At 38.2% G+C, this 461,373-nt stretch carries 409 protein-coding genes, 4 tRNA genes and 3 rRNA genes (1 of these 416 only partly in view); 251 read left to right on the forward strand and 165 right to left on the reverse strand.

What is annotated here, in order from left to right:
• The 9 genes from ACUN24_RS06965 to ACUN24_RS07005 form a co-directional block, all read right to left on the reverse strand.
• On the reverse strand, nt 1–312 hold the 5' portion of the coding sequence (locus ACUN24_RS06965; protein ID WP_445561830.1) for a YceI family protein. Its footprint begins 219 nt before the window's first position; the window shows 312 of its 531 coding nt (coding positions 1–312); the start codon lies at nt 310–312; its stop codon lies off the left edge, out of view.
• A gap of 226 nt (nt 313–538) precedes the next feature.
• Nucleotides 539–1,126 (reverse strand): Crp/Fnr family transcriptional regulator, encoded by a 588-nt coding sequence (locus ACUN24_RS06970; protein WP_121284261.1) that lies wholly within the window; start codon nt 1,124–1,126, stop codon nt 539–541.
• A gap of 12 nt (nt 1,127–1,138) precedes the next feature.
• Nucleotides 1,139–1,420, reverse strand: coding sequence for a FeoB-associated Cys-rich membrane protein (locus ACUN24_RS06975; protein ID WP_445561831.1), 282 nt, complete (start codon nt 1,418–1,420; stop codon nt 1,139–1,141).
• Between the two features lie 503 nt (nt 1,421–1,923).
• Complete coding sequence (locus tag ACUN24_RS06980; RefSeq protein ID WP_445561832.1) at nt 1,924–3,108, reverse strand: hypothetical protein; 1,185 nt, start codon at nt 3,106–3,108, stop codon at nt 1,924–1,926.
• Nucleotides 3,109–3,122: 14 nt separating this feature from the next.
• Nucleotides 3,123–3,809, reverse strand: coding sequence for a hypothetical protein (locus ACUN24_RS06985; RefSeq protein WP_445561833.1), 687 nt, complete (start codon nt 3,807–3,809; stop codon nt 3,123–3,125).
• An 11-nt stretch (nt 3,810–3,820) separates the two neighbouring features.
• Nucleotides 3,821–4,648, reverse strand: coding sequence for a type 1 glutamine amidotransferase (locus ACUN24_RS06990; protein ID WP_445561834.1), 828 nt, complete (start codon nt 4,646–4,648; stop codon nt 3,821–3,823).
• A gap of 6 nt (nt 4,649–4,654) precedes the next feature.
• On the reverse strand, nt 4,655–5,755 hold the full coding sequence (locus ACUN24_RS06995) for a carboxylate-amine ligase (RefSeq protein ID WP_138819678.1): 1,101 nt from the start codon (nt 5,753–5,755) through the stop codon (nt 4,655–4,657).
• 27 nt (nt 5,756–5,782) lie between these two features.
• Nucleotides 5,783–6,856 carry an ATP-grasp domain-containing protein gene (locus tag ACUN24_RS07000; RefSeq protein ID WP_445561835.1) on the reverse strand — a complete coding sequence of 358 codons (1,074 nt, stop codon included), beginning with the start codon at nt 6,854–6,856 and terminating at the stop codon, nt 5,783–5,785.
• Between the two features lie 125 nt (nt 6,857–6,981).
• The gene (locus ACUN24_RS07005; protein ID WP_445561836.1) at nt 6,982–7,689 is read right to left on the reverse strand and encodes an esterase family protein; all 708 of its coding nucleotides are present in this window, start codon (nt 7,687–7,689) and stop codon (nt 6,982–6,984) included.
• Nucleotides 7,690–7,868: 179 nt separating this feature from the next.
• Here ACUN24_RS07005 and ACUN24_RS07010 point away from each other — a divergent pair, with 179 nt between their 5' ends.
• Nucleotides 7,869–8,681: an alpha/beta hydrolase gene (locus tag ACUN24_RS07010; protein ID WP_445561837.1), complete on the forward strand. Its 813-nt coding sequence runs from the start codon at nt 7,869–7,871 to the stop codon at nt 8,679–8,681.
• 104 nt (nt 8,682–8,785) lie between these two features.
• On the opposite strand, the gene ACUN24_RS07015 is transcribed toward ACUN24_RS07010, so the two are convergent.
• Nucleotides 8,786–9,463: a TIGR02117 family protein gene (locus ACUN24_RS07015; RefSeq protein WP_445561838.1), complete on the reverse strand. Its 678-nt coding sequence runs from the start codon at nt 9,461–9,463 to the stop codon at nt 8,786–8,788.
• 143 nt (nt 9,464–9,606) lie between these two features.
• Between ACUN24_RS07015 and ACUN24_RS07020 the strand changes: the two genes are divergently transcribed.
• The 4 genes from ACUN24_RS07020 (at nt 9,607) to ACUN24_RS07035 (ending at nt 14,680) form a co-directional block, all read left to right on the forward strand.
• The gene (locus ACUN24_RS07020) at nt 9,607–10,056 is read left to right on the forward strand and encodes a VOC family protein (RefSeq protein ID WP_445561839.1); all 450 of its coding nucleotides are present in this window, start codon (nt 9,607–9,609) and stop codon (nt 10,054–10,056) included.
• A 258-nt stretch (nt 10,057–10,314) separates the two neighbouring features.
• Entirely contained in the window at nt 10,315–12,111 is a 1,797-nt protein-coding gene (gene typA, locus ACUN24_RS07025) for a translational GTPase TypA (protein ID WP_445561840.1), read from the forward strand.
• 656 nt (nt 12,112–12,767) lie between these two features.
• Entirely contained in the window at nt 12,768–13,694 is a 927-nt protein-coding gene (locus ACUN24_RS07030) for a lysophospholipid acyltransferase family protein (RefSeq protein ID WP_445561841.1), read from the forward strand.
• Nucleotides 13,695–13,783: 89 nt separating this feature from the next.
• Nucleotides 13,784–14,680 (forward strand): lysophospholipid acyltransferase family protein, encoded by an 897-nt coding sequence (locus ACUN24_RS07035; protein WP_445561842.1) that lies wholly within the window; start codon nt 13,784–13,786, stop codon nt 14,678–14,680.
• A gap of 3 nt (nt 14,681–14,683) precedes the next feature.
• Here ACUN24_RS07035 and ACUN24_RS07040 read toward each other — a convergent pair whose 3' ends face one another.
• Nucleotides 14,684–15,577: a hypothetical protein gene (locus tag ACUN24_RS07040; protein WP_445561843.1), complete on the reverse strand. Its 894-nt coding sequence runs from the start codon at nt 15,575–15,577 to the stop codon at nt 14,684–14,686.
• Between the two features lie 96 nt (nt 15,578–15,673).
• Here ACUN24_RS07040 and ACUN24_RS07045 point away from each other — a divergent pair, with 96 nt between their 5' ends.
• From ACUN24_RS07045 to ACUN24_RS07055, 3 genes are all read left to right on the forward strand, one after another.
• A complete protein-coding gene (locus ACUN24_RS07045) occupies nt 15,674–16,864 on the forward strand; it encodes a serine hydrolase domain-containing protein (protein ID WP_445561844.1) in 1,191 nt (396 codons plus the stop codon).
• 218 nt (nt 16,865–17,082) lie between these two features.
• Nucleotides 17,083–18,126: a hypothetical protein gene (locus tag ACUN24_RS07050; protein ID WP_445561845.1), complete on the forward strand. Its 1,044-nt coding sequence runs from the start codon at nt 17,083–17,085 to the stop codon at nt 18,124–18,126.
• Between the two features lie 44 nt (nt 18,127–18,170).
• Nucleotides 18,171–18,737 carry a thioredoxin family protein gene (locus ACUN24_RS07055; protein WP_445561846.1) on the forward strand — a complete coding sequence of 189 codons (567 nt, stop codon included), beginning with the start codon at nt 18,171–18,173 and terminating at the stop codon, nt 18,735–18,737.
• A 212-nt stretch (nt 18,738–18,949) separates the two neighbouring features.
• Here ACUN24_RS07055 and ACUN24_RS07060 read toward each other — a convergent pair whose 3' ends face one another.
• The 4 genes from ACUN24_RS07060 to ACUN24_RS07075 all read right to left on the reverse strand — a co-directional run bounded on the left by ACUN24_RS07060 (nt 18,950) and on the right by ACUN24_RS07075 (nt 23,032).
• A complete protein-coding gene (locus ACUN24_RS07060; protein ID WP_445561847.1) occupies nt 18,950–19,510 on the reverse strand; it encodes a type 1 glutamine amidotransferase domain-containing protein in 561 nt (186 codons plus the stop codon).
• Nucleotides 19,511–19,733: 223 nt separating this feature from the next.
• A complete protein-coding gene (locus tag ACUN24_RS07065; protein WP_445561848.1) occupies nt 19,734–20,480 on the reverse strand; it encodes a glycosyltransferase family 2 protein in 747 nt (248 codons plus the stop codon).
• Nucleotides 20,481–20,483: 3 nt separating this feature from the next.
• Nucleotides 20,484–21,629: a PDDEXK nuclease domain-containing protein gene (locus ACUN24_RS07070; protein WP_445561849.1), complete on the reverse strand. Its 1,146-nt coding sequence runs from the start codon at nt 21,627–21,629 to the stop codon at nt 20,484–20,486.
• A gap of 122 nt (nt 21,630–21,751) precedes the next feature.
• A complete protein-coding gene (locus tag ACUN24_RS07075) occupies nt 21,752–23,032 on the reverse strand; it encodes a glycosyltransferase family 4 protein (protein WP_445561850.1) in 1,281 nt (426 codons plus the stop codon).
• Between the two features lie 173 nt (nt 23,033–23,205).
• Between ACUN24_RS07075 and ACUN24_RS07080 the strand changes: the two genes are divergently transcribed.
• From ACUN24_RS07080 to ACUN24_RS07090, 3 genes are all read left to right on the forward strand, one after another.
• A complete protein-coding gene (locus tag ACUN24_RS07080) occupies nt 23,206–26,403 on the forward strand; it encodes a S41 family peptidase (protein ID WP_445561851.1) in 3,198 nt (1,065 codons plus the stop codon).
• A gap of 297 nt (nt 26,404–26,700) precedes the next feature.
• Complete coding sequence (locus ACUN24_RS07085; RefSeq protein WP_445561852.1) at nt 26,701–27,450, forward strand: class I SAM-dependent methyltransferase; 750 nt, start codon at nt 26,701–26,703, stop codon at nt 27,448–27,450.
• Between the two features lie 7 nt (nt 27,451–27,457).
• Entirely contained in the window at nt 27,458–28,987 is a 1,530-nt protein-coding gene (locus ACUN24_RS07090; RefSeq protein ID WP_445561853.1) for a rhomboid family intramembrane serine protease, read from the forward strand.
• Nucleotides 28,988–28,992: 5 nt separating this feature from the next.
• Here ACUN24_RS07090 and ACUN24_RS07095 read toward each other — a convergent pair whose 3' ends face one another.
• On the reverse strand, nt 28,993–30,444 hold the full coding sequence (locus tag ACUN24_RS07095; protein WP_445561854.1) for an alpha-L-fucosidase: 1,452 nt from the start codon (nt 30,442–30,444) through the stop codon (nt 28,993–28,995).
• 163 nt (nt 30,445–30,607) lie between these two features.
• On the opposite strand from ACUN24_RS07095, the gene ACUN24_RS07100 reads away from it, so the two are divergent.
• Entirely contained in the window at nt 30,608–31,282 is a 675-nt protein-coding gene (locus ACUN24_RS07100) for a hypothetical protein (protein ID WP_445561855.1), read from the forward strand.
• A gap of 70 nt (nt 31,283–31,352) precedes the next feature.
• On the opposite strand, the gene ACUN24_RS07105 is transcribed toward ACUN24_RS07100, so the two are convergent.
• The 7 genes from ACUN24_RS07105 to fumC form a co-directional block, all read right to left on the reverse strand.
• Nucleotides 31,353–32,120 (reverse strand): ThuA domain-containing protein, encoded by a 768-nt coding sequence (locus tag ACUN24_RS07105; protein ID WP_445561856.1) that lies wholly within the window; start codon nt 32,118–32,120, stop codon nt 31,353–31,355.
• Between the two features lie 39 nt (nt 32,121–32,159).
• Nucleotides 32,160–32,594: a low molecular weight protein-tyrosine-phosphatase gene (locus tag ACUN24_RS07110; RefSeq protein ID WP_193421142.1), complete on the reverse strand. Its 435-nt coding sequence runs from the start codon at nt 32,592–32,594 to the stop codon at nt 32,160–32,162.
• Nucleotides 32,595–32,596: 2 nt separating this feature from the next.
• Entirely contained in the window at nt 32,597–33,019 is a 423-nt protein-coding gene (locus ACUN24_RS07115) for a hypothetical protein (protein ID WP_445561857.1), read from the reverse strand.
• A 114-nt stretch (nt 33,020–33,133) separates the two neighbouring features.
• The gene (locus ACUN24_RS07120) at nt 33,134–33,940 is read right to left on the reverse strand and encodes a S1/P1 nuclease (RefSeq protein WP_445561858.1); all 807 of its coding nucleotides are present in this window, start codon (nt 33,938–33,940) and stop codon (nt 33,134–33,136) included.
• Between the two features lie 2 nt (nt 33,941–33,942).
• Complete coding sequence (locus ACUN24_RS07125; protein ID WP_445561859.1) at nt 33,943–34,458, reverse strand: fumarate hydratase; 516 nt, start codon at nt 34,456–34,458, stop codon at nt 33,943–33,945.
• A complete protein-coding gene (locus tag ACUN24_RS07130) occupies nt 34,451–34,813 on the reverse strand; it encodes a hypothetical protein (RefSeq protein ID WP_445561860.1) in 363 nt (120 codons plus the stop codon). Before ACUN24_RS07130 ends, ACUN24_RS07125 begins: the two co-directional genes overlap by 8 nt.
• 123 nt (nt 34,814–34,936) lie before the next feature.
• A complete protein-coding gene (fumC, locus tag ACUN24_RS07135) occupies nt 34,937–36,334 on the reverse strand; it encodes a class II fumarate hydratase (RefSeq protein WP_445561861.1) in 1,398 nt (465 codons plus the stop codon).
• 187 nt (nt 36,335–36,521) lie between these two features.
• Between fumC and rsgA the strand changes: the two genes are divergently transcribed.
• The 15 genes from rsgA (at nt 36,522) to ACUN24_RS07210 (ending at nt 52,896) form a co-directional block, all read left to right on the forward strand.
• Nucleotides 36,522–37,442 (forward strand): ribosome small subunit-dependent GTPase A, encoded by a 921-nt coding sequence (rsgA, locus tag ACUN24_RS07140; RefSeq protein ID WP_315420557.1) that lies wholly within the window; start codon nt 36,522–36,524, stop codon nt 37,440–37,442.
• A gap of 203 nt (nt 37,443–37,645) precedes the next feature.
• Nucleotides 37,646–38,599 (forward strand): Smr/MutS family protein, encoded by a 954-nt coding sequence (locus tag ACUN24_RS07145; RefSeq protein WP_445561862.1) that lies wholly within the window; start codon nt 37,646–37,648, stop codon nt 38,597–38,599.
• Nucleotides 38,600–38,812: 213 nt separating this feature from the next.
• Nucleotides 38,813–39,112 (forward strand): hypothetical protein, encoded by a 300-nt coding sequence (locus ACUN24_RS07150; protein ID WP_219076098.1) that lies wholly within the window; start codon nt 38,813–38,815, stop codon nt 39,110–39,112.
• Nucleotides 39,113–39,251: 139 nt separating this feature from the next.
• Nucleotides 39,252–42,728 carry a preprotein translocase subunit SecA gene (locus ACUN24_RS07155; RefSeq protein WP_445561863.1) on the forward strand — a complete coding sequence of 1,159 codons (3,477 nt, stop codon included), beginning with the start codon at nt 39,252–39,254 and terminating at the stop codon, nt 42,726–42,728.
• Between the two features lie 226 nt (nt 42,729–42,954).
• On the forward strand, nt 42,955–43,332 hold the full coding sequence (locus ACUN24_RS07160) for a PEGA domain-containing protein (protein WP_445561864.1): 378 nt from the start codon (nt 42,955–42,957) through the stop codon (nt 43,330–43,332).
• Nucleotides 43,333–43,545: 213 nt separating this feature from the next.
• On the forward strand, nt 43,546–43,758 hold the full coding sequence (locus tag ACUN24_RS07165) for a hypothetical protein (protein WP_445561865.1): 213 nt from the start codon (nt 43,546–43,548) through the stop codon (nt 43,756–43,758).
• Nucleotides 43,749–44,141, forward strand: coding sequence for a type II toxin-antitoxin system VapC family toxin (locus tag ACUN24_RS07170; protein ID WP_445561866.1), 393 nt, complete (start codon nt 43,749–43,751; stop codon nt 44,139–44,141). Before ACUN24_RS07165 ends, ACUN24_RS07170 begins: the two co-directional genes overlap by 10 nt.
• A gap of 131 nt (nt 44,142–44,272) precedes the next feature.
• Entirely contained in the window at nt 44,273–44,716 is a 444-nt protein-coding gene (locus ACUN24_RS07175) for an SPOR domain-containing protein (protein WP_193421118.1), read from the forward strand.
• Nucleotides 44,703–45,887: a M20 metallopeptidase family protein gene (locus ACUN24_RS07180; protein WP_445561867.1), complete on the forward strand. Its 1,185-nt coding sequence runs from the start codon at nt 44,703–44,705 to the stop codon at nt 45,885–45,887. Before ACUN24_RS07175 ends, ACUN24_RS07180 begins: the two co-directional genes overlap by 14 nt.
• A gap of 118 nt (nt 45,888–46,005) precedes the next feature.
• A complete protein-coding gene (locus ACUN24_RS07185) occupies nt 46,006–46,947 on the forward strand; it encodes a hypothetical protein (RefSeq protein WP_445561868.1) in 942 nt (313 codons plus the stop codon).
• 58 nt (nt 46,948–47,005) lie between these two features.
• Nucleotides 47,006–48,574, forward strand: coding sequence for a serine hydrolase (locus ACUN24_RS07190; RefSeq protein WP_445561869.1), 1,569 nt, complete (start codon nt 47,006–47,008; stop codon nt 48,572–48,574).
• An 18-nt stretch (nt 48,575–48,592) separates the two neighbouring features.
• Nucleotides 48,593–49,252 (forward strand): SGNH/GDSL hydrolase family protein, encoded by a 660-nt coding sequence (locus ACUN24_RS07195; protein ID WP_132398959.1) that lies wholly within the window; start codon nt 48,593–48,595, stop codon nt 49,250–49,252.
• Between the two features lie 141 nt (nt 49,253–49,393).
• Nucleotides 49,394–51,373, forward strand: coding sequence for a DNA primase (dnaG, locus tag ACUN24_RS07200; protein ID WP_445561870.1), 1,980 nt, complete (start codon nt 49,394–49,396; stop codon nt 51,371–51,373).
• 97 nt (nt 51,374–51,470) lie between these two features.
• On the forward strand, nt 51,471–51,836 hold the full coding sequence (locus ACUN24_RS07205; RefSeq protein ID WP_445561871.1) for a YraN family protein: 366 nt from the start codon (nt 51,471–51,473) through the stop codon (nt 51,834–51,836).
• The gene (locus ACUN24_RS07210; RefSeq protein WP_445561872.1) at nt 51,814–52,896 is read left to right on the forward strand and encodes a glutaminyl-peptide cyclotransferase; all 1,083 of its coding nucleotides are present in this window, start codon (nt 51,814–51,816) and stop codon (nt 52,894–52,896) included. Before ACUN24_RS07205 ends, ACUN24_RS07210 begins: the two co-directional genes overlap by 23 nt.
• An 88-nt stretch (nt 52,897–52,984) precedes the next feature.
• Here ACUN24_RS07210 and ACUN24_RS07215 read toward each other — a convergent pair whose 3' ends face one another.
• The 4 genes from ACUN24_RS07215 to ACUN24_RS07230 form a co-directional block, all read right to left on the reverse strand.
• A complete protein-coding gene (locus ACUN24_RS07215; protein ID WP_445561873.1) occupies nt 52,985–53,515 on the reverse strand; it encodes a DUF4251 domain-containing protein in 531 nt (176 codons plus the stop codon).
• 97 nt (nt 53,516–53,612) lie between these two features.
• Nucleotides 53,613–54,245: a hypothetical protein gene (locus ACUN24_RS07220; protein WP_445561874.1), complete on the reverse strand. Its 633-nt coding sequence runs from the start codon at nt 54,243–54,245 to the stop codon at nt 53,613–53,615.
• 91 nt (nt 54,246–54,336) lie between these two features.
• A complete protein-coding gene (locus ACUN24_RS07225; protein WP_445561875.1) occupies nt 54,337–54,678 on the reverse strand; it encodes a TfoX/Sxy family protein in 342 nt (113 codons plus the stop codon).
• On the reverse strand, nt 54,675–55,274 hold the full coding sequence (locus tag ACUN24_RS07230) for a hypothetical protein (RefSeq protein ID WP_445561876.1): 600 nt from the start codon (nt 55,272–55,274) through the stop codon (nt 54,675–54,677). Before ACUN24_RS07230 ends, ACUN24_RS07225 begins: the two co-directional genes overlap by 4 nt.
• Nucleotides 55,275–55,359: 85 nt before the next feature.
• Here ACUN24_RS07230 and ACUN24_RS07235 point away from each other — a divergent pair, with 85 nt between their 5' ends.
• The 5 genes from ACUN24_RS07235 to ACUN24_RS07255 all read left to right on the forward strand — a co-directional run bounded on the left by ACUN24_RS07235 (nt 55,360) and on the right by ACUN24_RS07255 (nt 60,361).
• Complete coding sequence (locus ACUN24_RS07235) at nt 55,360–55,968, forward strand: ribonuclease HII (RefSeq protein ID WP_445561877.1); 609 nt, start codon at nt 55,360–55,362, stop codon at nt 55,966–55,968.
• Nucleotides 55,969–55,990: 22 nt separating this feature from the next.
• Complete coding sequence (locus ACUN24_RS07240) at nt 55,991–57,193, forward strand: glycosyltransferase family 4 protein (protein WP_445561878.1); 1,203 nt, start codon at nt 55,991–55,993, stop codon at nt 57,191–57,193.
• A 258-nt stretch (nt 57,194–57,451) separates the two neighbouring features.
• A complete protein-coding gene (gcvT, locus tag ACUN24_RS07245) occupies nt 57,452–58,531 on the forward strand; it encodes a glycine cleavage system aminomethyltransferase GcvT (protein ID WP_445561879.1) in 1,080 nt (359 codons plus the stop codon).
• Nucleotides 58,532–58,566: 35 nt separating this feature from the next.
• On the forward strand, nt 58,567–59,631 hold the full coding sequence (locus ACUN24_RS07250; protein ID WP_445561880.1) for a PDDEXK nuclease domain-containing protein: 1,065 nt from the start codon (nt 58,567–58,569) through the stop codon (nt 59,629–59,631).
• 10 nt (nt 59,632–59,641) lie between these two features.
• Nucleotides 59,642–60,361: a 2-phosphosulfolactate phosphatase gene (locus ACUN24_RS07255; protein WP_445561881.1), complete on the forward strand. Its 720-nt coding sequence runs from the start codon at nt 59,642–59,644 to the stop codon at nt 60,359–60,361.
• A gap of 145 nt (nt 60,362–60,506) precedes the next feature.
• Here ACUN24_RS07255 and ACUN24_RS07260 read toward each other — a convergent pair whose 3' ends face one another.
• The 4 genes from ACUN24_RS07260 to gldB form a co-directional block, all read right to left on the reverse strand.
• Nucleotides 60,507–61,424 carry a hypothetical protein gene (locus ACUN24_RS07260; RefSeq protein WP_445561882.1) on the reverse strand — a complete coding sequence of 306 codons (918 nt, stop codon included), beginning with the start codon at nt 61,422–61,424 and terminating at the stop codon, nt 60,507–60,509.
• A 72-nt stretch (nt 61,425–61,496) separates the two neighbouring features.
• Nucleotides 61,497–62,291 (reverse strand): M12 family metallopeptidase, encoded by a 795-nt coding sequence (locus ACUN24_RS07265; protein WP_445561883.1) that lies wholly within the window; start codon nt 62,289–62,291, stop codon nt 61,497–61,499.
• 314 nt (nt 62,292–62,605) lie between these two features.
• Complete coding sequence (locus ACUN24_RS07270; protein WP_445561884.1) at nt 62,606–63,376, reverse strand: patatin-like phospholipase family protein; 771 nt, start codon at nt 63,374–63,376, stop codon at nt 62,606–62,608.
• 62 nt (nt 63,377–63,438) lie between these two features.
• Nucleotides 63,439–64,473, reverse strand: a complete 1,035-nt coding sequence (gene gldB / locus ACUN24_RS07275; protein ID WP_445561885.1) for a gliding motility lipoprotein GldB — start codon at nt 64,471–64,473, stop codon at nt 63,439–63,441.
• 30 nt (nt 64,474–64,503) lie between these two features.
• Between gldB and ACUN24_RS07280 the strand changes: the two genes are divergently transcribed.
• Nucleotides 64,504–65,178 (forward strand): porin family protein, encoded by a 675-nt coding sequence (locus ACUN24_RS07280; RefSeq protein ID WP_445561886.1) that lies wholly within the window; start codon nt 64,504–64,506, stop codon nt 65,176–65,178.
• A 48-nt stretch (nt 65,179–65,226) separates the two neighbouring features.
• Nucleotides 65,227–66,867 (forward strand): NAD+ synthase, encoded by a 1,641-nt coding sequence (locus ACUN24_RS07285; protein WP_445561887.1) that lies wholly within the window; start codon nt 65,227–65,229, stop codon nt 66,865–66,867.
• A gap of 206 nt (nt 66,868–67,073) precedes the next feature.
• Here the strand turns inward: ACUN24_RS07285 and ACUN24_RS07290 are convergent, their stop codons facing one another.
• The 6 genes from ACUN24_RS07290 to rsmI all read right to left on the reverse strand — a co-directional run bounded on the left by ACUN24_RS07290 (nt 67,074) and on the right by rsmI (nt 71,725).
• Nucleotides 67,074–67,490, reverse strand: a complete 417-nt coding sequence (locus tag ACUN24_RS07290) for an OsmC family protein (RefSeq protein WP_445561888.1) — start codon at nt 67,488–67,490, stop codon at nt 67,074–67,076.
• Between the two features lie 88 nt (nt 67,491–67,578).
• Nucleotides 67,579–68,097, reverse strand: coding sequence for a signal peptidase II (gene lspA, locus ACUN24_RS07295; RefSeq protein ID WP_445561889.1), 519 nt, complete (start codon nt 68,095–68,097; stop codon nt 67,579–67,581).
• A 5-nt stretch (nt 68,098–68,102) separates the two neighbouring features.
• The gene (locus tag ACUN24_RS07300; protein ID WP_445561890.1) at nt 68,103–68,564 is read right to left on the reverse strand and encodes a DinB family protein; all 462 of its coding nucleotides are present in this window, start codon (nt 68,562–68,564) and stop codon (nt 68,103–68,105) included.
• On the reverse strand, nt 68,557–70,194 hold the full coding sequence (gene lnt, locus ACUN24_RS07305; RefSeq protein ID WP_445561891.1) for an apolipoprotein N-acyltransferase: 1,638 nt from the start codon (nt 70,192–70,194) through the stop codon (nt 68,557–68,559). The genes ACUN24_RS07300 and lnt overlap by 8 nt, the downstream gene beginning before the upstream one ends.
• A 127-nt stretch (nt 70,195–70,321) precedes the next feature.
• Complete coding sequence (locus tag ACUN24_RS07310; RefSeq protein ID WP_445561892.1) at nt 70,322–70,975, reverse strand: PH domain-containing protein; 654 nt, start codon at nt 70,973–70,975, stop codon at nt 70,322–70,324.
• A gap of 36 nt (nt 70,976–71,011) precedes the next feature.
• Entirely contained in the window at nt 71,012–71,725 is a 714-nt protein-coding gene (gene rsmI / locus ACUN24_RS07315; RefSeq protein WP_445561893.1) for a 16S rRNA (cytidine(1402)-2'-O)-methyltransferase, read from the reverse strand.
• A 97-nt stretch (nt 71,726–71,822) separates the two neighbouring features.
• On the opposite strand from rsmI, the gene serS reads away from it, so the two are divergent.
• Complete coding sequence (gene serS / locus ACUN24_RS07320; RefSeq protein WP_445561894.1) at nt 71,823–73,094, forward strand: serine--tRNA ligase; 1,272 nt, start codon at nt 71,823–71,825, stop codon at nt 73,092–73,094.
• Nucleotides 73,095–73,313: 219 nt separating this feature from the next.
• Here serS and ACUN24_RS07325 read toward each other — a convergent pair whose 3' ends face one another.
• The 5 genes from ACUN24_RS07325 to fabV form a co-directional block, all read right to left on the reverse strand.
• Nucleotides 73,314–73,628, reverse strand: coding sequence for a seryl-tRNA synthetase (locus ACUN24_RS07325; protein WP_029277363.1), 315 nt, complete (start codon nt 73,626–73,628; stop codon nt 73,314–73,316).
• A 100-nt stretch (nt 73,629–73,728) separates the two neighbouring features.
• Complete coding sequence (locus ACUN24_RS07330) at nt 73,729–74,415, reverse strand: SIMPL domain-containing protein (protein WP_445561895.1); 687 nt, start codon at nt 74,413–74,415, stop codon at nt 73,729–73,731.
• Nucleotides 74,416–74,847: 432 nt separating this feature from the next.
• Nucleotides 74,848–75,300 carry a cold-shock protein gene (locus ACUN24_RS07335; RefSeq protein WP_029277369.1) on the reverse strand — a complete coding sequence of 151 codons (453 nt, stop codon included), beginning with the start codon at nt 75,298–75,300 and terminating at the stop codon, nt 74,848–74,850.
• Nucleotides 75,301–75,851: 551 nt separating this feature from the next.
• The gene (locus tag ACUN24_RS07340) at nt 75,852–76,391 is read right to left on the reverse strand and encodes a GNAT family N-acetyltransferase (RefSeq protein ID WP_445561896.1); all 540 of its coding nucleotides are present in this window, start codon (nt 76,389–76,391) and stop codon (nt 75,852–75,854) included.
• Nucleotides 76,392–76,511: 120 nt separating this feature from the next.
• The gene (fabV, locus tag ACUN24_RS07345; RefSeq protein WP_445561897.1) at nt 76,512–77,705 is read right to left on the reverse strand and encodes an enoyl-ACP reductase FabV; all 1,194 of its coding nucleotides are present in this window, start codon (nt 77,703–77,705) and stop codon (nt 76,512–76,514) included.
• Between the two features lie 627 nt (nt 77,706–78,332).
• On the opposite strand from fabV, the gene ACUN24_RS07350 reads away from it, so the two are divergent.
• Together ACUN24_RS07350 and ACUN24_RS07355 are read left to right on the forward strand one after the other, a co-directional pair.
• Nucleotides 78,333–79,040, forward strand: coding sequence for a DUF2490 domain-containing protein (locus ACUN24_RS07350; protein WP_445561898.1), 708 nt, complete (start codon nt 78,333–78,335; stop codon nt 79,038–79,040).
• An 85-nt stretch (nt 79,041–79,125) separates the two neighbouring features.
• On the forward strand, nt 79,126–80,016 hold the full coding sequence (locus ACUN24_RS07355) for a hypothetical protein (RefSeq protein ID WP_445561899.1): 891 nt from the start codon (nt 79,126–79,128) through the stop codon (nt 80,014–80,016).
• 196 nt (nt 80,017–80,212) lie between these two features.
• Here the strand turns inward: ACUN24_RS07355 and ACUN24_RS07360 are convergent, their stop codons facing one another.
• The 6 genes from ACUN24_RS07360 to ACUN24_RS07385 form a co-directional block, all read right to left on the reverse strand.
• Nucleotides 80,213–80,659 (reverse strand): DinB family protein, encoded by a 447-nt coding sequence (locus tag ACUN24_RS07360; RefSeq protein ID WP_445561900.1) that lies wholly within the window; start codon nt 80,657–80,659, stop codon nt 80,213–80,215.
• 9 nt (nt 80,660–80,668) lie between these two features.
• Nucleotides 80,669–81,433: a hypothetical protein gene (locus tag ACUN24_RS07365; RefSeq protein WP_445561901.1), complete on the reverse strand. Its 765-nt coding sequence runs from the start codon at nt 81,431–81,433 to the stop codon at nt 80,669–80,671.
• A gap of 757 nt (nt 81,434–82,190) precedes the next feature.
• The gene (locus ACUN24_RS07370) at nt 82,191–82,922 is read right to left on the reverse strand and encodes a head GIN domain-containing protein (protein WP_445561902.1); all 732 of its coding nucleotides are present in this window, start codon (nt 82,920–82,922) and stop codon (nt 82,191–82,193) included.
• A 149-nt stretch (nt 82,923–83,071) separates the two neighbouring features.
• Complete coding sequence (locus ACUN24_RS07375; protein ID WP_445561903.1) at nt 83,072–84,724, reverse strand: M1 family metallopeptidase; 1,653 nt, start codon at nt 84,722–84,724, stop codon at nt 83,072–83,074.
• Nucleotides 84,725–84,843: 119 nt separating this feature from the next.
• Entirely contained in the window at nt 84,844–86,709 is a 1,866-nt protein-coding gene (locus ACUN24_RS07380; protein ID WP_445561904.1) for a CocE/NonD family hydrolase, read from the reverse strand.
• A gap of 105 nt (nt 86,710–86,814) precedes the next feature.
• Nucleotides 86,815–88,686, reverse strand: a complete 1,872-nt coding sequence (locus tag ACUN24_RS07385; RefSeq protein ID WP_445561905.1) for a CocE/NonD family hydrolase — start codon at nt 88,684–88,686, stop codon at nt 86,815–86,817.
• A 355-nt stretch (nt 88,687–89,041) separates the two neighbouring features.
• Here ACUN24_RS07385 and ACUN24_RS07390 point away from each other — a divergent pair, with 355 nt between their 5' ends.
• The 10 genes from ACUN24_RS07390 (at nt 89,042) to ACUN24_RS07435 (ending at nt 98,585) form a co-directional block, all read left to right on the forward strand.
• On the forward strand, nt 89,042–89,875 hold the full coding sequence (locus tag ACUN24_RS07390; RefSeq protein WP_445561906.1) for a DUF6515 family protein: 834 nt from the start codon (nt 89,042–89,044) through the stop codon (nt 89,873–89,875).
• Between the two features lie 308 nt (nt 89,876–90,183).
• Nucleotides 90,184–91,344 (forward strand): esterase-like activity of phytase family protein, encoded by a 1,161-nt coding sequence (locus tag ACUN24_RS07395; protein WP_445561907.1) that lies wholly within the window; start codon nt 90,184–90,186, stop codon nt 91,342–91,344.
• Nucleotides 91,345–91,368: 24 nt separating this feature from the next.
• A complete protein-coding gene (locus ACUN24_RS07400) occupies nt 91,369–92,034 on the forward strand; it encodes an HAD family hydrolase (protein ID WP_445561908.1) in 666 nt (221 codons plus the stop codon).
• Between the two features lie 44 nt (nt 92,035–92,078).
• A complete protein-coding gene (locus ACUN24_RS07405; RefSeq protein ID WP_445561909.1) occupies nt 92,079–92,687 on the forward strand; it encodes a DUF2306 domain-containing protein in 609 nt (202 codons plus the stop codon).
• Between the two features lie 41 nt (nt 92,688–92,728).
• The gene (locus tag ACUN24_RS07410) at nt 92,729–93,280 is read left to right on the forward strand and encodes a Crp/Fnr family transcriptional regulator (protein WP_445561910.1); all 552 of its coding nucleotides are present in this window, start codon (nt 92,729–92,731) and stop codon (nt 93,278–93,280) included.
• 62 nt (nt 93,281–93,342) lie between these two features.
• Complete coding sequence (locus ACUN24_RS07415; protein ID WP_315422877.1) at nt 93,343–93,699, forward strand: VOC family protein; 357 nt, start codon at nt 93,343–93,345, stop codon at nt 93,697–93,699.
• Between the two features lie 251 nt (nt 93,700–93,950).
• Nucleotides 93,951–95,357 (forward strand): dihydrolipoyl dehydrogenase, encoded by a 1,407-nt coding sequence (gene lpdA, locus ACUN24_RS07420; protein ID WP_445561911.1) that lies wholly within the window; start codon nt 93,951–93,953, stop codon nt 95,355–95,357.
• 443 nt (nt 95,358–95,800) lie between these two features.
• Nucleotides 95,801–96,619: a bifunctional hydroxymethylpyrimidine kinase/phosphomethylpyrimidine kinase gene (thiD, locus tag ACUN24_RS07425; protein ID WP_445561912.1), complete on the forward strand. Its 819-nt coding sequence runs from the start codon at nt 95,801–95,803 to the stop codon at nt 96,617–96,619.
• Nucleotides 96,616–97,269: a thiaminase II gene (gene tenA, locus ACUN24_RS07430; RefSeq protein WP_445561913.1), complete on the forward strand. Its 654-nt coding sequence runs from the start codon at nt 96,616–96,618 to the stop codon at nt 97,267–97,269. Before thiD ends, tenA begins: the two co-directional genes overlap by 4 nt.
• Nucleotides 97,270–97,379: 110 nt before the next feature.
• Complete coding sequence (locus ACUN24_RS07435) at nt 97,380–98,585, forward strand: MFS transporter (protein ID WP_445561914.1); 1,206 nt, start codon at nt 97,380–97,382, stop codon at nt 98,583–98,585.
• Between the two features lie 273 nt (nt 98,586–98,858).
• On the opposite strand, the gene ACUN24_RS07440 is transcribed toward ACUN24_RS07435, so the two are convergent.
• From ACUN24_RS07440 to ACUN24_RS07450, 3 genes are read right to left on the reverse strand one after another with little or no spacing between them, the layout of a single operon-like run.
• Complete coding sequence (locus ACUN24_RS07440) at nt 98,859–99,152, reverse strand: type II toxin-antitoxin system RelE/ParE family toxin (protein ID WP_193421032.1); 294 nt, start codon at nt 99,150–99,152, stop codon at nt 98,859–98,861.
• A complete protein-coding gene (locus ACUN24_RS07445; protein WP_193421030.1) occupies nt 99,152–99,391 on the reverse strand; it encodes a hypothetical protein in 240 nt (79 codons plus the stop codon). The genes ACUN24_RS07440 and ACUN24_RS07445 overlap by 1 nt, the downstream gene beginning before the upstream one ends.
• 45 nt (nt 99,392–99,436) lie before the next feature.
• Nucleotides 99,437–100,240: a hypothetical protein gene (locus tag ACUN24_RS07450; RefSeq protein WP_445561915.1), complete on the reverse strand. Its 804-nt coding sequence runs from the start codon at nt 100,238–100,240 to the stop codon at nt 99,437–99,439.
• Nucleotides 100,241–100,556: 316 nt separating this feature from the next.
• On the opposite strand from ACUN24_RS07450, the gene ACUN24_RS07455 reads away from it, so the two are divergent.
• Nucleotides 100,557–101,990: an AAA family ATPase gene (locus tag ACUN24_RS07455; protein ID WP_445561916.1), complete on the forward strand. Its 1,434-nt coding sequence runs from the start codon at nt 100,557–100,559 to the stop codon at nt 101,988–101,990.
• A gap of 337 nt (nt 101,991–102,327) precedes the next feature.
• On the opposite strand, the gene ACUN24_RS07460 is transcribed toward ACUN24_RS07455, so the two are convergent.
• The 4 genes from ACUN24_RS07460 to ACUN24_RS07475 all read right to left on the reverse strand — a co-directional run bounded on the left by ACUN24_RS07460 (nt 102,328) and on the right by ACUN24_RS07475 (nt 108,696).
• Entirely contained in the window at nt 102,328–105,522 is a 3,195-nt protein-coding gene (locus tag ACUN24_RS07460) for an efflux RND transporter permease subunit (RefSeq protein ID WP_445561917.1), read from the reverse strand.
• Between the two features lie 64 nt (nt 105,523–105,586).
• Entirely contained in the window at nt 105,587–106,654 is a 1,068-nt protein-coding gene (locus ACUN24_RS07465) for an efflux RND transporter periplasmic adaptor subunit (protein WP_445561918.1), read from the reverse strand.
• 2 nt (nt 106,655–106,656) lie between these two features.
• Nucleotides 106,657–107,997, reverse strand: coding sequence for a TolC family protein (locus ACUN24_RS07470; protein ID WP_445561919.1), 1,341 nt, complete (start codon nt 107,995–107,997; stop codon nt 106,657–106,659).
• 87 nt (nt 107,998–108,084) lie between these two features.
• Nucleotides 108,085–108,696 (reverse strand): TetR/AcrR family transcriptional regulator, encoded by a 612-nt coding sequence (locus tag ACUN24_RS07475; protein WP_445561920.1) that lies wholly within the window; start codon nt 108,694–108,696, stop codon nt 108,085–108,087.
• Nucleotides 108,697–108,861: 165 nt separating this feature from the next.
• Here ACUN24_RS07475 and ACUN24_RS07480 point away from each other — a divergent pair, with 165 nt between their 5' ends.
• The 4 genes from ACUN24_RS07480 to ACUN24_RS07495 all read left to right on the forward strand — a co-directional run bounded on the left by ACUN24_RS07480 (nt 108,862) and on the right by ACUN24_RS07495 (nt 111,478).
• Nucleotides 108,862–109,302, forward strand: a complete 441-nt coding sequence (locus ACUN24_RS07480) for a sterol desaturase family protein (RefSeq protein ID WP_445561921.1) — start codon at nt 108,862–108,864, stop codon at nt 109,300–109,302.
• A 106-nt stretch (nt 109,303–109,408) separates the two neighbouring features.
• Nucleotides 109,409–109,762: a hypothetical protein gene (locus ACUN24_RS07485; RefSeq protein WP_445561922.1), complete on the forward strand. Its 354-nt coding sequence runs from the start codon at nt 109,409–109,411 to the stop codon at nt 109,760–109,762.
• 41 nt (nt 109,763–109,803) lie between these two features.
• Complete coding sequence (gene murB, locus ACUN24_RS07490) at nt 109,804–110,820, forward strand: UDP-N-acetylmuramate dehydrogenase (RefSeq protein WP_445561923.1); 1,017 nt, start codon at nt 109,804–109,806, stop codon at nt 110,818–110,820.
• A gap of 127 nt (nt 110,821–110,947) precedes the next feature.
• Nucleotides 110,948–111,478 carry an RNA polymerase sigma factor gene (locus tag ACUN24_RS07495; RefSeq protein ID WP_121284155.1) on the forward strand — a complete coding sequence of 177 codons (531 nt, stop codon included), beginning with the start codon at nt 110,948–110,950 and terminating at the stop codon, nt 111,476–111,478.
• Nucleotides 111,479–111,930: 452 nt separating this feature from the next.
• Here ACUN24_RS07495 and ACUN24_RS07500 read toward each other — a convergent pair whose 3' ends face one another.
• Nucleotides 111,931–113,412, reverse strand: coding sequence for a phytoene desaturase family protein (locus tag ACUN24_RS07500; RefSeq protein ID WP_445561924.1), 1,482 nt, complete (start codon nt 113,410–113,412; stop codon nt 111,931–111,933).
• A 459-nt stretch (nt 113,413–113,871) separates the two neighbouring features.
• Nucleotides 113,872–114,174: a GIY-YIG nuclease family protein gene (locus ACUN24_RS07505; protein WP_445561925.1), complete on the reverse strand. Its 303-nt coding sequence runs from the start codon at nt 114,172–114,174 to the stop codon at nt 113,872–113,874.
• 485 nt (nt 114,175–114,659) lie between these two features.
• Here ACUN24_RS07505 and ACUN24_RS07510 point away from each other — a divergent pair, with 485 nt between their 5' ends.
• The 3 genes from ACUN24_RS07510 (at nt 114,660) to ACUN24_RS07520 (ending at nt 116,575) form a co-directional block, all read left to right on the forward strand.
• Nucleotides 114,660–115,190 (forward strand): hypothetical protein, encoded by a 531-nt coding sequence (locus ACUN24_RS07510; protein ID WP_445561926.1) that lies wholly within the window; start codon nt 114,660–114,662, stop codon nt 115,188–115,190.
• A gap of 1 nt (nt 115,191) precedes the next feature.
• Complete coding sequence (locus ACUN24_RS07515; protein ID WP_445561927.1) at nt 115,192–115,881, forward strand: lycopene cyclase domain-containing protein; 690 nt, start codon at nt 115,192–115,194, stop codon at nt 115,879–115,881.
• A gap of 451 nt (nt 115,882–116,332) precedes the next feature.
• A complete protein-coding gene (locus tag ACUN24_RS07520) occupies nt 116,333–116,575 on the forward strand; it encodes a cytochrome b5 domain-containing protein (protein ID WP_193423161.1) in 243 nt (80 codons plus the stop codon).
• A 114-nt stretch (nt 116,576–116,689) separates the two neighbouring features.
• Here the strand turns inward: ACUN24_RS07520 and ACUN24_RS07525 are convergent, their stop codons facing one another.
• Nucleotides 116,690–117,610, reverse strand: coding sequence for a PfkB family carbohydrate kinase (locus ACUN24_RS07525; RefSeq protein WP_445561928.1), 921 nt, complete (start codon nt 117,608–117,610; stop codon nt 116,690–116,692).
• A 144-nt stretch (nt 117,611–117,754) separates the two neighbouring features.
• On the opposite strand from ACUN24_RS07525, the gene ACUN24_RS07530 reads away from it, so the two are divergent.
• Nucleotides 117,755–117,831: transfer RNA gene (locus ACUN24_RS07530), tRNA-Asn, on the forward strand.
• A gap of 255 nt (nt 117,832–118,086) precedes the next feature.
• Nucleotides 118,087–118,929 (forward strand): aspartyl protease family protein, encoded by an 843-nt coding sequence (locus ACUN24_RS07535; protein WP_445561929.1) that lies wholly within the window; start codon nt 118,087–118,089, stop codon nt 118,927–118,929.
• 85 nt (nt 118,930–119,014) lie between these two features.
• Here the strand turns inward: ACUN24_RS07535 and ACUN24_RS07540 are convergent, their stop codons facing one another.
• The 4 genes from ACUN24_RS07540 to ACUN24_RS07555 all read right to left on the reverse strand — a co-directional run bounded on the left by ACUN24_RS07540 (nt 119,015) and on the right by ACUN24_RS07555 (nt 122,673).
• Complete coding sequence (locus tag ACUN24_RS07540) at nt 119,015–120,088, reverse strand: DUF4932 domain-containing protein (RefSeq protein ID WP_445561930.1); 1,074 nt, start codon at nt 120,086–120,088, stop codon at nt 119,015–119,017.
• 118 nt (nt 120,089–120,206) lie between these two features.
• Nucleotides 120,207–121,016, reverse strand: a complete 810-nt coding sequence (locus ACUN24_RS07545) for a helix-turn-helix domain-containing protein (RefSeq protein ID WP_445561931.1) — start codon at nt 121,014–121,016, stop codon at nt 120,207–120,209.
• Entirely contained in the window at nt 121,017–121,988 is a 972-nt protein-coding gene (locus ACUN24_RS07550) for an aldo/keto reductase (RefSeq protein WP_445561932.1), read from the reverse strand.
• Between the two features lie 208 nt (nt 121,989–122,196).
• Nucleotides 122,197–122,673, reverse strand: coding sequence for a hypothetical protein (locus ACUN24_RS07555; RefSeq protein WP_445561933.1), 477 nt, complete (start codon nt 122,671–122,673; stop codon nt 122,197–122,199).
• A gap of 207 nt (nt 122,674–122,880) precedes the next feature.
• Here ACUN24_RS07555 and ACUN24_RS07560 point away from each other — a divergent pair, with 207 nt between their 5' ends.
• The 11 genes from ACUN24_RS07560 (at nt 122,881) to ACUN24_RS07610 (ending at nt 133,927) form a co-directional block, all read left to right on the forward strand.
• The gene (locus ACUN24_RS07560; protein WP_193422051.1) at nt 122,881–123,354 is read left to right on the forward strand and encodes a Dps family protein; all 474 of its coding nucleotides are present in this window, start codon (nt 122,881–122,883) and stop codon (nt 123,352–123,354) included.
• A 62-nt stretch (nt 123,355–123,416) separates the two neighbouring features.
• Nucleotides 123,417–124,112, forward strand: a complete 696-nt coding sequence (locus tag ACUN24_RS07565; protein ID WP_445561934.1) for a LytR/AlgR family response regulator transcription factor — start codon at nt 123,417–123,419, stop codon at nt 124,110–124,112.
• A gap of 64 nt (nt 124,113–124,176) precedes the next feature.
• Nucleotides 124,177–126,384, forward strand: coding sequence for an ATP-binding protein (locus ACUN24_RS07570; protein ID WP_445561935.1), 2,208 nt, complete (start codon nt 124,177–124,179; stop codon nt 126,382–126,384).
• A gap of 12 nt (nt 126,385–126,396) precedes the next feature.
• Complete coding sequence (locus tag ACUN24_RS07575; RefSeq protein ID WP_445561936.1) at nt 126,397–127,455, forward strand: NADH:flavin oxidoreductase/NADH oxidase; 1,059 nt, start codon at nt 126,397–126,399, stop codon at nt 127,453–127,455.
• A gap of 23 nt (nt 127,456–127,478) precedes the next feature.
• A complete protein-coding gene (locus ACUN24_RS07580; protein ID WP_445561937.1) occupies nt 127,479–128,030 on the forward strand; it encodes a hypothetical protein in 552 nt (183 codons plus the stop codon).
• A gap of 244 nt (nt 128,031–128,274) precedes the next feature.
• Entirely contained in the window at nt 128,275–129,009 is a 735-nt protein-coding gene (locus ACUN24_RS07585; protein WP_445561938.1) for a M17 family peptidase N-terminal domain-containing protein, read from the forward strand.
• Between the two features lie 123 nt (nt 129,010–129,132).
• Complete coding sequence (locus ACUN24_RS07590; RefSeq protein WP_445561939.1) at nt 129,133–129,954, forward strand: alpha/beta fold hydrolase; 822 nt, start codon at nt 129,133–129,135, stop codon at nt 129,952–129,954.
• A 343-nt stretch (nt 129,955–130,297) separates the two neighbouring features.
• Nucleotides 130,298–131,206 (forward strand): alpha/beta fold hydrolase, encoded by a 909-nt coding sequence (locus tag ACUN24_RS07595; RefSeq protein ID WP_445561940.1) that lies wholly within the window; start codon nt 130,298–130,300, stop codon nt 131,204–131,206.
• A gap of 113 nt (nt 131,207–131,319) precedes the next feature.
• The gene (locus ACUN24_RS07600; protein ID WP_445561941.1) at nt 131,320–132,192 is read left to right on the forward strand and encodes a helix-turn-helix domain-containing protein; all 873 of its coding nucleotides are present in this window, start codon (nt 131,320–131,322) and stop codon (nt 132,190–132,192) included.
• Between the two features lie 128 nt (nt 132,193–132,320).
• Nucleotides 132,321–132,818 (forward strand): hypothetical protein, encoded by a 498-nt coding sequence (locus ACUN24_RS07605; RefSeq protein ID WP_445561942.1) that lies wholly within the window; start codon nt 132,321–132,323, stop codon nt 132,816–132,818.
• Nucleotides 132,819–133,366: 548 nt separating this feature from the next.
• Nucleotides 133,367–133,927: a DUF4256 domain-containing protein gene (locus ACUN24_RS07610; protein WP_445561943.1), complete on the forward strand. Its 561-nt coding sequence runs from the start codon at nt 133,367–133,369 to the stop codon at nt 133,925–133,927.
• Between the two features lie 7 nt (nt 133,928–133,934).
• Here the strand turns inward: ACUN24_RS07610 and ACUN24_RS07615 are convergent, their stop codons facing one another.
• On the reverse strand, nt 133,935–134,435 hold the full coding sequence (locus ACUN24_RS07615; RefSeq protein ID WP_445561944.1) for a GNAT family N-acetyltransferase: 501 nt from the start codon (nt 134,433–134,435) through the stop codon (nt 133,935–133,937).
• Between the two features lie 419 nt (nt 134,436–134,854).
• Between ACUN24_RS07615 and ACUN24_RS07620 the strand changes: the two genes are divergently transcribed.
• The 15 genes from ACUN24_RS07620 (at nt 134,855) to ACUN24_RS07690 (ending at nt 156,631) form a co-directional block, all read left to right on the forward strand.
• The gene (locus ACUN24_RS07620; RefSeq protein WP_445561945.1) at nt 134,855–138,136 is read left to right on the forward strand and encodes a TonB-dependent receptor; all 3,282 of its coding nucleotides are present in this window, start codon (nt 134,855–134,857) and stop codon (nt 138,134–138,136) included.
• A gap of 137 nt (nt 138,137–138,273) precedes the next feature.
• Nucleotides 138,274–139,410, forward strand: coding sequence for a S41 family peptidase (locus ACUN24_RS07625; RefSeq protein WP_445561946.1), 1,137 nt, complete (start codon nt 138,274–138,276; stop codon nt 139,408–139,410).
• Nucleotides 139,411–139,537: 127 nt separating this feature from the next.
• Complete coding sequence (locus ACUN24_RS07630; RefSeq protein ID WP_445561947.1) at nt 139,538–141,136, forward strand: hypothetical protein; 1,599 nt, start codon at nt 139,538–139,540, stop codon at nt 141,134–141,136.
• Between the two features lie 24 nt (nt 141,137–141,160).
• The gene (locus tag ACUN24_RS07635) at nt 141,161–141,862 is read left to right on the forward strand and encodes an outer membrane beta-barrel protein (protein ID WP_445561948.1); all 702 of its coding nucleotides are present in this window, start codon (nt 141,161–141,163) and stop codon (nt 141,860–141,862) included.
• A gap of 120 nt (nt 141,863–141,982) precedes the next feature.
• Nucleotides 141,983–142,141 (forward strand): hypothetical protein, encoded by a 159-nt coding sequence (locus ACUN24_RS07640; RefSeq protein ID WP_445561949.1) that lies wholly within the window; start codon nt 141,983–141,985, stop codon nt 142,139–142,141.
• Between the two features lie 592 nt (nt 142,142–142,733).
• Nucleotides 142,734–142,810: transfer RNA gene (locus ACUN24_RS07645), tRNA-Asn, on the forward strand.
• Nucleotides 142,811–143,519: 709 nt separating this feature from the next.
• A complete protein-coding gene (locus ACUN24_RS07650; RefSeq protein WP_445561950.1) occupies nt 143,520–144,113 on the forward strand; it encodes an RNA polymerase sigma factor in 594 nt (197 codons plus the stop codon).
• Between the two features lie 200 nt (nt 144,114–144,313).
• Nucleotides 144,314–145,477: a FecR family protein gene (locus ACUN24_RS07655; protein ID WP_445561951.1), complete on the forward strand. Its 1,164-nt coding sequence runs from the start codon at nt 144,314–144,316 to the stop codon at nt 145,475–145,477.
• Between the two features lie 16 nt (nt 145,478–145,493).
• On the forward strand, nt 145,494–146,411 hold the full coding sequence (locus ACUN24_RS07660) for a TlpA family protein disulfide reductase (RefSeq protein ID WP_445561952.1): 918 nt from the start codon (nt 145,494–145,496) through the stop codon (nt 146,409–146,411).
• A 176-nt stretch (nt 146,412–146,587) separates the two neighbouring features.
• Nucleotides 146,588–150,214 carry a SusC/RagA family TonB-linked outer membrane protein gene (locus ACUN24_RS07665; RefSeq protein WP_445561953.1) on the forward strand — a complete coding sequence of 1,209 codons (3,627 nt, stop codon included), beginning with the start codon at nt 146,588–146,590 and terminating at the stop codon, nt 150,212–150,214.
• Between the two features lie 20 nt (nt 150,215–150,234).
• Nucleotides 150,235–151,731: a RagB/SusD family nutrient uptake outer membrane protein gene (locus tag ACUN24_RS07670; RefSeq protein ID WP_445561954.1), complete on the forward strand. Its 1,497-nt coding sequence runs from the start codon at nt 150,235–150,237 to the stop codon at nt 151,729–151,731.
• A 41-nt stretch (nt 151,732–151,772) separates the two neighbouring features.
• Nucleotides 151,773–153,062, forward strand: a complete 1,290-nt coding sequence (locus tag ACUN24_RS07675) for a TlpA family protein disulfide reductase (protein WP_445561955.1) — start codon at nt 151,773–151,775, stop codon at nt 153,060–153,062.
• A gap of 17 nt (nt 153,063–153,079) precedes the next feature.
• Complete coding sequence (locus ACUN24_RS07680; RefSeq protein WP_445561956.1) at nt 153,080–154,300, forward strand: TlpA family protein disulfide reductase; 1,221 nt, start codon at nt 153,080–153,082, stop codon at nt 154,298–154,300.
• Between the two features lie 45 nt (nt 154,301–154,345).
• Nucleotides 154,346–155,761: a redoxin domain-containing protein gene (locus tag ACUN24_RS07685; protein ID WP_445561957.1), complete on the forward strand. Its 1,416-nt coding sequence runs from the start codon at nt 154,346–154,348 to the stop codon at nt 155,759–155,761.
• Between the two features lie 372 nt (nt 155,762–156,133).
• The gene (locus ACUN24_RS07690) at nt 156,134–156,631 is read left to right on the forward strand and encodes a GNAT family N-acetyltransferase (protein WP_445561958.1); all 498 of its coding nucleotides are present in this window, start codon (nt 156,134–156,136) and stop codon (nt 156,629–156,631) included.
• A gap of 387 nt (nt 156,632–157,018) precedes the next feature.
• Here the strand turns inward: ACUN24_RS07690 and ACUN24_RS07695 are convergent, their stop codons facing one another.
• Together ACUN24_RS07695 and ACUN24_RS07700 are read right to left on the reverse strand one after the other, a co-directional pair.
• Nucleotides 157,019–157,780, reverse strand: coding sequence for a DUF4982 domain-containing protein (locus tag ACUN24_RS07695; RefSeq protein WP_445561959.1), 762 nt, complete (start codon nt 157,778–157,780; stop codon nt 157,019–157,021).
• On the reverse strand, nt 157,777–159,438 hold the full coding sequence (locus ACUN24_RS07700; RefSeq protein WP_445561960.1) for a glycoside hydrolase family 2 TIM barrel-domain containing protein: 1,662 nt from the start codon (nt 159,436–159,438) through the stop codon (nt 157,777–157,779). The genes ACUN24_RS07695 and ACUN24_RS07700 overlap by 4 nt, the downstream gene beginning before the upstream one ends.
• A 231-nt stretch (nt 159,439–159,669) precedes the next feature.
• Here ACUN24_RS07700 and ACUN24_RS07705 point away from each other — a divergent pair, with 231 nt between their 5' ends.
• Nucleotides 159,670–160,122 carry a hypothetical protein gene (locus tag ACUN24_RS07705; RefSeq protein ID WP_445561961.1) on the forward strand — a complete coding sequence of 151 codons (453 nt, stop codon included), beginning with the start codon at nt 159,670–159,672 and terminating at the stop codon, nt 160,120–160,122.
• 684 nt (nt 160,123–160,806) lie between these two features.
• On the opposite strand, the gene ACUN24_RS07710 is transcribed toward ACUN24_RS07705, so the two are convergent.
• The 11 genes from ACUN24_RS07710 to ACUN24_RS07760 all read right to left on the reverse strand — a co-directional run bounded on the left by ACUN24_RS07710 (nt 160,807) and on the right by ACUN24_RS07760 (nt 175,038).
• Nucleotides 160,807–161,142 (reverse strand): hypothetical protein, encoded by a 336-nt coding sequence (locus ACUN24_RS07710; RefSeq protein ID WP_445561962.1) that lies wholly within the window; start codon nt 161,140–161,142, stop codon nt 160,807–160,809.
• A 552-nt stretch (nt 161,143–161,694) separates the two neighbouring features.
• Nucleotides 161,695–162,276, reverse strand: coding sequence for a Crp/Fnr family transcriptional regulator (locus ACUN24_RS07715; RefSeq protein WP_445561963.1), 582 nt, complete (start codon nt 162,274–162,276; stop codon nt 161,695–161,697).
• A 249-nt stretch (nt 162,277–162,525) separates the two neighbouring features.
• Complete coding sequence (locus ACUN24_RS07720; RefSeq protein WP_445561964.1) at nt 162,526–163,419, reverse strand: S1 family peptidase; 894 nt, start codon at nt 163,417–163,419, stop codon at nt 162,526–162,528.
• A gap of 2 nt (nt 163,420–163,421) precedes the next feature.
• Complete coding sequence (locus tag ACUN24_RS07725) at nt 163,422–164,513, reverse strand: thioredoxin family protein (RefSeq protein WP_445561965.1); 1,092 nt, start codon at nt 164,511–164,513, stop codon at nt 163,422–163,424.
• A gap of 18 nt (nt 164,514–164,531) precedes the next feature.
• A complete protein-coding gene (locus tag ACUN24_RS07730) occupies nt 164,532–165,878 on the reverse strand; it encodes a TlpA family protein disulfide reductase (RefSeq protein ID WP_445561966.1) in 1,347 nt (448 codons plus the stop codon).
• 61 nt (nt 165,879–165,939) lie between these two features.
• Complete coding sequence (locus ACUN24_RS07735; protein WP_445561967.1) at nt 165,940–166,860, reverse strand: hypothetical protein; 921 nt, start codon at nt 166,858–166,860, stop codon at nt 165,940–165,942.
• 10 nt (nt 166,861–166,870) lie between these two features.
• Complete coding sequence (locus tag ACUN24_RS07740; RefSeq protein ID WP_445561968.1) at nt 166,871–168,451, reverse strand: RagB/SusD family nutrient uptake outer membrane protein; 1,581 nt, start codon at nt 168,449–168,451, stop codon at nt 166,871–166,873.
• Between the two features lie 12 nt (nt 168,452–168,463).
• Entirely contained in the window at nt 168,464–172,129 is a 3,666-nt protein-coding gene (locus ACUN24_RS07745; protein ID WP_445561969.1) for a SusC/RagA family TonB-linked outer membrane protein, read from the reverse strand.
• A 133-nt stretch (nt 172,130–172,262) separates the two neighbouring features.
• Entirely contained in the window at nt 172,263–173,417 is a 1,155-nt protein-coding gene (locus ACUN24_RS07750) for a FecR family protein (protein WP_445561970.1), read from the reverse strand.
• 72 nt (nt 173,418–173,489) lie between these two features.
• On the reverse strand, nt 173,490–174,080 hold the full coding sequence (locus tag ACUN24_RS07755; RefSeq protein ID WP_445561971.1) for an RNA polymerase sigma factor: 591 nt from the start codon (nt 174,078–174,080) through the stop codon (nt 173,490–173,492).
• Between the two features lie 544 nt (nt 174,081–174,624).
• Nucleotides 174,625–175,038, reverse strand: a complete 414-nt coding sequence (locus ACUN24_RS07760) for a VOC family protein (protein WP_445561972.1) — start codon at nt 175,036–175,038, stop codon at nt 174,625–174,627.
• A gap of 252 nt (nt 175,039–175,290) precedes the next feature.
• On the opposite strand from ACUN24_RS07760, the gene ACUN24_RS07765 reads away from it, so the two are divergent.
• The gene (locus ACUN24_RS07765) at nt 175,291–176,445 is read left to right on the forward strand and encodes an aspartyl protease family protein (protein WP_445561973.1); all 1,155 of its coding nucleotides are present in this window, start codon (nt 175,291–175,293) and stop codon (nt 176,443–176,445) included.
• 600 nt (nt 176,446–177,045) lie between these two features.
• Here the strand turns inward: ACUN24_RS07765 and ACUN24_RS07770 are convergent.
• Entirely contained in the window at nt 177,046–177,660 is a 615-nt protein-coding gene (locus ACUN24_RS07770; RefSeq protein ID WP_445561974.1) for a hypothetical protein, read from the reverse strand.
• Between the two features lie 340 nt (nt 177,661–178,000).
• On the opposite strand from ACUN24_RS07770, the gene ACUN24_RS07775 reads away from it, so the two are divergent.
• The 7 genes from ACUN24_RS07775 (at nt 178,001) to ACUN24_RS07805 (ending at nt 184,278) form a co-directional block, all read left to right on the forward strand.
• Nucleotides 178,001–179,005 (forward strand): sensor histidine kinase, encoded by a 1,005-nt coding sequence (locus tag ACUN24_RS07775; RefSeq protein ID WP_445561975.1) that lies wholly within the window; start codon nt 178,001–178,003, stop codon nt 179,003–179,005.
• Nucleotides 179,002–179,694 (forward strand): LytR/AlgR family response regulator transcription factor, encoded by a 693-nt coding sequence (locus ACUN24_RS07780; protein WP_445561976.1) that lies wholly within the window; start codon nt 179,002–179,004, stop codon nt 179,692–179,694. Before ACUN24_RS07775 ends, ACUN24_RS07780 begins: the two co-directional genes overlap by 4 nt.
• A 17-nt stretch (nt 179,695–179,711) precedes the next feature.
• Nucleotides 179,712–179,948: a hypothetical protein gene (locus tag ACUN24_RS07785; protein WP_445561977.1), complete on the forward strand. Its 237-nt coding sequence runs from the start codon at nt 179,712–179,714 to the stop codon at nt 179,946–179,948.
• Between the two features lie 7 nt (nt 179,949–179,955).
• Entirely contained in the window at nt 179,956–180,690 is a 735-nt protein-coding gene (locus ACUN24_RS07790; RefSeq protein WP_445561978.1) for a CocE/NonD family hydrolase, read from the forward strand.
• Between the two features lie 84 nt (nt 180,691–180,774).
• Nucleotides 180,775–181,668, forward strand: a complete 894-nt coding sequence (locus ACUN24_RS07795; protein ID WP_445561979.1) for an IS982 family transposase — start codon at nt 180,775–180,777, stop codon at nt 181,666–181,668.
• 106 nt (nt 181,669–181,774) lie between these two features.
• Nucleotides 181,775–182,482: a CocE/NonD family hydrolase C-terminal non-catalytic domain-containing protein gene (locus ACUN24_RS07800; RefSeq protein ID WP_445561980.1), complete on the forward strand. Its 708-nt coding sequence runs from the start codon at nt 181,775–181,777 to the stop codon at nt 182,480–182,482.
• Between the two features lie 260 nt (nt 182,483–182,742).
• Nucleotides 182,743–184,278, forward strand: coding sequence for a SulP family inorganic anion transporter (locus ACUN24_RS07805; RefSeq protein WP_445561981.1), 1,536 nt, complete (start codon nt 182,743–182,745; stop codon nt 184,276–184,278).
• A gap of 1 nt (nt 184,279) precedes the next feature.
• On the opposite strand, the gene ACUN24_RS07810 is transcribed toward ACUN24_RS07805, so the two are convergent.
• Nucleotides 184,280–184,450, reverse strand: a complete 171-nt coding sequence (locus ACUN24_RS07810) for a hypothetical protein (RefSeq protein WP_445561982.1) — start codon at nt 184,448–184,450, stop codon at nt 184,280–184,282.
• Nucleotides 184,451–184,806: 356 nt separating this feature from the next.
• Between ACUN24_RS07810 and ACUN24_RS07815 the strand changes: the two genes are divergently transcribed.
• From ACUN24_RS07815 to ACUN24_RS07870, 12 genes are all read left to right on the forward strand, one after another.
• Entirely contained in the window at nt 184,807–187,821 is a 3,015-nt protein-coding gene (locus tag ACUN24_RS07815; protein ID WP_445561983.1) for a SusC/RagA family TonB-linked outer membrane protein, read from the forward strand.
• A 34-nt stretch (nt 187,822–187,855) separates the two neighbouring features.
• Entirely contained in the window at nt 187,856–189,361 is a 1,506-nt protein-coding gene (locus ACUN24_RS07820; protein WP_445561984.1) for a RagB/SusD family nutrient uptake outer membrane protein, read from the forward strand.
• Nucleotides 189,362–189,372: 11 nt separating this feature from the next.
• Nucleotides 189,373–190,482 (forward strand): discoidin domain-containing protein, encoded by a 1,110-nt coding sequence (locus ACUN24_RS07825; RefSeq protein WP_445561985.1) that lies wholly within the window; start codon nt 189,373–189,375, stop codon nt 190,480–190,482.
• A gap of 36 nt (nt 190,483–190,518) precedes the next feature.
• Entirely contained in the window at nt 190,519–191,610 is a 1,092-nt protein-coding gene (locus ACUN24_RS07830) for a DUF5007 domain-containing protein (protein WP_445561986.1), read from the forward strand.
• 21 nt (nt 191,611–191,631) lie between these two features.
• Nucleotides 191,632–194,778: a SusC/RagA family TonB-linked outer membrane protein gene (locus ACUN24_RS07835; RefSeq protein WP_445561987.1), complete on the forward strand. Its 3,147-nt coding sequence runs from the start codon at nt 191,632–191,634 to the stop codon at nt 194,776–194,778.
• A gap of 11 nt (nt 194,779–194,789) precedes the next feature.
• Nucleotides 194,790–196,310: a RagB/SusD family nutrient uptake outer membrane protein gene (locus tag ACUN24_RS07840; RefSeq protein WP_445561988.1), complete on the forward strand. Its 1,521-nt coding sequence runs from the start codon at nt 194,790–194,792 to the stop codon at nt 196,308–196,310.
• A 19-nt stretch (nt 196,311–196,329) separates the two neighbouring features.
• Nucleotides 196,330–197,070 carry a fasciclin domain-containing protein gene (locus ACUN24_RS07845; protein ID WP_445561989.1) on the forward strand — a complete coding sequence of 247 codons (741 nt, stop codon included), beginning with the start codon at nt 196,330–196,332 and terminating at the stop codon, nt 197,068–197,070.
• Between the two features lie 30 nt (nt 197,071–197,100).
• Nucleotides 197,101–198,723, forward strand: a complete 1,623-nt coding sequence (locus ACUN24_RS07850) for a DUF5008 domain-containing protein (protein ID WP_445561990.1) — start codon at nt 197,101–197,103, stop codon at nt 198,721–198,723.
• Between the two features lie 35 nt (nt 198,724–198,758).
• On the forward strand, nt 198,759–200,456 hold the full coding sequence (locus tag ACUN24_RS07855) for a DUF4983 domain-containing protein (RefSeq protein ID WP_445561991.1): 1,698 nt from the start codon (nt 198,759–198,761) through the stop codon (nt 200,454–200,456).
• A 31-nt stretch (nt 200,457–200,487) separates the two neighbouring features.
• Complete coding sequence (locus ACUN24_RS07860; RefSeq protein WP_445561992.1) at nt 200,488–201,933, forward strand: PA14 domain-containing protein; 1,446 nt, start codon at nt 200,488–200,490, stop codon at nt 201,931–201,933.
• 13 nt (nt 201,934–201,946) lie between these two features.
• Nucleotides 201,947–202,789, forward strand: coding sequence for a PKD domain-containing protein (locus ACUN24_RS07865; RefSeq protein WP_445561993.1), 843 nt, complete (start codon nt 201,947–201,949; stop codon nt 202,787–202,789).
• A gap of 327 nt (nt 202,790–203,116) precedes the next feature.
• Nucleotides 203,117–205,591, forward strand: a complete 2,475-nt coding sequence (locus ACUN24_RS07870; protein ID WP_445561994.1) for a glutaminase domain-containing protein — start codon at nt 203,117–203,119, stop codon at nt 205,589–205,591.
• A 376-nt stretch (nt 205,592–205,967) separates the two neighbouring features.
• Here ACUN24_RS07870 and ACUN24_RS07875 read toward each other — a convergent pair whose 3' ends face one another.
• The 3 genes from ACUN24_RS07875 to ACUN24_RS07885 form a co-directional block, all read right to left on the reverse strand.
• The gene (locus tag ACUN24_RS07875) at nt 205,968–207,251 is read right to left on the reverse strand and encodes an IS4 family transposase (protein ID WP_445565126.1); all 1,284 of its coding nucleotides are present in this window, start codon (nt 207,249–207,251) and stop codon (nt 205,968–205,970) included.
• A gap of 521 nt (nt 207,252–207,772) precedes the next feature.
• Nucleotides 207,773–208,873, reverse strand: a complete 1,101-nt coding sequence (gene dinB / locus ACUN24_RS07880; RefSeq protein ID WP_445561995.1) for a DNA polymerase IV — start codon at nt 208,871–208,873, stop codon at nt 207,773–207,775.
• 252 nt (nt 208,874–209,125) lie between these two features.
• Nucleotides 209,126–209,485: a response regulator gene (locus ACUN24_RS07885; protein ID WP_193423072.1), complete on the reverse strand. Its 360-nt coding sequence runs from the start codon at nt 209,483–209,485 to the stop codon at nt 209,126–209,128.
• A 287-nt stretch (nt 209,486–209,772) separates the two neighbouring features.
• On the opposite strand from ACUN24_RS07885, the gene ACUN24_RS07890 reads away from it, so the two are divergent.
• The 10 genes from ACUN24_RS07890 to ACUN24_RS07935 all read left to right on the forward strand — a co-directional run bounded on the left by ACUN24_RS07890 (nt 209,773) and on the right by ACUN24_RS07935 (nt 225,808).
• Complete coding sequence (locus ACUN24_RS07890; protein ID WP_445561996.1) at nt 209,773–210,786, forward strand: LacI family DNA-binding transcriptional regulator; 1,014 nt, start codon at nt 209,773–209,775, stop codon at nt 210,784–210,786.
• A 433-nt stretch (nt 210,787–211,219) separates the two neighbouring features.
• Nucleotides 211,220–214,192, forward strand: a complete 2,973-nt coding sequence (locus ACUN24_RS07895; RefSeq protein ID WP_445561997.1) for a SusC/RagA family TonB-linked outer membrane protein — start codon at nt 211,220–211,222, stop codon at nt 214,190–214,192.
• Between the two features lie 13 nt (nt 214,193–214,205).
• Complete coding sequence (locus ACUN24_RS07900; protein ID WP_445561998.1) at nt 214,206–215,816, forward strand: RagB/SusD family nutrient uptake outer membrane protein; 1,611 nt, start codon at nt 214,206–214,208, stop codon at nt 215,814–215,816.
• A 12-nt stretch (nt 215,817–215,828) separates the two neighbouring features.
• Nucleotides 215,829–216,839: a SusE domain-containing protein gene (locus tag ACUN24_RS07905; RefSeq protein WP_445561999.1), complete on the forward strand. Its 1,011-nt coding sequence runs from the start codon at nt 215,829–215,831 to the stop codon at nt 216,837–216,839.
• Nucleotides 216,840–216,912: 73 nt separating this feature from the next.
• The gene (locus tag ACUN24_RS07910) at nt 216,913–218,850 is read left to right on the forward strand and encodes a glycoside hydrolase family 13 protein (protein ID WP_445562000.1); all 1,938 of its coding nucleotides are present in this window, start codon (nt 216,913–216,915) and stop codon (nt 218,848–218,850) included.
• A gap of 71 nt (nt 218,851–218,921) precedes the next feature.
• A complete protein-coding gene (gene pgmB, locus ACUN24_RS07915) occupies nt 218,922–219,608 on the forward strand; it encodes a beta-phosphoglucomutase (protein WP_445562001.1) in 687 nt (228 codons plus the stop codon).
• Between the two features lie 70 nt (nt 219,609–219,678).
• Nucleotides 219,679–221,997, forward strand: a complete 2,319-nt coding sequence (locus ACUN24_RS07920; RefSeq protein WP_445562002.1) for a glycoside hydrolase family 65 protein — start codon at nt 219,679–219,681, stop codon at nt 221,995–221,997.
• A gap of 182 nt (nt 221,998–222,179) precedes the next feature.
• Nucleotides 222,180–223,862, forward strand: coding sequence for an alpha-amylase family protein (locus ACUN24_RS07925; protein WP_445562003.1), 1,683 nt, complete (start codon nt 222,180–222,182; stop codon nt 223,860–223,862).
• 126 nt (nt 223,863–223,988) lie between these two features.
• A complete protein-coding gene (locus tag ACUN24_RS07930) occupies nt 223,989–225,365 on the forward strand; it encodes an MFS transporter (protein WP_445562004.1) in 1,377 nt (458 codons plus the stop codon).
• Nucleotides 225,366–225,625: 260 nt separating this feature from the next.
• Nucleotides 225,626–225,808, forward strand: coding sequence for a hypothetical protein (locus ACUN24_RS07935; protein WP_445562005.1), 183 nt, complete (start codon nt 225,626–225,628; stop codon nt 225,806–225,808).
• Between the two features lie 218 nt (nt 225,809–226,026).
• On the opposite strand, the gene ACUN24_RS07940 is transcribed toward ACUN24_RS07935, so the two are convergent.
• Complete coding sequence (locus ACUN24_RS07940) at nt 226,027–226,632, reverse strand: hypothetical protein (protein ID WP_445562006.1); 606 nt, start codon at nt 226,630–226,632, stop codon at nt 226,027–226,029.
• Between the two features lies 1 nt (nt 226,633).
• A complete protein-coding gene (locus ACUN24_RS07945; protein WP_445562007.1) occupies nt 226,634–227,134 on the reverse strand; it encodes an RNA polymerase sigma factor in 501 nt (166 codons plus the stop codon).
• A 175-nt stretch (nt 227,135–227,309) separates the two neighbouring features.
• Between ACUN24_RS07945 and ACUN24_RS07950 the strand changes: the two genes are divergently transcribed.
• The 3 genes from ACUN24_RS07950 to ACUN24_RS07960 all read left to right on the forward strand — a co-directional run bounded on the left by ACUN24_RS07950 (nt 227,310) and on the right by ACUN24_RS07960 (nt 229,267).
• Complete coding sequence (locus tag ACUN24_RS07950; protein WP_445562008.1) at nt 227,310–227,474, forward strand: hypothetical protein; 165 nt, start codon at nt 227,310–227,312, stop codon at nt 227,472–227,474.
• Between the two features lie 12 nt (nt 227,475–227,486).
• Nucleotides 227,487–227,717, forward strand: coding sequence for a hypothetical protein (locus tag ACUN24_RS07955; protein ID WP_445562009.1), 231 nt, complete (start codon nt 227,487–227,489; stop codon nt 227,715–227,717).
• Between the two features lie 587 nt (nt 227,718–228,304).
• A complete protein-coding gene (locus ACUN24_RS07960) occupies nt 228,305–229,267 on the forward strand; it encodes an acetyl-CoA carboxylase carboxyltransferase subunit alpha (protein ID WP_445562010.1) in 963 nt (320 codons plus the stop codon).
• A 210-nt stretch (nt 229,268–229,477) separates the two neighbouring features.
• Here the strand turns inward: ACUN24_RS07960 and ACUN24_RS07965 are convergent, their stop codons facing one another.
• The 3 genes from ACUN24_RS07965 to ACUN24_RS07975 all read right to left on the reverse strand — a co-directional run bounded on the left by ACUN24_RS07965 (nt 229,478) and on the right by ACUN24_RS07975 (nt 236,560).
• Nucleotides 229,478–230,032 (reverse strand): REP-associated tyrosine transposase, encoded by a 555-nt coding sequence (locus ACUN24_RS07965; RefSeq protein WP_445562011.1) that lies wholly within the window; start codon nt 230,030–230,032, stop codon nt 229,478–229,480.
• Nucleotides 230,033–230,278: 246 nt separating this feature from the next.
• Complete coding sequence (locus ACUN24_RS07970; protein ID WP_445562012.1) at nt 230,279–233,317, reverse strand: glycosyltransferase family 117 protein; 3,039 nt, start codon at nt 233,315–233,317, stop codon at nt 230,279–230,281.
• Nucleotides 233,318–233,533: 216 nt separating this feature from the next.
• Nucleotides 233,534–236,560 (reverse strand): glycosyltransferase family 117 protein, encoded by a 3,027-nt coding sequence (locus tag ACUN24_RS07975; protein WP_445562013.1) that lies wholly within the window; start codon nt 236,558–236,560, stop codon nt 233,534–233,536.
• Nucleotides 236,561–236,930: 370 nt separating this feature from the next.
• Between ACUN24_RS07975 and ACUN24_RS07980 the strand changes: the two genes are divergently transcribed.
• The 4 genes from ACUN24_RS07980 to ACUN24_RS07995 all read left to right on the forward strand — a co-directional run bounded on the left by ACUN24_RS07980 (nt 236,931) and on the right by ACUN24_RS07995 (nt 240,286).
• Nucleotides 236,931–237,872 carry a ribose-phosphate pyrophosphokinase gene (locus ACUN24_RS07980; RefSeq protein ID WP_029278327.1) on the forward strand — a complete coding sequence of 314 codons (942 nt, stop codon included), beginning with the start codon at nt 236,931–236,933 and terminating at the stop codon, nt 237,870–237,872.
• A gap of 140 nt (nt 237,873–238,012) precedes the next feature.
• Complete coding sequence (locus ACUN24_RS07985; RefSeq protein WP_121287705.1) at nt 238,013–238,597, forward strand: 50S ribosomal protein L25/general stress protein Ctc; 585 nt, start codon at nt 238,013–238,015, stop codon at nt 238,595–238,597.
• 212 nt (nt 238,598–238,809) lie between these two features.
• A complete protein-coding gene (gene pth / locus ACUN24_RS07990) occupies nt 238,810–239,370 on the forward strand; it encodes an aminoacyl-tRNA hydrolase (RefSeq protein WP_025144146.1) in 561 nt (186 codons plus the stop codon).
• Between the two features lie 613 nt (nt 239,371–239,983).
• Nucleotides 239,984–240,286, forward strand: coding sequence for a hypothetical protein (locus ACUN24_RS07995; RefSeq protein ID WP_445562014.1), 303 nt, complete (start codon nt 239,984–239,986; stop codon nt 240,284–240,286).
• A gap of 745 nt (nt 240,287–241,031) precedes the next feature.
• On the opposite strand, the gene ACUN24_RS08000 is transcribed toward ACUN24_RS07995, so the two are convergent.
• A complete protein-coding gene (locus ACUN24_RS08000) occupies nt 241,032–241,697 on the reverse strand; it encodes a tetratricopeptide repeat protein (RefSeq protein ID WP_121287707.1) in 666 nt (221 codons plus the stop codon).
• A 123-nt stretch (nt 241,698–241,820) separates the two neighbouring features.
• Nucleotides 241,821–242,228, reverse strand: a complete 408-nt coding sequence (locus ACUN24_RS08005) for a hypothetical protein (protein ID WP_445562015.1) — start codon at nt 242,226–242,228, stop codon at nt 241,821–241,823.
• Nucleotides 242,229–242,333: 105 nt separating this feature from the next.
• Between ACUN24_RS08005 and recF the strand changes: the two genes are divergently transcribed.
• Complete coding sequence (gene recF / locus ACUN24_RS08010) at nt 242,334–243,437, forward strand: DNA replication/repair protein RecF (protein ID WP_193423039.1); 1,104 nt, start codon at nt 242,334–242,336, stop codon at nt 243,435–243,437.
• Nucleotides 243,430–243,720 carry a DUF721 domain-containing protein gene (locus tag ACUN24_RS08015; protein WP_121287710.1) on the forward strand — a complete coding sequence of 97 codons (291 nt, stop codon included), beginning with the start codon at nt 243,430–243,432 and terminating at the stop codon, nt 243,718–243,720. The genes recF and ACUN24_RS08015 overlap by 8 nt, the downstream gene beginning before the upstream one ends.
• A 98-nt stretch (nt 243,721–243,818) precedes the next feature.
• Here the strand turns inward: ACUN24_RS08015 and ACUN24_RS08020 are convergent, their stop codons facing one another.
• From ACUN24_RS08020 to ACUN24_RS08030, 3 genes are all read right to left on the reverse strand, one after another.
• Nucleotides 243,819–243,992 carry a hypothetical protein gene (locus ACUN24_RS08020; RefSeq protein WP_255562512.1) on the reverse strand — a complete coding sequence of 58 codons (174 nt, stop codon included), beginning with the start codon at nt 243,990–243,992 and terminating at the stop codon, nt 243,819–243,821.
• Between the two features lie 317 nt (nt 243,993–244,309).
• Entirely contained in the window at nt 244,310–245,080 is a 771-nt protein-coding gene (locus tag ACUN24_RS08025) for an FKBP-type peptidyl-prolyl cis-trans isomerase (protein ID WP_445562016.1), read from the reverse strand.
• Nucleotides 245,081–245,214: 134 nt separating this feature from the next.
• On the reverse strand, nt 245,215–245,634 hold the full coding sequence (locus ACUN24_RS08030) for a nucleoside-diphosphate kinase (protein ID WP_025144153.1): 420 nt from the start codon (nt 245,632–245,634) through the stop codon (nt 245,215–245,217).
• A 245-nt stretch (nt 245,635–245,879) separates the two neighbouring features.
• On the opposite strand from ACUN24_RS08030, the gene ACUN24_RS08035 reads away from it, so the two are divergent.
• The 3 genes from ACUN24_RS08035 to ACUN24_RS08045 all read left to right on the forward strand — a co-directional run bounded on the left by ACUN24_RS08035 (nt 245,880) and on the right by ACUN24_RS08045 (nt 249,097).
• Nucleotides 245,880–246,890, forward strand: coding sequence for a DHH family phosphoesterase (locus ACUN24_RS08035; RefSeq protein ID WP_445562017.1), 1,011 nt, complete (start codon nt 245,880–245,882; stop codon nt 246,888–246,890).
• Between the two features lie 46 nt (nt 246,891–246,936).
• Entirely contained in the window at nt 246,937–247,932 is a 996-nt protein-coding gene (locus ACUN24_RS08040) for an FKBP-type peptidyl-prolyl cis-trans isomerase (protein ID WP_445562018.1), read from the forward strand.
• Nucleotides 247,933–248,128: 196 nt separating this feature from the next.
• On the forward strand, nt 248,129–249,097 hold the full coding sequence (locus ACUN24_RS08045) for an FKBP-type peptidyl-prolyl cis-trans isomerase (protein WP_445562019.1): 969 nt from the start codon (nt 248,129–248,131) through the stop codon (nt 249,095–249,097).
• 53 nt (nt 249,098–249,150) lie between these two features.
• On the opposite strand, the gene ACUN24_RS08050 is transcribed toward ACUN24_RS08045, so the two are convergent.
• The 5 genes from ACUN24_RS08050 to yiaA form a co-directional block, all read right to left on the reverse strand.
• On the reverse strand, nt 249,151–249,621 hold the full coding sequence (locus ACUN24_RS08050; protein ID WP_445562020.1) for a CYTH domain-containing protein: 471 nt from the start codon (nt 249,619–249,621) through the stop codon (nt 249,151–249,153).
• 49 nt (nt 249,622–249,670) lie between these two features.
• On the reverse strand, nt 249,671–251,620 hold the full coding sequence (locus ACUN24_RS08055; RefSeq protein WP_445562021.1) for a beta-N-acetylhexosaminidase: 1,950 nt from the start codon (nt 251,618–251,620) through the stop codon (nt 249,671–249,673).
• Nucleotides 251,621–251,981: 361 nt separating this feature from the next.
• A complete protein-coding gene (locus ACUN24_RS08060) occupies nt 251,982–252,371 on the reverse strand; it encodes a SpoIIAA family protein (RefSeq protein ID WP_445562022.1) in 390 nt (129 codons plus the stop codon).
• An 87-nt stretch (nt 252,372–252,458) separates the two neighbouring features.
• Nucleotides 252,459–253,190 carry a gamma-glutamyl-gamma-aminobutyrate hydrolase family protein gene (locus tag ACUN24_RS08065; protein WP_445562023.1) on the reverse strand — a complete coding sequence of 244 codons (732 nt, stop codon included), beginning with the start codon at nt 253,188–253,190 and terminating at the stop codon, nt 252,459–252,461.
• Nucleotides 253,191–253,332: 142 nt separating this feature from the next.
• Complete coding sequence (gene yiaA, locus ACUN24_RS08070) at nt 253,333–253,743, reverse strand: inner membrane protein YiaA (RefSeq protein WP_445562024.1); 411 nt, start codon at nt 253,741–253,743, stop codon at nt 253,333–253,335.
• Nucleotides 253,744–254,061: 318 nt separating this feature from the next.
• On the opposite strand from yiaA, the gene ACUN24_RS08075 reads away from it, so the two are divergent.
• Nucleotides 254,062–255,558, forward strand: a complete 1,497-nt coding sequence (locus ACUN24_RS08075) for an NAD(P)H-hydrate dehydratase (protein ID WP_445562025.1) — start codon at nt 254,062–254,064, stop codon at nt 255,556–255,558.
• Between the two features lie 127 nt (nt 255,559–255,685).
• Nucleotides 255,686–256,387 (forward strand): AIM24 family protein, encoded by a 702-nt coding sequence (locus tag ACUN24_RS08080; RefSeq protein ID WP_445562026.1) that lies wholly within the window; start codon nt 255,686–255,688, stop codon nt 256,385–256,387.
• Nucleotides 256,388–256,921: 534 nt separating this feature from the next.
• Here the strand turns inward: ACUN24_RS08080 and ACUN24_RS08085 are convergent.
• The 4 genes from ACUN24_RS08085 to ACUN24_RS08100 form a co-directional block, all read right to left on the reverse strand.
• The gene (locus ACUN24_RS08085; RefSeq protein ID WP_445562027.1) at nt 256,922–257,779 is read right to left on the reverse strand and encodes an anti-sigma factor; all 858 of its coding nucleotides are present in this window, start codon (nt 257,777–257,779) and stop codon (nt 256,922–256,924) included.
• Between the two features lie 2 nt (nt 257,780–257,781).
• Nucleotides 257,782–258,333 carry an RNA polymerase sigma factor gene (locus ACUN24_RS08090; protein WP_445562028.1) on the reverse strand — a complete coding sequence of 184 codons (552 nt, stop codon included), beginning with the start codon at nt 258,331–258,333 and terminating at the stop codon, nt 257,782–257,784.
• A gap of 114 nt (nt 258,334–258,447) precedes the next feature.
• Nucleotides 258,448–259,341, reverse strand: a complete 894-nt coding sequence (gene lipA, locus ACUN24_RS08095; RefSeq protein WP_025144173.1) for a lipoyl synthase — start codon at nt 259,339–259,341, stop codon at nt 258,448–258,450.
• 190 nt (nt 259,342–259,531) lie between these two features.
• A complete protein-coding gene (locus ACUN24_RS08100; RefSeq protein ID WP_445562029.1) occupies nt 259,532–259,963 on the reverse strand; it encodes a GNAT family N-acetyltransferase in 432 nt (143 codons plus the stop codon).
• Between the two features lie 430 nt (nt 259,964–260,393).
• Here ACUN24_RS08100 and cysS point away from each other — a divergent pair, with 430 nt between their 5' ends.
• The 6 genes from cysS to ACUN24_RS08130 all read left to right on the forward strand — a co-directional run bounded on the left by cysS (nt 260,394) and on the right by ACUN24_RS08130 (nt 266,442).
• On the forward strand, nt 260,394–261,854 hold the full coding sequence (gene cysS / locus ACUN24_RS08105; protein WP_445562030.1) for a cysteine--tRNA ligase: 1,461 nt from the start codon (nt 260,394–260,396) through the stop codon (nt 261,852–261,854).
• 44 nt (nt 261,855–261,898) lie between these two features.
• Nucleotides 261,899–262,579, forward strand: coding sequence for an aspartate/glutamate racemase family protein (locus tag ACUN24_RS08110; RefSeq protein WP_445562031.1), 681 nt, complete (start codon nt 261,899–261,901; stop codon nt 262,577–262,579).
• Nucleotides 262,580–262,869: 290 nt separating this feature from the next.
• Nucleotides 262,870–263,259: an endonuclease domain-containing protein gene (locus ACUN24_RS08115; protein WP_445562032.1), complete on the forward strand. Its 390-nt coding sequence runs from the start codon at nt 262,870–262,872 to the stop codon at nt 263,257–263,259.
• A 135-nt stretch (nt 263,260–263,394) separates the two neighbouring features.
• Entirely contained in the window at nt 263,395–264,375 is a 981-nt protein-coding gene (locus tag ACUN24_RS08120) for a M28 family peptidase (RefSeq protein WP_445562033.1), read from the forward strand.
• Nucleotides 264,376–264,463: 88 nt separating this feature from the next.
• On the forward strand, nt 264,464–265,321 hold the full coding sequence (locus ACUN24_RS08125) for a nuclear transport factor 2 family protein (RefSeq protein WP_445562034.1): 858 nt from the start codon (nt 264,464–264,466) through the stop codon (nt 265,319–265,321).
• Nucleotides 265,322–265,554: 233 nt separating this feature from the next.
• Nucleotides 265,555–266,442 carry a glycerophosphodiester phosphodiesterase family protein gene (locus ACUN24_RS08130; RefSeq protein WP_445562035.1) on the forward strand — a complete coding sequence of 296 codons (888 nt, stop codon included), beginning with the start codon at nt 265,555–265,557 and terminating at the stop codon, nt 266,440–266,442.
• A gap of 65 nt (nt 266,443–266,507) precedes the next feature.
• Here the strand turns inward: ACUN24_RS08130 and ACUN24_RS08135 are convergent, their stop codons facing one another.
• The 11 genes from ACUN24_RS08135 to ACUN24_RS08185 all read right to left on the reverse strand — a co-directional run bounded on the left by ACUN24_RS08135 (nt 266,508) and on the right by ACUN24_RS08185 (nt 274,390).
• Nucleotides 266,508–266,696 (reverse strand): hypothetical protein, encoded by a 189-nt coding sequence (locus tag ACUN24_RS08135; RefSeq protein ID WP_090502258.1) that lies wholly within the window; start codon nt 266,694–266,696, stop codon nt 266,508–266,510.
• A gap of 141 nt (nt 266,697–266,837) precedes the next feature.
• Nucleotides 266,838–267,359 carry a hypothetical protein gene (locus ACUN24_RS08140; RefSeq protein WP_132398389.1) on the reverse strand — a complete coding sequence of 174 codons (522 nt, stop codon included), beginning with the start codon at nt 267,357–267,359 and terminating at the stop codon, nt 266,838–266,840.
• Nucleotides 267,360–267,618: 259 nt separating this feature from the next.
• The gene (locus tag ACUN24_RS08145) at nt 267,619–268,122 is read right to left on the reverse strand and encodes a hypothetical protein (RefSeq protein WP_445562036.1); all 504 of its coding nucleotides are present in this window, start codon (nt 268,120–268,122) and stop codon (nt 267,619–267,621) included.
• Entirely contained in the window at nt 268,119–268,706 is a 588-nt protein-coding gene (locus tag ACUN24_RS08150) for a class I SAM-dependent methyltransferase (RefSeq protein ID WP_445562037.1), read from the reverse strand. The genes ACUN24_RS08145 and ACUN24_RS08150 overlap by 4 nt, the downstream gene beginning before the upstream one ends.
• A complete protein-coding gene (locus ACUN24_RS08155; RefSeq protein WP_445562038.1) occupies nt 268,703–269,203 on the reverse strand; it encodes a DinB family protein in 501 nt (166 codons plus the stop codon). The genes ACUN24_RS08150 and ACUN24_RS08155 overlap by 4 nt, the downstream gene beginning before the upstream one ends.
• 159 nt (nt 269,204–269,362) lie before the next feature.
• Nucleotides 269,363–269,647, reverse strand: coding sequence for a hypothetical protein (locus ACUN24_RS08160; protein WP_445562039.1), 285 nt, complete (start codon nt 269,645–269,647; stop codon nt 269,363–269,365).
• A gap of 531 nt (nt 269,648–270,178) precedes the next feature.
• Nucleotides 270,179–270,568, reverse strand: a complete 390-nt coding sequence (locus tag ACUN24_RS08165) for an RDD family protein (protein ID WP_445562040.1) — start codon at nt 270,566–270,568, stop codon at nt 270,179–270,181.
• Between the two features lie 129 nt (nt 270,569–270,697).
• Complete coding sequence (locus tag ACUN24_RS08170) at nt 270,698–271,315, reverse strand: HD domain-containing protein (protein WP_445562041.1); 618 nt, start codon at nt 271,313–271,315, stop codon at nt 270,698–270,700.
• 169 nt (nt 271,316–271,484) lie between these two features.
• Nucleotides 271,485–272,447: an AAA family ATPase gene (locus tag ACUN24_RS08175; protein WP_445562042.1), complete on the reverse strand. Its 963-nt coding sequence runs from the start codon at nt 272,445–272,447 to the stop codon at nt 271,485–271,487.
• 5 nt (nt 272,448–272,452) lie between these two features.
• Nucleotides 272,453–273,811 (reverse strand): peptidylprolyl isomerase, encoded by a 1,359-nt coding sequence (locus ACUN24_RS08180; RefSeq protein ID WP_445562043.1) that lies wholly within the window; start codon nt 273,809–273,811, stop codon nt 272,453–272,455.
• A 54-nt stretch (nt 273,812–273,865) separates the two neighbouring features.
• The gene (locus ACUN24_RS08185; RefSeq protein ID WP_445562044.1) at nt 273,866–274,390 is read right to left on the reverse strand and encodes a hypothetical protein; all 525 of its coding nucleotides are present in this window, start codon (nt 274,388–274,390) and stop codon (nt 273,866–273,868) included.
• A gap of 167 nt (nt 274,391–274,557) precedes the next feature.
• Between ACUN24_RS08185 and ACUN24_RS08190 the strand changes: the two genes are divergently transcribed.
• Together ACUN24_RS08190 and ACUN24_RS08195 are read left to right on the forward strand one after the other, a co-directional pair.
• Nucleotides 274,558–275,211: a hypothetical protein gene (locus ACUN24_RS08190; RefSeq protein WP_445562045.1), complete on the forward strand. Its 654-nt coding sequence runs from the start codon at nt 274,558–274,560 to the stop codon at nt 275,209–275,211.
• A 113-nt stretch (nt 275,212–275,324) separates the two neighbouring features.
• Complete coding sequence (locus ACUN24_RS08195) at nt 275,325–275,897, forward strand: non-canonical purine NTP diphosphatase (RefSeq protein ID WP_445562046.1); 573 nt, start codon at nt 275,325–275,327, stop codon at nt 275,895–275,897.
• 131 nt (nt 275,898–276,028) lie between these two features.
• Here the strand turns inward: ACUN24_RS08195 and ACUN24_RS08200 are convergent, their stop codons facing one another.
• Nucleotides 276,029–278,467 carry an OstA-like protein gene (locus ACUN24_RS08200; protein WP_445562047.1) on the reverse strand — a complete coding sequence of 813 codons (2,439 nt, stop codon included), beginning with the start codon at nt 278,465–278,467 and terminating at the stop codon, nt 276,029–276,031.
• A gap of 65 nt (nt 278,468–278,532) precedes the next feature.
• On the opposite strand from ACUN24_RS08200, the gene tilS reads away from it, so the two are divergent.
• The 4 genes from tilS to ACUN24_RS08220 all read left to right on the forward strand — a co-directional run bounded on the left by tilS (nt 278,533) and on the right by ACUN24_RS08220 (nt 282,387).
• Nucleotides 278,533–279,864: a tRNA lysidine(34) synthetase TilS gene (gene tilS, locus ACUN24_RS08205; protein WP_445562048.1), complete on the forward strand. Its 1,332-nt coding sequence runs from the start codon at nt 278,533–278,535 to the stop codon at nt 279,862–279,864.
• The gene (locus ACUN24_RS08210) at nt 279,865–280,353 is read left to right on the forward strand and encodes a hypothetical protein (RefSeq protein WP_029282618.1); all 489 of its coding nucleotides are present in this window, start codon (nt 279,865–279,867) and stop codon (nt 280,351–280,353) included.
• 189 nt (nt 280,354–280,542) lie between these two features.
• Nucleotides 280,543–281,685 carry an N-acetyl-alpha-D-glucosaminyl L-malate synthase BshA gene (gene bshA, locus ACUN24_RS08215; protein ID WP_445562049.1) on the forward strand — a complete coding sequence of 381 codons (1,143 nt, stop codon included), beginning with the start codon at nt 280,543–280,545 and terminating at the stop codon, nt 281,683–281,685.
• 255 nt (nt 281,686–281,940) lie between these two features.
• Nucleotides 281,941–282,387, forward strand: coding sequence for a KTSC domain-containing protein (locus ACUN24_RS08220; RefSeq protein WP_029279950.1), 447 nt, complete (start codon nt 281,941–281,943; stop codon nt 282,385–282,387).
• A gap of 292 nt (nt 282,388–282,679) precedes the next feature.
• Here the strand turns inward: ACUN24_RS08220 and ACUN24_RS08225 are convergent, their stop codons facing one another.
• The 5 genes from ACUN24_RS08225 to ACUN24_RS08245 all read right to left on the reverse strand — a co-directional run bounded on the left by ACUN24_RS08225 (nt 282,680) and on the right by ACUN24_RS08245 (nt 287,183).
• Nucleotides 282,680–282,973, reverse strand: a complete 294-nt coding sequence (locus ACUN24_RS08225) for a GIY-YIG nuclease family protein (RefSeq protein ID WP_445562050.1) — start codon at nt 282,971–282,973, stop codon at nt 282,680–282,682.
• 198 nt (nt 282,974–283,171) lie between these two features.
• Complete coding sequence (locus tag ACUN24_RS08230) at nt 283,172–283,465, reverse strand: GIY-YIG nuclease family protein (protein WP_132398406.1); 294 nt, start codon at nt 283,463–283,465, stop codon at nt 283,172–283,174.
• Between the two features lie 232 nt (nt 283,466–283,697).
• Nucleotides 283,698–284,192 carry an SRPBCC family protein gene (locus tag ACUN24_RS08235; protein ID WP_445562051.1) on the reverse strand — a complete coding sequence of 165 codons (495 nt, stop codon included), beginning with the start codon at nt 284,190–284,192 and terminating at the stop codon, nt 283,698–283,700.
• A gap of 18 nt (nt 284,193–284,210) precedes the next feature.
• Nucleotides 284,211–285,320 (reverse strand): lactonase family protein, encoded by a 1,110-nt coding sequence (locus ACUN24_RS08240; RefSeq protein ID WP_445562052.1) that lies wholly within the window; start codon nt 285,318–285,320, stop codon nt 284,211–284,213.
• A 279-nt stretch (nt 285,321–285,599) separates the two neighbouring features.
• Nucleotides 285,600–287,183 (reverse strand): pseudouridine synthase, encoded by a 1,584-nt coding sequence (locus ACUN24_RS08245; RefSeq protein WP_445562053.1) that lies wholly within the window; start codon nt 287,181–287,183, stop codon nt 285,600–285,602.
• A 263-nt stretch (nt 287,184–287,446) separates the two neighbouring features.
• On the opposite strand from ACUN24_RS08245, the gene ACUN24_RS08250 reads away from it, so the two are divergent.
• From ACUN24_RS08250 to ACUN24_RS08285, 8 genes are all read left to right on the forward strand, one after another.
• On the forward strand, nt 287,447–288,229 hold the full coding sequence (locus tag ACUN24_RS08250) for a lytic transglycosylase domain-containing protein (protein ID WP_445562054.1): 783 nt from the start codon (nt 287,447–287,449) through the stop codon (nt 288,227–288,229).
• A gap of 275 nt (nt 288,230–288,504) precedes the next feature.
• Entirely contained in the window at nt 288,505–289,545 is a 1,041-nt protein-coding gene (locus tag ACUN24_RS08255) for a 2Fe-2S iron-sulfur cluster-binding protein (RefSeq protein ID WP_445562055.1), read from the forward strand.
• A 270-nt stretch (nt 289,546–289,815) separates the two neighbouring features.
• Nucleotides 289,816–290,775, forward strand: a complete 960-nt coding sequence (locus ACUN24_RS08260) for a hypothetical protein (RefSeq protein WP_445562056.1) — start codon at nt 289,816–289,818, stop codon at nt 290,773–290,775.
• Between the two features lie 112 nt (nt 290,776–290,887).
• Complete coding sequence (uvrA, locus tag ACUN24_RS08265; RefSeq protein WP_445562057.1) at nt 290,888–293,812, forward strand: excinuclease ABC subunit UvrA; 2,925 nt, start codon at nt 290,888–290,890, stop codon at nt 293,810–293,812.
• 76 nt (nt 293,813–293,888) lie between these two features.
• Nucleotides 293,889–294,656 carry a TatD family hydrolase gene (locus tag ACUN24_RS08270; protein WP_445562058.1) on the forward strand — a complete coding sequence of 256 codons (768 nt, stop codon included), beginning with the start codon at nt 293,889–293,891 and terminating at the stop codon, nt 294,654–294,656.
• Nucleotides 294,657–295,075: 419 nt separating this feature from the next.
• Entirely contained in the window at nt 295,076–296,095 is a 1,020-nt protein-coding gene (locus ACUN24_RS08275) for an asparaginase (protein ID WP_445562059.1), read from the forward strand.
• A 396-nt stretch (nt 296,096–296,491) separates the two neighbouring features.
• Nucleotides 296,492–297,904: an MBL fold metallo-hydrolase gene (locus ACUN24_RS08280; RefSeq protein WP_445562060.1), complete on the forward strand. Its 1,413-nt coding sequence runs from the start codon at nt 296,492–296,494 to the stop codon at nt 297,902–297,904.
• A gap of 155 nt (nt 297,905–298,059) precedes the next feature.
• Complete coding sequence (locus ACUN24_RS08285; protein WP_445562061.1) at nt 298,060–299,025, forward strand: YpdA family putative bacillithiol disulfide reductase; 966 nt, start codon at nt 298,060–298,062, stop codon at nt 299,023–299,025.
• 108 nt (nt 299,026–299,133) lie between these two features.
• Here ACUN24_RS08285 and ACUN24_RS08290 read toward each other — a convergent pair whose 3' ends face one another.
• Entirely contained in the window at nt 299,134–300,126 is a 993-nt protein-coding gene (locus tag ACUN24_RS08290; RefSeq protein WP_445562062.1) for an alpha/beta hydrolase, read from the reverse strand.
• 290 nt (nt 300,127–300,416) lie between these two features.
• Between ACUN24_RS08290 and ACUN24_RS08295 the strand changes: the two genes are divergently transcribed.
• The 3 genes from ACUN24_RS08295 to ACUN24_RS08305 all read left to right on the forward strand — a co-directional run bounded on the left by ACUN24_RS08295 (nt 300,417) and on the right by ACUN24_RS08305 (nt 304,078).
• Nucleotides 300,417–301,388, forward strand: a complete 972-nt coding sequence (locus tag ACUN24_RS08295) for a polyprenyl synthetase family protein (RefSeq protein ID WP_219077029.1) — start codon at nt 300,417–300,419, stop codon at nt 301,386–301,388.
• A complete protein-coding gene (locus tag ACUN24_RS08300) occupies nt 301,388–302,443 on the forward strand; it encodes a TerC family protein (protein ID WP_445562063.1) in 1,056 nt (351 codons plus the stop codon). Before ACUN24_RS08295 ends, ACUN24_RS08300 begins: the two co-directional genes overlap by 1 nt.
• A gap of 186 nt (nt 302,444–302,629) precedes the next feature.
• A complete protein-coding gene (locus tag ACUN24_RS08305) occupies nt 302,630–304,078 on the forward strand; it encodes a M20/M25/M40 family metallo-hydrolase (RefSeq protein WP_445562064.1) in 1,449 nt (482 codons plus the stop codon).
• 158 nt (nt 304,079–304,236) lie between these two features.
• Here ACUN24_RS08305 and ACUN24_RS08310 read toward each other — a convergent pair whose 3' ends face one another.
• The 3 genes from ACUN24_RS08310 to ACUN24_RS08320 all read right to left on the reverse strand — a co-directional run bounded on the left by ACUN24_RS08310 (nt 304,237) and on the right by ACUN24_RS08320 (nt 306,421).
• On the reverse strand, nt 304,237–304,665 hold the full coding sequence (locus tag ACUN24_RS08310) for a CBS domain-containing protein (protein WP_445562065.1): 429 nt from the start codon (nt 304,663–304,665) through the stop codon (nt 304,237–304,239).
• A gap of 382 nt (nt 304,666–305,047) precedes the next feature.
• Complete coding sequence (locus ACUN24_RS08315; RefSeq protein ID WP_445562066.1) at nt 305,048–305,617, reverse strand: hypothetical protein; 570 nt, start codon at nt 305,615–305,617, stop codon at nt 305,048–305,050.
• Between the two features lie 183 nt (nt 305,618–305,800).
• Nucleotides 305,801–306,421 (reverse strand): hypothetical protein, encoded by a 621-nt coding sequence (locus ACUN24_RS08320; RefSeq protein WP_445562067.1) that lies wholly within the window; start codon nt 306,419–306,421, stop codon nt 305,801–305,803.
• Between the two features lie 148 nt (nt 306,422–306,569).
• On the opposite strand from ACUN24_RS08320, the gene ahcY reads away from it, so the two are divergent.
• The 3 genes from ahcY to ACUN24_RS08335 all read left to right on the forward strand — a co-directional run bounded on the left by ahcY (nt 306,570) and on the right by ACUN24_RS08335 (nt 309,442).
• Nucleotides 306,570–307,886, forward strand: a complete 1,317-nt coding sequence (gene ahcY / locus ACUN24_RS08325) for an adenosylhomocysteinase (RefSeq protein WP_121287763.1) — start codon at nt 306,570–306,572, stop codon at nt 307,884–307,886.
• A 309-nt stretch (nt 307,887–308,195) separates the two neighbouring features.
• Complete coding sequence (locus ACUN24_RS08330; protein WP_445562068.1) at nt 308,196–309,071, forward strand: hypothetical protein; 876 nt, start codon at nt 308,196–308,198, stop codon at nt 309,069–309,071.
• Nucleotides 309,072–309,100: 29 nt separating this feature from the next.
• Entirely contained in the window at nt 309,101–309,442 is a 342-nt protein-coding gene (locus ACUN24_RS08335) for a DUF6370 family protein (RefSeq protein ID WP_445562069.1), read from the forward strand.
• A gap of 166 nt (nt 309,443–309,608) precedes the next feature.
• Here ACUN24_RS08335 and ACUN24_RS08340 read toward each other — a convergent pair whose 3' ends face one another.
• Nucleotides 309,609–310,589 (reverse strand): polysaccharide deacetylase family protein, encoded by a 981-nt coding sequence (locus ACUN24_RS08340; protein WP_445562070.1) that lies wholly within the window; start codon nt 310,587–310,589, stop codon nt 309,609–309,611.
• 60 nt (nt 310,590–310,649) lie between these two features.
• On the opposite strand from ACUN24_RS08340, the gene ACUN24_RS08345 reads away from it, so the two are divergent.
• Entirely contained in the window at nt 310,650–310,772 is a 123-nt protein-coding gene (locus ACUN24_RS08345) for a hypothetical protein (RefSeq protein ID WP_255562515.1), read from the forward strand.
• 123 nt (nt 310,773–310,895) lie between these two features.
• On the opposite strand, the gene ACUN24_RS08350 is transcribed toward ACUN24_RS08345, so the two are convergent.
• Both ACUN24_RS08350 and ACUN24_RS08355 read right to left on the reverse strand, forming a co-directional pair.
• Entirely contained in the window at nt 310,896–311,276 is a 381-nt protein-coding gene (locus ACUN24_RS08350) for a GtrA family protein (RefSeq protein ID WP_445562071.1), read from the reverse strand.
• A 1-nt stretch (nt 311,277) separates the two neighbouring features.
• Nucleotides 311,278–312,918, reverse strand: a complete 1,641-nt coding sequence (locus tag ACUN24_RS08355) for an ArnT family glycosyltransferase (RefSeq protein ID WP_445562072.1) — start codon at nt 312,916–312,918, stop codon at nt 311,278–311,280.
• A gap of 83 nt (nt 312,919–313,001) precedes the next feature.
• On the opposite strand from ACUN24_RS08355, the gene ACUN24_RS08360 reads away from it, so the two are divergent.
• The 3 genes from ACUN24_RS08360 (at nt 313,002) to ACUN24_RS08370 (ending at nt 315,420) form a co-directional block, all read left to right on the forward strand.
• A complete protein-coding gene (locus ACUN24_RS08360) occupies nt 313,002–313,718 on the forward strand; it encodes a pyridoxine 5'-phosphate synthase (RefSeq protein WP_445562073.1) in 717 nt (238 codons plus the stop codon).
• A 126-nt stretch (nt 313,719–313,844) separates the two neighbouring features.
• On the forward strand, nt 313,845–314,741 hold the full coding sequence (locus tag ACUN24_RS08365) for an EamA family transporter (RefSeq protein WP_445562074.1): 897 nt from the start codon (nt 313,845–313,847) through the stop codon (nt 314,739–314,741).
• 115 nt (nt 314,742–314,856) lie between these two features.
• Nucleotides 314,857–315,420 (forward strand): hypothetical protein, encoded by a 564-nt coding sequence (locus ACUN24_RS08370; RefSeq protein ID WP_445562075.1) that lies wholly within the window; start codon nt 314,857–314,859, stop codon nt 315,418–315,420.
• Between the two features lie 295 nt (nt 315,421–315,715).
• Here the strand turns inward: ACUN24_RS08370 and ACUN24_RS08375 are convergent, their stop codons facing one another.
• Entirely contained in the window at nt 315,716–316,567 is an 852-nt protein-coding gene (locus ACUN24_RS08375) for a hypothetical protein (protein ID WP_445562076.1), read from the reverse strand.
• A 349-nt stretch (nt 316,568–316,916) separates the two neighbouring features.
• Here ACUN24_RS08375 and gcvP point away from each other — a divergent pair, with 349 nt between their 5' ends.
• Nucleotides 316,917–319,793, forward strand: a complete 2,877-nt coding sequence (gene gcvP, locus ACUN24_RS08380) for an aminomethyl-transferring glycine dehydrogenase (protein ID WP_445562077.1) — start codon at nt 316,917–316,919, stop codon at nt 319,791–319,793.
• A 337-nt stretch (nt 319,794–320,130) separates the two neighbouring features.
• Here the strand turns inward: gcvP and ACUN24_RS08385 are convergent, their stop codons facing one another.
• Entirely contained in the window at nt 320,131–320,394 is a 264-nt protein-coding gene (locus ACUN24_RS08385) for a hypothetical protein (RefSeq protein WP_445562078.1), read from the reverse strand.
• Between the two features lie 163 nt (nt 320,395–320,557).
• On the opposite strand from ACUN24_RS08385, the gene ACUN24_RS08390 reads away from it, so the two are divergent.
• Nucleotides 320,558–320,770 (forward strand): helix-turn-helix transcriptional regulator, encoded by a 213-nt coding sequence (locus ACUN24_RS08390; protein WP_121287773.1) that lies wholly within the window; start codon nt 320,558–320,560, stop codon nt 320,768–320,770.
• 248 nt (nt 320,771–321,018) lie between these two features.
• Nucleotides 321,019–321,606, forward strand: a complete 588-nt coding sequence (locus ACUN24_RS08395; protein ID WP_445562079.1) for a YceI family protein — start codon at nt 321,019–321,021, stop codon at nt 321,604–321,606.
• A 736-nt stretch (nt 321,607–322,342) separates the two neighbouring features.
• Here ACUN24_RS08395 and ACUN24_RS08400 read toward each other — a convergent pair.
• Nucleotides 322,343–323,110 carry an MBL fold metallo-hydrolase gene (locus ACUN24_RS08400; RefSeq protein ID WP_445562080.1) on the reverse strand — a complete coding sequence of 256 codons (768 nt, stop codon included), beginning with the start codon at nt 323,108–323,110 and terminating at the stop codon, nt 322,343–322,345.
• A gap of 278 nt (nt 323,111–323,388) precedes the next feature.
• On the opposite strand from ACUN24_RS08400, the gene recJ reads away from it, so the two are divergent.
• From recJ to ACUN24_RS08465, 13 genes are all read left to right on the forward strand, one after another.
• Nucleotides 323,389–325,089: a single-stranded-DNA-specific exonuclease RecJ gene (recJ, locus tag ACUN24_RS08405; RefSeq protein WP_445562081.1), complete on the forward strand. Its 1,701-nt coding sequence runs from the start codon at nt 323,389–323,391 to the stop codon at nt 325,087–325,089.
• Between the two features lie 82 nt (nt 325,090–325,171).
• On the forward strand, nt 325,172–325,912 hold the full coding sequence (lptB, locus tag ACUN24_RS08410; protein ID WP_090502159.1) for an LPS export ABC transporter ATP-binding protein: 741 nt from the start codon (nt 325,172–325,174) through the stop codon (nt 325,910–325,912).
• 193 nt (nt 325,913–326,105) lie between these two features.
• The gene (locus ACUN24_RS08415) at nt 326,106–327,623 is read left to right on the forward strand and encodes a GH3 auxin-responsive promoter family protein (protein ID WP_445562082.1); all 1,518 of its coding nucleotides are present in this window, start codon (nt 326,106–326,108) and stop codon (nt 327,621–327,623) included.
• 40 nt (nt 327,624–327,663) lie between these two features.
• Nucleotides 327,664–327,879: a hypothetical protein gene (locus tag ACUN24_RS08420; RefSeq protein WP_029275601.1), complete on the forward strand. Its 216-nt coding sequence runs from the start codon at nt 327,664–327,666 to the stop codon at nt 327,877–327,879.
• A gap of 5 nt (nt 327,880–327,884) precedes the next feature.
• A complete protein-coding gene (locus tag ACUN24_RS08425) occupies nt 327,885–328,292 on the forward strand; it encodes a putative toxin-antitoxin system toxin component, PIN family (protein WP_445562083.1) in 408 nt (135 codons plus the stop codon).
• A gap of 12 nt (nt 328,293–328,304) precedes the next feature.
• Nucleotides 328,305–328,712 carry a hypothetical protein gene (locus ACUN24_RS08430; RefSeq protein WP_445562084.1) on the forward strand — a complete coding sequence of 136 codons (408 nt, stop codon included), beginning with the start codon at nt 328,305–328,307 and terminating at the stop codon, nt 328,710–328,712.
• A complete protein-coding gene (locus ACUN24_RS08435) occupies nt 328,713–329,339 on the forward strand; it encodes a DUF2306 domain-containing protein (RefSeq protein ID WP_445562085.1) in 627 nt (208 codons plus the stop codon).
• Between the two features lie 17 nt (nt 329,340–329,356).
• Nucleotides 329,357–330,241 carry a YARHG domain-containing protein gene (locus ACUN24_RS08440; protein ID WP_445562086.1) on the forward strand — a complete coding sequence of 295 codons (885 nt, stop codon included), beginning with the start codon at nt 329,357–329,359 and terminating at the stop codon, nt 330,239–330,241.
• Nucleotides 330,242–330,258: 17 nt separating this feature from the next.
• A complete protein-coding gene (locus tag ACUN24_RS08445) occupies nt 330,259–330,687 on the forward strand; it encodes a YkvA family protein (RefSeq protein WP_445562087.1) in 429 nt (142 codons plus the stop codon).
• A complete protein-coding gene (locus tag ACUN24_RS08450) occupies nt 330,671–330,985 on the forward strand; it encodes a DUF2752 domain-containing protein (RefSeq protein WP_445562088.1) in 315 nt (104 codons plus the stop codon). Before ACUN24_RS08445 ends, ACUN24_RS08450 begins: the two co-directional genes overlap by 17 nt.
• A gap of 1,137 nt (nt 330,986–332,122) precedes the next feature.
• Nucleotides 332,123–333,037 carry a hypothetical protein gene (locus ACUN24_RS08455; protein WP_445562089.1) on the forward strand — a complete coding sequence of 305 codons (915 nt, stop codon included), beginning with the start codon at nt 332,123–332,125 and terminating at the stop codon, nt 333,035–333,037.
• A gap of 742 nt (nt 333,038–333,779) precedes the next feature.
• Nucleotides 333,780–334,277, forward strand: a complete 498-nt coding sequence (locus ACUN24_RS08460; protein ID WP_445562090.1) for a CCC motif membrane protein — start codon at nt 333,780–333,782, stop codon at nt 334,275–334,277.
• A gap of 97 nt (nt 334,278–334,374) precedes the next feature.
• Nucleotides 334,375–334,785, forward strand: a complete 411-nt coding sequence (locus ACUN24_RS08465) for a BrxA/BrxB family bacilliredoxin (RefSeq protein ID WP_445562091.1) — start codon at nt 334,375–334,377, stop codon at nt 334,783–334,785.
• 660 nt (nt 334,786–335,445) lie between these two features.
• Here ACUN24_RS08465 and cdaA read toward each other — a convergent pair.
• The 3 genes from cdaA to folP all read right to left on the reverse strand — a co-directional run bounded on the left by cdaA (nt 335,446) and on the right by folP (nt 337,686).
• Entirely contained in the window at nt 335,446–336,237 is a 792-nt protein-coding gene (cdaA, locus tag ACUN24_RS08470; RefSeq protein WP_121287783.1) for a diadenylate cyclase CdaA, read from the reverse strand.
• Nucleotides 336,238–336,334: 97 nt separating this feature from the next.
• Nucleotides 336,335–336,697, reverse strand: coding sequence for a four helix bundle protein (locus ACUN24_RS08475; protein WP_445562092.1), 363 nt, complete (start codon nt 336,695–336,697; stop codon nt 336,335–336,337).
• Between the two features lie 137 nt (nt 336,698–336,834).
• Nucleotides 336,835–337,686, reverse strand: a complete 852-nt coding sequence (folP, locus tag ACUN24_RS08480; RefSeq protein ID WP_445562093.1) for a dihydropteroate synthase — start codon at nt 337,684–337,686, stop codon at nt 336,835–336,837.
• A gap of 100 nt (nt 337,687–337,786) precedes the next feature.
• Here folP and ACUN24_RS08485 point away from each other — a divergent pair, with 100 nt between their 5' ends.
• From ACUN24_RS08485 to ACUN24_RS08505, 5 genes are read left to right on the forward strand one after another with little or no spacing between them, the layout of a single operon-like run.
• Entirely contained in the window at nt 337,787–338,332 is a 546-nt protein-coding gene (locus ACUN24_RS08485; protein WP_121287840.1) for a DUF1599 domain-containing protein, read from the forward strand.
• 35 nt (nt 338,333–338,367) lie between these two features.
• Nucleotides 338,368–339,519 (forward strand): BT_3928 family protein, encoded by a 1,152-nt coding sequence (locus ACUN24_RS08490; RefSeq protein WP_445562094.1) that lies wholly within the window; start codon nt 338,368–338,370, stop codon nt 339,517–339,519.
• A gap of 2 nt (nt 339,520–339,521) precedes the next feature.
• On the forward strand, nt 339,522–340,577 hold the full coding sequence (locus ACUN24_RS08495) for an ABC transporter permease (protein WP_445562095.1): 1,056 nt from the start codon (nt 339,522–339,524) through the stop codon (nt 340,575–340,577).
• Between the two features lie 3 nt (nt 340,578–340,580).
• Nucleotides 340,581–341,027 (forward strand): DinB family protein, encoded by a 447-nt coding sequence (locus ACUN24_RS08500; protein WP_445562096.1) that lies wholly within the window; start codon nt 340,581–340,583, stop codon nt 341,025–341,027.
• A 20-nt stretch (nt 341,028–341,047) separates the two neighbouring features.
• On the forward strand, nt 341,048–341,551 hold the full coding sequence (locus ACUN24_RS08505) for a shikimate kinase (protein WP_445562097.1): 504 nt from the start codon (nt 341,048–341,050) through the stop codon (nt 341,549–341,551).
• A 153-nt stretch (nt 341,552–341,704) separates the two neighbouring features.
• On the opposite strand, the gene crtD is transcribed toward ACUN24_RS08505, so the two are convergent.
• A complete protein-coding gene (gene crtD / locus ACUN24_RS08510) occupies nt 341,705–343,192 on the reverse strand; it encodes a 1-hydroxycarotenoid 3,4-desaturase CrtD (RefSeq protein WP_445562098.1) in 1,488 nt (495 codons plus the stop codon).
• 39 nt (nt 343,193–343,231) lie between these two features.
• Here crtD and rhuM point away from each other — a divergent pair, with 39 nt between their 5' ends.
• Nucleotides 343,232–344,221, forward strand: a complete 990-nt coding sequence (gene rhuM / locus ACUN24_RS08515) for a RhuM family protein (protein ID WP_445562099.1) — start codon at nt 343,232–343,234, stop codon at nt 344,219–344,221.
• 1 nt (nt 344,222) lies between these two features.
• On the opposite strand, the gene ACUN24_RS08520 is transcribed toward rhuM, so the two are convergent.
• Nucleotides 344,223–345,920 (reverse strand): M28 family peptidase, encoded by a 1,698-nt coding sequence (locus ACUN24_RS08520; protein ID WP_445562100.1) that lies wholly within the window; start codon nt 345,918–345,920, stop codon nt 344,223–344,225.
• A gap of 66 nt (nt 345,921–345,986) precedes the next feature.
• Between ACUN24_RS08520 and ACUN24_RS08525 the strand changes: the two genes are divergently transcribed.
• Nucleotides 345,987–347,201 (forward strand): ATP-binding protein, encoded by a 1,215-nt coding sequence (locus ACUN24_RS08525; protein WP_445562101.1) that lies wholly within the window; start codon nt 345,987–345,989, stop codon nt 347,199–347,201.
• On the opposite strand, the gene ACUN24_RS08530 is transcribed toward ACUN24_RS08525, so the two are convergent.
• Complete coding sequence (locus ACUN24_RS08530) at nt 347,192–347,650, reverse strand: DoxX family protein (RefSeq protein WP_445562102.1); 459 nt, start codon at nt 347,648–347,650, stop codon at nt 347,192–347,194. The two genes, ACUN24_RS08525 and ACUN24_RS08530, sit on opposite strands and share 10 nt — an antisense overlap.
• Before the next feature lie 114 nt (nt 347,651–347,764).
• Nucleotides 347,765–349,159 carry a S41 family peptidase gene (locus ACUN24_RS08535; RefSeq protein WP_445562103.1) on the reverse strand — a complete coding sequence of 465 codons (1,395 nt, stop codon included), beginning with the start codon at nt 349,157–349,159 and terminating at the stop codon, nt 347,765–347,767.
• 368 nt (nt 349,160–349,527) lie between these two features.
• Here ACUN24_RS08535 and ACUN24_RS08540 point away from each other — a divergent pair, with 368 nt between their 5' ends.
• The 3 genes from ACUN24_RS08540 to ACUN24_RS08550 all read left to right on the forward strand — a co-directional run bounded on the left by ACUN24_RS08540 (nt 349,528) and on the right by ACUN24_RS08550 (nt 351,695).
• Nucleotides 349,528–349,638, forward strand: coding sequence for a hypothetical protein (locus tag ACUN24_RS08540; RefSeq protein ID WP_025145553.1), 111 nt, complete (start codon nt 349,528–349,530; stop codon nt 349,636–349,638).
• A 141-nt stretch (nt 349,639–349,779) separates the two neighbouring features.
• Nucleotides 349,780–351,189, forward strand: coding sequence for a 23S rRNA (uracil(1939)-C(5))-methyltransferase RlmD (gene rlmD / locus ACUN24_RS08545; protein ID WP_445562104.1), 1,410 nt, complete (start codon nt 349,780–349,782; stop codon nt 351,187–351,189).
• Nucleotides 351,190–351,281: 92 nt separating this feature from the next.
• Nucleotides 351,282–351,695 (forward strand): hypothetical protein, encoded by a 414-nt coding sequence (locus ACUN24_RS08550; RefSeq protein ID WP_445562105.1) that lies wholly within the window; start codon nt 351,282–351,284, stop codon nt 351,693–351,695.
• A gap of 14 nt (nt 351,696–351,709) precedes the next feature.
• Here the strand turns inward: ACUN24_RS08550 and ACUN24_RS08555 are convergent, their stop codons facing one another.
• The 3 genes from ACUN24_RS08555 to ACUN24_RS08565 form a co-directional block, all read right to left on the reverse strand.
• Nucleotides 351,710–353,386 carry a serine hydrolase domain-containing protein gene (locus ACUN24_RS08555; protein ID WP_445562106.1) on the reverse strand — a complete coding sequence of 559 codons (1,677 nt, stop codon included), beginning with the start codon at nt 353,384–353,386 and terminating at the stop codon, nt 351,710–351,712.
• A gap of 122 nt (nt 353,387–353,508) precedes the next feature.
• A complete protein-coding gene (locus ACUN24_RS08560) occupies nt 353,509–354,213 on the reverse strand; it encodes a head GIN domain-containing protein (RefSeq protein WP_445562107.1) in 705 nt (234 codons plus the stop codon).
• A gap of 178 nt (nt 354,214–354,391) precedes the next feature.
• Entirely contained in the window at nt 354,392–355,657 is a 1,266-nt protein-coding gene (locus tag ACUN24_RS08565) for a serine hydrolase (RefSeq protein WP_445562108.1), read from the reverse strand.
• 262 nt (nt 355,658–355,919) lie between these two features.
• Between ACUN24_RS08565 and ACUN24_RS08570 the strand changes: the two genes are divergently transcribed.
• On the forward strand, nt 355,920–356,426 hold the full coding sequence (locus ACUN24_RS08570; RefSeq protein ID WP_315418696.1) for a phosphoribosyltransferase family protein: 507 nt from the start codon (nt 355,920–355,922) through the stop codon (nt 356,424–356,426).
• Nucleotides 356,427–356,668: 242 nt separating this feature from the next.
• Here ACUN24_RS08570 and ACUN24_RS08575 read toward each other — a convergent pair whose 3' ends face one another.
• Entirely contained in the window at nt 356,669–357,214 is a 546-nt protein-coding gene (locus ACUN24_RS08575) for an REP-associated tyrosine transposase (protein WP_445562109.1), read from the reverse strand.
• Between the two features lie 369 nt (nt 357,215–357,583).
• Here ACUN24_RS08575 and ACUN24_RS08580 point away from each other — a divergent pair, with 369 nt between their 5' ends.
• From ACUN24_RS08580 to ACUN24_RS08625, 10 genes are all read left to right on the forward strand, one after another.
• Nucleotides 357,584–358,207: a 1-acyl-sn-glycerol-3-phosphate acyltransferase gene (locus ACUN24_RS08580; RefSeq protein ID WP_445562110.1), complete on the forward strand. Its 624-nt coding sequence runs from the start codon at nt 357,584–357,586 to the stop codon at nt 358,205–358,207.
• Nucleotides 358,204–359,301: a glycosyltransferase gene (locus ACUN24_RS08585; protein WP_445562111.1), complete on the forward strand. Its 1,098-nt coding sequence runs from the start codon at nt 358,204–358,206 to the stop codon at nt 359,299–359,301. Before ACUN24_RS08580 ends, ACUN24_RS08585 begins: the two co-directional genes overlap by 4 nt.
• Entirely contained in the window at nt 359,271–359,945 is a 675-nt protein-coding gene (locus ACUN24_RS08590) for a carotenoid biosynthesis protein (protein WP_445562112.1), read from the forward strand. The genes ACUN24_RS08585 and ACUN24_RS08590 overlap by 31 nt, the downstream gene beginning before the upstream one ends.
• A 32-nt stretch (nt 359,946–359,977) precedes the next feature.
• Nucleotides 359,978–360,184, forward strand: a complete 207-nt coding sequence (locus ACUN24_RS08595) for a DUF2683 family protein (RefSeq protein WP_445562113.1) — start codon at nt 359,978–359,980, stop codon at nt 360,182–360,184.
• Entirely contained in the window at nt 360,166–360,447 is a 282-nt protein-coding gene (locus ACUN24_RS08600) for a Txe/YoeB family addiction module toxin (RefSeq protein WP_445562114.1), read from the forward strand. The genes ACUN24_RS08595 and ACUN24_RS08600 overlap by 19 nt, the downstream gene beginning before the upstream one ends.
• A gap of 17 nt (nt 360,448–360,464) precedes the next feature.
• Nucleotides 360,465–361,316, forward strand: coding sequence for a 4-hydroxy-3-methylbut-2-enyl diphosphate reductase (locus ACUN24_RS08605; RefSeq protein ID WP_445562115.1), 852 nt, complete (start codon nt 360,465–360,467; stop codon nt 361,314–361,316).
• 37 nt (nt 361,317–361,353) lie between these two features.
• Nucleotides 361,354–361,896 carry an isochorismatase family protein gene (locus ACUN24_RS08610; RefSeq protein ID WP_445562116.1) on the forward strand — a complete coding sequence of 181 codons (543 nt, stop codon included), beginning with the start codon at nt 361,354–361,356 and terminating at the stop codon, nt 361,894–361,896.
• A 49-nt stretch (nt 361,897–361,945) separates the two neighbouring features.
• Entirely contained in the window at nt 361,946–362,620 is a 675-nt protein-coding gene (locus ACUN24_RS08615; RefSeq protein WP_445562117.1) for a fatty acid desaturase, read from the forward strand.
• Between the two features lie 426 nt (nt 362,621–363,046).
• Nucleotides 363,047–364,057, forward strand: a complete 1,011-nt coding sequence (gene hemH / locus ACUN24_RS08620; RefSeq protein WP_445562118.1) for a ferrochelatase — start codon at nt 363,047–363,049, stop codon at nt 364,055–364,057.
• 14 nt (nt 364,058–364,071) lie between these two features.
• Nucleotides 364,072–364,578, forward strand: coding sequence for a gluconokinase (locus tag ACUN24_RS08625; RefSeq protein WP_445562119.1), 507 nt, complete (start codon nt 364,072–364,074; stop codon nt 364,576–364,578).
• Here ACUN24_RS08625 and ACUN24_RS08630 read toward each other — a convergent pair.
• Complete coding sequence (locus ACUN24_RS08630; RefSeq protein WP_445562120.1) at nt 364,568–365,803, reverse strand: 3-deoxy-D-manno-octulosonic acid transferase; 1,236 nt, start codon at nt 365,801–365,803, stop codon at nt 364,568–364,570. The two genes, ACUN24_RS08625 and ACUN24_RS08630, sit on opposite strands and share 11 nt — an antisense overlap.
• A gap of 301 nt (nt 365,804–366,104) precedes the next feature.
• Between ACUN24_RS08630 and ACUN24_RS08635 the strand changes: the two genes are divergently transcribed.
• The 4 genes from ACUN24_RS08635 to ACUN24_RS08650 are packed head-to-tail and all read left to right on the forward strand — an operon-like array spanning nt 366,105 to nt 369,310.
• Complete coding sequence (locus ACUN24_RS08635) at nt 366,105–367,133, forward strand: UDP-glucuronic acid decarboxylase family protein (RefSeq protein WP_445562121.1); 1,029 nt, start codon at nt 366,105–366,107, stop codon at nt 367,131–367,133.
• A 1-nt stretch (nt 367,134) separates the two neighbouring features.
• The gene (galE, locus tag ACUN24_RS08640; RefSeq protein ID WP_445562122.1) at nt 367,135–368,157 is read left to right on the forward strand and encodes a UDP-glucose 4-epimerase GalE; all 1,023 of its coding nucleotides are present in this window, start codon (nt 367,135–367,137) and stop codon (nt 368,155–368,157) included.
• Complete coding sequence (locus tag ACUN24_RS08645; protein ID WP_445562123.1) at nt 368,158–368,715, forward strand: hypothetical protein; 558 nt, start codon at nt 368,158–368,160, stop codon at nt 368,713–368,715. It abuts the gene before it with no gap.
• Nucleotides 368,716–368,731: 16 nt separating this feature from the next.
• Nucleotides 368,732–369,310 carry a hypothetical protein gene (locus tag ACUN24_RS08650; RefSeq protein WP_445562124.1) on the forward strand — a complete coding sequence of 193 codons (579 nt, stop codon included), beginning with the start codon at nt 368,732–368,734 and terminating at the stop codon, nt 369,308–369,310.
• A 138-nt stretch (nt 369,311–369,448) separates the two neighbouring features.
• Here ACUN24_RS08650 and ACUN24_RS08655 read toward each other — a convergent pair whose 3' ends face one another.
• Together ACUN24_RS08655 and ACUN24_RS08660 are read right to left on the reverse strand one after the other, a co-directional pair.
• Nucleotides 369,449–370,678, reverse strand: a complete 1,230-nt coding sequence (locus ACUN24_RS08655; RefSeq protein ID WP_445562125.1) for an ABC transporter permease — start codon at nt 370,676–370,678, stop codon at nt 369,449–369,451.
• A gap of 102 nt (nt 370,679–370,780) precedes the next feature.
• Nucleotides 370,781–371,134 (reverse strand): HesB/IscA family protein, encoded by a 354-nt coding sequence (locus ACUN24_RS08660; protein ID WP_121287812.1) that lies wholly within the window; start codon nt 371,132–371,134, stop codon nt 370,781–370,783.
• Between the two features lie 93 nt (nt 371,135–371,227).
• Between ACUN24_RS08660 and ACUN24_RS08665 the strand changes: the two genes are divergently transcribed.
• From ACUN24_RS08665 to dnaA, 3 genes are all read left to right on the forward strand, one after another.
• On the forward strand, nt 371,228–371,758 hold the full coding sequence (locus ACUN24_RS08665) for a DUF7935 family protein (RefSeq protein ID WP_445562126.1): 531 nt from the start codon (nt 371,228–371,230) through the stop codon (nt 371,756–371,758).
• A 136-nt stretch (nt 371,759–371,894) separates the two neighbouring features.
• The gene (locus ACUN24_RS08670; protein ID WP_445562127.1) at nt 371,895–373,442 is read left to right on the forward strand and encodes an acyl-CoA mutase large subunit family protein; all 1,548 of its coding nucleotides are present in this window, start codon (nt 371,895–371,897) and stop codon (nt 373,440–373,442) included.
• A 538-nt stretch (nt 373,443–373,980) separates the two neighbouring features.
• Nucleotides 373,981–375,411: a chromosomal replication initiator protein DnaA gene (gene dnaA, locus ACUN24_RS08675; RefSeq protein ID WP_445562128.1), complete on the forward strand. Its 1,431-nt coding sequence runs from the start codon at nt 373,981–373,983 to the stop codon at nt 375,409–375,411.
• Nucleotides 375,412–375,570: 159 nt separating this feature from the next.
• Here the strand turns inward: dnaA and ACUN24_RS08680 are convergent, their stop codons facing one another.
• From ACUN24_RS08680 to ACUN24_RS08700, 5 genes are all read right to left on the reverse strand, one after another.
• Nucleotides 375,571–376,119 (reverse strand): NUDIX hydrolase, encoded by a 549-nt coding sequence (locus ACUN24_RS08680; protein ID WP_445562129.1) that lies wholly within the window; start codon nt 376,117–376,119, stop codon nt 375,571–375,573.
• 51 nt (nt 376,120–376,170) lie between these two features.
• A complete protein-coding gene (locus ACUN24_RS08685; RefSeq protein ID WP_445562130.1) occupies nt 376,171–376,560 on the reverse strand; it encodes a hypothetical protein in 390 nt (129 codons plus the stop codon).
• A 126-nt stretch (nt 376,561–376,686) separates the two neighbouring features.
• Nucleotides 376,687–377,460, reverse strand: coding sequence for a TPM domain-containing protein (locus tag ACUN24_RS08690; RefSeq protein WP_445562131.1), 774 nt, complete (start codon nt 377,458–377,460; stop codon nt 376,687–376,689).
• 3 nt (nt 377,461–377,463) lie between these two features.
• A complete protein-coding gene (locus ACUN24_RS08695) occupies nt 377,464–377,907 on the reverse strand; it encodes a TPM domain-containing protein (RefSeq protein WP_445562132.1) in 444 nt (147 codons plus the stop codon).
• An 81-nt stretch (nt 377,908–377,988) separates the two neighbouring features.
• Nucleotides 377,989–378,570: a LemA family protein gene (locus ACUN24_RS08700; RefSeq protein ID WP_132403466.1), complete on the reverse strand. Its 582-nt coding sequence runs from the start codon at nt 378,568–378,570 to the stop codon at nt 377,989–377,991.
• Between the two features lie 557 nt (nt 378,571–379,127).
• Here ACUN24_RS08700 and ACUN24_RS08705 point away from each other — a divergent pair.
• Genes ACUN24_RS08705 through ACUN24_RS08715 form a run of 3 tightly spaced genes read left to right on the forward strand, consistent with a single transcriptional unit; the run spans nt 379,128 to nt 381,546 of the window.
• Nucleotides 379,128–380,669 carry an NAD(P)/FAD-dependent oxidoreductase gene (locus ACUN24_RS08705; protein WP_445562133.1) on the forward strand — a complete coding sequence of 514 codons (1,542 nt, stop codon included), beginning with the start codon at nt 379,128–379,130 and terminating at the stop codon, nt 380,667–380,669.
• Nucleotides 380,670–380,702: 33 nt separating this feature from the next.
• Nucleotides 380,703–381,170: a DinB family protein gene (locus tag ACUN24_RS08710; protein WP_445562134.1), complete on the forward strand. Its 468-nt coding sequence runs from the start codon at nt 380,703–380,705 to the stop codon at nt 381,168–381,170.
• A gap of 16 nt (nt 381,171–381,186) precedes the next feature.
• Nucleotides 381,187–381,546 (forward strand): CoA-binding protein, encoded by a 360-nt coding sequence (locus ACUN24_RS08715; protein ID WP_445562135.1) that lies wholly within the window; start codon nt 381,187–381,189, stop codon nt 381,544–381,546.
• On the opposite strand, the gene ACUN24_RS08720 is transcribed toward ACUN24_RS08715, so the two are convergent.
• Nucleotides 381,543–382,652: an acyloxyacyl hydrolase gene (locus tag ACUN24_RS08720; RefSeq protein WP_445562136.1), complete on the reverse strand. Its 1,110-nt coding sequence runs from the start codon at nt 382,650–382,652 to the stop codon at nt 381,543–381,545. The genes ACUN24_RS08715 and ACUN24_RS08720 overlap by 4 nt on opposite strands.
• A complete protein-coding gene (locus tag ACUN24_RS08725; RefSeq protein WP_445562137.1) occupies nt 382,652–383,617 on the reverse strand; it encodes a lipid A deacylase LpxR family protein in 966 nt (321 codons plus the stop codon). Before ACUN24_RS08725 ends, ACUN24_RS08720 begins: the two co-directional genes overlap by 1 nt.
• A 435-nt stretch (nt 383,618–384,052) precedes the next feature.
• On the opposite strand from ACUN24_RS08725, the gene ACUN24_RS08730 reads away from it, so the two are divergent.
• The 7 genes from ACUN24_RS08730 (at nt 384,053) to ACUN24_RS08760 (ending at nt 392,469) form a co-directional block, all read left to right on the forward strand.
• The gene (locus ACUN24_RS08730) at nt 384,053–384,232 is read left to right on the forward strand and encodes a hypothetical protein (protein WP_445562138.1); all 180 of its coding nucleotides are present in this window, start codon (nt 384,053–384,055) and stop codon (nt 384,230–384,232) included.
• 408 nt (nt 384,233–384,640) lie between these two features.
• Nucleotides 384,641–386,162, forward strand: a 16S ribosomal RNA gene (locus tag ACUN24_RS08735).
• Between the two features lie 264 nt (nt 386,163–386,426).
• Nucleotides 386,427–386,504: transfer RNA gene (locus ACUN24_RS08740), tRNA-Ile, on the forward strand.
• A gap of 80 nt (nt 386,505–386,584) precedes the next feature.
• Nucleotides 386,585–386,661 (forward strand) — tRNA-Ala (locus ACUN24_RS08745).
• Between the two features lie 432 nt (nt 386,662–387,093).
• Nucleotides 387,094–389,968, forward strand: a 23S ribosomal RNA gene (locus ACUN24_RS08750).
• 141 nt (nt 389,969–390,109) lie between these two features.
• A 5S ribosomal RNA gene (gene rrf / locus ACUN24_RS08755) occupies nt 390,110–390,221 on the forward strand.
• The 16S, 23S and 5S rRNA genes sit together here with 2 tRNA genes alongside, the layout of an rRNA operon.
• Nucleotides 390,222–390,702: 481 nt before the next feature.
• Nucleotides 390,703–392,469: a S8 family peptidase gene (locus ACUN24_RS08760; RefSeq protein WP_445562139.1), complete on the forward strand. Its 1,767-nt coding sequence runs from the start codon at nt 390,703–390,705 to the stop codon at nt 392,467–392,469.
• A 170-nt stretch (nt 392,470–392,639) separates the two neighbouring features.
• Here ACUN24_RS08760 and ACUN24_RS08765 read toward each other — a convergent pair whose 3' ends face one another.
• From ACUN24_RS08765 to ACUN24_RS08780, 4 genes are all read right to left on the reverse strand, one after another.
• Entirely contained in the window at nt 392,640–393,419 is a 780-nt protein-coding gene (locus ACUN24_RS08765; protein WP_445562140.1) for a polysaccharide deacetylase family protein, read from the reverse strand.
• Nucleotide 393,420: 1 nt separating this feature from the next.
• Nucleotides 393,421–394,356 (reverse strand): glycosyltransferase family 2 protein, encoded by a 936-nt coding sequence (locus ACUN24_RS08770; RefSeq protein ID WP_445562141.1) that lies wholly within the window; start codon nt 394,354–394,356, stop codon nt 393,421–393,423.
• Nucleotides 394,353–395,537 (reverse strand): glycosyltransferase family 87 protein, encoded by a 1,185-nt coding sequence (locus ACUN24_RS08775; RefSeq protein WP_445562142.1) that lies wholly within the window; start codon nt 395,535–395,537, stop codon nt 394,353–394,355. The genes ACUN24_RS08770 and ACUN24_RS08775 overlap by 4 nt, the downstream gene beginning before the upstream one ends.
• 193 nt (nt 395,538–395,730) lie before the next feature.
• The gene (locus ACUN24_RS08780; RefSeq protein ID WP_445562143.1) at nt 395,731–398,307 is read right to left on the reverse strand and encodes an alpha-L-arabinofuranosidase C-terminal domain-containing protein; all 2,577 of its coding nucleotides are present in this window, start codon (nt 398,305–398,307) and stop codon (nt 395,731–395,733) included.
• A 533-nt stretch (nt 398,308–398,840) separates the two neighbouring features.
• Between ACUN24_RS08780 and ACUN24_RS08785 the strand changes: the two genes are divergently transcribed.
• From ACUN24_RS08785 to ACUN24_RS08865, 17 genes are all read left to right on the forward strand, one after another.
• A complete protein-coding gene (locus tag ACUN24_RS08785; protein ID WP_082035969.1) occupies nt 398,841–398,918 on the forward strand; it encodes a potassium-transporting ATPase subunit F in 78 nt (25 codons plus the stop codon).
• A gap of 37 nt (nt 398,919–398,955) precedes the next feature.
• Nucleotides 398,956–400,674 (forward strand): potassium-transporting ATPase subunit KdpA, encoded by a 1,719-nt coding sequence (kdpA, locus tag ACUN24_RS08790; protein ID WP_445562144.1) that lies wholly within the window; start codon nt 398,956–398,958, stop codon nt 400,672–400,674.
• A gap of 129 nt (nt 400,675–400,803) precedes the next feature.
• Entirely contained in the window at nt 400,804–402,831 is a 2,028-nt protein-coding gene (gene kdpB, locus ACUN24_RS08795; RefSeq protein ID WP_445562145.1) for a potassium-transporting ATPase subunit KdpB, read from the forward strand.
• A 131-nt stretch (nt 402,832–402,962) separates the two neighbouring features.
• Nucleotides 402,963–403,523, forward strand: coding sequence for a K(+)-transporting ATPase subunit C (locus tag ACUN24_RS08800; protein WP_445562146.1), 561 nt, complete (start codon nt 402,963–402,965; stop codon nt 403,521–403,523).
• A gap of 292 nt (nt 403,524–403,815) precedes the next feature.
• Nucleotides 403,816–404,886 (forward strand): porin, encoded by a 1,071-nt coding sequence (locus ACUN24_RS08805; protein ID WP_445562147.1) that lies wholly within the window; start codon nt 403,816–403,818, stop codon nt 404,884–404,886.
• A gap of 474 nt (nt 404,887–405,360) precedes the next feature.
• Nucleotides 405,361–406,491 (forward strand): sensor protein KdpD, encoded by a 1,131-nt coding sequence (locus tag ACUN24_RS08810; RefSeq protein ID WP_445565129.1) that lies wholly within the window; start codon nt 405,361–405,363, stop codon nt 406,489–406,491.
• Nucleotides 406,492–407,617: 1,126 nt separating this feature from the next.
• The gene (locus tag ACUN24_RS08815) at nt 407,618–408,154 is read left to right on the forward strand and encodes a sigma-70 family RNA polymerase sigma factor (RefSeq protein WP_445562148.1); all 537 of its coding nucleotides are present in this window, start codon (nt 407,618–407,620) and stop codon (nt 408,152–408,154) included.
• Between the two features lie 111 nt (nt 408,155–408,265).
• The gene (locus tag ACUN24_RS08820; protein ID WP_445562149.1) at nt 408,266–408,910 is read left to right on the forward strand and encodes a hypothetical protein; all 645 of its coding nucleotides are present in this window, start codon (nt 408,266–408,268) and stop codon (nt 408,908–408,910) included.
• Between the two features lie 17 nt (nt 408,911–408,927).
• Nucleotides 408,928–410,145: a DUF4374 domain-containing protein gene (locus ACUN24_RS08825; RefSeq protein ID WP_445562150.1), complete on the forward strand. Its 1,218-nt coding sequence runs from the start codon at nt 408,928–408,930 to the stop codon at nt 410,143–410,145.
• A 304-nt stretch (nt 410,146–410,449) separates the two neighbouring features.
• The gene (locus tag ACUN24_RS08830; RefSeq protein WP_445562151.1) at nt 410,450–412,834 is read left to right on the forward strand and encodes a TonB-dependent receptor domain-containing protein; all 2,385 of its coding nucleotides are present in this window, start codon (nt 410,450–410,452) and stop codon (nt 412,832–412,834) included.
• Nucleotides 412,835–412,844: 10 nt separating this feature from the next.
• Complete coding sequence (locus ACUN24_RS08835) at nt 412,845–414,044, forward strand: hypothetical protein (RefSeq protein WP_445562152.1); 1,200 nt, start codon at nt 412,845–412,847, stop codon at nt 414,042–414,044.
• Between the two features lie 8 nt (nt 414,045–414,052).
• Nucleotides 414,053–415,186, forward strand: coding sequence for a PepSY-associated TM helix domain-containing protein (locus ACUN24_RS08840; protein WP_445562153.1), 1,134 nt, complete (start codon nt 414,053–414,055; stop codon nt 415,184–415,186).
• A gap of 3 nt (nt 415,187–415,189) precedes the next feature.
• Entirely contained in the window at nt 415,190–417,679 is a 2,490-nt protein-coding gene (locus ACUN24_RS08845) for an outer membrane beta-barrel protein (RefSeq protein ID WP_445562154.1), read from the forward strand.
• 39 nt (nt 417,680–417,718) lie between these two features.
• Nucleotides 417,719–418,105 carry a hypothetical protein gene (locus ACUN24_RS08850; protein ID WP_445562155.1) on the forward strand — a complete coding sequence of 129 codons (387 nt, stop codon included), beginning with the start codon at nt 417,719–417,721 and terminating at the stop codon, nt 418,103–418,105.
• A 253-nt stretch (nt 418,106–418,358) separates the two neighbouring features.
• The gene (locus tag ACUN24_RS08855) at nt 418,359–419,153 is read left to right on the forward strand and encodes an SDR family NAD(P)-dependent oxidoreductase (RefSeq protein ID WP_445562156.1); all 795 of its coding nucleotides are present in this window, start codon (nt 418,359–418,361) and stop codon (nt 419,151–419,153) included.
• A 189-nt stretch (nt 419,154–419,342) separates the two neighbouring features.
• Entirely contained in the window at nt 419,343–419,855 is a 513-nt protein-coding gene (locus ACUN24_RS08860; RefSeq protein WP_445562157.1) for a DinB family protein, read from the forward strand.
• Nucleotides 419,856–420,016: 161 nt separating this feature from the next.
• Nucleotides 420,017–420,982 (forward strand): helix-turn-helix transcriptional regulator, encoded by a 966-nt coding sequence (locus tag ACUN24_RS08865; protein ID WP_445562158.1) that lies wholly within the window; start codon nt 420,017–420,019, stop codon nt 420,980–420,982.
• Between the two features lie 13 nt (nt 420,983–420,995).
• Here ACUN24_RS08865 and ACUN24_RS08870 read toward each other — a convergent pair whose 3' ends face one another.
• The 4 genes from ACUN24_RS08870 to ACUN24_RS08885 all read right to left on the reverse strand — a co-directional run bounded on the left by ACUN24_RS08870 (nt 420,996) and on the right by ACUN24_RS08885 (nt 423,187).
• A complete protein-coding gene (locus ACUN24_RS08870; protein ID WP_445562159.1) occupies nt 420,996–421,466 on the reverse strand; it encodes a DinB family protein in 471 nt (156 codons plus the stop codon).
• Between the two features lie 178 nt (nt 421,467–421,644).
• Nucleotides 421,645–421,896 carry a hypothetical protein gene (locus ACUN24_RS08875; protein WP_445562160.1) on the reverse strand — a complete coding sequence of 84 codons (252 nt, stop codon included), beginning with the start codon at nt 421,894–421,896 and terminating at the stop codon, nt 421,645–421,647.
• Nucleotides 421,897–422,226: 330 nt separating this feature from the next.
• A complete protein-coding gene (locus ACUN24_RS08880; protein ID WP_445562161.1) occupies nt 422,227–422,709 on the reverse strand; it encodes a hypothetical protein in 483 nt (160 codons plus the stop codon).
• Between the two features lie 55 nt (nt 422,710–422,764).
• Entirely contained in the window at nt 422,765–423,187 is a 423-nt protein-coding gene (locus ACUN24_RS08885; protein WP_445562162.1) for an SMI1/KNR4 family protein, read from the reverse strand.
• A 597-nt stretch (nt 423,188–423,784) separates the two neighbouring features.
• On the opposite strand from ACUN24_RS08885, the gene ACUN24_RS08890 reads away from it, so the two are divergent.
• The 9 genes from ACUN24_RS08890 (at nt 423,785) to ACUN24_RS08930 (ending at nt 440,037) form a co-directional block, all read left to right on the forward strand.
• Nucleotides 423,785–428,161: a CusA/CzcA family heavy metal efflux RND transporter gene (locus tag ACUN24_RS08890; RefSeq protein ID WP_445562163.1), complete on the forward strand. Its 4,377-nt coding sequence runs from the start codon at nt 423,785–423,787 to the stop codon at nt 428,159–428,161.
• An 11-nt stretch (nt 428,162–428,172) separates the two neighbouring features.
• A complete protein-coding gene (locus tag ACUN24_RS08895) occupies nt 428,173–429,345 on the forward strand; it encodes an efflux RND transporter periplasmic adaptor subunit (protein ID WP_445562164.1) in 1,173 nt (390 codons plus the stop codon).
• 598 nt (nt 429,346–429,943) lie between these two features.
• On the forward strand, nt 429,944–430,816 hold the full coding sequence (locus ACUN24_RS08900; protein WP_445562165.1) for a helix-turn-helix domain-containing protein: 873 nt from the start codon (nt 429,944–429,946) through the stop codon (nt 430,814–430,816).
• Nucleotides 430,817–430,922: 106 nt separating this feature from the next.
• Entirely contained in the window at nt 430,923–432,461 is a 1,539-nt protein-coding gene (locus ACUN24_RS08905) for a long-chain-fatty-acid--CoA ligase (protein ID WP_445562166.1), read from the forward strand.
• Nucleotides 432,462–432,466: 5 nt separating this feature from the next.
• On the forward strand, nt 432,467–433,315 hold the full coding sequence (locus tag ACUN24_RS08910; RefSeq protein ID WP_445562167.1) for an alpha/beta hydrolase fold domain-containing protein: 849 nt from the start codon (nt 432,467–432,469) through the stop codon (nt 433,313–433,315).
• A 4-nt stretch (nt 433,316–433,319) separates the two neighbouring features.
• Nucleotides 433,320–434,348 carry an alpha/beta hydrolase fold domain-containing protein gene (locus ACUN24_RS08915; protein WP_445562168.1) on the forward strand — a complete coding sequence of 343 codons (1,029 nt, stop codon included), beginning with the start codon at nt 433,320–433,322 and terminating at the stop codon, nt 434,346–434,348.
• Nucleotides 434,349–434,363: 15 nt separating this feature from the next.
• On the forward strand, nt 434,364–437,243 hold the full coding sequence (locus ACUN24_RS08920; protein ID WP_445562169.1) for a TonB-dependent receptor: 2,880 nt from the start codon (nt 434,364–434,366) through the stop codon (nt 437,241–437,243).
• A 37-nt stretch (nt 437,244–437,280) separates the two neighbouring features.
• A complete protein-coding gene (locus ACUN24_RS08925) occupies nt 437,281–438,537 on the forward strand; it encodes a serine hydrolase domain-containing protein (protein ID WP_445562170.1) in 1,257 nt (418 codons plus the stop codon).
• A 141-nt stretch (nt 438,538–438,678) separates the two neighbouring features.
• Nucleotides 438,679–440,037 (forward strand): hypothetical protein, encoded by a 1,359-nt coding sequence (locus ACUN24_RS08930; RefSeq protein ID WP_445562171.1) that lies wholly within the window; start codon nt 438,679–438,681, stop codon nt 440,035–440,037.
• 98 nt (nt 440,038–440,135) lie between these two features.
• On the opposite strand, the gene ACUN24_RS08935 is transcribed toward ACUN24_RS08930, so the two are convergent.
• On the reverse strand, nt 440,136–440,990 hold the full coding sequence (locus ACUN24_RS08935; protein WP_445562172.1) for a VanW family protein: 855 nt from the start codon (nt 440,988–440,990) through the stop codon (nt 440,136–440,138).
• Between the two features lie 85 nt (nt 440,991–441,075).
• On the reverse strand, nt 441,076–441,816 hold the full coding sequence (locus tag ACUN24_RS08940; RefSeq protein WP_445562173.1) for an XAC2610-related protein: 741 nt from the start codon (nt 441,814–441,816) through the stop codon (nt 441,076–441,078).
• Between the two features lie 437 nt (nt 441,817–442,253).
• Here ACUN24_RS08940 and ACUN24_RS08945 point away from each other — a divergent pair, with 437 nt between their 5' ends.
• Together ACUN24_RS08945 and ACUN24_RS08950 are read left to right on the forward strand one after the other, a co-directional pair.
• Complete coding sequence (locus tag ACUN24_RS08945) at nt 442,254–443,372, forward strand: Gfo/Idh/MocA family protein (RefSeq protein WP_445562174.1); 1,119 nt, start codon at nt 442,254–442,256, stop codon at nt 443,370–443,372.
• Nucleotides 443,373–443,806: 434 nt separating this feature from the next.
• Nucleotides 443,807–444,439 (forward strand): outer membrane beta-barrel protein, encoded by a 633-nt coding sequence (locus ACUN24_RS08950; protein ID WP_445562175.1) that lies wholly within the window; start codon nt 443,807–443,809, stop codon nt 444,437–444,439.
• Between the two features lie 178 nt (nt 444,440–444,617).
• On the opposite strand, the gene ACUN24_RS08955 is transcribed toward ACUN24_RS08950, so the two are convergent.
• From ACUN24_RS08955 to ACUN24_RS08965, 3 genes are read right to left on the reverse strand one after another with little or no spacing between them, the layout of a single operon-like run.
• Nucleotides 444,618–444,749 (reverse strand): SDR family oxidoreductase, encoded by a 132-nt coding sequence (locus tag ACUN24_RS08955; RefSeq protein ID WP_445562176.1) that lies wholly within the window; start codon nt 444,747–444,749, stop codon nt 444,618–444,620.
• The gene (locus ACUN24_RS08960; protein WP_445562177.1) at nt 444,749–444,928 is read right to left on the reverse strand and encodes an SDR family oxidoreductase; all 180 of its coding nucleotides are present in this window, start codon (nt 444,926–444,928) and stop codon (nt 444,749–444,751) included. The genes ACUN24_RS08955 and ACUN24_RS08960 overlap by 1 nt, the downstream gene beginning before the upstream one ends.
• 58 nt (nt 444,929–444,986) lie before the next feature.
• Nucleotides 444,987–445,466, reverse strand: coding sequence for a hypothetical protein (locus ACUN24_RS08965; protein ID WP_445562178.1), 480 nt, complete (start codon nt 445,464–445,466; stop codon nt 444,987–444,989).
• 604 nt (nt 445,467–446,070) lie between these two features.
• Here ACUN24_RS08965 and ACUN24_RS08970 point away from each other — a divergent pair.
• The 5 genes from ACUN24_RS08970 to ACUN24_RS08990 all read left to right on the forward strand — a co-directional run bounded on the left by ACUN24_RS08970 (nt 446,071) and on the right by ACUN24_RS08990 (nt 449,953).
• Nucleotides 446,071–446,886 (forward strand): alpha/beta fold hydrolase, encoded by an 816-nt coding sequence (locus ACUN24_RS08970; RefSeq protein WP_445562179.1) that lies wholly within the window; start codon nt 446,071–446,073, stop codon nt 446,884–446,886.
• A 137-nt stretch (nt 446,887–447,023) separates the two neighbouring features.
• Nucleotides 447,024–447,455: a hypothetical protein gene (locus ACUN24_RS08975; RefSeq protein ID WP_445562180.1), complete on the forward strand. Its 432-nt coding sequence runs from the start codon at nt 447,024–447,026 to the stop codon at nt 447,453–447,455.
• A 136-nt stretch (nt 447,456–447,591) separates the two neighbouring features.
• The gene (locus ACUN24_RS08980; protein ID WP_445562181.1) at nt 447,592–448,290 is read left to right on the forward strand and encodes a hypothetical protein; all 699 of its coding nucleotides are present in this window, start codon (nt 447,592–447,594) and stop codon (nt 448,288–448,290) included.
• A 107-nt stretch (nt 448,291–448,397) separates the two neighbouring features.
• Nucleotides 448,398–448,910 carry a hypothetical protein gene (locus ACUN24_RS08985; protein ID WP_445562182.1) on the forward strand — a complete coding sequence of 171 codons (513 nt, stop codon included), beginning with the start codon at nt 448,398–448,400 and terminating at the stop codon, nt 448,908–448,910.
• Nucleotides 448,911–448,990: 80 nt separating this feature from the next.
• Nucleotides 448,991–449,953, forward strand: coding sequence for a hypothetical protein (locus ACUN24_RS08990; protein WP_445562183.1), 963 nt, complete (start codon nt 448,991–448,993; stop codon nt 449,951–449,953).
• Between the two features lie 117 nt (nt 449,954–450,070).
• Here ACUN24_RS08990 and ACUN24_RS08995 read toward each other — a convergent pair whose 3' ends face one another.
• Complete coding sequence (locus tag ACUN24_RS08995) at nt 450,071–450,484, reverse strand: winged helix-turn-helix transcriptional regulator (protein WP_132401847.1); 414 nt, start codon at nt 450,482–450,484, stop codon at nt 450,071–450,073.
• An 89-nt stretch (nt 450,485–450,573) separates the two neighbouring features.
• Here ACUN24_RS08995 and ACUN24_RS09000 point away from each other — a divergent pair, with 89 nt between their 5' ends.
• The 6 genes from ACUN24_RS09000 (at nt 450,574) to ACUN24_RS09025 (ending at nt 458,530) form a co-directional block, all read left to right on the forward strand.
• Nucleotides 450,574–451,020, forward strand: a complete 447-nt coding sequence (locus tag ACUN24_RS09000; RefSeq protein ID WP_445562184.1) for a nuclear transport factor 2 family protein — start codon at nt 450,574–450,576, stop codon at nt 451,018–451,020.
• A 4-nt stretch (nt 451,021–451,024) separates the two neighbouring features.
• Entirely contained in the window at nt 451,025–451,906 is an 882-nt protein-coding gene (locus ACUN24_RS09005) for an NmrA family NAD(P)-binding protein (RefSeq protein WP_445562185.1), read from the forward strand.
• 784 nt (nt 451,907–452,690) lie between these two features.
• Entirely contained in the window at nt 452,691–453,842 is a 1,152-nt protein-coding gene (locus ACUN24_RS09010) for a serine hydrolase domain-containing protein (protein ID WP_445562186.1), read from the forward strand.
• A 681-nt stretch (nt 453,843–454,523) separates the two neighbouring features.
• On the forward strand, nt 454,524–455,102 hold the full coding sequence (locus tag ACUN24_RS09015) for a helix-turn-helix domain-containing protein (protein WP_445562187.1): 579 nt from the start codon (nt 454,524–454,526) through the stop codon (nt 455,100–455,102).
• A gap of 100 nt (nt 455,103–455,202) precedes the next feature.
• The gene (locus tag ACUN24_RS09020; RefSeq protein WP_445562188.1) at nt 455,203–457,626 is read left to right on the forward strand and encodes an outer membrane beta-barrel protein; all 2,424 of its coding nucleotides are present in this window, start codon (nt 455,203–455,205) and stop codon (nt 457,624–457,626) included.
• A 283-nt stretch (nt 457,627–457,909) separates the two neighbouring features.
• The gene (locus ACUN24_RS09025) at nt 457,910–458,530 is read left to right on the forward strand and encodes a hypothetical protein (protein ID WP_445562189.1); all 621 of its coding nucleotides are present in this window, start codon (nt 457,910–457,912) and stop codon (nt 458,528–458,530) included.
• A 149-nt stretch (nt 458,531–458,679) separates the two neighbouring features.
• On the opposite strand, the gene ACUN24_RS09030 is transcribed toward ACUN24_RS09025, so the two are convergent.
• From ACUN24_RS09030 to ACUN24_RS09040, 3 genes are read right to left on the reverse strand one after another with little or no spacing between them, the layout of a single operon-like run.
• A complete protein-coding gene (locus tag ACUN24_RS09030; RefSeq protein ID WP_445562190.1) occupies nt 458,680–459,762 on the reverse strand; it encodes a serine hydrolase domain-containing protein in 1,083 nt (360 codons plus the stop codon).
• Nucleotides 459,763–459,765: 3 nt separating this feature from the next.
• Entirely contained in the window at nt 459,766–460,809 is a 1,044-nt protein-coding gene (locus ACUN24_RS09035) for a poly(ethylene terephthalate) hydrolase family protein (RefSeq protein WP_445562191.1), read from the reverse strand.
• Nucleotide 460,810: 1 nt separating this feature from the next.
• Nucleotides 460,811–461,200 (reverse strand): hypothetical protein, encoded by a 390-nt coding sequence (locus ACUN24_RS09040; RefSeq protein WP_445562192.1) that lies wholly within the window; start codon nt 461,198–461,200, stop codon nt 460,811–460,813.
• Nucleotides 461,201–461,373: the final 173 nt, after the last annotated feature.

A 461,373-nucleotide genomic window follows, 5' to 3' on the forward strand; every position in this document is an offset into this window, starting at 1 on the left:
TAAATCGCCTTTAACGATATAATCGCCGCCATCTTTTTCTACTGAACTGGATTTAAATTCGATGTGTGCAAAATTTTCTGCATCGAAAAAATCACCACTTTTTAAATGGTTATCACGGTCAGTATTTCCGGTGTCAAGTGAGCCTATATCACCTTTGAAAGAAATCTCTGCATTTTCAAATTCATCACCTTCAGACAATAATTCTGCTGAAAAAGATTTTAAACTACCTGTTACAGTAGTAATCATTAAGTGTTTTACTTTAAATTGTAATTCGCTGTGGGTTGGATCTAATGTCCATTTCTGTTGTGCCATATCTTTTGTTTTTTGAGCTGTTTAATATTAACAACACAAAAGTACAGCGCAGGTTTTTATTAGATATTGATGTATGGTAAGAAAGAGAAATAATTGAATGAGAGAAGGGTAGATTGATGGAATAATAGAATGATGGAATGAGAGAAGGATTGAATGTTGCAAAGTTTTGATGTCAGATTTGAATAAGCCCTTCACTCATTCAAAATTCATTCACTCAAAATTAAGGCTAAGGTCTGAAATGTTTATTCGCAAGTTCCTTTCTCACGCGGCTAAGCGATTCGGGTGTAATGCCCAGATAGGATGCAATCATCCATTGTGGTACACGGAGCGTAAGGTTAGGGTAAAGTTTAATAAAATCGAGGTATCTTTCTTCCGCTGTTGCGCTTAATAACATGTTAATTCTTTTCTGCATAAAGCGGATCGAATTATTTAACAGTTTGATTTGCATGGGCTGTAAGCAAGGTACCTTTCTGGCCGCTTCTTCCATGAAATTATTAGGCATTAATACCGCTTCGGTTGTTTCAATAGCATCGATAAAGAATATTGATGGCTCATTGTTCATGTTGTTACGATCAGAAACCAGCCAGTTTTCTGGGGCGAACTGAAGAATGTGTTCTTTACCTTTTGCATCAATTGAATAGGCACGCAACAAACCTTTGCCCACAAAATATCCGTGTTTGAAATTATCACCGGTATACTGAACTATTTCGTTTTTCTCGAATTTTTTAATCTTTAAAACAGACGATATGCTTTCGAACTGTTCATCAGTGATCTCTATTTTTTCCTGTAAGTATTTTTGGAACTGATGAATCATAAATGTGGGATACTATTTTTTTACGGGCTTAATATCGGAAAAATCTACACCACATTTGCAATTACCACCACATCCATCTTTTTTTACCTGTAAAGATTTAAACACCAAACGGCCAACATATACCAATGCTACCGCAAAAAGTAAAAAGACTAAAATCGTTTGAATATCCATAATACAAATATAAGGGCTTTTAGTGTTTTGGTGTTCAGATGAATGTAAATATATTAGAGTATTATCAATAGTTAACCGCAAAGTGCGCAAAGCATTTCGCAAAGAAACGCTAAGTTTTACCACAGAGATAACCGAGTTTTACACGGAGTTAACAGAGCGGATTTTGAGGTGTTTTGCCACTGATTGACAGAATAAGCAAAGCGATTGTATCGTTCGTTTTTTATTTAATACATTTTACCACCGAGATAACTGAGTTTTACACAGAGGACACAGAGGGGGGTGAGATATTTTGCCACGGATTCACAGAAAACACGTAAGGATTGTATCGTTGTCTACTATTCTTTTTTCTTTAGCAGGTTTTTACCACAACAGAAAGCAAATTTTATACTGGGGTTATTTAGCATAGTTTTCCGTGCCATTTGTGTTTCCGTGGCTAAATGATTATTGAATTAATAATTGTTTATGTTCGTGGAGACACGAACCTTGGCTTAAGAAAGATCATTCTCTGTGATCCTCTGTGCCTCTTCTCTGCGCACTCGGTGGTTGCCTTCGACTTCGCTCAGGCTGACAAAAGTATGTCTGCTTTACGGTCTTCCCTTGGTCCTCTTTGAGTTCAGAGCGGAGAACTATTCCATAAAGCCTATTGTACCGCCAACCCAATCAAAGTCAGCATTGTAACGTACACCAATCATTTTTCCTTTGCTTAACCTTGCCAGGTTAATACAAAGCTGAGGCTCACCACCGTCAGGCCATAAATACATCATCCTGATTTCGGCTTTTACCCCACCATCCGGCGCCTGAACGGCTGGTTCGTAATGTACTTTCCGCTGCAAAATCCAGTTTTCAGGATCTTTGATATTGGAAATGTCCGCTTCGCTTACATCAATAATAACGCCCATGCCGGCGAAGGAAAATAGAGGCTTTAATACATAGTTTTCTAAATCGCCGGGAATCGTTTTTACTTCATTTAAAAAACGTGTTTCGGGTACAAATTCGCTTTTTAAAAACGGCATGGTGTATTTGCTGATCCGGTAAAACCAATTGGGATGTGTTACCCATTCGATATCCAGTTCGTCGCGTGGATCGAAACTGTTGTTAAAAATTTCGGCGTTATCGGCAACTTCATCAAAAATTAAACGGTTATAAATTCTTTTTAACTGGATCTGCTGGCCATCTTTTTCATAAAACAGTTGATTGCCAACTTTTTTAATGTCTTCGAGCGCCAAAATCTTGATACCCAATAATTTTTGTGTCACAAAAAAATCGATGGCGGTTTTTTGATTAGGTGCATCAACATCCATCAAAGCCACCTCTTCTGGTTGGTGTTTTCCGATAATGACTTCTTTAAGCAGTTTAATGTATTTTTCTTCGTTAAAGCCGTTTAAAAAATAATTTAGGGAAGAATCTATGTCGAAATTGCTCTTAAAAGTTTTAGCCAAATGATGCTGAAAGCCATATAGTGAGGGGAAACCCTGCATTTCGATCAACATAGGAGTGAGTTCTCCGTTTTTATCTTTACAAATGCCGAAATCAAAAGTTAAAAAATGAGGTTGCTCATTTTCATTTGGAACATTCCAGTCTGTTGGAATTGCTTTTTGAGTAAGCGCTTTGAAATTGGGTTGTTTAATCAGGTTTATAATTTCTTCACCTGCTGCAATTAATTTTTCTTTCAACGCTTTCGGAACAAAAATAGGGGTTTCTGCGACCCGGAAAGGAATTGAGGGATATCCATTTTGCAATTGAGTAAGGAAGTTTTTGTACTTCTCGTCTGTAAATTGCTGGTTGTATTTTTGGCGTTGTGAGCGTATCATGTACAATGTGTTATTTAGATTTTGCTAAGTAATGCGTCTTTATGTAGTTCCGCCAGTTTTAAATCCAAATCTGACATAAAACTGCATTGAATTATTTTTACGATTTCATTCCTGTTGATGGTGTTAGGATTTCTTCTCACTTGCATATAATGGTCTCTTGTAATTTTCATAGTGAGTTCGCCAATTGAGATATATTCAATCTCCTGACGGAGCTTCATTGCTACCCAGTTAAAAATCAAACAAGTCAAAACCCCTGTCAAAGCAAATTTCCAGTTAAAGAAAAAAGCTGCCAATGAGATTATAAAACCACCAATAATTAAAAGTATTAGCCAAGTTTTCATGGTTAAAAAATTAACTGGTATACCTAGTTCTTTTTTAAATGCCTTTATTTTCTTCCTGCGACCAATTCTAGGGAAAACTTCATCAAGGCGAGTCTTAGGGGTTATGCTTTCTCTATCAATTTTTTGTGAAACAGCGATGGCACTTCGGATCTTATAAAAGGCTTGTTGAGAGGTACAACTTTCTTCATTCTCATAAGGAATGTTGTCTTGGAAGACCTGGCAGATATCTCCAAATGTTTTTGTTTCTGAAAAAGAATCAGATGCAATATTCAGCTCGAAAGCTTTTGCCAGGTAGCCTAATGTATCTTCTACATCCTGTAATTCGATATCTTGTAGCTTGTAGTCTTCTAGCGCTTTCATGAGTGTTAGTTCTATGCTTCCTGTAAATTCCCTATCGCTTTATTTAAGAAATTAGGTAAAATAACACTTTGCGTAAGCACAATCCTTGCCGGATCGTCTAAACTGTTTAACATATCCAGGTATTTTTGTTCGCCATGCATGTCAACAATTGCTTTTTTCTTTTCTTCCTGAAGCAAGTACATTTTCATGCCCACCGGATCGGCCTCGGGATGGAATTGTGTACCGATAATTTCATCTGAAAAGCGGATCGACATCATACAGCGTTCCAGATCAACATGTTTACGCTCCTTTTCGATGGCCAATAGTTTTGCGCCTTTTTTCTCAAAAGCTGCAAAGTCTGGCTCGATCACCTGCCAATCACGGCTATCAACAGAAAAGAAAGGATTGGTGATGCCGTTAAAAATTTCGTCTCTTTCTCCATCTTCAGTCAAGGTAATCGGGAAAATCCCAAAAGCATTAGACCGTCTTTCGGTTACATTGCCCAATTCATACTTTCTACAAGCCAATTGAAAGGAATGGCAAATTAAAAAGGCGTACTTTTTTCTTTCGTCATTTTTATGGTTAAAAGCTTCTATCTGATCTAAGAGATTAAAGAAATCATTTTCCCATTGTTCGCCTTTACTTTCAATTGGGCTCCCTGGTCCACCGCTAGAAATATAAGCATCGTAACCAATGTCTGGCATTTCGCCTTTTTGCCTTAAATCAAAAATATCAAAGCTTAAATCAATATTATTTTCATTTTTAAAACGGGATAAAATTTCCTGAATTCCCCGCATACCCTGATTAGGTGCGCCGTTATTCATGTCAATAACGGCTACCTTTAAGCTTCTTTTATCCATTTTAAATTACTTTGCGCCTATAAGTGTTTGAGTGGTAATGTAATCTACCACGGCCTCAAAGTTACCAGTTTGCTGGTAAACAGCCAACTGTCTGTCTGCTCCGGTACCATGCTCCAGGATTTTATGCACATAACTAATGTCTTCGCGGCAGCCCAAATCATCCACTACGTCATCTACAAAATCCAGTAATTCTAAAACAAGGTTCCGGCAGTTTACTTCCATTTCTTTACCAAAATCGATCAAATTGCCATCAATCCCATAACGTGCAGCCCGCCATTTGTTTTCGTTGATCAATGCTCTTGAATAACTGATAAACTCCATATTCTGCAAACGCAGTTTATACAGTTTAGCACATAAAGCCTGAAATAATGCTGTAAAAGCCATGGTTTCATCAATCAGCATCGGGCAATCGCATATTCTGAATTCTACGGTATCAAAAAATGGATGTACGCGGATGTCCCACCAGATCTTTTTGGCGTTATCCATGCAATTGGTTTTGATGAGCAGTTTTACATAATTGTCATAATCCTCAATGCTATTAAAGATATCCGGGATGCCTGTACGTGGGAATTTATCGAAAATTTTAGTACGGAACGATTTGTAACCTGTGTTCCGCGATTCCCAGAAAGGCGAATTGGTTGATAAAGCAAAAACATGCGGTAAAAAATACCTCACCTGATTGGCGATGTGAATAGCCAGTTCGCGCGATTGGAAGCCTACATGTACGTGCAAGCCAAAAATAAGGTTAGAACGTGCAGCCTCCTGTAATTCGTTCACAATCTCGTTATAACGGGGATGTTCAGTAATTAACTGTTTTTCCCAGTGTGAGAAGGGATGCGTACCAGCAGCTCCAATCCTTAAGCCTTGTTCTCCGGCAAGCTGCGATACGGTATAACGCAGTTGAGAAATCTCTTTGCGCGCTTCTGTAGTGGTTTTACAAATACCGGTTCCAACTTCTACTACTGCCTGGTGCATTTCTGCTTTAACCTGGTCTTTGTGAATCTTTTGGGCAGCTTCAACAATTTTTTGATCGTGGGAAGTAAGCTCTCTGGTAACGGGATCAATTACCATGTACTCTTCTTCTATGCCCAGCGTAAACTCATTCATGTTATTTGATTAGAATTTAAATCCCAATTATTTTTTTGCTGCTGCCTTTTTAGGCTTTGCAGGCGCTTTATCTGTTGTTGCAGTTTTAGCCTTTTCAGTAGTGGTAACTTTCTTTGGTGCGGCTACTTTAGCAACAGTTGAGTTAGTTATTAATGGTTTACCACCAACTGACGATTTGATGTATTCGCCCCAGGTTAAATTGTCTTGTCCGTCTTTTTGTGCTTTAGCCCTTTCTATGGCATAATTTGCAGTTGTTTCTACTACCCAGTCAAAATTCTCCTGACCAACACTTTTGATGTCTGCATCCGGAGCAGGGTTACAGAAATCGATTGCGATTGGCACTCCATCACGCACAGCGAATTCAACAGTATTGAAATCGTATCCCAGGTATTTGCATAGCTTCAGGGTGTATTCTTCTACTGTTTTAAGCAATTTCAGATCCGGTGATTTACCTTCCGTTGCATAGCGTAAATGATGTGGATTGCGGGGATCGTACTGCATAATACGAACGTATTTACCGCCTATACAATAACACCTAAAGTATTCTTCGAAAATAATTTCTTCCTGCAAAAGCATTACCAGTTGTTGGGTGCCGCTGTGTTTATCAAAAAAATCTTCTTTATCATGAAGTTTATAAACATCTCTCCAGCCACCACCATCGTAAGGTTTCATATAGGCAGGAAAACCAGTATACTCGAAAATGGCATCCCAGTCTAGAGGCATGGTGAGATTCGAAAACGATTCTCCGGTAGTTCCTGTAGGATGCTCTCTTGAAGGTATTAATGCTGTTTTGGGCACGGGTACGCCAATCTGTTCGGCCAGCGCGTTATTGAAAAATTTTTCATCGGCACTCCACCAAAATGGGTTGTTGATTACGGCAGTTCCGGTAATTGCAGCATTTTTTAATGAGGCGCGATAAAAAGGTACATCCTGCGAAATGCGGTCAATGATAACCGAATAGCCAAGGGGTACATTCTGAAATATTTTATCGATTTTAACAGCTTCTGCGGTAATGCCTTTTTCTGCTTTTTGATTGATCCTTTCGATTACGGCTTCAGGAAAAGAACGCTCCTGTCCGAATAAAATCCCTATTTTTTTCATTGGTAAATTTTAAATTTTAATTGTTTAAGCATTATGGTTAATTGCTTAACTGGTTAATCGATTAATTGTTTGATGATTATATCCTAAATCGACTCGGGTCTTAAGATTGCCGACTTTAGACTAAACTAAAGCTGTGCAATATAATTCGGGAACATCTCTCTCCAGATTGGCCAGTCGTGGTCAGCATTTTGCCTGATATCCAGCCAATGATCGATGCCTTTTTTGTTTAAGATATCTGATAAACGCTCATTATCTGGTTTGCACATGTCGCGGTCGGTTGTACCCAACACAATTTTCATGTAATGCAGTTCTGGGTTGCTGTTGTTTAAAAGGTTATCTACAGGATTATTGAAATAAACATCATCGTTGTAAAAGCCGTCAAGTTGGCCGGAGATATCGAAAGCGCCACTCATACTAAACATATGGCTAACCAACCAGGGATGCCGGAAAGCAAAATTTGCAGCATGATAACCACCAAAACTGCAGCCAGCCGTAATAATTTTACTATGCCCGGTTTCGTGCCTGGCCAGCGGGGCTACCTCTTCCAGTAAATATTTATCGTACCAGATGTGGTTTTTAACCCGTTCTGCAGGATGGATACTTTTGTTGTACCAACTCAATTTGTCAACGCCATCAGGGCAATAAATTTTGATTTTTCCTTCGTTGATAAATCCCTCAACAGAATCTATCAATTTGAAATCTTTAGTTTCAAAATATCGACCCATACTTGTTGGGAACAGTAGGACAGGTATACCACCGTGACCAAAGATGAGCATGTCGATTTCGCCGTTTAAATTCGGACTATACCATTTCTTATGTTCTTCTTTAACCATAATAAAAATTGAATGATTAAGGTATAAATTAAAATTTACAAAAGGAATTGTTTAAAGAGTAAAATAATACAAATTAAACGCTATTGTAAAAATTAACCCATGATAATTAATAGTTTACAGAGATTTGTACCTTTGCAGCCTAATTCTGAGGCAATAGCCACGTGATAGGGGATTTGATTATGATGTACACCACAATTTTATCGGTAAAAGTTAACACCAGCAACTTTAAAATACCCTCTGCTTATTTAAAGCATGAGGTAGAAATAGATATTTATACACCTGAAGGTATTTTAGGAAACGAGAAAATAGAGCTTCTTTTATTAAATGACGGACAGGATGTGGCCAAAATGAATTTCCGCCGGATTTTGGAAGAAGCGCACCATGGTAAAAGAAACCATAGGTTAATTGTTGTGGCCATTAAGGCTTCGGAAGAACGACTGATGGAGTATGGTGTTGCGGGCGTTCCTGATTTTAAAGGCCGGGGTGCAAAGGCTGACTTATACACCGATTTTGTGATCAAGGAACTTTTACCTTTCGTTAAAAAGAAAATTGCGATGCCGATAACAGGCAAGGTGGGTTTTGCAGGATTTTCTTTGGGTGGTTTATCTGCGTTTGATATTGCCTGGAATAATCCTTCGGCTTTTGATGCTATCGGTGTTTTTTCGGGTGCATTCTGGTGGAGAAAAAAAGACCTGGCCGAGGGTTATACCGATGCCGACCGCATTATGCACCAGCAGCTGGAAAATACTTCTACCAAGCCGGATATGAAATTCTGGTTGATGACGGGAACAGAAGACGAAAAGGCCGACAGGAATAAAAATATGATCATCGATTCGATAGATGATACCATTGATGTTGTTAAAATCCTCCTGAATAAAGGTTATAAAAGACCCGAAAATGTTTTTTATTATGAAAAAGTTGGTGGCAAACACGATGTTCCAACATGGGAAAGTGTAATGCCAGCCTTTTTAGATTGGGCATTTGAGGTTTAGTGATAGAATCGATTAGTATGGTCGTCATTCCCGCGCATGCGGGAATCGTAATACAAGCGCTTTAAGATTCCCAATCGAGTTGGGAATGACGATCGTTCGCATGGCTATTTATACTTCAAAAAAATACCGGTATCAAATATCGTCCATAAACAACTGCGTTGACCGCAGGATTTTAAAGCCGCATTTGCCCAGGTATTACAGGTTTTTAAAACGCTGTAACTCCCCTCTGCTTCATAAAACGCATCACCAATATCATAATGGATGTTTGATTTCACATTGATCAAATGGCCTGCTGCATCTTTTTTGAAACTATTTAAGATATACTCAATAAGTTGTTTGTATTGTGCATGGCTAATCATAATTTTTTTGCAGCTGGCATCTTCCCGTATGTTTTTGTAATAAGTGGTGTGCATTGCCGATGTACTTAATCCGGATATTGCCCTTAGACCATTGCTTAGTTTAAGGTCAGAAAATTCCGGCGTTTCGAGGTAGAATTTTTTATCACCCCAGCCTATAGCCAGGAATTGATAAGTGCTATCAGCTTCAAGCGTATTTTGATAATTGATTTCTTTTGTCCAGTTGATCTGTTCGGTGACCGCAGGAAGCACAATATCTGTATGTACGCCATTTGTCATAACATAAATGGCAATTTCTTTTGGGTTTGTTGGATTGGCATTTACGGTAATACGTGAGCAGCAAAAAGCAGTGAGGAAGTAAATCCCAATCAATGCGATAAAAGCCATTAAAAACCTGCCTGTATACTTTAAAACCTTTTTATTCATTCCGATCTATTTGTTTACGATTAATACGCCAGCGGCATTTTTGGTAACCCAATCTGCTGAATAATTTTGTCTATCGATTTTATTGATGGCAGTATCGAAAAACATGATTTTTTGTGGCTTTAACTTATTCCTATCTTAACAACATGATAAAAGGATTATTTGAAACACATATTTACGTAGAGAACTTAGAAAGATCGATCGAATTTTATAGTAATGTTTTAGGTTTAACACAATGCCATTATGAAGAAGAACGCAGAATTGCCTTTTTCTGGATCGGCAAACCCCGGGAAGCCATGTTGGGGATTTGGGAAAAACCAAAAACCGAAATTGATATCAGGCATTTTACATTCCGTTGTGAGGTGGATGATGTGCTGAATAAATCAGTTCAATATCTCGAATCTAAAGGCCTTCAGCCTTATAATTTTCTTAAAAGTGGAAATCAAGAACCTATGGTTTTCGCCTGGATGCCGGCTTTAGCTATTTATTTTAACGATCCTGATGGGCATGCATTGGAGTTTATTGCCATTTTGGAAGGAGAAGCGAAGCCGGAACTGGGGGTGATTTCTTATTCGGAATGGATGAGCGCTAATTAAGGCTGATTAGCACTTGGTTTGAAAACATTAATAGTATGAGTAGCCGAGTGATTTAAACCCGATGGAAACGGCAGCTCCGAATTTTTTATGAGGACTATAGTGCACAGCGGGGCCGAAGCCAACCTAAGTGCTACTACAATTGCTTTTCTAATTAAAGATGAGATAATTACAACATTATCATAGCATTAAATAGTGATTCATATAGTAGAATTCCCATTTTTAAACACTATCTTTGCGCCAAATTTATAGGCGCATTTTATGCAAAAGATTAGAAATATAGCTATTATAGCACACGTTGACCACGGTAAAACCACTTTGGTTGATAAAATTTTACACTCTTGTTCTGTTTTTCGTGATAATGAACAAAAAGGAGAATTAATACTAGATAACAACGATTTAGAGCGTGAACGTGGGATCACTATCGTATCTAAAAACGTATCGGTACAATATAAAGATGTAAAAATTAACATCATTGATACTCCTGGTCACGCGGATTTCGGCGGTGAGGTTGAGCGTGTATTAAAAATGGCTGATGGTGTACTTTTACTTTGCGACGCTTTTGAAGGTGCAATGCCTCAAACACGTTTCGTAACGCAAAAAGCTTTGGCATTAGGTTTAAAACCAATCGTGGTTGTAAACAAGGTGGATAAAGAAAACTGTCGCCCGGAAGAGGTTTACGAGCAAATTTTCGAATTGTTCTTTAACCTTGAGGCAACTGAAGATCAATTGGATTTCCCGGTAATTTACGGTTCATCTAAACAAGGATGGATGAGTACTGACTGGCAGAAGCCAACTACAGATATTTTCGCATTGTTAGATGCGGTTGTGGCTAATATTCCACCTGCACCAATTAACGATGGAACTTTACAAATGCAAATTACTTCGTTAGATTATTCTTCTTTCGTAGGTCGTATTGCAATCGGTCGTGTTCACCGTGGTACAATTAAAGAAAACCAACCGGTTACTTTAATTAAACGTGATGGCAAAATCGTTAAAACAAGAGTTAAAGAACTTTATACTTTCGAAGGTTTAGGAAAAATCCGTACTCAGGAAGTTGGTTCTGGCGATATTTGTGCAGTTGTGGGTATTGATGGTTTTGATATTGGTGATACCATCGCTGATTTCGAGGCGCCAGAGCAATTACCAGTGATTAGCATTGATGAGCCAACAATGAATATGTTGTTCACCATTAACAACTCCCCATTCTTTGGTAAAGAAGGTAAATTAGTTACTTCTCAACGTATCAAAGATCGTTTGATGAAAGAAATGGAAAAAAATCTTGCACTTAAAGTTGTTGAAACCCAAGGCGCAGATTCATGGTTAGTTTATGGCCGTGGTATTCTCCATTTATCGGTATTAATCGAAACGATGCGTCGTGAAGGTTACGAGTTACAAGTTGGTCAGCCACAGGTTATCGTTAAAGAAATCGATGGTAAAAAACATGAGCCAATTGAAACTTTAATCGTTGATGTACCAGGTGAGGTTTCTGGTAAAGTAATTGAATTGGTAACCCAACGTAAAGGTGAGTTGCTGATTATGGAGCCAAAAGGGGATTTACAACATTTAGAATTCGAAATTCCGTCTCGCGGTATTATCGGTTTACGTAACAACGTATTAACTGCTACTGCTGGTGAAGCGATTATGGCTCACCGTTTCAAAGCTTACGAGCCTTGGAAAGGTGTAATTCCTGGTCGCTTGAATGGCGTTTTAATCTCTATGGATAAAGGTATGACTACTGCTTATTCTATTGATAAATTACAGGATAGAGGTCGTTTCTTTGTAGATCCAGGAACTGATATTTACGAAGGTCAGATTTTAGGAGAGCACATCCGCGATAACGATTTAGTTATTAACATCGTTAAAGGAAAAGCATTAACCAACATGCGTGCTTCTGGTACAGATGATAATGCTCGTATCGCACCTGCAATTAAATTCTCGTTGGAAGAGGCTATGGAATATATCCAGGCTGATGAGTATATCGAAGTTACGCCGCAAAGCATGCGTTTACGTAAAATTCTTTTAACAGAGCAGCAACGTAAAAATAACGGTAGATAGTACACTTAACCCCTAAATCCCCTAAAGGAGGATTTATAATATAGCTTACTAAAGCCTCGATGTAAATCGGGGCTTTTTTGCGTTTTACCAATTAGTATTAATAATAGAGCATAACAAATTGCTGTCTGTTTTACCACCTGAGGCATCTAAGAACATCTGAGCTGGGTGTCTATTTCTAGTGTGAACTAAGATGGCTTAGGTGGTCAGAAATAGAAAAACAAGTTTGCTTTTTGTTTAATCAAGTCTAGGGCGAATTTAGGAGGTGTAAAAATAATTAGGAAAGCAATTTGAATACCTTTTTTAAAGTCAGTCCTTCTTTTCGCTAAATCCCCGATGAAACCTGTGAACAAGCAAGCACACCATAAAAAAACAAAAAATAGTGCTTAAATCGGGGGATACCGCTGCAATAAGTTTTAGAATCATCAGGGCTGTGCTCATAGGTTTGGCTGTCATTAAGTGTATGGCCTTAGGATTTTAATGGGAAGAACAGAACTTGAGGTGCCTAGTTTGTCAATTGATTTTTAATCAGATCTGCCATTTTCTGTCAGCAGTTTTTCATAAAACTTATGGGAATAAAAAACTAACAATCGGATGGCAATTAATTTTGCCCTCTGCTTTAATTTTGTGTCTTTCCAAGCAAACTAATCGTTCCCATCATGATTAATAAAGGGTTATCCAAAATGGGTATATTTTTATTAAATATGCTCTCACTGTTTCCGCTATTTATTTTATATAGATTGGCAGATGTATTTTATGTGTTAATTTTTTATGTTTTTGGCTACCGTAGAAAAGTGGTTAAAGAAAATCTGGTTAATGCTTTTCCAGAGAAAACCACCGCTGAAATTTATGCTATAGAAAAACGGTTCTATAAATTTTTGGCTTCACTTTTTATCGAAGTGATCAAAATGAAAAGCATCTCCAAAAAAGAGCTTAATAAAAGGGTGAAATTTAAAAATACCGATCTGGTAGAAGCCTATCTTAAAAATAACGAAAGTGTAATTTTCTGTTCATCACATTATGGCAATTATGAATGGGTATGCATGGCTATTGGTTTAAACTTTTCCGGCAAACATTACCCAATTTATAAACCGCTGAGTAGTGAAGCTTTTGATAGTTGGTTCCTGAACATGAGAAGTAAATTCGGTAACAATATGGTGTCGATGCGTCAAACTTTGAGGGCTATTCAATCGAGTAAAAATGAGGCGACCATGTTTACTTTTGGAAGTGACCAGGCTCCTTCAAAAGATGAATCAAACTACTGGACCATGTTTTTAAACCAGGAATCGTCGATCCAATTGGGTGTAGAAAAAATTGCTAAAAAAACCAATCGTCCTGTTTTTTACCTAAAGATAAATCATTTAAAAAGGGGCTATTACGAAGTAGACTGTGTTCCGATCTGTTTAAATCCTGATGAAACTGCTGAATTTGAAATCACTGAAATGCATACCCATTTTTTAGAAGATATGATCAAAGAAGCGCCGGCTTATTGGTTGTGGAGCCACCGAAGGTGGAAATATAAACCAGAACAGAAAGTTCAGAAGGTGGTGGCAAGAGATCAGAATGTGATGGATGCCATGGTTTAAGCTATTTTTGCGCCTCTAATTAAAATCTACATTTTTGTGGCATAGTTTTTTGAGTCGCTTTTTAATTTAGCAATTCAATTCGATCTGATATGATTAAAGAGGGGATTTCCCATTTGGGAATATTTTTTTTAGGCGTATTATCTCTGTTTCCACTATCTGTTTTATACATTCTGGCCGATGGAGCTTATCTACTGCTTTATTTTGTTTTCGGCTATCGTCGGAAAGTGGTGAGGGAAAATCTGTTAAATGCCCTTCCTGATAGAACATTACAAGAGATTATTCTTATCGAAAAACGTTTTTACCATTATCTGGCTTCACTGATATTTGAGATCGTAAAAATGAGCAGCATCTCAAAAAAAGAAATAGAAAAGCGTTTCATTTTTAAAAATAAAGCCTGGGTTCAGGCCTATTTAGACCGTGGTGAAAGTGTATTGATCTGTTCGGCACATTATGGTAACTGGGAGTGGGGTACGCTGGGTATAGGGCTCAACTTTCATGCAGATCATTATCCTATTTACAAACCTTTAACCAATCCGGTATTCGATAACTGGTTTAAAAAAGTTAGGAGCAGGTTCGGAAATAAACTCGTTGCTATGCGGCAGACCATGCGTGCATTGCAGGCCAGTAAAGGTAAATCAAGTATCTTTAGTTTTGGGAACGATCAGGCGCCATCGAAAGACGAATCGCATTATTGGACCACTTTTATGCACCAGCCCAGTTCTGTTCAATTGGGGATTGAGAAAATTGCGAAACGTACCGGTCAACCGATATTCTATTTCAAAATAAATGTGCTTAAGCGTGGTTTTTACAGTGTGGATTGTATTCCATTGTGTTTAAATCCAGCAGAAACCGCTCAATTTGAAATTACTGAACTTCATACCCGATTTCTGGAGCAAATGATTAATGAAGAACCCGCTTATTGGTTGTGGAGCCATAAACGATGGAAATATAAGCCAAAAGCGGAACTGATTCTTAGCAAAAATTAAATGTTAAGACAGGCTTAAATGTTTATACCTTGAATGTAAAATAACCTTGTCATTAATAAGAGTCTCCGTACATGCGTCTACCTCTTTGATGTAGTAGGTTTTCATCTTGTGTTTGATAATTTCACGGCCAATATTAGATTTGTAGCATTTATTGTTTCGTATAAACATTATGATTTGACTTTTTAAATTTTCCATCAGTTCTAAATGTATTTGGATAGATTTTCGGATTATCTTGGGAGAAAAATCAACGTGCCCGATACTGAAAGATATTTTTTTACCTATTTTTTTTAAAAGTTGATTGGGGATTCTCAAAACTTTTATTTGTTGGAAAGAATTGTCCCTTTGAATCTCTCCGAAAAATTTATGAAGGTCAGATATTGATATAAAATGGAAGCAATCTTTAAGATCTTCATTTTCATCTCTCTCTATAAATGCGATCCAAACCTGCATTTGTACAGATTTTTGTAATTCTATTAATGCGTTAATTTCTGAAATAAATAAAGCAAAAAAAGCTTCTTTGTTATTAGCACAATTCATTTTCGCTCTACATTTAACATCAAAGAGAATTGTACCAAGGTCTTTAATGTTTAATAAAAAATCTGGGCGTTTCGATTCGGAATGATCTAATAACGTTTTTGATTTTTCTATGCCATTAGGTCCCTGACCAATATATAAGTAAGGTATTTTGTTATCATCTAATAACTTTTTAAATTTAAGTTCCCCTTTAAATCCAATTAATTCGTGCTTAGATAGAAAATTATTTATTTTAGCTGATTTGTATTCTTTAGGTATAATATAGGTTTCCTGGTCTGTTTTGACTTCATTTTTTTTGAATTGAGTAGCGCCTTTATGAATTAAAAGGGAATTTTCATCACAACTATATTTTAGATAGCTCATAGATTTAATTATGACTAAGTATTTTTAATTAAATACAAAATAATAAACAATTTTAATATCTAATTAATTTATTTTGATATCAATTTTAAACTACAAATGAAAACCTTTAAAAAGATACTCTTAATCATGATGTATTCCTTTTTTTTACTACTTTTTGCGCTCCTGATCTGGAAACCATACCTCAGAAGGGTATTAAGATATAGAACGCCCAGCGCCGAAACTTATAAAATTTTTCCACAGGAAGTTTCACATAAAAGTGATTCGGCTTTTCATTTTATCAGACCTGTAAAACAAAGGAATGATCTGGATACACTTCATGTATTAGATGGAAATAACCGATCCATTTCCTTAAAAGACTATTTAAAAAATGGACAGGTCAATGTTTTTATCGTAATTAGGAATGATAGTGTTTTATATGAACGATATGATAAGGGTTATAGCGATAGTACCTTAAAGAGTATATTCTCGGGAGCTAAGAGTATGATTTCTATTGCTATCGGTCAGGCATTGGCAGATCATAGTATTAAAAGCTTAGATGATAAAGTAACACAATACATTCCTGAATTAAAATCGAACCCTGCCTTTGCGCAAATTACTTTAAAAAATCTCCTGGAGATGAAATCGGGACTTGAATTTCAGGATGCGTTGGGTGGGATTGTAAAGGCATTTTTCTCTGATGAAGCCAAATATTATTATACTGATGATATGAAAGCGCAGTTGATGAAAGTTAAACTGGTAAATAAGCCCGGTACGGTTTGGGTCTACAAAAGTATCGATCCAATTTTATTAGGCTGGGTTTTAAAGAAGGCAACGGGTAAATCAGTAGCGCAGTATTTTGAAGCAAATGTGTGGAAACAGATCGGCACTCAATATAATGCTACCTGGGGGCTAGATCAGGTAAACGGTTTAACCAATACTGCCAGCCGGTTTCAGGTAACGGCGATTGATTTCGCTAAAATCGGGCGTTTATATTTGAATGAAGGGAAATATCATGGAAAGCAGGTTGTGCCGGAAGATTGGGTAAATCAATCTGTTAATATTGGTGCTGAAAAACCAGCATCCGCAAAAGGCTGGCAAAAATCAGCTCATCATTACCTTTGGTGGATTCCGCAGGAAGGGAACAAGGGAGATTATGCTGCTGAAGGTATGCTGGGGCAAAGGCTGTATATTGATCCGAAAACGAATACTATTATTGTGCAATTCGCCGATCATGGAGCAGGTAATTATCCTTACCGGAAAATCAGCAGGTATCTGAGTGGATTCCCATTCAGTTATCCGAAGGGTTAATAACCACTGAGAACACCGAGTTTCAAAGAGAAAGATGAGTTAAGCAGACTATTCGTTCGCTACGGACTCAAGAATAGATAATATTTCCTTGTGTTCCGTGCTTTCGTGGCCAATATATTATTTCACATTTAAACATTCTCTGTTTTCTCTTATTTCTTCGTGAACTTTGTGGTAAAAAAATATATACATATTTCCATAAAACAGTACATTGCCTCTGCATGGAAAACAACGATGTAAAAATTTCAAAAAAGAAGCCGATTTTTCCGGTTACACCTGCTTTGCAGAAATATTTGCGTACTTATCAGCGCGAAGCCAAACTGCCCATCGGTTATAACGATCTGATGCAGTTTAACGAGGCTTTCCCTTTAATGGATAAGTTTGGTAAAGATTCGCTCTGGGAAGGGCCGATTTATGCGCAGGATCTAATTGAAAGATTGCACGATGGTTTGAAAGAAATTTATGCAAATCTTAAAGCATCGGGTAACCTGCGTATCGTTGAGCATAAATATATCGATAAAATAGAGTATTGTACTTTTGGAAATACGCATCCTTTCCGTATCCGGATTGTAAACCGTTTAAATGATGTTTATGATTACTTCTACATTAAAAAAGCTGATGCCTCTCGGATTTACGGTTTAGAAATGGAAGAAATCCTTTCACCAAATCAGGTAAATTACCTGGTTGATGGGGATACTTTGGTAGAAGAGCATATTGCCGGGATTCCAGGAGATGTTTTTACAAAAGGACAGTTGTATACTCCAGAGTTTAACCCTACCCGTATTGCAAAAGAGTTTGTAAAGTTTAATGAGCGCTGTTTGATTATGCTTTTAGGCGACATGCGTGCTTATAATTTTGTGGTACAGATTACACCTGATTTTGATGATATCCAATTCCGTATCCGGGCTATAGATTTTGATCAGCAGTTTTACGAAGGCAACCTGAAGGTTTATTTGCCCCAGTTTTTTAAAGAGAATCTGCCTTATGTAAAAATGAGCATGGAGCAATTGACGGAGAAAACGGTACTGCAATACCAACAGGAAGAACGCTCGTCTATTGTACACCGGGTGAGGAGTGAGCGACACAGATTAACTGATCTCCGCGACGTTTCGAACAAAGAAGAACTCACCACGCCGGAAAATATCGCTTTGTTAAAACAGGGCATGAGCGATTATTTTAAGGATACAAATTATCTTCGCTGTAAAACCATGACCGACATTATCGAACTGAATATTAAAAATATCATCAGACAGGTAAAGCTTTAATAAATAATTGGTTAAATTACATCTCAAAATCAAACCTTTATGTTATGAAAAATATAATTCTTTACAGTTTTTTTATTTTATTTATTAGTACTGCTTTTAAACCGGATACACCACCTGCAAGTGCCGATGCGATATTAACCAGCGCAATTGCCAAAGCGAAAAAAGAAAAGAAATATGTTTTTGTATTATTTCATGCTTCCTGGTGTGGCTGGTGCCATAAAATGGATGATAGCATGAACGATCCGGAAATTAAAGCTTATTTTGAGAAAAGTTACGTAATTGAGCATTTAACGGTATTGGAATCGAAAGGAAAAGAAAACCTTGAAAATCCTGGTGCTGCCGAATTGTTGAAGACGTATAAAAGTGATGGTTTCGGCATTCCGGTGTGGTTTATTTTTGATGCCAATGGCAAATTAATTGTTGATTCACATCTCCGTCCCGAGGGTACCGGATTGGAAGTAAAAGGTCAAAATATCATTGGTTGCCCTGCTTCTAAGGAGGAAATAAAGGCCTTTACAGATGCGCTCAAAAAGACGTCTAAATTAAATGATTCAGAATTAGCAAAAATAGCTGAACGCTTCAGAAAAAACGATCCAAAATATAAAGGGTAATTGCCAGATTGTTTAATCCGCACTGACCTTTTTAGTGGTGTTGGATGTTACATCCAACATTGAAAACGGTTCTGTCAGGTAATTCCATTTTATAGAGAATAATGCTCCATCAGATGGTAACATCTGACGGCACAAAAGAACAGGTTAAAATAAAAACGGCTGGCAATTTGCCAACCGTTTTTGAGTGAATCTAGAAAGAGCGTCCAAAATTTTTAGGCGTGTTGCCCTTCATGAACACCTTCGGCAAATTCCTCTACAATTTTATCATTAAAAGCAGGTAAATCTTTAGGTGTACGGCTCGTTACCAAACCCTGATCTACCACAACTTCTTCATCTGACCAGACTGCGCCTGCATTGATTAAATCCTGTGAAATGTTTTTCACTGAAGTCATTTTTCTGCCTTGAACCACATCTGCATTAATTAAAGTCTGAGGTCCGTGGCAAATGGCTGCTACAGGTTTTCCATCAGCAAAGAACGATTTTACAAACGCGATCGCATCTTCGTTAACGCGTAGCTGATCAGGATTGATTACGCCGCCTGGTAAGAGTAATCCGTTATAATCATCAGCATTTGCTTCTGAAATGGTTTTATCAACATCAACTTCTATCGACCAGTGGTCTTGATCCCAGGCTTTTATTTTTCCACTTTTTGAGGAGATAATGTGAACGGTTGCTCCTTCTTCCTTTAACCTTTTAACTGGTTCGGTTAATTCTACTTCTTCAAATCCGCTTTCTGTAAGTACAGCAATAGTGCGGTTACTTAATTGTCCCATAATCTTTAATTTTTAATAGGTTATGTATTAAAGACAGTTGGCGAAAATTATTGTTTTTAGAAATTTGAGATTAAGGGATGCAGTGACTTAGTCCGCTCGTCATGCTGAACTTGTTTCAGCATCTTTTTTTAATGATTATTGACTTCTCCGATAGCTATTTGTTTCGTAAATCAAATTAGATAGATTCTGAAACAGGTTCAGAAAGACGGTTCGAAAAGAAGAGTTAATCATTTGTCTTACGATGCTTAACAAAATACAAAGCCAGGTTACCCGCAATAATAATGTGGTTAAAAATATTGGGAATCAAGCCATAATATTTAGTAAATATTTTAAACCGTTCTTTTAGGCTTTCGCGGTGTTTTTTCTTGCTCATGCCGCCAACCAGGTATTTGGCTACATAACGGTGAACATTAACAATGTTTGAAGCTTTTTTCGCTGCTTTAATAATCCAGTCTATATCGGAACTGTATTTATAGGTTAAATCGTAAGTAGTAATAATGCTGCGGCGGATATAAATGGCCTGGTGACTGATGTTCATGCCATATTTAAAGCTAGTCCAATCAAATTCTTCGGGTGCTTCGTGCCTTCTACGGCCTAAATTTTCCCAGTTATCATTGTACATTTCCGTTTCTCCATAGTAAATATCGGCACCTGGAGTAGAGGCAAAAACATCTTCTACTGTTTGTTCGTCATAAATCTCATCACCTGAGTTCATGAATAATACATAATCGCCTGTTGCCAGGGACAAACCTTTGTTCATCGCATCATAAATGCCCTTATCGGGTTCTGATACGATTTTCGAAATCTGATCTTTGTAACGCTCAATAACCTGCAAAGTGCCGTCAGTTGATGCGCCGTCTATTACTATATATTCAATTTTTTTATAAGTCTGTTTAAGGATCGATTGAATGGTACGTTCGATATCGCGAACGTTATTATATACAATGGTGATGATTGTTAATTTGGACATGGGTTAATCCATTAATTTTTTAAAGGTTTCAGCATCTGGGATTAAACCTTTAAATGCTTTAGGTAATGTTGCACTGGTTTTGTAGGTAGAAACACCCATTGCTTTGTTAAAATCGCGGAATGAAAATTCTACAATTTTGTTTTTCTTTTCTTTGCAAAGTATGATGCCGATTGATGGCTGCTCGTGTGGCTGTTTAACATATTCATCAAGAGCAGATAAATAGAAATTCATTTTGCCCAAATACTCAGGTTTGAATTTTCCGGTTTTTAGTTCGAAAACAACCAAACATTGTAAACGTCGGTTAAAAAACAAAAGGTCTAAAAAATATTCCTCGTCTTCAACAATTAACCTATATTGATTGCTAATAAAGGCAAAATCGGTTCCTAACGACATTAAAAACTTTTTAATATTCTGTACTATTCCACTTTCCAAAACCCGTTCATCTTGCTCGTCAGTATCTTCTATATTAATAAAATCTAACAGGTATTCATCTTTGAAAGATTGTAGCGCTTTGTTCCTTATCTCCTCGTTAGAAATCGTTTTTAAAAAATTATTTGGTAAACTACCCGAATTGCTAAAAGATTTGTTTTTAAGTTGATGTTTTAAGGTAGCTAAGCTCCAGAATTCTGTAGCTGTTTTCTGGATGTAGTATATCTTTTCCTCTAAAGTTTCAGTAGCCTGGATGAGCTCTACATGATGTGAAAAGCTTAGTTTAAAAAAATGATTTTCAATTTGGCCCAACAGTGTTGGTCTAATTTTAACCATCTCATTATCAGTATTTTGTATTTGGTCCAACAGTGTTGGTCTAAATTCAATTTCTTCAATATCAATGATGGATAATTGTCCCTTTGCCGATGGCTTGGTGAGAAAATATTCTTCCCAAGATTCAAAAAAGAACCTCATTCTTTTTATGCCTGTAGCTGAGAATCCCCGTAAACCTGGTAGTTCGGCCTGTAAATCTGTAGAGAGGTTATCAATAACCTTTGCTCCCCATTTCTCTTTCTTTGTCTTTTCCGAAATAAATTTACCAACCGTAAAATATAACAACAAAAGTTCTTTATTTACTGAAGTAGCGGCTTTATACCGGCTCAATAGAATAGCCGATTTTAATGCCTTAATACTTTCAGAATAATTTGCGATGCTTTCCATTAAACAGTTTCAGTCGCTATAAATTTAATAAAGATTGACCAAATTTTTATTCGTAGAAAAGAAAATAAGATTTTGCCAACCGAATTGTAAATAGAACCGTAAAATTTTATTAAGATATTGAGTTATTTTGGCTGTAAATCAATCAATGTTTCGTAAAGATGGATATGCTCTGCAGCAATTACTTCCTCCGAGAAATCGGTTAAAATACTTAACCTTGCTGCTTTTTGGATATCTTCTTTATTTGGACGGTGATACAGCCATTCGATACCGTTTGCCAGATCTTCGGCATTTTGATACTCGGCCAGGTAGCCATTCTGCATGTGTTTCACCATATCCGGAATCCCACCGGTGGTAAAAGCAACAACAGGTGTAGCGCAGGCCAAGCTTTCCATTACGGTATTGGGTAAATTATCTTCAAGGGAAGGTGTAATAAAAGCATCGGCGGCAGAATAACACTTCGCTAAATGATCGTCTTTATTAATAGTGCCTAAAAAGGTAGTTTTGAAAGGGAATTCTGGCATTTCTGCATTTTCCTTGTTTCCGAAAATAACAAGTTCAATATTTTCTTTTTGTATTCCGGCCCTGCGCGAAAGGATTTCTAAAGCTTCGATCAAATAAGGCGTTCCTTTATGTTTGTCGTTTTTTGAGGGCATAAAACCACTCATCAAAACAAACTTATCAGGATTGATTTTTAAAATTTTCTTCGCCTCTGATTTCACATAAGGTTTGAAAATTTTAGTTTCTATAGTATTAGGGATAACGGTTGCTTTTCTAGTACCCAATAAACTGCTAAACTTTACTGATGCAGCCATCCATTTACTCGGTGCCACAATATGAAAATTTAATTCAGTATAAGCTTTTTGTTTACGTAGCCAGGTTTTGTGCGAAATATCGTTTTTGCCACTGATTTTCAGAATCGGGCAATTACCACACTGGTGATGAAAGTTTTCGCAGCCATAACGCACATGGCATCCGCCCGTAAAAGCATTGCTATCATGAAAAGTCCACACAATCGGTTTTTCCAGTTCATCAAGCTGGGCTAAAAATTTAGGATTAAGAAAACCGTGGTTTACCCAATGTAAATGGATAATATCGGCATTTTTAACATCAGGGTGGTTTATAACCGAACGGCCAAACCATTGCAGGCTAAAGGGCGTTTTTACCGATTTGCTGAGCCATTTTGCGAAATATCTTTCCGATAGGATGTTATAAACGGCCTTGGCTTTTTGAAAGGGTGAATTGCTGAAAGTATCTATTTTGGGATTCTGACCAAATTTATAGTAAACCAATACTTTTGAATCGATTCCACTCGCCTTTAGGGCGTCACTTAAGCGCAAACAAGCACGTCCTGCTCCGCCATTTCCGTCATAGGTATTTAGGTGTACTACTTTCAAATCGATCAAAAATACATTTTATTGTTTACGAATATAAAATCTGTTGCGTAATTTCATCCTAATATTTTTTATTGCTTTTTAATTGTAGGATGGAACCTTTGATATTTAATTAATCATACCTGAATTTAATGGTTACTTTAAACAAGCCGGGTTAATCCATCCAAAGCCAAACAAAATAAATCATGATCAAATCCCTTTTAAAATCGCTAACAGCATTAGCTTTTTTGTGGCCTATTCATTCTTTTGCACAAGGCCAAACCTACTTTGCAGCATACCCTGCTTTAACGCCAGATGCGCAAACAATAGTATTCAGTTACGACGGAGACATTTGGAAAGTTCCGGTAAAAGGAGGTGTTGCATCGCGGATTACCGCCATGCAGGGGGAAGAAATTAACCCGAAAATATCTCCTGATGGGAAATGGATGGCTTTTTCATCTAATCAGTTTGGTAATTATGATGTGTATGTTATGCCTTTAACAGGTGGTGATATTAAACAGTTAACTTTTAACGATGCCAGTGATGAAGTAGACAACTGGAGCTGGGATTCGAAAACAATTTATTTCACTTCTGGTCGCTATAATTCTTTTTCAAGCTATAAAGTAAGTGTAAGCGGTGGTACGGCTGTACGCTTATTCGACAATTATTTCAATACCACGCACCACATTGCCGAATCGCCAACGGGAGAGCTTTTTTTTAACGATACCTGGGAGAGCTACCGTTTCACCAATCGTAAACATTATAAAGGGGCTTATAATCCAGATATTCAGTCATATAATCCGAAAACAAAAAAATACAAACGTTATACGGATTACATTGGGAAAGATTTCTGGACGAGTGTTGATCAAAAAGGCAATATCTTTTTTGTATCGGATGAGGGAAATGATGAATACAACCTATATACTTTCATTAATGGAAAGAAAACAGGTCTAACCAATTTTGATACCTCTATTAAACGTCCATTTGTTTCTGATAATGGAACTACAGTTGTGTTCGAAAAGGACTATCAGTTATACACCTATGATGTGGCCTCAAAAAAGACAGAAAAAGTAAATATCAGCACTTCGCGCAATCAAGTGTTAAGTAAAGAACAAGAGTACGATGTCCGCGGGAATATCTCAGCATTTGACGTATCTACCGATGGGAAAAAAATGGCTTTTATTTCGCGAGGTGAGGTGTTTGTGAGTGATGCCGATGGAAAGTTTATTCGCAAAATTACCAATAGCGGCGAACGTGCTCTTGAATGTAAATGGCTGGCCGATAACAAAACGATTTTATTCAGCCAAACGGCCAATGGTTATCAGAACTGGTTTACCATTACCGGTGATGGCAAAGGATCTGTAAAACAGCTTACCAAAGACAAGGCAAACGTACGCGACATCACTTTAAACAAAACCAAAACCATGGCCGTGTATCTAAGTGGTAGAAATGAGCTCAAACTGATGGATCTTAAAACTTTCGACGCAAAGACATTGGTCACCGACGAGTTTTGGGCTTTCCAGAACGCCGCACCGAGTTTTTCGCCTAATGATGAATACGTACTTTTTACCGTTTACCGTAATTTTGAGCAGGATATTATGGTGCATAATATTAAAGGTAATAAAACCATTAACTTAACTAATACCGGTGTTACAGAAACCGGGCCGGCGTGGTCGCCGGATGGCAAGTATATTTTCTTTACCAGTGCCCGTACCAAACCTTCTTATCCAACGGGGATGCAGAATGCGCATATTTACCGCATGGCCTTAAACAATTACGATGAGCCTTACCGTTCTGATAAATTCGACGATCTGTTTAAAGAAAGCAAACCAGCACCAACAGATGTTAAGCCTGCAGCACCTGAAAATAAAAATGATAAAAAAGCAAAATCCGATACAGCTAAAAAGAAAACCGAAGTTAAACCTACACCTAAGCCAGCCAATGTAATTACCATTAATACTCAAGATATCCTTGATAGAATAGAATTGGTTGGTCCTTCATTTGGCGGCCAGTACGGAACAGATGCTTACGCCAAGGGCGATAAAACCTATGTCTTTTATTCCTCTAACCATGAAGGTGGTTCACCTGGCCTTTATCGTACCACCATTGAGCCTTTTGAAACCAATAAAACTGAAAAAGTTGCCGATGGGGGTGATTACTCCATTATTTCGGCAGGGGATAAATTTTTCGTTTTATCAAGAGGGACAATCAACAAATATAGCTTAGAAGGAAATAAACTTGATCGGGTAGACCACGGTTATAAATTTACCAGAAACCTAAATGCTGAATTTAACCAGATGTTTTACGAAACCTGGGTAGGTTTAGATGAAAATTTTTACGACGAAAAATTTCATGGCATAGATTGGGATAAAATGAGGACACGTTATGCCGCTTATTTGCCCTATGTAAATAACCGGAGTGATTTGAGAATTTTATTGAATGATATGCTTGGCGAGCTGAATTCTTCGCACATGGGTTTTAATAGTGCAGGTGCAGAGGAACGTAAAAGCCTTAATTACATTACCAATGAAACAGGGATTATTTTCGATAACGAAAACCCTTTAAAAGTAGAACGTATTGCCGCTAAAAGTAATGCAGCCCGTACCGGAACAAATATTTTATCAGGGGATATTTTAACAGAAGTGAATGGCGTTAAGGTAGACGAAAAAATAGACCGCGATTATTATTTCAGTAAGCCATCATTGGATCGGGAAATGACGTTAACATTTAAACGCAATGGAAAAGATGTTTATGTAAATGTGCATCCTGAAAGTTCTGGCACTTTGCGCGGAAATCTTTATGACGAGTGGATTAGCCAAAATCATAAGAATGTAGACAAATGGAGCAATAACCGGATTGCCTATTCTTATATGAAAAACATGAGCGGTGGCGAGCTGGAAACTTTCCTTTTGGATATGGTTGCACAAGAAGAAAATAAAGAGGCCATCATCCTTGATCTCCGTTACAATACTGGTGGAAACGTGCATGATGATGTGCTGAAATTCCTTTCTCAGCGCCCTTATTTACAATGGAAATATCGCGGTGGTAAAATGGCTCCACAAAGTAATTTTGGGCCGGCAGCGAAGCCTATTGTGCTGCTTATTAACGAGCAATCTTTAAGTGATGCTGAAATGACGGCGGCAGGTTTTAAGCAATTAAAACTGGGCAAAATTATCGGTACAGAAACTTATCGATGGATTATTTTTACATCTGCTAAAGGTTTGGTTGATGGTTCCTCTTACCGTTTGCCATCATGGGGTTGTTATACTATGGATGGCAAGAACATTGAAAAAGAAGGTGTAAAGCCCGATATTTTTGTGAAAAACACTTTCGAAGACCGTCTCGCCGATAAAGATCCTCAACTCGAAAAAGCAGTAGCGGAGATTTTGAAGGATTTGAAATAGGTTAATCGGGCATGGTGCAGGAAGATTGTTTTATTGCTGGATTGTTATATTGTAACTGTTCTGGTGCGAAATGATTGTCGTATTACGGATTGTTATATGTTGATTGCCGATCATAAACAATTTTCGTTTTCTAGCTAGTTGCCGAACAATCTAGCATTTAACAATCAAGCAATGAGAAAAGATCGTTGTTTTTAATACTCGTTTAAATTAGCAATAAAACAATTTAATAATCCAGCAATCGAAACCTTTCAACTTTAACATACTTTCCGTTTCTTTGGGGTTGGAATTATTTAATACATGGCAAATTTATTAACCGACAGGGCTTTTTGGGTAAATTATTGGGAAAGTAAAAAAGGACTTGCGGTTCAGTTACCTTCAAACTATTTATTTCATGCACAACTGGCAGATGTGATTCAGAAAGACAATGTTAAAACTGCTATTGAACTGGGCGGTTTCCCGGGTTATTATGCTGTGTTTCTGAAAAAGTACTTCAAGCTTGATGTTACCCTTTTAGATTACTTTGTTCACCCACCCGTTGTTAATGAACTTTTAGCAAAAAACGGTTTAACCGAAAAGGATATTCACGTTATCGAAACCGACCTGTTTAATTATACGCCTGAGAAACAGTATGATCTTGTACTAAGCTGCGGCTTAATCGAACATTTTAATGATACTGCCGACATTATTAATCGCCACATAGCTTTTGTAAAACCTGGTGGCACTTTATTTATCACGCTGCCAAATTTTAAGGCGGTTAACGGTTGGTTCCAAAAGAATTTCGATAAGGAAAATTACGATAAACACAATATCAATAGCATGGATCCGGCTTTGTTGAAATCGATCTGTGAGCAAGCCGGACTTAAAGAAGTAAAATCGGGTTATTTTGGCCGTTTTAGTGTATGGCTGGAAAATGAAAGCCAAAAATCAGCTGGCGTTCGTTTGTTTAAAAAAGCAGTTTGGCTAACCGGAAAAATATTTACAAAGATTATCCCATTCGAAAGCAAAAATCTATCACCTTATATTATCTTAGTAGCGAAAAAAATCTAAATGCGCTATGTTAATCAGTTGGGGTTACTCGCCTAAAATTGAAAAATTTATTCCTTTGGCCGATTTTCCGGCAGACAAATATTTAATTATAGCCAGGCAGGCTATTGAAAATTTAGGCTGGAGCCTTAGTCATGTTTCTGAGAGCGGGCTAATTGCATACACGCCCATATCTTTTCAATCGTATAGTGAAGAAGTATCTATCCGTATCCATGGAAATTTCGCTGTAGTAAAGAGTGAGTGTGTAGGTATCCAGATGCTTTTTAACGATTATGGCAAGAATGACTTAAACCTCGAAAAATTTTTTCATGAGTTCGAATATGTTGAGTTCCATCTCAAAAATGTTTGGGAAGACAGTTTGTCTAAATTCCATCAGCTTATTGCAACTCAGGATGATCAGTATTTTGAGAAAGCACCTTTAGCAACCAAAAACAAGATCAAAAATGTACTATTTCTGTTTTTTCCTCAAAAAGGCTATACTGTAACGCCGATTATTGTTCTTCTCAATACCTTATATTTCCTTGCAATTATCTTTTTTTCAGTTGTGTTTATTGCTCATCTTTCGTTAAAAACCGGAAATGCATCCCAAGATGATTATATTGAAGAAATAAAACAGTTATCGCTAAACTTTGGTGTTAATCAACGAAATCTGGTTCTTGACGGTCAATATTGGCGCTTAATTACCTATCAATTTATACATGGATCGGTTTCGCACTTATTTTTTAATATGTATGCCCTGGTTTATCTGGGTTTAATGATCGAAAATAAACTGGGCTGGAAAAAATACCTCTTCATTTATTTAATGAGTGGAGTTTGTGGCGGTTTAGTGAGTTTGATTTTTCACCAGGAAGGGGTGATGATGGGTGCCTCAGGGGCAATTATGGGCTTATACGGGGCTTTTATTGCTTTATTGATTAATAAATCTTTTGAGCGCAGGGCAACCCAGGCTTTATTGGCAAGTACGCTTATTGTATCATTATTGGTGCTTATAAATGGCGCATTTGGTAAAAGAGTAGATAATGCAGCACACATTGGTGGCTTTGTTTCAGGCTTTATTTTTACCTATTTGCTTAACTACAAATGGGACAAAACATTCGAAGTTAAAACCTGGGCAAGATATGCGGTATCAGTACTTTTATTTTTAATGTTTTTTAGCGGAGTGCTTCATTTTAGTCCAAAGTATGGAACAGAGGAATACCGCAAATTAAAAGATACTTTTAACGGGAATCTGGGTTCTCTGAACGGTATTATGAATTTAAAAATCTCTTTGCCTAAAGATGTTAAGCTCGCTTCTATCAAAGAAGACGGTATCATCCCCATGGAGCGGAATCTGGCTGTGATTAAGCAAATGCAGGCCTTAAATTTAAAGCCTGAAGATGCTAAAGAACGCGCTGAAAAAATAAAACTGAGTAAGGCATCACACCGGGCTGTACTGTTAATGTATAGAGACATTAAAGCCGATAGTACTTATCGCTACAGCAAAGAAACTTCTACTGCGTTGGCTAAAGTATTCGAAATCCTGTATAAAGTAAAAGAATAACTTGTTTACCCAGCTTTTTTATACAGTCCGATTTCACTTAGTGTAATACAAACCGGCGATTTGGTGATGTTTATTTTTAATTTATTAGTTGTAACAGGATGCGCTAATTTAACTAAACGTTTCGCACCAATGCTCGTGCCATTGTAAACATTTTTCCAGGTATTATTTTCAAATATTTCAATAGCATACGCCTCTATGCGCTGACCCAAAGGAATGTACTCTTGCAGGCTGATGATATCAAAGGTTTTAGCAGCTTTCAAATCCAATTCTAAACTTGCCTGATGGATATCGTCCTGCGTGGCCCAGTAGCTCGCTTTTTTACCATCAAGCAGCTTGGCAACATCATACTTTTTGCCTCTGCAATTGCTCGCTTTAATCGATGCATTTTTCGCCAGGTTATTCTCGAAAGTATGTTTAACCATGTCGCCAAAAGTTTTCAAAGCAGTTACATCATCATCATGAAGTTGTCCACGGGTATCTGGTGCTAAACCCAGATCTAAACCTGCCCCACGGCCAACACTTTTTAAATACAGATCGAATAACGTTTCCGGGGTTTTTGGCTTTTCATTAGCATGATAAAACCACCCTTTCCTTAAAGGAACATCGCATTCTGCCGGCATCCAGAATTTGCCATTTCTAATTCCTTCGGGGCTTTGCGGATAATTTGCCTGTCCGGGTACTGCTACACTTTTGCCATCCGGTGCCATCGGAGTGAAGGTTGCCCAGGAAGTTGGTGCAGCATGTCCATCTTCATTGCCCACCCAGCGGATATCTAAACCAATATCGCTAAAAATATTTGCCATGGGCTGCATTTTGCGCGTAATAGCCCAGGTGTTGTTCCAATCATAATAGGTGGTATTGTCTATAGAACGTTTTTCTTTTGCTCCACCATAATAGCCATCACCACCGTTAGCACCATCGTGCCAGCTCATAAAAAGTTCCCCAAAATTGCTGTAAAGCTCTTTTAACTGTGCCTGATAGATGGGCAGGTATTTATCTGTCCCATAGCTTGCATTATTTCTGTCCCATGGCGAGCAATAAACCCCAAACTTTAAACCGTTTTTACGTACTGCCTGTTCTACTTCTTTAACTAAATTTCCTTTTCCCTCTCTGAATGGGCTTTTACTAATATTGTATTCTGTAGTTTTAGTTGGCCATAAGGCAAAGCCATCATGGTGTTTGGCAACTAAAATAATTCCTTTCAATCCACCTGCTTTAGCGGCTTTAATAATCTGGTCGGCATTAAAATCTGTCGGGTTAAATGTTTTAGGGTCAGCATCACCGTAGCCCCATTCTTTATTTTCGAAAGTAGTTGGTGTAAAATGGATTAAGCCATAAACTTCGATATCATGCCAGGCCAATTGCCTTTTTGAAGGTAATGCATCATAAGGTTGAGGCGGTGTTTGGGCGTAAATAGCAGTTGAAAGGAGTAAAAAAAGGATAAATAATGGTTTCATAATTATATAGCTTAGATAAAACTAAAGTACAAATAATTAACCTTGGTAAGGTAAGCGTTATCCCATATTTAACCTCTTGAAAATGTATGTGCAAGATTATTTTTACATCTTGATCGTTACATAGATCCATGAAACATTTAATTTCTCCTTACGTTATTTATTTATGAACGCTTTTACCCAGAATCCTCCTGATGGAGGTACAGTATATACAGAAACCAATCTGAACCAGTTATTTCCAGAGCCTTTTAATACCATAACAAGTTGCTTTTTCCTGGCTATAGCGGTGTATTGGACGATTAAACTTTGGGGTAATTTTAAACAACACACGTTTTTAAGTATTGCATTAGTGTTGCTTTATATTGGGGGGATTGGCGGTACCACTTATCACGGCTTAAGGCGCTGGCCAATCTTTATCATGATGGATTGGATGCCGATTATGCTTTTATGCCTTTCAGCAGGTGTCTACTTTCTTTCCAAACTAACCAAATGGTATTTTGCCGTTTTAATTGTAGCGGTTTATGCTTTCTTTCAGTTTTATGTGCGGCGACTCTTTAGCAATGGCGATTTTCAGATTTTTATCAATATTAATTATGCTTTTATGGCCGCGCTGGTTTTATTTCCGGTGTTTGGGTACTTAATTAAAACAGACTGGAAAAATGGCAAATGGGTAGGATTTGCCCTAATTGCTTTCATATTTGCTTTAACTTTCCGAATTGCAGATAAATGGGATATATTGAGTATCGGCACGCATTTTTTATGGCATACTTTCGGGGCTGTGGCTTCTTTCTGTATGCTGAATTATATTTATTTGGTTAACCAGAAAAAGAATAAGTCTTAAAATATCGTTTTATTATTATAAAGATAGATTAGGCTTGCTGGTTAATTGTTTCAGCAAGCCTAATCTAATTTTAGAATTTCGAATGGGCTTTACTGTAATCTAATTTCTTTTGCCCGCCTATTGCGTATTCAATACCTCCCCATAAATGGTTCTGAAATTTATCATCAGCCCAGCCTTCTTTAGTATGGCCCATACAGGTGTAGAAAGCTCTTCCACCATCAAAATTGTGGTACCAGCTAAAAGGATGGAAATCGCCGTTTTTACCACCAGTATACGATTTCTCGTCTAAATTAATCAGCACTTTAATATCTGGGTTGATATCTTTAAAATTATACAACTCATCTTTTCTCATCCATATCGAATCGGAAAGGAATTTGGTTGATGGGTGTTTTTTATCTTTAATGATAAATCTGGCTTCCTGAACAGCGGGGTGACTTATAAAATAAGCGCCAACCAATTTACCATACCAAGGCCAATCGTACTCTGTATCCGTTGCTGCATGGATACCCACATAGCCTCCACCAGCCTGGATATATCTTTCGAAAGCAACCTGTTGTTTATTGTCCAATACATCGCCTGTGGTATTTAAGAAAATAACAGTTGCATATTTTTTAAGGTTATCTTCTGTAAAAACATCGGCATTTTCGGTAGTATCCACTTCAAAATGATGTTCGGTGCCTAATTTTTGGATTACTTCTTTTCCGGTTTCGATGGAGTTGTGCCTAAAGCCTTTGGTTTTGGAGAAAACTAAAACTTTTGCCGATTTTTTTGCTACGGTATAGCTTTGGAATAAAATTACTGTTGCAACTAATAAACATATGGACAGGTACTTTTTCATTTTTTTAACTTGGTTAGTGATGGATAATGTGCCTTAAATTTAAGAAAGTTGTTTGATAATTTCCCTACATCTTTCTTCAACCTGCTTGCAAACAGGGCTAAACAGCGCATTATCCCAATATGGGTCTGTAACTTCGCCGTTATCAAGGAAAAGTTTAACCTTTTTTCGTTCCTCATCGGTTTTAGCGAGACTTTGTACGTCAGCTAAATTATTCCGGTCCATAACAAAAATAAGATCATACCTGATAAACATTAAGTGGTTAAATTGTTGCGCCCGTTGTTTGCTGATATCGTAACCCAATGCCCTGGCAGCAGAAATACTTCTATGGTCAGGTGCTTTGCCAATATGCCAATTGCCTGTTCCTGCCGAAGCGATTTCCCAATTTAAGTTTTGTTCATCTGCCAGATGTCGCATAATGCCTTCAGCCAATGGCGAACGGCAGATGTTACCGAGGCAAACCATTAAAATTTTCAATGTTATCTGGATTTATATACATAAACAAATGTATAAATAATTCCTGCTTGTAGTGGGGTAGAAGTGGTTTGGGTAAGTTTATCTCCACTTAATATTAATGGCGATTGTGGCGCAGAAGATAAAAAAATCTGATCACCATCTCTTTTCCAGGTTTTTATGCTAGTATCAGATAACAGATCGCAAAGTGCTCCATTTGAACTCCAAACGTAAGTTCCTTCCGATGAAAAAGAGATCATGGAATTACTTACACAACTGCTTGGACCCATCAGTTCCATATAGTTGGTACTCGTTTTTTGGCCAATGGTCATTGCTGGGCTAACCGTAATCGATTCGATGTGCCAGTCTTTTTTTGTTAATGTTTTGTCGAGATCTTTTTTGCAGCCGAACGCTAAACAAACAGTTAAAATAAGTAGTAATTTTTTCATGGTTTATAATTGGTTTTGTCTAATTAAACGGATTTTATAGTTGATATGCTACACTGGCAAAAAAAATGCCCCAAGCCTGGTAGCATTGGGGCATCTGATATTTAACAGAAAGGCTTATCCGTAGATATCGTTTAACATTTTTGCTAAACGCACACCACCTTTTAGTAACTGCTCATTAAGGGTATCAACCCATTCAAAGTTGTAACGGTAGCTTAATTTAGCATCTGGTTTTGTATTTGCGTAAATTTTTTTGCAAATACCATACGATTCATAAATACAATCTCTAAGACTTGTATTTTGCCAGTTGCTTAACTGAATAGCCGATGGGTGATTAATTGCCTTAGCATATTCTGTATAACTTAACTGTTGATATTCGATAAGCTGTTCATCCCAAACCCTGTGGATATTGGATTTTTCATTGAACCACAATACCGAAATTCGGTTACCGCCCAAATCATCTTTACGGGCAACATGCATAGGCTGGCATAAATCTCCTGCCAGGTGAACCAACATGCGCAAAGCCAGTTTTTTTTCAGTTGCCGAGCTGCTTGTTTTCTTTAGTATAGCAATTAGGTCAGGAATTTTGTTGTAAAGGTTAGGCGATTTTTCAGTTTCTAAAAAGTTGTAAACGCCATCTTTGTTCAGTCCTGCCGGAAGATTAACAAAATGCCAGTTGTACATATAGTTATAAGTAGAATCTGATTTAATGAAATCGCCCCAATTGGCGCTCATGGCCAAAGTTTCATAACCTAAAATACTTTGAATAGCCTTCCGTGTTTTCGCCTTTAAATAACTATCGGCAATTTCGCCAACAACACGATGGCCGATGGTACCCCATGCATTTGCCCGAATAGGTAAATAGGCTAAAAACCCCACTGCTAAAGCAAGGATTAATTTTTGTTTAATTGATGTTAAAATCATTTTTATAATTCTTTTGGTATGCAGGTAATTTTTTCTTTAAGTGTTAGTTTAATTTCACGCTGATCGCTCAAACTTTCTAAAGTTAAGGTATCTGCAGATTTTTTGTTGATGAGGAAGTTTTTTTCGTAGCGACCGATGCGGTAACATCCTGATATTTTTTGTTTATAATTAGCGTGTGTAAAGGTTGCGCCTATAAATAACGTATCACCTTTAACCACATAAACACCTTTGGCATATTCTTTCCAAATGCCATTGTTATAACAAGAATCCTCGTAAAAATTTACTTTGCTATGGGTAACCATATCAATATAAACAGAATCGCAGGTGAACTTGAAATGGTGTTGTGTGTAATTGCTTAATTTATTACTAAAAGCGACTGAATCTTCATTCCAAACACCTTGCATAAACTCTTCGCCTTTGCCCTGTACATTAGGCCGCGGGCTACAAGCTATATGTAATATGGATAATGTAAAAAGGAAAATATAACAAAGCCTTAATCCTAATTGCGGTTTAATCATGGTTATAATCGGTGCTTTTAGGGAATTGATTGTGGATTACTGGCTGTTTTTTAACGGTATTGATAACCAGAATTAAAAGACCTGCTGCAAAACAAAGGCTGGCAATAAAACTGATAATGCCTACAATAGAATAGTATTTTGAAACTTCTGTATAAGCTAAGTTTTGCCCGGCCATTAGCAACGGCATTAAAAAAGCATAAAATATAGTAATGAGCAGACCAATACCCGATCCAATGGTCATTAAAATGGCTTCAACTGAAGATTTTTTCGTTAAAAAAAAACAGCAGGTTCCAAATACAACGCAAGGTGAAATGATGGATGTCAAGCTTAAAAGGTTAGAAAGTACTGAGTTCATATTACCTGTGTTTTTAATTAACCGTATTGTAAAGTTGGAACGTCATGCTGAACTCGTTTCAGCATCTTGAGTACTGAAAAGATCCTGAAATAAATTCAGGATGACGACCGTTATGTAATTAACTTATTTCAAACTTCCAACCATGTCTTCCGGGCGCACCCACTCATCAAACTGTTCGTTGGTCAACAAGCCCAACTCTACAGCGGCTGCTTTTAAAGTTTTATTTTCTTTATGTGCTTTCTTCGCAATTTTAGCTGCATTTTCGTAACCTACATGTGGATTTAAAGCCGTAACCAACATCAAAGAATTTTGTAAATGTTTCTCTATTTCTGGCAAATTAGCGGTAATTCCTTCTGCACATTTATCAGTAAAAGAAACGCAGGCATCGCCAATTAAGCGGGCCGACTGTAATACATTGGCTGCAATTAAAGGTTTAAATACATTAAGTTCGAAGTGGCCACTCATACCACCTACTGATACGGCAACATCGTTACCGATTACCTGTGCACAAACCATTGTTAAAGCTTCTGGTTGTGTAGGGTTAACTTTACCAGGCATAATTGAAGATCCCGGTTCGTTATCAGGAATTACAATTTCGCCAATACCACAACGAGGGCCAGAACTTAGCATTCTCACATCATTAGCTACCTTCATTAAAGCAACCGCAGTACGTTTTAATGCACCAGAAAGTTCTACCATAGCATCGTGTGCAGCCAGCGCCTCAAATTTATTCGGAGCCGTAACAAAGGGTAAACCAGTTAAATCTGCAATTTTTTTAGCCACTAAAACATCGTATCCTTTTGGCGTATTTAAGCCTGTACCAACAGCAGTTCCGCCCAAAGCCAGCTCAGCAACCATAACCAAAGCATTTTTAATTGCCCGGATGCTGTTATCAATCTGTTGTACATAACCAGAAAATTCCTGCCCTAAAGTAAGTGGGGTCGCATCCATAAAGTGTGTGCGGCCGGTTTTAACAATCGTACTGAATTCGTCAACTTTTTTGGCTAGAGTATTTCTTAATTTCTCTAAACCTGGAATGGTATTTTCTACTGTAAGTTTATAGGCTGCAATGTGCATTGCAGTTGGGTAAGTATCGTTTGATGATTGTGATTTATTTACATCATCATTAGGGTGAAGTACTTTTTTATCGTCAGCTAATGAACCACCGTTTATTACGTGAGCACGGTTTGCAATCACCTCATTGCCATTCATGTTACTTTGAGTACCCGAACCCGTTTGCCAGATTACCAATGGAAACTGATCATCTAACTGGCCTGCAATAATTTCATCACAAGCTTTAGCAATCAAGTCTGCTTTTTCTGCGGATAATACACCAAGTTCTGTATTGGCAAGCGCAGCTGCTTTTTTCAGGTATCCAAAAGCATGGATAATCTCTTTTGGCATCGAACCTTCCGGGCCGATTTTGAAGTTATTGCGTGAGCGTTCGGTTTGTGCACCCCAGTATTTGTCGGCAGGTACCTGCACCTCGCCCATGGTATCGTGTTCTATTCTGAAACTCATTATATTTTTGATTTTTGTTGTCGCAAATTTAGGTTTTTTGCCTTTTAAAGCGTTGTATTTATGTAAGATATTTGGTAGATAACAAAGAATATAGTTAAAAGTGCTTGTTCTTTTTGCCTGTACGCAAACTTTTATCCGGCAAGGCCACTTCTACCAATGAAATCATATTCATACCTTTACCGCAAATATGCAGGGATTAGTTATTAAATCTACAGGGAGCTGGTATAGTGTTTTGGCCGATAATGGTGAACGCTATGATTGCCGGATTGTAGGCAAATTCAGGATTAAAGGACTTAAAACCACCAACCCGATTGCGGTTGGAGACAGGGTGAAATTTGATCTGGAACGGGATAGCAATCAGGGTTTGATCAACGAAATGCTACCGCGTAAAAACTACATCATCCGCAAATCGATCAACCTGAGCAAGCAGGCGCAGATATTGGCCGCCAATCTGGATATGGCCATGCTGGTGGTTACACTGGCCTCGCCACGTACTTCCTTAGGTTTTATCGATCGTTTTTTGGTTACTGCCGAAGCTTATGATGTTCCAGCTGTATTGGTGTTTAATAAACTCGATCTGTTTAGTAAAGAAGGGTTGGAAATTCTGCAGGAGTTTAAAGATATCTACGAAAATATAGGTTATGCCTGCTATGAAGTTTCAGCTTTAAAAGGCATTAACATTCCGGTTATCCAGGAATTGATTACCGATAAAATTACATTAATATCGGGTCACTCAGGAGTGGGAAAATCAAGTCTGATCAATGCTTTAATGCCCGATCGCGATTTGAGGACTGGGGAGGTGTCAGACTGGAGCGATAAAGGCCAACATACCACTACGTTTGCCGAAATGTTCGAACTGCCGCAGGGAGGTTTTATTGTAGATTCGCCGGGTATCAGAGAACTGGGTGTGATCGATATTGAGAAGGAAGAACTAGGGCATTTTTTTAGGGAAATCTTTAAAACTTCGCACGATTGTCGCTTTAATAACTGCAAACATGTTAACGAACCGGGCTGTGCTGTTATTGAAGCCGTAAATGAAGGTGAAATTGCGGTTTCGAGATATGAAAGTTACCTGAGTATTTATCATGGTAACGATACAAGGCATTAATTGAGTTAGAAGTCGACAGTCTGGAGTCCGAAGATATGATGTGTGATAGTACATTTCTTAATTGAACCGAACGAATTAGATTGAAAACCCCCGCCAAAAAGCTGAAAGACCAAAGGAGTAAATAGCTTCATGCACGACATTTTAATACAAACTGCTTAAAATCTTTGTGTACTTTGTGCCTTTGTGGTTAAAAAATAATAGAAATGAAATTTAAACTGGGAGATTTTGTGCGTTTTGTTGATGAAAAACGTGAAGGTTATGTAACGAAGATTATCGATAGCCAAACTTTAGGTGTTACCGATGAAGATGGTTTTGAGATTCCTGTTGCGGTAAGTAATTTAACTTCTGTACACGGTCATGGTGTGGTAGCCGAAGAGTTGGATGCGCCAAAACCCATCCAGGTGAATATCCCAAGCGTTAGTAAAATCGAAAATGGCATTTATGTTGCCGTTGCTACCGATGATAAGGCTGGTAATGTGGTGCATTTTCATCTGCAAAACCATTCGTCGAATATTTTATTGGTCAGCCTAACCACCGAACGTAAAGAAAAATACGCAGGGGCTTTTCATGGAGTCATCGCATCTTATGGCTCCACTTTAGTTTATTCTGCATCATTGGCTGATCTTGATCTTTGGCCGGAATTTAACTTTCAGGTTTTGGTATTCAGTAAAGCCGATGTTAAACCCATTGATCCGTTGGTGATCCGTAAGAAGTTTAGGGCAAAGGATTTTAGTATCGAACAAAAGGAGTTGCCTCAATTGAGGAATAAAGGTTGGTTCATCCGTTTGGATGATCTTGCTCCGGTAACTATCGATCCACAGAAATTAAAGGAAAGTTTTTTCAGATCATCGGAAGAGAAAAAAACAGTTGAAGCCCCTCAAAAGGAAATTGATCTGCACATCGAAAAACTGAGGGACGATCATCATTTCTTAGAAGCAGACGAAATGTTGCAGATACAGATCAATCATTTTCAAACGGCGATGGATGCTGCGGTTGTGCATCATTTTGATAAAATCGTTTTTATCCACGGTTCAGGCAACGGTACTTTAAGAGATAAAATCCATAAACTGATCAGCAAAAACCCGCATGTAAGAACTTATATGGATGCCAGGAAAGAAAAATTTGGCTATGGCGCCACTGAGGTAGTGTTTAAATAATATTCAGTTGTCATCCTGAATGCAATGAAGGATCTCTATTGTGTTGGAAGCATTACTAATTTAGGCAATGAGTTTAGTGTACTGGTTAAGGTTATGATATTCTTAAGTGAAGGATTCTTCACTGCGTTCGGAATGACAGGAAGATTGAGGTACACTTTTTGCTAAGCTGTAATTTCTTTTTATAAAAGATTAAAACTAGCTTTGCCGCTATTAATGAAACACCTCGTTACCATATCACTTGTATTTTTTAGCTTAACACATTTGGCGAAAGCCGAACGCGTTGAAGGGTTAAGGATATTAAATGAATATTGTAATGAGCATAACATCAGCGTAAACGCTACAGGTAAAAGTTCGGTTCAACTTAACGAAGACCGCAATCCTTATTTATTATCCTATACCAGGCTTGCTTTAATTGGAACGCAGGCTCCGGTAAAAGTTGCAAAATATGTAAGCGTAAATCAGGTAATTGCTGATTTAACAATCAGAAAGAAACCGAAGAATAACAGTCCCTAGTTATCCTTTCCTCAAAAAGATCTTTTTACAAGATTTAAGCCCCCATTTATACCAATAACTGCCAAACTGACTTAAGGAAGACAATGGCTTGGTTGTTGAAACACACCATTTTTTAATAATAAATACGATTTAAAATATAATGTTAGGATTTTTAGCGAAGATTTTCGGAAGTAAATCAGAAAGAGATATAAAGGCTATTCAGCCATTGGTTGTCAAAATTAACGAGCAATACAGTAAGCTGTCTGTATTAAGCAATGATGAGTTACGTGGTAAAACCGTAGCGTTTAAAAACAGGATTTCTGATTTCTTAACCGAGATTGATGGAGAAATTGCAGCTTTAAAAGCTGATGCAGAAAGTGAAAGTTTAGATCTTCACGAAAAAACGGCTATTTACGATCAGGTTGATGCCTTAGGTAAAGATCGCGATACAGAATTGGAAAAAGTGCTTTTGGAAATCCTTCCAGAAGCTTTTGCTGTAATTAAAGAAACTTCACGCCGTTTAAGTGAAAACGATTATTTAGAGGTTACTGCTACCCAGTTTGACAGAGATTATGCTGCAAGAAAAAATAATGTTAAAATTGTTGGCGATAAAGCCCAATGGGCAAATAAATGGGATGCTGCCGGAACGGAAGTAGCCTGGAACATGGTGCATTACGATGTACAGTTGATTGGTGGTATTGTATTACACAGCGGTAAAATTGCCGAAATGGCTACTGGTGAAGGTAAAACCCTGGTAAGTACATTGCCAGCTTATTTAAATGCATTGGCCGGACAAGGTGTACACATTGTAACAGTGAATGATTACCTGGCCCGTCGTGATAGTGAGTGGAATGGTCCATTATTTGAATTCCACGGATTAAGTGTTGATTGTATTGACAAACACGAGCCAAACTCTGAAGAAAGAAGAAAAGCTTATGCTGCGGATATTACTTACGGAACGAATAACGAGTTCGGTTTTGATTACCTGCGTGACAATATGTCGCAAACACCAGATCAATTGGTACAGCGCAAGCAGCACTTCGCTATGGTGGATGAGGTCGATTCAGTTTTGATTGATGATGCCCGTACGCCTTTAATTATTTCTGGTCCGATCCCACGCGGAGATGAACACGAGTTTTATGAGTTGAAACCACGTATTGAGCGTTTGGTTAATGCACAAAAAGCTTATGTAACCCAGGCATTAAACGAAGCTAAGAAATTAATCAACGCAGGTAACAGCGGAACTGAAGAAGGCGAAGGTGGTTTAGCCTTATTGCGTGCATACCGCGGTTTGCCAAAAAATAAAGCTTTAATTAAGTTTTTAAGTGAAAGTGGTGTTCGTGGTTTGTTGTTAAAAACCGAAAACCACTATATGGCAGATCAATCTAAGAATATGCCTAAGGTAGATTCTGAATTGTATTTCTATATTGATGAGAAAAACAACCAGGTTGAGTTAACTGAAAAAGGTATTGAACTGATTACCCAATCGGGCGAAGATCCACATTTCTTTGTATTGCCTGATGTAGGTACTGAAGTTGCCGAATTAGAAAAATCTGATCTGCCTTTAGAAGAAAAAGTGGTTCAAAAAGATGCTTTAATGCGCGATTACTCGGTAAAAGCAGAACGTATCCACTCGGTAAACCAATTATTAAAAGCTTATACTTTATTCGAAATTGATGTAGAGTACATCATTGACGAAGGAAAAATCAAAATTGTTGATGAGCAAACGGGCCGTATTATGGATGGTCGCCGTTACTCTGATGGTTTACACCAGGCAATTGAGGCTAAAGAAAATGTAAAGGTTGAAGATGCTACCCAAACTTATGCAACAGTAACCTTGCAGAACTATTTCCGTATGTACCACAAACTTTGCGGTATGACAGGTACTGCAACAACAGAAGCTGGCGAGTTTTGGTCGATCTATAAATTGGATGTAGTAGAAATCCCGACCAACAGAAATATTTCGAGGATTGATGAGCAGGATTACGTTTACCGTACCGTTCGTGAAAAATATAATGCCGTTGCTGAAGAGATACAATACCTGGTTTTCCCATATTCTCATTACGAGACTGAATACGAAACCGATAAAGAAGGTAATGTAAAACAGAAAGATGGTAAGCCGGTTGTTAAATACGACCAAACAGGTAGAGCTGTACCTAAATTGGATGCTAAAGGTGCGTTAATTCCTGCGGTTAATCCTGAAACGGGGCAACTTGAGCCAAAAGCTGGCCGCCCGGTATTGGTGGGTACCACTTCTGTAGAGATTTCAGAGTTATTAAGCCGTATGCTTAAACTCCGCGGAATTAAACATAATGTATTAAATGCGAAAATGCACCAGAAAGAGGCTGATATCGTTGCCGAAGCTGGTCAGGCAGGAACAGTAACCATTGCAACCAACATGGCTGGTCGTGGTACCGATATTAAATTGGGAGCAGGTGTTAAAGAAGCTGGCGGTTTAGCCATTGTAGGTACTGAGCGTCACGAATCCCGTCGTGTAGACAGGCAGTTACGTGGTCGTGCAGGTCGTCAGGGTGATCCGGGTTCGTCACAATTCTTCGTTTCATTAGAAGATAACTTAATGCGTTTATTTGGTTCAGAGCGTATTTCTGGTATTATGGTGCGCATGGGTATCGAAGATGGCGAGGTGATTCAACACTCTATGATTACCAAATCTATCGAGCGTGCACAGAAAAAAGTAGAAGAAAACAACTTTGGTATCCGTAAACGTTTATTGGAGTACGATGATGTGATGAACTCACAGCGTACCGTAATTTATGCTAAACGTAAAAACGCTTTATTTGGCGAACGTTTAGATGTGGATATGAACAATATGGTTTTCGATGTTGCTGAAGATATCGTAAGCGAATATAAACAAGAAGCAAATTATGATGGTTTCAAACTGGAAGTCATTAAAAACTTCTCTTTAGATACGGAAATCACCGAAAAAGAATTCTCTTCAACCAATATCCCTCAGTTAACTGAAAAGTTATTTGAAGAAGCAGAAGCATTTTATGCGCGTAAATCAGAAGCCATTATTCAACAGTCGTTACCCGTGTTAACCCAGGTATACGAAGAGCGTGGAGAGCATATCGAACAGATTGTGGTGCCGTTTACAGATGGTATCCGTGGTATCCAGGTTGCTGTTGATTTGAAGAAAGCAATCGACAATAAAGGAAAAGAGGTCGTTCGTTCATTCGAAAAAACTATTGTTTTGGCCCTGATTGATGATAGCTGGAAAGAACATTTACGCGAAATGGACGATTTGAAACAATCGGTACAAAACGCAGTTTACGAACAAAAGGATCCATTGGTAATTTATAAAATGGAAGCTTTCAACTTATTTAAAAACATGCTTAATGCGGTTAATAAAGAGGTAGTAAGTTTCTTGTATAAAGGTGGTATTCCGGTTCAGCAGGAGCCAGACCAGGTTAGAGAGGCACCAGCCCCGGTAAAACAACCGAAGTTGCAAACTACTAAACAGGAATTTGGCAGAGAAGAGCCAGGTATTGAGTTTGGCGATACACGTGAAGCTGTTCCACAACAGCCAATCCGTAAGGAAGCAACTGTTGGTAGAAATGAACCTTGCCCTTGCGGTAGCGGTAAAAAATTCAAAAACTGCCACGGCGCTAATTTATAATTAGAAAATATATAGCATACCAAGCCCCGACAAAAAAGTCGGGGCTTTTTTTAAAACTAAATTTTTAATTCTCAAATTAACACTTATATTTAGGGACGGTCAATTTGAAATTGGTAGGCAATTTCTTACTGACTAATAAACTTAAAATTGGAGTCCGGAAACCATAAAAAACGGGGCGTAACTGAAAAGCCATAAGAGTAGGAAACACACACAAACACACACACAAATGAAAAGAATTTTTAACATTGCCGCTGTTTCAGCGACATTGCTGTTATCGAGCTGCGCCACTGTTTTTACGGGCACAAAACAAACCGTTCAAATCAATTCTAATCCTCCAGCGGCTACTATCGAAGTAGATGGGGTTAAAGCAGGGGTAACACCTATGGCTATACCCTTAAAAAAAGGATTTACCGGACAAACCATCTCGTTGAAACTGGATGGTTATGAAACCAAGACTTTTCAGCCACAAACAGCATTTAATGCGGTGTCAGTAGTAAATTTTTTGTTTATTCCAGGTTTTATTGTTGATATTGTTACAGGTGCAATGATGAAATATGATCCAAAAGTTTACGAATTTACCTTGGAACCTAAAAAGTCGAATTAATCATAACTTACTTGAAATAATGCTAAAAACCCAGGTTTCGAAAAAGAATCTGGGTTTTTTTATTGGAATCATCATATAGTTGATCGTCCTTTAGACGTAGTGGAGAAGTCTATAAATTAATTTACCTAATCAATTTTCTGAATTGACGGAAATGGATAGTTAAGGGATTACAGCATTATGTTGATTTCATTTATATTTTTAGTATTTTTGAGTATGAGAACAATAACACTAGATATTTTAAATGATAGAGCATTAGATCTTTTAAAAGATTTAGAATTGCTTAAAGTTATTCGTTTGAGAAGAGATTCTAATACTCAGGATGTCTCTGGTAACGATCTGATCTTAAAATATAAGGGTTCGATGCAAAAACAGCCAATTTCAGAAGTAGATGAACAATTAAACATTATACGAAACGAGTGGGAATAAATTATCTTTGGGATACGAACACTATAATCTATTTCCTGCAAAGGCAGTTTACATCAACAGCTGAAAAGTTTATTGACAATATTGTATCAACCAATCAGCCTGCCATTTCTGCTATCACTGAAATTGAACTTCTTTGCTGGAAAACTGCCACTGAAAACGATTTACTCATATTAAGAAACTTTATTAAAGATTCTTATGTCTATGAGCTAAGTCAGGAAATTAAGAATCAAACTGTAGAAATACGCAAATATTATAACCTAAAATTACCGGATGCAATAATTGCTGCAACAGCTATCGTGAATGAACTTACGCTCATTACAAGAAATGCTAAGGACTTTGAAAAGATACTACAACTAAAGGTTTCTAATCCCTATACCCTTTAAGATTTTCTCCCAAATAATAACTATTTGCTTAACCCATAAAGAATGCCGATTTTTGCAACGATTTCGGCATTCTTGTTGTTAAGAAGAAGTGAGACGATACATCTCCTCATCAAATGCCAATTATTTTGCTCATGAAAACTACAATAACTTTTATATCTTGCTTATTTCTTACCATAACTGCTTTTGCACAAAAGGGCGAAGTAACCGTTATAAAAGATCCTTTAATCGATAGTTTAATTGCCAAACGGTTGCAGGTTTATAAAACTTCAGGTGAGGTAAAACCAGGCAAACCAATTGTTTCTGGCTATGGTTACCGGGTACAGATTTTTTATGGATCAGACCGGCGTGAAGTTTTTAATCAGCAGGCACGTTTTAAAGGGTTATATCCTCAGTTAAATACTTACCTCACTTATAAAGAGCCTAACTATTACGTTCGGGTGGGCGATTTCAGAAGCCGCTTAGAGGCACAGCGCCTTATCAACGAACTCAGACCAACTTTTCCTACTCTGTTTATTTTTAGGGAAAAAATAAATGCACCAACTTTAGATACCACTACAACCAATGATCAAAAATAAAGTACAGGAACTGGCCGCTCACATTTTTAACGATGTCGTAGGTTATCGTCAACATATCCATGCCAATCCCGAATTATCGTTCAAAGAATTCGAAACCTCATTGTTCATCAAGGATAAATTAAAAAAATGGGGAATTGAATATACGGACTGTGCCAATACAGGTGTGGTAGGTTTAATTACAGGTAATCAGCCATCTGATAAAGTTATTGCCTTACGTGCCGATATGGATGCTTTACCTATTCATGAGGCAAACGACAAACCTTATCGTTCCAAAAATCATGGCGTAATGCATGCCTGCGGACATGATGTGCATACTTCTTCACTTTTGGGAACAGCTTATATCCTAAATAAAATGAAAGATGATTTTGGAGGAACCATTAAACTGATTTTTCAGCCTGCAGAAGAACTTTTGCCAGGTGGAGCAAGCATCATGATTAAAGAAGGTGTACTTGAAAATCCAAAACCACATTATATTGTTGGTCAGCATGTAATGCCATTGATTGACGCCGGTAAAGTGGGTTTCCGTTCGGGTATTTACATGGCTTCTACAGACGAACTTTATGTTACCGTAACCGGGAAAGGCGGTCATGGCGCACAACCACACCAAAACATTGATCCGGTTGTAATCGCTTCACATATCATTATCGCCTTGCAACAGGTGGTGAGCCGCAATGCCGACCCACGTATTCCATCAGTGCTGTCTTTTGGTAAAGTAATTGCCAACGGTGCAACCAACATTATTCCGAATGAAGTAAAAATTGAAGGAACATTCAGAACTCTGGATGAAGACTGGAGGGATGAAGCACACAAACGCATGAAAAAAATGGCCGAAGGCATTGCCGAAAGCATGGGCGGAAGCTGCGATTTTGATATTCACAGAGGATATCCATTTTTAATTAACGAAGAAAAATTAACGGCAAATGCAAGAGCCTTTGCTGAAGAATTTTTGGGTAAAGAAAACGTAGTCGATTTAGATATCTGGATGGCTGCCGAAGATTTTTCTTTCTACTCGCAGGTAACAGATGCCTGTTTTTATCGTTTAGGTACTGGGAACGCAGCAAAAGACACACAATATTCAGTACATACACCAAGGTTTGATGTGGATGAAGACGCCTTGAAAATATCAACTGGATTAATGGCTTATATTGCTTTAAAACAACTAGGAAATTAGGATGGAAAATGTAAATTGTTAAGATGGATGATGGGGGAGTTCAAGTTCCATCATCTATCTTCAATCATCCGTTTTACATTTTCCATCTCACATTTTCCATTTTACATACCTTACTTGCATGAAAAAAGTCTTTCTGTTTTTACTGTTAACATCGCTCTTCTATACAGGTTTTGCTCAGGAAATCAACCGTTTTAATCCGGATACCATCAAAACCATTGTACTCGATTCGGCTGTAAATATTAAGGCCGAAAAGTTGAATGTAGAAACATTTATCAGAAAGGTAATGTATGATACTTCCTTTTATCAGTCGTTTAGGGATATGAAACGTTATACTTTTATTGCCGAAAACAGGATTTACAGTTACGATAAAAAGAATAAGGTTGATGGAAAAATTTACCGTAAAATCCGCCATAATAATAGTGGCCCCTATAAAATGGAGTATTTGGTAAAACAGGATACGGGAAAAATTTATAAGAAAAACGGAAAATACCAGTTGTATACCGTAGAAATGTTCGATTACATTTTTATGAATGCTTATAATACTGATTTTGTACCCAATGCACCCAAGCCTGATGGAAAGGGTGGAACAAATGAAAGTTATAAGGACAAACTGAAAACCTTGATTTTTAATCCAGGCAGACCTGTAAAAGTGCCTTTTATCGGCAGTAAAACTGAAATATTTTCGGCCAATATGCGCCAGTATTATGATTATGGTTTTACCAGCGGTACTTATTTAGATTCCATTCCTGTTTACCGTTTTAAAGTTTCGGTAAAACCCGATTTAAGCAGCTGGACAAAAGATGGCATCATGATCAAAGAACTGGTTACCATTTTTGATAAACGGAATTTTAATATTCTTGGCCGGTATGTCGACATGAAATACAGTAACATGCTTTTTGATTTCGATGTACAGATGAATATCGAAATGGGTTATTTCGGAGAGGATAAATTACCAACCAAAATAACCTATCAGGGTAACTGGGATTACCCTTTTAAAAAAGAAGAAAGGGCAAGTTTTTTAATCGTACACAAAGATTATAAACTCGAAAAGGGCAAATAAGGATTCAACTATCGCCTAAAAGATTTATTATCTTTAAGCGATTATTAAACCGATTAATATGCAACTCTTTTCTTCTATAAAATTCAAAATATCCATTGCTTTATTGCTGTTTTTGGGTATCCATGTGCAGGCACAGGTGCTTTCTTCAAAACAGATCGATAGCGTGGTCGAAAAAACATTGAGTACCTTTAATGTTCCCGGAATTGCGGTTTCTGTAATCAAAGATGGTAAAATTATTCATTTAAAAGGTTACGGCGTTAGTTCAATCAAAACCAATAAAAAGGTTGATGAAAATACTCTTTTCGGCGTCGCATCAAACACAAAAGCTTTTACCGCGGCAGCTTTAGGTATGCTGGTTGATGAAAAGAAAATTACCTGGGATACTAAAGTTACCGATGTAATTCCGGAGTTTAAAATGTACGATGCCTATGTGACCAGTGAATTTACAATCCGAGATCTGCTTACACACCGCAGCGGTTTAGGTTTGGGTGCAGGCGATTTAATGATCTGGCCCGATTCATCAACGGTAGATAAAAAGCAACTGATTCATAACCTTCGTTATCTAAAACCTGTTTCCTCTTTCCGTACCAAATATGATTACGATAACCTGATGTACATTGTTGCCGGAGAAGTGATAGCAAGGATTTCGGGAACTACTTACGAAGATTTTATCGAAGGAAGAATCATTAAGCCATTAGGCATGACTAAAACTGCTGCTTCATGGTACCGTTTAAAAGATAAATCGAACGTAATTGATGGACATGCACCTTACGAAGGTAAACTAATTCCCGTTGGCTTAAGCTTTGGTGAAATCGCCAATGCAGCAGGAGGAATTTACTCAAACGTTACCGATATGAGTAAATGGGTAATGGCAATGATCAACGGTGGTAAATATGGAGAAACCCTGGATAAAAAGTTATTCAGCCCTGCAGTGGCAAGAGAACTCTGGACCCCGCAAACCATAATTGCAGGCGGTAATCCGGCAGCTTTTAACAGCTATGGTTTAGGCTGGTTTTTGAGTAATGTTAATGGTAATTTTCAGGCAACACATACAGGTGGTTTATCAGGAATTGTAACGCAGGTAACCATTCTTCCTGAACTGAAACTCGGGATCATTGTGTTAACCAATCAGCAGTCCGGAGCAGCATTTAATGCCATTACCAATTCGATCAAAGATGGTTATTTAGGAATCAAGGGGCAGGATAGGATTAAGACCTACAACGATAATAGATTAAGAAACGAAAAACAGGCTGATGAGATGGTCGCCAAAGTTTGGAGTGATATTGCTGCTCAACAAAAATTATCGACTTCGAAACCTGATGCTAAAAATTACTATGGCACTTTCCGCGATTCGTGGTTTGGCGAAGTAACCATCAGTGAAGTAAAAGGTAAAATGCATTTTCAGGCTAAAAATGCACCAAAACTGAGAGGTGATATGACTTACTATAAGGGAAATACATTTATTGTAAAATGGTACGACAGAAGTTTGGATGCTGATGCCTTTGTTAATTTCAGTTTAGATAACAATGCCATGGCCGATGGTTTTAAAATCGAGGCCATTTCTCCATTAACCGATTTCAGTTTCGATTTTCAGGACCTGGATTTTAAAAAGACCGATAAAAAATAACCTAACCAATTATACACGATGAAAACAGTAATAAAAACGAGTATTTTACTAAGCTTTTGCTTAATTGCATTAACCTCAATGACATTTAAACCAAAACGGATTATCTTTTTCGGCGATTCGATTACCCAGCAGGGTGTTTCTAAAAATGGATATGTAACCCTGATCAAAAAATCACTCGATTCTACAAAATACGACGTAATTGGCGCTGGTATAGGCGGCAATAAGGTTTATGATCTTTATCTGCGTTTAGAAGATGATGTTTTGAACAAGAAACCTGATTTAGTGGTGATTTATGTGGGTATTAATGATGTTTGGCATAAACAATCATCCCATACCGGAACCGATTATGATAAATATTTAAAGTTCTATCAGGCTTTGATCAATAAAATCCAGGGTGTAGGCAGCAAAGTGGTATTGGTTACTCCATCAGTTGTTGGCGAGAAAAAAGATGGTACCAATGAGTTAGATGCCGATTTGAATAAATATGCTGAAGGGATTAGAATACTGGCTGCAAAAAACAATCTTCCTGTATGCGATTTAAGAAAGATTTTCGCAGAATACGAAGCAAAAAATAATCCGGAAGATAAAGAAAAAGGCATTTTAACCGTTGATAGAGTACACCTGAACGAAACCGGTAATAAATTGGTGGCTGATCAGTTATTGCCTTTGGTTAAATAGAATATATTCGTCATTGCGAACTGAAGAAGGGGAATGTGCGATGGAGTGAAGCAATCTTTCCTGCAAGGCGATAACTGATTGAAAAGTATATATAGCAAAAAAGATTGCTTCGTCGTGCCTCCTCGACGGACAATAATAAGTATGATAAACCGCGAAACGATAGATAAGATAATGGATACCGCCCGTATTGAGGAGGTAGTTGGGGATTTTGTGCACTTAAAAAAACGCGGAACCAGTTTAATTGGTAATTGCCCTTTCCATGGCGAAAAAACACCTTCCTTTCACGTATCTGTAACTAAAGGCATTTACAAATGCTTTGGTTGTGGCAAAGGGGGCGATTCGGTACGCTTTATTATGGATCATGAAAAATATTCATATCCGGAAGCACTTAAATTTTTAGCCAATAAATACAATATAGAAGTTGAGGAAGCCGAATTAAGCCCTCAGGATGCCGAAGCACAAAGTGCAAAAGAAAGCCTCTATGTTGTTTCGCAGTATGCTGCTGCATTTTTTGTAAAACAGCTCTGGGAGACAGACGAGGGTAGAGGCATAGGCCTCAGCTATTTTAAAGAGCGTGGTTTTAGAGAAGACATCCTAAAAAAATTCGAGGTTGGTTATTCTCCTGATGTCTGGGATGCGATGACGCAAAGCGCAACCAATGCAGGTCATAAATTAGAGTTTTTAGAAGCTACAGGATTATCCATTAAAAACGATAATGGTAAAATTTACGATCGCTTTCGCGGTCGGGTAATGTTTCCTATCCACAACTTTACCGGCCGGATTATAGGCTTTGGAGGCAGAACGCTAAAAACGGATAAAAACGTTCCAAAATATGTAAACTCGCCTGAAAGCGAAATTTACCACAAGTCGAACGTGCTTTACGGCTTATTTCATGCCAAAAAAGCCATCCGCGATTTAGATAACTGTTACCTGGCCGAAGGTTATGCAGATGTGCTTTCGGTGCACCAGGCCGGAATAGAAAACGTAGTGGCCTCATCAGGTACTTCGTTAACGGTAGAGCAGATTAAACTGATTGGCCGTTTTACCCAGAACATTACCATTTTGTTTGATGGCGATGCTGCGGGGATTAAAGCCTCACTCCGTGGTCTGGATATGATTTTGGAAGAAGGACTGAATGTGAAAATCGTTTCCTTCCCCGATGGCCATGATCCTGATTCGTATATGCATCATGTGGGAGCCGGGGCATTTAAAACCTATCTTGAGGAGAATAGGAAAGATTTTATTTTATACAAGGCGAATGTGCTGCTTAAAGATGCGGGCAACGATCCGATCAAACGGGCAGGCATTATCCGCGATATTGTAGAAAGTATTGCTAAAATTCCAGATCCTATTAAAGCTTCCGTTTTTATCCGTGAGTGTAGCAGTTTGCTCGAAATTGATGAGCATATCTTACTGAGCGAATTAAATAAAATGCGCTCGACAAAGCTTAAGAAAAGTTTTGATAACAACCAACGTGCAACGCCTTCTTCAAGTCCAAAGCAATATTCTTCGGGTGCACCAGAGCCACTTGGTCCGCCAGATGATTTATGGGATGACAGCGCAGGCCCTATGGGCCATGAGCAACCTGTAGAGGATAATGAGCATCAGGAAAAGGAAATTGTCCGTTTGTTACTGGCTTTTGGCCACGAATTTGTAAACTGGGATAAAATTGACGACATGTACATTGGCTCCTTCATTATGCAGAACTTGAGCGATGTTGAATTTGATGATCCACTTTGTAAAAGAATTATCGATTATTATAAATCAGAAATCGACAACGGCAGATTGCCCACGTCGAACCACTTTGTTAAACATGAGGATAGGGATATTGCCGATCTGGCCATTACACTTTCAACTTCAGAATATGCATTGAGTGAAAACTGGTTAAATAAACACCTGATTTATGTTAAAGATGAATCGATGAATTTAAAAGCGACTATTTTAGGTGGTATTTTTCACCTCAAAAAACGTAAAGTCGAAAAGATATTAATGAACCTGTTGAAAGAAATTAAAGAAGAAAAGAACGAGGATAACCAAATGATTTTAATGCAACGTTATGGAGTGATTAAAGGTGTAGAGAGAGAAATTTCTAAGTTCCTGGGCTCTGTGATCGTTAAATAAATTAGTGAATGATAGAATATTGAAGGATAGAATTGGAAAATAGAAATACATTTGAAAAGATTCACTCATTCAAAATTCAATCATTCAATAATTAGATATGGCAGTTCACAATGATTTAGGTAGAGAAGGCGAAAAAATTGCCAAACAATATCTGGAAGATAATGGATACGAAATTTTAGATGAAAACTGGACGCATGGTAAAGCCGAGGTCGATTTAATTGTATATAAAAACGGCATCATGGTTTTTGTAGAGGTTAAATCCCGGAGCTCGGTTGCTTTTGGCGAACCAGAAGAATTTGTACACAAAGCAAAACAAATTCAGATGGAATTGGCTGCTAATGCCTATATTGAAATCATGAATCATCAAAATGATATCCGTTTTGATATTATTGCGATTATCTTTACAAAAAATAAAAATTATAATTTAAACCATATAGAAGATGCGTTTTGGCCTGAAGATTAACCCCATTAAAAGTTTCTTATTTATCGGAATTGCACTTGCATTCGTGAGTTCTTGTAAAGACAGTTCTACCACAACTTACCGTAGTTTTCTTTCGCCGATGACTGGCCTTAATGTGCCATCAGGAAACGAATTTGATGTAAAAGTGCAGTTTGGAGCTGAACCCAAAGTAGATTCTGTAGTTTACCTGATCGATACCATCAAATTGGTTTCAAAAACCGATACTTCAGCCATCAAACTTAAAACAGCGGGTTTAAAATTGGGTAATCACCTGTTAACTGCTAAAATATTTGGAGATGGGAAGTCAGAGGAGTTAACTTCAAATATTAATGTTTTAGCGGCCCAGGCGCCAGTTGAGTATACTTATAAAGTGATTAAGACCTTGCCTCACGATACCTCTTCGTACGTAGAAGGTTTAGAATATCATGACGGCTTTTTCTACGAGAGTGCCGGCGATTATGGCCATTCGAGTCTGCGTAAAGTAGAACCATTAACAGGTAAAATCCTTCAGAAAGCAGATTTGGATAAGCAATATTTTGGTGAGGGCATCACAGTAATCGGCAATAAAATTATTCAGTTAACTTATCGCGAAAAAGTAGGCTTTGTTTATGATAAAGCTACGTTTAAAAAAATATCTGAATTTTCCTACACCACCGGCAGAGAAGGATGGGGCTTGGCTTTTGACGGAGAGAAAGTATTGAATACCGATGGTTCCAACACGATCTTTTTTCTGAATAAGGATACCTATCAGAAAATTGGTTCGATTGATGTTTTCGATAATAAGGACCCGATTCAAAATCTGAATGAACTGGAAATTATTGATGGTAAAATTTATGCAAATGTTTACACCACTAATGATATCCTGATTATTAATCCAGAAACTGGTGCTGTAGAAAGTAAGATCGATCTATCAGGCTTGTTGCCTGCTGATTACTTTAAAACCGAAGATGAAAAGGCCAATAATGTATTAAACGGAATTGCTTACGATAAGGCAGGTAAAAGGCTTTTTGTAGCTGGTAAAAAATGGCCCCATATATTTCAGATAGAGTTGGTTAAGAAATAATTTAATTATCGATATGTCACATTGAGCTTGTCGAAATGCCTTAATATGAATTTAGGCAGGCCCTTCGACAGGCTCAGGATGACAAGCCCTAATCCTGTTTCTTCGGCTCGTCTAAATAACCATTAAAAATGATGGGCTGTTTATTCATGCTGCTAGCTGTTAGCGAAGCATAACCATTGGTCGAAATATTAATGGTAAACCGATAATTTTCTCTTGTTACATCCTTTGTATTAATCTGGATAATATAGGTTCCTTTTTTATTTTTAGATTCAGTATAGGTGAAGTTTTTTGAGGTAAATTTGATACCACCTTGTGTGGGATCCATCGGGGCCGAAAAAGATCTTCCAAAATAAGGCAGATAAGCAACAATACTGTCTTTAGTAACCTTCACATCGTATTGCGATCCAGATAGGTTTATTGAAGAGCCCCCCTGACCGCCTGGCATCATTGCCAATACTCTATTAACATCATTGTTAGACATCGGCATGGCTGAGTTGGCAATAAAAGTATAATTTTTATCTGCAACGATTTTTACTGTAGTTTCTTTGTCAGTTTGGGCAAAAGAATGAAGTCCTATCGCAAGAAATGCGATGCTCAATATTAAATTTAAACGTTTCATAATGTGTGTTTTAAATGTGTGATAATTTAAAGATGCACAGATTTGAGAGATTCCATAATAGTGCCAAAAAATGAAAGGTCACGTGAATTTAACAATTTTAGTTTTTATGTAACGGATTTACCTTTTCAGAATAACTCGATTTATATAATGGATTATCTTTCTCAGTTGCCGAAGCGCCTAAAGCGGTGAATTTATAGGTGCCAACAGACAGGTTATTCAGCTCTATTTCGCCATTTTCGTCGGTAATTAAAGTGATTAAACTTCCGCCAGGATTTTTACCACCTTTAACAATTATTCCCCCGATTGGCGAGCCTGCTACCCGCGATTTGGGATTAGTGGAAGGTACTGAAATGATAAATTTATAATTCCCGATGCTGGTATTATTAAATTCTATTTCTCCATTTTCGTTGGTCACAAGTGTAAGGGTACTGCTCTCCGGGTTTTTGCCGCCTTTAACTACAATGCCACCTATTGGTTGCCCGGCCACAAAAATTACTTCGCCTGTGGTTACATCTAGCTTGCCTTTAATGGATTTCATAATGCAAGGGAAATGCGATTCCGGGTAATTTAATTTACAGTAATCGCAATAATGCCCCTCTGGAGCCTGAGTTCTTAAGGATTGCGTATTTGTTTCTTTAGTTTCTGTTGATGTACTGGTTCTTTTAACCTGAGCCTGGATGGTGAATGAAATGCATAGCAGAAATGCTGCTATAATAGCTCGTTCTTTCATAATATTTGATTAGTTAACATAAAATTAATCAAAAAATATGGCTCTTGCTAGTTTTTGAACAGTGGGATAGGGCAACAGATTGTATTTATGGTTATTTCTTTTTTGATGCCCTGGCATAGGGGTTGAAAGCCAGGGCAAGGTTTACCCAGAAATCAAGCTCATCATTCTGGCTTAAAACATCTTCTGAAACCGAAATATAACCTTTCATTGGTCTATTACCCATCACCATTTGTTCCCAGCCGTCTTTATGTGATAGGTTTTCTAAAGTGGCTGGGTCAAGCCTCACCATAATGCTGTTCTTAGAAACGCCAATGCACATTTTACCGTTCACCATAAAAATAAGTCCATTGAACATCTCTTTTTCCGCCACATCTTCAATGTGCATTAACCGCTCGGCTACTCGGAGGGTAAGGGTTTCGTTGTATATTCTCATAATTCATCTGTATGGTCTATTGAAACAAATTTGATTCCCTTTGAGATAAAGAAATCTTTAAGCATGCTAAATTTTTCTGTACAATTTTCACCTGTGTTTATTTTTTTTGAACTGAACTTCATGCCAAGGCAATCGAAGCAGATCTCAATATAAGCGATTACCTTTCTTTTTTCGTTAAAGAATAATATGGCATTATGAGGGTCATAACAGGACATTCTCTCTATAATTACTCCATATTTTTGGGATATATAACCATGATTAAAAAATAGATCTGTGAGTTTATCAATATCTGCTTTAGAAAGCCTAATTTCTTCCTTAACCATCCTGCTATCCAAAATACCTTTTTTTACAGGCAAATGGCTTGAAAATTCTGATATCGTATCTTGAAAAGATATTAAGGATACAAATTCTGTTCTATTAAAAGGGTAAAATAGTTTCCTTTGCGCAATACTATATTTATCTCTATGCATGCAATGGGAGTTCTTCTCCATTAACGAATCCTGCTCTTCAATCGATAAATTTTCTAATTCTTTTATTTGTGCAAACAATGAACTACAAATTAAAAAGAAACAGAAGGTATTTAAGATTTTTAACATGACTGAAGTTTGCTGTGTTTAAAACTAAATTACATCTTTATAAACCATTTTTCAATAATCGTACGTTATTCTTTAGATTTGCAATATGTTGTTAAACTGTTATCAGGAAGAATTATTAGAGGCCGGATGTGATGAAGCTGGAAGAGGTTGCCTCGCAGGTCCTGTTTTTGCTGCAGCGGTAATATTGCCAAAAGGTTTTGTGTTAGAGGGATTAAATGATTCTAAGCAGTTATCGCATGAGCAAAGGGCTGCTCTGAGACCCATAATAGAACAGGAAGCTTTAGCCTGGGCCGTAGCTTCTTGTGATCACGAAGAGATAGATCAGATCAACATTTTAAATGCTTCTTTTTTGGCCATGCACAGGGCGATAGAAAAATTACATACCCAACCACAATATCTGGTAATTGATGGCAATCGTTTCAAAACCTATCCGCAGATTCCGCATAGCTGTATCATTAAGGGCGATGGGAAATATTTAAATATTGCTGCTGCTTCTATATTAGCCAAAACCCACCGCGATGAATATATGACCAACCTACACGTTGATTTTCCGCATTACAATTGGCAGCAGAATAAAGGATACCCAACCATTGCACACCGTAAGGCTGTAATTGAAATCGGATTATCACCTTTTCATCGCAGAACTTTTAATGTAAGCGATCCTCAGTTGGATCTGTTTTCAAAAAACGCCTAAAATTTCGTAATTTCACAGCATTGTGAAAATTCTGTTGATTACCAAGCGGATTCCCTTTCCGCCAAATAGTGGTTATCCTATTGTGGTTTACAATACCATAAAAGGTTTGCTGCAACTTGGTGCAGATATCACTTTGTTTAGCCTCAACCCTACCAAAGGAAGAATTGATATTGAAGATATTTACGATCCTATTTTTGAACAGATTAAATACCATACCTGTGATTTAGATACCGATGTAAATGTATGGTCGGCATTTTTTAATATTTTCACCAACGAATCTTATAATGTTTCCAGGTATTACAGCGAGGATGCCGCAAGTCAGTTAGAAAATCTCTTACGCGAAAATGTGTTCGATATTATTCAATTCGAGGGGCTTTTTGTTGTTCCTTATCTGGATGTGGTTAAGGCAAACAGTAATGCCAGGCTCATCTATCGGGCACACAATATCGAATTTACCCTTTGGGAACGTCTTTCTCATTCAGAAAAGTTTTTAATCAGACGTAAATACCTGGCTTTTTTAGCCCAGCGGCTTAAGGCGTATGAAACCGATCAGATTAACCGTTTCCATCATATTTTTGCCATTAGTGAGCCCGATCGGCAAAGTATATTAAGGTTTGGCTGCGAAATTCCAATGTCGGTTTTTCCGGTTGCCATCGATTTAGAAAAATATAAAGTAGATAAAAGTAAAACCAGTTTTCCTACACTTTTTCATTTAGGTGCGATGGACTGGCGGCCAAATCAGGAAGGATTAGAATGGTTTTTGGATGATATCTGGCCCGATATCGAAAAACTAAATAAAGACCTTCGTTTTTATATCGCAGGGAAAAACATGCAGAAACATTTTTTTGAATATGATTCTGAGAACCTGATCGTAGAAGGTGAGGTATTTGATGCTGTCGAATTTATGAATTCCAAAGCAATAATGATTGTTCCTTTAATTTCTGGTACCGGTATGCGGGTTAAAATTATCGAAGGCATGGCTATGAAAAAATGTATTATTGCCACAACTACTGCGGCTGAGGGAATTAATTGCAGGCATGGGCACGACATTTTAATTGCCGATACCGCTGATGAATTTTACCGGTCAATTTTACAATGTATCATTAATCCAAAACGTTGGGTAGAGATTGGAGAGAACGCCCGTAAGACTGTCGAAAACGACCATGGTGTGCATTTAATCTCTGGTAAAATGCTGAAGATTTACGAAGAATTGGTGGGTACATAGGTGGCACTCAGAGTTGACAACTTTAATAGACATCAAGAATGAAAGTTGTCAACTCTGAGTGCCACTCTAATAGATGCTGAAACAAGTTCAGCATGACGGATGATTAGAAAAATCATCTAAAAACTCCTCAAAATTAACCCCGAAATTTTGTCTTTTTCTTAGTACTTTTGCACCCCAAGAAGAATAACGAATAAAGCTGTATAATTCACAGAATATCAGCTATACTGGCTTCATTATCATAAAAAATAGAATTTACGGATGAAAAATACCGCATTAACAGAAAAACACATCGCTTTAGGCGCTAAAATGGTTCCATTTGCAGGTTACAATATGCCTGTTACTTACGAAGGTATTAATGCCGAACACGCAACTGTTCGTAACGGTGTAGGTGTTTTTGATGTAAGCCACATGGGCGAATTTATTCTTAAAGGTGAAAACGCATTGGATCTTATTCAGCGCGTAACCAGTAACGATGCTGCTAAATTATATGATGGAAAAGTTCAGTACTCTTGCCTTCCAAATCAAGATGGTGGTATTGTAGATGATCTATTGGTTTACAAAATAGATGATAAAAGCTATATGTTGGTGGTAAATGCATCTAACATTGAAAAAGACTGGAACTGGATTCAGCAGTTTAATACAGAAGGTGTAGAAATGCACAATATTTCTGATCAAACCTCTCTTTTAGCCATTCAAGGTCCAAAAGCAGCTGATGCTTTACAAAGCTTAACCGATGTTGATTTGGCACCAATGGAATATTATACTTTTGTTAAAGGTACCTTTGCTGGCGTTGATAACGTGGTTATTTCTGCAACAGGTTATACCGGAGCTGGTGGTTTTGAGATTTACTTCGAAAACCAATATGCAGATCAGATCTGGGATGCTATTTTTAAGGCGGGTGCACCATACAACATTAAGCCAATTGGATTAGGTGCCCGTGATACTTTGCGTTTGGAAATGGGTTTCTGTTTATACGGAAATGATATTGATGATACGACTTCACCAATTGAGGCAGGTTTAGGCTGGATTACTAAATTTTCTAAATCTTTTACCAATTCGGAGGCACTATTAGCGCAGAAAGAAGCTGGGATTCAAAAGAAATTGGTTGGTTTCGAAATGATCGATCGGGGTATTCCGCGCCATGATTATGAAATTGCTGATGCCGAAGGAAATATTATTGGTAAAGTAACTTCTGGTACCCAGGCACCATCATTACAAAAAGCAATAGGTATGGGCTACATCGCAAAAGATTTCACTAAAGAAGGAACTGAAGTTTTTATTTTAATCCGCAATACGCCAATTAAAGCTAAAGTGGTTAAGTTTCCTTTTTATAAATAGGATTTATAGTTAAAGCAGCAATATTTTTTGAAGTGATGGAACTGGAAGAAAATAAATATAATGAGCTGCTTTACCACATTGGGTCAACTTTACAAACGGCGAAGCAGAATGCGATAAAAGCAATTAATGTTGAACTGATTATTGCCAATTGGAAAATTGGAAGATATATTGTTGATTTTGAACAACACGGCAAACAGAGAGCCGAGTATGGTAAGGAATTGTTGGTAACGCTTTCTGCAGATTTGAAGTTAAAATTTGGCAAAGGATTTAGCCGGTCAAGTTTGCAGCTTATGCGTTTGTTTTACATAAACTATCCTAAATTTCAGCCCTTAGCAGACGAAGATTTAATTCGCCAGACAGTGTCTGGCGAATTCCCAAAACGCCAAACACCGTCTGGCGTTTTTCTTAGCTGGAGTCATTATGCAGAACTCTTAACTATTTCTGATCAGCTCTCCAGAAGTTTTTATGAAGCACAGGCTATAAAAGAAAATTGGAGTTTTAGAGAAATGAAACGCCAAATTGATTCAGCTTTATTCCAAAGACTAGCGCTAAGCAAAGATAAAGAAGGTGTACTAACTTTAGCCAAAAAAGGTCAAGTAATTAATAGCTCTGATGATTTAATCAGAGATCCTTATGTTTTTGAGTTTTTGAACATCCCTACAGGCAGTATCATTAAAGAGTCGGGACTAGAGAAAAAACTTATTGATAATCTCCAAAAATTTCTATTGGAGCTTGGTAAGGGCTTTTCATTTGTCGCGAGACAGTTTAAAATAACTGTTGATAATGAACACATGTTCGTCGATATCGTATTTTATCACCGAATACTCCGGTGTTTTGTATTGATTGATTTAAAAACAAAAAAGGTAAAACATCAGGATATCGGCCAAATGAATTTTTATCTCAACTATTTTAAAGAAGAAGAAAATGTTGAGGGCGATAACGACCCCATTGGGATAATTATTGCTGCAGATAAAAATGAGTTTTTGGTTAAGTATGCAACTGGTGGACTATCCAATAAAATATTCGTGTCCAAATATCAACTTTATTTACCTGATCAAAAACTCCTGGAAGAAAAGGTAAAAGAAATTATTAATGAATAAATCTCATCGCATGTCAAAAAAAATAGAAGTTTGTTTAACACCAGCCCTGATCGATTTATATGATATCGAACAAAGTATTGTAGTGGTTATCGATATTTTGAGAGCTACCTCCTCTATTACTTATGGAATAGATAATGGTGCTGAAGCGATTATTCCAGTGGCCCAGGTAGAAGATTGTTTAAACTATCGCGATAGCGGATTTTTATTGGCAGCAGAACGAAATGGAGAGGTTGTAGAAGGATACGATTTTGGTAACTCGCCGTTCTCTTATACCCTTGAAAAAGTAAAAGGAAAAACAGTCGTTTTAACCACTACCAATGGGACAAAAGCTTTGCATCTGGCACAGAAAAGAGCTTACCAGGTTGTGATCGGGTCATTCCTTAATTTAGATTCGCTTTGCGATTATCTGAAAAGTCAGGATAAAAATGTGCTTTTGCTTTGCGCAGGTTGGAAAGATCAGTTTAATTTAGAAGATACCCTTTTTGCCGGAGCGGTGGTAAATAATCTCCGTCAGAATTTTGAACATTTTGATGATTCTAGCGTGGCTGCTGAAGATTTGTATTCTTTGGCTAAAGCAGATCTGAGAAAATACCTTCACAAATCATCGCATAGCCATCGCTTGGCGCAGTTGAATATAGAGGAAGATGTTGTTTTCTGTTTGCAGCTAAACCTGTGCAAAACAATTCCGGTATTGGAAGGCGAACGTTTGGTGGCCTTAAAAACTAATTAATATAATCCTCATTTGTAACGAGGATTGTGGAGAACCACATTTGTAATGTGGTTGCATCAGTCACAAGAATTGTTTCCTCTCGGCGATCAAATCGCCATTCTCTTTTATCCTCGTTGCAATCGAGGACAATGAGGTAGTCTTAAAATTAAAAGCTGAAATTTAGCCCTAATAATACTGCGTTTTTTCTAAAATTTGCACCATTAAATTGAGTTTCCTCTGTAACGCGGCTATTAAAATAAGCTTTATCTACACCAGAGTAAGTGTTGATATTATTGATCTTATAGTCAACTTCTACCCGTAAACTTTTGTTTACTGGTACAGCAAGATTGATATCGCCACTTAGCGAAAAGGAATTTGCCTTATGTGTAAAGCTTACCGGTTTTGCAAAATCGGGAATTAAATTCCAGTTGGCTTTTGCTGAATAAGTATAAAAACCGCCTAATATTGTAGTGCCTATACTGAATTTCTGCATTTTAAGAACGAGTTCTGCTCCAAAATCGAATCCTTTATATCTTGCTTGATATGTAGAGTTTAAGCCTTTGCTGTCAGGGTTATTTGCACTTTCTAACAGATGAAATTTTTGTTGATGGTATGAAAGTCCAACAATTGGATTGATGTTAAAATCGCCAAATTTTAGCAGTTGATAACTGAACTGTAAATCGGCATCATATAAGTAACCTTTATTTGCGTTAAGGAGATCGTAATAAAATGCATTCTGCCTGTTATCATCTGCGTAATCGGTATCTTCTGCCTCGCCCTTTGTTATGCTGCTGTATTGGTTGGTGGCTTTAACACTGAACCGCCTGGTAATATTGTATTTGATGTCCAGGCCAAAACCAGGCCCTTTAAGATTTTTCCAGATCAGTTCTGATAGTACATTCGGACTGGTTCCGGTCGCATTGCCGGCAATAGACCAATCGAATTTAGATTGCTGGAGACCGATATAAGGTTTTACGCTCCACCTGTGAGGGATGTCTTGTGCTGATATGACTTTACAGGATAGGATAAGGATTGAGCAGGCTAAAAACTGTTTAAAAAAGGAAATCCGCAAAGCAATCTGCATATCTAATTTTTATTTTATAGCAGTAAAATACACATAGTGGCCAATTATACCACTATGTGTAATTATTTATTTTTAAAATGGATATACTGAAGCAATAAATGTTTTATCAGTAGGAGATAGTACAGTATTCCATCCCACTTCGTAATCACCGATGGTTAATTCGTTTGGAACAGCATAGTGCATGATCGAATTTTTATCATAAGCGCTATAATTGGTTTGGGTAGTAGTGTATTTTGCAAATAAGGCATTATCTACTTCTGCCTGGCTCCAGTAATTTGGAGCAGCTGCGTAATAAGCATAAACAGCAGGTTTATCCCAGGGAATAGCTACCAATGGGTGTTGGTGTTCATGGATCAATCCTAAGGCATGGCCGAATTCGTGGATTACTACGCGGCTATATTCAGAATCTGCTGTACTTGCAGTTAGCCAGCCGTAGTTCATGGTAGCACCGGTGCTAGGCGTTGATTTTCCTATGTAAGACCATGATCCATCTCCATCTACAAAACTTACCCTGATTTTGGCTGTATTGTCGTTTGTTACAAAGTTGAATTTGATGTTGGCATATTGTTCCCAAGCCTTTGCGTATTGGATTACTTTAGCCCTGATGGCTGCTGTGCTTCCGTTTAAACTTACCTTAATTGTAGTCCCTGGAGTCCATTTTGTCGACTTTAACACCGCGCCTCTAGGGGTAGTGCCATCTAATGACCTTTCTGTGCAGATCTGAATATTACCAAGTGGATTCACAGCAGCTATTTCTGGTTTTTCTAAATCTGCAGTTTCTGTAGGCCTTTCTTTTTTACAAGCGTATAATACTGTAGATAGGGCAAGTGCGGTTAATAAGGTTTTATTTAATTTTAAAAATTTCATGTTTAGGTTTTTTTTAGGTTAATAATGGATCTGATTTTTGACTGAAAGTCATTTAGAAAATAGTGAATACAGGAATTCTTCTTCTTTGGAAAAGAATAAATTGGTTGAAAAACATAATAGACATTTAGGTTAATTTCCTCTGCGCTTGCAAAGTACAATCCTAAAGTAAAGTAATATTATATCAACACCAAGAAAATTGTAATATTTTTATTGCGTATATGTATTTTTTAAACTCAATTAAATAGATAATTTAATTGAGTTTATTGTAGTTTTAATACTTCAAAAAGCGAACGGAAGATTAATAATACGATCAGTTATTTCGTGATCAGTTCAGAGATTGTCGGACTGTTTTTAATCGTTATCAAGGCTTCTTCGTGTGCCAGCCAATAAATATCTTCAGCACGTTTCATATCAAACGTACTAATGGCCCCTAAACCTTTTGGTTCGATTAATACATTACAAAATTTAGCCTTTCTTTCCATATCGTGGTTGATCGACATGATACCTGCGCGACCCATTAAATTGGTAATACCTGTAATTTTATCAACTGGCTTAAGGTGGTTACATGATGAGCCTATAATGAAATCGCATTCATCCATTAAAGGTTCGACCGGGAAATTATTTAAAATGCCGCCGTCCACATACATCTGACCATCAATCATAATGGGTTTAAAAATGCCAGGTATACAACTAGAGGCATGAATGGCTCTAATAAGCGGTCCTTTTGTAAAGTAAATCAATCTGCCTTCACTAAAGTTTACGGCGGCAATGGTTAGAGGTATTTTTAGCTTTTCAATTGAATCTTCCGGAAAATATTCCTTTAAAATTAAAGCAGTATTCTCAATATTAATTAATCCCAAAGAACCCACAGCCGGGCGTACAAAGCGCCAGAGTTTGGTTTTAAGGAAAATATTTAAACCTTCTTCCGGATCTATACCAGCTGCAAAAAAGGCTCCGGCTATGGCTCCTGCACTTGTTCCACTAATGTGACTAAAGGTGATACCCAAATTGCTAAAGGCTTTTAAAACCCCTAAATGAGCTATTCCCCTAATGCCTCCACCTGATAATACAATGCCAACTTTCATAGATTTAATTTAGGATATTTGTTTAATAAATTGACTCAGGACTAATGACTCCGGACTCAGGACTATTTTTGCTGTTTCGGTTTATACTTCGATTGATTTAAAATCTTTTGCGCATCGTTATCTGCCATTAACTGTTGCAAAGTAACATCAGGATGCGCCTTCATGTATTTCTTAACAATTTGCCAACCCATCCATACACCCAATTTTGGTGCCGAATCTCTATTTTCGCCTAAACCCGGGGTAAAAGGTCCTTCAGATAAAAACACCTGGATTTTTTGGTAGTCAGTTTCATACAGGTAATTGTTCTCTAAAAAATATGCCCAAATATCACCCTCAAAATTTTGGACCCAGTCTAATTGTTGTTGAGTATATCCGATTTTGATAGAATCGCTTAAGTTTTCGGGCAAAACCTGATCTAAAAAATATAAAACCTTTCCCTGAAAGATCATTTTAGATAACAAGGTTCTATTGTCATCAGGCTCTGCAAACAGTTCTTCATGTGCATACGTCTCGGCTACACGTGGCACAATATATTCAGGTGCAAACCTCCTGGAAATATATAAGGGTACACTTTGCACAATCGCTCTATAAAATTTGCTGTCTTTGCCCAGAAACATGTCCAAGCCAATACCCAGATAGTTATCGCCTACTGGCATTTGGTAAGCAAAACCTGAAGCAAAAGAAATAAATTTTGGAATCTTCGCTTTTGGATAATAATATTTAATGTATTTAAAAGTCTCGTTTAATCCCTCTTCCTGTACTTTTAAGTTTGGGAAAACACTATCTACTTCTTTGCTTAAATCGGTATATGCCTGATCTTTATATAAATTGGCTAAAGATTCGGTGTTTGAGTATTTACTATCAAGAATCCGGTGGATAAAATCGTCGTAAAACACACCATATTTCGAGCCAAGCTGTTTATCTATGTCAATGATGTTTTTGTTTTTTCCGGCAAATAGTTCTTTATCAAATCTTTCGATTTTAATGTTTACCTGTATATTGCTTACATCAGGTCTGTTGCTTTGCTTACAGGAAATAAATGTGATGGCAAAAAGAAAAATTAGATAAATTTGCCAGTGTTTAACGTTATACATCATGTACAACAAATATATATAAACACTTATAGCATGAAAAGAATATCAATCATTTTAATTTTGTCTGTTTTAAGTATTGGCGCATGGGCGCAAAATTTTCCTATAACCAATTATGGCTTTAGGTTAGGCCTAACTGCTACCCCAACTTTTGGTTGGATTAAGCCTGAACAGGGAAAAACAGATGGAATAGCTTTGGGTTTTTCTTACGGATTAATTGGCGATTTTAATTTTGCTCCTAATTATAGTTTTTCTACCGCTTTAACCATTACTTCTATTAACGGTAAAAGTACGGAGGCAAACGTGTTGCCTTATTACGCAACGAGTAGTAGCAGTACCCCAAAAGCTTACGATTTAAAATATAAGTTACAATATGTAGAACTGCCTTTAACCATTAAATTAAAAACAGTAAAGGCTGACGGAAAACGCTGGTATGGTCAGTTTGGTTTGTCTAATTCATTCAATATCAGTGCTAAACAAGATGCGGTTACAGGCGGTATGGTTGTTGGCGATAATTTAAATGTGTCTGATAATATCAAATTTTACCGTGCCGGATTAATCATCGGTGGAGGTGGCGAATTTGATATTTCTGGCAATACCAGTATTGTTGCGGGTTTAACTTTTAATAACGGTTTCACTAACATTGTAACAGATAAAGCCAGGGATGTTAGAAATCATTATTTGGCACTTAATTTCGGTGTATTCTTTTAATCTGGATATTATCTTGATACTTGATACTCACTCCTTGATACATTAAACATGAAAATAGCACTAGCACAACTTAATTACCACATTGGAAACTTTGAAGCTAACACAAAAAAAATAACGGAAAATATTCAATTGGCTAAAGATAAAGGAGCTGATCTGGTTGTTTTTGCCGAACTGGCTATCTGTGGTTATCCCCCAAGAGATTTTTTAGAGTTTGATGAGTTTATCACCTTGTGCGATGGTGCTGCTCAGGAAATAGCCAAACATTGTACAGATATTGCCTGTATTGTCGGTTTGCCAGTTAAAAATGAGATCTTACAGGGAAAAGACCTGTATAATGCAGCGTATTTTATCGAAGAAGGAAAAGTTAAGGGAATTGTTAAAAAAGCATTATTGCCAACGTACGATGTGTTTGATGAATATCGCTATTTCGAACCTGCCACAACATTTAACTGTATAGATTTTAAGGGAAAAAGAATTGCCTTAACCATTTGTGAAGACTTGTGGAATATCAACGATAATCCACTATATGTTTCTAACCCAATGGATGAGCTGATTAAGGAGCAACCTAATGTGATGATTAATATTGCGGCATCTCCTTTCTCATATACCCATGATGATGAACGTATAAAAGTATTGGCCGACAATGCAAAAAAATATAACCTGCCAGTATTTTATGTAAACCAGGTTGGCGCGCAAACTGAAATTATTTTTGATGGAGGTTCTTTGGTTTTCGATGCTGATGGAGAAATGAAAGCAGAGATGAAGTATTTTGAAGAAGATCTTCAGGTTTTTGATTTAGAAGAGGTAGAAAGTGTGCGTAACAAATACCCTAAATCGGAAAGATTAACAGATATTGAGCAGATTCACGATGCATTGATTTTAGGCATAAAAGATTATTTCAGGAAATCTGGTTTCAGTAAAGCTGTTTTGGGCTTATCCGGCGGAATTGATTCAGCCGTAGTATGTGCCCTGGCTTGTCGCGCGCTAGGTCCGGAGAATGTAATGTCCGTTTTAATGCCTTCTAAATTTTCTTCCGATCATTCTATTCAAGATGCTTTAGATTTAGTTAATAATATTGGTTGCATGCACGAAATTGTGCCAATTAAAGAGGTTGCAGAGGCTTTCGATCATATACTGGCACCAGCTTTTAAGGGTTTGCCTTTTAACCTTGCAGAAGAGAATGTTCAGGCCCGTATCCGCGGAATCATTAATATGGCCATGAGCAACAAATTTGGTTATATTTTACTGAATACCTCTAATAAAAGTGAATGTGCAGTGGGATATGGCACCTTGTATGGCGACATGTGTGGCGCAATTGGGGTAATTGGCGATGTATATAAAATGCAGGTTTTCGAGCTGGCCAGGTACATCAATAAGGAAAGGGAAATTATACCCATTAATACTATTGTTAAACCACCTTCGGCAGAATTGAGACCTGATCAGAAAGATTCAGATTCGTTGCCTGAATATGAAATCCTAGATAAAATATTATATCAGCATATCGAAAAGAAACAGGGTTCAAAAGCCATTATTGCCCAGGGTTTTGATGAGGCATTGGTGTTGCGTATTTTAAAGATGGTAAATATTGCCGAGTTTAAACGTTACCAAACGCCACCTATTTTAAGGGTATCGCCTAAAGCCTTCGGTATGGGAAGAAGAATGCCGATAGTTGGGAAATACATGGCCTAGGTGTTTAAGGTTTAATTGTTCAATTGTTGAGATTGTTAAATTGTCAATTGCCAATTGAAAACTGTTTACTTGTTTAAACTGTGAACTGTAGACCGGGCGTCATCTCGACTGAAGCTCAGCGGAATGGAGAGATCTATCCAGACAGATTTCTCGACTGCGTTGCACTACGCTCGAAATGACGATCTATTACCGGTCCGCCATCACAATTAAGCTAAAGTAGCATCAACTGTAATGGTTGTATTTAATAATTTAGAGATTGGGCAGTTTTTCTCTGCATCAGCTACCAGTTCATCAAATTTTTCTTGTGTTAAATCAGGTACAGAAGCAATTAGGGTTAAATGCGATTCAACAATTTCACCTTTTGATGGATCAAGGTTAATTTCACATTTAGTTTCCAGTTTATCAGCTGTAAATCCTGCTTCAGTTAAGTTAGCAGATAGTTTCATGGTAAAACAGCCTGCATGTGCAGCAGCAATTAATTCTTCTGGATTTGTTCCAACACCCTCTGCAAAGCGAGAATTAAAAGAATATTGAGTATTATTTAAAGTGGTGCTTTGTGTAGTGATGTTACCATTACCTTCTTTAATAGAACCTTGCCATACGGCCGTTGCATTTCTTTTCATGATTGGATTTTATTTTTAGATTGTTTAACACCTAAAGATAAAAATATGTTTGTTTAAAGGAGACAATCTTTGTTAAGAAATAATGTGGCTATTCAACCTCTTCTATTGGTTCTTCTTTAACCATTTTGCTTCTTAACGACTGAAAAAGCAATATACCTACACCTATCATAATCGAAATATCGGCAAAATTAAAAACACCTGTTTGGAAGAGGTAAAAATCCATATGCATAAAATCGGTAACCGATCCATGCACAATCCGGTCATACAGATTGCCTATACCGCCACCAATCAGAAAACACAAAGCAATTTGCATAGTCATCGGTAAATTACGTTTAGCAAAAAGAAAATATAACCCGTAGCCCAAAAATATTAATGGTAATCCTGTTAAAATAATCAGTCTGAAAATATAGGGCATATTATCGCCAAGACTTAAAAACGCCCCACTGTTTTCTACTTTGGTTAATGTAAAATGGTTTTTTATAATGCTGATCTGTTCGTAGTCGCTGATCTCAGTACGCACAATTTTTTTAGAAATCTGATCACAACCAAAATTTAAAGTTAATAACAAGAGCAATACCGACCAGCGGAGATTTTTTATTTGTTGCATAATTTTTATCTGATAATATCGGCATCAACGGGTATGTAGCCTAAATGTCTGCTTAACGACATGATTTGCCCTTTGTGATGAAATTCGTGGGTAATAACATGGGTAAACAATTGCAATGGATTTATTGTTAAAATCTCTCCATTTCTGTGCAATTCCACTTCCTGCAGCTCATTTCCTTTAAATTTTTCGGTAAATAAGCCAATATATTCATCTGCCTGGTTAAAATAAGTTTGGCAGTCTTGTAAGGTCTGGTATTTTTCGAAAGGTAAAAACTCCTGTTCAATGCCTAAGGCTCTTTCACCAATCCACGCGCAATAGGTTTGACCAATATGAACCAACAAATTTCTGATAGATCCTCTGCCAAACGAACTGTTGTTGGTTAAGAAATCCTTTTCTGAAATGCCTTTGATATAATTTAAAAGGGTATTTCTGGATGATAAAATGAAATCGTATTGTTGTTTAAGCATGGCTAGGTTTCCTGATCCATTTTCTAAACGGAATGATCAAAGCTAAAATAATGGCTGTTAGACTGAAGAATTTTGCAATAAGATCTCCACTTTTTACATAAAAGGTAAGCTCGTCGTTCAGGTTGATGTTGGCTTTTAGAGCAGTTCTGGTCCACCATTTGGTGCTTTGTGTTACATCCCCACGTTGATTGATGAAGCATGAAATTCCAGTATTGGCCGAGCGGGCAACATCACGGTGGGTTTCAATTGCCCTCAGTTTAGCGTACATCATATGCTGGTCTTTACCGGAGGTATTTCCCCACCAGCCATCATTGGTAATAATAGCAATAAATTGTGCGCCATCTTTAACCTGCTGACCGATCCAGTCGCCCCATAAACTTTCGTAGCAAACAACGGGTGCAGCACCAATTCCACTTTGTGCATAAAGTACGCTTGGTTTTTCCTGCCATCCCCAACCACTTACGCTTCCACCTAATTGTGAAAATACACCATCAAGAAATGAAAACACTTTAGGGAAGGGCATTTTTTCAGCTCCAGGAACCAGTTTCGATTTGTGGTAGAATTGAACATTAGCCGAATTTTCTACCTGCATGGCAGAATTGAAATTATCTAAAAACATTCCATCAGGATATTTCTTTGCAGATACGGTTTTTTTGTCATTATACCACCGAATGCTTTCAATTCCTGTAATTAAGGTGCCGTTTTTATATTTATTTAAGAAGCTTTGTAAACTAATGAAATCAGGATTGCTCCGGATTCTATCCTCATCTGCATAATTTGGGATAGCAGTTTCTGGCCAGATAAAATATTCGGTATTGGGTTGTCCGATCGAGTCTGATAGGTGTGTCAATATCCTGATCTGCTCTGCCGGGGGGATACTCTCTAGTTTTAAATAAGGATCAATATTGGGTTGAACCACCACCACATTGCTTGGTGTCCCTTTCTGTTCAGCAGTAAAATATTTAGTTAATGAAATGCTGATGGGAATAATCACTACTAAAGCCCAGATTCCTGCGGTTCTAAATCTTAAATAGCCAGTTTGGGATTTGAGTTTTTTGTAAGCTTCAAAAGCGAGAATATTGCTCACTAAAATCCATAATGAACCACCATAAATACCGGTATAATCGTACCATTGCGCCAATTGGTGCATTCCAGCCAGACCGTTTCCTAACGTCATCCATGGAAAAGCCAGATCCCAGGTTTGCTGAAGATATTCTAAAGCGATATAAAAGGCAATTAAGCCAAGATAGGCGATCTTTTTATTTACGTATTTGCCCAACCTGTAGTATAACCAGAAAGCAAAGGTCATTAAAAGTGCACCTAACCCGTAAGGGATTAATGAAACAAAAAAAGATACTATGGTTCCTATAAAACCTGTATTATATGCACTTATGGCATTGTACACCCAATAAGTTGACGCGGTGTTCCAAACCAAAAAGGTTAAGCCCGCAGTTAAGAAAATTCTTTTTCCCTGTTTTTTGATCGTATTGGTGGAAATTGAATCAAGAGCGATGAATAGAGGGACTAAACCGATCAACAATAATGGTGTGGTAAAAGGCATTGGTGGCCAGGCTAGCCAAAGTAAAAATGCACTTAAGAAGGCGAGTAGGTAGGTTTGTTTAGATTTCATATAAAATTACTTGTCATTCTGACGCAGGAAGAATCTCTAAGCGACAAAGAACTGATCTTGTTTTTGTTAATGTAAGTACAGTGCAACTATGTTAGGGATGCTTCGTGCCTCAGCATGACAGTATGAATTACAAACTATCTAAAATGTCTGCTTTTTTAGCTTCGTATTCTTCCTGGGTAATCAGGTGTTTATCGTACAAAGTTTTAAGCTTGCGTAATTTTAAAGTGGTTTCATCTTCAGGCTCTTCTACAACTTCAGCAATTTGAATAACAGGTTCTACTGGTTCAGGAGTTGGTTCGTAAGCAGGAATTTCGACTAAAGGCTGCGCATTTAAATTGATGGGAGAGGCCGTTGCACGGTTTTCTTCCAGTTTTTGCTGGCGCAGCATTTCCTTATATTCTTCCAATTGCTGGTTTGCTGCCTGATGCAATTTTCGCGCCTGTACTTTCGGAATAAATTCAGTAACGATATTTTCGCCATGTTGTGGTACACAGATAAATTTAGAACCAAAAAATTCTTCCTTAAACGAAACTTCTTTAATGCTTTTCCACGAAATATCCTTGAAATTCATCGTTAAGCCCAAATTACCAGGTTCGCAATAAAAAATGCGCTTGTTAGAAATCGCGATGCTATCTGGTAACAAGTTTACTGCAGGTTTTTTCTGTACTGCTAAATATAAAAGTTCTTCGCCCATGGTTAAAAGGTCGTTTAATTTTCCAATAACTTTTTCAACCGCTTTTGGATCTTGCTCGTCACTCAGAAATCTATCTATGCTAATCATAATATTTTAAATTGTTGTGTGGTTACGTTTTTGATGCTACTCTTCAGCATCTTCATATTTGTTTTTGCTTTTAATATTAGGTTTTCCCGCTATGCAAATTACAAATTCTCCTTTTAAAGTATTGTTTTCAAAATGTGATTTTATTTCTACTAAAGTGCCTCTCACGGTTTCTTCGAACATCTTGGTCAGTTCTCTGCTTACCGATGCCTGCCTGTCGGCGCCCAAATACTGTGCAAATTCCTCTAAAGTTTTTAATAAACGGTGCGGACTTTCGTAAAGTATAATGGTGCGGTCTTCTTCGGCCAATTTTTTAAATTTAGTTTGTCTGCCTTTTTTAACCGGCAAAAAACCTTCGAAACAAAATGCATCTGCAGGTAAGCCTGAGTTAACCAAAGCAGGGACAAAAGCCGTTGCACCAGGTAAACATTCTACAGCAATATCATTTTTAATGGCTTCGCGTACCAGGAAAAAACCCGGATCTGAAATGGCTGGTGTTCCGGCGTCAGATATCAGGGCAATTTTCTGTCCTTCGTTCAAAAACCTGATAATTTCTGAAGTAGCCTTATGTTCATTGTGCTGGTGGTGTGAGAAAACCCGTTTATCAATCCCAAAATGTTTGAGCATTGGAGCACTGGTACGGGTATCTTCAGCGAGAATCAGATCGCATTCTTTTAATATACGGATTGCCCTAAAGGTCATATCCTCCAAATTGCCTATGGGCGTTGGTACGAGAAATAGTTTGCCATCCATATTTCGGTTTGCAGTTTACAGTTAATGGTTTACAGTTTTTTCCAAACTCTTACCCCAAACTCCAAACTCTTGCTATCTTTGCTTAAAAAATTAAATAATGCTGCAAGTTAACTATATCCGCGAAAATAGAGAGAAAGTTTTAGAACGTTTAAGTATCCGTAATTTTAAACAACCAGAACTGGTAGATGAAATCATTAAAATCGATGAGGACCGCCGTTCTACACAAACTTCCCTGGATAATATTTCTGCTGAAGCGAATGCAGCTGCCAAACAAATTGGCGATTTAATGCGTACTGGTAAAAAAGAAGAAGCCGAGGCGATTAAAGCACAAACTGCTTCTCACAAAGAAAATATCAAAAGCCTGAGTGATAAGTTGAATGAGTTGGAAACTGCACAACACAATTTAATTGTTCAATTGCCTAATTTGCCTTATCATTTGGTAAAACAAGGCTCTACTGCAGAAGAAAACGAGATTGTTTTAACACATGGTGAGCCTGCACAACTACCAAGTAAAGCTTTGCCACATTGGGAATTGGCTGCGAAATATGATATTATCGACTTCGAACTTGGCGTAAAAATTACCGGTGCTGGTTTCCCGGTTTATAAAGGAAAAGGAGCAAGATTACAACGTGCATTGATTAACTTCTTTTTAGATCATGCCACAGCAGCAGGTTATAAAGAAATGCAGGTTCCTCATTTGGTTAATGCGGCTTCAGGATTTGGTACCGGCCAGTTACCAGATAAAGAAGGACAGATGTATCATTCAACTGTTGATGATTTATATTTAATCCCAACAGCTGAAGTTCCGGTAACGAATTTATACCGTGACGTAATTGTTAAGGAAGAAGATCTTCCAATTAAAAATACGGCTTATACCCCTTGTTTCAGGAGAGAAGCGGGTTCTTATGGTGCTCATGTACGTGGTTTAAACCGTTTACACCAGTTTGATAAGGTTGAGGTGGTTCAGATCACCCATCCGGATAAATCATACGAAACGCTGGAAGATATGAGCCTGTATGTACAATCTTTATTGAAAGAACTTGGGTTACACTATCGCGTGTTGCGTTTATGTGGTGGCGATATGGGCTTTACATCTGCCATGACTTATGATATGGAAGTTTGGAGTGCTGCACAAGAGCGTTGGTTAGAAGTTTCTTCTGTTTCAAATTTCGAAACTTACCAGAGTAACCGTTTGAAACTGCGTTTTAAAGGAAAAGAAGGTAAGGCGCAACTGGCACATTCATTAAACGGAAGTGCATTGGCTTTACCACGTATTGTGGCTTCGATTTTAGAAAATTACCAAACGGAAAATGGAATTAAAATTCCGGAAGCTTTGGTGAAGTACACAGGATTTGATATGATTGATTAATCTTAGATAAATCGTCATTGCGAGGCACGAAGCAATCTTAATGCTGTAGCAAAACCTTTTGGCATTTGGCGATTAATTAAAGAAAACGAAGTTTCTCTTATAGTAAGATTGCTTCGTCGGCTGAAAAAGCCTTCTCACAATGACGAGATTTCTAATAAAAAAAGCTTTGCAGCAATGCAAAGCTTTTTGTTTTTATAGATAGATGTGTTTTTTGTATGATTATAAAATCAGGATCAACAATAAAATGATGATAATGATTGCACCAACTGAAAGATAAACACCTCCAGAAACAGCACGAGCCTGACCTTTTAATTCTCTTAACTCGCTACGTAAAGCTTTACGTTCTGCTCTTGTTAAGTTCGATTTATCCATGTCTCTGATCTCTTCAACACGGGTTTTGATTCTTTCCAGTTTCACTGCTTGTTCTGCAGTTAATTCTGTTGGGTTTTTCGCAGGTTTATCAGCAGCCTGAGCTGAATTAAAACTAATACCTAACGAGAATACCAAGGCTAACGTGTAAATGAATTTTTTCATAATATCTAATTTTTTTAGTGTTCAACCAATACTTAACAAAAAACCTACCAAAATGTTCTGGTAGGTTTTGAAAAGCATTAATTTAAAACTGTTAAAGTCCTTATTTAATTTCGAAAACAGCATTTACTGTGAAATTCAGTTTGATTTTTTTGAAATCAATTTCAGGAGCGCCAGCAGCATCGGACATTTCAGCTTTCATCGCAAAAGTTCTATAAACCGGTTGTATTACATTGTCTCCACCATCCTGTATTTCAATTACACTTCCTAATTTATCGCCTAATGCTTCTACCATGTAAGTTGCTTTCTCTTTTGCCGCTAATAAAGCTTTAATTTTAAGTTCTTTTTTCAAACTCTCAATTTTAGAATAATCATAGCTTTCAATGTTTGTATTGGCAATTCCTTTGGCATCAATTGCTTCTAATATTGCATTGAATTTGTTCAGGTCGCTCACTTTTAAGCGGTATTGTTTGCTGGCTAAAAAATCAGGATTTTTCTTTTTCTCTGTTTCATAATTCCAGCTGCTTAAATTGCTGATGGTTAAGTTTTCTTTTGCAATGCCTGCTTTTTGTACGGCGGAAAACAGTTGTTTTTCCAGTTCAGTAATGTCTACTTTTTTCTTTCCGTTTAAATACTCTTTTAGTGAAATGCTGATGTAGATAATATCGGGGGTAACTTCTGTTTCTGCCGTTCCGCTTACATTAATTTTTCTACGTAAATCTACTTGTTGAGCCATCGCTGACGATAAACCTAAAAATGCAACAAGTGCAAGTGTTATTAACTTTTTCATATCTATTTTTCTTTGTGTGTACTGTAATGATGTAAAGCGTATACAAATTCCACACCGGGATTATATATTTTTTATTTCATAAACGATTATCCTTACCCAAAGGCTACAGTTTTTCCTTTTAATAATCCTATTTGATTTATTTACAGTAATATAAATTATCCCCTGCCGTGCTGAGTAAAAATAAATTAGCATGCAATTAGATGTATAAATTTTGGAATAATTCTAAGATTTTATTTTTAGAATCGAATTCTGGCAAAATTTATCTGCCTCTATTAAGAGTAGAAATAAGAATGAAGAAAATTATGCGCTAGGTTTTATGCTTAAATAGACGGAATTATATAGGATTATAAAACCTGGCGCAGCAGAGTTTTCTGCAGAATTTTAATCATGTTTTGCAATTAGGAACTGCAAAAAGAATTGAATTGTAGGCTGTTAAACCTTCGATACTTTAACAGCAGTTGGTCCTTTTTGACCCATTTCTACTTCAAACGTAACTTTATCACCTTCTTTAATCTGGGTGATTAAACCGTTTGCGTGAACGAAAATACTGTCTTGTGTTTCAGTGTTTTTAATAAAACCGTAACCTTTACTATCGTTAAAGAAAGTAACTGTTCCTTTTTTAACAGGATTTTCATCAATGATGTCCTCTTGTCTTGAAATACCAATCTGAATATCTTCTGTATTAATTACTTTCTTTTTCTTCGGATCTGGTGGAGTAGAAGAGATGTTTCCGTTTTCGTCAACGTAAGCCATCATATCTTCAAGTGCTAAACCTTTTTTGGCATTAGCCTGACGCTCTTCTTTTTTCTCTTGTTTGTCTTTTTGTTTTTTTAACCGTTTTTTTTCGTTCTCTTTTTTACTGTATGTTGCCTGAGATTTAGCCATATTTTATTTAATTGTTTGTTTTGAAAGGTGAGTGGAATGGAGAATTATACAAAGATAACAATACTAAAGCACAAACACGATTTTATTCGGTTATGCTCTTGTCATTATGGTAACAACAGATAATTAGGCAAGATGTTTGCCAGAAAAAAGCGGATTGATCGATATTTTTAGATTTCTCGACTGCGTTGCACTCCGCTCGAAATGACGGCACCTCAGGACGATTTACCTCCATGGCAATTGTTGCTCAATTTTCTACCACAGATAAAAAGGATGAACACAGATAAGATAATAACATCTGTTTATCGGTGCAAATATGTGGCGAAACTTTAAATGAATTAATTCCCGAGTGTGGTATTGTAGTGGTAAATTAGGGATAGATTCTTTGACTACTGTTAGGATCAAGTAACGAATAGAATGTAAGCGATGCAATACTCCGTGTTTCTGTGTTTCCGTGGCATTGTTTCTCTATTATTTTTTACCACAGATGGAAAGGATGAACACAGATAAAGAAAATAAATCTATGTTTATCTCTGAAAGTATATGGTTTATTTTTATGATGCCCTGTTTAGCCATTTTTCTTTATCTGCCTGATAAACAAAATTCCATTTTAAGGGCTCGCCATAATAGGCTACCTCTAATTCAGCGATTTTAACGGCACCTAATTTTTCTGTCGCTTTTTGTGAACGGAAATTAGTAGCGCCGATATGTAAAATTACTTTATCCACAAATTGAAAAGCATAATCAAACATTAAAGCTTTTAAAGCCTTATTATGTCCTTTGCCCCAAAACTCGCGGGATATAAAAGTGTAGCCAATCGCAATCGAACTGTCTGTTTCGTTTAGCTCATAATACCTGGAACTACCTACAATTTTGTTGGTTTCTTTTTCATATATAATAAAAGCACCCTTCGATTCTATAGCGCCTTTAAAGAAATTTTCGAAAACGTCTCTTTTATAGCGGTCTTTATTGGGGTGCTGTTCCCAGATTAACGGATCGGAAGCTACTGCAAAAAGCGCTTCGAAGTCAGACTCTTTTAACGGGACTACTTTAATTAAATCGTTTTCTAGTGTGGGCTGTAAATCGAAATTCATTTTATTAGGAAATAAAAAACGGCCGGCTTTGAAGCCAGCCGTTTGTAAGTGATTATATTATTTAGGCTAGGTAATAGATTTCTCCATTCCGTTGCACTTCAGTCGAAATGACGTGATGAGTTAGTTTACTAAACCTTCAATTTCCACTACTTCCTGGGCATCTTTTTGATAATCAACTTTATCAATTTCAAAGCCAAATAAGCTTAAGAAATCAGCTCTGTAACCTGGTAAATCACCTATTGCTGGTAGCGTTTCGGTAGTAGCTTCTTTCCAGAGTTCGGCAACTTTAGCCTGGATATCTTCACGCATTTCCCAATCATCAATTCTGATTCTTCCTTTTTCATCAACAGGAACAGGATTGCCGGTGTATAAGCGGTCAGCATATAAACGTTGGATCTGCTCGATAGTACCTTCATGAACGCCTTCAGCCTTCATCACTTTATATAACAATGAAATGTAAAGCGGAATAACCGGAATTGCAGAACTCGCCTGTGTAACCAATGCTTTATTAACCGATACATAAGCTTTACCATCAATATCCTTTAATTTATCGGCTATTGTAAATGCAGTAGCTTCTAAATCATCTTTAGCCCGGCCAATGGTTCCTTTACGGTATACCGGCTCGGTTAAAGCAGGGCCTATGTAAGAATATGCTACTGTTGTTGCACCTTCTGCAAGCAGGTTTTCTGCTTTTAGGGCATCAATCCACATGGCCCAATCTTCGCCACCCATTACAGCTACAGTGTTTGCAATATCTTCTTCCGTAGCAGGCTCGATAGAAATTTCGCTCACATTACCCGTGTGGAAATCGACCGTTTTATTGGTGTAGGTTCCTCCGATAGGTTTTAAAGTTGACCGGTGTAATACTTCTGTATCGGGATGTTTTCTTACCGGAGAGGCAAGGCTATAAATCACCAAATCAACCTGACCTAAATCGGCTTTAATCGTTGCTAAAGTTTTTTCTTTTATTTCTTTAGAAAATGCATCACCATTTATACTTTTTGCATATAAACCAGCTGCATGTGCTTCTTTTTCAAAAGCTGCACTATTGTACCAGCCTGGTGATGCTGTTTTACCTTCAGAAGGTGCCTTTTCGAAAAATACGCCAATTGTAGCAGCCCCTGATCCATAAGCAGCAGTAATGCGGGACGCTAAACCAAAACCGGTTGATGCACCAATTACCAATACTTTTTTAGGACCATCTATAGCTCCTTTAGATTTTACATATTCAATTTGATTCTTTACGTTTTGCGCGCAGCCATCAGGGTGTGCGGTTAAACAGATAAAGCCCCTCATTCTAGGTTCGATAATCATTTTTGTTCTATTTTACGTTTTGTAATGTTAAAATAAGCGCAATTTAAGATGTCTTAATGCCCAAATCTTTAACGAAGATAAATTTTTAATCGCTTAACGTTAAATGAAATTTATTTTTAACTGCAATGATCGCAAAGGTTTTCGCAAAGAAGTAGATGAGATTGGTATAATTTTTAACAACGAGGTAAGGGAGAAAAGGCACAGAGAGCACAGAGGTATAGTTACTAAGCATTTTTATTTGGCGATTAGACTTCGGACTCCGGACCTCTGACTTTCGGACTAATTAACCACAAAGACACAAAGAACACAAAGTTGGGCTTATAGGGATTATTAAATGAGACTTCGGACTCCGGACCTCTGACTTTCGGACTAATTAACCACAAAGACACAAAGAATACAAAGTTGGGCTTATAGGGATTATTAAATGAGACTTCGGACTCCGAACCTCTGACTTTCGGACTAATTAACCACAAAGACACAAAGAACACAAAGTTGGGCTTATAGGGATTATTAAATGAGACTTCGGACTCCGGACCTCCGACTTTCTAACTATTTAACAACTCTTCTTTAATTTTGCTATAATTCTATTAATTTAGCGCCACACAGGTAAAACCGGTTTATCTTTTTATGAAAAAAATATTAGTATCTGCCACGATGATTCTCATCATGGCTGCTGGAAAGCTATATGCACAAACCCAACATCAAAACTCGGGTTGGTTTATGTTTTTAAATAACACTAAATTTAATGATAAATGGGGATTGCAATTTGATGTTCAGGTTCGTTCAGCCGACGATTGGAGTTATGTGAGAAATACTTTGGTGCGGCCTGCGCTGCAATATTTTATTAACGACAAACATAATGTAGCTTTAGGTTATTTGTGGCAAACTACTGATATGAATCTGACAGGCGGCAATAACAATCTGTTTCACGAACACCGTATTTTTGAACAGTACATTTACAATCATAAAATCAGCTCGGTATTTGCCAGTCACAGGATTAGGTTAGAACAACGTTTTATCGGTCGTTCGGGTGAAGATGTGTTTTCGCAGCGCTTTCGTTATTTCGTAAGGTTAGTCCAGCCTTTGCAAAAAACTCAGCCAACGTTTACAAAGGGGGCATTTTTGGCTTTACAGAACGAGGTGTTTTTAAATCTTCAGAATAAGGCTAAAATCAACAATAGCGTTTTCGATCAAAACAGGTTGTACTTTGCTGCGGGTTATCGTTTTTCGAAGCAGTTTGACCTGGAAGCCGGGTACATGAACCAGGGTACACATGGTGTTTCAAATAATACGATAAATAACATTGTTCAGCTGGCCATTTATACCAGGTTTTAATGTTTTAAAGTCATTTTTTGTATAACAACTATGGCGAAATGTTAAACCTGTTGTAAATGATTGGTCTTTTTGCTCAATTTGCCGCGTGAAAAAAATTACCATTCTATTTTTAGCGCTCTTGTTTGGCAAGCGGATGCAGGCACAAGAGGTTCAAAGCTCAACAACAGACCATACGCCAACTTCGAAAAGTTTGTTTAACCCGGAGCACAAAAGAAATTTTTCGCGTAAAGGCGATTTCTTTTTCCACTGGGGATACAACAGTTCGTGGTATGGAAAAAGTGATATCAGGTTTCAAGGCCCCAACTACGATTTTACTTTAAAGGATGTTGTTGCACACGATAGACAATCGAAGCTAAGCTGGGCTTATTTAAATCCGGGTTTAATCACTGTACCGCAGTACAATATCCGTGTAGGGTATTTTATCAAAGATAATTATAGTATTTCTATTGGCTGGGACCACATGAAATATGTAATGGATATTCCACAAACTGTTGCCGTTACCGGACATATCGGAGCTAATATTACGCCTCAAAATGTAGCTACTGGCGCATTGGCAGGCGATTATAATGGACAACTTGTAAATGTTAAAGAAAGCATGCTCACTTATGAGCATACCGATGGTTTTAACTATGCCAATATTGAAGTAGAACGTTATGATGATATCTGGGTAGCACCTGGTGGGAATACTTCGTTAACTTTAGAAACGGGTTTAGGTGGTGGAATCATGGTACCACGTTCTGACGTACGTTTATTTGGTTTAGGCAGAAACAATCACTGGAATATTTCTGGATATGGCGTTTCGGCTAAAATCGGACTTAAGTTTTATGTTTGGAAAAATGTTTATTTACAGAATACAACCAAATTTGGCGCTACCAATTTAACCAATGTGCATACCACAGGATGGGATGAGTATGATCATGCCAGCCAGAAGATTAATTACATTGAAAATATGTGGCTGATAGGGGTTCAGTTTTAAAATGTTGAAGGAGGCTTAAGCCTCCTTTATTGTTTTGGGTGCCTTTGCCACGTAAACACAGAAGGCACGGAGAATTTCACATGATCTAGCTTGTCATTCTTAGGGATAATTTATTTTATAAAAGATCACTATAGATTACAGCGTATTTTTATTGCAGCTACAGGCTGTGAGGAATTTTCATTGCTGAAGAATTAAATTAAACATCCAACAGCCTTCTATGGTAATTAATCTGCCCCAGGTGATAAGTTAAATGTGTGGTGAGGTGAACGAGTAAAAATTCAGTAGATGTTTTTTCTTCAAATACCAGTATTGGATACTCGCCATCCATCTGCTCGTTGCTTACCCGATCCAAAGCTTCTTTAACAACGCTTATAGTTGCTTCAATCATTTTAATCAACTCTTGTTTCGGAATATCTTTTAAAGAAAATTCCAGTTCTCGGTTCCGGACATAACCGGTACCCCCTAAGGTCGCACCGATGTAAGTATTCAGGTTACCCACGAGGTGCAGGCAAAGGTTCCCGGCCGAATTTGCAATGTTGCAATCTATACGCCAAAGATTCGCCTCGTTTTGGTAAGCTTCGATTTCCGATTTTAGCCTGGTAAGATCACGGTTAAAAAGTTTTTTTAGTGTTTCGGTAAGCATCTATTTTAATTAAAGAGTGATTTTTTTCGCAGGTTGTGATAGTATTTCTTTTCCATCTTTACTAATAACCAATTGAGCAGGAGGAGCACCTTTTTCGCCCATCACGGTGATGAAACAGGTGTATAAACGGTCGCCGCTTTTAAATTGGTAATTGTGGTTTCCACCGCTACCATCGGGTGTAAATTTGCCATTGGTTAAAATTAATTTGGGCTTATCGCTCATTTTACTTTTTACCGGCCATGAGGCATAGCGGTAATTGTTGTTGCCAAGGTCATCAATCCTGATCCGGTACTGAGCCGTTTCGAAAACAAGAACTGGTTGTGCAAAATTGCTGATTGAGGGGTGAAGGCTGCTTTTTTCAACATTTATCAATCTGGCCTGTTCTTTGGCTTCTAACCTCGATTGGTGATTAACGGCAATTAATTTCCCGTCCGTATCAAGCCATAGTTCTCCGTTTAGCAACATAATGCCTCGCCAGCCAACGTCATTCCAATCGGTTTCAACCTTAGAATTAATAATCTTTTTGGTTAAATTATCATCAAAAACTTCTTTGTATCGCTTTACAAATTCCTGTTTATTTTTAATGGGCGGAATAGGATATGTTCTGTTTAAAGGGTATTTGATTTTGCTACTCAGCTTTTCTATATTTCCGCTTTTAACGGCATTTACAAAGCCAGTAACTACCGGGCGGTATTTTTTATCGAGCGTTTGATCCTGCGCATAAGCAAGGCTGATCGTACTGATTAATAAAAAGGCTAAAAATGTTTTTTTCATGGGTGAGGTGTAGATAAACGAAGATAATTGTTTCAAAGCAAAAACAGATCAATATGTTTTTTGTGTGCTAAAGAAAACATTTTTTTGGAGCGCAGTGCTTGCGCAAAACAATAAGTTTTGTCCCGTTTTACGCTTGTAACCCTTGCTTCCTCGTACCTCGTTGCTGCAGTGTACCGCTAAATGTCATTAAGTTAAGGTTTTTAACCACAGATGCACACAGATAAACACGGATTTTTATATCTGTGTGCATCCTTTTTATCTGTGGTTAAATTATTTTCACCTGTTCCAATGGCTTTAAATAATGACATTAGGGTTAACACTTCAGCCGAGGCTAGGTAGGCAGAGCAGTAATTCAATTTTAAGGTTTGCAGGGTACAAGCCTCTGTTCCTAAACCTGATTGGAATGGAAAGCCCAAAGCGTAGCAAGGACTTGAAATGAAAAGCATGGCTGAAGACCGCCAAGAACTACTGTAAGTCCATTTCCATCTTACAAAATCAATCTTTTTTGTGTGGATCGCAGGGCTAGTGCATAACATTATGTTTCTTCCCGTTTTACGCTTGTACGTTTCAATCCTCGTACCTCGTTCGTTGTATAGGTACCACTTCAACCGGAGCTAAGTGGGCAGAGCAGTAATTCATTTTTAGAGTTTGCAATTGTGGTTCGTGAAGATACGAACCATGGCGAGGGGAATGAAGTGCAAAAAAAAAATGCCCCAAATTTCTTCGGGGCATTCCTTGTATGATGATGAATCTGATTTTACATTTTCCTTACTCCACCTGAGCCAATAACGGTTTTGTCGACAGTTGGATTACCAGAATAATTTACGTTTCCTGATCCGCTTATTACAGCCCTGATGCTTTCGCTAACGGCAATATTTACGGTTCCTGATCCGCTAATGGTACTATTTAATGTTTTTGTTGAAAAAGATTTACCGGCAAATGTACCTGAACTGCTTATTACCACCTTAGTGCGATCGGCACCGCCAGTGATGTTTATGGATCCTGAACCACTAATTACTCCACTATAATCATCTACATCGGCTGTTGCTTTAATGTTACCAGAACCGCTTACGGTGGTGGTTAGACTGCCTGTGCTGATTTTTCCATTTACGGTTAAACTTCCATCACCGCTAACAGTTAAACTTGCCAATTCTCTGACTGATACATAAGCTGTGATTTTTTTACCTTCGTATTTTCTGGACCAGCTGGTAATGCTGGTTTGCGGACGGATGACCAAAACACGGCCTTTTACTTCGGTAACTATTGAAGCTAATGCATCTGCATCACCTTCTAAACGACAACTTTCGCTATTCCCCAAAGTTACAATTACATTTATGGGGCCTGCTGTAGCAACGCCGTTGAAATTTTTTACCTCTCTGTCGTCACCATTGTTTTTTGAAGTGCTGATGCTGATCTGATCTTTAGCAATTACATTAATACTAGAGGTTAATGTAAGTGATGCCAATAATATTGCAAATACTTTTTTCATGGGTATAGATTTTATTTTTTAGATGAGCTTTTCTTATAAGACGGTTGTTTTTAAGAAAAGTTGCACAAGTTTAAAATTATCTTTGGTGGCCGACTTACGAAGTTAGCTGAACTATCGGGCCAGGGAAACTTCGTAAGTCTGGGCCAGGATTAACCTTTTTTGAGGTTAACATAGAACAGCGGATCCTGTTTAAAGTTATCTGTATTTATACTGGCATCTACCTTAATTGTTTTCCAATCGTTTGTGGGTTTAATTAAAGTATAGGCTCCAGTTTTTAAGGTTACACGTACAGGCATATCGAAACCTTTAACATCGGTTACCCAACGGTAAGAAAGGTTGCCATTATCAATTTTATATTCCAGAACCGGGATTTTGGTATAACGTAAATACTGATCGAAAACTTTATCCAGTTTCAGCCCGCTTTCTTTAGCAATGTAATTTTCGATCTGGGCAGAAGTTACGGTTTGATGATAAAAAGTTCTGTTTAATCCGCGGAGAACCTGTCTGAATTTCTCGTCGTTGTTAATGAGCTGACGGATGATACTGACCAGGTTTGCGCCCTTTGGATACATATCGCCAGAACCCTCTTTGTTTACACCGTAAGGGCCAATCACCGGAATATCGTTTTGGATAATTTTCTGTAATCCGATTACATACTCGTTTGCAGCCGCTTTGTTCTCGCTACATTCAGTAAACAACACTTCCGAATAATTAGTAAAACCTTCATGAATCCACATATCGGCAATATCTTTTGAGGTGATGCTATTCCCGAACCATTCGTGGCCACTCTCATGGATGGTGATGAAATCCCATTTTAAACCATGGCCGGTGCCGCTTAAATCTTTACCCAGATAACCTGGTTTAAATTGATTGCCATAAGCTACTGCACTTTGATGTTCCATACCTAAATGTGGTGCCTGAACCAGTTTGTAGCCATCTTTGTACCATGGGTAAGGGCCGAACCAATATTCGAAACATTTTAGCATGGGTTTAACATCGGCATCCCAATGCGGGCGGGCTTTGGCGCTATCCGTTTGTAGCGCCCAGTAATCAATACTGAGTTTGCCATTTTCGCCATCATAACTGTCTTGCCAGTGGGCATATTTGCCAATATAAAAGGTTACATCGTAGTTGTTGATGGGGTTAGCGACAAACCAATTGTATTGTTTGTAACCATCGGGTTTATCTACCGTATTTCTCAGCCTTCCGTTAGATATTTCCTGTAAAGTTTTAGGAACAGTAATGCTGATGAGCATACTATCTACCTCATCGCTCTGGTGATCTTTATTTGGCCACCATACACTTGCACCTAAACCCTGGCAGGCCACAGAAACAAAAGGATTGCCTGCTGCGTCTTTTTTAAAGATAAAGCCACCATCCCAGGGTGGAGTTTTGGCCACAGTAGGGTTACCCGAATAAAAAACCGTGAATTTATCTTTGCTCCCTTTTTTAACTGCTTTAGGGAAGGTTACAAAAACAGCATTATACTCCCTGGTAAAAGGTAAATCAGTACCCTTATACACTACTTTTTCTACTTTGAGGTTGTCAAAAAGATCGAACTGTAATTTATTAAAATCCTGCGTAGCGGTGAAGGCAAATTCATTGCTTCCGATGATGGACTTCTGATCAATATCGATTTTTACATCTAAGTGGTAATAGTTAATATCGTAACAGGTACGTAAAGTAGTAAGTGTTCCACGGAGGCTATCGGCCCGGGAGTTTACCTGGTTTTTAGCCAGCATTTGTGCATGTGTAGCCGGAATACTGAAAGCAAGTGCAAAAAGGATAAATAGTTTTTTCATTTGTTTTATTGGTTTACCAACGCTTTCGGTTCGTGGGGACACGAACCGAGGCATTGAAGTTTTTTATGATCGTTAAAAACGATTAATTATTATACGCTAGTTTGGAAAAGAGCTTGAGCTTATTTTATCACGTCAACTTCGATAAAACTATCATTAAAAACCGTTTGTGTGGCTTTAATATAATCTGCTTCAGTTGCTTTATAGGGGTTTTCTACAAATTTTTGTGGATTACGGGCAAATAAGGGGAAAGCTGTGCTCTGCACCTGGATCATGATCCGGTGGCCTTTTTTAAAGGTGTGCAATACATCCTGCAACTGGAAGTTTACAGCTGTTTTTTGATTGGCGACCAAAGCCTCCGGTTTTTCAAAGCTATTGCGAAAACGGGCCGGCATTACTTCTGAACGTACCATTTGCCAGTAATTGCTCAGGGTAATGTTCTTGTTTGGCATATAAGGATTGTTAGGTTCATCGGCTGGATACACATCGATCAGCTTGACAATAAAATCGGCATCTGTACCAGTAGAGGCGATTTTAAGGTGCGACATGATTTCGCCACCCAATGTAATATCGTTATCCAATACATCAGTTTGGTACACCAAAACATCTGGCCTTCTGCCTGCAAAACGTTGATCTTCGCTCATGTAATTATGCGGGGTAAAACCCAATGTAGTGGTTAAATCTTCTGTATAAGGAACTGGTTTTAAAGGATCACTAATGTAGTTAACAGAAGCAGCTGCTGATGGAGCGGTCATGCTTAGTTTACCATCGGCACCCAGGTATAATTTTTGTTTGCCTGCTTTTTCTGCCGGCCATTTGCTAAAAGTTTCCCATTGTTTTTTTCCGGTATCAAACATATACGCTTCGGGCAGGCCTGAGTTTTTATCTCCATTGCCCTTTAAGAAATGGTTAAAAAATTTAGCTTCAATTTCTTTTTGGTAAAAAGTAGCAATGCTATCGCCGAAATAAACATTGCTGTGCATGGTATGGCCGGTTTCGCGACTCCATCTGCCATGTCCGAATGGTCCCATCACGATTGTATTATAAGCATTAGGGTTTTTCTTTTCGATGGTTTTGTAAATGTTTAATGGTCCTGATAAATCTTCTGCATCGTACCATCCGCCAACTAACATCACCGCAGGTTTAATGGTATTGTAATGTTTTAATAACCCACGTTTTTGCCAAAACTCATCGTAGTTTGGGTGGTTAATGGTTTCTTGCCAGAAAAAATTATCCTTGTAATATTTGTCGGCATTGGTTAAAGGACCTAAGTCTAAAGCAAACTGATAGCCGTCTTTTGTTTTTGGTAGAATTAACTGGTTGTTGTACCAGGCTTTAGAAGTTGTATCCGTTTTCTGCACGCCAAATACCGGAAAGGTCATGAAATAACTCTGTAAAAACGATCCGTTGTGGTGGAAATCATCAAAAAAGAAATCGGAAATCGGGGCTTGTGGCGAGGATGCTTTTAGTGCAGGATGATTGCTTAAAATGCCGGCTGCGGTATAAAAACCTGGATAAGAAATGCCCCACTGACCCACTTTGCCATTGTTATTGGCCACATTTTTAACCAGCCAATCGATGGTATCATAAGTGTCTGATCCTTCATCAACATCTTTCTTTGATTTTTTATTATCGATTACAGGTGTCATGTTGGTCCATATACCTTCACTTTTCCAGCGGCCGCGTACATCCTGCATCACCACGATATAACCTTCTTTCATCATCAGTTCTGATGGGCCTAAACGCGCCGGAAATTTGTCTTCGCCGTAAGGGGCAACACTATAACAGGTGCGCTGCATCATCATCGGATATTTTTTATCCTTTGAGGCATCTTTTGGGGTATAAATGGCCGTAAAAAGTTTGGTGCCATCGCGCATTGGGATGTAGACTTCTTTTTTGGTGTAATTTGTTTTTGGATATCCTGTGTCGCTTTGCGCAAAAGCAGAAGAGGCTGAAAGCAGGATAATGATGAGTTTAAAGTATTTCATTTTTTAGAATAAGTAAGTTATTTATGTATTTGGTTCGTGGTGACACGAACCAAGGCGGCGTTAACCCGTGTGGACACGAACCGGGGCGGATGACGCACTGAACATTTATTTTAACACCGAAACAGTAATGAACGAGCTGTTGTGTACATCGTGATAAATTTTGTGTGTTGCTTTTTGAAAGTCCTGTGGCTCTGCCTGGTAAATATCCATAAATTTCTGCGGATTGCGATCAGCCAAAGGGAACCATGAATTTTGAATCTGGATCATGATTTTATGTCCTTTTTTAAAGGTATGCGCGATATCTGGCAGCGGATAATTTACTTTGGTGATTGCGCCAGGAACAAAAGCTTCAGGTTTTTCGAAACTGTTCCGGTATTTTCCACGCATAATTTCTCCACGAACCAACATTTCATACCCGCCCATTATCAGGTTTTTAGGGTTAGGCTCTGGATTTGGCGCATCTTCAGGGTAAACATCAATCAGTTTAACTACATAATCGGCATCTGTGCCGGTGGTGGATACCACAAGATTGGCCAGCACTGGTCCGGTTAGGGTAATATCTTCTGTTAGGGCATCAGTCTGATAGGTTTTAACATCCGGGCGTCGTGCGGCAAAGCGCTGATCGTCGATCATGTACTCGCGGGTACGTTTGGCCTGAATTCCATCCTGGTAAGGTACAGGATTATTCGGGTCACTCACATATTCGTCCCAGCTATCGGTTCTGCCCACTTTCTCAAAACTGAGTTTTCCGTTTGGCTGTAAATACAGGTTTTTGCTTTCAGCTTCTTGTGGAGGCCAGGTGTTGAATTTTTTCCATTCGTTGCTTCCGGTTACAAAAATGTTGGCTTCTGCAGCATTAAAATCGCCTTCGCCTTTTAAATAATGTTTAAAGAAAGGCAGCTCGTACTGTTGCTGATAATCGATGCTGGTGGTTTTTCCGAAAGGGATGTCGCCGAAGTAGGAACCATCACTACGCACCCAGCCGCCATGGAACCATGGGCCTGCAACCAGGATATTATTGGCGCCAGGATTCTGTTTCTCGATCGCTTTGTAAGTGTCAAACGTTCCATAGGCATCTTCTGCATCAAAAAAGCCACCCACTACCATTACCGCAGGTTTTACATTGGTTAAATGCGGGGTAATTAAACGTGCTTTCCAGAAAGTATCTAAGTTGGGATGTTTAAATAAATCATTCCAGAATTTAATATTATCGGCGAAATAACGGTCTTTAAGGTTTTTAACTGATCCGGCTTCCAAATAAAAACGATAATTGTCCTGAATGGGGAATTGAAAACCTTTAGGTCCTTGATCTGGTGTAATCGGTTTAGGCCTCGGCACACCAAAACTGCCCATAAAACTGAAAGCATCCATAAGGAATAATGTACCACGATGGTGGAAATCATCACCCATAAACCAATCAGTAACCGGCGCCTGTGGAGAAACTGCCTTTAGCGCCGGGTGCGCATTTGGCAATGAGGTGGTAGAATAAAAACCAGGGTACGAAATGCCATAAATACCGGCGTTACCATTGTTGCCTTTTATGTTTTTAATCAACCAATCAATGGTATCGTAAGTATCTGTACTCTCATCAATAGCGGTTTTAGATTTTTTACCAGCTAGTTGAGGGCGGATATCGGCAAAAGTCCCCTCACTCATCCAGCGGCCGCGTACATCCTGGTAAACAAAAATAAATCCTTCGCGCATCATGGCCGGGAAATTGCCGAGGCTAAGCTTATATTTATCCTCGCCGTAAGGGGCAACAGTATAAGGCGTACGGTTTATTAAAAATGGATATTTTTTGGATTGATTTTTGGGTATATAAATGGAAGTGAATAACTTAACTCCATCACGCATCGGGATCTGACGTTCTATTTTGGTGTAGTTTTCTCTCACATAAGCCGAATCGGTTTGTTGAGCCATTAATTCATTAGAAATAAACAGACAAAATAAAAGACTGAAAATTCTGGTAAGGTTCATTTAAGCTGGTTTTTAGGAAATAAAATTTAAATATAGGTGATTGGAGATTGATTAGAAAAAATAGCCCGTAAAAGGTTTGTTAGTATGAGGTATGATGGATAATGGAATAGTCCGAAAGTTGGAAGACCGAGGTAAGAAGCCTGGTGTGCAAAAAGAACTTTGTGTCTTGGTAGTAAATAATCAAAAATGGGGAATGGATGAGGCATTTTGTTCTTTAGTTGGCATATTTCATAGAAACTGATATTTATAACGCTGTCTTCGTCATTAATTTATCAAAATTTAGTTAAATCTTGTTAAGGGATAATCTTTTAAGAATTTTAACCGTCATATTGATAATCGAATTAAACATAAAAAAATGAACAGGTTATTAAATAAAGGATTGGTTGTTTTCGCTGCAGCAGCGATGATCGCAACCTTGAGTATCGAAAGTGTTTCTGCACAGCGGCCAAGTAGGAGTGGAGGAGGAGGTGGTTCTTTCGGCGGGGGCAGATCGGGCTCAATTGGCTCATCAAGAGGTGGTGGTTCTATTTCCCGTCAGCCATCTATGCGCGCGCCAGGCAGAGGGGGCTTTTCTGCAGGTATGCGTTCTGGCAGACCAAGTTATGGTTATAACAGGCCAGGTTATCGTCCGGGATATGGTAGACCAGGTTATGGTTACAGATTTGGTTACGGAAGGCCCTATTACAGGCCATACTACAGTTATTACAATTTTTACAGACCATTTTTAGGTTTTAGGATCGGTGTATTGCCTTATGGCTATTATCCATTTTATTATGGTCCAAACCAGTTTTATTATTCTGGTGGATTGTTCTATCAACAAAATAACGATCAATACGAAGTGGTAACGCCACCAGTTGGTGCTGAAGTTCCGAATTTACCATCTGATGCCAATCAGGTAACTATTAATGGGGTTGATTATTACGAATACAAAGGCGTTTATTATACCCAAAAAGAAAATGCCGATGGTAAAACTGTATATGTAGTGGCTGGAAAAGATGGCGTTTTAAATACGACAGATGGTTCGGGTGATACGCATAATATAGGTGATATTATTAACCAATTGCCTGAAGGATGCAGAGAAGTGACAATTAAAAACGAAAAATATTTTGTTTCACCTGATGATGTTTATTACGAAGAAATAGTTGACGGAACGAATGTTACTTACCGCGTTATTGGTAAGTTGTTTTAACCTTAGTTTAATAAGTGTCAGATGGTAACATCTGACACCACGTATAGTTCCAGTAAATGTGCAGTTGGATGTTATCATCCGACTGTTTCGTTTAATTCTCGCTGTACGTCATACTGAACTTGTTTCAGTATCTGTATTCAATTTTGTCAGATCGGAATATCCAACGCCACTGAGTTTCTAATTGGGGAAAATTGCCACGAGAAGACTTTGACCCGTAGTGATGTGAAAAGCCACGTATTGAAATAAATTCAGTATGAAATATTGTGAGTAGCCAAAATTCTATATTTTTACGGCTTAAACATTTCGATTTGAAACCTGTATCGCAGCTCTTCTTCGTTTATTCAGTTCTTGCCATTGTTCTTTCATCTTGTTCTGCCACTAAGTATGCTGCAGTTAAGCAACATGAAACTAGTGTTTCGTCTATAAAGTTTCTGGATGAATACATTATGCCCTTAAATCCGATTTTCCAAAATACGGTTGTTGGTGGTTTGTCGGGGATTGATTATGATGCAAAAAAGAACCTGTATTATCTGATCAGTGATGATCCGTCGCAATTTAGTCCGGCAAGGATTTACACTGCACAGATTGATCTCAAAGAAAATAAAATCGATACCGTCAGAATTACAGGAGTTACGTACCTCTTACAGGAAAACGGAAAACAATATCCCAAGTATGGCACGGATAAAAGTCTGAAGCCAGATGGGGAGTCCGTCCGTTATAATCCGGTTACCAAACAATTGATCTGGAGCAGCGAAGGAGAAAGGTTGTTTAAAAACGGTGATACTACCATTGTTCAACCCAGTTTAACTTTTATTTCTACCACCGGAAAATTTTTAGATACCATTCCGCTGCCAAAAGGTTTTCACTTTACCAAAACAGAGAGCGGTCCACGAAAAAATGCATTGTTTGAAGGATTAACCTATGCTGATCAGTACAAAACATTGTATGCCAGTTTAGAAGAGCCACTTTACCAGGATGGCCTCCAGGCTGCTTTTGAATATGATAAAGCCTTAACGCGGATTTTAAAGTTTGATGTAGCGACTAAAAAGAATGTTGCGCAATATGCCTACAACCTTGGCGCTTTACCTGTTAAACCTACAGTAGACAATGACTGGAATGTAAATGGAATTTCGGAAATACTAGCCATTAATAATCACACACTTTTGGTTATGGAAAGGGCCTGGGCAAAAGGGCACGATGACCATGCTTTTTTAAAACTTTACCTGGTTGATTTGAACGGTGCAGAAAATGAGATTGATAATGAATCTTTCCTTAAAAATCCACCAAAGCCGCTTAGTAAAAAACTACTTTTCGATTTTGATACCTTAAACAGGCACATCGATAATTTTGAAGGGGTAACTTTTGGTCCAAAACTTGCAAACGGACACCATTCTTTGATATTTTGTGTAGATAATAATTTTGGAAAATCGCAGGTACAGCAGTTTTTCCTTTTCGAGATCATCCCATAAGCTAATTTCAGTTAAAAATTTATAATGAATAAAATAAAAGCCCTGCTTTTCGATTTAGACGGTACATTAATTGATTCGGAGAAATTTCATTTCGATTGTTGGAATACCTTTTTATGCCCCTATAATGTGAATATCGAATTTAAAGATTGGTTAAGCAATTATGCGGGGATTCCGCTGCCGAAAAATGCAAAAACGATTATAGACCGGTATGAAATCAAAGAAGAGTTAGAAGACTTCATCAATAGAAGAGAGAAGATAACTTTCGATGGTTTTAGAACGACGGATATTGAATTAATGCCTTATGCCTTAGAATTTGTGCAGTTTGCTTACGAAAAAGGGCTTACACTAGCGGTGGTTACAGCCAGTCCGAAAATTGATGTTGAAGCGGTTTTTGAACGTAATGGTTTGGCTAAATATTTCAGTTTGTTTATTACCAGAACAGATGTGAGCAAATCAAAACCTGATCCCGAAAGTTACAATCTTTGTGTAGAGCGATTAGGTATAGCGAAAGAAGAATGCATCGTTTTTGAAGACACCCTGAATGGAGTAAAGTCTGCTCTTGCAGCGGGCATAACCTGTTACGCCATTCAGAACAATGTACAGGCACATCAAAAACTGAAAATTGCTGATGAACTTTTCCTCAGTTTTGCAAATGCCAAAGAATTTATGCTGAAGAGGGAATTGATTTAGTTCTTGAAAATTAGCTAGCTTAGCATAAAGCAATAGAACTTAATATGGTAAAAAAAGGATTATGGATTTTGTTTGCAACTTTTGCATTGCTGGTTGGGCTCTATCCAATGATTTACTTTTTGATCGATAGAAAATTTGGATTGTTAAATTCAAAGTCAGCTGAGTTGTTAAGCAATACTTTCTGGAACATTGGTTTTTATACGCATATCATTTTCGGAGGAATCGCTTTATTAGTCGGTTGGACACAATTTAGTTCGAAAATGAGAAACAGGCGAATGGCATTACACCGAAAACTGGGTAAGGTTTATGTGGTTGCTGTGCTGCTTAGCGCATCAGCTGGTATTTATATTGGTTTTTTTGCAACGGGTGGATGGATTTCATCCGCTGGATTTATTTGTTTAGGCATCATTTGGTTTTACACTACTTTAAAAGCTTATTTACATATTAAACAAGGAGAAATAGAAAAACATCAAAAAATGATGGTTTATAGTTATGCCGCTTGTTTTGCTGCGGTAACATTAAGGATCTGGCTACCAATTTTGACCATTATTTATGGTGATTTTTCAAAAGCCTATCTGGTTGTTGCCTGGCTGTGCTGGGTTCCAAATTTGGCCGTTGGCTATTTAATTACCAGAAAAGCCGCCAACCAATAAGTTGTTTTGATGCACCATTTGCTGAAATAATTGAATTTTATATGATGTCAGCTCAGGAAGTTTTAGCCAGTGTCGGATCATTTTCATTCCATGATCTGCTTCTTTTTGAAGAAAAAGCCCTGCGAAAAATATTTAAGAAAAACGATACGGTATTGCGCCAAGGTGAGATTTGCCAATCTGTCTATTTCATTCTATCTGGATCTTTTGTTCAGTTTCTGTCTGATCATGAAATTGAGAAAATCATTGATCTTCACTTACCCAAAGAATGGATGTTTAATCACCCGAGTTTGATTGAACAAATGCCATCAGGTACTACGATTAAAGCTTTTGAGGATGCGGAGGCAATTGAATTGAGTTTAATTAACCTGCACGAGCTGATTGCCAGGTCGCAGTCTTTCTTAAACCTGGGAAGAATTTTTGATCAGGCTAATCACCGGACTTACCTTTTTGACAATGCATTAAGCCCTGCCCAAAAATATAATTATATTAAAAATGCAAAGCCGCTCATTGTACAGGTTTTTCCGGTTAAAATGATCGCTTCCTATCTTAAAATAACTCCCGAAACACTAAGCAGGGTTAGAGCGAATTATTGAATTTCATGATTTCGATCAAGTGCTGCTTTTGAGAAAATTCCTCATTTTTGAAATAAAAAAATATGCTAACAGAAATCAATCCGAAACTTCCAATGCGTGATAAAGAAATCACCAGAGATTTTTATGTGAATAAATTAGGCTTTAAAGATATTGGCGCCGACAATTTTAAGGATTACCTCATGGTGCAAAAAGACCATGTTCAGATTCACTTTTTTTTATTCGAAACACTCGATCCGAAAGAAAACTACGGACAGGTTTATATCCGTACAGATGATATAGAGGGTTTATACAAATGGATGCTGGATACTAAACAAAGCATTCATCCGAATGGGCATTTGCAAACAAAACCGTGGGGGCAAAAAGAATTTGCTATGCTCGATCCGGATAGTAATTTACTCACTTTTGGTCAAGGGGTTTAAGATGGGGAGTAGTTCATTGGGTTAGCTCAAACATTTTATCCTTTTAAAGTAAAATGTTTTATACGCTCAGCAACCTATGGACTTCTGAACTTTTAAAGAATATCCTATTGAGCCTTATATTGAACCATAAGCTAATGTTATAAGCCATAACTGATAAACAAATGACTAATAAGCAATTTCTATAGCCTAATCCACTTTCAGCTTTCCGCCTTTTTTCCCTACATTTGGCTAATCAAAATTCTCAAGAAATTATGCAATACGATGTCGTTGTTATCGGTTCAGGGCCGGGCGGTTATGTTGGCGCAATCCGTTGTGCTCAGTTAGGGTTAAAAACTGCAGTAGTAGAAAAATATAAAACTTTTGGAGGTACTTGCTTAAACGTGGGTTGTATCCCATCTAAAGCTTTGTTAGATTCATCAGAGCATTTTCATAATGCTGCTCATACATTTACTACTCACGGTATCGATTTAAAAAGCCTTAAAGTAAATATGCCACAAATGATCGCCCGTAAAGACGATGTTGTTGCACAAAATACGGCCGGTATTACTTATTTGTTTAAAAAAAATAAAATCGATTCTTACGAAGGCGTTGGTTCTTTTGTAGATAAAAACACCGTTTTAATCACAAAGGCTGATGGTTCTACGGAAACCTTAACCGCTAAAAATGTAATTATTGCTACCGGTTCTAAACCTACGGCCTTGCCATTTTTACCAGTTGATAAAAAACGTATCATTACTTCAACAGAGGCTTTAAATATTAAAGAAGTTCCAAAGTCGATGGTTGTAATTGGTGGTGGAGTTATCGGTTTGGAGTTAGGTTCTGTTTACGCCCGTTTAGGTACAAAAGTTTCAGTAATTGAGTTTTTGCCATCCATCATTGCAACAATGGATGCAAGTTTAGGCAAAGAACTTCAACGCGTATTGAAGAAAAACCTGGGCATGGAATTCTTTATGAATCATAAAGTTACCGGAGCTACAAATAATGGTAAAACAGTAACGGTTACTGCAGAAAATGCGAAGGGTGAAGCCGTAAATTTCGACGCTGATTATTGCATTGTGGCTGTTGGCCGTACGGCTTATACCGAAGGTTTAGGTTTAGATAAAATAGGAATTACCATAGAAGAAAGAGGAAAAAAAGTCTCTGTAAATGAGCATTTAGAGACTTCGGTTGCTGGTGTTTACGCTATTGGTGATGTAATTACTGGTGCAATGTTGGCGCACAAAGCCGAAGATGAAGGCACTTATGTGGCAGAAACTATCGCAGGACAAAAACCACACATCAACTATAACTTAATTCCGGGTGTTGTTTACACCTGGCCTGAAGTTGCATCTGTTGGTTTAACTGAAGAGCAACTGAAAGAAAAAGGAACTAAATATAAAGCAGGATCTTTCCCTTTCAAAGCCAGCGGACGTGCGAAAGCAAGTATGGATACTGATGGTTTCATTAAAGTTCTGGCTGATGCTGCAACTGATGAGGTTTTAGGTGTACATATGATTGGCCCGCGTGCTGCAGATATGATTGCTGAAGCCGTTATTGCAATGGAGTTCCGCGCATCTGCAGAAGATATTGCACGTACCTGCCATGCGCACCCAACTTATACCGAAGCCTTAAAAGAAGCTGCACTTGCGGCAACTGATAACAGAGCGATACATATTTAATTATTATCCAACCGTCATACTGAACTTGTTTCAGTATCTGATTGGTAAACATATATTATTAATCCCGGTATTTATATCGGGATTTTTTTTTGGAGTTGTCAACTTTATAAGGCCTTTTGCTGTTAAGTTGACAACTCTTTGCATATAATTCATTTCTATAAACAAAGAATAAAAACTAAGCCCTATATTGCGCTACAAAATAAAACTTTAGGGGTGCCTTCAAATAAGTTGGCTGAGAATATACCCATTTTGAGGTTAAAGGTAGAAGGTAAAAAGGTAGAGGGCAATGTCCTTCAGCCTTAAAACCCTCCAGCCATCAACCTCAAATGAACCTGATCCGGATCATGCTGGCGTAGGAAATTAGTTTGTCTGCAATAATTGCATAAAATGCCTCTGCATTTGAAGACTCCTGAAGTTGTACAACGAAAATGAAGTCTTTAGCAATGAATTATATTCATGTATTAACAATAGCCGGCTCAGATAGTGGGGGCGGGGCTGGTATTCAGGCCGATTTGAAGACCTTTTCGGCCTTGGGCTGTTTTGGCACATCGGTAATCACGGCGGTAACTGCACAGAATACGCTAGGGGTGCGTTCGGTGCATGGTATTCCCGCGGAAATGATTAAAGATCAGTTACAAGCAGTATTGGATGATATAGTGCCAGTGGCCATTAAAATTGGAATGATTAACCGTGCCGAAGTGGTACAGGTGATTGAAAAAGAACTAAAAGCTTACAATCAATCTGTTCCTGTTATTTTAGATCCGGTAATGGTCGCTACCAGCGGTCACCGCTTAATCAAACCCGATACCGTTAACCAATTGGTAGAAAAATTATTTCCCATCGTTAGTTTGGTTACACCAAATATAGATGAGGCCATAATCCTTTCGGAACAAGAAATCAATAACCTCGATGATATGATTGCGGCAGGGGAGAAAATCATCGAAAAAGGGGCAAGGGCTGTGCTGATTAAAGGGGGACATTTAGTAGGGCCAATGATTTATGACGTCTTTATTTGTGGAAAAGACGCGCCTGTTGTTTTAGAAAGTGCCTTTATTGCTTCTAAAAATCTACATGGAACGGGGTGCACACTTTCATCAGCTATAGCCGCCGAAATGGCGAAGGGAAACAATTTATTATCCGCAATTAAAAATGCAAAAAACTACATCAGTCATGCCTTACAAGCCGGCAGCGAAGTAAAAACAGGTGAAGGTAATGGACCGTTAAATCACTTTTTCGAACCTTTAAAATTAATTATCCAATGAAGTGGAGCGACGATGCCTGGGAACGGGTTAAACCTATTTATAATAAAATTTTAACCATGCCCTTTAATAAGGAGTTGAGCAATGGTACCTTACCGAAAGAAAAATTTATCTTCTATTTAGCACAGGATGCCTATTACCTTTTAGAATTTGGACGGACGCTAAGCACCATTAGTGGGCGTATGCAAAATGCAGATTTGGTGATGGCTTTTGCCGGGTTTTCTACAGGTGCTATTTTTGCCGAGCGGAGTTTGCACGAAAGTTACTTTGTAGAATTTGGTTTAGCAAGCGAGGTGCAGCCCACTCCATCTACACTTTTGTATACCAATTATATTCTTAGTCAGGCTGCATACGCCAATGTAGAAATAGCAGTAGCGGCTGTTTTGCCATGCTTTTGGATTTATAAAGCAGTAGGCGATCATATTTTCGCACAACAGACCAACGGTCACAATCCCTATAAAAGATGGATTGATATGTATGCTGGAATCGAATTTGCTTCTGCGGTAGAACAAGCAATTGATATTATAAATCAACTGGCAGCACAGGCCAATACCTCAACCCAGCAAAAAATGCTGGATGTTTTCGAAATGGCGACCCGCTTAGAATGGACGTTTTGGGACAGTGCATATGAACTCGAAAAATGGAAAATCTAATATTTTAATCCTGTGTGTCGCAAATATTTCGATATAAAATCAAAAAATAGTCGGTATTTCCAATAGATTTAAAGAACTTTGTAGTTTAATCTATAATTTAAAACATCATTTTGGAAGAAAGTAAGCAAGAACAGGAAATTATAAGCAAACAAGAAGACAAACCTGTAATAGCACAAAGCTCTCCAAAACAAGTCCGTTTCGCCATATCTGCCTTTTACTTTATGCAAGGGGTCTGTTTTGCAAGTTGGGCAAGTAGGATTCCAACTTTTAAAGCTTTAATGGATTTAAATGATGCAGAATTAGGTTCCATACTTTTTGCATTACCTGCTGGACAGATCATTACCATGTTTTTTTCTGCAAAACTGACCACACATTTTGGCAGTAAAAAAATGCTCAGGGCAACTGCACCATTATATGCAATTGCCTTAACTTTTTTGGCATTAGCCACCACTGGTTGGCAATTGGCTGTTTTTTTGGTTTTTTTCGGCATAACAGGTAATCTTTGTAATATTGCCTTAAATACACAGGGAGTTGCCGGCGAAAACTATTACGGCAAACCTATTATGAGTTCTTTTCATGGCGCCTGGAGTATCGGGAATTTAACCGGTGCATTAATTGCGCTCGGTTTGGTTAACTTAAAATTAGGCATGTATACCCATTTTTGGATTATTGCCCTGATATCTTTAACCAATGTAGCCCTTAACTGGAAAAAGTTGTTAAACTATAATAAGCCAGATACCGTAATGGAAAAGACAAAGTTTTTTACCATGCCTCAAGGTATTTTAGTGTTATTGGGGGTTATCGCATTTTGTAGTATGGCTACAGAAGGTACAATGTTCGATTGGAGCGCTATTTATTTCGAAGATGTGGTAAAGTTGCCTCATAATAAAGCAATTATAGGTTATGCATCGTTCATGTTTATGATGGCAAGCGGAAGGTTTTTGGGTGTATATTTGATCGGTAAATTTGGACGAAAAAACCTGTTGCAGATCAGTGGTGCCATTATATCCATAGGTATGGCACTTGCCGTAATATTCCCGAATCTGATTGTTGCCATTTTTGGCTTTATGCTTATTGGTCTTGGTGTTTCTAGTATTGTACCCATGGTATATAGCATCGCGGGCAACAATAAAAAAGTACCTGCTGGTAAAGCCATAACCATGGTTTCGAGTATTGGTTATTTTGCTTTTTTGTTTGGCCCACCATTAATTGGTTATGTTTCGCAATTATCCAGCCTGCGTTATTCTTTCGGGATCATTTCTGTTTTTGGCTTGCTGATTACTTTTTTGGTCATTAAAATAAAAGCTATAAACTAGGGTTTCATATCTTAAAAAATATATCGATTATTTGGAGCGCAAGGTCAGTACAAAAAAATAAATTTCTTCCCGTTTTACGCTTGTACGCTTCGCTTCCTCGTGCCTCGTTGCTGCAGGGTACCGCTTCAACCGTGGCTAATTGGCCATAGTAGTACTTAGTTTTAGTGACTGCTTGGTATATTAACGTTAAACCTTATTTAATGAAGGGGGCCTAAATTATAATTTCATTTGCATTGTTGAATGCCAATATGGATTTACGGTTATTCTATGTTTTTAACGTGTAAAGGGCCTTCTGCTAGAATGTCTGACCCTGAGAATTCTAATTTCTTTATTCGTCTTTCTAAAGGATATTCTGTAGCGGTCAATTTCGAAAGCAAAAAAACTGGCGTCGTTATTTTTCTTTAATCTGTCTTTTTGGAATGTATCTGGATGGTTTGGAATCGACTTGATTTTTGATAAAATTTTTATTTCAATTTTTTCAGCGTAATCAATAAGGCCATTGTCTTCTAAATACTGGATAATTTCTAGTAATTGTTTTACAGCAAGTTTATTCCATTTAATTTCCATTAAATAAGCTTACGCCTTTTTTCAAAAAGTTGTTCTACATCTTCATGAGAAATAAAGTTGCCAGATTCTATTTCTTTATCTGCTTTATCTATTTCCTCATTATATTGATTTAAGAATGCTGCTTCAACTTCTGTTGGTTCGTCATTAATATCAGATTGATATTTATAGTCTAAACTATCCAAAAAGGCAATAAGGACTTTTTCTTCCTGCTCATTTTTTGTGTTTACAAATACGCTCATATTCAAATTTAACGAAATTTAACGAAAATAAATATAGGCTATTACCTATTCTTTCTTCACCAATCCATGTTCCTTCAGTGTGGCAACCGCGAGTTCGATCAGCCTCAAGTTTTCTTCCAGATGCCCGTGTTGCACTTCTACATTGATATAAGGAATATTATTTTGCATGGCATAAACCGAAAGGGAGCCGTCATTAGAAACGAATTTAGATTGAAGAATTACATTCACGTTTGCCTTTTTTAAGCTGCTGAATAATCTTGGCTCGGTTACATAAATCAGATCATCGCCATCCATCTGGAAGTTGATGTAAACAGAATCAGCGGTGCTGGCTAAATCGTAACCTGGTAAATAAGACGAAATACCAAAACCACCATCTGCATTGTTATGAAGGGTTAAAAAATAACCCGTAGCTTTTGGATCGTAAAAATCGACAATTTGTTTGCCTGCATTAAGTATTACTTTTTCTGCTTCGTTAGAGCTGAAAAAATCTTTTTTTAACCTTGTTTTTACACCTATTTCGGTATAAATAGCGTTAGGGTCTATACGATATTGATCATCCATATAGGTGAAATAATAATCTCTTACACCTCCATATTGACTATCGATGAGTTCGCCGCCACTCCAACGGATATAATCAAAGCCTGCTTTTACACCAGTATCTTCATTATCATGCACGACTAAAAATTTAATACCATTAGGTTTGTAACTGTATTTTACCAGGTTGATATCTAAGTTTGAAACCTTAACAAAGCTCGAATCTGTAGTCATGGCCTGGAAAACAGGAGGGTGTTGAGCTTTAAGCAGAAAAGTGAAGCAGATGAGGGACAGGCTAAGAATGATTTTGAACATAATCTCTAATATACAATGTTGTTGCATAATTTGTTTGGATACGGTATTGTAGAATTATCTGCGCATGGCTCAGCGTAAGTAATTTAAATAGACTCTTTCGTGTTATCTAATTTTATGTGGTAAAAAAATAATTGGCCTTAACGATACCAGAACAATTTATTGAGATAGAATCTATTATCCGCAGCCAAAAATATATATATTATATGTGTTTTGGCTGCGGATATTTTTTTATCTACAGCCAAAATTTTATATTTGATGTGTATTTTGGCTGCGGATAAAATTATTTTAATCTTTAACCATTAAAAAGGAGAAAAAAATGGAATTGCTCATTGGAAGAATAGCTGAGAAAAAAATATTGTCAGAGGCACTTGCTTCGTCTTCATCAGAACTATTGGCAGTCTTTGGCAGGAGAAGGGTAGGAAAAACTTTCCTGATCCGCTCAGTCTTCCAGAAACAGCTTATTTTCGAACTTTCGGGTGTTCACGATGCGAATGCTGCCGAGCAACTGCTCAATTTCAGCAAGGCTATTGCAAATGCGTTAGGTTCTAAATTAACTCCCGTAGCTCCTAAGAATTGGACAGAAGCCTTCTGGCAACTCAGAGAATTTGCAGCACCTATACTTAAAAAAAGAAAAGCTGTAGTTTTCTTTGATGAGTTTCCTTGGCTAAGTTCGCATAAATCAGGCTTTCTTTCTGCATTTGAATATTTTTGGAACCAGTGGGCCTCACAGCAGCCAAATCTGATAGTTGCAATCTGTGGATCTGCTGCCACCTGGATGATTAAAAAAGTTGTTAACAGCAAAGGAGGTTTGCACAATAGGTTAACACGTAAAATACGCCTGTTACCTTTTACCTTGCACGAGACAGAACAGTATCTAAAAAGCAATAATATCCATATTGACCGTTACCAGATACTGAACATTTTTATGGCAATGGGCGGTGTGCCACATTATTTGAAAGAACTTAAAAAAGGAGAAAGTGCTACGCAGGCTATTGACAGGCTTTGCTTTACTAAAGATGGCCTCCTTTCAACAGAATTCGCAAACCTTTACCGCTCGTTGTTCGAAAATGCAGAAAGACACATTTCCGTAGTTAAAGCACTCGCAGACAAACCGTCGGGATTAACAAGAAACGAAATCATTGCGGCCTGTAACCTACAGAGTGGAGGGACTACCAGTCTATTACTTGAGGAACTTGTGGAGTCTGGTTTCATTACTCCGCACCTGCCTTTTCAAAAGAATGCCAATCAAAGCATTTATAAACTCAGCGATGAATACAGTCTTTTCTATCTTAAATTTATCGAACATTCCCGTGCTACAGGTGCAGGCACATGGCTTAAAAAATCATCAACGTCTTCCTGGAGGAGTTGGAGTGGCTATGCCTTTGAAGGGATCTGCATGAAACATACCGATAATATTAAGCAGGCACTAGGCATTTCCGGAGTGTTTACTGAAACATCAGCTTGGCGGCACGCTCCAAAAGACGGAAACGGCGCACAGGTTGATCTGTTGTTAGACAGGCAAGATAATATAATCAGTATATGTGAAATGAAATTTTCGAATACTGAGTTCGTAATAGATAAAGCTTATGCTGGTGAGTTACAGTACAAACTTGAGGTATTTCGTCAGCAGAGCAAAACCAAAAAAGCATTATTTCTAGCCATGGTTACAACCTATGGCGTTAAAAATAATATGTATTCTATTGGCCTGGTACAGAATGAAGTTACCATGGATCATTTGTTTTTGCCTTAGTATAATATTAAGAGAGTTTAAAGCACTACTTTCATCAGTTTTGCTACGCCCGCCGAATGCATTTGGTTAATATCATTAAGTTAAGCACAACGGTTGTCAGTCTGAGCGTAGTCGAAGACTTCTTGAGATTAATAAATCGTAAATAAATGCCCTTCGACTACGCTCAGGGTGACATCTTTTTGAGATTCCTTAACTTGATGACAATGTACATTTGGTTCAAGAAAGTCAAATTCAATAAGATTTGTGACATTCACTAAACCACATCCCTGATTTTTAACTCCACAAAAAAGCCCCGATTTGGGATCGGGGCTAAATTGATTGTTAATCTGGATGTTTATTAATGTCCATGATCTAAGTCGTATTCGTTTACATCTTTGTGGTCGTATGGTTCAACCATTAATTCATCGATTGTTTTTCCTTTTTTATTGAAACCAAAGCGCTCTAACATTCTATCGAATATTAAGTATACCACCGGTACCACAATTAAAGTTAAGAACAATGAACTGGTTAATCCACCTACAATAACCCAAGCTAAACCATTTTTCCATTCGGCACCTGCACCGCTTGCTAGTGCAATTGGAAGCATACCGAATACCATGGCGATGGTTGTCATTAAGATTGGCCTTAAACGTGCATGGTTGGCCAATACAAGCGCTTCTTTAGTCTCTTTACCTTCAGCCTTTAAGTGGTTGGTAAAATCGACCAGGATAATTGCATTTTTCGCTACCAGACCCATTAACATAATTAAGCCTAAAATGGTGAAGATACCGATAGAGTTGTTCGTTAAAGCCAGGGCTAACAATGCCCCGATTACCGCTAATGGAAGTGAAAACATTACCACCAATGGATAAATAAAACTATCGTAAAGTGCAACCATAATCAGGTAGACCAAAATGATCGATGCCAATAAAGCGATACCCAAAGTACCAAAACCTTCGCTTTGATTTTCCTCATCGCCTGCCCAGCTATAACTTACGCCAATGGGAGCCTTAAGTTTACCATTTTTTTGCATGTCGATAAGCTTTTGTTTAAAGTCTGCAACGATGGTACCTGTAGGTCTACCAATAGATTGCGCCTGAACAGATACTGAAGTCGATTTGTTCAATCGCTCTAACTGACTTGGACCGGAACCTTCTGTAATGGTTGCAAATTGCGATAACTTAATCGGTGCACCATCACTATTAATGAAAATCAGGTTACGAACATCATCAATATTTTTTCTGTTGAAAGTTTGATATTGGATATTGATATCGTACTCGTACTCACCTTTACGGTATTTTCCATCTGTATTCCCTGCAAAAGCAGTTTGCATGGTAGAACCTACGGTTGACAGCGTTAGGCCAACAGCTGCCATTTTATCTCGGTCTACCTGAACGTTAATTTCTGGTGTTCCTTTCTCTACTGATAACTTAATTTCAGTAGCTCCCGGGATAGTCGCCAAAAGTTTTTGCGCACCTTCAGCATATTTCAAAACGCTATCCAAATCAGAGCCCATTACAACTAAGCTAATTGGCGCATTTTCTGCAATACCCAAAATACTGATTGGAACAGTTTTTACTTTAGCACCAATTAATTCTTTAGCCAGTGCACGGCTCATCTTCGTTGCGAAAATATCTGAAGAAATACCCTTGCGTTCATCACGTTCAACAAGTTTTACGTTGATCTCCGATTTATAGGCTGTTGCCTGCGTACCACCGAAATCACCTGTCGCTTGTCCTACAGTAGTAATTAATTGTGTAATTTCTGGCTGTTTATCTAAGAAAGCCTCGGCTTTTTGTGTTAAGAAGTTGGTTTGCTCTAAAGAAGCATCTTTTGGTAACTCCAACTGTACTAGGAACTCACCTTTATCTGATTTAGGGAAGAACTCAGAACCAATAAAACCGCCTACCAATAAACCGCAAGAACTTAAGAACATCACCACCACGGCAACTAAAGTAAGTGCTTTATGGTTTAATGACCAAGTTAAAATGCTGGTAATCCAAAGGGTAAATTTCTTTAATTGCTTTTCGAACCAGAGAATGAAACGGCCAAATATGTTTTTACCTTCAATATGTTCCAATTTACCGAAACGAGAGAAGATAAGCGGTACAATGGTAAATGAAGCTACTAATGAAAGTAAGGTTGCTATAATTACCACAATACAGAATTGACGCAGGATGTTCGATACTAAACCTGTACTTACCGCAATCGGGAAGAATACCACCACAATTACGAAAGTAATAGATACTACGGTAAAACCAATTTCTCTTGTTGCATCAGACGCTGCCCTTACCTTGTTTTTACCCATCTCCATGTGTCGCTGGATATTTTCCAGCACCACAATTGCATCATCCACCAGGATACCTACCACGAGTGACAGACCCAATAGCGACATTAAGTTCAAGGTAAAGCCGAATAAGCTAATCCCGATAAACGTAGCAATTAAGGAAACCGGAATGGATACCATTACAATTAACGCGTTACGTAAACTGTGCAGGAAGAAAAGCATTACAAAAGCCACCAAAATAACCGCAAGGATTAAATCGTGGATTACCGCATCTGCCGATTCTAAGGTAAAGATCGAACTATCGTTAACAATCCTGATGTCTAATTTATTTGCTGCGTATTCATTTTTAAGCTTAGCAATAATGGCGTGTACACCTTTACTTACCTCTACTGCATTCGCATCACTTTGTTTGATGATCTGGATAGCGATAGATGCTTTACGATCAATACGTGCCAGTTTCTCTGTTTCTTTTTGTGAATCCTGAACATCGGCAACGTCGCCTAAACGGATCTGTGCACCATCTTTAGTTGTTGTTAAAACGAGGTTTCTCAATTCTTCCATACTTCTGTATTTACCCGATAAACGGATTAATACATCCTGGTTCTGCGTTTTAACACTTCCGGTAGGGAAATCGAGGTTAGAACTCAAAATCAATTGTTGCACCTGAGGAACCGAAAGCTTATAGCCCTGCAGTTTATCAGCGTCTAACGAAACCTGAATTTCGCGTTCTGAACCACCAACCAGGTTAACCTGTGCGATACCGCTTACCCTCGAAATTACCGGCGCAATACGTTTGTCGATCAAATCGTAAAAGGTAATATCATCCATATTTGCCGAAGCAGACATGGTAATTACCGGTAAATCATCTAACGAGAATTTACTTAACGATGGTGTTTTTACATCCTCTGGCAATTGAGAAAGAATGGCATTTACCTTACGTTGGGCATCATTCATTGAAATATCGATGTTGGCCTTATCTGTTAAGGTGATGGTAACTGTTGATAAACTCTCAAATGATACAGAGTTGATCTTTTTGATGTTTTCCATCGATGATACCGCATCCTCAATTTTTTTGGTTACGGTATTTTCAACCTCATTTGGAGAAGCACCAGGGTAGATGGTTGAAATAGATACTACGTTGTTAGAGAATTTTGGAAGTAATTCATAACCCAACGAAAAGTAACTTAGTAGCCCAAGCAAGGTAAGTGCGGTAAACACCACAATAACCAGCGAAGGCCTTTTTATAGATATGTCTGTTATCTTCATTTTAATTAGTATTGCGTTTTGCGATTGGCGTACCGCGTTTTAAAAGCCGAAAAATTCCTCTCACTTATTTTACGATACTTACTGCAGTACCTTCAGTTAAGTTAATCTGTCCGCTGGTAATTACAGTTTCACCTTCTTTTAAGCCATCAAGAATTTCAACATTATCTCCTAAAATACGGCCTGCTACAACATTACGGGTTTTAGCAGTATTGTTAGCTTTATCCAATACGAAAACCTGATTACTGCTTACACTACCCACAAACGATGTGCGTGGAATAAGGATACTAGGCGCTTGTTTAGGAAACTTAAATATTGCCGTGCCGTACATACCGGCTTTTAAAGTATTTTTGTGACTGTTTTCTACTTCAATTTCAATAGGGAAGTTTAGGGTTGCATCAGCTTTAGCAGCAATGAAAGTTACCTTGCCAGAGAAGTTATCAGTTGGGAAAACCGAAGATTTGATCTCGATCTGATCGCCGATTTTAAGGTTGGCAACCTGCGATTCGTTAACGTTTACTTTCAGCTTTAATTTGGAAACATCAACTAACTCAAACAATTGTGTGCCCTGAGTATTTACAAAAGCACCAACTTCGATGTATCTTTTGTTTACAATACCGTTAATTGGCGATTTAATATTTGCATCACTTAATCTTCTTTGCGAAGCCTGTAAACGCAATTTTGCATTTTTCGTGGCCAATTTAGCCTGGTCTAACTGTTGTTGTGTAACGCCGCCAGTTGAAAATGAGCTTTGGTATCTCGCCTCATCTCTTACTGCATTCTGGTAGTTCGCTTCAGCAGTTTCCCTATCTGTATTGATAATTTCAGCATCAACGCGGGCTAAAACCTGTCCCTTACTTACCCGGTCGCCTTCATCTACATAAATAGCCTTAACACGACCAGCATTTTCTGATAAAAAGTTAAGTTCTTGTTTAGGGATAAAGGTTCCGTTTGCACTGAAATCTAAATTTACAGCTTTACGCTCTACCTGAGCAACACGAACGGCAACTGCACCACCACCTTTAGCAATGAAAGCAGTTTTTTCTTCGTTCTTTTTTTTATTGTTGCTTAAAACATAAGCTATTGCACCAAGGGCAACAACAACTACGATGATTATGGTAATTACTCTTTTCATTTCTATTGTACTAGCGATTTAATATTTCCGTTTGATTTGATTAATTGTATTTCGGCTATTTTATAATTTAATAAAGCCTGTGTATAGCTGTTTTGTGCAGAGGTAAGTGCATTTTCAGTATCCAGTAAATCAGTTAAAGAAGCTAAGCCGTTGTTATAATTGTTTTGTGTGCTTTTGTAAATCTCCTGAGCTAAATCAGCATTTTTACGCTGCGATTTTATAGTATTGATGTTGTTGCGCAATTGAATCTTTGCATTTTCATAGGCAAGGTTTAAAGAGTTTACAGATTCTTTTCTGCTTTCTTTTGCTTTTCTGATATCAACATCTGCCTGGCGGATCTTCGAGCGTGTTAAAAAGCCATTGAAAATAGGGATTTTTAGGGTTAAGCCAATTGCTGATGCCCCGTAACCAATTGCTGCTGCATTAGATTTTAAAAAGTCGAAACTATCGCTCTGACTGGAGTAAGTATAATTACCCGTTAAAGCCAGCGATGGATAATATTCGGCAACATAGGCTTTTCTTTGCAGCGATAAAAGTTTATCCTGGTTATCCAAAAGTTTTACCTCAGTTCTGTTCGCCAAATCAATAGAATCTGTAAAAACAGGTAAAGTAGTTACTTCAGTTAATTCGGTAGCAGGTAAACTGATCGGTGTAGAAACCGGCATCCCCATCGAAAATTTTAACTGATTTTCCAATTGGGTAATCGCATTAATCACCTGTTCGCGTTGTGTGTTCAGGTTGGTTAAATTAACATTAATCCTGTCTACGTCGATTTTTCTGGCCAAACCGTTTTTATATTGGTTTGAAACAATTTTCTCTACAATGTTAACATTTTTAATGTTCGTATCAATTACGTTTAGTTGCTGTCTGTTTACCAGAACCTGGTAATAATTGTTGGCAACCAATTCGATAATCTGCTCTTCTGTGTATTGTGAAGTAAGGTTGTAATATTCCTCGCTGGAACGTGCAGCTTGCAGACCGGTAAAAACCTGTTGGTTAAACAACTGTTGCGAAAGCTGAACACCTGCAGTCGAATTCCAGTTCTGACCTAATTTAATTGCCTGTGTTTGTCCGCCAAAGTTAGCAACCAATTGGCCAATAATTGGGTTATAGGTTAAGCCTACGTTTCCAGTAAGCTGAGGTAAGGCCTGAGCCCTAACTTCTTCTACCTTATACCGTCCGCCTTCAATATCCAGTTTCGCATTCCGAACCTTGGTGTTGTTTTGGAGCGCAAAGGTGAGCGCATCTTTTAAGGTAATTTGCTGCTGAGCAAGCACCAGTTGCGGCAAAACCGAACCGATAAGGAGTATGAGCATTAATTTTACCATTTTTACTCTAAGCATAATGTATTGTTTTTTTGTTTTTGGGTTCTTATCTGTTTTTTCAGCCTTATTAATTTTAGGCTGTTTATTGATGCTAACGTCACGCTTTTAGTCTACGCACCTTAAACCTCTTATAAATATGGTTGTCAGGTTTTTTTGCTTTAACGTCATTTTATTTAATGCTTTTTTTTCGGGGAAAAGGTCCTTGCCAGTTTCCATAATACACATGGTACAAAGACCCATCAAACTTTCCAGGTATAATTCGGCAATATGTGCTGTGTCATCATGCTCAATTTCTCCTTTTGATTTAGCCTGGCTAAAAATCTCTGCGAAAAATTCCTTTTCCGATTCTTTTAGCGAATGCAGTTTGCCTTTAATCACCTCATCGTTTAATAAATCCGGAATGCCCTCCGTAATGCGGAGCATGTAATATTTTTGGAAAAATGTGTTCCGCACATCGATGGTATTAAAAAGAATTTCCTGAACAGGCAAATCAGGGTTGTATTTCTTTTTAATCAATTCAAAGAAATCGTTAAAGACTCTTTCAATCACTCCCACGATCAAATGCTTTTTATCCGGAAAATAATAATAAAGAGATGGTTTCGATACGGATAGATCTTCGGCAATATCATTCATCGTGGTTTTACCAATACCAAAATGGATAAAGCGTTTTATAGCACCATCAATAATTTGCTCTCTCTTTTTATCGGCTACAATCATTTTACTTTTCTACTTTCTGACTTTTTTAATATTTTAGTCAAAAATAGTGCTAAAAAATGATTTGTCATGAAAAGTTTGTTAAAAACAATATTAAGCTTACAGTGTAATGACATAATTTTGCATCTTTGACTGTTTATATCTTTACAAACCAATATTTTAGAAAAATTGTCTGTATTCATTAATATCATTATTTTACTATTTACCATTATTTTTATGGAGTGTTTGTCGTGGTTTATACACAAGTATTTATTCCATGGGCCACTCTGGTTTATGCATAAAAGCCATCACCAAAAGGCAAAATCATTTTTTGAATGGAACGATCTGTTTGCGGTGTTATTTGCCGGAGTATCACTTTATTTAATGTACGTCGATCGGGATGGCTTTGGTTACCGATTTTTTGTGGGCTTAGGTATTACTTTATATGGCGTGATTTATTTTGTAGTGCACGATTGGTTTGTGCACCGTCGTTTTAAAACCTTTAAAAGTAATAATGCTTATTTGCAGGCTGTCAGGAAGGCACACAAAATTCACCATAAAAACAGGGGTAAAGAGAAGGGAAAGGCTTTTGGATTGTTGTTTGTGCGGAAAGCAGTATTAAAAAGCTAAATTATACTAAATGAAAAATTATTATCAGGTCATTCTTCTTGTAATTATTTCTTCAACCTTATAATCTTGTGGCAAAAAGACTAATAAAGACCGCGCCATTGCACTTGTGGAGTCGAAATACGAAACCAGTGACCAGGATTTGAATTTTGACGGTTCAAAATTAGATAGTTTATACAATATTTCTCCTCAGGCTTATGCTGATAGTATCAAAAAGGGAAATGAGTTGGATGTTACCCTGGCTGAATTAGAAACCCAGATTGAGCATTTGAGTCAGGCAGAGTCGGATAGCGTTGGGTTGATCAGTGCCAGATTAACTAAAGAACGGTATCAATTGTTGGAGCTTGCTAAAACCAAACCTGCGTTTATTGGCTGGAAACTTTCTGGTGTAGCTGTAGCCGGAGATAAGCCTAAAATTTTAAGCTTTAATTTTGATAAGGGGATTACCAAAATCGTTCCTTAATTATTTTTTATTTTACTTTTGCAGCATAACCCAAAATCAATATGCTTCAAATTCAGGAAAATATTTCTCTAAAACCATATAACTCATTTGGTATAGATGTTAAGGCTAGTTATTTCGCTGAGATATCCTCTGAAGCAGATCTGGTTAGTTTATTTAAAAACGAGCTTGTAAAAGCTCAGCAGCTGTTAGTGATAGGCGGAGGTAGCAATGTATTATTTACAAAGGATTACAATGGTTTAGTGATTAAAATCAGCATCAAGGGCATCCAATCTAAAGTTATTGATGATAAAGTTTTGGTAACTGCTGGTGCAGGTGAGGTTTGGAACGATTTTGTAAACTACTGTGTTGAACATCATTTTGCGGGGGTAGAAAATTTAAGCCTGATTCCGGGTACAGTGGGTGCTTCGCCCATACAGAATATTGGTGCTTATGGCATAGAGCTAAAAGACGTTTTCGAAAGCTGCACAGCATTTGAAATTAGAAGCGGAAAAATGAAAACCTTCTGCTATGCAGATTGCCATTTCGGTTATCGTGAAAGTATTTTCAAAAGGGAGTTGAAGGGTCAATATATTATTACATCTGTTACTTTCCGTTTGTCGGCCGAAGCAAAAATTAATACTTCTTACGGTGCAATTGAAACCGAACTGTTGAACAGGGGGATAGAAAACCCAAATATTGTTGATGTTTCGTCTGCTGTATCGCATATCCGTGTGAGTAAACTGCCCGATCCATCAACTATTGGTAACGCTGGCAGTTTTTTCAAAAATCCAGTGATTGAAAAACATGAATTTGCAGATATTGTTGCTAAACACCCCGATGTGGTGCATTATCCTACAACTGATGATAAAATTAAACTGGCGGCAGGCTGGTTAATTGAGCAGTGTGGCTGGAAGGGTAAAGTAGTTGGCCAAACTGGTACCTGGAAAAATCAGGCTTTGGTTTTAGTTAACCATGGTCACGCAACTGGCACAGAAGTGTATAATTTTTCTGAACAAATAATAGACAGTGTGAAGTCTACTTTTGGAGTCACTTTAGAAAGAGAAGTAAATATTCTGTGACGAAGGCTGACTATTAGGTAATTGAACACTTTTAACACCGTGCCAGAAAATTTTGGTATTAAGTTTGTTTGAGTTTAAGCGAATGAACAATAATTGATTTGTTTTTAATCTCCTAAAGCTAAATATCATGACAAAATTTGAATTCAATCATCTGGTTAATCATCACTCGGTATCACTTAGATCTTATGCTTTAAATTTTACGAAAGACGCAGAAGACGCAAATGATTTGGTTCAGGATACGATGCTGAAAGCGATCACTTATTACAATAAGTTTAAAGAGGGTACGAATTTAAAAGGCTGGTTGTTTACCATCATGAAAAATACTTTCATTAACAACTATCGCCGACTGGTTAAAACAAATACTTTAATTACCCAAAGCGAGGATATTTCTTCTGCGAACCTTTCATATAGTGCAACCAAAAACCAGGCAGAAAGTAAATTTGTTTTAGGTGATATTGATAAAGCATTATCTCAATTACCTGAAGAATATTATGTGCCGTTTATCCGTTATTTTGAAGGTTATAAATACCATGAAATTGCAGATATGTTAGAAATTCCGATTGGAACAGTAAAAACACGTATCCACGTAGCAAGAGGTATATTAAAAAAATACCTTAAAACTTACTCAAAAGAAATTGCCAGTGTAGAATTGGTTTAAGATACATCTATTGAAAAACTAGGGGCTCAGATTTATCTGGGCCTTTTTTGTTATCACTCCAAAAAGAAACGTCATCTCGACTGAAGCGCAGCGGAATGGAGAGATCTATCCTAACAAGTTTAGTTTTGCTGAGCACTACGTTGCTCTCGACTGCGTTGCACTTCGCTCGAACTGACAGGTATAGGAAACGTTGCAATAAATTTGAAACTCAGTGATGAAGCCTGAACTTTTGAGCAAAGTTTTTCAAAACAACCTAAAAAGCAAAAGGCCTGGAAAATCCAGGCCTTTTTGCTTATCATATATTTGGTTAGTTGATTCTTATTTTTTCTTTCAACAAATTGCCTTCTCTCTTATTTCGAAACAAATGCAAACCTCAAGTGATTATGTGTTTTGAAGCGTTATTGCAGTGTTTTTGTTTTGTGGTTATAAAGATAGGGGAAATTTTAAATTTGTCAAGCTTTTTTTAACTTTTTTTTTATTTCTTTTGCTACCACTTGTCCAGAGATGATTGCAGGTGGCACTCCGGGGCCTGGAACGGTTAATTGTCCGGTGTATAAAAAATTTGTTACCTTACTTTTCATTTTGGGTTTTAAGAAAGCAGTCTGTTTCAAAGTGTTTGCTAATCCATACGCATTTCCTTTAAAAGCGTGGTAATCTTCAACAAAATCATTCATGGCGTAACTCCGTTTAAACAGAATGTTACCACTAATGTCGTTTCCGGTTAAATTTCTGAAGCGGTTTAACAATAAATTAAAATACTCTTCCCTTTTGCTTTCGCTATCTTTTAAATCGGGTGCAAGCGGAACCAAAAAGAAAAGGTTTTCGCAACCCTCTGGCGCTACGCTCGGATCGGTAACCGATGGACAGCAGGCATAAAACAATGGTTTTGTTGGCCATTGTGGATTGCTGTAGATTTCTTCAGCGTGTTGATCAAAATTCTCATCGAAGAATAAGTTATGGTGCAATATATTGTCTAGTTTTTTATCTAGGCCGATATAGAATAATAGACAGGAAGGCGCCATTGTTCTCTCTTCCCAATACTTTTTACTGTAATTACGGTAAGGTTGATCAAAAAGATGTTGATCAATGTGCTCATAATCTGCATTTCCTACTACAAAATCGCTTTTAAAGTTTCCTTTATCCGTAATTACGTATTCTGCAAGGTTATTTTTTACTTCAATTTTGGTTACTTCCGTATCGAAAATAAATTTCACCCCTTCACTTTCTGCAATTTGCTGCATGGCGGTTACAATTTTGTGCATGCCACCCATAGGGTACCAGGTACCTAACACCAGGTCGGCGTAGTTCATAAGGCTGTATAATGCAGGGGTGTTTTGTGGTGTGGCACCCAAAAATAGAACTGGAAATTCTAACAGTTTCCGCAGTCGATCATTTTTAAACAAATCGTATACATGTTTTCGCATGTTTCCCAATAGCTGCAGTTTAATACCGCTAACGGCTAATCTCGGATCGAAATATTCCATTACACTATGCGAGGGTTTGAAAACATATTCGTTCATGCCTACATCGTATTTATACTTCGCCTGATCAAGGAAATGTTTTAGGTTGCCGCTGCTGCCGGGCTCTAATTTTTCAAATAAAGCATATAGGTCATCTAATGTCGCTGGAACATCAATAGTATCACTTTTACCAAAATAAATGCGGTAAGAAGGACTTAGCCTTTTCAGTTCATAAAAATCGGACGCTGTTTTATCAAAGATCTGGTAGTAGTTTTCGAAAACATCTGGCATCCAATACCAACTTGGCCCCATGTCAAACAGAAAACCATCTTTTTCCCAGGTTCTGGCCCTTCCACCGGCCATTTCGTTCTTTTCGATAACAGTAACATCACAACCATCTTTGGCCAATAAAGCTGCCGCAGCCAAGCCTGCAAAACCGGCACCTATGACGGTAACCGTGGGTTTTTTCTCCATGATGTAAATAAAGGAATTTTATTGCGTTTTGTTTTGGTTTTTTGTCATTCTGTATTTGTCATTCTGAACGCAGTGAAGAATCTTTCTTTTGTTAGCAGTATCTTTATGGGAACTTGATTCGATCGATCGTTTGGGTATTGTATTTCTTCGGTTAAAGATCCTTCGCTACGCTCAGGATGACAGCGAGGAGAAATAATTGTCATTCTGAACGCAGTGAAGAATCTTTCTTTTGTTAGCTATATTTTTATGGGAACTTGATTCGATCGATCGTTTGGGTGCGGTATTTCATCGGTTGGAGATCCTTCGCTGCGCTCAGGATGAAAGTGAAGAATCTTTCTTTTGTTAGCAATAATCTTATGGGAACTTGATTCGATCGATCGTTTGGGTACTGTATTTCTTCGGTTGCAGATCCTTCGTTGCGCTCAGGATGACAGTAAAACCAAGTGAGTTTAACGTACATTATTCTTCAATAATGATATCATTAAGAAAATCCCAATTTTTATTTTGTAACTCAATTAGTGCATTCTTTTTTGCTCTTTTCCAACCTTTTATTTCTTTTTCACGTTCAATAGCATGTTCAATGTGTTCAAATCTCTCAAAATAAACTAAGTAGTGGCAATTGTATTTATAAGTAAAAGCGAACTTATTTTCTTTGTTCTCCTCGTGTTGCCTCAGCCTTACCTCTAGGTCATTTGTTACTCCAGTATAAACTACAGTTTTATTCTTATTAGTTAAGATGTAGAGGAAGTAATTATGATTCATTATTAAAAATAAATATTTTTTCTTAAAAATTACTTTGTCATTCTGAACGCAGTGAAGAATCTTTCTTTTGTAGTAGTAATCTTTATGGGAGCTTGATTCGGTCGATCGTTTGGGTACTTCATTTCATCGGTTGTAGATCCTTCGCTGCGCTCAGGATGACAGTGAGGATAAATTTGTCATTCTGAACGCAGTGAAGAATCTTTCTTTTGTTAGCAGTAGTCTTTATGAGGGTTGATTCGATCGATAGTTTAGGTGCTGTTTTTCATCGGTTGCAGATCCTTCGCTGCGCTCAGGATGACAGAGAGGAGAAATAATTGTCATTCTGAACGCAGTGAAGAATCTTTCTTTTGTTAGCTATATCTTTATGGTGGCTTGATTCGATCGATCGTTTGGGTGCGGTATTTCATCGGTTGCAGATCCTTCGCTGCGCTCAGGATCACAGTGGAAGCAAAAGCGCTTAGCTTTTCTTACCTTTGTCCATAACCATGATTAAAATACGCATTATATTTTTACTGCTCTTTGCAGTAAGCCATGTTACTTATGCCCAGTTATCCACTAAAGAAATTGCGATATTAAAAATTAATATGGTTAAGGCGGTTGAAAACCCGAAGCTAACCGACTCGTTATTTGCCAAATTGAACAAACTACCTAATAAAACAGCCCTGATAACCGGCTATACAGGGACCCTGGAGGCCCTCAAAGCCAAACACTCCTGGAATCCATACAACAAGATCAGGTATGTGAGCCAGTCGCTAAAAACAATGCAAAAAGCTATAGATATGGACAAGGAAAATCTGGAGATCCGTTTTATGCGGTTTTCAATTGAATTTTATACTCCTTCCTTTCTCGGTTTCAGTAAAGATCTGGCTCAGGATAAAAAAGAGATCGTTAAACATTATCAAAATGAAAACTTTGGTCTTGCCGATCGCGAACTCATTAAAAACGTAGCTAAATTTATGATCGACAGTAAAAAATGCAGTTCTGCTGAAGTTAAAATTTTGACCAAACACCTTTAGAATGAAGTACATTTATCTGCTTATTAATATTGCCGTAATTTTTTTTCCACTAGTTTTATCATTCGATAAAAAGGTTCATTTTTTTAGTAAATGGAAGTTTGTATTTCCTGCAATATTGCTCACTGGTATTATATTTTTAATTTGGGATATCCTGTTTACCAGGCTCGCGGTATGGTCTTTTAATCCTGATTATCTTATTGGGTTAAACCTTTTGGGGCTACCTTTAGAAGAGATCCTATTCTTTTTAACGGTTCCTTATGCCTGTGTGTTTATTTACGAATGTTTGAATGCTTATTTTCCAAAAAACGACCTGCAGAAGTATAGCTTCGCTATAAGTAATCTGTTCCTGGGGCTTTGTGTGGCCATTTTATTTTTTGGTTATAACAGGTGGTACACGCTGATCAATTTTGGTTTTTTATTTATAGTGTTGGCTTATGTAGAGTATGTAAATGTCGATTTTCGGTTTATGTACAAGTTCTACAGGGCTTACCTGATTTCGCTTATTCCCTTCTATATTGTAAATGGGTTTTTAACTTCTATGCCTGTGGTGATGTACAACGATAAGCAAAACCTTGGGTTTCGAGTGGGTACTATTCCTTTCGAAGATCATTTTTATTTAATGGGGCTGTTATTGATGAATATTTACCTGTACGAAGTTTTTAAAAGTAAGGGCGATAAAAGCCAGGCGTAAGATAAGATTGTATTTTTTTGGAAAACAAATATTCAGTAGTTCTTGGCTGGATTCAGTCCCGCTCATTCATTCCAAGTCCTCGCTGCGCTGTGGGCTTTCCATTGCAATCGGGTTTATTAAGAAGGTTTCTGCACGCTGCAACCCCAAAAATGAAATGCTGTCGTGGCCAATTAGCCCCGGTTGAAGCGATACCCTGCAGCAACGAGGTACGAGGCAGCGAAGCGTATAAGCGTAAAACGGGAGGAAACTTTGTGCATTGTACAGGCCTTGTGCTTCAAATAAGAATAATAAATTGAAATATCCAGATATTGGTCTCGAATCTTCTTATAATGAGAACTTATTATTAAAATAATAGCTAATTAACCATATAAGACATTAAAGAAAACATAAGCTTATATTTCTTATATGCTTAAAAACCTTTTTGATTAACTTCAGCCCGAAATTAATTTAAATGGATTTACCCAGCTATACCAAACAACAACTTGCTTTGCGCAACGGACAGGACAAACCCCAGATCTGGGTGGCTTATAAAGGTTTGATCTACGATATGACCAATAGCAGGCTATGGCGGAACGGGAAACATTATGAGCACTGGGCCGGGCAGGATTTAACTGACGAACTGCCTGATGCACCGCATACCGATGCTGTTTTTGAAAAATTTATACCGATAGCAATATTGGCTACACTAAGTTGATTTTTGTCAGGGTAGAATTAACGATAGAATGAAAATTAAGATATGTCATGTTGAGCCTGTCGAAACAGCTCGTGTTAAGTCCTTCGACAGGCTCAGGATGACAATTAATTTATATTAAACTTCTATGGTGAAAGCACTTAAGTTTACAAATTCCTGAATTCTTGCTGCAACTTCTTCATCGGTTAAATTCAATAACTTTTCTGTTCCAAATTTCTCTACGCAGAAAGAAGCCAGTGCAGAACCATAAATGATTGCATTTTTCATGTTATTGAAGTTGATTGTACCTACTTTAGCCAAATAGCCGATAAAACCTCCTGCGAAGGTATCGCCAGCGCCTGTTGGATCAAATACTTCTGCCAAAGGCAAGGCCGGAGCTGAGAAAATCTGATCTTCATGGAATAACAATGCGCCATGCTCACCTTTTTTAATGATCAAATATTTTGGACCCATTGTAAGGATTTTCTTCGCTGCTTTTACCAATGAATATTCGCCCGACAACTGACGTGCTTCAGCATCATTAATGGTTAATACATCTACCATTTTAATGGTTTCCAATAAATCATCCATCATAATATCCATCCAGAAGTTCATGGTGTCCATTACGATCAATTTCGGGCGGTTTTTAAGGCGTTTAATTACCGTTTGCTGCACCTGTGGGGTTAGGTTACCTAACATCAGGTACTCGCAATCTTGATAACTCTCCGGGATAATCGGGTCGAAATTTTCCAATACATTCAATTCCGTAATTAAAGTATCACGGCTGTTCATGTCATTGTGGTATTTACCTGACCAGAAAAATGATTTTTCACCTGCTTTAATCTGTAGTCCTTCGGTATCAATACCGTGTTTGGTTAAGGTGTCAATATCTGATTGATGAAAGTCATCCCCCACTACAGCTACAATTTTTGCTTTATTATAAAAGTAAGAAGCGGCTAAACTTGCGTACGTTGCAGCACCACCAACAATTTTATCTGTTTTTCCGAAAGGAGTTTCAATAGCATCAAAAGCTACAGTACCTATGATTATCAGGCTCATATATATGTATTAAATTTTTTTTAAAATTTTTCACTGCAAATATTGCATAAATAATTTAAAAGCCCTAATATTGCATTCCCAAAACGAACAAGGGTATATGTGCTGCAAAGTGTAAATAACCTCGTTTTAGGAAACAACCAGTACTCCTTCTTAGCTCAGCTGGTTAGAGCATCTGACTGTTAATCAGAGGGTCGCTGGTTCGAGCCCAGCAGAGGGAGCCAAATAGGGCAAGCACGTTTTACGGTCGCTTGCCCTTCTTTTTTATCGCTTATTTTGCTGTAAATCAGCGTAGATCATGGGAGCGTTTAATGGATTACGCTTTTTATTTGGTATAAACTTCTCAAACTCCCCAATTTTTACGGTTGATCCCTGATCCGGCTCTTTCTTTACCGGGCTGATTGCTTAGAAATAAAGTATATTTGTTTTAAGCAAATAAAGCCATCGCAACAAGCTAACAAATCATTAAAAAAATAACAATGAGAAAAAGACCATTTACGGTAACCATCCTTTCTATCTTACTATTTCTTTCTTTAAAAATTAATGCACAAATGCCTTTTACCACGAATACCAGCGGGCATATCATCATTAAGGCAAAAATAAATAATGTGGAGGGGAATTTTATTCTGGATACCGGAGCAGGGCTTAATGCTATTTTTACTAAATTTTCTCAAAAACTCAAGAATGAAAAAACCGGCAACTTTTTTGTCGGACACAGAGCGACAGGAGAAGAGTTAAACCTTGATTTGTATAACGCGACAGGGTTTGAAATGAATAACAAAAAATTTAAAGATCAGCAATACGCCATTGTCGATTTAGATTTTGGGGATATTGATGGAATTATTTCGCTGCAACCCTTCATCAACACACCGCTTACGATTGATTATCTCAACAAAAAGATTGTTTTTGATAAAGCAACAAAAAATGAAAAAAACATTGATATTCAGATAGCAGATTATGCAGGCAGAGCCCTTGATATTTTTACCTATATTAAATTGAATAATACTTTAAAAATCCAGACATTATTGGATAGTGGAGCCGGAAAAAAATCATTTTGGTTCAGTTCAAAGTTAATGGAACCCCTGGCCCTAAATAAAGCAGATTTTAAAGCAGTCCCTGTAAAAAGCGATTTTAAGAAGGAAAATAATTATTATATCGGTAAGCTTTCCGAATTAAATACAGTGAATAACCTGCGTAAGATGGAAGGGCTTGATGTTGCATTTGTTGACGGACTGATTTACGAAGGTAAAACCAGTATAGATTGGTTGGGAAATGTTTTGACCATTGACATTGCCAAAAAGAAAATATTTATCGCCGAGTAAAAAGTAGAAAGATTTGTTCTAGAAAATATTCGGGTTTGTTTGCCTATGGATTTTCTCTTAACAACAAAATTTTTGTCGATTTTAGTTAACGGCTAATGTTCTTTGCGGTCTTTTCAAAAAAAGTAGTCAGCCGTGGGTAGAAACGCTCAAAGGTCGGGTAGTCTACTCTTGAGGTTTCATATTCACCAAGCAATTGTACCAGGTCTTCCATCCATGTAAAACCTTTTTCTCTTTGTTTGGCGATCTCGTTATTGATTTCCTTCTGACTTTGTTTATGGTCTATCATATAACGAACGACGGATGCCCGTACCAGGGATTCATTCATCAGGCTGTGCCAGTCCTCGTAGCCCTCTAGTTTCATCTCTTTGCGTCTAGCTGCCAATAGAATTTCTCCGGATGCACTAAGCATAGAATCGATCTTTGGTCTTTGCTCAAGGATATGGTCGATGAAGGAGTGGTTGAACTCATGGATAAGGTAGTTGAGGTAGGTTTCCCTTGCGAAAAGCGGGGTACCATCAGCGGCGAAGGTCCATGAGCCCATGATGGCGTAGACCCTTCGCTTGCTTCCGATTGGGGTAACGCTGGGACCGTAATTTGCCCCGCCGTCGCCAAGCCCGATGGCTACCCTATAATCGACCTGGTGGTCACCATAATAGTCGAGGTACCATTGCTGGTCGAATCCATCGATGGATTGGTCGAAGTCCTTCGTGGCCTGGGTGTAAAGTTTTTTATGGGCTCTAAAGAACAGGTTGAAACCGGAGCGGCGGTAAAAGCTGTTCACGAGCCTGACGAACTTTTCGGTATCAGCAGGATCCCATTTTCCGATGAGGTTATTGTTTTGCTCAGGGATCATGGTGAAGCCGTTTTTCGACTTTTTTAAGTGGACGGCAAGGAACATCACCTTTGAGAAGCCCATGTTCTTTTCCGTTGCAAGTTCCTTTGCAAAGTTAATCACCGGTTCGTTCTTGTAAGGGGCAAAATGTGCATTGATGTCGGCGATATAGTGCTTTGCGAACTTCATGTTGTACTCTGTGTTTCCCGCAAGCCGGAAGATGATACTGAACAGTTCGACACGCTCATCGATGGTCGACCTTACGGGCGTCTTAGCCATTGCGAAGGTAGTGGTAAAAAGGGCTAAGGCGATCAGGATCTTCTTCATGTGTATGGTATATCTGAGTCAAAGCTAGTGAAATAGGCGAGGCCATTGTGCAACATTTTGGCTGTTATTAAGGTGGGTCTGAATTGTTTTTCTTTATTTAACAAGATTGTGTTTATTCCTACATGAACTCAGTTGGGGCCTTTCCGAACTTTTTCTTAAAAGAATGGGAGAAGTGCGACAAGCTTTCAAAGCCCAGGTCGAGGTAGATAGCGGATGGCTTTTGATGTTTGGCTTCAATGAGGTGTTTAGCCTCATTTAGCCGTTTTTCCTGAAGCCAGTGACGGGGTGGAGCACCGAATGTCTTCATAAAATCCCTTTTAAAGGCTGCCAGGCTACGGCCTGTTAATTGTGCAAACTTCTCTACAGGAACATTGAAATGAAAATTATGCAGCATAAATTTTTCCAGGTCGATCTTATATGGTTCTGAAAAATCAAATAAAAAATTGAGCAGTACCGGCATGGCCAGCATCAATAATTTGACGCCTTCCTTTACTTTCAGGATGCCCATTTCGTCGGTCATCTCTGCGCCTGAACTACGCGCATAGGGAATAATGGATTGAAAATAACCCTGCAGGAATTCATTGGAAGGAATTAAAATATTGGGCGGACCAATGTATTTCTGGTCTGCTTTGAGCCTTTCTTCTAACACGATTCTGCGCAACAGATCTTCCTGCAGGGATATCACGATGGTTTCATAGTTTGCACCAGGCAGTGGTGTTTTGGTAATTGTACCCAGTTGATTTTTTCCGATCAGCAGCATTTCCCCGGCGGTCATTGAAATGGTTTGCGTAGAAGTTTCCAACGTGAACTGTCCCGAGACCTGTAGGATCAAGGTATGGTGATTCCAGAAACATGCTTTCTCTTTCCGCTCTGCAGAAAGGTAAGAATAGAATATTACACCGGGAAGAATCTCTGCTGGACTGATCATTTAGCGTTGTAAATAAGTGCCGCCCTGGATAGCGCCTGTTGCAAAAGTAGTATTTAAAATATTCATTTCTTCGGGCGTAAATACAATTTTCATCGCTGCAATATTTTCAGGCAAACGCGATCTGCGGCTCATGCTTACTAAGGGCATGATATCATCTCCCTGCTCTTTTACCCATGCTATCGCAACCTGTGTTGGTGTATAACCTTTATCGGCAGCCAGTTGCTTTAATACTTCCACTTTTTCCAGGTTATGAACTAAATTTCCGCCCTGAAAACGGGAGAAGTGATTACGGTAATCATTCTCGGCAAGCGGAGCTTTCATGTCGCCAGTCAATAAACCTTCGGCAGTATTAGCGAAAGCCACTATACCAATTCCTAATGCTTTTGCCGCCGGAAGCAAGTCGCTTTCAATCCCACGCTCGGCCAGTGAATACCCGATTTCCAATGCGCTTATTGGGTGGGCGCTATTGGCTTTCCGAAGCTGATCTGCCGTGATCTCTGATACACCGATGTAGCGAACTTTACCTTCTTTAACCAGATCAGCGACTGTGCCGATGATGTCTTCTACTGGTACACTGTCATCCATCCGGCTGGGTTGGTATAAATCAATGGTTTCGATCCCTAAACGGGTTAGTGAATAGTTTATAAAATTCTTAATGGCAATGGGACGCAGATCTAGTCCCAGCCAATTTCCATTATGGAAGATCGCTCCGAATTTTACGCTGATAAATGCCTCGTCACGTCTCCCTTTTATGGCTTTGCCCACCAGGATCTCATTATGACCAGCTCCGTAAAAGTCGCCGGTGTTCAAAAAATTAATGCCATTATCCAATGCTTCATGGATCGTAGCAATGCTTTCCGTCTCGTCGGGTGTTGATCCGCCCCAGATAGAGGACATGCGCATACAGCCCAAACCAAGTTTGGATACTAAAGGGCCATTTTGGCCTAATTGAATTGTTGTGCTTTTTTTCATGATTTAAAGGTCTGAATTTAAATCATGCGCAATTTGCTCGCATGGCTCATAATACATGCCTGTACGGCTCATAAAAAAACGAATTCCAGGTAATAATCCCGTTTGGAGATCTGCTAAACGAAAATGTAAGTATGGTTGGATATCTTAATTTTGTAAATCATAGTTTATTCGGTACCAATCTTTGCATAAACAAACCAGCTATCAGAATTTAAGGCAGGCAAGTTTCACTTTTTGTAAAGGCTATACCATTTTCATAAGATATCGAATCGGGTTTAGAGAATACCGCTTTGTTGTCTACAACTTTAACTTCGCCGGTTCCTTCAACGAAACCCGTTTGTGTTTTTTTGAATATCACCTCACGTACAGATGTGCTTCCTTCAGACTGAAAAGTATAGTCACCTTTTAAGATCTTTCCGTCAAAATGGCCATTGAAAGTGCCTTTAGAATCATCTTTCTCTGAAAAATTATAAATAATTGATCCTTCTATATCGTTTTTATTAATGGCGGTGATGGCGAGTTGAAAAGTGTCTTTATTGACCGTGTAAAGGTAACAACCTTTTATAGAGGTTTCAGTGCTGTCTGCTGCTGCTTGGTTGCTAGCGGAACTATCTTGTTTAGATTGCGTACAGCTGTACAGGCCGGTTAGCAATATGGACAGGGCAAATAAATTTTGTTTAACGCTCATGATTAATTTTTCTTTGCTTGTACAAATATGGTTCCAATACTTCCGGACCTCTCTGATAGTGAAATGCATCTTTTAGCAAAAGCAATTTATTCAACCCTTCAACGATTCATTTTGCCTGTTTATCGAAAGTCAAATGATTTTAAGCTGATCCTGCTGCATCTTTAAATCATGAAAAGAGCAATACCGCTTAAATAAAAATCTTGAATCATGAAAACTAACATTGGAATTACAGAAAAAAACACAGATGCAGTCGCTGCAGAATTGGCTAAATTATTGGCAGACGAATTTGTATTGTATACCAAAACCAGAAACGCACATTGGAATGTTACAGGTGATAATTTTCACGCAAACCATATTTTCTTTGAAAATCAATACAAACAACTCGATGAATTAACCGACAGTGTTGCCGAGCGTATGCGAAAAATAGGTCATTTTGCACCTGCAACGATGAAAACTTATTTAGAACTTACTCACCTTACAGAATACAGCGAAAGAACTAATGACGGTTTAGGTTATATGGCAGACCTCTTAAGGGATCACGAAAGCATCATCGAATTTTTACGTGGCAATATCGTTCCTTTTGCAGAAAAATATAAAGATTATGGCACCAGCGATTTTATTACCGGACTAATGGAAACACACGAAGAAATGGCCTGGATGATCCGTTCTTACTTCAGATAACTGATCCGGAAAAGAATAAATAAATGGAATAGTTATATTTGAGTCACAAATAAACCATCTCCATGAAAGCGCTAATCGTTGATGACAATGCTATTGCAAGAACTACTTTGGCTCATTTGGCAAAACAAATCCCGAATCTCATTATTGTAAATGAATATTCTAATGCTATAGAAGCCTATCACCATTTGCAGAACAATCAGGTCGATTTGATATTCCTGGATATTGAGATGCCCGAAATGACCGGAATAGAACTTACCAGAAACCTGGTAAGCAAAGATATTATTATCATTTTTACATCTTCAAAAAGGGAATATGCGCTTGAAGCTTTCGAACTGAATATTGCTGATTACCTATTGAAACCTTTTACGCCAGCCCGGTTTTTACAGGCCGTTAGTAAAGCACAAATTATATTAGATAGTAAGAAAGAGCATGTGCAGTTTGATAAGGAAGAGTTCATTTTCGTCAGGGATTCAAATATTACGAGGCGATTGAGCCTGGATGATATTTTTTATGCGGAAGCTATGGGTGATTACGTAAAGTTCTATACTTCAGAAAAAATGTTTGCCATACATGGTACAATGAAAGCTGCTGAAGAACGCTTGCTGAAAAATAATTTTATCAGGGTTCACCGCTCTTATATTATAGCGCTTGGTAAAATAGACACATTGCAGGATGGCGGGGTCGTAATCAATGGAAAATTTATTCCGGTTGCCGATGCTTATCGGAAGACACTCAATGCGAGAATGAATGTTTTTTAAGTTGAGGTGTCCATGCAATGCGTTTGAGCTGAGGCGTTCCTGTCATCAATTTATACTTTAGTTTATGATCAATATTTCTACAGTGATGGGCAATAAACGTTTTGCTTACCTGATTGTGTTTACATTCATTGCAGATTCTATCCTCCTCATCGCGTTGCAAATCAATTCGGCCCAAAATACCAGGGCATTGATAAACAACAACAACATACTTTTAAAGGAATTGCGTTCCAGCAATCACCTGAGGGAGATTGACAGAGATATCTTAGGGGTAGAAAGCAGGATAAGAGCATCTATAGCTACAAATGACACCACGCACCTGGAAGGGGTAGACCAGAAGGTAGACCAGGTAGAAAACTTTCTCGATTCACTTTCAAAAGATAATGTTGATACAAGGGAAGAAGCGCTGATCCGTCGGCTAAGTGTTTTAACATTGGACAAAAAAGTAGTTAAGGAGAAACTTTTACGTCGCTATCTTTCTATTGGAAACATGGACGATCGCAGTTCCATTGCCAATCCGCGGGCGAGAAGAATTTCCAACGAAATCACATCAATTACGGCGAAAATTTATGAAAGCCGGCAATTGAATATGGTAAAACTGAGCAAGCGAAGCGAAGAAATGGGGAGAAAGGCAAGGCTATATGACATTTCCATACTGGCATTGCTTGTTGTAAGTGGCGCCATCATCGGATACCATATTGTCCGCCAGTTTCGCCGTCAACATGTACTGATACAGGAACTTGCCATTGCCGAGAAGAAAGCATCGGTTGCTGCACAAACAAAAGAAAATTTTCTGGCCAATATGAGCCACGAAATCAGAACACCTTTGAGTGGTATTTTAGGATTTACCAATTTACTGCAAAAAAGGCCACTAGATGCGACTTCTACTGAATTTGTATCTTCTATCCAGCGCTCGGGAGAGAATCTGATGGCCATTATCAACGACATTCTGGATCTTTCCAAAATTGAAGCGGGCATGATGCGCATCACGCCGGGAACATTTAGTATCAATGGTTTAATTAATTCTTTAGAAACGCTTTTTCAGGAGCGAGCAAGAGAAAAGGGTTTGACCATATCCAGCAAAATAGATTCCTCTGTTTCAGATACACTAATCGGCGATGCCACAAGATTGACTCAGATATTGGTTAATTTGATAGGTAATGCCATTAAGTTTACCCAGCACGGAAAAATCAATATTGAAGTATATAAAAAAGAACAAACAGGAAGTAAAATAACAGTCGGTTTCAAGGTTGCTGATACTGGAATAGGGATTGATAAGGAAAAATTAAATGAAGTTTTCGAACGGTTTAACCAGGGTGAAGATTCTATAACCCGAAATTACGGAGGAACAGGTTTGGGTTTATCTATTGTGAAAAATCTGATTTTGTTACAAAATGGAAATATTGAAGTAAACAGCGAACAGGGAAAAGGAACGACTTTTAATTTTCATATTCCTTATGACATTGCTGAGCGTCAACTCCCTGTAATACCGCCTGTAAATACCAGTTATTTTAAGGATAAATCAAATGCACCATTGCGGGTTTTGGTTGTCGACGATAATGCCATCAATCAAAGTTTAATGCAGCACTTATTATTACAATGGAATATCGAGTTTGATATCGTATCCAATGGTCTGGAAGCAATTGAACAACTCTCCGGTCAAACCTACGACCTGGTGCTCATGGATATCCAAATGCCAAAGATGGATGGATACGCAGCCACGCAGCACATAAGGGATGTGTTGAAATCCGACATTCCCATCATCGCTATGACGGCACATGCAATGGCAGGAGAAAGAGAAAAATGCCTCAGTCGCGGAATGAATGAATACCTGTCCAAGCCGATTAATGAGGAAAAATTGTTTAAGTTTATATCAGAATTCGGCCTTGAAAACGCACAACAAAAAGAAAAAAAAGCGACAGAAATCACCACCCACTTTCAGTATCTCGATCTTGCTTATATGCGTTCAATAAGCGGAGGGGATACTGATTTCGAAAAAACAGTTACCCAACAATTTATTGATAACATACCCCTTCATTTGCAGGAGCTTTTAACAGCCTATCAAAGCCATGATTTTGTAACGGTAAACCACAGGGCCCATGATTTTAAAACCAGCATTGCCATGATGGGATTATTGACAATCTTGGAAGAAAAACTGGATGTGCTTGAAGTTGCGACCGAACAAAAGGCATCATTACAGCAGGTTTTAGAAGATTTAAAAAGCATTTTAACCCTTGCAGTTGCTGAAGCTAAAATTTTTTTACAACAGTTATAAAAGAAAAATAAAATGGATCTATTTTCACCCATAACCTTTCGCAATCTTACTTTAAAGAACAGGATTGTATTATCCCCTATGCAGCAATATAGTGCAAAAAACGGAGTCCCAGGAAATTGGCATCTGGTACATTTGGGCAGTCGTGCCGTTGGTGGTGCAGGTTTGATTACCACAGAATGCACGGCCGTATCTCCTGAAGGAATGGCAACCTTAAGCGATGTAGGGATTTGGAATGAGGAGCAAAAAAATGCGTGGAAAACCATTGTAGATTTCGTTCATGAACAGGATAGTAAAATCGGTATTCAGCTTTGGCATGCCGGAGGAAAGGGCAGCCTTAAACACCCTAATGAAGGTATGAAACCCTTAAGCCTGGAAGAAGGAGGGTGGATTGTTAAAACCTGTTCCGCAACAGAGCTGAATGGTGTATTATCACAAGAACTAACAATTGCCGAGATTGATGAATTAAAAGTAAAATTTGTTGATGCCGCACATCGTGCTGTTGAAGCTGGTTTTGATACAATTGAAATTCATGCTGGCCACGGTTATTTGTTTCATCAGTTCTATTCAGCAGTTATTAACAAAAGGCAAGATGAATATGGCAGGACTTTTGAAAACCGGATACGTCTTTTGGTGGACACCATAACGGAAGTAAGAAAAGTAATTCCAGAGGGCATGCCGTTACTGGTTAGAATCTCCGCAGTAGATTACATAGATACTGCAGATGCCTGGACTTTAGAAGATAGTATCGCCCTTTCAAAAATACTGAAAGAAAACGGGGTGGATTTTATTACGGCATCGGGCGGAGGATTTACAAATGTAAGTCGTGACAAAGTTTTTCCGGGTTATCAGATTCCTTTTGCAACTGCTATCAGGGAACAAGTAGGCATTGCTACAGGCGCTGTCGGCATGATTACCGATGCAAAACAAGCAAATGAAATTATTGCTAATGACAAGGCGGATCTGGTTGTCATTGCCAGGGAACATTTACGGGATCCTTATTTTGCTATCCATTCGGCTAAGGAGTTGGAGATGGAGATCGAAGTACCATGGCAATATAAAAGAGCTTTTTAACCATTTTTTAAATTCATCTCCCTATGGAAAATTCAGGTGCCTCTGTTGTGATTACCCACCATATACTGGAAGGTAAACAAAAAGAATACGAAAAATGGTTAGATGAAATCTTACCCGTTTCTAAACATGCAACGGGTTTTATTGATTTACAGATCGTAAGGCCTATTCCTAAATTGACATTTGTTTATACTGTTATTATTCGCTTTGATACCATTAATAACCTAAAAAGCTGGATGGAATCCAGAGATCGGAAACAACTCATAGAAAAGGCAAGCCCTTTCTTCAGAAAGAATGACAGATATCAAATAAAATCCGGCCTGGATTTTCTTTTCAATGCAGAAAATGAAGGTCATAAGGTACCCGTTCGCTGGAAACAGTACCTGGTCACCTGGTCGGCAATTTATCCCTTATCTTTAATTATCCCGGTTTTGTTGCTGCCAATTTTAAGATGGCTGGGCATTCCGGTTAACCATTATTTTGATGCCTTTATAAATTCTGGTTGTATTGTTTTGCTGATGGTTTATGTGGTGATGCCAAACTACACCAGGCTGATTAAAAAATGGCTGTTTAAATGAGCTGATAATAGCTAAAGTCCAATTTATTTATCATTAGATCTAAAGAATCACCGCTGTATGGCGGTGATTTTGTTTTTAGCGCAGTTTAGCAAGCAACATACAATTCCAACGATTCTTTTTGCCTGTTCACCGAATTAGAAATTAAAAGGCTCTGATTCTGCAATAGATTTACAGTAGGAAAACAAAAAACTATTAATTAACCAAAGCTAAAAAGTAAATTTATTAATCCATTAAATCTCTTGTTATGATTATCAGAACCATTAAAAAAGCAGCTTACATTTGTTTATATGTATCGATGCTCATTACAGCACCACAATTATCATTTGCACAGACAACGACACAAACAGCAGCTGTAAACACGTCGAAAATCTGGGGAAAAGTTGACGGCATTGCCATCGAAGGAATGGTACAGGGGCCTTCAACCGAAAATACCCAATTGCAAATCGCATGTGTTTTTGAATATACGGAAGGTGATATCTTCAATTCGCCACCCGCTTTACCAGAAGCTGTCAACGGAATGGTTCATCTGGACAAAAGTTTGAATGGCCTCATTACAGACCTAAGAAAATCAGGCAAATTCGCAGGTCATTCATTAGAAACTTTATTAATCACACCACCTTCAGGAAGCATTGCTGCTAAAAAATTACTGCTTATCGGATTAGGCGACCGGAACAAATTCACGCCCGGACTAATGCAGCAGGTTGCCACCGTTGGAATGGAAGAAGCATTGCGCCTTGGGGTTACAGAATATGCCTTTGCATCTGATTTGAAAGATGCTGGAATAGATTCTCCAACCGCAGAAGTTGCAGGATATGGTGTTACCGGAGCAATAAATGCCTACCGGACCCAGGTTTACTTAAAAGATAAAAAGATGTCGAACTTTAAACCAATAAGGAAGATAACATTATTAGCCGGACCTGCTTTCTTCATTACTGCCGGCGAAGGAATCACGAAAGCAATTGCAGCTTTTAATAATTAAAATGCTTAATCAACCGGTTAATTTTATCATAGGTCAAGATTTAAACGCCTTTACTAGTTTACTTTTGATAAACAATAAAATAAAAACCTTCAGAAAATAAATAAATTACAAAAACTTAAAACTATGAGTACGCTAAAATTAAAAGACGGAACAGAGATTTTTTACAAAGATCAAGGTCAGGGGCCAACTTTAATGTTTCACCATGGATGGCCTTTATCATCAGATGACTGGGATGCACAAGTTATTTTTTTCCTGCAAAGAGGCTTCAGAGTGATTACGCATGATAGGAGAGGCCACGGCCGTTCCAGCCAGGATATTTATGGCCATGATATTGAAACTTACGCTGCTGATGCTTCTGAGTTGGTCGATTTCCTTGGCTTGCAGGATGTTGTTCATATCGGACATTCTACTGGCGGCGGCGAAGTTATCCGCTATGTTAATAAATATGCTAATGGAAGAGCTAAAAAAGCCGTATTAATCAGTGCAGTTCCGCCAATAATGGTGCAGAGTGACAGCAACCCGGATGGTGTTCCAATGTCTGTTTTTGATGATATCAGAGATCAAACGCTTAATAACAGACAGCAGTTTTATATCGATTTAACCATTCCATTCTACGGGTACAACAGGGAAGGTGCAGTTGTAAAAGAAGGCGTACAAAGAAACTGGTGGAGACAGGGTATGATGGGCGGAATTGTTGCGCATTATGAAGGCATAAAAGCATTTTCTGAAACTGATTTTAATGAAGATTTGAAAGCAGTTGATATTCCGGTTCTGGTATTACATGGGGAAGATGACCAGATTGTTCCTTATCAAAATGCCGGCGTTAAGTCTGCTAAATTGCTAAAAAATGGTAAATTGATTACCTATCCTGGATTTCCTCACGGTATGCCAACCACGGAAGCCGCAACAATTAATAAAGATATTTTAGCATTCATCCAGTCGTAACCTTAAGATCAAGTTTGTTGACTTAATTACATACCTGTTCATAAATCACTAAAAGCCCATTCTGTTAAACAGTGTGAGCTTTTTTAATGTCAGTACGTCACTGTTTGGTTTTAATATACTGCGGATAGTTATTTCTAAAGCTGAAAAGGTAGCGTAAGTGATTTGCTAAAAATCCATACTATGGTATAGATGAACAGTCTGATTAGTATGAAAATATTTGAAATGGGAAAAATGTACAAGACTGTTGTCTGTTTGTCCATTCCCTGGGCAGGGTATTCTCCCCATCTTTGTATTGTCAACAAACAACAAAATATTTCAAACATTAATTTAAATAAAAGCAACAATGAAAAATCTAATCTTAACAACAAGCCTGATTATTACTTTAATTACAAGCCAATTCGCTTTTTCACAAACCAAAAGAACTCCTGCATCTGCCGGAAGAGCAGAATATATAGAAGTTGAACCTGGTGTGAAACTTCATGTAACCGATCTTGGCGTAGGACAACCAATTGTACTGATTCATGGATGGCCACTTAGCGATGAAATGTACGAATATCAATACCAGTATCTGGTAAGGAAAGGTTTCAGGGTAATCGGTATTACGTTACGTGGTTTCGGTAAATCTGATAAGCCTTACGGAAAATACAATTTTGATGTTTTTTCTGACGATATTTATGCTGTCCTTCATACCTTAAAAATAGAAAATGCTGTTCTGGGCGGTTTCTCTATGGGCGGTGCTGTTACCATTCATTATGTAAACAAGTATAAATCTGCACATGTGAGCAAACTGGCGCTATTTGCTGCAGCGGCACCATCCTGGAAACAACGTGCAGATTACAACTACGGAATATCTGAAGAAGGTGCTGCCGGACTAATTAAACAAACCATGACCAACAGAGAAGATCTTATAGGCGGATTAGGTGCTGCATTTGCGGCCAAAGGTACCACACTTCCAAAAAATACAGATAAATGGTTGGAGAATATCAATCTATCAGCAAGCCCTTATGCAGTTACTGAATCTATCTCTGCCCTTGGCGACCTTGACCTTCGTCCTGTACTTAAAAACATAACAATCCCTGTAGCCATTTTTCAGGGAACAAAAGATCAATTGATTGATTTTACCATGGCAGAGCAATTACACAAAGGTTTGAAAAACTCATACATTGTGAAATTCGAGAATAGCGGACATGCACTTTTTGTAGAGGAGATGGATAAATTTAATACCGAACTTGAGAAATTTGCGAAAAAATAGTCACAATGGTTCCCTGTAGGTTTGTAATTACCTGCAGGGAATTTTTGTTTTAGCCAGTATTAAAATCATCACAAAGAATATTTTTATCTTTAACTCACCTGATTAGCGCTATTATGAAACAAAGCATTTTTGACGAAAACCTTAAAACCATCGGCATGTTAAGTGTTGATTTACAAAGTATCGAAGTCATTAATTCTGAAGCATATAAATCCTATATCAAAGTGCTATATCTTAACGAAGGATTTGAGATAAAAGTAGATTTCAATATATATAACACTTCTGGTCCAACACTATTCTTTGTCAGTCCAAATCAGGTACTGAGCATCGAAAAACCTGGTGAACAACCTGGTCGCTTAGTTTTTTATAACCGCGACTTTTATTGCATACAGTTGCATGATGAAGAAGTTGCCTGTGATGGGCTCTTGTTTAATAATATCAACAATATGCCAATGACGGTGATACCCGAGCAGGACGCTACTTTTATTGAATACTTGTTTTCCAGGATGGAAGACGAATTTGAATTGAAGGATGGCTCACTGGAAGAAATGATCAGAACATATCTTAAACAGCTGTTGATCAAGTCGACCCGATTATGGAAAGTACAGCACTTAGAAGGGGTGATGGCGGCCAGACCCAATAATGACCTCGAGTTTTTTAGGAAATTTACAAAATTGGTTGAAGCTCACTATAAACAAAAGCATCATGTTGCCGACTATGCAGACTTGTTGCTGATCGCGCCAAAAACCCTCACCCATAGATTTAAGCGGCTGGGGCTTCCTCAACCGAACGAAATCATTAAGAACAGGATAATTTTAGAGGCAAAGCGGCTTCTGGTACATACCGATAAATCTGCAAAAGAGGTAGCTTATAGCTTAGGCTATGATGATCCTGCATACTTTAGCAGGTTATTTTTGATTAAAACCGGTGAACCCCCATCTGGCTTCAGGTCTAAGTACCTAAGTGTGCAGGAAACGAAACAGGAATAATCTTTCGTACTTAGGTTACGGTATTATAGGTAAGCGCATGCCCATTCTACTGCGTTTCAGTCGAGAGGCGACTTATTTATGTAAGCCGTTTACTCCTTTTTCACTACATTTAATTACAAAAGTGCTATATGCATACTTCATTTTACTTAGAGAAATTTCAAAAAGCAGCTGATCAGCTCGATCAAAAAATGCTTCATGAAAAAGAAATCGAGGCTGCTGTTGGAGCGGTTTTGGATTCTGCATTTTTAAAACTCTATAAAAAATCCTGGGCAAGTCCTGCGCAGGATCCCTTAACTGCAGTTTCGAGGATTTTCTTTTCCATTTGGATAAATGATGCCGCCATTCAAGAGCAGAAGATTTATTATAACATTCATGCATTTAAACTGAGGCATCTTAAAGATTACGCCATACAAAGCAGACAATTTGCCGATCTATTCAGAAGCAGTTTCAATATTTTTGAAACCCAGTGGCCAAATGTGAGGGTTAGTTATGGTCCGCTAACTTTAATGCAGGGCTGGGTAAATTGTGATGCAAACGATTTTCAAAATGAAATTTTATCACTGGCTAATAATTTTCTATCGATAGCACATTTGGTTGATGATACACTAATTCAATTCAAAAAATAAAGCCTGATTAAGGGCTTGGATTTTTAACAAAATATAAGCTTTATGTGCCTAAGTTCTTTGCATAATTAAGGTTTTTTTCTAGGAAAACGAGCGTACAGTAGTTCTTGGCGTTGTTCAGTCCCGCCATTCGCTGTAGCTCCGATAGAAAAAATCGGAGGCTGCCGCTGTTGTCGGGTTTAGGAACAAGGGTTTGTGCACCCTGCAACCTCAAAAATGAACGACTGTTTTGTCTAATTAGCCCCGATTGAAGCGTTACTGCAATTTCATTAGGTTAAGCACCGCAGTTGTTAGTCTGAACGTAGTCGAAGACTTCTTGAGATAGATAAATCGTAAATAAATGCCCTTCGACTACGCTCAGGGTGACATCTTTTGAGATTTATCCCTTAACTTAATGACAACATTGAGCGTTACCCTGCAGCAACGAGGTACGAGGAAGCGAAGCGTAAAAGTGGAAGACGGGAAAAAACTTCTTGTTTTGTACAGGCTTTGCGCTCCAAATAAAAATTGGTATTTTTAAAACCAAGAAACTATTCGATTGAAACTATAATATGAGCAAAAAAGAACTATCTGTAGAACAAACGCATGAATTGCTGAATACATTGAAAACCCGTTTCGAGAAAAACATGGAGCGTCATAAAGGTATCGAATGGGCTAAAGTACAGGCAAAATTGGAATCTAATGCTGATAAACTCTGGGTACTTGATGAAATGGAAGTAACCGGGGGTGAACCCGATATTGTGGATTATGATGAAAAAACAGGTGAATATATTTTTTACGATTGTTCGGCAGAGAGCCCTAAAGGCCGTAGGAGTATTTGTTATGATTTGGAAGGACTAGAATCAAGAAAGGAACATCAGCCAGAAAATAATGCTATTGATATGGCTGCTGCAATGGGTATTGAACTGTTAACAGAAGAGCAATATCGATTTTTGCAGCAACTCGGCCAGTTTGATACGAAAACATCCAGTTGGATCGTTACTCCTCCCGGAATCAGAAAATTAGGAGGTGCTCTTTTTGGTGATCGGCGCTACGATCATGTGTTCGTGTACCACAATGGCGCACAATCGTATTATGCTGCAAGGGCATTTCGTGGTTTGTTAAGAGTGTAATTAACTGTTACAACAGCTTTTGATAACAAAAGAAACGTAGTCCGGGGCGCTTGGCCAGGTTAATTTCGCCACTAAACTGATAGCCCAGTTTTGGGAAAAGCGCTTGTGTGGCCATGTTTTTACTGTTGGTATCTACTCTTAAGATAGAGATTCCCGAAGCTTTCGCTACCTGTTCTGCCTGGTTCATCAAAGCTTTGGCAATGCCCTTGCCTTGGCAATCCGGATCTACGGCTAAACGGTGCGTAACAATGGCTTTTTCCGTAATGTCCCAACCCGCATCTGCATATTCGGGGTCCTGATCTGTCGTAATTGCTGAAACACCAACAATTTCATTTTCCATTTCAGCTACCCATAACTGACTAATCGTAATATCATTGGTAAATACTTCAGGGTTCGGATAATCATCTCCCCACTGTAAATTTCCTGAAGCACGCATTAAGGGCACAACCTTGCGCACAAGTTGCATAATTAGTGGGATATCTTCTTTAACGGCTAATCTTATTGTCATGGATGCAAAGATAATAGATGGGTTTATTCGTTCAGTTGTTCATTGGTCATTTGTTTGTTGGTTAATGGTTTTTATGGCTCTTCGCTGGTGGTTCATTGGTTCAAGAGTGATTGGTTTATTAGTAGCATGTTACGGAGCTTGAGTAACCGCCAACTAAAAATTATTAACTGAAAATTGACTTCGGACTTCCGACTAAAGACTTGGATTTTTCTAATCTTCATCAAATCTTCATCTTTCTGTCTGATATTTGGGCATATTGCTCTTCATCATATTCCGGCTTCTAAAGAGCTGTTAAGGAATTGTTTTCCTATTGTTTAATTCTGATTTTCATATTGTTAACATAAGGTTAAACTTAATTTCAAGTTAATATTCAGTTAACATTAAGACTGTTGTTTTGTGCCAAAATAAAATAACAGAAAATGAAATCACGTATACTATCGCTAGTAAGTATTCTTGTACTCCTGGTCACGTTTGCTCAGGCGCAGGTTACAACGTCTAGTATTAATGGAAAGATTAAGGATAATAAAGGTATCATCCCTGGTGCAACCATCGTTATGGTACACGTTCCTACAGGAACAGTCTCCAAAGGTTCGTCAAACGAATCCGGGCTTTACCGCATTGGCAACTTAAATCCTGGTGGACCATACAAAATCACCGTAACTTTTGTAGGTTATAGTCCAGTAGTAAAAGAAAACATTTATTTAACTCTTGGTTCAGACCTAAAACTCGATCTTGATCTTCAGGAGCAGGGCAATCAATTGGCTGAAGTAAGCGTTAAAGGTCAAAAGGGCGGAACAAAATCTGGTGCAGGTACCAGCATTGGCGAAGGTCAGATTAAAACCTTACCAACTATGAACCGCAGTTTGCAGGATGTTACCCGTGTAACGCCTCAAGGCAGTAAAGATAATACCTTTGGCGGTACCAATTTCAGGTATAACAACGTAACCATTGATGGTGCGGTTAACAACGACGCCATTGGTTTCAGTCCTTCATTGGGTGGGCAGAGCGGAAGTTCGGGCATGCCAGGAAGCAGTACACGTACCAACCCGGTTTCGCTTGATGCGATCCAGGATGTGACCGTTCTACTTTCTCCTTACGATGTTAAAGTGGGTAACTTTTTAGGTGGTAGTATTAACGCTGTTACGCGTGGTGGTACCAACGAGGTAGTAGGATCGGTTTATGGTTATGGCCGTAACGCTTCATTGATCGGTAGAAATAAAATCGGCGATAATGCAAAAGAGCCTTCTGCCTTTCACGATTATCAAACCGGTTTCCGTGTTGGTTTCCCTATTATAAAAGATAAGTTATTCTTTTTTACCAACGAGGAGATTACCCGCCGTCAGGACCCTGTTATTTTAGGTGCAGGTTCTCCGCAGGGTATTATTTCATTGTCTCAAGCCCAACAAATTTCAGATCGCATGAAAAATGCTTATGGTATAGATGCTGGTGCTTATGGTGATTATAATATCTACTCTCAATCTAATAAGTTTTTTAATCGATTAGATTGGAACATCAGTGAAAGTACACAGTTAACCATCAGAAACAATACCATCGTTTCAAAGGCTACTAACTTAGAAAGAGACCAGTCTAACTTCAGGTTTGGGAGTATCGATTTTAAGCAGAATAATAATCAAAGTTCAACCGTTGCTGATTTAAAAACAAGGTTTAACAATTCTGCTACAAATAACCTGATTTTAGGTTATTCAACTGTACACGATTTCCGTACACCTCTTTCAGATCCTGCTATCCCACAAATTGAAATTGGCTCTGGTGGTGGTACTATTTTCCTGGGTACAGATAGAGAAGCAAGTATTTTTAATATGAAGCAAAATACTTTTGAACTAACGGATAACTATTCATTCAGCAAAGGCATACATAATTTTACGGTGGGTACGCACAATGAATTTTATAAAATCAATTATGGTTTTGTGAATGCCTGGAACGGTAGGGTAGCTTACGAGAATGTTGATGACTTCTTAAACAACAAGCCAAAAAGAGTACGTACAAGTTTTGATTATGCTGATAATACCCGCGATAATATTATTGCGAATCCGACAGCTAAATTCAATGTTAATCTTTATAGCGCTTATGGGCAGGATGAAATGCGTTTGAGCGATAAATTTAAACTGACATTAGGTTTGCGTTTCGATATGGCTGATTTACCAACCATGCCAACTTTGAGTAGTAAAACAACTAACTCACCAGTTGATCCTAACTATGGTACAACATATACCTATACCCAACCTTCAAATATTAATAATAAGTTTTTAAATAAAGTTCAGATTTCACCAAGATTAGGCTTTAATTTCGATGCATTGGGTGATCAAAGTTTGATTGTACGCGGTGGTAGTGGTTTATTTACCAGTCGTGTACCTTTTGCCTGGTTAGGTTATGCGTACTACAATAATGGTGTAAACTATGGTTCTTATGATCTTAAACCTGCAACAGGAAACAAGGTTGTGACGCAAGTGCCTGGTACCGATCCAATTAAAGATGCATTAGGTGGAAATGGCGAAGCAGGATACGCCGCCAAACAAGGCGTAAACATTAACGATGCAAATGGTTCAACACAAGTAGATTTAGTGGATAATAATTTTAAAATGCCAAAAGCATGGAGAAGTAATCTAGCCTTTGATTTCAAAACACAGGATAACTGGAAATTTACTGTAGAGGGTATTTATAGCAAGGTTATTAAGGATGTTGCTTTCCAGCAAATTAACTATGTAGATAATCCAAAGTACATGGTTTATGATACACAGCAGCAACAACCAATTTATAGTACATCTTCCGGAGCATACGGAAATGGAAAGATTAATAACAAGTATACAAATGCTTATTTATTATCAAATACCGATCAAGGATATAAATATTCCTTAACAGGACAGGTGAGTAAATCTTTACCAATTGGTTTAGATGTAATGGTGGCTTATACTTATGGTCAGTCAAAAGATATTGCAAACGGTATCCGGAACTCGATGGAATCTAACTGGCAGTTAAACCAGGCGCTTAACCCAAATAACCCAGGTTTGGCTTATTCTAATTTCGATATCCGCAACAGGATTATCTCTACCATCAATTATAGGTTAGATTGGGCTAAAAATGGTAAATACGTCTCTAACTTCTCGTTGTTCTTCAGTGGTCAATCAGGTTCTCCTTATTCATTGGGTTTGGTGAACAGTACAATCAATGGAACCGGACAAACCGTAAGTTTAATGTATATTCCGGCAACTGGCGAAACACAGAAATTTTTTGCCAATACAGCTGATGGAATTGCACAGGCAGCAGCGTTTGATAGCTACATCAATAGTGATAAATACCTAAGCAGCCGTCGTGGCAATTTTACAGAACGTAACGGCGCACGTACCCCTTGGAACGTTCAGGCTGATTTCCGTTTCTCTCAGGATATTCAGGTTACAAAAGGTAAACACCCACATGTACTTACTTTAACTTACGATATTGTTAACCTAACCAACCTGGTAAATAAAGATTGGGGAATTCAATATTTTTCTCCTAATACGTTCAATTCAATGGCTAGTGTTGGTTTATCACTTGCTAAAGATGCTACAGGAAAAGTAATTTCTGCAGGTAGCGCAACTACTTATCCTACTTATAGCTTCAAACAAAGCGATGTAACTTCTTATTCTAGAGATTTCTTTGCGTCACGTTATCAAATGCAATTGGGATTGAGATATAGTTTCTAATCTTTTAATTTAAATAATAAAGTTAAGTGTTTGAGTTAGTTTTAATTATTATTGGCAATTCTCTATCGAGAATTGCCAATTTTATTATAACCGAATTTTTGAGTTTCAGCTTATTTCACTTATGAAATAATAGTCTTATGAAAAATATTTTATTGATTGTTATACTATGTGTTTTTTTTAATAGCTGTAAACATCGTAGCTTTTCTGATTATGAGAATCCACAAAATTTCAGTGAAATTTTTGCATTATTCTGGTATAAATTGAATAATAGATATGTTTATTGGGATAAAGATCCGACAAATTGGGATTTGATATATAATAAGTATAAACCTTTATTTGATAGATTAGATAATAGTGATATTTCTAAAAGAAAAGCAGTTGGTTATTTCAAAGAAATGACTAGCTCATTAATGGATGGGCATTTTAGTATTATCTTTCATGATAAAGTAATCAGTGATTCTATTATTTTTCCTTCAATTAATAGAAAAAATAAAATAGCTTATTTTCATGATAGATATAATTATGATGATGTTGTTAAAAACTATTTAGATGTAGGTTTTTTTTCTGGTAAAGGTAACGTAAATGTTGGCGGTGAATTGATAAACTCACTTGCAGGGACAATCAATAAAGATATTCTTTACTTTCACTGCAATTTTTTTGCGCTTAAAAAATCTTACGAATCAAATGATGGGAACAGGGTCAAGCAAACACTGGAATTTTTCTTCTCAAAACTTAAAAATGTTAGCGGGGAAACTAAGGGTATTATATTAGACTTAAGGAATAATAGTGGTGGTGATCTTGCAGATTTAAATTTTATTGGAGGTAAGTTAATTAATCGTGATACTCTTTTTGGATTTTCTAGAAGTAAAAATGGAATTGAAAAGTATGGATATTTTCCTTGGGTAGAAGCTAAACTAAAAAAGGATCTACAATATAACATTAATGTTCCCATCATGATTTTAGGTGATATCTTTTCTGCTTCATTATCTGAGACATTTATTATCGCATTGAGATCAAAAAAAAACTTATTCATTGGCGAGCAAACATATGGAGCAACTGGTCCGGTTTCGGACTCATCAATATTTAATTCTGGATCTTTTAGCGTTGGCAATTTTTTGGCTGTAACTAGTTCATCTGTCGAATTTATAGGAGCCAATGGAGAATTTTATGAATCAAGGGGAGTCACCCCAGATATCTTTTCTCCTTTGAATTACAATAGTTTATCAGAAGGAAAAGATGTTCAATTAGAGATAGCAATTAGCAAGCTTAATTAGTCTTAAATGTCTTCTTTTATTAACAATAAATTAAGATTTTATTATCAAATTGAAATATAGATTTTCTTTAAATCGATTCTTTTATATTTATTTATTAAATATTATAAATCATAATTAAGCTACTGAAATGAAAAAAGAATTTAAATTATCATGTTTTGTTATTCTATTGTTAATCTTTTGTTTAGGCTGTAAAAAGGGGCAGGAACGAGATTATGTTAAATTAGCCTCTTCAACGAAAAACACGATTATACCGTACAGTTTTGATTGGGAAACAGTTGATTATATGCCAACCCCAGCTGGAACCCAAATATTAGTGCCATGGGCAAGTAATTCAAATCAATCTTTTCCAAGTATATATGGTACAGATATAAAAAAATCTGACGGATGGGAGCTTGTTTATAATACATTTAGTCCGTCTCAATTTATACAACCTGCATTCTTTGTTCTCTACAATCGCTATCGTGGCTTATTAAGAGGATATTTTTATCTGACGCCAAATACACCAATACCCAGTAGTAATATTGCTCATTCCCTGATACAAAAAAATACCGCTAATCCTCTACCAGTGCTGAGCTACTCCTCATTAGGTTCGGCAGATTTAAGTGCAACAAATAATGTTTCTACATTAGTGCAACAATATCGAACAACGTCTACTGGAACATGGTATGCTGCTGAATTTGAAATGGCATATGATCCTAATGTTGGGGCAAAATCAGCTATTACTAACTTAATGGAATGGTCCGTTAACTCTGTTAACATTAGTGACATTAAAATTAATGGTACCTCAAAAGGTAGTATAAAAGGAACAATTGCGCAACCTGTTGCTGCCCCAGATTTATTATCTTCTTTTTTTGCGGGGGCGCTACAGCTTTCTTCTCTTTCTATAATAAATGATCTTAAATTAAGTAATCTTTTTACCAACTCTGTTAAAAGTTCTATGCAATCAGGTCTTGAAGGAAATATTAAGAATGTTGTAAATGCAATTTATGGAGGGGCTAGTGGGGCTGGCGCTGATAGTACAAAACAATATGTTAATTTAACTACGAATACAACTTACACTTTAGCAGGAACCTCTACAGATACTTATCAGATTAGTAACCCAACAATGATAATACCAGGTAGTAATGGTCAAGAATCGGTAACAGGATATAGTCCTTTATATACCAAAGCTATGGGGGTGATGACTTTATCTTCCGTTCCAGAAAGTCGTATGACAGTAGGCACTTCTAGTACCGGTATTGATTATAATTTCATGAAGTTAAACCCTAATTCATACAGCATTATTTGGAATCCAAATGTAATTAACAGTTCCACTACTGGAGCTACAATACAGAATTTAAAGCAGGAAATAATAAGCTATGAAAATTATTTGGATGACACAGATGATCTAAACCCTGCACATTTTCCATCGCAATACACTGAATTTGATGGGGATAAGCCTTATTTGAAAAGTGATCTAACCAATAATACAACTAGAACAGTTAGTCAGATGGGATTTGTGAATATTGCAGATTATGAAATTCCCTTACAGCAGTTTTCAAGTTGTTATGGTTGTGATAATTTTAATATGTTGATGGCTTATCCCGTAACAGAGAATAAAATATTGAAAAATCATGTTCTAAGAATATCATTTGATGTAGTTCCAAATAATGGAGCCCCTAGAAGTACAATTGTTAAATCATTCAATATCTTTTTCAAAGGGCCAACAATGTATTCCCCTTCTTAAAGCGTTGAATTAGATATAAATAATTTGTTCGTCAATAAAGAAATATTTTTTGCTTTTCTATTTTCCTTATTTTTTTTAAATGGGGTTTATGCCCAATTTAATATTGGCATTGATTTTGGAAAAACAAATAATCAATTGAATTTTACTTCAATAGATACAGCATTAAGGACACAGAAAAGGTGTGGATATATTTTTGATGTTGATTTAAATTATGGCTTTAACAAATCATTATCCTTAGAATTAATTCCTAGCTTTTTGGAAAAGAAATATTCATTAGTGAATAAAGGTCAAATGTTTTATGATGTAAACAATAAGTATTTACAATTTCCAGTTAATTTAAAGTTTTATTTCTTTTTGAAAAAAAAAATAAGATTATCAATTTCTTTGGGCGGTTATTGTGCTTATTGGTTAAAAAGTGAAATAGATAGCGAAGTTCCAAATGTTTTTGAAATAACCAATGAAATTAACGAACAAGAGGTTTTAAAACTTGAGAGAATCAAAAGTCTATATAAATTCGACTCAAAATATGATAATAGATTAGAATTTGGTTTAAGTAACAAGACTGAATTGGAATATTGTATCATTAACAATATTTTCTTATCGGTTAAATTTCATTATTATAAATCTTTAACAAATCAACAGTATCATATAAACGAGATTCAATCAACAAGGCATAATCAAACCAGTATATTTTCTGCAGGGGTAGTTTATTCAATAAAAATGTAAAGTATACTATTTTATGATTAAACTAACTCTGCAGTATTAAACTTTCCTATTCTGCTTGTGTCCAAATTATACACACATCGTAAAGCTTGAATTTATTTTTCAATTTAAAAAGGTTAGGTTATGAAAAGGATTGTAAATGTATTGCTCTTGTTGATTATGGCTGTTAATTTTAGTGCATGCGTGGTAAGCACGCGCGTACCAAGGGCACATTGGGTGCGTGGGCATTATAATATTGACCCTTATGGTGGTCGTTATTGGGTGCCTGGACATTACCGTTAATTTTTATTATCGCTGCCATCAAAAAATGGTGGCGATTTGTTTTGTAACCATGTTAAAAAAAGTGAATACGTAACTTAAACGATTGCTGATTTAGATTACAGGAATAGAAATGATGCATCACTGCTATTAATCTCCAATTTAGCATACGAGAAGAGATTCTTTTACACATCAGCGTTAAAATTAAAGAAAGACCTAAAGCGTTGGAAATGAATGTTTAAGCGTTTGCGGATAAAGCAGAAGTTAGTAAAGATCTGATTTTCTGGATTGAAAATATCAGCATTCCCCATCTTTAATGGTGCTGATGGATTTTGTTAAAAGTCTTCAGATAGGTCTAAACAGCTTTTTTTAAGGACATTAATTTTTATAAAAAGATGGTGAAATAGATTGTAAATCTTAATTTTTAAAGGTCTGATATTCAGATTTAAGCATGTAAAACAGTCCTCCGCTGTAAAGGGAGGATTGTTTTCTTAAATAATAATTGAATTAATTTTTGCATAAATAATTTAAAAGCGCTAATATTGCACTCCCAAAACGAACAAGGGTATATGTGCTGCAAAGTTTAAATAACCTCGTTTTAGGAAACAACCAGCACTCCTTCTTAGCTCAGCTGGTTAGAGCATCTGACTGTTAATCAGAGGGTCGCTGGTTCGAGCCCAGCAGAGGGAGCCAAAACCTACAACGAAAGTTGTAGGTTTTTTGCGTTTAGGACTGGGCGAGAAGTTTATCTTGAGCGCAGACGAAAGGAGCCCAGCAGAGGGAGCCAAAACCTACAATGAAAGTTGTAGGTTTTTTGCGTTTAGGACTGGGTGAGAAGTTTATCTTGAGCGCAGACGAAAGGAGCCCAGCAGAGGGAACTCAGATTTTTAAGTTTGAAAATCACATAAAATCCCATTTATAGCAATAGGATGGGTTTTTTTATTTCCATAATAGGAAGTTTCCTACTCCATTTTGTCCTTTCAATAGCCAAACAATGTTAAGTTTTACATGAAAATTGTCGAATTTAACGTAGGGATTTTAAAAATATTTAACAAATAAAATCCCCGAGATTTAGGACTTACGGTGTCCATAAACATAATTTTTAGGCTGTTCCGTTTTATAAGCTCAAGATTTCTGAGGATATTTTTGAAATTAAACATTTTAACAAATGGAAATCAGAACTTATTATAGTCTGTGTTGTGAAATTTAGTATTATTGCGATTAAAAAGCTTTAAAATTAGGCTGTTCCGTTTTATAAGCTCAAAATTTCTTCTAATTGAGGATATTTTTGAAAGTTTAAACACTTTAACAAATGGAACTCAGAACTTATTATAGCCTGTATTGTGAAATTGAGTATTATTGCGCTTGAAAAGCGGTAAATTTATACCATAACAACTATTGCATGTCTGTCAAACCTCTTGATAACGAAGCTGAAATACTTGCCAAGATAGCCAAGGGTGATAAACATGCTTTTGAAATCTTATTCAAAAACTACCATAAGTATATTCTTGCGTTCAGTAAAAAGATAACCCGGTCTGATGATTTAGCCAAAGAAATTGTTCAGGACGTTTTTTTAAAAATCTGGTTAGGTAGAGAAAAGCTACAGACTCTGGAGACCTTTAGTGCTTATTTAAACACAATAGTACGTCACCAATGTTTTAATGCGCTTCGTCAGCTTTCTCAGGAAATCAAATCTAATGAAGTCTTTAGATTGAAGGCTAGTAGCTCAAGCGATTCTACAGCGCATGAGCTGGATTACCGGGAGGCGGAAAATATACTGAATAAGGCGATTGAAACATTGTCCCCCCAACAAAGGATGGTATATGTACTCTGTCATCAAGAAGGTTTGAAATACGATGAGGCGGCAATTAAAATGGGTATTTCTCCCCAAACCGTTCATTCCTATATGAAGGATGCGTTAAAAAAGATTAGGGCACATTTCAAAAAACATGCAGTTACATATACCGTTTTCATTCTCAGCCTTTTCAGATCGTAATTTACGTTTACCCATGTTACTAGAAGAGCTTGATAAGCGTATCAAATGCGCTGGATTGTTTTTTTAAAAAAAAATTAAATACGCTGATAATCAGAATCTTAAATAATTTATTTTTTTCTGATACCCCCTCGCAATTGAGTTATGTGTCAATGTTATTAAAATGTTAAGTTACCTTAACACGACGATAATATTGATATGCAATGAATAATATACGGCTTCGGGAACTACTTAAACTCTATCTTGATAATTCTGCTTCAGATTTAGAACAATCAGAATTATGGGATTATGTTAACGACCCTTTTTATGATGCTGAATTCAAAGATTTAATTGGTCAGGCTTTCGATCAGCAAATTGAAGGTGAAGCGCTTACCGAATCAGAGCAACGAAATTTTCTGGATTTAATATATGCTAAAGACAAACCTGTTACCGGGAGATTTATAGCAATATGGCCGCGTATGGCTGGCATTGCCGCCGCCATTGCTTTAATGGTTTTAGGTCTTTACTTCTTTAACTACAAAAATGATAAGCATGCTCAAAATGATGTTTTTGCAGCACAGGATAGAAATCCCGGATCTTTTGGTGCAACCCTGACTTTAGCAAATGGTAAAAAGATCAAACTTTCTGATGCTGCCAATGGTGAAATTGCTAAAGAGGCTGGTGTTAGTGTAACTAAAAAAGCGGGTGGACAGCTTGTTTATGAAATCAAAGGAACAGTTGGCAATCCGGATCAGGTTAATACATTAAGTACCGCCAAGGGGGAAGCCTACATCTTAACATTACCTGACAAAAGTAAAGTTTGGCTTAACGCGGCCTCAAGTTTAACCTACTCTGCTAGCCTGAACGAGCATGGGATGCGGAGAGTTAAGCTTGAAGGTGAAGCCTATTTTGAAATTTTTAAGGACAAAGTCCATCCTTTTATTGTGCAAACGGCTAACCAGGAAGTAGAAGTATTAGGAACACATTTTAACGTGAATAGCTATAAAGATGAGCCTGGAATTGCGACAACCTTACTGGAAGGTTCAGTTAAGGTGAAAGCCGGTGGTTCATTAAAAATAATTAAGCCGGGCGAGCAGGCAATAAATAAATCGGGGACTATGGAAGTACGGAAAGTTGATCTGGACGATGTAGTGGACTGGAAAAATGGTGATTTTTATTTGAACCATATAGATTTTAAAATAGCCATGAGAAAAATTGCCAGGTGGTACGATATGGAAATTATTTATGATGAAACTGTTCCCGATAATATGGAATCTGGCGGTTGGATATCAAGAGATAAGCCCTTATCAACTGTGCTCAAATCCATAGAAGCTTCCGGCCTGGTTAAGTTTAAGGTCGAAGGTCGAAAAATCTATGTAAGACAATAATTAAAAATTGAAAAATATGAAGCGATACATTTTCATTATAATCATCTGCCAGTTGGCATTTTCAGCATTTGCGCAGGACAATCATCCGGTTTCCTGGAATTTCAGCAGTGAAAAGATTGCACCTTTAACCTATCAGATCAAATTACACGCCACTGTAAAAGAGCCTTATCATATTTATCCTCAAGGTTCGGCCGGGGGTATGGGAATGCCTACTGAATTTTTGTTTGATCAAAACGACAATGTAGAATTTGTTGGTGAGATGCAGGAAAAAGGTGACGAACAAAAAGATGAAGCACACTTATCCTATTATTCAAAAGGTGTAACCTTTACGCAGTCCGTCAAATTGAAGTCTGAGCAGCAGACTACATTGGCCTTCACCATTAAATTCATGGCATGCACCAGGCAGATGTGTCTTCCGCCGTCAAAGAAACAGTTTACCCTGAGTTTAGATGATCAGGGCAAGGATGCCGGAGTAGTTAAAAATGAAGATACCGCCATTTCCTCGAACAAAGCGGTCAGCGCTTCTAAATACGAAGACTTTGTGTTGGCTGATATGAATGGCAAAATGATCTCCTCTAAAAACATCACCTCAAAAAGTAAATATACTTTCATCGATTTTTGGGCCAGCTGGTGTGTACCCTGCAGAGCTCAAGGGCACGAACTGATTACAATATACAATACATACAAGTCAAAAGGTTTTGAGGTGATTGCAGTATCATTGGACTCTGATGCCAAGGCCTGGAGGAAAGCCGTTGAGGCGGATGGATATAAATGGACAAACTTAAGTGATGGGAAGGGGTTTGAATCTGCCATTAGTAAAAAATATAACATCACTGCTATCCCTAGAAATTTGTTAATCGATCAGAAAGGAAACATTATTGCAATGGACTTGCATGGAAAAGAACTGGAAGCAAAACTGAATGAACTATTTTAAATAAACCTAAGTATTCACCTAAACCAACCAACATGCGCAAAAATCTACTATAATACCAAAAAAAGAAACCAGTTCCAACAAAGTTAGAACTGGAAAAGCTTGGAATAACTATAAGTCAACTACAGCAACCTGTCCGTCGAAAGTTAGGTATGCTGTACATAAACCAAACTAAACAAATGTATAAAATTTCTAACAGATACTGGGAGACGTATGCATCTTCCAATTCAAAACTCATGCTGATTATGCGCTTAACCACCGTAATATTAATAGCATCCATTTTGCAGGTTAGCGCAGCTTCCTTTGGCCAGCAAATTACCATCAACCGAAAAAATGCTTCTTTGGAATCGCTCCTGAAAGATATCAGGAAGCAGAGTCAATATGATTTCTTTTATGAGGGAAAAATTATTCCCAGGAACAAATCTGTTGATATAAGTTTAAAGAACGCAGACATCAATGAGGCGCTAAAAAGAGTGCTTGCCGGCTCGTCGTTAACTTATACTATTGATGGGAAAATTGTGACCATAAAAAAACAGAACGAACCTACCCTAATGGATAAGATGATTGCTGTACTTGAACGTATAGATGTCCGTGGAAAGGTTGTGGATGAAAATGGAAAACCGATGTCCGGTGCTTCGGTATTTGTTGAAGATTCAAATATTAAGACAACTACCAATGAGAAAGGGGAATTTTATTTGCAGGATGTAAGTGATCATGCGACTATAATTATTGGCTATGTGGGGTATCTACCTGTTGAACGACCCGCAGCTCGTGAACTGGGTACAATAAAGATGGAACTTTCAACCGGGCAACTTAAAGAAGTTGAGGTGAAGTTCAATACAGGATATCAGCAAATATCAAGGGAACGTGCTGCCGGTTCATTCGCCAAACCTGATTTGAAGGTGATGATGAACAGAACAGGCACGCCAAATATTCTTCAGCGTCTTGAGGGCTTAGTTCCGGAATTACTGGTGAATGCCCAGGCAATTAACCAAACGAGTGCTGCGAATATGGACGGTGGTCGTGCCGGATTATTGGTGCGTGGGCAAAGTTCAATTCCAACTGTTACCCCCGGTACCGCTCCGCTTACTTCAACAGCTCCTCTAATTGTTGTTGATGGCATTGAGTTTAACGGGGATATTACCCAGATAAATATGCAGGATGTAGAAGATATAACGATTCTTAAAGATGCAACTTCCGCTTCCATCTGGGGAGCAAAAGCTGCTAATGGTGTAATTGTAATTATTACAAAAAAAGGTAAGGCAGGTGAAAAACTGAAGATTGACTATGACGGATATTACGCTTTCCTGGGGCGGCCGAATCTTGATTATGTTCCACGGCTAAATTCACAGCAGTTTATCGCAGTTAACAGGGAATTGTTTCCGCAGTATTTGCAATTCAATGATGATTATGCAGCAGTTGCGCAAAATTTTGGTTCTTTGCCGCATCTAAAAATTCAATATGACCGTGCCAGGGGCTTAATTACGCAGGCTCAGGCCGACTTTAAACTAGATAGTTTAGCGAACCTTTCTAATACGGGTCAGATTGCAGACCTTTTTGTTCGAGATGCCGCCACCTTAAACCAAACGGTTTCTGTTTCGGGTGGCAGCAAGGTACACACCTTTTACGGATCGATAAATCACATAGGCACCCAAAATAATACCCCGGGAACGGAGGATAATCAATATAAGATCAACTTAAATAACAATTTTGTATTTGGTAAAAGAGTTACGGTTTCGGTTAATGCCGACCTGACGAATACAGTTAGAAAGAATCGAAATACTTATAGTCCGGAGCGTGATATTGTTCCTTATCAGATGTTTAAGGATGCAAACGGTAATCCGCTAAACATAAATTATTTAAATGGTCTGCAAGAGAGAAATGGAATCGTTGCAGTCCCTGATTCCCTCAGGGACATTTACCAATCAAAAAGCAGGATTAATTTAGATTATAATCCAATCCTTGAAAAAGATCGTTCCTACAGTACCTCTAATGGTTTATATGCCAGGTTAGTAGGAAGCTTAAAAGTAAATATACTGGAGGGACTTGATTTTCAAGGTACATATGGCTACAACGTGGCTAATACCAATACCCGGGAAATCCGGGACCAGAATAATTATGAAATGAGAATGCAGGTGATGCAGTTTACGCAGGCTGTAAACTCTTCGGTTATTCCGGTATATAACATCCCGGCTATTGGCGGTAGGTTAAACGTGGAGACCATTGAATCAAAGGAATGGACTTTACGAAACCAGTTGTTCTATAACCACGCCTGGAATAAACATCAGCTCTCCTTAATGGCCGGGCAACAGGCAACCAGTAGTACACCAGTCAACACAACAGGTACTTATTATGGATGGGATGATCAACTTCAAACTTCCAGACCGGTAGACCTTGCCACCTTAGCGGCTGGAATTAACGGGGCTGTAGCAGGTAGTATAGATCTTCCAGGTAATAATGTTGGCGGCGGTGAAGGGCGAATTGCCAGGACCACTTCCTATTATGCCAATTTAGGTTACACTTTCGACAGAAAGTATACCCTGAACGCAAGCTGGCGGATTGATGAGAGTAATTTATTTGGCAGGGATAAATCTGCACAAAACAGACCGGTGTACAGTATCGGTAGTAAATGGGCATTAGGTAGTGAACAATTTATGCAGCCGCTTAACTGGTTAAACAGGTTGGATGTTCGCTTAACCTATGGGATAACAGGAAATGCACCATTTGCCGGAACGGCAGCATCCTACGATATTTTATCGGCACAAAACGACCCTAACTATGTTACTGGGGCAGGCTATATATTGTCTTCTCCCGCAAATACCAAGCTGACCTGGGAAGGTACGCGAGTGTATAACGCAGGGATAGATTTTGCAATATTTAAGGACAGGTTGAGCGGATCTATTGACGGTTATATCAGGAAGACCGAAGATTTGATCGGTCGGCTGTCTACGTCGCCGCTTACTGGTTATGACAATGTAATAGGTAACTATGGGAATATGCAGAATAAAGGTATTGATATCGGTTTAACTTCTACCAATATTATGACCAGAGATTTTACATGGAGTAGTGGTTTTACATTTAGCTATAACAAGAATAAACTAACAGTACTTAGAGAAAATGCGCCTACAACAGGCGAAGCCTTAGTTGGTACAGACAGGCTCGTTGGCTATCCATTGTCTACAAGTTTTGTTTACAACTACGGCGGTTTGAATTCCGTTGGCGATCCGCAGATCAGGCGTGCCGATGGCAGTGTCACTGCTGAAACTAGTGTAGCCTTACCGGAAGACATCCTGTATATGGGAACTACACAACCTGTTTGGTCTGGTGGACTGCAGAATAGCTTTCAATATAAGTCTATTGGATTGAGTGCGAATATTATTTATAATGGTGGACATGTAATGGCAACTAACCGGAATCCAACCACCAACGACCAAATAATTGGACAGAATAGTTTACAACTGGGTTTCTTAGACCGTTGGAAGATTCCAGGCGACGAAAATAGGACAGACATCCCGAGATATGTTCCTTCGGGTGAATTGGCTGGGGCACGTAATTTAAGTTATTACACCAATTCTCAGCAGTCTATTTTAAACGCCTCGTACATAAAGCTTAGGGACATTACACTCTCGTATAGCCTACCAAGGCTTGTGGCGAATAAAATTAATGCTCAAGCCATTTCTTTTAGGCTCCAGGTGAATAACCTGTTGTTATGGACAGCTAATAACGAAGGTATGGATCCGGAATTTACTGGCGCGACACGTAATGCGCAAGGTACAATTAGTTTGGGTGCTCATATTACCTTTTAATGATTAATAACTTGACGGATATGAAAATTTTTAAAAAATATATTTTAGGTTCGATGCTCTTTATAGCGATAATCTTACAGATTTCCTGTAAAAAGGAATTTCTGGAAGTAATACCTAAAGGCCAAACAATTGCAATAACTACTGCAGATTATGAAAAGATCCTGAATGCAAATTATCTTGCTACCAGTTTTAGTGCCAGTGTTTACAGGGGAGATGAGATTTCTGCATTACAGCCTTATTTTAATTCCATGAGCGGACTTACTCATAGAAGGATGCAGCGTCTTTTTAGGTACGACGACCGGGTGTATGATGCGGATCAGCTGCCTGATGAGATTACAGATGAAAATAATTACATACGCAAGCTTTACCTTTTTAATAAGGTTATCAATGAAGTGATGGATTCAGAGGGGGGGACCGAAGCACAAAAACTCGCATTACGGGCAGAAGCCAAAGCGGGTAGGGCAATCTGTAATTTTATGTTTCTCTCTGATTTCACCAAGCCCTATAATGCTGCTACTGCAGCTACAGATTTAGGCATTCCAAGCCTGACCATTGCAGATGTAACGCAAAAGGACTTTAAACGGCAGACCTTACAGCAAGGTTATGATTTAGTGTTGAAGGACTTAACAGATGCTTTACCAGATTTGGGGATTATTACGCACCGACGTAAAATTTCAAAGTTGGTGGCTGAATTCTATCTGGCAAGGGTTTATATGGCTATGAATAATTACCCGGCAGCAAAATCACATATAGATGCCGCTTTTCTGGAAAAGTCTAAGTCTGCAATACCGCTTGAATTGTACGACTTTACTGTAGTCCTTAACCCTGATGATCAAGACGCCCCAGGTTCATGGTTTCCTGATAGTGGTTTTGGTCTTGATAATGAGCCGCTTGCTGCTAATAATACGGAGGTTATTTATAATATTACATCAGGATGGTTCCAATTTCAAGCTGTTGATGTCTTTGTCTTCAGCCCTGAAACAGCGAATTTATATGATCCAATGGATAGACGTTTGAGTTTATATACTCCGTATGAAATTTTCTCCAGTGAAATCCATCCTAAGGGAATGAGACGCAGGACATCCGGATTCTTTACAGGAATTGATGTTGGTCCTTCTTTACCTGACATGTATTTGATGCGTGCGGAATGTAGTGCCCGCGCTAATGATTTGGCAGGTGCTGTGGCCGATTTAGAGATCTTGCGGGAAAAAAGAATTTCCGGAACAGCGGCGGCCAAAGTACCGTTGAATATTGCTTCGAGTCAGCAGACTCTGGTGCGGTTTATTTTGGATGAACGTATCCGTGAATTTGCCATTACAGGTTTGCGTTGGTTAGATATGCGCCGCCTTTCTCAGGATCCGGTTTACAGCAGCCACGTTGATTATGTCCATGAAATTTATAACGCGGATGGTAGTCTGGCAACCAGTTACTCTTTCAAGGAAAGGCCACAAAGATTTGCTTTGAAATTTGGCGAGCGCATGCTTAACGAAAGTAACGGCTTAGAAGATAACCCCTAGCAAATATATTTTATTATGGTTGACATAAAAATCACATACAGATGAAAAAAATAATATTATTCCTTTTGATTTCCAGCTCGGCCTGGGCTCAGCAAACGAACAAAAGCAAGTACAATTATGATGATTTTAAACTCCTTGTTAAAGTAGAAGACAAGGAGAAGTACTATCAGGAAATGCTTCAGGAAAAACCTGTAGATAAGGCCAAGGATGCTCAATATAGCGACTACAGGAATTTATTGGCTGTAGAATGGCTGGCCAAAGGAAACTTGAAGCGATACCAGTATTACACTAAAAACGGTCCGGAATTTTCCTTCCCCGATCTGATTGATTTTACCTATGCCCTGGAGTACCTGGTAGAAGACAGTAAGAACTTAAGTCTTGTCGAACAAGTTTCCCGGGAATACATTGAAAGGCTTGATAAAGCCAAGACAAATGATGAACTAACTTTGGACAGAATGCAGGTACTCCTGGAAGTAAATGCAATGGCCAATGCCAGATTGGGTAATGTAGACGTAGCGTTGAAAAATATAGGACGCTCTTCAACGATCAGCGGCATGAGGGATGGAATGTATTTTAAAGACTCAAAGTCCAATTACCTGAACCGTTACGCTATTGTTTTAGCTGCAGCAGGCCAGCAACAAAAAGCTTTGGATTTACTCACTGAGGCTGTAAGAAATGCGGACTCAAACCCAAGGTTGGTGGCTACCCTGAGAGAAGTTTATAGAAAAGTGAAGGGAAATGACAATGGATTAGAAGATCTAATCAAATCCCTGCAAGATGAGGCCTATCAAAAGTATTATAAGGAAGTTGAAAAATTATATATCGCAGATAGTAAAATACCATTTCAGGGGGATATTGCTGATCCAAATCCGGAGAACAAGGGCGAAAAAATGACTGTTTTTACAGCTAAACAGCATGCAAAAGATGTATCGCTGACAGACTTGAATGGCAAGACTGTAAATTTAGTTGATTATCAGGGAAAGATCCTGGTGCTCGATTTCTGGACCACCGTGTGTACGCCTTGTGTCGCGGCTTTTGCCGGCTTTGAAAAGGTGGTAGCGGATTACAAGAAGGACGAATTCCAGCTTTTTGTGGTCAATCTTTTTGAAAAGCAGCCAAAAATTAAAAGCTCCATAGCGAAAAAAGGGATCTCCCTCGATGTTTTGCGCGACGAGCCTAACAAAGCATACGACATTCAGGCCACGCCCACTAAGATTGTTTTTGATTCATTAGGTAACATCAGATTTTATGGTGCTGGTTATGCCGGTTCTACAGACAGGGAATACTATAAGTTAAAAGCGATGGTTGAAATCATCAAGGCACGCAGTTAATACATCATCGAGAAAAAATGAAAAAGCTAATTTTATTATTGTTATTGTGTACGGGCTCAGCTTACGCCCAGCGGACATCACAGCAGCTTGCTAAAGAGTTCAGTGCAATTGTGAAGGTAGAAGATGAAGAGCGTTTTTATAATGACTTGATCGCGAAGAGTCCTGCCGACCCTGCCAAGCCAGATCAATACAACGAATATCGTGCGCAGCTTGCAGTAGATTGGTTGATTAAAGGAAATATTGATAAATATAAATTCTATAAAAATACCAATCCTAAGTTTACTGCACTCCAATTATTTGATCTGAGCAATCTACTGGAGTATTGGGTGGACGACAATAAGAATGTAGCTGTAGTGGAGCAGATTTCAAAACAAATCTTAGCTGAGATACAAAAGAAAATGCACGATGATACGTTTGGACGGACTAGCATTTTGCTTGAAGTAAACGCGATGGCTAATGCGAGATTGGGGAATATCGATCTGGCGATGAAGAATATTAAAAAGTCAGGTGATAGTGAAACGTTCAGGGACATTCCTTATTTCAGAAATAGTAAGGCCAATTACCTCAATCGTCTTGGTGCAATCTTATCTGCAGCTGGTGAGCATCAACGTGCATTAGATACCTTATCTAATGCAGTACGTACTGCCACCTCAACACCTAAGACGCTGGTTACCTTAAAAGCAGTTTATCAGAAAGCCAGGGGTAACAGTTCGGGGGTGGAAAAGTATATCGCTGCATTGCAAGATGAAGCTTATCAGGAAATTACAAAGGAGGTAGAGAAGGAATGGATTGCAGACACCAAACCTGCACCTGATGTTACTTTGACAGATATGAATGGCAAGGCGGTTAAGTTGTCTGATTATAAGGGAAAAATAGTCGTGATTGATTTTTGGAGTACAGTTTGTAAACCTTGTATCGCAGCATTTCCTGCATTCGAACGGGCTACTGATTTTTACAAAGATGAACCCTTTCAGCTTTTTGTTATTAATGAGGGCGAGACCCCGGATGTTGCAAAGCCATATTTGGATAAGAAAGGCTATAAGCTCAATGTATTATTTGAGAATGATGAAGCCATTTTTAAAGCTTTGGGTGCTCTCGGTACGCCTGAGAAATTTATCATCGATGCCAACGGAAATATCAACCAAACGGGGATAGGCTACGAAGGTTCGGACGATAAGGAGTTCTATAAATTAAAAGCGATGGTTGAGCTTACTAAAGCACGATCATCAGGAAAGTAGTTCTGTTGAATAACAAAATTGAAGTGAGGAATGACATACTATAACATGAAAAAAATAATTCTAGCTATTTTGATGCTTAGTTCCTTAAGCATGATGGCGCAACAAGGGGAAGAACCAGCGTTTGATTTAAAATTGAAGGCATTAAGGAGTGAAAAAAATGTGACGGTTCGCCAGCAAAAGATAAAGGCTCTGGAAAATGGTTCAGATGAAGATCTAATGGTATTAATACAATATTATGATAAAAATCCAGCTAAAAAAGAAGCCCTAACTAAAACGCTACAAAAAAAATACCCGATAAGTCAGTATGCAAGAATGATGAGGATGGTGTCATTTTTAAAATTTAGAGGAATTCCAGAAATGGAAATACATCTTCAATCGTTGGTAAAAGAGTATCCAAACCTCAATCTTGACATGGAGAAGAGTATGTTGTCCAGTGCATATGCGGAAGAACCAAACTCAGAAAAGGTACTCCAGCATATTAATGCTATGGAGGATCCTGCGTTCAGATTGAAGGCTTTAACAATGGCAGTTGAATCGATGGGAGCTATTGACAACGCTATGGCTTTGGAACTTGCTACAGGAAAATTAGAGGAGGCAAAAAAATTAAAAGGCAAAACTGCGTTAATTGAACCTTTGAAGATTGACCCGAAAGCGGCCTATTACGATTACATAAACCTGTATGGTAAGTTACTTTTCAATGCCGGTAAATATGACGAGGCCTATCCATACACGGCAGAAGCCTATAACAATATTAAAGAAAGAGATGAGGAACTGATCGAAAACCATGCTTTCCTATCTAGTCTGAATGGCAAGTACCAGGAGGCTTTACCAATTTTAGCTAAGGCAGTGAAAGAGGGTAAATTCGATCAAAAATATGTTGAACAGGTAAGAAAGGGATACGCGACATTAAATCCAGGTAAGGATGTTGACGCTTATATCGCAGAGTTGAAGAGCGTTTTTATTGACAAGATTAAAATGCATGTTTCAAAATTATTGATTAATGAGGCTGCACCCAATTTCACGGTTAAAGATGTAAATGGTAAAACTGTTTCGTTAGCAGATTTTAAAGGTAAAACCATTGTGCTGGATTTCTGGGCTACCTGGTGTGGGCCATGTGTGGCTTCGTTCCCCGCAATGCAAATGGCTGTAAACCGGTATGTCAATGACCCTAATGTTAAATTCTTATTCATCCATACCTGGGAAAATGATCCGAACCCTCTGGCTGATGCAAAAAACTTTCTGAGTAAGCACGATTACAAGTTTGATCTCTATATAGATCCCAGAGATCCGGTTACTAAGCATAGTCCAGCTGCTGATGCGTTTGGGATCGACGGCATACCGGCTAAATTTATCATTGACGGACAGGGTAGGGTTCGCTTTAAACTTTCCGGTTTTGAAGGTAAAAACGAAGCCGCAGCAGAAGAAGTAGTGCAAATGGTCGAGATGGCGCGTAAATCTTAGTTTACTTTATCTTAGTTACTCCTGTTCTCAATATCTTAAAAAGAAAATTTAATTGCTGTAGTAACTCTGCTCTTTAAAGAATTGAATATCCGTGTCAAAATAAAATTATAATTCATGCTTTCAAAAGGATGTATTATTATCGTTAATAATTAAAAAGCGGTTACAAATATTTAACGGGATTTCTTATCACTTCATGAGATATTTATCAAAAGCAATAAAAAGATTATCTTTATTATTTCCTCTTTCGTTAGAAAGAATAAATGAACATAAAAGAATTTTTATTACTGTTACGGCTGTGCCAATATGCCAGTTTGTTTGCACAAAATCCGGCTGCAAAACAGCTACGTTATTAACCCGCATCTAAATAGTTATATGATAGAAATAATCCAAGCATCAATAGCAGACATTCCCTTAATTCAGGGAATAGCCCATCAAACATGGCCGGCAACATTTAGCACCATTATATCAGCAGGCAAGATGAATTATATGCTTAAGTTAATGTACAGCACTGAATCGTTGACAGAACAAATAGAAAAAAACGGGCATCACTTCATTTTGGCAAAAAACAATCAAAATTGTGTTGGCTTTGCATCTTACGAATTGAACTACAAAAATAGTAAAACCACGAAAATTCATAAACTCTATGTATTGCCAGAAACCCAGGGTCAAGGCATTGGGAAACTATTGACCAACGAAATAACAGAACTGGCAAAGCAAGGTGCTAATAATGTTTTATCTCTGAACGTAAATAGAAACAACCCGTCGATCCAATTTTACGAGAAGTTTGGTTTCAACAAGATCCGGGAAGGAAATGAACCAATAGGAAGCGGTTACATGATGGAATATTACGTAATGGAGAAACAGCTTTAAAATTTCCGCCCTATATACACAATATCCGCTATGAAAAGAAAGGGCGAAGAATATGAGACGGATCTGGCGGATAATTATTCGCCGTGATATCCTTCTCAGTAGATTGACAGGCTGCATATTATTTACTGTTAAAAACAAGGGTCGGATGAAAGGATGATGTGGCACAGGCATTGAACCACGTAGCTCATGGACGAAAAACGACTGACTGTGTAAAACTAAATCCGCATGGTCTAATCTCAGATCATGCGGGTTATCGCGTAGTCGAAAACCTTAAATTTGAATATCAAAAAAGCTGATTTTTGTTTCTCCTAACTGTCCACTGTTATTTTCTGAGCCTCGATCTGTCTGGGCCGTGGCAGGAAGAAAGTACTTACATAACCAATTGGTTTATTTAATCCTAATTGGCAATGATGCAGAAGGTAAGCCATCGGCTGTTGCTGTTATCGTTACTGTACCCGGTTTATTTTTAGCACCAATAATTGCCAAGGCCAGACCATTGAATGCTTTACGATGATCGGCTTTGAACGATTCGTGGCTGGTTTGGCTTCCATTATCAACACCTGCCAGGAAGCTATCGGCCCCTGATAATTTGAATTTGACATCATTATCCGCATTAGGCACCATTATACCGTTCTTATCTACAATTTTAACCGTGATAAAAGAAAGATCATGATCGTTTGAACGTATGCTGCTCCTGTCGGCACTTAATTCTATCCTGGCTGGCGCGCCCGCAGTTTTAACTTCGGTAGTTTTTACCACTTTGCCATTTTTCCGCGATACGGCTTTTAAGGTGCCCGGCTCATAGGTTACTTTCCAGGCAATGTGCAGACTGTCCCCTTGTTTTGATTTTGTACCTAATGATTTGCCATTCAAAAACAGTTCAACCTCATCGGCATTACTGTAATAGGCCCAAACATCAACTACTTTACCAGCATCCCAGTTCCAGTGCGGTAATATGTGGAGCACTGTTTTATTGGTCCATTCGCCCTGGTATAAATAATAAACGTCCTTAGGGAAGCCAGCCAGATCTACTATCCCGAAGTATGAACTGCGGGATGGCCATTGGTAAGGCCATGGTTCGCCTATATAATCAAACCCGGTCCAAACGAACTGGCCCGACAGAAAAGCATGTTTTTTATATATTTTCAAGGTTTCCTCGTGGGTATGGCCCCAGGGGCCGAAATATTATCATAAGCATTAACGGTATGATCAGCATTCATTTTCCAACTTACCTTTTTGCCATTCACTACCCCGCCTCCCGGCCAACGTTTAATGGTATCGGGCGAAGTATTGTAAACACCGCGGCTTTCCAGCGCTGAAGCAGTTTCCGTACCAATGAATTTTTTACCGGGGTAATCCTTCTGGAAATTGGCCAGTTTATCGTTATGGTAATTATAGCCTAACAGGTCAACAGCTCCAGATTCAACAATTTTATTGCCCGGGCCAGGTTCGTTATTGCCTGTAGTGATTGGCCTTGTGGTATCCAGTTCGTGGATAATACCGGCAAGCTCACGGGCTATACGTGTCGCGCTGGTATCTCTTTGCTCCGGTATTTCATTTCCAATACTCCATATCATCACCGAAGGGTGGTTCCTGTCGCGCAGTATCTGATCTGTCAGGTCGCGCCTGTGCCATTCCTTAAAGAAAAGATGAGAGTCAAACTGAGGCCTCTTATGAACCTGCCATACGTCAAATGCTTCATCCATAATAATTAGGCCCATGCGGTCTGCAAGGTCTAAAAATGCTGGTGCGGGTGGGTTGTGTGAGGTGCGTATCGCATTTACGCCCATTTCCTTTAATATTTTAAACTGCCGTTCCAGCGCGTGTACATTAAATGCGGTGCCCAGCGCACCCAGGTCATGGTGTTGGCAAACGCCGTTTATTTTCATGGAAACACCGTTCAGGCTGAAACCTTTATCCGCATCAAAATTGAAATAACGGATACCCAGCGGTGTTTCATACTGATCAACCACTACGTTATTCACCAATATTTTAGTTTGTACTTTATATAGGAATGGTTTGTTAACCGACCATAATACCGGGTTATTAACACCGAAACTCTGGCTTACAGTAGTAACCGTATCCTTTAAACTAATGCCTGTAAGGGTTTTGCTTGCAACTACTTTACCATTGGCGTAAATGCTGCTTACAATATTGGCAATTTTGGCATTGCCTGCCGCATTTTTTATGCTAACGCTCAGGTTAACATCGGCATGGCTGGCGCTTACCTTTGGTGTGGTTACAAAAGTACCCCAATGGTTAACGGCAATTTTGTTGGTGCTGATCAGCCAGACATTGCGATAAATACCCGAACCAGAATACCAGCGAGAATTTGGCTGCAAAGAATTATCAGCCTTTACAGCTATCACATTTTTACCACCATAATTTAAATACGGCGTAAGCTCATATCTGAAACTGATATAACCGTTTGGTCTGTAACCTAAATGATGGCCGTTTATCCACACATCGCTTTTTTGATAAACACCGTCAAAAGCAATATAAATCAGTTTGCCTTTATCCGTTTGCGGGATGGTAAAGGTTTTACGGTACCAGCCTATACCGCCTGGTAAAGCACCGCCTTCCACAGTGGCCGGGTTTTCTTTTTTGAATTCGCCCTCTATGCTCCAGTCATGAGGTAAATTTAATTTTCGCCAGCTTGCATCATTAAAATCAATGTTTTGGCCGTTGGGTACGTCGCCCTGGTTAAACGTCCAGTTTTGATCAAAATCCAAAACCGATCGTCCACTTTGCGCATGCACAATGGCTGATAAACTGATCAGGATAAACAGGTATAGTAATTTTTTCATTTTGGTTAGAAATAATTATTAAATGTATCTATAACGTTTATTTATAACAAGTAATTTAGCGTAAATTATGTGTTATATTAGATTCACGCCTCTTGACCCATGTTCCGGGAAATAGAAATGCCGATTCCGCAGCGGGGAAGATACCCCTGACATTAAAAATGATAGCCAGAGTTCGAAAATATCTTTAATACAATAAGGAAACAGTTAACGGATATAATTAATTTATAGACCATGAAATACTTAATCATTCTAATCATTATATTTTCAACCCACTTCACAGCAGATGGACAAGAGAAAGAGAATATATATTTTCTCCTAAAAAGTGGAAAATACACAAAGGCTAACCTGACCAGATATGTTACCATCAAGACCCGAAGGCTTGACACCGCTTACTCGTTTACCATACCCTGCAATTGTAAACCGCAATACCTACATTTTTATCATGGCACCAATCCTGAAACCGGGCAGGTGAATCAGAAAATTTACACGATAAGCAGGAAAACTTTGCGAAAAATCCAATTTGTAAACCTTGACAAATTAATAGATATCATCAAAAAAAACGACGCCTATTTCAATGGTAAATGTAATCTTTTTCTGGTGGAACCTGGCGAAATTATAACCGTCTTTCCAGTATTCCAAGTCACATCATTCGGAGATTACGCCGATGATGTAGTAGGAACATGATAATAAATTTAAATTTGGTTTCACCCTGTGAATAGGCGCTGAAAAACAGATTTCAATAATAAGTTATACTTATGTAGTGAATTATTTCCCCAAAAGAAACCAAGATTACTATACTTAGCAATATATCTTTAGGGAAATAATTGAAATACTAACCTGAATTCGGTTAATACTTTAATCAAAATAATTGTTTTTTAGCGTCTTGGGATAACGAGATCGTCATGCTGAATTTATTTCAGCATCTTTTTAGCGTGAAAGACCCTGAAATAAATTCAGGGTGACGACCGCTTTAGCAGAAAACTTGATTAAAACGCCACAAAATGAGATTTAATAATCGAACTCAGGTTACTAACAAAGCTTCAATATGAATTTTTAATTCAATCGGGCTAGTCACCAAGAGAAGCTAATTTCGATAGTGAGGCCATAATTTGGTTCGAGAATTGTCCATTAAGGGGAGCAAAGATTTTTAGGTCTAAAAATCACATAAAACCTTATTTCTAGCTGATAGAGTGAGGTTTTAGGACATTGCCCGCTTGTTTAATTCTACCTGGCCAGTCTAATGGCCTCGTCAAGGATTTCATCTTTACCCTTTTGTAATCCTAGAATAGTATTTTTTACCATTACATCAGGTATTATACCGTTTAAATGATGTTTGCGTCCTCACTGGCGCTATTAATCCGACTCAGATTATGACTTCTTATACGGTAGTTTATACCTATCATCTTTAGTGTTGAAATAAGTATGCCAACGCCAGAAAGCGATAGGATTCTTCCAGAAAGTTCTATATAAAACAGTATCTGCTTCCTGAACTTTTTTGCTTTTCACATACTCTTTAAATGATTCTTTTATCCCTATTATATTATTGCCACTTCTATCGGTCACGTCGAAATTTCCCGAATCATTACTATATCTATAATGCTTTTCATCTAAAGCGTAATCGAATATATAGCTCAATGATGGAATATTGCTTAGAATAATTGTTATACCAGTCAATATTATTATTAAAACATATTTCTTTTTCATCTATAAATAAATTTATGTTGACTACTTAAATTCAATTCCCGACCATTCCATCTTAATATAAACATGTCATAACAGAATATCATTATTGCTCAACGAAATGTGGATTGATATAGAATTCGTACTCACCATTTATCCTAATACCCGTAAATAAGCTAGGTACCGCTAGAATTAAACGTGATAATGTGATCTTATTATTTTTCATCTTGCTTCGTTAATTGCATATCTTTTCTTCAGATTTTGACTATCGTGAGAGATAATTGGTACGGCATTTCAACTATTGTTATTATTGGGCGGCGGGACATCAACAAGACGCGTCTCTTTTTTGCACGAAATGGCAACGACTGCAATAAGCAATAAATAATAACTATAAAATCGCTGGATGGAAGTTAAGGTGTGCGTCATTTTAAATGTTTTGATAGTGGTTAATTTGATGATTTTGATAAAAAGTAATTTGATAATGAGAAAGCATCTTCTCATTATATTTAAGTTATACTCCAAAAATATCAGATTACCCTTTGAGATTTTTTGACAAAAGTCACAAAATGAAAACGCTTACTTTTTTCTTATTCGACTTAAAGTTTCTCTGCTTATCCCCAAATAGGAAGAGATATGACTCAGCGAAATTCGGTTCAAAAGTTGGGGTTGGTTTTGAATCAACTGCTCATAACGTTGTTTAGCAGAAAACATACGCAGCGAATTTGCCTGCGCTTCATTGCGGATATAGTATAATTCTGTAAGCCTTCTTCCAATCACATTAAATTCAACGAAATGCTCATAAAGCCAATCTAGCTTATCCTTCTTGAGAACAATAAAAACACAGTCCTCCAATGTCTCAATATATTCAAAACCAGGCTGGGAAGTAAAAAAGCTGTATACTGAGATAACAAGTTCATTTTCAAACAAAAACCACGTATTTGTTTCAATGCCCTCTTTGTTCAGGTAAAACACCCTAACAGCACCACTCACAATGAAATAAATACGATCACTTTTATCCCCTTCACTTAAAACCTTTTGGTTCTTATCCAAACTCATGATCTTACTCTGCTCAACAATAGCTTCTTTCAATGTGGTGGATAGCTCGCCCAATTTTGAGAATACTCCAAACAATTGGTCATAAGGTGTTAATTTTTGCATTAGAAAGGTTTTCAGACAATTTAGAACTTATAAAAGTTATTTAATAACCTCAGTATTAAACTGTACCTATAAATCCGCCACTAACAATACGCAGGCCATACAGCTCAACCTGCCTTAATTATTTAATTAAGTTAAATATATCAAAATGTAATAGCGCAATTATCAAAAAATCCAAAAAGAGGAAATACCATTTCAAGGCATTTCTCTTTTTGGATTTAACTGTAACAGATTAATATGGAAAGCGCTATTTTAAGGCTTTATAAGTTTATATAAAGACTCTACAGGCACCGTATTCTTCAATACCATCTGTAATCCCGGATTCATTTCGCTATGTATTAATGGATGCGTATTGGAAACGGTAGCAACAACATCACCATATTCATTCATCACCGGGCCTCCGCTGGATCCTGTTGCATAATCTGCCGAAATCACGACCATTTCACGAAAGAACTTTTTATTTGGCTCTCCCGCTTCCTCCAGGTATTTGTCCATCACGTTACCTTGTGAAAAGAAATAATGCATCCCTTTTGGATGACCCAATACGAATACCTTTTCGCCCACTTTTGCACCTTCTGCAAGCGGTAAGGCAGGCAAAACGTCGCCATTTGTTTCCAGCTGGAGTACGGCCAAATCATTTTCTTTTGAGGATGTCAATACCGATTTTACGGCATAGGTGCGTCCATTCGCCATACGGACAACGAAACCTAAAGGTTTATTTCCGTCAGTCATATTCGCATACTGGGCGATTACATGGTAATTTGTTACCATTATCCCTTTGGGATCAATAATGTAACCTGAAGATTCGCTGATGTGTGCATTAGAACACCTGGGACATAAGTAAACACAACCAGTAATTACAGTAGCCCCTTTTGCCCGTTCATAGATGGCATTGGCCGTTAAAACTTTTTTAGAAGGTTTAACGATTCCAACAGTAGTTGCTTTAGATGGATTAGCCAGCATCAGTTTGGCATCCTCTAAAGTAACCGTCTTCACTTTTAGAAGCAAAGAATCTACTGATTTCTGATAATCGGCTGCTATTTTGGCATCATTGGTAAAAACCTGGGCATGGGCAATACCTGTTACCGATAAACTGACTAACAAAAGAGCTAACCTTTTTATGCCATTGTATTTTTTGAAATTCATTTTCATTTAATTTTCTCAATTGTGGCGCCATACTGGCTGACTGTTTTACCGTAGGATTCTGATGCCGACTTAAAATAATCTTTAATGGCTGCCTTTTGAGCGTCGGTTGCATTGGCAACTTTACTCATCAATATACCATCTAAAATTCCTTTAAAGACAGTATTAACAGGTAAATTCCAGATATACCGCTTATAATAAGCGATCATTCCATCCAGGTCTTTATTAACAACGAACAAAGCAATCCTACAAATATGATTTTCAGGTTCCTGTGGATCTAATTTCAGCAAGGAGATGGTATAGGCAATGTCCTCCACCTCTTTTGGTGTAAAAAAAACGTTGTACCGTGCGCCATTTTCGTTTGCAATGATATACATATCTTTACGAACCTTATCAAAGAGGATTCTATTAATTACTTCCGTACCCATAGCAAGATCCAAATGTTGTTTCTCCAGCATGATCTTTCTGAAAAACGGGCTGCCAAACTTTACCGTTCCTAGTGCCATTTCAAGAAAATCTACGCTAAAGCGCTCGTATTCCTCGGCATGATCAAATATCTCTTCCAAAACAGGTGATGGGTCTTTAGAATTTTGATATAAAGCCTTTGCATAAGGCAACCCATTTGTCAAGTCTTTTTTTGCCTCATAAGCCGCTTTTAACCCTGCGAGCGAATTTTTGGGATCTAATGCCGCTTTCACTTTTTCAATAAAATCTTCCGCACCGGCTTTTCCTACTACCCTGTTAATTTCCTGTCCCGAAGCACTAAGAATTAAAAAAGTTGGGTAAGCACTGACGTTGTATTTTTTCGCAAGCTCCTTTCCCTCTCCCTTTTCCATGTCGAATTTTACAGAAACGAACTTTGGGTTAAAATAATCGCCCATTACCTTTTTGGGAAATTCCATTTTCGCCATCTCAATACACGGAATACACCAGCTGGTATAACAATCCATAAAGATCAGTTTAGGGTTGGCAGGGTCGGAAGCTTTAGCCATCGCCCCACTCATGGTCAGCTCCTCAAATTTTATACCCTGGCCAAAGGTTGCAGTATGGCATAGGGTAATCAATCCAATGTACGCTGAAATTAAAAATAGTCTCATGTTAATCCTTCGGAAATATTAAAGTTTTGACTCAATTAAAGCTTTCAATTTAGCATCTGAAGGTCTCGGAGCATCAAATGACACCATTTTCCCCTCTTTATCAATTAAAATGTACCTTGGGATCTCGGTAACTTCATAATCTGTTACGATCGGACCTTTGTTATTCGTGAATAAATGTACACCCGATAGTTTCTTTTTCTCTACCATATCTTTCCATTTAGCTTTATCTGTATCAATAGAAAGACTGATAAATACCACATTTTTGCCTTCAAAAGACTTTTCGAGTGTTTCAAGCGCAGGTTGTTCTGCAATGCATGGTGCACACCAGGTAGCCCAAACATCTAATAAAACTACTTTGCCACGATAATCAGAAAGACTACTGGTTTTGCCGTTGATATTTGGATATGAAAAATTGATTGTTTGACCTCCTGCCACTTTTAATTTTGCGCGATCAGTTAAGATGCTCATCGTTTTCTTCTGCGCATCAGTTAACATATATTTCTGGCTATTTGTAGTAAATGCAACCAAATCCATAGACAATCCCTTCTCTGCTGCCTTTAGAGCCACTTCCGATAGTAATTCTTTATTGGAGATTTCTGGAAGAACCAACTCACTGGCCATACCGTTCTCCGAATTATAAATGATATGTTTGGCGAAACTTAATGTCATTATGTAGTCAAAGCCAAACGGAAGTGTCCAGACCGCTTTGTCAGCATATCTTTCATTTTTAAAAAGATCAGTGAAATAAGCTGGATATTCATCTTTTCGTCCAAAATTAATTCCTGAAGAAAATGGCAGCAATGCATCATATCTCACACTGTAAGGGAGCATAAATTTTACATATTTATCGAATGCCTCGTTACCCGTATTTATGCTTTTAACAAAAGCATCCACCGGGGCTGCGAGTGAATCAAGTGTTGCCGTAAGTCGCTCCGTTGGTATGGTATATCCTTTATTGCTATGTCCAAACTTTTGTAGTGGAAGAACGAGTTTATACCAGTCTGCAAATACCTTATTCTCCTTACTAAGGTTACCCGAATAAACGACGTTTCCGTCAAATGCATCAAGAGTTAGTTCTTCACCGGCATGCATGTAAACGGGGTATTGATCTGCATTATAGCCCAGGTAACGAATTGCATTCAGATCACTGGCGGGAACTTGAGTACTAAACGACTGGTCCTGTCTGGCAACCGTGGCCATTGAAATGGGGCTTAAGCCACCTGCTTCCTGTTTTGAAAAAATTACTCGATCCGCTTTGAGATTCTGGGGAAGGATCTTTGTGAATTTTCCTTTGATGACCGCATTCTGTGCAAATGAAGTTAGCGACATCGTCGCCATTAAAATAGCAATAATTGATTTTTTCATGTATTTATTTTTGAATAATATGGGTATGGCGTGCATTCGCCATACCCGTTAAGTAGTTAGTTTATTGAGTTGGAATACCTAAATCTGTCAGGATTTGGCGTATTAAATTATATTTGATCATGATTACAGGGTTTGAACCATACAAAGCCTTAAATTCTGCATCTGTACGCCCAAGTATCGTTTGCAGATAAATATTTGCATCCATGGAAGGCGTTGCGGGCGTGATATATGGATTTGTTGGCTCTGCATCAATAAAGCCTATGGCCTGCAATGACGGGCTTACGCCAGCGGGTAAACCAGTTACCCTTGAATTGAGGTAAAATGTAGCCAGGTCATAAGCGTCACTAACAATAACAAATTTTCGGGTGGCACTCGCAAATTTGTCCAGTATATCTGCGTATTTAGGCCTGAGCATGGCATTTGTAAGCATGGCCCGTAGTATCGCGCCTTTGTACTGCACTTTTGTGGCCTGGTCCATGGAAGGGATACCCGCAATCTGACCGATAACTATGGTATTTAAACCCTTAAAAGCATATTTAAAACCATTGGTGTTCAGGTTGTCGACCAATAAAATACTGGGCACATAAATACCTTTCGGTAACACAGGCAAAATTTCGCTCTTTAAATAGGCAAGTGCAGCAGGTACATCGGCTTTATTGCAATAGCTAAAAGAATAAATCAGAGGTGGCGCTCCCGCCTGGAGACCGCCAATGGAGTAACTTAAAGACAATTTCTCATAATGGGTAAAATTCCGCCCAAAAACGTCTGTCCGGGCTTGTGTACCAATTGTATCATTAATGAAAACCGGAATGCCGGTATCTTTAAAAAAGAGGTAGTTGCCGTGAATGGTCGGGTCGTTGGGATTATCATCTACAACCAACCAGTTTTTATCGTAATCCGGAAAAACTGTTACTTCCTCCTTCCGGCATGCAGTTGCAAATAAAATAAGAAATATGCCTGCGATATAAATTTTATGATTCATATTATATAGGTTATAAAGGTTGAACAGTACGTGCAGTTCTAACGGGATTTGTTAATGATCCCCTGTTGAATTCAATGGCATAATTTGGAATAGGAACCTGCCAGGCCGCCGCATCCTGTGCAAAAGACTTTAATACATAATTACCAATGGCTACATTTGAACTGGTTTGCGCATTGTAGCTGTAAGCCGGGTGCCTGATGGTAAAATCCTGCGGAAGCGGGTACCTTGAATTTACCGCATACCGCCGCAAATCGAACCACCTGTGCCCTTCAAAACACAACTCCCGTCGGCGTTCCGCCCTGATAAATTCAACCAGCTCCTGATTTCCCGCAGGTATTTGGTCCATTGCGGCATTTTTAAAACGCTTTATTCTCAGCTTATGGATTTCATTTCTCGCTTCATCATTTGCGCCAGTCATTGCCAGGGCCTCTGCATTGTTTAAAATTACTTCCGGATAACGGAAAGAAAAAATGCAGGATACCTGCTCCGGATCATTGTACGTTTGCCAGCTGCGGTATTTTGCCGGTAACCATGATTTAGTTTTAGCAGACTTTTGAAAAAATGCTTTAAGTCTCAAATCATCTGAAGCATAGCTACTCATTAAAGTGCTTGAAGCTTTAAAAGATGAGGCGAGGCGATCATCACCGTTATAAGCAGAGGTAGAATCATTTAAAAAAACGGCAGGAACTGAACTCGGCCCCATGGTAAAAATGGATTCATTTGAACTCCGGTAAGTGGCGTTTGTATTTGGTGAATATAAATTCAGATCATTAAGCGTATAGCCCATTGCGCCAAAACTTTTGCCTGCTGCGATCGCTTTGTCATACTGCTCCGTGTACAAGTATACGCGGCTTTGCAGAATCTTTACTGCTGCAATCCCGACCCGTATTTTTGTACCCGGGTTATAGCCCTGTAAGTATTGTTCGGCCTGCTCAAGATCTGCAACAATTTGTTTATAAATTTTATCATTGTTGTCTCTTTTAAAATAATTGTCTTCTATTTTTTCGGAGATCTTTAATGGAACACCCTCGTCTGTAGCAGCTGAACTGACACGGTACGGGCTGCCATAAACATTTTGTAACAGGAAATAATAATAAGCTCTTAAGAAATAGGCTTCACCACGAATGTGCTGTAAGCTTGAATTATCGGATGTTTCTGCCAATTTTTCGGCCTGAAACAGAATGGCATTTATTGCCCCTACACGCTTGTAAATCTTTCTCCATAGTGTTTCCTCCCAGCTAAGATTCAAGACATTTAATGCAGGCGTTTGGCTCCAGTTGTGGAATCCTGATAATTTATAAAGCGGGGTAGACTTGTCGGTTTCTGCGAAGCCAAGTACAAACTGTTCAGAATCGTCATCCATCACATGAAGCCATGGTGCAGTTAACCCAGTTTCTGAGATATCGCCCATAGTCGCCTGACCGTCCTTGGGCACACTTAGAACACTATTTATAAATGCTTCTCCAATCATGAGCTTGTTCAGATCATCCGTGTTTTGAACATATTTAAGATCTGTTGAGTATTCCTCCAGGAATTTACTGCAAGATGAGAACAGCAGCAAAACCGGTAATAATATATATATGTATTTCATAATGCTTTGAGTTTAAAATGAAACATTGATGCTACCTGAATAAGTAGGTATTAGTGAAAGGTTGATGTTTGGCGTTGAACCTGATTGTGTCGGGTCCTGGCCTTTCAGCATTTTACTGCTTATAATGAAAAGATTGGTTCCGGTTACGCTTACATATGCTGAACTCAGCCCCATTTTTTTGACTAATTTTTCTGCAAAGTTGTATTTAAAAGAGGTGGATTGCAGCTTCAGATAGTCTCCGCTAACCAGCCTGATGTCCGAATTGTCATACATATCATAGATACTTCCTCCAAATTGATACGCTGATGCCGGATATTGAGTCCACCATGGCGAATTTAAATTATTGTTTGCCAGTAGCCCTGGTATATTGGTGTAAGCTTCATCTCCGGGTCTGCGCCAGCGGTCTACAAACTCCTTACGAAGGTTTTGTTGTGGATAGGCAATTGCCGATCCGTAGCCTGAAGCGATCTTCATCAGGCGAATCTTGTTGCCCAAAGAGTAGGTTAAATTGAAGGATAAACCAAAGTTTCTCCAACCGAAATAATTGGATAAACCACCTTGAATAAAGGGGTCACGGCGTCCGGACTCACTCATCACCTCCAGGTATACGTCCTCTTTTTTCATTGAGCCATATTTTTGCTGATAAGCAGCTGCCTGTTCTGCCTCTGTTCCGTAAAAAACCGGTGAACCATCTACCGGGCTCAATCCCTTAAACTTGTAAGAGTAAAATGTATTTAGTGGCTTACCGGCAAGCTGAACAGTTCCCGCCAGAAAGTCGTTATAGTCTAAATTATCAACCAAAACGTTGTTTCTGTTGTTAATTGCACGGTTTAAAACTTTGTTCAATACCTGTCCAAGTTGTGGGTCAAAATGCCAGACAAATCCACGCTTCGAACCACTCACACCCACATTATCAATGGCTTTTATACTCAGGCTTACCTCAATACCTTTATTTTCCAATGTACCGCTGTTGATCACATAAGACTCTATCCCATTGATTTCGGATACCGTTTTGTCAAGAAATGCATCTTCGGTTTTTTTATAGAAGTAACCCAGCGACCCGGTTATTTTATTTCCAAGCAGAGAGAATTCCAGTGCTACGTTAGAGGAAGAAGTCCGCTCCCATTTCAAATCCGGATTTGGAAAATTGACAATGTTCGAATATTGTGAATTGTAATAAATATCTGAAGTTGGTTTTTGTTGAATAACCATATTGGCAGATTGACCGGGTAACATATTTCCCTGCCAGCCCCATGAAGCTTTCATAGCAAGATCATTTACCCACGATACATTTTTCAATAAATCGTCTTTCATATTCCATCGACCGGAAACGGCCCATATCGGGAGAAATCTATTGTTCGATCTGGAACCGAATAAGTTTGACTGCTCACCCCGGATATGTACATTAACCATATAGCGGTTGTTCCAGGAATAACCCGTTGTACCGTACCAGGCAAGGGTATTTGTTAATTGACGGTTATAGGAGCCAAGAGCCTCTATTTTGGACATGTATTGCTGATAATAGCCTGTATTGGTTGTGGGCACCACATCGAAATAACCGCCCATTTCGGGAAAATAACCTCTCCTGTTGATTTTAAAACCATTATATTCCGAAGATATGGCCTCCATACCGGCACTTGCCGTAATGGAATGTTTATCATCTTTTCCAAATGAGGTATTGTAGTTTGCCTGTAAACGGGCAGTGTAGCCGTTATTACGCGTTTCAGTCCGCTGAAGTTCACCGCCAACCGGGGCCATATCTGAGCGGAGACTCCGATCCGCTCTTAATTGATTAATGTAGTAAGTGTCTTTCGTATAATATAGTTCTCTGTTGTTGCTGCTTGCATTGTAAGCAAATGTACCATCTACATCCAGACCATTCATCACCCTGTATTTTATTAATGCCTTGATGTTGGCTGAAATAAGGTCGGTATGGTCTCCTGAATTTTCCTTTTCTTTAAGAATGTTATAATTATAATAGGGGGCTCCGCTAATCGCCCTTGGGTAGAAGAAATAGCTGCCATCTGCATTGTACGCAGGGATCGTTCTGCTGGTATTATAAGCATAATTCATCACCCCTAAATCCTGCGGGGTATAATCTCTGGTCGAATAGTTACCCGTAAATGAGATTTGAGCCATAAATTTTTTATAATCTGCGGTGATGCTCATGAGCGACGAATAGCGTTTATTATTTTCACCTTTTATTGCCCCATTTTCATTCTGATAGCCTAAAGAGGAATAATATTTAATTCCATTGGCGCCACCGGAAAGACTTAAAGTATGATTCTGGGAGACGGCATCCTGCGTTACAAGCCCCATCCAGTCTGTGTTTACATTTGCATAGTAGTCAGTCAACCGCTTAAATTCATCGTACTTGATGTTACCTGCATAATAGTCTTGTAGTGCTTTTTCGTAACCTGTAAACTGCGTCACACCATTGTACTGCATCCCTCGTTCGATCATCTCTTTAGAGACATCCATACGCTCCTGCGAGTTCATCATGTACATGCCTTTATCCGAGTACCTCGGGTGTCTTGAGAAACTGGTCGTACCAAAGTAAGAGATTACAGGTCTGCCCACTTTACCCTTTCTTGTGGTGATAACAATTACGCCGTTACCTGCTTTCGCACCATAAAGTGCTGTCGCAGATGCATCCTTAAGCACATCAATTTGTTCAATATCCTGAGGATTTAGTCCCGCAATTGCATTACCCAATAAATTTACAAAGTCCAGGTCATTGATTTGTTGTGGGTTTACATTAACCGGATCAGTCAATACAATTCCATCCAAGACCCATAAAGGCTCCCTGTTGCCCAAAACCGTCGATGTACCGCGAATTCTTAATCTGGGCGCGGCACCCACCTGACCCGAATTCTGCGTTAAGATCATTCCGGGAACCCTGCCTTCTAGCAATCTATCAATGGTATTGATTCCAGGGGTAATTATACTGTCCATTTTAAGGGTAGTTATTGCACTTGTCAGCTTTCTGCTGTCAATCTTCTCATATCCTGTGTTAACAATGGTTACTTCATTCAGGTCTGAGGAGGTAAGTGCCAGTGTAACCGTTCTGGCCCGTATTGCATTGACTTCCAATTTGGCGTAGCCCAGGTGATGGATCTCAAGAGTGGAGTTGGCATACTGGGTAGGAATTACAAATTTCCCATTTTCGTCTGTTCTGGTTGAAAAATTTGAACCTTTAACTTTAATTGTAGCCCCGTCCAACGGTTTACCGTCCTCTGTAGTCACTCTACCCTCTACCGGAGTCTCTGTCAAACCAGAAGGAGCAGATGAGTTCTTATCCAGTATGATGATTATACGGTCTTTGATCTCGTAGGTAAGCGGTTGTTCAGCGAACAATTTCCGTAATGCATTGATTAACGGTTCGTTAATAAGCTTTAATGTTACCGGTTTGGCTTTTTTTAAAATCCTGTCGTTGTATGAAAAATCATATTTCGTTTGCTTACTGATGGCCTCTGCTGCTTGTACGAAAGGCGCATCTTTTAAATTAATGGAAACCGTTTGCGCACTTAATTTACTACTTAGTTGTAGTGCAAAAAAAGCCAGGAAGATGAAGATAAATTTAACAATAAATGGTGATGTGCTGCTGTTGGTTACAGTATCGCCTGGTTCAGACGGCACACGCCTCCCTTTGTCCTTGTGGATAAGGAAATAGTTCATATTTTTGTAAGGTTAGTTAGTTTGTTTGAATGGTTTGTTGATTATTTCTCTGAATCGGATCTATCTATCACAGCTGATGGTGTGCCCACACCGTCAGCCTTTTTAACAGACGCCGAAAATTACATGGTAAATTCTAGCGCATAAGCTTTACACTCCTTCCTTTGATATCAAATTTTAAATCCGTTATTTTTTCGAGTGCGTGTAATACTGTAGATAATTTTTTATCCTTGCTGATTGATGCATGAATCTGTATATCAGTAGGTATCCCGGTGTAATCAATATCCAGGTTATACCAACGTTCAACCTGCCGCATAACTTCGATTAATGGGGTTGCTTTAAAACGGAACTGACCGTCTTTCCAGGCAACAAATAAACTTGCATCAACTTTTGCAATTTCGAAACCAGCGCCCGCAAGTACAGACTGTTCTCCGGGATGCAGTTGCGGTGCCTCGTCATTACCATCTCTGCTAAGTTGTACGCGACCATTAACCAAAGTGGTAACCGTTTTATTGTCATCCTGATAAGCGTTAACATTAAAACTGGTTCCCAAAACCCTTATCTGCTGCCCCCTGGTGCTAACTATAAAAGGCTGGCTGGCATCATGATGTACTTCAAAATAAGCTTCACCAACAAGTTCTACCCTTCTTTCTTTACCCGAAAAAGTTGCCGGATAAGACAAGGATGAGGCTGCATTAAGCCATACTTTGGTACCATCGCTTAATGTGACACAATACTGCCCCCCTTTTGGGGTAGTTAAGGTAAGATTTTGATTTAACTCTTCATTTTCTACCAGTGTTCCATCTTTATAGCGGACAATGCCCTTTTCGGTAATAATCTCTTGTTTTTCGCCCTTCAATTGATATACAGTACCTTTTGATGAAATTAAAGATGCACGGTTTGTTCCGGGTTGTATATCGGTGATGTAATCCTTTGACGCCAGTTTACCAGCCGAATCATTTTTTAAAATAAAATATACAGGTAAGGATACAAAAACCAGAACTGCTGCCGCCACTTTAGTGATCCAGGAAATTCTGCCCATCAATGTGGGTTTCCTCAGGCCTATGTTTTGTTGAATTTCAATCCAGGCCAAATCCGCTACTTCGGCAGATTTTTCATCAAGTATATCTGAAGTAACTTCAGATGCAAAATGCGCTTGAAGTAAGCTATCTAATTGCTCCTCATTATTCCCAGTCTGAAAAAACGAGTGTAATTGAAACAATTCCTCCTTATTGATGGTATTGCTTATGTATTTTTCAAATAAAAGTCCAATTTTAATCTCGTTGTTCATCTAAACAGGCTGTTTTATTCACGGTATATAATGAATACACACGAAAAATAAAAAATAGCACCCCTAAATCAATTATTTTTTAAAAAAAACTGGAATTAAGCACAATAAAAGTTCAAAATGCTTAGACTTTAGCGCAAGCCTAACCCTTTTATTAGCCTCTTGAATATGGTGGTTGATCGCAGATGCGCTGATCATCAACTCATCACTAATTTCCTGATAACTCCTTCCTTCTAACTTATGCATGACATAAACCTTGCGCTGTCGCTCCGTTAGTTTACTCAAAGCCATTTCCAACAATGCTTTATTTTGCGATGCATCGTCTGCATCATCCATAGGATTATAACCTACATCCGGATCGATTTCACTCCGCATAAGCTGGTCATAAATGTTTCTCCTAAAAGTATTCTTTGAAAGATTCGCCGCCATTTTAAACAGCAAAGCACTAAAACTAAGTTCAGGATCTATTGTTTTACGAATTTCCCATATCTTCATAAAGATGTCCTGGAGGATATCTTTGGCTATTTCTTCTGACCTTAAAATCTGAATCAATTTTGAAACCAGGCGTTGCGCATAACATTTATATATTTCTTTAAATGCAGATTCGTCCCCATCCCGCAACTTTCGCAGCAGTTCCTTTTCATCGGTGATGGCTATTTTTTTCAAAAAAATCAGAAGTTAGTTGAAATCGAAGGTAACAAAAAAGTAACTTAAACACAATAACCTGGCTTAATACCAGAAGCAGGCCGTCAGTGTAGAGCGAAACGGCCCCGTTATTCGTTCCGTATACGGAAGAAAAGTGACCGCATACAGAACAGTTCAAACAAAAAAAGCAAACTCGGTAAAATCCGTCGCTTGCTTTTATACTTAGCGCCTGTTTAAAATTAAATTAAAATTTATTTCATACGCCAGTCTGAGTGTAGTCCAAGACCATTTTAATACATTTATAAAGCAATCGACTACGCTTTCAATGACAGATTTAAAAATTCGCCGTCATTTCGACTGAAGCGCAGCGAAATGGAGAAATCTTTTAACATAGTTCAAAGATTTCTCCACTGCGGTTGAAAGGACGATACTTCGAGACCATTCCCTTCTTTATCCATTCTGTCGATCCATATTGATTTTCAACAATTAATTAACCCTCATTGTGACAGCAAAAGGCTATTTTTTCTTATAAAAATTTAAACGGGCTCTTGAAGTCAAATCTAAATTAACTCTGCTGATCAGGCATGCCGTTCGGGTCCATCCATACATATTCCCAATGATGACCATCAAGATCATCAAAACTGTGCTGATACATAAAACCGTAATCGGTAGCCGGATTAGGTATCGTCGCGCCAGCTGCTACCGCTTTGTCTACCATTTCGTTAACTGCATCTTTACTATCGGCTGATAAGGCAATGGAAGTTTCTATTGTTTTGTGTGCATCTATAATTTCTTTTTCGGTAAACGTTTGGAAAAATGTTCTGGTAAGCAGCATTATATAAATAGTATCGCTAATGATCATGCAGGTTGCTTTCTCATTGGTAAATTTGGGATTAAAAGTATACCCGAGTTTGGTGAAAAATTCTACCGATTTGTTAAGGTCGTTAACAGCTAGGTTTACGAAAATTTGAGTTGCCATATGGTTTTTATGATTTAGTATATTCAAAGGTATACTAAAGCTACATAGGGATTAACGTGCAAAAACGACAAGTTAAGGGGTTAAACGCGACTTATTGATGGCTTGCCAATTTGAGATAGATTAGGGAAGAGAAAGCAAAAAAATAAATCTATAGAGGCTTACAACCATTTTTAATTCTTTTATCTTTAGTTTTTGGTGGTAACCATCAATATCATCTCTTGCAAAACTTAAACCTTTATCTATTACACGCTCATGAAACGAATATTACTCATCTTGACCGCCTTATTGCCCTTTTATACTTTTGCTCAAAAGAAATTGCCAGTTGTAAAGGCAAGTGCTGGCCAGGCAAAAATTTATGAACAGGAGAACGCAGTATCGAACTGGTATATCAATCCCAAAATAAAACCGGATGTTTTTACAACCGGTAAGCTCACAAAATCTGAAAGCGTAAAATTCAAAACCGATATTGATTCGATCGTTTTTAGCATTAGTCCGGGGCAGAAAAAGGAGTTTATTGTCTTGTTAAACGGCAAAGATTCGTGCCTTACTCAGATTACCACTCCTGCGCTAAAAAATTTCAGTAAAGTATTGCCCGAAATTCACGATTCAATACCCTTTTTTGTTAATAAGTACAACACGAATTTTTTGCCGGTCGTTTTTAATGGTGTTGACTCGCTGTTGCTGAATTTTGATTCAGGCGCAAATGACATAGACCTTACCAACGCTGCACTGGAGAAAAGAGTGAAATCGAAACTCAAACTTTACAATACAGAATACGGTATAAAAATTGGAAACCATACCTACAAGAGCAGGATTTATGACATAGAATTAGCAGGTAACGAAACCGACGGACTGCTGGGGTGGGATATATTCGACGGCATGATTGTAGCCCTGGATTATGATCAAAATAAAATGATAATACATTCTACCATGCCAAGGGAGATTTTACAGGATAAACAATACGCCAGGTTTAAGATTTCCTACATCAAAAACAAACCTTTTATAGAAAGTGAAATTTCGCAAAGCGGAATCAAAAATAAAAGCCTGTTTATGTTTGATTTAGGTTACCAACGCACGGTTATGCTGGATAATGATTTACTGCGGGAAATGAGGTTTCCAACCGAAAGGATGGAAGTGATCAAAAAGGTGATGATGCATGGAACAAGAGGTAACGAAGTGCCGGTGACTACAGTAAAGCTGCAAAGTTTGAAGATTGGCAACTTTGAGCTTAAAAATGTTCCTGCGCAAGTGATGGAACAAAATAAGCCCATGCCTGGTATTAACATTCACTATCTTGGAACCGATATTCTGAAAAGATTTAATACGGTTTTTGATTTTCAAAATAATGTAATCTATTTAAAGCCAAATCATCTTTATGATGTTGTGTATGCGGATCAAAAGAGCTAACATTATCTTTTTTTACCGCAAAGACCAGTAAGGCAAATTGCAAAAAAAAAAGCCACCCTTAGGAGTAATTTATCTCATAAAATCAATATAAATGACAGTAGAATTTAATAGGAATAAATCTCCCCGAGGCACCGTCATTGCGAGAAGGCTTTTTCAGCCGACGAAGCAATCTTACAACGATCGCTAACAGCGTGCGCTTTAAGATTGCTTCGTGCCTCGCAATGACGACCTTTCTTATAAGATCTGTCAATGGTAGGAGTAGAATTTCTCAAATACATCGGAGGGTTGATGACAGATATACAAGGGGCATCATTTAGAGCGGAGTGCAACGCAGCCGAGAGCCCGAAGGCTCTGCGAAGCAAAATCTGTTTTGATAGATCTCTCCACTTCGCGTTGCTCCGGTCGAGATGATGACCAGTCTATTGGAATCTGTTATTGGTAGCGTAGCCGAAGGGTATTTATTTGCGATTTATCAATATCGAGAAGTCTTCGACTACGCTCAGACTGACGACCGCAGCGCTTAACTTAATCACATTAAGCGTATGGTATCGGCTTTACGTCCATCCTAAATCATGCCTTTACCTCAGGCCCATAATCTCATTAATTAATAAATTGTATCTGCTGTACCAAATAGGCTTTCCCAAATTGCTGCGGATCGTGCACCACTGTAGCTTTAATGGCCTTCCATTTTGGCTGTTGTCCATTTTGCCAGTTTGCACGAATTTCCTGTGCGTTCAACCAGATTTCCTCCAGCTCGTTCTGAACGGTGCTGTTTGCATAAGTGAGCTGTAACTTACCTGGAATCAGATAATAGTCATTCCCAGTTTTGCTCAATCTTATTACTGGTCCTCCAGGTACATACGAAGTAATTAGCTGCACGGTAAAAGATTCACTTCCTTTATATTGCTCTTTGCTGATTATCTTTTCAAAAATAAAGTAGTATTCAGGCCCGTCTTGAAGGGGCACTTCGTCGCGGTTGAACCTCGCTTTAACACGGTAAGTATAACCAGGTTCCCGCTGATCAAAACCGGAAAGCGAAGCGCCGGCATCTACATTACCAGGCAATTTTAACAGCTGATCGTTATCCGCACCATAGCGATGGCTTACCAGTAATTCAACTTCCTGTCCGTTTTTTAAGTTCAGCGGACCATATCTTTCTGGTTTTTTACAGGAAACAAATGCGAAAACGATGAATAGAAGGAGTAGGTTTTTCATAGAGATGTGATTTTTTAGATAATGTCTGCTTCTAAAACGTAAAGATAAAGATAGACGCTACACCAGATTAATCATTTTGTTAATCCCACAGATTTAAAAGATTAACCGGCGCACCAAGATATGTTTAGTTCTTTTGCGCAATTGACTCCCGACTTCTGACTCCGGACTATTTCCATTCTATTATTCCAGCCTAAAAACCACTCATCCCCCAAAACCCTACACTCCTGTACTTTGTCTTTTTTCTTAAAATTAGTTTTCGTTGCTTTGTTTAGCGCAGAAAATTTTGGTAAAGAAACCCTACATATCGCTTTATTGGAAATGTCAGCTAATTGGCTGGTCGGTGGCGGCTTTATATTGGACATTCCAGGGTTGGTCTGCTGCGGGTAATTTTAGATTCGATCTGGCTGTTGTGCAGTTTGTTTCGGATGTGCTGATGTACATTTTAATTACCCATTTATACCGTAATTTTGCAAACAAAAATTGTTGGCAGGATCTTTCCCTCGAGAAACTGATCTGGCGAATGTTGATTGTTATTCCGGTAATGGGTGTTTTTTATCTGCTTGTTACCATTGGTAAATTGTACCTGGTGAGGCTGTTGTTTCTGAGCCATCCACCACAGTCATTTGTTGAATTTTTTAGTTTAAATGCAGCAGGTATTTTTGTTGCCGGTATCCGTTTAATGGCCATATGGCTTTTGGCCTATCATCTTTACCATTATGCAAAAAGAGAAATCAGGTTATCGGTAGAAAATGCCAGACTGGAACTTATCTTTAAACAATCGCAACTGGATAATCTTTCTGCTCAGTTAAACCCCCATTTTCTATTCAATGCACTCAATAATATAAAATCTTTGGTGTACACCCGCCCCGATGCTGCAGGCAGGGCAATTGATCTGTTAAGCGAACTGTTACGTAGCGGATTATATATTGGTAATGCCATGTTGATCAGGTTAAATGAAGAAGTAGACCTGGTTAGGGATTACCTGGAGCTGGAAGCTTTGAGGATGGAAGAAAGATTAAATTACGATTTGGATATCGATATTTCGCTCTCTGGTCTGTTGGTGCCACGTTTGTGCATTCAAACATTGGTAGAAAATGCGGTAAAACATGGGATTGCTTTAGAAAAACATGGTGGAAAGATTGAAGTAGTAATTAACGAGCAGGGTGGATTGGTAAGCATCTGTGTTTTAAACCCTGGCAAATTAGAGCCGGATAAAACGGTGGCAGGCATAGGACTGCAGAATCTGAAAGAACGGCTCAATCTCAGCTACCAGCACCGTGCATCTTTTAACCTGTATGAAATGGAGCAAAAAGTTTGCGCCGAAATTAAAATCCCAATCAGATGAGAAATATTAGGACGCTAATCATCGACGATGAACGTGGCGCAAGGCAGGAGCTGATGAGGATGTTAAAAAGCTATCCTCAGATTACCGTATTGGGCGAGGCTGCTAATGCTGATGAAGCTGAACAGCTTATCGGACTTTTAAAACCTGAACTGATTTTTTTGGATATACAGATGCCTGGTCGTTCGGGTTTCGATCTGTTAGAAAATCTGGTACATGTGCCACAGGTGATTTTTGTAACCGCTTTCGACAGTTATGCAGTTCAGGCTTTTGAAGTGAGCGCCATGGATTATCTGATGAAACCTGTACGGGACGAACGTTTTAGAAGTGCAATGGATAAAGCCATACAAAAGATTGGTGCGAACGATGGCACAGCTATTTTTGTGAAAGACAGGGGCAAACATCATCTCATCAAGTGGAAAGACGTGCATTTGATCGAGTCGGTAGAAAATTATGCGCGACTCTTTTTCGGAAAGGAGCAGGTATTGCTCAAAACCTCATTAAATAAATTGGAAGAAAACCCCGATTGCCAAAGGTTTTTTAGGGCAAGCAGAAGTATATTATTTAACCTTGACAACATCAGTTCAATAAAAAAAGATGATGAGGGGATGTTTGTAGAGCTTAAGATGGGAAATTTAATCAGGGTATCAGAACGGCGGGCCGTTAAATTAAGGAGCCTCATTAAAATATAAACTATAATTTTTTGATCATGAAAATAAACTTAGTAAAACTGGGGGTGGCTGTGCTATGCCTCATCATGGGCATGGAAACTTTTGCACAACAAAAGCTAACCTTGCCCGATAGCAGCAATTACATCATTAACGATAGTGTGATGATTAAAACAAAATACGGCATTACATTATCTGCTGTAGTGGTGAGGAAAAAAGGTGTTCTACAGAAATTACCAGCAGCACTCTTTTTATTTTATCTATTCAAATACGAATAGAAGTTTGATGGAAGCCAAATATGCAGCTGATCATGGTTATGTTGGTATTGTTGCCGATGCAAGAGGAAAAAGGCTCAGTCCCGATATGCCGGTGCCTTACGAACATGAAACCAAAGATGTAAATGCGGTTATTGATTGGATTATCCAACAATCATGGAGCGATGGCAGGGTGGGGATGTATGGTGGAAGTTATTCAGGCTTTGCACAATGGGCAGCGGCTAAACACTTACATCCTGCATTAAAAACCATTGTGCCCTATGTTGCAGCTATTCCAGGGCTTGGTTTACCTATGGAAAACAATATTTTTTTAACCGCTAATTACCAGTGGGTCTTTTATATTACTAATAACAAGTATACCGATGATGTTATAAATAATGATAATGCGCGTTGGCGGAATATGAGGTTGAATTGGTGGAATAGCGGAGCTGCTTATAACAAGATCGATAGCATTGATGGCACACCAAATCCATTGTTGCAGAAATGGCTTAGCCACCCTGATTATGATACCTACTGGCAGTCGATGGTACCCTATGGGCTCGATTTTAAACACATCAATATTCCGGTGCTCAGCATTACCGGCTATTACGATGATGGACAGGTTTCGGCATTAGAATATCTCCGCGAACATTATAAGTATAAACCGTCAGCTGAACATTATTTAATTATAGGCCCTTATGATCATTTTGGATCGCAGATAGGTGGAGTAGCCAAGCTAAGAGGTTATGAACCTGAGTTCGATTAATAATTTTGAGAAAAAAATAGTCAATCAAAGTAATTATGCTTATATTTAAGTGTCTGACATTCAAATATTTAAACATAAAAACAGATGATTGACTACTCTAAAATTAGTGATATTTTTTGTCTTGTAGATGAGTTCTGCAAAGATTTTGATAAAACCACCAGTCCTTTTCTTTTGGGCAAGCCTTCCAAGCGTCCTGCATCCATGTCTAAAAGTGAAGTAATCTCTATCTGCCTGCTCTTCCATCTAAGCGGCTTCAGGTGCTTCAAACACTTCTATTTGTTCTATCTCCAAAAGCATATGCAAAGTGAATTCCCCAATACCGTGTCCTATAACCGCTTTGTTGAACTCAGCCAAAGCGTGCTCATGCCAATGACGATCTTCCTTAAAACCTGCTGTTTAGGTCGCTGTACGGGTATTTCATTTGTGGATTCCACTCCCATTCGGGTCTGCAACAATAAGCGTATAAAAAGGAACAAGGTATTTAAGGGGATAGCGGAGGTAGGGAAATCTACAATGGGCTGGTTCTATGGGTTTAAACTGCATATCGTGATCAATGACAAGGGCGAGGTATTAAATTTTGCCATCACACAGGCCAATGTGGATGATAGGGAACCACTGAAGAACGAAAGCTTTTTAAAAGCTGTATTCGGAAAGCTTTTCGCCGACAAAGGATATATCTCCGAACAGTTGGTCAAAATACTGTTCGTCAGTGATATACATCTGGTTACCAGTATCAGAAACAATATGAAAAATAGCCTGATGACCATGAACGATAAGATTATGCTCCGTAAAAGGTCAGTGATAGAAACCGTTAATGATGAGCTTAAAAACATATGCCAGATAGAACATTCAAGACATAGGTCATTCACTAACTTTATCTCAAATATAATCGCAGGGCTAATTGCCTACTCATTCTTCCCCAAAAAGCCTGCTATTAATTATCAAACCAAACAATCTTCACAAATTTTCGCATTCTGATTAATCGAACTCAGGTTATGAGGTAGATTCAATAGCGCTAATCAATACCCGTGAAATCACTTTCCAGTGGCTCGACTATATTCTTAAAGGCGGAAAGAAACCTGCATTGTTAAAAGATAAGATCAATTTTGAGGTAATGGGCGCAAATAAGTGGAAGCATGCTTCTTCATTGGCCAAGATGGAAGATTACCACATCCGCTTTTATCTGGACAGTGCAGAAAACGGGATGATGCTGTCGGAGCAAAAGCCAGCCAAAGAAATTTTCATGCATCAGCAGGTTGATCTGACCGGTAGAACCAAGTTTTACAACGATTATTACCCTGATCCGATCATCAAAAAAGAAATCGACAGATCTAATGGATTGTTTTTTATCACGAAGCCATTTAATCAAGTCGTTTCAGTGTCAGGCGCACTAGAGGGGCAGCTTAAAGCCATCATCAACAAAAAGGATATGGATGTAGGCCTCATTCTGTACGAAATTACGCCTTCAGGCAAATATTTTCAGCTCTCTTATTATTTAGGAAGAGCCAGTTACGCATATGATATGAGCAAAAGGAACTTGCTTAAGCCTGGGGAATTAGAAACTATACCTTTTTATAGGTCGAAAGTATTTAGCAAGCAGCTGCAAAAAGGTAGCAGGTTGCTTTTAGTGCTCAATATCGATAAAAATCCTTTTGCACAGATCAATTATGGAACTGGTAAGGATGTGAGTACAGAAAGCATAAAAGATGCAGGCAGCCCGCTCAAAATTGAATGGTCTACACAGAGTTTCATTGAGTTTGGTTTTTCAGCGGATGTTAAAAGTTTGTTTTAAATCATGTAGCTGGTCAGGATTTGTAACCTAGATATGAGTGCTACAGATTAGCAATAAGTTTTTGATGTTTATTTGTCCCGCAGATTTAAAAGATCAAAGCAGAGGGCATCAAGAAATCTTTTAAATCAGATTTCAATAAATAGTACAAAGATCTCTCCACTTCGCGTTGCTCCGGTAGAGATGACGACCATTCTATTGGAGTCTGTCAGTGGTAGAGGTTAGAATTTTTTAGATATTTGCAGCTGCTAATAATTTTACTGATGAAGCCTTACCTGCAACTATTCGATTTTTCAAAGAAAATAAATTACAGAACTGAAATTCTTGCAGGTTTAACGGTAGCCATGACCATGATCCCTGAATCGCTATCATTTGCTATTCTTGCGGGTTTCCCACCCTTAACAGGTTTATACGCAGCCTTTATTATGGGCTTGATTACGGCCGTTTTAGGCGGCAGACCAGGCTTGGTTTCTGGTGGAGCAGGCGCAACGGTAATTGTGCTCATTGCTTTAATGAAAAGCCAGGGAATAGAATATGTTTTTGCAGCAGTGGCTTTAGCAGGTGTAATACAGATCGTAGTGGGGTTGTTTAAACTTGGGAAATTCGTCAGGCTTGTTCCTCAACCCGTAATGTTCGGCTTTGTTAACGGTTTGGCGGTAATTATTTTTATGTCGCAGCTGGAGCAATTCAAAACAATTATTAACGGCAGGATAGAATGGCTGAGCGGTACTCCTTTATATATTATGTTGGCGCTGGTATTGCTCACTGTTGCCATAGTGATTATTCTCCCCAAAATAACCAAAGCCATTCCATCCTCACTGGTAGCCATTATTGTGGTTTTCCTCGTTGTTTTATGTTTTGGAATTGATACCAAACTGGTTAAAGATATTGCTTCAGTAAATGGTGGCTTTCCTCCCTTTCACATTCCGAAAGTTCCGCTGAATCTGGATATGCTCAAGATCATTTTTCCCTATTCACTCATTATGGCTGGTGTGGGCTTAACAGAAGGCCTGCTTACGTTGAACTTGGTTGATGAAATTACAGAAACCAAAGGCAATGGGAACAGGGAGAGTATTGCACAAGGAATTGCCAATATTACAAATGGGTTTTTTACTGGTATGGGCGGTTGTCCGATGATTGCCCAAACGCTGGTTAATCTTTCGGCAGGAGCGAGGGCAAGGTTATCGGGCATTATTGCGGCCTTAACCATACTCGTTATCATTTTGGTAGGTGCTCCTGTAATTGATCGTGTACCAATGGCCGCGCTGGTTGGTGTAATGATGATGGTAGCCATTGGCACTTTTGAATGGATGAGCTTTAAAGTGATTAATAAAATGCCTGTACAGGATATAATTATAGGTATTATGGTGGCTGTAATTACGATTTGGCTACATAACCTGGCACTAGCTGTATTAATAGGTGTAATTATTTCGGCGCTTGTTTTCGCGTGGGAAAGTTCTAAACGGATACGTGCCAGTAAACATATTGATGCTGATGGTGTAAAAACCTATGAAATATTCGGTTCCTTGTTTTTCGGGTCGATTGCCAATTTTAATGAGCTGTTTGATGTGGTCCATGATCCTCAGCATATCATCATTGATTTTAAACAGAGCCGCGTTTTTGATATGTCGGGCATTGATGCGCTGAATAAACTAACTGAACGCTACCGTTTGGTTGACAAGAAACTTCAATTAAAGCACCTGAGTAACGACTGTAAACGCTTGCTGAAAAATGCTGATCAGATTATAGCAGTAAACATTATAGAAGATCCTACTTATCGGGTAGCCACTGAGCAATAAGTTAAACCTCTCTTTTATATGTACCACCGATTGTAACCAGACGGACTGCAGGGTATAATAGGTCATCGGCTATGCCTTGGCCCAAAACTATTGCAGGCAGTTTAACGGTAATGCTTTTCCATTCTTTAATGTTTTTACTAAAACGTTTAAGTGTTTTAAGAAATAGCAACATAAAATTGTTCGAATTATTGTAATTGTTGGTAAAAAATCGCCTTATATGCTGTTTTATAGGATGTTAATTTTTCAAATTATTTTGATAATATTTATTTTTTACTTGTCTGATTGACAATTATTTTAGTAGAATTAAATATTATTGTACTATTTAATAAAAATTTCATAAAAATGACAATTCACTATTAAAACGTTTTAGTATATTATATATTTGAATTAACCAAATACTAAATTTTATGAGAATACCTAACTACTACTACCAAAATTCCTGTCTTTTTAACTTAGGACATATCTTGCCGTTTCCGAAAAAATAAGTTTTAGCAATCATTTTTTTTACCAATTAAAGATCCATTAACTATGCGATACTTATGGGCGTGCCTTGTTTTTTTTGCCGCGTTTACATTAAACGTTTTACCAGTTTTTTCGGTGGGTAAAAAACTTCATAAAGGCCTAACAATTAACAATTTGATCCTTCAGGATACGACGAAAATTAAGATCGTATCGGCTAAAGATTCTTTGCAAAAAGATAGCCTTGAACAGGTCAGGAAAAAAACACTTTACAACAAATTGTCTGGTGGTGTACAAAAAGATACCAGAGATTTATCACTCTTCCCTGCAATTTCATTACAGCAAAATTTAAAGGGCAATTTTGCTGGTCTGTATGTTCAGGAACCCTCGGGCGAACCAGGTTCTATTCAGAATATGTTTATTAGGGGGGCTGCAATGCCGCTATTATCTAAAAAGGATTTGTACGATGCCCAGCCTCTGGTAGTTCTTGATGGAATCCCACTAGTGCGGGAGCATCCTTTCGCTTTTGATATACAACAATTCGATTTTAATAGAATTGGTCCTGCAACTAATTTATTGGCCGGTATCGATATGAATAATATTGCATCGGTAGAGGTACTTAAAGATTTAGGTTCCACTTCTGTTTACGGGCCAAGGGGTGTTAATGGGGTAATTGTTTTAACCTCAAAAACAGCAGTGGGTAAATACCGCGCTATATCTTTCAACTCGTATATAGGCATGGTGCAAAAACCATTTGTAAATACCATTAATGGTAAATACGAAAATGAGTTCAGACAGCGCTTTTATGATGTATATACCACAAATGGCAGATATTCTGATGATGAAGAGTATCCGGTATATTTAAGCGATTCGCTAAATAATGTGTATAGTGGAAAATCAGACTGGACAGATTTATACTATAAAAATGCGCTGGTATATGGCATTAATTTCTCGCTTGCCGGCGGTACGGATAGGGCGAACTTTAGGTTTGCATTGGGTAATACCAAAAGTGAGGGTGTAGCAGATCAAACGGGTATCGACCGTTATAGCGCCACTTTCAATATCAATATGAAACCAACCAAATGGTTGTTGTTTTCGACTATGATTAATGCGAACCGTTTAAACCGCGACAGAAATAAAACCTTGCGCGACCGCTTTGCACAACTTAATTATTTTCCTGATTTAAGCGCGCCTCTACCTCCGAATAAAGATTTCTATGGTTCATACCTGCAAGAATATAAGAAAGGTTTTGATGATAATAAAACAAACTCCATTCAGGGTTATGCCAAATTAGAAGGGATTTTTGGCCGGTTTAAGGTGGTATCATCTTTTAATGCCGATTACAGTGAGGGGTATAGAGATGTTTTTTATGCCAGAACGCTTTTGCAAGGGAACAGTTATGCATCCAATTATTATGGCTTTAGCCAAAGATTAATGATGGATAACAAAGTAACTTACGATTTAAACCTGAATAAGGTTCACGATTTTCATTTTGCCTTAGGGCAATCCATGCAATGGGATATTTATAAATACAGTAACGCCTATGCTTATAAAGGTGTTAATGATTATATCAAAATCAATCTGCTGGATTCTAAACCTAAAAATGACGATGGTACGGATAACGGAGGTTATTTAACACCAGTTGCCTTTCCAAGAGAATTAACTTACCGGTTTTTAGATAAAACAGAAGATAACTTATTGTCTTTTTATGGAAAAGCCGACTACTCATTTAGCGATAAATACTTCTTATCAGCCATATTACGTTTAGATGGCTCTTCAAACGCACAACCAACAAGCCGTTGGTTTTATTCGCCAACTATTTCGGCCGCCTGGAATATCAAAAACGAATTTTTGAAAGATAACAGCTCAGTTGATGATTTAGTATTGCGTGCAAGTGCTGGTAGAATGGGGCGCACCTTCAGTTACGATAATTATACGCAGGGGCCACAATATACCGCCTCGGTTGGTTATACCGGTAATTTAACGGTACCCGGATATAATGCGTTCGGTGTTTTAACACGTCCTTATCAATTTGGCTGGGTAGGTTATGGTGTGCCCTGGTCGTACTCAGATCAACTTAATGTTGGTGCTGATGTGGCAATGTTGAAAAACCGTCTTCACGTTTCTGTTGACCTTTATAGCAAAACCGATAAAAACCAATTAATTGGCATCCCTGCTTATGCCGAATATGGTTATAAACAATCTATCGAAAGTGGAATGTCTGTTAACAACATGGGTATCGATTTTACAGTAAGTGCTCAGATCATCGCAAAAAATAAATTCTCATGGAATTCGGCCTTAAATTTCAATCACAACGCCAACGAATTGAAAGCATTGCCAAGAGGATTAGATCAGTTGGTAGTAGGGAACAGATTTTTAAAAGTTGGCCAACCGGTAGATCAATATTGGTTATTGGAGAATAATGGCATTTATACTTCAGATGCCGATGTGCCAGCGGTTAACGGACAAAAATTAAAATATAAAGGAATTGTTTTAAAGGCTGGGGATCCACGTTGGAAAGACCAAAACGGAGATAATACCATTGATGATAACGATAAAGTATTAAAAGGCCATTCATTACCAACCCTTGCAGGTGGTTTCGATAACAATTTTAGATATGGCAATTGGAGCCTGGCTACAAGTCTCTACTTCAATTTAGGCAGAAAGCTAATTAACCAGGAGATGGCTAACCATTTTGATTTTGTTAACCGCGAAGGCAATACCGATATCAGTTCTGTTAAAGAAATTACCTTCTGGGAGAAACGTGGCGATTACTCAAAATATCCACTTTACAATCCCTGGAGTACGGTAATCCCATACCGTGCAGATCAGGATCTTTTTTTAGAGAATGCTTCATTCCTAAAATTAAGGCAGGTTTCATTAGGTTACGAACTGGGTAATTTGCTCAATAAGAGGAACATCAAAATCAACAAATTCTTTGTGTACGGTGCCGTGAGTAACATTTTCACCATCACGCCATACACCGGACAAGATCCTGAACTGGTAAGCTACGACGGCGTTGATACAGGTTATGGGCAACCCATTCCGAGAACATATACCCTGGGTGTTAAAATGGACCTTTAAGATGAAAACAAGAACTAACAAAACATCAAGTAAGATGAAAAATATATTATATACACTTCTGGTTTCTATAATTGCCTTTTCGAGCTGTAATAAAGCTTTAGAAACCGATTCCACCAGGGTTGTAGGCGAAAAAAATGCCTGGAATACAGTAGAGGATGCCCGATCGGGAATTTTGGGGGTTTATGCTTTAACACGGGCTGCTTTATCAGATAATAACGGCCACTGGATTTATGGTGATGTAAGAACAGGAGAGTTTTTAAGTCCGAAAAGACAGGATTTAAAGGCTGTAATCAGCAATAATTTAAACGCAGCATATCCCGTAATGGAGGCGTTATCTGATTGGACAAGGTTTTATGCCATTGTAAACGGCGCCAACGTTTTCTTAGAAAATATCGGGCATGTAAAAGAAACAGATAAACGATACACGGGCAATAACATGACCGTGGATATTGCGCAAGCCAGGTTTTTAAGGGCTTTTGCCTATTTCTACATGGTAAGAATTTGGGGCGATGTACCATTTATTACCTCATCAGACGAAGGTAAATTTACCAATAAACCCCGCGAAAGCCAGGCCAGGATTTTAGCATGGGCTGAACAGGAAATGCTAAAAGCAGCGGCTGATCTGCCATTTATTTATAGCGGTGGCGATGTACAGCAGCCAACTGATTATTATAATGAAACTTCAGGCAGATGGGGCGGTGCTTTGGCTACAAAAGTTACGGTATACGCGGTTTTAGCTCATTTGGCAGCCTGGAATGCCGATTATACTAACGTTGCTAAATATGCCAAATTTGTTGAAGATAATTATGGCAGAAGTGCCGGCGGTTTTACGGGAAGTGCTGATTTATCAAATTCCAATGGATTTTTCTATAATAAAAACACCAGGCAGATGTTCGGTTTTAACTCCGATTATGGCCACGTGGATGGTTCATCTACCGGGCATATTGAAGAGTTAACTTTAGCTGAACCGGTTATGACTAAGTCAGTTCCTGATATTTATCTTCCGAAAGATTCGATTCTGAAATATTTCAATGTTGCCAAAGATCAAAGGTTTGCAGTTGATACATTAGGTCAGGCAAAATATGATGGAAGATATTTTACGAACATAAACGGTAAGTATCCCATTTTCAGCAAAATAAAAGTGATTCAGGGCGGAGGAACAGATCCGAACTTCAGGTATTTTACCAGTGCTTTGGTTTTTACCCGCTTAGAAGATATCGTGTTATTAAGAGCAGAAGCGCTTTCAGTTTTGGGCGACCAACAGGGAGCTTTAAATGAACTGCTTTCTGTGATGGTGAGAAGATATGATGACGGACTTTCTATAAACATAGACGACGTCATAAAATTAATCTTCGAAGAGCGCCACCGCGAATTGTTGGGTGAAGGCTCAAGGTGGTATGATCTGATCCGCTACAACAAGATCAAACAGAACGATGCCAAATTTATGAATCTCATTAATTCTGGTGGGATTTACTGGCCTATATCAAGAAAGCTGATTGCTCAGAATAGTTTATTAACCCAAAATGCTTACTGGCGCTAATGATAACGGATATGAAAAATTCAATAAAATATATAGGTGCGCTGGCAATCTTATCGTTGCTAACGTTAATTAATTCTGCCTGCAAGAAGAATGGAGGGTTTTACGATGCACCAGATCAGAATGTAACCTTTGCCGGCAATACTTACGATTATTTGAAAAGCAAACCAGGTGTTTTCGATTCGCTTATTGTAGCAATTGACAGGATGGGTTTGAAAAAAACATTAACCGATAGTAATGTTACGCTATTTGCAGTAAGCAATCCAAGCTTCCAATTGGCTTTACGGAACTTAAATACATTAAGGAAACTGTCTGACAAAGATCCGCTTTTTTTGGCCAATATTGATGCCGTTCAGTTAGATACAATGACCTCGTATTACATTATCAGAGGTAAGAAAACAACCGATTCATTAAAACTTCAGGATGGTTTAGACTTGAAAAGTGTACATATTGGTTATCCAATGCATGCGAGTGTAACCAAAATATCGGCTTCTGGTCAGGTTGGTGCCGGACCAGAGGTTATTAATTTTGATAATACCAAAAAAAGCAAATTCGTTCGCAACTGGGCAACCAGTACAACCTCATCAAACAACATTAGAACCAAAAATGGGGTCGTACACGTGATCAGTGCCGATCACGTATTCGGCTTTAATGAATTCGTTACCCGATTAACTTTTGTACCACCACCACCAAACCTTTACCTGGAAATTGGTGGTATATTTTCATCAAACCGCGAAAATGGTGGAGGTATAACCAGTGGAGAAAATTCGAGAAAAGTAATCGATGGTGATGATCATACTAAATTCCTGGCCGACTTACAAGGCGAACTATGGATGAGGTTTGAACTTAAAACACCTGCGGTTTCATCCGTATACACCTTAACGTCTGCAAATGATGCTAACGAAAGAGATCCAAAAGCATGGACTTATGAAGGCTCGATGGATGGTTCAAACTGGGTAGAATTGGATAGAAGGTCTAACTTCTTCTTTGAAGAAAGATATCAGCAAAAAGTATTTAGGTGTACCAATACGGTTGCCTACAAATTTTACCGCATTGTGATTACCGAACTCAGAAACAGTGGCACATTCCAGTTGGCTGAGTTTACCATAAACAAAACGAAATAAGTGATGCGAAATAGAAACATTAAAATAAATAGCCCGATGAAATCGATCATATATAAATATTTTGCGCTCCTTTTACTTGCTCTAACCGTTTGCAGTAGCTGTAAAAAGATTTTCGATTTACCCGATGAGAAAGATTATATCAGTAATAATGTGAATTTTAGCAATAAAATTCTGGAGCCGATAATCGGAAGAACTAATCTTATCGGCGGCTTTAACAGCGATAACTCAACCAACCCCATTACGTTCGAAATTGTAAACGTTAGGTTTGGGGATGGAAAGCCGGTGAGCGATCTTTTTACAACGGCGCCAACTTACGTATGGACAGCCCCTTATACTGGTTTGGAAAAAAGCCTGGCTGAAATTGAGGCAAAAAGAAAAATCGAAACACATCCGATATTCGAAATACGTTCATCAGGTGAATTCATCTTATGGCCATCAGCAACCAACCAGATATTGAAACCACGTCCGACGGATAGTACCAACTTTTCGCAGGATACACGCTTTTTTGATGTAAAGGTTAGAAATACCGGTGGCGAGCGCCTGATTAAAGATTTTCAGATCAGACCTTTCAGAGAGCGTCCATATGAACCATCGAACGATTTTAACGCCTACACTGGTTTGCCTGCTCCTGATCCAAAACATCCTTTTGATAAAAAATTGAGAGATTACATCCGCCCTTATTTAAATAATGTGATCGGCGCTACTTCTGAGTTAAAATTAGAAAGTAACGATGAAAAAAAGGATGCAATTGTTTACATCCGCCCACTAACATCAGGAGGTAACGGCCATTCGTTACGCATTGTGGTTTTGGGTAAAGATTCTTTACCGATCGATCCAAAGTTTTTCAATGAAACGGTCTGGGATAAAATGATCCATGGTTTCAATATCCAAAAAACCGATCAATATGTCCAGTATGATGTTGCCTATCCAATTCCATTGGTAGAAATCCCTACATCTTACGCTAGAGGCGGATCGAGGGCAAAAGCAGAGCTGAGTTACTCCCGGATTGGTTTTGGGGGTACACGTACAGTGGCCAATTTCGGTGTCGATTTCGCTATTTATAAGGCTGGCGACTGGGAAATCGTCTTTTATTTCAAAAATGAGAACCCAAAATTTGCTAACGAATAGTTGATCAATAAAGCTAATATTATGAAAAGAAATATACTTTTATATACATTACTTATTGTATGTATAATATGCTGCACGAATGCCTATTCGCAAGAAAAAAATATTATTGTAAATGGCAGGGTTCTGGATAGAGAGACCAAACAAGGGGTGCCAGGGGTATCTGTTGTTTTGCAAAGCACAAATAAAGGCTTAACGCAAACCAATGGCGATGGAAAGTTTTCGGTTAACGTACCTGTTGGAGGAACACTTTTATTTAAATTTTTAGGGTATAATAACTCATCAGTTAAAATTACCAATCAAACCAATATCACAGTAACCATCAGCGAGGATCGTAAAGATCTGAATGATGTTATTATTGTAGCCTACCAAAACAGACCAAAAGAAACAACGGCCGGATCGGTAACGGTGCTTAGCGGTAAGGATGTATCCGATATCCCGGTATCAAACATTGAAACCCTTTTACAGGGTAAAGTACCGGGGTTAAATATCCAGAACAATACAGGCGCGCCTGGTTTTAGGGGATCGGTACAGCTTCGTGGTTTATCAAGTTTAAGTATTTCGGGTAGTGGTAACGATTCATTTTTACAACCTACATCGCCATTATATATTATTGATGGCGTGCCTTTAGATGCAGATAAGGCAGCAGAGTTTGGTTTTCAAACGCAAGGTCCCGGGGTGAGCCCACTTTCGCTAATCCCTCAGGAGGATATCGAAAATATCCAAATCCTGAAAGATGCTCAGGCCACTTCCATGTATGGTTCAAGAGGTGCTTATGGGGTAATCATCATCACCACAAAAAGAGGTAATTCTAAAGTGCCGCGTATTAAATATGTATCGAACTTTTTCGTTAATGCTCCGCCTAAATTACGCGAAACATTGGGCGGTAATTCAGAACGCCAATTAAAAATCCAGCAAATTATTTTAAACGCAGAGACCATTAATCAGATCAGGGGAATTAGCAATACACCTTTTCTTGCCGATAGTTTAAATGCATATTATAATAACTCTACCGATTGGCAGGATGTATTTTACCAAACTACCTTTAACCAAAGTCATAACCTGGCTTTAGATGGTGGTGACCAAAAATTTAATTACAAAGCCAATATGGGCTATTATGCCGAAAAGGGTGTAATTAAAAACACGGGTTATAACCGTTACAATTTAAACATGAACATGGAGTTTAAGCCGAATGATAAATTCAGGTTTTTCGGTTTCGTTAATGGTTCGGTAGGTAAGCAGAATAAAGGTAACGGTGCAGGCTTACTTCAATCGGGCGTAGCTGCTAACGGTCAGGCATCAACACTTTTGCCACCTCCGTCTTTTTATCAGGCATCTGGTGGGGTATTATCTGCTTTGCAAACGCTAAACGATAATAATTCCAGAAATTTAAGGGCAAATATAGATGCACGTTACGAATTTATACCGGGTTTCGCAGCATCTTCTACCTTAAGTTATGATTACACCTCAGATACTGAAACTACATTTACACCAGCTGCGGCCAATGGATCATTTGCCAAGCTTTATGATTATAATGGCAGAAATTTCCAGTTATACAATAGAAATGCAATCACCTACGCTAAAACATTAGGCGAGAAGCATAATTTCTTTATCAATACGTTTAACGAAATTTATAAACAGGGTTCCCAATCATCAATTAGTCGGCAGGAAAGAATTCCAAACGACCAGCTTCAGGGACCAGTTGGCTTCGATGGTTATTACTCAAGAGGTGGCGGGGTTTTAAGTAGCTATAAAAATGCTACAATTGCCTCTTTCGCAGGATCGCTATCTTACGATTATGACAAAAAATACGTAGCCGAGTTCTCTTACCGTTTAGATGGTACCTCATCAAGTGGTTTGGAAAATCCATATTCTAAAAACTCTTCAGTAGGTTTAAGATGGAATTTCAACAAAGAAAACTGGTTAACCGATCAAAAATGGTTAGACTATGGTAGTTTAAGGTTAACGTGGGGCCAAAATATTGTGCCAACAGGTAATCTTCAAAGTATTTATGGTATTTATAACCTGAATGGGAATTACAACAATACGCAAACCATTGGGATTAATTACGATTTAATTCCAAATCCGGCTTTAAAGCCAACCACTACAAGTCAGTATAACCTTGGTTTTGACATTGGTTTTCTAAACAGATTCTCAATCGTTGTAGATAGTTATTTTAAAAAGGTAGATAATTTACTGTTCGATCGTATTTTATCAAATACTACAGGTTTTAATAAATTATCGAGTAACGATTTGGGTATCGCCAACTATGGTACCGAGATTAGCTTAAATGTAAAAGCCATTACCAGCAAGGATTTTGATTTATCTTTTTCGATAAACGGTGCATATAACCGCGATGTGCTCTTAAAATTACCCGAAGAGTATAACGGGCAATATATCCGCTTTGATGGTTCTGGTTATCTGCAGCATAATGTTTTCCGCGTAGGCAGAAATACCCTGTCAAACTATTTAAGAATTAACCAGGGGGTTTACAAAACAGATGCGGATGTACCTGTAGATCCGGTTACCGGAAAAAGATACCAAACAAACAATACCTTCTTTTACGGGGGAGACCCGATCTTAAAAGATGTAAATGGCGATTATATTCTGGATGGTAGGGATTACGAAATTACCGGAAACTCACAACCATTGATAACAGGTGGTTTATCGTTCACCATGAGGTATAAAAAATGGGGCCTGAATATGTACGCCAGTTATACAGCCGATAGAACAATCTTAAATAATGCCCTTGCAGATCGTATTGCCATCATGAGAGATCCGTACGCACTAAATGCCGTAGTCCCATTAGGCGATTTAAATATCTGGCAGAGACCTGGTGATGTGGCCAAATATCCATACCCTTATGATTTTAGCCGTTATGGAAATATCCAACCATTAAGAGCCGATCAAACCTTGTGGCAGGAGAGTGGTACTTATCTGAAAATTAACAATTTAACGCTTTCTTATATGTTCGATAAGAAGTTGATAAGCAGATTCGGACTGGCTAATTTAAGGATATTTGGTTCTACCAATAACTTGATTACATTTTCTAAGTATAGTGGCCCTAATCCAGAAAACGTAACCGCATTAGGTCGCGATATTTCTAACGGTTATCCTGTGCCACGTACCTATAACATTGGTTTAAACTTAGAACTTAATACAGGCAACTAAAAATATTGATTATGAAAAAAGTTATTATTTACACTTTGGTTATTGCAGCATCTTTTTGCTTGCCTTCATGTAAAAAGTTTTTAAACGTACAGCCTTTAGATAAACTAACAGGGAACAACTTTTTCCAGGCTAAAGAAGACGTTGTGGCCAATATTTATGATTTGTCGAGGATTGTTTTTAGCAAAATAAACGAAACACATTATGTTGGTGCGGTTGGAGAATACAGATCAGGTGAGGTATTACACGAAAGCCAGTCTGACAATGCCGCCTCACGCGAATATGTGGAGTTCTTAGGTCGAAATGATTTATTAAACCTGATCAGAAGAGGGCAGCCCTGGGACTATTATAATTTTGACAGAATAACAGATTGGACCGGTTATTACAGGGCAATTCAAGGCGCCAATATCCTGATCGCGAAATTAGATGAAGGTGTTCCAGGTGTTTCTGAAACAGAAAAAGGTCAGTTTAAGGCTGAAGCCGCATTTATTCGCTCGCTTTGTTACTTTACCATGGTGCGGTTATTTGGCGATGTAGTGTATTATACCGATGCATTTCATTCTACATCCTTACCCCGCGAAAATTTTGTATCCGTATTAAATAAATGTATTGCCGATTTAAATGGTTATAAAAATCAAATTCCATTTACCTATAGCGATCCTGCTTTAAAAGGCGTTCGGGCGAGTAGAGGCAGTATCATTGCCTTAATGATGGAGATGAATATGTGGAACGCAGGTTTTGACGGCGCTAACGCAAGGAAATATTATCAGGCTACTGCAGATCTGGGGAAAGAATTGGTTGCAAGTAATGCCTATCGTTTATTGCCGATTTCAGACTGGTCCACAGTGATCAAGGGCCGTTCGGATGAAAGTTTGTTCGAATTTTATCAAAGTATCAATTATGGAGATGCGGTACTGAATATTGCGCCAATTGCCGATATGTTTTTGCATTACCCATACAAAAGACCCGAATATACCCACCGTGTAAGTTTTGCTTATTACAGGGGCGAATACATGCAAAAACTCTTTCAGGATGGGGGCGACAAAAGGATCACCACCTGGTTTAACGAAGATATTTTTGCAGACAATGGTAAGTTCATGTTATTAAAATATGCCAAGAACTCTTTCATTGTTGGTGAGGAAGATGCCAATCCGGATAATACCTTTATGATTTTTAGGTACGGTGGAGAACTCCTGTTGGCGGCAGAAGCGCTTGCAAATATAGATGAAGATGCTGAAGCCATAAAACTGGTAAATATGGTAAGGAACCGTGCCGGTGCATCTCCATATACGTCTTCAAATGGAGATCTTAAAGAATTTATTTTTTACGAACGTTCAAGGGAACTGATCGGCGAGGGGCACCATTACTTCGATTTGGTTAGGACGAAGAGAATTTTAAATAGCCAATACTCCTACAACGTGCTTACATCCGATAAATTTAGTCGTGGTGCCTGGACCTGGCCAATTAACTCAGGTGCACTAAACAACAACCCATTTATGAAATTGAATGATTACTGGGTTAATGGTGGTAATTAATTTTTATAATAAAAGATATATGAAAAAGCTAATTTTTGCTTGTGCTGCTGTACTACTGATATTAAATGCTTGTAAACGTGATGAATACTACCGTGATGGAGGCTTGGCTAACCCTAACTTTGAAGGCAATATGCTTCAATATTTACAGGCTAAAAAAGTACCTTTTGATACCATAGCCCAAATTGTAAAGCTGGCGGGTATGGAAAATACCTTTTCTAATGAAGACTTTACTTTTTTTGCGCCCGATGATGAGGTAATTAAAAAAACAATTGGAACAATCAGAACTGATGGATTAAATAATTTTCTTTTTTATTCAGGAAAAGATACCGTTAAAACGCTGGATCAGATTAGTCCGGTAATCTGGAGGAGATATCTGCAACGCTACATGTTTAAGGGTGTGAATAGGTTAAAGGACTATCAGCAAATCGATTTCGATGTTAAGAGTGTTTATCCGGGCGGTTTGTATTATTCTCTTGGTGGTAATATCTCAAACATTGGCGTAACCTATGCTACCGCAAACAATATTAAATACATCGGGTACCGCCAACTAAACTTAACTTATATCCCTGATGCTTCAAAACCTAATGATAATTGGTATATCAATAAGGTAGCATCATCTGATATCAAACCAACCAATGGTGTCGTACACACTTTGGCCTACAATGACATAAGAGGTGGCGCTTATTTTGGCTTTAACGAGAGTGATTTTTTTAGTGATGTATATTTTAGCGGTTTAGCGCCCTCTGATTCCTCAAAATAATTCATAACTGGTTTTACCTCAAGAAATTAAATGATGAAAAAAATTAAATTTATATTCACAATAATCACTTTGATTGCTTTAAGCTTTCAGGGATGTAAAAAGGCAGATGATGTTATCCCTGACCCTTATGCTGATGCTAAATCGCCTTTAGGGGTGGCCATTTCGCAAACTGATGTCCCTGTTCCTGCTGTTGGCCTGGTGGGTACAAATGTAACCATCAAAGCTTCGGGTTTTGATAAATATAAAGATCAATTAAGCTTTATGTTTAACGGCGAAAAAGCTGAGGTAGTTAGTGTAACTGCCACAGAAATTACAGTTAAAGTTCCGGAAAGCGGGAGTACGGGCGTAACATCCATCGCCATTGGCGATCAGTTATTTATTGGCCCAACTTTTACCGTAAAGGGACTTATTCAGATCGATCCTACTTTTAAAGCTATAGCAGGTACCAACGGTTACGTAAGTCAGGTGTACGAAATGCTTGATGGAAGAGCTATCGTGGTAGGTAACTTTACCAACTATGATAACAAAGGTGGAGTGGTTCCAATCAATCGAATTGCCAGAACATCCATTGACGGAGAATACGATCGTACTTTCCGTACAGGAAGAGGGGCGAATGGTTCATTATTTAGGGTTTTGGAAATTGGCGGTCGCTTTATTATTGCGGGTAGTTTTAGCGGATTTAACCAGCGTACCGAAAACATCAGCAACATTACCAGCTTGTTTACCACTGGAGCAATAGATACGGTAAAAATCCAAACGAAAAGAAAGCCAACGGTTACCGATACTGTTACGCAGAAATGGTTTCCAAGGTTTAACGGTGGTACAAATGGTTATATCAACCGTTTATATGCCCATCAGGGAAAAATTTTAGCAACAGGTAATTTTAGATTTTACGTAAAAAGAACTTACGATAAGTTTAACTACGATTTATCAAGGGATACGGTAATATTGGACAGTACAGATATTCGCCAGGTTTTGCGCTTTAATTTAGATGGAAGCCTTGATAAAACATTTCGTTTTAACACTACGACCAATAAAGGGAAGGAAAGTGGAAATGGAAATATCGATAGTTATATGCATACTGATGCAGAGAAATTGGAAAAACTGGTGGTATTTGGTAGCTTTAATACGTTTGATGGTCAACCGGCCAATCGTATCGTTCGTTTAAACCCTGACGGAAACATCGATCCTTCTTTTACTCCCGGCTCAGGGGCAGATAATACCATAAGTTCATGTACTTATAATACAACTACAAAAAAATATGTAATCACTGGAATCTTTAGCCAATACAATGGTAAACCAGCATTTGGTATAGCGGTTTTAAATGATAATGGAACTTTAGATGAGACATTTGCTTCCAAATCATTTGAAGGTGGTTTTCCTGGTTTCGCCAAGCAGCTTAATAACGGATTAATTGTAACGAGCGGGAACTTTATTAAATACAATAACATTACCAGAAATGGTTTTATGGTATTAACCCCAACGGGAACATTGGCTAAGGGATACAATTCTACCGGTCCTTTTACTGGTGGCTTATCTGATGTGATCGAAACCAAATCTGCAGATGGTAAAAAAGCATTATTGTTAATTGGTGAATTTTATCGTTTTGATAATTTACCATTATATCACATCATTAGAGTAACCATCGAATAATAGATTAAGCTAACCAGATATAAATTAAGATGAGTATGATGAAAAAATATAGATTATTGATTGGCTTAATCGCAACAATAACCACCACAGCCATATTTTCTTGCAATAAAGAATTCGAAAGAACAATTGGAGATAAGAATGCCAGCGACACAACAACTGTTAAATACGGAAACCGTAAGGTACTTTATTTAGTTGTTGATGGAGCAAGGGGGCAATCGGTTTTAGACGCCAATACGCCAAATATCGATGCGATTTTGCCGCACGCGATCTACACATGGGTAGGTTTAAGTGATGCTGAGGCAATTGGAAATGCAACCAATTGGGCAGACATGTTAACCGGTGTTAAAAAAGATAAACATAAAGTTACTACTGATGCATTAACGAATAACAACCTGCAAAATTACCCAATTATCTTCAACAGGATTAAAGAGGCAAGTGCAAAATCGAAAATTGTTACCTATACCTCATCAGCGGTTTTTAAATCGTTAAATACAGGAGCCGATGTGAGTAGCCTGTTGGCAGATGATGATGCCGTTAAAGCCGGATTGATCAGCAATTTAACTAGTGATACTGCAACGGTTGTTGTAGGCCATTTTACAGGGGTTAATGCAGCAGGTGCCGCATCCGGATATGATGTTTCTTTTCCGGCCTATAAAGCAGCTATCGAAAAATTCGATACTTCTGTAGGTGAAATCCTCGCTGCACTAAAAAAGCGTCCTGATTATAACAACGAGCAATGGCTGGTGGTTATTGCATCAAGTGCAGGTGGGCAATATACTTTGCCTTCAAATGCCGATGACCAAACCATTTTTAGCCAGCCAAAAGTAAATTCATTTGTAATTTATTATGCGCCAACCTACAACAAACGAATTTTAACAAAGCCATTTACTGGTAACAGGTATTTAGGCAAAACAATCCGTTTTAAAGGGGAAGATGTAAGGGCACAGGTTGATGCTGCTGACGCAGAGGTTTACAATATAGGTGACACTACAAAAGTGACCATAGAACTTAAGGTTAAAAAGAACGAAGACAAATTTTTCTGGCCAAGTGTTTTAGGTAAACGTAATGAGTGGTCTAGCGGCCACCCAAGTGTAGGCTGGGTTATTTATTTAGAAGAAGACTATTGGTATTTTGAGTGGCGGGGTACTAAAGATGGAGATTACCATCAATGTAGGGGGGGAAGTTTTGCCAAGGGGAAATGGACAAATTTAACAGCAAAAATAGAGGTGCGTAATGGACAAAGGTTTGTTCGTACCTATACCAATGGTAGCTTTAATAATGAGCTCGAAATTACAGGTTCAGGTTCGCTGGCAAATTCTAATCCTTTAAAATTGGGATTTTTAAACGGAAATGGACACGGAGTACCAGATGTATATGTAAGTGACATCCGCTTTTTTAAATTTTCTGTTCCGGATGGAATGATCGGCAACTATGCCTGTCAAACTTCAATCGATCAAAGCCATCCATACTTTAATTTTCTGGTAGGGTATTGGCCAGCAACAGATGGTAATGGTAATATCATGGCAGATATAAGTTCTCAGGCGCATGATTTTAAATTTCAGGGAACCTATGCCTGGGAGAGTTTTAACGATTTAATCTGTCCTCCGGCACCAGAAACACTAGCCATATTTGTTCCTCAAACATCAGATATCCCTGCACAGATTATAAACTGGTTAAAGATTGCCAATAAACAAACATGGGGGCTTGATGGCCGGGTTTGGTTAGATCAATAACAGATTTGCTGATCATTTAAAATATCATAAAATGAAAAAAATTATATATATCGCATTGATAAGTTTAGCCATCATTGGTGTTTATTCTTGTCGCAAATCACAAATAGACGATTTAAAATTGCCGGATCCCAATACCAGGAGTGTAACAGGAGAAGGTATTGTCGCCGGAAACGTTTCCATAGATAACGAATACATTAAAGTTCCTTTTAAAATTTCTTTAACGGGCGTTGCAGAAGAGGCCTTTCAGGTAGGTTTAACTTTAAATAATGATACTGTTACGCAGTTAATTAATAATGGAACCATTACAAATGCAATTCTAATGCCGTCTGCAGGGGTAGAATATCCCAATGTGATCAACGTGGCTTATGGAACCGATAACAGCGAAGGTGTTGCTATTGTTCGCCGGTCAATATTGGAGCGTAATTATGGTAAAAAAGTTGTTTTCGCCCTAAAGCTTTCCGCTCCCGGTAAAGGAAATAAGATTGCAGCCGGCAAATCTACCATCATGGTTATTATTAATACTGCCGATTTGTTAAAACCTACCGACATACATTATTTAACTTTAAATGGCGGTGGTACCTATAATGTAGTGTACCAGGGCGATTACATTGTAGGTCCTGCCGGGGTAACGATTCCACTTATTGTAAGTTTAGAAAACCAACCCTCAACAGCTTTCAATATTAAAATCAAAGAAAACATAGATACCATTGCTACTTTAGTTGGCAGGGGAACTTTGCCCGCAGATGCAATACACCTGGATGCTAAAGATTATAGCGTTGATACTTTGGTTCGGTTTGCTACTGGTGCTTCGGGTACGATCGTCAGACTTCAGATCCCATGGCCGGTTTTCGATGCCAACATTGTTGCAAATAAAAAATTTGCATTCGCTTTCAGCATTAGCGAGGCCAGCAATCATGTAATTCACCCAACCAAGAGTAAATTAATAGTGATTGTAAATCCTAATGTAAATTTGGATAATAACTCTTACATCACCGGAAACGGTACTGGTTTAACCGCAAAATATTATACCAACACTCAGTTGGATCCAAATGACGGACGCGCTCCATTTCTGACCAGGGTTGATGAGACAATTAATTTTGGTGGAGACGATTGGCCCAAGAATGTTAGAGAAAATGATTCTAGCCCGTCTTTAAGCTATGATAATTTTGCTTCAAGATGGACAGGAGAATTTTTAGCGCCGGTTAGAGGCGATTATATATTTTATCAAACAGAGTGGGATGATGGAGCAAGATTATTTATTGATGGTAAAGCAATTATAGATGATTATACAACACAGTGGGATAAGCCGTCTAGGAATGCGAATATCCATCTTGAAAGAGGAGTGAAATATAAAATAGAGGTTCATCATCGTGAAAACGTGGGTGGACAACAGGCCAGATTAAAATACGAAGTTCCATCTGCGGGTATTAATGGGGCACGTGTTGTTCCAAAATCTCAATTATTTCCAACACCTTAAATATTAATAAGATATGAAAAATAACGTAAAAAGATTATTCAGTATTCTATCTCTTTTAATACTTATTGTAATTACAACAGTAAAGTGTAAGAAAGATGCAGAAGAGATTGTTCCTGTGGTGGACGAACCTAAACCAACTGCAGGTTTTAACTTTGTTAAACCAGATACTCTGAAGTTTTTAGAGTATCAGTTTACCGGAAACTCTACAAATTATAAAAGCTTATTATGGCAGTTTGGCGATGATAGCACCTCTGTTGAGGTAAACCCAAAGCATACTTACCGTTTCCCTGGGAAATACAAGGTAACCTTAACTACAAGAAATGGCCAGGGTTATACTGCAGCAAAAGAAGTGATGCTTAGTGTGGTTGATCCGACTATAAATTATTCTATTTGTGGTGAAAATTACATGAAAACCATTGGCGGTATATTCTCGGTTAACCTGGAGGCTGGTGCTGGTGCTGATTCCGGAGAGGGCTCCAAAAAACTCGTTGATCAGGATATAAATACCAAATTTTTACAGGCTGGTTTCGATGGTACCCAAAGGTGTACTTTTGAGCTTAAAACACCACAGGTAGTGGGTGCATATACGTTAACCTCGGGTAATGATGCACCAGACCGCGATCCCAGATTCTGGATTTTGCAGGGCTCGTTAGATGGTATTCAGTATACAGATCTGCATACCGTTACAGTATGTCCTTGGTTAAATACAAATGAGAAGGATAGCAGAGGGGTTACTAAGCTTTTTCACTTCGATAACTACGTTGCCTATAAATTTTATCGGCTTTACATTAAATCGAACAGGGGAAGCCGTGTGTTTCAACTGGCCGAGTGGACCATCAATAAAAAACAACCCTAAGTAATAAGCGCTCACAATTTGAAGAATACATGAGGCTTAAAAACTTCATGTATTTTTAATTTAGAGAAGTCAAGTTAGAAATAACTGACTAGGTTATAAAATTTGATTTTTTTGAGATTTATTTTTAAATAAAAGAAGTCAAGTTTCCTGGCGTTATGGTCGTTAAAACTTGACTTCTTTAGACTCTATTTTAAATGTCGTTCGGACAATTAAAAATCGGCATCTCTTGCAAAAAAGTAAATTATATTTTATACATTAGTAAAACGTTTAACTAAGCGTTGCATCTAACCAGAATATAACATCAGATTTTCGATACACACACAAATTATGAACAAAACCAACACTTTAAAATTCTTAGGCATACTAGGCTGCATGTTTGTAGGCAGTTTGCTAAAGGCGCAGGAGCGGAAAGCCCCGGCTTATCCCCTAATTACACACAATACCTATTTCAGCATTTGGTCTGCCACGGATAAATTAAATGAGTCTTCTACTCAACATTGGACGGGTGCCGATCATTCCCTTTTAGGTATGATTAACGTTGATGGCAGTATCTATCGCTTTTTAGGTAAAGAAACCACTACCTACAAAACAGTTGTACCAACTTCAGATGAAAAAGGCTATGAGGTTAAATATACAGAAACTGAACCTCAGGGCGATTGGAAAGCTGCAAACTATACCGCCAGCAATTGGCAAACAGGTAACGCACCGATAGGAGATGATGCCAAAAATGTGAAAACATTATGGAAATCGCACGATATATGGGTGAGGAGAACCTTTAACGTTGCTAACCCGGCATCAATAAACGAACTGTTTTTAAAGATCAACCATGATGATAATATTGAGGTTTACCTGAATGGAAAGAAAATCTACACGAAAGAAGGCTGGACCAATAATTTCCAATATGTTGCCTTAAGCAATAGTGATAAAAGTGCGCTAAAAGCCGGATCGAATGTAATCGCCATCCACCTGATTAATACCGCCGGTGGCCGTTTCCTGGATTTTGGTCTGGTAGAAAAGCTAAAAGACAATGCCGAAAAGGTACAGCTGGCTAAACAAAAAAGTGTTGATATCAATGCCACGCAAACCATTTATAACTTTACCTGCGGTAAGATCGATTTAAAATTAACTTTTACCTCGCCGTTGTTAATGAACGACTTGGGTTTATTTGCACGCCCGGTTTCTTATGTTTCCTATCAGGTAAAAGCAAATGACGGTAAAACGCACCAAGTAAAAGTATACCTGAGTGCTTCTTCCAACATCGCAGTTTACCGTCCTACGCAAGAAGTAACGGCGAGCAAATACAGCACGGCCAAATTATCGGTATTAAAAACGGGTACCGTAGAACAACCAATTTTGCAAAAGGCAAGTGATGATATGCGGATTGATTGGGGTTATTTTTATGTAGCTGCGCCAAAAACAAGCAATGCCATTCAGTTTGTAACGGCCGAAAAAGATGCTGTCGATGCTTTTAGAAAAGGCAATTCTGCTTCAACCGCTAAACAAGGCAAAATGCTTGCATTAAATACTGTTATCCCCTTTGGAACAGTGGGTAAAGCTGCGGTAGAAAAATATGTTGAATTAGGCTATGATGAAATTTATTCGGTTCAATATTTTAATAAAAATTTAAGGCCATGGTGGAATACCTCGGGTAAAGAAACCATCGAAGCACAACTGACCGCTGCGGCTAACGAATATAAAGCCGTAATCCAGAAATGTGAAACATTTAATAAGACCTTATATGCCGATGCTTTAAAATCGGGCGGTAAAGAATATGCCGATTTATGTGTTTTGGGTTATCGCCAGAGCATTGCAGCGCATACTTTAGTAAAGAGCCCACAAGGTGAGATTTTATGGTTATCTAAAGAAAACAACAGTGGCGGTTTCATCAACACCGTCGATGTAACTTACCCTTCTGCACCATTATACCTGATTTACAATCCTGAATTATTACAAGGCATGTTGAACGGTATTTTCTATTTCAGCGAAAGCGGAAAATATCCTCATCCCTGGGCAGCTCACGATCTGGGCACCTATCCACTGGCCAACGGACAAACTTATGGCGAGCCAATGCCGGTTGAAGAATCGGGCAACATGATTATTTTAACCGCAGCAATTGCCAAAGCGCAGGGGAATGCCAACTACGCCAAAGCACATTGGAAAACCTTAACCACCTGGATTGATTATTTAACCAAAGAAGGCCTGGATCCGAAAACGCAGTTATGTACCGATGATTTTGCCGGTCATCTGGCCCGTAATGCCAACTTATCGGTAAAAGCAATTGTAGGCATTGCCTGTTATGCGCAAATGGCACAAACCCTTGGTTATGATGATGTAGCCAAAAAATACCGTGCAATAGCCGAAAGTATGGTGCCAAAATGGATAGAAATGGCCTATGCTGGCGATCACTATGCCTTAACTTTTGATAATAAAAATACCTGGAGCCAGAAGTATAACCTGGTTTGGGATAAGGTTTTAAACTTAAATCTGTTCCCTCAAAAAATCTACGAAACTGAAACCAAATATTACCTAACCAAGCAAAACAGATACGGTATTCCGTTGGATAGCAGAAAGGCTTACACTAAAAACGACTGGATTTTGTGGACAGCTACCTTTGCCCCAACCCAAAAAGAATTCGAAGCTTTGGTGCATCCTGTTTATAAACACGCTATCGAAACCGAATCGAGAGTGCCTTTGAACGATTTTTATGATTCGAACACCGGCATCCGCGATAACTTTAAAGCCCGGAGTGTAGTTGGCGGTTTTTACATGAAAATGCTTGCCGATAAATTAAATAGTAAATAAGATCTCACACCCTTTAAATTAACAATCGAAGGTTCTGCATTAATTTGCAGGACCTTTTTTATTCCCCTCTTTAGAGGGTGTCCGTAGGACGGGGTGTTTGAATCATGCAATTTAAACTACTAACCTTCATTGCATGCGACAGATCGTCCTTTCGACCGCAGTGGAGAAATCTAAAGACTGGTTTAATAAAATTAAAAGATTTCTCCATTTCGCTTCGCTTCAGTCGAAAGGACGACGTTTCTAGCTCGGCGATACATGAGCTTATATGTTTCTTAAATGCCTTATATGGTCAAAAAACTACTGTAGTTATCACTTTAAGATAAATCGTATTTCTTATCCTATCGGTTGGTGTCTCACCCAATGCTATTAACTTAAGCTATTTATATGTTTGGTGAGCTCTGTTTTTCCTCTTTTTAAATGTTACCCTAATAAAGCTTCTGTCTGGTTTTATGGGTATTTTAGAAGATGCTATTAGTTTAATAAGAGATTGAATGATATGCTCTGGGTTTAGCGTATTTAGTATTTGGATAATTACTTTTCTAACAAACCTGAAAGCATTTTGCCAATTGTATTTATATTTTAGTTTTCTTTTTTTGTTCTTGTCGATCTCCTGCTGTGCCTGGATGCCTAATAAAGCTACCAGATTCATCATAAATATATGTGCTTCAAACTCCTGGAATATTCCATCAGGTTTTCGACAACCAAACTGCTCTAGTTTCATCTTTGGTTTTAGTTTTTTAAAGCCTTCTTCTACAGGCCATCTTAGGCCATAAAGCACTTTCATATTCTCTGTGCAGATATCATTCATATCAAATAAGGAAGAAACAAGTATTTCTATCTCTCCAGTTTTCAATTGGATTTTTGTAACCCTAACAACGATTTTTTCAGTATTTAACCCATGTTTTAAACAGGATTTTCTTTCATTTGGGCTTGGATCCCACTCTGTTATAAAATCGTTTTCAGTCTGTTGGGTTATCCGTTTTGCAAAACAGGACTGAGCGGTGCTTATGCGAATGCAGAAATTCTGTTTTACTGCGTAAAGGCTTTTGCAGATATGAAAATATCCAAACCCCCGGTCTAAAATAACTATGGATTTACGGCCTGGGAGTTCTTCAATGCATGCATCAAAAAGTGTTTTTTCTGTTTTCTCCATCTTTGATATCCTTTTAGAAAGAATTGCCCCACTAAAAACATCATAAAACATAAAAATCTGTGCTAAACAACTTTTTACACTACCACCTTTTTCTGAATAGATTCCAAAAAAGTCTTTTATCTGCCTGGAAGGTGGTAACCCAACAGTAGAGCCATCACCGGCAATCAATTGATATCCCCTCCAAAGTTGTGAAGGGTTCTGTTTGTGGTAATCTGCCAGTATTTTGTTCAGATCCTTAAAAAAGGAGATGGATATTTTATATCGAGCCTTAGAAAAAGCTGCACCTGTTACCGCTTTTGAGGATAAACTAGGCAAAATTGTAGAAAGATTATACTCTACAGATTCTTTAAAAAGATTTAATACGATAGATACAACAACAGGGAAGCTTAAACTCCGCTTACGGGTAAAAAAGATTGGTTCTTTAAGGTATTGGGAAAAACTGTTTTTATCCTGAATGAAATCAAATGTTTTTTTTAGGAGCCACTTTATGTTGCTCCAATTTTTGATTCGAAGAAATTATACTCATTTACTTTACTTGTTTAATAGTTAAATATCAACATAATAATTTGATTTTCAAATATTTAAAACACTAAGTTAATAACATTGGTGTCTCACCGACTGAATAAAAGGTATCCTTATTAGGAAATGAGCGTGCAGTGGTTCTTGGAGGTTTTCAGCCCCGCCATTCGCTATAGCTCCGATGGAAGGAATCGGAGGCTGCCGCTACTGTCGGGTTTAGGCACAAAGGTTGGTGCTCCCTGCAACCCCGAAAATGAAATTACTGTTTTTGCCCAATAGCCCCGGTTGAAGTGTTACCCTGCAGCAACGAGGTACGAGGAAGCGAAGCGTATAAGCGTAAAACGGGAAGAAACTTTTTGTTGTGTACAGGCATTGCGCTCCAAATGAAAATTGGCATTTAAATTAGAAATGAACTTATGTTTGTCTCACCGATCGAAATAAAATCATTGCGTTTGTTGTAAGATTACTTCTTCGGCTGAAATAGCTCATCGCAATGATGATTTATCTGATCAAAACTCAAACTCCAATTGATTACTTTCTGGCTTTTCGATCTCCACATCATCATAAAACCGCGATAAGGTAATGCCTAAAAGCCTCACCTGTGTTGTACCGATAGCTGCCTCTTCCAGAAGTTTAATCGCCTCGGCATAAATTACCTCGGCTTTGTTTATGGGGATAGCAAAAGAACGGCTACGCGTAATGAGTTTAAAATCAGCGAACTTGATTTTTAGGATTACTGTTTTTCCACTTAGCTGGTATTTTTCTAAACGTTTGGCCACGGTTTCACTGATCTGTTTCAGCAGATCTTGCATCACGGAATCTTCATTTGTATCCTCTGCAAAAGTATCTTCTGCGCCAACCGATTTTGCCTCGCGGTTTGCCCTCACAGGCCTGTCATCAATACCGCGCACAATTTTATAATAAAACATTCCCGATTTTCCGAATTGGGCAACAAGCTGGGCTTCAGTTAATTTTTTTAAATCTGCACCCGTATTAATCTGCATGGCCTTCATTTTGGCGCCGGTAACTTTGCCTACCCCAAAGAATTTTTCTACCGGAAGTTTTTCCATAAAAGATTCAATCTTCGATGGGCCAATAAAAGTTAAGCCGTCGGGTTTATTCATGTCTGAAGCTACTTTTGCCACAAATTTATTGATCGATACGCCTGCCGAAGCGGTTAAATTTAACTCATTTTTAATGGCATCTTTAATCGATTGTGCAATATCAATAGCCGACCCAATTCCGAGTTTATCTTCCGTTACATCGAGGTAAGCTTCATCCAATGAAAGGGGTTCTATACTATCGGTGTACCGGCTAAAAATTTCCCTAAGCGCTTTCGAAACCGCGGTGTAGGCATCAAAACGGGGGTATACGAAAATTGCTGTCGGGCAAAGTTGATAAGCTTTACTCGAAGACATTGCCGAGCGGATTCCATATTGCCGTGCTTCGTAACTCGCTGTAGAAACCACACCACGGCTATCGGGTTTGCCACCAACCACTACAGGCTTTCCACGGTATTCAGGAAAATCGCGTTGCTCTACAGATGCGTAAAAAGCATCCATATCAATATGAATTATTTTTCTTAAAACCGGTGGATTTAAATCAGACATGCAATGATCTAAATTTCGTGATTTTTATCAGGATTATCGATTTAGATTTTCTTCTTTACAAAATATAGAGGGAGTACCGACTTTGTTTTAAGCAATTGCCCGAACGGTTTTATTTTAAGGAGATTGCATAATAAGATTTTGAGCGAAGCTAAATATATGAAAGCAGATCTCTCCGTTCTGCTGCGCGCCAGTCGAGATGACGATCGTTTCGGAAAGCCATACACTTTAAATCTTATCCCTTAAACCTTTTATCTAGTCCAACAATACTTCCACCTTATTCAGCAGCGAATCCATCTCGAAAGGTTTCTCCATAAAATCATTAGCACCAGCATCGAGTGCAGATTGCCTGATGTCTCTACTTGCGGAGATCATTAAAATTGGAATTTCGCTAAATTCCGGGTCGTTTTTAAGTTGTCTGCATATATCCCTGCCATCATATCCACTCATCCAAATGTCGAGCATAATCAGGTCTGGCTTATTTTTTACCGCATCTATTACTGCCCCACCATCATATGTAAATTCAACATTATAGCCCATTACTTCCAAAATCATCGTCACAGCGTCAACAATTCCTTCGTCATCATCGGCGATGAATATTTTCTTATTTCCCATTTTGTAATTTTATTTCATCTAGTTTTGCTTTGCAATAGGTTAAATGAGAAGGTGATTAATAGCGTATATTAATTAATGCAGTAAAGATGCTTTTTGTTTTAAAAAAAATGAATATTTATTTAAAGAATTTTATGGTAAATATTGATTAATGTCAATTGATAAAGTATAGCTGTTTTATTCCCGCACTAGTGAATTAACTGATAATTTATTTTACATGGCAGATATTCGTGCATTAATATTTTATATTTACAGCGTTTATTCAAATTAATTGGGTTTAACAGCCAAAAATGGATAGTATTAATATTAAGAAGTTAGCAGAAGCATTAAATTTATCTACTTCTACAATTTCGAGGGCTTTTAGGGATAATAGTGACATTAATCATGTTACCAAAGAGCGTATACTGACCAAGGCGAAAGAGTTAAACTACCAACCCAACCATTACGCTAGTAATTTAAGGGAGCAAAAAAGTAAAACCATTGCTGTCATTGTACCCGAATTAGCAAATAATTATTTTTCGCAGGCCATTCATGGTATTGAGCGAGTAGCCAGGGAAAATGGTTACCATATTCTGATTTACGTAACCGATGATGATTATAAAAAGGAAGTAACTTTTATTCGCCACTTACACAATGGCAGGGCCGATGGCATTATCATGTCTGTTTCCGGAGAAGCAAACGATCATAATTACCTCAATAAATTTGGCAGTAAAAGGCTGCCTTTAGTGTTTTTCGACCGGATATACGAAGACATTGATACTCCAAGGGTAATTACAAATGATTATAACAGCAGTTTTCTGGCAACAGAACACTTAATAGAGCAGGGTTGTACAAGAATTGCTTACCTGGTGGTGAATAAAAGTTTATCCATAGGTAAAACCCGTATGCAGGGTTACCTTGATGCACTGGCCAAGCATCAAATTCCTTTCGAAGAAAACCTGATTGTAGATTGCAGTAATAGCTACGAAGAAAATAGTGTGGTCATTAAAGATGCTTTAACGCAATTGAAACCTGATGGTGTTTTTACATCGGTAGAGCGTTTGGCTTTTGCCACCTATTATGCTTGTTACGATCTTGATATTAACATTCCGAAAGATTTAAAGGTGATCAGTTTCTCCAGTTTGGAAATCGCTCCTTTGTTAAATCCCTCCCTTACTACAATCACCCAGCCGGCCACCGAAATAGGAGAGGAAGCGGCTAAATTGTTATTTACTATTTTAGATGATCATGCCGATAAAAACCTGCCGAATGAAGTGGTTTTAGAGTCTAAAATTATCAAGCGGAATTCGACTATAAATGGGTAAAAAACGAGCCTATAAATGGGCTGGTTTTTAGTCCTAAATTTTCAAAAATTTTCTTCACTTAGTGTAAAATACGAAGAATTTAGACTGATTTTCGGGAACGTTCCCGAAAACAGGAAGAATTTTGTTCTAATTTTTTCGGGAACGTTCCCGAAAAAAGCACTAAAAATAACTTAGTGTAATTATTACACTTTAAATTAAGATTTGTAAATCATAATATTATGATTTACAATTATTTAAAAATTTAATAATTATTTATTGTAGACTTTTACCTGTATCAAAAAGCTATTTTTTATGCTGATTTTCTTGTCAATATTTTAGCTGGAAATATATTTTTTAAATAAATTTTGAAATATCATTAACAGCTGTAAATTAGTCAAATGTGTAAATCACTATAATATTTAACCAAATTTTTATACTTAAACGAGCTTCAAATATGAGAGTATTTTACCTGTTAAAACAGGGGCTTTTAGTGCTGTTAGTTTTTTCAGCATTAATGGTAAAAGCACAAACCGGATCGATATCAGGTAAAGTGCTTGATGAAACCGGCCTACCATTACCTGGCGCTTCTGTAGTTGTTAAAGGAACAACAAGAAGTACATCAACCGATGCTAATGGTAATTTTAAACTGGCAGGGTTATCGAATGGTTCGATAACGTTATCTGCAAGTTTTATCGGCTATCAAACCCTTGATAAAGCTGTAAGCATTTCAGCAAATGCTACCGTTAATTTTCAACTAGTGCCTGATGCACAAAAACTAAATGAGGTGGTGGTAATCGGTTACGGTACTGCCGAAAAGAAAAACCTCACCGGATCCATTACTACTGTAAACGCTAAAGATTTTCAAAAAGGAGCAATTACAACGCCTGAGCAGTTAATTCAGGGTAAGGTGGCAGGCGTGAACATTATTTCTAACAGTGGTCAACCTGGAGTGGGTAGCCAGATCCGTATCCGCGGCGGAGCCTCATTAAATGCCAGTAACGATCCATTGATTGTAATTGATGGGGTGCCATTTAGCGGAAATGCCATCGACAATGCGCCAAGTCCGTTATCGTTGATCAATCCGAACGATATAGAAACCTTTACTGTGCTTAAAGATGCAAATGCAACCGCCATTTATGGTTCGAGGGCATCGAACGGGGTAATCTTAATTACCACTAAAAAAGGCGGTTCTGGTGAACCGGTAATAAATTTTAGTACGAATAACTCCATTGCAACCGTTGCCAAAAAAGTAGATGTACTTTCTGCTGATCAAGTTCGCGCTTATGTTAATGCAAACGGAAACACAACGCAAAAAAGTTTGCTGGGAACGGCAAATACCGATTGGCAGGATGCGATCTATCAGCATGCATTTACCTCTGATAATAGTCTGAGTATAGCAGGTTCATTTAAAGGAGTACCTTACCGTGTTTCTGCAGGTTACTTAGATCAGGATGGTTTATTGATTACCGATAAATTAAAACGCGGAACAGGGTCAATTACTTTGTCGCCAAGATTGTTTAAAGATCATTTAAAGATCGATTTAAACTTAAAAGGATCACTAACCGATTCACACTTTGCAAATTCTGGTGCAATTAACTCCGCAATTCAATTCGATCCAACGCAGCCAATTAATGCTGACAATAAATACGGTAACTATTTCGAATGGACACAAGGTACAGGAAGTGCGATGGTTCCAAATCCGAATGCACCGCGTAACCCGGTTGCATTAATTAGGTTACAGGATAATAACGGTAATGCTGCACGTAGTGTAGGTAATGCTAAATTCGATTATTCATTCCACTTTTTACCAGAGTTGCATGCGAACTTAAACCTTGGCTACGATGTATCGAAAGGTTATGGTAATATCACTGTACCCATTTACGCGGCGCAAGCAGCGGCAACAAATGGCTCATTTTCCAGGGCTTTAAAAACAGAAGCTGATAAATTTTCAGAGTTCTATCTGAACTATGCACATACAGTAGAAAGCATTAAAAGTAGATTTGACGTAACTGCTGGTTACGGTTATTACGATATTGCAACTACTGGTTATAACTTTACCAATTACACAGGTTTGGGTGCGCCAATTGTTACTCCGGTATTCCCATTTTCGGTAGAGCGTAATAAAATGCTTTCTTACTACGGAAGATTCAACTATACACTTGCTGAAAAATATATCCTATCAGCCACAATGCGTGCCGATGCTTCTTCAAAATTTGCAGATAATAACCGTTGGGGATATTTCCCTTCAGTAGGTTTTACCTGGAGAATTATAGGAGAAAATTTCCTTAAGGATAGTAAAGTGCTTTCTGATCTGAAATTGAGATTAAGTTATGGTGAAACAGGTAATAAAGATGGTGCCGATATTGGTAACTACAACTACATCGCTAAATATTATGCCAACACCAATACCGGTCAATATCAGATTGGCAATACTTTTTACAATTATTATGCCCCGGCCGGATACGATCCTGATTTGAGATGGGAAACCACCACTACTTATAATGCAGGTTTAGACTATGGATTTTTAGGAGGTAGGTTATATGGTAGTATTGATGTGTATTACAAAAAAACGGCCGATTTACTAAGTAAGATTACCATCCCGGTAGGAACAAACTTTAGCAATGAACTGGTTACCAATGTAGGTAATATGGATGTTAAGGGTGCAGAAGTAAGCTTAAATTTTACGGCTATTAAAACTGAAAATACCACCTGGGATTTTGGTGTAAATGCATCGTATAACAAAAGAAAAGTAACCAATTTAACCCTGAACCCAAACTCTGGATTTAAGATTGATGCGGGTGATATCTCTGGAGGAACCGGAATCCACTTAAAATACAATGCGGTTAACCAGATTCCTCAATCGTATTTTATGTATAAACAGGTTTATGACGCAAGCGGCAAACCATTGGAGGGTGTTTTCCAGGATTTAAATGGTGATGGTACAATCACTACTGACGACCAGTATTTCTATAAATCGCCGGATCCTCAATTTACTTTTGGTTTCAATACCTCGTTTACTTACAAAAAATGGAGCATTAATACGGTTTTAAGAGCCAGTTTAGGCAATTACGTTTATGATAACGTGAGTTCGAACTTTGGTATAAAATCAAATCTATTGAGTACAGTAGGTATCCTTAATAACGCCGGCAGCGATATCTTAAATACCGGTTTTACGAATACACAATACCTAAGCGATTACTATATCAAGAATGCATCTTTTCTGAAAATGGATAATTTAGGCTTAGCCTATAACATTGGCAAACTATCTAAGGACGGAACTGCAACGATGAGAATTTCGGCAAACTGCCAGAATGTTTTCGTGGTAACAAAATACAAAGGCCTTGATCCGGAATTGGCTACAGGTATCGATTATAACCTGTACCCACGACCAAGAACATATACGCTAGGTTTAAACGTTGGTTTTTAATAGAAAAGATATAATGAAAAACTCATTTAAAATAATATTGGCATCAGCGGTTTTAGTGCTATCATTAAACGCATGCAAAAAAGACGCATTAAATTTAACACCAACCAATGATGTAACTGCAGATATTGCTTACGCTACGCCTGCAGGTTACAAACAACAGTTGGTGAGGTTATATGCAAATTATGGATTAACAAGTCCATCCGGTTCAGATAATAGTGATGTTGGGGGCTTAAACTCAGGTTTCGCAGATTTTTTAAGGTTATTTTGGGCCTCGCAGGAATTGGTAACGGATGAAGCGGTATGTAATTGGGGCGATACAGGTATTCCTGAATTAGACAATGCTACCTGGTCTACCGATAACCAGTTTTTAAGAGGTTTATATTCACGCAGTATCTCGCAGATTACTTTGGTTAACGATTATTTACGTCAGAGTACTGCTGATAAACTAGCTTCACGTAATATTACCGGAGCTGATGCAACTAATGTTGCGCGTTACCGTGCTGAGGCCCGTTTCTTACGTGCCTATCAGTATTGGGTATTGCTAGATGCATTTGGAAATCCGCCGTTTGTAACCGAAGCTGACGAAATTGGAAAGGTTAACCCTAAACAGATTCAACGTGCAGCATTGTTTACTTATGTAGAATCAGAATTGAAAGCGATTGAGGGCGATTTAGCTACACCAGGCTCCGCGGATAGTGAATATGGTCGTGCAAATAAAGGAGCGGACTGGGCATTATTAGCCAGGTTATATTTAAATGCCCAGGTTTATACCGGTACTGCAAAATATACAGAGGCTATAACCTATTCGAGCAAAGTTATTGCAGCAGGTTATACGTTAAATCCAAGTTATGCCAATCTTTTTAAAGCCGATAACAATATCGGAAATACCGAAAATATACTAACCATTAATTATGACGGTGTGAATGGAACCAATTTTGGAGGTACCACTTTCTTGATCAACGCAGCAATTTATACATCAGCTGATGCTGCAGGTATGGTAGCAGGTGAGTATGGTGTGCCAAACGGTGGTTGGGCCGGTAACCGTACCCGTCAGAATTTGCCGGCCTTATTTCCAAATACTACCGGATCAATTGATCAACGTGGTGTTTTTGTTGGTCCGAAAGCAACAGTAGATGCCATTTCAGATCCTAATGATGGTTTAAAAGTGACCAAATTTAAAAATGTAACATCAGGCGGTACAACTCCTGCATCAATAAACGGAATATTCAGTTCTTTAGATTTTGCCCTTTTTCGCTTGGCTGAGCAGTATCTTATTTATGGAGAGGCAGTTGCCAGAGGCGGTTCGGGCGGTAATGTAACAGATGCTTTAACTTATGTAAATAAGTTGCGCCAAAGAGCTTATGGCAATACAAGTGGTAATCTGGTTGCTGCGGCTTTAACTACCGATTTTTATTTAGATGAAAGAGGTCGTGAATTGTATTGGGAAGGTCATCGTCGTACCGATTTAATCCGCTATGGCAAATTTGCCGGATCTACTTATTTATGGCCATTTAAAGGTGGTGTAAAAGCTGGCACGAGTTTACCCGCTTACCGTAATCTATACCCGATTCCAAATGCCGATTTGATCGCAAATCCGAATCTGGTTCAAAACACTGGTTATTAATCTTCATCGCATATGAAATCAATTTTATTTAAATCCTTTGCGGTATGCTGTTTAGCCGTATCGCTTTGGTCTTGCAAAAAAGACGAAACGCAAACGGTTTCGAATGTAAGCCCTGCGGGTACACTTACAGCCTCAGCAACTAGCTTAAGCTTAGTACAGGCAAACGGAGCAAAACCGGCCTTAACCTTAACATTTCCTGCATCAACCGTTACAGGTTACACGATACCCGTAACCTCAACCATTCAGTTTGATCTGAAAGGAAAAAACTTTGCTTCGCCTAAAGAATATGTAATCAGTACAACATCATATTCGCCTACGGTAAACGATTTTAACACCATGATGCTAGCGCTTGGCGCAACCATTGGTACACCAGCACAGATAGAGGTAAGGTTGAAATCTGGTGCTGCTGCAAATGCTATGACTTATTCAAATGTAATTACCTTAACCGCTACACCATATTTGGCATCAGCTTGGGTATATGTACCAGGTGCCTATCAAGGATGGCTTCCAGAGTCAGCAGATAGTTTGGTGTCTCTCACCAGTAACGGGATTTATACCGGTATAATTAATTTTCCAGCAGGTAAACTGCTTTTTAAAGTAACACCGGCAAAAAACTGGATTTCCGAATATGCTGACAATGGCGGTGGGAAATTTTCAAACCAGGGGGTTAATTTTGATGTACTAACTGAAGGTTTAAAGTTGCTAACATTTAACACAATAGATAAGACGTGGAAAATGGAAAATGTAAAGCAATGGTCGGTAATCGGGGAGGCAACTCCTGGTGGCTGGGGAACCGATACCGATATGAAGTATGTAAATGATGGATCTGAAAGTTGGAAAATTACCCTGAATTTAACAGCTGGTGAATACAAATTTAGAGAAGACCATAAATGGGATAACAATTTAGGCGTTAAAGAGGGTAAATTCCAAACTAATGGCGACAATTTAAAAATTGCTGCGGCAGGAAACTACACCATAAGCCTTAATACCAAAGTACCTTCATACACTATTATTAAAAATTAATCATTAACTATACTATTCCTGTAGAGATCTTTTGATCTCTGCAGGATTTTTAAAAACATTAAAAAGTTTTAGCATGATCAAATTGCTTACCTCAGTAGTTACTTTCCAATCCGATAATTCTTCTGTTTTTAATGCTCAAACTAAAATTCGTGCAAATGCGCGGGGATTTAAAAAAATATTGATTATCATTATTGTACTGTTTGGCAGCATTGATCTCTTTGCCCAAAAGTTAGAACGGGTAGAACCGATGTTCTGGTTTACAGGTATGCACAATCCTAAGTTGCAATTGCTGGTTCATGGCGAAAACATTGCTTCAAGCTCGGTTTCATTAACTTATCCAGGGGTAAAACTCGTAAAGGTTAACAAAGTTGAAAACCCGAATTATTTATTTCTCGACTTAATAATTGCTCCGTCAGCCAAAGCCGGCAAATTCCCGATTAACTTTGCCGTTAACGGAAAAAAGACATTTACTTACACCTATGAATTAAAAAACCGCGATAAAAGTGCGGGCAGGATTCAGGGTGTAATCAACAAAGATTTTATTTATCTGCTCATGCCTGATCGTTTTTCGAACGGTGATAAAAGCAATGATGTAGTTCAGGGTTTAACCGAAACCGCATTAAACCGCGATAGCATGTACTACCGCCATGGCGGCGATATCCAGGGAGTAATTAACCACCTCGATTACCTGAAAGATTTAGGCGTAACTACAGTTTGGATGACACCAGAGGTAGAAAATGATATGCCACAAGCTTCATATCATGGCTACGCAGTAACCGATCATTATAAAATAGATCCACGTTATGGCACAAATGCACTTTATAAAAAGTATGTAGAGATTGCCCATGCCAAAGGATTAAAAGTGATTAAAGATATTGTACACAACCACATTGGTACCCAACATTGGTTTTATAAAGATTTACCGATGAAAAGCTGGTTAAACCAATGGCCAAAATACACGCAAACGAGTTATCGCGATCAGACCTTAATGGATGTACATGCATCAGCAGCCGACCGAAAGCAGATGCTGGATGGCTGGTTTGTACCTTCAATGCCCGATTTAAACCAACGGAATTCTTATGTACAGAATTACCTGACCCAAAACCACATCTGGTGGATAGAATATGCAGGTATTGATGGTTTACGCCTGGATACCTACGGTTACAACGATCCGGTTTATATGGCCGACTGGGCTTTAAAAGTTCAGGCAGAATTTCCGCATTTATCCGTATTCGGCGAAACATTGGTAACTGCAGTGGCCAATCAGGCTTTCTTTACGGGTGGTAATACCGTTAACCGTGGTTTCGATACCCATTTACAGGGTATTACCGACGCTACTTTAAAAGATGCGATTTATGAGGGAATAAACGGAAAAAACGGTTGGGTAGATGGCATTAACCGTTTGTATGCAACCCTGGCACACGATTTTCTTTACAAAAAACCAAATACGAACTGCATATTTTTAGATAACCACGATATGAGCCGCTTTTACTCAATGGTTGGTGAAGATTTAGATAAATACAAAATGGGAATGAGTATTCTGTTAACCATGCGGGGCATTCCGCAGATGTATTACGGAACTGAAATTTTAATGAAAAATTTCTCCAATCCAGATGGATTGATCCGTTCTGATTTTCCTGGTGGATGGGAAGGTGATAAAAAAGATAAATTCATTGCCGATGGACGTACAAACAAAGAAAATGAAGCGTTCAACTTTGTAAAAACCTTAGCGAATTTCCGCAAAAACAGTCCGGCATTGCAAACAGGTAAATTGATGCAGTTTGTACCGCAAGATGATATTTATGTTTATTTCCGCTACAATGTAGAACCAAAAGGCACTGTAATGGTTATTGTAAACAATACTGATAAAGAAAAAATATTAAATACCGATCGCTTTGCAGAAAGAACAACAGGAATTACCTCCGCTAAAAACGTAATTACTGGCGAAAACATCGAATTCAAAAACATTAAAGTACCCGCTAAGACCACTTTGGTGCTTGAGCTAAGATAGATGGGTAAAGGTGTAGCTTTATATCTCGATACTTGATACTCACTACCTGATACAAAAAAATATAACAAAAGATGCAAGAAAATCTCAAATCTCAAGTCTCAGATCTCAAATCTCAAATCAAAGCTTGTCTTTTTGATCTCGATGGTGTGCTGGTAGATACTGCGGTTTACCATTATAAAGCCTGGAAACGTTTGGCCAATACTATGGGTTTCGATTTTACCGAGGAGCAGAATGAGCAGTTAAAAGGCGTTAGCCGCGTAGAAAGTTTGAACAAGATTTTAGCCTGGGGCGGCGTAGATAAAACCGATGCTGAGAAAGAAGAATTAGCTACTTTGAAAAACAGTTGGTATGTAGATATGATTACCAAAATGACACCTGCTGAAGTTTTACTTGGAACAGTTGATTTCTTGACAGAAATACATAAAGCAGGCTATAAACTGGCATTAGGCTCAGCCAGCAAAAACTCAGGGATTATTTTAGAAAGAACAAATTTGGCCCATTTCTTCGATGAAATTGTGGATGGCAATATGGTCACCAAATCAAAACCAGATCCCGAGGTATTTTTAAAAGGAGCAGAACTTTTAGGCTTTAAACCTGATGAATGTGTGGTTTTTGAAGATGCCGTTGCGGGCGTAGAAGCAGCAAAGAGAGGCGGAATGAAAGCTATCGGTATCGGCGAAAAAAGCGTACTTACCCAGGCAGATGTGGTAGTAAGTGGATTAGATAAATTAACTGTTAAAGATTTAGAGAATTTATAGGTTTAAGGTGTAGGGTTTAAGGTTGAGGGTATTGTCTCAAATCTCAAATCTCGCTACTCAATACTCAATTATGAAAAATTACATTAAAGCAGATGAGTGGAATATTATCGAAGAAGGCTTTGATCCACATTTAAATAAAATTTCGGAAAGTATTTTCAGCCTGGGTAATGGACGTATGGGCCAGCGCGCCAATTTTGAAGAAACGTATACCGGAGAAACCCTACCTGGAAATTACGTTGCAGGTGTTTATTATCCAGATAAAACCCGTGTGGGATGGTGGAAAAATGGTTATCCAGAATATTTTGCGAAAGTATTAAACGCGGCAAACTGGGTAGGGATCGAAGTAAAACTAGATGAAGAAATCCTTGATCTGGCAACAGCTGAGGTAAGCGATTTTAAACGTGTGCTGAACATGCATGCGGGATACCTGGAGCGTACCTTCACTGCAAAATTAAAAAGCGGTAAAACCTTAAAAGTTAAATCAATCCGTTTTTGCAGCATTGCTGATGATGAAGTTGGCGCGATCCGTTATAGCATTACGCCATTAAATTTCGATGGTAAATTAACCTTAATGACTTTTATTGATGGCGATGTTAAAAATCAGGACAGCAACTATGATGAAAAATTCTGGGATAAAATTGCAGATGAAATTTCGGGAACAGAAGCTTATATCAAACTAAGAACAAAGAAAACTGAATTTGAAGTTTGCACAGGGAGTAATATTGAACTGTATAAAAATGAAGAAAAATTAAACATCAATGCAGAGGCTGTTCGCAAAGAGAAATTTGTGGGACAAACTTTGTCTCTTGAGGTAAAAGCAAACGAAGAGATCACACTGGTTAAAATTGCAGCGAATTTATCTTCAGAAAATTATCCCAAAGAATCACTTTTAAAAGAAACAAAATCGGTAATAGCCAAAGCATCTGCTAAGGGTTTTGATACCTTGTTAAAGGAACAAACCGAAGCATGGGCAACCAAGTGGGAAGAAAGTGATATCATTATCGAAGGCGATGTTTCTGCTCAGCAGGCTATTCGTTTCAATATTTTTCAGCTTTTTCAAACCTATACCGGTAAAGATGATCGATTGAATATTGGTCCGAAAGGTTTTACAGGAGAGAAATATGGTGGCTCAACCTATTGGGATACTGAGGCTTATTGCGTGCCTTTTTACCTGGCAACAGCTCCACAGGAAGTAAGTAAAAACCTGTTAGTATATCGACATAAACAGTTGGGTAAAGCGATTGAAAACGCCGCAAAATTAGGTTTTAAGGATGGTGCAGCATTGTATCCAATGGTAACAATGAATGGTGAGGAATGCCACAACGAGTGGGAAATTACCTTCGAAGAAATCCACCGTAATGGTGCCATCGCTTTTGCCATTTTTAATTATATCCGTTACACCGGCGATGAAAGTTACCTTTCTGATTTTGGTTTAGAAGTATTGATCGGCATTGCACGTTTCTGGAAACAACGCGTTAACTGGAGCAGCGATAAACAGCAATACGTAATGCTTGGCGTAACTGGGCCAAATGAGTACGAAAACAACGTAAACAATAACTGGTACACCAATATTCTGGCCACATGGTGTATGAAATATGCCACCGAAGCCGCTGAAATTGTAAAAGCACAGCAGCCAGAGAAATACAATACTTTATTAAGAGCATTAAGTTTTAATCAGAAAGAATTTGCCGATTGGGCTGATATTATCGAAAAGATGTATTATCCAAAAGATGAAAAATTGGGCATTTTCTTACAGCAAGATGGTTATCTGGATAAAGAACAAATTTTGGTGAAAGATCTTCCCGCTAGCGAACGTCCGATTAATCAAAAATGGAGCTGGGACAGGATTTTACGCTCGTGTTTTATTAAACAGGCCGATGTTTTACAGGGCTTATATTTCTTTGAAGAAGATTACGACCTGGATACATTAAAACGCAACTTTGACTTTTATGAGCCACGTACTGTGCACGAAAGTTCATTATCGCCTTGCGTGCATAGTATTTTAGCAGCGAAATTAAACGATGAAGCACGTGCATACGAATTCTACCTACGCACCGCCCGTTTAGATCTGGATGATTATAACAACGATACAGAAGATGGTTTGCACATCACTTCGATGGCAGGAACCTGGATGAGTGTGGTAGAAGGTTTTGCGGGCATGCGTGTGCGCGACGGTAAATTGCAGTTTAATCCTTTCTTGCCAGGCAAGTGGAAATCGTTCTCGTTTACCATCGGATTTAGAGGGGCGACTTTAAAGATTAATATTACCGAGAGCGGTATCAATATTAAAAATAATGCCGCTGTTGATTTAGAAATTGGTATCAGGAATCAGCTTTATAAATTGGCCGGAAATACCGAAATTGAAGTAAACAACACAGCGTTGGTATGAGAGAGGTAGAGGGTTTAAAGGTTGAAAGCAGAAGGGAAAACCCACAGTCTTTAATTCATAAGAGAAATTTTATCGCCCTATTCTTGTCCCCCTTTGGAGGGGGCAGGGGGAGGATGTTAACGCTTTTTTCTATCTTTATAATACCCGCTACATCATCCTTTGCACAAAAACAAAGTACAAAAATGAACGATAAGCAAATCGTTATTTACCAGTTATTGCCCCGATTATTTGGGAATAAGAACACTACCAATATCCCTTACGGAACCATTGAACAAAATGGCTCGGGTAAGTTTAACGATATTACCGATAAAGCCTTAGATGGCATAAAAGAACTCAGCGTAAATTATGTTTGGTATACCGGTGCACTTGCCCATGCAAGTTTAACTGATTATTCTGCATACGGAATTAAACCTGATGATGCCGATGTGGTAAAAGGAAGAGCAGGTTCTCCCTACGCCATTCGCGATTATTACGATGTAGATCCTGATCTGGCTGTTGATATTAATAACAGAATGAAGGAGTTTGAAGCGCTGGTGACAAGAACACATGCTAAAAACTTAAAAGTGCTGATCGATTTTGTGCCCAATCATGTTGCCAGGAGCTATCATTCTCATGCAAAACCGAAAAATGTAATCGATTTTGGTGCCCAGGATGATGTAACGAAAGCATTTAGTGCTCAGAACGATTTTTATTATACTCCTGGTCAGCCGTTTGCCCCGCCAACTGGTGGTGCAAAGCAAACACCAATTACGAGTTTGCAGGATGGGAAATTTGATGAAAATCCTGCTAAAGCAACAGGGAACAATGTGTTTTCGGCGCAGCCTAAATACGACGATTGGTACGAAACCATTAAGTTAAATTACGGCGTAGATTATCAGAACGGAGAAAAACAATATTTTGATCCAATTCCGCCAGTCTGGCTTAAAATGCGTGATATTTTAACTTATTGGACTAATAAAGGAGTGGATGGTTTTAGATGCGATATGGCCGAAATGGTACCCATTGCCTTTTGGAATTGGGTCATTCCACAGGTTAAAAAAGTGAATCCTGATTTAATTTTTATCGGAGAGGCCTATAATCCAAAAGTTTATAAACAATATTTAGATGAAGGCAAATTTGATTACCTCTACGATAAAGTGGGTTTATATGATGGCTTAAAAAGATTAATCAGGAATGAATCAAACGGAGATGTAAAAGATATTAGTTTCGTTTGGCAGAAAGAGAGTGCTGGTTTTGGCCACCGCATGTTACGTTTTTTGGAGAACCACGATGAAGAGCGCATTGCATCTGCCGCATTTGCAGGCAATGCCGAACTGGCTCTACCCGCAATGGTAGTTTCGGCAACTTTAGGTGGTGGTCCGGTAATGCTTTATTTTGGTCAGGAAGTTGGCGAACCGGGAAAAGGTCAGGAAGGTTTTGGCGGCGACGATAACAGAACTACCATTTTTGATTATTGGGGCGTTCCGAGCCACCAGAAATGGATGAATAATGGTGCTTTTGATGGTAAACAGTTAAATGAAAATGAGCAGAAATTACGCGCTTACTACCAACAGTTATTAAAAGTTACTTCAACAAGTGATGCTGTAATAAATGGCGAAATTTATGAAGTGCCTGTTACTGGGAAGATGAACAACCGCATGTATGCTTTTATCCGTTACTCGGGTAAACAGCGTTTATTGGTCGTGGCCAATTTTGATCGGACAGAAACTTTAACAGCCAATATTGAAATCCCAGATAAGATTTTAAAAGTTAAACATTCATCTCCGGTCATAGACTTGTTAACAGATAGGAAACTAAATATCCCGGCAGGAACAATCATTCCAGTAACATTAGTGCCAGTTAGTGCACAGGTGATAGAATTTTAAACCAATTAAACTAACCGCAAAGAACGCAAAGGCATTCGCAAAGAACACCAAGTATAAGCACCCAGCTTTGCGTTCTCTGCGTTTCTTTTCTCAGTGTCCTTTGCGGTTAAAACTAAACCAGATATAATGACGTTAAAAACAATATTCGAAAATCCCAAATTAACAATCGCACAGATCATTAACATGAGCGTTGGTTTTTTCGGGATTCAGTTCGGTTGGGATTTACAAAGGGCCAACATGGGGCGTATTTACGAGAACCTGGGTGCCAATCCCGATCAGGTTCCATTGTTGTTTTTGGCAGCACCTTTAACAGGATTACTGGTTCAGCCGGTAATAGGTTACCTGAGCGATCGTACCTGGCATCCAAAATGGGGCAGAAGAAGACCTTATTTTATGCTTGGGGCCATTGTGAGTAGTATTGCTTTAATCTTTATGCCGCACAGCAGTGTATTGTGGATGGCGGCCGGACTGCTTTGGGTTTTAGATGTTTTTGGAAACATTGCAATGGAACCTTTCCGCGCTTTTGTTACTGATAAATTGCCTGATAGTCAGGTTAATCGCGGCTTCATTATGCAGAGTATGATGATCGGTTTAGGTGGCAGTGTGGCTTCGGCCTTACCGTGGATTATGAATAATATATTCCATTTAACCAATACGGCAGCGCAAGGCAATATCCCCGAAAATGTAAAATTCTCTTTTTATATCGGTGCTTTTTTCTTTTTCGCTGCAGTATTATGGACGGTTTTTACTACTAAAGAATACCCTCCGCAGGATGTAGATTTTAAAGAAAAGTTAAAAGAAAGCAATAAAGGTTTTGGTGGTGGTGCCAGGGAAATTTTTCATGCCCTGAGGAATATGCCAAAAAGGATGCAGATTGTTTCTTTGGTTCAGTTTTTTACCTGGCCAGGTTTGTTTTTAATGTGGTTTTATTATACCACGGCAGTGGCTGTGAATGTTTTTGGGGGTAAGGATGCTGCCGATCCGGTTTATGCACATGGTGCAGATTTTGGCAGTTTAACACTCGCTTATTACAGCGTTATTACTTTTCTGTTTGCCCTGGTGCTGCCAAAAATTGCCGATGCATTGGGCCGTAAAACCACACATGCCCTTTGTTTAGTCTGCGGAGCCTTAGGTTTAATCAGCGTAGCCTGGGTGCACGATAAAAATATGCTGTATTTATGCATGACAGGAGTAGGCATTGCATGGGCCAGTATCCTATCGATGCCTTATGCCATGTTAAGCGGATCGCTGCCCAAAAATAAAATCGGGATTTACATGGGCATCTTCAACTTCTTTATTGTATTACCCGAAATTATTGCCTCCCTTGGTTTTGGCTGGCTCATGCGCAATGTACTCAATAACGACAGGCTTTTAGCCGTACAATTAGGCGGTGGATTGATGATTTTAGCGGCTGTAATCTGTTATCTATTTATCCGTGAACCAAAGAAAACAGATGAGGTTCTGACTTCTAAACTGGAAGTAGAAGAGAATAGATCTGTGTAAAGATATCCATGGTCGTGCCCGTATTTCGTGATCTGCGTCCTCACAGACTAGTAAGTGAGATTTCTGTCTGTGGGGACACAGACCGAGGCGGATAGGGTATATCTATCTCCCTGGTTTGTGTCTCCACGAATCAGAATAAGACCTTTTGTATTAAACTTTAAAATCCCTAACCAAATGAAAAAAATATTTACCGCCTCGGTTCATTTCTGAACGGAACGAAAAAGGCAAAAAGCATTCTTTATCTGTTTCTCCTGGTAACAGTGTTTACTACCGCATGTAAAAAAGCATCGACTTATGAAGATATAGTGGCAAATATCGATTTCGGATCGGCTGGAACCTGGATTGATGCGGTTGGAAACAGTATTAATCTTTCAACCAGTATTTACACACAAACTCTGGCTCCTGGTGAATACCATATTTTTAGTAAAACGGCTTTAAAGTAATATTCAAACCTATCAGGTTTTAAAAACCTGATAGGTTTTTAAATTACGATTTAGTGAACTCGCGTTTGGGCTTGTAAGGGTTTAGTGTCGATCCTTCATCGGTACCGGAGCGAAGCGCAAGCCTAAAAGCCTGGGCCTTGTGTAGTAGCTTGGGTAACGCCCAAATAAAACCTATAACTTAGAAATCTTTCAGGTTTTTAAAACCTGTGAGGTCTAAACTATTTCATCTCTGCCAATAACCCTTTCAGCTGGTTTAGATATTTTCCAAAATATAAATTAAAAGTATATCTGCTCAAAAAGTAATGTATTCCAATTACTCCTGCATATATCACTAAACGCAAAGGCAGTATAATCGATTTAATAATTTCAAGTCCGGGAATCAAATTCATTCTGTTGTTTTGAATTAATAATTCTGTTACAATAATGAGTATCAGGATTATCGCCCTGGTAACATTAAGATAAAGCTTATTGTTGCTAATCAACTGCTTTACTTTTCTTTGAATGTCACTTTTTACCGAGCCATTGTTTTCTTCGAGGTCATTGATTAGTTTGAGATTTAAGTAATAGTATATCGAAGTTAATGGCAGCACGATAAATGCCATCCAAACAAATAAACTATGTTTCATATCCGGTGCAGCGGAGGTCATCACAACCAAAAAAGCAAAAATTAACGGCAAAATAATAACCTGCTTTCTGGATGCCTTTTTTAAATCGGATAAAGGAGATTCCATTTCTTTTTTTGTTGCAGATACGATATCAAATTCCTTGCGGTTTAAATCAACCGAGATACTGTTCCAGTTATTTTTTAAGTGATCTAGTTCCATGTTATTTATTGTTGGTAAAGGTTCTTAATTTTTCTTTTATGCGGTTCATTTTTACTCGTAGTGTTGCATTACTAATGCCTAAAATTTCTTCCATTTCATCGTAAGATTTATCTTCGAGGTATAGCATCACGATCGATTTTTCTACATCGTTCAATTGCTGGATGGCGGCATATAACTGTTGATGCTGTTCTTCCTTCAGTCCGATGTCTTCCTCATAGGGGATCTGCATGCTCTGCAGTTCAACATCGCTGGTTTGAATCTTGCGTTTCTGTATGCGGAAATTGGTTAGTGCCGTATTAATGGCAATGCGGTATAGCCATGTGCTGAATTTAGCCTCGCCCCTAAATTTTGGATACGATTTCCAAAGCTGTATGATAATGTCTTGGTAAAGATCCTGGATATCATCGTGATTGTTTGCATACATCCGGCAGACTTTATAAATCAAAAGTTTATAATCTTTTAATTGTGTTTCGAATGTTATTTCTAAATCTGTCTTTTTCAAAATCTAATTTTTGTTGGATAAGTATATCATTTCGAAAAAATGTTACAGTCGTGAAAAATTTTATGAAAATACAGAGAGAAATTTATATTGATCAAATCCATACCTCGTAATCTTATTGTTTTTAGTTAAATTACGATAACAAATTAATGGATAGCAAATTAGCGTATCATTTATTATGGGAACGATACGGACTGTCGATAAAGATGCGTTTTTTGATCTGCATGCGACACTTTATTATCCATTGGTTAATTTCGGGATCAGGGTTTGTGCCGATGCCGATACGGCCAGCGAAGCTACCGACCTTGTTTTTACCACCATTTGGAAAAACATGAAAGTTTAACCCGTGTTGACAATGTTGAATCTTTTAGATTATAACCTTAATGTACCAACCGATTTCTTTTGGAAAGAACTATTAAGAGATAAAGGATTTACTGTTGGCAGTAAACTGCAAGACTGTAAGAGCTGGGAAGGTTACCCTAGCGGGCACATGATGTATTTACGTAAAGATGATCTTAAAATGGCAAATAACCATATCCGTGAATTTATTAAAAAAAGCATTACCAAAAGCAGGTGGGGCCGCTAAGTTTTAAGATTTTAGCGTTGACAAATTCCTGTGCACGTTGCTATTAAATTTGTCAACGCTTTTAGGTTTATTGAAGCGCAATTGCAGTGTAATGATTATTGTTAGTCCTGCTTTGCGCTATATCTTTTTTATTGTTCATGTCATGCTGAGGCACGAAGCATCTCACCCCGATGAAACAGATGCTTCGTTCCTCAGCATGACAGCAATTTGAAGGTAGTGCTGTAAAAAAGTATGCCGCTCCAATCAGGGCTAGGTAGGTTAGGGCGGTGGCATGGAAACCCCTCATAGTAGCCACAGGCAGGTGTAATCTAAACCTGACAGCCGCGATAGCCCCAGATTTTTCATCTGGGCTAAAGCAAATGGCAGGACTGCTTTCAAAAAAGAATTACTGCAATTGCTTTTCAAATTATAAAGACTGATAATACAACATCGATACATTCTAATTTGAGATTCTAGAGTTGACAACTTTATCACCACGGTGCCGAGGAAAGTTGTCAACTCTTTTAAACGATTTATCCCCTCAAAAAAGCAAACAAAAAACTGTTCACTGCAAACTAAAAATAATTACTTATTTTTGTGGTTCAATTATGCAGCAAATAAAAACATCATTCGATTTTGAAAAACCTATTGCCGATTTAGTTCAGCAGATAGAAAAGGTTAAGCAAGTTGCCGAAAAAACTAAGGTAGATATGTCTGCCACTTTAGACGAGCTTGATGGTAAATTAGATGAAACTACCAGTAACTTATATAAAAATTTAACCGGTTGGAACAAGGTTCAGATGAGCCGTCATCCGGATCGGCCACAAACTCTTGATTACATTAACATGATCTGCGATGATTTTATCGAGATGCATGGTGATAGAACGGTTAAGGATGACAAGGCGATTATCGGTGGTTTTGCTTCCATCAATGGTCAAACGGTAATGGTTATCGGTCACCAGAAAGGTAAAAACACCAAAGAGCGTCAGTTTCGCAATTTCGGTATGGCCAACCCGGAAGGTTACCGTAAAGCATTGCGTTTAATGCGTTTGGCTGAAAAGTTTAATAAACCAGTTGTCTCTTTTATCGATACAATGGGTGCTTACCCTGGTTTAGAGGCAGAAGAGCGTGGACAAGGTGAAGCTATTGCCAGAAACTTATTGGAAATGTCTATCCTTCGCGTGCCGATTATTTGTGTTGTAGTAGGTGAAGGTGCTTCCGGAGGTGCTTTGGGTATCGGTATCGGCGATAAAGTATATATGTTAGAGCATACCTGGTATTCGGTAATTTCTCCTGAATCTTGTTCCTCTATTTTATGGAGAAGCTGGGATTTTAAAGAGAAAGCTGCTGAATGTTTGAAATTGACTTCTGATGATATGTTTGGCAACAAATTAATCGATGGCATCATTCCTGAACCACTTGGTGGCGCTCACCAGGATCCGGAGTTAATGGGTAAAACTTTAAAAGATTACCTAATTAAAGATTTAGCTGCTTTAGGTAAATTAAAAACGGATAAACTGATCGAACAACGGATTGATAAATTCTGTGCGATGGGTGTTGTAAACGAGTAATCATTAACTAAAATAAATTTGAATCCTGTTTGGCAATGCTAAACGGGATTTTTTTGTGGATAAATGCGCGCTCACGCTCGTTTCTAACGAGCGTGTAAATAGGATACCGTATTTTACGGTGTTAGTTGTCGATATATTTAGCTTGCTTTACGATATAATCGTAAAGCTATGCTGCACTCGTTAGAAACGAGCGCAAGCATTCAATAAATATTAATCAATGTCTAGTAATTCAATTTCTATTAGCCCTGTAAGCCCATGATAATTAGTCGCAGAACTATAAATATAATGTTCGGGCTCTGATACAATTCCAGCTCTAACTGGATTTTGATGAACGTAATTTAACTTTTGGAATGTAAAATCTGAACTGGTTAATTCAACAGCATGGTAACCATCTTGCCAAACCTTATAATTCTCAATTCTTGTCAGGTATTTGCCTGCAAATTCAAATTTATTCAGCAGCCACTTTTTCCTGCTTTCATTTCCTGAAGTAATCTCTTCGATAATCGCCCTATTCGTAAACTTCTTAAAATCTCTAATAATTTCAAAAAGCTTTACATCTCCACTCGCAGAGGCAATGAGATGTATGTGATTGGTCATCAGGCAATATGCGTAAAGTGTTAATCCTTTGTTGGATTGGCAGTATTTCAGTGAATTAATAATAATTTCTTTATACGATGAACGGGTGAATATATCTACCCAATCCACAATCGTAAAAGTTAAAAAATAAATGCCTTCCGGATCTCTTGCTTGGTATTGGTTTGACATATATTAAAAGTATTTATTTATTCAGAAAAATCATAATTGCTCACGCTCGTTTCTAACGAGCGTGTAGATAGCTGGTTGTGTTTACGACCTATCCGAAATTTAGATTTATATCATCCTTACGATAAAATCGTAAGGCTATTTTGCACTCGTTTGAAACGAGCGCAAGCAACAAACGAGCGCAAGCAAATAAAAAAGCAGCTGCAAATTAATGCAGCTGCTTTGTAAACTTATTCTAAGATCCGCTTATTATTGTGGACCCTGTTGTGGGAAAAACATCGACAAACGGCTTTCTAAACTGTTGAAGGTTTTCTGCAGCTTATCGCTCAATTTATCCTGACCTGCAGCTTTACTTGTTTTAATCATTCTGTCCAGGTAATATAAGCCTGTTTGAATGTTCTGAGATCCGGTTAAACCTTTTGATTGTGAAATATCAGCCAGATAGTTTAATTCCTTATTGATATAATCGCCAGACTTGTCTAAAATATCATTCGCTCTGGCAGTTTCACCTAGTTTATATAGATTTTCAGCCATATAGAATTTCACTACAACGGTACGGATGCCGAAGAATTTATCAGGCATTACCGCGAAATATTTATCTACTACTTTTTTAGCTTCAGCAGTTTTACCTTCTTTAATTAAGCTGTTGGTTAAGCTACTGAAGATATTGGTGAAAATGAATGTATCATCCGATGACTGCGGGTCTAAATATTTAGCGGTTTTCATATTTCCCCACTTAAATTTAGTCATCACGTTATTATACAAAATCGGGGTGTTTAATTGCTCTGGTCTTTCCTCAGATGCTGTAGTATCAGCTTTAAGCGGTAATAAACGCATGGCCAAACCTTCGCTGTATAAATACTTATCCAATCCATTATATTGCTCTGAAGGAACAGTAGAAGCAAAATAAATCGGACGTTTCCAGTTGTTATGTGCAAGGATATCGAACATAGCCAAAGTTCCTTTAGTAACATAACCTTTATTAAACTTCCAATCCATGGTGGTGGTAATTTTTGAAGCATCAGCTGCAGGTACTGTTCCTGTGCTGATGACTTGCTGCGGATCTACCGTAATTTTAAGGTTTTTGGTTGGCAGGAAGTTAGATTTTGATCCATCCTGCATGGCTACTTTATCGCTCTCATCGTTTGATAACAATAAATCAACTACGTTTTTAAGCTCAACATTACCTGCAATTTTATAATCATCATACGGCATTACATCTCTTTCACCCTGTACATATTGTTCAGGCTTCATGGTAATAGGCAATGGAGCCGATTCATTTTGTTTTTGCCTTAAGCCGTTAATGTACCAATCTGTATCAAATAAACTTAAGTTTACAATACGTACATCAGGACGCACATTTTCTACCTCCTGGATATACCAGAGCGGGTAGGTATCATTATCACCATATGTAAATAAGATGGCATTTGGTGCACAGGATTGTAAGTAATCCAGTGCAATATCATGAGGAACCAGTTTGGTAGAGCGGTCATGGTCATCCCAGCCCTGCTCCGCCATAATTACCGGTGCAGCCAATAAACCAATTACCGTTGCACCAATGGCACCGGCAGTTGGCGTTAGTTTTTTAAACAGCCATTCTTTAATGGCTAGTGCCCCGAGCCCAATCCATATTGCAAAGGCATAGAACGATCCTACATAAGCGTAATCCCTTTCGCGGGGCTCTAATGGTTTTTGATTTAAGTATAATACAATCGCGATACCTGTGAAGAAGAACAGCAAAGCCACAACGCCAGCATCTTTCTGGTTGCGTTTAAAGTGCCAAAGCGCACCGATTATTCCCATAATCAACGGTAAAAAGAAAAAACGGTTGTATGCTTTATTATCAACTGTTGATGGCGGCAAATGACTTTGATCTCCACGTAACCAGCTGTCAAACGGCTTAATACCACTAATCCACTCTCCTTCAAATCCGCTGCCCTGACCTTGCTCATCGTTCTGGCGACCAACAAAATTCCAGAAAAAGTAACGCATATACATGTAGCCGATCTGGTAGCTGGCCAAAAAGCCAACATTATCCACTAAGTTCGGGTGTTTACTATCATCCAGATGCATCCACTCTTTATAAAAACTGGCATGTTTAGGGTCGTCGCTATACATACGTGGCAATAAAGTGTTGTTGCTATATTCGTAATCGGTTTTTTTACCCGCTACCTCGTATTTGTCTTTTCCTTTTCTCCAGATGGTTTTACCTTCTGTTACACCTGCTCTTTCAGAGTTATAATTAGGGCCGTAACCCAATGGTCTATCACCATATTGCTCACGGTTCAGGTAGCTTAAGAAAGAGAAAGCATCTTTAGGCGCACTGTTGTTTAAGTTCGGATCTGCTTTTGCCCTGATGATGATCATTGAGAAAGATGCATAACCGAAAATGATTAATACGGTAGAGATTAAACCTAAGTTTAATAATCTCTTTTGATGCTTGATCGAATAACGGATCCCCCAAACCAGGGCGCCGATTAATAAAATAGCGAAGAATAAAACGCCGGTTCCGAAACCTAGACCTAATGTGTTAACAAAGAATAAATCGAAATAGGCACCGAACGAAACCAGGTATTGGATAATACCATATTGGATTACCGCTAAAATTAAGATACCAACAATAAGTGTTTTGAAAATACCTGCTGTAGTTGCTTTATCAGTTCTTTTAAAATAATAAATAAAAGCAAGTGCCGGAATGGTTAATAAGTTTAACAAGTGGATACCAATTGATAAACCCATAATATAGGCAATAAATAGTAACCAACGGTCGGCACGTGGCTCATCGGCATGTGCTTCCCATTTAAGAATAGCCCAGAATACAATCGCAGTGAATAAAGAGGATTGTGCATAAACCTCAGATTCTACTGCCGAAAACCAAAAACTATCAGAGAAAGTATAAGCCAAAGCACCAACGGCACCCGCACCCATAATACTAATCAATTTACCGGTTGTTAATTCTTCACCAGCTTTTAACACTGTTTTTTTAGCCAATGCAGTGATGGTCCAAAATAAGAATAAGATAGTTGCCCCGCTTGAAACAGCCGAACCAACGTTCATCCAATAAGCGATTTTAGTTAAATCTCCAGCTGCGAAAATGGAGAAAAAACGTTGGATCATTAAGAATAATGGCGCACCAGGCTGGTGAACAACCTGCATTCTGAATGCCGATGCGATAAATTCACCGCAATCCCAAAAACTAGCAGAAGGCTCTAAGGTTAAAACGTAAGTTAGTGTAGCAATTAAAAAGCAGATCCAGCCTACTATATTATTAACTTTTGAATAATTCATTGGTTTATTTAATGATATTAAAAATTGTTTTCACATAAAAATGCTGCCGAAATTAACTATTCTAGTCGATAAAACAGGTAAATTTCTGCATTGATTTAACAATTTTTAACGGCTTAAGGCCTTTAACATAAAGGATTTTAATTTATTGGAGAAGCAAAAACCCATAGGTGGAAAGGTGAAATCTGCCTATGGGTTTAAATTTAGAATGTTTTTTGACTAACCTGCGGCAAACGGCGTAAACCTGGTGATCAGATCATTATATTGTTTTTCGAGATTTTTACTCAACGCACCTTGCTTAAAAGCCTCAGTTAATTTTACCATTTGCCCCAAATAACCAAGGTAGAAACGAACATCCGACTCTGATGATAGCTGATTTTTGCTTTCCGAAACATCAGCCAGGTGGATGAGTTCCTTACCTACATAGTCTGCCGTTTTTTTGATCATTGCATTGGCACGGTTTAAATCATTTAACCGATACAGGTTTTCAGTAAAATAATAGGTGCTCATTACCTGGCGCATACTGTAAAATTTAGCCGGAATTACCTCAAAATATTTATTTGCCACGTTTTTGCTCTCTGCAATTTTACCTTCGTTTATCAAGCCAGTTAATAAACCGTTAAACATATTCGACAACATGGTTACATCATCAGCAGATTGCCTGTCTAAATAGTTGGCATTTTTAATGTTGCCGAAACCATATACATTCATCAAATTATTGTACATCGGTTTTAGGTTTACGCGATCAAAATCTTGTGTAATTGCGGTATCGGGTTTCAAGGGTAGCAGCCTTTTGTTTAAACCTTCCGAATAGAGATAGTTGTTAAGCCCCAGGTATTGCTCGTTTGGCATGGCGCTGCTAAAATAAATCGGCCGTTTCCAATTGTTATGTGTTAAAATGTCAAATAAAGCCAGCGTACCTTTGGTTACAAAATTCGAATTGTAAGTCCATTCCATACTGCTTGCAATTTTACCGGCATCCTCTTTGGGTACCGTACCCGTATCTATTACCTGCTGCGGACTTACTGCCAGTTTAAGGTTTTTGGTAGGCAGCACATTGTATTTAGAACCATCTGTCATGGTTACTTTATCTTCGTCGTGATCGGAGAGGAGCACATCTAAAATTTGCTGTAGTTCGATATGCTGTGCAATTTTATAATCCTGGTAATACATAATGTCCCTCGTGCCTTCAACATATTGCTCAGGTTTTAAGGTGATAGGTAGTGGTGCCGATTCATTTTGCTTTCTGCGCATGCCATCGATATACCAATCGGCAGTAAATAAACTCAGGTTTACCACGCGAACATCCGGACGTACATTTTCCACTTCCTGTGCATACCAAACAGGATAGGTGTCATTGTCGCCATAAGTAAATAAAATGGCATTGGGCGCGCACGATTTTAGATAATTGATCGACATATCCCTCGCTACGTGGCTATCAGAACGGTCATGGTCATCCCAGCCCTGGTTGGCCATTAGAATTGGGGCTCCAAACAAGGCAATAACTGATGCGAAAATACTTGCGCGTGCAGGCGTTAGTTTCTGGAAAATAAAATCCTTCAATCCAAATACGCCTAAACCGATCCAGATGGCAAAAGCATAAAACGAACCCACATAGGCATAATCCCTTTCACGCGGCTCAATAGGTACAGAGTTCAGGTAAACTACAATAGCCACACCAGTAAAAACGAAGAGTAAACCGATAATACCTGCGTCTTTCTGGTTTCGTTTAAAGTGCCAAACGGCACCAATTAAACCAATAATTAATGGCAAGAAGAAAAATCTATTGTATGCTTTATTTTCTACAATTGATGGTGGAAGGTTTTTTTGATTGCCAAGTCTGATGGCATCTAATGGTTTTACACCGCTAAGCCAATTGCCATCTTTTCCGCCAAACTGTCCATCTTCATTGTCCTGTCTGCCTACAAAATTCCACATAAAATAACGCATATACATCTGTCCGGTCTGGAAAGAGAATAGATATTTTAAATTATCAATAAGTGTAGGTTTATGTTCATCATCAAAACCCATGTAACTTTTGTAAAACCTCACATGTTCGGGTTTATCGCTGTACATGCGTGGCAGTAAAGTTTTATCGGCAAAAACATAAGCTGATTTTGTACCGGCAGGTTCGTATTTTTTGTCGCCTTTACGGATAATTTTGCCCGTTTCTTCAATGCCAATCTTTTCTGAATTGTAATTCTCCCCATAAAGTAAAGGCCTATCGCCATATTGGTCGCGGCCCAGGTACCTCGATAGTGAGAATACATTATCCACATTATAATTGTTCAGGTTAGGTTTGGCCTGCGCCCTGATAACCAATAACGCAAAAGAACTGTATCCAAATAAAAGTAATACGGTGAATAACAGGATCAGGTTTAAAGCCCTTTTGTTTTTAAGGATGGAATAACGGATGCCATAAACTAAGCTTCCGATCAATAAAATAGCAAAAAATAATATCCCCGAACCAAAGCCAAGGTTCATGGTATTTACAAAAAAGTAATCGAAGCTTGCTGCAAGCGATACCACGTATTGGATGAGGCCAAATTGTACTACAGCTAAAACAGCAATGGAAATAAAAAATATTTTTAGAACACTTTGCCAACTTGGAGATGGATTCTTTTTAAAATAATAAACAAATATTAATGCAGGAATGGTAAGCAGGTTTAAAATATGCACACCTATAGAAAGCCCCATAATATAGGCTACAAAAAGTAACCATCGGTCTGCTTTTGGTTCATCAACCTGCGATTCCCATTTTAAAATACCCCAAAATACAATGGCACTGCAAAGCGATGACATAGCATAAACCTCAGCCTCTACAGCAGAAAACCAGAAACTATCAGAAAAAGCGTAAGCCAAAGCCCCAACCAAGCCAGCACCCATAATGCCGGTGATTTGCTGTTTGCTAATTTTTTCACCTTTTTTAATTACTGTTTTCTTTGCTAAAGCTGTAATAGTCCAGAATAAAAATAAAATGGTTCCTGCGCTTGCAAGGGCCGAAGCAATATTGATGAAGTAGGCTACTTTGGTTTTATCGCTAAAAGCCAGGGCAGAAAATAATCTTTGGATCATGGAAACTATTGGAGCACCTGGCTGATGCACGACCTCCATTCGGAAGGCTGAGGAGATGAATTCGCCACAATCCCAGAAACTTACGGATTGATCTAAAGTTAAGATGTACGTGAGTGCGGCAACGCTAAAACAGAGCCAGCCTCCAATGGTGTTGATCCTTGAATAATTCATAGTTTAATTTTAGTCTTTGATAATAAATGATTTAAGTGGTTCGCAGTAAAAAAAGTCGCAGAAAAAAATAAAATGTTGCACGCTATATGATGATTTTTTTATCTTTGCATCGCAAACAAAGAACAGCAGGAAAGAAATTAAAAATATTTTAAAATCACTCTTGCATATTTAAAATAAGGTTCCTACATTTGCATTCCCTTTCGAGGAGAATATCCTTGAGAAGTTTTTGTCCGATAGTATAAGGGTAGTACAACGGTTTTTGGTACCGTTTGTCTTGGTTCGAATCCAGGTCGGACAACGAAAATTTAATAACGGATCATGTTTTAAATAGACATGATCCGATTTTTTTTAACCGTAACTACACGAACCCATGCCATTGCAGTTTAACCCGGTAAAGCTTTTTTCCGGAACAGGTTCTAAGGGATTATCACTTAAGATTGCCGAGCACTACGGCAAGCCACTTGGTAGCGTAACCATTCACAAATTCAGTGATGGAGAGTTTCAGCCTTCCTTTGATGAGTCAATCCGTGGTAGTGATGTTTTTCTAATCCAGTCTACTTATCAGCCCAGCGATAATTTAATGGAGCTTTTGCTAATGGTTGATGCTGCTAAAAGAGCATCTGCACATTATATTACAGCAGTTGTTCCTTACTATGGTCTGGCCCGTCAGGATAGAAAAGATAAACCGCGTGTAGCAATCGGTGCCAAATTGGTGGCTAACTTATTAAAATCAGCAGGTATTCACCGCATCATGACGATGGATCTACATGCTGCTCAGATACAGGGCTTCTTTGATATTCCGGTTGATCACTTAGATGGATCGGTAATCTTTGTGCCTTATATCAAAAGCCTGGGCTTAAAAAACTTAACTATTGCATCGCCAGATATGGGCGGTTCGTATAGGGCACGTACTTTTGCGAAATTTTTTAATGCTGAAGTAATTATTTGTGATAAACGCCGTAAACGTGCCAACGAAATCGAATCGATGTCGATTATTGGTGATGTTACCGGACAGGATGTAGTATTGATCGACGATATTTGCGATACAGCCGGAACCTTATCAAAAGCTGCGGCTTTGATTATGGAAAACGGCGCAGCAAGTGTAAGGGCAGTTTGTACACATGCTGTATTATCAGGAAAAGCAATAGAAACGGTAGAAAATTCGGTATTAACCGAACTGATCGTTACGGATACAATTCCATTAAAACAGGAAAGTCCGAAAATCAGGGTGCTAAGCACAGCCAGTTTATTTGCAAGGGCAATTGCCAATGTAAACGAGCACGGTTCGATTAGTGATCTGTTTAGGGTTTAGTGCAAAGCGTTTAGCGATAAGCTGTTAAAACGCCAGCCGCCAAACGCAAAGCGATAAAGAGAGTTTAAATAAGGTTGAAGGCTTAAGGTCTTGATACTCGATACTTAATACTGACTACTAATAAATAAATATAAATAAAAATGAAAACAATCGCAATTAGCGGTTCTCCAAGAGAGAACGTAGGGAAACGCGATGCCAAGGAACTTCGTTACGAAGGTAAAGTTCCGGCGGTATTGTATGGTGGAAAAGAGCAACAACACTTTGCTGTAGTTATTGCTGACTTAAGAGATGTTATTTATACCCCGGATGTAAACTTTGTGGAGATTGATGTTAACGGTACTAAAACTAAAGCTATCGTAAAAGACACTCAATTTCACCCACTTACCGACGTATTAATGCACATCGATTTTCTTCAGTTATTTGACGAGAAAGAAATCGTTATGGAGATCCCGGTTAAATTAACAGGAACTTCTCCAGGTGTTAAAATGGGTGGTAAATTAATCCAGAAATTACGTAAACTACGTGTTAAAGCATTACCAGCTAACATGCCACAAAACGTGGAAGTAAGCTTAGAGAAATTAGAAGTTGGTAGTTTATCTCGTGTTCGTGACCTTAAAGGTGATAAATACGTAATCACTAACACTCCTGAAGATACTATCGTTTCTGTTGCAATGTCTAGAGCATTAAAACAAGCAGAAACTGAAGCTGCTAAAGGTAAAAAATAGTACAAGGATTTCACAGATTAATGTGATTACACAGATTTTAAAAGCGGTGCAAAAGCAATTTTGCACCGCTTTTTTATTTATCAAGTTTAATCCACTAATCGCTAACCGTTCCTATATTCATTAGTAAGCTATTTGGAATGAATCAGTTAAATTCGTATTATACACTCCCGACTTCGGACTCCTGACTTCGGACTTTTTTTTATCTTTGCCCCATGAAATATCTTATAGTTGGCTTAGGGAATATCGGACCGGATTATGCGCACACCAGGCATAATATTGGTTTTGATATTGCTGATGAACTGGTTAAAGGTTTAGGTGGTAGTTTCGATAATATCCGTTTGGCCTATTATGCTGAGGTGGGCTTTAAAGGCAAAAAACTGCACGTAATTAAGCCTACTACTTTTATGAACCTGAGCGGTAAGGCCGTTAACTATTGGATGAAAGAGCTAAAAATAGCACCAGAAAATGTACTCGTTATTGTTGATGACCTTGCATTGCCTCTGGGAAAGCTAAGATTAAAACTGCAAGGCTCAAGCGCTGGCCACAATGGCTTAAAAAGTATCGAAGAAGTTTGTGGTGGGCAAAACTACGCCCGCCTTCGTTTTGGCATTGGTAACGATTATCCGAAAGGCCGGCAGGTAGATTTCGTTTTAGGTTTATTTGATAAGAATGAGCAATTGGAACTTCCTGCACTGATTGATAAAAGTGTAGAATTGATTAAAAGCTTTGTTACCATCGGGCCAGCTCATACTATGACGGCTTTTAATAAATAGATGGTTAATTGTGTAAATCATGCTGACATCCTGAGTGTTAATTTATTTAATAAAAATCAATATAAATGACAGTATTAATCTACGCGTAAAAATCCCTTGAGTTAACGCCATTTCGAGCGGAGTGCAACGCAGTCGAGAAATCTAACTAAATAGATCTCTCCATTTCGCTGCGCTACAGTCAAGATGACGACCTTTCTATTGGTGTCCTGTCAATGGTAGTGTGGTCAAGATTGCTTGAAGAGCAATTGCGGACGCACTTCTTAATGTTTGTTCCTGCTTTGCATTCCAAGTCCTCGCTGCGCTGTGGGCTTTCTATTTCAATCAGGTCTAAAACGCAGCACCTCTACTGCTATTGTTGGTAGAATAACATAGTTTTATATAGATTTCCTTCCCTAGTTAATTACCTATATCCTCACAGCATCTTGACTGATTTAAATCATCTTCTAGGGAAACAATATCACGGATCAAGCTGCTGTCATCCTGAGTCCAGCGAAGGATCTTTTATTAGCTAAGAATATATAATAACCATATAAGAAATATAAGAACATTTAAGCTTATATGCCCTTAAATGCCTTATATGGTAAATAAATAGGCAACTGCCTCTCTTTACACGATGCAACGCAAAATAGTATTGCTGGCTGTGCCACCTAAACCTGATCGCAGTGGTTCCGGTTTAAGCACTATTCTTTTGTTTTTTTATTGTGTGCTTGCTTGTTTCACAGGTTTCATCGGAAGGAACGGAGAGCGGGGCTGCACTAACCTAAAAGCATCTGCACCTGATTTCCAAAAAAAAGATAATATTATTGGTGAGTCGTTTATTCTCTATGCACATACTCATTTCAAACCGAAGAGTTCTATTTACAAGTTCTATATTTTGATTAAATGCTGTCAATCTGAGGTTAAATTTATGGCATAAAATCAATATGGAAGATTTTTAGCGGATTATAGGCTGCGAGGAATCGTCATTCCCAACTTGATTGGGGATCGTAATACAAACGCTTTAAGATTCCCGCCTGCGCGAGAATGACGGCCGTACTGATAGATTCTGCCTAATAGTAGTCTATAGAAGGATCTTTTATTAGCTAAGAATATAAAAATCATATAAAGAACATTTAAGCTTATATGCCCTTAAATCCCTTATATGGTAAATAAATAGGCAACTGCCTCTCTTTACACCATACAACCTAAAATAGCAGTATTGCCCTTCCCACCTAAACCTGATCGCAGTGGTTCCGGTTTAAGCACTATTCTTTTGTTTTTTTATTGTGTGCTTGCTTGTTTCACAGGTTTCATCGGAAGGAACGTAGAGCGGGGCTGCACTAACCTAAAAGCATCTGCACCTGATTTCCAAAAAAAAAGATAATGGTTATCGTATGAGGCTGTCTATCGTTTGGTGAGCTACCAAGTACGAAATAGAATGAATAGTCTCGGTGTGTCGTCATTTCGAGCGGAGTGCAACGCAGGCGAGAAATCTATTTTCCAATTTAATCTGGCTCATAGATCTCTCCATTCCGCGATGCTCCAGTCGAGATGACAATCTTTCTATAAGAATCTTTTATTTATAACTTAGTCGAAAGGCCAGCGCTTGCAATTACGAAAAGCTTTAAAAAAAAAAGACCACCTTCCGATGATCTTTCCTGTAAATATGTTTTAGTTAGTGTTTATTTAACTTGTTCTTGAGCCCTTGCAATGTAAGCATCAATTAACTGTGCTTCTGCGCTCTCAGGATATTGAGTTTTAACTTTAGTATAAGCGTCAACTGCACCTTTAAAATCTTTCAGGTTTTCATTCACTAAACCTAATTTCTTTAAAAACATTGGTGAAGTAAATTTACTCGCTTTATCAGCTGCTTTTTTATAATACGTAGAAGCTTGTTTGTAGTCTTTCAACTCGCTGTAAGCATCACCTAATAAACCTAAAGCCAATGGATCTGCAACCGGGCTACCAGTAGCACTATATTTGTTTAAAGATTCTATAGCTTGTTTATATTCGCCCTTACGTAAGTAAATACCACCCAAATAAAGATTAGCTAAGTTTGCCGATTTTGTGTTATCGTACTCTTTAGCAATTTGCTCTAAGCCCGGGTAACCACCTTCGCCTTTAACAGCTCTGTTCGATAGCGAATCTACACCAACAGATTGCTCTGCTTTGTACATTTTGCTAGCGGCTTCTTCAGCACGACCTTTTAAATACACGCCTTGATACCAAAGATATATTAAAACTAATAAAACTACAGCGCCTGCAATAAACAGTAAGCTTTTATTATTCTCTTGTAAAAATGAACCTTTTTTAGTTGGTTGAATTGTCTGGTTATCTGTTGTAGACATGTTTGTTTAAAAAATTTAAGATTGCAAAAATACATTTTTCAATCAAAGTATCAACCTTTATTTTGAAGTATTTGATTAAACATTAGTTATTTAGGCCTGCAGATCGTAAAATGATTACGATCATTAGCGCAACAAGCTAATTAGTGTATTAAACCAGGTTTGGTTATCGCTAAAAATACCGGTGTGGTTAATCACCAGGTATACGGTTTGACTTTCCGAGCGGCTCACAGTCGATCTAATTCTAATGGGTTGCCAAAATGCACCGAAATTTTTTGCAGATGAAGCCGGGAATAAATCATCGAAACCCATATAAACCTCTTCTATATTTGATAATGGGAGTTCCAATTGTTCATCTCCGGTAATAAAAAGGCCATTGGAAGCCAACAAAATATCGCCTTCGTGATTGTGAATTGGCTTTAAAAACGAAAATAGACCTGCGATTTTTCTAATCCAGTTCGAATTTTTATCATTGGTCAGTTCGTGGTCATAAGACCATAGAACATTCCCTTCTAACATTTTTTGTGCAACCATTTATTTTTCCTTGCGATGAAAGTACAATTTTTTTAAATGTTATTAACGTTTATTTTAAACAATGGATGTTAAGAGGCTAAAAAAGGGTAAATTTGTGACATATTTATGTGGTTAAAAAATATTACCCTTCTAAATTTTAAGAACTATACCGATGCAGATCTCCGTTTCTCGGAAACTGTGAACGTTTTTACGGGTAATAATGGCTCCGGAAAGACGAATATGCTCGATGCGATTCACTACCTCTGCCTATGTAAAAGTTACTTTAACCCCATCGATAGCCAGCAGATCAAAACCAATGAAGAGGTTTTTATGATCCAGGGCGATTTTGACCGCAACGAAAAAAACGAAAAAATTTCCTGCGGTGTAAAACGCAATCAGAAAAAGCAATTCAAGCGTAATAAAAAAGAATACGAGAAATTGGCCGATCATATAGGCCTTTTTCCGGTTGTAATGGTTTCTCCCTATGACGTGAACCTGATTATGGAAGGTAGTGAAGAGCGGAGAAAGTTTATCGATAATGTGATTTCGCAGACCGATGCACATTACCTGGATCAGTTGATTACCTATAACCGTATTTTGTTAAACCGGAATGCTTTGCTAAAGCAGATCGCCATTACCAGAAAGTATGATCCTACGCTGCTCGAAATTTTGGACGAACAATTGGTTATAGCCGGCAACAAGATATTTGCCATCCGAAAAGCTTTTATGGATGAGTTTATTCCATTGTTTAACCAATATTATACCTACCTTACCGAAAATAAGGAAATTGTTGAGTTGAATTATCAATCGCAATTGAACGATGCAGCTTTTGAAGAGCTATTGAAAAAATCAGTAGAAAAAGACCGTGTGCTCGAGCGGACCACAACTGGGATTCATAAAGATGAGCTGGCTTTTATCATCAGCGGAATGCCTTTAAAAAAGTTTGGATCACAAGGACAGCAAAAGTCTTTTTTAATTGCCTTAAAACTTGCACAATACGCTTATCTCGCTAAAAACAAAGGATTTAAGCCATTGCTTTTATTGGACGATATTTTTGACAAGTTAGATGATAACCGTGTTCAAAAATTAATGCAAATGGTTTCTCACCACGATTTTGGGCAGATATTTATTACAGATACAGGAAGAGAAAGAGTAAAATCAATTTTTGAAAAAATAGAAGTTGATGTAACTTTGTTCGAAGTAGATAACGGAACGATACAAAATGCGTAAACCCAATGATGTTACCGTAAAAGATGCCATCAGCAAAATGCTGGATGTGTATCGTTTGCGCCGTAAGTTTGATGAAACTTCAGTCTTGTCTATCTGGCCGGAGATTATGGGCACTGCAATTGCAAACCGTACCAAACAGATTTATATTCATGATAAAAAATTATTTCTGAGGATAGAATCTTCTGTCATCAAAAATGAATTGGTTATGGTGCGACAAGGAATAATCCAGAAATTAAATGAGCACGCAGGCAGTGAGGTTATTACCGAAATGGTGTTTTTGTAAGGCATAATAAAAGGGCAAAGTTTAAAAATAATGCCCTTTATATTTTACCAGAGATTAAATGCCGACTAAAGACTGTTGACTTCGGACTCAAGACTAAACTAGCCCCTTCCGCCAAATATCTTCGATAAAATCCAGATCACTATCGCAACCACTACTACAACTACGATTACGCCTACCCAAACGCCGGCTTTAAATATACCTTCTACCAGTTCACAACTGCTTAAGGTGGTGCATAAAAATGCAATCAGTACTAATGGAAATGCTCTTTTCATATTCATGTTAATTTGTAATAGCTAACATCGAATACCCAAGAAAGTTTTAATTGTGGGCTTATTTAGCCCAATTCTAAAGAAATTCCTGTTTAGTGATGTCAGATGTTACCATCTGACACATTATCCATCATTTTTTTGATAGGATTATTCAATAAAAAAACAGTCAGATGGTAACATCTGACTGCACATTAAAATCTTATTGCATTAAGATTCTAAAAAAAAATCGTCATCTCGACTGGAACGCAGTGAAATGGAGAGATCTGCTTAGATAGATTTCCCGACTTCGTTGCAATCGCTCGAAATGACGAATAGCGTTTTTATTTTCCGTTAACCTTCAACAGCTCAACTTCGAAAATCAAAGTGCTATAAGGAGGAATGTCTGCTCCTGCACCGCGTTCACCATAAGCCAGGTTGTAAGGGATAAAGAATTTATATTTTGAACCCGCTGGCATTAATTGTACTCCTTCTGTCCAGCCTGGAATTACACGGTTTAGCGGGAAAGAAATCGGCTCACCTCTGTCGTAAGAGCTGTCAAATTGTTTTCCGTTTAATAATGTTCCTTTGTAGTGTACCAGTACCGAGTCCGTTGCCAGTGGTTTAACGCCAGTACCTGCCGTTAAAACTTCATATTGTAGGCCACTTGCAGTTGTTTGTACACCTGCGCGTTTTTTGTTCTGTTCTAAGAAATCTTGTCCTTCTTTCATAATTGGTGCGTATTTAATTTTATTTGCTGCTTCTTCAGCTTTGTTTTTTACTGATGATGCCTTTGCTAAGGCTTCATTTATACATTGTTGGGCTTGCTGCTGGGTTAATACAACTTTTCCACCGGTAAATGCATCTTTCAGTCCTTTTAACAATACTTCGTAATTTAAGGTAGAAAGGCCTGTTGTTTTTAAGCTGGAGCCGATTGAAGTACCAAAAGCATAACTGGTAGAGTCTAAAGTAGATTTTAAACCGATGGTAGGAACTGATTTTTTACTGGTTGTCGTAGGTTTTTTTGCAACTGTTTTTTTTGCTGCTGTTTTGGTTTGTGCATAAGATGCAACAGCGATACCAGACAAGCATACCGCTAAGAAAATTCGTTTCATTATTTATGTTATGGAGTAATTAATTCCAACAGGTTTAAATGGTGGATTATATTTAAGGCCGAAAGATACAAAATAGATAAAACAATAAAACCCCGAATATTCGGGGTTTTATTGTAATTTTTTTGTGTTGTAAACTAGAAACGTTCGTCTGCTTTGAAGAAGAAATTACCTTCAATTTCTGCATTTTCATCAGAATCTGAACCGTGAACTGCATTTGCATCGATCGATTTTGCGTATTTCTGGCGGATTGTACCTTCTGCAGCTTCAGCCGGGTTAGTAGCACCGATCAATTTTCTGAAATCTTCAATCGCATTGTCTTTTTCTAAAATAGCAGCAACAATAGGTCCTGAAGACATAAAGCTTACTAAATCTTTGTAAAAAGGACGCTCAGCGTGAACAGCATAGAACTGACCAGCAGTTTCATCTGTAAGTTTAGTATATTTTAATGCAATGATTTTGAAACCAGCATTAGTAATGTCGTTAATGATTGATCCGATATGGCCGTTTGCTACTGCATCAGGCTTGATCATGGTAAAAGTTCTGTTAGTGCTCATTGTGCTTTTGATATCAATTTTTTTTGCAAAATTACGTTTTAATTGATGAATAATCAATACAACTCGTTTTTCAGTTGCGAATGGATGATGATAAAGATCAAAATAGCCAATCAACCTTGTTTTGATCCCTAATCTTACTAGCTATATATCAATGTCTTTTAAACTAAAATCCTGCTCATTCTAAAATCTTTAAATCCTAATCAATCCTAATCTAAATTTACTTAGCTTTGCAGCGCAAAAAATATATGCTTACATTAACTGAATTAAAAACATTATTGGCTACGCCACAACGAATTGTGATCACTACGCATCACAAACCTGATGGCGATGCAATGGGATCATCTCTGGGTTTATATGGATATTTAATTCAAAAAGGCCACCATGTTAAGGTAATCACCCCAACCGATTACCCTACTTTTTTGCATTGGATGCCGAACAATAGTGACGTAATTATTTTTACAGAAGCGCAGGAAAAGGCGGCACAATTGGTTGATGAAGCCTCACTCATATTTTGCCTTGATTTTAATACCCTAAGCCGTATAAACGAATTAGGCGAATTGGTTAGGGCTGCGGGGGCTAAAAAGATCATGATCGATCATCACCTGGAGCCAGAAGATTTTGACGATTACCGCCATTGGGATATCAATGCATGTGCTGCTGCACAATTGGTTTATGATTTTATTGCAAATCAGTTACAGGATGGCGAGCTGATCAATAAAGATGTAGCTTCTTGCCTTTACACGGGTATAATGACCGATTCGGGATCTTTCCGCTTCTCATCAGCAACCTCGGAGGTATACCGTATTGCCGCAAACCTGATCGATTTAGGGGCAGACCAATCGAAAATCCACGAGTTGGTATATGATAACTCGAGCGAAAACCGACTGCGCTTTTTAGGCTATTGCCTATCTAATAAACTAGAAGTTTTAAGAGACTATAATACAGCCATCATTTCGGTTACCAAAGAAGAATTGGCGCAGTACAACAGCATTACCGGCGACACAGAAGGAGTGGTAAATTATGCCCTTTCCATCAATGGTATCCGTTTGGCCGCGTTAATTATAGAACGTACCGATAAAGTGAAATTATCTGTTCGGTCTACAGGCGATTTTCCGGCTAACGAAATCTGTAAAAAATATTTCAATGGTGGTGGACACAGAAATGCTGCTGGCGGTGCATCAGAAAAATCTTTAGCTGATGTAGTAAACGAATTTAAATCGATATTAGCAGAATATAAGGAACAATTGATAGCTTAGAAAAAAGAAATAAAACAATAAAAATTTAAAAAAGTCAAATTAATAAATGAAAAAGGGAATTATTATTCTAGCAGCAGCCACTTTAGGTTTAGCAGCATGTAAACAAGAGAAAAAGGGAGCTGGTGGCTTACTATATACCATTCACCACTCGGCAGGTAACGAGAAAATCAAAGAAGGCGATATCGTTAAAATGAATTTTATTCAGAAAAATGATAAGGATTCAGTTTTATCAAGCACTTTCGATAGCGAAACGCCTGCAGTATTTCCTGCTCAGAAAAAAATGTATGCTGGTGATATGAACGATGTTTTAACATTGTTTGGAGAAGGCGATAGCGCTACTTTTAAAGTAAATTTAGATACTATGGCATTTCATAGTAAACAACCTAAACCAGAGCAGTTCAAAAATGATAAATACATCACTTTCACGGTGAAAATCGAGAAAGTATTCAAGAAAAAAGCTGGCGAAGCTGACTCTACTTTTAACAAAAGAGCTCAGGAGTTTTTCCAGGCTGATTATAAAGCTAATTCAGAAAAAAAGAAAGCCGCTGAACCTGCTAAGTTAAAAGCTTATTTAGATGATACTAAACTGGCAACTAAAACTACTGCAAGTGGTTTACACTACATTATCGAAAACGCTGGTAGTGCAGAAAAACCAGCTTTAGGCGATACCGTACTAATTGAGTATACTGGTAGAGTAACTAAAAAAGGTAAAGATGGTAAATACAAAATCTTCGATACAAGCGACGAGAAACTGGCTAAAGCAGAAAACGAATTTAAGGCAGGTAAACCTTACGGTCCTCAGAAAATGCCTGTTGGTGGAACAATCCCAGGATTTACTGAAGCTTTACAGTTAATCGGTAAAGGTGGTAAAATTAAAGTAATTATCCCTTCTAACTTAGGTTACGGCGAGCAAGGTGCACCACAAGTTGGTATTATGCCTTTCAGCCCGATTGCTTTCGATTTAGAAATTAAAGATATTATCAAAGGAAAACCAGGTGCAACAGCTCCAGTGCAAATGCCTGCTCCGGTAGTTAAAAAATAATTTTTAAAATATATTTTAAATCCTGCTTAACTTAATAAGCAGGATTTTTTTTGCTTAATTTTTTTTGACGTTAAAGCGAGAAATAAAACTTTGCAAAGATTCGTAAAAACTTATTATAGCCTATCTTTGTCTGATCAGATGAAGTAGCCTGCTATCCAAAAACCGATTGTAGGCTAATTTTTAATTAGAATATTAAATGAAAAAAGGAATAATTATTCTCTTGGCAGCAGCATTAGGACTAGGTGCCTGTAACAAATTCGAAAAAGGTGAAGGAGATATGACTTACAAGATCTATAAAAGTGAAGGTAAGCCAAAAATTCAGGATGGCGATTATGTAAAATTAAACGGAGTTCAAACAGTAGAAACCAACACCAATCCCGATTCGGTAATGGTAAATACCTACGACAATGAACGTCCTGCTTTTTTTGCCATTAGCAAATCGATGTTTAAAGGTGATTTAGCCTCTGGATTGAAATTACTTGGTGAAGGAGATAGCGCCGTTTTTAAATTGAACCTCGATTCAATGGAGAAATATTCAGGTCAACCAAAACCAAAAGGACTAAAATCGAATATTGCGTCATTTACCATTAAAATTGAGAAGGTTTTGCACAAAGGAAAAGATGCTGATTCTGTTTTTGAGGCAAAGAAAAGACTTTTTTTTGAGGCTGAATACAAAGCGCTAAACGAGAAAAACAAAACGGTAGAACCTGCTAAAATAGCTAAATACGTTGAAGAGAATAATCTGAAAGTAACTACTGCGCCATCCGGACTACAGTATGTAATTTTTGCACCGGGCAATTCAGAAAGAGCAACTTTAACGGATACGGTATTAATGGACTATACAGGTCAGTTTACCAATAAAAAATCGAACGGAAAATTGAATGTTTTTGATACTTCGGATGCTAAAATTGCAAAAGAGGCTGGAATTTTTTCTGAAAGTGTACAATATGTGCCGCGTAGTTTGCCTTTAGGGCAATTACCACAAGGTGTTATCCAGGGAATTCAGCTGATCGGTGTTGGCGGTAAGATTAAAATGATTTTGCCATCAAAATTGGGTTTCGGCGAAAACGGAGGTGGACCAATTAATCCGTTTACGCCATTGGTTTTTGATGTGGAGTTGAAAGGTATTATTAAACCAGGTGCAGGTTTGCCATTGGCTAAGTAGAACAATTTTTAGACCTTATAGGTTTAAAACCTATAAGGTCTCTTTATGTAAATCTAATTCCAATCTTTAAAAGGCTTAACCGTTAAATTGGAGTTATAGTATTTTTCTTCTTCGGTTACTTCTTTACCTATCCAATCTGGTAAATCGAAGGATTCTGTTTCGCTTTCCAGTTCAATTTCTGCAACGACTAATCCTTCATTATCTCCTAAAAATACATCTACTTCCCAAAGTTTATTTTTAAAAGGAATTTCATAACGGATTTTAGAAAGTTCTGACTGAGCAAAATTATCCAGTAATTCTACAGCCTCCTCGACCGGAATTTCATATTCGTACTCCGGCCTTGTCGCACCAATGGCTTGACCTTTTATAGTTAAAAAACCTATAGTTTCTGTCGCCCTTACCCGTATCGTTTTAGCTTTATCGGCAAGTAAATAACCCTGCCTAAAAAGTTTTCCTTCTGGCTTGTTCAGGTTATCCCACTTTTGCTGATCGATTAAAAATTTGCGCTCTATTTCTTTGCCCATTGTAGATATTTCGTCTTTCCCACAAAAGCGGGAATCTTAATGCTGATTGTTAACGTGCTCTTTTCTGTAAATCTGCAACAGGCATACTAATCAATCTTCCAATCGGTTGTTTGCCACGATAGGTGATCACGCGCAACATACTGGCATCTTTTGGTACCTGTAATGGTGCTGTATATTTGGGGTAAAAGCGGTCGGGAGTAGAGTTGTCAAAGCTATAGTAGATATCCAAACCATCTATTTCTGGAGTTAATTCGATCATTAATTGTTTATCTGCGCTGCGTTTTACGGTAAAAATCGGATCGTAAATAGCAGGGGAGTATTTAATCTCAGCAAAGTCTAAACGTTTGAAATGCTGTTGTGTACGATCAACAAAATTTGTCCAGTTTTTCTTTTCAATCGGGCTCCATATTGATTCGGCAATGGCAAAAGCACGTGGATAAACCATGTATTCAACCTGACGGAAGGTGAAAATTTGTTCAGTCCACAGGTTGGCTTGTGCGCCAATCACATACTGTGCATTTACGCCTGCCGGAACGGGATTAAACTGGTAAGCTTTATTTAATCTTAACGAAGCATATACTTTTGGCTCAGTAATGGCATCAGCCTGCATATAATCTAAATAGGCAAAATCGGTTGGGCTCATCACCACATTGTGTTTTTCGTTAGCGGCCTGGATACCATATTTCATTCCCCTCCAGCTCATCACTGCCGCTGTTGGCGATACGCCTCCTTCAAGAATTTCATCCCAGCCCATAAATTTTTTACCTTTCAAAATCACGATCTGTTCTACACGTTTTTCAAAATAGGCCTGAACCTGTGGAATGGTTTTTAAGCCTTCGCGAAGCATTAAAGCTTTAACCTGATCGTTCTTTTCCCAAAAATTATGAGGGGCTTCATCGCCACCCATGTGAATGTAATCGAAGGGGAAAAGTTTAGCTACCTGGGTAAGTACCGAATCTAAAAATACATACACTTTCTCGTTTGCCGGACAAAGCGTATTATCAACCAAAGCTGTTGGTGGCGCGCCACGGCTCCAATCCATAATTTTTTCGCCAGAGCGAACTTTATAATTAACGGCCTCAGGTGTGCACGATAATTCTGGATAAGAGGCAATAATGGCTAAACTATGCCCTGGGACATCAATTTCGGGTAAAATGTTCACGAAACGTTCTTGTGCATATTGCACCAATTCTTTTATATCTTCTTGTGTATAAAAACCACCATAGGTACGGGGTTCATCTGGGGTTGGTGGAGTAAAATCGCCAAAAGTACCGGTTTTTTTAACACTCCAGGCACCAACTTCGGTTAATTTGGGCAAACCTTTAATTTCGATTCTCCATCCTTCATCGTCCGCTAAATGCAAATGCAGTAAGTTAAATTTATAACGAACCATGTCGTCTATAAACTGCTTTACTTCCTGTTTAGTGAAAAAGTGACGGGCCACATCGAACATTAAACCTCTCCAGCCCAATTTCGGATAATCTACCACATCAACACAAGGTGCTTTCCATTTCACATCTTTCACTAGTTCTTTACTCTCTATTTCGGCAGGGAAAAGTTGAAGCAAGGATTGAACGCCATAAAAAATCCCAGCCGGTTGGTTTGCCGTAATGACAATCTGGGTAGGGTTAACATTTAGTTTATAACCTTCTTTACCGAGTTGAGTATCTTCTTGCGTGTTTAAAATCAGTTTGATTGTAGGATGGGTCGAATTGCTTACGGTGCTTACAAATTTACCTGTGGCTGTGGTTATCCGGTCAGACAGATAAGTAATAGATTGTTTTAACTCTGCGCTTTTAACCGCTTGTATAATTATATTTTCAGGCAAAGTAAAGGTGCCTGCCTTTTTCATTAAAGATACAGGCTCAGGTATAATGGCAATTGGTGTTTTTGCAACTTCGCTTTCAGCATCGCCGATTTCAGTTTCTGTAACGATAGATTGAGCGAAAATATTGGCTGCAAAAAAACAGCAGGAGATAATCAGGACTAATTTTTTCATTAAAATAATTAAAGCGGATTGACCGGATAAGTATAATCCGCAATTTATTAAAAAAGATTTTAATCGGAGGTATTTGTGCGAAAGGAAATGTGCAAGAAGTAAAGCGCGGAGCGTATGGCGGTTGGAGTTGGATAAAATTGTGACGGGATTTATGCCATTATTTGTCAGTCTGAGCGTAGTCTAAGACTAATTGCAAATCTTTCTACTCCAGATACTTCATTATATTATCAATGACGGATTTTAAAAAGATCGATCGTCATTGCGAGGCACGAAGCAATCTTACAACCATCGCTACCAGCGTGTGCTTTAAGATTGCTTCGTCGGCTGAAAAAGCCTTCTCGCAATGACGACTTCTCGTAAACTACAAAAACTGTGTTAACCATGCCCTGGCTTTCTGATCATCCGTAAATGATTTTATTGGGATAGGCGGGTTTTGAAACTTAAACATGATCTTCATAATCAATTGTGATAAACCAGGTTTCGAAACCAGTGCCATAGCTGTATAAATTTGAGGCAACTGCTCTGTTGAAAATTTTCGTGTTTCTTTGTCTGTAACAGGAGAATTTTTTAAGTAAATTAACAGTGGAACCTTCTTGTTATTGGTGATTTTCTTCACCAGCGCTACGTTGGCCGAAATATTTTCTACGGTACGTAAAATGCTTTTACTATAAGAAATGAGGATTCCATCATCTGTTAACAAATAATCGGCAATTTCGCCTTCGATAAGTTGATTGTCGCTTTCGCTCCTCATTTTATTACTCCCTTAAATGATAACCTTTTGGTTTGTTAAAAGCCCTTAATCCTGGAGGATTGAGTGGTTTCAATTTATGATCCAGGCCTATTTGTCTTGATTCTTAAACTCCGATGGTTCGTTAATCTTAATTGCGTTAATAAAAGCCTCATGTATATTTTTACTAAATGGACTTTGCTGATCTCTCAATCTTTCGGGATGCCACTGTACAAACAACAAAAAAGATTTTCCTTTAGGTTCAATCCGTTCCATCGCTTCGGTAACCCCGTCAGGAGAAATTGCGCTCACTACAAGTCCTTTTCCCGTTTTATCGGTACTTTGATGGTGGTTGCTATTTACCAATCCTTTATCGGTATTCACAATCTGGTTCAGCCATGAAGAGGGATTTACCATAATTTCGTGGTAGCGGTCTGATTTATCGTGCATTTTCGAATGATCGAATTTTCCCCATGTTGGGATGTCAGGAATCAAAGTACCGCCAAAAAATACATTACCCACCTGTATCCCTCTGCAAATGCCTAAAACGGGAATAGAATTGGCTTCGGTATAGGTTAACACCTTAAACTCGAATTCATCGCGTTTTTCGTCTATATCATCTTCATAACAATAAGGATAATATTCAGGCTGGTTATAAAACCGCGGATGCACGTCTTCACCACCAGTTAAAACGATACCATCGCATTTTTTGATCTCGTCGAAATTATTAAGTTTATATCCAAGCTGGATGATTTCTACATTTTTATTGTAAGATAATACCCAGTTGTGATAGATATCGAATTTGCTGCAATCAGTAACACCAATGATTATTTTATCAGACATAATAATTGATTCGTCGGATTTTAACTTTTTTTTCAGTTGATAACAAGCTAAATAATTAATACCTCTTTAAAGAAAAACCGCAGGCTTTATGAACTAATTCTATAAAAACTGCAGTTAATCTGTTAAACACCGTAGTGCTTTACTACTGATCCAGATTCTTGTTTTTATTTACAATTTGGCTGTCTCTCGTGTTTTTCTGAACGGTAATAGCGCCAAACAAGGAGAGTAAAAATGCAAAGGCATAAAATCCTTTCTCGCTGGGCAGCAAAGTTGCATTCCACAAACCAATTACCAATAAAGTGATGGTTAATAGCGTAGAGAACCAACTGATGCCATAATAAATTTCAGTAACGGGAATTCCTTCCAGTTTATCGCGAACAGCTTTTTGTAAAGAGATTACGGCGAAAAGGCCAAACATTAATACGGTGAAATAATATCCTTTTTCATTGAGAAGCATATCAGAACGCCACAGACCTACAATAAAGCCGATCATTCCGATACCTAATGCCATCCAGGCAGCTGCCACAAATGCATTTGATGGTTTTTGATTCATTGTTTTGAGATTTAATTTAATTCAATAGTCAACGCTAAAGATTGGTAAAAGGTATAAAAATTAAAAGAGAGTATTTCAAATTATTTTTTTGAATGCTGAGCCTGGGAGATAATTGTTATGGGATTGTGTGCTATCTGAAATCAATAAAATAATCTGGGTAAAGATATATGGGATGTACAGGTGAATAAAAAATCTGTGTTTATCTGTGTGCATCTGTGGTTGAAAATTCCTGATAAGCTTAATTACACAGCATTATAGAAAGAAATCAAACAAAATCCCATCTTTTGCATTATAGCTGTATAATCTTACCTTAGTTATATGCGAACATTGCTTACTTCTACCCAAATGCGTAGTGCTGATCAGTTTACGATTGCCAATACACCCATTGCTTCTATCGATTTGATGGAAAAAGCGGCTAGGGCTTTTGTTCAAGCTTTTTTAAGAGACGAGTTCGATACCAATAAAAGCGTAGCTATAATCTGCGGGAAGGGAAATAATGGGGGAGACGGACTGGCTATTGCGCATTTACTTATCGCTAATGGATATGAGAATTTAAAAGTCTACATCATTAACTTCAATGAAAAGCAGAGCGACGATTTTGCAATCAACCTGCAACGAATTGAGGAAACGCGCTGTAAAAAAACGATCATTAATCAGGCTTCTGATCTAAAGCATTTGAAAGCCGACTTAATTATTGATGCCATTTTAGGCTCGGGTTTAAATAAGCCTTTGAGTGGAGAATTTGAAGCGCTTGTGCAGGCCATAAACAAGCTGAATAAAAAAGTATATGCGGTTGATGTACCGACAGGTTTTTTTGCTGAAGGTAAACTCCCGAAAGATTATAACGGTATAATAGCCTATAAAACAATTTGTTTTCAAAGGCCGAAAATTAATTTTTTTTTCCCTGAGTCGGCCTTGGCGACTGAAAAATATGAAGTGGTTGATATTGATCTGGATGAGGCTTTTATCCAGAAACAAGATGCTGATTTCCATTTAGTGGAAGAAAGTGATATTCAAAAGATCCTGCAGCCCCGAAAATTGTTCAGCCATAAAGGTACTTATGGTCATGCACTGATTATTGCGGGAAATACCAATACCATGGGCGCGGCTTTGCTTTCTTCTATGGCTTGTTTACAAACAGGTGCTGGATTAACCACAGCTTCTATTCCACATAGCGGGTTAATAGCCTTAAATACTTCCTTACCAGAAGTTATGGCCTTGCCAAGAGATGAATACACAAGAATAGAGAACCCAAAAAAATATCAGGCCATTGCTATTGGCCCGGGTTTAGGTACTGAAGCCGAAAACGAAAAACTGCTCGAAAGCCTGATTTTAGCTAACCAAATGTTGATCATTGATGCAGACGCTTTAAATATTTTGGGTGAAAGGCCCGATCTGATCGATAAACTTGCCGCAAATACCATCATCAGCCCGCACATGAAAGAGTTTGATCGCTTATTTGGTGAACATGATAATTGGTGGGATAGGGTGCAAACAGCTAAAGAACAGGCTATAAAACAAAAGATTGTTATCGTTCTTAAAAACCAATATACTTTTATTTGCCTGCCAACAGGTAAGGTACTCATCAACCCCACAGGAAATCCGGCGATGGCGCAAGGTGGAATGGGCGATATACTTACAGGCATTATCGCAGGTTTTGTAGCGCAGAAATATTCGGCAACAGATGCCGCTCTTCTGGCTTGTTACATTCATGGAAAAGCAGGCGATTATCTAGCGCAGGAACAATTTGTGGTTACTGCATCGCATCTTACCGCCAGGATATCAAAAGAAATTAAAGTGCTCATCTCTAATTAGTTTGTGATGTGCTCAGCCACAATTGTGGGAAAAAACCTTTATTAAACTACTATTTTTTTAGTTTATAATTGATACTTTACACAATATTTAAATAACAGATACTTTAAAAACGGAAAACAAAATTATTATGGCACAAAAAGAGTATACGCTGAACGAACTCATTAAGGAATCAGCAGAAAACCCGGCAGAAAACGATTTTTTTGAATTGGAAAAACCGGCCATGCTGGAAGTAAACTTAAAAAATCAAAAAATCCTGGCAAAGGCTGGTTCGATGGTTGCTTACATCGGAAATATTGATTTTAAAAGAGAAGGCCTATTGAGTAAAGGTTTGAGCGGTTTGTTAAAAAAAGCCATATCTGGCGAAGGTACCTCACTGATGCACGCTACCGGAACTGGCAAACTATATCTGGCCGATGAAGGAAAGAAAGTAAAGATCATCAAACTCCAGAACGAGTCAGTTTTTGTTAATGGTAATGATGTATTGGCTCTGGAAGAGAGTATTAAAAACGAAATAAAAATGCTAAAAAGCATCGCAGGGATGATGAGTGGTGGTTTATTTCAGGTTAAACTTTCGGGCAGTGGCTATATTGCCATAACCACACATGGCGAACCAATTTTATTAAGGGTTACTGCCAATCAGCCTGTATATACCGATCCGAATGCTACGGTAGCCTGGTCTGAGAATTTAACGCCTAACATTAAAACCAATTTAACTTTCGGTTCCTTCATTGGAAGGGGAAGTGGCGAATCTTTCCAATTAGAATTTTTTGGCGAGGGATGGGTATTGGTACAGCCTTATGAAGAAGTGAAATACGCAGCGAAGTCTTAAAATAGTAGAATCGTCCTCGACCGCAGTGGAGAGATCTTAGTCGATAAGGTTTCTCCATTTCATTCACTCGGGGTCAACAAGATTTATGTATTAAATATATAGGCGTTTTTTTTGGAAAGCAGTTGCAAAAGCATTTGTGTTTAGGCAGTCCTGCCATCTGCTTTATCCCGATGAAATTCGGGATGCCTGCTCCTGTCAGGTTTAGGTGGCGCAGCCATTCATCCTATTTAAGGTTGCAAGGAGCAAAAACCTTTAGCTTTAAACGATTTTCCTCCTAATTTAATAGACATAATGGGGGTTGGTGCTGCCTTGTGAAGAAGTGAAATATGCAATTAAATATTATATTTTAATCGTCATCTCGACTGAAGCGCAGCGGAATGGAGAGATCTATCTGGACAGATTTTGCTTCGCAGAGCCGTCGGGTTCTCGACTTCGTTTCACTTCCCTCGAAATGACGATTCTTTAGTTAAAAAACAGAAAATCCCGGCATTTTATCAATGTCGGGATTTTGTATGTTGATTAAATAATTTCTATCTACACACCACCCATTACGGTTAGCTTATCCATTGTAGGGTTAACGCTTCCACCCCTAGGTTCTAAGGTTACGGCAAATGCCTGTGCTTCCTGAATGGTTTGCATTTTTACCAGTGCCTCATTATTAGTCGAATCGGTTTTTCCAAATACGCCTAAACTTACGGGTTTACCATTTACCAAAGCCCATAACTGATATTGATGTTCGGCATCGGTTTTTGGTAAATCCATAGCCACATAGTTAATCAGCACTCTTTTATCTTTTTTATTCCAGTAAACCTTCATTTTAGAAGCTGGACTAAATGGCTGCCCTGCCATGCGGATGGTTGCCCACTCTTTGCTATCAGCCATGGCTGCCATATTATCCAAGCCTTGGTTTTCAAACTCCAGTTTGCTTACTACCCCGGCAAACTTTTGTTTATCCAGGTTTAAACTTGCAATCTGGTCGTGTGCAGCATTCAGTTTGTTATAAGTGATAAATAATGCCGCGGTACTCACTACCAATAAAGCTATACAAGCAACTAAGGCGTAACGTAAAGTTCTTACTTTCGCGTCGCTTCCATCTAAACGTATAATTTTTGGTTCTTGGGTATAAATTGGTTCGGGTTGAACATTCACATTCTCTTCAACTTCACTTAACCCCAACTTTTCGAATAATCTTGTTTCTACATCTGCAGATGGTTCTACAGCATTTTGCATAGCATATTGCTCCATAGCTTGCTCGATGGCTGCTATTTCATCTCTTACCTCAGGGTTTTGAGATGCTATTTCCTCAACCTGTAACGCTTCTTTTGGTGATAAATCACCTAAAACGTACAGCTCAAGTACTCCAGATTCGATATATGCTTTTAAATTTTCCACGCTCAATTAAAATTCCTTCTCAATTCAATAATAGCCAACCGGATCCGGGTTTTCACCGTACCTAATGGCAGATCTAACTTTTCTGCGGCTTCCACATGAGTGAAACCCTTGTAATAAACTAAATCAAGAACTGCTTGTAAATCCGGTTTAAGGTTGTCTACAAGTTGCTTAACTCCAAGAATATCAGGATTAAACGTAACCTTGTTTTGTTCATCAACGAAACTTACGTTATTTTCTATATCTTGGTTTTTGAGTGAATTCTTAAAGTCTTTAGAACGGAGTTTATCGATCGATAAATTGCGGGCAATATTCATCATCCACGTAAACAAACGTCCTTTAGTATGATCATAGTGTGTTGCAGACTGCCAGATTTTTACAAAAGTTTCCTGTAAAACATCTTCTGCAAGCTCTGTGTGGGTAATAATGCGTGAAATAACGCCGTAAAGCGCCGACGAATACATGCTGTACAATGTTTTTAGTACCGCTGGATCTTTCGATTGCAGTGCTTGAACAAGTTCAGGCTCGGTTAGGGTTAATTTTTTAAATGCAGTCACTATTGATCACTAAGATACAGTACAGAACAGTAAAAGCAAAAAAATGTTTTAAAAATGCATTCCGCTTAGGAGTGCGATTTTTAAAACATTATTAATCTATTTCTTAAAATATAATTATGCTATTCCTTCAATAGGGAAAAGGTGTTTTTCGGCATGGTAAGATGAACGTACCAGTGGGCCGCTTTCTACATACTTTAAACCTTTTGCTAAACCAGCTTCTTTATACATCGCAAAAGTATCAGGGTGGATCCAATCAACCACAGGATGGTGATTACGGGTTGGTTGTAAGTATTGTCCTAAAGTTAGGATGTGAACGCCATTGGCCACTAAATCGTCCATGGCTTCGAAAATATCTTCTTCGGTTTCGCCCAAACCAAGCATAATACCTGTTTTTGTTCTTAAACCAAATTCCGAAATTCTTTTTAAAGCTTCTAGGCTTCTGTCATACTTCGCCTGGATGCGTACTTGTCTGGTTAAACGCTTAACGGTTTCCATATTATGTGAAACCACTTCTGGACGTTCTTCTAAAACGCGGTATAAATTATCCCACTGGCCTTTAAAGTCAGGGATCAAAGTTTCTAAGGTAGTGATTGGGCTTTCTCTGCGGATCGCCTGTAAGGTTTCTGCCCAGATGATTGAACCGCCATCTTTTAAATCATCACGATCTACCGAGGTAATTACGCAATGTTTAACCCCCATTAATCTCACTGAATCTGCAATACGGTTAGGCTCATCAACATCAACAGCCAACGGCCTGCCTGTAGCAACCGCACAGAAAGAGCAACTGCGGGTACAGATGTTTCCTAAAATCATGAATGTTGCCGTACCTGCGCCCCAACATTCGCCCATATTCGGGCAATTGCCGCTTTCGCAGATGGTATGGAGCTTGTGCGTGTCTACTAAACTGCGAACTTGTGCATATTCTTTACCAACGGGTAATTTAACACGTAACCAATCTGGTTTACGTTTAACTTCAGTCACAGCAGGTACTACCGGTAAATCAATCATGCTACAAAGTTAACGAATAGGATTGAAATGTTACAACGTAGAAATGTTTGAAGGTTGTAATAATTGGTGTGATTGTTAATTGCGGGTTAGCTAACTTGCGAAGTCTGGCAGGACAGGGGCGGAGCTAGACTTCGCAAGTTTAGCAAGGGCCTGCCTGTGGTGTCAGATATTTCTATCTGACACTAAAAATTTAATCTAAATCAATTTCAAAAGCAATCTGTTGTTTATTTTCCTTAAAGCCAAGCCGCTCGTAAAATTTGTGGCTTTCGGTACGTATGATGTTACATCTTACTTTTAGTTTTTTTACCTGATGTTTTTTCGCCCAAAGCTTTACGCTTTCAATTAATTGTTTTCCAATTTTTAAATTGCGGTAAGCAGAATTGACAATCAATCCTCCAATTTCGACAAATGGATCGGATTCTATTCTTAAGGTATAAAAACCATGGATCCAGCCTACTACTGTGTCGTCAACTAAAGCAACAAATGCACAGTTGTCCTTACTGTTATTAATGTGTTTAATTCTGGCTGATGTTTGCTCAATGTCACTCTCGTAACCCAATTGTGCGGACAGCCAGGCCACACTTTCTGCATCTTTTTTTGAAATTTCTCTGATCTGAACCATTTTTACTGATGTTTTGATAGATGAAGCTAAAATTAAAGATTAAATTTTGTTTTTATCGTCAGATGGTAACATCTGACGGCACACCGCTTGCCAGGCCAACTTGCGAAGTCTCACAAGGCCAGAGGATTGGCAGACTTCGCAAGTTTAGAAGGGCTAAAAGTACTACAATAGCCAAGCTAAACCCTATTGAAGCGGCAGCCTGAGCCTCTTCGGCGAAGCTATAGCGGAAAGAGGGACTGCTGTTGCCGATGAGCAGCAATTACCTTTTCTAATGTTTGAGAAAAATCAACACTATAATTAAATTTTGTTTACAGTCAGATGGCAACATCTGACTGCACGAATACGATTTATAAATGTTACTTAAAAATCATAACCTTAACATTGCAACTTTTAACGTTTTAACTTTCTAACTTAATATTACATTTGCAATATGAATACTGGCTTACAGCTTTATAATACGCTTTCGCGCAAAAAAGAACTTTTTCTACCCTTAAATGCACCCAACGTTGGGATGTATGTTTGCGGCCCTACTGTTTATAGTGATGTGCACCTGGGTAATTGCCGCACGTTTATTTCTTTCGATTTAATTTTTAGGTACCTTAAATATGCTGGTTATAAAGTACGTTATGTACGTAATATTACCGATGCGGGTCACTTAGAAGGTGATAGGGACGAGGGCGATGATAAATTTGCAAAACGTGCGAAACTGGAGCAGCTTGAGCCAATGGAAATTGTACAGAAATATACTTTGGGTTTCCATGATGTAATGCGCATGTTCAACACGCAGCCGCCAAGTATTGAGCCTACCGCTACCGGACATATTATTGAGCAGATCGAAATGATTAAGGTAATTATAGCCAAAGGTTATGGTTACGAAGTTGACGGCAATGTATATTTTGATGTAGAAAAATACAGTAAGGAGTATAATTATACCATTTTAACCAACCGCAATCTCGAAGATATGCTGAACAATACCCGGGAACTGGGTGGTCAGGATGAGAAACGCGGAAGGTTAGACTTTGCCTTATGGATAAAAGCAAAGCCAGAAACCTTAATGCAATGGCAATCGCCATGGGGCATGGGCTTTCCTGGCTGGCATATCGAGTGTTCGGCCATGAGCGCCAAATATTTAGGCGCCGAATTTGATATTCATGGTGGTGGAATGGATTTAGCAGCAACGCATCATACTAATGAAATTGCACAATCTGAAGCATGCAGCCATAAACAGCCTGCCCGCTATTGGATGCACACCAATATGCTTACAGTAAACGGTACGCGCATGTCTAAATCTGCCGGCAATGGTTTCCTTCCTTTAGAATTGTTTACTGGTGACCATCCTTTATTGAAAAAGGGCTTTAGCCCGATGACGGTGAAGTTTTTTATGTTACAGGCGCACTACCGGAGTACATTAGATTTTTCTAATGAAGCTTTAGACGCCTCGGAGAAAGGTTTTCGCCGCTTAATGGCTGCAATTGGTTTGTTAGATAAGTTAACAGTTTCTGAACAGAACGATTTCGATATTGATGCATTGAAAGAAAAATGTATTACTGCGATGAATGATGACTTTAACAGTCCGATTTTGGTTGCAGAGTTATTTGAAGCAGTTCGGATTATCAATACCGTGTATGATGGTAAAGGGAAAATCTCTGCAGAAGCACTGGAAAAGTTAAAGCAACTGATTAACGATTTCGTTTTCGATATATTAGGACTGAAAGATGAGGATGCCGGGGGTAACGACTTAAACGGCGTTTTAGATATGGTGATTAACTTAAGAACGGAAGCAAAAGCGAATAAAGATTATGCCACTTCTGACCGTATCCGTATTGGCTTACAAGAGTTGGGAATTCAGCTTAAAGACGGCAAAGAGGGAACCACCTGGAGTAAGGCTTAGGTAGTTCTAAATCTAAAGTCCAAAGTCATGAGTCGATTTTAGCAATGAAAAAAATTGGTTTGGTAGGTGGTATCAGTTGGGTATCTACTATAGATTATTATCGTTTTATAAATGAGGGCGTAAATGAGCGTTTGGGTGGGTTAAATTTCGCTGAATGTTTAATTTATTCCCTTAATTTTGGCGATGTTCAGGATAAAACCTGGGAAGGATCGTTTGATCTTTTGCGCAATGCCTGCGAAAGTTTAAAACAGAGTGGGGCAGAAGCAATTGTACTCTGCGCCAATACGGCACATCTTTTTGCCGATCAGTTACAAGAAAAAACAGCTCTGCCTATTATCCATATTGGTACCGAAACCGCTAAAGCCATAAATGCTACCGGAATTAAAAGCGTAGGGCTGCTAGGTACCGTGTTTACCATGGAGAAGGAATTTTACATCAAAAAGCTCGAAGACCATGGGTTAAATGTTTTGGTACCTGCCGAAAAAGAAACCCGCGATTATATACAGTTTACCCTTAAAGAAGAATTAGGTAGAGGTTTGGTATTGGAAGAAACCAGGGCGCAGTATATTACAATAATAAATGAGCTGATTGCAAATGGAGCTGAAGGCATCATTCTGGGGTGTACTGAAATTCCTATGCTGATCAATCAGGATGACTTTGAGATTCCGGTATTTGATACTACCAGAATCCATTGCCAGGCGATTGTGGATTACATGCTTTCTTAGAACGCACTTTATTATACTATTCTCCTGCCGCTTCAAGCGGGAATAATTAAGTGCGGGAACAACCTTAAAAATTTTAAGTTCATCAAGGAATCCGTCCTCTTTTAATGGGAAGAAGTTAAGGGCTGAAAAACAAATCTCATAAGTTTTCAGGCTCACCAAGAATTTGTCCCCCTTTGAAGGGGGCAGGGGGATGAAGAAAATCATATTTAATTTAAAGATGAATAATAACAGCAAATTGTTTGCTATATTTCATTTTTCTACTTTTCAATTCTAAGAAAGGTTACGATATCATGCATAACAACCACTACAACTCTAAATTAAAAACCTTTGCCAGAGACCATCGAAATGATAGTACCAAGGCAGAGATAAGAATTTGGTGTGAATTGTTGAGGAATAAGAAAATGTTGGGATATTCCTTCTTAAGACAGCGACCGATCGCTAATTATATTGCAGATTTTTTCTCAAAGGATTTAAAGTTGGTCATTGAGGTTGATGGACTTAGTCATGAACGAGAAGGCCAATTTGAAAAAGATAAAGCTCGTGAACTTAACCTGAACGCATTGGGCTTTCATGTCCTGAGATTTAATGATGATGAGGTAATGAACGATATTGAGAATGTGAATAGAACCATTCAGCATCTCATAGCAGAATGGGAGAAAGATCATCAGAGACCTTGTTAAAGAAACAAGTTTTTGCATGGTCATCCCCCTTGCCCCCTTCAAAGGGGGAATGGACTATTTCTAAGCAATTAATTCTTCCCCCAGGGGATGAGAGATAATTACACTACTTTAAACAATTTTCCGTTAGATTAAACAATGAATAAAAACCTTTTAATACTGCCTTTATTGGCGTTAATCGGATTTCAGGCCTGCCAAAATAAAACAAACCGAAATGCTGATGAAAATGTAGAAAAGGCAACAGGTTTAGTTTCTCCTGATTTTAATGACGATAGTGCTTATGTTTATACCAAAGTTCAGGTTGACTTTGGGCCAAGGATTCCAGGTACCACTGCTCATCAAAAATGTGCAGATTATTTGGTGGCAAAATTAAGGACGTTCGGTGCAGAAGTAAGTATCCAGGGTGAGCAAACGCAAACTTATGATGGGAAAAGCTTTCAACTGAAAAATATTGTCGCCGTTTTTAATCCAGGTCAAAAAAAGAGGGTTTTAATTACGGCACACTGGGATGCCCGTCCATTTTCTGATCAGGATACCGATCCTGCAAATCATGCAAAACCTTTTGATGCGGCAAATGATGGTGCAAGCGGGGTGGCGGTGATTTTGGAAATGGCACGTCAGATCCAAGAGAAACAGCCAGATGTTGGAGTCGATTTTGTATTGTGGGATTTAGAAGATTATGGCAAGGCCAATGATGAAACGCCAGATGAAACTACCTGGTGTTTAGGCTCTCAATACTGGGCTAAAAAAGCAAATGCGAAAGGGTATAAAGCTTTGTACTGCATTAATCTCGATATGGTTGGTGGCGGTAACGCACAGTTTACGCAGGATGAAATCTCCCGTCAGGCTGCTCCAGATGTAGTGAATAAGGTTTGGGACATTGGTAATGAAATTGGCTATGCTTCTTACTTTACGAAAATTCCGAGTGGAAAACTGGTTGATGATCATCTTTGGATGAACAAAGCAGGCATTCCATCTATCGATATTATCCATTACAATGATAATAGTGGCTTTTATATCAATTGGCATACGCAATTGGATAACTTAACCAACATTGATAAAAATACGTTGAAAGCCACCGGGCAAACTGTTTTAGAAACCATCTATAGAGAAAAATAACTGGTCTTAATGTGTAATTGTTAATTACTTTTAAAGTCATGCATTAAAGAAAATTTTATATTCGCCAAACATATTATCTTAATTAATAATGAAACAATTATTTTCAACCGCAATCGCTTCGCTTTTAGCCCTAAGTGCTTTTGCCCAAAAAAGCGACGGAACAACCAAATCTTTAGTAAATGCTGAAAAGGATTTTGCTAAGTCAATTGCCAAAAATGGAGATAAAGAAGCTTTTACAGACTATTCGACAACAAGCACTTTAGTGTTTAGGCCAAACCCAGTTAATGCTAAAACTTTTTATGCTGGCAAAGCAGATGCTGAAAAGGATGTAACATGGACCCCAAACCTTGCAAAGGTATCACGCAGTGGCGATTTAGGTTTTACTACAGGGCCATATGAAGTTGGAACTTCGGAGAAAAAATACGGTCAATATTTATCGATCTGGAAACCGGAAAACGGCAGGTGGAAACTAGCTATTGATTTAGGAACAGAAAGTAATAAACCTTTAGCTAAAGTTACGCCACAATTTATTGAACCTAAAGATCATGTTGCACCAAAATTCCTAAATGAAAGAGAGATTAAGGCTGGGAAGGATATTATCTTAACTACCGAAAAAACATTAAATACTTTGTTAAAAACACATGGAATTGCAGCATTTGGAGGATTTTTAACCAACGATGCACGTTTACTTTTCCCGGGTAACGAAGCCATTGATGGAAAAGGAAAAATTATTGCTTTTTATAACGGAATGATCAGCAAAATCAATGTGAAAACAACAGGGGTAGATAAGGCAATCGGTAGTGATTTGGCTTATACCTACGGTGTGGCTACTATCGATTACAAAGCCGATTTACGTGAAAGTTTTAACTACGTTTTCGTTTATGAAAAAGCAGCAGATGCAAGCTGGAACTTAATTGTACAGGCTTTTGTACCTGCAGAAAGATAAAAAAAGAATGTGAATTAAAGAGGGCTCTCCGTAAAAAGAAGCCCTTTTTTTATTTCAGAGATTTATCTTTTTTCCGCACTCAAGGTCGGTTTAGCCCCGATTGAAGCGGCATCCTTGGAGCGTAGCGGAAAGATATAGCGAAAAGCGGGAACAAACATTAAAAATAGCACAGTTTTTGCTCTTCAAAACAACGATAATTACAAATAAAACAACCTTTTTTACGTTTAAAGTTCATGCACAAAAAATTACTTCTATTATCTGTTCTCATTTTATTGTTTTTTCATGTTTCTGCCCAAAGGAAGAAATTCGATGTACAGGGTAAAGCTGGTGCACGCGGTATTATGCCCGAAAACACCATTGAAGGGATGTTAAAAGCAATCGATTTAGGTGTTACCACCTTAGAAATGGATGCCGTGATTTCGAAAGATAAACTGGTTGTGCTTTCACAAGAGCCTTATTTTAATAACGAGATTTCTTTGCAGCCCAACGGTAAACCGATTACTTTAAAAGATCAGAAGAATTATAACATCTATAAAATGGATTATGAGGAGGTTAAAAAATTTGATGTAGGGAGTAAAGTCCATAGCCGTTTTCCGGGACAAATGAAGTTTAAAGCTTACAAGCCGCTACTCTCTGAAACTATAGATGCAGTCGAGGCTTACGTTAAGGAACACAAACTTGCCAAACCGGTTTACAGTATCGAAACGAAAACGATTAAAAACGGCGACAATGAATTTCATCCTGAACCTGCAGAATTTGTGGAGTTGATTATGGATGTCGTTAATTCAAAAAAAATTGCGAAAAGAGTTATTATTGAATCGTTTGATATGCGCACGCTGCAGTACCTGCACGAGAAATACCCTAAAATACAAACTTCATTATTGATTGATGAAAAAGAACCCTTTGAAGATTATATCGGGAAATTAGGTTTTAAACCTACTATTTACAGCCCTTACTCGGTTCTGGTTGGTAAGGGTTTGGTAGACCGCTGCCATGAAATGGGTATCAAAATTATCCCCTGGACGGTTAATACGGTGAAGGAAGTAAATTATTTTATGAGTTTGGGGGTAGATGGCATCATTACCGATTTCCCTAACATCATGGGCCAACTCAAAAAATAAAAAGCATAAAAAAGCGTTCCGATTTTAAATCTGAACGCTTTTTTATGCTTTCTGAAAAGAAAACACTAATGGTGTGCTTCTGGTTTTTCGTGCGCTGCTTCAGTTTTTTCATGATGAGCAGATGCTTCTTCGTGGTTAAAGATTGGTCTGGTGAAATAGACACACAGTAATAAAACCAGAATCCATGCAGCCAGGGGTAAAGCCCAAATGCCTTTTGTTTGCTGAGCTGGTGCGTGTGAATCGTGAGCTGACATATCGAATATTTTTGATTTAAAAATTTATGCTTTGTAATTGTGTGGTAAAGATAGTAACAAAATTAAAATAATAAGAGCAATTTGGCGAATAGTATTTTAAGGTCATCCAGCGTATTAGAAAGGGATAAAAGGCACTGCCTTTTATCCTTGTAAATCATAAATCATTGCTTTTGTGCTATTCATTTTGCTTTTAATACGGTTTTGATGCTCCTTTAAAGTGCTTTGTTCATCCTGAACGGCATTAAACAGTTCGGCTTTTTTGAAATGGTTTGCCGCTTCTTCAAAATTTTGCTGTTGCTCAGCATGTAAGCCCAAACATTCGTATATATGTGCTTCGCAAACACCAGGAACAAGTAAAGCCTTCTCTGCAACCTGTTTCACCAGTTTGTGCATTTTGAGTGTAATAACAAGTTCCAGATAGGGTTTATATACTTCTGGAAAATCGGAATCCAGCTCAATGCAGCGTTTATAATAATAACCTGCGGTTTTGTAATCTTTAAAGTGGTTTTGATAAATATCTCCCAATTGAAAATATGCTCTTGCATAATCAGGATCGAAAACAATAATTTCGTTAAAATACTGAAGTGCCTTGGGTAATTCGCCCCAGTGCAGTTCTTCAATGGCCTGTAGATATTTTTCTTCTACAGTGGTATAAATGTCCATAACGGATATAATTAATTTTGCTAAGCAGTTAAATGCTTAGCAAATAAGTAATAAATTAATTTTTAAATTTGGGTTTTGTTTGTTGAAACTTAAAACCGCGTTAAGGGTTGGGAAGGAAATTTAAGTCAATACCCAAACCCTTTATGCCACAAGACGGGCTAAAGTGCATTTTTTGGATATGTAGTTGACGTAGCATTTCTGTAAATTTTATGCAAAGATATTTATTTTCAGTGAATTGCAAATATAGAAATAAAATTTTCTAAGAGATTACGTGTGCAAGATAGACAATGCAATAAGTCAGTAAACAAAATGCACTATCATAATTTAACGAATGAAACAGATTTTCTAAACGTTGCTGCGTATCAATAATCTTAGCCGCTATAAGCCAAAAAAATAAGGAGATGCCAATATCGAAAAAGTCAAAACGGCCATTGGTAATGTGGAATAATTGAAACAGTTCGAGTGCTACAACGAATAAAAGCGGAATGAAAATACAATTAATGCGTTTTTTGAAAAGATCAAAATAAAATTCCTTTGAGGTTAAGGTGATACAGAAAACCCATAAACCCTCAGGTAGTGAATAGATCAGGTACTCGTTTAATGGCAAGCATGCTGCGACGGTCTGTTTTAAGCTTTGGTAGGTTCTGAAAGAGATCAACTGAATGATAATCTGATTCACCAAGGTTTTATCAGTTCTGTAAAATACATATATGAACAGGCTGATTATCAAAGCAAAGAAAATATACCAATAGTGCTTTTTCAAGGTTTGGTGAAAATTAAAATTTTAAAATAGGAGAATGGTTTTAAAGTGATTTCTTTTTCAAGTTTAAACTGGCTAATCGCTTTAATATGCTCCATGTAAAATAAAGATTTCAAATGGAACCATCCGGAACAAAAATTAACTAGCCGATCCAAGTATTTTAGCCAATTATTTGGCGTAAAGTGGTTTAGAATTAATAGTTTTCCATCTGGTTTTAAAACACTGTGGCATTGCATTAGTAGTTTTTCAGGCTGATCTGCAACAGCAATAACATGCGATAATACCACATAATCAAAACTATTTTCTGCAAACTCGAGTTGCTCACCATTCATTTGAAATAATTTGATTTCGCCGGTTGAATTCTTTTTGGCAACATTGAGCATTGATGCAGAAATTTCTATTCCAGTAATTTTGTGATTTTTATAGAATGGGAAATGAGATCCGTTACCGACACCGATTTCGAGTAGGTCTCCATAGGGCAATTGATTAATCTCATCGAAAAACTTTTTCTTTTGAGGTTTAAGAAAAATATCGACAAGTGGATATAAAAATGAAAATCGATTATAGAAATTGGTTTGAGCGCTCAATTTTTTAGTTTTAAGATAAATGTAGTTAACGCATTTTTAATCTGCCTCCTATGCCTTAGAATATGAACAATGGCATGTTCGAGCATCTGTTCTACATCATATTGTTGCCCCCACCTTGTGTTGATCTTTTTTGATTGATCGAACTCTTCCATGGTGATGTCGGGATTTCTGGCGAAAAAGTCCTCGCTATATTTAAGCGCTTCCCGGAGCCTTGAAATATAGGCTGCCACTTGATCAAATTGCAATCGTTCTGGCCTGATAGTTTCTAATCCGATGGAGTTTTCGATATAAACGGCATAACTGAACATTGAGGCAGTTACATGTGTTAAAATAGTTTGGATGGAAATACAATCTGGATTTGAACTTTCTGGCTCAATGGTTTTCAGTAGTTGCTGTTGGCTGATTGGTTCAATTACTTCGATCAACTCATCAACTGCTTTTTTATATTCGTCCATTAGTGCGGCTATAGCACCTGTAAGGTTATTGGCACCCATCATAAAACAAATATAATTGTTTGGGATGAATTTTGTGTTGCTAGGTCTTGCTTAGGTCTGGATTTGCAATCCAGACCTAAGGTACTGTAGGTTTTTAATCTACTAGCAGAAGCAAATCCTTAGTTCATAATACAGGATTATAAATCCGGACTAACAAGTTTTTTAGGTTACCAGATTTATAATGCCAATAAATAAAGGTAAATAGGTGAGTAGAAGTATGGTTTTAAAATCTTTACGTTCCTGTCCTTTGTTAACATGTATAAGAACAAGGAAGGTTATAGTGGTAAACGCGATAGACAAAGGCATTATAATCAGCAGTCCTGCATTTGCAGCGCCACAGTTTTTTTTTGATGGGTCTGCAGGTACAAAACAAAGTGCCCAAAAAGCAAAATACGGTGCTAATGAAATAAGTGCGATATAACGCCTTTTAATAAAATCCAAGATCATGTTTGTCTCTATATACTAGTTTACAGACCTTAATACATTGTTTTATAAAAGGTAACCTGTTTTCGTTAGTCTTGTGTCGTTCGGGATTTGTAATCCTGGCTAACAAAAGTTTAAGTTAACATATCAATTATTCCAATATAGATTGGTAAAGGAATAATTGCGGTAATCACAATGAATTCATTTTTAGATTGTCCTTTATTTATCAAAGTAAGGACTAGAAATGTTATTAAATAGATGCATGATAGAAACATTATGGAAATGAACATACCAAAATCAGGCATCCCGCATCTTGGGACAGAGCTGATTGGTAAACTATGAAAAAACATAAAACAAAACACCCAGCATCTGATATAAAGGCCAAGAAATACTAAAGAAATAATTCTCCTTCTAACAAATGCGAACACTGGTTTTACGAAATGCATGTTTATTCGGTTTATCCTTAATACATGTAGCATAGAAAGGTAACCTAAGCATTTATTGGAAGGGATTTGCAATGGCAAGTAACAAATAGTCAGTCAAAATGTGAGGAAATTAAAGCTTTGTCATCACACTACCCGAGGCCAGATCGTGGATGGCCCTTCTTTGTAGATTTGAATTGATGGTTAGGAACGAAATCCAACCTAAAGCAAGCTTTATTGGGTACCGGAGAATAGCTTGTCCAATATTGATTTTCTGGCTAATATCCTCATTTTTCCTTACCCTGATTCCTTTAATGTAATTACCGATGGTGCAGCCGAACGTCATGAAAAGTGGTTCATAAATCACAAATAAAAATGCAAATAATAAGATCCGTACCCATTCTGGTACATTGTTAAAGCTGTCTAATACATTTGAAAAACACACCATAAGAATGATGATAATTATGGTGTCGATAAATGTAGATTGTAATCTTTCTACCAGACTTGGGTATTTTTCTTCCATTTTGAGTGCGATAATTTATTGTAGAATATTAAGTTTTAAAATAATAATATTTTTCTTTAGTCTGGATTTGCAATCCACAATGTAAGGATTAAAAATCCTTAGTTCATAAGATGGGATTAAAAATCCCGACTAACCAAGTTGTTCTAACTCGAACTGTAAATTTGATTTTGCCTGGCTTTCAAATTTTTTATAAAAATAATCTGTTTTAAAAATCCGCTCCATTTTTATGAAATGTTCCAGAACCTTTTTTCTTCCTGGATTATAAATGAGATCTGGATAAATTGAATATTCTTTTCTTACGTTTTGCGAATAAGTAGTATAGTTTTCTAAGCTTTGGCCTAATATAGAAAGATCTGCGTCAGTAAAATAATTTGTATCGGGTTCAGGATAAGCAAGATGTTTTTTAGTGGCTATTATTTGAGTTTTGCAGTTATCAATAATATGATTGGGAACTGAAATATGCGACATTCTCTTCTGAGCAAGTTCGGCACTTTTTTCTTCATTGTCTGATTTTAACGCATCATAAATAATGTCATGATAGAACATAGTAAATAGAATACTTTCCCAACTTTCAATGCTAACTTTTACTTCAGTAAGTTGTGTCAACAAGTTTTCAAGATGCGAAAGTGTATGATAATGTCTTTTTTTATGAGTGTAGTTTTCCTCAATTTCAGCCCAAAATTCGGGTATTATACGGTCACTATCTGTATAATTTGTTAAGAGATTAATGAATGTATCTTTTAGCACGAGGTTTTGCGAATAGTATCGATACACAAGATACAAATTGGAGTTGACTTTTCTCGTTGGTCGATATTTGCAATCTCGACCTGCTGTATTGTGGATTTGTAATCCACTAATAGAAGTTAAAATTCTGGCTTATCAGACGGGATTACAAATCCCGTCTAGCTTAATGCTACTATAATAAATCTTTAATGATTTTCTCGATTGATAAGCCTTCAGCTTCAGCGCGGTAGTTACGTACAATGCGGTGTCGTAAAATTGGCTCGGCTACGGCTTTTACATCTTCAATATCTGGTGAATATTTTCCGGTTACAGCGGCATGGCATTTTGCACCAAGCACTAAAAACTGCGAAGCACGCGGACCTGCACCCCAACTGATGTATTTATTAACGGCATCGGTAGCAAACTCACTGTTTGGGCGGGTTTTAGCAGCCAGTTTAACTGCATATTCCAATACGTTATCGGTTATAGGAATATCGCGGATCAGTTTCTGAAAATATTGGATATCATCTGCGTGGATAATTTTCTGCAGTTGAATGGTTTTATTGCTTGTGGTGTTTTTTACGATGTTCAATTCATCTGCAAAGGCAGGATAGTTCAATTGAATGTTGAACATGAACCGATCTAATTGAGCTTCGGGTAGGGGATAAGTTCCTTCCTGTTCAATTGGGTTTTGTGTGGCCAAAACGAAAAATGGTTTTGGTAGAATATGGGTTTGTCCAGCTGCGGTAACCGATTTCTCCTGCATGGCTTCTAACAAAGCCGCCTGGGTTTTTGGCGGTGTACGGTTAATCTCATCAGCGAGGATAATATTAGAAAAAACAGGCCCTTTTATAAATTTAAAGTGCCTGTCTTCTCCTAAAATCTCTGCGCCAATAATATCACTTGGCATTAAATCGGGTGTAAACTGGATCCGGTTAAAATCGAGGTCTAAAACAGATGCAACTGTTTGTACAAGTAAAGTTTTAGCCAATCCTGGTACGCCAACCAACAAACAGTGTCCGTTGCTAAAAATGGCGATTAAAACAGATTTTATTATGTCATCTTGTCCAACTACTACTTTGCCTATTTCGGCTTTGATGTTGTTGAAAGATTGATGAAGTGCATCAACAGCTTCTACTTCGTTCTTATACTGCATTGGTATTATTTTGCTGCTGTGGTTTTAGTCCAGATTTTTAATTCATCACAGGTATTAAATTCATCGTCGATTTTAATGTAAGTGCTTTCACGACGTTTTTCAAACCATTCGCTTAAAGTACGATTAATTTTATCACTCTGTGCAGCATCTCTGATTTTTGGAAAATCTTGAGCTAAGTTTGCTTTGTGCGGTGGAATTTTAGATTTTAAATATAAAATGCGGTATCCTTGTTTTCCATCAGCTGCAGTAAATAAATCTGGTTTAGAAATGCCACCGATTTTCATACTATCGATTACCAGAAACACAGAAGGATCTAATTTATCAATAGGAATAAAGGTACTTCTTGCTTGAACATTTTCTGCATTAAGCATCATACCACCATTGTATTTGCTCTCTTTATTGTCTGAATAAAGGTTTGCCGCAGCAGCGAAACTTATTTTTTTACCAATAATGTTATTGTAAATGCTATCTGCATGTAATTTTAAACGAGTTAAACTTTCTGGTGTAGTTTTAGGCGTAATTAAAATATGTCTAACGTGTACCTGTTCACCTCTGCGCTCTAAAACCTGTAAAAAGTGGAAACCATAATCTGTTTCGAATACTGGCGAAATTTCTCCGGCTTTTAACTTAAACGCCCAAGCCGTAAATTCTTTAACCATAGTATTCCTGTCGATAAAACCGTAATCACCACCATCGGCAGCAGAACCTGGATCTTCAGAATAAGTTTTTGCTAAAACACCCATATCCTCGCCACTTTTAACCCTTAAACGAAGGGCCTCAATTTTATCGCGGAATTTCTGTTTTTCTGCTTTGGTTAACTGTGGATTTAAAATTACTTCACCAACTTCAACCTCGGTATTAAATTCCGGAACGCTATCGCCCAAAGATTTGAAATATTTTTCAACCTCCATTGGTGTAACGTTAATGTTCTCGGTAATTTTTTGTTGCATTTTTTGAGCAATCAATTCATCTTTAACCGATGGTCTGATCTCATCTTTATACTGCAAAACAGATTTGTTTAAGAATTGCTCTAAACGCTCCTGGCCGCCTGCACGTTGCATACTATAACGCATACGCTTGTTCACCTCATCATCAACCGCACCATCTTCAACCATTACCGAATCGATCTCAGCCTGTTGTTTAAGCAGTTTTTGCGTTAAGGTTTGTTGTAAGAGTTTACATTTAATCTCGTTGTTAGGTTGGTTACCCTGATAAAGATATTGTGTGTATTGTTGGTTTAAATCTGATAGCAGGATAATATTATTTCCTACAACAGCAGCAACTTTATCTACAGTATGCTTTTGAGCGAAACTGTTTAAAAACAGGCAAATTAAAGCGGTTGCTACTAAAAAAACTTTCTTCATTCTATTTATTATATTTTGCAAATTTAATATTTATGGTCAAAAAAATCAGGTTGGTTATAACTTGGCAAGCTTCTTCAACTCGCTTTCGTTAATTTTGATCTGATATTTTTGTTTGAGGCTTTTTAGCCAATTTTCTTCTAAACTTAGTTGATAATCGGCAATTACCTCTCCTCTAACTTCGCTTAAAGGTTTATTGTAATTTTGTTGGTTTTTCGTGTAAAATTCATTTATCGCCTGCTCATCTTCCTGCGCCTTGTTCCATATTTTTTGTTCAGAAACATTGAACATTAAAACACCTTCGCGGTATTCGTTCAAAAGGAAATCATGATCTTTGCTACTCACCCCAGCTTTTTTATGTGTGGCCAATGCATCCTCATAAGTTTTAACTTCTTCCTGGTAACCAGCGTTTTTATCCAATCCCATTTCGCGTGCATCTAAAACCTTAAGCTTAAAATTTATGTACAAGTTTAAATAGGCTTGTAAAGTATCGTAAGCAGCACTAACGTTTCCATTATGGCTTTTTTTGTATGCCCACATAAATTCTTTAGCACTTATTGATTTACCGTTTACCACAGCCACGTTTTGTGCAAACGAAATGCTATAAATAAAGCTGAAAACAAATAGGCAATAAGCTTTCCTCACGCAGGGCACTCTATAAATTTTAAGGGATAAAAGTAACAATTAGCGACGCTATTATAAGATATTTAACTATTTTTAACAGAAATTATTATCCAACAAAAATACGAATGGAAAACCAGGTTACCAACAATGCGAATGCTTTACGTTTATTTTTTACCGAAGAGGTTTTTTTGGTAAAGGATGAAAGCGTAGAAATTCTGCCTTTGCGTAATCCAGAGGCAGTTTCAGTTGTCGAAAAAGTTTCCGTTAATGAAGTAAAAGAACCTGTTTTAAAACCAGAAATAACGCAAATTCCTGGGATTAATCCTACAAATTCTCCTAAAGTTTATCCACAAGCCCCTGAAATTCCGCATATTGTGGCCGAACCAGTATCAGAAAAAACGTTTAAATTTTTAGGTGGAAATAAAAAATCTGTACTCATTTTAGTTAACGATAGTGAGCATGATGTAAGTACGGAGCAAGGCAGAGAACTGTTGCGGAAAATTGTTAAAGCTGTAGATTTAGGTACGCCCGATTTTGCCATCCTAAATTATTCGAATTATAAAGGAACCGATTTCGTAGAATTAAACCGGTTTTTTAAACCTGCGATCATGTTATCTTTCGGAGTAGCGTTTGCCGACTTGCGACTGAATCTTACCTGGCAGAATGAAATCATTGTTCACGAAACAACCAGAATTATCTTTGCGCCTAACCTCCATCATCTCGATAGTGATTTAACTGCTAAAAAAATACTTTGGGGTCATCTGCAGAAAATTAAATAGCGATTCGCAAGCGTATCAAGTATTGAGAATCAAGTATCAAGTGCCAGGATATGGCATTTTAATTCGGCTCGAAAAATCTTAAACCCTATACCTTAAACTTTTACCTTCCTAAAATGAAAAAACTTGTATTCGCCACCAATAACCAACATAAAACCGAAGAAATTCGCGCTGCTCTTGAAGATCAATATGAAGTGCTGAATCTGGAAGATATTGGTTGTTTGGCTGATATTCCTGAAACTGCTGATACTTTTGAAGGCAATGCAACTTTAAAAAGCAGTTATGTGACTGAACATTTTAATTTAGACTGTTTTGCCGACGATAGTGGCTTAGAGGTAGATGCTTTAAACAACGAACCGGGCGTTTATTCTGCCCGATATTCAGGCAGCCGTGATAGCCTGGAAAATATTCAACTGGTTTTAACTAAGCTTGAGGGGAACCCTAATAGAAAAGCAAGGTTTAAAACGGTGATCTCCTTAATGCAGGGTGGTAAAAATCATATTTTTGAAGGTACAATAGAAGGTACAATCAGAACAGCATTATCAGGTTCGAAGGGTTTTGGTTATGATCCCATTTTTCAGCCGGATGGTTACGATATTACTTTTGCTGAAATGGATATTGCAGAAAAGAATAAAATCAGTCACCGGGCTATTGCACTAAAAAAGATGTTGGATTTTTTGAAGAGATAAAACTATAGACTTTCCCAGACTATTAAATTATGATGGGTCGTCATTTCGACCGTAGTGGAGAAATCTTTGAACTTTTCATCAAAGATTTCTCCATTCCGCTGCGCTTCAGTCGAAATGACGATCACACTTATTTACATTTTACCAACTGCCTTTTTCACTTGAGCAGAATCTTTTTTCACTTGTACTGAGTCCTTTTTCGGTAGGATGGGTTTAATGCCAGAATTGGTTGCGTTTGCCTGTTTAGCTTGAGGCGATTTGTTACCCGTATTTAAGCTGTCTTTTCCCAATGTGATTTTCGGTTTAACCGCTGGCGCTGCTGATTTATTTACCGTGGTTGTGGTTTTAGCGCCAGCCACAGTTTTACCTGCAATTGCTTTCGCCTTTGCTTTAGGCTTAGTTTTACCCGAAGAGCCTATGGCATCTTTTTTTGATTTCGGACGTTCAGTCGGTTTCCATGAAAATCCTTTTAAAACATGATCTTTTGCAATCGTATTTTCGGGATTCAGAGCCCCTTCTATCCCTTTGATATAAACAATTTCCTCAATGGCATTTTCCTTATCCTTAAAAATGAACTTTATCCTGCTGCTTAAGGTTTGGTTCATTTCTTTATACACCTTGGTGCTGTCATCTTGAGTATAATAAATACTTTCGGCATTACCATCTACATAAAGGGTCTTAAATTTTCCATTCGTAAAGAAACCCGTCATTAACCTTCCTTTTATTTGATTAAACCTTAACGAATCTTTTGGTGTATTTACTAAAAATGCATTCCTGAATGCCTGTAAGTTATTCAGTTTTTTATTCTTGAACTGTACAAATATCGTGTCGCCAACCTGCTGAGAGCCTTCCGACCAGAGGATAGGGTTGCTATAGCAACGTAAAGTAGAATCAGCACTGGTGTAAAACAGACTATCTGTTTTGGCTTGTATATTTGTTTTGAAAATCTTAACGCCATGGTAAGCCTTAATAATACGCGTTTGAACAGTGTCGGCTGGGTTAAATTTTGTCGTATCAGTTTTTAAAGCGCCGGCTTTTAAATTCCCCAGAACTTTTGTTAAGCTATTTTTATCGCCAGATTTTATTATCTTATTTTGCAAACTATCGATTTTCGTTTTTGAAACATCCTTTACAATTGGTGAAGCCCCGTTGATAATCTTTTTTTGCAAACTATCGATTGTGCTTTTCGATACATTCTTTGTAATCGCATTGGCTTTATCAGCCAGCTTTTTCATACTATCAGTTTTAAGTTTAGGCAGGTTTTTGATAATGGAATCGGCCTTGTTCTTTAAACGATTATTTTTCTGCAAACTATCGGGATTAAGCTTGGGCAGTCCTTTGCTAAGTGAGTCTACTTTTGATTTTAAACTGTCAACGCTTTTATCCTTCAGGTTAAGCAGATCTTCGGCTTCAGCATCGCCATTATTCTTTTTCTTTTTATCTGCCCTGCTATTTTTACGCTTATTTCTGTCTTCTTTTTGGATAGATTCAGCTTCCGGTTTATATTTTGGCTCCCCTTTTTCTTTCTTTTCTCCTGTATCTTCATCATCCTCGCCAACCTGATTGTCGGCTTTAATCGAAATTTTAGGGACTAGTTTTAAGGTTTTTTGCAGCACCATCTGCGTTTCTAAGGTATCGGCACCCATCCACAAACTGTCTGGTCTTTTTTTATTCTTCACCATGACCGAATCTTCGGTGCCAATTCCAAGGTAGGCATTTCGGGTAACCAATGTCCGCTGATCTAGTTTGTAATAATAGCCCAAATCGCCGAACATTTTCATCTTATCTTTGGTATCAGAAAAAACAATGTTTTTCACCGCTTTACCAACCCCTTTTTTTCCGAAATAATACAAACTATCACCTTTTAACGATCTCGTACCCTGTGTGTATAGGTTTTTCTTTCCGAAAAAAGCATCCTCGGTCATGGTATTGTATTGTCCGTTTTCAGTATATAGATTATCGTCTTTTCCTTTAATATTTGTAGGGCCGTAAAAGTAAGTCCATTTATTTTTAGTGTTGTAGCTCATCGTATCCGATTTGATGGTGGCTTGTGGTGTAAGCACCACTACATCATATCTGAAATACGCATCACTGCCTTCGCGGCTATAACCCTGACTAAAGTAATAGCCATTTTTACTGGTTACTGTTACTTCCTTATTTACAATCTTACCGCCACTAGTATAGGTGCCTATTTTGCTTAGGGTATTGTAATCTAAAATATTGGTGGTTAGAGTCGAGCTCGAATCTCTCATCACCACATTTCCGGTTAAATGCGCATGTTTTTTATTCCCGTCATACTCCAATTGATCTGAATAAATATCGGTGGTAAGCTGGTTGATATGTACATTTTTAAAAGCTTCGAAATAGTTCCGCTCGCTATAAAATACAGCGCTATCGCAGGTCAAAGTTGCATTATCTTGTTGGAAAACAGGGTTTCGCAGGTAACTGATTTTTTTTTTGGTATCACCAGTTATCTTGGAAAACGAAACGATTTTAATCTTCGAAGCAGGTTGCTGGCCGAATAAAAATACTGGACTGATTAGAAAGAGTAAAAAGACAAATAGTTTTTGCACACTACAAAGTTAGTTTTTTGTTCCGAACGTTCGGAATACCAGTTAAAATTAAATATTTTTGGTGGATGTTACCCGTAAAACAATTTCAGGATTTTATTGAACAGCAACAGCTGTTTGTTCGGGCTAACAAGATTCTTTTGGCCGTAAGCGGAGGAAAAGACTCAGTATTAATGTTGCATTTGTTTAAAGCAATAGGCATTGATGTTGGTGTGGCACATTGTAATTTCAATTTACGGGCTGATGAAGCACAACGCGACGAAAGTTTTGTTGCACTATTGGCCAAAAATTTGGGGTTACCTTTTTATGTAACGCATTTTGATACCAAAAAATATGCGGCCGAAAATAAAATTTCTAACCAAATGGCCGCACGCGATCTCCGCTATAACTGGTTTGAAGAAATTAGAAGTAAAAAAGGCTACGATTACATTGCCCTGGCACAACATCAGAACGATGCGGTCGAAACGGTACTCATTAATCTTACCCGCGGTACCGGTATAAGTGGATTGCACGGTATTTTACCTAAACGGGATTTACTGATTAGGCCCTTGCTCTTTTTAAACCGGCAGCAGATTGATGAGTTGGTAAAGGTTAATAATTTAGATTTTGTAGAAGATAGCTCGAACGCAAGTACAAATTATACACGGAATAAAATCAGACTACAGGTAGTGCCGCATTTGAAGGAAATTAACCCTAACCTTGAAAAAACATTTGCCGAAAATATCTCACGCTTTGCTGAGCTGGAGGCTTTTTTAAATATCCAGGTCCAGAAACTTGCAAACAAAATCCTAAATAAAAGGAATGATGGCATTTATATCCCTTTGGATGAGATTTATAAATTAAACCCGCAAAAGCTACTGCTTTACGAGTTGCTTAAGCCTTTTAATTTTGGCGAAAATGTAGTGCAGGAAATTTTAGATAGCTTAAAGGCATTAAGTGGTACACATTTTTTTAGCGCTACCCATCAGGCTATTATCAATAGAAATGATCTGGTTATTGTTGAAAAATATATATCGGTCACTGCTTATCAATTTATCCATCCAACAACAGAAAACATTGCTTTTGCCAATGATGAAATTTCGTTAACGTTTACCGATGAGGTGAAATTCGAAATTAATTCAAATAAAGCGTTTGTTAATGCCGATAAATTAATTTTCCCTTTAGTATTAAGGAATTGGCAAAATGGAGATAAATTTATTCCACTGGGCATGCGTAATCTTAAAAAGGTAAGTGATTATTTTATCGACGAGAAAGTTCCCCTGCATTTGAAAAGCGTCACCCCGATTCTGGTTAACGGGAACGGTGAAATTGTTTGGATTGCAGGTATGCGGCAGGACAACCGATATAAATTAACTACAGCAACAAAAAAAGTTGCTATATTCGAACTCAAAATTAAATAAGTGGAAAGCAAATACGCCTATATCGAAAAACAATACATCGGCCGCGATTATGTGCGCATTTTCATCAGGCTAATTATGGCTGCTTTCTGTTTTGCCGCTTATGTTTACGAGCGCGATCGTGACAATACGCAAGATTTGTTCCTCGTAGTAGGCTTCGGGATCATTGGTGTTTCTATGCTTTTGCTTTTCCTTATTCAATACAAAATTGTGGTGGATAATGGTAGCATGATCCTGGATGGCCTTTGGACAACCAAGCGTGTTAAGATTGATCTAAATAGCATTGTTGATGTGCGTAAGGCAACTTATAGTCGTTATTTTTTCAACAATCCTGTTTACAACCTGCACACAAAAGGTACAATCCGCTTTTATTCATCGGGTAAGGATGCAGTGGTTTTAACCGATAGGGATGGCTTGGAATATTTTATTGGTACCCAAAGGCCAAATGAACTCTTCCTTGTTATAAAAGAAGAAATGCGCAACCTTAAATAACTTTATTTCATTTCCCATCTACTCATTTTTATATAATTGTTTCTGGTTTTAGCCCTGATGGGATAGCTATCTGATGTGTCGCATTAGGAAGGAAAATTAATAATCGCATCTTATTACATTATTGCAATAAACCGACACGCATTATAGATTAAAATCGGCTACATTTGCGGTAACAACAATACATTTACGATGAAGATAGGAATTGTTTGCTACCCCACTTTTGGCGGTAGTGGAGTAGTTGCAACAGAACTTGGTAAGGCACTTGCTAACGAGGGACACCAGGTTCACTTTATTACTTATAGTCAGCCCGCAAGGCTCGATTTCTTTTCTTCCAATCTGTTTTATCACGAGGTATCAGTAAGGGATTATCCACTTTTTGATTACGCCCCATACGAATCGGCACTGGCCAGCAAACTGGTAGATGTTGTTCGGTTTGAACAATTGGATGTGTTACACGTTCATTATGCCATTCCGCATGCATCTGCAGCTTTTATGGCGAAGCAGATTTTGGCGAGTTATGGCCTTCATATTCCGGTAGTGACCACTTTGCATGGTACAGATATTACTTTAGTGGGTAAAGATCCAACCTATAAACCTGTGGTTACTTTTTCTATTAATCAAAGCGATGGGGTAACTACAGTGTCCGAAGATTTGAAAGAAGATACCTATAATCATTTTGAGATTACTAAAGAAATTAAGGTAATACCAAATTTTATAGATTTTTCGCGATTCAGTTTACAGGCAAAAGGACACTTTAAAAAAGCGATTGCACCAAATGATGAACGCATTTTAATCCATACCAGTAATTTCAGAAAAGTGAAACGTACGGCTGATGTGATCAGGATTTTCGAAAAAGTACAAGCAGTTATTCCATCAAAACTATTAATGGTAGGGGATGGGCCAGAACGCGCCTATAATGAGCAGCTTTGCAGATCGTTAAATATTTGTGAAAATGTAAGGTTTTTAGGTAAGCAAGACGCCGTAGAAGAAATCCTGTCGGTTTCAGATCTTTTCTTAATGCCATCAGAATCTGAAAGTTTTGGTTTGGCAGCATTAGAGGCCATGGCTTGTAAAGTACCCGCAATTACCACCAATGCCGGCGGTTTACCTGAACTTAATATTGATGGCTTTTGTGGTTACATGAGTAATGTTGGTGATGTAGAATCGATGGCCGCACATGCCATTGAAATTTTAAAAGATGATGAAACGCTTAACCGCTTTAAAGAAAATGCGTTTAAAAGGGCACAGGATTTTGATCTGAAAAAGATCCTTCCGGTATATATCGACTACTACAAAGAAGTAATCGAAAACTCATTACAGCCAAAATATTAGTAACTGGTAAGATCATATCTAATTTTTAATAAAGTTTTGCGATGCCTGCACCGCAAAACTTTTTTGCATATATATGGATTTGACAATTGGGGAATGTATTGAATTTCATGGGCTGATGATCCATATCAGTAATATTTAATAAAAGTAAACTTTCTCTAAATCAAATGATTATAAATCGTATCTTTGCGGCTTGAAACGGTTGGCAGATAGAGATTCGTAAATCATTTCAGCAAAATTAAAAATAGGTTATCCCAAATGAAGAAAATAGTTGATTACAGAAAGCTTTTGAGCGTAGATAAAAATGCTGAGTTAAAAGAGCTTAAGTCTGTGTACCGTACATTGATGAAAGATTGTCACCCTGATAAATTTCAGCAGGAAGAAGAGAAATTAGATGCAGAAGCCAGAAGTAAAGAAATTATCGAAGCTTACCATTTCCTGGTAAGTATTGCGCCTGAAACACGCGAACAAAATATCGAAACGTATACGCAAACTACAACATTATCGAATATTCAGGATTTCGAATACAAACAACAGGTTTTAAATATCCAGTTTTTTGATGGAAGTGCTTACGAATATTTCGATGTGCCAAAAGCAATCTATGTGAAATTGGTTAACGCCGATTCACCAGGTCGTTTTGCCCGCAGGCATATCTTTAACGAATTCCCATATCGCAATGTAGCCAGAGTTGCAGAACCGGCATAATAAGCGATATTTATAATATTTAAATGGCTCCAATGAAAATCGGGGCCATTTTGTGTTTTTTAGGGTTGTCATATTGAACTTGCTTCAGTATCTGTCGTACTGGCTTATTTGTTAAGACCCTGAAATGAATCCGAGTTATAGAATCAGATTGACGGATCGAGAGGATTGGTTCCTGATTTTTGAGCGTATTCGGGCGTTCCGTCATACTGAACTTGTTTCAGTATCTATTATGCTATTAAGATCTTGAGATGAACTCAGGATGACGATCGTGTGGAATGTGCGTCATCCTGCTTTATTCGAGGGTTTTAAACAAATCGTTCCAATTTGGGTTATTTTGATTAATCAGATTTATCTTCCAAGCTCTCTTCCAGTTTTTGAGTTGTTTTTCTTTCGAAATGGCTTCCTCGATAGAATCGAACTGCTCATAATAAACGAGTTTACTACAATTGTATTTTGCTGTAAATGAATCTGGATATTTCTTCTCTTTATGTTCGATAATCCTAAAATACAATTCCGAAGTAACACCGATGTATAAGACGGTGTGGGTATGATTAGTTAAAATGTAAACACAGCCACCTCGTTCCATAACCTCTGTTATTTTATTTCATTTATTTTCTTCCAATAAAGATGCTGAAATAAATTCAGCAGGATGCCCGAGTAAGATAAAGGAACTTAATTTATTTACGCATATCGTCATACTGAACTTGTTTCAGTATCTATCATGCCATAGAGATCCTGAGATGAACTCAGGATGACGATCGTGTGGAATGTGCGTCATCCTGCTTTATTCGAGGGTTTTAAACAAATCGTTCCAATTTGGGTTATTTTGATTAATCAGATTTATCTTCCAAGCTCTCTTCCAGTTTTTGAGTTGTTTTTCTTTCGCAATGGCTTCCTCGATAGAATCGAACTGCTCATAATAAACGAGTTTACTACAATTGTATTTTGCTGTAAATGAATCTGGATATTTCTTCTCTTTATGTTCGATAATCCTAAAATACAATTCCGAAGTAACACCGATGTATAAGACGGTGTGGGTATGATTAGTTAAAATGTAAACACAGCCACCTCGTTCCATAACCTCTGTTATTTTATTTCATTTATTTTCTTCCAATAAAGATGCTGAAATAAATTCAGCAGGACGCCCGAGTAAGATAAAGGAACTTAATTTATTTACGCATATCGTCATACTGAACTTGTTTCAGTATCTATCATGCCATAAAGATCCTGAGATGAACTCAGGATGACGAGCTTGGTTGGATGTTTGTCCGGCTGAATTTGTTTCAATATTTATTGTTAAATCCATCACCTCAATTATTCAACATGGGTTTAAAGCGGTTATCTTTATTTCTCAAATCCAAACCGCCTTCATAAACTGATTTTAAATTAACCAGGTAAAAACTCCAACCATTATGACAACCCAGGCGGATGTTCCGCTTAGAATGATCATCTACCGGAATGTTTTTTTGGGTCAATTCTACAACGGTATATTCAAATTCTTCATGCAGCTTGATCTCAACCAAACAATCTCCGGCAAAAGTAAACTGAAAATAATCTGTGCCATTTGCTTCGGTTACTGTTCCATTTTCGATATCATCATAGAGGTACCAGATCCATTTATACCGATCGCCTTTAAGTGCGTTCTGCGTTTTACTGAGCAATACTTTATTCTCGTCAGTAAACGACGCATCAGTTAAAAACCATTTTTCAATTTCACTTGCTTTTGTCCAGGCATTATAGATATCCTCAAGTTTTGCTTTAATGGCAATCCTGATAGTGAATTTGGTCCAATCGAAGTTTTCCATTGGCTAAATTTTGAATGATTAATTAAACACTAAGCAAACCGGAGCACCAACATCGATCCTTTTGCCGCTGTCGGTTAGTTTGCCTGTTATTTTGTTGCGGTTAAAAATAACAATGTTGTTGGTATACTGGTGTCCGATCAATAAGAATTTTCCGGTCGGATCAATCGTAAAGTTTCTTGGCCCTTTGCCCAAGGTACTTACGGTTTCAATAAATTTCAACTTTCCGGTAGGTAAAATAGAGAATGCAGAAACACTATTCGCATCTCCACGGTTGGTTTCATAAAGAAATTTTCCATCAGCCGAAACATGGATGTCGGCACCATCAACTTTTCCGGTAAAATCTTTTGGCGTAGTACCTATTTCCTGGATTTTTGTTAAACTTCCAGCTGCATAAGCAAAAACTGTTATACTACCGTTAAATTCGTGTGCTAAATAGGCAAATTTTCCATTCGGACTAAAAGTAATGTGCCTAGGGCCGGTACCTGCATTGGTTTTTAGTACCGATTTTACCGTTAATATTTTTTCTTTCGCCGTTGGATTATAATTGTAAATATAAGTTTGATCTTCTCCCAGATCGTTAACAATTAAGTATTTATGGTCTGGTGTAAATTTTGTCATGTGCACATGAGCGCTTTCCTGTCTGCCTTTCGGATCGATGCTCTTTCCGGTATGTTTAATGATCTGCAAAGCTTCTGTTAAAGACCCGTCAGCTTTTCTTGAAAATACCGCTAAACTACCACCACTATAATTGGCAACGATTACATTTTTGGCATCAACGGTAATAAAGCAGGGATCAGCACCATGGCTATCAACTTTGTTTAAAAAAGTTAATTCACCTGTTTTGGCATCATATTTAAATGCGCTTACCGTACTTGTTGCACCGGTTTCGTTAACGGCATAAATAAATTTGTTATCAGGTGAAACGGCTACATAACTTGGATTAGCGGTGTTTTTTGTAATGCTTTTTACGGTTGTAGCCGCTGTTAAAGTATTAAAATCGTAGGTATAAATTCCTTCACTTTTTCCTGGTGCAGTATAGGTGCCGACAATGAGATTATAGTTGGTTTTTTGAGCGAAACTAAGGTTCGATAGCATAGAAAGGATAAGCAATGAACTGAATTTTTTCATGAAACGATGATGTTGGTTTTAACAAATATAAATAAAGTTGGCCATGGAGGCACAGAAAACACGGAAGATGTTTCTTAGTTATCGTCCTCGTTTGTAACGAGGATGAATGAGAGATGCATTTTTAATGCATGTTCATTGCTGGACGATACAATCGTCTTTCTCCTGCATCCTCGTTAAAAACGCGATGGAGACTTTGCGAACGCTGTGCTTTTCTTTGTGTGCTTTGTAGTAAAAAATAGCAATACCAAAAAAGGCAGCCAATCGGCTGCCTCTTATATCTTATTTTATTAAATGTTTAATCTGGATCAATTCATGTTCTTCAAGATAGCGCCATCTGCCACGTGGTAGATCTTTCTTGGTTAAATTGCCATAAACTACACGGTCTAATTTTTCTACATTATAACCTAAGTGTTCAAAAATACGGCGAACAATCCTGTTTTTACCACTGTGAATCTGGATGCCGATTTCTTTTTTGGTTCCACCTGCAACGTAAGAAATGTTATCTGGTTTAATCAAGCCATCTTCTAATTCTAAACCAAAAGCAATTTTGTTTAAATCGCCTTGTGATAAAGATTTATCCAGTTCAACGTTGTAAATTTTAGTGATACCGTTTTTAGGGTGTGATAATTTATCAGCTAAATCACCATCGTTTGTCATTAATAACAAACCTGTGGTATTGCGGTCTAAACGTCCAACCGGGTAAATACGCTCGCGGCTGGCTTTATCAACCAATTGCATTACCGTACGGCGTTCCTGTGGATCGTCGGTCGTGGTGATGTAATCTTTTGGTTTGTTCAATAAAACGTAAACTTTTTTCTCGCGTTTTAATAATTCGCCGTTATAACGAACCAAATCCTTTGCTGGGTCTACTTTATGTCCCAGTTCGGTAACGGCTTCGCCGTTTACAGTAATAATGCCGGCAATAATCAATTCGTCGGCTTTACGACGAGAGCAGATGCCTGCATTTGAAATATATCTATTTAGACGGATTAAGCCTTTATCTTCGTTTGTTTTACGGCCTTGGGTAATAACAGTGCGCTCTGGGCGGTTAAATTCTGTATCTCTTGGCTGTGCATCCTCGCGTTTTCTAAACGGACGGGTATCACCTTCCCTTGGCTCTCTAGGTTTTACATCTCTTGAACTTCCAGCACTTGGCTTGAAATCGTCTGATTTACCTCTTGATTTGTAATCTTTATAGCCACCTTCTCTAGGTTTGAAATCTCTCGATCCGCCATCTTTCGATTTGAAATCACGGTCGCCCTCTCTTGGTTTGTAATCTCTCGATCCACCTTCTCTTGGTTTAAAGTCGCGGTCGCCAGTTCTCGGTTTAAAATCTCTCGAATCTCCATCCTTAGATTTGAAATCACGTTCTCCTGTTCTTGGCTTATAATCTCTTGCACCACCTTCTCTTGGTTTAAAATCCCTGTCTCCTGTTCTTGGTTTATAGTCTCTTGATCCGCCTTCTCTCGGTTTGAAATCACGGTCGCCGGTTCTTGGTTTGTAATCTCTCGATTTACCTTCTCTTGGTTTAAAACCACGGTTCTCTGCTGCTGAATCTTTAGATTTAAATTCACGATCGCCGAATTTGAAACTCTGTGGTTCCGAATCTTTCGATTTGAAATCACGTCCGCCTGATCTTGGTTTAAAATCTTTTTTGTCTCCGAAAGATTTTGATTTGAAATCTTTACTGTCTGCGCTTCTAGGTCTGAAGCCTTCTTTTGAATCGGATGATTTTTTGAATTTGCTGTCTTTGTTGTCTGATCTTTTTCTGTCAGACCCGGCCGAACTACTTCTGCCTTCTGTTCTCCGACTGTCTGATTTGGACTTGTCATCCCGACTGTTCCTGTTGTTTTTATTTATCATGATACGCTTTTAACCGCATTAAAAATGCGGGCTGCAAATTTATGAAAAAATGATGAACATAACAATTATAGGAGCTGAAAAATTAGATAAAAAAATAGCCTCTAATATAGGGAAATTTGTCTGAAAATCAAAAATTAAAATCCACGTTTAAAGCACTTTAAAAGCCGTTTTTCGGGTATATTTGTGTAACTATTTGATAATGTGCTTATTATTTTTTACCTTTGCCGACGTTTTTATATAAGTTCACCAAAAAAAGGAGGAAAATGTTAAAGAAACACATCGTACCATTTGCGGTAGTGGCAACACTATTTCTTTTGGCAAAAGTGTTCGCTTACCAAATGCCCTTAGCACAAAAAAGTCTTTTAAAAGAAGAAAAATTAAACACTACAATACCCAAATCTGATAGCCTAAAAGTAGAAAAAGAGGAAGCCCCTCAATCTTTAATGGCACAGTTGAATTTCGCGGAAGAAACCCTGCCATTAGGCGATAAAAAGGTAGAACGCAAAATGAAAAAAATTCTTGCAGCACACACTTACGGAAATACCCAAACCAACCGCCTGCATACAAAAGCAGCAAAATGGTTTCCTGTAATTGAACCCATTCTCGCTGCTTACGGAATCCCGAACGATTTTAAGTATTTGGCATTGGTCGAATCTGGAATGGCGGAAGGGGTTTCTCCAAAAGGTGCAGCCGGAATCTGGCAGTTTATGCCTGGTACAGCCCGTACCTATGGATTAAGAGTAAATGGAAATGTTGATGAGCGCTATAACCTGCGCAAATCGACCATTGCAGCCTGTAAATACATTAAAGAAATGTATAAAGGTTTAGAAAGCTGGACATTGGTAGCTGCGGCTTACAATGTTGGCGACGGACGCTTACGTAAGCAGATCAATAATCAAAATCAGGATAATTACTACAAAATGAGGCTTAACCGCGAAACCGGTGGCTATGTTTATAAGGTGATTTCTATGAAACAGATTATGGAACATCCGAAACGTTACGGTTACGCAAAACCGCGTGTATTATTGGCCTACAACGCCGAATAATATAATTAAGATAAAGACAAGCATTTGGTAAGGCGTCCCGGTTTTTAATCGGGACGTTTTTTTTGGAAATAATTTTGCAGATTATTGGATTACACCGATTTGTTTTCTGATAAAATATTGTTTTACCACAAAGTCACGAAGGCACAAAGTTATTTTTATACATCATGCAAACAAATTAACCAATGGCCAATGTATCAGTGAATATTTTGCAGTTACCAATTAACAAATGACCAATGGACTATTGAACTAATAAACCAATTTCCTTTCTTTGCACTATGTTCAAACTGCGGATCAATAAAATCATCAATCAGCCCGGCGATAATATTACTTTTCAATTTGAAGATTTGGATCAGTACCCTACGTATTTAGCGGGACAGTTTTTATCGTTAGTTTTTCAGGGAAAGCATAAAGAGGTAAGAAGGTCGTATTCGTTTAACAGTTCGCCTGATGTTAATGAACCTTTAGCAATTACGGTAAAACGTGTGGAGAATGGGGAAATCTCGAGGTTTTTACACCATAAAACTTCTGTAAACGATATTCTTTTGGCTCAGGAGCCGCAGGGACTGTTCAGTTATGTGCCAGATGAAAATTTAGAACGCGATGTTTTTCTTTTTGCTGCAGGAGTTGGCATTACCCCATTGTTTTCGATTATGAAAACGGCATTGGTGCGAGAGAAAAAATCGTTGATCACATTAATATATAGTAACAGATCGAAAGAAGAAACACTATTTTACGATGAACTGATCGAATGGCAAGAGAAATATCCCAATAGGTTAAAAATTGTCTGGATTTTTAGCAACAGCAAAAACTTAATGACGGCCAGGCTCAATAAGTTTTATATTGAAAAACTGATTAAAGAACATCTACATTTTGAACGGGATAAAGCACTTTTTTACAGTTGTGGACCGGTTATCTACATGGATTTATGCCGCATTACCTTATTGGGCATGGGTTTCGATATTAAACAGATTAAAAGGGAGACTTTTGTGCTGCCAGAAGATGAGATAGATGAGGACGATAGTTCTGAAAAAGTAGTCGATAAAAATACGTATTCGGTTGTTTTAAATTTTAAAGGGGAATCATATAATCTTGAAGTTCCCTGGCCAAAAAGAATTTTAGATGTAGCATTAGAAAATAAAATTAAACTTCCTTATAGTTGTCGTGGTGGCGTATGCAGCACCTGCGTAGCCAATTGTACGAAAGGTGGCGTAAAGATGGATTACAACGAAGTGCTTACTGATGATGAAATTGAAAGAGGTAGAGTGCTGGTCTGTACGGGTCACCCAACTGAAAATGGAACGACGATAGAGTGGTAGGTTAGTTCATTGGTCATTTGTTCATTAGTCACTTGTTCACAGGTTCGTTGATTAGCGTGACGTTCATAGTAGTATCGTCATCTCGAGCGGAGAGAAACGGAGCCGAGAAATCTTTTGAATATATTTAATTATTGAAATTTAACGTAATTCTCTGTTGAGGTGGCAAATAACTGTGACCTTTAACCTTTGTAGTTTCTATATCATTTAATTAGCAATCTTTATTTTATCTAAAACACAAAACCGTTCCCTCATAATCAGCGTTTATCTGGTATGACGAAAACTTTTTTTGTGCTTATCATCTGCCTCATCTGTTTACAATCTTTGGCTCAAGATTCAATAGCCTTAAAAAGAGAGTTTGCCAATAAAGAATATATTCATCTGTATAAAGAAAATGCTGATTTAGCTTATACGGCACCGGGCGGGGAATTGGGCGCGCCTTCCAAATACGTAATCAACGGACGGCTTACTACTACTTATATGCTTTTGGGTAGTTACAAATCGCCAATTGCTTTTGCCATTATCCCTGATTTTACGGTACGTGTGCGGACTGAATTCTCAGCTGCAGTACGAACACCGAGTTACCGTTTAGGCGGAGCGCTTTATGCGAGGTTAAATCCCGATCCTGAACATTATAAATATGCCGAACTTGCTTTTACACACCATTCAAACGGTCAGGATCAGAGCGCATTTAATCCTGACGGTACAATTAATATGCGTACAGGGAATTTTAATGCGAATTATTTAACGCTTTCCTATCGTTTTGGTGATTTAACACCAGTTAACCCAGATGGAAGTTATTATTCATTCAATCATCGGCTTGGTTTGCAGTGGTATAAATTTTTCAGGTATGAGCCTGCGCTTAATGAAGGTTTTGGATTTACAAGGGTGTTGTATGGTTTCTCCTGGCGCAGGTATGATGAAATCGAAAAAAACGCTCGGAATAAGCAGAAAGTTAAAACCGAAAAAGAAACCTGGCGTTTAAATGCCGAGTTATCTTATGCCGTAAATAAAATTCCATCCAAAAATTTTGCCAATATCCAGAAGCGGTTAAATGCCGAAATCAACTTCAATTACAGTTTTCCGTTTATGAACAATGTGTTTTTGATGGCTGCGGTTGGTTATTATGGCGAAGATAATTACAATATCTATTTTCAGGATCATTATGGTTATGTGCGCTTTGGCTTATCATCTGGTTTCCTTAGAAATAGAAGCCGACATTATGACAATTAATCCTTAATCAAGATTGGTTTTGACTTTCATTTTGATAAAATTTTTAGCATTTTTGCGGATTGAAATCTGGTCTTTTTTAAGACCCGGTTTTGGTCCCAACTTTAAATAAAATATGAGCAATAAATCTATCGACCTCGGCGAGCAAAAAGATGTAGAAGTATATGGTGCGAGGGTACATAATTTAAAGAATATAGACGTTAGTTTTCCGCGCAATCAACTGGTTGTAATCACTGGTTTAAGTGGCAGCGGTAAATCTTCGTTGGCTTTTGATACCATTTATGCGGAAGGACAGCGCCGTTATATGGAAACATTCAGCGCTTACAGTCGCCAGTTTATGGGCGGTATGGAGCGCCCGGATGTAGATAAAGTTTCGGGATTAAGCCCGGTTATTGCCATTGAGCAAAAAACCACCAGTAAAAATCCACGCTCAACCGTGGGTACCATTACCGAAATTTACGATTTTATGCGTTTGCTATATGCACGTGTTGCCGATGCCTATTCGTACAATACCGGTGAGAAAATGGAGCGCATGAGCGAAGACCAGATCCTGCAGAACATCTTTAATAAATTTGATGGTATGGCTGTAAATATCCTTGCGCCGGTGGTTAAAGGCAGAAAGGGGCATTACCGCGAACTTTTCGAACAAATTCGTAAACAGGGTTATGTGAAAGTGCGTGTAGATGGGGAAATTAAGGATATTGCTGCTAAAATGCAGGTAGATCGTTATAAAATCCATGATATTGAAGTGGTGATCGACCGCCTTATTATTGACGTGAAAGATAAAAAACGCCTCCTCGATTCACTGCAGATTGCAATGAAAATGGGTAAAGGGGTAATCAAAATCAGCGATAAAGATAATAATGTAGCACATTTTAGTAAGTTTTTAATGTGCCCAACCACGGGTATTTCTTATGATGAACCACAGCCAAATAGTTTTTCGTTCAACTCGCCTTATGGCGCCTGTGAGCGTTGCGATGGTTTAGGGTATATTTTTGTAGTCGATAAAGATTCGGTTATCCCAAATCCAAAATTGAGTATTTTAAATGGTGGTTTGGCTCCTTTGGGCGAATATCGCGATATCTGGATGTTCCAGGTATTAAAAGCTTTGGCAAAAAAATACAGCTTCTCGCTTTCTACACCGATCGAAAAATTAAGCGACGAAGTGATCAATATCATTTTAAATGGTTCTCCTGATCTGATCAAGGTTGAGGTAGAATATAATAAATGGAACGTTCAGGATTATAACATCACTTTTGACGGGATAATTAAAATGCTCGAAGAGCAGAACGAAAAAAGAAGCGAATCAGCATCTGACGATATGGACGAGTTCAGGAAACTAAAAACCTGTCCGGAGTGTCACGGTGCACGTTTGAAGAAAGAAAGTCTGCATTTTAAGGTGGATGGCAAAAACATTTTTGAACTGTCATCAATGGATATCAACAACCTTCATCAGTGGTTTGAAAAAGTTGATGAGCGTTTGTCTGACCGTCAGAATATTATTGCCAAGGAAATTTTAAAAGAGATTAAAGCGAGAATTGGCTTTTTGACCGATGTGGGTTTAACTTATTTAACTTTAGATCGGACTGCACGTACACTTTCCGGTGGTGAGGCACAACGTATCCGTTTGGCCACGCAGATCGGTTCGCAGTTGATGAATGTAATGTACATCCTAGATGAACCTAGTATCGGTTTACACCAGCGTGATAACGAACGGCTGATCAATGCACTTAAAAATCTCCGTGATCTTGGAAACACCGTTTTGGTGGTAGAACATGATAAGGATATGATTTTGGAGGCCGATTGGGTAATTGATGTGGGGCCAGGTGCCGGTATTCATGGAGGTACCGTTGTAGCCGAAGGCACAGCTGCACAGATTCTGAAATCGAATACCTTAACTGCTGATTATTTGAATGGCAAAAGGCAGATTGAAACACCAAAAGTCCGTAGGAAAGGTAACGGGCATAAATTGTCGATTGTTAAAGCTACAGGCCATAATTTAAAAGAGGTTTCAGTAGATTTTCCTTTAGGAAAATTTATTGCCGTAACCGGTGTTTCGGGGAGTGGTAAATCAAGTTTAATTACTGAAACTTTATATCCTATTTTAAACCATCATTTCTTCAGGGCCAAAAAAACACCTTTGCCTTACGAAAAAATTAATGGCTTAAAAGAAATAGATAAGGTAATCGAGATTGATCAGGCACCGATTGGAAGAACGCCACGTTCAAATCCTTCAACCTATACTGGCGTTTTCTCTGATATCAGGAATTTGTTTGTTCAGTTGCCAGAAGCAAAAATCCGTGGGTACAAACCCGGTCGTTTCTCTTTCAACGTTAAAGGTGGCCGTTGCGAAACCTGTCAGGGGGCTGGTTTGAAGGTAATCGAAATGAACTTTCTGCCCGATGTACAAGTTCCTTGTGAAGAGTGCGGCGGAAGAAGGTACAATAGGGAGACTTTAGAAGTTCGTTTCCGTGGGAAATCGATCAGCGATGTGTTGGATATGAGTATCGAAGATGCCTGTACTTTCTTTGAAAATATTCCGATCATCTATAGAAAGATCAAAACCTTAAAAGATGTTGGTTTAGGATATATCACTTTAGGTCAATCGTCGGTTACTTTATCAGGAGGGGAGGCACAGCGTGTAAAACTGGCCACAGAACTTTCTAAAAAAGATACCGGAAAAACCTTCTATATTTTAGATGAGCCTACAACAGGACTTCACTTTGAAGATATTAACGTGCTTTTGGGGGTATTGCAGGAGCTGGTTGATAAAGGAAATACCATTTTGGTGATCGAACATAATTTAGACGTGGTTAAAGTTGCCGATTGGGTGATTGATTTAGGAGAAGAAGGCGGTGCTGGTGGCGGAAGGGTTTTATTTGAAGGTACGCCAGAAGGTTTGATCCAGAACCCGATTAGCCTAACCGGGAAATTTTTGAAAAAGGAAATGGAATGGATTCCGCAGAACGGAAAGTCTGAAGTCGGAAGTCCGGAGTCCAAAGTCAAGGCACCTAAAAAAAGCAAAGCTGGAAAGAAATAGAATTCCTTGTACAGGTATCAAGAATCAGCAAATCCATCTTGATACCTGATACTTATTACTTGATACTATAACAAACATGATCTTCACCGATACCCACACCCATTTATATTACGAGCAGGATGCCGAGAAACAGGCCCAGTTAATGGAGCGTTGTTTTGAAAGCGATGTGAACCGTTTGTTTTTACCCAATGTTGATGTGAAATCAATCGCGATGATTGATGGCCTGGTGGCGAAATATCCTGAAAACTGTTTTGCAATGGCCGGTCTCCATCCCTGTGATGTAAAAGAAGATTACCTGGCGCTGTTGGATGAAATCTATAACAGCATTGCCGGGCGGAAAATTTATGCCATTGGCGAAATCGGGATCGATTTATATTGGGATAAAACCACTTTAGCTATCCAGCAAGATGCTTTTCGCAAACAGATTGGCTGGGCAAAAGAGCTAGGGTTGCCGATTGTAATCCATTGCAGAGAAGCTTTTGAAGAAGTTTTTGAAGTACTGGAAAGTGAAAGAGATGAAAAATTGCGTGGTATATTCCATTGCTTTACCGGAAATTTGGCTCAGGCAAAACAGGCTATTGATCTCAATTTCTATTTAGGAATTGGCGGTGTGGTCACGTATAAAAAAGCGGGTTTGGATCTGGTATTGGCAGATATACCTTTAACTGACCTGGTTTTAGAAACCGATTCTCCCTACCTGGCGCCGGTTCCTTTCCGCGGTAAACCGAACGAGAGCAGTTACCTGGTTTACATCGCACAAAAACTGGCTGATATTTATGGCGTTTCTGTTGAAGAAATAGCGGATGTGACTACGGAGAATTCGAAGAAAATTTTTGGGGTTTAAAGTCGCGTCATTGCGAGAAGGCTTTTTCAGCCGACGAAGCAATCTATTCAGTGGGACCTTAGCATCATTATTAGTGGAGTGCAACACAGTCGAGAACCCACAGGCTCAGCGAAGCTAAATCTATCAAGGTAGATCTCTCCGTTCGCTGCGCATCAGTCGAGATGACGCCCCATCTTTGGAATTTTTGAATGATTGCGGAGCGGAGCGTAATGGAGAAATCTGTTTCACAGGATTCAGTAATTGATTTTTGAGAATACGCCGCGTGGCTAAATTATCAATTTGATATGTATTTTCTGTTTAAAATACTAAAATGTTAATTTTTATGAACTAATCAGTCTTTTTGTTGCTAATTTAAAAATATCACCTGATCATTTGTAAATTTTTAGTTTCTTTGCGCTGAGCAACCTTCACTAAACCAAATGACCAAGATACTTATAATTTATACCGGCGGCACCATCGGTATGATTAACGATCCTACAAACGGGATGTTGATTCCGTTTGATTTTCAGCAGATAAAAGAAAATGTTCCGGAACTGGGCCGTTTAGATTACCAGTTAGATGTACACTCTTTCAATCCGGTTTTGGATTCATCAAACATGGATCCTGAAATATGGAAAACATTGGCCGAACTCGTTTACAATAAATACGATCAATACGATGGCTTTGTGATTCTGCACGGATCGGATACCATGGCCTTCACCGCTTCGGCACTGAGTTTTATGCTCGAAAATCTCGATAAACCTGTTGTTTTAACCGGATCGCAATTGCCTATCGGAGAAATCAGGACAGATGCCAAAGAAAATTTAATTACTGCGTTAGAAATAGCTGCTACCAAAGAAGATGGCAAAGCATTATTCCCTGAGGTTTGCATTTATTTTGATGCGCAATTATTTAGGGGCAACCGTTCTATTAAATATAACAGTGAGAAGTTTGAAGCATTTCGTTCGCCAAATTACCCGGTACTTGCAGAGGCCGGAGTACATTTACAGTTTCACAGAAATTACATTTTAAAGGCTACCGGCGGTGAATTAAAATTGCATACCAATTTTAATTCGAATATTGGTGTGCTTAAATTATACCCGGGCATTACACCGCAGGCCGTTCAGGCCATTACCGATTCTAAAGTAGATGCCATCATTTTAGAAACTTTTGGCTCTGGTAATACCTCCACCGCACAATGGTTTTTAGATAGTTTGCGCCAGGCCATTTTAAATGGAAAAATCATTATTGATATCTCTCAGTGTAAAAAAGGATCGGTACAACTTGGTCGCTACGAAACCAGCAGGGAATTGTTAAAAATGGGCATTGTAAGCGGCTACGATTTAACTTTCGAAGCTACCGTAACCAAACTGATGTTCGTAATGGGCTTGGGGCTATCTGTTGAAGAAAGCCGTAAATTGATGGATGAATCGTTGCGGGGTGAATTGACTAAAGATTAATACATTAAACCTCGTAGGTTTTCGACACCTGCGAGGTTTAAATTAAAATATTAAATTACCGTCTACTTAGATGCATTCAGGTGGCTTAGGTGGTCAATATTTTTAGAAAACAAACAGTCCTGTTCATTTTTGGTCACTTAGTCCTGCTCTCCCTCCAAGTCCTCACTCATTGCTTCGTTCCGGGCTTTCCGTTCTATCAGTTTATAAACATGGTTCTACCTTCCATAGCTGTTCTAATACCACAGTAAGTAAAACTTCTGCAATTATGACTAACATCATTTCGGTTATAAGTATTTAGCCCTATTTTTGCTGTAATAGATCCGTCATGCTGAACTTGTTTCAGCATCTTTTTGGTAAGACCCTGAAATAAATTCAGGGTGACGTTGCGAAGAAAACATGAAAATAGAACAGATATATACAGGTTGCCTGGCAGAAGCCGCTTATTACATTGAAAGTGATGGCGAAGCTGCAATTATTGATCCTTTAAGAGAAGTTGCTACCTATTTAAAGAAAGCAGAAAAAGCTGGTGCTACCATTAAATATATTTTTGAAACGCATTTTCATGCCGATTTTGTTTCCGGTCACGTAGATTTGGCAGAAAAATCGGGTGCTGAAATTATCTATGGTCCAACTGCCAAAACCGAATTTAAATCGCATATCGCCAAAGATGGTGATCAATTTAAAATTGGTAAGCTAACCATAACCGCATTACATACCCCTGGGCACACCTTAGAATCGACTACTTATCTCTTAACCGATGAAAATGGTAAAGACCATTGCATTTTTAGTGGCGACACCTTGTTTATCGGTGATGTTGGCCGTCCGGATTTAGCGCAAAAAGGTCATTTAACGATGGAAGATTTAGCCGGAATGCTTTACGATTCGTTAAACGAAAAGATAAAACCTTTGGCTGATGATGTAATTGTTTATCCTGCTCATGGCGCTGGTTCGGCCTGTGGGAAAAGCATGAGTAAAGAAACTTTTGATACCTTAGGACATCAAAAACAGGTTAATTATGCTTTAAAGGCTGAAACAAAAGAACAGTTTATTGCTGAAGTAACGGATGGCATTATGCCTCCGCCACAATATTTTGCTAAAAATGCCGCCATTAATAAAGGTGGTGTAGAAAGCATTGATGATGTTTACGAAAAAGGATTAAATGCTTTAACCCCGCAACAATTTGAGGATCTGGCCAACCAAACTGGCGCGATTATGCTCGATACCCGTGATCCGCAGGTTTTTGCAAAAGGTTTTATCCCAAATTCGATCAATATTGGTTTAAACGGTCAGTTTGCACCATGGGTTGGGGCTTTGATTACTGATTTGCAGCAACCTATTTTATTGATTACCGATCAGGGAAAAGAAGAAGAAACGATTACGCGTTTAACCCGCGTGGGTTACGATAGTACCATTGGATATTTGGATGGTGGTTTCGAAAACTGGACTGCCGCTGGCAAAGAAATCGATACCATTGAATCTATATCGGCCGAAGCTTTTGAGGAGGCGGCATCAAATGGAGAAATTACTGCGCTCGATGTGCGTAAACCAGGCGAGTACGAATCAGAACATTTGGAGTTTACGCTTAGCCGTCCGTTGGATTTTATTAACGAATGGACTGGTGAGATTAATCCGAAAGCGACCTATTATATTCATTGCGCAGGTGGTTACCGATCAATGATTGCGGCTTCTATTTTAAAATCGCGTGGAGTAGAAAATGTAATTGATGTAGCCGGTGGTTATGGTGCAATAAAAAATACCGGTTTAAAAAGAACCGATTTCGCCTGTCCAAGTAAAGCAATGCAAGTATAATTGGTATAAAAAAGACTGGCTAAGCTTTAACCATTTAAGTTATTTAAGAAAATATAAGCTTATATTCCTCTTATATTTCTTATATGGTCAGCGAAAACGGTAAATACCTAATGTATTTATATTATTTATGCCTTAAAATTTTAATAAATAGTCAATTGGCAAATCAAAATCATTACGACGTATTAATTATAGGTGCCGGCCCGATAGGGATGGCTTGTGCAATTGAAGCCCAAAAAGCAAACCTTAGCTATGTTATTATAGAAAAAGGTGCTTTGGTGAACAGTTTGTTCAACTACCCGGTATTTATGACCTTCTTTTCTACTTCGCAGAAGTTAGAAATAGGGGGCGTGCCTTTTGTAACCATCAATCCTAAACCTAACCGTAACGAAGCCGTAGAATATTACCGCCGTGTTGCCGAAAAATTTGATTTAAAGATCAATCTTTTCGAGCGGGTGCAACAGGTGATTAAAAATGAAGCTAATGTTTTCGAAATAAAGACTTCTAAAACATATTATACGGCTGGAAATGTAATTGTGGCAACTGGTTTTTATGATGTGCCTTTATTGATGAATGTTCCGGGAGAAGATTTACCAAAAGTAACACATTATTATAAAGACCCACATTTATACGCCTTCCAAAATGTAGTGGTGGTTGGTGCCAATAACTCGGGTGTTGATGCCGCTTTAGAAACTTACCGCAAGGGTGCAAATGTAACCATGGTGGTGAGGAGTGGTGAACTTGGTCCGCATGTTAAATATTGGGTTCGCCCGGATATACAGAACAGGATTAAGGAAGGTGAAGTTACTGCTCTCTTCAATTCTGAACTTGTTGAAATAAGGGAAGGTGAAGTGGATATTAAAACCCCAGAAGGCATAAAAACTGTTCCAAATGATTTTGTAATTGCGATGACGGGTTATCAGCCGGATTTTTCGATGTTAAGAAAATTCGGAATCGATCTGCCGGAAACACTTTGCCCAGCCTACAACGAAGAAACCATGGAAACTAACGTAAAGGGTTTATACCTCGCCGGAGTGGTTTGCGGTGGATTAGATACCCACAAACTGTTTATCGAAAACTCGAGGGTACATGCCGAAATGATCGTGAAGAATATTCTGAGCTAGTGCCTTACGAAGTTTAGCCAGGGGTTAGATTAATATTTAGTATGGATTGCAGCCTATTGTCATTTCGAGCGGAGATGAGGGCCACTCTTTTAGAATTATAAATCATTATCAATAAACAGGTATCTTCAGCGTACTTTCTACAAAACTTTCAATAGCTTCTTCTACTCCGGGCAAATCTTTCGAAGTAATATAAGATCCCATTACATGGTTACCTGCATTGGGTATGGCTACTTTTCTCTTTAAATTATCAGGAGTACCCAGTTCATCGAACATTTTCAGCATGGCATCTACCCGTACTACAGGATCCTGTTCAAGCTCATTCTTATAGTAATAAAGCAGTAAAACGGGTTGTTTTACCTTTTTAAAGGTTGGTTTGAGCATGCTGCTTTCTATAAATTCTTCCAGTTCTACCAGCGATTCGAGCCGGTAATTAGTGTACCAGTATTTTTTGTACTCCTCAGTGCGGTCGTCTACTTTACGTTCGTCGCCACCTACTACTTTACGGGCAATCTGCAAACCCCAGGGGTTGTTTAAAAGCCAGGCATTTTTATCGTTAATGGCCACGTTTGGCGACATTAAAATCAAACTATTAATTTCAGGATAAGTTGCCGCTAATTTTAAAGCTACCGTTCCGCCGGTAGAGGTACCCACTAAAATTACTTTTTTACCAAGTTTTTTGCCGATGGCATAAGCCTGTTTACTGGTTTCCCAAAGGCGGTCGGCCGTAAAATATTGCATGGGTGCCAGGGTATCGATACCATGATCGGCCAGGCGGGCGAGGTATAAATTGGCATGTAACGCTTTCGCTAAATTTAAGTGCACCGGATTGCCTTCTGTTTTTGATGCCGAAAAACCATGTAAATACACAACGGCATATTCGGTTTGCTGGTGAAAGCTATCGGCCCATACAATTTCAGCTTCGTTGCCGGGTTTGATTTTATGCATGGATTCTATGCTGGCTACATAACCGTCCAGGTCTTCCAGATCAGGCACTTTAGTCAGCTCTTCACTAAACACTGGTTTTTTAGGTTTTGGTCCTAACAAATAACCAGCAATAATGAATGCCGAAAGGCCAATAATTACTTTGTAGCGTTTTTTCATGCCGTTAAATATTGGTTTAAATGTAAAATTTGAATTTAAATAAAGCTAATTTTTAGGGGAATTAATTATCGCTTTGAGGGGTCTTTTTACCTGCACTGCCCCATCATGTTAAACCTGATAGCGCCAAATAGCCCACAGCCCGAAGCATGAGGGCGAGGACTATGGGCAATAGCAGGAGCAAAGATGTTAACGATTGCTATCCTTTGCTTTTCAAATCCTTAATAATAAGATCGCAGATTACCTTTTTATGGGAAATTAGCTTAAGTTTGCAATCAAAATTTTTCGACTTAATGCCGGGAATCGAACAGATAAAAACACCTATAGCTGCTGATATTAAAGCGTTTGAAAAGACCTTTAAAGAATCTATGCATAGCGACGCACCGTTGCTGGATAGGATTACCCATTATATTGTAAAGCAAAAAGGCAAACAAATGCGGCCAATGTTCGTGTTTTTTGCGGCTAAACTATGTGGTGGAATTACGGAATCAACCCATCGTGGAGCTGCTTTGGTAGAGCTCTTACATACAGCCACTTTGGTGCATGATGATGTGGTAGACAATGCTTATGAACGCCGTGGCTTTTTCTCCATCAATGCTTTATGGAAAAATAAAATTGCCGTTTTAGTTGGCGATTACTTGTTGGCTAAAGGATTGTTACTTTCAGTAAACAATAATGAACATCGTTTGTTACAAATTGTATCGGAAGCGGTGAAACAGATGAGTGAAGGAGAGCTACTGCAGGTAGAAAAGGTGCGGAGGATGGACATTTCGGAAGATTTATATTTTGATGTAATCCGACAGAAAACCGCTTCTTTAATTGCTTCTTGTTGTGCTGCGGGTGCTGCTTCTGCAGGTGCGAGTGATGAAATAATAGAAAAAATGCGTCTGTTTGGTGAAAAAGTTGGGATTGCCTTTCAGATTAAGGACGATACCTTCGATTTTGGAACTGATGATGTTGGTAAACCTTTGGGTATTGATATTAAAGAGAAGAAAGTAACCTTGCCTTTAATTTATGCCTTAAATAAAGCTGAAAAGACAGAACGCAAGAAAATGATCAACCTGGTGAAAAACCACCAGGACGATCCGGTTAAAATACAACAGATTATTGATTTTGTAAATGCGCACCAAGGTGTGTATTATGCCAATGAGAAAATGTTGGAGTACCAGAATCAAGCATTTGATATTCTGCACAGTTTTGATGCAGGTGAGGCCAGAACAGGTTTAGAACAACTTGTACTCTACACCACTGAACGTAAAAAATAATGGGTAACGAATTACTTTTTAGCTTAGGTTTTCTTCTTTTTATTGTACTGATTCTTGCTTTGGACCTTGGTCTTTTTAGCAGGAAAGAGCATGTAGTGAGTTTAAAACAAGCGGGGATAATGAGTTTGATTATGGTGGCCCTGGCCATCGGCTTTTATTTTATCCTGCTGACTGAAGGGCACCAGCTACATGGAATTAAGGATTTTGCCCACCTGCAGGAGATTGTTACCAAACATCAACATCATATTAAACTGGTTCCTGGCGATTTTGAAGGAAGTTTAGCGGTTTATAAGCAAAATCTCGGACTGGAGTTTTTAACAGGTTACGTAATTGAGTATGCGCTTTCGGTAGATAATATCTTTGTTATTGTACTCATTTTCTCTGCATTTGCGGTTGAAGAAAAATATTATCACCGTGTATTATTCTGGGGGATATTGGGCGCTATCATTATGCGTTTCATCTTCATTTTTGTGGGCGCTGCATTAATTACAAAATTTGCCTGGATCCTTTACATTTTCGGCGCTTTCCTGGTGTTTACTGGTGTGAAGATGTTTTTCAGCAAGGAGGAAGATGATAAAATTGATCCCGAAAACCACCCTGTGGTAAAATGGGCCTCAAAGATATTTTCCATTCATCCAAAGTATGAGGGTAAAAATTTCTTTGTTAAAATTAACCATAAAACATTTGTTACACCGTTGTTTTTGGTACTGTTGATTGTAGAATTTACCGATTTGTTATTTGCGGTGGATTCCATTCCAGCAATTTTTGCGGTTACCAAAGATCCTTATATTGTATTTTTCTCTAATATTTTTGCCATCATGGGCTTACGGTCTATGTTCTTTTTACTGGTAAATATTATCCATAAATTCCATTATCTAAAAACAGGTTTAGCAGTTTTACTGGCTTTTATCGGTGTAAAAATGTTAGGTCATATTTATTTGGAGAAATGGGGTTTCACCACTGAGCATTCGCTTATTGTGATTTTAAGTATCTTAGTGATCAGTATTGTTGCTTCGTTGGTTTTCCCAAAGAAAAAGGCGCATGTAAAACCTTAGTTTTATAGTTTTTGTCATTCTGAGCGCAGCGAAGAATCTTTGACTACTATAGAAAGGTGTTTCGTACGCTGCAGATGCTTCGTGCCTCAGCATGACAGCATAGTTTAGGTTACTAAAGCAAAATAAACGTTACAGCTGGCAATCTCTATCTAAAATTTGTACTTTCAGCAGATATAACTAAACCTAATGAAATACCTTTTCTCTGCCGCCCTTCTTTGCACTACTTTGTTTGCTAATGCCCAAGATAAATTTGGCGATATTTTTACGAAAATTAATACCGAAGTACAGCAAAACTCAAAAGCTTATCAAACCTTAAAATATGAAACCGAAACCATCGGTCACCGTTTAACAGGCTCTGCAAATGGAGCAAAGGCCGAGCAATATGCTTTCGATTTATTAAAATCTTACGGCTGTGAGGTGAAATTTCAACCATTTAAAGTAGAAAGCTGGGTAAGAAAAACGATCAATGTAGAAATTGGTGCTGATAAAAATAGTCTGACCAAAATGAAGGCTGTTACACTGGCGCATTCGCCGGTAAGTGCGGATGTTACAGGTGAAATTGTAGATGCTGGTAATGGATTGGAAGCAAATTATCAGGCCAGTCCTGAAAAGTTTAAAGGTAAAATTGCATTGATTTATCTGGGCGTGTTGCCTGGCTCTCCGGCAGAAACAAAATCATTACATCGTTCAGAAAAAACCGCTATTGCCACAAAATATGGTGCCATTGGTGTAATCATTATCAATACGGTAAAAGATGGTGTGCTTTTAACGGGAACCGCTTCGGTAACGGGTAAACTGATTCCAATACCTGCGGTTTGTATCGGTTTGGAAGATGGAATGGCTTTGAAAGAGAAAATTAAATCGCAGCCACAAACAGCGCATATTGCCATGACGAATTTCTCGGGTATGATTAAAGCCCGCAACGTATTGGCTACTTTTAAAGGAATTGAATTACCTAAAGATAAAATTGTAGTTGGTGGACATTTGGATAGCTGGGATTTGGCAACTGGTGCTATCGATAATGGAATCGGCTCTTTCGCCATTATGGATATGGCAAGGACGTTTAAAAAACTGAATTTAAAAACCAAACGGACAGTAGAGTTTGTATTGTTTATGGGCGAGGAGCAAGGTTTGTTGGGATCTAAAGCTTATATCGACCAGGCTGAAAAAGACGGAACCTTAAACCAGGTGAAGTTTATGCTGAACTACGATATGACCAACGATCCGAAAGGTTTCTCTACTTCACGAACTGAAATGAAAGACCTTTTTACATCTTGGGGAGCTGATATTGTAAAGATTGATACAGGCTTTAAAAATCTGTTTAATGCTGGTGCAGGTTTGCACAGCGATCATCAGCCGTTTATGTTAGCGGGTATTCCCACGGGTGGTGGTTTCGGTGGCAAATTGCCAAATAATTCCGGGCCCTTTTACCATTCCGATGGCGATAGCTTTAAACTGGTTAATGAGCAGGAACTTAAAAATACGGTACGTTATAGTGCCATGTTAACTTATGCATTAGCCAATACACCGAAAATCCCGGTAGGTGTTCAGGGCGAGGAAGAGTTGAGAGCTTTCTTAGAATCGCAGAACTTGAAAGAACCTTTAAGCATTGCGGGCGAGTGGAGATGGAAGTAATGATTGGATAGATTCGCTTCGCGGGTGATTACACAGATTAAGAGATTTCCCCGACTTCGCTGTACTTCGCCCGAAAGGACGGAAATAAATTTTCACGGAATTGTTCCGACTAAAGCCTGGCGCAAAAAGATTTAATAAAAGAGTATACCCAATCAGCACTATCCACTAATATAACTTTCCAATTGCGAAATGGTCTGTTTTTGATCGGCAATGATAAACTTTACCACATCGCCGATGGAAACCATTCCTTTTACTTCGTCGTTTTCTACAATTGGTAAATGACGGATGTGTTTATCGGTCATAAGTTCCATGCAATGATCAATACTGTCGCTAAACTTGATGGTAATGGGGTTAGCTGTCATGGCTTCTTTAATCAGGGTATCTTTTGATGATTTCCCTTGGAGGATGATTTTTCGGGCATAATCGCGTTCAGTAAAAATACCAAGAAGTTGTTCGTCTTCTATTACCAATACAGCGCTGATATTTTTTTCTGTCATTACTTTTAAGGCATCCAGAACAGAAATGTTTTCTGATACGGAGATGATGATGGCCTGTTTGGTATCGAGTAAGTGTTTTACGCTTTTCATAAAAGTTTAATTTGGTTATAACAATTTAAGAAATAATTAGCTGGATATCAAAGTTTTATTTTGATTTGTTCTCATCTTTACAAACGGAGCGCAGTTTTTTAACCACTTAACCCTGATGAGAACGAACGCCGATTTTAAGCACACTTATTTGCAATTTCACTTGATTCATAGCATTCCATGCTCACAAGCTCGGAGAAAAGTCATTAAATCAAAAAGCCACCTAGTTAGGTGGCTATGGTTAATATTGTTTCTAGTCGAATTCTCAAACTAGTAATGTTGGTGTTATTTTACAATGATGTCCATGGTAGATTGGTTTTGCTTGATGTAAATGTAATTTCTTAATTTTATAAAAACAACAGATTTATGTAAATATTGTTTTTTGTTACACAATTTTACAGGAGTTACCACTTCTATATTCTCCGGCCTTAATGTCCTGCGCATGTTTAAAAGTTTTGGTTCTTACCCTTGTAAACCCAGTTAATGAATGCTTAGCTATTACTTCAACGGTAATGGAAACATTGCTTGTCATTAATTGGCTTAAATTATCATTGGTCGAAAATTGAGCAGCATAGTCGGTACTACCTTTAAGTCGCTTATCTCCTAATAGGAGATCTTGGAAAAGGTGTTGAAATGAAAGTCTGTGAATAACCCACTGATAATCCTTATTGATTTTTATTGCTGAGTACTCCACATTATCCCCATTAGGAGATGGAATTGTTTTAGTGCTCCAAGCTCTGACCTGAATATCATAAACTTTAAAGAATATAGATTTATTAACAATTTTAATATAAAATATTGAATTATTGTTTTGAGAAGATATTTTATCACAAATTTTAACCCTTGGCTTCAGAAGACTAAGAGCTATTAGAAAGATACCTGAACTGTAAAGTCCGGTAATAATATCTGAAACAGTTTTTGACTGTTTCCACCATTCATGTAGTTGATCAAGCATAATTTAATTGCAAAAATATTAAAAAAACACCGTTGATCAAATTTTAAGTTATTAACCTGAAAATTATTCAGTTAACTCCGAACGCTAATGCAATTTCAAATAAAGAATACTAATTCTAATCAATTCTTAAAAGAGTGAGGTAATACAGAGGGTTAGATTTTTTATTAGCCATTATAGCAGATATTAATTCCAATATCTATATTTTAATCTTGCGGGTGTATGTTTAGGTAGGTTTAATTTATAGTAAGCTTCGATAGCCATCAAAATGTTTTTTAATTCATTAAGTAGTGTTTTAACATCAAATGGTGTAAAGTTATGGCCTTGGTTGTAGATGTTCACATCTCTCTCGTAACGTAGATCACCACTAAAGAACATGAATGATTTTTTATCCATTTCAGAGGGGTCGACTATTTGATAATGCTGATTAAAAAGTAAACATCTTTCTTTAATTTGGTCTGGGAAATACGGGTGGTTAATTAGCTGCCCAAGTAACATGAACTTTTCATAAAGATCTTTATTGAGATATACTTGCCAATTTTCATGCTGATTAAGTGCCGGCATCCTTTTAAACATCTCGACTGCATCCGAGCTAAAATTTGAACTTGCTGAACCATTCTCAAATAAAACTCCCAGTTTAAAGCTAAAAAGTTGCCCAACAAAGTCAATAACAAGCTCCTGTTCTTTAGCTTTAAAGCTGGCAGCGAAACCAAATCTATCGTAAATTCTGTAGGCTAGCCAAAGCGTTATAATTGTTGCTAAAAGGGAAAACCCAGCAATTAGGTTTGATAAATCTTGAGCGCTCATTTGATTTTTAATTTTTGGTACCCAAGATATAAAAAACTAAGGGCTTTTGAACACTATTTTACAATCTGTAAACCTGCTTGCTCTTTTAATTATTTGGCTTTCACAAAGGGATGCCGTAACTTTGCATCACATTTAAAAACAAATAATTATGTCATCAGTAGAGACAACCTATATCCCTTACAAAGTTAAGGACATTTCACTGGCAGAATGGGGCCGTAAAGAAATAGGATTAGCCGAAGCAGAAATGCCAGGTTTAATGAGTTTACGTAAAGAATTCGGTCCAACACAACCCTTAAAAGGTGCGCGTATTGCAGGTTGTCTGCACATGACCATCCAAACGGCTGTATTAATCGAAACATTAACTGCGCTGGGTGCTGAAGTTACCTGGTCATCTTGCAATATTTTCTCTACACAGGATCACGCTGCTGCTGCAATTGCTGCTGCGGGTATTCAGGTTTATGCCTGGAAAGGTTTAAACGAAGAAGAATTTGATTGGTGTATTGAGCAAACTTTACACTTCGGTCCGGAGCAACAACCATTAAACATGATTTTGGATGATGGTGGTGATTTAACCAATATGGTTTTTGATAAATATCCTGAGCTGATTGCAGCAATTAAAGGTTTATCAGAAGAAACGACAACCGGTGTTCACCGTCTATATGAAAGAATGAAAAACGGAACATTGCACTTACCTGCAATCAACGTTAACGATTCAGTTACCAAATCTAAATTCGATAACAAATACGGTTGCCGCGAATCATTAGTTGATGCGATCCGTCGTGCTACCGATGTAATGATGGCTGGTAAAGTGGCTGTTGTTTGCGGTTACGGCGATGTGGGTAAAGGTTCAGCAGAATCGTTAAGCTCACAAGGTGTACGTGTTATTGTGACTGAAATTGATCCAATCTGTGCTTTACAGGCTGCAATGGAAGGTTACGAAGTTAAAAAATTAGCTACAGCTATTAAAGAAGCTGATATCGTGGTAACTACTACAGGTAACTGTGATATCGTTCGCGAGCAACACTTCAGGGCATTAAAAGATAAAGCAATTGTTTGTAACATTGGTCACTTCGATAACGAAATCGATATGGCTTGGTTAAACGGTGCTTATGGCGATACCAAAGTTGAAATTAAACCTCAGGTTGACAAATATACTATTGACGGTAAAGATGTAATCATCTTAGCTGAAGGTCGTTTAGTTAACTTAGGTTGTGCAACTGGCCACCCAAGTTTTGTAATGAGTAACTCGTTTACCAACCAAACTTTAGCTCAGTTAGAGCTTTGGACCAACACTGGTGCTTACGAAAACAAAGTATATACTTTGCCTAAACATTTAGACGAAAAAGTTGCCCGTTTACACTTAGAAAAAATCGGTGTAGAATTAGATGTTTTAGATCAACACCAGGCTGATTATATCGGCGTACCGGTTGAAGGTCCTTTCAAAGCAGATACATACAGGTATTAGTCCTGAGTCTTCAGTCGAGAGTCTGAAGTCGATAATATGAAGAGGGATGTGCAAATTTGCATATCCCTTTTTTATTCCCCTCTCTCAGAGGGGTGCCTATACGGTGGGGTGTCTTTAAGTGTTTTTTTGAAAACTTACGTTCAGTACTCTTTGGAGACATCAGCCCTGCTATTCATTCCAATCTTTCTGTTGTTCTTCGACTACGCTCAGAATGACAGCAAAAAGGATTTCCATTTCTATCAGGTTTATTTTACAGCGTATTGTGGTTCTTTTGCTCCTGAAAACTTACATTTGAAAAAATGTATCTTAATGAAATATTTACTCTCCATATTAATTTTATTTGCTGGTTTTGTTGTGCGTGCACAGGTTAAAGTAGAAAACGATCAGCTTTTTGGAAAAGACTGTTTCTACATGCAAAGCTTGCCGGCGGGGACTAAGATTACGGGCGTATTATTTTTGGTGCCGGGTTTTTTGGAATCTCCTACTGCCGTTACCGCTCAATCATCCATTGTGCAGGAGGCAAACAAAAATGGATTAGCGGTTGTAATGGTTAATCTTACACCCAACAATGAAAGTTTTCCCATTGATAAAAAAAGCTTGAATACGTTAGGTAAAATGATTAACGAGTTTTATCATAAAAATAAACTTCAACCTGCATTAGCGCTTTATCTTGGCGGTTTTTCTATTGGTGGTACAACAGCATTAAAGTTTTATGCAGAAAAAAATAAAGAACTAAAAATAAGCAAGGTTTTCGCTATCGACCCTCCTTTAGATATGGTTAGGTTAAGAAAATCATTATTAAAAGGAAGAGAAAAAGGTTTTGTGGTGAAATTAGATACGTTGAATACTGGATATCAGCCGCAGGAGCAAAGTTTAAAAGAATTATCGGTTTATAATCCAGATTATACAGAGAACATATTGCCAGATTATCATTCAACTGCTTTAAGAATTTACAGCGAACCAGATATTTTGTGGTGGATTAATAACAGAAGCATGGATCTGTCCGATATGAACGTAACAGATTGTGCCGGTTATATCAATAAATTAAAACAAAAATCAGAAGAAAACAAAGTAGAACTTATTTTAACTAAAGATAGAGGGATAAGAAATAACAAACAAAAGCATCCGCATTCCTGGAGTATTGCAGAACCAACCGATTTAATCGCCTGGTTATTGGCAAAATAAGTTAATTTTGAATAAAGAATTAAAAAAATATGAAAGGTATTATATTAACATTTTGTGTCTGTTTTTTTGCTTTTACAGCTCAGTCCCAAACTAGTCCTCAAAAAACTGCAACAGCGAAAGTAATTACCAAACAGGTGGTCGATATTGCCTGTGGCGAATGTCAGTTTAAAATGAAAGGTAAAGATTGCGAATTGGCGGTTAAAATTGATGGCAAACCTTATTTTGTTGATGGTAAAGGCATTGATGATTTTGGCGATGCCCACGGCAAACATGGTTTTTGCAATGCGGTAAGTAAAGCAGAAGTTACCGGCGAAATCGTAAACAACCGCTTTAAAGCAAAAGAAATAAAGTTATTGCCGGTTAAAAAATAGTGGGTTTACCGCAAAGAAAGCAAAGTTTTCCGCAAAGGGCCGCTAAGTCTGATTTAAAAACGGTCTGAACCCAACTTTGTGTTCTTTGTGCCTTTGTGGTCAATTTATTGCTTGATCTCTGTGACCTCTGCGCTTTCCTTCACGTCCTTTGCGGTTAAAAATTAGGTTATTCAAATTCCTTTTCCAAACCCTCTCTCAAATCGAAAAGCAACCATTGTTTATTCTTCACATCAGCTTGTTTCGTTTTTAGCAACTGGATAAAATCTTTCACGCCTATTTCCTCATTGCCGTTGCCATGGATCAGTACAATGCTGCCTGCATTAGGTTGTTGTCCTTTGGCCAGCCAGGCATCGCTTCCCACTGGAATTAATCCGTAAGCTTCAATTTTTCCGACTATTGCCTTGTCTGATACCAATCCCGGAAACCGGAAAAATACCGAAGGAATTAAACCGTTTTTTAACATTAGTTTTTCGTTTTCCAATACTTCTACATCTAAATTGGTTCCGGGAGCCAACAGAAAATTTTCGGCTAATGGTAGTTTATTGACTTCGTGGTTATAAGTATGGTTTACCCAGGTAATATTCAATTCCTTTTTCTCTACTAAACTTTTTAACCAATTCAGATCGTCCTGATGTTTAAGCATCCATTTACCAGAAACGGAAACCGCGAGGGGTGCAGGCTGCTCTATCTTTTTAAATTCATCAAAAACAGATTGAAAAATAATTCTATCCAGAGTTTTATGTGATGGGCAAAGATCGATCGTTAAAGTAATGCCCTTTTCATTCGGAATGGCATGATCGATCCCCGCATTTTGAAGCTGTAAATCTTTAGCTGCCGCGGCTTCTATTGATTTTATATAAGCCGTGTTTTTAAAAATCGCCAATACATTCTGTAACTTTAAGCTGCTTGTGGCATATTTATTGGACAAATCTACCCTGGTATCTAACGTTTCTGGATTTACCAGCAATAAATATTTTTGATTATTTGCAATGAAACTTCTGAATGCAATCAGTTTTTCATTATTACTTTTTGCTATGGCAAAACTTACCTTATAGCGTTTAATATCTTCAAAATTTTGTGCAAAAATTTCAGTGCAGAAAAAGCAGGTTAAAAACATGCTGAGCAGTATAGATTTAGATAACTTCATATTTCCTTATTTAAAATCTTTCTAATTTAACGCAAATCCGTTATCTTTACAAACATCGCCATGAACAAAGAAAAAGCAAAATTATGGTTTAAGCGGGTGGGGCTGGTTGGGTTTTTATTCTTCCTGATTAAAGGATTAATATGGCTTGTTGTGATATATTTTGTCGGCAAAAACGTTTCTTAAATTAGTTCATTCGTTCACTTGTCATTAGTTCATTAGTCCGTGCAAATTGCATAATTAAGTCTTCTACGTCAAGCGTCATCCTGAACTTGTTTCAGGATCTATTTCGAGAGCATTCCAAAACTTTTACCTAAACGTAAACAGCATATTCGCCAAAAAATTCCAAACAAAAACAATTATTATAGCAAAGAATTTGGCTACATAAAAATTGGTGCCGTTTTTCCTTTGATGGAACAGGTAAATGATAAATGTATTTAATCCTAAACCAATTAAACTCACTACCAAAAATTTGCTAAACTCAGTTCCCCAGTGGCTATTAGTGCTTTGAAATGTCCATATCCGGTTAATGAGATAATTATTGGTTACGGCTAAAGTAAAACCAATGGCGTTAGCAATGTACTTATTGATTTTGATTTTCTCCTTGCACAGCCATGTCGCGCCGAAATCTATCGCCATCCCGAGGAAACCCGTTAATCCAAATTTTAAGATGCGGAAAAATAAATCCATGTTAATGTATTTTAACCAGATAAAAATTTTCTAAAACCTGTGGACGTGTTTTGGCATTTAAAAATTTACCCGTCAGTTTCGTGGTATGAAAGTATTCAAACGATTTTAGAATTTCAGCATGGTACTCGCTTTTTAGTTTTGCCAATTCCTGTTCCGGAATGTATATAACCAGGTCTTTTAGATGCTTTGATTTGTCGAGATCACTATAATTATGCAGATATTTTACTTCACCAGGGGCATAAAAATCAAAAGAGAACGCATCTATGTAGTTTAATACTGCAGGTTTAGCAGTTGGATAATTTTGCTTTAACCAATTACCGGCCAGCATACCTGATTGATATTTCAAAAGAGCCGGGTAAAAAAAAATGAATAGAAATATCATTAAGCCGACAGATAAAAATGCACTTCTGGCAATGATGGTTTCCAGTAAAATGCCTTTAAATAGTAAGAAAGAGATGGCGAGAACAACAATCAGGATCCCGATAATTAAATATGGGCTTTCGAATCCAAAGAAATAGGCAAGCGCAGAAAGCAGAGCAATAACCAATATGAAAATGATGTTCTGTATAATGAAGAAAATTTTTAAACCTTTGCTGTCAAGCTTCCTTAAGTACAAGGCAGTTATGATCGAAAACTGGGGAAAAATGATCAGGATGTAATGCGGCAACTGAAATTTGGAAAGAGAAAATATCAGAAAAGTAACCGCTGCACTAGCCCAGATCATAATACTTTCAGGAGCTAAAGCAATTCTTTTTTTTCTTTTAAACAGATTTACTACGGCTGTGTAAAATAGTACAGACCAGGGGAGGAATGCCCAAAGGGTAGTGTGTAGAAAAAAAGAAATATCCCCTTTGCCTTTAATTGGCCCGTTGTTGAAAAACCTTCCAAACTGACTGTCCCAGAAGAAAAACTTTAAACCTGAAACACCGGTCCTTTCAAAAACAATTTTTTCGGGATGCAGATCGAATTGCGTGTAAAGCGAATACAGCTCAGGGGTAATAAAAACAAAAATCAAAAGGATGGCGATATACCATTTTGGTTTTAAAAGCTGATGGTACTGTTTTGTAAATAACCAGTAGATAATAAAGCCTGCAAATACAGGAATCAATACAAAAATTCCTTTGATCAATATTGCACAGGCCGCAAAAAATGAACCTGCTACAATGTGCCAGAAAGAATTTTGATGTGCCTTATAGTAATGGTAAATAGATGCTAATGTGAAAGTTGTAATATAAATTTCGGCCCTAACATCAAAAGTAGAGGTGATGATATGTAAGGCGCTTAGAAAAATTACCACACTGATTAACCCGGTTTTTTCATCATATATATCTTTAGCTAACTTGTATAAATACCATGCACCCAATAAACCGAATAGAAATGATGGTAATTTATAGGCAAAGGACGATATTCCGAAAATTTTAAAGGATGCTGCAGAAATCCAAAAAGTGAGGTGGGGTTTATCCAGCCAGTCGGCCCCACGGCCGTAAAGATTAAACCAATCTTTGAACAGGATAATGTTTTTAGACATGGAAGCATACAATGCGCCATCGGGCTCCATCACGCCGCCAAAAAGTGCTGGTATACTCGCAATTGCAAGTAAAACGATCAGGCATTTATATAATGTTGTATCTTTTAAGTTCATTTACAAGAAGCAAATATGAGCAAAAAAAAGTCAAATTTTTTTAAGGTTTAAGATTAACAAAGGCAAAGCCTTATCTTTGCTTTATGACAAAGTTATCGGTTAATATCAATAAAATTGCTACACTCCGCAACAGCCGGGGGGGGAATAATCCTGATCTGGTTAAGGTTGCATTAGATTGCGAACGTTACGGTGCGCAGGGAATTACCGTGCATCCAAGGCCTGATGAACGCCATATCCGTTACCAGGATGTATACGATTTAAAGGCCGTTATTGCGACAGAATTTAATATTGAAGGAAATTGCAAAGAAGATAAATTTGTTGATCTGGTTTTGGCCAACAAGCCTGCCCAGGTTACTTTGGTGCCCGATGCGGAGGGTCAGATTACTTCGAATCATGGTTGGGATACCATCAAACATAAAGATTACCTGAAAGAAATGGTAGCTGTTTTTCAAAAGGAAGGCATCCGAGTTTCTATTTTTGTTGATCCGGTTGTAGAAATGGTTGAAGGGGCGGCAGAAACTGGAACAGACCGTATCGAATTATATACTGAAGCCTATGCGCATAATTATTTTGCCGATCGCGAAAAGGCAATTGTAAATTATATCGCGGCTGCCCATCATGCCAATACTTTAGGTTTGGGGATCAATGCCGGTCACGACCTGGATCTGCACAACCTGCATTATTTTGCTCAAAGTATCCCAGGTTTATTAGAAGTTTCTATCGGCCATGCTTTAATTAGCGATGCACTTTATTTAGGTTTAGAAACAACCGTTCATAAATATTTACAACAACTGGTTTAGTTTTTAACCGCAAAGACTGCAAAGAAAAGGGGCGCAAAGAAACGCGAAGTAGGGTGTATAGATTTTAGTTAATCTTGCGCTGCTTTGCGAAAACCTTGGTGTCCTTTGCGGTTAATATTAAAATTTATGTTAAAAGGAATCCTCCTTGTTTTTTTTGGTGCCTGTAGTTTTGGTATCCTGTCTACTTTTGTAAAACTCGCTTACCACGAAGGTTATACTTTAGGTGATGTAACCGGTGCCCAGGCTTTTTTCGGAGCGGTAATTTTATGGGTGTTATTTTTCTTCCAAAGCAGAACAGCAACTTACAAAGCTAAAGCTATTGTCCTTAAAACACCTTGGTGGAAAATGATAATCGCAGGAACCTGTACGGGCTTGGTGAGCATCTTTTATTATCAGTGTGTAAAGCTGGTGCCCAATTCGGTAGCGATTATTTTATTGATGCAGTTTATCTGGATGAGTATTTTAATGGAATACCTCATTTTTAAAAAGAAACCTACCGGCTTACAGTTAGCCGCTATTTTATTGGTTCTGGGTGGTACAGTTTTAGCCAGTGGAATGGTAGAAACCAGCATTGGAAGCATGGATTTAAAAGGGATTGGTTTTGGGTTGTTGGCTGCACTTTGCTATGCGGGTTTTTTATTATTAAGTGGTAGAATTGGGAATGAATATGCTCCACTAAAGAAAAGCGCCCTGATGATTACCGGCGCCTGTATATTGATCTTCATTATTTTTCCGCCGGCATTCTTGTTTAATGGTGCTTTGGGTGGAAGTTTATTAAAATGGGGCTTAATTATCTCAGTTTTCGGTACGGTAATTCCGCCCTTGTTTTATGCTGAAGGCGTGCCCAGAATTGGTACTGCCATAAGTTCGATATTAAGTGCAGCAGAGTTACCTGTTGCCGTAATGATGGCTGGTTTTGTGCTGCAAGAGCAGGTATCGTTTTTAAGGTGGATTGGTGTGGTGGTAATTTTATCCGCAATGGTTTTGCCAAATCTGAAGTACCTTAAAAAAGGTAGAGGCTAGGAAGGTTGAAGGTGTGAGGTTGAAATACACGATAAATAATCTTCCGACTTTCGGACCTCGGACATCCGACTTATTGAAAAATTAAATACCTTTAAAAAGCATAAAGCATATACACATGAAAAAACTTGCCATTTATATTTTATCATTGATCGTTATCGGCATAGCCGGGTGTAAAACCAAAACCACCATCAATCAAGATGAGGCAGCTGAAGTGATCACCAGTTATTTAAAGGCCAATCCTGAATATAAAACCACCAGGTTTAAATTTGGGGAGATGAAATTTAACAGTACAAACGATATGTTCGAATTGGGAAAATATAAATCTTTGGCCAGCAAAGGTTTGGTTATCCTAAGCTTAAAAGAAGCCAAAAAGAAATTCCTTTCAAAAGATAGTAGTTACGTTTATCAGATCACTTTAACCGATAAAGCAAGTCCGTTGGTATTGAAACAGGATGCCGACAGGGCCACTGTAAAAGTGGTAGAATATGTTTTATCAGACGAGAAACCAGTCGATTTTGCTCAGGTAAACTCAAGTACTGCAAAAGTTACGGTCTCGCTTAAAATGAATACGACCGATTTTGAGCCATTTGATAAAGACGCCGATAAAAACAGCAACTTCATTACGAAAACTTATAAATTAAAGTTGAGTAAAGATGAAGGATGGAAAGTGCAGAAGTAAGAAAAAGACTAAAGCTGAAAGACCAAAGATAAAAGTGTAATACTTATTGCGCCCTGCAATCTCTGTTTCTTGTAGTTCCCTTGTTTTTAAACGCGACAGAAGCGAAAATCCTTTTTGTTTGCAGTTGCCTTGAATGAACTGTCATGCTGAGGTACGAAGTATCTGCAAGCGATGAAACAGATGCTTTGGGCTTCAGCATGACAAGAGAGTGGCAAAAAGATTGCAGCGGATGGCGGGAGCAGACTTAAATTTTAGCACAGCCACTGCTTTCCAAAATCTTAATGGATATAAAAAGTTAACTGCCCAGGCTTTTTTGAAAAAAGGTTTTAAGCTTCTTAAATAAATCTTCTTTTTTAGGCCTTTCCTTACCGTTATGGGTTAAATTGTTGTCGTAGTGGTTTAGCAGCTCTTCAGCATAGTCTTTTTGAGGTTGGCTACCTGACTTTAACACCTCGATAAACCGGACGGCATTGTTATTTAAGGTGCTGTTAAATGAAACTGCGTAGTACTCGCTCCGTTCCGATGGATTTCTATTGTTGTTGTTTTCTTCCTCGCCGTTTTCTGCAAAATAATCGACATGAAGAATAAGCGGGTTTAATTTTTTCAATCTCTTAGTGCCTTTACGCTCATTCCTCCAGGGATGTTCTTTTTTATAAAGTTGCGCAAGCAGAAAATCTTTTTTCCAAAGGGTAATCTGGTGCGACATTAAATAATTTGACGCCTCATTATCGATCTCTGCAATATTAAATCCTTCAATAAAATTAGTGGTTTCTTTAGTTTTGTAAACGCCAGAACTATGGAGTTTAACCTGTTGCCAATCGTTTTCAATTGCCTGTTCGAACAGTGCTGTAAAGAACTTAGGATTTACAGGTTTGCTTAACCACATATCTTCTTGGAAGTAGAGTACATATTCTTCATCAATATTACCTAACAGTGTTGCCAGGCGATCGGCCCATTCGCCTTCGCCTGATTTGATGTTTATAAAACCGTTCACCTCTACTCCTTTTACTTCTGTAGCGAAATAATAATTGCATGGTATTTTAAAATCCCAGTTTTCTGAGAAAGTGTAATCAAAACCTTTATAAAGAAATTCATAACTATCGCAGGCATGAACTAAAAGTGCGACGTTATTTTTGCAAGTTGACATAAAAAGGGCGTAGGTAGGTAAATGCTTTTCAAATTTACGTAAATGTTTTTTTGTTTGCTTTGGTAGCCGATATTTTACGTTGCAGCTGCTTGTTGGTTCGGCTCAATAAGGATGCAAAAAAGATTGGAGTTAACTATGGCGACAAAATAAATTTTAGCACGGCCACCGCTTTCCAGATAATCAAAATATTGGCTTAAAATTGAATAAAAGTTTGTCCTGGCTTTTGCTAATAAAATCTATCTATTTTGTAGCTTTTAAGTATAAATAAGACGCCTTTTTTACACTGATAGATAGTGAAATACAGCTTCGTTTTTGCTACCTTTGCACGCAAATTTATTATTCATACCGCATGAGCTTAAATATCCACTACAAGGAAGATTTTCAAAATCGCCATATTGCACCAAATGAGGCAGATACAGCCGAAATGTTGCAAACTGTTGGCGTAAATTCTATTGATGAGCTGATTGAACAAACTGTCCCGACGGCAATCAGATTAAAACAGCCATTAAATTTGCCTGCAGCAAAATCAGAAACTGAATATCTTGGTGCTTTAAAACAAACTTCATTGTTGAATAAAGTTTTCAAAAGCTTTATCGGTCAAGGTTATTATGATACCATTACTCCGGGTGTAATTTTACGTAACGTATTCGAAAACCCAGGATGGTACACACAATATACGCCATACCAGGCAGAAATTGCGCAGGGCCGTTTACAAGCTTTATTAAATTTCCAAACCATGGTTATCGATTTAACCGGAATGGAAATTGCCAATGCCTCTTTATTGGATGAAGGTACTGCTGCTGCTGAAGCGATGTTTATGCAATACAGTTTGCGCAAAAACCAGGCAGCTAAAAAATTCTTCGTTTCCGAACTTGTTTTTCCTCAAACGATCGATATTTTAAAAACACGTGCTAATCCTTATGGTATTGAACTGGTTATCGGAAGTCATTTAGATTTCACTGCTACCGAAGAATTTTTCGGAGCAATTGTTCAATATCCGGCAGGAAACGGTGAAGTTTTCGATTATGCAGCCTTCGCATCGGCATTGCATAGCCAAAATATTAAATTAACGGTGGTTGCTGATATTTTAAGCTTAACCTTATTAACTCCTCCAGGCGAGTGGGGAGCTGATGTGGTAGTAGGTACAACACAGCGTTTGGGTATTCCAATGGGTTTTGGTGGGCCACATGCTGCATTTTTTGCAACAAAAGAAGAATATAAACGTAACATCCCGGGGCGTATTATTGGTGTAACCATCGATAGCCATGGCGATTACGCTTTACGTATGGCTTTGCAGACCCGCGAGCAGCACATCCGTAGAGATAAAGCAACATCAAACATCTGTACCGCACAGGCATTATTGGCCATTATGGCTGGTTTTTATGCCGCTTACCACGGTCCGAAAGGATTAAAAGCCATTGCAGAACGTACACACGGTTTAGTCATCAGTTTAGCATCTACCTTAAAAGGTTTAGGTTTTGAACAGTTAAACTCCGCTTATTTCGATACCATCCGTTTCGATTTAGGTGATTTAAAAGGCAGTATCCATTCAGGATGTATCGATCACGAAATCAACTTAAACTATGTTGGTAATGTAGCAACCATTTCGTTCGACGAAACCAGCACTTTCGAAGATGTAGCTTTAATTGCTAAAATCTTTGCAAAGGTTAAAGCTATCGCAGCAGATCAGGTTGAGGTGGTAGAAAATGTAGAAACCGTTATTCCAGCCGTTTTACAACGTACTTCAGCTTATTTAACACACCCAATTTTTAACTCGCACCACTCAGAACACGAGATGTTGCGTTATATCAAATCATTAGAAGCAAAAGATTTATCGCTTTGCCACTCTATGATTGCTTTGGGTAGCTGTACCATGAAATTAAATGCTACTGCAGAAATGATCCCGGTTACCTGGTCTCACTTCGGTCGAATCCACCCATTTGCTCCTGCCGATCAGGTATTGGGTTATTATTCGGTTTTCAACGAGCTTGATAAGTGGTTAAGCGAAATTACCGGTTTTGCGGCCATGAGTTTACAGCCAAATGCTGGTGCTCAGGGCGAATATGCTGGTTTAATGGTTATTCGTGCTTATCATCACGATAGAGGCGATTTCCACCGTAACGTAGCATTGATTCCTGCTTCGGCACACGGAACCAATCCGGCTTCTGCTGCAATGGCCGATATGAAAATTGTGGTGGTTAAATCTTTAGATAACGGTAATATCGATGTTGAAGATTTAAAAGCAAAAGCAGAATTACATAAAGACAATCTATCGTGTTTAATGGTAACTTATCCATCTACACACGGCGTATTCGAAGAAAGCATTATTGAAATCTGCGAAACTATCCATGCTAACGGCGGACAGGTTTATATGGATGGTGCAAATATGAATGCACAGGTTGGATTAACAAGTCCGGCCAATATCGGTGCCGATGTTTGTCACTTAAACTTACACAAAACTTTCTGTATCCCTCACGGTGGTGGTGGTCCAGGTATGGGTCCAATTGGTGTAGCGAAACACCTGGTTCCTTATCTTCCAGGTCATGCTGTGGTTGATATTGATAAAGGAAAATCTATTTCTGCAGTTTCATCTGCACCTTGGGGTTCGGCTTCAATCCTGATTATCTCTCACGCTTATATTGCGATGATGGGTGCTGAAGGGTTAACTAACGCTACCAAATATGCTATTTTAAACGCAAACTATATGAAAGCGCGTTTAGAGCAGCACTATCCGGTACTTTATTCAGGTGCTCAGGGCCGTTGCGCACACGAGATGATCTTAGATTGCCGTTCGTTCAAAGCTTTCGGAATCGAAGTGACTGACATTGCAAAACGCTTAATGGACTATGGTTTCCACGCACCAACGGTTTCGTTCCCGGTTGCGGGTACTTTGATGGTTGAGCCAACAGAATCAGAACCTAAACATGAGTTAGACCGTTTCTGTGATGCTTTGATCGCCATTAAAAATGAAATTACTTCGGTTGAGAACGGAACTCTCGATAAAACGGATAATCCTTTAAAAAATGCACCACATACAGTATCGGTAATTACCGCTAACGAATGGGATCATGCTTATAGCCGTCAAACTGCTGCGTTCCCGCTTCCTTATGTGTTAGAACGTAAGTTCTGGCCATCGGTTGGTCGTGTTAACGATAGTCATGGTGATAGATCATTGATCTGTGCATGCCCTCCGGTTGAGAGTTATTTGGAAGAGATCGTTCCTTAAGGTTCCCTTTTTCGTCATTGCGAGGAGAAACGACGAGGCAATCTATTTAGAAAAATTTTGAGCCCAGGTTCGTGTCCTCACGAACATATTGATCTGCAAGTTTTATGGATTCATTTCATAAAACCTGCCGATTTTTTTTGGAAATGAATGTCGGTTTTTCATGGGAGGCTGCAGTCCTGCCATTCGCTTTAATCTTTTTGTGGTTTCTGCTCTCGTTACATCGTCATTGCGAGGAGGAACGACGAAGCAATCTTTTACTGTAAGTGCCAACAAAAAGGATTTCCGCTGCTATCAGGTCTAGGAATGAAAGGTTGTAAGCAAGCCAATATTGCAATTGTTAACTCTTTTGTACCTGTAGATAACTGGCATTTAAAAAATCGATAAGTTGGGTATAAAAGAATAACATATCTGCATTTGATTTGCCATCAGTAAATTCTGACATGTGATTTACCCAAGCCTTATAAAGCTCCCATACCGTTTCTCTTATTTCATGTATAGGATGATTTTCAAAAAAGTCCAATAGAACAATTTTTGGATCTTCTAGCTCCCTTTCGGTTAACGAATTTGGCTGAAAGTTAAGATTTGCAATAACTTTTTTCATATCATTTACATTATAATCTACATCTAAGTTTGTATAAAGTTAATAAAAAATAATGTAATTAGTCAATAATATTAGTTATTAAATTATTTTAATAATGTAATGATTCTTTTTTATGTGTTATAGCCTTATTTTATAAATATTATATTTGGATTATCTACCAATTATGACTAAAATCAACTATAATAGAATAAAGGCCGCTCTGGCTGAAAAAGGGATTACCAATAAAGAATTGGCTGATGCACTAAAAATTGCACCGGAGACCGTATCAAGCTGGTGTACCAATACGGCTCAGCCTTCAATTAAAAGACTGTTTGATGTAGCAACATTTTTGGATGTTGAAGCCGGTGAACTATTGGTTAGCTGGAGAAAGAGATGATATTTAGGGGTTGGAACACTTCCCATCCTATGCCTTTTTAGGTTTAGCACAAAGCCCCACTGCCTAAGCCTTCCGCCTTCTACCTTTATATTCACATAAAAAAATAAACAGATTAAACCTTAGCAGAATCCTGCAGTCAATAGAATGATTTTAAATAAATCAGATTATTTTTGAAAAACTTAACATAGGTCAACGACAAGAGATTGGTAGTTCATCTATATTTGTATCAAATTTTAAAAAAACAGAAAATGAAATTAAAAATTAGCTCAATTTTTTTATTAGTGGCAGTAGTAGCATTGTCAGCCTTTAAAAACCCAACCAAACCAGTAACTTATACTGTAGACGCAGCAAAATCGACCATCACCTGGATTGGTAAAAAAGTAACAGGTTCTCACAATGGAACAGTAGCTTTACAATCAGGTACATTAGCCATTAATGGTAAAAGTGTAACTGGCGGTACTTTTGTTATCGATATGACTTCAATTAAAGATGCTGATGGCAGCGCGAAATTAGAAGGTCACTTAAAAGCAGACGATTTCTTCGGTACAACTAAATTCCCAACTTCAACTTTCGTAATTACTAAAGTTGCGGGTTCAGGTGCTAACGTAACCGTATCAGGTAATTTAACCATCAAAGGTATCACTAAACCATTAAGCTTCCCTGCAACTGTAACTGTTAATGCAGATGGAACAGCTTCAGCTTTAGCTGGTAAAATCATTGTAGACAGAACTAAATATGACATCAAATACGGTTCGAAATCATTCTTCGATAGCATTGGCGACAAAGCAATTGATGATAACTTCGAATTGACTGTTAAATTGGTAGCTAAGAAATAATTTTTCCGTCTCGGAAAGTGAAAGCTTCGACATTTGTCGGGGCTTTTTTTGTTTAACCGCAAAGAGCGCTAAGCTTGACGCGAAGGGGGGCTAAGTTTTAACCACAGAGTGCATTGAGCTTAACACAGAGGAACACAGAGACCCTATAGCTATAGCACTCAGTTCTGTGAACTTTGTGCCTTTTCTCTGTGACCTTTGTGGTAAAAAAGGTACTAATTTTTGTTTAACTGCAAAGAGCGCTAAGTTTTACCACCGAGTGCATTGAGTTTTACACAGAGGAACACAGAGAGATTCTATAGCTATAAGCACCCAGCTCTGTGTACTTTGTGCCTTTCTCCGTAGCTTTTGTGGTGAAAAAATGCTATTTTTTGTTTAAACGGGAAGTGGCGCTAAGTTTTTACCACAGAGTGCATTGAGTTTACACAGGGGAACACAGAGATTCTATAGCTATAAGCACCCAGGTCTGTGAACTTTGTGCCTTTTCTCTGTGACCTTTGTGGTAAAAAAGCACTAATTTATGTTTAACCGCGAAATACACGAAGTTTGACGCGAAGGGGCGCTAAGTTTTACCACTAAGTGCACTGAGCTTAACACAGAGGGGTACAGAGTTTAAGTATAGATATGCACCCAACTCTGTGAACTTTGTGCCTTTCTCCGTGGCCTTTGTGGTAAAAAAGCAACTCTGCGTGCTTTGCGCTTCTTTTTTGTTCGCTTTGCGGTAAAAAAACGAGTTGGCTTATCTAATCCTGAATCCGCCTTCAAAAACATCAACAAAACCAGTTGCGGCGCTTTTGCCATGGTAGAACAAACACTCCCAGTTTTCTTCGGCTGCTCTTTTACCAAATTCTTTGCGTAGTTCCATTGCCTTACGTCCGTCGAAATCGTATTTGGCAATGAAATTTTTAACCAGTTCTTCAGGTTCAGGTAAAACATCGCCACCAAAAAATACCTTTTGATTACCTTCAGTTAAAAGAAAAACCTGATGGTTCGGACAATGTGCCCCTGTAAATTCATAAGCAATGGTTGCATCCAAAGCACCATCGCCTTCAACAAATTTTAATTGCGCGTTACGCTGCACGAAATTGAAAATATCGGTATGGTAAGACGAAGACGTGCTGCTAAATGCCGTTTCCCATTCGCCACGGTTAATCACATATTCTGCATCAGGGAAACTCAATTCAACCTTGTCATTGCCTTGTTTATGAATCATACCGCCAGAGTGATCATAGTGTAAGTGCGACATTAAAACTTTGGTTACGTCAGTTGGGTCGAAACCTGCATTGCGGATATTTTTATGTAAAATCAGCTCGCCGTGGTCATCACTAAAACCTAAACCCGTATCAAAAAGTACGAGGTCGTTTTTCAGCTCAACCAAAAAAGGCTGAACATTGATGAATAATGAAGCGGGTCTGTCTTTATAACTGTGAATAGCTGGGTCGAAAGGCACAAATTTCTTTGTTGCATCAACTGAGTAGGTTCCTTCGAAGAGGGTGTGTACTTGCAAAATATGAATCTTTTAATGTTTATACAAAGGTAACAATCAAAACCTGAGTATTTGTTTTGGTAAAAGCTTGGATACTTCCTTTTTTGTAAAAAAGCATATTTAAATTTCTCTCTTGAACCTCTGAATTATAATTTCCCATTCGCTATCCTTATTTGCAGAAAGGTATTTCGAAGTAAAACCTAACTTTTTGTATTTAAATGCTTTGTACAATACCCCATTAAAGTTTACGACCAGCGTATTCAATTAAAATGTATATTTACTGTTCGGAGACAGAATAAATGGAAAAAAGATGGGTACTGGCATCAGATTGTAATGATGATACAGTAGCAAAAATAGCAGAACAACTTAACATAGACCGATCACTTGCACAGATACTCGTGCAGCGGAATATCTGTGATTTTGATCAGGCGAAAGATTTCTTTAGACCAGATCTTGATCACCTACATGATCCTTTTTTAATGAAGGATATGGATGTTGCTATCGCCCGTATCGAAACCGCATTAGCCTCCCACGAAAAAATATTGATCTATGGCGATTACGACGTGGATGGTACCACTTCGGTTGCACTGGCTTTCAGTTTCTTTTCGCAGCTCACTAAAAATATAGAATATTATATTCCAGATCGCTATTTGGAAGGTTATGGTATTTCTACCGCTGGAATTGACTACGCTAGCGAAAATGGATTCTCATTAATTATAGCATTAGATTGTGGAATAAAATCGATCGATAAAATTGACTATGCCAATACCTTAGGTGTCGATTTCATTATCTGCGACCACCATTTACCTGGAGATGAACTGCCTAAGGCTATTGCCGTTTTAGATCCTAAACGTGCTGACTGTCCATATCCTTTTAAAGAACTGGCCGGCTGCGGAATCGGTTTTAAGCTGGCGCAGGCCTATGTGCAAAAACACCAGCTTCCGAAAGAAAGCTATCTGCAATATTTAGATCTGGTGATGGTCAGCATCGCAGCAGATATCGTTCCCGTAGTAGGGGAGAACAGGATTTTGGCTTATTATGGGCTGAAAAAGCTCAACTCCAATCCTTGCGAAGGTTTGCGCGCCTTAATGGAAGTTTCGGGCAAAACCGAAAATTATACCATTACTGATGTGGTTTTTACATTAGGTCCGCGGATTAATGCCGCCGGCAGGATAGACCATGCTAAACATGCCGTTGCTATGCTGCTCTGCCAGGTAGATAGTAACTCATTGGAGCAAAGCGAAATCATTAACCTTAAAAATACCGAACGTAAAACCTACGATCAGGACATTACCCGTGAAGCCTTGGCTTTAATTGGCGAAAGTGATATCCTGATTAACAAAAAAACGACTGTCGTATTTAATGAAAACTGGCATAAAGGGGTAATCGGAATTGTAGCTTCGCGTTTAACTGAAAAGTATTATCGCCCAACGATTGTATTAACAAAATCAAACGGACACGTAGCAGGTTCTTGCCGATCGGTAGTTGGTTTTGATTTATACGAAGCCTTAAGCGGTTGTGCTCATTTATTGGACCAATATGGCGGGCATAAATTTGCTGCAGGTTTAACCATGCAACAACACAATGTAGATGCCTTTGCTGATAAATTTGAAGAAATTGTAGCCGCAAGCATTACAGAAGAGCTGCTTACGCCAATGATCAGGATTGACGCCGAAATCGAATTGGCGCAGATAGATGGTAAGTTTTACAGGGTTTTGTCACAGATGGGGCCATTCGGACCAGAAAATATGGCACCTATATTTGTTACCCATAACGTATATCTCGCACAGCATGCCATGGCAGTTGGCCAAAATCATTTAAAAATTAATATAAAACAACAAAATTCGCCTATTTTTGAAGGCATTGCATTCGGGCTGGCCGAATTTCAAAACCTTTTACAACCAAAAGTACCTTTTTCGGTTTGTTATACGTTAGAAGAAAACGTGTGGAAAGATAAGAAGCGTTTGCAGTTAAATATTAAAGGAATAAAAGTTAAATAAATATTTCTAAGGTGTCATCCTGAGCCTGTCGAAGGACATTTCGACAAGCTCAATGTGACAGCCGAAGAATATCGATAGATATATGATATTAAAAGCCGAAAATCTGGTTAAAAAATATAAGCAGCGTACCGTTGTAAACAACGTTTCCTTTAACGTAAGTCAAGGGGAAATTGTTGGGCTTTTAGGCCCGAATGGTGCGGGGAAAACAACTTCCTTTTACATGATCGTAGGTTTGATCAAACCAAATGAAGGCCGCATTTTCTTGGAAGAGGAAGACATTACCGAAGATCCGATGTACCGCAGGGCGCAAAAAGGAATTGGTTATTTAGCCCAGGAAGCATCTGTTTTTAGAAAACTTACTGTAGAAGATAATATCCTGGCCATCTTGGAAATGAGTAAATTGACGAAGGAAGAACAGCGTGATAAACTCGAAGAACTGATCAACGAGTTTAGTTTACACAAAGTGCGTAAAAACCGAGGCGATTTATTATCTGGTGGTGAACGTCGCCGTACCGAAATTGCCCGTGCTCTGGCCGCAAATCCTAATTTTATTTTATTGGACGAACCATTTGCAGGGGTTGACCCAATAGCGGTAGAGGAAATCCAGAGTATTGTAGCCAAACTGAAACATAAAAATATAGGTATTTTAATTACTGACCACAACGTGCAGGAAACACTGTCGATTACCGATAGGGCATACCTGCTTTTTGAAGGGAAAATTTTAGAACAGGGCGTTCCCGAAGTTTTGGCCGAAAACGAAATGGTTAGAAAAGTATATTTAGGCTCAAACTTCGTATTAAAACGGAAAAAATTTGATGTCTAAGCGTTCAATCACCAATAAAAGTATTTTGACCAACAAACAAATTTTCATTTGGGATGTTGCCTAATCGCGATGTTAAAACTAAAGTTATAAAATTATTTACTGTGTATAAAAATCTGTGCGTATCCCCGCGTGATCAATGGGCAAGTATGAAAATCTCTGGTAAAATGAGGCTCATTCACTTTAACATTTAAAGATGGCATTTGTAAATTCAATTTTTACCTGGTTAATGAAAAAGCGGATCCACCAGATCGAGCTTTTTATGAAATATCCCTACGATGTTCAGGAAGAGTGGTTCCATAACTTAATAGATAGTGCCGAAAATACCGAATGGGGCAAGAAATACGATTATAAGTCAATTTTAACGGCACAACAATATCAGGAACGCGTTCCCATTCAAAATTACGATACCTTAAAGCCATATATTGAGCGCATGCTTAATGGCGAACAGAATATTCTTTGGCCATCTGATATCAAATGGTTTGCAAAATCATCGGGTACCACAAGTGATAGGAGTAAGTTTATTCCTGTTTCTCCGGAATCTTTGGAAGAATGCCACTTTAAAGGTGGTAAGGATATGCTTTCTATCTATTGCAATAACCGCCCCGATAACCAGATGTTTACCGGAAAAGGTTTGGTTTTAGGTGGCAGCCATCAGGTTAACCAGTTAAACGAGGATTGTTTTTATGGCGATTTATCGGCTGTACTGATTAAAAACCTTCCTATCTGGGCAGAGTATTACCGTACTCCTGACATGTCTATCGCTTTGATGGACAATTACGAAATCAAGATGGATAGAATGGCTGAAGCCACCATCAATGAAAATGTGACCAGCATTTCCGGTGTACCCACCTGGACTATCGTACTGGCCAAAAAGGTGCTCGAACTTACCGGGAAGCAGAATTTACTGGAGGTTTGGCCAAATTTAGAATTATATATCCACGGAGCAGTAAATTTCGCGCCTTATCGTGAACAGTTTAAACAGCTGATTCCGTCCGCCGACATGTATTATCTGGAAACTTACAATGCGTCCGAAGGATTTTTCGGTATTCAGGATCAGGATAACTCAGAAGAAATGTTGCTGATGCTGGATTACGGTATTTTCTACGAATTTGTTCCGATGGAAAACATTGGAGAAGAGAATCCTAAGGCTTTGTTACTGGGCGAAGTAGAACTGCATAAAAACTACGCCATTGTGATTTCTACCAATGGTGGCTTATGGCGTTACATGATCGGCGATACCATTCAATTTACTTCTCTTTCTCCCTACCGCATTAAAATTACAGGACGTACCAAACACTTTATCAATGCTTTTGGCGAAGAAGTGATTATTGATAATGCAGAACAGGCTCTAACCAAGGCCTGTCAGGAAACTGGTGCCGAAATAAAAGATTATACCGCCGGGCCAATTTATTTTAAAGATGAAAAAGCGGGTGGGCATGAGTGGATCATCGAATTTGATAAACAGCCCAGCGATTTTGAAAAGTTCGTTGATATTATGGACAATACACTCCGCGAAGTAAACTCCGATTATGATGCCAAACGCTTTAAGGATATGGCACTGGCCCGTCCTAAAGTACATAATGCGCCCACAAATACTTTCTATAATTGGTTAAAAGCAAAAGATAAACTAGGCGGACAGCATAAAGTACCACGTTTAGCTAATGAGCGAAAATATGTTGATGATATTCTGGATATGATGAAATCTTCTTAAAATAATATTGATTATATTTGTTTAGTTCACAATGAAAAATATGGAAGCGACAGGGAAATTGACAAATGTTCAGCTAGAGCTATTAAAATTATTTCAATATAATTTACCCGATAATCAATTAAATGATATTAAAGAGATGTTGACCAAATATTTTGCAAAATCAGCATCGGACGAAATGGATAAACTCTGGGATGAGAAAAATTGGGACGAAAATACAATTGAATCTTGGAAGAATGAACATCTAAGAAAAAAATAACATTAATGAAAGTTGTACTAAATATTAATGTACTTCTTGTCTCAATTCCTAAAAAATCAAAATATAGGCCTATTTTTGATACTTTAATTAGTGGATATTTTCACTCAGTAATTAGTAACGACATTCTTTCAGAATACGTCGAAATTTTAGAACAAAAAACAAATTTTCTCGTAGCAAGTAATGTTGCAGAATTGTTGCTAAATCTTAAGAATGTAGAAAAAGTTGACATATATTTTGAGTGGAAACTGATTTTATCTGATTTAGACGATAATAAGTATGTTGATGCTTATGTGTGTAGCAATGCTGATTATATTATAACAAATGATCATCACTTTAAAATCTTAAAGCAAATAGAATTTCCTAAAGTTAATGTGCTAACAATTGATGAATTTTTATCTGTAATCGAAGAATAACGCTATTCAATCATGAAAAATATTCTATTTCTTCTTTTTATTCTCGGGTCATCAATATACCAATCAAAAGCACAGGTAAAGGAAAGCTACAAAGCACAGGTTGCCTATAAAATTGTAGAAACTTCCCCACGCTGCAAACAGCTAACTAAAGGCTTGTACGAAAGGATTGTTAAAAATGGTGGCACTTCTTACGGCATTATGCTCGAAGGTAGCCCTAATCCTAAAAGCGATCCTTCTCAGTGGTATTCAAAAAATTATAATTTTAACCTGCACGAAAGTTATGCCGATAGGATGCCTATTCTTGCGAGGTTTGTATTTGACCCAAAAAAGCAACAGCTTTACGAAGAAGATGTAGTAAACAATAAACTGATTGCAATCGCTTTCGATAAAAAGTTATTGGCGCTCTTTAATCAAAAATAGATGAAAAGCATCAGCTATAAACAGGTAGCCTGGCTATTGTTTTTTGCCTATTTTTTTATGCTGATGGTGCAGATTACTTTGCGTTACATTCCGCTGAACAGTGAAGTATCTTTTCTGCAAATTAAACAAACCGAAGTATCAAACATCAAAGCTTATCTCCCTGTATTTTATGTGCACGTTTACAGTGCTATATTTGTATTATTAGCTGGTTTTACGCAGTTTAATTCTAAAATTTTATCCAGGTATCCGAAGATACACAAATGGTTAGGCTATTTATACGCGGGTTTTGTCTTGTTCCTTGCCGCACCCTCTGGTATTTTTATGGGCTATTTTGCAAATGGGGGCTTGATGGCTAAAACCTCATTTGTTATTTTGGGGGTTTTATGGTTCTGGTTTACGTTGAAGGCCATTTTGCTTATCCTGAAAAGAAAAATAACAGTCCATAAAAAGTTTATGTACCGCAGTTTTGCCCTGGCAGCTTCAGCCATCACTTTAAGGTTGTGGAAAGTTATTTTAGTATATTTATTCCACCCGGCGCCGATGGATGTTTATCAGATTATTGCCTGGCTCGGCTGGATCCCCAATTTATTGATCGCCGAATGGCTGATTAAAAAGAAAATTCTTTAACCTATTAAAAAACATAAATGAAAAAAATCTTATTATTCGCGCTGATCCCTTTTTTGATGTTATCCTGTAGAGATACTAAGAAAACCAATACCACAAAAAATACTACGGTGGCCCAACAGGAAATACATAAAGAACTTTATGGTTTTTGGGTTGGTGATTTTTACACTAAAGAAGAGTTGGAATATGATGGTGATATGCAGGGTTCTTTTGATAAACTGAATATCAACATTAAAAAAATTACGAAGGATACCGTAATTGCACAGAGCGTGGTGGCGGGGAATAGCCGGCCATTATTGGGTAAACTATCAGAAGATAGAGATAAAATCACTTTTATTTTAGATGAACCTGGTAGCCATAAATATGATGGAAAGTTTGAAGTTACCTTGGTTGGCGATACCTTAATCGGCAAATGGAATGCCTATAATAAGGAGCTTAAATGGCCTGAAAAAGAATTTAAATTATTAAAAAAGAAATTCGAATACAATGCAAGTTTGATGTTGCCCACAGAAGCGAGCTACGTAGATTGGAGCGAGCATAAAATGATAAAAAGAGTGGATACAGCAGAAGATGGAACAGTAGATACGCTCGAGGCTAATCCTTTTTACAGAAGTGCATCCGATCAGATTTTTAAATTAAATGCCTCTACTAATCTGCTTAAAGAAGACGATGTAAAGAATTTAAGGAAATTAGACTTACAGATTATTAAAAATACAATTTTCGCCAGACATGGTTACGTCTTTAGAAAACCAACCTTTAGAAATTTTTTCGATCCTGTAGAATGGTATGTCCCTGTTAAAAACAACGTTGATGATGATTTAACTCCGATAGAAAATAAAAACATCACGTTATTAGATCGCTTTACCAAATACGCGGAAGACAATTATGATGCTTTTGGCCGTTAATTTGTAAAGTATTAATTATGAAACTGAATAGGGATAAAATACTCGGATTTTTTAAGAAATCGCAAAGCAAAGCCTCGGTAATCTTAAGTGATAAAACCAAAGCCAACAATACTATTAAAGATGCACTTGGCAAGGCGGTAACCAATAAAGGTGATTTGGAAGGGGTTTGGACCAAGCTGGTATTGTTGTTTGCGGTGTCTAAAGATTATGTAAATGGCGATTATACCGAAATCCCTAAAAGATCAATCATTGCCATTTTAGGAGGACTGATTTATTTCTTATCTCCTATTGATATGATTCCGGATTTTGTACCTGTTTTAGGTTTCCTTGATGACATCTATATCTTAAATCTAGTGTACAGGCAGGTGCTCAAAGACCTGGAAAAATATAAAGTCTGGAAAGATGCCCAGGGAAAAATAATAGATTTAGATGGCTCAACCACATAAAAGTTTTTTAGACTGGTTGGGCGAGCATCTTTTCAGTTGTCCGTTTAAAACCCATTTCGGGATCGATTGTCCGGGTTGTGGCTTGCAACGCTCAGTTTTAGCATTATTTCGTGGCGATTTAATCGCATCATTCAAGTTTTACCCTGCAACAATTCCCCTCATTTTTTTAGTGATATTTACCATTGTGCATCTTAAGGTTGATTTTAAGTTTGGTGCACAGCTGATAAAAATCGTTTTTGCAGGGGTTGCAGTAATTATTTTAATCAATTACATTATACAAAATATTATACGTATTTAATTGTCATTTAGTTATCTGTTTATAGTGATACAGAGATACAGAACTTGATCAAAGTTATTAAAATAAGAGTCAAATTCTGCTACTATAAAGTTAACTTCAATTTTTAGGAAAAGTATCGATACAGGAAGTAAATAAGTCCCGATTATTTGTTGTTTAATTATATTAAATAACAAATACGTAAGACCAGATTGAAACAAAAATTCCATTTTATATAATGACCTCAATAGTTATGACCTCATTATATAAAATGGAATTGGAGAACATTAAAGAACAGACAATGATTAGTAGACGCTAATACTGTTATGAAAATAAAGAGGATGAATGTGTCACAATAATATTAAGTGATTGTTCCAATTATCAACTGTTTAAAACTAGATTTTGAAGTTTAAAAGCTAGTATTTATCTTAGCTTTATTAAGAAACCAAGAATCTATTAAGCGCTTCTCAGTCAAATAGCTTTAAAGCTTCCCTTCGTTTCATTATATAATATATGAGCTTGTTTTCTAATAATCAGATTTTTAAAGTTAGTTAAGTAAAAGAAACACGCCAGGTTGTTTATCCGGGTTAGGATGCCACTTATTATTAAATTTTCGAATATCGAATAACAGTTATTTTTAACTATTGTATTAATTTTGAATGGACCTCTAAAGTGCTTTTAGTACGCGCCTCCTTGCTGGTAAATTGGAATTTAGAAGTTGGTTCTTATTCATCAAGAAACCATATTTTCTTATGTTGATAGGGGACGATGCTTAGGGCAGTATAGGTATTGGAACCGGATCTCCCAAATAAAAACTAGGATTTAATGAGAATTCACGCTTAAAAATTACGTGTAGATATGATTGTTTGGCCTAATTAGCGTTCAGTAAAGACTATGTATTACCTAGTTTAGAAGGTACTGATAGCACATTAGAAAAAGATGCCTGCCCTGGCATGGCACCAGCTAAAGAAGCAGAAATAAATGGTGTATAAATGGGCGAAATGAATAAAAAGCTGCTTAAAAAGGCAGAAGAACTTACTTTGCATACGATTGCAAAAAAAAAGAATCAATCAATTTGAGAAAGATAAAATAAAACGAGATAAAGCTTTAAGGAAGCTTAAAGCTTAGGTAGCAGCATTAAAAAAGACTAAACATTAAGAAATGAAGAAGATTTTACTATGTGCAATATGCATCAGTTCCTTTTTAAGTATAAAGGCACAAACCACAGTTATGGCACCTGGCAATTATAAAAGTATTAATATTGGAGGTAATGGATATGGAGATTATACGCGTAACCTAATTCTCTTACATGAAATTTATAACGGAACCAATATTGACAAAAATTTTGCCGTTGGTAAGATTACGGCATTTCGAGGGCATACTTCAGCATTTGATCGTATAAATGTGGCTGAAATTAATTCTTCCGCTTCTTATGGAAATAGTTCGGCAGCATTAACTTCTATGGACGATTCTCAAGGAAAATGGCAGTTGAAATCCTGTATTTACAATGGAAAGAAGTATCTAGCACTTGATGTTCCTTATTCTGACGCTTATCATGATCGTGGATATACATTTGTCGGCTGGACACTTTCTACTGGCGAGAGTATGAAATCTGTTCCCTATATGGTTAGTGGAGCGCCAGTAAATCAACAAATTTTATCTGACATTCAGAACTACACTGCGAACATATCAGAAACACATACCGTAAATAATTTTAGCATTATTGGAAACGTAGGCATTGGCACTACAGCACCTGATGAAAAATTGGCCGTTAATGGTAAAATCCATACGAAAGAAGTACGGGTAGATATGATTGGTTGGCCTGACTACGTATTCAGTAAAGACTATTTATTACCGAGTTTAGAAGATACTGAAAAACACATTAAAGAAAAAGGTTACCTGCCAGGCATGCCATCAGCTAAAGAAACAGAAACGAATGGTGTAGAGCTGGGGGAGATGAGTAAACAATTGCTTAAAAAGGTTGAAGAAATAACACTTTATTTAATCGATTTGAAAAAAGAAAATCAAATACTTAAACAAAAACTAGAAAATTTAACATATAAAAATAGTCAATAACAAAAATTAAGATAGACATAGGAACAATCAAAACTAGCTTAAACTTATGCAAGGAGTCTAAAACAAACGCTATAGCTCTTTAGCTTTTCCACTCAATAAGGATAAAGTAACTGTTTCTCCGTTTAGCTTTTAATGGGTGTTCCGGTAAAAGTCTACATGCGTTTCGCATTCATGCTAACATCCTATTTCGCAGAAAACTGATGAGCTGTTTTGAGCCAAACAGACGGAACTGATCTTTGGATCAGGATTTTTTCGCTCAGTAATTCCTTATAATTTTTTAAGCTCGAGCCAAGTAAAAGCTCAAAGGTTAATTACTGCTTAGTGCGATCTTCGACCTGTCTGACGAACTTTGGGTACTCTAGCACATCTTTTTATTGAGATTCTGCTTTGATTCCAGTAAAGATTCTTTGTTGATTTCTTTCATCAATAGACTTAGGGTAGTAAAAACAGATAGCTTTAGAAATTTATAATTTCTCACCTTATTGACATAAATATCCAAATATAAACCGCTCTTATTTTTTGTTCCTTTTTTTTCTCGTAATATTACCTTGATTTTTTAGTAGTTATGAGTTATAAAAGTAACACAATAGTAATAAAGAATGATGAAAAATGTAGTAATATATAAACATATATTTTTATAAATTATTGATTATTAGTTGATAATAAATAATATGCAGCTATATGAAAACAATATCAATTACATTTACAAAATATACACTCACCAATTTATCTAAATATACCTATGTCAGAAGAACAGGAAAATCCTCAAGAAAATAGACCTATAGATCTTTCAAAGAATCAAAATCCCGAACCAGCCCCTTTTCGGCCACTTGATCAGGGACCTGCAACGCCACCACCTTTCCAACAACCGCCACCATTTCAGCAGCCACCACCGTTTGGCCAGTTTGGAGGAGGAGGTTTTGGTCAGCAGAACTTACCAAATGCTACAGCTTCTCTTGTGTTGGGTATTTTAGCGATCCCAGCTTGTTGTTTCTATGGGATATTTGGAGTGATATTTGGTGTAATTGCCTGGATATTAGGTGCTGGTGATATGAAAAAATATCAGCTTAACCCGGGTTTGTATACAGAATCATCATATAAAAATGCAAAAGCAGGTAAAATCTGCGGAATGATTGCGACTATTTTAAGTGTATTATTTATCGTGATCGTTGTATTAATTATAGCTGGAGCAATTACTAATCCTAAAATGTTTGATCATCTTATCCAAGGTGTGAAATAGATCATTAATTTTACCTTAAAAATATAAATCGGATGGTGCATGCCATTCGATTTTCTTATTTTTGTAATATTGATATTGTAAAATAAAAACTAAGATAATGTATCCAGAATATTTAGTAGAGCCAATGCGTAAGGAATTAACTAACGTTGGTTTTCAAGAGTTAAAAAATGTAGAAGACGTAGATCAGGCTATTAAAGGCGAAGGAACTGTGTTGGTTGTGGTGAACTCAGTTTGCGGTTGCGCAGCAGCAAATGCACGTCCGGCAGCTCGCGCAGCAGCAGCACACGAAAAACATCCTGATAAATTGGTTACTGTTTTTGCAGGTATGGAAAAAGAAGCTGTAGATCAGGCTAGAAATTACATGATGCCTTTTCCTCCATCATCTCCGGCAATGGCTTTATTTAAGGATGGTAAATTGGTTCATATGATTGAGCGCCACCAGATTGAAGGAAGACCAGCACAAATGATTGCAGACAACCTGATTGGTGCTTTTGAACAATACTGTTAAAAATTGATTATAAAGATTATTGGATTACACCGATAGGTGATTCTTAAAATATATTGAAAAGGTGAATGGAAACATTCACCTTTTTATATTTATGAGTTTCGTTAATTTGTCATCCTGAATGCAATGAAGGATCTAAATAGATGATATACGCAAATAATTAGATTTATATTATTATAGTTTAAGGTTCTGAGTGTTCAGCAGGAGATTCTTCACTGCGTTCAGAATGACAACACTCACCTAGTCTTAGCGTCTCGCTAAGGCTTTAGTTTTTTATGGAATCGCGGCGAAAATTTAAGTAAATACAGGTCTTAACGAGACATGGTAAACCAAAGAGGTCTTATTTTGCCACGGAAGCACTGAAACACGGAGTATTCATCATTATGTCATCCTGAAGGATAATTTGTTTTATAAAATCAATATAAATGACAGTAGAATTTAATGGAAATAAATCTCCCCGGGGGATCATCATTATAAGAAGGCTTTTTCAGCCGACGAAGCAATCTTTATAGCAAGGATCATTAGCATGATAGATTGCTTAGTCGTACCTCCTCGCAGTAACGGATTTTTTATGGATCTATCACTGCTAATAATGTGCACGGCGGAAATGATGCTTTAGCTTTTTAAGCGGTGTAATCACTTAAAAACACCTTAATCGGTGCGTTAAAAATCCTTATTCAGCAACTTCTCCAGTTCTCCGAAAGAAACATTCATTCTTACCCTTCCTTGTTTGGCATATGAGATTTCTCCGGTTTCTTCTGATATAATCACCGCAACAGCATCAGTTGTTTCCGAAACACCAATACCTGCACGGTGTCTTAATCCAAATTGGGAAGGTAACTGATCGTTATCTGTTAAAGGCAAAATACAGCTGGCACTTTTAATTCTGTTTTCTGAGATCACTACGGCGCCATCATGCAGTGGACTGTTTTTCTGGAAGATACTTTCCAGCAAACGTTTCGATATTTTGGAGTCAACAAATTCGCAGCTATTGGCAAAAAACTGTTCATCATAAAATTTAACGAATACAATTAATGCCCCTGTACGTGTTTTCTTCATGCTTTTACAGGCGTCTATAATTGGTTTTATCCGGGTTAAATTATTTCTTTCGATTTCTTTCCGGCCAAATAAATAACCCCACCACGCTTTGTTTTTTTGTAGAAAAGCATTTTTCCCGATCAGTAAAAGGAAGCGCCTGATCTCCGGATGGAAAATTACGATCAATGCAATAATCCCCACGCTCATAAACTTTTCTATGATTGCGGTCAATAACTCCATGTGTAAGGCCTTTACTATCCAGTAAAAAACTGTAATAATAAACATCCCAACAAGCAGGTTAACAGCTAGTGTATTGCGGATTAGCGTATAAACGTAATAAATTAATAAGGCCACCAGAATAATATCAACGATATCAGTTGGCGATACTTTAAGGAAATCAAAATCAAAACCTTTCATTAGTGGCAAGATAGCAAAACGGATTTCAGTTTACAAGCAAGATAGGTTAACTGTTTGAACTGGTTAATCGGTTAATTGTGGAGCTGGTGCAGAAAACCTAATTTTTTAATATCGATTTGCGCAAAGCGTTTAATTTGTTTGTTAATTCATCAAGTTTTAGTCGAAATGAAATATATTCTTCTTCACTGATATATTCAAGGTCATATGCGCCAATAATATGGTTGATGGTTTCGATTGCACTTGAATAAGACATTGTTATAAAATGTGCTTTATCCTTAGGCGTAACTCTCGCTGAACCTTCTGCTAAGCAATCACTAATACTGCTTGCAGATCTTTTGATCTGACTTGTTAAGCCAAATACCTCCTCCTTTGGGAATTTCCTGGTCAAATTATAAATGTCTTTTCTGAACATCCTGGCTTTTTGCCAAGTCTCTAATTTTTCAAATGAGTAAATATGCATAACAATTAAGTTTAGATTATATGAGGAACACGAGCGCAATCGCAATTTAACAAATTATCGAAATTACCAGACGTAGGCAATTTGCGATTGTACGGTTAACCAGTTTAAACAGTTAACCGATTAACCCACATATCCGCTCAACCCAATCTCTCCACCAACCGCACACACTCTACCGCTTCCTTAACATCATGTACCCTTAAAATACCTGCGCCTTTTTTCAGCGCAATGGTATTAAGTACAGAAGTTCCGTTCAGGGCCTCTGCTGCAGAAGTGCCAAGCGCTTTATAAATCATTCCCTTACGCGAGAAACCCACCAAAATAGGCAGCTTAAATATTTTAAAGGCCTCCATCTGCTTGAGCAGCTCGTAATTATGTTCGGTCGTTTTTCCGAAGCCAAAACCAGGATCTATGATTACATCATGGATGTGCAGGGCCTTAAGTGCCGCAACTTTTTTCGCCAGATAATCGATTACTTCCAGCAATACATTATTATAAACCGGATTTTGCTGCATATTTTGAGGAGTACCCTGCATATGCATCATCATGTAAGGTACCTGTAGCTTAGCTACAGTATCGAACATCTGTTCGTCAATATCGCCTGCGGCAATGTCGTTAATAATGTGCGCACCGGCCGAAATGGTTTCCTGAGCAACTTTTGCCCTGAAAGTATCGATAGAAATGACTGCTTCCGGAAATGTTTTTACCAAACTTTCCACCACAGGCACCACACGGTCTATTTCTTCATTGATTGAAATGTCCTTTGCGCCCGGTCTCGATGAGTATCCTCCTATATCAATAAATGTAGCACCTTCATCAAGAAATCGGGCTGCTTTGATTAAAGCCTCGTCTATTGATTTTGTGCGGCTATTGTCGTAAAAAGAATCGGGGGTTATATTTAAAATGCCCATTACTTTTGGGCTGCTTAAATCGATCAGTCTACCCTTAATATTTAAGCTTTGTTTGGGCTCAAAAAAGTTTTTTTCTGCCATAATAAACCCTTTCGGGATTTGGGTTTCGCTTTAAAAATGTATCTTTAGCTTTTGTTTTTTTCAGAACAAAAATACACTAAAAACTAAATAATTATTGGCTTTGACACAAACAAATACCTCTACCGAGTTCGATGAAGTGATTGCAGTTTGCAGATCATTATTTTTAAAAAAAACTAAAGATTACGGCACTGCTTGGCGGATTTTAAGGCCAAGTTCGATCACTGACCAGATTTTTATCAAAGCACAACGCATCCGTACCCTGGAAGAAAAAAAAGTAAGTAAGGTGGGAGAGGGTGTGATTTCTGAATACATTGGGATTATTAATTATTGTGTTATTGCCATGATGCAGCTGGAATTGACCGAAAGCGACCCCAATGAAATGCCTTATGATGAAGTTGAAAAAAGGTTTGTAGAAAAGGTAACAGAAACTAAAGATTTAATGTTTGCTAAAAACCACGATTATGGTGAGGCCTGGCGCGATATGCGTATTAGCTCGTTAACCGACCTGATTTTGATGAAAATATTTAGGGTTAAACAGATAGAAGATAACGAAGGACAAACGCTGGCTTCAGAGGGTGTTAATGCGAATTATCAGGATATGCTGAACTATTCGGTTTTCGCGCTGATCAAACTCGGCGTTAAGTAAATATCATTTAAGCCTTTAAAAAAATAAATATATAGATGCGAAATATACTTTTAAGATTCTCCAGGATTTTTGTCGGTGCTTTATTCATATTTTCAGGATTAATAAAAGCCAACGATCCGCTTGGCTTTGGTTATAAGCTGCAGGAATATTTTGAAGTTTTTCATATGAATTTCCTCAGCGGTATGGCTACAGGTATTGCCATTTTGCTCTGTACTTTGGAAATTGTGCTGGGTGCGTTATTGTTATTGGGTTTCTGGAGTAAAAAAATAGCCTGGGGCTTATTGTTGCTGATAATCTTTTTTACGCTGTTAACATTTATTTCTGCCGCATTTAAAGTGGTTACCAGCTGCGGTTGTTTTGGTGATGCCATTCCACTAACGCCTTGGCAATCGTTCAGTAAAGACCTGATCCTTTTGGCGTTGATTATTGTGATTTTCTTAAACAAAAACCTCATTCAGCCATTATTTAAAAAAGAAACTACACAAAGAAATATTGCCATCATAGTAACGGTTATATCCTTAGGTTTTGGGTTATATACTTACAATGTTTTGCCGGTTATTGACTTCCTGCCATATAAAGTTGGTGCACATCTTCCCTCGTTAATGGTAATCCCTCCGGGAGAAAAGCCTGATGAATTTGAAATCATGTACCACCTGAAGAATAAAAAAACCAAAGAGGAGAAAGATATGAGCGATAAAGCCTATCTCAAAACTGAGATCTGGAAGGATGACAATTGGGAAATTATTGGTGAACCGGCAAAAAGACTGCTTAAAAAAGGCTTTGAGCCTAAAATCAAAGATTTGAACATTACTGATGCTTCAGGCACTGATTATACCAAGGAACTAATTGAAAATCCATACTATAATCTGATTTTTGTGGCTTACGATCTTCATAATACAAATGAGGCAGCTATTGGTAAATTAAATGCACTTGCCATTAATGCTACACAGCAGTTTAATATCCGTACGGTTTTGCTCACTTCCAATTCAGCACAGGATGCTCAGGCGTTTATCAAAAAGAACAACTTGTTTTCTGAAGTGTTTTATGCAGATGCAGTGCCTTTAAAAAGCATGGTAAGGGCAAATCCAGGTGTTTTGTTAATGAAGAATGGTGTGGTGATTAATAAATGGCATTTTCATAATGTGCCAACTTTTGACCAGTTAAGCAGAAAATATTTCGATAAATAAATATGATCGGATACGCACTGAAAAAACTGATGTATGGACTACTGGTAATGGGTGGTGTAATATTGGTTGTTTTTGTGCTGTTTAATATTTTGCCCGGCGATCCTGCAAGGATGACAATGGGGCAACGGGCCGATGTTCAGTCACTTGAAGCAGTTCGTAAAGAATTTGGTTTAGACCGATCAAAGCCTGTGCAGTTTATTTTATATATTAACGATTTATCTCCAATCAGTATTGTTGATAACGATAGTACCAGTCAGCAGAAATACCATTATGCAAAACTGATTGCTTTTGATAAAAAAGTACTGGCATTAAAATGGCCCTATCTGCGGAGCTCGTACCAAACCAAACGCGATGTAACTGCAATCCTTTCTGAAACCGTACCAAATACCTTCATCCTTGCTTTAACGGCAATGATTTTTGCCACCATCATTGGTGTGTTTTTGGGTGTGCTATCAGCGGTTTATAAAGATTCATGGATTGATAAATCGGCAAATGCATTTGCCATTTTAGGAATATCTGCACCTTCTTTTTTTGCGGGAATTATTATTGCCTGGCTCTTCGGATTTGTGCTGAGCAACTATACAGGTTTAAAAATGAGTGGCAGCTTATATTCTTACGATCCGTTTAATGGTGAGGTATTGACCCTGAGAAATTTATGGTTACCAATGATAACGCTGGGTTTAAGGCCATTGGCCATTATAGTACAGCTTACCAGAAGCGCCATGCTGGATGTTTTGGCGCAGGATTATATCAGGACTGCAAGGGCCAAAGGCTTAAGTAGAAATGCCATAATTTATAAACACGCTTTAAAAAACGCCATGAACCCGGTTATTACCGCTATCTCAGGATGGTTTGCCTCTTTATTGGCGGGTTCTTTTTTTGTAGAGTACATTTTCGGCTATAACGGCTTAGGAAGAACAACGGTAACCGCTTTAGAAATGTCCGATTTTCCCGTTGTAATGGGTTCAATTCTTTTTATCGCTTTCGTATTTGTAGTCATTAATATCCTGGTTGATATTTTATATGCTTATGTCGATCCAAGAGTTAAATTAAGTTAGGTTATGCGCGAGGAAGAAATTATAAATTATACCCAGCTTGCCGATGCCCGCATCATCGAAATATTTAAATCAACAACTATTGAATTGCCTGATGCAGCACGTTTGTTCAGTCACGTGCTTAATGCACAGCATATTTGGGCACAACGGATTTCTGGCAAAAAACCGCTCTATGGTGTTTGGGATATCCACTCAACAGAAGATTTTGAAAGTCTCTCTTTAGAAAATTTCAGGCTGACCAGGGAAGCATTGAATAATCATCCTTTAGATAAGCGGATTTTATATACTAATACAAAAGGTGATCAATATGAAAACCGTATAGACGAAATTTTATTTCATTTATTTAATCACTCTACTTATCATCGCGGACAGGTTGTAACTTTATTAAAAAAGGCAGGTTTTACACCGCCTGTAACCGATTATATTATGTTAAAACGCGACCATTTGTTATAGGTCGGCTATAAGAACTTCAAATGAAAATTTTCCTTATCGGATATATGGGTTCCGGCAAAAGCACCAAAGCGAAACAATTGGCACAACGTTTAGATTGTCCGGTAATAGATCTCGATGCCGAAATTGTTTCGAAAACTGGTAAAAGTATTGCCGAATATTTTGCAGAATTTGGTGAAAGCGGTTTTAGAGCTTACGAAAGTGAAATGCTTAAAACATACAATTATCCGGAAACTTGTGTGGTGGCTACGGGAGGTGGATTGCCTTGTTTCTTCGATAATATGGAATGGATGAACGCCCATGGCGAAACGGTTTATCTGCAAATGGATCCTGCGGCTTTGGTTTCACGTTTACATAACCGCCAAAAGCGCCCGTTGATTAAAGATTTAGATGATGAACAACTCTTGGTATTCATTAAAGAAAAACTTCAGGAACGCGATCCTTTTTATACAAAAGCGAAAATAATTGTAGATGCATTTGATCTTGATGGAGAGAAGTTAGAGGAAGCGATTAGGGGAAGTCGTTAGTCTGCAGTCCTTAGTCCCGAGTCTTAAGTCTGTTAATCGCTTTGATATAGTTCATTAGCTATCGACCATGAACCAATAAACTATTGACTAGTGAACCATTGACTATTGAACTGATAGCTATTAACCATGGACCATTAAACTATTGACCAATGCCTAATGAACAACTGAACTAATATCATCATCAATTATCTTCGCTGATAACAATGCCAAAGGAATTCCTCCGCCCGGATGTACACTTCCTCCACAGAAATATAAATTTTTAACCTTAGAACTGAAGTTGGGATGTCGTAAAAAGGCAGAAAACTGATTGTTCGAGCTGTTGCCATACAGAGAACCCTGATAAGATCCCGTTTTGCTTTCAATACTCCGGGGATCCAGGATCTGTTCGCAAATGATATCCTTTTCAATATTTCTATTCAGAATCCGGTTGATTTTTTTGATAATATTTGTCCTTGACTCCTTAATCAACTGATCCCAGTTTTGTCCCGTATTAGCAGGTACATTAATCATCACAAACCAATTTTCAGCATTTGCAGGCGCATCGCCTCTGAGGTGTTTAGCGCTGATATTTATGTAAACAGTAGGATCATTGCAAATGGTTTTATCTTTCCAGATGGCATTAAATTCATTTTGGTAGTCTTCAGCGAAGAAAATATTATGTAAGCCTAAATCACTGTAGTTCCCATCCATACCCCAGTAAAAAATCAATGCCGAACTGCTGCGTTCCTGGGTTAATAATTTTTTAGGTTCAACTATGCCTTTAAGTAAATTTTTGTAAGTAAACCAGATATCAAGGTTAGAGATCACTACCTCTGCTTTGTAGGTTTTATCGTTAACTTTTACCCCGTTTATTTTAGGTTTGTTTTCATTGGTGTATAATATTTCTTCGACTTTTTGGCTGTAATGAAACCGGATGCCCAGTTCTTCAGCCAGTTTAATCAAAGCCTTAACAATGCCATACATGCCATCTTTTGGAATAAAAGCGCCAAAATGATATTCGAAATGTGGAATTACATTCAATGTAGCCGGTGCCTGGTATGGATCTGAGCCATTATAGGTGGCGTAGCGGTTAAAAAGCTGCGTGATCCGCTCATCTTTAAAAAATGATTGATTAGCCCTGGCCTGTGTTCTAAAGGCATCAATCTGCCCAAAACGGAATATCGATTTTAAAGTATCCCAATGAAGGTAACTTTTAAGTTTATGCAAACTCCTTTCTAAAAATACACGATGAGTAACCTCGTAGATTGTTTTGCTCTTTTTAAAAAATTGCTCGACTTCCGCTGCAGTTGAATTGGTTTTCTCTTCTATGTCTTTAGCAAATTTATCAAGATCGGACGTAGCGTTTAACCTTAAGCCATCTTCATAAAAGTAACGGCAAACTTCTTTTAGTTTAATGTATTTAAAATAATCTTCAGGATTTTTTCCGACCAGTTTAAAAAGTTCATCCACATATTGCGGCATGGTAAAAAGACTTGGGCCGACATCGAACCTGAAACCATTCATTTTTATTTCTCCGAGCTTACCTCCAGGTTTTGAGCTGGCTTCAAAAACATCAACATCATAGCCCTTTATACAGAGGCGAATGGCAGATGCAATTCCCGCAATTCCGGTACCGATAACTATGGCTTTTGGTTTAGGCATAATGCGAAAATAGAATAAATATTTTACTAACTTAAGGCAATGACTAAGGATGAAATTATAATTTATAAAAATGAAGAGGGACTTCCCGTTATAGAGGTGGCAATTAGGAATGAAACTCTTTGGTTAACCCAGAAACAGATTGCTGATATTTTTGGTACTCAGGTTCCGGCGATTAATAAACACATCAAGAATATATATCAAGATAAAGAGTTGGATAAAACAACTATTTCCAAAATGGAAATAGTTCGCATTGAAGGCGTAAGACAGGTGAAAAGAACAGTTGATATTTATAGTCTTGATATGGTATTATCGATAGGTTATAGGGTAAATTCAATTAAAGCAACGCAATTCAGGATTTGGGCCAACCAGATTTTAAAAGATTATTTATTAAATGGATATGCCTTAAATTATAAAAAATTGCAAGAACAAAGCCAGCAACTCATTGAATTAAAGCAGGCGATCAAGTTGGTTAATGCTGTTCAAAATAGCCACTTGCTTAATAATGATGAGCTAAAAGATACCTTTAAAATTCTTACTGACTATGTTTATGCTTTAGATGTTCTTGACCGTTACGACCATCAGCAGCTGGAAAATGAAGTTTCTGGCAATAGAGGCGATTTTAAAATAGATTACGATTCTGCACTTGAAGCCATAGATGATTTAAGAACGAAGTTTGGAGGAAGCAAACTCTTTGGAAATGAAAAAGACCAATCATTTAAAAGTTCATTGTACACCATTTATCAAACATTTGATGGAGAAGAGCTTTATCCGAGCGTGGAAGAAAAGGCAGCCAATTTATTATATTTCGTAGTAAAAAATCATTCATTTTCGGATGGAAATAAACGGATCGCTGCCTTTTTATTTGTTTGGTTTCTGGATAAAAATAAAATGCTCTATCGCGAAGATGGTACAAAAAGAATTGCCGATAATGCGCTGGTTGCGCTTACCTTACTCATCGCAGAAAGTGATCCTAAAGAAAAAGAGATGATGGTTAAAGTAGTTATTAATTTGATCAACTATAAAAACTAATCTACATCAATTCGGCTAAATATACTTTTGTTTGCTTTTCGATCTCGTTGGTCGCAAATTTAATGGCCGAGCCTACTTTTGTGGTTTCTGCTTTTACTGGAATTTTATTGATGGTTGCCAATGCATCAACATACCATTTGCACCAAACCTCAATAATATGCTTCTCGTCATTTGTTGCTTTTCCATCAGCAATTGCTTTTTTGCTGAGCTCAAATTCAGTTTTTAGGCGTGTTAAAGCGTCTGCTTTAACTTGCGAAACAGTAGCTATAGCCGTGTTTTCATCGGCAGAAATTAAAGTATAAGCTGCAGTTAAACCGCTTATCCCAACGTTTTTCATTTCAGTTGGCGAAACTTTGTCGATCCTGTCATTATCCGTATGGTAAAATACATCCGTAAAGTGCCACATCAGTAGTCCTGGGATTTTATTTTGCAAAAACGGAGTATGGTCGCTGCCGCCCTCAAAAGGATTATAATTAACCGTCCAGTTTGCATATTTACCCTGGGCCTTGCAGATATCAAAGATGAAGTCGTTAAAATAATGTGGGAAAAGATCTTTTTCACTAACATCGCCGGCGCCCCATTCGGTATGTTTATCTGTTCCCCTTGTCCAGATGGCCGATGGATCGGGCATCTTTTCAATCAGAAATGAACCTCCTGTTTTTTGAGTGTCTTCGCCAACCATATCCAAACTTATTCCCCATAAAATGCCTTTGGCACGAGTAGTATCATCTGTAATATACCTTCTGGTCGATACAATTTCATCACCCCATAAAAAAGTCAGGCTGCGCTTCGGATTGATCTTTTTTGCCTGGTATAGTTCAGCGGTTAGTCTCGCCATTTCTGCCAGCGTTCCTACACCGCTCGCATTATCATTTGCCCCGGGTTCCTGTACGCTAAATACAAAACGTTCAGTAGGGTTTATACTGCCCCTAACATTTGCTACAATGGTTAATTCTTCTGAAGGATATATTTTCGTCTGGATATTTACCTTCAATTTCGTTTCACCTTTTAAACAAGCTGATTTTAGTTTTTCTTTAGCAGCAAAAGATAGGAGCAGCGTCCATACTTCGCTATTGGCTTTCATGCTGCCGAACTGAATAGAAGTTTGATGAATCTCTGGTTGGGTATATTCTGGCATCGAATAGCCTAAAACACCAATGGCTCCGACTTTGGTTGCGATTTGAAGTAAGCGTGACGGATTATTTTCCGAAAACAGGATTTTTCCTTTTAAATCCATCTTTTCTATCTCCGCCGGAACTATTTTTTCGATATAAACCACATTGGCCGTAATGCCATCAGCAGGAGTTGAGCTACAGTTTATGGGAATCATGTTGCGGTTGGTTTTGTAAGAAATAAGTGGCTGTGCTTCACCTACAATATCAATATTGGCATCAACAGGTTCCCAGGTACTGTTTTTCATCGTCCTTTTTTCGATGCGATAAGTTAAGGGAGCTTCAAACTCATTCTGTTTCTGTTCTACAAAACCAGCTTTTTTAAGGATATTTTCTACGTAATGAATGCTTGCGTTAAAGCCTGTGTTGCCGGGTACGCGGAAGTATTTTTCTACAAAAGCTGTGGTTTCGTAGGCGTTTTTTTCTATGAAACCAGCCCGCGTTAGCTTGAAATATTCGTCTGTTGGGTTTTGTGCGTAACATCCCAATCCCGCAAAAAGCAGTAGGAAAAGTATTTTTGTTTTCATAATCGTCGGTAAAAGCGAAATATAACAATAGCTTTTGAATCTTTTTATCAATTTAAACAAGTATTTATGTATGCAAATGTAATATTATATGTTACATTTGCACACATGATTGCCCGAAATTTAGAGTTATTACTTAAAGAAGCTTTGCAGCGTAGCCCTGTTGTGGTGTTATTAGGCCCCCGTCAAATAGGTAAAACTACATTAGCCATCAGCCTTATTGATGAGGTTAAATCTATATATGTAGATCTCGAAGACCAGTTAGATCGGGAAAAAGTTAGAGACATCACTGCTTTCCATCAAAATAACAAAGAGTTACTCTTAATTCTTGATGAAGTTCAACGTTTGCCTGAAATATTTTCGCAAATAAGGGGGATTGTGGATAAAGAGCGTAGAAGAGGGAATAAGGCCGGACAATTTCTGTTTCTCGGATCGGCATCTTTAGATTTATTAAAACAGTCTAGCGAATCGTTAGCTGGAAGAATTACTTATCTGGAGCTTTTTCCTGTAAATGTTGTAGAGTATGCACAGGAGGATTTAGTTAAGGTTAACGACCTTTGGTTGAGAGGTGGATTTCCGGAGAGTTTATTAGCTGCATCGGAGAAAAATAGTTTGACATGGAGGAGAGACTTTATCAAAACATATTTAGAAAGGGATATCCCTCAATTAGGACCACGTATTCCTGCAGAAACGCTCGAACGTTTTTGGACAATGCTCGCCCACAATCAAGGTAGTGTGCTAAATGCAGCCCATTTGGCCCGCAATATCGAGGTTACAGGAGTAACTATAGCCAGGTATTTGGACTTGATGGTAGACTTATTACTAGTTAGGCGATTAAAGCCATATACTGTTAACGTTGGAAAACGACTTGTGCGATCACCAAAAATATATGTAAGAGATAGCGGCCTTACTCATGCCTTGCTCAATATAAAAAGTTATAATGAACTACTTGGTCATCCCGTAGTAGGTGGAAGTTGGGAAGGCTTTGTGATCGAAAATATTATGTCTGTAATTCCATCTGGAGTGCAAACCTACTACTATGGAACACCTGGAGGTGCAGAAATAGATTTAATTCTGGAATTTTCAGATACGGAAAAATGGGCAATAGAAATTAAAAGAAGTTCTGCGCCTTCATTGTCAAAGGGGTTTTACTTTGCTTGTCAAGAAGTAAAACCCAGTAGTAGCTTTGTTGTTTATGCAGGTAATGATACCTTTACAATGCAGGGTGGGGCCATAGCGCTGCCACTGCATGCATTAATGCAAAAGCTTATAAGCTACGCGTAACGCTTGCCCGTTTTACGTTTCAATCCTTCATCAACAGATAACGGGCCTGAACCTACTACCCAAAACATAATGAGCAGAAATAGCACCAATACCGAAAACCACAATTCAGAATTCGGTGTAGAAAAACCCGAGGTAAGGTTAACAAAAAACACTGCAAACAGTAAGATTGGGATCTGAATGACGACAGCAAAGCGGGTAACCAGGCCTAGCGTAATCAAAATACCGCCAACTAAATGTGCAAAGGCAACAATGTGAATGGCTACACTGATCAGTACGCCTGAAAAACCGAATACGTTGTTTTGTGTGATCATATTCTGGAGTACGGATGTGTCGCTAACGAAAGAAACACCTTTTCCAAAAATGATCAGGCCAAGTACAATCCGAAGATAATCCAGCCATTTCGAATGATGAACATCTCCCCAATGTTCAATTTTACGGATAACGTTCATAATGAACCTCCATTTTTATGTGAATGATATATTAAGTTACGGATTTATATCATAATATCAAATAACATATTGAAAATCAGGTAGTGCCAGCAGATTTTGTGAGCTGCATTGAATTTACTTTTCAACGTAATCCTTCGCCTCATTAATCCAGTTCTGTTCGGGTTTTAAAACTTTATCAGGCCTAATGCCTACGTTATCTATTGCCATCCCTTCATCAATTCTTCTGCTTCTGGAAGTAGCCCAATAAAGCATGTAAGGCATACAGCTAAAATCTGCCCCTCTCATATTAGAATAATCTAAAACACCAGCGGTATGCTCGCCCATTAAGGTTACTTTACTGCTTTGTTTGGCCAACAAGAGAAATTCTTCAGTAGTGCTTCCACAGTTTTTATTAATCAAAATGATTATTTTTTTTGGATAGGGCGTAACGCTGTCTAAACTGAAATTGCTATCATCGGAGAAGGAGACAAGTTTACCTTTATTTTGTTCCATTTTTTTAATGACATTGCTAATAAACACCTTTTGATCAGGTGGAAGGCCATTTGTTGTAGCTATTGCAGCCCAACCTGCTATGTTGTCATCTGTAGACAGTACATCTGCACCGATTTCTCTGAATGTGTTTGTGTAAAGATATGGCGTTATGGGCTTGTAAGCAAAATCAGCGCCACCACCATTATTTCTTAAGTCAAGGATCAAGTAGGGCATTTTACTTAAGTTAGATCGATTTGCTTTAAACAAGGAATCTATGTTCTTTGCATTCAGCTGATTAAATGTGCTAATCTTTATGTATAGTGTTTTTGTGGAAAGTGATTTACTCGCAACAGTTGCTTCACCAACAGGTTCTGTTGACGATTGCTTACTTCCTTCTCTTTTAAAAGCGCCTAAAGTATTTCCCTTAATTTGTAATGACACATTTGTAGGAATATAATATCGATCATACATAATGCCTTTAAGTGTATCCTTGCTGCCTTTAAGGGATAACACTACCTGTCCAGGCAACCATTTGCCAGGTTTTGAGGAAATGACAACCCCCGCATAATCCCGAAAGCTTGTTTTGTTTTTGATCACTGCTATTCGGGATGTGGAATCTTCATTCCAATAAATGCCCGTAATCCCTTTTGTGTTTTTAAGCTTGGCGAGCTCCTGGCTTGACAGGCTTAAGCATTCCATTGCTTGAATACGTTCTTGTAATTTAGTTTCTTCTCTTTCTTTCGAAATCCTGTTTCTGCCTATTTGAATATGGCCATCTTTGAAAAAGGTTAACCACTCATTAATTAAATAAACACAGTGCGCGGATGTTGTTATTGATTGTGATTGCTCAAGTGCAGCCTGTGTGCGTTTATGATAGATAGCTTCTGTTTTAGCATTCACCTTATCTTTAAAACCTGCATAATTTTTTTCAATTTTATCTTTAACATAATTAAATTCCAGGCTGCAATTACAAGGCTGTGCAAAAGAGTTAAAAGAAAAGAGGAATAAAAGTAATACACTTGTTAGGATGGATTTCATAGAGGATAGCATCATTAAGCTTAACAGACTACAAGTATAAAAAATAAATCTAACCTCCGTTATCTATTGGTGTACATGACAGCTAAGTTTAATGATTAAACCTTTGTGTCAAAAAAAAGGGCTAGTTTAGTAATGCATGAGAACTTGTTTTTACCCGGCGATCTATTTGGTGGCCACTTTGTACTAAAATGTTGAGGGTACGGTTGGTGAGATATAGAAACTGATGATGCCAATACAGATCAAAACTGAATTTTCTGATGGAGACGGCTTTTAACCATTTGATGTAAAATTAACATAAAATTAATCTATACCGTTTTGGTTTTTGGTATGAATTTGGTATTATTGCTTAAATAGATAGGTTTTTTATCATGAGCAAAGAAATATTAGAGTTTTCTGTACAGGTAGATGAAAAATTTGACCTAAAATTTAACTGGTTAGATGGCTTTTGGGGCGCTGCATTTAAATTTTTTGGAAAATAATTTTGAAATATAATTTTTCTTAACGAACAATCTTCGTTCGAACAAGACAGTATTGCCTAATCTTTCTTGATTAACCGGGTTTTAAACCCTCCACCTTTCTGCCTTCTACCTTTAAGCTCTTTTTTCTATCTTTGCAAAATAATGAGTAGAAGAAAACCCGGTACGGTAACAATAGTTCCAAACGTACATATCATCGATATCGCTGAAGAAGGAAAAGGTGTTGGCAAGGCCGACGAATTGGTCATTTTTGTTGACAAAGCCGTTCCTGGCGATGTGGTAGATGTACGCTTGACCAAAAAGAAAAAGAATTTTGCAGAAGCAATCATCGAGCAATTGCATGAAAAATCGGAACTTCGTACAGATCCTTTTTGTCCTCATTTCGGAACCTGTGGTGGTTGCAAATGGCAACACATGGGTTATGATGCGCAGTTAAAGTTTAAGCAGAAAAATGTTGAGGCTGCGTTACAACGCTTAGGTAAAATAGACACCTCAGGAACTGAACCTATTCTTGGTTCGGCAAAAAACAGGTATTACCGTAATAAACTCGAGTTTACTTTTTCGAATAAACGTTGGTTAGAAAAAACCGATATGGAACGCGAAGAGGATTTTGATATGAATGCACTGGGTTTTCACGTACCCTTGCGTTTTGATAAAATTTTAGACATTGAGCACTGTTACCTGCAGGATGAGCCTTCTAACTCCATCAGGAATTCGGTGCGTAAATATGCTTCTGATAATGGTTTGTCTTTTTACGATCTGCGTAACCATGAAGGCGCTTTACGTAACTTGATTATCCGCACTTCCACTACCGGAGAGGTAATGGTAGCGGTCGTTTTCGCTTATCCGGAGCAAGAGCAGGTTGATGGTTTGATGGGTTTTCTTCAAAATGAATTTCCACAGATAACTTCATTGTTATATATCGTTAACCAAAAGAAAAACGATACCATTTTTGATCAGGATGTGGTGGTTTTCTCCGGTCGTGATCATATTTTCGAAGAAATGGACGGCATCCGTTTTAAAATTGGGGTGAAATCTTTTTATCAGACCAATTCTGAGCAAGCTTTTGAATTATATAAAATCACCAGGGATTTCGCCGGTTTTAAAGGCGATGAACTGGTTTATGATTTATATACCGGTGCAGGTACCATTGCGAATTTTATTGCAAAAAACGTGAAGCAGGTAGTAGGCGTAGAGTATGTGCCAACCGCAATTGAAGATGCGAAGTTTAACTCCGAATTAAACGGGATCGATAATACCATCTTTTATGCTGGCGATATGAAAGATATCCTGACTTCAGAATTTATATTGGCGCATGGTAAACCAGATGTGGTCATTACCGATCCGCCACGCGCTGGTATGCACGCAGATGTAGTACAAAGGTTACTGGAAATGGAATCTGAAAAAATTGTTTATGTAAGCTGTAATGCGGCTACGCAAGCAAGAGATTTAGAGTTACTGAAAGAGAAATACGATGTGGTGCGCATTAAACCGGTGGATATGTTTCCGCATACGCAGCATGTAGAAAATGTAGTATTGTTAAGGTTAAAGTAATAGAATTGATTGAATGAGTGAGGGATTGAATGAGGCAATTGGGCTTTAACATTCAACAATTCACTCAATCAAAATTCAATTAGTAGTTAGGTATGGATAGAGAAGAATTATTAGGCGCAACGCCCGAAGAGGACGGAGCACAACAAAAGAAGCAGGAAAGTCCGCTGGTAAGCTTAGAAAAAGACCTGGAGTTTTATGCTGATGCGATTAAAGAAGTAGCCATCGAAATTATGGTTGAAGGCATTTCAGCCCACCCGATCTTTATTGCGCACCAACATGAGGTGAACATTGGCGAACTTATCTTAAACAAAGAAGAACTTAATACCGATTGGACGATACAAGCTTCTACTTTAGAAGAGTTTGTAGAAAAAGGAATCATCAGTAAGGAGAAAAAAGAACCCTTCTTAAAAGTGTATAAAAAACCAGAAGATTTTATGTGCGTATTCGTAATTGTTCCTGAAGGCGCCAACTTTATTTATTATCCGTATAAGAAGGGAAGAGGATAAAAAATACTAATATTTTAATTGCTCACTTTACTGAACTGTAAATTTTTTACCCTGACGTGATTTAGTGTAAAACCTGTAATTTTATCATTTGCGTATTTAAATGTGATGTCAGTTGTTCCTGCTTCCCAGATTCTATACTTGTTTTTTTGGAGTAATACCAGGCTTAATCTGCCATTTGGCATAATCAATTGAAAATCGTTATTTTTTTGAATGATTTTGTAATATGAGTTAATCTCATTGTTATAGAAACTCATTTCACTGTTATTAAATGGGGTTGTTTCGGTGGTTGTTATTCGTGTTCCTATAGTCGTTTTTCCATTTTGAATAATCTCTAATCTATTCATCTTGCCGCCGATAGCTTTCTTAAATTGAAATGTTATATTGATGGTTTTATCAATATAATATAGCGAATCATTTAAGGGGATGATTGGATAATTAATTTCATTCCAACCTTGTAAAATGGTCAATTTACTGCTGTTACCGGATACATAGAAAAGCTTACTACTGTCATTTTCAATTTTATAATGACCTTTATAGCTTAGCGTATCTTGGTTTTTTTTGGTATATGGTGTTTCCGCATTATTTTTAGCTATGTCTTCTAACTTATCATTTCCTGGATTGATTTCTCCCAAAATTTTATCTGAAATATCATCAGGGCCAAAATTGTTTTCAGGACTAATAGTATCATTGTTAGTGAAAACAACAATGCCTAAATCTTCATCTGGAAAGTAACGCATGGAAGAGTGATATCCGTATAAATCTCCGCCATGAGCTATTAATCTTTTATTTTTATTAGTTGTTACAAACAATCCGCCAGCGTAAACAGTAGATTTACCATCGTTTGTTTTACCAATCTTAAGCATATTTTTCCAAACGCTATCTCCAAGAATGGTATGCTGTTTCATCTCTGCAAACCACTTATCCAAGTCGCTGATTTTACTATAAACATTTCCCTGGCCTATGGTTTTTGTGTGGAGTATATTTTCAACAAAATTTTTATTTTCTAATACATAGCCATTAGCTTTCCCCAGAACTTGATGCGTTCTCGAAAAAGTAGTGTTATTCATCTTTAATGGTTTGAAAATGTACTTATCGGCATATTGAACTAAATCCATGCCTGATACTTTTTTAACAATTAAGGAAAGTAAAAAATAACCTGAATTACTATAGCTAAATTGATCACCTGGAATAAAGTTTAATGAATGTTGACTGGCTATTATTTGATAAGCATTGTCGTCATCAATTAAAGTATTTTCATCAAAATTTACCAACCAGATTAGTGTATCGTAATCTCTTAAGCCACTTTGATGATGTATCAAGTGGTCTATAGAAATGCTATCAGCATATTTTGGTAAATCTTTGAAATATTTTGAAATTTTGTCGCTGGTTTTTAGCTTGCCCTGTGCCTGAAGAAGGTAAATGCATGCAGCGGTAAATTTTTTACCATCAGATGCAATATTAAAAGAGGTTTCAGCTGTATTTTTTCTATTGGTTTTTAAATCTGCCAAGCCAAAACCTTTCTTGTAGATAAACTGACCATTTTTTACAACCCCAACTGCAAAACCAGGTTCGTTGGGTTTTATGATACCAGACAATACACGGTCAATTCTTTTTGATAATGGGGTTTGCCCATAACACAGGGTGCTTAATAAGAGAGTGTTAAAGAGAATAATTGAGATTTTGCTTTTCATACGGTTAGATGTATGATTATAGACGATAGGAAATGCTAAAGGGTTGCATTCCGCTAAATTTTAAATAAAAAACGCCGCTTTGCATCCACAAAGCAGCGATTATTATTAACTAAACTAAACTTTTAATTTACATGGTGTACATCTCCACTTTTTGAGCTTGATGTTTTTTTAAGTGAAGCGTTTCCTTTATAACTCACGTCGCCACCACCGCTGGCACTGGCCTCCAAGCCTTTATTTACGTAAAGACTTACATCAGAACCACCAGAAGCCTGCACCTTTGCATAATCAGTAATTAATTCATAAGCGTCGATATCACTACCACCACTGGATTGAATGGTCATATTTTCTGCTTTGCCTTTTAAATCGATATCACTACCACCGCTTGATTGGATAGATAAGTCGTTACAAACCACCGTTAATTTTAAGTCTGACCCACCAGAGGAGCGAATAGCAAGTTTATCTGTTTTGATCTGATTTTGTGTAAAAACATCCGATCCGCCTGATGCTGCAATAGCATTTAGACTTTTGAAACTTACATAAGCTTTAATGGTACGGTTTTTAAACATGCCGCTCCAGTTGATGCCGTCTTTAAATTTTATGATAACATTACTGCCGCTTTGCTCAACAATAATATCTTTTAATGTTTCCGAATCTGATTTTATGCTCACACTCTCACTGCCACCTTGGGTTAGATACAAGTCGATTCCACTGCTTACACCGATACTATTAAAATTTTTAACGGTAAAATTTTTAGTTTCCTGTGCTTTAGCGATGTAGCTGGTTACCACTATAAATAAAATGGCGGATGATTTGATAAGGATTTTCATAGTCGTTTTTTGTTAAATGATTCTGAAGCTATCATTACGCGATATTGTGCAATAAGGGCTTCGATTTTGTGTTTTGGTTATAGATATTAGACGCATCTCTGATGAAAACGTTGCAAACAATCGAAATTATTTTTCAAATAGTTGAAAAATCTGAATGGTCTTTTTGTGAACTTTAAAACTATTTATCCATTTTAGTGCATTTTAGAATATTATCTCCGTCTTTAATTAAAAGCGTATCGACTATACCTTTTTCATTTTTTGTAAAAATTATCTTTGGATCAAAATCCCAAAGAAAAAATATTTCCTGTGTTTGCGGGAACAGATTGAAAGTTGGTAAACCAATGGTTTTTAAGATTAAATTCTTATCCTTTTTATAAATATTTACTTCTTCGCCATCTGGCCTCATGTATTTGCCTGTATAGGTACTTAATATATCATCGCTTATATTAAAAACTTTAGGGATGTCATTTAGTGGTGTACTTTTGAGGGCTTTATGTATAATTTCTTTTCCTTCAGGCCAAAAAGACCTGACAATATTATTGCAAATGATTTGTCCGTTGTCTCCATTGGTTAATACAATTAAGCCACGTTTTGATTTTGGAAGTAATACGATAATTGCCGCTACGCCTGCATCATTACCTCCGTGTTCCATTGCATATTCATGATTGGGTAAATCCTTAATTAGTCGCCAGCCTAGTCCCTGCATTAAATTCTGATTAATTTTAGCCTGTCCTTTAATTATTTCGTTAAATAATTGCTTAGAAATATGGAGACCATTTAAAGTTTCAATGCCAAATTTACTAAGGTCAGTAACTGTTGTGATCAGATCATCTGCAGCACTTGGTTCGGAAGCATAATTACTTTTGGTGTATTCTTTTCCATTGGCATCGTACCACCTGCTAAATCTTTTTAAATCTTGTTTACCATCCCATTCATGTTTGGTGTCGATCATACCGAATGGTTTAAATAAAATCGAGTCTGAAAGTTGAACTAAAGATTTGTGAAATTTATGTTCTATGGCTTTTTTGAGATACTCCATTCCTTCTCCCGAATAATTAAATTTGGTTCCTGGCGCAAATTCAAATTGAAGTTTTCCTGATGCATTCATCCATCTCCAATTGCTAAATCCTGATTGTTGACTTAAGATATGGCGGGTTGTTAGTTTTTTTGATAATGAATCGGATGCAATATCAGGATCGGTATAATAATGATATAGTGGTTCATCTAATTGCCAATCGCCATTATCGATTAGTTTTAATACAAGCGTTGAAAATACCACTTTAGCTACCGATGCTACATTGAAAAGTGTATTGACTGGTTTTAGAGATCCGGTAGAATCCTGGCCATATAATTTTGCATGTATTAACTTTCCATCTTGTATTATGCCAAGGCCTACATTTGGAACATTTAAATCTTTTTGCCAGGCAGCTATCTGACCTTCCAAAAGTTTGATTTTCTCGTCAGATTTATTTTGCTTGATCGTTTTACTACGACTATTATTCTGAGCATAATTGCTAGTCGGAATTAATAGAAATAAAAAAAGATAAAAAAATATTTTGTTTAAATGTTTCATTTCCCCAACGTGTTCTATTTGGATTATCAGACGGTGAGGAGGAGAAAACGTTGCAAGCAGTTGAAATTATTTTTCAAATAGTTTGAATTTCATCCTTAAAATCGTTCTTTTTGTATTCAATCCTTTTTATACAATGGCATCGCAATTACTTATTCTTAACAAGAAACAGATTCAGCAGAAAATAGACCGTATCGCTTATCAGATTTTGGAAGATAACCTGAATGAGAAAGAAATTGTATTGGCGGGTATCTGGGACCGCGGCTACAAATTGGCATTAAGATTAGAAAAGGTACTAAAGAAAATCTCTGGTTTTAAATTAACCATGCTGCGCATTGATCTGCAAAAGGAGAGCAGCAAATTGGTTGCCTCAACCGATCTGGATGAAAGCCATTGGAAAAATAAAGTAATCATTATCGTAGATGATGTATTGAACAGCGGTAAAACATTAGCTTATGGTTTAGGCGTTTTCTTAAATACGCCACATAAAAAAATCCGAACAGTAGTTTTAGTTGATCGAAGTCACAAAATTTTCCCTATTGCCACCGATTTTGTAGGTCTTGAATTGGCAACTATCTTAAAAGAGCATGTAGATGTGGTGATGGATGTAGAAGGTGAAGAAGATCGGGTTTATTTGAGCTAAGGTTGATGTAAAATGGCAGAGGTGATGGAACTTAATAGCTATCGTCCTCGTTTGTAACGAGGATGCAAGAGAACAGCGATTGTATCGCAGATTAAAAGTTGTTTTAGAATTATTGCACCACATTAAAAATGTGAATCTCACTGATCCTCGTTACAAACGAGGACTATGGTTTATCTTTAATCAAACTTGACTTTTATCAACTTAATGTCGCCGTTGTTACAAATGAGGAAGATGATTATCTTTTAAATCAGCTCAATTTTTAGCAGTCCTCCAATTCCCGCATAATCTCTTGCGCTGCTATAAATATAATGCTCTGGAATTTCTACAATAGCAGCTTTAACAGGGTTATCATGTATGTATTCTAGTTTTTGATAAGCATCTATTTCTTGTAGATCGATGGGATGGTTATCGTCTTGCCAGATTTTATAATTCTCAGCCCGATTGGTTCTTTTAGCTTCAAAATTAAACTTATCTAAAAGCCAGTCTCTTCTACTTTCAGGTATTTCTTTAATTTCGGTAATAAGCTTCTTGGATGTGAATTTTTTAAAATCCCTTAAAAAATCAGACATTTTGTTTGGCTCTTCACATCTTCCGATAAAATGAATGTGATTCGTCATCAGAACCCAGCCATTTATTATTAAACCTTTATTCTCTATACAGTGATTTAACGAATCGACAATAATGTTCTTGTATTCTAGTCTAGTAAATAAGTCTATCCAGCCAACTATGGTGCAGGTTATAAAATAAGTTTGATTCTGATCAGTAATGATATATCTGCTTCCTCCCATAATGATAAGATATTTAAATCCTTAATAAAATTATACCAACAATATCTAGGCGTTTGGGAGATTTATAGTCAATATAAGTAAATATTTTTTTATACCCTAATGCGATTATCGTCCTCGTTTGTAACGAGGATGTATGAGAACAGCGATTGTATCGCAGATTAAAGCGTTGTTAATAATTTGCACCACATTACAAATGTGGATCTCGCTGATCCTCGTTACAAACGAGGACCATAATTTCATAGCTGATTAAAGCGTTGTTTTAAGAATTTGTACTACATTATAAATGTTGATCTCGCCGATCCTCGTTTGTAATGATTACTATAACTATGAAAATTTGCAATTCACCTCAATTTTTTGCAATTTCCCAAAATGTATCAGCCCAGAAAAAATAATTTGATCTTCAGCTTTTTTTCCTGGTACATTCAGTTTATCATCAAAAAAGATTTTGCATCATTTCAGTATGATCAATTGGAGGTTAAACCGGACGCTCCTATGTTGGTTTTAGCCAATCATTTCAGCTGGTGGGATGGTTTTTTCCTCTTTTATATCAACAAAAAAGTATTTAAGAAACAATTCCATGTTTTGGTAAATGCCGAAAACTATACTAAAGTAGGTTTCTTGAAATATCTTGGTGCTTTTGCTGCCGAAAATAAAGGTAAAGATGTTTTAGAAACGCTTAATTATGCAGGCAAACTGTTAGATAATCCTGCAAATATGGTACTTGTATTCCCCCAGGGCAAATTGTATTCAAACCATTTAAATGGCATCAGTTTTGAAAAAGGGGTAATGCAGATGATTAATGCCAGTCAGAAAAAAATCAATATTATTTTTGCCGCTACGTTTATCGATTATTTCGCGAAAAGAAAGCCCTCCGCCTATACTTACCTACAGCATTGGGAGAATGAGGAGTATGTGAGTTTACAATTACTAAAAAGCGCCTACAATAAACATTACGATCAATCGGTTGTTAAACAAACTCAGCTAATTGAATGACAATTTTTATTTACGCAGTTTTAATTTTTCTGGTGATCCGGTTTTCGGTTACTATTTTCAATTTTCTCTCTAACCCGAAGTTGCCGAGAGTGGTTAAACACTATCATGATAAGGTTTCGATCTTAATACCTGCGAGGAATGAAGCAGAGAATATTTTGGAATTACTTGTTTCAATAAAAAATCAGGATTATATCAATTATGAGGTTCTTGTTTTGGATGATAACAGCGGTGATAATACTTTCGGTATAGTTGAGAAATTTTGCCTTTCAAATCCGCAATTTAAGGTGTTAAGTGGTAAAGAGCTACCTCAAAACTGGCTTGGGAAAAACTATGCCTGCCAGCAGCTTAGCGAATTGGCCACCGGGAAATATCTTTTGTTTGTTGATGCAGACGAATCAATCAAAAGAGGGTTAATCAATAGCCTCATTAACCGAATGGAAATTGGAAACCTGGCCTTATTAAGCGTTTTTACGAACCAAACTATAAAATCGATAGGCGAGTGGTTAACCGTGCCCTTAATGCATTTTATCTTGTTAAATTTATTGCCTTTGCGTTTGGTTAAGCTTTCGAAAAATCCGGCATTTGCAGCAGCAAGCGGGCAATGCATGTTTTTTAATGCCAATAATTACAAAGAAAACCATTGGCATGAGCGGGTTAAACACCAGGTTGTAGAAGATGTAGAGATTATGAAGCTGGTAAAACAAGAAAAATTTAATGCAGAAGCCCTTTTAGCCAACGGACTGATTTATTGCAGGATGTATAATAATTTAAGCGAAAGCTTAAATGGTTTCAGTAAAAATTTACTGGCAGGTTTTGGTAATAACATCATAATATTATTACTTTACCAGCTTTTGGTAACCATAGGGCCTGTAATTTTAATCTTAAACTTTAATGTTGCTTTACTTGTATTACCATTAACTTTAATAGTGTTAAGTAGAATAATGATCTCTTATTTGTCTGGACAGCATGTTTTGATAAATTTGATTTTACATCCCTTGCAGATGTTGTTCTTCTTAATCATATCATTCATTTCTATAAAGAAACATATTTTTAAAACGAGTACATGGAAGGGCAGAAGGATCAAAACGATTTAAAGATTAAAAGAATTGCAGTTGCAATAATTGTCATTTTTCATGTGGTTGGCTTGTTTGGTTTCTTAATTCCAGTTGCACAGCCTTATTTTATCAAATTAATTCCCTTTCATTTATTGCTGATGTTTGCCGTAATTCTTTTTTCGTACAATGCGGATGTGAAAAGATTATTGTTGCTGGTTTCGGGGGTATTTCTCTGTGGCTTTTTAGTCGAGGTACTGGGTGTGCACACCGGAAAAATATTTGGAAGTTATTACTATGGCGATACGTTGGGATACAAAGTTGCTGCGGTTCCATTACTCATGGGCGTAAACTGGGTAATCCTTATTTTCAGCATTGGGCAAATGATGAAAAGTATGAAAATCAGGAATAGCATTTTAGCTTCTGTTCTGGGCGCTTTTATACTGGTTATTTTTGATTTCTTTTTAGAACCCGTGGCCATGAAATTTAACTATTGGCAGTGGGACTGGCATGAAATTCCGGTTCAAAATTATGTAGCCTGGTTTATTGTTTCGGTAATCTTATTGAAGTTTTATTATGCTTTAGGTTTAAAACAACAGAAATATATTGGTACAGCCATGTTTGCTTCACAGTTAATCTTTTTTGTTGTCTTATACATGACAACCGGAACAAATATTTTTGCTTAATTTTGTGATGTTATTTTAATTAACTTTATAACATGGAAACATTAATCGTACAGCCTAAAACTAAAAAACAACTTTTGGCAGTTGAGGCCGTGTTACAAGCGTTGAATGTATCTTTTAAAAAGCAAAAAAGTTACAGTCCGACATTTATAGATGAAATAGCTAAAGGGGAAGAGGATATAAAAAATGGACGTCTAACCAGGATTAAGGATGTTCATAATATATGGGAAAGTATTTCGTAGATATTACTGATCAGGCTAAACAACAGTTGGCCGCCATACTTAAATCCGGAGATCAGGCTTCAATAAAGAAACTCCAGCAAATTTTTATAGAATTAAGTATCCATCCAGCATCAGGAGTTGGTAAGCCTGAAAAACTAAAATTTGAATTTTTAGGCTATTGGTCGAGACAGATAAATAAAAAAGATAGGTTAGTCTATAGGATCGATGAAGAGATTATTACAGTATTTGTAATTTCTGCAAAGGGACATTATGGCGATAAATAACTAATCCTAAAAAACAAATGAGCAATTTAAACTTACAGGTTAACATCGATAAATCATCAGGCTTTTGCTTTGGGGTAGTATATGCCATAGAAATGGCCGAAGACATTCTGGATAACGAAGGTTATTTATATTGCCTTGGCGATATTGTGCATAACGATGAAGAAGTAGAACGTTTAACCAATCGCGGATTAAAAATCATCGATCACGAAGTATTAAAAAACTTAAGGGACGAAAAGGTTTTAATCAGGGCACATGGCGAAGCACCTTCAACCTATCAACTGGCTTTAGAAAATAATCTTACCCTGATTGATGCGTCTTGTCCGGTAGTGTTGAAATTACAGAACAGGATTAAAAATTCTCATGATGATGATGAGCAGGTGCTTATTTTTGGGAAACACGGTCACGCTGAAGTTATCGGCCTCCAAGGTCAAACAGATGGTAAAGCCATTGTTTTTCAAGATTTAGCTGAATTAGATAACGTTGAGCTTCCTGCTAAATTTACATTATACAGCCAAACCACTAAAAGTACCGATAAATTCTACCACATTAAAGATGAATTATTAAGCCGCGGTTACGAAGTAAAAGCTAATGATACGATCTGCAGGCAAGTATCTAACCGATACGAAGAACTCGAAGATTTTGTAGGTCATTACGATAAAATCGTTTTCGTTTCGGGCAAAAAATCGTCTAACGGAAAAGTTCTTTATGACGTTTGTAAAAAACACAATGACCATTCGTACTTTATTTCTAACGTAGAAGAATTAGATCAGGCCTGGTTTAACGAAAATGACAAAGTAGGCATCTGTGGAGCAACTTCTACACCGATGTGGTTAATGGAAAAGGTTAAGGCTGCGTTAGAAAAATACTAATTATAAGAAGAACTAATCAATTGATATTTATTATTTAATGAAAGCCTTGTTGATAATAGATATGCAGATTGGTAGTTTTAAACCTTACACTTTGCGTTATGATACTTTAGGTGTAATTGAGAGGATAAATAAATTGTCGCATTATTTTAGGATGAATAATTATAAAGTGATTTTTGTCCAACATGATGGTACCAAAGAAAATATATTTTTACCAAATACCTTTGATTGGGAACTCTTGCCAGAATTAGTCAGCAGTCCTACTGATGATATCGTTTCAAAATCAGCTAACGACGCATTTTATAATACAAATTTGCATCATACCCTAGCCCAAAGTAATATTACAGAATTATTTGTTACTGGCTGTGCGACAGATTTTTGTATTGATGCAACAGTTAAGTCGGCTGTTAGTAGAGATTATGAAGTAACTGTTGTAGAAGATGCCCATACAACTGCAGACCGACCGCATCTAACTGCTCCTAAAGTAATTGAGCATTACAATTGGATCTGGCGTGAAATGACTCCAACAAACTTTAAAATTCAAGTTATAAGAACTAAAGATCTACTTACTTTGTTTGCTTAGGAGTAATATGCCAATTGAACAGGGATTTTTAAATCTACAAAACCATAAATTGAAAGCTGTAAACCCATATACCGGAATTCTGGTTGCGTTAACCGTAATGGCCTGCTGGTTTACATCACTCTTTTTTTTGTTGAACTGGAATTTTAACTGGAACAATCCTTTGGTTTATCTGATGGTTTTTGTTCAGATGCATTTGTACACCGGTTTGTTTATTACCGCCCACGATGCCATGCACGGAACAATATCGCCGAACCAAAAGGCCAACAATTTTATTGGCTATCTTTCCGTTTTTCTTTACGCAGGTTTTTTTTATAACCATTTGTACGCAAAACATCACCAACACCACCGTCATGTACATACCGAAAACGATCCTGATTTTGCGCCACATGGCTTTTGGAAATGGTATTTCCGTTTCATGTTAAATTATGTCTCCATTATTCAATTGGTGATTATGGCCATAGCTTTTAATGTTTTGAAAATCTGGATTGTTGAAAAAAATCTGTTATTGTTTTGGGTACTGCCATCCTTATTAAGCACTTTTCAACTGTTTTATTTCGGAACCTATTTGCCGCACAAAGGTGAACACGATAACGAATACCATTCTACTACTTTAAAGAAAAATCATTTTATTGCCTTTATTACCTGTTACTTTTTTGGTTATCATTTAGAACACCATCAAAAACCAGCTATGCCCTGGTGGCAACTGTATAAAACTAAAGGATAATATCATTAGTTGTGGTGTCAGATGTTGCCATCTGACACTAAATTAAACCATCTTTTGATTTCCCAAATAATACTTTATTTATTCTAACTGTCAGATGGTAACATCTGACAGAACCATTGATAGTCCCAAAAAACAAATTTAAATGGGATTTAAAAACGTTAGAAACCTGCACAAAACCAGGTTCATAAACCTGACTGTACGAAAATCCTTTTTGTGGTGTAAAAGTTTAAAAATGCATTGCCAAGCACACAAAGATTGTAGGGAAGGCAGGACTACGCCTAAATAGATTTGCTGCATTTGCTTTTCTAATAAATAAGCAACAAATACAATATTTTTTTACCAAAAAATGTCGGCCATTATTTTTTTAACATAGGTAAAAAGCAATAAAAAGGCGATATTTGCGCCACAAAACATATTCTTGTATACATGAGCAAAAAGGGAATTTTACTGGTAAACTTAGGAACGCCTGATAGTCCGGCAACGGCTGACGTTAGAAAATACTTAGACCAATTTTTAATGGACGAAAGGGTAATCGATATTCCGAAGTTGAACAGAACATTATTGGTTAAAGGGATTATTGTTCCCTTCCGTAGTCCCAAAACTGCAAAATTATACAAAGAAATCTGGAATGAGAATGGTTCACCATTGTTGTTCTACAGTAGGTTACAGGCCAAAATGTTACAGGAAAGGCTAGGTGACGATTACCATGTCGAGTTGGCCATGCGTTACCAAAGTCCATCTATCGCCTCAGCGCTTGCCAACTTAAAAGCAGGTTTGGTAGAAAGTATCCAGGTTATCCCAATGTTTCCGCAATATGCTTCTGCCAGTACGGGTTCGGTAATGCAACTGGTAATGGAATTGGTGAGCAAATGGCAAACCGTACCACCGATTTCGTTTGTGAATTCATTTCATGATAACGAATTGATAATTAAAGTTTTTGCAGAAAATGCTAAAAAGCATCATGTAGAAAGTTATGATCACGTATTGTTCAGCTTCCATGGTTTGCCTGAACGTCAACTTTTAAAATGCGATCATACTGGAAGTTACTGTTTAAAAAGTGCAGATTGCTGCCAAACCTTAAACGATACCAACAAATTCTGTTATTCTGCACAGGGGCATGATACGGCCAGGTTAATCGCCAAAGAATTAAACCTATCAAGAGATCAATATACCGTTTGTTTCCAATCGCGTTTAGGTAAAGAGCCATGGGTGCAGCCTTACACTACAGATGTGTTAAAGAAGTTGGCGGCCGAAGGCAAAAAACGCCTTTTGGTTTTTAGTCCTGCTTTTGTGGCCGATTGCTTGGAAACACTTTACGAAATCACGGTAGAATACCATGAAGAATTTAAAGCTTTAGGTGGCGAACATGTTCAGTTGGTAGAAAGTTTAAACGATAGTCCCGTTTTTATTGAGGCACTTGCCGGAATGGTTAAATAGTCTTAGATTTAAAGATGGCAAATTTTATCATTTTAATGGGGGTGTCTGGAAGTGGTAAAACGGTTATCGGAAAGGCTTTGGCGCCAAAAATAAATGCCGAGTTTATTGATGGTGATAACCTGCATTCGCAACAGAATGTAGATAAAATGGCTGCTGGGATTCCCCTAACAGATGCCGATCGTTTAGATTGGCTACTGCTGATTGCGAAAGTTGGTCGTGAACACGTAGCCCATGGTACGAGTTGCATTATTGCTTGTTCTGCACTTAAGAAATCGTACCGCAATTTGCTGAGAACAGATAATACCAATATCCGGTTTGTTTATTTAAAAGGGAGTTTCGATTTAATTCACGATCGTATTACTAAACGTTCTCACCAATATATGCCTTCAACCTTATTAAAAAGCCAGTTTGAAACATTAGAAGAGCCACTGGGTGATGAGCAGGATGTAGTAACAATTTCAATCGATCAAAGCATTCCTGATATTGTAAATGAAATTGCTAGCGCTGATCTTATTTCGTAATCATCGAAATAATCAGATCAGTTGCACCTTTTTTATTTGCAACATATCTTTTAGCTTGGTCTGCAGCATCTTGATTTTCTACGAAACCTTCGAGCGCATTAATTAAATCAGTTGTGGAGCTGATGCTTTTCGCTGCACCAATAGCAATGAGATCTTTTGCTTCCTGAAATTTATCGTATTTAGGTCCGAAAATTACCGGTAAACCAAATGCTGCGGCTTCTAAAGTATTGTGGATACCTGTTCCAAAACCGCCGCCAATGTAAGCCACTTTTCCATATTGATATAATGAAGAAAGCATACCGATGTTATCGATTATTAAGATTTGAGATTTGAGATTTGAGATTTGAGAACTTTCACCCGCTAACTGCGCACTCAAAACTGAAAACCGTACACTGTTAACTGAAAACTGTTTCTCTATACTTTCGATATGGCTTTCGTGGATCTCATGCGGTGCGATGATAAACTTCCAGTTGGGGTATTTTTCTGGCAAAGCCGATAATATTTTTTCATCTTCGGGCCAGGTACTTCCGCAAACTAAAGTGGGTGATTTGCCAATAAAACTTTCGATAAGGCTTAGTTGCTTGGGCGATTGCGCATTTTCATAAACACGGTCGAAACGGGTATCACCACTTATGGTTACATTATCTAAACCGATTGATTTTAAAAGATTTTCGCTCTCTTTATTTTGTACGAAAAAGTAAGTAACAGATTTTAAAATATTGCGGTAAAAGCCACCGTACCTTTTAAAAAAAAGCTGGTTTTCTCTAAAAATTCCGGAAATCACGTATAAAGGAATGCCCTGATCCTTTAATTCCTTAAAATAGAAATGCCAAAATTCATATTTGGTAAAAATCGCCATTTCAGGATTAATGCCTGCTATAAAACGTTTAGCATTAGCAGCAGTATCAATGGGGAGATAAAATACATCTGCCAGTGCATAATTTTTTCTGACCTCATATCCCGAGGGAGAAAAAAAAGTAACTATAATTTTCTTTGCTGGATAAAGTGTTTTTATTTTTTCCAAAACGGGTCTGCCCTGTTCAAATTCACCTAAAGAAGCAAAATGAAACCATATATGTTTTTCGGTAGGATTAATTTTCCGGGCAATTATGGTAAAGATATTTTTGCGCCCAATGATAAAAAGTTTAGCCTTAGGATTAAATAATGAGAATATCCTGATGAGTAAAGTATAAGCCCAGATTCCGATGATGTAAAGTAATTTCATATCTTCGTGCCAAGATAAAACGAATATATTTAAAAAGCTTAAAAATATATGGAAGCCTCACGATTTTACCTTGTATTCAACTGAATAAATAGACTTCGCTGGTTGCCTTATAGCTGATCAAAATAAAAAACATCTTAAAAAATAAAATCATTTTTGATGGCCGGAATTTATACGATTTGAAAAAAATGATCGATCTTGGCTATTATTATAACAGTATAGGTAGAAAACTATTAATTCCCTAACCAACTATTTGGTAGAATAATCAAAATGTGTTGAGTAAGGTTAGTTTTAAAAAAGAAATATGGACGAAACAAAGGAAAAGTTCCCTTCAGTAAATTCAGGGAGTAGGAAAAGGATATTGATTACAGGTGCAGCCGGATTTTTAGGCTCACACCTTTGTGATCGTTTTGTAAGAGAGGGTTATCACGTTATCGGGATGGATAATCTGATTACTGGTGATATAGCAAATATAGAACACTTGTTCAAGCTGGAGAATTTTGAGTTTTATAATCATGATGTTTCCAAATTTGTGCATATTCCAGGTAAACTTGATTACATTTTACATTTTGCTTCACCTGCAAGTCCGATCGATTATCTTAAAATCCCGATCCAGACACTTAAAGTAGGTTCATTAGGTACGCATAACCTGTTGGGTTTAGCCCGTAATAAAAATGCAAGGATGCTGATTGCATCAACTTCTGAAGTATATGGCGATCCGAGTGTAAACCCACAGCCCGAAGAATACTGGGGTAATGTAAATCCGGTTGGTCCACGTGGTGTTTACGATGAGGCTAAACGTTTTCAGGAAGCCATTACTATGGCCTATCATACCTTCCACGGCGTAGAAACCAGGATCGTTAGGATTTTTAATACCTACGGGCCGAGAATGCGCCTGAATGATGGTCGTGTTTTACCTGCTTTTATTGGGCAGGCCTTAAGGGGAGAAGATTTAACTATCTTTGGTGATGGAAGTCAAACACGCTCTTTTTGTTATGTTGATGATCTGATAGAGGGTATATACCGTTTATTAATGAGCGATTATGTTCAGCCGGTAAACATTGGTAATCCAGATGAAATTACCATCAAACAGTTCTGTGAGGAAATTATTAAACTTACAGGCACTACGCAAAAAATTGTGCACAAAGAGTTGCCGCAGGATGACCCAAAACAGCGCAGACCGGATATTACAAAAGCTAAGGAGATTTTAGGCTGGGAACCAAAAATTGGACGTGCGGAGGGATTAAAAATTACATACGAATATTTTAAATCGTTGCCTGCCGAGGCATTGGAAAAAATAGAACACAAAGATTTTACCACATTTAACCGTTAAAATGGCAAAAATATTAGTTACTGGTGGAACAGGGTATATAGGTTCGCACACAGCTGTAGAATTACACAACGCAGGATACGAAGTTGTAATTGTCGATAACCTTTCCAACTCGAATATCAAAATTTTAACTCAGCTTCATGCCATCACCGGCAAATGGTTTGATTTTCATGAAATTGATCTTCAGGATGAAAAAGCGGTACAGGAATTTGCAGAAAACCATGCTGATATTGATGGAATTATTCATTTCGCAGCTTATAAAGCAGTAGGCGAATCGGTAGAAAAGCCATTAAAATATTATAAAAACAACTTTTACGGATTGATTAATCTGCTAACTTCATTTAACAGGAAGATTAATTTTGTGTTTTCTTCATCTTGCACCGTTTATGGTCAGCCAGAAACTTTGCCGGTAACCGAAGCGGCATCAGTGCAGAAAGCAGAATCTCCTTACGGAAATACCAAACAGATTGCTGAAGAAATCCTGGCAGAAACTGCAGCGGTAACACCTGATTTAAGTGTAATCGCTTTGCGTTATTTTAATCCAGTTGGTGCCCACGAAACTGCTTTGATCGGTGAGCTGCCAAATGGTGTGCCTGCAAACCTTGTCCCTTTTATTACTCAATCTGCTATTGGAAAACGTGGTCCGATTACCGTTCACGGAAATGATTACGATACGCCAGATGGTTCTGCTATCCGCGATTATATCCACGTGGTTGATCTTGCAAAAGCACATGTTGCCGCTATTAAAAAATTAGAAGATGGAAACCCGAACGGTAATTATGATGTTTTCAATATTGGTACCGGTAAAGGATCTTCGGTTTTAGAGATTATTGCCGCTTTCGAAAAAGTAAATGGCGAAAAACTGGATTATAAAATCGGTCCGAGAAGGGCAGGAGATATTGTTCAGATTTATGGCGATGTACAAAAATCGAATAATGAACTGGGTTGGAAAGCCGATCTGGATATCAATGAAATGATGCGCTCGGCATGGGAGTGGGAAAAATACATTAAGGCTAACCCTTTTTAAATGAAGTTATCGGAGCACAAAGATTTAAAAGCCGCCATTACCGAACTGCCTGTTAAAGAAAAAGACAAGCTATTGCTGCGCTTGGTAGCTAAAGATAAAGTGCTTACCGAACACCTTCATTATAAATTATTAGAGGATGAAACCGATCTGGAAGACCGGAAAGAAAGGATTAAAGCCGATGTTGACGAACAGATTACTGAACTGAAAAAATTAAATGCCAAAGAGGCATTGGTAAAAGTAAGGAAGATGGTCACCTCGGTTAACCATTTTTATAAGGTAACCAAAGATCCTGTTGGGGAAGTAGAACTTAAGCTGTATATCCTCAATGCCATCCCTTTTGATTATAAAAAATCAATTTTTGGTTACCGTGATTTTATGATGCTTTTTAGTATATATTACATCAAAACAGTTGCGGTAACCATCAATAAATTCAAAAAACTTCACGAAGACCTGCAGTTCGATTTAAGTGAAGATCTGAATCACTTGCTCGATAAAATCTATTCTTCTAAATTAGCTGGTGCAGCAGAAGCCAGTAATTTGCCAAAAGAGATCAGTTAAATACTATATTCCCATTATGTTAATCGATAAATCTCCAGGATTAAAGAATGCAGTTCTAAATTTACCACCAAAAGAAAAAGATAAATTACTTTTGAAACTCATTAGTAAGGATGTTGTATTATTAAGTCAACTGGAACATCAATTGTTAGAAGATAATAGCGATCTAGATGAGCGCATTGAGCAAATTAAACAGGAAATAAGTAAAAAAATAGGTTACATTAATCGATATATAGAGAATAATTATAACTACTCTGCTGGCTATTTAATGATGGATATCAGAGAAATGAATGGCTTAGTAAATCAGCACCTACTCGTTACCAAACATAAACTAAGTGAAATTGATTTGAGGATATTTTTGTTAGAAAATGTGATTAATTGCTCAGTTCAACATTATTTCAACACGCCTACCAGGCATAACGAAAAATTATTTAATTATTTTGCAGGCCGTATTAAATATATACTCGAAAAATTCGGTAAACTTCACGAAGATGTGCAGTTCGACTTTTCTGAACGATTAAATGGGGTGTTAAAATTTGCGCATCAATCAGGGTTAAAATCAGCCATGGAAACACTTGCATTAGTGAAAGAGGTTTAACTTAAAATATGTTCGGAGAAAAAATCTGGCAGAAAGAGGTGCTCACCTTAGCGAAAATTATTTTTTGTTCGAACTTCCTTATATTAATCCACCGCAAAATCTTATTGATTTTATAAAAATCTCCTTTAGTGTCTGGGGTTATTCGTACCTCAACGCCTCTACTGGGTCCAGCTTTGAAGCTTTTTTGGCAGGGTAATATCCGGAAAGGATTCCTACCAACACACATAATACAAAGCCACCAATAATAAATAGCCAGGGGATCAGGAATGAGCCACCCATAGCAAGAGAAATCAGGTTTCCTAAAACTATTCCTAGAAAAATACCTAAGGCACCACCCATTAAGCAGATTACTACAGCCTCGATTAAAAATTGGCGGCGAATAACCTTCGGATTTGCGCCGATCGCTTTACGGATACCGATTTCGCGGGTACGTTCGGTAACTGAAACCAGCATGATATTCATTAAGCCTATTGAGGCTCCAATTAAAGTAATAATTCCAATGGCAACACCGCCAATAGCCACAAAGGCCAGGTTCTCGAATAATGTTTGGGCAATGGCATCACTCTTGGTAATCTCGAAATTATTGGTTTCGTTTACCTTTACCTTGCGGATATTTCTGAATAGTGAAGTAGATTCGCCAATAATGTTTTCCTGCATCTCATTACTAGGTACCATTACAGTGATGGTGTAAGATGGATTTGCATTGGCATTAATCTGCTTCGCTTTTAGCAGTGGTACGTAAACAGCCCTGTCGCCACTAAAGCCCATACTCGATCCCTTTTTCTCTAATACACCAACAATTTTAAAACGGTTATTGCCTACATTGATCAGTTTATCTAAAGGGTCTGAGTCTTTGAACAGCTTTTCTACTACTTCGCCACCAACAATACAAACATTACTTCCTAATTGTATTTCAGAAACGCTAAAATTTCTTCCTTGTGAGAGATTTAAACCCTGAGAAGCTAAGCCATTTTCATCAACCCCCTGAACGTTAATATTTGGGTTGGTTTTTAAACTGCCATATTTTATGGTAGAGCCGTTGCTGGCAAAAACACTTACTGCAACAGTAGCAGGAGTATTCAGGCTATCTTTAAAGTTAACAGCATCTTCATAACGGATGGCTTTAAAAGGTTTTGGCCTTTTTCCATTTCCAATCCTGATTCCCGTACCACGGTTCCTGATGGTAAATGAATTGGCGCCCATGCTACTAAAAGCATCTGTCATACTTTTCTTTACAGCATCCAGCGTAGTTAAAATCCCAACCAAAGCCATTAAACCAATAGCAATAATCAAAGCAGTAAGCATGGTACGCAAGCGGTTCGCTTTAATTGATTCTAATGCCAGTCTGATGTTTTCTCTGTAATTCATTTGGTATTGCGGTAAGCGTTTGGCGGGCAAAGCTTGTAAAAATAAAAAAAGTCCCGATGTTTAGACAAGGGGACTGCACTATATGTTACAATAATATTTTATTTATGCCGAGAAACTCGTGCCACAACCGCAGGTGCTCGTTGCATTAGGGTTAACGAAGGTAAAACCACGAGAATTTAATCCATCCTGCCAATCGATCATCATGCCCATTAAGTACATCTGGTGTGCTTTATTCATGAAAACTTTAATGCCCTCAATAAAATATTCCTGATCGCCATCTTTTTTCTGATCAAAACCCAAAACGTAGTTCATGCCAGCGCAACCACCGCCCTCTACGCCAACGCGTAATCCGTAATCCTCACCGATCTCCTGCTGATCTTTTAATTTATATAACTCTTTAGTTGCTCCTTCCGAAAAAGTAACCGGTGCAAATGCTGTATCAACTGTTGTGCTCATGTTATTTAAATTTTTATCTGTTACAAATATAAATAATAATGCACATTTTTGCTTTTAACGGTCCGTTAATATTACCGTAATTAAACAATACTTATGAATACCCAACAGATTTTGATTGATATAGTGATCTTATTTGCAGGCATTTTTGCTGCGTTAATGGCCGTTTATTATATTTTAAAGAGCGATATTCAACGATTTTTCGACCTCAAAAATATTGAACTGAATAAAGAAAGCCGGGCGCACATTTTACCTTTAAGATTGCAGGCACACGAGCGTTTAATTATATTTATCGATCGCATTAACCCAGCTAATTTGCTTGTTCGCCTGCATCAGCAAGGAATTGCCATTGCTACTTTACAAGCAGGTATTTTAAATGAAATCCGCTCGGAGTACCAACATAACATCACTCAACAATTATATGTAGATAGTGTAACCTGGGGTGTGGTACGAAAATTAAAAGACGATACCATTGCCATGGTGAATAATGCAATACAAGGTTTACCAGCCGATGCAAATGGAATTGAATTGAGCAAAGCAATTTTACAGCACATGGCTAGTATAGACGAAAATCCATACGATTTAACGATCGAGCTGATTAAAAAAGATATTCATAGGTTGTTTTAATAGGGTAAACTGGTTAATTGCTAGCTATTATGCTCAGTTAACCAATTTCAATAATTACTTTCAAGTACAGTTAAACAAAATATCTGCCATGGCTGTGCCAATTAACCAATGACCACTGAACTAATGAACTAACCAGATGAGCGAGAAAAAGCATACCACTACTTCGGGGATTGAAATAAAGGCGCTGTATACCGAAGCGAAGCCAATGGAAGAACTGCCGGGAGAATTTCCTTTTACCAGGGGAATCCAGAAGGATATGTACCGCGGTCGCTTGTGGACGATGAGGCAGTATGCTGGTTTTTCGACTGCTGAAGAATCGAACAAGCGTTATCATTATTTATTGGCTCAGGGGACGACAGGATTATCTGTTGCTTTTGATCTTCCAACGCAAATTGGTTACGACTCCGATCATGAAATGGCTGATGGAGAGGTAGGTAAGGTTGGTGTAGCTATCGACTCGTTAAAGGATATAGAAATTTTATTTGATGGTATTGAGCTGAAAGACATTACCACTTCGATGACGATTAATGCAACGGCTTCGATTTTACTGGCCATGTATATTGCACTCGCCAAAAAACAAGGTGCAGATTTAAAGCAGATTTCGGGTACAATACAGAATGATATCTTAAAAGAGTATGCTGCAAGGGGAACATATATCTATCCGCCAAAGCAATCAATGCGTTTAATTACCGATATTTTTGAGTTTTGTAGCAAAGAAGTTCCGAAATGGAATACCATTTCTATATCTGGCTACCATATTCGTGAGGCTGGCTCTACCGCTGTGCAGGAACTTGCTTTTACATTGGCTAATGGCAAGACTTATCTAAAAGCCGCCTTAGATAAAGGTTTAGACATTAACATCTTTGCAAAACGCTTGTCGTTTTTCTTCAACTGCCACAACAATTTCTTTGAAGAAATTGCCAAGTTTAGGGCAGCAAGACGGATGTGGGCGAAAATTACAAAAGATTTGGGGGCTACAGATGAAAAAGCCCAGATGTTAAGGTTTCACACCCAGACCGGAGGCTCCACCTTAACCGCGCAACAACCACTAAATAATGTGATCAGGGTAAGTAATCAAGCCATGGCCGCGGTTTTAGGCGGAACCCAGTCTTTACACACTAATGGCTACGATGAGGCGCTTTCACTTCCAACAGAATCGGCAGCAAAAATTGCTTTACGGACCCAGCAGATTATTGCCTTCGAGAGTGGTGTTACTGATACTGTAGACCCATTGGCCGGATCGTTTTTTGTAGAAAGCCTAACTGATGAAGTAGAAGCCGCTGCTTGGGTCTATATTGATAGGATAGAGGCTATGGGCGGCTCGGTTAATGCCATCGAAAGCGATTATATGCAAAATGAGATTGCTGGTGCAGCTTATCAATATCAAAAAGAAATCGAAAACGGCGAAAGGATCTCGGTAGGTGTAAATAAGTTTACGCAGAAGGAGGAAGGTTTAACAGAAGTATTTAATATTGATGATTCGATCCGCAAGCTACAATCTGAAAAACTTGATTATTTAAAATCAATCCGAGATCAGGTTGCGGTAGAGCAAGCGCTCCAGCAATTGAGCGAAGCTGCTAAAGGTGAAGCCAACCTCATGCCTTTGATTATCGATGCAGTTGAAAAATATGCCACCCTAGGCGAAATCGCAGATGTATTCAGGAATACTTTTGGTGTTTATTAGCTAAACTTAAATACCCTGTTTTTTTGCTTCATTTCTAATTTTAAATTAAAGGTATCCTGCTTTTGATAAATGGTAATAAAATGATTGGCATCTTATTCATGATATGTGAATAATGGGCTAAACTGTCGTAAAATTCATACTGTAATAACAACTAATGAAATAGTATAAAGGATCGGCTAAAATTAATAATTTATTTATTTAAGTTATGCCTTTGATTTCCAGTTTGTTTGAGCTTAAACATGGCTAAAACGCTTAACTGTTATCTAAAATGGCTTAGATTTTGCTTTTTCAGCAGCAATTCGAAGTAATGAAGATATTGATTATAAATAGTGGTTATGTGGATAACCAGTGTTAATAAATAGTTATCAACATAAAAAATTGAGGTTAAGCGGGCTACTATATTCCTTATCAGTACGTTACGATTTATTTAAAATTTTTGTTTAAAATGTTGATAATTATGTCAATATTCGTAGTCCCTAAACGGACCATCCCTTTAATTCGAATAGGTACTGTAAACCAATAAATTATAGAAATCGCAATGGAAAAAACTTGTACAGAAGTATGGAAGAACTGTCTTCAAATTATTAAGGATAACATTCCGAGCCAAAGTTTCAAAACCTGGTTCGAGCCAATAACGGCTCTTAAATTGGACGGCAAGGTTTTAACCATACAGGTGCCAAGTTTGTTCTTTTACGAATGGCTTGAAGAACATTATGTGGGCTTGCTGCGCAAGACTGTAAAAAAACAACTTGGAGAGGATGGCAGGTTGGAATATAACATCGTTGTAGATAAATCATCAAACAGCGGTAATCCTTACACTACCAATATGCCCTCAAATGGAAATGGAGCGGAGGCAAAGGTACAATCGATGCCGATACCGGTTTCCATTAATAAGGATATTAAAAACCCATTTATTATCCCTGGATTAAAAAAATTAAATGTTGATCCACAATTAAACGCAAACTATACTTTCGAAAATTATATTGAGGGAGATTGCAATCGCTTGGCACGTTCTGCAGGTTACGCTGTAGCTGCTAAACCAGGTGGTACATCTTTTAACCCTCTGATGATTTACGGTGGTGTAGGTTTGGGTAAAACGCACCTGGCGCAGGCAATCGGTAATGAGATTAAACGCAGCATGCCAGATAAATTAGTAATCTACGTAAGTTGTGAGAAATTCTGTCAGCAGTTTGTAGATTCCTTGAAAAACAACACCATTAACGATTTCGTTAACTTTTATCAGGCAATGGATGTGATCATCATGGATGATGTGCACAACTTTGCAGGGAAAGAAAAAACACAGGATATTTTCTTCCACATTTTTAATCATCTGCATCAGTCGGGCAAACAGGTAATCTTAACATCTGATAAAGCACCGAAAGATTTAGCTGGTTTGGAAGAGCGTTTATTAAGCCGTTTTAAATGGGGTCTATCTGCAGATCTACAGATTCCTGATTTGGAAACGCGTATTGCTATTTTAAGAAAGAAAATGTATGCTGATGGTATTGAGTTGCCAGGCGAGGTGGTAGAGTATGTTGCACACAATATTGATAACAACGTACGTGAGTTAGAGGGTGCTATGGTATCTCTTCTGGCACAGGCTACTTTGAATAAAAAAGAAATCGATTTAGCCCTGGCTAAACAGATGTTGAAGAACTTTATCAAAAATACTTCAAAGGAAATTTCAATGGAATACATCCAGAAATTGGTTTGCGAGTATTTTGAGGTTCCTGTTGATATGGTAAAATCTCAAACACGTAAACGCGAAATAGTTCAGGCACGTCAGATTTCGATGTATCTATCTAAAAGCCATACTAAATCATCATTGAAAACAATTGGTGCTTTCTTTGGTGGACGCGATCATAGTACCGTAATCTATGCTTGCCAAACGGTAGAAGATTTAATTGATACTGATAAAAAGTTTAAAGCTTACGTACACGATATCCAAAAGAAATTAAAAATGAGCTAAAACCGGTTCAGGAATAGAAAGGTAGAAGGGTTTAAATTAAAACCTTTCGTTCATGTTCAAAGGTTTATGCAAATTAATAAAGCTAGATTTTATACAATGGCCCCGGAAAGTCTAACTTTTTGGGGCCATTGCAATTAAGGAGCTTTGTATTTTAAACTTCTAAAGTTTTTCAAGTTCGGCTAAGCCGTAGTGTAAAGCGGCAACGTGCAGTGCTTGTGCTATTTTATTTTCCTTGATGAACTGTTTTACCTCGTCTACAGTATATTCTTCCACATTTAAAATTTCATGTTCATCTAAATGCTGTTCATGGGTTTTAATGCCGCCTGTTAAGAAATAGGTAAAGGTCCTGTTATCTGAGGTTGCCGGATTGGGATAAAGCTCGGCAATTAGTTTGCAGGATTTGAAACTGTAACCAGTTTCTTCCAAAAGTTCACGTTTAACGGCAAACTCGGGAGCCTCATCACCATCAATCACACCGCCCGGGACTTCAAGAGAAATAATATCAGCTGCATGGCGGTACTGGCGTACCATAATTATTTTTCCTTCTTCTGTTAATGCAACTGCATTTACCCAGTTGGGATATTCTAAAACGTAATAATCATCTTTTATCACACCACCCGGAAGTTTCACTTCATCAACGCGCAAGGTAGCCCACTGTTCGCGTACTAAATATTTAGAGGCAAGTTTCTGCCACTTTTCTATAATCATCTATTTTATTTATGTTAAATGAATTTACTCCAAACTAAAAACTGCCAACTCCTAACTGATGTACTGTTGTATTGTTTTTTGGCGGTGCAAGTTTACCAAATGTACAATCTTGTGCTGATCTGACAGGTATTGATAAACTAAATTAAGTTTTGGTGCAATGTTTTGGTTGCGATCCTGACTCACACCTAACTCATAATACAGAAATTCGCTTAACGAGTCGAGTTTTTCAGGAGGAAGGTTGCCTTCGATTAACCAGTTTTCAAAAACAGAAAGATCTTCATTTTCAAGAATTTCTTTTGATAATTGAAAGCCACCTTTCATGGTTTCTTCAAAAAGCTGATTGGCTTCAGCCAACTTGCCTTCTAATTTTAAGCCCATAATACGGGCCAAAACCTGTGCAAGTTTCTGTATTTCAGCTGTGATTAAATCTCTTCTGTACATTATTGTTGTAATGTTTTAATCTGTTGGAAAGTTAAAATATTCTGTAACGTTCAAAACAAAATCTTTTCCGATCTACGGGCTACGGGCTACGGGCTACGGGCTACGGGCTACGGGCTACGGACTAACCTACCAGCTTCCGCTGCTTCCGCCACCGCCAAAGCTTCCTCCGCCAAAACCACCGAATCCACCGCCGCCTCCACCAGAAGAACCACCTCCCCAGCCACCGCTGCTTCGGCCTCCGCCACTTCCGAACAGCATAGCCCAGAACAGCGCATTAGATGCCCCGCGTCCGCCAATTACTTCGCTTCCGCCTCCGCCACCTTTTCGCATGATGATGATGATTACGATGACAATAATGATAATAATTGCAATACTGCTACCGCCGCCACCTTTTTTTGAAGAAGCTTTTGGGTTATCATTTTTATATTCGCCCCGGGTATATTTTATTATTGAAGTAGTAGCTTCATCCAGACCGGCATAATAATTTCCGGCTTTAAAATTGGGTTTAATGTCGTTATCAATAATGCGCTTGGCATAAATATCGGGCAAAGCGCCTTCCAAGCCATAACCTGTTTGAATAGAGATTTTTCGGTCGCCAACTGCCACAACGATCATAATGCCATTGTTTTTGCCGCTTTGGCCAACGCCCCATTTTCTACCCAGTTCTACAGCGTATTCATTAATGTCATAATCACCTACAGATTTTAATATCGCTATAGCAATCTGTGTTGATGACGAATCGTTAAAGGTCACTAATTTAGTTTCCAGTTGCTGCTTTTGATCGGCTGATAATACATTAGCGTAATCATTAACCAAAGTATTGGGTTTCTCTGGAAAATCCTGTGCAAAGGCGAAAGTGAATAATAAACTCAGTAACGAGAAAAGGAATATTTTCTTCATCGCTTATTTCTGCTCTAAATTGTCCATAAAAACGATATCATTTGGCAATTCATTAATGTCACCTTTTTGAGGTGGGAAGAACAAGGCTAGTTTTTCTCCAGCCAAGGCTACGCCTGCAATAATGCCATCGGCTAAATTTCCTTTTGCAAAATGTGCAGTCATCGCTATTTTGGTTGTTTCCCAAAAATCTTCAGGTACAACCTGATTAATGCCCACATCGCCAATAATGGCAAATTTATGATCGGCATGGGCCAGGTATATCAGTACCCCATTTCTTTTGGCCGTTTTGTCCATATCCAGCTTGGTAAAATACTCAATAGCTTTTTCGTATGGATCACCTTCGCAGTTTTTGTCTATAGCAATCCTAATTTCTCCGGAAGTTGCTTTTTCTGCATCGGAGATCGCGTTTGCTATTCTTTCTTGTTCAATATCTGAAAATAACGACATGTGTTTATTTTATATGAAGTAAAAAGGGTAATAAATGTTGAGTTAAACATTCACTACCCTTATATGTTGTGTTAAGAATAATTAAAATTCTACTTTAGGTGCATTTTTAGCCGAAGCATCGGCCTCGAAATAGCCTTTAGGTTTAAAACCAAACATACCGGCTGTTAAATTGGTTGGAAACGACCTTATTTTGCCATTATATTCCTGTACTGCATCGTTAAAATCTTTTCGGGCAACAGTAATCCTGTTTTCGGTACTTTCTAATTGTGCCGACAAATCACTGAATTGTTGTGTAGCCCTTAGCTCAGGATAATTCTCGGTAATGGATAATAATTTACCCAATGCCTGACTTAATTCTCCCTGCGCAGCCTGAAATTTTTTGATGTTTTCTGGTGAAAGATCATCCGTGTTAACCGTCATCTGCGTGGCTTTCGCACGTGCCTCAGTTACCGCTGTTAATGTACCCTGTTCAAATTTAGCAGCACCCTTTACGGTTGCTACCAGGTTAGGAATCAAATCTGCTCTTCTCTGATATTGGGTTTGTACTGTTCCCCACTTCGATTTAACGTTCTCATCCAATTTAACCATGCTGTTATAACCGCATGAACTTAAAGTGCTCACTGCAATAACTGCAGCTAAAATTCCAAATATTAATCTTTTCATTTTTATGATTTTTGTCTTTTTAATAGAATTGATTTATGGTCAATTTACGAATTAGATATCAAATTGCATGCCTTTGTTACAGTTTAGGTATTTATCTGCCAGCTTGGCAAGGAACTAATTAAATTTGATGAGATAAATTGGTGCTTTTTTGGTTTGAAGCGCAAAGTTTCCCACTTTTTTTAATGTTCGTCCCGCTCTCCGCTTTATCCCGATAGAAACCTGTGAAACAAGCAAGCACACCAAAATATAACATAAACCGGTGCTTAAATTGGGATGCCCGCTCTGATCGGGGCTATAAACTTGGGCCTGTAGCACGAAAAACCGGCATAGTAGCAGAAAAATAACCTAATTAAACCCGATCGGAGCGAGATGCCGATTTCTTCAATCGGCAGAAGCGGGAGCGGGACTGTAGTTTCCAATGAATACTGCAATTGCTTTCCAAAAAACATAATAGCATTACTTTTGTCTGCTGATAGTTTTTATTCATATGCTGAAATCATCAAATATGCTATTAGATATCTATCTTTGCACTGTTCGGGATAAAAACCTGACATGATATGCAAAAAGACATCGAAATTACTTTGCTCCCGCACGAGGTAGAGCAAACTGAGGTAATTAACCAGAAACTGGCTGAAGCCCTTAAATTACCTGGATCAAGAATTAAAGGCTATGAAATCCTGAAAAGATCGATAGATGCCCGTTCCAGAAAAGTGATTTTCCGCTTGCAGGTAAAGGTTTTTGTAGATGAAGAAGCCATTCCTGAGGTTTATACCATAAAATACCCTAACGTAAAAGAAGCAAAACCGGTAATTATTATCGGCGCTGGTCCTGCAGGTTTGTTTGCTGCTTTGCAATGCATTGAAAATGGATTAAAGCCCATTATTATCGAACGTGGTAAAGATGTAAAACAACGACGGAGAGATTTGGCTGCCATAAATAAACAGGGATTAGTAAATACAGAATCTAATTATTGTTATGGAGAAGGTGGCGCCGGGACTTATTCGGATGGTAAGCTATACACCCGTTCCAACAAACGGGGCGATATCAATAAGGTGCTCCAGGTTTTTGTAAACCATGGTGCAGAGCCAGATATTGCTATTGATGCCCGTCCACATATCGGTACCAACAAACTTCCGCATATTATCACTTCTATAAAAGATACGATCCTGAATGCCGGGGGAGAAGTGATGTTCGATAGCCGGATGACTGATATTTTAATCGAATTCGGAAAAGTAAAAGGAATTGAGATCAATTTTGAAGAAAAGTTATTCGCTGATAATATTATCCTGGCAACTGGTCATTCTGCAAGAGATGTGTACGAATTGTTGAACAGTAAAAATATCCTGATCGAAGCAAAACCTTTCGCTTTAGGGGTCAGGATTGAGCATCCCCAGGAAATTATTGATTCAGCCCAATACCATTGCGATATCCGATCGGAGTTTTTACCTCCTGCCTATTACAGTTTAGTGGAGCAGGTTGGTGCCCGCGGGGTATTTTCTTTTTGCATGTGTCCGGGTGGAATTATTGCACCTTGTTCTACAGGCGAAAATGAAATCGTGGTAAATGGCTGGTCGCCTTCTAAGCGAAACAACCCATATGCCAATTCCGGAACAGTAGTTCAGGTGACTTTAAATGATGTTCAGGGTTACGATCCGCTGAGGATGTTGAATTTCCAATCCGAAATAGAAAAAGCTGCCTTTGAAGCTGGTGGAGGAAACCTCGTTGCCCCTGCACAGCGTATGGTTGATTTTGTAAACAACAGATTATCATTGGATCTCCCTAAAAATTCTTATCTGCCCGGTACCAAAAGTTCGATGCTCGATAATATCCTTCCTGAATTTGTATCTGAGAGTTTGCGCGCAGCATTGCCTTTATTTGGTAAAAAAATTAGGGGGTATTATACAAATGAAGCTATTTTGGTAGGAGTGGAGAGCAGAACTTCTTCTCCTGTAAGGATTCCAAGAGATAAAGAGACTTATCAGCACCCTCAGGTAAAAGGTTTATATCCTTGTGCTGAAGGTGCCGGTTATGCGGGTGGAATCGTTTCGGCAGCAATTGATGGAATTAACTGCGCAAATGCAATATTGAATGCATCTTAACAAACTTTATAGTGCACCGATTGTTGTTTTGGTATGTTTAATATCACGAACGAAATAAAAAAAGCTTTCAATGGTGATGCATGGCATGGCAATCATGTAATGCAAACATTGAATAATGTAAATCCAGAAAAAGCGTTTAGCCATTTAGTACTAGGGGCACATTCGATTGCCGAAATTGCACTGCATTTAACCGCATGGACAGAAGAAGTTTCGTCTAGATTAACCGGTAAACCAGCTGCTGAACCAGCAAGGGGCGATTGGCCCGAACCTGAAGCAAGAACACCACAGGCTTGGGAGCGCATTATCTTTGATTTTAAGATCGCGAACGAAGAACTGATCCGTATTTGCGAAAGCCTGAAAGACAACCAATGGAATGATGAAGTAAAAAACGAGCGTAATCCTGCTTTAGGTACAGGGGTAACCAATATTGAATTGGTAAGCGGGCTGGCACAGCACCATGCTTACCATTCCGGTCAGATTGCTTTATTGTCTAAATTTTAATTTGTGTAATGGCATTATGAAAAAGACTTTGATTATTGGCGCCTCGCCAGATCCTTCAAGATATTCGTACAAAGCAGCCCACATGCTTAAGCGCTTTAACCATGATATTGTTAATGTTGGCATAAAAAAAGGAGAAGTTGCAGGCATTGAAATTGAAAAGCCTGGAGAAATCCACCAGGATATTGATACCATCACCTTATATATCGGCCCAGCATTGCAGCCGCAATACCACGATTATATTCTGGCTACCAAACCAAAGCGGGTAATTTTCAACCCAGGGACAGAGAATTACGAACTGGAGAAACTATTGGATCAGCATGATATAGAGCCTGTTGAAGCCTGCACTTTAGTATTGCTTAGTACCGGACAATATTAAAAACGGTATACCACGCCCCAATTTACAAAATCTGCCTGGGCAAAATGCATATAGGTTTTTGCCTGTAAACCAATATGTGGTGTAATATTAAATGTAGGTCCAAATGTCCAGTACCAGTTTGCTTTATCCATCAATCTATTGTAGTGGATGTATTTCCCAATCTGTGCCGCAACGGTTATGCGCCATAAGTTGATATCAGCACCAATGCTGATCCCGGTGCGCCATTTATCATACGAAGTACCGTAGTTCTGGAAGGTTTCCCCATAATGATCAGGGTCAAATACGGTATAATAATAAACCGCATCAGCACCTGCCTTAAGCGACATTACATCATTCAGGTAAAAATTATAACCGGCATATAACCCACTTTTGTACAAACTTTTAGTTCTGTTGGCAAATACGCCCCTTGCACCTAAACCAGCACTAAGCTCAATAGAATTTCGCTGTAGAGTGGTATAAGTGCTTTTCCGTTCAGCAGTCAAAGTTTTCGGATTGTTTAATTTAAGTCCGACGTAAATGTTTCCCGTATTCAAGCCACCATTTGGAACAGTAGCCCCTCCGTTAGATACATGAAGAAAACCTAAACCTAAAAGTAAATCAGTGTATTTGCCCATTGGCAGCTCCATTCCTAAATCTGCTTTAATGGTTTCATTAACCGGACTGCCCAAAAATCTATTTTTGGTGTTATTAAAGTAATACTTGTTTGTGTAACCCAAGCCAACACCAGGCGTAAAATTAAATTTCGCTTTTCCTACTTTAAATAATTGAAAATCCATCTGGGCCACCAAACCATATACCTGCCCAAAGGCATGTTCCGAAGTATCTTTTGTCCCCTTTAATTTGCTTAGGTCTCTGAAAATAAATCCGATCCCATAAGATTTGGCCGCGCTAAACCCGATCCATTTATCACTGTTCTGGCTAATCTCCTTGAAATAAGCCGCGTCAAATCCTGTAATCTGATCCTGAAACAGGTGTCCCTGATCATTATTTATATGTGTGCCAAATATAGGTTTAAGAATAATCGAATGATTTTCCGGAGCAATTTGAGCCTGGGCAAAAGTAGTACAGGTAATCAGGATGATTAGAGATAGGGATAATTTTTTCATTAGTTTTTACTAAAACGGTAAGCAAGACTATAAAAGGCATAACGATAGCCGGTGGCACTGTTTTTAACTTCGTTAGAAGTAAAGGTAGCCGTATAGTTGGCTGTCCAGCGTGCAATGGCAAAAGTTAAGCCCACCTGTGTGGTAAAAACAAAAGGTTTTGGTTTAAAGGTAATCGGTCCCTTATCACTCCTAAATAAACCACCCTGCAGACTCGAATCAAATGCCACAGCATGTAATTGTGGACTAACCGAAAGAAAAAGCTCGTATTTGCGCAGAGCTTTATAGTTATTGTTATTACTCACCAAACTGTTAAAAGCTGCTGAACCTTCCATATCGTTAAATCTTCCCAAACGGAACATGGCACCGAGGTTGGCCTTTGTAATTACGTTGCCAAGCGCAGCCGAAGCCGTTCCCGTAACATCAAATACCTTATTATTGGTGGTTATTAAAAGTTTGTTGTATTCGGCGCCGAGGTTCAGTGTCGGCTCACTGTTTAAACCGTATTCCCATCCTTCGATCTGGTTTTGACCAACCAGTTTATGAAATGCTTTTTGAAACTTTTCGCCCAAAGCATCTTTTCCCGTAACTCCAAGCTGTGCTGAGACCTTTAACAGCTGTTTGTTATCGTAAAACCGGCTATAATTTGCTTCTCCATATAAGTATCCTGTGAAAGGCCTGTCATGTAAAGCCGGATTAGGAACGAAACTATAATAGGGATTGTATATTTTTTGACCGAGCTCAAAGCCGATAATCTCTTTGCTTCTCCCATTTTTCAGGTTTTCACCGTTTAAAGCGTGCCTAAATTTAATAAAAGCACCGTTTGTATAATAGCGGTCGCTGGTAATATCAATGTAAGCATCGTTCTCAGAGATAATAACAAGCTCATTTTTATAATTTTGCGCGTAACCGATTTCTGCTATGCCGATAAATAGCAGAGAAAAGTATAGTTTGAGCATTAACTTCATTTGTTTGGATGGTTTATTAAGGCTATAAAAGTATTAATTATTGTTCAAAATATCGATACCACAATCCTTAGCTAAGCTTTGTTTATTCTTTTAGTATATGTTATGTTATTGTTTTTTCAGCAAAGCAGTTGTTGTGCTACTATATAAGAGTGTTCCCGCTTTCCGTTTGTAGTGCCGGCGTGAAGCCGGCAGCTACCACTTCAATCGGGTTTAGGTGGCGGGGGGCAGTGGTAACTTACGAAGTTTCTAATGGCAGGGTGCAGGGAACTTTGTAAATCTTTAGGTCAAACCACGCAGGTTTTTAAAGCTTGTGAGGTTTATAAGAGGAGCAAACACCCGATTTGCTAAAAAGTTTTGCTTCAGGCAAAACTTTTTCCTACTGAAAACCATCAACTTACGACAAACCCTGCGTTATTCCATGAAAAACCTTTGTCGTTGAACAGAATTTTCCTACTTTTGCATCCCGCTTCGGAGGAAGGGGTTTTGGTTAAAGGATGGCACAGGGATAAGGAGAGCGGGATTTATTTTAAAATAAATGTTGCAGATGAGAAAAAGATTGCTACCTTTGCAGCCCGGTTCGGAAGAACGGAAAGCCAGTTAAACCTGGCATATTGAAAAGCAAAGAAGGAAAGAATAAGGCTTGAAAAATAAAATTTATTTTATTTGGAAGTTCGGAAAAGTTCCTTACCTTTGCACTCCCAACCGAAAGGAAGGGTAAAAAAATCGGAACGGCGGATGTCGGGAAGATAGGAAAAAAAGATTGAAACAGACGTAAGCACGTTTAAGACTAACAAGGCTTGAACGGGCTGAAGTTTGAAGATATATAAATGACCGGCCGTGAGGTTTACAGGTCAATAAGTTCTTAAAAGAGATGTCAATGTAGCGTAGCGAGGTAATGGAGTACTGGTCAAAGTACATGATTACGTAGCTTTATTTTAAAGGTGGTGTCTAACAGACAACATAACAAAAAGAAGACTATTTTTAACAATAGTTAAAACTGGTCAGCATCTTACAACACATTTTACAATGGAGAGTTTGATCCTGGCTCAGGATGAACGCTAGCGGCAGGCCTAATACATGCAAGTCGAACGAGATTATCCAGCTTGCTGGATTTGAAAGTGGCGCACGGGTGCGTAACGCGTATGCAACCTACCTTAATCTGGGGGATAGCCCGGAGAAATCCGGATTAACACCGCATAAAAACACAGGATAGCATTATCCAATGTTCAAATATTTATAGGATTGGGATGGGCATGCGTGTCATTAGCTAGTTGGCGGGGTAACGGCCCACCAAGGCGACGATGACTAGGGGATCTGAGAGGATGGCCCCCCACACTGGTACTGAGACACGGACCAGACTCCTACGGGAGGCAGCAGTAAGGAATATTGGTCAATGGAGGCAACTCTGAACCAGCCATGCCGCGTGCAGGAAGACTGCCCTATGGGTTGTAAACTGCTTTTATCCGGGAATAAACCTCTTTACGTGTAAAGAGCTGAATGTACCGGAAGAATAAGGATCGGCTAACTCCGTGCCAGCAGCCGCGGTAATACGGAGGATCCAAGCGTTATCCGGATTTATTGGGTTTAAAGGGTGCGTAGGCGGCCTGTTAAGTCAGGGGTGAAAGACGGTAGCTCAACTATCGCAGTGCCCTTGATACTGATGGGCTTGAATGGACTAGAGGTAGGCGGAATGAGACAAGTAGCGGTGAAATGCATAGATATGTCTCAGAACACCGATTGCGAAGGCAGCTTACTATGGTCTTATTGACGCTGAGGCACGAAAGCGTGGGGATCAAACAGGATTAGATACCCTGGTAGTCCACGCCCTAAACGATGAACACTCGCTGTTGGCGATACACAGTCAGCGGCTAAGCGAAAGCGTTAAGTGTTCCACCTGGGGAGTACGGTCGCAAGATTGAAACTCAAAGGAATTGACGGGGGCCCGCACAAGCGGAGGAGCATGTGGTTTAATTCGATGATACGCGAGGAACCTTACCCGGGCTTGAAAGTTAGTGAATGGTTTAGAGATAGGCCAGTCCGCAAGGACACGAAACTAGGTGCTGCATGGCTGTCGTCAGCTCGTGCCGTGAGGTGTTGGGTTAAGTCCCGCAACGAGCGCAACCCCTATGTTTAGTTGCCAGCACGTTATGGTGGGGACTCTAAACAGACTGCCTGTGCAAACAGAGAGGAAGGAGGGGACGACGTCAAGTCATCATGGCCCTTACGTCCGGGGCTACACACGTGCTACAATGGATGGTACAGAGGGCAGCTACATAGCAATATGGTGCGAATCTCACAAAGCCATTCACAGTTCGGATTGGGGTCTGCAACTCGACCCCATGAAGTTGGATTCGCTAGTAATCGCGTATCAGCAATGACGCGGTGAATACGTTCCCGGGCCTTGTACACACCGCCCGTCAAGCCATGGAAGTTGGGGGTACCTAAAGTATGTAACCGCAAGGAGCGTCCTAGGGTAAAACCGATAACTGGGGCTAAGTCGTAACAAGGTAGCCGTACCGGAAGGTGCGGCTGGAATACCTCCTTTCTGGAGTAGACTCACCTACTCGCCACGCAACATGATATTTCTAAATAAGGTATAAGGTTAAAGGAAAAAGACTAAAGCTGGAAGGCGTGTCTTGATACTAGGTACCGGGTACTTTTAAAAAACAAGAGAAAAAAGAAACACCCAGAAGAAAACGGTGGGCTACTATAAGGTAAGCTTAACGGAGACAAGAAGGGTAAGCCAAAAGGGAAGCAGTAGCGGTAAGATACTATATACTGCGACTAAATAAGCCTACCTTAACCAAACAGTCCCGTAGCTCAGCCTGGTTAGAGCACTACACTGATAATGTAGGGGTCTCCAGTTCAAATCTGGACGGGACTACCATTGAAGTTTACAATTGGCGGTTTGGAGTTAACAGTTACCATACTGGAAACTAAGGACTGAAAACTGGAAACCAATACTCTGGGGGATTAGCTCAGCTGGCTAGAGCGCCTGCCTTGCACGCAGGAGGTCAACGGTTCGACTCCGTTATTCTCCACCATTAAGGTTGAGGGTTAAAAGGTAGAAGGTATAGGGTAAAACTTATAGCTGAAACAAACCACAACATAAAACACCTTATTATCGGGATAGATAATATACATTGACATAAAGGTTAAGAAAAGAAGAAACGCCACGGGGCACATATATAGATATAATGATATCGAAATATGAAACGGTTCGAGACCGCAGTTTTTACTAACAAGACGAAGCTAAAGGCTTAGGAGCAGGCAATGAAACCTGTGACTTTATACCCTTTACCTGGTCTTAGTAAAGTTCTTTGACATATTGGAAGAAGTTAAAAAAGAAGAGCAAACAACAATAGGCGACTGTTGTGTTTGTGCTCACCAATCGGAGTAGCAATACGAAGATAGGTATGAGACATCATAACAAGAGCAAAAAAGCATACCATACGGCGCAAAAGGCGTATGAGTAGAAGAAAGTAATAAAGAGTACACGGGGGATGCCTTGGCTCTCAGAGGCGATGAAGGACGTGATAAGCTGCGATAAGCTTCGGGTATTTGCAAATAGGAATTGATCCGAAGATTTCCGAATGGGGCAACCCGGCTAGTTGAAGACTAGTCACATATAATGAGCAAACCTGCCGAACTGAAACATCTAAGTAAGCAGAGGAAGAGAAAATAACAATGATTTCCTAAGTAGTGGCGAGCGAAAGGGAAAGAGCCCAAACCTACTTTGTTACGGCAAAGTGGGGGTTGTAGGACTGCAACATGGCATTAGCAAACAGAAGTGGAACGGGATGGGAAGCCCGGCGATACATGGTGATAGCCCAGTACACGTATAGAATGCTAGCCTAGCAGTATCCTGAGTACCGCGAGGTCGGAGACGCCTTGTGGGAATCTGCCGGCACCATCCGGTAAGGCTAAATACTCCTGAGAGACCGATAGTGAACCAGTACCGTGAGGGAAAGGTGAAAAGAACCCCGAACAGGGGAGTGAAATAGAACCTGAAACCGTGTACTTACAAGCGGTCGGAGCGTCCAGGTGGCGTGACGGCGTGCCTTTTGCATAATGAGCCTACGAGTTACTCTTCTCTGGCAAGGTTAAGTGCTTCAGGCACGGATCCGAAGCGAAAGCGAGTCTGAATAGGGCGTATAGTCAGAGGAGGTAGACGCGAAACCTTGTGATCTACCCATGGACAGGTTGAAGGTGCGGTAACACGTACTGGAGGACCGAACCGATAAACGTTGAAAAGTTTCCGGATGATCTGTGGGTAGGGGTGAAAGGCTAATCAAACTGGGAAATAGCTCGTACTCCCCGAAATGTTTTTAGGAACAGCGTCGACGTTGAGTTATATAGAGGTAGAGCTACTGATTGGGTGCGGGGGAGTCAAATCCTACCAAATCCAGACAAACTCCGAATGCTATATAATATAGTCGGCAGTGAGGCGCGGGGTGCTAAGGTCACGCGCCGAGAGGGAAAGAACCCAGACCATCAGCTAAGGTCCCCAAGTTACAGTTAAGTTGAACTAACGAGGTCCGATTGCACAGACAGCTAGGATGTTGGCTTGGAAGCAGCCATTCATTTAAAGAGTGCGTAACAGCTCACTAGTCGAGCGATCGGGCATGGATAATAAACGGGCATTAAATTGTACACCGAAGCTATGGGATTGAAATATATCGGTAGGGGAGCATTCTATCGGCAGCGAAGGTACCTGGTAATGGGTGCTGGAGCTTATAGAAAAGCAAATGTAGGCATAAGTAACGATAAGGCGGGCGAGAAACCCGCCCACCGAAAGGATAAGGTTTCCTGATCAACGCTAATCGGATCAGGGTTAGTCGGGACCTAAGGAGAACCCGAAGGGGAAATTCGATGGACAACTGGTTAATATTCCAGTACTTTTTATAACTGCGATGTGGGGACGGAGTAGTGACACTGCCGCGATCTGACGGAATAGATCGTTAAAGGCTGTAGGTATAGGACCGGTAGGCAAATCCGCCGGTCTTGCTGAAAGTCGATAGTACCAAGAGGCTTCGGCTGATTGGATAGCGCAGGTAATCAGACTTCCAAGAAAAACCGCTAAGCTCCAGGTTATAAAAACCCGTACCGCAAACCGACACAGGTATCCGGGAAGAGGATTCTAAGGTGCTCGAGTGAATCATGGCTAAGGAACTCGGCAAAATGGCCCTGTAACTTCGGGAGAAGGGGCGCTGGCAGCAATGTCAGCCGCAGTGAAAAGGCCCAGGCGACTGTTTAACAAAAACACATGGCTTTGCAAAATCGAAAGATGAAGTATAAGGCCTGACACCTGCCCGGTGCTGGAAGGTTAAGAGGGGATGTCATCGTAAGAGAAGCATTGAATCGAAGCCCCAGTAAACGGCGGCCGTAACTATAACGGTCCTAAGGTAGCGAAATTCCTTGTCGGGTAAGTTCCGACCTGCACGAATGGTGTAACGATCTGGGCGCTGTCTCAGCCATGAGCTCGGTGAAATTGTGGTCCCGGTGAAGACGCCGGGTACCCGCAACGGGACGGAAAGACCCCATGCACCTTCACTACAATTTAACATTGACATTGGATACAGGATGTGTAGGATAGGTGGGAGGCTTTGAAGCGGCGTCGCTAGGCGTCGTGGAGCCAACGTTGAAATACCACCCTTTCTGTATTCGGTGTCTAATCCCTTTATGAGGGAGACATTGTTTGATGGGTAGTTTGACTGGGGTGGTCGCCTCCAAAAAGGTAACGGAGGCTTTCAAAGGTAAGCTCAGTACGCTTGGTAACCGTACGCGGAGTGCAATAGCATAAGCTTGCTTGACTGTGAGACAGACAAGTCGATCAGGGTCGAAAGACGGATATAGTGATCCGGTGGTTCTGCATGGAAGGGCCATCGCTCAAAGGATAAAAGGTACGCTGGGGATAACAGGCTGATCTCCCCCAAGAGCTCATATCGACGGGGAGGTTTGGCACCTCGATGTCGGCTCGTCACATCCTGGGGCTGGAGAAGGTCCCAAGGGTTCGGCTGTTCGCCGATTAAAGTGGCACGCGAGCTGGGTTCAGAACGTCGCGAGACAGTTCGGTCCCTATCTGTTGTGGGCGTAGGAATTTTGAGTGGGGCTGACCTTAGTACGAGAGGACCGGGTTGGACTAGCCTCTAGTGAATCTGTTGTTCCGCCAGGGGCATTGCAGAGTAGCTACGCTGGGAATAGATAAGCGCTGAAAGCATCTAAGTGCGAAACTAGCCACGAGATGAGAATTCCATATAGGACCGTAGCAGACTACTACGTTGATAGGCTATAGATGTAAAGCTGGTGACAGCACAGTCGAGTAGTACTAATCATCCGAAGCTTTCAAAGCAAACAGACTGTTGTTTGTTCTTCATAATAACTTCTTTCAATAATATGTCATTTCAAGCTGAATAGCTGAAAGGGCAAAGGCCAAAGGCAGGTTATGCTTTAACCTTTAAGCTTTCTCCTTTAAGCTTTAAATAAAAATATTCAGGTGCCTATATCGGTGGTGTCCACCTCTTCCCATTCCGAACAGAGAAGTTAAGCCCACCAGAGCCGATGGTACTGCGGTAACACGTGGGAGAGTAGGTCGGTGCCAGATCTTAAAAAGAAACCCCTTGACGATAAGTCAAGGGGTTTTCTTGTTTTACAGGTTTTTTGAAGTACGTTATTTCCGGCCGTTATGGCGTTAAAAATGATTAGGCAAAGGTTCTGTTTCTTAATGTCCATAATCCCTTAATGGTAAAGGAAGCCATAAAATTTTCTCACCATTAAAGCGTTAAGCAAAGTTAAGGGTTTGTTCCCGCAGATCACGCTGATCTCCGCAGAGGTCATTCCATTATCCATTTTCCATCTTACACGTTTTTCCTTCTTCTTTCCATGGTTAATAGCCCTGATGGGAGTGAGCACGGAGCCAATTCTTCATTGGCGGAGTAAAACGTACAGCAGGGCGGAACCCAACCTAATGGTTACTGCTGCTGCGCTCCAAAAACAGATTGACCACTCTTGTTAAAAGATGTGAAAACTTTCATTCTGAAAGTAATAAAACCGTATTATTGTAGTATTACATACATATTATGATGATGAATGTGAATCTTAAGAAATTAACTTTTCTTGCTTTTATTTTGTGTGTCAATTTTAGTGTTTTTGCTCAAAATAAAAATGTACAACTCCCCGCAAATTGGTTTAACCTCGATTTACTGGAGAATGGATATTTTGGTATTAGCACAGAGAAAGCTTACCGTGAACTTCTAAAGGATAAAAAACCTAAACAAAATATTATTGTAGCGGTAATTGATGGTGGTGTAGATATCAATCATCCTGATTTGCAAAGTGTTTTATGGACGAATAAAAAAGAGATTCCTGGAAATGGAATAGACGATGACGGCAACGGTTATATTGATGATATCCATGGCTGGAATTTTATCGGTTCTAAAAAAGGTAATCTGGAGTTCGATAATTTAGAACTGATTCGTTTGTTAAGAATTTACACACCGAAATATCAATCAACAACCAATTTAACTCCTTTAGATAGTACGCAAAAGGAAGAATTTAAACTTTATAAGAAAATGGTTGGCGATTTCGGTAAAAAATATGAAGATGCCAGCAATACTTTTTCTGTTTTGATTGCCATTAACAAAGTATTAGATTCTGTAGCTAAGATCAATAAAAAAGAAATCCCAACTATGGCGGATGTTGACCAGTATAAAGCTGATGATGAAACGGAAGAGCAGGTAAAAACAATCATCAGAAAAGGGGCTAAAGAAGATGGTAGTTTCGAGAAGTTTTATAAGAACATAAAGGAAGGATACAAGCAATACGATGCGATGCTGAAGTACAACCTAAACCCTAAGTATGATATGCGCGCGGAACTGGTTGGAGATGATTACAGCAATTCTTACCAAAAGGATTATGGAAACAATGATGTTAAAGGTCCCGATGCTTTTCATGGTACACACGTATCGGGAATTATTGGTGCCGATCGTACGAATTCAACAGGTATTTTGGGTGTAGCTAATCATGTAAGTATTATGGCTATTAGGGTAGTACCTACAGGTGATGAACGCGATAAGGATGTGGCTAATGGTATCAGATATGCAGTTGATAATGGCGCAAAGGTAATTAATATGAGTTTTGGCAAAAGTTACAAGTGGGATAAAAAAGCAGTAGACTCTGCGGTAAAATATGCAGAACGTAAAGGTGTATTATTAGTGCATGCCGCAGGGAACGATAACCAGAACAACGATATTGAAGAGAATTTTCCCAATAAGTTTTTTGACAGTAAAGAGGCAGAAATTTACAAGGAAGCCAATAAAAAACCTAGTAAGCCAGATTTTACGCCACCTAAGCCTATGGCACAAAATAACGGAATGGGCATGAGGCCACCTTATAACCGGCCTTCATTCGTCAAGCCGGTACCAATCGACTCAGCAAAGTTTAATCTACCCCATGCCAATAACTGGATTGAAGTAGGTGCAAGTGCTTATAAAGATGATGATAATCTGAAAGCCGATTTCTCTAATTATGGCAAGTACAGCGTTGATGTTTTTGCCCCAGGGTTTTTGATCAAATCGACAGTGCCAGATAATAAATATGAAGAAGCTGATGGAACAAGTATGGCTTCGCCGGTTGTTGCTGGTTTAGCCGGTTTAATTTTAAGCTATTATCCAGATTTAAAACCAGCACAGGTAAGAGAGATTATCATGAAATCTGTTTCGAAAGTAGCACACAAGATAAAATACAAGAATGATAGAGGGGAGAATACTCGTGTGCTTTTTAGCGAAATATGTGTGAGCGGAGGTATTGTAAATGCTTATAATGCACTTAAATTGGCAGAGTCTTATAAATAAAAAAGAGGTTTTTAGTTTTTTTGAAGCGCAAGGGCATAACAACTATTTAGGGTTGTTCCCGTGCTCCGCTGTATCCCTTCGCTGCGCTTTCGGGGATGCCGCTTCGCCCGGGGTTAAGCACTCCGGAAAATGCCCTGAATGCCAAACGAAAAAATACATTTATTAAAAACCTAGGATTTCAGGGTTTTAATAAACTCCTGAAAGGTGCCAAACGGATAATTTTTACCCTTCATCCACGAAATTAGCGCTTCCATACGTTCTATCATTTTTACACCTGTATTCTTCCTTATATAGCCAGGGAAGCCAAAGCGTTCGAAATCATTTAAATCGGTAAATTCCCAGGGGTGGAAATAAATATTCAGGTATTTATCCTTTTTATAAGTCCAGTTGGCCAATGTTTTGTAAACGCTTAAAGGCAGATTATGGAAAGAGAGCCAGAATAGCGGGAAACGAACCATCGGACTAACAGAAGCAGGAATTTGCAAAACGTTATCTTTAATAAAATGCGTTCGCGAAATGTTAAAATTATTATAGCGTCCAGGTATGTAAGTTGGATTGATAGATGTATTATAGGTATATCCAGCCTTCTCAATTTCCCTTTCATCAACAGGCATCATTCTTGCCATGCGGTAACCTGTAATTTCTTTACCTGAAAGTTCTTCGAGTTTCAGTTTTGACTGGAGAAGATGCTCGGGTTTAAAATCAGAATGATAATAACCGTGAGAGGCCAGTTCGTGCCCTGTTTCAGTAATCCGCTTAATCAGATCAGGTATATTTTCGGCAAAAGTAACCGTGCAGAAAAAAGTCGCTTTCACGCTATATTTATCCAAAATATCTAAAATAGCAATAGTCCCTGCTCTCGAAATGGCAATCTGATCTTCAAAAGAGATTTCTTTTCCGTATTCAAAAGGCATGTCAAACTCTTCGATATCAAAACTTAACAGTACCATTTTATTTTTTCTGGATATTGGTTGAACGGATAATATAATTTGGACGATTTTTAGTTTGCATAAACATTTTACCTACATAAATTCCAATAATACCTAAGATTATAAGCTGAAGTCCTCCGAAGAAAACGATAGTCATAATGATAGATGCCCAGCCAGAAACTTCAATATTGGCAAGGAATGAGTATATTACATAAGGTATGTACAGAATTGAAGAAAACGAAAGAAAAAAGCCTAAATAAACAGCGGTGTATAATGGTTTAACACTGAAGGATGTGATTCCGTGTAAAGCTAATTTAATGAGTGTTTTAATTTGATAAGTGCTTTCCCCAATTAATCTGGGAGCAGGCGTATATGGAATTCCAATTTGCTTAAAACCAATCCATTTTACCATACCACGTAAAAACAATTCGTATTCACTTATTCCCGATAATGTTTTTATTACTTTTTTATCAATTAACCTATAGTCAGCAATTCCGTCCTCTAAATTAATGTCTGAAAGAAAGTTAACTAGTTTATAAAATAATTTCGATCCTATTTTGTTTTTAAGTTTTGCGTCTGGATTTTTTTCCTGGCGATAGGCATACACAACTTCGTAACCAAGCTCCCATTGATGAATCATTTCTAACATTAAAGATGGCGGATGTTGCATATCTGCATCAATAGTAACTAAAGCATCACCAGTTGCTAAGTCTATTCCTGCTTTTAAAGCCTGATCCTTACCAAAATTTCTAGATAGCTCAATGAATTTTACAGCTAAGTCGGTTAAGCTAATCTCACGCGCTATATCTATTGAGTTATCTTTACTTCCATCATCAATGATAATAATTTCGTAATCATATATCTGGTTGGTAAAGGTATTTTTAACAGCATTAATTATATGAGGAATATTATCAGCCTCATTATATGCTGGTATTATGATTGAAACTAACTTCTTCATTTAGCGGTTAATGAGTAAGACTCAAAATCTTCTTTCATCATTTGGTAAATAATCGTAAACCAAACGATCATGCAAGGTAGGGCTTTGAGTGAATATAGACGAATAAATTCTTTTACAGCTCTTGGAAACAGGTCTGATGGAGATAAGCTGGTTAAACAAAATGCAAACACAAATAAACCTATTGCCCATTTACTTCTTGGAGATTTTTGGACGATAAACCAGATGGCCACACCCGCAAAGGCAATAATATAAGTAGGAGATTCAGATCCACTGCTAAAGATCACTGTAAATATTAACGTTGATGCTAGTAGCATTAAGCGAAATGCAAGGTGCTTATATTGGCTGATTCTTAAATAAGGCAAAGCGAAAAGGAGTAATCCACCAAGTAAAAAAGGCATATTGGGAAGATTAACATTTCTACTTATTCTCCTTGCCATGCCCATTACCGAAATATCCTGGAATGAGGTTAATGATGCGTTTAAGTCATTTTTATGGGCAAGGGAATGATACCAGTCTGCGTAAGATTGGATAACAAACCCTGGCGATGAAATTGCCATTGGCAGGGCAAATAGTACCAAAAACGCGATAAGGCAACCTAATACAAATTTTAATTTATTTTTGGTGAAGAAGAAAAATGCCAATCCAACAATCCCGTAAAGTTTAACCAAGGTGCCGAAAGCAATAAAAAAAGCCGATTGTACTTCTTTCTTTTTAATCAGGTATGAGAAACTCAGCAATATTAATCCCGTTAATGCGATGTTAAACTGAAAACTAAAGAGTGCAGTTAATGCTTCGTGTGCACAGATCCATGCAATTATTGATCGCTTGTTAAGGGCTATTGGTAGGCTATAAATTCCCCAAAGTAATATCGCAACATTGGCGATGTTCCAAAGTATACAGCCCAATCCATCAGGTAATAAGGCAAAGGGCGCTATGAAAATTGAAAATATGGGCCCGTAGTGGTTGCTGTCCTGGTATTCGGGATAATTATTGTATAAATTCTGTAAATCGATGGTATGCCAATATACATATTTAAAAACCAGATAATTGTTATAAGAATGGTGGTGATATTGTTTAAAACCAGCTACAAGAGCCAATATGAGGTAAACAGCAAATACACATTGCTTTTTTAAGAGTAATGAGGACAGTTTACCAAGATTAGTTTTTGTGAAAATGTTCATTATGATTTAGTGCCGCAATATAACTATTTTTAACAGCTCAAACAGCCATCTATTCTTTTAAAGCTTTGCTTTTTGTTCCAGATGGAAATGCATAATCGAAAATTAATTAGGCTATGGTTAATTTCTTTTATTTGATTCAACAAACCCTGTACAAAGTAAATTGTACAGGGTTTTTAAATTTTATAACCTGAACCTAATGCGCTTTAAATCTTAAAACGGTAAAAGAGTAAGCAGGTAGCTCAAGTTGTCTGCTTACATCTGTATTGATTGTTGTCATAACCGGAACAGCTTTTTTATCTGCCGGGTTACCTGAGATTACAGTTTTGATGACACTTTTTCCAAGTTGTTGCTGATTGAAATTAAGCGAGGTGTTCACAGTAACCGGAAGCAGGTTAACAAGTTTAATTATCAAATCTCCCGTTTTAGCATCTTTAACCATCGAACAGGCCATCCGTTTATTTACGTTTTCCTGGTTTGAAGAAAGAACCACAGTTGATGGGATATACTCATCACCAGCATTCTGTCCATATAATTGTTGTACGAAATAGCCTATTGTAGGTTTTACCTCTGCATTATTAAAATAAATCAGGTCAGGATTCCATTGCGTATGTCCCTCTTTAGCGATAAGCGGGGCATAAGATGCCATACTCACCACATCACCATTGCGTTCCAGTGAAATAAGGTATAGTGCTTCAGCAAGTGAAGTTTCCAGGTTTGTTCTATTGCCTCCAGGTAAACTTGCAGCATATTCGCCCAGGTAAACTTTCGATTTAGACCGATCGTAACTGTCGTAAAAATTTTGATTATTGATAAACCAACCCGGCGATTGGTAATAATGTTCGTCGATTATAGGAACGTTAAGGTTTGATGCAATTTGCCAGCCAGCTTCATAATCAGTTCCTTCGTAAAACGGACCTGCTGTACCTATGATTGTAATTTCGGGATGAGATTTTCTCAGTGCTTTATAGATCATTGTAAACCGTTCAGCAAATACATCTGTAATCTGGTCTTCATTGCCAATGCCTATATATTTCAGGTTAAATGGTTTTGGGTGGCCTGCTTCAGCACGTTTCTTACCCCATTCGGTTTTTACATCACCATTGGCATATTCTATTAAATCTACTATATCCTGTATATATTGTCCCATTTCACTCATAGGTATACCACCCTGTTGACCACCACCACCTGTAGCTGAATTCTGGCAAGGTACACCGGCAGCTACTACCGGAACGGGTGCAGCACCAATATCTTCGCAGAATTGAAAGTACTCGTAATAACCAAGCCCCATAGTTTGATGGTAGCCCCAAAGATTTCGATCTGGCTTGCGAGCAGCTAAGGGACCAATTGAGTTTTTCCATTTGTAGATGTTGGCTATACCATCGCCATGTGCAAGGCAACCTCCTGGAAAACGTACAAAACGAGGGTGTATATCTCCGATGGTTTGAGCAAGATCTGCCCTTAACCCATTTTTTCGGCCTTTAAAAGTATGCTTTGGAAACAACGAAACCATATCAATTGCAATACGCCCCGGATTACCAATCACGATTTCGAGTTTTGCATCAGTCACATCTGCAGAAGATACCAAAGTTAATGCTTCTGTTTTCCAGTTGCTAGAAGTGATGTTTAAATTTGATTTAGCCAAAATTCCCTGTTTATCACTTACCAACCTTACTTCGAGATTCATCTTTTTTGTATTCAATAGCTTTGCTGATAACGAAAAATCATAAGGTTCGCCTTTTTTCAATGCTATTCCATCAAAACCACTATTAAGAATGGATGCTCCGGCAAGGGGAATATCCAAAACCGCATAGTGCGGATTATTGGGATGAATTGGCAAAATCGAATCTATTTTCATGGTAGCGCGATTACCCTTCAATAGCCAGGCATAACTGCTGTTCCAGTTTTGATCGTGATATTCTTTATCACGCGGGTGATATTCGAAATCCCGGTTTTGAATCAGTTCTGCATACAAACCGCCATCAGCTGCATAATTTAAATCTTCGAAAAATACGCCTGTTAGCATATTGCTGATCGATTTTGCTTTATCGGGTTGGAAAGTTATTTTTGCTTCCACATTTTTAAGCCCTGCAAAACGTTGTGCATCATCCTTAGTAGTTTCTCTATCCTGTTTGTTTTTATAATCTTTTAGTTCGTATGCTTTTTTTAAGTCTAGAATAACTTTCCATGGTAAACGATGCACTTGTCCGTTCGTTGCATTGGATAGATTAACCGTTGTACTCCCATTGAGATAAGCTGAAGTAGGTACTTCTTTTACAGGGCTGTAATGGTTTAAATCTTTGGTTTTCGTTTGGAAATATTTTTCGTTAGCATCTGCATAGGTTACCGTATATTCATCAAGGTTACCATCATATTTAATAATTGGACGTAAAACATTTTTACCTTGCTTTACATAAGGATAGTTTTGTGGGCTCCAGTTTACAAGATCTGTCGAACTTGAGGTGGCAAACTGTAGCGTATGGTCACTCAGGCTCCAAATACACACCCAAAGTCCGTTTTTGCCCTGCATAAGAAAAGGCGTTATCATTTTTTTTTCGCTTCCCCACCGGCCATAATCGCTTTTCAGATAGGTATAATCGTTTCCTACTGGCGTCCAGTTCTTTTTATCTAAACTCCAGGCAAATCGAAGTCCGTTTGCATTATAAGCAAATAAATAGGCCGAATCTGGCTCGTTGGTTATTTTTTTATTTATGGCAAATACATTTGTTGCCAATATAATCAGTGCGGCAAGAAGCCAAAATTTTCTTTCCATTTTCTGTTAAAATTTAATTGTTAAATTCTATTTATTGGTCAATGCCTGTACTTTTTTTAGTGAGGTGTATTACTGCATCATGTTCTTTATGCTGTGCATCGGCTTTTAAGGTGAAAAGCATTAGTAAAAAAACTAGTCCAGTTCTATAAGGAGTGATCATCTTGGTTAGAAATTTTTCTAATATAAATAATAATCGTTGTTATGACGATTATTATTTAAGTTACAGAAGAAATTGTTTAGTCTCCAATCATTGACCATGAGTGATTGCATATCACAGTATGGCAAATACCAATATGAAAAAAACCTTTCCAAAATGGAAGGGTTTTTTTATATCTAATTCTAATTGATGTAATGGTTATTTGTTTAACTTTATGATTATCAGTTATTTATTTGATTAGTCTCTTTTGTGGTATAAGAGTTGGCTAAGGCTTGTAAAATCATTACAATTATGACAATATTACTTTTTTTAATCCTGGTACTGCTTTGCTGGGCTACTTACAAATCGATAAACTGGTTCGAAAAAATCTAACACTATGATCGCATTATTTATTATCGCCATCGCCGTATTTATCTATATGATTTACGTGCTGATCAAACCCGAAAAATTTTAATCTTACCTCCTACAACGGAGCATTAACAAATTAAGAAATGAATACTGAATTAACAGGCATTATTGCCACATTTCTGCTCACCCTGGTTATCGCTATCCCTTTGGGTAAATACCTGGCCAAGGTTTTTGCAGGAGAAAAAGTCTGGACAGATTTTTTAAAACCATTGGAAACTGGTATTTACAAGCTTTCCGGAATCAATATTAAAGAACAAATGAACTGGAAACAGCAGTTAAAAGCACTGCTTACCATTAATATACTGTGGTTGGTTTATGGGTTTTTTGTACTCATATTTCAGGATAAGCTTCCATTCAATCCGGATGGAAATCCTGGGATGACGCCAGATCTTGCTTTTAACACCATTATCAGCTTTGTTGCCAACTGTAATCTCCAACACTATTCAGGCGAGAGTGGCGTAAGTTACCTTACCCAGCAATATGTGCTTATGTTTCTTCAGTTTGTGAGTGCTGCAACAGGTATTGCAGCTGCAGTAGTTCTTTTTAAAGCTTTTAGAGATAAAACAACTACTGAGTTGGGTAATTTCTGGGAATTTTTTGTGAAATCAATTACCCGTTTATTGTTGCCTTTATCATTTGTAATGGCCTTAATCTTAACTTTTAGCGGTACACCTGCAAGTTACGATGGTAAAGATAAATTCATTTCTCTACAGGGCGATACGGTTAATGTTTCGAGAGGACCGGCTGCTCAAATGATTGCCATTAAACATCTAGGTACAAATGGCGGAGGTTATTTTGGGGCCAATTCGGCACATCCATTTGAAAACCCAAGTTACTTTACCGATATGGTGGAGTTGATTGCTCAGGTCATTATTCCAATTGCCATGGTAATTGCTTTCGGTTATTTTATCCGCAGGAAAAAATTGGCCTGGACCATATTTGGGGTCATGACCATCGGTTTGTTTATGCTGCTCATCCCTATGCTTAGCTCAGAACTGGGTGGAAATCCAGCTTTGGCAAAAATGGGTATTTCACAAACTACAGGAGCAATGGAAGGAAAAGAAGTCCGCTTTGGTCCTGCTGCCTCTGCTTATTGGTCAACGGTAACTACGATTATTTCTACAGGTTCTGTAAACGGTATGCACGATAGTACTATGCCGATGTCGGGTACCTGGCAGTTACTTGGAATGATGATCAACTCATTTTATGGTGGTTGTGGTGTAGGTTTATTGAATTATTTCATCTATCTGATCGTTGCTGTATTTATTTCGGGATTGATGGTAGGAAGAACACCAGAATTTCTTGGCCATAAGGTAGAAGCCAGAGAGATTAAGATTGCGGCCATTATTACTTTGTTGAGTCCATTTTTGATTCTTGCCGGTACAGCCATTGCAAGTTATATTTTTACCAGTCATGGCAATGCCGCCTGGGCTGTTCAACCTAAAAGCTGGCTCAATAATCCTGGTTTCCACGGATTCTCTGAAATGCTGTATGAAATGACTTCATCAAATGCGAACAATGGTTCGGGATTTGAAGGATTGGGAGATAACAATATGTTCTGGAATGTATCCACCGGTATTGTGATTTTCTTAGGTCGTTTCTTACCGATTATTGGCCCGGTTGCCATTGCCGGATTACTGGGAGCCAAAAAATTCATCCCTGAATCGGCCGGTACGCTTAAAACAGATACCAAAACTTTCGCACTGATGACTTTTGCGGTGATCATCGTGTTAAATGCACTTTCTTATTTTCCTGCCCTGGCTTTAGGTCCTTTGGCAGAATATTTTACCATGCTTAAATAAATGAGAGTTGTCACATTGAAGCCTGTCGAAATGAAATTATCAAAAGTCCTTCGACAGGCTCAGGATGACAAACCACACCATAATCTGTGAAATCAATTAAATCTGTGAAATCACATAACAAATAAAAAAATGAAACCCAATAATAAATTGTTCGAACCTGCCTTAGTGCAGACCGCACTAAAACAATCTTTCATCAAGCTTGATCCAAGGGTAATGGTACGGAACCCGGTAATGTTTACCGTTGAAATCGGAACACTAGTGATGGCTTATGTTACTGTATACTCTTTCAGCCATAGCGGACAAGGATCGCCTTTGTACAATTTCTTCATCTTTTTAGTTTTATTGCTTACCGTTCTGTTTGCAAACTTCGCTGAAGCCATTGCAGAAGCAAGAGGTAAGGCACAGGCCGACAGCCTTCGTAAAACAAGGGAAGAAACTCCGGCCAAAGTGCTTTTGGCCAACGGAACCATCGAAATCCGTTCATCTAATCAATTAAAAAAAGGAGATGTGTTCGTTTGCGAAACAGGCGATACCATTCCAACAGATGGAGAGATTATTGAAGGGATTGCCACTATTGACGAATCGGCCATTACTGGTGAGTCTGCCCCGGTAATCCGTGAATCAGGAGGTGATAAATCTTCGGTAACTGGTGGTACAAAAGTTTTATCTGATGAGATTAAAGTTCAGGTAAGCACTGCTCCAGGCGAAAGCTTTTTGGATAAAATGATCGCCCTGGTTGAAGGTGCATCACGTCAGAAAACACCAAATGAGATTGCTTTAACCATTCTGCTGGCCAGTTTTACCCTTGTGTTTATCATTGTATGTGTAACCTTGAAACCTTTTGCTGATTATGCCAATACACCGATCACCATTGCATCGTTAATTTCCCTGTTTGTATGTTTAATCCCAACCACCATCGGCGGACTTTTATCTGCTATTGGTATTGCCGGAATGGACAGGGCGTTAAGAGCCAATGTGATTACCAAATCAGGTAAAGCGGTAGAAACTGCTGGTGACATTGACGTATTACTTTTAGATAAAACCGGAACCATCACCATTGGTAACCGTAAAGCCACTAATTTTTACCCAACAGCAGGTGTAAACATTAAAGCTTTTACCGATGCCTGTGTATTAAGCTCATTGGCTGATGAAACCCCGGAAGGAAAATCGATCATTGAATTGGCTGCCGAACAAGGTTTCAAATCTGCCGGAACACCAGAAGGATCAACATTCATCAAGTTTACTGCCGAAACCCGTTCGAGCGGATTGGATACTTTAAATGGAAGAAGGATCAGAAAAGGTGCTTTCGATTCGATCAGGAATATTGTTGAAAAAGCCGGGAATATTTTCCCCTCTGATATCGAAAATCATGTAAAGGCTATTGCTACCAATGGAGGAACACCACTTGTAGTGTCCGAAAATGAAAAAGCCCTTGGCGTAATCGAATTACAGGACATTATTAAACCTGGTATCAGCGAACGTTTTGAACGCTTAAGGAAAATGGGTGTAAAAACAGTAATGGTTACCGGTGATAACCCGTTGACAGCTAAATATATTGCAGAAAAAGCGGGTGTTGATGATTTTATTGCAGAGGCTAAACCTGAAGATAAAATGAACTACATCAAAGATGAGCAAGCACTTGGTAAGCTGGTAGCCATGATGGGGGATGGTACCAATGACGCCCCTGCTTTGGCACAGGCCGATGTTGGTGTAGCCATGAATAGTGGAACACAGGCTGCAAAAGAAGCCGGTAACATGGTCGATTTAGATAATGATCCTACTAAGCTGATTGAGATCGTAGAAATCGGTAAACAATTGTTGATTACCCGCGGTACATTAACCACTTTTTCCATCGCGAATGATGTGGCCAAGTATTTTGCAATCGTTCCGGCTTTGTTTATCGCCTCAATTCCTGCCTTGCAGAGCCTGAATATTATGGGCTTGCACTCACCAGAATCAGCGATCATGTCGGCAGTAATTTTTAATGCGATCATCATCCCGATCCTGATCCCGTTAGCATTGAAAGGTGTGGCTTATAAACCCATCGGTGCAACTGCTTTATTACGCAGAAACCTATTTATATACGGTATTGGTGGTGTGGTAGCCCCATTTATAGGAATTAAAATAATCGATTTATTGGTCGGATTATTTGTATAACGAAATGTCATTCTGAGTGCAACGAAGAATCTGCAAGCAATAAAGAAGATACTCAAAACAATCACTGCCTTAGGTTAGAGATGCTTCGTTCCTCAGCATGAGAGCAAAGAAGAATTTAAAAAAATAAAAAGATGAAAAAGTACATCATTCAATCCATCCGCTTAACACTTGTATTATTGGTATTGTTATGCGTAATATATCCGGTTACTGTTGCTTTTATCGGTAAAATGTCTAAAGGAAACGGGGGTGGAGAAAAAATCACCAAAAATGGTAAAACAGTAGGTTATGCATTATTGGGTCAGTCGTTTACCAAACCACAATATTTCTGGGGAAGACCATCAGCAGTTGCCTACAATGCAGCGGGTTCTGCAGGTTCTAACAAAGGGCCATCAAATCCTGACTACTTAAAAGAAGTGCAATCGCGTATTGATACTTTATTGAAATACAATCCAGGCATCAAAAAATCAGATATCCCTGCCGATATGGTTACTGCTTCAGGAAGCGGACTTGATCCAAATATTTCTGAGCAGGGTGCAGCCATTCAGATCGACAGGGTTGCTGCAGCACGTAAAATTGATGTGAAAAAAGTGAAAGAACTGGTTGCCATGAATACGCTTAAACCATTTATGGGTTTATTCGGCCCTTCATCAGTAAATGTGCTGAAATTAAACCTTGCTCTTGATGCGCTTTAGTTAGTGACTTTGCAGTCTGTCCAAATGCGTTTGCCAAAACTAAAAGGATAGATAATGACGATGATAGGTTGCGAGTGATCGTCATTCCCAACCCGATAATTATCGGGTTGATTGGGAATCTTAATGCCAATATATGGTGCATTAAGATTCCCGCCTGCGCGGGAATGACGAACATTTGGAACTTTAACTACTCAAAAAATATTTCCCAAAACAATAACAACGGCAATGCTTTAAGGTCTGGTGCCAACTAGCCTGGGCCTTAGGCTTTGCCTAATACAAAACAATCAGTAAAATGAAAAAAATACTATTACTTGCCGCTACACTTACTACAGGATTCATTGCAAGAGCACAAGAAGAACCAAAAATTAAAGTGACGGGTTACCTTGAAGCCTATTATGGATACGATTTTAATAAACCTGAAGACCATAACCGCCCGGCTTTTATTTATTCGCATAACCGTGCAAACGAAGTAAACCTGAACCTTGGTTTTATCAAGGCCGCTTATGATAGCGGAATGATCAGGGCTAATTTAGCGGTAATGGCAGGAACTTATGCCAATGCTAATCTTGCTGCCGAGCCTGGTGTATTAAAAAATATCTTTGAGGCCAATGCCGGGGTAAAATTATCCAAAACAGAAAACCTTTGGATCGATGCCGGAATCTTTTCTTCGCATATCGGTTTCGAAGGCGCGGTTTCGAAAGATTGTTGGGTACTTACCAGAAATATTTCTTCAGAAAATACACCTTATTACGAATCGGGTGCGAAAATTACTTATGGTACAAAAGATGGAAAATTTACAGCTACCGCATTGTACCTAAACGGATGGCAGCGCATTACCCGCCAGAATGGAAATAATAAACCTGCCGGTGGACTTCAGCTGACCTGGAAACCAACTGATAAAATTACCGTAAATTACAGCAATTATCTTGGAACAGAAGGAGCTGATTCTGTACGCGTAAACAGATTTTACCACAATGTTTATGGAATTTTTCAGCTTACCGATAAGTTTGGTGTAACCCTTGGATTTGATTACGGCATGCAACAAAAACAAAAAGGCAGTAGCGATAAAAGCGAAGTTATTTCTCCGGTAGCCATTGCACAATATAAATTTGCGCCAAAATGGGCCGTTGCCGGAAGGTTTGAATATTATGAAGATAAAAACGGAATTTTTATTGCCACAGGCACGCCACAAGGTTTTAAAACCAAGGGGTATTCTTTAAATCTTGATTACTCGCCAATAGCCAATGCCGTTGTGAGGTTGGAAGGAAAAGCCTACGATAGCAAAGACAAAATATTTGCCAGGGAAGGCGCTGCGGTTAATGCCAATGCAAGTTTAACGGCAAGTATTGCGGTATCGTTTTAGAATACCAATGCGTTCGTCATTCCCAACTTGATTGGGGATCCTAATGCAGATGCATGGCGCATTAAGATTCCCGCCTGCGCGGGAATGATGATCACTCTTTAATAATTTGTCATCCTGAGCCTGTCGAAGGACTAACCAAAATCTATGATACCGCGTTTCGACGGGCTCAACTTGACAAGCTCTAATAGAAATTAACCTTTAAAATACCTCTCTAAAAACAACGCATCCCTACATAGAAATCAAATTCAGCCTGTTTTTAGCGTTCTTAGGAATATTAATGATGCGAAAATTGAATTCGTTGAAAAGGAACAAAATGAGTGTAAAAAAAAGAAGTTATGCCACAGAAAGACACTTTAAACTGCTATATAATAAGATCTCTTTTAGGTTTATGATCGTATTATTTACGTTGGTTATGATTGTTGCAATTACTATATTGATAGAAAAAGGAATCATGAATGTTTCCTGGTAAAAATGATGGAAGAGGAACAAAAAGAAGAGTCGGTAAGACATTTTTTAGATCTGGTTAAAAAATCCAGGCGTGGAAAGCTCAAAATCTATATTGGCATGAGTGCTGGTGTGGGTAAAACTTACCGTATGCTTCAGGAATCGCATGCATTACTGCGAAATGGTGTAGATATTTGTATCGGTTATGTAGAAACCCACAAAAGGGTAGAAACAGAAGCACTTGTTGCAGGCCTTCCGGTTATTCCGAGGCGGAAAATCTTTTATCGGGGCAAGGAAATCGAAGAGATGGACCTTAAAGGAATCATGAATCGCCATCCGGAGATTGTAATTGTAGATGAACTTGCCCATACCAATGCCGAGGGCAGTAAAAACACCAAACGCTGGCAGGATGTTTTCGATCTGCTTGAGGCGGGGATCAGTGTAATCTCTGCAGTAAATATTCAGCACCTGGAAAGCATTAATGAAGAAATTGAGCAGATTACAGGCATAGCTGTTACCGAACGGATCCCGGATAAGATATTGGAGATAGCCGATGAGATCGTAAATATCGACCTTACAGCTGATGAACTGGTTACCCGCCTTAAAGAAGGCAAAATTTACGATCAATCAAAAATCGAAAGGGCATTGGATAATTTTTTTCAACCTGATAAAATTCTTCAGCTGCGCGAGCTGGCCTTAAAAGAGGTAGTGCACCAGGTAGAACGGAAAATCCAGACCGAAATTCCCAAATCAATTAAACTTAGGCCCGAACGATTTTTGGCCTGTATTTCTTCCAACGCCGAAACTGCAGGAGTAGTGATCCGGAAAACAGCCAGACTTGCTTCCTATTACCGGTCGCCATGGATGGTGTTGTATGTGCAAAGCGATAGTGAAAGCATGGAACGCATTAAACTGGATAAACAACGCCATCTGATTAACCATTTTAAACTGGCTACCGAACTGGGTGCCGAAGTAATTAAAATAAAAAGTAACGCCATTACTAGAACCATCATTGATATCGCCACTGAAAAAGAAGTTACCACAATATGTATCGGCAAGCCCCATCTTAATATTTTTCAGGTAATTTTACGAACAGCGGTTTTTAATGGCTTGTTGAAGAATCTGGCGATGAAAGATATTGATCTGGTGATTTTGTCATAAAAAAATAGCCGTATGTGTCTGTTTGTTAGTTGTTTATTTTTTGTATGGGTTAGGCGCCATTTTTTTGATCTGGAATGCCTGGCTTATACACAAAAATCAGTTTCTTCCCATTTTGCGCTTATACGCTTCCCTTCCTCATACCTCGTTGCTGCAGGGTAACACTCAATGTCTTAAGTTAAGGAAAGATGTCATCCTGAGGGGTAATTTATTGTATAAAATCAATATGAGTGACGTACAATTGATTTCTTTTGCCATACACCAGGGTCTTGCCTCGGCTCGCCGCCGCCGAAGGGCTCTTTCTTTTTGGCATCAAAAAGAAACAAAAACTGCCGGCTGAAAATTTATTCATTTGTGGTTTATAAATTCAGCTGCATTCATGAGGGCTTCGCCGTTTTCTTTTGAAGCCAATTGTGAGGCCAGAACAGTGCAGCCCGAAAAATTTGTTAGGCCGGATTTAAGTAGAACGGGGATACCGTACTCTGGCCTAGCTGGATGGAAATGCGAAAGTAATTAAAATGCTGATTAATAATTATTTATAAAATAACGTCAATGGTAGGGTAATTAATTGTTTAAAATCAATATGAATGACAGATTTTTTAGGGAATTATAGGCTGCGAGGAATTGTCATTCCCAACATGATTGGGAACCACGAAGTGCTCATGAATGCCTTTGAAACAAGGGAAACTTATGAATAATCGTAATGCAAGCGCTTTAAGATTCCCGCCTGCGCGAGAATGACGGCCGTAATGATAGACTCTGTCGATGGTAGCGCAGTCGAAGGGCATTTATTTGCGATTTATCGATTTCAAGAAGTCTTCGACTACGCTCAGACTGACAGCCGCGAAGGCTTAACTTAATGACATTGGGGTAACGCTTCAACCAGGGCTAGGTGGCTAAACAGCATTCATTTGAAGGGTTTACATAGCGCAGAACTGCGGTATTCACGAACTAGAATCGCCCCATTTCAATATTTAATTTACTAATATATCCCCTTTGTGTTATTAAAAATGTTGCATTAAACTGATTGGCAACCAGAATTTTGTGGGAATGCTGAGCTATTTGAAAAAGTCCTTATTTTTAATTGATCTAAATAACTATCTTTGCGGACAACCATTAAACAAGGTATTTGGAAGCAACAGGTCACCCTTTCTCGGGCAGGTTAATTAAAATTGATAAAGAATCATTCGAAATGGCCTATGAGCTGTATTGGGAAAAGGTATTTGCCGTTTGCTACAATAATATTAAAGAAGTAGAACCCGCACAAGGCATGGTTCAGGAGATTTTCAAATCCCTTTGGGAACGCAGGACTGAGCTGGAACTTGAAAAAATAGAGCATTATCTCATCCGGTCGGCCAAATTTAAAACCTTCGAATACATCCGCAACAAGGTAAATAGGCAAAAGCATAACGAGTTTCAGATGATGGATTGTTCAGTTTCCAGCAATTGCACAGAAGAGCAGGTGCTTTTTAATGATTTAAAGGAAAAGGTAAATGTTTTGGTCGATACTTTGCCCTGTCAATGCAAGCGGGTATACAAAATGAGCCGTGAACAGGGGATGAGCAATAAAGAAATTGCCAGCATGCTGTATATTTCCGAGCGTGCTGTAGAATACCACATCACCAAAGCCATGAGCAGACTTAAAGTCGGTTTGGCCAGCTATTAATTTTTTATTTATACACTTACGGTAAATCGGTGTTTAGGCTACTTCTATTTAAAAGCAATAATTTATTAAGTTTGCAGATACTGCATTCTTGTTAGTGGCAAATTATCCAGCATGAATAACCAACTTTTAGAAAAATACCATTTAAATACCTGCACTGCCGAAGAGCGCAAGATGGTAGAAGAATGGCTATTTAATACTGATGTAGATGAACTGGATGCCATAAGCCTTCCTGAAAACAAAAATGACATAAAGCAGGCAATGTGGCAGGATATCAAAACTGCCATGCCACAGGTAATTAAACCCTTGCCAAAAAGAAGCAATATATATATCATGTGGAAAGGTGCTATTGCGGCTTCTGTATTTATCGCTATGGCAGCTGCAATTGCGTATTTTGTGTTTGCAAACAGATCTATCGGGCAGGCCGATTTCGTAGAGTTGAATAATCCCTCTGCACTATATGTAAAACACATTGATGCCACAGGCTATGATGTAGCCGTTGGGCCAAATACCATTGCGAAAATAAATAATAATGATGGGATGATCGATTTGACGGGTAGCATGCTTATCTCCCCAAAAAAAGATATCAACCTTGTTTTTGAAGGTACATCGAAGAAGATAACCTTGCTAAAAGGGCAGACCTACATTATCCTTAAAAATAAAACAGGTGTAAAAAGTATTATCGTAATCAGCGAGCGTAATTTAATGGATCTACCTCCGGTAATGCAGAAACAGCTTTCGGCTCAGTTTGATATTTAACCGCTACCAGCACTACAATGAATCTCAATAGCATCATTAAACTTTTCTTTTCTGTTATTCTTGCGTTTGGTTTGCTCAGTTGTAAACAGGGAAATAGTGTAAATGAAAAAGATGCTAAATATAGTCTGTATATCCTGGCCAAAGATGGAAGAGAGTATATGCTCATCAGCAACACCCTGGATAGTGGGATGCTAAAACCCGAAACAGACGGTGCATATTTAGATCCTAAGGATATGGACAGGGATGTTTTTGTAAAAAACGGATTCTTTTACCACCTTAACCGCAAAACTAACCGTTTCTCTAAATTTAAACTGGAAGATGGGAAATTAGTGACGACGGGATTTTTAGACATTAAAGATTTTAGCATCGAAAATTTTAATTGGATCGGGAAAGATAGTTTGATGCTTACCGGACTAAACCTTTCTGGTTATAACCATAGTAAATACATTTTCATCAATACGGTTAAGATGGAGGCCATTGCACAGGGTGATATGGAAATTCCAGCCCCATCAGGTAAGTACACCACACTTTCTATTGGTTTTGTAGAGAAAAAAGGGGATGCGCTTTTGGTTGGTTATACTTATCATAGGGCACAGGGTGTATCCAGTTATTTAACCAGCGATACATTATACGTTTCTGAACTAAGTTACCCTCAAATGAAGTTGCTTAGTACACAAAAAGATATCCGCTCTACTTATCCAGGTGGTATTAACACGATCCAATCATATAATTTTAAAGATGATCGGGGCGATTATTATTTTCAGTCGTGTCCGGGTATTGCCTTAGGTAATCATCCTGATCTTCCTACCGGCATATTTAAGATCAAGGCGAACGAAAAGAAGATTGATCAAGATTATTTCTTTAACATTTCAGCTTCAAAAATACAGAACCATGCCTATGGAATGTGGTACTTGGGTGGGAATAAAGCCATTATCCGTTCGGAAAGAAAAGATCTCTTTAAAGGTCTGGGCGACCATTACAGCACTGCCCATTTTGAATTTTATATACTTGATCTGCTCACGCAATCGGTTACGAAACTTAATCTTCCACTAGATAAGGGAACCAGAAGGGAATGCGTGATTGTTGAAGGTGATACCGCTTATATTTCGGTAAATTCTACCAAATCAGGCAATTATATCTGGCTGTACAACATCAAAACCGGCGAGTTGAAAAAAGGACTGCAGCTAGCGGGAGATACCGATTTTATTATGCGGATTGACCGTTTGAAAGATTGACCGCTTTTTAACGGCAAAGTTCGCAAAGAAAACGTCGCAGAGAACGCGAAGTTTTTTGGACTGTTACTCTGAACGTAGTGAAGAATCTCTAACCTATAGCACACGAACCCAAAAAATAAAGACCCTTCAATTCGATCAAATCCGCAGGAGTCCATCTTCCATTTTTCATCATTCATTTTCCACCTTTAAAGATCCTGAACGTAGTGAAGGATGGCATAAAGTAATTATTTCATTTTTTTTCATTTCCCACCTTCGGAAAAAGGAAAGTTGTGCTACTACCCTATAAATGCACAATATTAAAATAATGTATCGATTAAAATTTTTACTCTTTTTACTAGTTCTTTCCACAACAGTTTTTGCACAGCAAGATGCCGCGATTAATGGTTATGTTGCAGATAGCACTGGGGCCATAAGTGGTGCATCCATTTCTTTAAAGGGTACAAAAGTGGGCGCAACCACAGATATAAACGGATCCTTTAAAATATCAGGTATCAAACCCGGACGTTATACCATCTTGGTGTCTTTTGTAGGTTACCAAAGCGTTAGTCAAGAAATTACATTGAATGCAGCAAAGCCTTTAACTTTAAAATTCTCACTTAAGCCTGATTACAGCAACCTACAGAATGTAGAAGTAAAAGGTAAAACTAACTTAACAGAACTTAAAGAATCTGGTTTCACCGTTAACGTGATAGATCTTAAGGCCTTTCAGAACACCAGTGCCGATCTTAACCAAATCCTCAACAAGAGTACAGGCGTTAAAGTAAGGGAACAGGGTGGCTTGGGTTCTGATTTCAATTTTACATTGAATGGATTATCTGGCCGTCAAATCCGTTTTTTTATAGATGGGATACCGATGGAATCTTTTGGAAGTTCAATAGGGCTGAACAATATCCCAGTTAATCTTGCAGAACGTATCGAGGTTTATAAAGGTGTAGTTCCGGTAGCGCTTGGAGCCGATGCACTGGGTGGAGCGGTAAATATTGTTACCAATCAATCCGTGTCAAAATATCTTGATGCCAGCGTTAGTTATGGCTCATTCAATACCTTAAGGGCAGCACTTTCGGGTAAATATAAAGACAAGAAAACAGGTCTGATATTTACATTTAATGGCTTTCATAACGCATCAGATAATGATTACCTAATGCGGAGTAACCCAGAATATGATGCTGCAATTAAAGTAGTTGAAAATAACGAGCTCGTGGAAAAAGATGTTAAACGCTTCCACAGTGCTTACCGTTCTACTATGGGCCAAGTTGGTATTGGCCTTGCGGATAAATCTTGGGCTGACCAATTTGAGGTAAACTTTCTTTATTCGGATATGTACAAAGAAATACAGACCGGAGCAAACCAGAATAAGGTGATAGGGGAGGTAACAAACCATGAAAAATTCTTTATGCCTTCCATCAGGTACAAGAAAGCAAATTTTTTAACAAATGGTTTAACCGCAACTTTTTTTGCCTCAACATCAATCCTGAAATCTACTGTGCCTGATACGGCGAATTATGTTTATTCATGGAGTGGTAGAGGTAGGGCGGAACCTATTTCGGGAGAGCTTTATGGTGTAAAAAGCATTTACCACTATAGAAATACCTCTAGTTTGGCCAGGGCAAATTTTAGCTATGAAATCGATGATAATAATAGCCTGAACTTCAATTATAATTACAGCCACTTTGCCCGACAAGCAACTGAGGACTTAGGAATAGTAAAAACCAACACTTTTGATGAACCGAACACCATCGCTAAACAGGTTGTGGGGCTTGCTTACCAAAATAATGCAATTAATAAACGGTTAACTACATCTGTATTTGGTAAGTTTTATGCAATGAATGCGCTGGTTCGAAATGCGGTATTTTCACAGAACCAAACTTATATTAAAACCGATTCGGAAATTTCCAATAACTATTTTGGATATGGCATTGCAAGCCGGTACCGCATAAGCAATGATGCAGGTTTAAAATTATCTTACGAACATGCTTATCGTCTACAAGAAGGGGATGAATTATTTGGGAATGGAATAGATGTGACATCCAATATTAATCTTAAGCCAGAAAATAGTGATAACATCAATTTTGGTGCATATTATAACTTCCGTATTAATGAAAAGCATAACGTAGGTATTGAAGGTTCCTATTTTTACAGAAATGCAAAAGACTTTATCTACTTTATTCCGAGTGGTGGTGTTTATTCCGTTTACGATAATCTGGCTGGGGCAGAGATTAATGGTATAGAACTTGAATTTAAGTATCGTTATTCAACATTATTGAACTTCAGTATCAATGGCACCTACCAAAAGGCTATCAGTAAACAGTTTTACGAACCAAACACTACTGTACTGGATCTGACTTATGGCGATAGAATACCAAACCAGCCCTGGTTATATGCTAATGCAAATCTCGAAATCGGGCAAAATGATATTTGGGCACCCGGAACACGTTTACAGCTTAGTCTTTCCAGTCAATTTGTAAACTGGTTTTATCTTAACTGGGAAAGCAGAGGTAGCATCGAATCCAAAAATAAGATTCCAACACAGTTTTCTCACAATGTAGCATTAGCCTATAGTATGGCAAATGGCCGGTATAACATTTCTGCAGAGGTAAATAACTTTACTAATGAGCTTTTATACGACAATTTCAGGTTGCAAAAACCAGGACGTTCAGCCTTTATCAAACTTCGATATTTTATTAAATAAATCTTCAATCATGTTTACAACACTTAAAAAACAATCTTTATTATCTTTTGCCGCTATCGCGATAATTGCTTTTTCAGCATGTAAGAAAAGTTCCCCTCCAACAGAGGAACCCATCGAAAAAAATTATGGATTAGTGGTTCGTGCAGGTACACCAGCAGCAACCTATATTTTAAATACCACGCAACTCGGTTCGGGAATATTAACCACTACGGGTAATGGAGCTGAAACCACTACAAGTATTATTACACAACGTGGCGAATATTTTTATGGAACAAATGATTCCGGCAACCTTATCAAATTTACTTCTAGTAACAAGGTTAATAAGATTATTAAAGAAATTCCATTCACTCAAATCAGCTGGGCTTATTATTCAAGTTTTTATGCATGGAAAGATGATAAAACCCTGGTGTTATTTAGCATGAAAGAAGCATTACAGTTCGAATACGCTACGTTAAATGTAGAAACAATGACCATTACGGCTTCGGGGAACATTAATATTCCAAAACCAATAACAGGATATTATTATTGGGGAAATTCTGCAGTATTTTTAGGTAATAAACTTTACATCAGTTATAACCTTACCAATGAAAATACAAACCTTCCGCTAAACGAGGTTTACCTGGCCTCAATGGACTTCCCAAATGTGAATACGGTTGCGATTACGAAAGATACCCGTTTCAATCAACCTGCACATTATAACCTAAATTCTCCAGGAACATTTACCGACGGTAACTATGCTTATTTTATAAATGCACCAACAATCTGGATTGCAGGAGAAACAGGTGGTTCATTTTCGATTTATCGTGTGGCTAATGGCGCAACAGCAATTGATGCAACTTATCAGTATGAACTTACAGATAGGACCAAAGAAGAGGCAACTGATTTATTTTACGTAGGAAACGGAAAAGCAATTGTTAAGATTTTTGATAAATCGCAAATTTCTACCTGGCAAGATTATAGTGGGAAGTATATTGCTGACTACTATTTAATCGACGTAGTGAATAAAACGAAGACAAAACTTAATATTCCTAAGAGTATCCCAAATCCTTATGCAGCAAACGTATTGGTAGATGGCGATGTAGCGTATATCGGTGCATTAACATCAGAAGGTTATTATGTTTACACTTATAACCTAAGTTCAGGAACTGTTGCCAAAGGCGCTAAGCTCGAAGGAGTGAGTGGATTAAGCAAGTTGGTTAAATTTAAATAATAAGTTTAATGTTTCTCAAACCACTCAAAAAGTTAAATGCATGGCTTCACCTTTGGCTTGGTTTAGCCTCAGGTGTTGTAGTCGTGATATTGGGAATTACGGGTTGCGTATTGGTTTTTGAGCAGGAAATTAAAACTTTAAGTTCTCCCTGGTTGTTTGCTGAAAAGCCGGCAGGGAGAGCTATATTGGCACCATCTAAAATTTACCAATCGGTTAAAAAACAATTGCCTGGGAAGGAAATTCATTCCGTTTGGTATCACGGTGAAAATAAGTCTGCTATAGTAAGTACAAATTCAGATTCTGTCGTTTATGTAAATCCTTATACGGCAAAAGTTATTGCAATGGTACATCATGAAGATTTTTTCGAATTTATAGATGATGGGCACCGGAGGCTTTGGCTGCCTGATAAAATTGGGAAACAGGTAATTGGTTGGTCTACCTTTACATTCTTCGTTTTATTAATCACCGGACTGATATTGTGGTGGCCAAAAAAATGGAACAAAACCGGGAAAGACCAGAGTTTCAAAATAAAGTGGAAAGCCAGATTTAAAAGGGTTAATTACGATCTGCACAATGTATTAGGTTTTTATACTTTATTATTTGCCCTGGTAATGGCCACTACAGGACTAATTATGAGCTTTAGCTGGTTTAATAAAAGTATATACTGGTTAACCGGTGGGGTTGGTAATCCACGCAAACAAACTACCGAAGTGTTTAGTGCGGCACCCAATACTATACTTACAAATGTAGATCAGGTTTGGTTAAAAGTTAAAAATACAATTGCACTTTACAATAAAGATCAGATTATCGTTTCTTTTCCTGACGAGGTCGATGAGCCGATTTATGCCTGTACCGATATGATTAATGGCTATTGGAGAGATTTGTATTTTAATCCATCTACACTTCAGTTAACCCGATCGGCCGGGAAAAGATTATCAGAACTTGCTTTTGCCGATCAGGTTAGAAAGTTAAACTACAGTTTGCATGTTGGTGCATTCGCCGGTTTGCCGAGCAAGATTGTTTTTTTTGTTGCGAGTTTAATCTGCGCCAGCCTGCCGATTACCGGATTTTATATTTGGTGGGGCAAAAAAAGGAAGAAACCCAAAAAGAATAAAAATATTCCAGAACCCTTAAACGCTTAATTTATGTACAGATTCCTCTCCTTTGCTTCAGGTAAAAACCCTGATGTTAGTAAGCTATTGCCTTATTTTTTGCTATTTTTTATGTGTTTCTTTACCAGTAAAACCGTTTTGGCACAATCCGATCCGGCAATTAACGGTGTTGTAGTGATGGAGAATGGCACCCCTGTTGAGTTTGCTTCAGTAGCCTTGCAGGATGTAGAAGGTAAGGGCATTAAAGGAACCTTAACAGATTCTCTGGGCCGCTTTTCTTTCCCTGCGCTGCAACATGGGAAATACCGCGTTAAGATCTCGAACATGGGTTACATCACCCATCAAACCGATATTATTCAGATTACTGTCCAACATAGAATTATTGGCCTGGGCAGGTTGAAATTAATAGAAGATACCCGTAGTTTAAACTCGGTAAACATTTCGGTGCAGAAAAAAATAATTGAACAAAGCATTGATAATATGACCATCAATGTTGAAAACAGTATCCTGTCAGAAGGGAATACCGCATTAGAACTATTGCAAAGAGCACCTGGTATTAAGGTAGATGATGAAGGTAAAATTTCTTTAAAAGGAAGGGTCGGGGTTAATGTAATGATCAATGGAAAGTTCACTTACCTTTCGCCTGCAGAATTAAGTATATTGTTAAAGGGCACAAACTCGGCATCGGTTTCTAAAATAGAAATTATGGCCAATCCCTCTGCCAAATACGATGCGGCAGGTAATGCCGGTATCATCAATATTGTGATGAAGAAAAGCCAGGTGAAAGGAATGAACGGATCGGTTTCTGTTAACGGTGGGGCAGGTAGAAAAGCTCGATATGGATCGGGCTTTAGCCTTAATTATAAAAATGCAGGCTTTAATGTTTATGGGAGTTACAATTATGCCTATCGCGGCGAAACAGAATATCTTGATTTTAGCCGAAGGTTTTACACAAATGGGATTGTTTCAGGTAACTACGACCGCATTTCAAATCAGCATACCGAAACCAACGAACCTTTAAATACTAATAATTTCAGGGTAGGAATGGATGTGGATTTAGATCCACAGAATACCATCGGCTTTTTAATAAATGGTAACATTGGTAAATATCTGCATGATAGCAAAACAAGCAATATCCTACAGAACCAGGACGGAATTGTTCAATCTGATATGGCCACTACCAATTACGATCAGCAAAATTGGAGTAACTTAACCTACAACCTTAATTACCTGCATAAGTTTAAAAAGGAAGCCAGAACCTTTAGTGCCGATGTAGATTTTGCCAGCAACAGCTTTACTTCCAGGTTAAATTTAGATACCTATACCGCAGCTAATCCATCAACTCCTCCGCAAACCAGCAATAGAAAAGGTTACGTTCCGGCTAAAACCGAAGTGTATGTGGGCAAGGCAGATTATACCGATCAATTGGGTAAGACCATAAAAATCGAGACTGGTTTAAAAAGCTCTTTTATTACTTCTGACAATAACCTGGTTTATCAAAATTTAACAAACGCTGCCTGGGTATATGATGCTGCAGGTAGCAACTATTTTAAATATAAAGAACAGATTCATGCCGCTTACCTAAACCTTAACCATGAATTTAAAACCTTTACTGTACAGCTGGGCTTAAGGGGAGAATACACCCATACTTTGGGTAATCAGGTTACTACCGGCTCGGTTCTTAAAAGAAATTATTTTCAGTTGTTTCCAAATTTGGCGTTAAATAAAACTGCAGGCGAAAACAACCAATTTCAGTTGGCCTATAGCCGAAGGATACAAAGACCCGATTATGGCGATTTAAACCCATTCAGGGTATTTAGAGATCCGCTTTTATACTACGAACGGAATCCATATTTAACGCCAGAGCTTACTCAGAACATCGTATTAAGTCACATTTTTAAAAGCAAGTACACCACTGTCTTAAATTATAGTAGAACTACCGATGTAATAACCTGGGTGTCGGGGCAGATTGATAACCTGAATACTACTTACGAACGCCCACAGAATCTGAAAAGTCTGGTGAATTATGGTGTCAGTTTTACTGGCCAGACTGATTATTTCAGCTGGTGGACGGCAACAAATTTTGTCAATATTTACGATAATATTTACCGTGGAGGTGAAGATGCAGAAGAATTTAAGAACAGCCAGGTTAGTTTTACAATCAATACCCAAAACTCATTTAAACTTGGTAATGGCTTTAGTGCAGAATTAAATGCATATTATAATTCAAAATCAGTTTATGGTATTTCTACCGAAAAGGCCTATCACGCTGTATCAGCAGCGTTTCAAAAAAAACTCTTAAAAGATAAAGCCAGTATAAAGCTTTTGGTGAACGATATTTTTCAATCGAGTCAGTACAAACAGGTAACCAGGTACCAGAATATTGATATGTACAGCCATGTAAATGTTGATGGGCGAAGGGTAATGCTTTCATTTTCTTGCCGTTTTGGTAATTCTTTCAATGTAAAAGAACGCAGAAGTGGAAATGATGATATCCAAAACAGGGTGAAAGGAGGGGGATAGTTCTCTTATTTCTCAAATTAATCAAAACCATATTCCTTTATGTCGGTTGAAATAATAGGACTTAAGGAAAGTGATATGGAAAAAAAAGATACTAAAACACGTTTGATTAATGAAATTACCACTACAGGATTACAAAGTGCTGCTAAAAAACTGGGTACTTCAGCAAGCAAAAAACAGATTAGAAAAGGTGTTTCAAAAAACATCAGTTTAATAGATGAGCTATTGCATATTGCTTTAATCAAAAATAAAGATTCATCGAAAAGGGTGCAGCGCAATATTGAGTTTGTTGGCCTGGGCATAATGGCAGCGCATACTTTTTATCGTGGTTTTAAAAAGAAAAAAAGGTTATTGATATTCGAAGGGATTTTTCTTACAGCTGCTCTTGGAGGAGTACTTTTAGGTTCTCAACTTAAAGCTCTGAAGTAAAGAATTAATCCGTTGACACCCTTTACTAAATAAGCCTGAAGGCTGTTTTTGTGGCTGGAATTAACAGCTACGTAATAATTAGATCAATTCTGGTCATCTAGTCATTAATGAGCTGTAAAAATTAACTTTCCAGCTCTTTCTTGCAGTTTATTTTTAGCATATTTATATGACACTTTTTAGTCAGAAAATTGCTCAATTTATATCATCCATATAGCAATAGAAATTTTCTCTTAAACATTTTAAAAATCAAAGAATGGATTTACAATTAAAGCATAAAACAGCTTTTATAAGTGGTTCTACAGCTGGGATCGGATTCGCCATTGCTGAAAGTTTATTAAAAGAAGGCGTAAAAGTAATTATCAATGGGAGGTCGCAAAGCAGTGTGGATGATGCCGTGAAGTCATTGCAAGATATTGCCGGGAAAGATTTTGTTTCAGGCATAGCTGCTGACTTTTCGAAAGCTGATGAAGTAAGTAAACTGATTGATAAACTTCCGGAGATCGATATACTGATCAATAATGCGGGGATTTTTGAACCCAAAGCCTTCGAAGATATCAGTGATGATGATTGGTTTAGGTTTTTCGAAGTCAACGTAATGAGTGGAATCAGATTATCGCGGCAACTATTCCCCAGGATGTTAAAGAAAAATTGGGGCAGGATTATTTTTATCTCCAGCGAATCAGCAGTGTTTATTCCGGATGAAATGATCCACTATGGTATGACTAAAACTGCACAGCTGGCAGTTAGCCGTGGTTTGGCTGAACTAACCAAAGGTACTGAAGTAACCGTCAATTCAATTTTGCCTGGTCCTACCAAATCAAAAGGGGTTGGTAGTTTTATTGAAGATTTAGCTAAAAATGGAAACATTACTATTGCTGAGGTAGAAGCGGATTTCTTTAAGAACATGAGGCCGACTTCATTACTGCAACGCTTTCTTGATGTAAGTGAAATTGCAAACGCAGTTACTTTTTATGTAAGTCCATTAGCCTCCGGAACCAATGGGGCAGCCATTAGGGTAGAGGGCGGTTTAGTAAGATCGATATTGTAGTGTGTTATAGATACTTTCAGGCTGCGCTTACTGATAAGAATGTATTCAGTTAATTAAGGACGCTATCTTTGATTTCCAATTTATCTCATTATTATCCAGCATGCAGGAGAGCTTTATCAAACTGAATAAGAATAGTTTCACTAAGACTATGGTTTGTTAAATCGGATTTAAGGTTAAAAAAAAATATTAATGTCGCAGAAATTAGAAGTTTGGCAACGAGGGCCGCTGCCCGAAATTATGCCGATGTTACAGCCTGTAGCACACGCCTTATTGCAGGCAAGAGAAGAGATTAATGATTATATGCTCGATTTCCCAGTCGAACTGCTTTGGCAACGCCCCGCCGGGATGGCATCTACGGGTTTTCATCTTCAACATTTAAGTGGGGTGCTTGATCGGGTATTTACTTATGCCAGGGCCGAGGGCCTTTCTGAATCTCAATTTGCACAGTTGGCTGAAGAAGGTAAAGATTCAGCAGAGGGATATACCGTAGCAGATCTTGTTAACCGTTTCAATAAACAGGTAGATCTGGCCTTAGTGCAAATCAAGAGTACAAATGAATCAACACTGGCCGATTATAGGGGAGTAGGGCGCGCAGGGCTACCTTCAACAGTTATTGGCTTGTTGTTCCATGCAGCAGAGCATACCATGCGCCATGTAGGGCAATTGATGGTTACCGTAGCCGTAGTTAAGAATAATAAGTAAATTTAATTATCTGATAAACAGTTATATCACTCTAATTTCATAAAAGATAATTCACTACTGCCATAGTGTTGTCACCAGGCCTGTTAAATTTGCTGAATGATTAAAATAATTTATGGATCACCTTAAAGTAGCTGCCACAATCAATCCCCACATTTTTAAAGATGGATATTACCAAAAGATTTGACCGGATACTACAGATATTTTTTCTATTGCAGTCTAAATCGGTAGTCACTGCTGAAGAATTACAAAAGCGTTTCGAAATCAGTTTAAGAACAATTTACAGGGATTTAAAAGCATTGGAGATTGCAGGTATTCCGATCGTAAATGAATCAGGATCTGGTTATTCAATTATGGAAGGCTTTAGGCTACAACCATCCAGGTTTAGTCAGGAAGAAATTCTCAGTTTAATGGTTGCCGAAAAAGTGATGCAGAAACATGAAACCGAATTTGTTAAGAAACACTTTGAGGCGGCACTTATCAAAATAAAAAGTTCTTTTCAGGTGCATCAAAAAAGAGATTTCCTGCATTTAGAAGATACGATACATCTTAAAAACAACTTTACATCCAATGATTACCTGCCCAACATTATCGATGTTTTACTCAATAGCACTTTAAAGAAGAAAATAACCCATATCGATTACCTTAAAAGTGGCGATATTCACACGGTAGGCAGATCTGTAGAACCCATTGGCGTATTCTACGAACACAGTCTTTGGTATCTTTTAGCTTATTGCCATCTAAGAAAAGATTACCGCAATTTCAGATTAGACAGGATTAAAAAGGTTTTGGTGCTTGAAGAAAAATTTACCATTGCACATCCGCCAATTAACGAATTCAGGGATAAAAGTTTAACTGAAAATGTGATGAAAGTCGAAATTAAGGTAGACAGGAAGTATGCCCATTTTCTATATTGGGAGCGGCAGATTTTCGGATTTACAGGCGAAGAAATTTCAGATGATTTTGTTATGATGTATTTTGACTGTTCCCTTGCTGTGGTTTCTTTTGTCCGCTGGTTTGTTAAATTTGTTGATGTGGCCGAAATTATAGAACCAGCCCATTTAAATAATGAACTGGTTGAAATAATGGAATCTGGTTTAAAAAGGATAAACAATAAAAGAGTTATTTAAGCTCTTTTATTGTTTAATATCGATCCCAGAAAAATGGGGGCTCAATACCTAAGGCTCTTAAATATACAAAGCCCTGGCCGCGGTGGTGTATTTCGTTATCAATGAAATATAAAAGGTGGCTAATTATCGAAAACTCGTACTGCCCGAATAATTTAATTGTTTCGTGAAGCTGATCTTCAGAGATTTGGTTAAAGTATTCCACAATTTTTGGGGTATCTTCATCCCATTTATTCAGGATCTCTTCCTTGGTATTAAGTGGAAGATCATGACTAAAAGGTACTGTTTCCCTCGTAACCATTTCTTTTAAACCAGGAACATCAATCGATAATAACTCTTTAATTAATGCTGAAAAGGGTCTCATTCCACCGATAGAAAATTCGAATAATTCTTTTTCAGGAAATTTTTCGATGGTTTTTCGGGTTAGTTTTCTGTGGCCTAACCAATGTTGTAGTAATTCGCTTTTAGTAATCATAGTTGCTGACATCTTGTTATGTTATTTAATACAACAAAGCTAAAACTGGCCTATGACAACTGTTTGTCAGTCGAAAAATGACATATAATTTTTTAAAATTTCTATTTAATACTGGTTTAAGAATAGTTTTTGAGTTGGCGTACCTTTATTAATGAGGCTACCGATAGTTGTGGTTACTCAATGCTGTCCTTTATTTTAAACCTCTTTCTTTTAAAAGATTTTCTAATTCTTTGTGATCGTATTTCGAATTATTAGCCAGTTTATAAATAAAAAATAAAGGGATGATTGTCAAAAATCCTAAACTATTTTTCATCACGCTGTAAAATATAACGCCAGCCAGAAAGCCTATTAATATTGCATTTGTTATAACTGCTGATTTCCTTTTTTTTGCTTCTTGCAACAGTTCCTGGTCAGTTAACTCAGATAGTGTTTTATGCTCCATTTTTGGTTTATCTAGATCATTTTTAAAGGGTATTCATTCCCTTAGCGAATACTCAAATATAAATAATAGATGCTACTGGTAAAACATAGATTGCGTTTAAAATCCTGCGTTATTAATTTGGTTAGCTAAGGGCTTGTAAAAATAGCCATAAACATAACCAACATTATTTACCCAATAACTGTATATATACGTAACGCATTAAGCCGAGCTGGGGAGATTGATGGATAAGCCGATTAGGGAAATTGTTTTAGGGCTTTTAAAATTTGATGAAGCTGGGTGTTTGGATAACAACAAGGCTTCCTTTGAAAGCTAATTTCATTGGATAAAAAACTACCACTCGCTTTCTAACATTTTATCGATAACCCAAGGCACCATGGTTTCAATTTCAATCTGGATCAAATCATTTTTATCTTTAAAATAGGTTAGATCATCGCCCTTCATAAAACCGATTTTAAAAGAATCTGTAATAGGATTTAGTTTAATTGTTTGTGAGCCATTAAGTGAGAATAAACAATCAGTGCCTTCAAAGTCTCCTTTAAAATGAAATATTACACTATAGCGATGTGTACCGTCGTTTTCTTTACACATTCGCCAAACCTCACTTTCTTTATGGTAATCTACACCAAGTTGATTGAATAAATGTTTAACCTGTTCTGGGAATATGTTATCTCTATTCTGAATATAATTCAAGCAGTCATTACAATTACAATCCTCCGCACTACCATTTTCAACGACAGCATAGGTTGATTTTGTACTTTCATGATCGACAGTTAAAACCCAATCTTTAAATGTAAATACGGTTATTGGTATCATAGTCTAATTCTCCTTTCTAGCATTAGGTTGGTTTGTTAGTGATATGTGGTTTTAATTATTTAAACCACGCTTTTCGGTTTTCTAAACGTTCTAAAAAATCGGTAAAGGAAATTCCTATTTCAATATGTGCTTCTTCCTCGATTAGGAAGGGAGATAACACAATTCTTACACTATTATCATTTAATTGTTCTATTGCAATGTACTCCCCGCCACCATTTCCCCCAATTGCCAATGTGTTTGGTAAGTGTTCGAAAATTTGATAGTCGGTGTTCATTTTAATTACATCGTCGAAGTCCCAAAGCCTAACATATTGCTCACCAATAAAACCTTCAAGTTCCAAATAATTTAGAGCAAAAGTTTTATAATCGTTAGGAAGTTTGAAGTTTATTATTCTTTCAGATTCCTCAAAAGTAGTCTTTGGTTTGTTGATCCGTTTGGTAAAATTATATTTTGTTAGTATTTCTTCAAACCTTTCCATACAGATAGATCCTGATAGTTAATTTAGTTTCACAAGATATTAATTTTCATCGGGAATGGTTATCCATTAATAATTATACAAGTAGTTTTTCAACCACAAAACAGAACAGGCTTTTAATAAAAGCAGGCTTTATGAATTAAAAACATTAATCATTACATTTGCCCTTGGTGAAAAACTTTGTATTCCTTTTTTCTCTTTATCTGATCCTTCTGGGCCTAATGCCCTGCCAGGACAAGGAAGATATGGTTTCCAAATCTCACACCGAAAGCTTTGTGCACAGCGATCAATCAAAATCTGGGCATATGCATGGTGAATCCTGTCCACCATTCTGTAGCTGTGCCTGCTGCTCGGTCGGTCAGCACTTCCCATCCGAAAAGGTAACAAACCTTATTGTTCCGACATTCCGGAAACCATACCCGGTTTTCCAGTGCTCAGCATTGAAAAAACAACCACTCGATATTTGGCAACCACCTAAACTCGTTTAATCAATCTTTCATTTCATGGCGATTTTCATGAAGAGGATGCTATTTACACGCATATTTTGCACCATAAAGTGTAATGATGCCTGCTATTTATTAATTTTTGATTTAAACGAAAATGCTGAACAGAATAATACAATTCTCCATCAGGCAGAAACTGCTGGTGGGAATTATGATGCTGGCGCTGATTGCCTGGGGTATATACTCCCTTAGGCAGCTGCCTATAGATGCCCTTCCAGATATTACCAATAACCAGGTTCAGATTATTACTTCCTCGCCAAGCAACGGCGCAGAAGATATTGAGCGCTTTGTAACCTACCCGGTAGAACAGACCATGGCCACTATTCCCGGAATAGAAGAAATCCGTTCCTTTAGCAGGTTCGGCCTTTCAGTTGTGACAGTAGTGTTTAAGGAAAATGTAGAGATTTACTGGGCTCGCCAACAGGTAAGTGAAAGGCTTGCCGAGGTAGAAAGGGCCATTCCGAAGGGGATCGGCACACCTGAGATTGCGCCATTAACTACCGGACTTGGAGAAATTTACCAATATGTAATCCACCCTAAAAAAGGATATGAAAAAAAATATGATGCCACCGAGCTGCGCACCATTCAAGACTGGATTGTTCGTCGCCAGCTCCTGGGCGTAGAGGGTATAGCAGATGTGAGCAGCTTTGGAGGGTACCTTAAGCAATATGAAATTGCCCTCAATCCCGACAAGCTCAGGAGTATGGATATATCCATAAGCGATATTTTTAAGGCGCTTGAAAAAAACAATCAGAACACTGGCGGATCTTACATCGATAAGAAGCCAAATGCTTATTTTATAAGGAGCGAGGGATTGATCAACAGTATCGAAGACATTGAGAACATCGTTGTACGTACCAACGAGAATAGCATTCCCGTGCTGATCCGAAATGTAGCTGAAGTAAGGATCGGTGCGGCTACCAGATATGGTGCCACGACCAGAAACGAGGAGGGCGAGGTAGTAGGTGCGGTAGTGATGATGCTAAAGGGTGCCAATTCTTCAAAGGTTATCGCAAACGTAAAAACCCGGATGGATCAGATTGCAAAGAATCTTCCGGAGGGCGTGGTTATCGAGCCATTTCTTGACCGCACAAAACTGGTAGACAGTGCCATTGGCACGGTGACCAAAAACCTGGCAGAAGGGGCATTGATAGTGATCTTTGTACTGGTACTGCTTTTGGGGAATTTCCGCGCCGGATTAATTGTGGCCTCGGTTATTCCACTTGCCATGCTTTTTGCCATATGCCTGATGAATCTTTTTGGCGTCAGCGGAAACCTGATGAGCCTTGGAGCCATAGACTTCGGGCTAATCGTAGATGGAGCAGTAATTATAGTAGAGGCATCTCTCCACCATCTGGCTATTCGAAAAAACAAAAACAGGCTAAGCCAGCAGGAGATGGATGCAGAGATTTTTGAATCTGCTTCCAAGATCCGTAACAGCGCTGCTTTCGGCGAAATCATTATACTTATCGTTTACCTCCCGATTCTGGCACTGGTTGGTATAGAGGGCAAGATGTTCAGGCCAATGGCTCAAACGGTGGCTTTTGCTATCCTTGGTGCTTTTATCTTGTCGTTAACTTATGTGCCGATGATGAGTGCACTTTTCCTGAACAAAACCATCAGCACCAAAAGGAATATCTCAGACAGGATTATGTCCTTTTTTCAAAGGGTATATACACCAATGCTCAATTTCGCACTTCGGGCAAGGTTGGCCGTTGTGGGCGTTGCAATAGGGTTATTTGCCATTTGCCTTATTATTTTCAATTACCTGGGCGCCGAATTTATTCCCACGCTAGAAGAGGGCGACTTTGCTGTAGAAACCCGGGTGCTTACCGGGAGCAGCCTTTCACAAACCATTGAGGCGGCTACACGGGCTGCAAAGGTATTAAAAGCAAATTTTCCTGAAGTAAAAGAGGTCATTGGGAAGATTGGCTCTAGTGAAATTCCTACCGACCCCATGCCTGTTGAAGCCTGTGACCTGATCATTATCTTAAAAGATAAAGGAGACTGGACAAATGCTTCGACGAGGGATGAGCTTGCTGGAAAGATGCAGGCCAAATTGGAACAGTACATTCCTGGGGTTACTTTCGGGTTCCAGCAGCCCATTCAGATGCGCTTTAATGAACTCATGACCGGTGCCAGGCAGGATGTTGTCATCAAGGTTTACGGAGAGGATTTTTCAAAACTAAGTGCCTATGCCGCTAAGATAGGTGCTATAGCCAGAAAAATCGAAGGTGCCCAGGATGTTTACGTGGAACAAGCTTCAGGACTTCCACAGGTGATCATCAAATTTCATAGAGAGAAAATTGCGCAGTTCGGACTGAATATCGAAGATGTGAATACGGCTATCCGCTCAGGTTTTGCCGGGGAGGTTGCTGGCCTTGTGTTCGAAGGTGAAAAACGGTTCGATATGGTTGTCCGCCTGGAAAAAGAAAACAGGCAGTCGCTTGAAGATGTAAAGAACCTGTTTGTAACTGCACCCAATGGCAATCAGATTCCGCTGGAACAACTGGCTGACATCCAGTACAGGGAAGGGCCAAACCAGATCCAGCGCGATGATGCAAAGCGGCGGATCACCGTTGGATTTAACGTGAGAGGAAGGGATGTGGAAAGTATTGTAAAGGAAATTCAGCAGAAGATTGATGCAGAGGTTAAGTTTTCACCAGGATATTATCCAACATTTGGCGGCACTTTTGAGAACCTGCAGGCTGCCACTAAAAGATTGGGTATTGCCGTACCACTGGCTTTATTGCTCATTTTATTATTGCTTTATCTTACTTTTTCATCAATTAAACATGCGCTTTTAATTTTTACCGCAATTCCACTATCGGCCATAGGTGGCGTATTTGCCCTATGGGCACGGGGCATGCCATTTAGTATCTCAGCAGGCATAGGCTTTATTGCGCTTTTTGGTGTGGCCGTACTAAACGGAATCGTGCTGATCAGTGAATTTAACAGGTTAAAAAAAGAAGGAATGAACGATATTCTCGAAATTATCAGAACAGGAACTTCGGTTAGGCTTCGTCCGGTTATTATGACGGCCCTTGTAGCCTCTCTGGGCTTTCTTCCAATGGCTATCTCAGGCGGAAGCGGGGCTGAAGTGCAGCGCCCATTGGCAACGGTTGTTATCGGTGGACTAATCTCAGCAACATTGTTAACCCTTTTGGTGCTTCCCGTGCTTTATATCTGGGTAGAAAAAATGGGCAGAAAAAAGGTAAAAATAGCTCCGGTAACGGGAATAATTGTAGTGTTTGTTACGCTGTTTGGATTTCAACCTGCTAAGGCCCAGACCCCATTAACCCTTAAACAGGCAATATCTTCGGCGCTGGAAAACAACAGGGCGATTAGCGGGGCTAACCTTGGTGTAGGGTTGCAACAGGCACTCAGGAAAAGCGCTTTCGAAATGCCTAAAACTGAAGTGTCTATGCTTTACGGGCAATACAATAGTCTGGTTAAAAACGACAACAACTTTACCGTTTCGCAAAGCATTCCCTTCCCAACACTTTTCGCCGCAAATGCGGCATTAGGTGATGAACGCATCAAAGCAGGCCAGCTTCAGGTCGCTTCAAGTAAAAACGAACTTATTTATCAGGTTAAAACAGTTTACACCAATCTTCAGTACCTATATTCGAAAGAGAAACTCTTGCTGGAGCAAGACAGCATTTATAAGGGGTTTGTAAAATCGGCTTCGCTAAAATACAAAACGGGCGAGGGTAACTTGCTTGAAAAGGTAGCCGCAGAGACACAGCTTAAGGATGTACAAAACCTGCTCGATCAGGACAGGTCTGATATCGAAATTTATAAAACGCAGTTGGCTACAATTCTTGGCAAAGACGGTCTACCTGTAATAGCCGACAAATTTTTAAGGGAAACGCCCGAGATTTCGGTCGGAGATACAGCGCTTTTAAATGAAAATCCAGCCATTGCCTACTTCAGGCAGCAGATTGTGATTGCCGAAAAACAGCGGAAGGTAGAACTTGCCAAAGCATTACCCGATTTCACATTGGGTTATTTCAACCAGTCGCTAACTGGTTTTCAGAACGTTAATGGAAATGATGTTTTCTTTGGTCGTGACAAACGTTTCCAGGGCTTCCAGGTAGGGCTTTCTGTCCCGATATTTTACAGATCCTATTCAGCAAAGGCAAAGGCCGCATCCATTAACAAGGATATTGCTTCGAACGATCTGGAACTTCAGCAGCGAAAACTAACAGGTCAGTACCAGCAGGCATTGGGCGAATACCTGAAAAACAGAAAACGTTACGACTATTTTATTACTTCGGCCTTAAGCAATGCGGCACTGATCTTAAAAAATAGCCACATCGCCTACCAGAACGGAGAAATAGGTTATTCGGAATACCTGTTAAACCTTAAACAGGCGAACGGTATTTATGAGGGTCGGCTGATGGCCCTGCTCCAGCTAAGTCAGAGCATCAACCAGATAGAATTTTTAACCGGTAATAACCAATCACTTTAAGCATTAATCTCATGAGATCTTTATATAAATATTTTATCCTGCTATCCTTTCCATTTTATCTGGCTGGTTGCGGCCGTCCAGGTACAGAAAAGGAACCTGAAAAAGAAACCGTTCACGAAAAAAGCGATATCATAACCCTTACCCCAGAGCAGCACAAGCTATCGGAAATTACCCTGGGAGATATCGAACTGAGGGAATTAAGTGGAACAACTAAAGTAAACGGGATGCTCGACCTCCCACCACAAAGCCTGGTGTCTATTTCCACGCCGCTGGAAGGGATTGTAAAAAGCACCAATATGTTGCAGGGAAAACGTGTAGCAAAAGGGGAACTCGTAGCCGTAATGCAGAATCCGGAATTCATTCAGATGCAACAAGATTATTTGGATTATAAAAGTCAACTGCAGTTTTTAAAACAGGAGCTCGACCGGCAGGAAGAATTGGCAAAGGAAAATGTGAATTCTAAAAAAGCACTACAGAAAGCAAGGAGCGAATACCAGAGTGTAAGTGCAAGATTGCTGGGGCAGCGTTCAAAACTTTCCATTATGAATATCAGTTTTCCGGCACTGGAAAAAGGAAAGATCCAGACAACTTTTAACCTCTATACACCAATGGCGGGTTATGTTACACAGGTTAATACCAATATTGGCGCCTTTGCCAGTACAACCGATGTACTTTTCAAGATCGCAGATACCGAGCACCTGCATGCAGAGCTTACCGTATTTGAAAAAGATGTCCCCAAGCTTAAATTGGGACAGAAAGTCCGCTTTGTACTGGCCAACGAGGAAAAGGAACGTATGGCTACGGTTTACCTCATCGGCAGGGAAATCAGTAAAGAGCGTACCGTGCAAATTCACTGTCACCTGGACAAGGAGGATACACAATTGCTTCCAGGCATGTACCTTAAGGCCTATGTAGAAAGCGGAATGAACAAAGTTGAAGCACTCCCTGATGCCGCAATTGTTGAATTTGAAGGCAAAAAATTCGTGTTTATAGATCAGCCTGCTGCTAATAACAGTAATATTTACCGATACAGAATGATGGAAGTAAAAACAGGAGTTGCCGAAAATGGTTATACCCAGGTTTCTTTTGCCGGGCAAATTAATAATGCGAAGGTGGTGATCAAGGGCGCTTACGATCTTTTAAGCAAAGTAAAGAATGCCGAAGAGGAAGGAGAAGGCCATTAAATAAGCACCGTGGTCATCAGTCTGAGCGAAGTCGAAGACTTATTGAGATTGATAAATTGCAAATAAATGCCTTTCGACTACGCTATCAATGACAGGCTCTAAAAAAGAAGGTTGTCATCCGATAGCTAGCTGAGGTGAGAGGAACGAAGAAGCAATCTATGCAAAAGAAGTTTTATTGAAGAGACTTATAGAGCCTAAAACCAGAGAAAGGTTCAAATGGTAAAGCAAAGCTGAACTTTTTAGGCCATAACGGCAAGATTACCTATAGTCTGCCAAAATAGAACGGCAAAATGAACCTTGAGATTTAAATAGACCAAAGATACCCCACCTTTTTAGTTGGTAAGGCGGCCATTGTTCATTGGTTTTTTCCTTTGCTAATATACATTGTCTTACGGTTAACAAGGGTTTGTTAAACAGTTCCGGCTGCAAGAATGGTAATATCATCTTCAATATGTACAGATGTTGCCAATTGCCAAAGGGCTATGCATTATTCAATTTTAGGCGTTTAGCTTAACATGTGACATGAGAATATAGTAAAGCTTTCCCATTTTCTTTTGATAACAAAAATCGTAACTTGCAGTAGACCAAATATACAAGCATGCAGTTGTTATTGCCATACGCTGACCCAACGAAATATCTGCAGGAACTGACCACAAAGTATGGTTTCTCCTCAAGAGATACCTGGTCGTCCAAGAGCATCATCCTTCCAGCGCATATGGGCACTGGATTTGTCCAGGTTTTTATCAAAAACGATATCCATTTTTTTCGTGGCATCTGGGATTTTAATGAGCCTACGCAATTTTATTCTCCTGACCCGGTTGGGCAGCGAGGGTTGATCGATTTCCGGATCAGCAATGAAGACCAGCTCTTACATTCCGCTGCGCTGGAAGGCGCTAAGAAATTTGGCTGGGAAATTACCCGTGTTGATGGAATACGGTTTTTTATTCCGGAGGGATACTTTACAGGAAGTATGACAGAGTTAAGCAGAAGGTTTCATAGCTGCGCACATCATCCCCAGGTTAAACAGCTCATCAAGCAGCTCTTTGAAATTTCCGCCCGGGATTTTTCCAATACCATGCTCCTGGACGCCAAATTGACGGAATTTATATATTACCTCATCCGCCATTTAAGTCAGAATGGAATAGACCCTGCTAATGGCGATGGTCTTACCCAAAGGCGTCTGGATAGTATAAAAGAAGCACATAGCCGGATCATGTCTAACATGGACACCGAAATAAGCGTTTTACAGTTGAGCCGTTGGGTTGGGCTGAATGAGTGTGATCTAAAAAGGGATTTTAAAAAAGTATACGGACTCCCGATCCGTCAATATATTATTCAACAAAAAATCCAGATGGCAAACCTGTTGGTTGCCGAAAACCATGTTGATCTTGCCGAGGCAGCAAGGAGTTTGGGCTACACCAATATCAGGTATTTCGAAATGCTTTTTAAACGTTATTACGGTAAAATATAGAAATTCCCGTTTCGACTGAATTAATTCCCGTTTCGATTTTTATAATGCATGCATAATAATTAGTTTCATGTCAGCAAGCAAAACTTGCCGCTAACCAAATATTTTTATGCTGAATTTATCTGTGCTTTTGGAGGATAGTGCCTCAAGATTCGGGACCCGTTCGGCTTTCAGCTCCGGCAGTAGTGATTTTAACTTTCACCAGGTAAATGTGATGGCCAACCAGCTGGCCAACGCACTTAAAAAACTACGCATCCGGGAAGGTGAAAAGGTGGCCATGACTTGCCCAAACTGCATCTGGTTTCCCGTTATTTATTACGCAGTGCTAAAAACAGGCGCTGTGGTGGTTCCACTGAATATCCTCCTTAAATCTGATGAAATAAAATACCACCTTCAGGACTCCCAGGCAGCATTTTATTTTTGTTTTGAAGGAACTCCTGAAATGCCAGTTGGGAAATTAGGTTGGAATGCTTTTGAGCAGGTACCTGGCTGCAGGAATTTTGTTTTGATAGGTGCTAACAAGCCTGCTCAGAAAGGAAGTTATACATTGGCTGAACTGATGGCCGGGGAAGATGAAGACTTTGATAACTGTATTACCGATGCAGAAGATACGGCTGTGATTATTTATACATCGGGAACTACAGGAAAGCCAAAAGGCGCAGAACTTACCCATATCAATCTTTATTGCAATGCCGTTCTCTCTGCTGAACTGTTTTCCCTTTCCCAAACAGATGTTCAATTGATTGTTCTTCCGTTATTCCATGTATTCGGCATGACGGTGTTAATGAATGCGGGCCTTTACAGGGCAGCCCATGGTATTCTTTTGCCACGGTTTGATGCGAAAGATGTTATCGAAAATATCAATAAACATCAGGTAAGCATTTTTGCAGGCGTGCCCACAATGTACTGGGTAATGGCCAGCTATATCCATCCCGAAATTACTGACCAGCAGGTGAGTAATGCTTTGCGGATCTGCATTTCTGGCGGAGCTTCTTTGCCACTGGCTGTGCTTGAGGATTTTGAGCAAAGGTTTGGCGTTCAGGTGCAGGAAGGATATGGGATGAGCGAAGGCTCCCCGGTAGTCACCTTCAATGATCCAAAGATCGGGCGCAAACCCGGATCCATTGGTACCCCGGTTTGGGGAGTGAGCGTAAAAATAATAGATCCTGAAGGTCGTGAGGTTGCAAGCGGTGAAAAAGGAGAGCTGATCTACAAAGGACATAATGTGATGAAAGGCTATTTCCGAAGGCCATTTGAAACACGTGAGGTACTGCGCAACGGCTGGCTGCATTCTGGTGATATTGCCATAAAAGATGACGATGGCTTTTATTTCATCGTTGACAGACTAAAGGATATGATGATCAGGGGTGGGATGAATATTTATCCCAGAGAAGTAGAAGAGGTGATTATGAAGCATTCCGCAGTATCGCTTGCCGCTGTTGTGGGGGTGCCGGATGATAAACTTGGTGAAGAAGTAAAAGCATTCGTTGTATTAAAAGAAAACCAGCAGAGCTCTGAAAAGGAGATCATTGATTGGTGCAGGGCGATGCTGGCCTCTTATAAATGTCCACGTTATGTGGAATTCAGAAATGTGTTGCCCTTAACCGCTACTGGAAAACTGTTAAAAAAAGAACTGAAAAATAATTGATAATAATGAAAAAGGCCACCCTGATAAAATTGCTTATTTTTTTTCTGCTGGGATCAATGGATGCCATGGCACAGCAAGATACCGTAAAGCTCAATGATGTAAAATATGGAGGTTTTGAACGTAACCTCATGGATGTTTACCTTCCACCAGGCCGCACACCCAAAACTCCTTTTGTGATCCTGATCCATGGCGGGGCATGGGTGCAGGCCGGCAAGGAATATGTGAGGGATTTTCAGCAGTATCTGCTCGGTCAAGGTATTGCTTCGGTTAATATTAACCACAGGTATGCTAATGATTCCACAATTCATTATAAACAGATAATGGAAGATGTGAACAGCGCGGTAAAGTATTGTGTAGATCATGCTGGTCAATGGAATACCCGTGCGGATGGTTTTAGCACAGCAGGCTTTAGCTCGGGGGCACATCTGGCACTTTTGTATGGCTATACCGCACAAAGAAAAATAAATGCCATAGTAGATTTTAGTGGCCCTAATAACTTTACCGATACCGCTACGCTGAATTATTGTGTAAAGACAGGGCTGATAGGGTTAGTGGAAAAAATTACCGGCGACCGCTTTACAGGTGTTAGCCATGTACCAGAAAGTTTTTCGTTGGCAAGTCCATACACCCATGTTAAAAACATCCCAACCTTCATTGCGCATGGAACCATCGATCCGGTAGTAAAGGTTACCCAGTCGCGGCAGCTTGCCGAAAAACTTCAGCGTATGCATATTCCTGTGAAATTTATTGAAGTGGAAGGCCTGGCGCATGATCTGGACAAAAAACCTCAGGAAAAACTAAAATTATACCATGCAGCTGCTGCATGGCTCAAAAAATATGGACAAAAAAGATAAAAATATGAACAGAATAAGCACACTGTCCCTGGTCATGCTTATGGCAGGTACGGCCGTTTTCGCACAGCAGACAAAAAAGCAGAAAAACACAGTTAAGCCACTTACTGCAGCAGAGGTGAGTACCCGCTTATCGCCGGAAATCAAATTACTTGCCTTCGGGCCGGTTTCAAAACTTGATAGTAACTTTATTGCCAATGCAAGAAAAGCGGATAAGGCACGCCCAACGCCTAAGCTGAAAAACGCAGACAGTGTAGAAATCTCAGACCTGAATATACCAGGGCTGGAAAAAGGCGATCCACTGGTACCTATACGGGTTTACCGGCCAAAGTACGCGAGTGGGAATGTTCCATTGCTGGTCTGGTTTCATGGCGGAGGTTTTATAGCGGGAAATCTTACCAGCGATCACCAGGCTTGTGCTACGATGAGTATCCGCTCCCAGGTAGTGGTGATATCGGTCGATTACAGGCTTGCCCCGGAAAATGTATTTCCGGCCGGGGTAAATGATGGTTATTCCACCCTGCTCTGGGGTATTTCAAACGCAAAAACTTATGGGATAGACACTGCTAAAGTTGGTGTAGGTGGCGGAAGTGCCGGAGCGGCAGTTGCAGGAAGCATCGTACTTAAGGCCAGGGCAGAAAAAGGCCCGAAAATAAAGGCCCAACTGCTGGTTTTTCCTCCCGCTGATATGGACACCACCCATGTATCGGTAGTAGAATTATGGAATATACCGGGCATTAAAGGCGCTGACATGACCCGCTACCTAAAATATTATCTTGGGGAGAAACAGTATAAAAATGTTCCTGAACATGCACTGCCCGGGTTGACCAAAAACTTAAAGGGCCTGCCGCCAACCTATATTTTAACCTGTGGTGTCGACCCTTTGAGAGATGGTGCACTCTTATATGCACAAAGACTTATCGATGCGGGAATATTTACAGAGCTGCACAATTACGCTGGTTATCCCCATGGCTTTGTTCCTGAGCGGGCAAATACAGAACTCTACTACATGGCAAAAAAACTACTGAACCAATAATATAAACTATCGGTTATGAAAAGAAAATTACACAACAATCTAAATTCTGGAAAGCTTTTTATGCTTTTGGCGATGTTGCTTTTTGCTGGTATATGTAACGCGCAAACCAATACCTTTTCTGGTAAAGTTACCGACGAGCAGGGAAATGCTGTTCCTGGTGCAAGTATTAAACTGAAAATAACCGGACGAAGCACTACTACCGACCAGAACGGTGAATTTGTTTTTACCAATCTCAGTGCCCAGAAGGAAACGGCAACTATTTCTTTTTTAGGTTTCACAACCCGGGAAATAGCTTTGTTCGCCAATCTTAAAGCGGTGATCAGGATGACAACATCGGTGAATACTATGGATGAAGTGGTGGTTACCGGGATGTTCGATAAGCGAAAACGTATTGATGCCTCGGTTGCAATTACCACCTTAAACAGTGCACAGATTGAACGCACTGTACCGGCAAGTGCTGCTGACCTTCTAAAAAATGCGCCAGGCGTATTCGTCAATTCATCAAATGGAGAGATCAGGAACAGTGTCGCCTCACGAGGGATCACTGCAGGTTCGCAGGACGGCAGTTTCGGGTATGAATACGTTTCGATGCAGGAAGATGGAATCCCGGTAACCAATATTACCTATTTCAGTTATGGACCCGATTTCTTCCTCAGGCCAGATGCAACCCTGGCCCGTTTGGAAGCCGTAAGGGGAGGAACCGCCTCTGTTACAGCGGCAAATGCGCCCGGTGGGATCTTTAATTATGTTTCTAAAACCGGAGGGAACACCTTTGAGGGTGAAGTCAGAACCAAATATGGCTTTCAGGGAAGTGATGGCGGTAATCCACTCGCACGTGTTGATCTGGACCTGGGCGGGCCGATCAAAGATAACTGGTTTTACAATATCGGTGGTTTTTACCGGTATGATCAAACCGGTCGCTATCCGGGCTATCCCCTTAACAAGGGCGGGCAGATCAAGGCAAACCTTTTAAAGAAATATAAAACCGGTTCCTTAAAAATAATCGGTAAATACCTTCATGATAAAAACGGATACGCCCAGTTACTGCCAACCAACAGTTTCTCAGACCCAAAACCAAGTGAAGGATTCGATATATTTTCAACGATCCTGATGCCTAAATTTGATTTCACCTCTCCACGTTACATCGGAGCGGGTGATATCTCATTAAATCCAGCTAATGTGGTAGAAAGCAAATATAAATCGATAGGGGCCTTATGGGAACAGCAGCTCGGCAAAGGCTGGTCACTCAGCAATGCTTTCCGCTACTCCCGGAATGATATCAATTACAATACCACAAACGGCTCGATTATGAGCGGCACAGATTTTAGCAGTTACTTTCTGCTTTCAGGGATGACCGGGCTTGGATTTGGGAACTATTCGTTTAAGGATGCCAAAACCGGAACTGAGCTGATGAGCATTAATGCGGCACCTGGGCCGGGCGGTCTGCCAGCATACTCGATCGTTAAAGATGTATTGCCAGGACAGGGCGTAAGCCCGCATTCCCTTTATTTTTCTGTGTTGGGTGGTTATGAGAACCAGGTGAATGAAGTGATCAATCAATTCGCTGTTAACAAAAAACTTAAAAATATGAGCTTTAACGCAGGGATGTATTTTGGAAGATCGAAAGCCCACCGCTTCTCCGGAATTAACGGAGTTGCTTTGGCTACCATTGAAAACCGGCCAAAACTGGTAAACCTTACCTTTACCGGCAGCACTTTGGGAGGCACCACTGGGGTGCATCAGGTGACCAATGCTGAAGGAATTGCACAGGCTAACGGCGACACAGGCGGCTTTCTTGATTTTAGCGTAACGCAGGCACAATACGCCTTTTTCTTCAGCCAAACCTGGAGCCTGACCGATAAACTGACCTTTGATTGGGGAGGAAGGTACGAAACGCCCAAAGTAGAGGCACATAACCAGCGCACATACTTTAAAACAGGATTGCAGGGCGGAACGGATAATGATCCGAAAACATTCTTCAACAATAATACCCTTGATCATATCAGCTCGGTAGAATTTGAAAAAAAATTAAATACTTTCTCTTTTTCAGGCGCACTCAACTATAAGTTCGATGACAATACAGCCGTGTACACCCGTTACTCAAGAGGTAAAAAATCGCCGGATATGGATGTATATTTTGCTGCCAACAGGCCGGAAACTGTGGCTCTGCTAAATCCTGAAGTACGTACCACCGAACAGGTAGAACTTGGCCTGAAAGCCCGCAGGAAAGATCTTGATTTATTTATTACGCCTTTTTACAGCATGTTAAGCGGAGTGCCGAACGGTTCGGTTTTTACCAATGCCGATGCAACACTTTATACCACGCCCTCCCTATATAGCAAGTACCGCACGTTTGGGATAGAGATAGAAGGCGATTATAACCTAACCAAAACCTTAAGCCTGAGGGCTGTTGCAACCTTTCAGCGTTCAAAAATTGTGGAGGCAGAATATTGGGTAGCCAATGGTCCCGGAATAGCAGATGATACCAAAATATCTTATTCAGGTAACGAAACAGACAATAATGCCAGGATCATATCACGCATTACACCCACTTATCACAACGATAAACTCTATCTTTTTCTCACCTGGTCTTATCTTGGCAAAAGACAGGCCAATGCTCCTAACGTGTTTTACCTGCCTTCCTTCTCCAATTTTGATCTCGGCGCAGGATACAACCTCACGCGTAAAATAACTTTGAGCGCAAACATCAATAACCTGTTCAATAATTATCAGGTAATGAGCTGGGCCAGGCCCGGAAACCTGTTAACGCAGTTAAGCGGGGCAGGAAGTTTTAACAAGGCACAGTTTGATGCCGCGGTAGCCAGTAATACACCTTATTTTACCATTTCCAATCCACCAAGAGCCTATTACTTAACTGCTTCGTACAAGTTTTAATTAGTTAGCTATATTTGATATTAACAATATTGGTTTTATGAAACGTATATTCCTGTTCCTCTCTATTACTACCATTTGTTTGTCACTGCACGGGCAGCAAACAGTCCAGTCCGGTGCCTTTCATCCTGAGCGTTTAGCCCGGATAGACCGGGTGGTTCAAAGTTATATCGATAGCAATTGGATTGTCGGGGCAGTATGCCTGGTTATGAAGGATGGGAAACCTGCTTATTTTAAAGCATTTGGTATGGACGATAAAGAAAAAGGAAGGCCGATGCATAAAGATGCCATATTCAGGATTGCATCCCAAACCAAAGCCATTACCAGCACAGCGGTGATGATGTTATGGGAAGAGGGAAAGTTTCTGCTTGATGATCCGGTATCTAAATATATTCCCTCATTTGCCAGGCCTAAAGTGCTCGATAAGTTTAACGAAAAAGACAGTAGTTATACCACTCTGCCCGCTAAACGCGAAATTACCATCCGAGATCTGCTCACGCACACTTCCGGATTAGGTTATGCACAGATCGGTTCGGCTAAAATGCAGGCCATTTATGCCAAGGCTGGTATACAGGCCGGATTTTCTGACCATAAGCAGCTTTTGGCTGATGCTGTTAATAAACTGGGCACTTTGCCCCTGGAATATAACCCTGGCGAACGTTTTAATTATAGTTTAAGTATTGATGTTCTGGGAAGGCTGGTGGAGGTCACATCCGGTATGACTTTAGACAGGTTCTTTGCCGAAAGAATATTTGCACCCCTGGGAATGAACGATACCTATTTTCATCTGCCTGAAACCAAAAGGAGTAGATTGGTAAACGCATATACCGAAGATGCGAAGACCCGTAAGCCAATTAAATGGGTTGATGGTACATTTCCGGGCAGTTCGATAAATTACCCGGTGAATAATAATGGTTATTTCGCAGGTGGAGCCGGATTGGTGTCTACCATAACTGACTACGCCGCTTTCCTGCAACTGTTTATCAACAAAGGAAATTATCAAGGTAAGCAATTGCTGGCCAGGCACACTGTTGATGTGATGACCAGGAACCAGATCGGGGATATTTCATTGGGTGATGATAAGTTCGGAATTGGTTTTCAGCTTACAACAGCTAAGGGAAGTGGCAAATTAGGCTTATCTGAAGGAAGCATTTCATGGGGAGGTTTTTTCGCAACCTCATACTGGGCCGATCCAAAAGAAAAACTTTCGGGACTTTTATTCCTCCAGCAGTGGCCATTTAACCACGGTGAGCTCAGCGACAAATATAAATTGCTGGTCTATCAGGCACTGAATTAATGTAAAACAAAGCTGAGGATGATGAAGGGACAAGAAAAGATAATTTTAAAATGAATTTGCTGGTATTTTTACAGCTTAGCACTGTTCAAAGGTTACTAAACGATTAATTTCGTATTAATAGGGGAACTAACCTCAGAAAGCATGTATGACCGTTTAAAAAATCTCTTGTCGCTGCCTTTCATCTTTTGCCTCGTGCTCTTGATCCTTAACGACTTCCTGCTAAAAGCTACTTTTCATAATGTACTTACGGGTAAACTTTCCGATTTCTGTGGATTATTTATTTTCCCGGTTTTTTGGTCGGCCATCTTTCCTAAATTTAAATCATGGATCTTTATTATCAGTGGCATATTGTTCGTTTTCTGGAAAAGTGAATATGCTTCCGGACTGATTGAATTAATGAATACCATCTTTCCCATCGAGCGGACTGTTGATCTTACCGATCTGCTGGCCTTACCGGTGTTGTTGCTGGGCTGGTTGCATCTCAAAGGCAGACCTCAGCTTGCATTGAGCAACTCCCTATTGCCTCGCCTGGGTACTGCATTTATCGCCCTCGTTACCATTTTCTCCTTCTGCGCTACCAGTCAACAACGGTATGTGCAATCTTTTGACCTTCCCCAATATGTGCTTTTACGATCAGCTTTAACTCCAGAAGTTAATCTTTATAATGAATTTGAATTTTACAAGATGGATTCGTTGCTCGTTGTTAAAGTCAACTACCAGTACATCAGCCGGCCTGTTATGGACGATGACTATAATAAGAATCGTTCCCTCGAAGATCTTGATGTTAACACTTTAGCACGGATAGGAGATAGTGCAAGCCTGATGCCTCCGGGAGAAATCACTGCTTTGACCGTTGAGACTCCACAGGGCAAAGATTCTTTAAGGTTTAAAGGCGGACGGCTAGATGGCAGGTTCAGCAGGACAAAAAACGGTAGGATGATTATTGAAGGCTTCTATAAGATGGGCATTGAAGACTCCATTTGGATCTTGAAGGATAGCACCAGCAATGCGGTACTTAAGCAAGCCATTGTGAATGGGGAGCGAACCAGGGTTGAGCAGTTCCGGGATGGTAAGTTGGTTTCCTCGACCGGTATCAATACCCGGGCAGACAGCATTAGGAATATCTACATCAAGATTGGAATGCTGGTACTGTGCATGCTCGGTATTATCCTCATGTTACGCCGGAATTACCGCAAGACTTTTCCTAACCAACTTGTGCTCAAACGATATTGGAAATGGCTGTTATGCCTGGTCTCGCCAATTTTTGTGTGGCTATTCTACCTTGGTTTGAGCACATTGCTCATAAATTACAGTCCTGATATCTTCGAAACCCTGGCGGCCATTATTTTCATCTTTATGGCAACTTGCCCGCTGATGTTTGTTGCCGTTTTTGGGATTAAGCTGAGAAAGGAAATCGACATTGTATTGTATTGCCTGTTACTGGGGCTTGCATGCAGTATCTGGACAATAAGCGGTATCCTTATTGAGCTTAGTAATTAGCTTAATTTGCCTGCCAATTTATTCAGTCAGAAATGCAAACTTCCACCTATGTATTAGATACCTCACAGGAATTTCACGATGGAAAGAACCGATTCTTTTTAGCCGGTAGTACTTTCCTGATCAGCAAAATCGTCAGGTGTGTAGGTAACCCTTGCAAAGTTCCTGGTGATGAGTTCTGTTTCTACAACTATTCCGCTTTTAAACTTGAGAATTTTATCTCGCCAGATTTCATTTTTCCTGTAGAATGCTTCATCTATCTTTAAAAATTGATGGTCTTTTTCAACAATGTGATAAGCGTAATCAAGTTCATTGTTAATGCGGAGTTCTCCTTCTAAACATTTGTCTGTAAACCACAGGTTGATTTGAAAAGTGTGTTCCGTATGATTTGTAAATTGGTAGTCAAGGTAATTGTAAAAAACCGTTGCCCCACTTCCAAAAGGCAAAACCCTTCCGTCGTCTGGAAAGGGATCAAACGAATGATGATGGCGCTCTGTAACGGTCAGCGGACTGTGGATTACCAGCCAATGGATTAAATTGGAGATTTGGCAAATGCCGCCGCCAATTCCTGCTCTTGCTTCGCCAAATGTCAGTTCCATTCCGGGTAAATACCCCTTTCGTTTTGTCGGTAAACCAACGAGTTTACAAAACGAAAATGTCTCACCTGGTCGAACAAGTACGCCGTTAATTTGCCTGGCCGCAATATTTAAGTTGGTTACTTTGTTAACCTGCAGTTGCATATCGCTGTCACCTAGTTTTTTAAGCAGTACAGATTGGTGTTTTTTTACTCTGAAGGCAAGTTTGTTGGTTGTTAGCTGGTAAGCATATTTTTTATTGTCAAAATACCAGTCGGCATAACGCCTGAATCGTCTTGCCCAAACGGCTAAAAAGTATAAAATCGGGTGTCGTTGACTTAGTAATTTTCTCTGTTTCAATGCTTCAGTATATTTACTCATTGAATTATCTGATTAAAAACGATAGCTCACTGTAATTCCAGGTTTTGCATCTTCAACAAGCTTTTGGTGTTTTCTATAAATTAGTTTATTGCTGTTTACTTGATTTTACCCACATAAGCTTGCTGCTATTGGAATAGCGGTAAACATCCGTCCACCAGGTTGCGCCACCCCGGCATGAGGACATTAGAAGCTTGTTCTTTTTATCTAATGTCACATCACAAAGGCCCGAGCATTTTCCCTGGGGTGCATTGGGCTCTGCCAGGAGCTGAAAACGCTTCGATTTAGGATTGTATAGATAGATACTGAAAGTACGGTAAACGCCCATGCCCTCGTCTGGTATTGAAAATGCGACATCATCAAAACCATCGAAATTGTAATCTGCAATCGTACCAAGCCGCCGGGGATCGGGATGGTCAAACCCTGGAAGCTGGCTGGTTTTAGTGCTGCCGTCGCTATAGCTGAAGACGAGCAGGTTGTCTGAAGTATGGCGGAAAGAGATCAGTACATCATGAAGAAGATACTTGTCAATTCTTGCCTCGTCTCCCGGTGCTATAATCTGCTCCAACTGAAACTGCTTGCCATCTTTACTTCGTTTGTACCATATTCCTGATAATTTTCCAGCTTCCTGCGTAAGTCCGTAACTGCCGGTTGCCTTTCCTCCGATCACTTCATCCCATACATAAGTCACTTTTGGTGCTGCTAAACTTCCATGATTGCTGCGGGTCTTTAATCGGAGTGAGATAATGCCTTGCTGACCACGGTACTGGACAAATGCCCCCTTGCCTTCAGTGCCAAAGTAAATGTCAAGACTGAAAGGCTTGGCCATGTTTGTTGACTTGAGTGAAAATGGTTGGGCGACTGCCTGGTAAAATAATAATACCAGCACCATTAGGGAGAGCAACTTCTTAAGCATCGTTTTTTAGGTTTTATTTCTCTTTTGCATTTATTGTGCCATTAATTTTTTTAAAAATAAATGAAAAATGTGAAAGATTTTAGAATCCGACTTCAAGATAACTGCTGTAGGCTTTTTTCCGCTCACCAGATGCAACCCTACATCATTACAAAAGGAATCGGTAGATTTTTTAGATGATTATGCAATTATTTTGTAGGTCAGACCCAGCAGCGAATCATATTGTGAAAACTAAATGTAGCCGGTTGATGTTAGATATCTTGAAGTAAATCAGTTAATTAAGTGCAAATAACGAGTGATTTCATATATTGCTTAATATCTTTGCTTAACAGGTAAATAGTCACAGGATAAATATGAATACTAGAAGAGATTTTCTGCAAAAAATGGGTGCATCAGCATTGATGTTGCAATTGGGGTCGATATCGGCATTTGCGAACGCTCCCGATCAGATCGAACAGCCTTATGAGGGTAGGGTACTTAGGGTAGCTATTATGGGTTTAGGTGGATATGGCACCCGTGTAGCAGAAGCGATGAAAGCTTGTACCAGGGCGAAGCTGGTCGGTGTAATTAGTGGTACGCCTTCAAAAATTAAAGAATGGCAAACAAAGTATAACATCCCGGAAAAGAATTGTTATAACTACGACAACTTTGACCAGGTTAAAAACAATCCGGATATAGATGCGATTTATGTGATTACGCCAAATGCACTGCACCATAGTCAGGTTATCCGGGTTGCAAAAGCAGGAAAACATGCCATATGCGAGAAGCCGATGGCATTGAATGCCAAAGAGGGACAAGAGATGGTTGATGCCTGTAAAAAAGCAAATGTAAAATTACTGGTTGGCTATAGGCTGCATTTTGAGCCTCATACACTTGAAGTGATCCGGATGAAAAATGCAGGCGACTTCGGTCAAATCAGGTTTTTCCAGGGACAATGTGGTTTTAAAGCAGGTGATCCTATGCAATGGCGATTAAACAAAACGCTTGCAGGAGGTGGATCAATGATGGATATTGGCATCTATGCCATTAACGGAGCCAGGTATATGGTGGGTGAAGAGCCAATCTGGGTGACGGCTCAGGAAACCAAGACCGACCCTGTAAAATTTAAAGAAGGGGTAGATGAAACCATACAATTTCAATTGGGTTTTCCGAGCGGTGCGGTAGCTTCCTGCTTGTCTAGTTATAACATCAATCACCTGGATAGATTTTTTATGAGCGGCGATAAGGGATTTGCAGAAATGCAACCGTCTACCGGTTATGGACCGATCAAGGGTAGAACACATAAAGGTGAACTCACGCAGCCCATCACTACCCATCAAACTGTACAGCTGGATGAAATGGCAAGTATTATTTTTGAAGATAAAAAGCCGGTAGTTCCTGTAAACGGCGAGGAAGGTTTGAAGGATCTTAAAATTATTGATGCCATCTACCAGGCCGTAAAAACAGGAAAACAAATCAAACTAACTGCTTAAAAAGGGAGGATTAGGCTCCTTTAGCCTAATAAAGTAAAAGCGGTATAGCTCATTTAACCTTATCGCCTCTCCATTTAGTCTTAGGCGTATTGCTAAGACTAAAGTCAAATTGATTATAGATAGACATTAAAATAAAGCCCATCTTTCGATGAGCTTTTAATCAGTAATGATTAATTTATTGTTACTTAAAAATCGGTTGATTGATCTGAAACTGCTAATCTTCCGCATCAGTCTAAATTGTCTGCAGCCCTGTAAAAAATGTCTGAAATGGACGGCATTACGGAGTAATTTAATTCCAATTGCTTCAAAAATACCTAAAAACCGGTATATTTTGCTGCCTGCAAGGGTTTTATCTTTGCCTAACCTTTTGGGAGGCTTTATGAGGCTGTCTAAAAGAAGAATTTAATTCTTTGATCAATTTTAATCTTATCTACATGAAAAAACAATTATTTGTGCTGGCTGTCTTTATGGCTACCGGCATTGTTGCAATGGCCCAGTCAGCATCAAAAGGCAAAAAAGTATTGCCCAAAACTAAAGTTGAACGGGAAAGCAAGGTTTCTGCAAAAAATACGACTTCAATTAGGGCCTACGGAAAAGGCGATCAATTGCTGAATGTTGGTATCGGTATAGGCAGTCCGTTTTTTGGTTCAGGTTACGCTGCATCGCTGCCGGTAAATCCCAGTGTTTCTTTCGAAAAAGGTATTACCGACGAAATTAGCGTGGGTGGACAATTGGCTTATGCCAGTTCGAAATATGATTTAAATACAGCAGGCGCAAACTATAGCTTCAAACAGAACGCGTTTTACATTGGTGCCAGAGGTTCCTACCATTTTAACGAATTGCTTGAGCTCGCCCCTAAATTTGATGTGTATGGCGGAGCGAGTCTGGGCTACGTTATTGCCAGTGTAAGTGACAGCGAAGGTTTTAATGGTGCTACAGGCAGCGGCATTGGCTTTGGTTTGTTTGCGGGCGGTAAGTATTACCTTTCTAACCATACAGCTCTTTTTACAGAACTCGGCTACCAGAGCCTGGGATTGCTTAACGTGGGTGTAGCTTTTAAACTTTAACGATTAAAATAGTTACTATAAGGAATTTACACAAATTATTAGCGCTATTACTATAGTCAAACTAATTATAGATCAATATTACCAAAAAAGCTCATCTCGATGAGCTTTTTTGGCTATGAAAAAAAGCCAAACGAACACCCTCCATGTATTTTATTGCAGAGCACCGTTGGATAAGAAATTACTTAGCTAAGTAGGTCATGCCACCATCAACAAGGATTTCGGTGCCAAGCAAGAACGAATATTTTTCAGAAGCAAGGAAGACCGCTGTTTTAACGATGTCTGAGGGTTGCCCGATTCTGCCTATCGGCATCACATTGCAAATTGTGTTTTCACAGCATCGATCTGTTCTGCTGGAACGAACTTATCAAATGCAGGGGTGTCTGTAGTACCCGATGATATTACATTTACCCTGATCTCTCTTGCTAACAAGTCGTTTGAGAAGCTTTTCGCCAAAAAGATCACTGCAGCTTTGCGGCGCCGTAAAGCCATGGTTTTAAATTATTTTAGCGGGTAATGATTTAGTAGGTTTTTTTTGATGTGGTCGATATTATTCTTCATTCATTTTAAATATTCGTGAATAGCCTTTAAATTCTGTGTTTTTTAAATTTTCTTCGATTACTCTTTTTGCGATGTCAAAGTCTACAACTATACAACCAGCTTCCATTGTTCCGCTTCCAATACTACCACCATCAACATATCCAAGTGCAGTCCAACCTAAAAGTTCGTTTAAGTGGTTTTCAAGTCTATGGCGTTTATCAAGGTCTTCATCTGTACCGAAGCCGTCGATAATATATTCAACTTCTAAGAAAACCATTTTATCATCATCAAATTCTGTATAGCCTTCTTTCAATTTAGCATCAATTTCCTTTTGCACTTTCGTGCGAAAATTTGAAAAAAGCCCACCGGTAACTTTATTTTGTTTGCCAGGTTCTCCAACAACACCCCAATGTATTGTTGCTGTTTTTCCGTCATCCCATGTCTCCCAGTAATGAAGCTGATTATTTATTAATTTGTAAAGCTTAAGCATGTTAATTTTGATTTCCTTTCAATTCTCTTTTTTTAATGAGTGGATAATTTTGATATTGTTATCCATTTACATAATTAATAAACGTGTTGGTGCCTTCCATCCGTTCTAAATCCGTTCCAATTGGAAGGTTAAGATATGGAATAATTGCATTATCATAGTTTGCGATGGTATCTACTCATTCTGTTCGTAGCGTCTCGCTAAGACCCTGGTAAAATCAATCTATAACAAAAAAGAACATCTTTCCATGAGCTTTTAATCAGTAGAGTGAAGCGGCGAAAGTTCGACCTTATTTGAGCATTGTGAAGATATAATAAATTTTAAGAATTTGGGTAATAACGTGCTAAAGGTGAATATCAAGAGAAGAAGCAATAGCTAGAAAACTACTCATTGTCAACCTAATCCATTTAATGCCACTTATACTTTAGCAGTAGTCTTTCTATAATTTATGATAAATAACCTCACTGTCATTAAAGCTTTCTGTCTTAGGCTTTTTTGTTTTCATACAGAAGTGTGATAATTTGCAGAATTTCTGGCTCCTCTATCGTTTTCAGTACAAAGTTGGCTTTCTGATATTGGTTTAAAACATTAAGTTTGTAAAAAAATCATGTATAAGCTTTTTGCATTTTTAACAGTCCTGTTTATCTTAGTATCCTGCAAAAAAGGCAAATCACCGGAAGTGTCTTTTAAAGAAAGTATGGTGCAATTAAGTACGCACAACCTGGCAACCTATTCCATTGGGTCAGGCAGTAAATACCTGGTTGTTTTTGAATCTGGGCTTGGCAATGACCATACAATATGGCAAACTAAGAGAGTAGCAGAAGATATTGGTGCTAAAATGGACGTGGTGGTTTATGACAGAGCCGGCTATGGAAAATCTACTATTGATAATACACCAAGAGATATTAGCAGACTTAGTATTGAGCTCAAATCAGTAGTGGACAAATATGCTAATGGACGAAAGTTGATATTGGTTGGACATTCTTTAGGAGGCATGGTTATAAGGGATTTTGCCATTAAAAATCCAGGTATGATTGCAGGTTTATTGTTCGTTGATCCCTCACACGAAAATGTTCTTCGCCTTAACCAGGAAGCTGAAGATATACTTTATAATTCTATCAATGCCAGTAATGGTCCAAATTTTGGAGGAACGAAAGAAACCAGACAATTAATTGAAGATACGCAATACATGGCAACCCTACCCAATCTGCCGAATGTTCCAGTGGTTGTTTTGACTGGTATGAAATCAGATCCCGGTTCAACGGGAAACACCCAGGATTTGTATAACGCCCACGAATTGTTAAAAAGTGGTGTTACTGACTTTACTCATATCATGGATACAAATTCTGGACATTTTATTATGATAGATAACCCAGGTCTTATCATTGAAAAATTTAATCTGTTGATTTCTAAATTGCCATAAAATCAGGTTTTTTACACAGCATAATATGTATACATTATCAATGAAGGCTTGATTTTCAAAATAAATGACTTCCATTATTACTCGTTCTGGTCGTAGCGTCTCGTTAAGACCCTGGAATTGAATTTAAATTATCTCACATGAAGCCACGTTTTTTCATAGTAATTGCAGTTGTAGGTATAGCATATATGGCATACGGGTATTTAGACCAAAAAAATAAAGATAATCAGTTCAGTAAAGCATGTATGGGAAATCTTAAAGTTAATACTCCTTTAACTTTTGCCTTAAAAAACAATAAAAATATTCCGGAACTAAAACTGCAAATTATCAGGGGTGGTAAAGTAGTCGACAGAGTAATCGTAAAAAAAACGATGAAGGATGATTACCTTTATGAGGATGGATGCTCGGTTTACGATACGCTTAGCATCATGATTAACAAGAAAATCTATTCAATCTATGGCTTTCAGTATCATGCGGTAACTATTAATGATAAAAAGGGACTCGAATGTAAGTTCAAAGGAGCGTTTTTGAATCAGAAATGGAACGAAGGATATATTTTTGAACTCAATTAATATCGCTCAAAATCAAAATTTGCCGTTGAATTTTTTACAGAGAACGTTAGCGAACGGTTCTTATTACATGATTATAAGTTCTCTCAAAATGATAGATCTCAATATAACGAATTGAAATAAATTTTGCCAAAAAAAAATGATGAACAAAACATTTTTGCTACTAGTTATTACGTTTTTTTTGACTTCCTGTAAAGCACAAGAATATGAAACCGAACCCTTCGATTTAAGCACCTTAAGTTTTAAGTTAAATTCTGAAGAATTCTATTCAAAATCAATGGATAGGAAAAATAATAAATTTACAAGTGACAGGCAGTATGTAGAAAAGGATACGCTAAATGAGTATGATCTGGATTGGACCGGGAACAAAAATAAGATTTTTGGAATTCAATATAGGGTGGTCAGCTATTCGCCAAAAGATACTGTTGCATTCTACAAAAACTTGACTTTTTCAAGATTACAAACCTTAACAACAGCGCAAGGAGATTTAATGCTTATGTCGGCAACTGGAAAGGGTTCAGATGACAATATTAAATCTTTTATCCAAGAACTTACAGCTGAATATCCAAATCCTTCGATAAAAGCAGAGGAATTTTCCTTTTTTAAAACCTATCATTATACCTGGAAAATAAACGATAGAATCATACAGTTGGTTAGTAAAAACAAAATAGACTTTGATCAAACACCACATCAGGTCATCACAGAAAAAGAAAAAAAAGACATCATAGAAATTGAGAAAAACAGGAGGGATGAAATACATCTATATATTTGCAAATCAGATTATGAACAAAAATTAAGAGGAAAATTGAACAGTGGAGAATTTTCAGCCTTCAAATAAAACATTAAGAGGCTTTCCTTGTCATTTCCGTTGGGGACATGATTTTTCAGGTTTTTCTAAGCTGTTTAGCAATACAATCTAAATGGCCAAAATTCAAACTTATCGTTATGAAAGAATTCACAGGTATGTTAATGATTTTAATCGTGTTTATTTGCGGAACAACTGCTTCCGTTATACATCCCAATGTGCAGCATAAAACCCAAAAGGCTGACACAACAATAATTTTAAATGATACTTTATCCTTATATTATGGTTCCTATAACAGGACGATGAAACTATGGTATAATCTTCACATCATTAATAAAAAGAAACGTTTAAAAGTGGGTAAAGGAACTGGATATAATGGCACCGGAAGTGAACTCTTTGCTGCACTGTCACCCAATGCAAAATACGTGGTAGTTGATGCGATTATCAAAGGGTACGTGTATCAAACTGATCAAGATAGTTCACTTCATGAAAACTACGCTTGTGCAATTATTGATATCAATAAAGCAACAATAATTAAACAAATGCAACAAGATTGTGATGGGGCGTGGAATAAAAAGAACCAGTGGGTTTCTTCTTCCGGAAAAGTAGTTTTTAGTCAAACTAAGGAAATAAAGAAAAACCGGGGTCAATAAATCATTTGCATATGCACCGTTTTCTTTCACATTACATACCTACACATAAAATTAATATATTTTGCTTTACTGTCTTGTTTATGCTTTCTTGCCATAGTAATGCTCAGATCAACAGAGCAATAAACAAAAAAGCAAACGTTAAAGATGATACATCTTTTTTCTCTGCCACAAATAAAATCAACTGCCTAAGTCTGCCATTTGGATATACTGATCTCTCGAAAAGATTAACCATTGATTCCGTTCTATCTGCCATACAGGATGAAAGTAAATTAAAAGAAATCAATTCGTTAAAGTTTGAGAAAGTAATCAAAAAGGATCTTTTATTACTTCCTGAAGAATATGATGTTTTTCTGCCATTTGCTAAAAATTTTAATGAAAAATACGACCAGATTAAAATTGCATCTCAATTTCTGTGTTATAGAAACTATACAATCCATTTTGTCGCTGTTTTTAATACCATCCGTTATGCCATACCATTTATTGAAAAGATTTATTTAGTTTCAACAAAAGACAATAAGCCTGTTGATATGATGCGGATATATCTTCATCATGAAGGAGAAATGGGGTTTTCAAACTATACGTTATTCAACATAGATAAAAACTATATTATTTCTCTGCAGGATTATGAATTTACAGAGTATCCGTTTAAACTAAAACCTTTAAATAAATACCAGGTCCTGAGTTCTGGAAAATTCTCAAGATATTATGACCATGATGGCCCTTATAAAGATAATAAAGAAGAAGGATTGGTGAAAAATCACCTCAAAGAAGGAAAATGGATAGAATTTAAACCCAATGGTGATGTGGATTTAAAGAAATATCCAGAATTTACTGATTCATATACCTATTTGGAAGCAATGTATAAAAATGGTTTGCCGATCGGAAAATGGACATTTTATAAATTATTGCAAATATATAGCGAAGAAACCGGAGAACCCATATTAAACTCAAGGAAAAAAGGGCAATTAATTTATACAGAGGCCTATAGAGAGGGGATATTAGAGAAACGAGAATTAGCCGGCAACAATGCAAATCGTTTTTAAGTATGTATGCGCTCTTGTGGCGAAATATTCATCATCCAAAATTCTTGTCTTATCAAAACTCCACCATTTTTGATAATTGAGTATGTTGAGAATATTACCACCCTGTAATTAGACAGATTAAAAAGTTTGTTTATACAACTTTGTTAGTTGCGGCTCCCATGAAACAGACCAGTTTAACAGGGCCATTAATGGATCTGCGGTGCTGATGCCAAATTCTGTCAATTCGTATTCAACTCTTGGTGGAACCTCTGGAAATACTGTCCGAACGACCATTCCGTAATTGATTAAAATTTTTAGCGTTTGATTGAGCATTTTCGGTGATATGCCCTGAATTTGCCGTAGTAATTCGCTACTACGCTTACTCCCCTGCATTAATGCCATCAAAATCAGCAAGGTCCACTTATTAGCAATCAGCGTTAATGACTGATTCAGGATACAACTTTCATCCAAACTGGATTTCAACAATAAAGATTGCTGTAACTTAAAATAATTTTCATTTTTTTCTCGCTGTCCTTTGATTATTCCGTCCATATATTACTTTAAAGTGCTTATGCCACTTACAGGTGCCTTATTGCAAATATATAGTGTGGACTTTACTTTTGTACATAAACGTAAGAATTATGACATTGGAAAATACAACTGGCCACCAGATTTTGCTGAATTTATTGAGTGCTTTTAACCAGGACACGGAAGCTGTTTTATTGCTTTTTGATCCATTGGCAACAGTAGAATATCCTTATGCGAGATCATTAGGATCAGCTTATCAATTGACGATGGATGACTATAGAAAACACCTGGATAATATCCTTGGGGATATGCCGGATATTATATTCACAGGATTAACTGTTTATCCATTGAATGAGCCAGATTCCTATTGGGCGGAATTTCATGGCGAAACAACCGTTCCTACAACTGGAGCATTGTATCAACAAGATTATGTTGTCAATTTTAGATTAGAAAATGGAAAGTTTATTTACTACAAGGAATATTGGAATGTGCTCCCTGTTTTAAAGGCTTTGATGGGAAGAGAGCAAGCGCAGCAGATAATTAACAAGCCTATATACTAATCCTATGAAGAAAATAGCAATTGCGGCTGCTACAGGTAATATTGGCAGCAGTGTGGCAAGACAAATCGCCTCGCACGGAGCAACAGCTTTGTTGTTAGGTCAAAACCTGAAAAGATTAGATGATTTGAACATTAATGGGGGATCTTCAGTAGTTGCAGACATCAGTAATATGGAAGAGGTGATTGCGGCAACCGAAGGTGCGGAAGCTTTGTTTTGGCTTGTTCCGCCGGTACTTACCAAACCTGGTTTAAATGAATGGTACCAGAAGGTGACTGATGCAGGTATTGCTGCAGTTAATCAAAACAAAATTAAAAGGGTTGTTCTGGTTTCTTCGCTCGGTGCAAGTAGTTCGCCAAATCTGGGAACAGTAAGCTATTGCGGTGAAATGGAAGTCGCTTTTGACAAGCTGGATGCTAGCGTATTGGCTTTAAGACCAGGTTATTTCATGGAAAATTTTATGCTACAGGCAAAAGATATCAGTGAGAAAGGAATTTTTACTTTTCCTTATGACAGCGAACATGATATTCCTTTTGTTAGTACAGATGATACTGCTGAGGTGGCAACGCGCTATCTGCTTGATGAAAACTGGGCAGGACATTGGAAATTAAACCTTATGGGGCCTGAAAATATAACGTTAGCACAAGCAGCGTCTCGCTTATCCGCCCGGATAGGTAAGTCAGTTAAGTATGTAAAGCAATCTGGTGAAGAGGTAAAAGCGCAGCTGAGTAGCTGGGGATTGTCTGAGCGTGTACAGCAGGAATTGACGGATTTATTTTTTGCCTTGGGTGATCCAAATGGAGTCTATGCCACACCTCGCACCATAGAGGCATCTACATCTACAACTTTCGAGCAGTTTTTGGAGCGGAAACTCCTACCTTTGCTTTAAGTATATGTGCTTGAAACCGTTATTTGCCATCCAATTCAAAATATCTATTTGTGTTAGCATTTAAATAAGTTTTCGCTGGCTCGATATCGAATTAAAATTAATCGTCAAATTGTGAAATACTTTAAGATAATTGTCCTCTGTTTTCTCATAGCCTCAGTTTTTAGCTTCAGCGGTGTGTTTGTGCTGCAATCCACCAGTTTGATTGGTAAAGCAGATTCAGATTTTAAAAACCTACCATATGGTATCGCTATCGGTATTAATCTCTGTCTTTTTCTTGGAAGCTTTACCATTTTATTGAATCTTCAGGAACATGTTAGAACTAACATCCTATATAAGGCGCTAAGTTTTTTTCTGCTACCGTGCATATTTATATTATTTTTATTATTGGTCATGTGGGATCAGCCTTGGCCAGGCGTGCTATTTTGCGTTCCTTACCTTATTTTCTTATTTATCTTTTTTGTTCGTTCAAAAAAACAAGATAACAGGAATTATAAAAATTGAAATCGATTTTGAGTATTTGCGGATACTGCTCCTATTTGCACCAAATACTTTCATGATTTTGTAGGCATTGTAGTATCAATTTCACGCAGCAATTCAATTCACTTGCGCCACTAACTTATCTATTTTTTTTCAACCGTATCAGCCTCTGGAGGAATTTTAAAATTGGTTTAACTATTGCATAAATTTTTTATAGCCAATTAATCGGGGATTAATATTAAGCAGGTGTAACTTACCTGTTTAATATGCGTCCTTATTACAAGCTTCCAATATTTATATCATTTTTATGAAAAATATATTTTTTGTTTTTACGCTTTTGACCTCTACCCGTGGTGCCTCGGTTCAATATAATCAATATCCAATGATAAATAGAATCACAAGGATGATAACACTATTCATTTTTGTTCTTGTAACTAATGCTTCGGCTCAATCTTCTTCCATCAAAGAACTGGTAGAAAGTTATGCGAATCAACACCAATTTAATGGAACAGTCTTAATTCAAAAAGACTCAAAGGTGATTTACCACAAAAGCTTTGGTGTGGCAGAACGTGCTTTCAATTCGCCCATTACCAACGATACCAAATACCAGGTTTGCTCTTTTACTAAAACCTTTACAGCAGTTTTAATACTCCAGCTTGTCGAACAAGGAAAAATTGATTTGCAGAAGAAGATAATCGATTATTTGCCGGACTATAAAGGGGAGGGAGGACCGAAAGTTTCCATTCATCAACTGCTAAATCATACATCGGGTATGAAAAACACGGATACCGCAAAAGATGAAAATTTTCTAAAATATGGGATCGGGTTTTACCATAAACCATATCAGCTAAAGGAAATTGTGGCTAATTTCTGTTCAAACCCAATTATTAATGAGCCGGGAACAAAATTTGACTATAACAATGGGGAATATATGATCCTGGGACGAATATTAGAAGTAATATATAAAATGAACTATGAAGCAATATTGGACAGGCAAATTCTAGGCCCGTTGGGAATGCGTAATTCCGGGCTGATATCGCATTACAAATTAATCGCCGGTCTTGCTACTCCATATTATAAAGACAAAAGCTTAGACCATTTAATTCCCAATATTCCCTTATATGTAGAAGATTTTTCAGCTGCCGGCGCAATGTATTCCTGTACAAAAGATATGATGCAATTTAATAATGCATTGTTCACCTTTAAGCTAATTAAAAAAGAAACGTTACAACAACTGTTAACCCCGGGATTGGATGATTATGGATATAGCGTTTGGATCCGTGGCAATCAGGAATTTAGACGAATGGAACGATACGGAAGGATAGCAGGTGCCAATGGGGTATGGTTTCATTATTTAAATGATGGATTGAGTATAATCATCTTATCAAATACAAATTTAACTGATCTTGGAGACTATGCCAACAAGATCGGGAACAGCATTTTGTCCAAAAAGCCATAGATAATAATTTTAGGGCATTATAGAGATAGAGAAAGAAGGTTGTATTGCATTTTCGACAATAGTCCTTGCGAAAAATTACTGCTTGATAAGATTCAAATCTTCCCAGTCACAGAGTGAACTACTTTGAATTACTATATTGCACCATGAATTTTAACCTTTACCGGAGCTGCAATGGTCGTTTTTAATTTTTATACCCTCCTGACCGGTATTGCTGGCGTAAACCTGATTTTTATTTCTTTTTATTGCCAGTTAAACAAAGTGCGAAGAAAAAGCCTTACTGCAATTTTTCTTTCTTTATTCTGCCTGTTTATTACACTAAATCTTTTGTATGATATCTTAATGCTTAACCAGGTATTTGGGTTTTATCTTAAATTTTTAGACGAATTTTCTCTTTTGCTGGCTTTTCCCTGCCTGTATTTTTATGTACTGTCGCTTACAAATAACAACTTAAATTTTAAAAAGAAATATTTGCTCCATTGGGTTCCTGCCCTGATCTTTTTAGTTGTTTGGGTATTTCCACCTGAAAGTTTTTCATCCTGGAACCGAAACGCTCCAATGAGCTGGCTTTATTTACATTTGAATCATATACAGTTTCTGCTCTACATCATACTGATCTTTAGAATCCTGAAGAAAAACGATGAAATTTCCAGGGAACTAATTTCCTCCGTAGAAAATAGCGGGTTGAAGTGGATCAAAGAATTGCTGGTATTTATGTCCATCATATTAGTAAGCTGGATTCTGGACAATGCAGGATTGATTAATGGGAATCTGATGTCTGTACCACTTCTTCTCTTTAGTTATTGGCTGGGCTATCAAACAATTAACCAGAAAGACATTTATTATAATGTTTCTGCGGATTTTAAAATGGAAACTGTCATTCCCGAACAAAGCCGTTATAGAAATTCGAAGCTTACAGAGGCTAACAAGAAGGCTTATGCAGCAAAAATTGAGGAATTTATGTCCAGGGAAAAGCCTTACTTAAATAATGAACTAACCTTAACTTCACTGGCGGATAAACTGGATCTTAAACCGATTCATCTTTCCCAGGTTTTAAATGAAGAGTTCAAAGAAAATTTTTATGCCTTTATAAACCGATATCGCATTGTTGAAAGCCAAAGGTTATTAAAAGATCTACGATATCATAACTATAGTATACAAGCGATAGCTTTTGAAGCCGGTTTCAATTCAATGTCGACATTTAATAAAGCTTTTAAAGAAATTGTGGGGAAGTCTCCGTCTATATACCAAAAAGAGTCTTAATCTCTTCCTAAAGCCTATGCGGTTATCCGCTTAAGCTTAGTCGGAAGACTTTTCTTACAATTACAACGAGTTTTGGATTATGATTTTAAATCCATTGCTCATGAAAATTTCTATGTTCTTTACGCTAATACTGATTAGCAGCCTGGCTTTTGCGCAGTCCAACCTGAGCCTGTCAGGCCTATTAAAATATAAAGATGGTTTTATTGCAAATGACATTACTGTTTCACTTATAAGATTCACTGATTCCGTTATCGTACAACGACAAAGTGCTTTAAAAGATGGCGAATTTTTGTTTCAAGACGTAAAGCCTGATACATACATCATTATATTTACGTCATTAGGCACCCAAAAAGCAAGGTTAGGACCGGTAACTTTAAATAAGGAAAGCCTTGTTCTGGACACCGTATTTCTAGATCGAAATGTAGAACAATTAAAGGAAGTCAGCATAAAGGGAGCCCGGCAATTAATCCAAAAATCAATTGATAAAACCACCATTAATGTTGAGAATACGAGTCTGGCAGTTGGCAATACCGCGTTGGATTTATTAAATAGGGCTCCGGGATTAACCGTTCTGAATGATGGCACTATTCAATTAAACGGTAAGGCAGGCGTAACGGTGATGTTAGACGGCAGACTTACTTATTTGTCATCTTCACAACTTGCCACTTTATTGCGCAACACAAATTCAGGTCAGATTAAATCAATAGAAATTATGACCCATCCACCGGTAAAGTTTGACGCATCCGGAGGTGCCGGTTTAATTAACATCATTTTAAAAAAGAATAAAGATTTGGGGAGCAATGGAACGATTACAGCAGATGCTACCCTTGGGAAATTCATAAAGGCTAATACAGGGATTTCAATCAATCACAGGAGTAAACAGATAAATGTATTTGGAAACTATAACTTTGCTGATAATAAAAGATACGGGATCCTGAATTTAGATCGCTCTGTAAATATGCCAGAGGATTTAAGTAACATAAGCCAGCAGAGCAACTCAACAACAAAGAATTATAATCATACCTATAAAGCTGGCCTCGACTACGATTTTAATAAAAATAACACGCTCGGTTTAGTGGTGGCTGGGTATAAAAATGACCAAACCGAGATCATACACAGCAAATCGGCCATCAGCAATAGCAGTTCAGATCTATCCGGCATTTCAGCCCTTAATACCGGGAAGAACCGGTATTCAAATACATCCTATAATTTAAACTATAAATCTGTTTTAGATACACTTGGTCAACAACTGGATATCGACCTTGCACTTTTAAATTATAAAAATGCAGAGAAGATTCTTTATGAGAACAACTTCTTCGACGACTATGGTAATCCTGTTAAGATGACCAAAATATTTAGAAATATATCTCCAACCGATTTAAAGATAAAAGCGATCACAATTAATTACACGCTTCCGCTTTCAAAAACATCAACGGTAGAGGTTGGTATTAAATCAAGTCTGGTCAAGACCGACAATGATTTTTTAGTTGAAAACCAATTGGGAAATGAATGGTTAAAAGACTTGGCTCAGAGTAATAGATTCCTGTACCAGGAACGGATTAATGCTGCCTATTTAAACTTTAAAAAAGAATTTTCCGGATTCGATATGCAACTAGGAGTTCGTGCAGAGCATACTTCAACTAATGGGAATTCAATCACGATGTCTGAAACCTTCGAACGAAAATATCTGGATTTGTTTCCCGTAGTCTCTTTTAGCAAAAAAATTGATAAGAATCATACAGTCAGCTTAACCGCTAACAGGCGGATTGATCGCCCCAGTTATGGTTCATTAAATCCATTTATATACTATTTAGATTTATATACATATAAGCGTGGAAATCCGGATCTAAAACCGCAATACACCAACAGCCTGGCTTTCGATTATCTTTTGCACCAGAAATATGGCATCGAAATCGTTTATAGCAACACGAAAGATGTTATCTCAGACATCATAAAGCCAGATGCCACTCGCGGAGCGCTATTTACGATACCTGATAATCTAGCTAAACAGAATTCAATTAGTTTGAGTTTAAGTGTTCCGATAAGTGTAGGGAAGTTTTGGAATATGTATAACAATCTTAGTGCTTACCATGTTAGTTTTTATTCAAATGATATTTTAGGAACCATCTATAGAAGCGATCAAAATGCAATGAATTTCAAGTCGTATTCTACCTTCACAATAAGTGAAGGGTTTAATTTTGATGTGTCTTTTTTCTATCAATCCAGACAACTATATGGCACCTCTTACTTAAGGTCGTTTTCATTTGTGGATGTGGGCACCTCCTATAAATTTTTCAACAGTCGTTTAAATTTGAAAGTTTCCGTGAAAGATATCTTCAATCAAAAAACACAAATTATGTATAGTAATCTGCCAAACGTTTATTACACAATCTATGATAAACCAGAGACCAGGCTATTTTCTTTTGGCTTGAGCTATTCTTTTGGTGGCAAAGATGTAAAACAATCCAGAAAAAGACCTACGGGAATAGAGGAAGAAAAAGGAAGAATTGGTGGCATTCGTTGAAATGACTGATTATCAAAAAAACATGGAATCATTCACTTTTATTTGGATTAATGATATTTTGATACATTTAATAAAAAGATGTTTTTTTTATTGTAATATTGAAATAAAGGAAAGCAGCAGCGCGCAAATTGCTCTTTTTTGAATCTAAGCTTTTGATCCCCATAACCCCCATGTGTGTACATGCTAGTATATGTCTTGAGTTATCTAATGTTCAGGCTCGAGAAAAAACAGGATAGCCGAAAACTGAATAGAGTAGGTAATTAATTATTTAAAGCATTAAGACATGAACGGGATTAAATTAAATTTCATTAACAGATCAAATGACACTAATAACAGCACTGTCGTAATTTTTCAACAAAATGTCGCAGAAGATTTTGGCGAGACCGCGATAGCATGGCAGGTAATTAAAAACTGCAGAAGATTAGACAATCACCCATTTGTATACCCATTTAACTTCCAGGTGTCAGCAAGCGACTCTTATGGGAACTATACCCCACAATTGCGAGCTTTTGACGGCGTGGCTTTTGACATGTTAACAAGCACTTCTGGAGATGTTCTTCAACTCTCTTCAATTCCTGCAACAAGCGCTACAGAGGTTGAAGTTAGAAACCAACTAATGCAAGGCGCCATCAACGCCAATTGCTACAGAGATGGTAAACTTCTTGCTGCAAAAACAGGTTTGGCTCCAGGAAAAAAGGCTGTTTTTGAATTCCAACCAAAAATCTATATAGGCGTGGTTTCGCAGATAGAAGAAGGTGATGTAATGAATTCTGCCATTATTTCTCAAGTTAATACTGAAATTAATTTGTTTGGCATTTCAAGCGCTGATATTGTTATGACTGGTGGTGCTCATGGAAAATCGTCTGTACCGTTCAATTTCTCTTTAGAAAACATAAACAATTAACTGACCCAACTCATTTAAAGAGACACAATGACTATCCTTCTAGCTTGTGTGTCTTTAATGCCAGGTTTAAATTTTCCTGGCAAAGATGGATCATAATGCATCGTTAAAACGAGCATTTTGTGGTCAGTAATTGCATTTTGAAACTGCTTTTACTTTAAGGCCTCATCAACTAACTTCTTCAACTCACCATAGTATTCGTGTCTTCCTTTGTTATTAAGGTAAAAGGCCATTAAAAAACCAGCGGTTTTCTTTTGGTTATCAACCCATGGAAAACTACCGAATAACCCCGGACTGGTAACAGAATTACCCGGTTTGTTTGTCGTACTATTTTCTATTATCCATTCCCCGTAGCCATAACCAAAATCACCTGCCTCATTGGGTGCGTACACTTTGTTGACCTCAACGGTTATACGGTTAATTTGCATTTGGTTTACGCTATTTTCTGATAGGATGCGCCTGCCATTGAACATGCCCTTATTTACAATCATATTAAGAAAATTCATGTAATCGTTTGGTGTACTGCTCGCCCCACCTGCAGGCAATGCAACTTTGCTTTTTCCGAAATCGGTATTTTTCATTTCTAAAGGCCTGGCAATTCTTTCGGCAAACAAGGTTTCGAAGCTCTTGCCACTGATTTTTTCAATCACCGCTCCGGCGATTTGTAATCCTGTATTGCTGTATCGGAAAACCTTTCCGGGCTCGCCCTCCATTGGCAAGGCAGCAATCATTTGGATGGCCTCATCCATACTATTGATTTGTCGCATCTCGCTTAAACTCTCTTTTAAATCAGGTGATTTTATCGCTGTCATGTGCGATAAGCAATCGCTAATGGTAATATTGCCTTTGCCCGATTTAGATAAAACCGGAAGATATTTGCCAACCGTATCGCTAAGTTTCAGCTTGCCCTCATCAACAAAAGTCATAACCAGGGCAGCGCTAAGCCATTTACTACAACTGGCAATCTGCTGCCTGGTTGTGGCTGTATAATCACTGAAGTCGGTGGTTTTGCCTTGTCTTTTGGCTAAAATTTTTTCCACCATTTTCTGTTTTGAAGAAAGCTCACTTACTCCTTTGCTATACACAATTTTTCCATCTTTATAGAGCAGGAGGTAGACTCTTCCGCCCATAACATCGGCATGGTCCTGTAGCCAGGTATCGATTTTATAAAAATTTTGTGCGTTTAGATTTCCGCAATACAATAAAATTGAAACCATAAAAAATAACTTCTTCATATTTTAATTACAATTTCCAATCCTCGGGTTAACTGTACTACCGCATTGAAATTCATATCGGCTTTGTGCATATTTATGCACCGGATCATCGCTTACTTCTAAACGTGGCAAAACTTCATTTTTATAACCGGGCATGGTTATTTGTTCTGTTGAACCGTTTCCTAAAGCGACATTTTTTGCAGCCTGGTTACCATTAAAGCTATAATCCATCATGGCATCGAGCAGGCGGTAAATGCCATAATAATCATAAGCATCGAACGCTGTTCTTGTATTTGGCATGGTGTGTTCTGTGTGGTAAGTATATCCGGCAATTGTGGCTGATTTGATGTAGATGAAATCTTTTTCAGCAGCAGAAATGCTGATGTTTTTAAAGATATCTATCGCCAAACGATGGTCGTTAATGGTATCTTCATCATAAACCTGGGCAATCATTTTTGTATTGGCAGGGAAATTCTGAAGTTGTGTATTGGAAATCTGATAGCTGTACCAAGGCGCCATGGTGAAAAGAAAACGGGCATTTTGTCCCCAGCCAAAATCGGTGAAAGCTTTATAGGCAAGGGCAATTGATGCACCTCCACCAAAAGAATGCCCCATAAAGCCAATGCGGGTTTTGTCGATAATATTGGGATAATCCGTTGCTGCTTTTAAAAATCCCGCCCAAAGTGTGTTATAGCTATCGTCTATACTTACTCCCGTTGTTGGATAGGGAACAAAAACCACCACAAAACCTTTTTTTGCAATGAACTCGAAAAGGCCTTTCGCGTAATTTTTGTCTTCGCCGCCATAAGGGTGTGAATAGAAAATAGTTCCTTTAGGTGAGGTAATTCCGGCAGGATAGAAAATGGTTACATTGGTTCCTGGATAGGTTGGGTTTGCAAAATTAATCTCTGCAACCTTGTAACTGCCATCAGCTCCATATCCGGATGCAGGCCGGGAAATTGGCCCATCTAAATCATCATCTACAGGTTCGGTTGACGGCGAATCGCCTCCTTTAGCGCAACCTGATAAAACCAATAGTAAAAAGCAAAGTCTGAGTAAATTTTTCATATTACATTTTGTTTTTTAGTGTGCTTTTTAACGCCTTTTGAAACTTTTCGTATTGCTGATACTGGACGGCAGTGAACACCTTTTTCAGTTCCTCATCCTTCGCCTTCTGTAAAGACATTGCTTTTTTAAAACGTGTGATTTTACGATCGCTACTTTTTATAATGGGCTCGAGCTTTTTAGCATAGTTTAAGTTTATTACTTCAATTTTACTTTGCTGTTCGGCATTTAGGTTGAGCTTAGTCCTCATTATTTCCGTTTGAAATTTAGCCCGCTCTTCGGGCGTTTTATGCTTTAAATCATTTGCTTTATTTTGAGCAAATGCCGAGGTTAAACCGGAAACTGATAAGATCAGTAAAGCAATATAGAAATTTGTGATTTTAGGGGTTCTCATGATTTGATTTCTACTGATTTAAAATAAAAATTGCTTATGATTAGTGATGAACTACAATTGCTCGCCTCCTTAAAGCAGGTTTTACCACTATAATTGGTGCGGGTTTTACTACAACAACGCTTGCTAAAGGCTTAGTATTCACCCGGCGGGTATGTACTATGATTCTTTTGGCA

It is taken from the genome of Pedobacter sp. WC2501 (assembly GCF_052682415.1).

What these genes read in the sequence shown, in the direction of transcription:
- ACUN24_RS08930 (WP_445562171.1), top strand. Translation starts at nt 438,679, where the DNA reads ATGTATGACCGTTTAAAAAATCTCTTGTCGCTGCCTTTCATCTTTTGC.
- ACUN24_RS07650 (WP_445561950.1), top strand. Translation starts at nt 143,520, where the DNA reads ATGTCTGTCAAACCTCTTGATAACGAAGCTGAAATACTTGCCAAGATA.
- ACUN24_RS08825 (WP_445562150.1), top strand. Translation starts at nt 408,928, where the DNA reads ATGAATCTCAATAGCATCATTAAACTTTTCTTTTCTGTTATTCTTGCG.
- ACUN24_RS08120 (WP_445562033.1), top strand. Translation starts at nt 263,395, where the DNA reads ATGAATAAAAACCTTTTAATACTGCCTTTATTGGCGTTAATCGGATTT.
- ACUN24_RS08080 (WP_445562026.1), top strand. Translation starts at nt 255,686, where the DNA reads ATGGCACAAAAAGAGTATACGCTGAACGAACTCATTAAGGAATCAGCA.
- ACUN24_RS07080 (WP_445561851.1), top strand. Translation starts at nt 23,206, where the DNA reads ATGATCAAATCCCTTTTAAAATCGCTAACAGCATTAGCTTTTTTGTGG.
- ACUN24_RS07050 (WP_445561845.1), top strand. Translation starts at nt 17,083, where the DNA reads ATGGAAAACAACGATGTAAAAATTTCAAAAAAGAAGCCGATTTTTCCG.
- ACUN24_RS08910 (WP_445562167.1), top strand. Translation starts at nt 432,467, where the DNA reads ATGAAAAAGGCCACCCTGATAAAATTGCTTATTTTTTTTCTGCTGGGA.
- ACUN24_RS07340 (WP_445561896.1), bottom strand. Translation starts at nt 76,391, where the DNA reads ATGAATTTCGATTTACAGCCCACACTAGAAAACGATTTAATTAAAGTA.
- ACUN24_RS06990 (WP_445561834.1), bottom strand. Translation starts at nt 4,648, where the DNA reads ATGGATAAAAGAAGCTTAAAGGTAGCCGTTATTGACATGAATAACGGC.
- ACUN24_RS07785 (WP_445561977.1), top strand. Translation starts at nt 179,712, where the DNA reads ATGAAAATAAACTTAGTAAAACTGGGGGTGGCTGTGCTATGCCTCATC.
- ACUN24_RS07605 (WP_445561942.1), top strand. Translation starts at nt 132,321, where the DNA reads ATGCATACTTCATTTTACTTAGAGAAATTTCAAAAAGCAGCTGATCAG.
- ACUN24_RS07840 (WP_445561988.1), top strand. Translation starts at nt 194,790, where the DNA reads ATGAAAAAAGTTATTATTTACACTTTGGTTATTGCAGCATCTTTTTGC.
- thiD (WP_445561912.1), top strand. Translation starts at nt 95,801, where the DNA reads ATGAATTATATTCATGTATTAACAATAGCCGGCTCAGATAGTGGGGGC.
- fumC (WP_445561861.1), bottom strand. Translation starts at nt 36,334, where the DNA reads ATGAGTTTCAGAATAGAACACGATACCATGGGCGAGGTGCAGGTACCT.
- folP (WP_445562093.1), bottom strand. Translation starts at nt 337,686, where the DNA reads ATGGCAGAAAAAAACTTTTTTGAGCCCAAACAAAGCTTAAATATTAAG.
- ACUN24_RS07760 (WP_445561972.1), bottom strand. Translation starts at nt 175,038, where the DNA reads ATGGCAACTCAAATTTTCGTAAACCTAGCTGTTAACGACCTTAACAAA.
- ACUN24_RS08065 (WP_445562023.1), bottom strand. Translation starts at nt 253,190, where the DNA reads ATGTCTGATAAAATAATCATTGGTGTTACTGATTGCAGCAAATTCGAT.
- ACUN24_RS07000 (WP_445561835.1), bottom strand. Translation starts at nt 6,856, where the DNA reads ATGAAAAAAATAGGGATTTTATTCGGACAGGAGCGTTCTTTTCCTGAA.
- ACUN24_RS07115 (WP_445561857.1), bottom strand. Translation starts at nt 33,019, where the DNA reads ATGAAAAAATTACTACTTATTTTAACTGTTTGTTTAGCGTTCGGCTGC.
- ACUN24_RS07780 (WP_445561976.1), top strand. Translation starts at nt 179,002, where the DNA reads ATGAGAAATATTAGGACGCTAATCATCGACGATGAACGTGGCGCAAGG.
- ACUN24_RS08715 (WP_445562135.1), top strand. Translation starts at nt 381,187, where the DNA reads ATGAAAAAGACTTTGATTATTGGCGCCTCGCCAGATCCTTCAAGATAT.
- ACUN24_RS08030 (WP_025144153.1), bottom strand. Translation starts at nt 245,634, where the DNA reads ATGAGCACTAACAGAACTTTTACCATGATCAAGCCTGATGCAGTAGCA.
- ACUN24_RS07955 (WP_445562009.1), top strand. Translation starts at nt 227,487, where the DNA reads ATGTTGAATCTTTTAGATTATAACCTTAATGTACCAACCGATTTCTTT.
- ACUN24_RS08805 (WP_445562147.1), top strand. Translation starts at nt 403,816, where the DNA reads ATGAAAAAAATACTATTACTTGCCGCTACACTTACTACAGGATTCATT.
- ACUN24_RS07220 (WP_445561874.1), bottom strand. Translation starts at nt 54,245, where the DNA reads ATGAAAGAACGAGCTATTATAGCAGCATTTCTGCTATGCATTTCATTC.
- ACUN24_RS08055 (WP_445562021.1), bottom strand. Translation starts at nt 251,620, where the DNA reads ATGAAAAAATTAGTCCTGATTATCTCCTGCTGTTTTTTTGCAGCCAAT.
- ACUN24_RS07805 (WP_445561981.1), top strand. Translation starts at nt 182,743, where the DNA reads ATGAAGCCTTACCTGCAACTATTCGATTTTTCAAAGAAAATAAATTAC.
- ACUN24_RS08180 (WP_445562043.1), bottom strand. Translation starts at nt 273,811, where the DNA reads ATGAAGAAAGTTTTTTTAGTAGCAACCGCTTTAATTTGCCTGTTTTTA.
- ACUN24_RS07460 (WP_445561917.1), bottom strand. Translation starts at nt 105,522, where the DNA reads ATGAAGATAACAGACATATCTATAAAAAGGCCTTCGCTGGTTATTGTG.
- ACUN24_RS07570 (WP_445561935.1), top strand. Translation starts at nt 124,177, where the DNA reads ATGATCAATATTTCTACAGTGATGGGCAATAAACGTTTTGCTTACCTG.
- ACUN24_RS08610 (WP_445562116.1), top strand. Translation starts at nt 361,354, where the DNA reads ATGAAAGCCTTGTTGATAATAGATATGCAGATTGGTAGTTTTAAACCT.
- ACUN24_RS07515 (WP_445561927.1), top strand. Translation starts at nt 115,192, where the DNA reads ATGAAGTACATTTATCTGCTTATTAATATTGCCGTAATTTTTTTTCCA.
- gldB (WP_445561885.1), bottom strand. Translation starts at nt 64,473, where the DNA reads ATGATGTATAACGTTAAACACTGGCAAATTTATCTAATTTTTCTTTTT.
- ACUN24_RS08600 (WP_445562114.1), top strand. Translation starts at nt 360,166, where the DNA reads ATGGGAAAGTATTTCGTAGATATTACTGATCAGGCTAAACAACAGTTG.
- ACUN24_RS08175 (WP_445562042.1), bottom strand. Translation starts at nt 272,447, where the DNA reads ATGCAGTATAAGAACGAAGTAGAAGCTGTTGATGCACTTCATCAATCT.
- ACUN24_RS07985 (WP_121287705.1), top strand. Translation starts at nt 238,013, where the DNA reads ATGAAAACAATCGCAATTAGCGGTTCTCCAAGAGAGAACGTAGGGAAA.
- ACUN24_RS08570 (WP_315418696.1), top strand. Translation starts at nt 355,920, where the DNA reads ATGGCATCGCAATTACTTATTCTTAACAAGAAACAGATTCAGCAGAAA.
- ACUN24_RS08720 (WP_445562136.1), bottom strand. Translation starts at nt 382,652, where the DNA reads ATGAAAAAATTATCCCTATCTCTAATCATCCTGATTACCTGTACTACT.
- ACUN24_RS07740 (WP_445561968.1), bottom strand. Translation starts at nt 168,451, where the DNA reads ATGAAATACATATATATATTATTACCGGTTTTGCTGCTGTTCTCATCT.
- ACUN24_RS07370 (WP_445561902.1), bottom strand. Translation starts at nt 82,922, where the DNA reads ATGAAAAAAGTATTTGCAATATTATTGGCATCACTTACATTAACCTCT.
- ACUN24_RS08395 (WP_445562079.1), top strand. Translation starts at nt 321,019, where the DNA reads ATGAAATTAAAAATTAGCTCAATTTTTTTATTAGTGGCAGTAGTAGCA.
- ACUN24_RS08925 (WP_445562170.1), top strand. Translation starts at nt 437,281, where the DNA reads ATGAAACGTATATTCCTGTTCCTCTCTATTACTACCATTTGTTTGTCA.
- ACUN24_RS07830 (WP_445561986.1), top strand. Translation starts at nt 190,519, where the DNA reads ATGAAATCGATCATATATAAATATTTTGCGCTCCTTTTACTTGCTCTA.
- ACUN24_RS09010 (WP_445562186.1), top strand. Translation starts at nt 452,691, where the DNA reads ATGAAAAATATATTTTTTGTTTTTACGCTTTTGACCTCTACCCGTGGT.
- ACUN24_RS07180 (WP_445561867.1), top strand. Translation starts at nt 44,703, where the DNA reads ATGATCAAAAATAAAGTACAGGAACTGGCCGCTCACATTTTTAACGAT.
- ACUN24_RS07385 (WP_445561905.1), bottom strand. Translation starts at nt 88,686, where the DNA reads ATGAACCTTACCAGAATTTTCAGTCTTTTATTTTGTCTGTTTATTTCT.
- ACUN24_RS07725 (WP_445561965.1), bottom strand. Translation starts at nt 164,513, where the DNA reads ATGAGACTATTTTTAATTTCAGCGTACATTGGATTGATTACCCTATGC.
- ACUN24_RS07205 (WP_445561871.1), top strand. Translation starts at nt 51,471, where the DNA reads ATGGCAGTTCACAATGATTTAGGTAGAGAAGGCGAAAAAATTGCCAAA.
- ACUN24_RS08455 (WP_445562089.1), top strand. Translation starts at nt 332,123, where the DNA reads ATGAAGAAGATTTTACTATGTGCAATATGCATCAGTTCCTTTTTAAGT.
- ACUN24_RS08705 (WP_445562133.1), top strand. Translation starts at nt 379,128, where the DNA reads ATGCAAAAAGACATCGAAATTACTTTGCTCCCGCACGAGGTAGAGCAA.
- tilS (WP_445562048.1), top strand. Translation starts at nt 278,533, where the DNA reads ATGTTACCCGTAAAACAATTTCAGGATTTTATTGAACAGCAACAGCTG.
- ACUN24_RS08360 (WP_445562073.1), top strand. Translation starts at nt 313,002, where the DNA reads ATGACAAAGTTATCGGTTAATATCAATAAAATTGCTACACTCCGCAAC.
- ACUN24_RS07735 (WP_445561967.1), bottom strand. Translation starts at nt 166,860, where the DNA reads ATGAATCATAAAATTTATATCGCAGGCATATTTCTTATTTTATTTGCA.
- ACUN24_RS08855 (WP_445562156.1), top strand. Translation starts at nt 418,359, where the DNA reads ATGGATTTACAATTAAAGCATAAAACAGCTTTTATAAGTGGTTCTACA.
- ACUN24_RS08390 (WP_121287773.1), top strand. Translation starts at nt 320,558, where the DNA reads ATGACTAAAATCAACTATAATAGAATAAAGGCCGCTCTGGCTGAAAAA.
- ACUN24_RS08970 (WP_445562179.1), top strand. Translation starts at nt 446,071, where the DNA reads ATGTATAAGCTTTTTGCATTTTTAACAGTCCTGTTTATCTTAGTATCC.
- ACUN24_RS08040 (WP_445562018.1), top strand. Translation starts at nt 246,937, where the DNA reads ATGAAAAAGGGAATTATTATTCTAGCAGCAGCCACTTTAGGTTTAGCA.
- ACUN24_RS07175 (WP_193421118.1), top strand. Translation starts at nt 44,273, where the DNA reads ATGAAAACTACAATAACTTTTATATCTTGCTTATTTCTTACCATAACT.
- ACUN24_RS07590 (WP_445561939.1), top strand. Translation starts at nt 129,133, where the DNA reads ATGAGTACGCTAAAATTAAAAGACGGAACAGAGATTTTTTACAAAGAT.
- ACUN24_RS07380 (WP_445561904.1), bottom strand. Translation starts at nt 86,709, where the DNA reads ATGAAATACTTTAAACTCATCATTATCCTGCTTTCAGCCTCTTCTGCT.
- ACUN24_RS07210 (WP_445561872.1), top strand. Translation starts at nt 51,814, where the DNA reads ATGCGTTTTGGCCTGAAGATTAACCCCATTAAAAGTTTCTTATTTATC.
- ACUN24_RS07465 (WP_445561918.1), bottom strand. Translation starts at nt 106,654, where the DNA reads ATGAAAAGAGTAATTACCATAATCATCGTAGTTGTTGTTGCCCTTGGT.
- ACUN24_RS08000 (WP_121287707.1), bottom strand. Translation starts at nt 241,697, where the DNA reads ATGTCTACAACAGATAACCAGACAATTCAACCAACTAAAAAAGGTTCA.
- ACUN24_RS08365 (WP_445562074.1), top strand. Translation starts at nt 313,845, where the DNA reads ATGTTAAAAGGAATCCTCCTTGTTTTTTTTGGTGCCTGTAGTTTTGGT.
- ACUN24_RS08915 (WP_445562168.1), top strand. Translation starts at nt 433,320, where the DNA reads ATGAACAGAATAAGCACACTGTCCCTGGTCATGCTTATGGCAGGTACG.
- ACUN24_RS08945 (WP_445562174.1), top strand. Translation starts at nt 442,254, where the DNA reads ATGAATACTAGAAGAGATTTTCTGCAAAAAATGGGTGCATCAGCATTG.
- ACUN24_RS07260 (WP_445561882.1), bottom strand. Translation starts at nt 61,424, where the DNA reads ATGCAGATTGCTTTGCGGATTTCCTTTTTTAAACAGTTTTTAGCCTGC.
- kdpB (WP_445562145.1), top strand. Translation starts at nt 400,804, where the DNA reads ATGAAACCCAATAATAAATTGTTCGAACCTGCCTTAGTGCAGACCGCA.
- ACUN24_RS08045 (WP_445562019.1), top strand. Translation starts at nt 248,129, where the DNA reads ATGAAAAAAGGAATAATTATTCTCTTGGCAGCAGCATTAGGACTAGGT.
- rsgA (WP_315420557.1), top strand. Translation starts at nt 36,522, where the DNA reads ATGCAGGGATTAGTTATTAAATCTACAGGGAGCTGGTATAGTGTTTTG.
- ACUN24_RS07160 (WP_445561864.1), top strand. Translation starts at nt 42,955, where the DNA reads ATGAAAAGAATTTTTAACATTGCCGCTGTTTCAGCGACATTGCTGTTA.
- ACUN24_RS08050 (WP_445562020.1), bottom strand. Translation starts at nt 249,621, where the DNA reads ATGGGCAAAGAAATAGAGCGCAAATTTTTAATCGATCAGCAAAAGTGG.
- ACUN24_RS09005 (WP_445562185.1), top strand. Translation starts at nt 451,025, where the DNA reads ATGAAGAAAATAGCAATTGCGGCTGCTACAGGTAATATTGGCAGCAGT.
- ACUN24_RS07270 (WP_445561884.1), bottom strand. Translation starts at nt 63,376, where the DNA reads ATGAAAGTTGGCATTGTATTATCAGGTGGAGGCATTAGGGGAATAGCT.
- ACUN24_RS07730 (WP_445561966.1), bottom strand. Translation starts at nt 165,878, where the DNA reads ATGAAAAAATCAATTATTGCTATTTTAATGGCGACGATGTCGCTAACT.
- ACUN24_RS08440 (WP_445562086.1), top strand. Translation starts at nt 329,357, where the DNA reads ATGAAAAAAATCTTATTATTCGCGCTGATCCCTTTTTTGATGTTATCC.
- ACUN24_RS07535 (WP_445561929.1), top strand. Translation starts at nt 118,087, where the DNA reads ATGAGAAAAAGACCATTTACGGTAACCATCCTTTCTATCTTACTATTT.
- ACUN24_RS08435 (WP_445562085.1), top strand. Translation starts at nt 328,713, where the DNA reads ATGAAAAGCATCAGCTATAAACAGGTAGCCTGGCTATTGTTTTTTGCC.
- ACUN24_RS08315 (WP_445562066.1), bottom strand. Translation starts at nt 305,617, where the DNA reads ATGCTTGATCAACTACATGAATGGTGGAAACAGTCAAAAACTGTTTCA.
- ACUN24_RS08135 (WP_090502258.1), bottom strand. Translation starts at nt 266,696, where the DNA reads ATGTCAGCTCACGATTCACACGCACCAGCTCAGCAAACAAAAGGCATT.
- ACUN24_RS08710 (WP_445562134.1), top strand. Translation starts at nt 380,703, where the DNA reads ATGTTTAATATCACGAACGAAATAAAAAAAGCTTTCAATGGTGATGCA.
- cysS (WP_445562030.1), top strand. Translation starts at nt 260,394, where the DNA reads ATGAATACTGGCTTACAGCTTTATAATACGCTTTCGCGCAAAAAAGAA.
- ACUN24_RS08355 (WP_445562072.1), bottom strand. Translation starts at nt 312,918, where the DNA reads ATGAACTTAAAAGATACAACATTATATAAATGCCTGATCGTTTTACTT.
- ACUN24_RS07055 (WP_445561846.1), top strand. Translation starts at nt 18,171, where the DNA reads ATGAAAAATATAATTCTTTACAGTTTTTTTATTTTATTTATTAGTACT.
- ACUN24_RS07765 (WP_445561973.1), top strand. Translation starts at nt 175,291, where the DNA reads ATGAAACGAATATTACTCATCTTGACCGCCTTATTGCCCTTTTATACT.
- ACUN24_RS08025 (WP_445562016.1), bottom strand. Translation starts at nt 245,080, where the DNA reads ATGAAACGAATTTTCTTAGCGGTATGCTTGTCTGGTATCGCTGTTGCA.
- ACUN24_RS08225 (WP_445562050.1), bottom strand. Translation starts at nt 282,973, where the DNA reads ATGGAACGAGGTGGCTGTGTTTACATTTTAACTAATCATACCCACACC.
- ACUN24_RS08975 (WP_445562180.1), top strand. Translation starts at nt 447,024, where the DNA reads ATGAAGCCACGTTTTTTCATAGTAATTGCAGTTGTAGGTATAGCATAT.
- ACUN24_RS07750 (WP_445561970.1), bottom strand. Translation starts at nt 173,417, where the DNA reads ATGAACAACGAGATTAAAATTGGACTTTTATTTGAAAAATACATAAGC.
- ACUN24_RS08625 (WP_445562119.1), top strand. Translation starts at nt 364,072, where the DNA reads ATGGCAAATTTTATCATTTTAATGGGGGTGTCTGGAAGTGGTAAAACG.
- ACUN24_RS08465 (WP_445562091.1), top strand. Translation starts at nt 334,375, where the DNA reads ATGTATCCAGAATATTTAGTAGAGCCAATGCGTAAGGAATTAACTAAC.
- ACUN24_RS08125 (WP_445562034.1), top strand. Translation starts at nt 264,464, where the DNA reads ATGAAACAATTATTTTCAACCGCAATCGCTTCGCTTTTAGCCCTAAGT.
- ACUN24_RS07615 (WP_445561944.1), bottom strand. Translation starts at nt 134,435, where the DNA reads ATGACAATAAGATTAGCCGTTAAAGAAGATATCCCACTAATTATGCAA.
- ACUN24_RS08295 (WP_219077029.1), top strand. Translation starts at nt 300,417, where the DNA reads ATGCCGGGAATCGAACAGATAAAAACACCTATAGCTGCTGATATTAAA.
- ACUN24_RS08275 (WP_445562059.1), top strand. Translation starts at nt 295,076, where the DNA reads ATGACCAAGATACTTATAATTTATACCGGCGGCACCATCGGTATGATT.
- ACUN24_RS08320 (WP_445562067.1), bottom strand. Translation starts at nt 306,421, where the DNA reads ATGAGCGCTCAAGATTTATCAAACCTAATTGCTGGGTTTTCCCTTTTA.
- ACUN24_RS09000 (WP_445562184.1), top strand. Translation starts at nt 450,574, where the DNA reads ATGACATTGGAAAATACAACTGGCCACCAGATTTTGCTGAATTTATTG.
- ACUN24_RS08960 (WP_445562177.1), bottom strand. Translation starts at nt 444,928, where the DNA reads ATGGCTTTACGGCGCCGCAAAGCTGCAGTGATCTTTTTGGCGAAAAGC.
- ACUN24_RS09040 (WP_445562192.1), bottom strand. Translation starts at nt 461,200, where the DNA reads ATGAGAACCCCTAAAATCACAAATTTCTATATTGCTTTACTGATCTTA.
- ACUN24_RS08550 (WP_445562105.1), top strand. Translation starts at nt 351,282, where the DNA reads ATGGATAGAGAAGAATTATTAGGCGCAACGCCCGAAGAGGACGGAGCA.
- ACUN24_RS07950 (WP_445562008.1), top strand. Translation starts at nt 227,310, where the DNA reads ATGGGAACGATACGGACTGTCGATAAAGATGCGTTTTTTGATCTGCAT.
- ACUN24_RS07860 (WP_445561992.1), top strand. Translation starts at nt 200,488, where the DNA reads ATGAAAAAAATTATATATATCGCATTGATAAGTTTAGCCATCATTGGT.
- ACUN24_RS08220 (WP_029279950.1), top strand. Translation starts at nt 281,941, where the DNA reads ATGAAGAAAATAGTTGATTACAGAAAGCTTTTGAGCGTAGATAAAAAT.
- ACUN24_RS07120 (WP_445561858.1), bottom strand. Translation starts at nt 33,940, where the DNA reads ATGATTTTAACATCAATTAAACAAAAATTAATCCTTGCTTTAGCAGTG.
- ACUN24_RS08780 (WP_445562143.1), bottom strand. Translation starts at nt 398,307, where the DNA reads ATGGAAAGAAAATTTTGGCTTCTTGCCGCACTGATTATATTGGCAACA.
- ACUN24_RS07980 (WP_029278327.1), top strand. Translation starts at nt 236,931, where the DNA reads ATGCCATTGCAGTTTAACCCGGTAAAGCTTTTTTCCGGAACAGGTTCT.
- ACUN24_RS07215 (WP_445561873.1), bottom strand. Translation starts at nt 53,515, where the DNA reads ATGAAACGTTTAAATTTAATATTGAGCATCGCATTTCTTGCGATAGGA.
- ACUN24_RS07870 (WP_445561994.1), top strand. Translation starts at nt 203,117, where the DNA reads ATGAACAAAACCAACACTTTAAAATTCTTAGGCATACTAGGCTGCATG.
- dnaG (WP_445561870.1), top strand. Translation starts at nt 49,394, where the DNA reads ATGATAAACCGCGAAACGATAGATAAGATAATGGATACCGCCCGTATT.
- ACUN24_RS08015 (WP_121287710.1), top strand. Translation starts at nt 243,430, where the DNA reads ATGCGTAAACCCAATGATGTTACCGTAAAAGATGCCATCAGCAAAATG.
- ACUN24_RS07890 (WP_445561996.1), top strand. Translation starts at nt 209,773, where the DNA reads ATGGATAGTATTAATATTAAGAAGTTAGCAGAAGCATTAAATTTATCT.
- ACUN24_RS08505 (WP_445562097.1), top strand. Translation starts at nt 341,048, where the DNA reads ATGAAAATTTTCCTTATCGGATATATGGGTTCCGGCAAAAGCACCAAA.
- ACUN24_RS07705 (WP_445561961.1), top strand. Translation starts at nt 159,670, where the DNA reads ATGAAATACTTAATCATTCTAATCATTATATTTTCAACCCACTTCACA.
- ACUN24_RS08195 (WP_445562046.1), top strand. Translation starts at nt 275,325, where the DNA reads ATGAAAAAACTTGTATTCGCCACCAATAACCAACATAAAACCGAAGAA.
- ACUN24_RS08725 (WP_445562137.1), bottom strand. Translation starts at nt 383,617, where the DNA reads ATGAAGTTAATGCTCAAACTATACTTTTCTCTGCTATTTATCGGCATA.
- ACUN24_RS08995 (WP_132401847.1), bottom strand. Translation starts at nt 450,484, where the DNA reads ATGGACGGAATAATCAAAGGACAGCGAGAAAAAAATGAAAATTATTTT.
- lptB (WP_090502159.1), top strand. Translation starts at nt 325,172, where the DNA reads ATGATATTAAAAGCCGAAAATCTGGTTAAAAAATATAAGCAGCGTACC.
- ACUN24_RS07580 (WP_445561937.1), top strand. Translation starts at nt 127,479, where the DNA reads ATGGAAAATTCAGGTGCCTCTGTTGTGATTACCCACCATATACTGGAA.
- ACUN24_RS07810 (WP_445561982.1), bottom strand. Translation starts at nt 184,450, where the DNA reads ATGTTGCTATTTCTTAAAACACTTAAACGTTTTAGTAAAAACATTAAA.
- ACUN24_RS07195 (WP_132398959.1), top strand. Translation starts at nt 48,593, where the DNA reads ATGAAAACAGTAATAAAAACGAGTATTTTACTAAGCTTTTGCTTAATT.
- ACUN24_RS07455 (WP_445561916.1), top strand. Translation starts at nt 100,557, where the DNA reads ATGGAATTGCTCATTGGAAGAATAGCTGAGAAAAAAATATTGTCAGAG.
- ACUN24_RS07445 (WP_193421030.1), bottom strand. Translation starts at nt 99,391, where the DNA reads ATGAGCGTATTTGTAAACACAAAAAATGAGCAGGAAGAAAAAGTCCTT.
- ACUN24_RS09030 (WP_445562190.1), bottom strand. Translation starts at nt 459,762, where the DNA reads ATGAAGAAGTTATTTTTTATGGTTTCAATTTTATTGTATTGCGGAAAT.
- ACUN24_RS08130 (WP_445562035.1), top strand. Translation starts at nt 265,555, where the DNA reads ATGCACAAAAAATTACTTCTATTATCTGTTCTCATTTTATTGTTTTTT.
- ACUN24_RS08005 (WP_445562015.1), bottom strand. Translation starts at nt 242,228, where the DNA reads ATGGTTGCACAAAAAATGTTAGAAGGGAATGTTCTATGGTCTTATGAC.
- ACUN24_RS08985 (WP_445562182.1), top strand. Translation starts at nt 448,398, where the DNA reads ATGAAAGAATTCACAGGTATGTTAATGATTTTAATCGTGTTTATTTGC.
- ACUN24_RS07450 (WP_445561915.1), bottom strand. Translation starts at nt 100,240, where the DNA reads ATGTTCAAAATCATTCTTAGCCTGTCCCTCATCTGCTTCACTTTTCTG.
- ACUN24_RS08665 (WP_445562126.1), top strand. Translation starts at nt 371,228, where the DNA reads ATGAATACCCAACAGATTTTGATTGATATAGTGATCTTATTTGCAGGC.
- ACUN24_RS07625 (WP_445561946.1), top strand. Translation starts at nt 138,274, where the DNA reads ATGAAAAATATTTTATTGATTGTTATACTATGTGTTTTTTTTAATAGC.
- ACUN24_RS08460 (WP_445562090.1), top strand. Translation starts at nt 333,780, where the DNA reads ATGTCAGAAGAACAGGAAAATCCTCAAGAAAATAGACCTATAGATCTT.
- ACUN24_RS08810 (WP_445565129.1), top strand. Translation starts at nt 405,361, where the DNA reads ATGGAAGAGGAACAAAAAGAAGAGTCGGTAAGACATTTTTTAGATCTG.
- ACUN24_RS08235 (WP_445562051.1), bottom strand. Translation starts at nt 284,192, where the DNA reads ATGGAAAACTTCGATTGGACCAAATTCACTATCAGGATTGCCATTAAA.
- kdpA (WP_445562144.1), top strand. Translation starts at nt 398,956, where the DNA reads ATGAATACTGAATTAACAGGCATTATTGCCACATTTCTGCTCACCCTG.
- ahcY (WP_121287763.1), top strand. Translation starts at nt 306,570, where the DNA reads ATGTCATCAGTAGAGACAACCTATATCCCTTACAAAGTTAAGGACATT.
- ACUN24_RS07845 (WP_445561989.1), top strand. Translation starts at nt 196,330, where the DNA reads ATGAAAAAGCTAATTTTTGCTTGTGCTGCTGTACTACTGATATTAAAT.
- ACUN24_RS08255 (WP_445562055.1), top strand. Translation starts at nt 288,505, where the DNA reads ATGTTCAAACTGCGGATCAATAAAATCATCAATCAGCCCGGCGATAAT.
- rhuM (WP_445562099.1), top strand. Translation starts at nt 343,232, where the DNA reads ATGACTAAGGATGAAATTATAATTTATAAAAATGAAGAGGGACTTCCC.
- typA (WP_445561840.1), top strand. Translation starts at nt 10,315, where the DNA reads ATGCAAAAGATTAGAAATATAGCTATTATAGCACACGTTGACCACGGT.
- ACUN24_RS07970 (WP_445562012.1), bottom strand. Translation starts at nt 233,317, where the DNA reads ATGAATTATTCAAAAGTTAATAATATAGTAGGCTGGATCTGCTTTTTA.
- ACUN24_RS07045 (WP_445561844.1), top strand. Translation starts at nt 15,674, where the DNA reads ATGAAAACCTTTAAAAAGATACTCTTAATCATGATGTATTCCTTTTTT.
- ACUN24_RS07155 (WP_445561863.1), top strand. Translation starts at nt 39,252, where the DNA reads ATGTTAGGATTTTTAGCGAAGATTTTCGGAAGTAAATCAGAAAGAGAT.
- ACUN24_RS08580 (WP_445562110.1), top strand. Translation starts at nt 357,584, where the DNA reads ATGTATCAGCCCAGAAAAAATAATTTGATCTTCAGCTTTTTTTCCTGG.
- ACUN24_RS08700 (WP_132403466.1), bottom strand. Translation starts at nt 378,570, where the DNA reads ATGAAAAGATTAATATTTGGAATTTTAGCTGCAGTTATTGCAGTGAGC.
- ACUN24_RS08880 (WP_445562161.1), bottom strand. Translation starts at nt 422,709, where the DNA reads ATGATACCAATAACCGTATTTACATTTAAAGATTGGGTTTTAACTGTC.
- ACUN24_RS08905 (WP_445562166.1), top strand. Translation starts at nt 430,923, where the DNA reads ATGCTGAATTTATCTGTGCTTTTGGAGGATAGTGCCTCAAGATTCGGG.
- ACUN24_RS07825 (WP_445561985.1), top strand. Translation starts at nt 189,373, where the DNA reads ATGAAAAATTCAATAAAATATATAGGTGCGCTGGCAATCTTATCGTTG.
- ACUN24_RS07130 (WP_445561860.1), bottom strand. Translation starts at nt 34,813, where the DNA reads ATGAACTCAGTACTTTCTAACCTTTTAAGCTTGACATCCATCATTTCA.
- ACUN24_RS08865 (WP_445562158.1), top strand. Translation starts at nt 420,017, where the DNA reads ATGGATATTACCAAAAGATTTGACCGGATACTACAGATATTTTTTCTA.
- ACUN24_RS07620 (WP_445561945.1), top strand. Translation starts at nt 134,855, where the DNA reads ATGAAATCACGTATACTATCGCTAGTAAGTATTCTTGTACTCCTGGTC.
- ACUN24_RS08280 (WP_445562060.1), top strand. Translation starts at nt 296,492, where the DNA reads ATGAAAATAGAACAGATATATACAGGTTGCCTGGCAGAAGCCGCTTAT.
- ACUN24_RS07230 (WP_445561876.1), bottom strand. Translation starts at nt 55,274, where the DNA reads ATGTTAAAAATCTTAAATACCTTCTGTTTCTTTTTAATTTGTAGTTCA.
- ACUN24_RS08875 (WP_445562160.1), bottom strand. Translation starts at nt 421,896, where the DNA reads ATGGAGCATAAAACACTATCTGAGTTAACTGACCAGGAACTGTTGCAA.
- ACUN24_RS07510 (WP_445561926.1), top strand. Translation starts at nt 114,660, where the DNA reads ATGATTAAAATACGCATTATATTTTTACTGCTCTTTGCAGTAAGCCAT.
- ACUN24_RS08595 (WP_445562113.1), top strand. Translation starts at nt 359,978, where the DNA reads ATGGAAACATTAATCGTACAGCCTAAAACTAAAAAACAACTTTTGGCA.
- gcvT (WP_445561879.1), top strand. Translation starts at nt 57,452, where the DNA reads ATGAAAAATACCGCATTAACAGAAAAACACATCGCTTTAGGCGCTAAA.
- galE (WP_445562122.1), top strand. Translation starts at nt 367,135, where the DNA reads ATGGCAAAAATATTAGTTACTGGTGGAACAGGGTATATAGGTTCGCAC.
- ACUN24_RS07925 (WP_445562003.1), top strand. Translation starts at nt 222,180, where the DNA reads ATGAACGATAAGCAAATCGTTATTTACCAGTTATTGCCCCGATTATTT.
- ACUN24_RS08335 (WP_445562069.1), top strand. Translation starts at nt 309,101, where the DNA reads ATGAAAGGTATTATATTAACATTTTGTGTCTGTTTTTTTGCTTTTACA.
- ACUN24_RS07700 (WP_445561960.1), bottom strand. Translation starts at nt 159,438, where the DNA reads ATGAAAAAATTACTATACCTGTTTATCCTGATCAGTTTATCAGCCATT.
- ACUN24_RS07900 (WP_445561998.1), top strand. Translation starts at nt 214,206, where the DNA reads ATGAAAAACTCATTTAAAATAATATTGGCATCAGCGGTTTTAGTGCTA.
- ACUN24_RS08860 (WP_445562157.1), top strand. Translation starts at nt 419,343, where the DNA reads ATGTCGCAGAAATTAGAAGTTTGGCAACGAGGGCCGCTGCCCGAAATT.
- ACUN24_RS07565 (WP_445561934.1), top strand. Translation starts at nt 123,417, where the DNA reads ATGAAAGCGCTAATCGTTGATGACAATGCTATTGCAAGAACTACTTTG.
- ACUN24_RS07895 (WP_445561997.1), top strand. Translation starts at nt 211,220, where the DNA reads ATGAGAGTATTTTACCTGTTAAAACAGGGGCTTTTAGTGCTGTTAGTT.
- ACUN24_RS08375 (WP_445562076.1), bottom strand. Translation starts at nt 316,567, where the DNA reads ATGTCAACTTGCAAAAATAACGTCGCACTTTTAGTTCATGCCTGCGAT.
- ACUN24_RS07865 (WP_445561993.1), top strand. Translation starts at nt 201,947, where the DNA reads ATGAAAAATAACGTAAAAAGATTATTCAGTATTCTATCTCTTTTAATA.
- ACUN24_RS08635 (WP_445562121.1), top strand. Translation starts at nt 366,105, where the DNA reads ATGGACGAAACAAAGGAAAAGTTCCCTTCAGTAAATTCAGGGAGTAGG.
- recJ (WP_445562081.1), top strand. Translation starts at nt 323,389, where the DNA reads ATGGAAAAAAGATGGGTACTGGCATCAGATTGTAATGATGATACAGTA.
- ACUN24_RS07710 (WP_445561962.1), bottom strand. Translation starts at nt 161,142, where the DNA reads ATGAAAAAGAAATATGTTTTAATAATAATATTGACTGGTATAACAATT.
- ACUN24_RS09035 (WP_445562191.1), bottom strand. Translation starts at nt 460,809, where the DNA reads ATGAAAAATTTACTCAGACTTTGCTTTTTACTATTGGTTTTATCAGGT.
- ACUN24_RS07505 (WP_445561925.1), bottom strand. Translation starts at nt 114,174, where the DNA reads ATGAATCATAATTACTTCCTCTACATCTTAACTAATAAGAATAAAACT.
- ACUN24_RS08605 (WP_445562115.1), top strand. Translation starts at nt 360,465, where the DNA reads ATGAGCAATTTAAACTTACAGGTTAACATCGATAAATCATCAGGCTTT.
- serS (WP_445561894.1), top strand. Translation starts at nt 71,823, where the DNA reads ATGCTGCAAGTTAACTATATCCGCGAAAATAGAGAGAAAGTTTTAGAA.
- ACUN24_RS07235 (WP_445561877.1), top strand. Translation starts at nt 55,360, where the DNA reads ATGTTGTTAAACTGTTATCAGGAAGAATTATTAGAGGCCGGATGTGAT.
- ACUN24_RS08160 (WP_445562039.1), bottom strand. Translation starts at nt 269,647, where the DNA reads ATGATCTTGGATTTTATTAAAAGGCGTTATATCGCACTTATTTCATTA.
- ACUN24_RS07595 (WP_445561940.1), top strand. Translation starts at nt 130,298, where the DNA reads ATGAAAAATCTAATCTTAACAACAAGCCTGATTATTACTTTAATTACA.
- ACUN24_RS08350 (WP_445562071.1), bottom strand. Translation starts at nt 311,276, where the DNA reads ATGGATTTATTTTTCCGCATCTTAAAATTTGGATTAACGGGTTTCCTC.
- ACUN24_RS07675 (WP_445561955.1), top strand. Translation starts at nt 151,773, where the DNA reads ATGAAAAAAATAATATTATTCCTTTTGATTTCCAGCTCGGCCTGGGCT.
- ACUN24_RS07390 (WP_445561906.1), top strand. Translation starts at nt 89,042, where the DNA reads ATGAACAGGTTATTAAATAAAGGATTGGTTGTTTTCGCTGCAGCAGCG.
- ACUN24_RS07550 (WP_445561932.1), bottom strand. Translation starts at nt 121,988, where the DNA reads ATGAAAAAAAGCACAACAATTCAATTAGGCCAAAATGGCCCTTTAGTA.
- ACUN24_RS07105 (WP_445561856.1), bottom strand. Translation starts at nt 32,120, where the DNA reads ATGAAAAAGTACCTGTCCATATGTTTATTAGTTGCAACAGTAATTTTA.
- ACUN24_RS08555 (WP_445562106.1), bottom strand. Translation starts at nt 353,386, where the DNA reads ATGAAAAGCAAAATCTCAATTATTCTCTTTAACACTCTCTTATTAAGC.
- ACUN24_RS07660 (WP_445561952.1), top strand. Translation starts at nt 145,494, where the DNA reads ATGAAGCGATACATTTTCATTATAATCATCTGCCAGTTGGCATTTTCA.
- ACUN24_RS08900 (WP_445562165.1), top strand. Translation starts at nt 429,944, where the DNA reads ATGCAGTTGTTATTGCCATACGCTGACCCAACGAAATATCTGCAGGAA.
- ACUN24_RS07335 (WP_029277369.1), bottom strand. Translation starts at nt 75,300, where the DNA reads ATGGCTAAATCTCAGGCAACATACAGTAAAAAAGAGAACGAAAAAAAA.
- ACUN24_RS08530 (WP_445562102.1), bottom strand. Translation starts at nt 347,650, where the DNA reads ATGAACGTTATCCGTAAAATTGAACATTGGGGAGATGTTCATCATTCG.
- ACUN24_RS08770 (WP_445562141.1), bottom strand. Translation starts at nt 394,356, where the DNA reads ATGAAGAAGTTAGTTTCAATCATAATACCAGCATATAATGAGGCTGAT.
- ACUN24_RS07265 (WP_445561883.1), bottom strand. Translation starts at nt 62,291, where the DNA reads ATGAAATTTTTAAAATTAAATAAAACCTTATTAACCGCACTTGCCCTA.
- ACUN24_RS08490 (WP_445562094.1), top strand. Translation starts at nt 338,368, where the DNA reads ATGCGAAATATACTTTTAAGATTCTCCAGGATTTTTGTCGGTGCTTTA.
- fabV (WP_445561897.1), bottom strand. Translation starts at nt 77,705, where the DNA reads ATGATTATCGAACCTAGAATGAGGGGCTTTATCTGTTTAACCGCACAC.
- ACUN24_RS07940 (WP_445562006.1), bottom strand. Translation starts at nt 226,632, where the DNA reads ATGGAACTAGATCACTTAAAAAATAACTGGAACAGTATCTCGGTTGAT.
- ACUN24_RS07040 (WP_445561843.1), bottom strand. Translation starts at nt 15,577, where the DNA reads ATGAGCTATCTAAAATATAGTTGTGATGAAAATTCCCTTTTAATTCAT.
- ACUN24_RS07960 (WP_445562010.1), top strand. Translation starts at nt 228,305, where the DNA reads ATGCAGCAAATAAAAACATCATTCGATTTTGAAAAACCTATTGCCGAT.
- ACUN24_RS08385 (WP_445562078.1), bottom strand. Translation starts at nt 320,394, where the DNA reads ATGAAAAAAGTTATTGCAAATCTTAACTTTCAGCCAAATTCGTTAACC.
- ACUN24_RS07920 (WP_445562002.1), top strand. Translation starts at nt 219,679, where the DNA reads ATGAAAAATTACATTAAAGCAGATGAGTGGAATATTATCGAAGAAGGC.
- ACUN24_RS08020 (WP_255562512.1), bottom strand. Translation starts at nt 243,992, where the DNA reads ATGAAAAGAGCATTTCCATTAGTACTGATTGCATTTTTATGCACCACC.
- ACUN24_RS08500 (WP_445562096.1), top strand. Translation starts at nt 340,581, where the DNA reads ATGCGCGAGGAAGAAATTATAAATTATACCCAGCTTGCCGATGCCCGC.
- ACUN24_RS07475 (WP_445561920.1), bottom strand. Translation starts at nt 108,696, where the DNA reads ATGATTGTAGCCGATAAAAAGAGAGAGCAAATTATTGATGGTGCTATA.
- ACUN24_RS08680 (WP_445562129.1), bottom strand. Translation starts at nt 376,119, where the DNA reads ATGATTATAGAAAAGTGGCAGAAACTTGCCTCTAAATATTTAGTACGC.
- ACUN24_RS08115 (WP_445562032.1), top strand. Translation starts at nt 262,870, where the DNA reads ATGCATAACAACCACTACAACTCTAAATTAAAAACCTTTGCCAGAGAC.
- ACUN24_RS08370 (WP_445562075.1), top strand. Translation starts at nt 314,857, where the DNA reads ATGAAAAAACTTGCCATTTATATTTTATCATTGATCGTTATCGGCATA.
- pgmB (WP_445562001.1), top strand. Translation starts at nt 218,922, where the DNA reads ATGCAAGAAAATCTCAAATCTCAAGTCTCAGATCTCAAATCTCAAATC.
- ACUN24_RS07250 (WP_445561880.1), top strand. Translation starts at nt 58,567, where the DNA reads ATGGAACTGGAAGAAAATAAATATAATGAGCTGCTTTACCACATTGGG.
- ACUN24_RS07670 (WP_445561954.1), top strand. Translation starts at nt 150,235, where the DNA reads ATGAAAATTTTTAAAAAATATATTTTAGGTTCGATGCTCTTTATAGCG.
- ACUN24_RS07655 (WP_445561951.1), top strand. Translation starts at nt 144,314, where the DNA reads ATGAATAATATACGGCTTCGGGAACTACTTAAACTCTATCTTGATAAT.
- ACUN24_RS08100 (WP_445562029.1), bottom strand. Translation starts at nt 259,963, where the DNA reads ATGGTTCAGATCAGAGAAATTTCAAAAAAAGATGCAGAAAGTGTGGCC.
- murB (WP_445561923.1), top strand. Translation starts at nt 109,804, where the DNA reads ATGCTTCAAATTCAGGAAAATATTTCTCTAAAACCATATAACTCATTT.
- ACUN24_RS07500 (WP_445561924.1), bottom strand. Translation starts at nt 113,412, where the DNA reads ATGGAGAAAAAACCCACGGTTACCGTCATAGGTGCCGGTTTTGCAGGC.
- pth (WP_025144146.1), top strand. Translation starts at nt 238,810, where the DNA reads ATGAAATATCTTATAGTTGGCTTAGGGAATATCGGACCGGATTATGCG.
- ACUN24_RS08520 (WP_445562100.1), bottom strand. Translation starts at nt 345,920, where the DNA reads ATGAAAACAAAAATACTTTTCCTACTGCTTTTTGCGGGATTGGGATGT.
- ACUN24_RS08260 (WP_445562056.1), top strand. Translation starts at nt 289,816, where the DNA reads ATGACGAAAACTTTTTTTGTGCTTATCATCTGCCTCATCTGTTTACAA.
- ACUN24_RS07575 (WP_445561936.1), top strand. Translation starts at nt 126,397, where the DNA reads ATGGATCTATTTTCACCCATAACCTTTCGCAATCTTACTTTAAAGAAC.
- ACUN24_RS08495 (WP_445562095.1), top strand. Translation starts at nt 339,522, where the DNA reads ATGATCGGATACGCACTGAAAAAACTGATGTATGGACTACTGGTAATG.
- ACUN24_RS07255 (WP_445561881.1), top strand. Translation starts at nt 59,642, where the DNA reads ATGTCAAAAAAAATAGAAGTTTGTTTAACACCAGCCCTGATCGATTTA.
- ACUN24_RS08425 (WP_445562083.1), top strand. Translation starts at nt 327,885, where the DNA reads ATGAAAGTTGTACTAAATATTAATGTACTTCTTGTCTCAATTCCTAAA.
- ACUN24_RS07610 (WP_445561943.1), top strand. Translation starts at nt 133,367, where the DNA reads ATGAGCAAAAAAGAACTATCTGTAGAACAAACGCATGAATTGCTGAAT.
- ACUN24_RS07020 (WP_445561839.1), top strand. Translation starts at nt 9,607, where the DNA reads ATGATAAAAGGATTATTTGAAACACATATTTACGTAGAGAACTTAGAA.
- ACUN24_RS08035 (WP_445562017.1), top strand. Translation starts at nt 245,880, where the DNA reads ATGCTTACATTAACTGAATTAAAAACATTATTGGCTACGCCACAACGA.
- ACUN24_RS08560 (WP_445562107.1), bottom strand. Translation starts at nt 354,213, where the DNA reads ATGAAAATCCTTATCAAATCATCCGCCATTTTATTTATAGTGGTAACC.
- ACUN24_RS08060 (WP_445562022.1), bottom strand. Translation starts at nt 252,371, where the DNA reads ATGAGGAGCGAAAGCGACAATCAACTTATCGAAGGCGAAATTGCCGAT.
- ACUN24_RS08835 (WP_445562152.1), top strand. Translation starts at nt 412,845, where the DNA reads ATGTTTACAACACTTAAAAAACAATCTTTATTATCTTTTGCCGCTATC.
- ACUN24_RS08695 (WP_445562132.1), bottom strand. Translation starts at nt 377,907, where the DNA reads ATGTCGTTATTTTCAGATATTGAACAAGAAAGAATAGCAAACGCGATC.
- ACUN24_RS07835 (WP_445561987.1), top strand. Translation starts at nt 191,632, where the DNA reads ATGAAAAGAAATATACTTTTATATACATTACTTATTGTATGTATAATA.
- ACUN24_RS08540 (WP_025145553.1), top strand. Translation starts at nt 349,528, where the DNA reads ATGAGCAAAGAAATATTAGAGTTTTCTGTACAGGTAGATGAAAAATTT.
- ACUN24_RS08535 (WP_445562103.1), bottom strand. Translation starts at nt 349,159, where the DNA reads ATGAAATCCATCCTAACAAGTGTATTACTTTTATTCCTCTTTTCTTTT.
- ACUN24_RS08980 (WP_445562181.1), top strand. Translation starts at nt 447,592, where the DNA reads ATGATGAACAAAACATTTTTGCTACTAGTTATTACGTTTTTTTTGACT.
- ACUN24_RS07975 (WP_445562013.1), bottom strand. Translation starts at nt 236,560, where the DNA reads ATGAATTATTCAAGGATCAACACCATTGGAGGCTGGCTCTGTTTTAGC.
- ACUN24_RS07540 (WP_445561930.1), bottom strand. Translation starts at nt 120,088, where the DNA reads ATGAAGAAGATCCTGATCGCCTTAGCCCTTTTTACCACTACCTTCGCA.
- ACUN24_RS08885 (WP_445562162.1), bottom strand. Translation starts at nt 423,187, where the DNA reads ATGGAAAGGTTTGAAGAAATACTAACAAAATATAATTTTACCAAACGG.
- ACUN24_RS08630 (WP_445562120.1), bottom strand. Translation starts at nt 365,803, where the DNA reads ATGAAATTACTTTACATCATCGGAATCTGGGCTTATACTTTACTCATC.
- ACUN24_RS08290 (WP_445562062.1), bottom strand. Translation starts at nt 300,126, where the DNA reads ATGAAAAAACGCTACAAAGTAATTATTGGCCTTTCGGCATTCATTATT.
- yiaA (WP_445562024.1), bottom strand. Translation starts at nt 253,743, where the DNA reads ATGAATCAAAAACCATCAAATGCATTTGTGGCAGCTGCCTGGATGGCA.
- ACUN24_RS07815 (WP_445561983.1), top strand. Translation starts at nt 184,807, where the DNA reads ATGCGATACTTATGGGCGTGCCTTGTTTTTTTTGCCGCGTTTACATTA.
- ACUN24_RS08190 (WP_445562045.1), top strand. Translation starts at nt 274,558, where the DNA reads ATGGAAAACCAGGTTACCAACAATGCGAATGCTTTACGTTTATTTTTT.
- ACUN24_RS07410 (WP_445561910.1), top strand. Translation starts at nt 92,729, where the DNA reads ATGATGTCAGCTCAGGAAGTTTTAGCCAGTGTCGGATCATTTTCATTC.
- ACUN24_RS08475 (WP_445562092.1), bottom strand. Translation starts at nt 336,697, where the DNA reads ATGCATATTTACTCATTTGAAAAATTAGAGACTTGGCAAAAAGCCAGG.
- ACUN24_RS07585 (WP_445561938.1), top strand. Translation starts at nt 128,275, where the DNA reads ATGATTATCAGAACCATTAAAAAAGCAGCTTACATTTGTTTATATGTA.
- ACUN24_RS07100 (WP_445561855.1), top strand. Translation starts at nt 30,608, where the DNA reads ATGAACGCTTTTACCCAGAATCCTCCTGATGGAGGTACAGTATATACA.
- ACUN24_RS08920 (WP_445562169.1), top strand. Translation starts at nt 434,364, where the DNA reads ATGAAAAGAAAATTACACAACAATCTAAATTCTGGAAAGCTTTTTATG.
- ACUN24_RS07910 (WP_445562000.1), top strand. Translation starts at nt 216,913, where the DNA reads ATGATCAAATTGCTTACCTCAGTAGTTACTTTCCAATCCGATAATTCT.
- ACUN24_RS08670 (WP_445562127.1), top strand. Translation starts at nt 371,895, where the DNA reads ATGAGCGAGAAAAAGCATACCACTACTTCGGGGATTGAAATAAAGGCG.
- ACUN24_RS07820 (WP_445561984.1), top strand. Translation starts at nt 187,856, where the DNA reads ATGAAAAATATATTATATACACTTCTGGTTTCTATAATTGCCTTTTCG.
- ACUN24_RS07525 (WP_445561928.1), bottom strand. Translation starts at nt 117,610, where the DNA reads ATGAGCCTGATAATCATAGGTACTGTAGCTTTTGATGCTATTGAAACT.
- ACUN24_RS07665 (WP_445561953.1), top strand. Translation starts at nt 146,588, where the DNA reads ATGTATAAAATTTCTAACAGATACTGGGAGACGTATGCATCTTCCAAT.
- ACUN24_RS08245 (WP_445562053.1), bottom strand. Translation starts at nt 287,183, where the DNA reads ATGATAAATAAAAACAACAGGAACAGTCGGGATGACAAGTCCAAATCA.
- ACUN24_RS07030 (WP_445561841.1), top strand. Translation starts at nt 12,768, where the DNA reads ATGATTAATAAAGGGTTATCCAAAATGGGTATATTTTTATTAAATATG.
- gcvP (WP_445562077.1), top strand. Translation starts at nt 316,917, where the DNA reads ATGAGCTTAAATATCCACTACAAGGAAGATTTTCAAAATCGCCATATT.
- ACUN24_RS07715 (WP_445561963.1), bottom strand. Translation starts at nt 162,276, where the DNA reads ATGCAAAAATTAACACCTTATGACCAATTGTTTGGAGTATTCTCAAAA.
- ACUN24_RS08890 (WP_445562163.1), top strand. Translation starts at nt 423,785, where the DNA reads ATGCTGAACAGAATAATACAATTCTCCATCAGGCAGAAACTGCTGGTG.
- ACUN24_RS07470 (WP_445561919.1), bottom strand. Translation starts at nt 107,997, where the DNA reads ATGCTTAGAGTAAAAATGGTAAAATTAATGCTCATACTCCTTATCGGT.
- ACUN24_RS08310 (WP_445562065.1), bottom strand. Translation starts at nt 304,665, where the DNA reads ATGAAAAGCGTAAAACACTTACTCGATACCAAACAGGCCATCATCATC.
- ACUN24_RS08845 (WP_445562154.1), top strand. Translation starts at nt 415,190, where the DNA reads ATGTACAGATTCCTCTCCTTTGCTTCAGGTAAAAACCCTGATGTTAGT.
- ACUN24_RS08775 (WP_445562142.1), bottom strand. Translation starts at nt 395,537, where the DNA reads ATGAACATTTTCACAAAAACTAATCTTGGTAAACTGTCCTCATTACTC.
- ACUN24_RS08250 (WP_445562054.1), top strand. Translation starts at nt 287,447, where the DNA reads ATGTTAAAGAAACACATCGTACCATTTGCGGTAGTGGCAACACTATTT.
- ACUN24_RS07190 (WP_445561869.1), top strand. Translation starts at nt 47,006, where the DNA reads ATGCAACTCTTTTCTTCTATAAAATTCAAAATATCCATTGCTTTATTG.
- ACUN24_RS08685 (WP_445562130.1), bottom strand. Translation starts at nt 376,560, where the DNA reads ATGTACAGAAGAGATTTAATCACAGCTGAAATACAGAAACTTGCACAG.
- rsmI (WP_445561893.1), bottom strand. Translation starts at nt 71,725, where the DNA reads ATGGATGGCAAACTATTTCTCGTACCAACGCCCATAGGCAATTTGGAG.
- ACUN24_RS08765 (WP_445562140.1), bottom strand. Translation starts at nt 393,419, where the DNA reads ATGGTACTGTTAAGTTTTGATATCGAAGAGTTTGACATGCCTTTTGAA.
- ACUN24_RS07010 (WP_445561837.1), top strand. Translation starts at nt 7,869, where the DNA reads ATGATGTACACCACAATTTTATCGGTAAAAGTTAACACCAGCAACTTT.
- ACUN24_RS08760 (WP_445562139.1), top strand. Translation starts at nt 390,703, where the DNA reads ATGAATGTGAATCTTAAGAAATTAACTTTTCTTGCTTTTATTTTGTGT.
- ACUN24_RS07280 (WP_445561886.1), top strand. Translation starts at nt 64,504, where the DNA reads ATGAAAAGAATATCAATCATTTTAATTTTGTCTGTTTTAAGTATTGGC.
- ACUN24_RS07365 (WP_445561901.1), bottom strand. Translation starts at nt 81,433, where the DNA reads ATGAAAAAAACATTTTTAGCCTTTTTATTAATCAGTACGATCAGCCTT.
- ACUN24_RS08690 (WP_445562131.1), bottom strand. Translation starts at nt 377,460, where the DNA reads ATGAAGAAAATATTCCTTTTCTCGTTACTGAGTTTATTATTCACTTTC.
- ACUN24_RS08240 (WP_445562052.1), bottom strand. Translation starts at nt 285,320, where the DNA reads ATGAAAAAATTCAGTTCATTGCTTATCCTTTCTATGCTATCGAACCTT.
- ACUN24_RS07560 (WP_193422051.1), top strand. Translation starts at nt 122,881, where the DNA reads ATGAAAACTAACATTGGAATTACAGAAAAAAACACAGATGCAGTCGCT.
- bshA (WP_445562049.1), top strand. Translation starts at nt 280,543, where the DNA reads ATGAAGATAGGAATTGTTTGCTACCCCACTTTTGGCGGTAGTGGAGTA.
- ACUN24_RS07440 (WP_193421032.1), bottom strand. Translation starts at nt 99,152, where the DNA reads ATGGAAATTAAATGGAATAAACTTGCTGTAAAACAATTACTAGAAATT.
- ACUN24_RS08300 (WP_445562063.1), top strand. Translation starts at nt 301,388, where the DNA reads ATGGGTAACGAATTACTTTTTAGCTTAGGTTTTCTTCTTTTTATTGTA.
- ACUN24_RS07640 (WP_445561949.1), top strand. Translation starts at nt 141,983, where the DNA reads ATGAAAAGGATTGTAAATGTATTGCTCTTGTTGATTATGGCTGTTAAT.
- ACUN24_RS07495 (WP_121284155.1), top strand. Translation starts at nt 110,948, where the DNA reads ATGACAAAATTTGAATTCAATCATCTGGTTAATCATCACTCGGTATCA.
- ACUN24_RS07545 (WP_445561931.1), bottom strand. Translation starts at nt 121,016, where the DNA reads ATGATCAGTCCAGCAGAGATTCTTCCCGGTGTAATATTCTATTCTTAC.
- ACUN24_RS08660 (WP_121287812.1), bottom strand. Translation starts at nt 371,134, where the DNA reads ATGAGCACAACAGTTGATACAGCATTTGCACCGGTTACTTTTTCGGAA.
- lspA (WP_445561889.1), bottom strand. Translation starts at nt 68,097, where the DNA reads ATGCAACAAATAAAAAATCTCCGCTGGTCGGTATTGCTCTTGTTATTA.
- ACUN24_RS08140 (WP_132398389.1), bottom strand. Translation starts at nt 267,359, where the DNA reads ATGGACATTTATACCACTGTAGAAGAAAAATATCTACAGGCCATTGAA.
- ACUN24_RS08430 (WP_445562084.1), top strand. Translation starts at nt 328,305, where the DNA reads ATGAAAAATATTCTATTTCTTCTTTTTATTCTCGGGTCATCAATATAC.
- ACUN24_RS08650 (WP_445562124.1), top strand. Translation starts at nt 368,732, where the DNA reads ATGTTAATCGATAAATCTCCAGGATTAAAGAATGCAGTTCTAAATTTA.
- ACUN24_RS06995 (WP_138819678.1), bottom strand. Translation starts at nt 5,755, where the DNA reads ATGAATGAGTTTACGCTGGGCATAGAAGAAGAGTACATGGTAATTGAT.
- dinB (WP_445561995.1), bottom strand. Translation starts at nt 208,873, where the DNA reads ATGTCTGATTTAAATCCACCGGTTTTAAGAAAAATAATTCATATTGAT.
- ACUN24_RS08155 (WP_445562038.1), bottom strand. Translation starts at nt 269,203, where the DNA reads ATGATGGGTGCCAATAACCTTACAGGTGCTATAGCCGCACTAATGGAC.
- lipA (WP_025144173.1), bottom strand. Translation starts at nt 259,341, where the DNA reads ATGATTGATTTACCGGTAGTACCTGCTGTGACTGAAGTTAAACGTAAA.
- tenA (WP_445561913.1), top strand. Translation starts at nt 96,616, where the DNA reads ATGAAGTGGAGCGACGATGCCTGGGAACGGGTTAAACCTATTTATAAT.
- ACUN24_RS07225 (WP_445561875.1), bottom strand. Translation starts at nt 54,678, where the DNA reads ATGAGAATATACAACGAAACCCTTACCCTCCGAGTAGCCGAGCGGTTA.
- ACUN24_RS07060 (WP_445561847.1), bottom strand. Translation starts at nt 19,510, where the DNA reads ATGGGACAATTAAGTAACCGCACTATTGCTGTACTTACAGAAAGCGGA.
- ACUN24_RS07630 (WP_445561947.1), top strand. Translation starts at nt 139,538, where the DNA reads ATGAAAAAAGAATTTAAATTATCATGTTTTGTTATTCTATTGTTAATC.
- ACUN24_RS07360 (WP_445561900.1), bottom strand. Translation starts at nt 80,659, where the DNA reads ATGCTTACCGAAACACTAAAAAAACTTTTTAACCGTGATCTTACCAGG.
- ACUN24_RS07995 (WP_445562014.1), top strand. Translation starts at nt 239,984, where the DNA reads ATGCAACGCAAAATAGTATTGCTGGCTGTGCCACCTAAACCTGATCGC.
- ACUN24_RS08645 (WP_445562123.1), top strand. Translation starts at nt 368,158, where the DNA reads ATGAAGTTATCGGAGCACAAAGATTTAAAAGCCGCCATTACCGAACTG.
- ACUN24_RS08445 (WP_445562087.1), top strand. Translation starts at nt 330,259, where the DNA reads ATGAAACTGAATAGGGATAAAATACTCGGATTTTTTAAGAAATCGCAA.
- ACUN24_RS08525 (WP_445562101.1), top strand. Translation starts at nt 345,987, where the DNA reads ATGTATGCAAATGTAATATTATATGTTACATTTGCACACATGATTGCC.
- ACUN24_RS07965 (WP_445562011.1), bottom strand. Translation starts at nt 230,032, where the DNA reads ATGTCAAACCAATACCAAGCAAGAGATCCGGAAGGCATTTATTTTTTA.
- ACUN24_RS07325 (WP_029277363.1), bottom strand. Translation starts at nt 73,628, where the DNA reads ATGAAAAAATTCATTTACACGTTAGCCTTGGTATTCTCGTTAGGTATT.
- ACUN24_RS07885 (WP_193423072.1), bottom strand. Translation starts at nt 209,485, where the DNA reads ATGGGAAATAAGAAAATATTCATCGCCGATGATGACGAAGGAATTGTT.
- ACUN24_RS06970 (WP_121284261.1), bottom strand. Translation starts at nt 1,126, where the DNA reads ATGATTCATCAGTTCCAAAAATACTTACAGGAAAAAATAGAGATCACT.
- ACUN24_RS08800 (WP_445562146.1), top strand. Translation starts at nt 402,963, where the DNA reads ATGAAAAAGTACATCATTCAATCCATCCGCTTAACACTTGTATTATTG.
- ACUN24_RS07415 (WP_315422877.1), top strand. Translation starts at nt 93,343, where the DNA reads ATGCTAACAGAAATCAATCCGAAACTTCCAATGCGTGATAAAGAAATC.
- ACUN24_RS07285 (WP_445561887.1), top strand. Translation starts at nt 65,227, where the DNA reads ATGAAAATAGCACTAGCACAACTTAATTACCACATTGGAAACTTTGAA.
- cdaA (WP_121287783.1), bottom strand. Translation starts at nt 336,237, where the DNA reads ATGAAAGGTTTTGATTTTGATTTCCTTAAAGTATCGCCAACTGATATC.
- rlmD (WP_445562104.1), top strand. Translation starts at nt 349,780, where the DNA reads ATGAGTAGAAGAAAACCCGGTACGGTAACAATAGTTCCAAACGTACAT.
- ACUN24_RS08850 (WP_445562155.1), top strand. Translation starts at nt 417,719, where the DNA reads ATGTCGGTTGAAATAATAGGACTTAAGGAAAGTGATATGGAAAAAAAA.
- ACUN24_RS08420 (WP_029275601.1), top strand. Translation starts at nt 327,664, where the DNA reads ATGGAAGCGACAGGGAAATTGACAAATGTTCAGCTAGAGCTATTAAAA.
- ACUN24_RS08840 (WP_445562153.1), top strand. Translation starts at nt 414,053, where the DNA reads ATGTTTCTCAAACCACTCAAAAAGTTAAATGCATGGCTTCACCTTTGG.
- ACUN24_RS07005 (WP_445561836.1), bottom strand. Translation starts at nt 7,689, where the DNA reads ATGGTTAAAGAAGAACATAAGAAATGGTATAGTCCGAATTTAAACGGC.
- ACUN24_RS07850 (WP_445561990.1), top strand. Translation starts at nt 197,101, where the DNA reads ATGATGAAAAAAATTAAATTTATATTCACAATAATCACTTTGATTGCT.
- ACUN24_RS07015 (WP_445561838.1), bottom strand. Translation starts at nt 9,463, where the DNA reads ATGAATAAAAAGGTTTTAAAGTATACAGGCAGGTTTTTAATGGCTTTT.
- ACUN24_RS07330 (WP_445561895.1), bottom strand. Translation starts at nt 74,415, where the DNA reads ATGAAAAAGTTAATAACACTTGCACTTGTTGCATTTTTAGGTTTATCG.
- ACUN24_RS08165 (WP_445562040.1), bottom strand. Translation starts at nt 270,568, where the DNA reads ATGGAAGAAAAATACCCAAGTCTGGTAGAAAGATTACAATCTACATTT.
- ACUN24_RS07795 (WP_445561979.1), top strand. Translation starts at nt 180,775, where the DNA reads ATGATTGACTACTCTAAAATTAGTGATATTTTTTGTCTTGTAGATGAG.
- dnaA (WP_445562128.1), top strand. Translation starts at nt 373,981, where the DNA reads ATGGAAAAAACTTGTACAGAAGTATGGAAGAACTGTCTTCAAATTATT.
- ACUN24_RS07290 (WP_445561888.1), bottom strand. Translation starts at nt 67,490, where the DNA reads ATGAAAAGAAATGCAACGGCCGTATGGCAAGGTTCTATTAAAGAAGGT.
- ACUN24_RS08590 (WP_445562112.1), top strand. Translation starts at nt 359,271, where the DNA reads ATGGAAGGGCAGAAGGATCAAAACGATTTAAAGATTAAAAGAATTGCA.
- ACUN24_RS07855 (WP_445561991.1), top strand. Translation starts at nt 198,759, where the DNA reads ATGATGAAAAAATATAGATTATTGATTGGCTTAATCGCAACAATAACC.
- ACUN24_RS07150 (WP_219076098.1), top strand. Translation starts at nt 38,813, where the DNA reads ATGAAACACCTCGTTACCATATCACTTGTATTTTTTAGCTTAACACAT.
- ACUN24_RS07095 (WP_445561854.1), bottom strand. Translation starts at nt 30,444, where the DNA reads ATGAAACCATTATTTATCCTTTTTTTACTCCTTTCAACTGCTATTTAC.
- ACUN24_RS07375 (WP_445561903.1), bottom strand. Translation starts at nt 84,724, where the DNA reads ATGAAAAAACTATTTATCCTTTTTGCACTTGCTTTCAGTATTCCGGCT.
- ACUN24_RS08270 (WP_445562058.1), top strand. Translation starts at nt 293,889, where the DNA reads ATGATCTTCACCGATACCCACACCCATTTATATTACGAGCAGGATGCC.
- ACUN24_RS08785 (WP_082035969.1), top strand. Translation starts at nt 398,841, where the DNA reads ATGATCGCATTATTTATTATCGCCATCGCCGTATTTATCTATATGATT.
- ACUN24_RS07555 (WP_445561933.1), bottom strand. Translation starts at nt 122,673, where the DNA reads ATGAGCGTTAAACAAAATTTATTTGCCCTGTCCATATTGCTAACCGGC.
- ACUN24_RS07680 (WP_445561956.1), top strand. Translation starts at nt 153,080, where the DNA reads ATGAAAAAGCTAATTTTATTATTGTTATTGTGTACGGGCTCAGCTTAC.
- ACUN24_RS08990 (WP_445562183.1), top strand. Translation starts at nt 448,991, where the DNA reads ATGCTTTCTTGCCATAGTAATGCTCAGATCAACAGAGCAATAAACAAA.
- ACUN24_RS08870 (WP_445562159.1), bottom strand. Translation starts at nt 421,466, where the DNA reads ATGTCAGCAACTATGATTACTAAAAGCGAATTACTACAACATTGGTTA.
- ACUN24_RS08340 (WP_445562070.1), bottom strand. Translation starts at nt 310,589, where the DNA reads ATGAAGTTATCTAAATCTATACTGCTCAGCATGTTTTTAACCTGCTTT.
- ACUN24_RS08305 (WP_445562064.1), top strand. Translation starts at nt 302,630, where the DNA reads ATGAAATACCTTTTCTCTGCCGCCCTTCTTTGCACTACTTTGTTTGCT.
- ACUN24_RS08950 (WP_445562175.1), top strand. Translation starts at nt 443,807, where the DNA reads ATGAAAAAACAATTATTTGTGCTGGCTGTCTTTATGGCTACCGGCATT.
- ACUN24_RS07165 (WP_445561865.1), top strand. Translation starts at nt 43,546, where the DNA reads ATGAGAACAATAACACTAGATATTTTAAATGATAGAGCATTAGATCTT.
- lnt (WP_445561891.1), bottom strand. Translation starts at nt 70,194, where the DNA reads ATGAAATCTAAACAAACCTACCTACTCGCCTTCTTAAGTGCATTTTTA.
- ACUN24_RS07770 (WP_445561974.1), bottom strand. Translation starts at nt 177,660, where the DNA reads ATGAAAAACCTACTCCTTCTATTCATCGTTTTCGCATTTGTTTCCTGT.
- ACUN24_RS08895 (WP_445562164.1), top strand. Translation starts at nt 428,173, where the DNA reads ATGAGATCTTTATATAAATATTTTATCCTGCTATCCTTTCCATTTTAT.
- ACUN24_RS08955 (WP_445562176.1), bottom strand. Translation starts at nt 444,749, where the DNA reads ATGCCGATAGGCAGAATCGGGCAACCCTCAGACATCGTTAAAACAGCG.
- ACUN24_RS08585 (WP_445562111.1), top strand. Translation starts at nt 358,204, where the DNA reads ATGACAATTTTTATTTACGCAGTTTTAATTTTTCTGGTGATCCGGTTT.
- ACUN24_RS08230 (WP_132398406.1), bottom strand. Translation starts at nt 283,465, where the DNA reads ATGGAACGAGGTGGCTGTGTTTACATTTTAACTAATCATACCCACACC.
- ACUN24_RS08935 (WP_445562172.1), bottom strand. Translation starts at nt 440,990, where the DNA reads ATGAGTAAATATACTGAAGCATTGAAACAGAGAAAATTACTAAGTCAA.
- ACUN24_RS08110 (WP_445562031.1), top strand. Translation starts at nt 261,899, where the DNA reads ATGAAAAAAATTGGTTTGGTAGGTGGTATCAGTTGGGTATCTACTATA.
- ACUN24_RS07690 (WP_445561958.1), top strand. Translation starts at nt 156,134, where the DNA reads ATGATAGAAATAATCCAAGCATCAATAGCAGACATTCCCTTAATTCAG.
- ACUN24_RS07790 (WP_445561978.1), top strand. Translation starts at nt 179,956, where the DNA reads ATGGAAGCCAAATATGCAGCTGATCATGGTTATGTTGGTATTGTTGCC.
- ACUN24_RS08575 (WP_445562109.1), bottom strand. Translation starts at nt 357,214, where the DNA reads ATGGGAGGAAGCAGATATATCATTACTGATCAGAATCAAACTTATTTT.
- ACUN24_RS06985 (WP_445561833.1), bottom strand. Translation starts at nt 3,809, where the DNA reads ATGAAAGCGCTAGAAGACTACAAGCTACAAGATATCGAATTACAGGAT.
- ACUN24_RS07125 (WP_445561859.1), bottom strand. Translation starts at nt 34,458, where the DNA reads ATGATTAAACCGCAATTAGGATTAAGGCTTTGTTATATTTTCCTTTTT.
- ACUN24_RS08830 (WP_445562151.1), top strand. Translation starts at nt 410,450, where the DNA reads ATGTATCGATTAAAATTTTTACTCTTTTTACTAGTTCTTTCCACAACA.
- crtD (WP_445562098.1), bottom strand. Translation starts at nt 343,192, where the DNA reads ATGCCTAAACCAAAAGCCATAGTTATCGGTACCGGAATTGCGGGAATT.
- ACUN24_RS07350 (WP_445561898.1), top strand. Translation starts at nt 78,333, where the DNA reads ATGAAAAAAATATTAGTATCTGCCACGATGATTCTCATCATGGCTGCT.
- hemH (WP_445562118.1), top strand. Translation starts at nt 363,047, where the DNA reads ATGAGCAAAAAGGGAATTTTACTGGTAAACTTAGGAACGCCTGATAGT.
- ACUN24_RS07600 (WP_445561941.1), top strand. Translation starts at nt 131,320, where the DNA reads ATGAAACAAAGCATTTTTGACGAAAACCTTAAAACCATCGGCATGTTA.
- ACUN24_RS07905 (WP_445561999.1), top strand. Translation starts at nt 215,829, where the DNA reads ATGAAATCAATTTTATTTAAATCCTTTGCGGTATGCTGTTTAGCCGTA.
- ACUN24_RS08655 (WP_445562125.1), bottom strand. Translation starts at nt 370,678, where the DNA reads ATGAATTACAGAGAAAACATCAGACTGGCATTAGAATCAATTAAAGCG.
- ACUN24_RS08965 (WP_445562178.1), bottom strand. Translation starts at nt 445,466, where the DNA reads ATGCTTAAGCTTTACAAATTAATAAATAATCAGCTTCATTACTGGGAG.
- ACUN24_RS08450 (WP_445562088.1), top strand. Translation starts at nt 330,671, where the DNA reads ATGGCTCAACCACATAAAAGTTTTTTAGACTGGTTGGGCGAGCATCTT.
- ACUN24_RS08075 (WP_445562025.1), top strand. Translation starts at nt 254,062, where the DNA reads ATGCGAACATTGCTTACTTCTACCCAAATGCGTAGTGCTGATCAGTTT.
- ACUN24_RS08820 (WP_445562149.1), top strand. Translation starts at nt 408,266, where the DNA reads ATGAATAACCAACTTTTAGAAAAATACCATTTAAATACCTGCACTGCC.
- ACUN24_RS07300 (WP_445561890.1), bottom strand. Translation starts at nt 68,564, where the DNA reads ATGCTTAAACAACAATACGATTTCATTTTATCATCCAGAAATACCCTT.
- ACUN24_RS09020 (WP_445562188.1), top strand. Translation starts at nt 455,203, where the DNA reads ATGAAAATTTCTATGTTCTTTACGCTAATACTGATTAGCAGCCTGGCT.
- ACUN24_RS07065 (WP_445561848.1), bottom strand. Translation starts at nt 20,480, where the DNA reads ATGTCCAAATTAACAATCATCACCATTGTATATAATAACGTTCGCGAT.
- ACUN24_RS07685 (WP_445561957.1), top strand. Translation starts at nt 154,346, where the DNA reads ATGAAAAAAATAATTCTAGCTATTTTGATGCTTAGTTCCTTAAGCATG.
- ACUN24_RS09025 (WP_445562189.1), top strand. Translation starts at nt 457,910, where the DNA reads ATGAACGGGATTAAATTAAATTTCATTAACAGATCAAATGACACTAAT.
- ACUN24_RS08345 (WP_255562515.1), top strand. Translation starts at nt 310,650, where the DNA reads ATGAACAAAGAAAAAGCAAAATTATGGTTTAAGCGGGTGGGGCTGGTT.
- ACUN24_RS07085 (WP_445561852.1), top strand. Translation starts at nt 26,701, where the DNA reads ATGGCAAATTTATTAACCGACAGGGCTTTTTGGGTAAATTATTGGGAA.
- ACUN24_RS07745 (WP_445561969.1), bottom strand. Translation starts at nt 172,129, where the DNA reads ATGAACTATTTCCTTATCCACAAGGACAAAGGGAGGCGTGTGCCGTCT.
- ACUN24_RS08940 (WP_445562173.1), bottom strand. Translation starts at nt 441,816, where the DNA reads ATGGCCAAGCCTTTCAGTCTTGACATTTACTTTGGCACTGAAGGCAAG.
- ACUN24_RS07185 (WP_445561868.1), top strand. Translation starts at nt 46,006, where the DNA reads ATGAAAAAAGTCTTTCTGTTTTTACTGTTAACATCGCTCTTCTATACA.
- ACUN24_RS07145 (WP_445561862.1), top strand. Translation starts at nt 37,646, where the DNA reads ATGAAATTTAAACTGGGAGATTTTGTGCGTTTTGTTGATGAAAAACGT.
- ACUN24_RS07930 (WP_445562004.1), top strand. Translation starts at nt 223,989, where the DNA reads ATGACGTTAAAAACAATATTCGAAAATCCCAAATTAACAATCGCACAG.
- ACUN24_RS07070 (WP_445561849.1), bottom strand. Translation starts at nt 21,629, where the DNA reads ATGGAAAGCATCGCAAATTATTCTGAAAGTATTAAGGCATTAAAATCG.
- ACUN24_RS06980 (WP_445561832.1), bottom strand. Translation starts at nt 3,108, where the DNA reads ATGATACGCTCACAACGCCAAAAATACAACCAGCAATTTACAGACGAG.
- ACUN24_RS07035 (WP_445561842.1), top strand. Translation starts at nt 13,784, where the DNA reads ATGATTAAAGAGGGGATTTCCCATTTGGGAATATTTTTTTTAGGCGTA.
- ACUN24_RS07310 (WP_445561892.1), bottom strand. Translation starts at nt 70,975, where the DNA reads ATGATTAGCATAGATAGATTTCTGAGTGACGAGCAAGATCCAAAAGCG.
- uvrA (WP_445562057.1), top strand. Translation starts at nt 290,888, where the DNA reads ATGAGCAATAAATCTATCGACCTCGGCGAGCAAAAAGATGTAGAAGTA.
- ACUN24_RS07400 (WP_445561908.1), top strand. Translation starts at nt 91,369, where the DNA reads ATGAATAAAATAAAAGCCCTGCTTTTCGATTTAGACGGTACATTAATT.
- recF (WP_193423039.1), top strand. Translation starts at nt 242,334, where the DNA reads ATGTGGTTAAAAAATATTACCCTTCTAAATTTTAAGAACTATACCGAT.
- ACUN24_RS08330 (WP_445562068.1), top strand. Translation starts at nt 308,196, where the DNA reads ATGAAATATTTACTCTCCATATTAATTTTATTTGCTGGTTTTGTTGTG.
- ACUN24_RS07090 (WP_445561853.1), top strand. Translation starts at nt 27,458, where the DNA reads ATGTTAATCAGTTGGGGTTACTCGCCTAAAATTGAAAAATTTATTCCT.
- ACUN24_RS07720 (WP_445561964.1), bottom strand. Translation starts at nt 163,419, where the DNA reads ATGAATTTCAAAAAATACAATGGCATAAAAAGGTTAGCTCTTTTGTTA.
- ACUN24_RS07520 (WP_193423161.1), top strand. Translation starts at nt 116,333, where the DNA reads ATGGATTTACCCAGCTATACCAAACAACAACTTGCTTTGCGCAACGGA.
- ACUN24_RS07405 (WP_445561909.1), top strand. Translation starts at nt 92,079, where the DNA reads ATGGTAAAAAAAGGATTATGGATTTTGTTTGCAACTTTTGCATTGCTG.
- lpdA (WP_445561911.1), top strand. Translation starts at nt 93,951, where the DNA reads ATGCAATACGATGTCGTTGTTATCGGTTCAGGGCCGGGCGGTTATGTT.
- ACUN24_RS08415 (WP_445562082.1), top strand. Translation starts at nt 326,106, where the DNA reads ATGGCATTTGTAAATTCAATTTTTACCTGGTTAATGAAAAAGCGGATC.